At 41.4% G+C, this 461,373-nt stretch carries 439 protein-coding genes, 41 tRNA genes, 21 rRNA genes, 1 other RNA gene, 3 pseudogenes, 5 riboswitches and 3 other annotated features (1 of these 513 only partly in view); of the genes and pseudogenes, 420 read left to right on the top strand and 85 right to left on the bottom strand.

From position 1 onward, the window contains the following. The 11 genes from dnaA to rrf (AC0VYO_RS00055) all read left to right on the top strand — a co-directional run bounded on the left by dnaA (position 1) and on the right by rrf (AC0VYO_RS00055) (position 14,449). A complete protein-coding gene (gene dnaA / locus AC0VYO_RS00005) occupies positions 1-1,353 on the top strand; it encodes a chromosomal replication initiator protein DnaA (RefSeq protein ID WP_194218140.1) in 1,353 nt (450 codons plus the stop codon). Positions 1,354-1,550: 197 nt separating this feature from the next. Beyond that, complete coding sequence (dnaN, locus tag AC0VYO_RS00010) at positions 1,551-2,693, top strand: DNA polymerase III subunit beta (RefSeq protein ID WP_194218139.1); 1,143 nt, start codon at positions 1,551-1,553, stop codon at positions 2,691-2,693. Positions 2,694-2,889: 196 nt separating this feature from the next. After that, complete coding sequence (yaaA, locus tag AC0VYO_RS00015) at positions 2,890-3,102, top strand: S4 domain-containing protein YaaA (protein ID WP_194218138.1); 213 nt, start codon at positions 2,890-2,892, stop codon at positions 3,100-3,102. A 14-nt stretch (positions 3,103-3,116) separates the two neighbouring features. Continuing rightward, positions 3,117-4,235, top strand: a complete 1,119-nt coding sequence (recF, locus tag AC0VYO_RS00020; RefSeq protein WP_475368270.1) for a DNA replication/repair protein RecF — start codon at positions 3,117-3,119, stop codon at positions 4,233-4,235. Positions 4,236-4,244: 9 nt separating this feature from the next. Next, on the top strand, positions 4,245-4,523 hold the full coding sequence (remB, locus tag AC0VYO_RS00025) for an extracellular matrix regulator RemB (RefSeq protein ID WP_194218136.1): 279 nt from the start codon (positions 4,245-4,247) through the stop codon (positions 4,521-4,523). Positions 4,524-4,592: 69 nt separating this feature from the next. Then, on the top strand, positions 4,593-6,521 hold the full coding sequence (gene gyrB / locus AC0VYO_RS00030; RefSeq protein ID WP_194218135.1) for a DNA topoisomerase (ATP-hydrolyzing) subunit B: 1,929 nt from the start codon (positions 4,593-4,595) through the stop codon (positions 6,519-6,521). A 109-nt stretch (positions 6,522-6,630) separates the two neighbouring features. Next, the gene (gene gyrA, locus AC0VYO_RS00035) at positions 6,631-9,192 is read left to right on the top strand and encodes a DNA gyrase subunit A (protein ID WP_283153225.1); all 2,562 of its coding nucleotides are present in this window, start codon (positions 6,631-6,633) and stop codon (positions 9,190-9,192) included. 304 nt (positions 9,193-9,496) lie between these two features. Continuing rightward, positions 9,497-11,048, top strand: a 16S ribosomal RNA gene (locus tag AC0VYO_RS00040). Between the two features lie 2 nt (positions 11,049-11,050). Then, positions 11,051-11,194: a hypothetical protein gene (locus tag AC0VYO_RS00045; protein WP_194219970.1), complete on the top strand. Its 144-nt coding sequence runs from the start codon at positions 11,051-11,053 to the stop codon at positions 11,192-11,194. Between the two features lie 91 nt (positions 11,195-11,285). Beyond that, positions 11,286-14,215 (top strand): 23S ribosomal RNA (locus tag AC0VYO_RS00050). 117 nt (positions 14,216-14,332) lie between these two features. Further along, positions 14,333-14,449 (top strand): 5S ribosomal RNA (gene rrf, locus AC0VYO_RS00055). Together the 16S, 23S and 5S rRNA genes form the textbook arrangement of a ribosomal RNA operon. A gap of 474 nt (positions 14,450-14,923) precedes the next feature. Here the strand turns inward: rrf (AC0VYO_RS00055) and AC0VYO_RS00060 are convergent. Next, positions 14,924-15,889 (bottom strand): YaaC family protein, encoded by a 966-nt coding sequence (locus AC0VYO_RS00060; RefSeq protein ID WP_430243129.1) that lies wholly within the window; start codon positions 15,887-15,889, stop codon positions 14,924-14,926. Between the two features lie 116 nt (positions 15,890-16,005). Between AC0VYO_RS00060 and guaB the strand changes: the two genes are divergently transcribed. From guaB to AC0VYO_RS00090, 6 genes are all read left to right on the top strand, one after another. Further along, a complete protein-coding gene (gene guaB, locus AC0VYO_RS00065; protein WP_194222560.1) occupies positions 16,006-17,463 on the top strand; it encodes an IMP dehydrogenase in 1,458 nt (485 codons plus the stop codon). Between the two features lie 174 nt (positions 17,464-17,637). Then, positions 17,638-18,954 (top strand): D-alanyl-D-alanine carboxypeptidase family protein, encoded by a 1,317-nt coding sequence (locus tag AC0VYO_RS00070; protein ID WP_475369029.1) that lies wholly within the window; start codon positions 17,638-17,640, stop codon positions 18,952-18,954. A 187-nt stretch (positions 18,955-19,141) separates the two neighbouring features. After that, positions 19,142-20,029 (top strand): pyridoxal 5'-phosphate synthase lyase subunit PdxS, encoded by an 888-nt coding sequence (pdxS, locus tag AC0VYO_RS00075; RefSeq protein ID WP_098445637.1) that lies wholly within the window; start codon positions 19,142-19,144, stop codon positions 20,027-20,029. A 72-nt stretch (positions 20,030-20,101) separates the two neighbouring features. Next, positions 20,102-20,695: a pyridoxal 5'-phosphate synthase glutaminase subunit PdxT gene (pdxT, locus tag AC0VYO_RS00080; RefSeq protein WP_283153224.1), complete on the top strand. Its 594-nt coding sequence runs from the start codon at positions 20,102-20,104 to the stop codon at positions 20,693-20,695. Between the two features lie 66 nt (positions 20,696-20,761). Then, positions 20,762-20,966: a binding site (T-box leader), on the top strand. Positions 20,967-21,063: 97 nt separating this feature from the next. Continuing rightward, positions 21,064-22,338 carry a serine--tRNA ligase gene (serS, locus tag AC0VYO_RS00085; RefSeq protein WP_194222562.1) on the top strand — a complete coding sequence of 425 codons (1,275 nt, stop codon included), beginning with the start codon at positions 21,064-21,066 and terminating at the stop codon, positions 22,336-22,338. 213 nt (positions 22,339-22,551) lie between these two features. Further along, positions 22,552-22,644, top strand: a tRNA-Ser gene (locus AC0VYO_RS00090). 135 nt (positions 22,645-22,779) lie between these two features. Here AC0VYO_RS00090 and AC0VYO_RS00095 read toward each other — a convergent pair. Together AC0VYO_RS00095 and AC0VYO_RS00100 are read right to left on the bottom strand one after the other, a co-directional pair. After that, complete coding sequence (locus AC0VYO_RS00095; protein ID WP_194222563.1) at positions 22,780-23,448, bottom strand: deoxynucleoside kinase; 669 nt, start codon at positions 23,446-23,448, stop codon at positions 22,780-22,782. Then, the gene (locus AC0VYO_RS00100; protein WP_194222564.1) at positions 23,445-24,086 is read right to left on the bottom strand and encodes a deoxynucleoside kinase; all 642 of its coding nucleotides are present in this window, start codon (positions 24,084-24,086) and stop codon (positions 23,445-23,447) included. The genes AC0VYO_RS00095 and AC0VYO_RS00100 overlap by 4 nt, the downstream gene beginning before the upstream one ends. Before the next feature lie 182 nt (positions 24,087-24,268). On the opposite strand from AC0VYO_RS00100, the gene AC0VYO_RS00105 reads away from it, so the two are divergent. From AC0VYO_RS00105 to AC0VYO_RS00140, 8 genes are all read left to right on the top strand, one after another. Continuing rightward, complete coding sequence (locus tag AC0VYO_RS00105) at positions 24,269-25,465, top strand: cation:proton antiporter (RefSeq protein ID WP_475368271.1); 1,197 nt, start codon at positions 24,269-24,271, stop codon at positions 25,463-25,465. Between the two features lie 215 nt (positions 25,466-25,680). After that, a complete protein-coding gene (hppD, locus tag AC0VYO_RS00110) occupies positions 25,681-26,787 on the top strand; it encodes a 4-hydroxyphenylpyruvate dioxygenase (RefSeq protein WP_242057460.1) in 1,107 nt (368 codons plus the stop codon). Positions 26,788-26,829: 42 nt separating this feature from the next. Then, entirely contained in the window at positions 26,830-27,459 is a 630-nt protein-coding gene (locus tag AC0VYO_RS00115; protein ID WP_430243119.1) for a flavin reductase family protein, read from the top strand. 5 nt (positions 27,460-27,464) lie between these two features. Beyond that, the gene (locus AC0VYO_RS00120; RefSeq protein ID WP_475368272.1) at positions 27,465-28,394 is read left to right on the top strand and encodes a fumarylacetoacetate hydrolase family protein; all 930 of its coding nucleotides are present in this window, start codon (positions 27,465-27,467) and stop codon (positions 28,392-28,394) included. Beyond that, entirely contained in the window at positions 28,357-29,514 is a 1,158-nt protein-coding gene (locus tag AC0VYO_RS00125) for a homogentisate 1,2-dioxygenase (protein WP_475368273.1), read from the top strand. The genes AC0VYO_RS00120 and AC0VYO_RS00125 overlap by 38 nt, the downstream gene beginning before the upstream one ends. A gap of 106 nt (positions 29,515-29,620) precedes the next feature. Next, positions 29,621-29,696: transfer RNA gene (locus AC0VYO_RS00130), tRNA-Arg, on the top strand. Positions 29,697-29,864: 168 nt separating this feature from the next. Beyond that, positions 29,865-31,142 carry a hypothetical protein gene (locus tag AC0VYO_RS00135; protein WP_475368274.1) on the top strand — a complete coding sequence of 426 codons (1,278 nt, stop codon included), beginning with the start codon at positions 29,865-29,867 and terminating at the stop codon, positions 31,140-31,142. Positions 31,143-31,224: 82 nt separating this feature from the next. Beyond that, on the top strand, positions 31,225-32,211 hold the full coding sequence (locus AC0VYO_RS00140; RefSeq protein ID WP_194222571.1) for a hypothetical protein: 987 nt from the start codon (positions 31,225-31,227) through the stop codon (positions 32,209-32,211). Between the two features lie 35 nt (positions 32,212-32,246). Here the strand turns inward: AC0VYO_RS00140 and AC0VYO_RS00145 are convergent, their stop codons facing one another. After that, positions 32,247-32,870 carry a cysteine hydrolase family protein gene (locus tag AC0VYO_RS00145; protein ID WP_475368275.1) on the bottom strand — a complete coding sequence of 208 codons (624 nt, stop codon included), beginning with the start codon at positions 32,868-32,870 and terminating at the stop codon, positions 32,247-32,249. 100 nt (positions 32,871-32,970) lie between these two features. On the opposite strand from AC0VYO_RS00145, the gene tadA reads away from it, so the two are divergent. The 23 genes from tadA (at position 32,971) to rsmI (ending at position 51,557) form a co-directional block, all read left to right on the top strand. Further along, positions 32,971-33,477: a tRNA adenosine(34) deaminase TadA gene (gene tadA, locus AC0VYO_RS00150; protein ID WP_475367433.1), complete on the top strand. Its 507-nt coding sequence runs from the start codon at positions 32,971-32,973 to the stop codon at positions 33,475-33,477. 33 nt (positions 33,478-33,510) lie between these two features. Next, positions 33,511-33,603 (top strand) — tRNA-Ser (locus AC0VYO_RS00155). 99 nt (positions 33,604-33,702) lie between these two features. After that, positions 33,703-33,969, top strand: an RNA gene (gene ffs / locus AC0VYO_RS00160) — signal recognition particle sRNA large type. A 140-nt stretch (positions 33,970-34,109) separates the two neighbouring features. After that, positions 34,110-35,807 carry a DNA polymerase III subunit gamma/tau gene (dnaX, locus tag AC0VYO_RS00165; protein ID WP_194222573.1) on the top strand — a complete coding sequence of 566 codons (1,698 nt, stop codon included), beginning with the start codon at positions 34,110-34,112 and terminating at the stop codon, positions 35,805-35,807. Between the two features lie 43 nt (positions 35,808-35,850). Then, positions 35,851-36,171 carry a YbaB/EbfC family nucleoid-associated protein gene (locus tag AC0VYO_RS00170; protein ID WP_370314437.1) on the top strand — a complete coding sequence of 107 codons (321 nt, stop codon included), beginning with the start codon at positions 35,851-35,853 and terminating at the stop codon, positions 36,169-36,171. A gap of 11 nt (positions 36,172-36,182) precedes the next feature. Then, positions 36,183-36,779, top strand: a complete 597-nt coding sequence (gene recR, locus AC0VYO_RS00175; protein ID WP_194222575.1) for a recombination mediator RecR — start codon at positions 36,183-36,185, stop codon at positions 36,777-36,779. Positions 36,780-36,796: 17 nt separating this feature from the next. Continuing rightward, positions 36,797-37,012 carry a YaaL family protein gene (locus tag AC0VYO_RS00180; RefSeq protein ID WP_194222576.1) on the top strand — a complete coding sequence of 72 codons (216 nt, stop codon included), beginning with the start codon at positions 36,797-36,799 and terminating at the stop codon, positions 37,010-37,012. 70 nt (positions 37,013-37,082) lie between these two features. Beyond that, positions 37,083-37,349, top strand: a complete 267-nt coding sequence (locus AC0VYO_RS00185; protein ID WP_194222577.1) for a pro-sigmaK processing inhibitor BofA family protein — start codon at positions 37,083-37,085, stop codon at positions 37,347-37,349. Between the two features lie 300 nt (positions 37,350-37,649). Then, positions 37,650-39,201: ribosomal RNA gene (locus AC0VYO_RS00190) — 16S ribosomal RNA — on the top strand. Positions 39,202-39,203: 2 nt separating this feature from the next. Continuing rightward, on the top strand, positions 39,204-39,347 hold the full coding sequence (locus AC0VYO_RS00195) for a hypothetical protein (protein ID WP_194219970.1): 144 nt from the start codon (positions 39,204-39,206) through the stop codon (positions 39,345-39,347). Between the two features lie 91 nt (positions 39,348-39,438). Continuing rightward, positions 39,439-42,368: ribosomal RNA gene (locus AC0VYO_RS00200) — 23S ribosomal RNA — on the top strand. Between the two features lie 54 nt (positions 42,369-42,422). Next, positions 42,423-42,539: ribosomal RNA gene (gene rrf / locus AC0VYO_RS00205) — 5S ribosomal RNA — on the top strand. Between the two features lie 664 nt (positions 42,540-43,203). After that, entirely contained in the window at positions 43,204-43,401 is a 198-nt protein-coding gene (locus AC0VYO_RS00210) for a sigma factor G inhibitor Gin (protein ID WP_194222578.1), read from the top strand. Positions 43,402-43,569: 168 nt separating this feature from the next. Continuing rightward, positions 43,570-45,009: an aminotransferase class I/II-fold pyridoxal phosphate-dependent enzyme gene (locus AC0VYO_RS00215; RefSeq protein WP_475368276.1), complete on the top strand. Its 1,440-nt coding sequence runs from the start codon at positions 43,570-43,572 to the stop codon at positions 45,007-45,009. A 4-nt stretch (positions 45,010-45,013) separates the two neighbouring features. Next, positions 45,014-45,652 carry a dTMP kinase gene (gene tmk, locus AC0VYO_RS00220; RefSeq protein WP_226616834.1) on the top strand — a complete coding sequence of 213 codons (639 nt, stop codon included), beginning with the start codon at positions 45,014-45,016 and terminating at the stop codon, positions 45,650-45,652. 38 nt (positions 45,653-45,690) lie between these two features. Then, positions 45,691-46,020 carry a cyclic-di-AMP receptor gene (locus AC0VYO_RS00225; RefSeq protein WP_048313368.1) on the top strand — a complete coding sequence of 110 codons (330 nt, stop codon included), beginning with the start codon at positions 45,691-45,693 and terminating at the stop codon, positions 46,018-46,020. A gap of 26 nt (positions 46,021-46,046) precedes the next feature. Continuing rightward, complete coding sequence (gene holB, locus AC0VYO_RS00230; RefSeq protein ID WP_194222581.1) at positions 46,047-47,033, top strand: DNA polymerase III subunit delta'; 987 nt, start codon at positions 46,047-46,049, stop codon at positions 47,031-47,033. Positions 47,034-47,037: 4 nt separating this feature from the next. Continuing rightward, positions 47,038-47,865 (top strand): PSP1 domain-containing protein, encoded by an 828-nt coding sequence (locus tag AC0VYO_RS00235; protein ID WP_194222582.1) that lies wholly within the window; start codon positions 47,038-47,040, stop codon positions 47,863-47,865. Positions 47,866-47,881: 16 nt separating this feature from the next. After that, positions 47,882-48,226, top strand: coding sequence for a DNA replication initiation control protein YabA (gene yabA, locus AC0VYO_RS00240; RefSeq protein ID WP_098445898.1), 345 nt, complete (start codon positions 47,882-47,884; stop codon positions 48,224-48,226). 148 nt (positions 48,227-48,374) lie between these two features. After that, on the top strand, positions 48,375-49,598 hold the full coding sequence (locus AC0VYO_RS00245; protein WP_475367286.1) for an ISL3 family transposase: 1,224 nt from the start codon (positions 48,375-48,377) through the stop codon (positions 49,596-49,598). A gap of 103 nt (positions 49,599-49,701) precedes the next feature. Then, on the top strand, positions 49,702-50,439 hold the full coding sequence (locus tag AC0VYO_RS00250) for a tRNA1(Val) (adenine(37)-N6)-methyltransferase (RefSeq protein ID WP_475368277.1): 738 nt from the start codon (positions 49,702-49,704) through the stop codon (positions 50,437-50,439). After that, on the top strand, positions 50,426-50,728 hold the full coding sequence (locus AC0VYO_RS00255; protein WP_475368278.1) for a GIY-YIG nuclease family protein: 303 nt from the start codon (positions 50,426-50,428) through the stop codon (positions 50,726-50,728). Before AC0VYO_RS00250 ends, AC0VYO_RS00255 begins: the two co-directional genes overlap by 14 nt. Then, a complete protein-coding gene (gene rsmI / locus AC0VYO_RS00260; protein ID WP_475368279.1) occupies positions 50,688-51,557 on the top strand; it encodes a 16S rRNA (cytidine(1402)-2'-O)-methyltransferase in 870 nt (289 codons plus the stop codon). Before AC0VYO_RS00255 ends, rsmI begins: the two co-directional genes overlap by 41 nt. A gap of 51 nt (positions 51,558-51,608) precedes the next feature. On the opposite strand, the gene AC0VYO_RS00265 is transcribed toward rsmI, so the two are convergent. Next, complete coding sequence (locus tag AC0VYO_RS00265) at positions 51,609-51,887, bottom strand: AbrB/MazE/SpoVT family DNA-binding domain-containing protein (protein ID WP_136948810.1); 279 nt, start codon at positions 51,885-51,887, stop codon at positions 51,609-51,611. A 536-nt stretch (positions 51,888-52,423) separates the two neighbouring features. Here AC0VYO_RS00265 and metG point away from each other — a divergent pair. The 133 genes from metG (at position 52,424) to AC0VYO_RS00930 (ending at position 164,603) form a co-directional block, all read left to right on the top strand. After that, positions 52,424-54,364, top strand: coding sequence for a methionine--tRNA ligase (gene metG, locus AC0VYO_RS00270; protein WP_475368280.1), 1,941 nt, complete (start codon positions 52,424-52,426; stop codon positions 54,362-54,364). A 279-nt stretch (positions 54,365-54,643) separates the two neighbouring features. Beyond that, on the top strand, positions 54,644-55,414 hold the full coding sequence (locus tag AC0VYO_RS00275; protein WP_303536035.1) for a TatD family hydrolase: 771 nt from the start codon (positions 54,644-54,646) through the stop codon (positions 55,412-55,414). A 160-nt stretch (positions 55,415-55,574) separates the two neighbouring features. Beyond that, the gene (locus AC0VYO_RS00280) at positions 55,575-56,861 is read left to right on the top strand and encodes a ubiquitin-like domain-containing protein (protein ID WP_475368281.1); all 1,287 of its coding nucleotides are present in this window, start codon (positions 55,575-55,577) and stop codon (positions 56,859-56,861) included. 155 nt (positions 56,862-57,016) lie between these two features. Beyond that, on the top strand, positions 57,017-57,574 hold the full coding sequence (gene rnmV / locus AC0VYO_RS00285; protein WP_475368282.1) for a ribonuclease M5: 558 nt from the start codon (positions 57,017-57,019) through the stop codon (positions 57,572-57,574). Beyond that, complete coding sequence (rsmA, locus tag AC0VYO_RS00290) at positions 57,571-58,464, top strand: 16S rRNA (adenine(1518)-N(6)/adenine(1519)-N(6))-dimethyltransferase RsmA (protein ID WP_283153212.1); 894 nt, start codon at positions 57,571-57,573, stop codon at positions 58,462-58,464. Before rnmV ends, rsmA begins: the two co-directional genes overlap by 4 nt. Positions 58,465-58,668: 204 nt before the next feature. After that, positions 58,669-59,547: a sporulation peptidase YabG gene (yabG, locus tag AC0VYO_RS00295; protein WP_194222590.1), complete on the top strand. Its 879-nt coding sequence runs from the start codon at positions 58,669-58,671 to the stop codon at positions 59,545-59,547. Between the two features lie 291 nt (positions 59,548-59,838). Then, positions 59,839-60,096: a biofilm formation stimulator Veg gene (gene veg / locus AC0VYO_RS00300; RefSeq protein WP_098445908.1), complete on the top strand. Its 258-nt coding sequence runs from the start codon at positions 59,839-59,841 to the stop codon at positions 60,094-60,096. A gap of 140 nt (positions 60,097-60,236) precedes the next feature. Continuing rightward, the gene (locus tag AC0VYO_RS00305; protein WP_430243497.1) at positions 60,237-60,419 is read left to right on the top strand and encodes a small, acid-soluble spore protein, alpha/beta type; all 183 of its coding nucleotides are present in this window, start codon (positions 60,237-60,239) and stop codon (positions 60,417-60,419) included. Between the two features lie 174 nt (positions 60,420-60,593). Then, a complete protein-coding gene (gene ispE, locus AC0VYO_RS00310) occupies positions 60,594-61,463 on the top strand; it encodes a 4-(cytidine 5'-diphospho)-2-C-methyl-D-erythritol kinase (RefSeq protein WP_404684326.1) in 870 nt (289 codons plus the stop codon). 61 nt (positions 61,464-61,524) lie between these two features. Further along, positions 61,525-62,379: a pur operon repressor gene (purR, locus tag AC0VYO_RS00315; protein WP_194222593.1), complete on the top strand. Its 855-nt coding sequence runs from the start codon at positions 61,525-61,527 to the stop codon at positions 62,377-62,379. Continuing rightward, entirely contained in the window at positions 62,376-62,750 is a 375-nt protein-coding gene (locus AC0VYO_RS00320) for a RidA family protein (RefSeq protein ID WP_194222594.1), read from the top strand. The genes purR and AC0VYO_RS00320 overlap by 4 nt, the downstream gene beginning before the upstream one ends. A gap of 258 nt (positions 62,751-63,008) precedes the next feature. Next, a complete protein-coding gene (gene spoVG / locus AC0VYO_RS00325) occupies positions 63,009-63,299 on the top strand; it encodes a septation regulator SpoVG (protein ID WP_098445913.1) in 291 nt (96 codons plus the stop codon). A 190-nt stretch (positions 63,300-63,489) separates the two neighbouring features. Beyond that, the gene (gene glmU, locus AC0VYO_RS00330; RefSeq protein ID WP_475368283.1) at positions 63,490-64,857 is read left to right on the top strand and encodes a bifunctional UDP-N-acetylglucosamine diphosphorylase/glucosamine-1-phosphate N-acetyltransferase GlmU; all 1,368 of its coding nucleotides are present in this window, start codon (positions 63,490-63,492) and stop codon (positions 64,855-64,857) included. Between the two features lie 114 nt (positions 64,858-64,971). Next, positions 64,972-65,922, top strand: a complete 951-nt coding sequence (locus AC0VYO_RS00335; protein ID WP_194222596.1) for a ribose-phosphate diphosphokinase — start codon at positions 64,972-64,974, stop codon at positions 65,920-65,922. 76 nt (positions 65,923-65,998) lie between these two features. Beyond that, positions 65,999-66,649: a 50S ribosomal protein L25/general stress protein Ctc gene (locus AC0VYO_RS00340; RefSeq protein WP_475368284.1), complete on the top strand. Its 651-nt coding sequence runs from the start codon at positions 65,999-66,001 to the stop codon at positions 66,647-66,649. Between the two features lie 121 nt (positions 66,650-66,770). Continuing rightward, entirely contained in the window at positions 66,771-67,328 is a 558-nt protein-coding gene (gene pth, locus AC0VYO_RS00345; protein ID WP_430243493.1) for an aminoacyl-tRNA hydrolase, read from the top strand. Between the two features lie 57 nt (positions 67,329-67,385). Beyond that, a complete protein-coding gene (locus tag AC0VYO_RS00350; protein ID WP_283153210.1) occupies positions 67,386-67,616 on the top strand; it encodes an anti-sigma-F factor Fin family protein in 231 nt (76 codons plus the stop codon). Between the two features lie 232 nt (positions 67,617-67,848). After that, positions 67,849-71,382, top strand: a complete 3,534-nt coding sequence (mfd, locus tag AC0VYO_RS00355; protein WP_475368285.1) for a transcription-repair coupling factor — start codon at positions 67,849-67,851, stop codon at positions 71,380-71,382. Positions 71,383-71,533: 151 nt separating this feature from the next. Further along, entirely contained in the window at positions 71,534-72,064 is a 531-nt protein-coding gene (spoVT, locus tag AC0VYO_RS00360) for a stage V sporulation protein T (RefSeq protein ID WP_194222601.1), read from the top strand. A gap of 124 nt (positions 72,065-72,188) precedes the next feature. Further along, the gene (locus tag AC0VYO_RS00365) at positions 72,189-73,781 is read left to right on the top strand and encodes a putative polysaccharide biosynthesis protein (RefSeq protein ID WP_475366280.1); all 1,593 of its coding nucleotides are present in this window, start codon (positions 72,189-72,191) and stop codon (positions 73,779-73,781) included. Positions 73,782-73,784: 3 nt separating this feature from the next. Further along, a complete protein-coding gene (yabN, locus tag AC0VYO_RS00370) occupies positions 73,785-75,239 on the top strand; it encodes a bifunctional methyltransferase/pyrophosphohydrolase YabN (RefSeq protein WP_430243487.1) in 1,455 nt (484 codons plus the stop codon). Between the two features lie 18 nt (positions 75,240-75,257). Next, positions 75,258-75,518 (top strand): RNA-binding S4 domain-containing protein, encoded by a 261-nt coding sequence (locus AC0VYO_RS00375; protein ID WP_194222604.1) that lies wholly within the window; start codon positions 75,258-75,260, stop codon positions 75,516-75,518. 161 nt (positions 75,519-75,679) lie between these two features. Beyond that, entirely contained in the window at positions 75,680-75,988 is a 309-nt protein-coding gene (yabP, locus tag AC0VYO_RS00380) for a sporulation protein YabP (protein ID WP_194222605.1), read from the top strand. After that, positions 75,985-76,575: a spore cortex biosynthesis protein YabQ gene (gene yabQ / locus AC0VYO_RS00385; protein ID WP_430243485.1), complete on the top strand. Its 591-nt coding sequence runs from the start codon at positions 75,985-75,987 to the stop codon at positions 76,573-76,575. Before yabP ends, yabQ begins: the two co-directional genes overlap by 4 nt. 12 nt (positions 76,576-76,587) lie before the next feature. Then, complete coding sequence (locus AC0VYO_RS00390) at positions 76,588-76,971, top strand: FtsB family cell division protein (protein WP_226616861.1); 384 nt, start codon at positions 76,588-76,590, stop codon at positions 76,969-76,971. A gap of 74 nt (positions 76,972-77,045) precedes the next feature. After that, a complete protein-coding gene (locus AC0VYO_RS00395; protein ID WP_194222608.1) occupies positions 77,046-77,531 on the top strand; it encodes a S1 domain-containing RNA-binding protein in 486 nt (161 codons plus the stop codon). Positions 77,532-77,803: 272 nt separating this feature from the next. Beyond that, positions 77,804-77,880 (top strand) — tRNA-Met (locus AC0VYO_RS00400). Between the two features lie 12 nt (positions 77,881-77,892). Continuing rightward, positions 77,893-77,967, top strand: a tRNA-Glu gene (locus AC0VYO_RS00405). Positions 77,968-78,457: 490 nt separating this feature from the next. After that, positions 78,458-80,917 carry a stage II sporulation protein E gene (gene spoIIE, locus AC0VYO_RS00410; RefSeq protein WP_430243483.1) on the top strand — a complete coding sequence of 820 codons (2,460 nt, stop codon included), beginning with the start codon at positions 78,458-78,460 and terminating at the stop codon, positions 80,915-80,917. 60 nt (positions 80,918-80,977) lie between these two features. Further along, positions 80,978-81,709, top strand: a complete 732-nt coding sequence (locus AC0VYO_RS00415; RefSeq protein WP_404684336.1) for a vWA domain-containing protein — start codon at positions 80,978-80,980, stop codon at positions 81,707-81,709. Next, a complete protein-coding gene (locus tag AC0VYO_RS00420; protein ID WP_430243479.1) occupies positions 81,678-82,655 on the top strand; it encodes a serine/threonine protein kinase in 978 nt (325 codons plus the stop codon). The genes AC0VYO_RS00415 and AC0VYO_RS00420 overlap by 32 nt, the downstream gene beginning before the upstream one ends. Before the next feature lie 102 nt (positions 82,656-82,757). Beyond that, entirely contained in the window at positions 82,758-84,143 is a 1,386-nt protein-coding gene (gene tilS, locus AC0VYO_RS00425) for a tRNA lysidine(34) synthetase TilS (protein WP_475366281.1), read from the top strand. Between the two features lie 21 nt (positions 84,144-84,164). Then, positions 84,165-84,704: a hypoxanthine phosphoribosyltransferase gene (gene hpt, locus AC0VYO_RS00430; RefSeq protein WP_098445932.1), complete on the top strand. Its 540-nt coding sequence runs from the start codon at positions 84,165-84,167 to the stop codon at positions 84,702-84,704. Between the two features lie 70 nt (positions 84,705-84,774). Then, positions 84,775-86,709, top strand: coding sequence for an ATP-dependent zinc metalloprotease FtsH (gene ftsH, locus AC0VYO_RS00435; protein WP_430243475.1), 1,935 nt, complete (start codon positions 84,775-84,777; stop codon positions 86,707-86,709). Between the two features lie 183 nt (positions 86,710-86,892). Then, complete coding sequence (locus AC0VYO_RS00440) at positions 86,893-87,678, top strand: type III pantothenate kinase (RefSeq protein ID WP_475366282.1); 786 nt, start codon at positions 86,893-86,895, stop codon at positions 87,676-87,678. 269 nt (positions 87,679-87,947) lie between these two features. Next, a complete protein-coding gene (gene hslO / locus AC0VYO_RS00445; protein WP_430243472.1) occupies positions 87,948-88,829 on the top strand; it encodes an Hsp33 family molecular chaperone HslO in 882 nt (293 codons plus the stop codon). 87 nt (positions 88,830-88,916) lie between these two features. Next, positions 88,917-89,843: a cysteine synthase A gene (cysK, locus tag AC0VYO_RS00450; protein ID WP_475366283.1), complete on the top strand. Its 927-nt coding sequence runs from the start codon at positions 88,917-88,919 to the stop codon at positions 89,841-89,843. A 308-nt stretch (positions 89,844-90,151) separates the two neighbouring features. Beyond that, on the top strand, positions 90,152-91,546 hold the full coding sequence (locus AC0VYO_RS00455) for an anthranilate synthase component I family protein (protein ID WP_475369030.1): 1,395 nt from the start codon (positions 90,152-90,154) through the stop codon (positions 91,544-91,546). An 18-nt stretch (positions 91,547-91,564) separates the two neighbouring features. Next, entirely contained in the window at positions 91,565-92,149 is a 585-nt protein-coding gene (pabA, locus tag AC0VYO_RS00460) for an aminodeoxychorismate/anthranilate synthase component II (protein WP_430243468.1), read from the top strand. Beyond that, positions 92,140-92,994, top strand: a complete 855-nt coding sequence (gene pabC, locus AC0VYO_RS00465; protein WP_475366284.1) for an aminodeoxychorismate lyase — start codon at positions 92,140-92,142, stop codon at positions 92,992-92,994. The genes pabA and pabC overlap by 10 nt, the downstream gene beginning before the upstream one ends. A 69-nt stretch (positions 92,995-93,063) precedes the next feature. Further along, complete coding sequence (gene folP / locus AC0VYO_RS00470) at positions 93,064-93,885, top strand: dihydropteroate synthase (protein WP_475367435.1); 822 nt, start codon at positions 93,064-93,066, stop codon at positions 93,883-93,885. Between the two features lie 20 nt (positions 93,886-93,905). After that, the gene (gene folB, locus AC0VYO_RS00475; protein WP_194222620.1) at positions 93,906-94,271 is read left to right on the top strand and encodes a dihydroneopterin aldolase; all 366 of its coding nucleotides are present in this window, start codon (positions 93,906-93,908) and stop codon (positions 94,269-94,271) included. Then, positions 94,264-94,788 carry a 2-amino-4-hydroxy-6-hydroxymethyldihydropteridine diphosphokinase gene (folK, locus tag AC0VYO_RS00480; protein WP_194222621.1) on the top strand — a complete coding sequence of 175 codons (525 nt, stop codon included), beginning with the start codon at positions 94,264-94,266 and terminating at the stop codon, positions 94,786-94,788. The genes folB and folK overlap by 8 nt, the downstream gene beginning before the upstream one ends. Further along, a complete protein-coding gene (locus AC0VYO_RS00485; protein ID WP_283153205.1) occupies positions 94,740-94,952 on the top strand; it encodes a helix-turn-helix domain-containing protein in 213 nt (70 codons plus the stop codon). The genes folK and AC0VYO_RS00485 overlap by 49 nt, the downstream gene beginning before the upstream one ends. Positions 94,953-95,411: 459 nt before the next feature. Then, positions 95,412-96,905 (top strand): lysine--tRNA ligase, encoded by a 1,494-nt coding sequence (gene lysS / locus AC0VYO_RS00490; protein WP_475366285.1) that lies wholly within the window; start codon positions 95,412-95,414, stop codon positions 96,903-96,905. 315 nt (positions 96,906-97,220) lie between these two features. Further along, a 16S ribosomal RNA gene (locus AC0VYO_RS00495) occupies positions 97,221-98,772 on the top strand. Between the two features lie 110 nt (positions 98,773-98,882). Next, positions 98,883-98,959: transfer RNA gene (locus tag AC0VYO_RS00500), tRNA-Ile, on the top strand. Positions 98,960-99,015: 56 nt separating this feature from the next. Next, positions 99,016-99,091: transfer RNA gene (locus tag AC0VYO_RS00505), tRNA-Ala, on the top strand. Positions 99,092-99,312: 221 nt separating this feature from the next. After that, positions 99,313-102,242: ribosomal RNA gene (locus AC0VYO_RS00510) — 23S ribosomal RNA — on the top strand. A gap of 233 nt (positions 102,243-102,475) precedes the next feature. Beyond that, a 5S ribosomal RNA gene (gene rrf, locus AC0VYO_RS00515) occupies positions 102,476-102,592 on the top strand. 9 nt (positions 102,593-102,601) lie between these two features. Next, positions 102,602-102,677, top strand: a tRNA-Val gene (locus AC0VYO_RS00520). Positions 102,678-102,711: 34 nt separating this feature from the next. Continuing rightward, positions 102,712-102,787 (top strand) — tRNA-Thr (locus tag AC0VYO_RS00525). 17 nt (positions 102,788-102,804) lie between these two features. Further along, positions 102,805-102,880, top strand: a tRNA-Lys gene (locus tag AC0VYO_RS00530). 7 nt (positions 102,881-102,887) lie between these two features. After that, positions 102,888-102,972, top strand: a tRNA-Leu gene (locus tag AC0VYO_RS00535). Between the two features lie 5 nt (positions 102,973-102,977). Then, positions 102,978-103,052 (top strand) — tRNA-Gly (locus AC0VYO_RS00540). 18 nt (positions 103,053-103,070) lie between these two features. Next, positions 103,071-103,147 (top strand) — tRNA-Arg (locus AC0VYO_RS00545). 26 nt (positions 103,148-103,173) lie between these two features. Next, a tRNA-Pro gene (locus AC0VYO_RS00550) sits at positions 103,174-103,250 on the top strand. Positions 103,251-103,261: 11 nt separating this feature from the next. Further along, positions 103,262-103,337: transfer RNA gene (locus tag AC0VYO_RS00555), tRNA-Ala, on the top strand. A 169-nt stretch (positions 103,338-103,506) separates the two neighbouring features. After that, positions 103,507-105,058 (top strand): 16S ribosomal RNA (locus AC0VYO_RS00560). 2 nt (positions 105,059-105,060) lie between these two features. Next, positions 105,061-105,204 carry a hypothetical protein gene (locus AC0VYO_RS00565; RefSeq protein WP_475368286.1) on the top strand — a complete coding sequence of 48 codons (144 nt, stop codon included), beginning with the start codon at positions 105,061-105,063 and terminating at the stop codon, positions 105,202-105,204. A gap of 91 nt (positions 105,205-105,295) precedes the next feature. Next, a 23S ribosomal RNA gene (locus AC0VYO_RS00570) occupies positions 105,296-108,225 on the top strand. A gap of 233 nt (positions 108,226-108,458) precedes the next feature. Continuing rightward, positions 108,459-108,575, top strand: a 5S ribosomal RNA gene (rrf, locus tag AC0VYO_RS00575). A 520-nt stretch (positions 108,576-109,095) separates the two neighbouring features. Beyond that, on the top strand, positions 109,096-109,557 hold the full coding sequence (locus AC0VYO_RS00580; RefSeq protein ID WP_194220266.1) for a CtsR family transcriptional regulator: 462 nt from the start codon (positions 109,096-109,098) through the stop codon (positions 109,555-109,557). Between the two features lie 38 nt (positions 109,558-109,595). Next, complete coding sequence (locus AC0VYO_RS00585; protein ID WP_194220267.1) at positions 109,596-110,132, top strand: UvrB/UvrC motif-containing protein; 537 nt, start codon at positions 109,596-109,598, stop codon at positions 110,130-110,132. 41 nt (positions 110,133-110,173) lie between these two features. Next, positions 110,174-111,229, top strand: coding sequence for a protein arginine kinase (locus AC0VYO_RS00590; RefSeq protein ID WP_404684313.1), 1,056 nt, complete (start codon positions 110,174-110,176; stop codon positions 111,227-111,229). After that, positions 111,226-113,667 (top strand): ATP-dependent protease ATP-binding subunit ClpC, encoded by a 2,442-nt coding sequence (clpC, locus tag AC0VYO_RS00595; RefSeq protein WP_206759457.1) that lies wholly within the window; start codon positions 111,226-111,228, stop codon positions 113,665-113,667. The genes AC0VYO_RS00590 and clpC overlap by 4 nt, the downstream gene beginning before the upstream one ends. Before the next feature lie 277 nt (positions 113,668-113,944). Beyond that, positions 113,945-115,318, top strand: a complete 1,374-nt coding sequence (gene radA, locus AC0VYO_RS00600) for a DNA repair protein RadA (protein WP_194220270.1) — start codon at positions 113,945-113,947, stop codon at positions 115,316-115,318. A gap of 3 nt (positions 115,319-115,321) precedes the next feature. Continuing rightward, positions 115,322-116,383: a DNA integrity scanning diadenylate cyclase DisA gene (gene disA, locus AC0VYO_RS00605; protein ID WP_194220271.1), complete on the top strand. Its 1,062-nt coding sequence runs from the start codon at positions 115,322-115,324 to the stop codon at positions 116,381-116,383. Positions 116,384-116,543: 160 nt separating this feature from the next. Then, on the top strand, positions 116,544-117,641 hold the full coding sequence (locus tag AC0VYO_RS00610) for a PIN/TRAM domain-containing protein (RefSeq protein ID WP_194220272.1): 1,098 nt from the start codon (positions 116,544-116,546) through the stop codon (positions 117,639-117,641). 25 nt (positions 117,642-117,666) lie between these two features. Then, entirely contained in the window at positions 117,667-118,359 is a 693-nt protein-coding gene (gene ispD, locus AC0VYO_RS00615; protein ID WP_404684292.1) for a 2-C-methyl-D-erythritol 4-phosphate cytidylyltransferase, read from the top strand. Further along, positions 118,359-118,832 carry a 2-C-methyl-D-erythritol 2,4-cyclodiphosphate synthase gene (ispF, locus tag AC0VYO_RS00620; RefSeq protein WP_430246607.1) on the top strand — a complete coding sequence of 158 codons (474 nt, stop codon included), beginning with the start codon at positions 118,359-118,361 and terminating at the stop codon, positions 118,830-118,832. Before ispD ends, ispF begins: the two co-directional genes overlap by 1 nt. Positions 118,833-118,900: 68 nt before the next feature. Next, positions 118,901-120,370, top strand: a complete 1,470-nt coding sequence (gene gltX / locus AC0VYO_RS00625) for a glutamate--tRNA ligase (RefSeq protein ID WP_475368287.1) — start codon at positions 118,901-118,903, stop codon at positions 120,368-120,370. 15 nt (positions 120,371-120,385) lie between these two features. Continuing rightward, positions 120,386-120,608 (top strand) — a binding site (T-box leader). Between the two features lie 116 nt (positions 120,609-120,724). Next, a complete protein-coding gene (cysE, locus tag AC0VYO_RS00630) occupies positions 120,725-121,381 on the top strand; it encodes a serine O-acetyltransferase (protein WP_404684295.1) in 657 nt (218 codons plus the stop codon). After that, positions 121,371-122,771, top strand: a complete 1,401-nt coding sequence (gene cysS, locus AC0VYO_RS00635; RefSeq protein WP_430246605.1) for a cysteine--tRNA ligase — start codon at positions 121,371-121,373, stop codon at positions 122,769-122,771. The genes cysE and cysS overlap by 11 nt, the downstream gene beginning before the upstream one ends. 3 nt (positions 122,772-122,774) lie before the next feature. Further along, entirely contained in the window at positions 122,775-123,194 is a 420-nt protein-coding gene (locus AC0VYO_RS00640) for a Mini-ribonuclease 3 (protein ID WP_475368288.1), read from the top strand. Continuing rightward, positions 123,187-123,933: a 23S rRNA (guanosine(2251)-2'-O)-methyltransferase RlmB gene (gene rlmB, locus AC0VYO_RS00645; RefSeq protein ID WP_226616809.1), complete on the top strand. Its 747-nt coding sequence runs from the start codon at positions 123,187-123,189 to the stop codon at positions 123,931-123,933. The genes AC0VYO_RS00640 and rlmB overlap by 8 nt, the downstream gene beginning before the upstream one ends. Positions 123,934-123,936: 3 nt before the next feature. Next, positions 123,937-124,446 carry an NYN domain-containing protein gene (locus AC0VYO_RS00650; protein ID WP_194220279.1) on the top strand — a complete coding sequence of 170 codons (510 nt, stop codon included), beginning with the start codon at positions 123,937-123,939 and terminating at the stop codon, positions 124,444-124,446. Positions 124,447-124,561: 115 nt separating this feature from the next. Next, on the top strand, positions 124,562-125,212 hold the full coding sequence (gene sigH / locus AC0VYO_RS00655) for an RNA polymerase sporulation sigma factor SigH (protein WP_194220319.1): 651 nt from the start codon (positions 124,562-124,564) through the stop codon (positions 125,210-125,212). Between the two features lie 259 nt (positions 125,213-125,471). Continuing rightward, positions 125,472-125,621 (top strand): 50S ribosomal protein L33, encoded by a 150-nt coding sequence (gene rpmG / locus AC0VYO_RS00660; RefSeq protein ID WP_194220280.1) that lies wholly within the window; start codon positions 125,472-125,474, stop codon positions 125,619-125,621. A 91-nt stretch (positions 125,622-125,712) separates the two neighbouring features. Beyond that, positions 125,713-125,907 (top strand): preprotein translocase subunit SecE, encoded by a 195-nt coding sequence (gene secE, locus AC0VYO_RS00665; protein WP_098445961.1) that lies wholly within the window; start codon positions 125,713-125,715, stop codon positions 125,905-125,907. Between the two features lie 78 nt (positions 125,908-125,985). Then, positions 125,986-126,519 carry a transcription termination/antitermination protein NusG gene (nusG, locus tag AC0VYO_RS00670; RefSeq protein ID WP_194220281.1) on the top strand — a complete coding sequence of 178 codons (534 nt, stop codon included), beginning with the start codon at positions 125,986-125,988 and terminating at the stop codon, positions 126,517-126,519. A gap of 148 nt (positions 126,520-126,667) precedes the next feature. Next, positions 126,668-127,093, top strand: coding sequence for a 50S ribosomal protein L11 (gene rplK, locus AC0VYO_RS00675; RefSeq protein WP_048313309.1), 426 nt, complete (start codon positions 126,668-126,670; stop codon positions 127,091-127,093). 139 nt (positions 127,094-127,232) lie between these two features. After that, positions 127,233-127,925 (top strand): 50S ribosomal protein L1, encoded by a 693-nt coding sequence (gene rplA, locus AC0VYO_RS00680; protein WP_194220282.1) that lies wholly within the window; start codon positions 127,233-127,235, stop codon positions 127,923-127,925. A gap of 58 nt (positions 127,926-127,983) precedes the next feature. After that, positions 127,984-128,119: a sequence feature (ribosomal protein L10 leader region), on the top strand. A gap of 44 nt (positions 128,120-128,163) precedes the next feature. Further along, a complete protein-coding gene (rplJ, locus tag AC0VYO_RS00685) occupies positions 128,164-128,664 on the top strand; it encodes a 50S ribosomal protein L10 (protein WP_160921565.1) in 501 nt (166 codons plus the stop codon). A gap of 54 nt (positions 128,665-128,718) precedes the next feature. Then, complete coding sequence (rplL, locus tag AC0VYO_RS00690) at positions 128,719-129,081, top strand: 50S ribosomal protein L7/L12 (RefSeq protein ID WP_430246602.1); 363 nt, start codon at positions 128,719-128,721, stop codon at positions 129,079-129,081. A gap of 116 nt (positions 129,082-129,197) precedes the next feature. Then, entirely contained in the window at positions 129,198-129,797 is a 600-nt protein-coding gene (locus AC0VYO_RS00695; RefSeq protein ID WP_475366288.1) for a class I SAM-dependent methyltransferase, read from the top strand. A 262-nt stretch (positions 129,798-130,059) separates the two neighbouring features. Continuing rightward, a complete protein-coding gene (gene rpoB, locus AC0VYO_RS00700) occupies positions 130,060-133,602 on the top strand; it encodes a DNA-directed RNA polymerase subunit beta (protein WP_194220285.1) in 3,543 nt (1,180 codons plus the stop codon). A 35-nt stretch (positions 133,603-133,637) separates the two neighbouring features. Beyond that, entirely contained in the window at positions 133,638-137,258 is a 3,621-nt protein-coding gene (rpoC, locus tag AC0VYO_RS00705) for a DNA-directed RNA polymerase subunit beta' (RefSeq protein WP_283153200.1), read from the top strand. A gap of 86 nt (positions 137,259-137,344) precedes the next feature. Beyond that, positions 137,345-137,593, top strand: a complete 249-nt coding sequence (locus AC0VYO_RS00710; protein ID WP_194220287.1) for a 50S ribosomal protein L7ae-like protein — start codon at positions 137,345-137,347, stop codon at positions 137,591-137,593. Positions 137,594-137,705: 112 nt separating this feature from the next. After that, a complete protein-coding gene (gene rpsL, locus AC0VYO_RS00715; protein WP_475368289.1) occupies positions 137,706-138,128 on the top strand; it encodes a 30S ribosomal protein S12 in 423 nt (140 codons plus the stop codon). Positions 138,129-138,168: 40 nt separating this feature from the next. Next, complete coding sequence (gene rpsG / locus AC0VYO_RS00720; RefSeq protein ID WP_194220289.1) at positions 138,169-138,639, top strand: 30S ribosomal protein S7; 471 nt, start codon at positions 138,169-138,171, stop codon at positions 138,637-138,639. Between the two features lie 46 nt (positions 138,640-138,685). After that, positions 138,686-140,764 carry an elongation factor G gene (gene fusA / locus AC0VYO_RS00725; protein ID WP_194220290.1) on the top strand — a complete coding sequence of 693 codons (2,079 nt, stop codon included), beginning with the start codon at positions 138,686-138,688 and terminating at the stop codon, positions 140,762-140,764. A gap of 106 nt (positions 140,765-140,870) precedes the next feature. Then, positions 140,871-142,061, top strand: coding sequence for an elongation factor Tu (gene tuf / locus AC0VYO_RS00730; protein ID WP_194220291.1), 1,191 nt, complete (start codon positions 140,871-140,873; stop codon positions 142,059-142,061). Positions 142,062-142,437: 376 nt separating this feature from the next. Continuing rightward, positions 142,438-142,746: a 30S ribosomal protein S10 gene (gene rpsJ / locus AC0VYO_RS00735; RefSeq protein ID WP_098445973.1), complete on the top strand. Its 309-nt coding sequence runs from the start codon at positions 142,438-142,440 to the stop codon at positions 142,744-142,746. A gap of 46 nt (positions 142,747-142,792) precedes the next feature. Further along, positions 142,793-143,428 carry a 50S ribosomal protein L3 gene (gene rplC / locus AC0VYO_RS00740; protein WP_430246599.1) on the top strand — a complete coding sequence of 212 codons (636 nt, stop codon included), beginning with the start codon at positions 142,793-142,795 and terminating at the stop codon, positions 143,426-143,428. Between the two features lie 17 nt (positions 143,429-143,445). Continuing rightward, positions 143,446-144,069, top strand: a complete 624-nt coding sequence (gene rplD / locus AC0VYO_RS00745) for a 50S ribosomal protein L4 (RefSeq protein ID WP_475366290.1) — start codon at positions 143,446-143,448, stop codon at positions 144,067-144,069. Then, complete coding sequence (gene rplW, locus AC0VYO_RS00750) at positions 144,069-144,353, top strand: 50S ribosomal protein L23 (protein ID WP_194220294.1); 285 nt, start codon at positions 144,069-144,071, stop codon at positions 144,351-144,353. Before rplD ends, rplW begins: the two co-directional genes overlap by 1 nt. A gap of 28 nt (positions 144,354-144,381) precedes the next feature. After that, positions 144,382-145,212, top strand: a complete 831-nt coding sequence (gene rplB / locus AC0VYO_RS00755) for a 50S ribosomal protein L2 (RefSeq protein WP_194220295.1) — start codon at positions 144,382-144,384, stop codon at positions 145,210-145,212. A gap of 58 nt (positions 145,213-145,270) precedes the next feature. Beyond that, positions 145,271-145,549, top strand: coding sequence for a 30S ribosomal protein S19 (gene rpsS, locus AC0VYO_RS00760; RefSeq protein WP_048313326.1), 279 nt, complete (start codon positions 145,271-145,273; stop codon positions 145,547-145,549). Between the two features lie 20 nt (positions 145,550-145,569). After that, the gene (rplV, locus tag AC0VYO_RS00765) at positions 145,570-145,911 is read left to right on the top strand and encodes a 50S ribosomal protein L22 (RefSeq protein ID WP_048313327.1); all 342 of its coding nucleotides are present in this window, start codon (positions 145,570-145,572) and stop codon (positions 145,909-145,911) included. Positions 145,912-145,914: 3 nt separating this feature from the next. Continuing rightward, entirely contained in the window at positions 145,915-146,574 is a 660-nt protein-coding gene (gene rpsC / locus AC0VYO_RS00770) for a 30S ribosomal protein S3 (RefSeq protein WP_098445978.1), read from the top strand. Between the two features lie 3 nt (positions 146,575-146,577). Beyond that, positions 146,578-147,012, top strand: coding sequence for a 50S ribosomal protein L16 (gene rplP / locus AC0VYO_RS00775; protein ID WP_048313329.1), 435 nt, complete (start codon positions 146,578-146,580; stop codon positions 147,010-147,012). Continuing rightward, positions 147,002-147,205 (top strand): 50S ribosomal protein L29, encoded by a 204-nt coding sequence (gene rpmC, locus AC0VYO_RS00780; protein WP_048313330.1) that lies wholly within the window; start codon positions 147,002-147,004, stop codon positions 147,203-147,205. The genes rplP and rpmC overlap by 11 nt, the downstream gene beginning before the upstream one ends. A 20-nt stretch (positions 147,206-147,225) precedes the next feature. Further along, a complete protein-coding gene (gene rpsQ, locus AC0VYO_RS00785) occupies positions 147,226-147,489 on the top strand; it encodes a 30S ribosomal protein S17 (RefSeq protein ID WP_194220296.1) in 264 nt (87 codons plus the stop codon). Positions 147,490-147,534: 45 nt separating this feature from the next. Then, complete coding sequence (gene rplN, locus AC0VYO_RS00790; protein WP_098445980.1) at positions 147,535-147,903, top strand: 50S ribosomal protein L14; 369 nt, start codon at positions 147,535-147,537, stop codon at positions 147,901-147,903. Positions 147,904-147,944: 41 nt separating this feature from the next. Beyond that, entirely contained in the window at positions 147,945-148,256 is a 312-nt protein-coding gene (gene rplX, locus AC0VYO_RS00795; RefSeq protein ID WP_404684302.1) for a 50S ribosomal protein L24, read from the top strand. Between the two features lie 25 nt (positions 148,257-148,281). After that, positions 148,282-148,821: a 50S ribosomal protein L5 gene (gene rplE / locus AC0VYO_RS00800; RefSeq protein ID WP_194220298.1), complete on the top strand. Its 540-nt coding sequence runs from the start codon at positions 148,282-148,284 to the stop codon at positions 148,819-148,821. A gap of 16 nt (positions 148,822-148,837) precedes the next feature. Beyond that, the gene (rpsN, locus tag AC0VYO_RS00805) at positions 148,838-149,023 is read left to right on the top strand and encodes a 30S ribosomal protein S14 (RefSeq protein ID WP_098445982.1); all 186 of its coding nucleotides are present in this window, start codon (positions 148,838-148,840) and stop codon (positions 149,021-149,023) included. Positions 149,024-149,052: 29 nt separating this feature from the next. Then, positions 149,053-149,451, top strand: a complete 399-nt coding sequence (gene rpsH / locus AC0VYO_RS00810) for a 30S ribosomal protein S8 (protein ID WP_048313336.1) — start codon at positions 149,053-149,055, stop codon at positions 149,449-149,451. Positions 149,452-149,478: 27 nt separating this feature from the next. Continuing rightward, the gene (gene rplF, locus AC0VYO_RS00815; RefSeq protein ID WP_194220299.1) at positions 149,479-150,015 is read left to right on the top strand and encodes a 50S ribosomal protein L6; all 537 of its coding nucleotides are present in this window, start codon (positions 149,479-149,481) and stop codon (positions 150,013-150,015) included. Between the two features lie 30 nt (positions 150,016-150,045). Then, entirely contained in the window at positions 150,046-150,408 is a 363-nt protein-coding gene (gene rplR, locus AC0VYO_RS00820) for a 50S ribosomal protein L18 (RefSeq protein ID WP_430246595.1), read from the top strand. Positions 150,409-150,426: 18 nt separating this feature from the next. Next, positions 150,427-150,927: a 30S ribosomal protein S5 gene (gene rpsE, locus AC0VYO_RS00825; RefSeq protein ID WP_098445986.1), complete on the top strand. Its 501-nt coding sequence runs from the start codon at positions 150,427-150,429 to the stop codon at positions 150,925-150,927. A gap of 14 nt (positions 150,928-150,941) precedes the next feature. After that, positions 150,942-151,130, top strand: coding sequence for a 50S ribosomal protein L30 (gene rpmD, locus AC0VYO_RS00830; protein ID WP_194220301.1), 189 nt, complete (start codon positions 150,942-150,944; stop codon positions 151,128-151,130). A gap of 29 nt (positions 151,131-151,159) precedes the next feature. Further along, positions 151,160-151,600, top strand: a complete 441-nt coding sequence (rplO, locus tag AC0VYO_RS00835; RefSeq protein ID WP_098445988.1) for a 50S ribosomal protein L15 — start codon at positions 151,160-151,162, stop codon at positions 151,598-151,600. Further along, positions 151,600-152,895: a preprotein translocase subunit SecY gene (gene secY, locus AC0VYO_RS00840; protein WP_194220302.1), complete on the top strand. Its 1,296-nt coding sequence runs from the start codon at positions 151,600-151,602 to the stop codon at positions 152,893-152,895. The genes rplO and secY overlap by 1 nt, the downstream gene beginning before the upstream one ends. Positions 152,896-152,961: 66 nt before the next feature. Continuing rightward, positions 152,962-153,612: an adenylate kinase gene (locus AC0VYO_RS00845; protein WP_430246594.1), complete on the top strand. Its 651-nt coding sequence runs from the start codon at positions 152,962-152,964 to the stop codon at positions 153,610-153,612. Further along, positions 153,612-154,358, top strand: coding sequence for a type I methionyl aminopeptidase (gene map / locus AC0VYO_RS00850; protein ID WP_194220304.1), 747 nt, complete (start codon positions 153,612-153,614; stop codon positions 154,356-154,358). Before AC0VYO_RS00845 ends, map begins: the two co-directional genes overlap by 1 nt. A 16-nt stretch (positions 154,359-154,374) precedes the next feature. Next, positions 154,375-154,695, top strand: coding sequence for a KOW domain-containing RNA-binding protein (locus tag AC0VYO_RS00855; RefSeq protein ID WP_475368290.1), 321 nt, complete (start codon positions 154,375-154,377; stop codon positions 154,693-154,695). Continuing rightward, the gene (gene infA, locus AC0VYO_RS00860; RefSeq protein WP_098445993.1) at positions 154,688-154,906 is read left to right on the top strand and encodes a translation initiation factor IF-1; all 219 of its coding nucleotides are present in this window, start codon (positions 154,688-154,690) and stop codon (positions 154,904-154,906) included. Before AC0VYO_RS00855 ends, infA begins: the two co-directional genes overlap by 8 nt. A gap of 35 nt (positions 154,907-154,941) precedes the next feature. After that, positions 154,942-155,055, top strand: coding sequence for a 50S ribosomal protein L36 (gene rpmJ / locus AC0VYO_RS00865; RefSeq protein ID WP_003720928.1), 114 nt, complete (start codon positions 154,942-154,944; stop codon positions 155,053-155,055). A gap of 21 nt (positions 155,056-155,076) precedes the next feature. Beyond that, on the top strand, positions 155,077-155,442 hold the full coding sequence (gene rpsM / locus AC0VYO_RS00870; protein WP_048313347.1) for a 30S ribosomal protein S13: 366 nt from the start codon (positions 155,077-155,079) through the stop codon (positions 155,440-155,442). 16 nt (positions 155,443-155,458) lie between these two features. Beyond that, positions 155,459-155,854, top strand: a complete 396-nt coding sequence (rpsK, locus tag AC0VYO_RS00875; protein ID WP_048313348.1) for a 30S ribosomal protein S11 — start codon at positions 155,459-155,461, stop codon at positions 155,852-155,854. A gap of 244 nt (positions 155,855-156,098) precedes the next feature. After that, positions 156,099-157,043: a DNA-directed RNA polymerase subunit alpha gene (locus AC0VYO_RS00880; RefSeq protein WP_194220306.1), complete on the top strand. Its 945-nt coding sequence runs from the start codon at positions 156,099-156,101 to the stop codon at positions 157,041-157,043. A gap of 47 nt (positions 157,044-157,090) precedes the next feature. After that, positions 157,091-157,453 (top strand): 50S ribosomal protein L17, encoded by a 363-nt coding sequence (rplQ, locus tag AC0VYO_RS00885; protein WP_098445995.1) that lies wholly within the window; start codon positions 157,091-157,093, stop codon positions 157,451-157,453. A gap of 303 nt (positions 157,454-157,756) precedes the next feature. Beyond that, complete coding sequence (locus AC0VYO_RS00890; protein WP_194220307.1) at positions 157,757-158,596, top strand: energy-coupling factor ABC transporter ATP-binding protein; 840 nt, start codon at positions 157,757-157,759, stop codon at positions 158,594-158,596. After that, the gene (locus tag AC0VYO_RS00895) at positions 158,572-159,441 is read left to right on the top strand and encodes an energy-coupling factor ABC transporter ATP-binding protein (RefSeq protein WP_194220308.1); all 870 of its coding nucleotides are present in this window, start codon (positions 158,572-158,574) and stop codon (positions 159,439-159,441) included. The genes AC0VYO_RS00890 and AC0VYO_RS00895 overlap by 25 nt, the downstream gene beginning before the upstream one ends. Beyond that, the gene (locus AC0VYO_RS00900; protein ID WP_475368291.1) at positions 159,438-160,235 is read left to right on the top strand and encodes an energy-coupling factor transporter transmembrane component T family protein; all 798 of its coding nucleotides are present in this window, start codon (positions 159,438-159,440) and stop codon (positions 160,233-160,235) included. Before AC0VYO_RS00895 ends, AC0VYO_RS00900 begins: the two co-directional genes overlap by 4 nt. Before the next feature lie 11 nt (positions 160,236-160,246). Then, positions 160,247-160,987, top strand: coding sequence for a tRNA pseudouridine(38-40) synthase TruA (gene truA, locus AC0VYO_RS00905; protein WP_194220310.1), 741 nt, complete (start codon positions 160,247-160,249; stop codon positions 160,985-160,987). A gap of 170 nt (positions 160,988-161,157) precedes the next feature. After that, positions 161,158-161,595: a 50S ribosomal protein L13 gene (rplM, locus tag AC0VYO_RS00910; RefSeq protein ID WP_048313355.1), complete on the top strand. Its 438-nt coding sequence runs from the start codon at positions 161,158-161,160 to the stop codon at positions 161,593-161,595. Between the two features lie 19 nt (positions 161,596-161,614). After that, positions 161,615-162,007, top strand: coding sequence for a 30S ribosomal protein S9 (rpsI, locus tag AC0VYO_RS00915; RefSeq protein ID WP_048313356.1), 393 nt, complete (start codon positions 161,615-161,617; stop codon positions 162,005-162,007). A gap of 194 nt (positions 162,008-162,201) precedes the next feature. Then, positions 162,202-162,639 (top strand): DUF2521 family protein, encoded by a 438-nt coding sequence (locus AC0VYO_RS00920; RefSeq protein ID WP_194220311.1) that lies wholly within the window; start codon positions 162,202-162,204, stop codon positions 162,637-162,639. Positions 162,640-162,721: 82 nt separating this feature from the next. After that, positions 162,722-163,435 carry an N-acetylmuramoyl-L-alanine amidase CwlD gene (gene cwlD, locus AC0VYO_RS00925; RefSeq protein ID WP_475366293.1) on the top strand — a complete coding sequence of 238 codons (714 nt, stop codon included), beginning with the start codon at positions 162,722-162,724 and terminating at the stop codon, positions 163,433-163,435. A 133-nt stretch (positions 163,436-163,568) separates the two neighbouring features. Then, complete coding sequence (locus AC0VYO_RS00930; protein WP_194220313.1) at positions 163,569-164,603, top strand: Mrp/NBP35 family ATP-binding protein; 1,035 nt, start codon at positions 163,569-163,571, stop codon at positions 164,601-164,603. 42 nt (positions 164,604-164,645) lie between these two features. Here AC0VYO_RS00930 and gerD read toward each other — a convergent pair whose 3' ends face one another. Next, positions 164,646-165,281, bottom strand: a complete 636-nt coding sequence (gene gerD, locus AC0VYO_RS00935; RefSeq protein ID WP_430246585.1) for a spore germination lipoprotein GerD — start codon at positions 165,279-165,281, stop codon at positions 164,646-164,648. Between the two features lie 149 nt (positions 165,282-165,430). On the opposite strand from gerD, the gene AC0VYO_RS00940 reads away from it, so the two are divergent. Continuing rightward, positions 165,431-166,033 carry a KinB-signaling pathway activation protein gene (locus AC0VYO_RS00940; protein WP_475366295.1) on the top strand — a complete coding sequence of 201 codons (603 nt, stop codon included), beginning with the start codon at positions 165,431-165,433 and terminating at the stop codon, positions 166,031-166,033. A gap of 34 nt (positions 166,034-166,067) precedes the next feature. On the opposite strand, the gene pdaB is transcribed toward AC0VYO_RS00940, so the two are convergent. Next, positions 166,068-166,826, bottom strand: coding sequence for a polysaccharide deacetylase family sporulation protein PdaB (pdaB, locus tag AC0VYO_RS00945; RefSeq protein WP_194220316.1), 759 nt, complete (start codon positions 166,824-166,826; stop codon positions 166,068-166,070). Between the two features lie 119 nt (positions 166,827-166,945). Between pdaB and AC0VYO_RS00950 the strand changes: the two genes are divergently transcribed. The 16 genes from AC0VYO_RS00950 to rocF all read left to right on the top strand — a co-directional run bounded on the left by AC0VYO_RS00950 (position 166,946) and on the right by rocF (position 174,585). Next, entirely contained in the window at positions 166,946-167,170 is a 225-nt protein-coding gene (locus tag AC0VYO_RS00950; protein ID WP_194220317.1) for a hypothetical protein, read from the top strand. Positions 167,171-167,418: 248 nt separating this feature from the next. Continuing rightward, a 16S ribosomal RNA gene (locus AC0VYO_RS00955) occupies positions 167,419-168,970 on the top strand. Positions 168,971-168,972: 2 nt separating this feature from the next. Then, positions 168,973-169,116, top strand: a complete 144-nt coding sequence (locus AC0VYO_RS00960) for a hypothetical protein (protein ID WP_475368292.1) — start codon at positions 168,973-168,975, stop codon at positions 169,114-169,116. 91 nt (positions 169,117-169,207) lie between these two features. Next, positions 169,208-172,137, top strand: a 23S ribosomal RNA gene (locus tag AC0VYO_RS00965). 256 nt (positions 172,138-172,393) lie between these two features. Beyond that, positions 172,394-172,510: ribosomal RNA gene (gene rrf / locus AC0VYO_RS00970) — 5S ribosomal RNA — on the top strand. A gap of 10 nt (positions 172,511-172,520) precedes the next feature. After that, positions 172,521-172,595 (top strand) — tRNA-Asn (locus AC0VYO_RS00975). Positions 172,596-172,599: 4 nt separating this feature from the next. Then, positions 172,600-172,675, top strand: a tRNA-Thr gene (locus tag AC0VYO_RS00980). A 6-nt stretch (positions 172,676-172,681) separates the two neighbouring features. Then, positions 172,682-172,756, top strand: a tRNA-Glu gene (locus AC0VYO_RS00985). A 22-nt stretch (positions 172,757-172,778) separates the two neighbouring features. Continuing rightward, positions 172,779-172,854: transfer RNA gene (locus AC0VYO_RS00990), tRNA-Val, on the top strand. 77 nt (positions 172,855-172,931) lie between these two features. Continuing rightward, positions 172,932-173,007 (top strand) — tRNA-Thr (locus AC0VYO_RS00995). Between the two features lie 10 nt (positions 173,008-173,017). After that, a tRNA-Tyr gene (locus tag AC0VYO_RS01000) sits at positions 173,018-173,102 on the top strand. A gap of 4 nt (positions 173,103-173,106) precedes the next feature. After that, positions 173,107-173,182: transfer RNA gene (locus AC0VYO_RS01005), tRNA-Lys, on the top strand. Positions 173,183-173,185: 3 nt separating this feature from the next. Next, positions 173,186-173,260 (top strand) — tRNA-Gly (locus AC0VYO_RS01010). Positions 173,261-173,270: 10 nt separating this feature from the next. Then, positions 173,271-173,344, top strand: a tRNA-Gly gene (locus AC0VYO_RS01015). Between the two features lie 3 nt (positions 173,345-173,347). After that, positions 173,348-173,423 (top strand) — tRNA-Ala (locus AC0VYO_RS01020). A gap of 259 nt (positions 173,424-173,682) precedes the next feature. Next, the gene (rocF, locus tag AC0VYO_RS01025) at positions 173,683-174,585 is read left to right on the top strand and encodes an arginase (protein WP_194222547.1); all 903 of its coding nucleotides are present in this window, start codon (positions 173,683-173,685) and stop codon (positions 174,583-174,585) included. 22 nt (positions 174,586-174,607) lie between these two features. Here the strand turns inward: rocF and AC0VYO_RS01030 are convergent, their stop codons facing one another. After that, a complete protein-coding gene (locus tag AC0VYO_RS01030; RefSeq protein ID WP_194222546.1) occupies positions 174,608-174,820 on the bottom strand; it encodes an aspartyl-phosphate phosphatase Spo0E family protein in 213 nt (70 codons plus the stop codon). 216 nt (positions 174,821-175,036) lie between these two features. Between AC0VYO_RS01030 and sigW the strand changes: the two genes are divergently transcribed. The 8 genes from sigW (at position 175,037) to AC0VYO_RS01070 (ending at position 183,828) form a co-directional block, all read left to right on the top strand. After that, on the top strand, positions 175,037-175,600 hold the full coding sequence (sigW, locus tag AC0VYO_RS01035; protein WP_194222545.1) for an RNA polymerase sigma factor SigW: 564 nt from the start codon (positions 175,037-175,039) through the stop codon (positions 175,598-175,600). 16 nt (positions 175,601-175,616) lie between these two features. Next, on the top strand, positions 175,617-176,246 hold the full coding sequence (locus AC0VYO_RS01040) for an anti-sigma factor family protein (protein ID WP_303535674.1): 630 nt from the start codon (positions 175,617-175,619) through the stop codon (positions 176,244-176,246). Positions 176,247-176,487: 241 nt separating this feature from the next. Further along, positions 176,488-177,306, top strand: a complete 819-nt coding sequence (gene cdaA / locus AC0VYO_RS01045; protein ID WP_194222558.1) for a diadenylate cyclase CdaA — start codon at positions 176,488-176,490, stop codon at positions 177,304-177,306. Next, positions 177,306-178,544 carry a CdaR family protein gene (locus tag AC0VYO_RS01050; RefSeq protein WP_475366296.1) on the top strand — a complete coding sequence of 413 codons (1,239 nt, stop codon included), beginning with the start codon at positions 177,306-177,308 and terminating at the stop codon, positions 178,542-178,544. The genes cdaA and AC0VYO_RS01050 overlap by 1 nt, the downstream gene beginning before the upstream one ends. Positions 178,545-178,583: 39 nt before the next feature. Beyond that, the gene (gene glmM, locus AC0VYO_RS01055) at positions 178,584-179,927 is read left to right on the top strand and encodes a phosphoglucosamine mutase (RefSeq protein WP_194222542.1); all 1,344 of its coding nucleotides are present in this window, start codon (positions 178,584-178,586) and stop codon (positions 179,925-179,927) included. A 493-nt stretch (positions 179,928-180,420) separates the two neighbouring features. Beyond that, the gene (glmS, locus tag AC0VYO_RS01060) at positions 180,421-182,226 is read left to right on the top strand and encodes a glutamine--fructose-6-phosphate transaminase (isomerizing) (RefSeq protein WP_194222541.1); all 1,806 of its coding nucleotides are present in this window, start codon (positions 180,421-180,423) and stop codon (positions 182,224-182,226) included. Positions 182,227-182,376: 150 nt separating this feature from the next. Then, a complete protein-coding gene (locus tag AC0VYO_RS01065; protein WP_475368293.1) occupies positions 182,377-183,006 on the top strand; it encodes a LysE family transporter in 630 nt (209 codons plus the stop codon). 63 nt (positions 183,007-183,069) lie between these two features. Then, complete coding sequence (locus tag AC0VYO_RS01070) at positions 183,070-183,828, top strand: YqcI/YcgG family protein (RefSeq protein WP_242057456.1); 759 nt, start codon at positions 183,070-183,072, stop codon at positions 183,826-183,828. Here AC0VYO_RS01070 and AC0VYO_RS01075 read toward each other — a convergent pair. Further along, on the bottom strand, positions 183,825-185,135 hold the full coding sequence (locus tag AC0VYO_RS01075; protein ID WP_475366297.1) for an amino acid permease: 1,311 nt from the start codon (positions 185,133-185,135) through the stop codon (positions 183,825-183,827). The two genes, AC0VYO_RS01070 and AC0VYO_RS01075, sit on opposite strands and share 4 nt — an antisense overlap. 134 nt (positions 185,136-185,269) lie before the next feature. Here AC0VYO_RS01075 and AC0VYO_RS01080 point away from each other — a divergent pair, with 134 nt between their 5' ends. The 11 genes from AC0VYO_RS01080 (at position 185,270) to AC0VYO_RS01130 (ending at position 198,729) form a co-directional block, all read left to right on the top strand. Then, entirely contained in the window at positions 185,270-186,211 is a 942-nt protein-coding gene (locus AC0VYO_RS01080) for an arginine deiminase family protein (protein WP_430246632.1), read from the top strand. A gap of 135 nt (positions 186,212-186,346) precedes the next feature. Continuing rightward, the gene (locus AC0VYO_RS01085; RefSeq protein WP_303535692.1) at positions 186,347-186,676 is read left to right on the top strand and encodes a metal-sensing transcriptional repressor; all 330 of its coding nucleotides are present in this window, start codon (positions 186,347-186,349) and stop codon (positions 186,674-186,676) included. Between the two features lie 13 nt (positions 186,677-186,689). Then, complete coding sequence (locus AC0VYO_RS01090; RefSeq protein ID WP_475366298.1) at positions 186,690-189,095, top strand: heavy metal translocating P-type ATPase; 2,406 nt, start codon at positions 186,690-186,692, stop codon at positions 189,093-189,095. A 21-nt stretch (positions 189,096-189,116) separates the two neighbouring features. Further along, positions 189,117-189,323 carry a copper chaperone CopZ gene (gene copZ / locus AC0VYO_RS01095; RefSeq protein ID WP_475366299.1) on the top strand — a complete coding sequence of 69 codons (207 nt, stop codon included), beginning with the start codon at positions 189,117-189,119 and terminating at the stop codon, positions 189,321-189,323. 131 nt (positions 189,324-189,454) lie between these two features. Beyond that, the gene (locus tag AC0VYO_RS01100) at positions 189,455-190,174 is read left to right on the top strand and encodes a ZIP family metal transporter (protein ID WP_475366300.1); all 720 of its coding nucleotides are present in this window, start codon (positions 189,455-189,457) and stop codon (positions 190,172-190,174) included. A 102-nt stretch (positions 190,175-190,276) separates the two neighbouring features. Next, entirely contained in the window at positions 190,277-192,391 is a 2,115-nt protein-coding gene (locus AC0VYO_RS01105; protein WP_475366301.1) for a heavy metal translocating P-type ATPase, read from the top strand. Positions 192,392-192,683: 292 nt separating this feature from the next. Next, on the top strand, positions 192,684-194,450 hold the full coding sequence (locus tag AC0VYO_RS01110; protein WP_475366302.1) for a PTS mannitol transporter subunit IIBC: 1,767 nt from the start codon (positions 192,684-192,686) through the stop codon (positions 194,448-194,450). 27 nt (positions 194,451-194,477) lie between these two features. Continuing rightward, on the top strand, positions 194,478-196,601 hold the full coding sequence (locus AC0VYO_RS01115; protein WP_475366303.1) for a BglG family transcription antiterminator: 2,124 nt from the start codon (positions 194,478-194,480) through the stop codon (positions 196,599-196,601). A 1-nt stretch (position 196,602) separates the two neighbouring features. Further along, entirely contained in the window at positions 196,603-197,040 is a 438-nt protein-coding gene (locus AC0VYO_RS01120; RefSeq protein ID WP_160921705.1) for a PTS mannitol transporter subunit IIA, read from the top strand. A gap of 2 nt (positions 197,041-197,042) precedes the next feature. After that, positions 197,043-198,188, top strand: coding sequence for a mannitol-1-phosphate 5-dehydrogenase (locus AC0VYO_RS01125; protein WP_475368294.1), 1,146 nt, complete (start codon positions 197,043-197,045; stop codon positions 198,186-198,188). Positions 198,189-198,399: 211 nt separating this feature from the next. Then, entirely contained in the window at positions 198,400-198,729 is a 330-nt protein-coding gene (locus AC0VYO_RS01130) for a DUF1516 family protein (protein WP_430246643.1), read from the top strand. 396 nt (positions 198,730-199,125) lie between these two features. Here AC0VYO_RS01130 and AC0VYO_RS01135 read toward each other — a convergent pair whose 3' ends face one another. Continuing rightward, positions 199,126-199,638 carry an acyl-CoA thioesterase gene (locus AC0VYO_RS01135; RefSeq protein ID WP_226616780.1) on the bottom strand — a complete coding sequence of 171 codons (513 nt, stop codon included), beginning with the start codon at positions 199,636-199,638 and terminating at the stop codon, positions 199,126-199,128. A 477-nt stretch (positions 199,639-200,115) separates the two neighbouring features. Here AC0VYO_RS01135 and AC0VYO_RS01140 point away from each other — a divergent pair, with 477 nt between their 5' ends. The 3 genes from AC0VYO_RS01140 (at position 200,116) to AC0VYO_RS01150 (ending at position 201,941) form a co-directional block, all read left to right on the top strand. Beyond that, positions 200,116-200,859, top strand: coding sequence for a divergent polysaccharide deacetylase family protein (locus tag AC0VYO_RS01140; protein ID WP_475369031.1), 744 nt, complete (start codon positions 200,116-200,118; stop codon positions 200,857-200,859). 70 nt (positions 200,860-200,929) lie between these two features. After that, on the top strand, positions 200,930-201,496 hold the full coding sequence (locus tag AC0VYO_RS01145) for a biotin transporter BioY (RefSeq protein WP_430246645.1): 567 nt from the start codon (positions 200,930-200,932) through the stop codon (positions 201,494-201,496). Positions 201,497-201,557: 61 nt separating this feature from the next. Further along, positions 201,558-201,941, top strand: coding sequence for a DoxX family protein (locus AC0VYO_RS01150; RefSeq protein ID WP_430246647.1), 384 nt, complete (start codon positions 201,558-201,560; stop codon positions 201,939-201,941). Positions 201,942-202,132: 191 nt separating this feature from the next. Here the strand turns inward: AC0VYO_RS01150 and AC0VYO_RS01155 are convergent, their stop codons facing one another. Continuing rightward, positions 202,133-203,035, bottom strand: coding sequence for an aldo/keto reductase (locus tag AC0VYO_RS01155; protein WP_475368295.1), 903 nt, complete (start codon positions 203,033-203,035; stop codon positions 202,133-202,135). 145 nt (positions 203,036-203,180) lie between these two features. On the opposite strand from AC0VYO_RS01155, the gene AC0VYO_RS01160 reads away from it, so the two are divergent. From AC0VYO_RS01160 to AC0VYO_RS01185, 6 genes are all read left to right on the top strand, one after another. Then, a complete protein-coding gene (locus AC0VYO_RS01160) occupies positions 203,181-203,381 on the top strand; it encodes a hypothetical protein (protein ID WP_194222522.1) in 201 nt (66 codons plus the stop codon). A 299-nt stretch (positions 203,382-203,680) separates the two neighbouring features. Beyond that, positions 203,681-204,220 carry a hypothetical protein gene (locus tag AC0VYO_RS01165; RefSeq protein ID WP_475366307.1) on the top strand — a complete coding sequence of 180 codons (540 nt, stop codon included), beginning with the start codon at positions 203,681-203,683 and terminating at the stop codon, positions 204,218-204,220. Positions 204,221-204,394: 174 nt separating this feature from the next. Further along, the gene (locus AC0VYO_RS01170) at positions 204,395-205,495 is read left to right on the top strand and encodes a M24 family metallopeptidase (protein WP_475368296.1); all 1,101 of its coding nucleotides are present in this window, start codon (positions 204,395-204,397) and stop codon (positions 205,493-205,495) included. Positions 205,496-205,627: 132 nt separating this feature from the next. Then, positions 205,628-206,065 (top strand): disulfide oxidoreductase, encoded by a 438-nt coding sequence (locus AC0VYO_RS01175; protein ID WP_475366309.1) that lies wholly within the window; start codon positions 205,628-205,630, stop codon positions 206,063-206,065. Beyond that, positions 206,062-206,526 carry a thioredoxin family protein gene (locus AC0VYO_RS01180; RefSeq protein WP_475366310.1) on the top strand — a complete coding sequence of 155 codons (465 nt, stop codon included), beginning with the start codon at positions 206,062-206,064 and terminating at the stop codon, positions 206,524-206,526. The genes AC0VYO_RS01175 and AC0VYO_RS01180 overlap by 4 nt, the downstream gene beginning before the upstream one ends. 113 nt (positions 206,527-206,639) lie before the next feature. Then, complete coding sequence (locus tag AC0VYO_RS01185) at positions 206,640-207,389, top strand: SDR family oxidoreductase (protein ID WP_194222517.1); 750 nt, start codon at positions 206,640-206,642, stop codon at positions 207,387-207,389. Positions 207,390-207,444: 55 nt separating this feature from the next. Here AC0VYO_RS01185 and AC0VYO_RS01190 read toward each other — a convergent pair whose 3' ends face one another. Next, positions 207,445-208,662, bottom strand: coding sequence for a DUF819 family protein (locus AC0VYO_RS01190; protein ID WP_194222516.1), 1,218 nt, complete (start codon positions 208,660-208,662; stop codon positions 207,445-207,447). Positions 208,663-208,836: 174 nt separating this feature from the next. On the opposite strand from AC0VYO_RS01190, the gene mscL reads away from it, so the two are divergent. From mscL to AC0VYO_RS01215, 5 genes are all read left to right on the top strand, one after another. Continuing rightward, positions 208,837-209,343 carry a large conductance mechanosensitive channel protein MscL gene (gene mscL, locus AC0VYO_RS01195; RefSeq protein ID WP_475367438.1) on the top strand — a complete coding sequence of 169 codons (507 nt, stop codon included), beginning with the start codon at positions 208,837-208,839 and terminating at the stop codon, positions 209,341-209,343. A gap of 93 nt (positions 209,344-209,436) precedes the next feature. After that, positions 209,437-210,123, top strand: coding sequence for an alpha/beta hydrolase (locus AC0VYO_RS01200; RefSeq protein WP_475366311.1), 687 nt, complete (start codon positions 209,437-209,439; stop codon positions 210,121-210,123). A 103-nt stretch (positions 210,124-210,226) separates the two neighbouring features. Further along, positions 210,227-210,865 (top strand): nucleotidyltransferase domain-containing protein, encoded by a 639-nt coding sequence (locus AC0VYO_RS01205; protein WP_430241952.1) that lies wholly within the window; start codon positions 210,227-210,229, stop codon positions 210,863-210,865. A gap of 90 nt (positions 210,866-210,955) precedes the next feature. Beyond that, positions 210,956-211,285, top strand: coding sequence for a tRNA-binding protein (locus AC0VYO_RS01210; RefSeq protein WP_194222513.1), 330 nt, complete (start codon positions 210,956-210,958; stop codon positions 211,283-211,285). 95 nt (positions 211,286-211,380) lie between these two features. Continuing rightward, positions 211,381-212,133, top strand: a complete 753-nt coding sequence (locus AC0VYO_RS01215; RefSeq protein ID WP_475368297.1) for a nucleotidyltransferase domain-containing protein — start codon at positions 211,381-211,383, stop codon at positions 212,131-212,133. 58 nt (positions 212,134-212,191) lie between these two features. Here AC0VYO_RS01215 and AC0VYO_RS01220 read toward each other — a convergent pair whose 3' ends face one another. Both AC0VYO_RS01220 and AC0VYO_RS01225 read right to left on the bottom strand, forming a co-directional pair. Then, entirely contained in the window at positions 212,192-214,135 is a 1,944-nt protein-coding gene (locus tag AC0VYO_RS01220) for an oxidoreductase (protein ID WP_475366314.1), read from the bottom strand. Between the two features lie 213 nt (positions 214,136-214,348). Beyond that, the gene (locus AC0VYO_RS01225) at positions 214,349-215,206 is read right to left on the bottom strand and encodes a DegV family protein (RefSeq protein ID WP_194222510.1); all 858 of its coding nucleotides are present in this window, start codon (positions 215,204-215,206) and stop codon (positions 214,349-214,351) included. A 147-nt stretch (positions 215,207-215,353) separates the two neighbouring features. Between AC0VYO_RS01225 and uvsE the strand changes: the two genes are divergently transcribed. Beyond that, positions 215,354-216,319 (top strand): UV DNA damage repair endonuclease UvsE, encoded by a 966-nt coding sequence (gene uvsE, locus AC0VYO_RS01230; RefSeq protein WP_475366315.1) that lies wholly within the window; start codon positions 215,354-215,356, stop codon positions 216,317-216,319. A 288-nt stretch (positions 216,320-216,607) separates the two neighbouring features. On the opposite strand, the gene AC0VYO_RS01235 is transcribed toward uvsE, so the two are convergent. Next, positions 216,608-217,195 carry a TetR/AcrR family transcriptional regulator gene (locus AC0VYO_RS01235; protein WP_430241944.1) on the bottom strand — a complete coding sequence of 196 codons (588 nt, stop codon included), beginning with the start codon at positions 217,193-217,195 and terminating at the stop codon, positions 216,608-216,610. Between the two features lie 129 nt (positions 217,196-217,324). Here AC0VYO_RS01235 and AC0VYO_RS01240 point away from each other — a divergent pair, with 129 nt between their 5' ends. Then, positions 217,325-218,314, top strand: a complete 990-nt coding sequence (locus AC0VYO_RS01240; RefSeq protein WP_430241942.1) for an NADPH:quinone oxidoreductase family protein — start codon at positions 217,325-217,327, stop codon at positions 218,312-218,314. 94 nt (positions 218,315-218,408) lie between these two features. On the opposite strand, the gene AC0VYO_RS01245 is transcribed toward AC0VYO_RS01240, so the two are convergent. Next, a complete protein-coding gene (locus tag AC0VYO_RS01245; RefSeq protein WP_430241940.1) occupies positions 218,409-219,047 on the bottom strand; it encodes an O-methyltransferase in 639 nt (212 codons plus the stop codon). Positions 219,048-219,403: 356 nt separating this feature from the next. Between AC0VYO_RS01245 and AC0VYO_RS01250 the strand changes: the two genes are divergently transcribed. From AC0VYO_RS01250 to AC0VYO_RS01270, 5 genes are all read left to right on the top strand, one after another. Further along, positions 219,404-220,303 carry a hypothetical protein gene (locus AC0VYO_RS01250; RefSeq protein WP_430241938.1) on the top strand — a complete coding sequence of 300 codons (900 nt, stop codon included), beginning with the start codon at positions 219,404-219,406 and terminating at the stop codon, positions 220,301-220,303. A 296-nt stretch (positions 220,304-220,599) separates the two neighbouring features. Further along, complete coding sequence (locus AC0VYO_RS01255) at positions 220,600-221,082, top strand: PH domain-containing protein (RefSeq protein ID WP_475366317.1); 483 nt, start codon at positions 220,600-220,602, stop codon at positions 221,080-221,082. Beyond that, positions 221,075-222,517: a PH domain-containing protein gene (locus AC0VYO_RS01260; protein WP_475368298.1), complete on the top strand. Its 1,443-nt coding sequence runs from the start codon at positions 221,075-221,077 to the stop codon at positions 222,515-222,517. The genes AC0VYO_RS01255 and AC0VYO_RS01260 overlap by 8 nt, the downstream gene beginning before the upstream one ends. Before the next feature lie 82 nt (positions 222,518-222,599). After that, the gene (locus tag AC0VYO_RS01265; RefSeq protein ID WP_475366319.1) at positions 222,600-223,253 is read left to right on the top strand and encodes a cobalamin B12-binding domain-containing protein; all 654 of its coding nucleotides are present in this window, start codon (positions 222,600-222,602) and stop codon (positions 223,251-223,253) included. Beyond that, a complete protein-coding gene (locus AC0VYO_RS01270) occupies positions 223,243-224,013 on the top strand; it encodes an STAS domain-containing protein (protein WP_475366320.1) in 771 nt (256 codons plus the stop codon). The genes AC0VYO_RS01265 and AC0VYO_RS01270 overlap by 11 nt, the downstream gene beginning before the upstream one ends. A gap of 48 nt (positions 224,014-224,061) precedes the next feature. Here AC0VYO_RS01270 and AC0VYO_RS01275 read toward each other — a convergent pair whose 3' ends face one another. After that, complete coding sequence (locus AC0VYO_RS01275; RefSeq protein ID WP_430241926.1) at positions 224,062-224,823, bottom strand: rhomboid family intramembrane serine protease; 762 nt, start codon at positions 224,821-224,823, stop codon at positions 224,062-224,064. A 175-nt stretch (positions 224,824-224,998) separates the two neighbouring features. Here AC0VYO_RS01275 and acpS point away from each other — a divergent pair, with 175 nt between their 5' ends. The 15 genes from acpS to AC0VYO_RS01350 all read left to right on the top strand — a co-directional run bounded on the left by acpS (position 224,999) and on the right by AC0VYO_RS01350 (position 237,733). Then, positions 224,999-225,358 (top strand): holo-ACP synthase, encoded by a 360-nt coding sequence (acpS, locus tag AC0VYO_RS01280; RefSeq protein ID WP_194222500.1) that lies wholly within the window; start codon positions 224,999-225,001, stop codon positions 225,356-225,358. A gap of 57 nt (positions 225,359-225,415) precedes the next feature. Next, on the top strand, positions 225,416-226,948 hold the full coding sequence (locus AC0VYO_RS01285) for an NAD(P)H-hydrate dehydratase (RefSeq protein WP_475368299.1): 1,533 nt from the start codon (positions 225,416-225,418) through the stop codon (positions 226,946-226,948). Between the two features lie 60 nt (positions 226,949-227,008). Further along, a complete protein-coding gene (locus tag AC0VYO_RS01290) occupies positions 227,009-228,013 on the top strand; it encodes a LolA family protein (RefSeq protein WP_430241920.1) in 1,005 nt (334 codons plus the stop codon). Between the two features lie 292 nt (positions 228,014-228,305). After that, positions 228,306-229,472 (top strand): alanine racemase, encoded by a 1,167-nt coding sequence (gene alr, locus AC0VYO_RS01295; RefSeq protein ID WP_475366322.1) that lies wholly within the window; start codon positions 228,306-228,308, stop codon positions 229,470-229,472. Positions 229,473-229,600: 128 nt separating this feature from the next. Then, positions 229,601-229,885 carry a CopG family ribbon-helix-helix protein gene (locus tag AC0VYO_RS01300; RefSeq protein WP_048312993.1) on the top strand — a complete coding sequence of 95 codons (285 nt, stop codon included), beginning with the start codon at positions 229,601-229,603 and terminating at the stop codon, positions 229,883-229,885. Between the two features lie 4 nt (positions 229,886-229,889). After that, positions 229,890-230,240: a type II toxin-antitoxin system endoribonuclease NdoA gene (gene ndoA / locus AC0VYO_RS01305; RefSeq protein ID WP_048312992.1), complete on the top strand. Its 351-nt coding sequence runs from the start codon at positions 229,890-229,892 to the stop codon at positions 230,238-230,240. 277 nt (positions 230,241-230,517) lie between these two features. Beyond that, entirely contained in the window at positions 230,518-231,339 is an 822-nt protein-coding gene (locus AC0VYO_RS01310) for an STAS domain-containing protein (RefSeq protein ID WP_430241915.1), read from the top strand. A 12-nt stretch (positions 231,340-231,351) separates the two neighbouring features. Next, positions 231,352-231,708 (top strand): STAS domain-containing protein, encoded by a 357-nt coding sequence (locus tag AC0VYO_RS01315; protein ID WP_194222497.1) that lies wholly within the window; start codon positions 231,352-231,354, stop codon positions 231,706-231,708. A 3-nt stretch (positions 231,709-231,711) separates the two neighbouring features. Beyond that, complete coding sequence (locus AC0VYO_RS01320) at positions 231,712-232,113, top strand: anti-sigma regulatory factor (RefSeq protein WP_194222496.1); 402 nt, start codon at positions 231,712-231,714, stop codon at positions 232,111-232,113. A 15-nt stretch (positions 232,114-232,128) separates the two neighbouring features. After that, entirely contained in the window at positions 232,129-233,139 is a 1,011-nt protein-coding gene (locus AC0VYO_RS01325) for a PP2C family protein-serine/threonine phosphatase (protein WP_303535794.1), read from the top strand. Positions 233,140-233,213: 74 nt separating this feature from the next. After that, positions 233,214-233,543: an STAS domain-containing protein gene (locus AC0VYO_RS01330; RefSeq protein ID WP_048312987.1), complete on the top strand. Its 330-nt coding sequence runs from the start codon at positions 233,214-233,216 to the stop codon at positions 233,541-233,543. Between the two features lie 23 nt (positions 233,544-233,566). Continuing rightward, complete coding sequence (rsbW, locus tag AC0VYO_RS01335; protein WP_048313049.1) at positions 233,567-234,022, top strand: anti-sigma B factor RsbW; 456 nt, start codon at positions 233,567-233,569, stop codon at positions 234,020-234,022. Further along, positions 233,991-234,782, top strand: coding sequence for an RNA polymerase sigma factor SigB (gene sigB / locus AC0VYO_RS01340; protein WP_194222493.1), 792 nt, complete (start codon positions 233,991-233,993; stop codon positions 234,780-234,782). Before rsbW ends, sigB begins: the two co-directional genes overlap by 32 nt. A gap of 2 nt (positions 234,783-234,784) precedes the next feature. Continuing rightward, complete coding sequence (locus AC0VYO_RS01345; protein WP_475366323.1) at positions 234,785-235,387, top strand: PP2C family serine/threonine-protein phosphatase; 603 nt, start codon at positions 234,785-234,787, stop codon at positions 235,385-235,387. 177 nt (positions 235,388-235,564) lie between these two features. Next, positions 235,565-237,733, top strand: a complete 2,169-nt coding sequence (locus tag AC0VYO_RS01350; protein ID WP_475369032.1) for a Tex family protein — start codon at positions 235,565-235,567, stop codon at positions 237,731-237,733. Between the two features lie 24 nt (positions 237,734-237,757). Here AC0VYO_RS01350 and cmpA read toward each other — a convergent pair whose 3' ends face one another. Continuing rightward, positions 237,758-237,856, bottom strand: a complete 99-nt coding sequence (cmpA, locus tag AC0VYO_RS01355; RefSeq protein WP_475368300.1) for a cortex morphogenetic protein CmpA — start codon at positions 237,854-237,856, stop codon at positions 237,758-237,760. A 101-nt stretch (positions 237,857-237,957) separates the two neighbouring features. Between cmpA and AC0VYO_RS01360 the strand changes: the two genes are divergently transcribed. From AC0VYO_RS01360 to tsaD, 25 genes are all read left to right on the top strand, one after another. Next, complete coding sequence (locus tag AC0VYO_RS01360) at positions 237,958-238,410, top strand: SprT family protein (protein WP_430241906.1); 453 nt, start codon at positions 237,958-237,960, stop codon at positions 238,408-238,410. 177 nt (positions 238,411-238,587) lie between these two features. Continuing rightward, positions 238,588-238,662: transfer RNA gene (locus AC0VYO_RS01365), tRNA-Asn, on the top strand. A gap of 3 nt (positions 238,663-238,665) precedes the next feature. Beyond that, positions 238,666-238,756: transfer RNA gene (locus AC0VYO_RS01370), tRNA-Ser, on the top strand. Positions 238,757-238,763: 7 nt separating this feature from the next. After that, positions 238,764-238,838, top strand: a tRNA-Glu gene (locus AC0VYO_RS01375). A gap of 53 nt (positions 238,839-238,891) precedes the next feature. Beyond that, a tRNA-Asp gene (locus AC0VYO_RS01380) sits at positions 238,892-238,967 on the top strand. Between the two features lie 35 nt (positions 238,968-239,002). After that, a tRNA-Gln gene (locus AC0VYO_RS01385) sits at positions 239,003-239,077 on the top strand. Between the two features lie 4 nt (positions 239,078-239,081). After that, positions 239,082-239,157 (top strand) — tRNA-Lys (locus AC0VYO_RS01390). Positions 239,158-239,163: 6 nt separating this feature from the next. Further along, positions 239,164-239,248, top strand: a tRNA-Leu gene (locus AC0VYO_RS01395). A gap of 39 nt (positions 239,249-239,287) precedes the next feature. Continuing rightward, positions 239,288-239,373 (top strand) — tRNA-Leu (locus AC0VYO_RS01400). A 10-nt stretch (positions 239,374-239,383) separates the two neighbouring features. After that, positions 239,384-239,460, top strand: a tRNA-Arg gene (locus AC0VYO_RS01405). 23 nt (positions 239,461-239,483) lie between these two features. Then, positions 239,484-239,560 (top strand) — tRNA-Pro (locus tag AC0VYO_RS01410). An 8-nt stretch (positions 239,561-239,568) separates the two neighbouring features. Then, positions 239,569-239,642, top strand: a tRNA-Gly gene (locus AC0VYO_RS01415). An 8-nt stretch (positions 239,643-239,650) separates the two neighbouring features. After that, positions 239,651-239,727, top strand: a tRNA-Ile gene (locus AC0VYO_RS01420). A gap of 168 nt (positions 239,728-239,895) precedes the next feature. After that, positions 239,896-241,447, top strand: a 16S ribosomal RNA gene (locus AC0VYO_RS01425). A gap of 2 nt (positions 241,448-241,449) precedes the next feature. After that, the gene (locus AC0VYO_RS01430) at positions 241,450-241,593 is read left to right on the top strand and encodes a hypothetical protein (protein WP_475368301.1); all 144 of its coding nucleotides are present in this window, start codon (positions 241,450-241,452) and stop codon (positions 241,591-241,593) included. A gap of 90 nt (positions 241,594-241,683) precedes the next feature. Then, a 23S ribosomal RNA gene (locus AC0VYO_RS01435) occupies positions 241,684-244,613 on the top strand. Between the two features lie 117 nt (positions 244,614-244,730). Further along, positions 244,731-244,847 (top strand): 5S ribosomal RNA (rrf, locus tag AC0VYO_RS01440). Between the two features lie 628 nt (positions 244,848-245,475). Beyond that, positions 245,476-246,615, top strand: coding sequence for a trans-sulfuration enzyme family protein (locus tag AC0VYO_RS01445; RefSeq protein WP_430243525.1), 1,140 nt, complete (start codon positions 245,476-245,478; stop codon positions 246,613-246,615). Between the two features lie 240 nt (positions 246,616-246,855). Next, a tRNA-Met gene (locus AC0VYO_RS01450) sits at positions 246,856-246,932 on the top strand. Between the two features lie 129 nt (positions 246,933-247,061). Next, positions 247,062-247,137 (top strand) — tRNA-Asp (locus AC0VYO_RS01455). Positions 247,138-247,322: 185 nt separating this feature from the next. Beyond that, entirely contained in the window at positions 247,323-248,309 is a 987-nt protein-coding gene (gene thiL, locus AC0VYO_RS01460; RefSeq protein ID WP_430243526.1) for a thiamine-phosphate kinase, read from the top strand. Between the two features lie 9 nt (positions 248,310-248,318). Continuing rightward, positions 248,319-248,789 carry a tRNA (adenosine(37)-N6)-threonylcarbamoyltransferase complex ATPase subunit type 1 TsaE gene (gene tsaE, locus AC0VYO_RS01465; protein WP_430243528.1) on the top strand — a complete coding sequence of 157 codons (471 nt, stop codon included), beginning with the start codon at positions 248,319-248,321 and terminating at the stop codon, positions 248,787-248,789. After that, positions 248,770-249,465, top strand: coding sequence for a tRNA (adenosine(37)-N6)-threonylcarbamoyltransferase complex dimerization subunit type 1 TsaB (tsaB, locus tag AC0VYO_RS01470; protein ID WP_475368302.1), 696 nt, complete (start codon positions 248,770-248,772; stop codon positions 249,463-249,465). The genes tsaE and tsaB overlap by 20 nt, the downstream gene beginning before the upstream one ends. A 10-nt stretch (positions 249,466-249,475) precedes the next feature. After that, positions 249,476-249,934, top strand: a complete 459-nt coding sequence (gene rimI / locus AC0VYO_RS01475; protein WP_194222486.1) for a ribosomal protein S18-alanine N-acetyltransferase — start codon at positions 249,476-249,478, stop codon at positions 249,932-249,934. Beyond that, positions 249,924-250,940, top strand: coding sequence for a tRNA (adenosine(37)-N6)-threonylcarbamoyltransferase complex transferase subunit TsaD (tsaD, locus tag AC0VYO_RS01480; protein WP_475366325.1), 1,017 nt, complete (start codon positions 249,924-249,926; stop codon positions 250,938-250,940). Before rimI ends, tsaD begins: the two co-directional genes overlap by 11 nt. A gap of 308 nt (positions 250,941-251,248) precedes the next feature. On the opposite strand, the gene AC0VYO_RS01485 is transcribed toward tsaD, so the two are convergent. Continuing rightward, on the bottom strand, positions 251,249-253,171 hold the full coding sequence (locus tag AC0VYO_RS01485) for an ABC-F family ATP-binding cassette domain-containing protein (protein ID WP_430243534.1): 1,923 nt from the start codon (positions 253,169-253,171) through the stop codon (positions 251,249-251,251). A 263-nt stretch (positions 253,172-253,434) separates the two neighbouring features. Here AC0VYO_RS01485 and moaC point away from each other — a divergent pair, with 263 nt between their 5' ends. Genes moaC through tatC form a run of 4 tightly spaced genes read left to right on the top strand, consistent with a single transcriptional unit; the run spans position 253,435 to position 255,587 of the window. Continuing rightward, entirely contained in the window at positions 253,435-253,917 is a 483-nt protein-coding gene (gene moaC / locus AC0VYO_RS01490) for a cyclic pyranopterin monophosphate synthase MoaC (RefSeq protein ID WP_475366326.1), read from the top strand. A gap of 45 nt (positions 253,918-253,962) precedes the next feature. Continuing rightward, positions 253,963-254,595, top strand: a complete 633-nt coding sequence (locus AC0VYO_RS01495) for a redox-sensing transcriptional repressor Rex (RefSeq protein WP_194222549.1) — start codon at positions 253,963-253,965, stop codon at positions 254,593-254,595. A gap of 24 nt (positions 254,596-254,619) precedes the next feature. Next, positions 254,620-254,799, top strand: a complete 180-nt coding sequence (locus AC0VYO_RS01500; RefSeq protein WP_475366327.1) for a twin-arginine translocase TatA/TatE family subunit — start codon at positions 254,620-254,622, stop codon at positions 254,797-254,799. Between the two features lie 20 nt (positions 254,800-254,819). Then, positions 254,820-255,587 (top strand): twin-arginine translocase subunit TatC, encoded by a 768-nt coding sequence (gene tatC / locus AC0VYO_RS01505; RefSeq protein WP_194222481.1) that lies wholly within the window; start codon positions 254,820-254,822, stop codon positions 255,585-255,587. Between the two features lie 29 nt (positions 255,588-255,616). Here tatC and AC0VYO_RS01510 read toward each other — a convergent pair whose 3' ends face one another. Further along, entirely contained in the window at positions 255,617-255,841 is a 225-nt protein-coding gene (locus AC0VYO_RS01510; RefSeq protein ID WP_430243538.1) for a YdiK family protein, read from the bottom strand. Beyond that, on the bottom strand, positions 255,838-256,548 hold the full coding sequence (locus AC0VYO_RS01515; protein WP_475368303.1) for a lysostaphin resistance A-like protein: 711 nt from the start codon (positions 256,546-256,548) through the stop codon (positions 255,838-255,840). The genes AC0VYO_RS01510 and AC0VYO_RS01515 overlap by 4 nt, the downstream gene beginning before the upstream one ends. A gap of 338 nt (positions 256,549-256,886) precedes the next feature. Between AC0VYO_RS01515 and groES the strand changes: the two genes are divergently transcribed. The 4 genes from groES (at position 256,887) to AC0VYO_RS01535 (ending at position 262,510) form a co-directional block, all read left to right on the top strand. Then, positions 256,887-257,174: a co-chaperone GroES gene (gene groES, locus AC0VYO_RS01520; RefSeq protein WP_048313430.1), complete on the top strand. Its 288-nt coding sequence runs from the start codon at positions 256,887-256,889 to the stop codon at positions 257,172-257,174. A gap of 43 nt (positions 257,175-257,217) precedes the next feature. Then, complete coding sequence (gene groL, locus AC0VYO_RS01525) at positions 257,218-258,861, top strand: chaperonin GroEL (protein WP_194222478.1); 1,644 nt, start codon at positions 257,218-257,220, stop codon at positions 258,859-258,861. Positions 258,862-259,069: 208 nt separating this feature from the next. After that, positions 259,070-260,335, top strand: coding sequence for an MFS transporter (locus tag AC0VYO_RS01530; protein ID WP_475368304.1), 1,266 nt, complete (start codon positions 259,070-259,072; stop codon positions 260,333-260,335). Positions 260,336-260,479: 144 nt separating this feature from the next. Continuing rightward, complete coding sequence (locus AC0VYO_RS01535; protein WP_475366369.1) at positions 260,480-262,510, top strand: catalase; 2,031 nt, start codon at positions 260,480-260,482, stop codon at positions 262,508-262,510. A gap of 67 nt (positions 262,511-262,577) precedes the next feature. Here AC0VYO_RS01535 and AC0VYO_RS01540 read toward each other — a convergent pair whose 3' ends face one another. Continuing rightward, on the bottom strand, positions 262,578-262,931 hold the full coding sequence (locus AC0VYO_RS01540; RefSeq protein WP_283153163.1) for a DUF488 domain-containing protein: 354 nt from the start codon (positions 262,929-262,931) through the stop codon (positions 262,578-262,580). A gap of 95 nt (positions 262,932-263,026) precedes the next feature. Further along, positions 263,027-264,244 carry a formaldehyde dehydrogenase, glutathione-independent gene (gene fdhA, locus AC0VYO_RS01545; RefSeq protein WP_475366370.1) on the bottom strand — a complete coding sequence of 406 codons (1,218 nt, stop codon included), beginning with the start codon at positions 264,242-264,244 and terminating at the stop codon, positions 263,027-263,029. Between the two features lie 360 nt (positions 264,245-264,604). On the opposite strand from fdhA, the gene AC0VYO_RS01550 reads away from it, so the two are divergent. From AC0VYO_RS01550 to AC0VYO_RS01635, 18 genes are all read left to right on the top strand, one after another. After that, the gene (locus tag AC0VYO_RS01550; RefSeq protein WP_475368305.1) at positions 264,605-265,579 is read left to right on the top strand and encodes an AAA family ATPase; all 975 of its coding nucleotides are present in this window, start codon (positions 264,605-264,607) and stop codon (positions 265,577-265,579) included. Beyond that, positions 265,576-266,826, top strand: a complete 1,251-nt coding sequence (locus AC0VYO_RS01555) for a DUF58 domain-containing protein (RefSeq protein ID WP_475366372.1) — start codon at positions 265,576-265,578, stop codon at positions 266,824-266,826. Before AC0VYO_RS01550 ends, AC0VYO_RS01555 begins: the two co-directional genes overlap by 4 nt. Beyond that, complete coding sequence (locus tag AC0VYO_RS01560) at positions 266,813-268,984, top strand: transglutaminase TgpA family protein (protein ID WP_475366373.1); 2,172 nt, start codon at positions 266,813-266,815, stop codon at positions 268,982-268,984. Before AC0VYO_RS01555 ends, AC0VYO_RS01560 begins: the two co-directional genes overlap by 14 nt. A 37-nt stretch (positions 268,985-269,021) precedes the next feature. Beyond that, a riboswitch (purine riboswitch) is annotated at positions 269,022-269,123 on the top strand. Positions 269,124-269,274: 151 nt separating this feature from the next. After that, the gene (guaA, locus tag AC0VYO_RS01565) at positions 269,275-270,813 is read left to right on the top strand and encodes a glutamine-hydrolyzing GMP synthase (protein WP_475366374.1); all 1,539 of its coding nucleotides are present in this window, start codon (positions 269,275-269,277) and stop codon (positions 270,811-270,813) included. An 85-nt stretch (positions 270,814-270,898) separates the two neighbouring features. Continuing rightward, positions 270,899-271,000, top strand: a riboswitch (purine riboswitch). A 184-nt stretch (positions 271,001-271,184) separates the two neighbouring features. Then, positions 271,185-272,480, top strand: a complete 1,296-nt coding sequence (locus AC0VYO_RS01570; RefSeq protein WP_194222465.1) for an NCS2 family permease — start codon at positions 271,185-271,187, stop codon at positions 272,478-272,480. A 643-nt stretch (positions 272,481-273,123) separates the two neighbouring features. Next, a 16S ribosomal RNA gene (locus AC0VYO_RS01575) occupies positions 273,124-274,675 on the top strand. Positions 274,676-274,850: 175 nt separating this feature from the next. Beyond that, a tRNA-Ile gene (locus tag AC0VYO_RS01580) sits at positions 274,851-274,927 on the top strand. Between the two features lie 11 nt (positions 274,928-274,938). Further along, positions 274,939-275,014, top strand: a tRNA-Ala gene (locus tag AC0VYO_RS01585). 148 nt (positions 275,015-275,162) lie between these two features. Continuing rightward, positions 275,163-278,092: ribosomal RNA gene (locus AC0VYO_RS01590) — 23S ribosomal RNA — on the top strand. Between the two features lie 154 nt (positions 278,093-278,246). Next, positions 278,247-278,363, top strand: a 5S ribosomal RNA gene (gene rrf, locus AC0VYO_RS01595). 864 nt (positions 278,364-279,227) lie between these two features. Continuing rightward, on the top strand, positions 279,228-279,530 hold the full coding sequence (locus tag AC0VYO_RS01600) for an urease subunit gamma (RefSeq protein ID WP_475366375.1): 303 nt from the start codon (positions 279,228-279,230) through the stop codon (positions 279,528-279,530). Positions 279,531-279,545: 15 nt separating this feature from the next. Next, positions 279,546-279,869, top strand: a complete 324-nt coding sequence (locus AC0VYO_RS01605) for an urease subunit beta (protein WP_430242440.1) — start codon at positions 279,546-279,548, stop codon at positions 279,867-279,869. Then, positions 279,866-281,572 carry an urease subunit alpha gene (gene ureC, locus AC0VYO_RS01610; RefSeq protein WP_475368306.1) on the top strand — a complete coding sequence of 569 codons (1,707 nt, stop codon included), beginning with the start codon at positions 279,866-279,868 and terminating at the stop codon, positions 281,570-281,572. The genes AC0VYO_RS01605 and ureC overlap by 4 nt, the downstream gene beginning before the upstream one ends. Positions 281,573-281,584: 12 nt before the next feature. After that, a complete protein-coding gene (locus tag AC0VYO_RS01615) occupies positions 281,585-282,025 on the top strand; it encodes an urease accessory protein UreE (protein WP_194222450.1) in 441 nt (146 codons plus the stop codon). Beyond that, on the top strand, positions 282,018-282,704 hold the full coding sequence (locus tag AC0VYO_RS01620) for an urease accessory protein UreF (RefSeq protein ID WP_475368307.1): 687 nt from the start codon (positions 282,018-282,020) through the stop codon (positions 282,702-282,704). Before AC0VYO_RS01615 ends, AC0VYO_RS01620 begins: the two co-directional genes overlap by 8 nt. Before the next feature lie 21 nt (positions 282,705-282,725). Then, complete coding sequence (gene ureG, locus AC0VYO_RS01625) at positions 282,726-283,343, top strand: urease accessory protein UreG (RefSeq protein WP_194222448.1); 618 nt, start codon at positions 282,726-282,728, stop codon at positions 283,341-283,343. Next, complete coding sequence (locus AC0VYO_RS01630) at positions 283,340-284,149, top strand: urease accessory protein UreD (RefSeq protein WP_430242444.1); 810 nt, start codon at positions 283,340-283,342, stop codon at positions 284,147-284,149. The genes ureG and AC0VYO_RS01630 overlap by 4 nt, the downstream gene beginning before the upstream one ends. A gap of 18 nt (positions 284,150-284,167) precedes the next feature. Beyond that, entirely contained in the window at positions 284,168-284,800 is a 633-nt protein-coding gene (locus AC0VYO_RS01635) for a HoxN/HupN/NixA family nickel/cobalt transporter (protein ID WP_475366378.1), read from the top strand. Between the two features lie 54 nt (positions 284,801-284,854). Here the strand turns inward: AC0VYO_RS01635 and AC0VYO_RS01640 are convergent, their stop codons facing one another. After that, the gene (locus tag AC0VYO_RS01640; protein ID WP_194222445.1) at positions 284,855-285,298 is read right to left on the bottom strand and encodes an Hsp20/alpha crystallin family protein; all 444 of its coding nucleotides are present in this window, start codon (positions 285,296-285,298) and stop codon (positions 284,855-284,857) included. A gap of 235 nt (positions 285,299-285,533) precedes the next feature. Here AC0VYO_RS01640 and AC0VYO_RS01645 point away from each other — a divergent pair, with 235 nt between their 5' ends. The 14 genes from AC0VYO_RS01645 (at position 285,534) to purD (ending at position 299,226) form a co-directional block, all read left to right on the top strand. After that, positions 285,534-286,061: a DUF2179 domain-containing protein gene (locus AC0VYO_RS01645; RefSeq protein WP_194222444.1), complete on the top strand. Its 528-nt coding sequence runs from the start codon at positions 285,534-285,536 to the stop codon at positions 286,059-286,061. Between the two features lie 3 nt (positions 286,062-286,064). After that, complete coding sequence (locus AC0VYO_RS01650; protein WP_303533645.1) at positions 286,065-286,259, top strand: NETI motif-containing protein; 195 nt, start codon at positions 286,065-286,067, stop codon at positions 286,257-286,259. Between the two features lie 78 nt (positions 286,260-286,337). After that, positions 286,338-286,439, top strand: a riboswitch (purine riboswitch). Between the two features lie 142 nt (positions 286,440-286,581). Further along, the gene (purE, locus tag AC0VYO_RS01655; protein WP_475368308.1) at positions 286,582-287,067 is read left to right on the top strand and encodes a 5-(carboxyamino)imidazole ribonucleotide mutase; all 486 of its coding nucleotides are present in this window, start codon (positions 286,582-286,584) and stop codon (positions 287,065-287,067) included. Then, a complete protein-coding gene (gene purK / locus AC0VYO_RS01660) occupies positions 287,064-288,176 on the top strand; it encodes a 5-(carboxyamino)imidazole ribonucleotide synthase (RefSeq protein WP_475368309.1) in 1,113 nt (370 codons plus the stop codon). Before purE ends, purK begins: the two co-directional genes overlap by 4 nt. Positions 288,177-288,201: 25 nt before the next feature. Next, entirely contained in the window at positions 288,202-289,494 is a 1,293-nt protein-coding gene (gene purB / locus AC0VYO_RS01665; protein ID WP_194222440.1) for an adenylosuccinate lyase, read from the top strand. Between the two features lie 22 nt (positions 289,495-289,516). Then, on the top strand, positions 289,517-290,242 hold the full coding sequence (gene purC, locus AC0VYO_RS01670; protein ID WP_194222439.1) for a phosphoribosylaminoimidazolesuccinocarboxamide synthase: 726 nt from the start codon (positions 289,517-289,519) through the stop codon (positions 290,240-290,242). Then, positions 290,230-290,481, top strand: coding sequence for a phosphoribosylformylglycinamidine synthase subunit PurS (gene purS, locus AC0VYO_RS01675; RefSeq protein ID WP_098446125.1), 252 nt, complete (start codon positions 290,230-290,232; stop codon positions 290,479-290,481). Before purC ends, purS begins: the two co-directional genes overlap by 13 nt. Beyond that, positions 290,478-291,161, top strand: coding sequence for a phosphoribosylformylglycinamidine synthase subunit PurQ (gene purQ / locus AC0VYO_RS01680; protein ID WP_475368310.1), 684 nt, complete (start codon positions 290,478-290,480; stop codon positions 291,159-291,161). Before purS ends, purQ begins: the two co-directional genes overlap by 4 nt. Next, complete coding sequence (gene purL / locus AC0VYO_RS01685; protein ID WP_475368311.1) at positions 291,145-293,370, top strand: phosphoribosylformylglycinamidine synthase subunit PurL; 2,226 nt, start codon at positions 291,145-291,147, stop codon at positions 293,368-293,370. Before purQ ends, purL begins: the two co-directional genes overlap by 17 nt. Then, on the top strand, positions 293,346-294,758 hold the full coding sequence (gene purF / locus AC0VYO_RS01690) for an amidophosphoribosyltransferase (RefSeq protein ID WP_475366384.1): 1,413 nt from the start codon (positions 293,346-293,348) through the stop codon (positions 294,756-294,758). The genes purL and purF overlap by 25 nt, the downstream gene beginning before the upstream one ends. 15 nt (positions 294,759-294,773) lie before the next feature. Continuing rightward, positions 294,774-295,814, top strand: a complete 1,041-nt coding sequence (gene purM / locus AC0VYO_RS01695; RefSeq protein ID WP_475368312.1) for a phosphoribosylformylglycinamidine cyclo-ligase — start codon at positions 294,774-294,776, stop codon at positions 295,812-295,814. Beyond that, positions 295,811-296,371 (top strand): phosphoribosylglycinamide formyltransferase, encoded by a 561-nt coding sequence (gene purN / locus AC0VYO_RS01700; protein WP_475368313.1) that lies wholly within the window; start codon positions 295,811-295,813, stop codon positions 296,369-296,371. The genes purM and purN overlap by 4 nt, the downstream gene beginning before the upstream one ends. Positions 296,372-296,403: 32 nt before the next feature. Continuing rightward, a complete protein-coding gene (purH, locus tag AC0VYO_RS01705) occupies positions 296,404-297,942 on the top strand; it encodes a bifunctional phosphoribosylaminoimidazolecarboxamide formyltransferase/IMP cyclohydrolase (RefSeq protein ID WP_194222433.1) in 1,539 nt (512 codons plus the stop codon). A 15-nt stretch (positions 297,943-297,957) separates the two neighbouring features. Further along, positions 297,958-299,226 (top strand): phosphoribosylamine--glycine ligase, encoded by a 1,269-nt coding sequence (gene purD / locus AC0VYO_RS01710; protein WP_475368314.1) that lies wholly within the window; start codon positions 297,958-297,960, stop codon positions 299,224-299,226. On the opposite strand, the gene AC0VYO_RS01715 is transcribed toward purD, so the two are convergent. Both AC0VYO_RS01715 and AC0VYO_RS01720 read right to left on the bottom strand, forming a co-directional pair. After that, positions 299,204-299,305: an EYxxD motif small membrane protein gene (locus AC0VYO_RS01715; RefSeq protein WP_337957775.1), complete on the bottom strand. Its 102-nt coding sequence runs from the start codon at positions 299,303-299,305 to the stop codon at positions 299,204-299,206. The two genes, purD and AC0VYO_RS01715, sit on opposite strands and share 23 nt — an antisense overlap. A gap of 68 nt (positions 299,306-299,373) precedes the next feature. Further along, the gene (locus tag AC0VYO_RS01720; protein ID WP_226616410.1) at positions 299,374-299,619 is read right to left on the bottom strand and encodes a YgaP family membrane protein; all 246 of its coding nucleotides are present in this window, start codon (positions 299,617-299,619) and stop codon (positions 299,374-299,376) included. An 87-nt stretch (positions 299,620-299,706) separates the two neighbouring features. Here AC0VYO_RS01720 and AC0VYO_RS01725 point away from each other — a divergent pair, with 87 nt between their 5' ends. The 6 genes from AC0VYO_RS01725 to AC0VYO_RS01750 all read left to right on the top strand — a co-directional run bounded on the left by AC0VYO_RS01725 (position 299,707) and on the right by AC0VYO_RS01750 (position 308,555). Continuing rightward, positions 299,707-301,452: an adenine deaminase C-terminal domain-containing protein gene (locus tag AC0VYO_RS01725; protein ID WP_475366388.1), complete on the top strand. Its 1,746-nt coding sequence runs from the start codon at positions 299,707-299,709 to the stop codon at positions 301,450-301,452. A 158-nt stretch (positions 301,453-301,610) separates the two neighbouring features. Beyond that, a complete protein-coding gene (locus tag AC0VYO_RS01730) occupies positions 301,611-301,907 on the top strand; it encodes a YerC/YecD family TrpR-related protein (protein ID WP_136948324.1) in 297 nt (98 codons plus the stop codon). Positions 301,908-302,292: 385 nt separating this feature from the next. Beyond that, positions 302,293-302,982, top strand: a complete 690-nt coding sequence (gene pcrB / locus AC0VYO_RS01735; protein ID WP_430242468.1) for a heptaprenylglyceryl phosphate synthase — start codon at positions 302,293-302,295, stop codon at positions 302,980-302,982. A 63-nt stretch (positions 302,983-303,045) separates the two neighbouring features. Continuing rightward, positions 303,046-305,268, top strand: a complete 2,223-nt coding sequence (gene pcrA, locus AC0VYO_RS01740; RefSeq protein WP_475368315.1) for a DNA helicase PcrA — start codon at positions 303,046-303,048, stop codon at positions 305,266-305,268. Positions 305,269-305,293: 25 nt separating this feature from the next. Further along, positions 305,294-307,294 carry an NAD-dependent DNA ligase LigA gene (ligA, locus tag AC0VYO_RS01745; RefSeq protein ID WP_430242471.1) on the top strand — a complete coding sequence of 667 codons (2,001 nt, stop codon included), beginning with the start codon at positions 305,294-305,296 and terminating at the stop codon, positions 307,292-307,294. A 13-nt stretch (positions 307,295-307,307) separates the two neighbouring features. Beyond that, the gene (locus AC0VYO_RS01750; RefSeq protein WP_430242472.1) at positions 307,308-308,555 is read left to right on the top strand and encodes a CamS family sex pheromone protein; all 1,248 of its coding nucleotides are present in this window, start codon (positions 307,308-307,310) and stop codon (positions 308,553-308,555) included. 42 nt (positions 308,556-308,597) lie between these two features. Here the strand turns inward: AC0VYO_RS01750 and AC0VYO_RS01755 are convergent, their stop codons facing one another. After that, positions 308,598-309,533, bottom strand: a complete 936-nt coding sequence (locus AC0VYO_RS01755) for a metal ABC transporter solute-binding protein, Zn/Mn family (RefSeq protein WP_475368316.1) — start codon at positions 309,531-309,533, stop codon at positions 308,598-308,600. 647 nt (positions 309,534-310,180) lie between these two features. On the opposite strand from AC0VYO_RS01755, the gene putP reads away from it, so the two are divergent. The 7 genes from putP to AC0VYO_RS01790 all read left to right on the top strand — a co-directional run bounded on the left by putP (position 310,181) and on the right by AC0VYO_RS01790 (position 318,545). Next, complete coding sequence (putP, locus tag AC0VYO_RS01760; RefSeq protein ID WP_194222424.1) at positions 310,181-311,644, top strand: sodium/proline symporter PutP; 1,464 nt, start codon at positions 310,181-310,183, stop codon at positions 311,642-311,644. Positions 311,645-311,886: 242 nt separating this feature from the next. Beyond that, complete coding sequence (gene gatC / locus AC0VYO_RS01765) at positions 311,887-312,177, top strand: Asp-tRNA(Asn)/Glu-tRNA(Gln) amidotransferase subunit GatC (protein ID WP_226616418.1); 291 nt, start codon at positions 311,887-311,889, stop codon at positions 312,175-312,177. A 14-nt stretch (positions 312,178-312,191) separates the two neighbouring features. Beyond that, positions 312,192-313,640, top strand: a complete 1,449-nt coding sequence (gene gatA, locus AC0VYO_RS01770) for an Asp-tRNA(Asn)/Glu-tRNA(Gln) amidotransferase subunit GatA (protein WP_194222422.1) — start codon at positions 312,192-312,194, stop codon at positions 313,638-313,640. 16 nt (positions 313,641-313,656) lie between these two features. Continuing rightward, positions 313,657-315,090 (top strand): Asp-tRNA(Asn)/Glu-tRNA(Gln) amidotransferase subunit GatB, encoded by a 1,434-nt coding sequence (gene gatB, locus AC0VYO_RS01775; protein ID WP_194222421.1) that lies wholly within the window; start codon positions 313,657-313,659, stop codon positions 315,088-315,090. 307 nt (positions 315,091-315,397) lie between these two features. Then, a complete protein-coding gene (locus AC0VYO_RS01780) occupies positions 315,398-316,345 on the top strand; it encodes a diacylglycerol kinase (protein WP_194222420.1) in 948 nt (315 codons plus the stop codon). Positions 316,346-316,644: 299 nt separating this feature from the next. Further along, positions 316,645-318,012, top strand: a complete 1,368-nt coding sequence (rlmD, locus tag AC0VYO_RS01785) for a 23S rRNA (uracil(1939)-C(5))-methyltransferase RlmD (protein WP_475366391.1) — start codon at positions 316,645-316,647, stop codon at positions 318,010-318,012. 221 nt (positions 318,013-318,233) lie between these two features. Then, on the top strand, positions 318,234-318,545 hold the full coding sequence (locus tag AC0VYO_RS01790) for an iron-sulfur cluster biosynthesis family protein (protein WP_475366392.1): 312 nt from the start codon (positions 318,234-318,236) through the stop codon (positions 318,543-318,545). 100 nt (positions 318,546-318,645) lie between these two features. On the opposite strand, the gene katG is transcribed toward AC0VYO_RS01790, so the two are convergent. Beyond that, positions 318,646-320,883, bottom strand: a complete 2,238-nt coding sequence (gene katG / locus AC0VYO_RS01795) for a catalase/peroxidase HPI (protein WP_475366393.1) — start codon at positions 320,881-320,883, stop codon at positions 318,646-318,648. A 302-nt stretch (positions 320,884-321,185) separates the two neighbouring features. Then, positions 321,186-322,010: a Cof-type HAD-IIB family hydrolase gene (locus tag AC0VYO_RS01800; RefSeq protein WP_475366394.1), complete on the bottom strand. Its 825-nt coding sequence runs from the start codon at positions 322,008-322,010 to the stop codon at positions 321,186-321,188. A 390-nt stretch (positions 322,011-322,400) separates the two neighbouring features. On the opposite strand from AC0VYO_RS01800, the gene AC0VYO_RS01805 reads away from it, so the two are divergent. Further along, entirely contained in the window at positions 322,401-323,051 is a 651-nt protein-coding gene (locus AC0VYO_RS01805; RefSeq protein WP_430247013.1) for an SDR family oxidoreductase, read from the top strand. Positions 323,052-323,344: 293 nt separating this feature from the next. Here AC0VYO_RS01805 and AC0VYO_RS01810 read toward each other — a convergent pair. Together AC0VYO_RS01810 and AC0VYO_RS01815 are read right to left on the bottom strand one after the other, a co-directional pair. Beyond that, a pseudogene (locus AC0VYO_RS01810) lies at positions 323,345-323,431 on the bottom strand (YjcZ family sporulation protein); the annotation flags it as partial. Positions 323,432-323,660: 229 nt separating this feature from the next. Further along, entirely contained in the window at positions 323,661-324,410 is a 750-nt protein-coding gene (locus tag AC0VYO_RS01815) for an SDR family NAD(P)-dependent oxidoreductase (protein WP_475368317.1), read from the bottom strand. 115 nt (positions 324,411-324,525) lie between these two features. On the opposite strand from AC0VYO_RS01815, the gene AC0VYO_RS01820 reads away from it, so the two are divergent. Then, positions 324,526-325,416: a LysR family transcriptional regulator gene (locus AC0VYO_RS01820; protein WP_475368318.1), complete on the top strand. Its 891-nt coding sequence runs from the start codon at positions 324,526-324,528 to the stop codon at positions 325,414-325,416. A 17-nt stretch (positions 325,417-325,433) separates the two neighbouring features. Here AC0VYO_RS01820 and AC0VYO_RS01825 read toward each other — a convergent pair whose 3' ends face one another. The 5 genes from AC0VYO_RS01825 to hxlA all read right to left on the bottom strand — a co-directional run bounded on the left by AC0VYO_RS01825 (position 325,434) and on the right by hxlA (position 329,751). Continuing rightward, a complete protein-coding gene (locus tag AC0VYO_RS01825) occupies positions 325,434-326,033 on the bottom strand; it encodes a response regulator transcription factor (protein WP_194222401.1) in 600 nt (199 codons plus the stop codon). Beyond that, a complete protein-coding gene (locus AC0VYO_RS01830; protein WP_303533718.1) occupies positions 326,030-327,166 on the bottom strand; it encodes a sensor histidine kinase in 1,137 nt (378 codons plus the stop codon). Before AC0VYO_RS01830 ends, AC0VYO_RS01825 begins: the two co-directional genes overlap by 4 nt. A gap of 132 nt (positions 327,167-327,298) precedes the next feature. Next, the gene (desA, locus tag AC0VYO_RS01835) at positions 327,299-328,357 is read right to left on the bottom strand and encodes a Delta(5) desaturase DesA (protein WP_194222399.1); all 1,059 of its coding nucleotides are present in this window, start codon (positions 328,355-328,357) and stop codon (positions 327,299-327,301) included. 203 nt (positions 328,358-328,560) lie between these two features. Continuing rightward, a complete protein-coding gene (gene hxlB / locus AC0VYO_RS01840; protein WP_475366395.1) occupies positions 328,561-329,115 on the bottom strand; it encodes a 6-phospho-3-hexuloisomerase in 555 nt (184 codons plus the stop codon). A 6-nt stretch (positions 329,116-329,121) separates the two neighbouring features. Beyond that, positions 329,122-329,751: a 3-hexulose-6-phosphate synthase gene (hxlA, locus tag AC0VYO_RS01845; protein WP_430247007.1), complete on the bottom strand. Its 630-nt coding sequence runs from the start codon at positions 329,749-329,751 to the stop codon at positions 329,122-329,124. Between the two features lie 184 nt (positions 329,752-329,935). Here hxlA and AC0VYO_RS01850 point away from each other — a divergent pair, with 184 nt between their 5' ends. Next, a complete protein-coding gene (locus AC0VYO_RS01850) occupies positions 329,936-330,298 on the top strand; it encodes a winged helix-turn-helix transcriptional regulator (RefSeq protein ID WP_098446173.1) in 363 nt (120 codons plus the stop codon). Positions 330,299-330,341: 43 nt separating this feature from the next. Here the strand turns inward: AC0VYO_RS01850 and AC0VYO_RS01855 are convergent, their stop codons facing one another. The 5 genes from AC0VYO_RS01855 to AC0VYO_RS01875 all read right to left on the bottom strand — a co-directional run bounded on the left by AC0VYO_RS01855 (position 330,342) and on the right by AC0VYO_RS01875 (position 334,675). Next, on the bottom strand, positions 330,342-331,142 hold the full coding sequence (locus tag AC0VYO_RS01855; protein WP_475366396.1) for an alpha/beta hydrolase family protein: 801 nt from the start codon (positions 331,140-331,142) through the stop codon (positions 330,342-330,344). Between the two features lie 134 nt (positions 331,143-331,276). Beyond that, a complete protein-coding gene (locus tag AC0VYO_RS01860) occupies positions 331,277-331,465 on the bottom strand; it encodes a spore germination protein (protein ID WP_194222395.1) in 189 nt (62 codons plus the stop codon). Positions 331,466-331,608: 143 nt separating this feature from the next. Next, a complete protein-coding gene (locus AC0VYO_RS01865; RefSeq protein ID WP_475366398.1) occupies positions 331,609-333,261 on the bottom strand; it encodes a lactate permease LctP family transporter in 1,653 nt (550 codons plus the stop codon). A gap of 32 nt (positions 333,262-333,293) precedes the next feature. Beyond that, the gene (locus AC0VYO_RS01870) at positions 333,294-334,244 is read right to left on the bottom strand and encodes an L-lactate dehydrogenase (protein ID WP_475366399.1); all 951 of its coding nucleotides are present in this window, start codon (positions 334,242-334,244) and stop codon (positions 333,294-333,296) included. A 188-nt stretch (positions 334,245-334,432) separates the two neighbouring features. Then, positions 334,433-334,675 carry a hypothetical protein gene (locus AC0VYO_RS01875; RefSeq protein ID WP_475368319.1) on the bottom strand — a complete coding sequence of 81 codons (243 nt, stop codon included), beginning with the start codon at positions 334,673-334,675 and terminating at the stop codon, positions 334,433-334,435. A gap of 176 nt (positions 334,676-334,851) precedes the next feature. Here AC0VYO_RS01875 and AC0VYO_RS01880 point away from each other — a divergent pair, with 176 nt between their 5' ends. After that, positions 334,852-335,679: a nucleotidyltransferase gene (locus AC0VYO_RS01880; RefSeq protein ID WP_475366401.1), complete on the top strand. Its 828-nt coding sequence runs from the start codon at positions 334,852-334,854 to the stop codon at positions 335,677-335,679. Positions 335,680-335,728: 49 nt separating this feature from the next. Here the strand turns inward: AC0VYO_RS01880 and AC0VYO_RS01885 are convergent, their stop codons facing one another. From AC0VYO_RS01885 to AC0VYO_RS01905, 5 genes are all read right to left on the bottom strand, one after another. Continuing rightward, entirely contained in the window at positions 335,729-335,878 is a 150-nt protein-coding gene (locus AC0VYO_RS01885) for a hypothetical protein (RefSeq protein ID WP_283153130.1), read from the bottom strand. A 65-nt stretch (positions 335,879-335,943) separates the two neighbouring features. Next, positions 335,944-337,401, bottom strand: coding sequence for a carbon starvation CstA family protein (locus tag AC0VYO_RS01890; protein WP_194222389.1), 1,458 nt, complete (start codon positions 337,399-337,401; stop codon positions 335,944-335,946). Between the two features lie 137 nt (positions 337,402-337,538). Continuing rightward, positions 337,539-338,267, bottom strand: a complete 729-nt coding sequence (locus tag AC0VYO_RS01895) for a LytR/AlgR family response regulator transcription factor (protein WP_283153128.1) — start codon at positions 338,265-338,267, stop codon at positions 337,539-337,541. A gap of 3 nt (positions 338,268-338,270) precedes the next feature. Beyond that, complete coding sequence (locus tag AC0VYO_RS01900; protein ID WP_475368320.1) at positions 338,271-340,004, bottom strand: LytS/YhcK type 5TM receptor domain-containing protein; 1,734 nt, start codon at positions 340,002-340,004, stop codon at positions 338,271-338,273. Between the two features lie 179 nt (positions 340,005-340,183). Next, positions 340,184-341,560 (bottom strand): sigma-54 interaction domain-containing protein, encoded by a 1,377-nt coding sequence (locus tag AC0VYO_RS01905; RefSeq protein WP_475369033.1) that lies wholly within the window; start codon positions 341,558-341,560, stop codon positions 340,184-340,186. Positions 341,561-341,857: 297 nt separating this feature from the next. On the opposite strand from AC0VYO_RS01905, the gene AC0VYO_RS01910 reads away from it, so the two are divergent. The 4 genes from AC0VYO_RS01910 (at position 341,858) to nhaC (ending at position 346,196) form a co-directional block, all read left to right on the top strand. Next, complete coding sequence (locus AC0VYO_RS01910) at positions 341,858-343,060, top strand: ornithine--oxo-acid transaminase (RefSeq protein ID WP_475366403.1); 1,203 nt, start codon at positions 341,858-341,860, stop codon at positions 343,058-343,060. A 27-nt stretch (positions 343,061-343,087) separates the two neighbouring features. Next, on the top strand, positions 343,088-344,377 hold the full coding sequence (locus AC0VYO_RS01915) for a Glu/Leu/Phe/Val family dehydrogenase (RefSeq protein ID WP_475368321.1): 1,290 nt from the start codon (positions 343,088-343,090) through the stop codon (positions 344,375-344,377). Between the two features lie 46 nt (positions 344,378-344,423). Next, on the top strand, positions 344,424-344,678 hold the full coding sequence (locus AC0VYO_RS01920; RefSeq protein WP_475366404.1) for a biotin/lipoyl attachment domain-containing protein: 255 nt from the start codon (positions 344,424-344,426) through the stop codon (positions 344,676-344,678). Positions 344,679-344,762: 84 nt separating this feature from the next. After that, positions 344,763-346,196: a Na+/H+ antiporter NhaC gene (nhaC, locus tag AC0VYO_RS01925; protein ID WP_475368322.1), complete on the top strand. Its 1,434-nt coding sequence runs from the start codon at positions 344,763-344,765 to the stop codon at positions 346,194-346,196. 68 nt (positions 346,197-346,264) lie between these two features. Here nhaC and AC0VYO_RS01930 read toward each other — a convergent pair whose 3' ends face one another. Continuing rightward, the gene (locus tag AC0VYO_RS01930) at positions 346,265-346,642 is read right to left on the bottom strand and encodes a PH domain-containing protein (RefSeq protein WP_194222382.1); all 378 of its coding nucleotides are present in this window, start codon (positions 346,640-346,642) and stop codon (positions 346,265-346,267) included. A 214-nt stretch (positions 346,643-346,856) separates the two neighbouring features. Here AC0VYO_RS01930 and AC0VYO_RS01935 point away from each other — a divergent pair, with 214 nt between their 5' ends. From AC0VYO_RS01935 to AC0VYO_RS01995, 13 genes are all read left to right on the top strand, one after another. Then, positions 346,857-347,663, top strand: coding sequence for an alpha/beta fold hydrolase (locus AC0VYO_RS01935; RefSeq protein WP_475368323.1), 807 nt, complete (start codon positions 346,857-346,859; stop codon positions 347,661-347,663). 271 nt (positions 347,664-347,934) lie between these two features. Beyond that, complete coding sequence (locus tag AC0VYO_RS01940; protein WP_475368324.1) at positions 347,935-348,969, top strand: ATP-grasp domain-containing protein; 1,035 nt, start codon at positions 347,935-347,937, stop codon at positions 348,967-348,969. A gap of 15 nt (positions 348,970-348,984) precedes the next feature. After that, a complete protein-coding gene (locus AC0VYO_RS01945) occupies positions 348,985-349,653 on the top strand; it encodes a vWA domain-containing protein (RefSeq protein WP_475367443.1) in 669 nt (222 codons plus the stop codon). 261 nt (positions 349,654-349,914) lie between these two features. Next, a complete protein-coding gene (locus tag AC0VYO_RS01950) occupies positions 349,915-350,520 on the top strand; it encodes a TerD family protein (protein WP_475366408.1) in 606 nt (201 codons plus the stop codon). Positions 350,521-350,550: 30 nt separating this feature from the next. Beyond that, entirely contained in the window at positions 350,551-351,132 is a 582-nt protein-coding gene (locus AC0VYO_RS01955; protein WP_194222367.1) for a TerD family protein, read from the top strand. Positions 351,133-351,203: 71 nt separating this feature from the next. Beyond that, positions 351,204-351,782 (top strand): TerD family protein, encoded by a 579-nt coding sequence (locus AC0VYO_RS01960; RefSeq protein ID WP_475366409.1) that lies wholly within the window; start codon positions 351,204-351,206, stop codon positions 351,780-351,782. Between the two features lie 88 nt (positions 351,783-351,870). Continuing rightward, complete coding sequence (locus tag AC0VYO_RS01965) at positions 351,871-352,596, top strand: TerC family protein (RefSeq protein WP_255623096.1); 726 nt, start codon at positions 351,871-351,873, stop codon at positions 352,594-352,596. A gap of 141 nt (positions 352,597-352,737) precedes the next feature. Further along, entirely contained in the window at positions 352,738-353,862 is a 1,125-nt protein-coding gene (locus tag AC0VYO_RS01970; RefSeq protein WP_475368325.1) for an HpcH/HpaI aldolase/citrate lyase family protein, read from the top strand. Continuing rightward, positions 353,789-355,132 carry a phosphoribosyltransferase family protein gene (locus AC0VYO_RS01975; RefSeq protein WP_475368326.1) on the top strand — a complete coding sequence of 448 codons (1,344 nt, stop codon included), beginning with the start codon at positions 353,789-353,791 and terminating at the stop codon, positions 355,130-355,132. Before AC0VYO_RS01970 ends, AC0VYO_RS01975 begins: the two co-directional genes overlap by 74 nt. Before the next feature lie 8 nt (positions 355,133-355,140). After that, the gene (locus AC0VYO_RS01980; protein ID WP_430246994.1) at positions 355,141-356,259 is read left to right on the top strand and encodes a cysteine protease StiP family protein; all 1,119 of its coding nucleotides are present in this window, start codon (positions 355,141-355,143) and stop codon (positions 356,257-356,259) included. Next, the gene (locus AC0VYO_RS01985; protein WP_475368327.1) at positions 356,256-357,068 is read left to right on the top strand and encodes an HAD family hydrolase; all 813 of its coding nucleotides are present in this window, start codon (positions 356,256-356,258) and stop codon (positions 357,066-357,068) included. The genes AC0VYO_RS01980 and AC0VYO_RS01985 overlap by 4 nt, the downstream gene beginning before the upstream one ends. Positions 357,069-357,246: 178 nt before the next feature. Beyond that, the gene (locus AC0VYO_RS01990; RefSeq protein ID WP_283153115.1) at positions 357,247-358,860 is read left to right on the top strand and encodes a YceG family protein; all 1,614 of its coding nucleotides are present in this window, start codon (positions 357,247-357,249) and stop codon (positions 358,858-358,860) included. Between the two features lie 17 nt (positions 358,861-358,877). After that, complete coding sequence (locus AC0VYO_RS01995) at positions 358,878-359,978, top strand: toxic anion resistance protein (RefSeq protein ID WP_194222361.1); 1,101 nt, start codon at positions 358,878-358,880, stop codon at positions 359,976-359,978. A 51-nt stretch (positions 359,979-360,029) separates the two neighbouring features. Here the strand turns inward: AC0VYO_RS01995 and AC0VYO_RS02000 are convergent, their stop codons facing one another. Together AC0VYO_RS02000 and AC0VYO_RS02005 are read right to left on the bottom strand one after the other, a co-directional pair. After that, on the bottom strand, positions 360,030-360,209 hold the full coding sequence (locus AC0VYO_RS02000) for a CsbD family protein (RefSeq protein WP_430241624.1): 180 nt from the start codon (positions 360,207-360,209) through the stop codon (positions 360,030-360,032). A gap of 101 nt (positions 360,210-360,310) precedes the next feature. Continuing rightward, positions 360,311-361,729, bottom strand: coding sequence for an alanine/glycine:cation symporter family protein (locus AC0VYO_RS02005; protein ID WP_194222359.1), 1,419 nt, complete (start codon positions 361,727-361,729; stop codon positions 360,311-360,313). Positions 361,730-362,067: 338 nt separating this feature from the next. Here AC0VYO_RS02005 and AC0VYO_RS02010 point away from each other — a divergent pair, with 338 nt between their 5' ends. The 8 genes from AC0VYO_RS02010 (at position 362,068) to AC0VYO_RS02045 (ending at position 369,542) form a co-directional block, all read left to right on the top strand. Continuing rightward, a complete protein-coding gene (locus AC0VYO_RS02010) occupies positions 362,068-363,000 on the top strand; it encodes an alpha/beta hydrolase family protein (RefSeq protein WP_475368328.1) in 933 nt (310 codons plus the stop codon). A gap of 188 nt (positions 363,001-363,188) precedes the next feature. Beyond that, positions 363,189-364,574 carry a hypothetical protein gene (locus AC0VYO_RS02015; protein ID WP_475368329.1) on the top strand — a complete coding sequence of 462 codons (1,386 nt, stop codon included), beginning with the start codon at positions 363,189-363,191 and terminating at the stop codon, positions 364,572-364,574. Positions 364,575-364,781: 207 nt separating this feature from the next. Further along, the gene (locus AC0VYO_RS02020; protein WP_475366414.1) at positions 364,782-365,543 is read left to right on the top strand and encodes a threonine/serine exporter family protein; all 762 of its coding nucleotides are present in this window, start codon (positions 364,782-364,784) and stop codon (positions 365,541-365,543) included. A gap of 15 nt (positions 365,544-365,558) precedes the next feature. Then, positions 365,559-366,005 (top strand): threonine/serine exporter family protein, encoded by a 447-nt coding sequence (locus AC0VYO_RS02025; protein WP_194222355.1) that lies wholly within the window; start codon positions 365,559-365,561, stop codon positions 366,003-366,005. A gap of 102 nt (positions 366,006-366,107) precedes the next feature. Continuing rightward, positions 366,108-366,533 (top strand): DoxX family protein, encoded by a 426-nt coding sequence (locus tag AC0VYO_RS02030; protein WP_475368330.1) that lies wholly within the window; start codon positions 366,108-366,110, stop codon positions 366,531-366,533. A gap of 15 nt (positions 366,534-366,548) precedes the next feature. Then, complete coding sequence (locus AC0VYO_RS02035; RefSeq protein ID WP_475368331.1) at positions 366,549-367,214, top strand: DsbA family protein; 666 nt, start codon at positions 366,549-366,551, stop codon at positions 367,212-367,214. A gap of 171 nt (positions 367,215-367,385) precedes the next feature. Next, a riboswitch (cobalamin riboswitch) is annotated at positions 367,386-367,569 on the top strand. 114 nt (positions 367,570-367,683) lie between these two features. Further along, entirely contained in the window at positions 367,684-368,178 is a 495-nt protein-coding gene (locus AC0VYO_RS02040) for an acyl-CoA thioesterase (protein ID WP_430241612.1), read from the top strand. Between the two features lie 284 nt (positions 368,179-368,462). After that, entirely contained in the window at positions 368,463-369,542 is a 1,080-nt protein-coding gene (locus AC0VYO_RS02045; RefSeq protein WP_475368332.1) for an AI-2E family transporter, read from the top strand. A gap of 76 nt (positions 369,543-369,618) precedes the next feature. Here the strand turns inward: AC0VYO_RS02045 and AC0VYO_RS02050 are convergent, their stop codons facing one another. Beyond that, complete coding sequence (locus AC0VYO_RS02050) at positions 369,619-370,614, bottom strand: LLM class flavin-dependent oxidoreductase (RefSeq protein ID WP_475368333.1); 996 nt, start codon at positions 370,612-370,614, stop codon at positions 369,619-369,621. A 239-nt stretch (positions 370,615-370,853) separates the two neighbouring features. Here AC0VYO_RS02050 and AC0VYO_RS02055 point away from each other — a divergent pair, with 239 nt between their 5' ends. Next, positions 370,854-372,182, top strand: coding sequence for a CoA-disulfide reductase (locus AC0VYO_RS02055; protein WP_475368334.1), 1,329 nt, complete (start codon positions 370,854-370,856; stop codon positions 372,180-372,182). 41 nt (positions 372,183-372,223) lie between these two features. After that, positions 372,224-372,976 carry a histidine phosphatase family protein gene (locus AC0VYO_RS02060; RefSeq protein ID WP_475368335.1) on the top strand — a complete coding sequence of 251 codons (753 nt, stop codon included), beginning with the start codon at positions 372,224-372,226 and terminating at the stop codon, positions 372,974-372,976. Between the two features lie 29 nt (positions 372,977-373,005). On the opposite strand, the gene AC0VYO_RS02065 is transcribed toward AC0VYO_RS02060, so the two are convergent. The 3 genes from AC0VYO_RS02065 to AC0VYO_RS02075 form a co-directional block, all read right to left on the bottom strand. Further along, a complete protein-coding gene (locus tag AC0VYO_RS02065) occupies positions 373,006-374,319 on the bottom strand; it encodes an alanine/glycine:cation symporter family protein (RefSeq protein ID WP_475367444.1) in 1,314 nt (437 codons plus the stop codon). A gap of 98 nt (positions 374,320-374,417) precedes the next feature. Then, positions 374,418-375,608 (bottom strand): MFS transporter, encoded by a 1,191-nt coding sequence (locus AC0VYO_RS02070; protein ID WP_430241604.1) that lies wholly within the window; start codon positions 375,606-375,608, stop codon positions 374,418-374,420. After that, positions 375,601-376,032 (bottom strand): MarR family winged helix-turn-helix transcriptional regulator, encoded by a 432-nt coding sequence (locus AC0VYO_RS02075; protein WP_475366421.1) that lies wholly within the window; start codon positions 376,030-376,032, stop codon positions 375,601-375,603. Before AC0VYO_RS02075 ends, AC0VYO_RS02070 begins: the two co-directional genes overlap by 8 nt. Positions 376,033-376,359: 327 nt before the next feature. Here AC0VYO_RS02075 and AC0VYO_RS02080 point away from each other — a divergent pair, with 327 nt between their 5' ends. From AC0VYO_RS02080 to AC0VYO_RS02105, 6 genes are all read left to right on the top strand, one after another. Next, positions 376,360-377,958, top strand: a complete 1,599-nt coding sequence (locus AC0VYO_RS02080) for a GGDEF domain-containing response regulator (RefSeq protein WP_475368336.1) — start codon at positions 376,360-376,362, stop codon at positions 377,956-377,958. Between the two features lie 25 nt (positions 377,959-377,983). Then, the gene (locus AC0VYO_RS02085; protein WP_475366423.1) at positions 377,984-379,030 is read left to right on the top strand and encodes a HEAT repeat domain-containing protein; all 1,047 of its coding nucleotides are present in this window, start codon (positions 377,984-377,986) and stop codon (positions 379,028-379,030) included. A 49-nt stretch (positions 379,031-379,079) separates the two neighbouring features. Further along, positions 379,080-380,432: a glycosyltransferase family 2 protein gene (locus AC0VYO_RS02090; protein WP_475367445.1), complete on the top strand. Its 1,353-nt coding sequence runs from the start codon at positions 379,080-379,082 to the stop codon at positions 380,430-380,432. Then, a complete protein-coding gene (locus tag AC0VYO_RS02095) occupies positions 380,433-383,717 on the top strand; it encodes a hypothetical protein (RefSeq protein WP_475368337.1) in 3,285 nt (1,094 codons plus the stop codon). A 101-nt stretch (positions 383,718-383,818) separates the two neighbouring features. Next, positions 383,819-384,184 carry a response regulator transcription factor gene (locus tag AC0VYO_RS02100; RefSeq protein WP_430241595.1) on the top strand — a complete coding sequence of 122 codons (366 nt, stop codon included), beginning with the start codon at positions 383,819-383,821 and terminating at the stop codon, positions 384,182-384,184. A 40-nt stretch (positions 384,185-384,224) separates the two neighbouring features. Then, positions 384,225-387,065, top strand: coding sequence for an ATP-binding protein (locus AC0VYO_RS02105; RefSeq protein WP_475368338.1), 2,841 nt, complete (start codon positions 384,225-384,227; stop codon positions 387,063-387,065). An 18-nt stretch (positions 387,066-387,083) separates the two neighbouring features. On the opposite strand, the gene AC0VYO_RS02110 is transcribed toward AC0VYO_RS02105, so the two are convergent. Continuing rightward, positions 387,084-388,640: an ABC-F family ATP-binding cassette domain-containing protein gene (locus AC0VYO_RS02110; protein WP_303533822.1), complete on the bottom strand. Its 1,557-nt coding sequence runs from the start codon at positions 388,638-388,640 to the stop codon at positions 387,084-387,086. Positions 388,641-388,978: 338 nt separating this feature from the next. Between AC0VYO_RS02110 and AC0VYO_RS02115 the strand changes: the two genes are divergently transcribed. Beyond that, positions 388,979-390,091, top strand: coding sequence for an endonuclease (locus AC0VYO_RS02115; RefSeq protein WP_475369034.1), 1,113 nt, complete (start codon positions 388,979-388,981; stop codon positions 390,089-390,091). Positions 390,092-390,129: 38 nt separating this feature from the next. Here the strand turns inward: AC0VYO_RS02115 and AC0VYO_RS02120 are convergent. Both AC0VYO_RS02120 and AC0VYO_RS02125 read right to left on the bottom strand, forming a co-directional pair. Next, positions 390,130-391,020 (bottom strand): annotated as a pseudogene (locus AC0VYO_RS02120) (manganese catalase family protein). A 12-nt stretch (positions 391,021-391,032) separates the two neighbouring features. Continuing rightward, positions 391,033-391,245 carry a YuzF family protein gene (locus AC0VYO_RS02125; RefSeq protein ID WP_475368339.1) on the bottom strand — a complete coding sequence of 71 codons (213 nt, stop codon included), beginning with the start codon at positions 391,243-391,245 and terminating at the stop codon, positions 391,033-391,035. A gap of 136 nt (positions 391,246-391,381) precedes the next feature. Between AC0VYO_RS02125 and AC0VYO_RS02130 the strand changes: the two genes are divergently transcribed. After that, positions 391,382-391,828 (top strand): staygreen family protein, encoded by a 447-nt coding sequence (locus AC0VYO_RS02130; protein ID WP_475368340.1) that lies wholly within the window; start codon positions 391,382-391,384, stop codon positions 391,826-391,828. Between the two features lie 63 nt (positions 391,829-391,891). Here the strand turns inward: AC0VYO_RS02130 and AC0VYO_RS02135 are convergent, their stop codons facing one another. Continuing rightward, positions 391,892-392,608: a 3-ketoacyl-ACP reductase gene (locus AC0VYO_RS02135; protein WP_475368341.1), complete on the bottom strand. Its 717-nt coding sequence runs from the start codon at positions 392,606-392,608 to the stop codon at positions 391,892-391,894. A 207-nt stretch (positions 392,609-392,815) separates the two neighbouring features. Here AC0VYO_RS02135 and AC0VYO_RS02140 point away from each other — a divergent pair, with 207 nt between their 5' ends. The 5 genes and pseudogenes from AC0VYO_RS02140 to AC0VYO_RS02160 form a co-directional block, all read left to right on the top strand. Continuing rightward, a complete protein-coding gene (locus tag AC0VYO_RS02140; protein WP_475368342.1) occupies positions 392,816-394,180 on the top strand; it encodes a sigma-54 interaction domain-containing protein in 1,365 nt (454 codons plus the stop codon). 118 nt (positions 394,181-394,298) lie between these two features. Further along, positions 394,299-395,696 carry a YjiH family protein gene (locus tag AC0VYO_RS02145; protein ID WP_475368343.1) on the top strand — a complete coding sequence of 466 codons (1,398 nt, stop codon included), beginning with the start codon at positions 394,299-394,301 and terminating at the stop codon, positions 395,694-395,696. Between the two features lie 27 nt (positions 395,697-395,723). Further along, positions 395,724-397,049, top strand: coding sequence for an aspartate aminotransferase family protein (locus tag AC0VYO_RS02150; protein WP_475366431.1), 1,326 nt, complete (start codon positions 395,724-395,726; stop codon positions 397,047-397,049). Between the two features lie 233 nt (positions 397,050-397,282). Then, positions 397,283-397,891: a DedA family protein gene (locus tag AC0VYO_RS02155; protein WP_475368344.1), complete on the top strand. Its 609-nt coding sequence runs from the start codon at positions 397,283-397,285 to the stop codon at positions 397,889-397,891. A 149-nt stretch (positions 397,892-398,040) separates the two neighbouring features. After that, positions 398,041-398,463, top strand: a pseudogene (locus AC0VYO_RS02160) (peroxiredoxin-like family protein); the annotation flags it as partial. A gap of 128 nt (positions 398,464-398,591) precedes the next feature. Here AC0VYO_RS02160 and AC0VYO_RS02165 read toward each other — a convergent pair. Then, the gene (locus AC0VYO_RS02165; protein ID WP_475367446.1) at positions 398,592-399,935 is read right to left on the bottom strand and encodes a globin family protein; all 1,344 of its coding nucleotides are present in this window, start codon (positions 399,933-399,935) and stop codon (positions 398,592-398,594) included. Between the two features lie 236 nt (positions 399,936-400,171). On the opposite strand from AC0VYO_RS02165, the gene AC0VYO_RS02170 reads away from it, so the two are divergent. Together AC0VYO_RS02170 and AC0VYO_RS02175 are read left to right on the top strand one after the other, a co-directional pair. Beyond that, positions 400,172-402,280 carry a HelD family protein gene (locus AC0VYO_RS02170; RefSeq protein ID WP_475368345.1) on the top strand — a complete coding sequence of 703 codons (2,109 nt, stop codon included), beginning with the start codon at positions 400,172-400,174 and terminating at the stop codon, positions 402,278-402,280. Positions 402,281-402,444: 164 nt separating this feature from the next. After that, a riboswitch (cyclic di-GMP riboswitch) is annotated at positions 402,445-402,531 on the top strand. Positions 402,532-402,573: 42 nt separating this feature from the next. Then, on the top strand, positions 402,574-403,476 hold the full coding sequence (locus AC0VYO_RS02175) for an amidase (protein WP_475368346.1): 903 nt from the start codon (positions 402,574-402,576) through the stop codon (positions 403,474-403,476). Between the two features lie 56 nt (positions 403,477-403,532). Here AC0VYO_RS02175 and AC0VYO_RS02180 read toward each other — a convergent pair whose 3' ends face one another. Then, positions 403,533-403,727, bottom strand: a complete 195-nt coding sequence (locus tag AC0VYO_RS02180; RefSeq protein WP_226616492.1) for a YwbE family protein — start codon at positions 403,725-403,727, stop codon at positions 403,533-403,535. Then, positions 403,705-403,884: a YtzI protein gene (ytzI, locus tag AC0VYO_RS02185; protein ID WP_430241579.1), complete on the bottom strand. Its 180-nt coding sequence runs from the start codon at positions 403,882-403,884 to the stop codon at positions 403,705-403,707. Before ytzI ends, AC0VYO_RS02180 begins: the two co-directional genes overlap by 23 nt. 191 nt (positions 403,885-404,075) lie before the next feature. Here ytzI and AC0VYO_RS02190 point away from each other — a divergent pair, with 191 nt between their 5' ends. The 6 genes from AC0VYO_RS02190 to AC0VYO_RS02215 all read left to right on the top strand — a co-directional run bounded on the left by AC0VYO_RS02190 (position 404,076) and on the right by AC0VYO_RS02215 (position 408,673). Next, entirely contained in the window at positions 404,076-404,420 is a 345-nt protein-coding gene (locus AC0VYO_RS02190; protein ID WP_475366436.1) for a lmo0954 family membrane protein, read from the top strand. A 22-nt stretch (positions 404,421-404,442) separates the two neighbouring features. Beyond that, on the top strand, positions 404,443-405,087 hold the full coding sequence (locus tag AC0VYO_RS02195) for a PspA/IM30 family protein (RefSeq protein ID WP_371018531.1): 645 nt from the start codon (positions 404,443-404,445) through the stop codon (positions 405,085-405,087). Between the two features lie 98 nt (positions 405,088-405,185). Next, positions 405,186-405,911: a cell wall-active antibiotics response protein LiaF gene (gene liaF / locus AC0VYO_RS02200; protein WP_475368347.1), complete on the top strand. Its 726-nt coding sequence runs from the start codon at positions 405,186-405,188 to the stop codon at positions 405,909-405,911. Continuing rightward, positions 405,908-406,936, top strand: coding sequence for a sensor histidine kinase (locus AC0VYO_RS02205; protein WP_194220139.1), 1,029 nt, complete (start codon positions 405,908-405,910; stop codon positions 406,934-406,936). Before liaF ends, AC0VYO_RS02205 begins: the two co-directional genes overlap by 4 nt. Beyond that, on the top strand, positions 406,933-407,565 hold the full coding sequence (locus AC0VYO_RS02210) for a response regulator (protein WP_283153094.1): 633 nt from the start codon (positions 406,933-406,935) through the stop codon (positions 407,563-407,565). Before AC0VYO_RS02205 ends, AC0VYO_RS02210 begins: the two co-directional genes overlap by 4 nt. A gap of 259 nt (positions 407,566-407,824) precedes the next feature. Continuing rightward, positions 407,825-408,673, top strand: coding sequence for a YitT family protein (locus tag AC0VYO_RS02215; protein WP_194220137.1), 849 nt, complete (start codon positions 407,825-407,827; stop codon positions 408,671-408,673). A 48-nt stretch (positions 408,674-408,721) separates the two neighbouring features. On the opposite strand, the gene AC0VYO_RS02220 is transcribed toward AC0VYO_RS02215, so the two are convergent. Then, on the bottom strand, positions 408,722-409,450 hold the full coding sequence (locus AC0VYO_RS02220; protein WP_283153093.1) for a TspO/MBR family protein: 729 nt from the start codon (positions 409,448-409,450) through the stop codon (positions 408,722-408,724). 125 nt (positions 409,451-409,575) lie between these two features. Continuing rightward, positions 409,576-410,607, bottom strand: coding sequence for an NADP-dependent oxidoreductase (locus AC0VYO_RS02225; RefSeq protein WP_226616501.1), 1,032 nt, complete (start codon positions 410,605-410,607; stop codon positions 409,576-409,578). A gap of 221 nt (positions 410,608-410,828) precedes the next feature. On the opposite strand from AC0VYO_RS02225, the gene AC0VYO_RS02230 reads away from it, so the two are divergent. Beyond that, complete coding sequence (locus tag AC0VYO_RS02230) at positions 410,829-411,554, top strand: YqjF family protein (RefSeq protein WP_475368348.1); 726 nt, start codon at positions 410,829-410,831, stop codon at positions 411,552-411,554. Positions 411,555-411,568: 14 nt separating this feature from the next. On the opposite strand, the gene rarD is transcribed toward AC0VYO_RS02230, so the two are convergent. Continuing rightward, entirely contained in the window at positions 411,569-412,510 is a 942-nt protein-coding gene (rarD, locus tag AC0VYO_RS02235; RefSeq protein ID WP_475368349.1) for an EamA family transporter RarD, read from the bottom strand. A gap of 123 nt (positions 412,511-412,633) precedes the next feature. On the opposite strand from rarD, the gene AC0VYO_RS02240 reads away from it, so the two are divergent. Next, positions 412,634-413,332 (top strand): VCBS repeat-containing protein, encoded by a 699-nt coding sequence (locus tag AC0VYO_RS02240; protein WP_475368350.1) that lies wholly within the window; start codon positions 412,634-412,636, stop codon positions 413,330-413,332. A gap of 48 nt (positions 413,333-413,380) precedes the next feature. Here the strand turns inward: AC0VYO_RS02240 and AC0VYO_RS02245 are convergent, their stop codons facing one another. Next, positions 413,381-413,506 carry a DUF2639 domain-containing protein gene (locus AC0VYO_RS02245; protein ID WP_206894414.1) on the bottom strand — a complete coding sequence of 42 codons (126 nt, stop codon included), beginning with the start codon at positions 413,504-413,506 and terminating at the stop codon, positions 413,381-413,383. A gap of 184 nt (positions 413,507-413,690) precedes the next feature. On the opposite strand from AC0VYO_RS02245, the gene AC0VYO_RS02250 reads away from it, so the two are divergent. From AC0VYO_RS02250 to AC0VYO_RS02260, 3 genes are all read left to right on the top strand, one after another. Then, positions 413,691-414,059 carry a DnaJ family domain-containing protein gene (locus tag AC0VYO_RS02250; protein WP_475368351.1) on the top strand — a complete coding sequence of 123 codons (369 nt, stop codon included), beginning with the start codon at positions 413,691-413,693 and terminating at the stop codon, positions 414,057-414,059. Between the two features lie 149 nt (positions 414,060-414,208). Then, positions 414,209-415,162 (top strand): ATP-binding cassette domain-containing protein, encoded by a 954-nt coding sequence (locus AC0VYO_RS02255; RefSeq protein WP_475368352.1) that lies wholly within the window; start codon positions 414,209-414,211, stop codon positions 415,160-415,162. A gap of 4 nt (positions 415,163-415,166) precedes the next feature. Then, complete coding sequence (locus AC0VYO_RS02260; RefSeq protein WP_194220129.1) at positions 415,167-415,958, top strand: ABC transporter permease; 792 nt, start codon at positions 415,167-415,169, stop codon at positions 415,956-415,958. Positions 415,959-416,003: 45 nt separating this feature from the next. On the opposite strand, the gene AC0VYO_RS02265 is transcribed toward AC0VYO_RS02260, so the two are convergent. Next, positions 416,004-416,765, bottom strand: a complete 762-nt coding sequence (locus AC0VYO_RS02265) for a class I SAM-dependent methyltransferase (protein WP_475368353.1) — start codon at positions 416,763-416,765, stop codon at positions 416,004-416,006. Between the two features lie 177 nt (positions 416,766-416,942). Here AC0VYO_RS02265 and AC0VYO_RS02270 point away from each other — a divergent pair, with 177 nt between their 5' ends. Continuing rightward, positions 416,943-418,253, top strand: coding sequence for a lysine N(6)-hydroxylase/L-ornithine N(5)-oxygenase family protein (locus AC0VYO_RS02270; protein ID WP_430241559.1), 1,311 nt, complete (start codon positions 416,943-416,945; stop codon positions 418,251-418,253). A gap of 117 nt (positions 418,254-418,370) precedes the next feature. Here the strand turns inward: AC0VYO_RS02270 and AC0VYO_RS02275 are convergent, their stop codons facing one another. From AC0VYO_RS02275 to ytvA, 4 genes are all read right to left on the bottom strand, one after another. Beyond that, positions 418,371-419,171, bottom strand: coding sequence for an STAS domain-containing protein (locus AC0VYO_RS02275; protein ID WP_475368354.1), 801 nt, complete (start codon positions 419,169-419,171; stop codon positions 418,371-418,373). 67 nt (positions 419,172-419,238) lie between these two features. Next, positions 419,239-419,511: an acylphosphatase gene (locus AC0VYO_RS02280; RefSeq protein ID WP_430241556.1), complete on the bottom strand. Its 273-nt coding sequence runs from the start codon at positions 419,509-419,511 to the stop codon at positions 419,239-419,241. Positions 419,512-419,536: 25 nt separating this feature from the next. Continuing rightward, positions 419,537-420,286 carry a YwaF family protein gene (locus tag AC0VYO_RS02285; protein ID WP_475366447.1) on the bottom strand — a complete coding sequence of 250 codons (750 nt, stop codon included), beginning with the start codon at positions 420,284-420,286 and terminating at the stop codon, positions 419,537-419,539. A gap of 157 nt (positions 420,287-420,443) precedes the next feature. Beyond that, a complete protein-coding gene (gene ytvA / locus AC0VYO_RS02290; RefSeq protein ID WP_430241554.1) occupies positions 420,444-421,232 on the bottom strand; it encodes a YtvA family blue-light photoreceptor in 789 nt (262 codons plus the stop codon). Between the two features lie 241 nt (positions 421,233-421,473). Between ytvA and AC0VYO_RS02295 the strand changes: the two genes are divergently transcribed. From AC0VYO_RS02295 to AC0VYO_RS02320, 6 genes are all read left to right on the top strand, one after another. Next, a complete protein-coding gene (locus AC0VYO_RS02295) occupies positions 421,474-422,688 on the top strand; it encodes an EAL domain-containing protein (protein WP_475368355.1) in 1,215 nt (404 codons plus the stop codon). A gap of 134 nt (positions 422,689-422,822) precedes the next feature. Continuing rightward, a complete protein-coding gene (locus AC0VYO_RS02300) occupies positions 422,823-423,224 on the top strand; it encodes a secondary thiamine-phosphate synthase enzyme YjbQ (RefSeq protein WP_194220122.1) in 402 nt (133 codons plus the stop codon). A gap of 2 nt (positions 423,225-423,226) precedes the next feature. Continuing rightward, a complete protein-coding gene (locus AC0VYO_RS02305) occupies positions 423,227-423,697 on the top strand; it encodes a low molecular weight protein-tyrosine-phosphatase (protein ID WP_303533889.1) in 471 nt (156 codons plus the stop codon). Beyond that, positions 423,694-424,560, top strand: a complete 867-nt coding sequence (locus AC0VYO_RS02310; RefSeq protein ID WP_475366449.1) for a fructosamine kinase family protein — start codon at positions 423,694-423,696, stop codon at positions 424,558-424,560. The genes AC0VYO_RS02305 and AC0VYO_RS02310 overlap by 4 nt, the downstream gene beginning before the upstream one ends. A 74-nt stretch (positions 424,561-424,634) precedes the next feature. Continuing rightward, positions 424,635-425,036 (top strand): hypothetical protein, encoded by a 402-nt coding sequence (locus AC0VYO_RS02315; protein WP_475368356.1) that lies wholly within the window; start codon positions 424,635-424,637, stop codon positions 425,034-425,036. A 22-nt stretch (positions 425,037-425,058) separates the two neighbouring features. Next, on the top strand, positions 425,059-425,883 hold the full coding sequence (locus AC0VYO_RS02320; protein WP_408962590.1) for a YihY/virulence factor BrkB family protein: 825 nt from the start codon (positions 425,059-425,061) through the stop codon (positions 425,881-425,883). Positions 425,884-425,922: 39 nt separating this feature from the next. Here AC0VYO_RS02320 and AC0VYO_RS02325 read toward each other — a convergent pair whose 3' ends face one another. Beyond that, positions 425,923-427,836, bottom strand: coding sequence for a heavy metal translocating P-type ATPase (locus tag AC0VYO_RS02325; protein ID WP_430241542.1), 1,914 nt, complete (start codon positions 427,834-427,836; stop codon positions 425,923-425,925). A 300-nt stretch (positions 427,837-428,136) separates the two neighbouring features. Between AC0VYO_RS02325 and AC0VYO_RS02330 the strand changes: the two genes are divergently transcribed. Further along, the gene (locus AC0VYO_RS02330) at positions 428,137-428,934 is read left to right on the top strand and encodes a VLRF1 family aeRF1-type release factor (RefSeq protein ID WP_194220116.1); all 798 of its coding nucleotides are present in this window, start codon (positions 428,137-428,139) and stop codon (positions 428,932-428,934) included. A gap of 147 nt (positions 428,935-429,081) precedes the next feature. Here AC0VYO_RS02330 and AC0VYO_RS02335 read toward each other — a convergent pair whose 3' ends face one another. Then, positions 429,082-430,248, bottom strand: a complete 1,167-nt coding sequence (locus tag AC0VYO_RS02335) for a class I SAM-dependent methyltransferase (protein ID WP_475368357.1) — start codon at positions 430,246-430,248, stop codon at positions 429,082-429,084. A gap of 100 nt (positions 430,249-430,348) precedes the next feature. Between AC0VYO_RS02335 and AC0VYO_RS02340 the strand changes: the two genes are divergently transcribed. Beyond that, positions 430,349-430,810, top strand: a complete 462-nt coding sequence (locus tag AC0VYO_RS02340; protein ID WP_194220114.1) for a VanZ family protein — start codon at positions 430,349-430,351, stop codon at positions 430,808-430,810. Positions 430,811-430,848: 38 nt separating this feature from the next. Here AC0VYO_RS02340 and AC0VYO_RS02345 read toward each other — a convergent pair whose 3' ends face one another. Further along, a complete protein-coding gene (locus tag AC0VYO_RS02345) occupies positions 430,849-431,307 on the bottom strand; it encodes a TlpA disulfide reductase family protein (RefSeq protein WP_194220113.1) in 459 nt (152 codons plus the stop codon). 142 nt (positions 431,308-431,449) lie between these two features. Then, positions 431,450-432,619, bottom strand: coding sequence for an MFS transporter (locus AC0VYO_RS02350; protein WP_430241536.1), 1,170 nt, complete (start codon positions 432,617-432,619; stop codon positions 431,450-431,452). Positions 432,620-432,760: 141 nt separating this feature from the next. On the opposite strand from AC0VYO_RS02350, the gene AC0VYO_RS02355 reads away from it, so the two are divergent. Next, positions 432,761-433,150, top strand: a complete 390-nt coding sequence (locus tag AC0VYO_RS02355; RefSeq protein ID WP_226616524.1) for an OsmC family protein — start codon at positions 432,761-432,763, stop codon at positions 433,148-433,150. Between the two features lie 95 nt (positions 433,151-433,245). On the opposite strand, the gene AC0VYO_RS02360 is transcribed toward AC0VYO_RS02355, so the two are convergent. Beyond that, complete coding sequence (locus tag AC0VYO_RS02360; protein WP_430241628.1) at positions 433,246-433,668, bottom strand: pyridoxamine 5'-phosphate oxidase family protein; 423 nt, start codon at positions 433,666-433,668, stop codon at positions 433,246-433,248. A gap of 185 nt (positions 433,669-433,853) precedes the next feature. Here AC0VYO_RS02360 and AC0VYO_RS02365 point away from each other — a divergent pair, with 185 nt between their 5' ends. The 6 genes from AC0VYO_RS02365 to rlmD (AC0VYO_RS02390) all read left to right on the top strand — a co-directional run bounded on the left by AC0VYO_RS02365 (position 433,854) and on the right by rlmD (AC0VYO_RS02390) (position 440,246). Further along, positions 433,854-435,242, top strand: a complete 1,389-nt coding sequence (locus tag AC0VYO_RS02365) for an MATE family efflux transporter (RefSeq protein ID WP_475368358.1) — start codon at positions 433,854-433,856, stop codon at positions 435,240-435,242. Positions 435,243-435,316: 74 nt separating this feature from the next. After that, entirely contained in the window at positions 435,317-435,919 is a 603-nt protein-coding gene (locus tag AC0VYO_RS02370; RefSeq protein WP_430241626.1) for a YczE/YyaS/YitT family protein, read from the top strand. A gap of 166 nt (positions 435,920-436,085) precedes the next feature. Next, positions 436,086-436,880, top strand: coding sequence for a YfkD famly protein (locus tag AC0VYO_RS02375; RefSeq protein WP_194220109.1), 795 nt, complete (start codon positions 436,086-436,088; stop codon positions 436,878-436,880). Between the two features lie 144 nt (positions 436,881-437,024). After that, positions 437,025-437,810: a delta-lactam-biosynthetic de-N-acetylase gene (pdaA, locus tag AC0VYO_RS02380; protein WP_475368359.1), complete on the top strand. Its 786-nt coding sequence runs from the start codon at positions 437,025-437,027 to the stop codon at positions 437,808-437,810. 141 nt (positions 437,811-437,951) lie between these two features. After that, on the top strand, positions 437,952-438,821 hold the full coding sequence (locus AC0VYO_RS02385) for a DNA-3-methyladenine glycosylase family protein (protein ID WP_430241528.1): 870 nt from the start codon (positions 437,952-437,954) through the stop codon (positions 438,819-438,821). Between the two features lie 18 nt (positions 438,822-438,839). Next, positions 438,840-440,246 (top strand): 23S rRNA (uracil(1939)-C(5))-methyltransferase RlmD, encoded by a 1,407-nt coding sequence (rlmD, locus tag AC0VYO_RS02390; RefSeq protein WP_475366456.1) that lies wholly within the window; start codon positions 438,840-438,842, stop codon positions 440,244-440,246. 316 nt (positions 440,247-440,562) lie between these two features. Here the strand turns inward: rlmD (AC0VYO_RS02390) and AC0VYO_RS02395 are convergent, their stop codons facing one another. The 3 genes from AC0VYO_RS02395 to AC0VYO_RS02405 all read right to left on the bottom strand — a co-directional run bounded on the left by AC0VYO_RS02395 (position 440,563) and on the right by AC0VYO_RS02405 (position 441,662). After that, positions 440,563-440,733 (bottom strand): YfhD family protein, encoded by a 171-nt coding sequence (locus tag AC0VYO_RS02395; RefSeq protein ID WP_430241524.1) that lies wholly within the window; start codon positions 440,731-440,733, stop codon positions 440,563-440,565. 80 nt (positions 440,734-440,813) lie between these two features. After that, the gene (locus tag AC0VYO_RS02400; RefSeq protein ID WP_194220105.1) at positions 440,814-440,927 is read right to left on the bottom strand and encodes a YfhE family protein; all 114 of its coding nucleotides are present in this window, start codon (positions 440,925-440,927) and stop codon (positions 440,814-440,816) included. 180 nt (positions 440,928-441,107) lie between these two features. Beyond that, the gene (locus tag AC0VYO_RS02405; protein WP_430241522.1) at positions 441,108-441,662 is read right to left on the bottom strand and encodes a GNAT family N-acetyltransferase; all 555 of its coding nucleotides are present in this window, start codon (positions 441,660-441,662) and stop codon (positions 441,108-441,110) included. A gap of 50 nt (positions 441,663-441,712) precedes the next feature. Between AC0VYO_RS02405 and AC0VYO_RS02410 the strand changes: the two genes are divergently transcribed. Continuing rightward, the gene (locus AC0VYO_RS02410) at positions 441,713-441,895 is read left to right on the top strand and encodes a hypothetical protein (RefSeq protein WP_475368360.1); all 183 of its coding nucleotides are present in this window, start codon (positions 441,713-441,715) and stop codon (positions 441,893-441,895) included. Between the two features lie 47 nt (positions 441,896-441,942). On the opposite strand, the gene AC0VYO_RS02415 is transcribed toward AC0VYO_RS02410, so the two are convergent. Both AC0VYO_RS02415 and AC0VYO_RS02420 read right to left on the bottom strand, forming a co-directional pair. Further along, entirely contained in the window at positions 441,943-443,058 is a 1,116-nt protein-coding gene (locus tag AC0VYO_RS02415) for an amidohydrolase (RefSeq protein ID WP_475366457.1), read from the bottom strand. Between the two features lie 189 nt (positions 443,059-443,247). Further along, the gene (locus tag AC0VYO_RS02420; RefSeq protein ID WP_475366458.1) at positions 443,248-444,150 is read right to left on the bottom strand and encodes a TIGR01777 family oxidoreductase; all 903 of its coding nucleotides are present in this window, start codon (positions 444,148-444,150) and stop codon (positions 443,248-443,250) included. Between the two features lie 131 nt (positions 444,151-444,281). Between AC0VYO_RS02420 and recX the strand changes: the two genes are divergently transcribed. After that, on the top strand, positions 444,282-445,091 hold the full coding sequence (recX, locus tag AC0VYO_RS02425; RefSeq protein ID WP_475366459.1) for a recombination regulator RecX: 810 nt from the start codon (positions 444,282-444,284) through the stop codon (positions 445,089-445,091). Here recX and AC0VYO_RS02430 read toward each other — a convergent pair. Further along, entirely contained in the window at positions 445,078-445,749 is a 672-nt protein-coding gene (locus tag AC0VYO_RS02430) for an SDR family NAD(P)-dependent oxidoreductase (RefSeq protein WP_475366460.1), read from the bottom strand. The genes recX and AC0VYO_RS02430 overlap by 14 nt on opposite strands. A 96-nt stretch (positions 445,750-445,845) precedes the next feature. On the opposite strand from AC0VYO_RS02430, the gene AC0VYO_RS02435 reads away from it, so the two are divergent. Further along, positions 445,846-446,166, top strand: a complete 321-nt coding sequence (locus AC0VYO_RS02435) for a YfhH family protein (RefSeq protein ID WP_283153076.1) — start codon at positions 445,846-445,848, stop codon at positions 446,164-446,166. Between the two features lie 24 nt (positions 446,167-446,190). On the opposite strand, the gene AC0VYO_RS02440 is transcribed toward AC0VYO_RS02435, so the two are convergent. After that, complete coding sequence (locus AC0VYO_RS02440; RefSeq protein WP_194220098.1) at positions 446,191-446,349, bottom strand: YpzG family protein; 159 nt, start codon at positions 446,347-446,349, stop codon at positions 446,191-446,193. A gap of 25 nt (positions 446,350-446,374) precedes the next feature. Further along, complete coding sequence (gene sspK / locus AC0VYO_RS02445) at positions 446,375-446,530, bottom strand: small, acid-soluble spore protein K (protein WP_371018515.1); 156 nt, start codon at positions 446,528-446,530, stop codon at positions 446,375-446,377. A 136-nt stretch (positions 446,531-446,666) separates the two neighbouring features. Here sspK and AC0VYO_RS02450 point away from each other — a divergent pair, with 136 nt between their 5' ends. Next, complete coding sequence (locus AC0VYO_RS02450; RefSeq protein ID WP_159781055.1) at positions 446,667-446,936, top strand: YfhJ family protein; 270 nt, start codon at positions 446,667-446,669, stop codon at positions 446,934-446,936. Positions 446,937-447,001: 65 nt separating this feature from the next. On the opposite strand, the gene AC0VYO_RS02455 is transcribed toward AC0VYO_RS02450, so the two are convergent. After that, on the bottom strand, positions 447,002-447,982 hold the full coding sequence (locus AC0VYO_RS02455; protein WP_475366462.1) for a metal-dependent hydrolase: 981 nt from the start codon (positions 447,980-447,982) through the stop codon (positions 447,002-447,004). 251 nt (positions 447,983-448,233) lie between these two features. Here AC0VYO_RS02455 and mutY point away from each other — a divergent pair, with 251 nt between their 5' ends. After that, a complete protein-coding gene (gene mutY, locus AC0VYO_RS02460; RefSeq protein ID WP_475368361.1) occupies positions 448,234-449,334 on the top strand; it encodes an A/G-specific adenine glycosylase in 1,101 nt (366 codons plus the stop codon). Further along, the gene (locus AC0VYO_RS02465) at positions 449,331-450,092 is read left to right on the top strand and encodes an SDR family NAD(P)-dependent oxidoreductase (RefSeq protein WP_475368362.1); all 762 of its coding nucleotides are present in this window, start codon (positions 449,331-449,333) and stop codon (positions 450,090-450,092) included. The genes mutY and AC0VYO_RS02465 overlap by 4 nt, the downstream gene beginning before the upstream one ends. A 63-nt stretch (positions 450,093-450,155) precedes the next feature. On the opposite strand, the gene AC0VYO_RS02470 is transcribed toward AC0VYO_RS02465, so the two are convergent. After that, positions 450,156-450,350, bottom strand: coding sequence for a hypothetical protein (locus AC0VYO_RS02470; RefSeq protein ID WP_283153072.1), 195 nt, complete (start codon positions 450,348-450,350; stop codon positions 450,156-450,158). Positions 450,351-450,567: 217 nt separating this feature from the next. On the opposite strand from AC0VYO_RS02470, the gene AC0VYO_RS02475 reads away from it, so the two are divergent. The 10 genes from AC0VYO_RS02475 to nikC all read left to right on the top strand — a co-directional run bounded on the left by AC0VYO_RS02475 (position 450,568) and on the right by nikC (position 460,458). Next, on the top strand, positions 450,568-450,888 hold the full coding sequence (locus AC0VYO_RS02475; protein ID WP_194220091.1) for a gamma-type small acid-soluble spore protein: 321 nt from the start codon (positions 450,568-450,570) through the stop codon (positions 450,886-450,888). A 113-nt stretch (positions 450,889-451,001) separates the two neighbouring features. Next, a complete protein-coding gene (locus AC0VYO_RS02480) occupies positions 451,002-451,676 on the top strand; it encodes an SOS response-associated peptidase (protein ID WP_475366465.1) in 675 nt (224 codons plus the stop codon). Positions 451,677-451,826: 150 nt separating this feature from the next. Then, positions 451,827-452,048, top strand: coding sequence for a hypothetical protein (locus AC0VYO_RS02485; RefSeq protein ID WP_194220089.1), 222 nt, complete (start codon positions 451,827-451,829; stop codon positions 452,046-452,048). A gap of 207 nt (positions 452,049-452,255) precedes the next feature. Beyond that, positions 452,256-452,783 carry a nucleoside tri-diphosphate phosphatase gene (ntdP, locus tag AC0VYO_RS02490; protein WP_226616541.1) on the top strand — a complete coding sequence of 176 codons (528 nt, stop codon included), beginning with the start codon at positions 452,256-452,258 and terminating at the stop codon, positions 452,781-452,783. A 100-nt stretch (positions 452,784-452,883) separates the two neighbouring features. Next, the gene (locus AC0VYO_RS02495; protein ID WP_475368363.1) at positions 452,884-454,602 is read left to right on the top strand and encodes an ABC transporter ATP-binding protein; all 1,719 of its coding nucleotides are present in this window, start codon (positions 452,884-452,886) and stop codon (positions 454,600-454,602) included. A gap of 188 nt (positions 454,603-454,790) precedes the next feature. Then, positions 454,791-455,795, top strand: a complete 1,005-nt coding sequence (locus AC0VYO_RS02500) for an ABC transporter ATP-binding protein (RefSeq protein WP_283153071.1) — start codon at positions 454,791-454,793, stop codon at positions 455,793-455,795. A gap of 14 nt (positions 455,796-455,809) precedes the next feature. Then, positions 455,810-456,790, top strand: coding sequence for an ABC transporter ATP-binding protein (locus AC0VYO_RS02505; protein WP_194220086.1), 981 nt, complete (start codon positions 455,810-455,812; stop codon positions 456,788-456,790). Positions 456,791-456,818: 28 nt separating this feature from the next. Then, positions 456,819-458,432: an ABC transporter substrate-binding protein gene (locus AC0VYO_RS02510; RefSeq protein WP_475368364.1), complete on the top strand. Its 1,614-nt coding sequence runs from the start codon at positions 456,819-456,821 to the stop codon at positions 458,430-458,432. Between the two features lie 107 nt (positions 458,433-458,539). Further along, a complete protein-coding gene (locus tag AC0VYO_RS02515) occupies positions 458,540-459,544 on the top strand; it encodes an ABC transporter permease (protein WP_226616545.1) in 1,005 nt (334 codons plus the stop codon). A 14-nt stretch (positions 459,545-459,558) separates the two neighbouring features. Next, positions 459,559-460,458 carry a nickel transporter permease gene (gene nikC / locus AC0VYO_RS02520; RefSeq protein ID WP_194220083.1) on the top strand — a complete coding sequence of 300 codons (900 nt, stop codon included), beginning with the start codon at positions 459,559-459,561 and terminating at the stop codon, positions 460,456-460,458. Positions 460,459-460,485: 27 nt separating this feature from the next. Here the strand turns inward: nikC and AC0VYO_RS02525 are convergent, their stop codons facing one another. Next, positions 460,486-461,373, bottom strand: the 3' portion of a protein-coding gene (locus tag AC0VYO_RS02525; RefSeq protein WP_226616546.1) for an FUSC family protein. 195 nt of this gene lie beyond the right edge of the window; 888 of the gene's 1,083 nt are visible here — the last part of the coding sequence; the start codon falls outside the window, past its right edge; the stop codon is at positions 460,486-460,488.

Genomic DNA, 461,373 nt, shown 5'->3' on the forward strand with positions numbered 1-461,373 from the left:
TTGGATAACATCACGGATCTCTGGCAACAGGCATTATCCGAAATCGAAAAAAAATTAAGTAAGCCGAGTTTCGAAACCTGGTTAAAGTCCACTTCTGCTAACAGAATGGAAGGCGACACCATTATTATTACTGCCCCCAACGAGTTCGCTAGAGACTGGCTCGAATCTAGATACTCAAGTTTAATAACGGAAACGTTACTTGAGCTAACAGGCAGTGAACTCAAAGCAAAGTTCATTATTCCCCAGAATCAGTCCGATACTGATTTGGATCTTGAACAATCTATGAAGAAAAAACCAAAAGCAAATCCCGCTCAGGAAGAACATCCGCAGAGCGTGCTAAATTCCAAATATACGTTTGATACTTTCGTTATTGGATCGGGGAACCGTTTTGCTCATGCAGCTTCCCTGGCAGTGGCTGAAGCGCCAGCTAAAGCTTATAATCCTTTATTTATTTACGGGGGGGTTGGCCTAGGAAAAACACACTTGATGCATGCAATTGGTCACTATGTCATTGAGCATAATCCGAATGCAAAAGTGGTGTATTTATCATCCGAGAAGTTTACTAATGAGTTTATTAACTCCATTCGCGATAACAAGACCGTTAATTTTCGCAATAAATATCGAAATGTAGACGTACTACTGATTGATGATATTCAATTTCTAGCTGGTAAAGAACAAACCCAAGAGGAATTCTTCCACACATTTAATGCGCTTCATGAAGAAAGTAAGCAAATTGTGATTTCAAGTGATCGACCACCTAAGGAAATACCAACGCTAGAGGACAGGCTACGATCACGTTTCGAATGGGGATTAATTACTGATATTACGCCTCCTGATCTTGAAACAAGGATTGCGATTCTTAGAAAGAAAGCGAAAGCTGAAGGTCTAGATATCCCAAATGAAGTGATGCTCTATATCGCTAACCAAATTGATACGAACATTCGTGAACTAGAAGGTGCTCTTATTCGAGTGGTGGCCTATTCTTCACTAATTAATCAAGACATGAATGCGGACTTAGCAGCTGAAGCTCTAAAAAATATTATTCCATCATCAAAACCTAGAGTCATCACCATCCATGATATTCAAAATGTTATAGGTGATCACTTCTCAGTAAAACTAGAAGACTTTGCGGCTAAAAAGAGAACGAAATCAGTCGCTTTCCCACGTCAAATTGCGATGTATCTATCAAGAGAACTGACCGATTTTTCTCTTCCGAAGATTGGGGAAGAATTTGGAGGCCGAGATCACACAACTGTGATCCACGCTCATGAGAAGATTTCAAAACTAGTGGATTCTGATCAAGCATTTCAGAAGAAACTGCAAGATATAGTAGAGCAGCTGAAAAATGGATAGTTACCTTTTTTGTGGATATTAGTTGATAGAGTGTGTACAATTATCCAGAGTTACTAACACACTATCCACAGGTGGATAACTTACGTGATATAGGTTCAATAACACTTATCCACACATTCACAGCCCCTACTAGTAAGACTACGACTTTTTTTAAGTAATAAATATATAATCAGGGTCATTTATTTAGGAGGTAAATTATGCGTTTCAAAATCGAGAGAGATTATCTAGTATCAAGCGTATCTGATGTCATGAAAGCAGTATCTTCAAGAACAACGATACCGATACTGACTGGTATTAAAATCGTGGCAAGCGATGAAGGTGTAACATTAACAGGCTCTGACTCAGATATTTCAATCGAATGTTTCATTCCCGCAGAGGAAAATGATAAACAAATTGTTGAAATCTCTCAGATGGGAAGTATTGTTCTTCAAGCACGTTTCTTCTCTGATATCGTTAAAAAACTACCAGGTGATCAAGTAGAAATTGAAGTTCACGATAGCTTAACAACGAGAATCCGTTCTGGATCTTCAGAGTTTAACCTTAACGGTCTAGATCCTGAAGAATATCCACGTCTACCAGAAGTAGAATCCAAAGAAGGATTTCAAATTCAAGCAGATCTCCTAAAAAACATTATTAGACAAACGGTATTTGCTGTTTCTACTTCAGAAACTAGACCGGTGTTGACAGGTGTAAACTGGAAGCTTGAGAATAGCGAATTAAACTGTACTGCGACAGATAGTCACCGACTTGCTCTCAGAACAGTGCAGGTTGAACCTAATGGTAATGACCTTTCATTCTCAAATGTCGTTATCCCAGGAAAGAGTTTAAGTGAACTTTCTAAAATTATTGATGATAACGAAGAACTTGTAGATATTACGGTTACAGAGAATCAAATTCTATTTAAATCAAATCACATTCTCTTTTTCTCAAGACTTCTTGACGGAAATTATCCTGATACAAGTCGACTTATACCTAACGAAAGTAAAACAAACGTAACGGTATCAGCAAAAGAACTATTACAAGCAATTGATCGAGCTTCAGTTCTTGCACGAGAAGGAAGGAATAACGTAGTCAAGCTCGCAAGCATAGAGGAATCAACGTTAGAAATTTCCTCAAACTCTCCTGAAATCGGTAAAGTTATTGAACAGGTACAATCTCAATTCTTTGATGGAGAAGAGCTTAAGATTTCTTTTAGTGCTAAATACATGATGGATGCGTTGAGATCGATGGATTCCAATGAAGTGAATATTAGCTTTACTGGTGCGATGCGTCCATTCTTAATCAAGCCTATTGAAGGAGCTGCTATTATGCAGTTAATTCTACCGGTACGAACTTATTAATTTTAGTTAAAATTCATGCAAAAATATTGAGCTGCTGAGAAGAATTCTTCCAGCGGCTTTCTCTTTTTTTTTGCCATTGTGAAATTTCCACTCTATAAGTCATGCGTTTTAGTTAAAAAAGAGTTATAATAAACTATTGTCATCCTTCAAACTCGTCATCGTTGAATGGAGTAGAAGGAAAATGAGGTGAACGAAGATGAATGAAATCAAATTAATTAAAGAATACATCACTCTTGGCCAACTTCTTCAAGAAGCTGGAGTGATTAATACAGGCGGAATGGCAAAGTGGTTTCTGTCAGAGTACGAGGTCTATGTAAACGGAGAATTAGATGACCGACGTGGCAGAAAACTCTACAATCAGGATAAAGTGATGATTCCTGGAGTCGGGGAGTTTGTTGTATCTAGCTGAATGGGGGTTTCCCGTTGCATCTAAACACATTGAAAGTAACGAATTATCGAAATTACACGAAGCAAGAACTGCAGTTTGAAAATAACGTGAACGTTTTTCTCGGTGAAAATGCTCAGGGGAAAACAAACATCATGGAAGCTATCTATGTACTAGCTATGGCGAGATCCCATCGTACACCAAGAGATAAAGAATTAATCAATTGGGACGAGGAATATGCTAAAATAGAAGGTAGAATAGAAAAACGAAATGGTCCCCTCTCCCTCCAACTGGTTATTTCCCAAAAAGGTAAGAAAGCCAAACTAAATCAATTGGAACAGCAGAAACTGAGCAACTACATTGGTGCACTGAATGTTGTCATGTTTGCACCAGAGGATCTCAATCTGGTTAAAGGCAATCCTGGCGTTCGCAGAAGATTCATCGATATTGAAATTGGCCAGGTACAACCAGTCTATCTCTATTATCTTGGTCGATATCTGAAGCTTCTTCAGCAGCGTAACAGCTTGTTAAAGACCTTGCGATATCAAAAAAACCCCGATTATGTAATGTTGGATATCTTGACCGAACAATTAATTGAAGCTGCTGCGAATATTTATATACGTCGAGTTCGATTTGTTCAACTCCTTCAACAATGGGCTGAACCAATTCATTATGGAATTAGTAGAGGGCTAGAAAAATTTGAAATTCACTATAATCCAACTGTAGAGGTATCAGAACCAACCGATTTGTCGAAAATAGTAGATGGATATAAGCAAAAGTTTGATAAAATTAAAGAGAGAGAAGTTGAGCGTGGTGTTACGCTAGCGGGCCCCCATAGAGATGATTTGTCGTTTTTTGTAAATGGAAAAGACGTTCAAACTTATGGATCTCAAGGGCAACAGCGTACCACGGCTTTATCACTAAAACTTGCTGAAATTGAATTGATTCATAGTGAAGTAGGCGAATATCCTTTACTTCTGCTCGATGATGTTCTGTCGGAGTTAGATGATTACAGGCAGTCTCATCTTTTAAATACAATTCAGGGGAAGGTCCAGACGTTTGTCACAACGACTAGCGTCGAAGGCATCCATCATGAAACGCTTGAGAAAGCGACGACTTTTCAAGTCCAAGATGGACTAATCGAAAAGGTGAAATGAGGTGAAGTGGTGTTTATACACTTAGGAGAGGACGTAGTTGTTCAATCGAGAGATGTTGTTGGCATCTTTGATTGGCAAGTTATGGAGGAAGCGGAGATTACGAATGAATTCTTGCACCGCCATCAAAAAGATAAGCTAGTAGAAGATATTGGTGGTGATTTAACGAAATCAATCGTTATCACAACTGATACGGTCTATCTGTCCCCTTTATCTTCACTTACACTAAAAAGACGTGCTTACACAGTATCGGATAGTGTAGAAGTAACATCGAATGGAGAATCATCTTAAAACCAGGTTGGCTGTCAATCAGCAAGCTTAATTGAGTCTATCTTTGATAGAGAAATGTAGGTGAACAATATGACATTAGAGCAACAGTCTAATAAAGAAAGTTATGATGAAAGTCAGATTCAGGTCCTTGAGGGACTTGAGGCTGTTCGAAAACGCCCAGGGATGTACATTGGTTCCACAAGTAGCAGAGGACTCCACCATCTTGTTTGGGAAATTGTTGATAACAGTATCGATGAAGCTCTTGCAGGGTACTGTTCGCAAATTACAGTTAGTATTGAAAAAGACAATAGCATTAAAGTAGAGGATAACGGACGAGGCATTCCGGTCGGTATTCAAGAGAAAATGGGCCGCCCTGCAGTCGAAGTTATTATGACTGTGCTGCATGCCGGTGGTAAGTTTGGCGGCGGTGGATATAAAGTGTCCGGTGGACTGCACGGTGTAGGGGCATCAGTTGTAAATGCTTTGTCGTCTAAACTTGAAATTACGGTAGAACGTGAAGGCAAAGTTTATTACCAAAGCTATACACGCGGTGTACCTGATGAAGATCTTAAGGTTATTGGTGATAGTGATGTAACGGGGACAACTATTCACTTCATCCCTGATACCGAAATTTTTACGGAAACAATAGAATATGAATTTGATATTCTTGCTCACCGTCTAAGAGAACTTGCTTTTCTAAATCGCGGAATTAAAATTGTTGCGCAAGACAAGCGTCCTGAAGAAACAAAGCGTAATGAATATCATTACGAGGGTGGTATTAAATCATACGTTGAACATTTAAATCGTTCACGTGAAGCGCTCCACGAAGAACCAATCTTTGTAGAAGGTGAACGTGAAGGGATTTCTGTCGAGATCGCTGTTCAATACAATGATGGTTTTGCGAGTAATATCTACTCATTTGCCAATAACATCAATACGCATGAGGGTGGGAGTCATGAATACGGTTTTAAAACAGCCCTTACTCGCGTTATTAATGACTATGCACGAAAAAATAGTTTATTCCGTGAAACGGACCCTAACTTAACAGGGGATGATGTACGAGAAGGATTAACTGCAATCATTTCAATTAAACACCCTGATCCTCAATTCGAAGGTCAGACGAAAACAAAGCTTGGAAATGCAGAAGCTCGTACAATTACCGAGTCTATTTTTGGAGAAAAGTTCTCTACATTCCTTTTTGAAAATCCCCTCGTTGCTAAGCAAATAGTTGAGAAAGGTCTTATGGCCTCACGCGCTCGTGCTGCAGCAAAGAAAGCACGAGAGTTAACAAGAAGGAAAGGTGCTCTTGAAGTGAGCGCTCTCCCAGGTAAATTAGCTGATTGCTCATCTAAAGATGCTTCTATTTCTGAACTCTATATTGTTGAGGGTGACTCAGCGGGTGGATCAGCTAAACAGGGACGTGATCGTCATTTCCAAGCAATATTGCCTCTAAAAGGTAAAATTCTGAACGTCGAGAAAGCACGTTTAGATAAAATACTATCAAATAACGAAATTAGAGCGATTATCACAGCACTTGGAACAGGTATAGGTGAAGATTTTGATTTATCAAAAGCTCGCTACCACAAATTAATTATCATGACTGATGCGGATGTTGATGGAGCCCACATTCGAACGCTTCTATTAACATTTTTCTATCGCTATATGCGTCCGTTGATTGAAAATGGCTATGTTTACATTGCCCAGCCGCCACTTTATAAGATTACACAAGGAAAAAAAGTCACTTACGCTTATAATGACCGCGAGCATGATATTATTTTGAACGAGATTCCGAAAGCTCCTAAGCCCGGTATTCAGCGATACAAAGGTCTAGGTGAAATGAATCCAACTCAGCTTTGGGAAACAACGATGGATCCTGAGTCTCGTACAGTACTGCAAGTTGAACTACAAGATGCGATCGAAGCGGATGAAGTCTTTGATATGTTAATGGGAGATCGTGTTGAACCGAGACGGAACTTTATTCAAGACAACGCCCATTATGTAAAGAATCTAGATGTTTAAGAAATAAGCTGAAGGGGGGGATCCCCCCCTTTTCTGCTGTTCAAGGGTTAATAAGGCAATACAGCTAAATGTTATGAGATGAACAAGAGTATAATTGGAGGTTTTCCGTATGTCTGATATGGAAAGATCGAGAGTTAAGGAAATAAATATTAGTCAGGAAATGCGCACCTCCTTCATGGATTATGCGATGAGCGTTATTGTAAGTCGAGCTCTTCCTGATGTACGAGATGGTTTAAAACCAGTGCATCGCCGTATTTTGTATGCCATGAATGACCTGGGTATGACTTCTGATAAAGCTTACAAGAAGTCTGCGCGTATTGTTGGAGAAGTAATTGGTAAGTACCATCCACACGGTGATTCAGCTGTATATGACACAATGGTGCGCATGGCTCAGGACTTTAGCTATCGTAATATGTTAATAGATGGCCATGGTAACTTTGGTTCTATTGACGGAGATTCAGCAGCTGCAATGCGTTACACTGAGGCGAGAATGTCTAAAATCGCTATGGAAATGGTGCGAGACATTAACAAAGACACAATAGACTACCAGGACAACTATGATGGCTCTGAACAAGAACCAATTGTTCTCCCTGCAAGGTTTCCTAACTTACTAGTAAACGGAGCTTCAGGTATCGCTGTAGGAATGGCTACGAATATACCACCGCATAACCTTGGGGAAGTCATTGAAGGGATTTTGGAACTTAGTAAGAATCCAGAGATTTCGATACCTGAATTAATGGAGTTTATTCCAGGACCAGATTTCCCGACTGCAGCTGAGATTCTTGGACGTGAGGGTATTCGCAAAGCTTATATGACTGGTAGAGGATCAATTATCCAGCGGGCAAAAGCTGAAATCGAAGAATTTAGCAATGGTAAAAAGACGATCATTGTATCTGAACTTCCTTATCAGGTTAATAAAGCACGTCTTGTCGAAAAAATCGCAGAGCTTGTTCGCGATAAAAAGATAGAGGGTATCACAGATCTTCGTGACGAATCTGACCGCACAGGAATGCGTGTTGTCATTGAAGTGCGTAAAGATGCAAATGCGAATGTTCTCCTAAATAACTTATATAAACAAACTGCACTTCAAACTAGCTTCGGGATTAACACCCTTGCTCTAGTAGATGGACAACCAAAAGTATTAACGCTAAAAGAATGTCTTGAGCATTATCTAGAGCATCAAAAGGTTGTTATTAGAAGAAGAACGCAGTTTGAGCTAAACAAAGCGGAAGCAAGAGCACATATATTAGAAGGTTTGCGAATTGCACTTGATCATTTAGATGAAGTGATTAAATTAATTCGAGCTTCTGAAACAACAGATATTGCTAGAGAAGGCCTTATGACAAAGTTCTCGCTAAGCTATGATCAGTCTCAGGCGATCCTTGATATGCGACTTCAGCGTTTAACTGGTCTAGAGCGTGATAAAATTGAATCAGAATATCAAGAATTAATGAAGCGTATCGCTGAACTAAAAGCGATCCTTGCTGATGAAGAGAAAGTTCTTGAAATCATTCGCGAAGAGCTAGCGGAAGTAAAAGAAAGGTTCGCAGACAAACGTCGTACCGAAATAACGGTTGGCTTCGATATGATCGAGGATGAAGATTTAATTCCTAAACAAAATATTGTTATTACCCTCACACATAAAGGGTATATAAAGCGTCTGCCAATCGATACGTATCGTAGTCAAAAGCGCGGTGGTCGTGGAATTCAGGGGATGGGTACAAATGATGGTGACTTTGTTGAACACCTATTCACTACTCTGACGCATAATACGATTCTTTTCTTTACGAATAAAGGGAAGGTCTACAGACTTAAAGGGTATGAAGTACCTGAGCTTAGTCGAACGGCGAAAGGGATTCCAATTATTAATCTCCTTCAAATAGAAAAAGATGAATATATCACTGCAATTATTCCTATAGAAGAGTTTGTTGATGATTGGTTCGTTTTCTTTGCGACGAAGCAGGGTGTTGTTAAACGCTCTCCATTATCTGCCTTTGCGAATATTCGAAAGGGTGGGCTCATTGCCATCAACTTTAAAGAAGACGATGAGCTAATGGGCGTTCGTCTAACGAATGGATCGAAAGAGCTTATTATGGGAACGAAACAAGGAATGGCGATTCGCTTCCATGAAGAAGACGTTAGATCTATGGGGCGAACAGCTACTGGTGTTAAGGGGATCACCCTTCAGGAGAACGATCAAGTTGTCGGTATAGGCATTCTAGATGAAAACCAGGATGTACTTATTGTGACTGATAAAGGATTCGGTAAACGAACACCTGTTGAAGAGTATCGCGTGCAAACAAGAGGCGGTAAAGGTATCAAGACGTGTAACCTTACTGAACGTAATGGTGTGTTAACAGCTCTCAAGACTGTCACGCTTGAAGAAGAATGTATGATTATTACTGAGAGTGGCGTCATTATTCGTATCGATGTACAGGATATTTCTCAAACCGGAAGAAACACGCAAGGTGTGAGATTGATCCGTATCTCTGAAGGTGACTCTGTCGCAACGGTTGCGAAGGTAGAGATTAATGAAGAGGGTATCGAAGGTGAGGACATCGAAGATACAGAACCTACTAATGAAGTAAGTGCGGAAGAAATCATTGATGTTGATGCTGAAGAGATCATCGAGAATGATGATAACGATGATTCAAAGCCTGAAGAAGAGTAACAAGTTAGAAGAAGAGGAGAAATCCTCTTCTTTTTTTAATTTTTCTATTGCAATACTGATAAGCAGATGATAAGATGTAATTCCGTCGCTTTGACGGTGTCTCCAAAACCTTCTAATATTGGTTTTAAAAAACTTATAAAAAAGTGTTGACGAGATAACGCATTACATGATATATTATTTAAGTCGCCGATAAACAACGGCGGAAACGAAAGAAACAAATCGATCTTTGAAAACTGAACGAAACGCCATGTAAGTAGTTGTTTCTACGGAAACAAAACATTGTTTTAAAGCTAGATTAAGCTTTCTATCGGAGAGTTTGATCCTGGCTCAGGACGAACGCTGGCGGCGTGCCTAATACATGCAAGTCGAGCGAAGAGATGGGAGCTTGCTCCCTGATCTTAGCGGCGGACGGGTGAGTAACACGTGGGCAACCTGCCCTGCAGACTGGGATAACTCCGGGAAACCGGAGCTAATACCGGGTAATACATCGCACCGCATGGTGCAATGTTGAAAGTTGGCTTTCGAGCTAACACTGCAGGATGGGCCCGCGGCGCATTAGCTAGTTGGTAAGGTAATGGCTTACCAAGGCGACGATGCGTAGCCGACCTGAGAGGGTGATCGGCCACACTGGGACTGAGACACGGCCCAGACTCCTACGGGAGGCAGCAGTAGGGAATCTTCCGCAATGGACGAAAGTCTGACGGAGCAACGCCGCGTGAGTGACGAAGGCCTTCGGGTCGTAAAGCTCTGTTGTTAGGGAAGAACAAGTACCGTTCGAATAGGGCGGTACCTTGACGGTACCTAACCAGAAAGCCACGGCTAACTACGTGCCAGCAGCCGCGGTAATACGTAGGTGGCAAGCGTTGTCCGGAATTATTGGGCGTAAAGCGCGCGCAGGCGGTCTTTTAAGTCTGATGTGAAAGCCCACGGCTCAACCGTGGAGGGTCATTGGAAACTGGAGGACTTGAGTGCAGAAGAGGAGAGTGGAATTCCACGTGTAGCGGTGAAATGCGTAGATATGTGGAGGAACACCAGTGGCGAAGGCGGCTCTCTGGTCTGTAACTGACGCTGAGGCGCGAAAGCGTGGGGAGCAAACAGGATTAGATACCCTGGTAGTCCACGCCGTAAACGATGAGTGCTAGGTGTTGGGGGGTTCCACCCTCAGTGCTGAAGTTAACACATTAAGCACTCCGCCTGGGGAGTACGACCGCAAGGTTGAAACTCAAAGGAATTGACGGGGGCCCGCACAAGCAGTGGAGCATGTGGTTTAATTCGAAGCAACGCGAAGAACCTTACCAGGTCTTGACATCCTCTGACAATCCTGGAGACAGGACGTTCCCCTTCGGGGGACAGAGTGACAGGTGGTGCATGGTTGTCGTCAGCTCGTGTCGTGAGATGTTGGGTTAAGTCCCGCAACGAGCGCAACCCTTGATCTTAGTTGCCAGCATTCAGTTGGGCACTCTAAGGTGACTGCCGGTGACAAACCGGAGGAAGGTGGGGATGACGTCAAATCATCATGCCCCTTATGACCTGGGCTACACACGTGCTACAATGGACGGTACAAAGGGCAGCAACACCGCGAGGTGAAGCGAATCCCATAAAGCCGTTCTCAGTTCGGATTGCAGGCTGCAACTCGCCTGCATGAAGCCGGAATTGCTAGTAATCGCGGATCAGCATGCCGCGGTGAATACGTTCCCGGGCCTTGTACACACCGCCCGTCACACCACGAGAGTTTGTAACACCCGAAGTCGGTGGGGTAACCTTTATGGAGCCAGCCGCCGAAGGTGGGACAAATGATTGGGGTGAAGTCGTAACAAGGTAGCCGTATCGGAAGGTGCGGCTGGATCACCTCCTTTCTATGGAGAATTACGAAGGTAACTTACGTTACCAACCTTACATGAGCGTTTCGTTTAGTTTTGAAAGAATGATTTATTCTTTCAAACCAGGTGAAGTGATGAAGCTTAGGCGGATTCAAGTAGTAGCCTTGTTCCTTGAAAACTAGATAGCACAAACAACGACATCCAATAATTATTTTTTATGCAATAACTTAGTAATAACTGATGCGTTATGGCAGTAATGCCTAACAAATCGAAGGTTAAGCTACTAAGGGCGCACGGTGGATGCCTTGGCACTAGAAGCCTAAGAAGGACGGGACGAACACCGATATGCTTCGGGGAGCTGTAAGTACGCTTTGATCCGGAGATTTCCGAATGGGGGAACCCACCATCTTTAATAGGATGGTATCCATTTCTGAATACATAGGGAATGGAAGGCAGACCCGGGGAACTGAAACATCTCATTACCCGGAGGAAGAGAAAGCAAACGCGATTTCCTGAGTAGCGGCGAGCGAAACGGAATCAGCCCAAACCAGAGGGCTTGCCCTCTGGGGTTGTAGGACGTCTCTTTGGAGTTACAAAGGCACGGATAGACGAAGCGACCTGGAAAGGTCCATCAGAGAAGGTAACAATCCTGTAGTCAAAATCCGATGCCCTCCGAGACGGATCCTGAGTACGGCGGGACACGTGAAACCCCGTCGGAATCCGGGAGGACCATCTCCCAAGGCTAAATACTCTCTAGTGACCGATAGTGAACCAGTACCGTGAGGGAAAGGTGAAAAGCACCCCGGAAGGGGAGTGAAAAAGAACCTGAAACCGTGTGCCTACAACTAGTTGGAGCCCGTTAATGGGTGACAGCGTGCCTTTTGTAGAATGAACCGGCGAGTTACGATCCCGTGCAAGGTTAAGCTGAGAAGGCGGAGCCGCAGCGAAAGCGAGTCTGAATAGGGCGAAATAGTACGTGGTCGTAGACCCGAAACCAGGTGATCTACCCATGTCCAGGGTGAAGTTCAGGTAACACTGAATGGAGGCCCGAACCCACGCATGTTGAAAAATGCGGGGATGAGGTGTGGGTAGCGGTGAAATGCCAATCGAACCTGGAGATAGCTGGTTCTCTCCGAAATAGCTTTAGGGCTAGCCTCGCGGCAAGAATCTTGGAGGTAGAGCACTGATTGGACTAGGGGTCCTTACCGGATTACCGAATCCAGTCAAACTCCGAATGCCAACGATTTATCCGCGGGAGTCAGACTGCGAGTGATAAGATCCGTAGTCGAGAGGGAAACAGCCCAGACCACCAGCTAAGGTCCCAAAGTATACGTTAAGTGGAAAAGGATGTGGCGTTGCTTAGACAACCAGGATGTTGGCTTAGAAGCAGCCATCATTTAAAGAGTGCGTAATAGCTCACTGGTCGAGTGACGCTGCGCCGAAAATGTACCGGGGCTAAACGTATCACCGAAGCTGTGGATTGTCTTACGACAATGGTAGGAGAGCGTTCTAAGGGCTGTGAAGTCAGACCGAAAGGACTGGTGGAGCGCTTAGAAGTGAGAATGCCGGTATGAGTAGCGAAAGACAAGTGAGAATCTTGTCCGTCGAAAGCCCAAGGTTTCCTGAGGAAGGCTCGTCCGCTCAGGGTTAGTCGGGACCTAAGCCGAGGCCGAAAGGCGTAGGCGATGGATAACAGGTTGATATTCCTGTACCACCTCCTTTCCGTTTGAACGACGGGGGGACGCAGAAAGATAGGGAGAGCGCGCTGCTGGAAATGCGCGTCCAAGCGATTAGGCTGGTGAATAGGCAAATCCGTTCACCATGAAGGCTGAGTCGTGATGGCGAGGGAAATTTAGTACCGAAGTCCTTGATTCTACGCTGCCAAGAAAAGCCTCTAGTGAGGAAAAAGGTGCCCGTACCGCAAACCGACACAGGTAGGCGAGGAGAGGATCCTAAGACGATCGGGAGAACTCTCGTTAAGGAACTCGGCAAAATGACCCCGTAACTTCGGGAGAAGGGGTGCTTCCTCGGGTTTATAGCCCAGGGGAGCCGCAGTGAAAAGATCCAAGCGACTGTTTAGCAAAAACACAGGTCTCTGCAAAGCCGTAAGGCGAAGTATAGGGGCTGACACCTGCCCGGTGCTGGAAGGTTAAGAGGAGGGGTTATCCCTTACGGGAGAAGCTCTGAATCGAAGCCCCAGTAAACGGCGGCCGTAACTATAACGGTCCTAAGGTAGCGAAATTCCTTGTCGGGTAAGTTCCGACCCGCACGAAAGGTGCAACGACTTGGATACTGTCTCAACGAGAGACCCGGTGAAATTATAGTACCTGTGAAGATGCAGGTTACCCGCGACAGGACGGAAAGACCCCATGGAGCTTTACTGTAGCCTGATATTGGATTTTGGTACAGCTTGTACAGGATAGGTAGGAGCCATAGAAGTCGGACCGCCAGGTTCGATGGAGGCGTCGGTGGGATACTACCCTGGCTGTACTGACATTCTAACCCAGCACCGTGATCCGGTGCGGAGACAGTGTCAGGTGGGCAGTTTGACTGGGGCGGTCGCCTCCTAAAGTGTAACGGAGGCGCCCAAAGGTTCCCTCAGAATGGTTGGAAATCATTCGCAGAGTGTAAAGGCACAAGGGAGCTTGACTGCGAGACCTACAAGTCGAGCAGGGACGAAAGTCGGGCTTAGTGATCCGGTGGTTCCGCATGGAAGGGCCATCGCTCAACGGATAAAAGCTACCCTGGGGATAACAGGCTTATCTCCCCCAAGAGTCCACATCGACGGGGAGGTTTGGCACCTCGATGTCGGCTCATCGCATCCTGGGGCTGAAGTAGGTCCCAAGGGTTGGGCTGTTCGCCCATTAAAGCGGTACGCGAGCTGGGTTCAGAACGTCGTGAGACAGTTCGGTCCCTATCCGTCGCGGGCGCAGGAAATTTGAGAGGAGCTGTCCTTAGTACGAGAGGACCGGGATGGACACACCGCTGGTGTACCAGTTGTTCCGCCAGGAGCATAGCTGGGTAGCTACGTGTGGAAGGGATAAGTGCTGAAAGCATCTAAGCATGAAGCCCCCCTCGAGATGAGATTTCCCACAGCATGAAGCTGGTAAGATCCCTTAGAGATGATGAGGTAGATAGGTTCGGGGTGGAAGCGTGGCAACACGTGGAGCTGACGAATACTAATCGATCGAGGGCTTAACCGAATATATTGGAAAACGTTGCGAGTGCTATCTAGTTTTCAGGGAACACCTGAAATAAGGAAGTTCGATTAAGTGCCACCACGTCCTGTGGTGAACACCGAACGGCTAACATCCTGTTAGTCTAGTGATGATGGCGAAGAGGTCACACCCGTTCCCATGCCGAACACGGAAGTTAAGCTCTTCAGCGCCGATGGTAGTTGGGGGATCTCCCCCTGCAAGAGTAGGACGTCGCTGGGCAACATAAGAGAAGCGAGAGACCTGAGGGTTTCTCGCTTTTTTGTATTCAAAAAATGTTGAAAGCTCGTAAGAGAAAAAGCTGCAGGAAAGACAATCAAAAACTTCTTCGAAAGCTTCGTAGGGGTGGGAGAAGCAAGAAATTCGAGGAAGCAAGTGATGTCAGACCGGAGTGGATATTCGAGAGATCCATGAGGATCTGGCATCGCGCAGCTGACGAAGAAGTTCGCCGCTTATCGCGCCCCGTATGAGAACACGGAAGTTAAGCTCGAGCGCCGATGGTAGTTGGGGGATCTCCCCCTGCAAGAGTAGGACGTCGCTGGGCAACTAGGAGAAGCGAGAGACCTGAGGGTTTCTCGCTTTTTTGTATGGTTTTTTCGGTGTGTATTACCTAGCTGAATACCTAGGTCCACAACGTTCTTCGAATAAATACGAACTACCTGTTTCAACTCCCTTTACATTACCAACGTACTGCGATCAACTTTTACCTCTCTTATTTAAAAACTCATATAGCAAATGCGGTATTTTTTCAGAAGTTACTTCAAGAAATTGTAGAATAAAAGGTAGATCTAATGACTCCTGAGTATGAAAAAGATCTCCCCACCATTCTGTCTCGTATCGGCAAATCATACTGAGGTTATATAAAATTAGATAGTGAGCCATTACCTCAGCAATAGGATTGTACTGACTACGTTCTGCCGGGAGGTAAAGAGTATTCCTATCATATAGGAAGGGGCGCCTCTGTAAACCTGCGACGGGGTCTTCCTTGAACTGCAAAGTAATGAAATCACGATTATGAGTAAGAACTTTTATTGAAGTATCCCCATGCTGCTGAAGGTAGGATTCAAAACGTTCTGCAGTCATATTTAACGTATCAAGAATACTTGCCTGAATAGTGAAAGAAGTGGAGGTAAGAGAAATCATTTTATAGCTCGTTACTTTACGAGTCAGCTTCTCAAATAATGGGCAAACTTCGGGTATAAGGGTAAGAAGATCTTCCATTTTATATTTCTCCCCTTCTACCTGTTTCACATGAAACATTTTCCTTGAAAAGTATTCAAAGAGTCCATTTTTTTGACCTTTTACTTCATCTTGCAAGAAAGCATAATGGCGTTTTTTTCTTTTTCGAGACGTAACGCCGTGTGCAAGAACATGTGTGTCACCCGGATAATTTGGATCAATTGTAATAAGACAAGCTTTTAACAGTTGAATCATCCCATAAAAAAGAAGGATAGGTTTTAGCTCTGCATCGGCAGTTGAAGCATGCCGATAATAGCGTTCGGCATATTCGATAAAATACATAAATCGATAACAGGAATCGTAGCTTTTACGTTCGGCATCCGGAAGTTCGATGTTAGAATAACATTCCTTTAAATATTGCTGAACATATGAGGCTGAGTGATATGCAAAGTTGTTTGAATGATAATGTCCAGAATATCCCATAGGAGCCCTCCATGTTTGATTATTCAAACTTATTCTATCTTTCTTGACAGTAGTTTAACCAATTGATAAGCTACTAATAAAATTTCGGACAATTCGATTAGAGGAGGATGAAAGGGATGTGGGAAACAAAATTCGCTAAAGAAGGGTTAACCTTCGATGATGTCTTATTAACACCAGCTTTTTCCGATGTACTACCAAGAGAAGTATCGGTGAAAACTCAATTAACGAAAGATCTTGAATTAAATGTACCGATTATTAGTGCTGGTATGGATACAGTAACTGAAGCGCCTATGGCTATTTCGATGGCAAGACAGGGTGGATTAGGTATTATTCATAAAAGCATGTCGATGGAGGAACAAGCTGAACACGTTGATCGTGTTAAACGATCTGAAAGTGGTGTTATTACTGATCCTTTCTTTCTCACACCAGAACATCAGGTATTCGATGCTGAACATCTGATGGGCAAGTATCGTATTTCCGGTGTTCCGATTGTTAATGAGGAACGCAAGCTCGTTGGTATCCTTACTAATCGTGACCTTCGTTTTATTGAAGACTACTCTATACAAATTAAAGACGTTATGACAAAAGAAAATCTTGTAACAGCTCCTGTAGGCACAACATTAAAAGAGGCTGAGCGAGTTCTTCAAAAGCATCGCATTGAAAAGCTTCCATTGGTTGATGATGATGGAACACTTAAAGGTCTTATAACAATTAAAGATATTGAGAAAGTTATTCAGTTTCCTCAGTCTGCTAAAGACAGCAGAGGCCGTCTTCTAGTTGGCGCTGCTGTAGGGAATACAACAGATGCTCTGAAGCGAGTTGAAAAACTAGTGGAGGCTGGTGTTGACGTTATTGTATTAGATTCTGCTCACGGTCATACAGAAGGCATTATGACAAAGGTGAGTGAAATCAAGAGCGCCTACCCTGATCTCCCAATTATCGCAGGTAATGTCGCAACTGCTGAGGGGACTAAAGCGTTAATTGAAGCCGGAGCCGATGTTGTGAAGGTAGGAATTGGGCCTGGTTCAATTTGTACGACTCGCGTTATTGCTGGTGTTGGTGTACCTCAAATCACAGCGGTGTATGAATGTGCAACAGAAGCACGCAAACATGGTATTAGTATTATTGCTGATGGTGGCATTAAGTTCTCTGGAGATATCGTAAAGGCGCTCGCTGCAGGTGGACACGCAGTGATGCTCGGTAGTATCCTTGCAGGTGTTGATGAAAGTCCAGGCGAACGTGAAATCTATCAGGGTCGTCAGTTTAAGGTATACCGTGGAATGGGCTCGATTGGAGCAATGGAAAAGGGAAGTAAAGATCGTTATTTCCAGGAAAATATGTCTAAACTCGTTCCTGAAGGAATTGAAGGACGTGTTCCTTACAAAGGACCACTAACTGATACAATTCATCAGTTAATCGGTGGCTTACGTTCTGGAATGGGTTACTGTGGGACAAGAACACTTAACTCACTTCGTGAAGATAGCCAGTTCGTTCGAATAACGGGTGCAGGCCTTCGCGAAAGTCATCCACACGATGTTCAGGTTACGAAAGAAGCACCAAATTACTCTGTTTAAATAGTGCTTTAGACTGAAGTTATAACAGGTGTGTGACAAAAATAGCTTAATACTTTCGAAAAGTAGATAGGGGACTTTCCTCTATCTATTTTTTTAATTTTAGGTGTGATAGAATAGCGGTTATGTGAGACTTATTTGGAGGTGTAGGGGTTGAGAAACCTTGGTTTGAAAGCCATGATCGTAACTATGGCGATGGTATTATTACTAGCAGGAACATTTGGTGGAGGCAATACTGCAGAAGCAGCAGAGGCGCCCGACATCAAAGCAGAAGCATCAATCTTAATTGATGCAAATTCAGGAAAGATTTTATATCAGAAAAATCCTGAATTAACGCTCTCACCTGCAAGTATGACAAAGATGATGTCGGAATATTTAGTACTTGAAGCAATTAATAAAAACGAAATAAGTTGGGATGAAAAAGTTACAGTAAGTGATACGATCCAAAAGCTATCACAGAACCGTTCTCTTTCAAACGTACCACTTCGTGTGGGTGAACAGTATACAGTTAAGGAATTATATGAAGCAATGGCCATTTATTCGGCAAATGCTGCCACAATGGCGCTGGCTGAGCACGTTGCTGGAACAGAAGCGAAGTTTGTCGAAATGATGAATGCAAAAGCAAAAGAAATGGGTATGAAGGAATACAAGTTTGTTAATAGTTCAGGGCTGAACAACAAAGATCTACTTGGTAATCATCCTGCTGGAGACCCTGATGAAGAGAACATGATGTCCGCTCGTTCAACTGGACTTCTTGCTTATAACCTTCTTAAAGATTTTCCTGAAGTAATAGAAACCACTAGTACTCCAGAAAAGAAATTCCGCGAAGGTACAGATGATGAAATTACAATGAAGAACTGGAACTGGCTTCTTCCTTCACTTGTATATGCTAATAAATATAAAGTAGAAGGCATAGATGGTCTCAAGACCGGCTCTACAGACCTTGCTGGTTTTGCTTTTACAGGAACAGCTAAACAAGGTGATATGCGATTAATTTCTGTTGTTATGAAAACTGATTCGTATGAAGCTCGTTTTGAAGAAACAGCTAAGCTTCTGAACTATGGATTTGCTCAATTCCAGTCCCAAACAATTGTTACTAAAGGTGATAAAGCTGATGGTAATTCCACGGTTAAAGTTGTCAAAGGTAAGGAGAAAGAAGTTGGGGTCGCTGCAGGAGAATCTTTCAATGCAGTAACAGTGACGAATACGAAAGAACCATTTAAACTAAGCTATGAATACGATCAATCTCTTCTAACAGAAGATGGAGAACTAACTGCACCAATTAAAGAAGGCGATCAAGTTGGAAAAGTCGTCTTAAAATCAACCGGTGAAGACTTCGGTTACATAACAGGTGACAAGGGTTCTTCAGTACCTCTTGTAGCAACTGAATCTGTTGAAAAAGCAGGTTGGTTTACACTTACTATGCGAGCGATTGGTGGCTTCTTCTCTGGTGTATGGACTAGCGTAGCAGATGCTGTGAAAGGTCTGTTTTAATTAATAATATCAAGTATACTTGGAAAAAATACTCTTCGATGCGTTCATCGAGGAGTATTTTTCTAAATCTTTTATGAAATCACTGCACATGTGATAGGACAAGTCATGAAAAAATGTTACAATAAAAGCGTTTGATAGATGTCGTGTAACAAAGACGTTTCTAAGTATAGATATGGGAGGAATATAGATGAATCAACAAACAGGTACAGATCGTGTAAAACGTGGTATGGCTGAAATGCAAAAGGGCGGCGTGATTATGGACGTTGTCAATGCAGAGCAAGCTAAGATTGCAGAAGAAGCTGGTGCAGTAGCAGTAATGGCACTAGAACGAGTGCCATCTGATATTCGTGCAGCAGGCGGCGTAGCGCGTATGGCTGACCCTACAATCGTAGAGGACGTTGTGAATGCCGTATCGATTCCAGTAATGGCAAAATGCCGTATTGGTCATATTGTAGAAGCACGCGTTCTTGAATCAATGGGCGTTGACTACATTGATGAAAGTGAAGTTCTTACTCCAGTTGACGAAGAATTCCACCTTGATAAGCGCAAGTACACTGTTCCGTTTGTATGTGGAGCGCGTAACCTTGGTGAAGCACTGCGCCGCGTAGGTGAAGGTGCTGCAATGCTTCGTACGAAAGGTGAACCAGGAACAGGAAACGTTGTTGAAGCTGTACGTCATCAGCGTCTTATTCAATCCCAAATTCGTAAAATTTCAAGCATGTCTGAAGACGAACTGATGACTGAAGCGAAAAACCTTCAGGCGCCATTTGAGCTTCTTCTTCAAATTAAAGAGCTTGGACGTCTTCCGGTTGTTAACTTTGCTGCTGGTGGCATCGCAACTCCTGCAGATGCAGCACTAATGATGGAGCTTGGTTCTGACGGCGTCTTCGTTGGATCTGGAATTTTCAAATCGGATAATCCTGAGAAATTTGCTAAAGCTATTGTGGAAGCAACAACTCACTATCAGGATTATGAATTGATCGCGAATATTTCTAAGAACCTTGGTATCGCAATGCCAGGTATTGAAATTTCTTCACTTAAGCCATCAGACCGTATGCAAGAGCGCGGCTGGTAAAACATTGATTCCCCACCTGTGCAACATAAGGTGGGGTTCTTACTTAGATAAAGAGAAGGAGTCGAGAGAAGCATGGTGAGAGTTGGGGTCCTTGGACTGCAAGGTGCAATCCGAGAACACGTGAAAGCACTTGAAACAAAAGAAGCAGAAATCATTGTTGTGAAACGAGTAGAACAACTTAAGGATTTAGATGGCCTCGTACTACCTGGTGGAGAGAGTACGACAATGCGTCGATTAATTGATCAATATGGATTTTTAGAGCCACTTAAAGCTTTTGCAGCTGAGAAGCCTATTTTCGGGACATGTGCTGGGCTAATTCTGCTTTCAAAGCATATTGAAGGAGTAGACGGATCGCATATTGGTGTTATGGATGTAAAAGCAAAAAGAAATGCATTCGGACGTCAGCGCGAAAGCTTTGAAGCGCCATTACCTGTTAAAGGATTAGAAGATGACTTTATCGGTGTCTTCATTCGAGCTCCGTATATCGAAGAAGTTGGAGAAGATGTTGAAGTGCTTGCTACGTTTAATGAAAAAATCGTAGCTGCACGTCATGGACGTTTTCTTGCGTGTGCCTTCCATCCAGAACTAACAGATGATGATCGCATGCATCAGATGTTTATTGATATGGTTTTGGAGTTTAAGAAAGAAGGACTTGCAACAGAGTAATTTTTCGTGTAAATTATTACGTACCAAGAAGAAGAGAATTCTTTTTCTGCATAAGACGAATGATAAACGAAAACGTTGACGGGAATTAGTAATAGATGTTCAATGCCAAGAGAGTCGATGTGTGGTGCGAATCGATCATTGAACCCTGTGAATCCATCCTTGAGTAGAATGCTGAATGAAGTAGGCTTTCTCGGAGCAGACCGTTATTCTGTTAAGAGGCAGACAATCGTCTGCAATCAGGGTGGCAACGCGGGTAGCTCTCGTCCCTTTATAGGGGACGGGGGCTTTTTTGTATTTAAATACACGTCTCTACACCACTATCCCTTCCGTTAATTCGTTTATTGTTCATTAAAAAAGGAGGAAAAAGCATGATCGATTTAAAGTATTTGCGTAAGAATTTTGAAGAAGTAAAAGTAAAGCTATCTAAGCGTGGGGAAGATCTAGTAGGTCTTGATCGTTTTGAAGAGCTTGACCAGCGAAGAAGAGACCTTATCGCTGAAACGGAACAGTTAAAAGGACAGCGGAATGAAGCTTCTAAAAACGTGGCAGCATTTAAACGTGAGAAGAAAGATGCTGATCACCTTATTAAAGAAATGCGTGAAGTTGGCGATAAGATTAAAACAATGGATGAAGAGCTTCGCAATGTTGAGACAGAGCTTGAGCAAATTCTTCTTCAAATTCCAAACATTCCGCATGACAGTGTACCTGTTGGTGAGACGGAAGACGATAATATCGAAATCCGTACGTGGGGAGAGAAAAATGATTTTGCTTTTGAAGCGAAGCCACACTGGGACATCGCAACTGATCTAAATATTATTAACTTTGAACGTGCTGCAAAAGTAACGGGTAGTCGCTTCGCATTCTATAAAGGTGTTGGAGCTCGTCTTGAACGTTCATTGATTAACTTTATGATGGACTTACATGAATCAGAGCATGGCTATGAAGAGATTCTGCCTCCTTACCTTGTGAACCGTGAGAGCATGACTGGGACTGGTCAGTTACCTAAATTTGAAGAAGATGCGTTCAAAATTAGGGAAGAAGACTATTTCTTAATTCCGACAGCGGAAGTTCCTGTTACAAATTTTCATCGTGATGAAATTATGGACGGAGAAGATCTTCCACTTGCTTACACCGCATATAGTGCTTGCTTCCGTTCTGAAGCTGGTTCTGCTGGTCGTGATACACGTGGGCTGATTCGTCAGCATCAGTTTAACAAAGTAGAGCTTGTTCGCTTCGTTAAGCCTGAAGATTCTTATGATGAACTTGAAAAGCTGACTGGCCACGCAGAGAAAGTGTTACAGCTGTTGAACCTGCCTTACCGCGTGATGAGCATGTGTACAGGTGATCTTGGATTTACAGCAGCAAAGAAATACGATATTGAAGTTTGGATTCCAAGCTATGGCACATATCGTGAAATTTCTTCTTGCAGTAACTTTGAAGACTTCCAGGCACGTCGCGCAGGTATTCGCTTCCGTCGAGAAAAGAACGGTAAGCCAGAATTCCTTCATACGTTAAACGGATCTGGTCTTGCAATCGGAAGAACAGTTGCTGCAATCTTAGAGAACTATCAACAAGAAGATGGCTCTGTAATTGTTCCTGAAGTTCTGCGTCCATACATGGGTGGTCGTGAAATCATTAAATAGAAAATGATAAAGAGCAGAGGCATCTCTGCTCTTTATTTTTAGGATATAATCGTGTATAGTAAGGGGTGTTGATTTTCGGCGCGGTTTAACTGAAATGATCAACATAAGTAAGTAATTCAAATTCTTTTAAAAAAGTTTTGAGATATCGTTGACATTATTATAAGACGATGATATTATATTACTTGTCGCAGTTAGTTAATAACTTCTTCACACGGAGGAATACCCAAGTCTGGCTGAAGGGATCGGTCTTGAAAACCGACAGGGGCTTAGTCGCCCGCGGGGGTTCGAATCCCTCTTCCTCCTCCATTTACTAATTAATAACCAACGCGCATATAATGTGGAGATTATATTTCGACCGCTGTCATCGCCGACAGCGGTTTTTTCTATGTACTCATATTTTACGATAAGAAAAAAGCTATCCAACGGATAGCTTTTTTTAGATTATCTACTTAAAGAAGGGATTTGTTGAAATTTCTGTTCAATACGCTTTAAGATAAGTTCAACAGAGGATGGGTCGTTAACTAGATCATACTCATTGATATTTAAGCGGAGAATTGGACAGGCATTGAAACTGTCAATCCAATTTGTATAGCGCTCATACATTTCTTCCCAATAAGCAGTTGGCGTTTGCTGCTCCATCGGACGGCCACGCTCTTTAATGCGATCAACGACATCATCAAATGATCCTTCAAGATAGATCATTAAATCAGGATGGGGGAAGAAAGGCGTCATCACCATAGACTGAAACAGATTCGTGTAAGTATCATAGTCAACAGCTGACATTGTTCCTTTTTCATAATGCATTTTTGCAAAGATGCCTGTATCTTCATAAATGGAACGATCCTGAACAAATCCTCCACCATATTCAAACATTCTCTTCTGTTCTTTAAAGCGCTCAGCAAGGAAATAAATTTGCAAGTGAAAGCTCCAACGTGAGAAGTCATTATAGAATTTCTCTAAATATGGATTGTTATCTACTTTTTCAAGAGAAGTCCTAAATTGTAAGGCGTTAGCAAGTGAGCTCGTAATGGTAGACTTCCCGACGCCTACCGTACCAGCGATTGTAATGACGGCATCCTGTGGGATGTTGTATTTTTCTCTGAGATTCATTTAACAGGGTCTCCTTCTTTCAATGTTTTTTCGAGGGATTGGAAGATGGTGTGTAAATCATCTTGATTGGACACAAAATCCATCTCATCACCATTGAAACGGAGCACGGGAATATCAGGATGATGTGCTTCAAATTCTTGCATAAACCGTTCATAGTCAGATGAAAGACGCTCAAGGTAAGCGGGATCGATGCTTTTTTCAATCTGTCTTCCACGTTGTGAAATACGGTTAAGCAGCGTTTCAAGGCTAGCATTTAAATAGATAATGACGTTCGGTTCGGGCATTCCTTCGGTTAGAATGTCATAAATCTTCATATATTTAGAAAAGTGCTTGTCACTAAGTGTCTGTTGGGCAAATATCTTATTCTTAAAGATGTGGTAATCGGAAATAACGGGAAGCTGTTTTGATAAATGATGCTTCTCCATTTCCTCTAACTGTTTGTATCGATGGCTGAGAAAAAACATCTCGGTTTGGAAGCTCCACTCTTCAATGTTGTCGTAAAACTTACCGAGAAAGGGATTCTCTTCTACGATTTCTTGAAAAAGTTCAAATTGATAATGAGCAGCAATCGCTCGAGATAGGGAGGTCTTTCCAACTCCGATGGGGCCTTCGACGGCAATAAATGGGGTCTGGTTCATACGTATCCTCCTCCGTCGTTTCCTATAGCAGACCTTGCTTATCTTTGAATAGACAAAGATTATTGTAGCATACACCACGAACTGTTGACAGGGTTAAAGGAAGCAAGTTAGAGGTAAATAAAGCCTGCCTGTTTGAAGCCTAAATGGAGTAGGGAATGACACTAATACAAAGGAGTGAAATCATGGATTCTAATCAGATCTTAATTTTACTGTTCATCGGTTATTTAGTTTATACGATTGATAAAAAGCAAAAAAACTTCCCTGCACCACTGGTCTTATTAGGTTTAGGAATAGGACTTTCTTTTCTTCCGTTCTTCAGCTCCGTACATATAACGAAAGACATTATCTTTGAATGGTTTCTACCTGCTCTTCTTTTTATTTCTGCGTATCAGTTTCCGTTTGCTCATCTAAAAAAGCACGCGGGTATTATTGCCGCATTAAGCACGCTGGGATTACTATTGAGTGCTCTCCTCCTCGGTAGTTTATTATTTATTATAAGCGGGCCGTTCCTTTCATTATCATTTGTTGGGGCTTTATTAATTGCTTCTATTCTTACACCCACTGATCCCGTCTCTGTGGTCTCGATTTTAAAGCAGGCTTCAAAAGATCCAAAAATAGCAGATGTGGTCGAAGGTGAATCGATGGTGAACGATGGTACGAGTATCGTTCTTTTTACAGTGTTCGCTGGCATGTATCTTGGTGATGAGAGCTTTTCTATTAGCTCGTTTATTTATGACTTTGCTCTTGTGTCAATTGGAGGAATTGCGATCGGAGCGATATTTAGTTGGATTGTCTGTCGAGCCATTTCTTTTACACACCAGCGACAATATCAGGTGATGCTAAGTATCGTGCTCGCTTATGGAAGTTTTTATGTAGCAGAAAATCTTGGTGTGTCAGGAGTTCTCTCCGTCGTTGCAGCTGGAATCATGCTTTCATATGAACTTGATGGCTTTATTAAAGAATCACACTATAGAGAATACCTTAACAGCTTCTGGGAAGTTGTTGAGCCAAGTATTCTCGCATTGATTTTTTTATTAATAGGGATTGAATCAACAAACTATCTTGATTTTAACTACTGGGTATTTGCAGGATTGATCTTTCTCGCATCTGTAGTTGTTCGTTTCCTTGTGCTTGCAGGTATTATTAAATCATTTACAGCCTGGCGTAATGAATTTAATTGGAAAGACATTTCGCTTGTTACCTGGTCCGGCATACGGGGAACGATGTCGGTTGCACTTCTTCTAAGTTTGGAATCTGAGTATGGTTCAGGAGATAGTACACTTATCTCTCTCACGTTTGGGGCTGTGCTGCTATCTCTTGTTTTTCAAAGCGTGACGATCTATCCGATGTCTAGTTATTTTGAGAAAAAAGCGAAATGACCTGTGGTGTATGCGAATTCTGCGATATTTTAGTTTTTCCGCGATAACTGCATTTATTTCCGCGATATAGAGAAGGCGCCGTTTCTAAACGCTCGTCTTCGCTTTTCATTTACTGCGTTATGGCTTTAGTATATGTTCTTGAAATGTTTGGGAAAAAACTATACGTTTAAGCTGAGTGACAAACTATATTTGGAGGGATGATTGTGCAGGAGCAAATGATGAATCAAAATCAACAGGAAACGGCTGATTTTTTCCCGGTGCGTGATGTGGATTATTTGGAGATTTATGTTGGAAATGCGAAACAGGCTAGTCACTATTTTTGTAAGGCGTTTGGATTTACGCCGGTAGCTTATTCAGGGCTTGAAACAGGGGATCGTGAAAAAGTATCTTATGTGCTGCAACAAAATAACATTCGTCTTGTTTTATCAGGTGCACTGTCGAATGATCACCCAATTGCGGAGTTTGTCAAATTGCACGGAGATGGCGTTAAGGATATCGCTCTTACTGTAGAGAATATTGATAACGCTTACAAAGAAGCTGCTGAGCGAGGAGCGATTGAACTAAGTCCACCTAAAGAATATAAAGATGAGCATGGCGTAGTGAAGATGGCGGTTATTGGTACTTATGGTGATACCATTCATACATTAGTTGAACGAAAAAACTACTCCGGGCTTTTTCTTCCTGGGTTTAAGAAGTTTGAAGGGAAAATCCCTTCAAAGGAAACGGGGTTACTTGGTATCGACCACTGCGTTGGGAACGTGGAATCAATGGAAGAGTGGGTTTCTTATTATGAGAATGTGATGGGCTTTAAGCAAATGATTCATTTCGATGATGAAGACATTAGCACAGAGTACTCTGCGTTAATGTCGAAAGTGATGCACAATGGGGGACGCATTAAATTCCCAATCAATGAGCCTGCAAATGGGAAACGCAAATCACAAATTCAAGAATACCTCGATTATTACAATGGTCCTGGTGTCCAGCATATTGCTGTTCTAACGAATGATATTGTTGATACAGTTGCAAAACTTCGTGAGGGTGGAGTTGAGTTTCTTGAAACACCAGATGATTATTATGATGCGCTTACTGAGCGAGTAGGTGAGATTGATGAAGAGATAAGCAAACTACGCGAGTTAAAAATTTTAGTGGACCGTGATGACGAAGGGTACTTACTTCAAATTTTCACAAAACCTGTTGTCGATCGACCAACGTTATTTATTGAAGTTATTCAGCGTAAGGGTGCGAAAGGATTTGGAGAAGGAAACTTTAAAGCGTTGTTCCAAGCGATTGAACGAGAGCAGGAACGAAGAGGCAACTTATAGAAGATTATCTTCAATCTGCTTTAAGAAGGAGTTGCCTTTTTCATGAAAGTTCAACCGAATACTTTGGGATGGAAAGATGCCTATAAATTATTGATTGGATCTATTCTACCTCGGCCGATCGCATTTGTATCCAGTATAGATGAGAGCGGTGAGACGAATCTTGCTCCTTTTAGCTTTTTTACAGGGATATGTGCGGATCCTATGATGGTTTGCTTTTCTCCGATGCGAAAGGCTGGTGCAGGAGATAAGAAAGATACGCTCTTAAACATTGAAGAATCAAAGGAGTTTGTGATCAATATCGTTGGTGAGAAAATTGCTGAACAAATGAATGAGTGTGCTACGCCTTTTCCAAAAGGTAAGGATGAATTTCTGGAAGCTGGACTTACAAAAGTAGAAAGTGAGCTAATTCGTCCTCCTAGAGTGAAGGAGAGTGACGTTCAGCTCGAATGTGTTCTTGATCAAATCGTTGAGTTTGGTGAGCATGAAGGCTCAGGTAGTCTCGTTATCGGAAAAGTTGTGATGGTTCACGTGCGTGATGAGTTATATAAAGATGGCAAGATAGATACGGAGATGCTCCAACCAGTTGGGCGTTTAGCGGGTCAGGAGTATACGAGATCTATAACAGATACATTTACATTGAGACGAAAAACATCTCCTGATGGAAAGAGCTGAGGCCGTTGAAGTTCGTTACTTTCGAAGTAGAGGGTAGAAGACAAGCTGGTATTTATAAGGACTCGCGTATTATCGGATTACATGAGGCTTCTAATGGTGTTATTCCAGAAGATCTCATGAGGATCATTGTCGACTACCCGCGTTATCAACCGCTTATTGAAGCATGTATAAATGGTGATTATGAACTCGAAAACGTTACTCTATATGCGCCTCTTCCGCGTCCACTGAGCATCCGAGATTTTTATGCCTTTGAAGAACACGTGGTCACTGCACGAGGGAAAAGAGGGCTTGGTGTTGTGCAAGAATGGTATGAGCTTCCGGTCTTCTATTTTTCAAATCATCTTGCGGTCAAAGGACCAGGGGATGTAATTCTACGACCTAAAGCATGTGAAAAGCTAGACTATGAATTAGAAATTGCATGTGTCATTGGAAAAGAAGGGCGCAACATAAAAGCAACTCAGGCGAAAGACTACATTTTCGGTTTTATGATTATGAATGACTGGAGTGCGCGTGATCTTCAAGCACAAGAAATGAAAGTCGGCCTAGGTCCAGCGAAAGGAAAGGATTTTGCTACTTCCTTCGGTCCCTTTCTAGTAACGATTGATGAGCTTCCTATGGAACATGGGAAGCTTGATTTACAAATGGAGGCATTCGTAAATGGCGAGCGTTATTCCTTGGGAAATGCGAAAGATATGTACTATTCCTTTGGTGAGATCATTGAACAGGCCTCCCGCAATGTTACCTTATATCCTGGAGAAGTACTCGGTTCAGGCACGGTGGGAAGCGGGTGTATTCTTGAACAGACAGATCGTATCTTTCTACAGTCCGGCGATAAAGTTGATTTAGCTATTACGAACCTTGGCACGCTTTCAAATGTCGTGGGGGAGGAGGAAGAGTATGGTTTACTATCGAAAAATGGGAGAGGTTCCTTCTAAACGACATACAACGTTTAAAAAAGAAGATGGTTCCTTATACAGGGAACAAGTGATGGGAACGAAAGGATTTTCGGGTGTTCAATCGATCTTGTATCATCACCATTTTCCAACAGCGGTGACAGATGCGACCTTTCTAAAGAATATAGCACCAGAGTATGAGACAGAAAGCGCCCTTCGCCATCGTCATTTCCGAACAGCACAGTGCGACAAAAAAGGTGATGCGGTTGTCGATCGATGTTATTTCCTAGGGAATGAAGATGTGATTCTCGGGATCGTGAATCCTACGAAGACAATGAATTACTTTTATCGCAATGGGGATGGAGATGAGCTTTTCTTTATCCATCACGGTTCAGGGAAAATCGAGACGATGTTTGGGGAAGTCTCTTATGGAGCTGGCGACTATATTGTCATGCCAATTGGAACCATTTACCGCGTTATTCCAGCAGGGGAGGATAATCGCTGGTTGGTTTTAGAAGCAAACAGTGCCATTACGACTCCGAGGAGATATCGAAACGAATATGGGCAGCTGATGGAACACAGTCCATTCTGTGAACGAGATTTCAACGGGCCAGATCGTCTTCTATCTTTTGATAAAAAAGGATCGTTTGAAGTAGTAACGAAAACACGTGGGGGGTTGCACCGCCATATGTTCGATCATCATCCGCTTGATGTTGTCGGCTGGGATGGCTACCTTTATCCATGGAAGTTTAATATCAACGATTTTGAGCCGATTACAGGGCGAGTGCATCAGCCGCCACCAGTGCATCAAACGTTTGAAGGTCATAATTTTGTCGTCTGCTCCTTTGTGCCAAGGCTCTATGACTATCATCCAGACTCCATTCCAGCACCTTATTTTCATAGTAACGTTGATAGTGATGAAGTGCTTTACTACGTTGAGGGGAATTTCATGAGCCGGACAGGTATTGAGGAAGCGTCGATTACCCTTCATCCTTCAGGTATCCCACACGGTCCGCATCCAGGAAAAATTGAGGCAAGCATCGGCAAAAAAGAAACGCTTGAGCTTGCTGTGATGATCGATACATTCCGACCACTTAAGGTCATTGAACACGTTCAGCAATATGAAGATGAGAATTATATGAAAAGCTGGGTCACAGAATAACGAATTGGGGAAATGAACGGCAGTCGCGTGATCACTTGATCACGCGATGATTATGTTGCACGATGCTTTTGCTTTTATGTATTTTCATGTATAATGTTATTCATTCGGCCCCGTAGCTCAGGGGATAGAGCAACGGTTTCCTAAACCGCAGGTCGGAGGTTCGATTCCTCTCGGGGCCACCATTTAAATCCTTATATGATAAGGGTTTTTTATTTTGTTCTTTTTACCCTCTATTTTCTTCAATTATTCATTTCCTTCTTTTTTACTTCAACCCTATTATTTATAAAGCCAACTTCATAAAAGGAAACACCAATCCATTTAGCGAAAGAGTAACGAACGATTCACTGGAAATGAGTGAGCTGATGATGGGGAAGCGTAAATGGTTTATGCTCATTGTTCTTTTAGGAGCAGCTTTTATCACGTTTACATTTATCGGAAAGGAAAAGAAGATTTCCGATGACGTTTTAACTGTGGAAAAGGCTGATGATATCGTCCCTTACTTTAAAAGCATCACTCCTGGACTTGAACTAGCAATAAAGTCAGGAGATTATCAAGCATATGAAGGTCCTTCACTACCAAAAGATTTTAAAATAAACGTGGATAGCTTCTGGTACTCTCGACACAATGTCTTTGTTTTCTATCATGTTGATGTGTCGGATAGTAAGTTTGTCATAACAAGAGATAGAGAAGATCTCCCTAAAATTGATCAACTTGTGATGGAAGATGGTTCGGGTAAAGCATCTGTATTGGAACTCGTTGAAACAGGTGAAGGTGTACTGTTTGAAGATGACTATTATATGAAGGGAACGTTTCAAGCTGTTACTCATTCTGAGACAAACGAGCCTCTTCAAAAATGGAATGGAGCACTAAAAGCAATTGTAAGTGGAAAGCGATCTGCTACCGTTGAAGTGCCTGTGTCTTATGAGTACGAAAAGGAAGAAAAGATCACAAGACAAATAAATGAAACAAAGAAATTTGTAGAAACAATTGTAACTGTTTCTCAATGGGAGAAGACGCCCTCTGATAGTCGTCTCATACTAAATATCAATTCTCCTCTTTCAAAAATCGTTGAAATGGATTTGAAGATCTCAACCAATGAAAAAGAGATAGCGCCGCTAATAGTAGAAGAGATCAGCGGTCAATACTCAGTATCTTTTCCAAGTGGAACCGAGCTACCCGAAGCCATCCAATTCTATGGGCTGATTGGCGCATCTTTAAAGGAAATCATTTTCGAAGTTGATCCGAATCAATATGAAATTTATAAGCAGATTAAAGAATCGACTTACACGCATCGAGTAGATGAACCTATCACTACGATGTATGGTGCTGAAATTGTTAAGGAGACTCTCTATTATGATGATCATGGAGTTACATTTCACTTACTAGTGAATCAAATTGCTACGGAAGGTCTTTCCTTAAATTTGTTGTATAAAGATCAGATCTTGATAGAAGCCGTCAATGAGAGGAATGAGAAACGTCACTTGAGATTACTTGGGGATGAAGAAGATCGATTGACGTTTAAGATTGACCGTGGGTTTTATGAGCGGTCTGAAATAATTCAGGTTAAATTAACGAATCTCCCCGTGTATGTGACAACAAACTGGTTAATCAAACCTCCGAATGAGTAATGCTCATTGTTAAAAAATGCAAGCTAAAGCAACGTAAAGGTGATATGATAGAAATAGTATGGAGAGTTGGGAGGCTTTCAAGTTGGACGATTGGAAAGGGACTTTGGCAGAACTATTTCGTGCTGTTGGCATCAATCTTAAATCAGAGCTTTCTCCCGTGGTTGATGGTATACAATCTGTTTTCTCAGATAATCCGTGGGGACAGCTTTTCTTATTATTGCTTATCCTTCTCATCATTGCTCAAGGTATGAGCGCGATTGCTCGGCAATATGATCGTGCCTTCAGGCAAACGATTGAGCGGAAGATGGAGACGAATTCACATCTACATAATTTTTTTAAAGGTTTTTTGCATCATAAGCGTTCAGAAGGATGGATGAGAGACGCAGCCTGGCAACAAAAAGAGCTTCAGCGCTTTGATTTATATGAATTGGAATGGCTGAAAGCGGAACTTGCTACAGCAGAAAAAGACTTTCGCGATTATCGACCACAGACTTTTTTAGCTGGCATCCTTTTTTCGGTAAGCATTCTTTTTCTAATCTGGTATTATGATTGGACGATTTTCGAAAAAGAAGTTCTGACCATTTTGTTACCAGTTCTCCTTGTTATATGGTGTATGGGTCTCGTGTTTTATAAGGTTGGTATTAAGAAACGCTTCTATCAGTCTTTGAATACTAGCGTCCAACTGGCGATTTCGACAAAAAAGGTCCAGGATGTGATGATGTACATCGATTCTGATTTAAAGCGATATAAAACAGAGCGTGTGACAACTGACGGGGGATATTATGAAGTTGTTCGCTGCATGACCTGTCTTTACCATTCAAAATATCTTGAAGAAGTTCGCTTCCAGATCAATGATACGACCCTTGCCTTTGCGGCTAAAGAACGTGTGATTGAAGTTACAGTAAATAGCGGATTCGGCAATTCGTTTTTAATCGATCGTCTTGAGTTTAGAGACGGCTACTGTCAGAGTCTTCGTAAAGGTAGCAAGCTTTTCGATGATAAATTAATGGTTACGTATTTAAATGCTGCTTTCGAACAAAGACCGGCTTATTTCCAAACAAGCTCATAACAAATGACCCCTCTTCTATGGAAGAGGGGATTTTGTTATCCTTCATAAGCTGTTGTTGTATTTCGCTGATTCGCTTTTTCAATAAGGTCGTCTATATCCAATTCAGTTGAAGCTTGTGTACTGGCTTTTAAGTTTCCTTCCATTAAGCGGAGGGCATAGTCATTATCCTCCTTAACGTTAGAGGCACAGCAATCAGATGGTATATAAAGATCGTATTCCCTCATATAAGCATCATTCGCAGTAAAGAGTACACAAATGTTTCCTGCAAAACCAGTTAGAATAAGTGTATTGACGTTCAAGAATTTGAGTAACGTTGAGAGTGGGGTTGAGAAAAAGCCAGAATGCTTCGGTTTCACAACAGTATAATCATCGTCTTCTGGCTCAAGGCGATCCACAAGATGTTGACCATTTGCTTCGGCTGCATAGTTGATGACCTTTTTGAAGTCAGATTGCCATAAGCCGTAATTATCATTAACATAGATAACAGGCATCCCTTTTGCTTTCGCTTCTTTTTTTAAAGATTGTATATTGTCTGCTGTTTTCTCTGTGTATCTAGCAAGAAGTTCAGCATCTTCGAAATCCATTGTATTGATCACATCAATTAATAAAAGAGCGGCTGAAGTAGTTTGATGGCTATGTTCAATGTGTTTCTTACTCATATGAACTCCTCTCCTTTAAATGAATTGGAATAATATGTAGTTTACCCAAACGATTAATAGATAAAACGACTGTAAAGGATGGAAATGAATGCAGGACCAAATTGAAAAAGATGAGCAGTTTATGCGACTTGCTATAACGGAAGCACAGAAAGCTTCAACCATAGGTGAAGTACCCATAGGCGCAGTCATTGTAAAAGATAATGAAGTGATTGCCTCTGCATATAACCTTAGAGAAACGGAACAACGATCTGTAGCCCATGCAGAGTTGCTTGCGATTGATGAAGCATGTCGTAAAGTGGGGTCTTGGCGCTTAACTGACTGCACGTTATACGTAACCCTTGAGCCTTGCGCTATGTGTAGTGGAGCGATTGTTCTTTCTAGAGTAGAGCGTGTGGTCTTTGGTGCCTACGATCCAAAGGGTGGATGTGCTGGGACATTAATGAATTTATTGGAGGATCCACGTTTTAATCATCAAGCAGCTGTAACGCCAGGTGTTTGTGAAGAGGAATGTGGAAACATGTTATCAGCTTTTTTTCGTGACTTAAGACGAAAACGAAAAGAAGAAAAGCAGCGATCGTCAATCATTGAAAATCAGAAAGAGACGTGATATAGTTTTTTTGTCAAAGAGACAACGTTAGATGGAGGCGTACCCAAGTCTGGCTGAAGGGGGCTGACTCGAAATCAGTTAGGACGTTCACGCGTCGCGGGGGTTCAAATCCTCTCGCCTCCGCCAGTTACATTTATCGGTGTAGTAGACCTGTTGCTAAATTGGTCGAAATACGATATACTTTATCTTGCACCATTCGAGTGCACAACAATGTTATCAAATTTGCCGTGCTAGGTGGGGAATTAGCGGTGCCCTGTACTCGCAATCCGCTACAGCGAGACTGAATCCCTTCCCGAGGTTTAGCTACTGCGGGGTCTGCCCTGAATAAGTGGTGTTGACATTCGGGTCCTGCGCAACAGAGTCCTATGAACCCTGTCAGGTCCGGAAGGAAGCAGCAGTAAGTAGGTACCCTCTGTGTGCCGCGGGAGTGCCCGGATCGAGCTAACTGTTCAGGTAACGCCTGTGGTTGCTTTATCAAAGGAAGGTGCACGGTTTACTTAATTTAAATGCTCAAACTCACTCTTCTAATAGGGTGAGTTTTTTAGTATCGTTTTATCTGATTGTCTTTTGAATTAGAAGCGGTGAAAAGGTATAATAGAAATGTATGAAGAGGTTAGGAGGAGAGTAGGCGAATGAGTTATCAAGCGCTATACCGCGTTTGGCGACCGCAAACGTTTGAAGATGTGGTTGGTCAAGGGCATGTAACAAGAACAATTCAAAACGCACTCATGCAGCAAAAAATCTCTCACGCCTATTTGTTTACAGGACCTCGAGGAACGGGAAAAACGAGTGCTGCGAAAATTATTGCGAAGGCCATTAACTGCGAGAAGGCACCTGTTGCTGAACCATGTAATGAATGTTCAGCATGTCTCGGGATTACGGATGGTTCGATTTCAGATGTTATTGAAATTGATGCTGCCTCTAACACAGGTGTTGATGACATCCGTGATATTCGCGATAAAGTAAAGTATGCGCCGAGTTCTGTTTCTTATAAGGTGTATATCATAGATGAGGTTCACATGCTTTCAACTGGAGCGTTCAATGCCCTTCTGAAAACGTTAGAAGAGCCACCAAAGCATGTAGTATTTATTCTTGCGACCACTGAGCCGCATAAAATTCCATTAACCATCATTTCCAGGTGTCAGCGTTTTGATATGAGAAGAATTACGGCGCAGGACATCGTTGGACGGTTACAAACAATTATTAAAGCGCAGGATATAGAGGTAGAAGAAGATGCGCTTTATCAAGTTGCTCGAGCAGCAGATGGTGGGATGCGAGATGCGTTAAGTATTCTTGATCAGGCAATCTCATATAGTGAGGCTGAAGTTGTATTAGATGATGTGCTTGCAGTAACAGGAAGCGTGTCCCAAAAAATGATCTCGAAAATTGCGATGGCTTTCTACAATAAAGATGTGGCAGAAGCTTTGAACGCAGTAGAAGAATTAATGGATCACGGGAAGGATGCTGCTCGTTTTCTAGAAGACTTAATTTATTACTACCGAGATTTACTGCTATATCAAACCGCGCCTCAGCTTGAGGAAGTAGTTGAACGGGTGAAAATCGACGAAACGTTTCAGCACTTGGGAGATCGTTCTCGGAAAGAATGGATTTATACTGTTATTGAGACATTGAATCGATCGCAGCAGGAAATGAAGTGGACGAACCATCCACGAATCTTTCTGGAATTAGCGCTTGTTCAAATCTGCCAGGAAGAGACGAGTAGTCAGCCTATACAAGGTGGAGAAGACCAAAATGAACTACTTGATCGTATTCAAAAGCTAGAAAATGAGTTGAAAACACTCAAGGAGCAAGGCGTTACGGTTAAGCAACAAGAAGAAGGTTCTGAACCAAAACAGAAGAAACAATTTAAACCTTCCAGACAGAAATCCGGCGTATCTCATGGTAGAATAAAAGAGATGCTGAAGAAAGCTACTAAGCAAGATTTAATGAAAGTAAAAAGCGTGTGGGGAGAAGTGATGGAGAACGTTCGTCAGGAAAAAGTCTCAGCACATGCCTGGTTGAAAGATAGTGAGCCGGTGGCCGCTACAGACAACACTTTTCTTTTATCTTTTCAGTATGACATGCATTGCCAGATGGCAATGAAGGACAACATTCGTGGTACGCTTGAACAAGTATTAGCACGAACGCTTGGTAAACAGTTAGAAATGGTTGCAATTGTGGAACAAGAATGGAAGGAAATTCGCACAGAATTCTTGAAAACAAGAGATGAACCAGAACCTGATCAAAAAGGGGCTGAACCGGCGGAAGATCCATTGATCGCTGAAGCAAGACGTCTTGTCGGCGATGATTTATTAGATATTCAAACATAAAAATGAACAATAACTAAGGAGGAATTTTTTTATGAAACGTGGCATGGGTGGCGGAGGAAACATGAATAACATGATGAAACAAATGCAAAAAATGCAAAAGGATATGGCGAAAGCTCAAGAAGAACTAAAGGATAAAATCGTTGAAGGTACAGCTGGCGGCGGTATGGTTCTAGTTAAAGCGAATGGTCATAAAGAAATCCTTGAAGTAATTGTAAAAGAAGAAGTCGTAGATCCAGATGATATCGACATGCTACAAGACCTTGTGCTTGCTGCAACGAATGATGCACTACGTAATGTAGATGAATTGGTAAACAAAGACATGGGCAAATTTACACAGGGTCTTAATATGCCAGGAATGTTTTAGGGGGTACGCAGGTGCATTATCCTGAACCAATATCAAAACTGATCGACAGTTTTATGAAATTGCCGGGAATCGGACCAAAAACGGCGGTCCGCCTGGCTTTTTTCGTTCTTGAAATGAATGATGATGATGTCCTTGATTTCGGAAAAGCGTTAGTTAATGCAAAGCGTCAGTTAACTTATTGTTCTGTGTGTAATCACATTACAGACACCGATCCTTGTCGTATTTGTTCAGATAGCCATCGCGATGAGACGATTATCTGTGTCGTTCAAGATGCTAAAGATGTTATTGCTATCGAAAAAATGAAAGACTACACAGGTTTATACCATGTTCTTCATGGTGCTATTTCTCCTGTTGAAGGTATTGGGCCTGAAGATATCAAGGTACCAGAGTTATTGAAACGTCTGCAGGATGATAAGGTAACAGAAATTATACTAGCGACGGACCCGACGATTGAAGGAGAAGCAACAGCGATGTATATTGCTCGCCTGGTTAAGCCTACAGGTATTCGTATTACTCGTATTGCTCATGGTCTCCCTGTTGGGGGCGATCTTGAGTATGCTGATGAAGTCACCCTTTCGAAAGCAATGGAAGGACGTCGTGAATTGTAGCATCAGGAGGGAAGCAAATGTTCTTCAAACGTAAAGGCTATTTGCGGAAAGACGCTGATGAGCGTTTGATTCAGACGCTATACGAATTAAAAGATGTATGGAACAATCAAAAAGAAATCGTAGAGCGCAGTGTTGAGCCTTCTGGAGCCGTTCTTGCGAAGCTTAAAGTGGATGAAGCAAAATACTTCTTTCTATTAAAAGAAGCAAAACGAAGAAAGATAAGAATGGGATAAACCTCCCGTTCTTTTTTATTTGGACAGACATATGCTTTAGTAATTCTGAAAAAAAGAGCGGAGGCCTATTATGGATCCTAAACTTATTATTGGCTTATTTGTCTTCAGTATTGTTTTGCTTCTTTTTGTGGGGGCACCACTGAAGCCGATGCGTTGGATTGGGCAGGGGTTAATCAAGTTAGCAATCGGTGCATTACTTCTATTCTTTCTCAATACATTCGGCACTCCATTTGACCTCCATGTTCCTATTAATCCCGGGACAGCAGTGATCACCGGTTTTCTAGGCGTTCCTGGCCTTATAGCTCTGGCTGCAATTGAACTGATTTTGATAGGTTGAATGAAAAGGACTCATGTAACTAAAAGAGTCCTTTTTTGTTTTTCTGAAATAACTTTTGAAAAAGGGGTTGCGTAACAGAGTTAACCCTGATATAGTTATATAAGTCGCCGCAACAACGCGGTTGACGCCGAAAAGAATTTCAAAAAAGTTATTGACGCTGACGGAGTTAATATGGTATATTAATAAAGTCGCTGAAAACGACATTGAAAGAAACAAATTGATCTTTGAAAACTGAACGAAACGCCATGTAAGTAGTTGTTTCTACGGAAACAAAATGTTTTAAAAGCTAGATTAAGCTTTCTATCGGAGAGTTTGATCCTGGCTCAGGACGAACGCTGGCGGCGTGCCTAATACATGCAAGTCGAGCGAAGAGATGGGAGCTTGCTCCCTGATCTTAGCGGCGGACGGGTGAGTAACACGTGGGCAACCTGCCCTGCAGACTGGGATAACTCCGGGAAACCGGAGCTAATACCGGGTAATACATCGCACCGCATGGTGCAATGTTGAAAGTTGGCTTTCGAGCTAACACTGCAGGATGGGCCCGCGGCGCATTAGCTAGTTGGTAAGGTAATGGCTTACCAAGGCGACGATGCGTAGCCGACCTGAGAGGGTGATCGGCCACACTGGGACTGAGACACGGCCCAGACTCCTACGGGAGGCAGCAGTAGGGAATCTTCCGCAATGGACGAAAGTCTGACGGAGCAACGCCGCGTGAGTGACGAAGGCCTTCGGGTCGTAAAGCTCTGTTGTTAGGGAAGAACAAGTACCGTTCGAATAGGGCGGTACCTTGACGGTACCTAACCAGAAAGCCACGGCTAACTACGTGCCAGCAGCCGCGGTAATACGTAGGTGGCAAGCGTTGTCCGGAATTATTGGGCGTAAAGCGCGCGCAGGCGGTCTTTTAAGTCTGATGTGAAAGCCCACGGCTCAACCGTGGAGGGTCATTGGAAACTGGAGGACTTGAGTGCAGAAGAGGAGAGTGGAATTCCACGTGTAGCGGTGAAATGCGTAGATATGTGGAGGAACACCAGTGGCGAAGGCGGCTCTCTGGTCTGTAACTGACGCTGAGGCGCGAAAGCGTGGGGAGCAAACAGGATTAGATACCCTGGTAGTCCACGCCGTAAACGATGAGTGCTAGGTGTTGGGGGGTTCCACCCTCAGTGCTGAAGTTAACACATTAAGCACTCCGCCTGGGGAGTACGACCGCAAGGTTGAAACTCAAAGGAATTGACGGGGGCCCGCACAAGCAGTGGAGCATGTGGTTTAATTCGAAGCAACGCGAAGAACCTTACCAGGTCTTGACATCCTCTGACATTCCTGGAGACAGGACGTTCCCCTTCGGGGGACAGAGTGACAGGTGGTGCATGGTTGTCGTCAGCTCGTGTCGTGAGATGTTGGGTTAAGTCCCGCAACGAGCGCAACCCTTGATCTTAGTTGCCAGCATTTAGTTGGGCACTCTAAGGTGACTGCCGGTGACAAACCGGAGGAAGGTGGGGATGACGTCAAATCATCATGCCCCTTATGACCTGGGCTACACACGTGCTACAATGGACGGTACAAAGGGCAGCAACACCGCGAGGTGAAGCGAATCCCATAAAGCCGTTCTCAGTTCGGATTGCAGGCTGCAACTCGCCTGCATGAAGCCGGAATTGCTAGTAATCGCGGATCAGCATGCCGCGGTGAATACGTTCCCGGGCCTTGTACACACCGCCCGTCACACCACGAGAGTTTGTAACACCCGAAGTCGGTGGGGTAACCTTTATGGAGCCAGCCGCCGAAGGTGGGACAAATGATTGGGGTGAAGTCGTAACAAGGTAGCCGTATCGGAAGGTGCGGCTGGATCACCTCCTTTCTATGGAGAATTACGAAGGTAACTTACGTTACCAACCTTACATGAGCGTTTCGTTTAGTTTTGAAAGAATGATTTATTCTTTCAAACCAGGTGAAGTGATGAAGCTTAGGCGGATTCAAGTAGTAGCCTTGTTCCTTGAAAACTAGATAGCACAAACAACGACATCCAATAATTATTTTTTATGCAATAACTTAGTAATAACTGATGCGTTATGGCAGTAATGCCTAACAAATCGAAGGTTAAGCTACTAAGGGCGCACGGTGGATGCCTTGGCACTAGAAGCCTAAGAAGGACGGGACGAACACCGATATGCTTCGGGGAGCTGTAAGTACGCTTTGATCCGGAGATTTCCGAATGGGGGAACCCACCATCTTTAATAGGATGGTATCCATTTCTGAATACATAGGGAATGGAAGGCAGACCCGGGGAACTGAAACATCTCATTACCCGGAGGAAGAGAAAGCAAACGCGATTTCCTGAGTAGCGGCGAGCGAAACGGAATCAGCCCAAACCAGAGGGCTTGCCCTCTGGGGTTGTAGGACGTCTCTTTGGAGTTACAAAGGCACGGATAGACGAAGCGACCTGGAAAGGTCCATCAGAGAAGGTAACAATCCTGTAGTCAAAATCCGATGCCCTCCGAGACGGATCCTGAGTACGGCGGGACACGTGAAACCCCGTCGGAATCCGGGAGGACCATCTCCCAAGGCTAAATACTCTCTAGTGACCGATAGTGAACCAGTACCGTGAGGGAAAGGTGAAAAGCACCCCGGAAGGGGAGTGAAAAAGAACCTGAAACCGTGTGCCTACAACTAGTTGGAGCCCGTTAATGGGTGACAGCGTGCCTTTTGTAGAATGAACCGGCGAGTTACGATCCCGTGCAAGGTTAAGCTGAGAAGGCGGAGCCGCAGCGAAAGCGAGTCTGAATAGGGCGAAATAGTACGTGGTCGTAGACCCGAAACCAGGTGATCTACCCATGTCCAGGGTGAAGTTCAGGTAACACTGAATGGAGGCCCGAACCCACGCATGTTGAAAAATGCGGGGATGAGGTGTGGGTAGCGGTGAAATGCCAATCGAACCTGGAGATAGCTGGTTCTCTCCGAAATAGCTTTAGGGCTAGCCTCGCGGCAAGAATCTTGGAGGTAGAGCACTGATTGGACTAGGGGTCCTTACCGGATTACCGAATCCAGTCAAACTCCGAATGCCAACGATTTATCCGCGGGAGTCAGACTGCGAGTGATAAGATCCGTAGTCGAGAGGGAAACAGCCCAGACCACCAGCTAAGGTCCCAAAGTATACGTTAAGTGGAAAAGGATGTGGCGTTGCTTAGACAACCAGGATGTTGGCTTAGAAGCAGCCATCATTTAAAGAGTGCGTAATAGCTCACTGGTCGAGTGACGCTGCGCCGAAAATGTACCGGGGCTAAACGTATCACCGAAGCTGTGGATTGTCTTACGACAATGGTAGGAGAGCGTTCTAAGGGCTGTGAAGTCAGACCGAAAGGACTGGTGGAGCGCTTAGAAGTGAGAATGCCGGTATGAGTAGCGAAAGACAAGTGAGAATCTTGTCCGTCGAAAGCCCAAGGTTTCCTGAGGAAGGCTCGTCCGCTCAGGGTTAGTCGGGACCTAAGCCGAGGCCGAAAGGCGTAGGCGATGGATAACAGGTTGATATTCCTGTACCACCTCCTTTCCGTTTGAACGACGGGGGGACGCAGAAAGATAGGGAGAGCGCGCTGCTGGAAATGCGCGTCCAAGCGATTAGGCTGGTGAATAGGTAAATCCGTTCACCGTGAAGGCTGAGTCGTGATGGCGAGGGAAATTTAGTACCGAAGTCCTTGATTCTACGCTGCCAAGAAAAGCCTCTAGTGAGGAAAAAGGTGCCCGTACCGCAAACCGACACAGGTAGGCGAGGAGAGAATCCTAAGACGATCGGGAGAACTCTCGTTAAGGAACTCGGCAAAATGACCCCGTAACTTCGGGAGAAGGGGTGCTTCCTCGGGTTTATAGCCCAGGGGAGCCGCAGTGAAAAGATCCAAGCGACTGTTTAGCAAAAACACAGGTCTCTGCAAAGCCGTAAGGCGAAGTATAGGGGCTGACACCTGCCCGGTGCTGGAAGGTTAAGAGGAGGGGTTATCCCTTACGGGAGAAGCTCTGAATCGAAGCCCCAGTAAACGGCGGCCGTAACTATAACGGTCCTAAGGTAGCGAAATTCCTTGTCGGGTAAGTTCCGACCCGCACGAAAGGTGCAACGACTTGGATACTGTCTCAACGAGAGACCCGGTGAAATTATAGTACCTGTGAAGATGCAGGTTACCCGCGACAGGACGGAAAGACCCCATGGAGCTTTACTGTAGCCTGATATTGGATTTTGGTACAGCTTGTACAGGATAGGTAGGAGCCATAGAAGTCGGACCGCCAGGTTCGATGGAGGCGTCGGTGGGATACTACCCTGGCTGTACTGACATTCTAACCCAGCACCGTGATCCGGTGCGGAGACAGTGTCAGGTGGGCAGTTTGACTGGGGCGGTCGCCTCCTAAAGTGTAACGGAGGCGCCCAAAGGTTCCCTCAGAATGGTTGGAAATCATTCGCAGAGTGTAAAGGCACAAGGGAGCTTGACTGCGAGACCTACAAGTCGAGCAGGGACGAAAGTCGGGCTTAGTGATCCGGTGGTTCCGCATGGAAGGGCCATCGCTCAACGGATAAAAGCTACCCTGGGGATAACAGGCTTATCTCCCCCAAGAGTCCACATCGACGGGGAGGTTTGGCACCTCGATGTCGGCTCATCGCATCCTGGGGCTGAAGTAGGTCCCAAGGGTTGGGCTGTTCGCCCATTAAAGCGGTACGCGAGCTGGGTTCAGAACGTCGTGAGACAGTTCGGTCCCTATCCGTCGCGGGCGCAGGAAATTTGAGAGGAGCTGTCCTTAGTACGAGAGGACCGGGATGGACACACCGCTGGTGTACCAGTTGTTCCGCCAGGAGCATAGCTGGGTAGCTACGTGTGGAAGGGATAAGTGCTGAAAGCATCTAAGCATGAAGCCCCCCTCGAGATGAGATTTCCCACAGCATGAAGCTGGTAAGATCCCTTAGAGATGATGAGGTAGATAGGTTCGGGGTGGAAGCGTGGCAACACGTGGAGCTGACGAATACTAATCGATCGAGGGCTTAACCGATTAAATTGGAAAACGTTGTGCGTGCTATCTAGTTTTCAGGGAACACCTGAATCGTCTAGTGATGATGGCGAAGAGGTCACACCCGTTCCCATGCCGAACACGGAAGTTAAGCTCTTCAGCGCCGATGGTAGTTGGGGGATCTCCCCCTGCAAGAGTAGGACGTCGCTGGGCAACTAGGAGAAGCGAGAGACCTGAGGGTTTCTCGCTTTTTTGTATTCAAAAAATGTTGAAAGCTCGTAAGAGAAAAAAGCTGCAGGAAAGACAATCAAAAACTTCTTCGAAAGCTTCGTAGGGGTGGGAGAAGTAAGAAATTCGAGGAAGCAAGTGATGTCAGACCGGAGTGGATATTCGAGAGATCCATGAGGATCTGGCATCGCGCAGCTGGCGAAGTTCGCCGCTTATCGCGCCCCGTATGAGAACACGGAAGTTAAGCTCGAGCGCCGATGGTAGTTGGGGGATCTCCCCCTGCAAGAGTAGGACGTCGCTGGGCAACTAAGAGAAGCGAGAGACCTGAGGGTTTCTCGCTTTTTTGTATGGTTTTTTCACGTTCGCGGAATAAATCTCAAATTCGCGGGATTATCATGGAAAAGCGCGGAATTAATCCGATTTTCGCGGAAACATCTGAAATATAGCGGAATTAAATTCGTATCTTCTTATATCTTCTTATCCTACAAGGATAATATACCTATGAAATTTTCTTTCTTTTTTAAAATCACTGACACGGGATAAGTTACAGCCACATATCCATAGAAAGAAGAAAAAAATAGGCTGAAATGAAGTGAATCGGTATAGATCCACTATAATTGGGCAAAGCTTTTACCATGGAGGTGGGAAGATGGAGAAGACAATCAGGCATAGCTTAAGTGAGTGCTGTCTTGTTTGCGAAGAACACAGTTTAAAAGGTATTCATATTTGCGACCGATTTATTTGTTATGAGTGTGAGCGAAAGGTAATTCAAACAGATACCAGTCATGAAAACTATCAATTTTATCTTGAAAAACTACGAAAACTACGACTTAGTCGATTAGCATAAGCAGATAGCTGTTTTATAGGCTATCTGCTTTTTTACGTACGAATGTGAAGCAGCAGTAAGTAGGAAGAGACGATACAGATTTGCTTGCGCCTTTACTTCTCCGAAAGTCTAGATAATGATAGAATACTAGTATAAGCAATGAATCTTCGATAGATAGAAGTTGGTTTTATGAATAAAGCAGATCAAGCACCTTTATATGAAGCATTAACTATGTGGAAGGATCAGAATCCCCTCTCATTTCATGTACCAGGTCATAAAAACGGTACGGTTTTTTCAACTTATAGAAGTGCAGATAACTCATTTAAAGAAATATTGAATATAGATGCCACAGAACTTTCTGGACTAGATGATCTTCATCATGCAGACGGTCCAATTAAGAAGGCAGAGCAGCTTACTGCTGATCTTTATGGAAGTATTGAAAGCCGCTTTTTGGTAGGGGGATCTTCAGCTGGTAACCTTGCGATGATCATGGCATTATGTTCTGAAGGGGACATTGTTCTTGTTCAGAAGAACTGTCACAAATCAGTACTAAATGGACTTCGCTTATCGAAAGCACATCCTATTTTTCTTAGTCCATCCATTGATGAGGAAAGTCAGGTTTCAACAGGTGTGTCAGTCGATCTCATCCATCGAGCGATCACAAAATATAAGAATATTAAAGCAATCGTACTGACAAACCCAAATTATTACGGAATGACGAAAGATCTAAAACCGATCATTTCTTATGCTCATCAGAAAGGAATTCCGGTTCTTGTTGATGAAGCACATGGTGCACATTTTGTAAAAGAAAGGTTTTTTCCTGAAAGTGCTTTGAAACAAGGAGCAGATGTTGTTGTTCAATCAGCACATAAAACACTCCCTGCCATGACGATGGGCTCATACTTACATATAGGTGATCCGAAATATAGGAATGCAATAAACGATTATTTACAAGTCTTTCAATCAAGCAGCCCTTCATACCCGATTATGGCTTCGCTCGATTTAGCAAGACACTATATTTCTTCACTTCCTGATAAACAACTTGGTCAAATTTTAGAAGAGATTCTTCAGTTTAAGCACCGGCTGAATAAGATTCCTGGTATAAACGTTATTGGAGATGTAAGTCATGCTTATAAGCAGATTGATCCAATAAAAATAACGGTCCAGTTATCTGGCACCTCAGGATATGATTTGGCAAAAAAGCTTGAGAAGGAAGGTATATTTGTTGAGCTTAGTGACCCATTAAACATTTTGCTCATTTGTCCCATAGCATTTAATGGTGAGGCTTATGAGCGAACGTTACAGGCATTTGAAAGGATTGCAGTTCATAGGGATGAAGCCACATTTAGAATATCTATGAATCAGTTGAATCATGAAGAGATAACATTTCCTGCTTATTCTTTTGCGAAGTTGGAAACGATGAATACCAATACAGTTAGTATTAGAAACGCTGTTGGTTTAATTGCAGCGAAAGCCATTATCCCCTATCCCCCAGGAATTCCTATCGTTCTGCCAGGGGAGCGCATAACTTTAGGTAAGATCCAACTAGTAGAAACAGTGTTGAATGGCGGAGGACACATACAGGGGATGAATGGTGATATGATTGAGATTGCAATAGAAGAGGAGTAGGGCATTGAAAGGATTATTTATAACATTTGAAGGACCGGATGGCGCAGGTAAGTCAACACAGGTTCAAAAACTAGCCGATTATTTAAACGAAGAAGGCATTCGTTTTATTCATACAAGAGAGCCAGGTGGTACAGCTATAAGCGATCAAATTAGATCTTTGATCCTTAATCCAGAACATGAAGAGATGGTGGATGAGACGGAAGTACTTCTTTATGCTTCATCCCGAGCTCAGCATGTGAGAGAAAAGATTCTTCCAGCATTAAATGAAGGATATCTTGTACTATGTGATCGCTTTGTTGATGCATCAGTTGCTTATCAGGGGGTTGGCCTTGGACTAGATGTAGAAACGATAAAGGTCATCAATGAATTTGCAACAGGAGGGCTAACACCTGATCGAAGCTATATGATTGATCTTCCTGTTTCTGTTGGTAAAGAAAGAATGGCAGCAAGAAATCAACTTGATCGTATTGAACAAAAAGGAACAGCTTATCATGAAAAGGTGAGAGAAGCTTTTCTGGAATTATATAAAAATAATAATGAACGGATTCATTTGATCGATGGTGAAAATGCTGTCGATGAGATTTTTTCGTCAATAAAAAAGGATTTTACAGTGTTGTGGGATAACTATTGTAGTAATAACTAATTGACGGGTGCATGCTTGCCGCCCGGGGAGGGATACACATGAAACTAGTAATGGCTGTCGTTCAGGATAAGGATAGCAATCGGTTATCCAATGCCCTGGTCGATCATAATTTCCAGGCGACAAAGCTTGCGACTACAGGTGGATTTTTACGTGCAGGAAATACGACATTTCTAGTAGGTACGGAAGATCATCGTGTACAAAAGCTTCTTGATATTATTAAAGACAATTGTCAGAGTAGAGAACAGATGGTGGCACCGGTCTCTCCGATGGGAGGAAATGCAGATTCTTATGTACCGTATCCTGTTGAAGTGTCAGTTGGAGGAGCAACGGTATTTGTTCTTCCAGTAGAGGCCTTCCATCATTTTTAATATGCACGGTAGGATGAGTGATAGCAATGACAGATTGGAATGAATTAAAAGACCGGCAACCCACGGTTGTTAGAATGGTCATAAATAGTTTCAAGAAAGAACGTCTTTCTCATGCGTATTTATTTGACGGTGGGGCAGGAACAGGCAAAAAAGATATTGCGGTTCATATGGCGAAAACGTATTTTTGTCAGGAAAGAACAGGAATCGATCCGTGTCAAAACTGCAGAGACTGTAAAAGGATTGATTCTGGAAATCATCCCGATCTTCATCTCCTAGAACCTGATGGACAATCGATTAAAATCGATCAAATTCGTAAGCTTCAGAAGGAATTCTCTTATCTTGGGGTAGAATCTCGAAAGAAAGTTTATATATTGAATCATTCAGATCGAATGACAACTCAAGCTGCTAATAGTTTACTTAAATTTCTTGAAGAGCCAGGACAAATGACGATGGCTATTCTCTTAACAGAGCAAAAGCAGCATATTCTATCCACGATTTATTCGAGGTGCCAGGTTATTACATTTCAACCCCTTTCAACAAATGGGGTGGAACAAGCCTTAGTGAATGACGGAGTAACACCACACCTTGCTAAATTAGCTGCTCAATTAACGAATGATCAGCGTGCAGCAAAGGAGTTGGCGCTTGATGAGTGGTTTGCACAGGCTAGAGCGATAGTGATACAATTGACTGAAGAGTTGAAGGAAAGACCTCATCAGGTTTTCCTAACGATCCATGACAAATGGCTAGCTCATTTTAAGGATAAAACGCAGCAGGATATGGGACTTAATCTTATGCTTTTTTGGTATAAGGATATAATGAAAATACAACTGCAGGATAATCGGATTGTCTATGCAGATCAGAAGGATAAGCTCGAACGTTATGCCCTTCAATTCGGAAGAAAGAAGATAAGTCAGCATATGATGGCGATACTTGATGCCAAAAGACGTCTGAGTGCAAACACAAACCCGCAGTTTGTGATGGAACAGCTAGTACTCAGGTTACGGGAGGGATAAGTTTGTGTATGAAGTAGTTGGCGTTCGCTTTAAGAAAGCGGGGAAGATCTATTACTTTGATCCGAGTAGCCTCCAGGTGTCCAACAAAGAATTTGTTATCGTGGAGACTGCAAGAGGGGTTGAATTTGGGAAAGTCGTATTAGCAAACAAGCAAGTTGATGAAGAGGATGTTGTACTTCCTCTCAAGAAAGTAATTCGCATAGCTGATGAAAAAGATCGCCTTGCGGTAGAAGATAATAAACACGCAGCTGAAGAAGCTTTTGAAGTGTGTGTTTCTAAAATTGAAGAGTACAAGCTTGATATGAAGCTTGTTGATGTTGAATATACATTTGATCGGAATAAGATCATCTTTTACTTTACAGCAGATGGAAGAGTAGATTTCCGCGAACTTGTGAAAGGGCTCGCATCCATCTTTAGAACAAGAATTGAACTTCGTCAGATTGGTGTAAGAGATGAAGCGAAGATGCTTGGTGGAATTGGACCATGTGGCCGAATGCTTTGTTGCTCAACATGGCTTGGTGATTTTGAACCTGTTTCGATTAAGATGGCGAAAGATCAAAATCTATCTTTAAATCCTGCTAAAATTTCTGGTCTTTGCGGCAGGTTAATGTGCTGTTTGAAATATGAGAACGATGCTTACGAATCCGGTAAAAAAGAGCTTCCAGACGTTGGAAAGACGATTCAAACCGGACAAGGTAAAGGGAAAGTTGTTGGGTTGAATATATTGGAACGTCTTGTTCAGGTCGAATTATTTGAACTCAACCGCGTGACAGAATATACGCTTGATGAATTGATACAAGACGGCGCAGTATCTACGCAAGCCACAGATTGATTGAGGTGGAACGGAAGTGGAGAAAAAAGAAGTTTTTTCACGTGTAAGCTCAATGGAAGAACAGATTGGTGACTTATACAAACAATTAGGCGAACTAAAAGAACATCTTGCAGGACTTCTGGAAGAAAATCACCATCTCGAAATTGAGAATCACCACTTGCGAGAGCGGTTAGAACAAACTTCAGAGCCGAAGAGTCATTCATCTGGAAAAAAGAAGCGCGGTAAACCAGAAGTTGGAGAAGGGTATGATAATCTTGCGAGATTATATCAAGAAGGTTTTCATATTTGTAATCTCCATTACGGTAGCATCCGGACAGAGGGAGATTGTCTTTTCTGCTTGTCGTTCTTAAATAAAAAGTAGTGATTTGGTCTTTCCACATCTGGAAAGACCTTTTTTACGGCTCTATAATATTTGTTGGGGTTTAAGAAAATGAAGCACAAAAATACACGCAAGCTCCTATATCTTTTAAACTTGAATTGACGAGAAACAAGAAAAAGATTGGAGTTGCGTGTACGTGCATTTTAACATGAATTTACCCGGATTAGAAGAAGTGATGGTATCGAAAATGGAAGCCATTAATGGCCAGTATCATGTTCATATTGAAGTGCCAAAGAAGGCGCACCAGTGCCCCCAATGTGAAGAATGGACTGTACGTGTTCATGATTATCGGACTCAGAAAGTACAACACCTTAAAGTATTTGAGCGAACGGCTTTTTTGTTTTATCGCAAGCGCCGTTATGTGTGTGCTTGTGGGAAACGATTCGCTGAAAGGAATTCGATCGTCAATCGCTATCAGCGTCACTCAAAGGAATGGAATCAGGCCCTGGGATTACGCGTGGTACAGGGGAAGAATTTCAAGGATACCGCAGCCCAATTTCGTACGTCGCATTCAACTGCGATAAGGCGGTTTGATGAAGTCGCCGCACCAACGCTTCAAGAAGTGAGTGATCTTCCTCGTGTCATCGCTATTGATGAATATAAAGGAGATACCGATGAAGGAAAATATCAAGTTGTCATTGCGGATGGAGATACAAAGCAGCCTTTGGATATCCTTCCTAATCGCTCCATTGAGACCGTAAAGGACTATCTTCGCAAGAAGGGGTCGCGAGTTGAAGTGGTGATCATGGACATGAGCTATGCCTTCAAGTCAGCTGTTCAAAAGGCACTAGGAAAGCCGATCATCGTGGCTGATCGCTTTCATTTTTGTCGCTACATCTATTGGGCATTAGAGCGTGTACGAAGAAGAGTTCAACAGAATTTCCATGATTATGACCGTAAAAAGTGCAAGCGAATGAAGCATGTTTTTTACAAGCGATATGAGCAGTTGAGTGAGAAACAAAAGTGGTATCTGGACCGTTACCTTGGATTATCCGAGGAATTACGAAAGGCTTACGAGTTAAAAGAAGCGTTTCGAAGCTGGTTTGAGGAAGCGAAACGAATCGGTCAAGAGAATCCTAACCAAGTTAAACAGTCTCTGTATAATTACTACAAAACGGTTGAAGCAGCGAATATGAAGGAGTTCAGACAAGCCGTTCAAACACTTAAGAACTGGCAACCAGAAGTCCTGAATAGTTTTGCCTTGAACTATAATAATGGTTTTATCGAGGGTTTAAACAATCAAACGAAGGTCATTAAGCGAAATGCCTTTGGTTTTAAGCGATATGACCGCTTACGAAGAAAGATCCTTTTACATCATCAGTACAAAAAAATTCGTCATTTTCAACTAGGATAAGGAGTAGGAGATGAATCTCCTACCCCAACATTTGATTTAGAACCTTTTTTACAATTAAATAACTTGTTCACTAAAGAATTAAAATAGATAGGAGAAAAGCATCATGCATTTATATGATGATGAACGGATTGACTACATCATTGAAAATGAATTAAGAATTATTCAAAGCCCAACGGTATTTTCTTTTTCTCTAGATGCCGTTCTACTTGCACGATTTGCCTGGGTGCCGATAAAACGTGGTAAAATAATTGATCTTTGTACAGGTAATGGCATTATTCCACTTCTATTATCGAGAAGAAGTCAGGTTCCGATTGATGCGGTCGAAATTCAAGATCGGCTATATGACATGGGGACGAGAAGTGTGGATTTAAATGACCTTAATGAACAGCTTACCCTACATCATGGAGATATTCGGGACCTACCAGCTGGGTTATTAAAGGAATCTTATGATGCAGTAACATGCAACCCACCCTATTTTCAAAGTAAGCGAAATGAACAGCGTAATCTAAATGAACACCTTACCATCGCCCGACATGAAGTTATGTGTACTCTCGAAGATGTTATTCAATCTTGCAGTCGTTTAGCGAAACAGGGTGGGAAGGTATCACTGGTTCATCGTCCTGAGAGGTTACTTGATATTGTGACGCTAATGAGAAAATACCGTGTTGAACCTAAGAGAATGCAGCTTGTTTATCCGAAAGCTGGTAAAGAAGCAAACACGCTATTAATAGAAGGAATTAAAGATGGGAAGCCTGATTTAAAAGTGTTGCCGCCGTTCATCGTTTATCAGAAAGATAATACGTATAGTGACGAGATGAGAAATGTTTATGAAGAACTATAGTCATTTTGTTTACATGCTCGAATGTCGAGATGGTAGTTATTATACTGGCTATACGACGGACTTATCTCATCGATTAGCTCAACATGAATGTGGAAAAGGTGCAAAATATACGAGGGGGAGAGGTCCACTACACCTTGTTTATCAAGCAGAATACGAGACAAAAAGTGAAGCAATGCAAGAAGAATATCGGATCAAACAACTATCTCGTATACAAAAAGAAAAGATAATAAAAGAAAAGAGGCAAGTTCATGTGGAGTCAGAAGAGTTACAAAGAGGGCGAGACAGGTAAACTTTATCTAGTACCAACCCCAATCGGAAACCTGAATGATATGACTTTCCGCGCTATACAGACGTTAAAAGACGTAGATCTTATTGCTGCAGAAGATACAAGACAATCAAAAAAGCTAACGAATCATTTTGAGATTGAGACACGGTTGATTAGCTATCATGAACATAATAAGGAATCGAGTGGAAATAAACTTTTGGAGCGTTTAAGGGAAGGACAAAGTATTGCTCTTATAAGCGATGCTGGAATGCCTGCTATATCAGATCCAGGGTATGAAATTGTGTCGGCATGTGTGGCAGAGGAAATTCCTGTTATTCCATTACCGGGTGCGAATGCAGCAATTACTGCTCTTGTGGCATCAGGTTTACCAACACAGCATTTCTATTATTATGGTTTTTTATCTAGACAAAAGAAAGAGCGAAAAATTGAATTACAACAGCTAAAAACAATTCCTTCACCAGTTCTATTCTATGAGGCTCCTCACCGCTTAAAAGAAATGATGAAAGCGGTTCTTGAAGTTCTAGGAAACAGAGAAATTATTATAGCAAGAGAATTAACGAAGAAATATGAAGAGTTTATTAGGGGATCAGTTGAAGAGGTGCTTCGCTGGTGTGAAGAAAATGAAATCCGTGGTGAATTTTGTGTGATCGTCGAAGGTGGCATAGTTGAAGAAGTGAATGAAGAGCTTTGGTGGGAAGATTTCACCTTACGAGATCATGTAGAACACTATATTAGTGACGGAATGAAAAGTAAGGATGCGATCAAACAAGTGTCGATTGATCGCGAGCTACCAAAAAGAGAAGTGTATCAGGCCTATCATGTAGAATCTTAGAGTACAAAAAAAGCTCCTGCCTTTATTGGCAGGAGCTTTTCTATACATTCATTATTTAGCAAGAGCTTTTTGGATTTCTTCCAATACTTGCTCCGCACCTTCGCGACTAAGGATTAGTTTGCCGTTACCGATGGCAAGATTGTCATCGGATACTTCACCAGTTACCTGGCAAGTCATGTTAGGCTTATACTTTTTTAGGATGATGCGCTCATCGTCAACGTAGATTTCAAGAGCGTCCTTTTCTGCAATACCAAGTGTACGGCGTAGTTCGATCGGAATAACAACACGGCCAAGCTCGTCAACTTTACGTACAATACCAGTAGATTTCATGTTTTATACTCCCCTATTCCCAATTTTTTATTAATTACGTCAGGATTCGACAAATTTCTCTATTTATGTTCTATATAATACCAGTGTTTCCCATAAGCGTCAATCCTTTTAATAGGGTAAATATTTCCTATAATAGGTTTGTTACGGGATTCGAAGTACTATATTATTACCAAAACCTAATTTCCTTAAATAAATGATTCGACAATTTTCTTGTAAATCCTTCGACATTAATTGTAAATTTGTGTAGGTTACGCGATTTAAGCTCCGCTTCCTTGCATTTCTTCCTTAAATTAGTTATATTTTGATGAAGAAGAATTGTACTTGAATGAACAAAATGATGTTACACAGCGATACGCAAACGCGGGCTGTAGTTGAGAGTTGCTAACGTTCTCGTCCTACATGGGGCGGGAGCTTTTTATCCAGTAGCCCCCACCTCTAAACGTGAGTCAATTTTGCGTTAAGGTGGGGGATTCACTGTTCTAAAGAACGAATTAAGCTTTTCACTTTATCACTGTTTTAATCAAGGAGGAAGCAACATGGGTGACAAGACGTTTTATATTACGACACCGATCTATTATCCTAGTGGAAAGCTCCACATAGGTCATGCCTACACAACTGTAGCAGGAGATGCTATGGCACGTTACAAGCGTTTAAGAGGTTTTGATGTTCAGTATTTAACAGGAACGGATGAACATGGGCAAAAGATCCAAAAGAAAGCACACGAGCAGGGGGTTACTCCTCAGAAGTATGTTGATGACATCGTTGCTGGCATTAAAGATTTGTGGGATAAGTTAGACATTAGTTACGATGATTTTATCCGTACAACCGAAAAGCGTCACGAGGAAATTGTCGAAACGATTTTTCAAAAGATGTATGAGAAGGGTGATATCTACCTTGACCAATATGAAGGTTGGTATTGCACACAATGTGAGTCCTTCTTTACTGAACGCCAGTTAGTCGATGGGAAATGTCCCGACTGTGGACGTGAGGTGGAGAAAGTAAAGGAAGAGTCTTACTTCTTTAAAATGGGCAAGTATTCCGATCGTCTATTGAAATTTTATGAAGACAATCCCGAGTTTATCCAGCCGGAATCTCGAAAAAATGAAATGATCAATAACTTTATCAAGCCTGGTCTTGAGGATCTTGCGGTATCAAGAACTTCTTTTGACTGGGGTGTTAAAGTTCCAGGAGATCCGAAACATGTCATTTATGTTTGGATCGATGCATTGTCCAATTACATCACCTCCCTTGGGTATGGAACTGAAAATGATGAGCTTTATAATAAGTTCTGGCCAGCGGATGTGCATCTTGTTGGGAAAGAAATCGTTCGTTTCCATACGATTTACTGGCCAATTATGCTGATGTCACTAGACCTGCCGTTACCAAAGAAAGTCTTTGCTCATGGTTGGTTGTTAATGAAAGATGGAAAAATGTCTAAATCCAAAGGTAATGTGGTTGACCCAGTTACCTTAATTGATCGCTATGGCCTTGATGCTTTACGTTATTATTTATTGCGTGAAGTACCGTTCGGTTCAGATGGCGTCTTTACACCTGAGAGCTTTGTGGAGCGAATCAATCATGATTTGGCGAACGATCTCGGCAACCTGTTAAATCGAACAGTAGCGATGATCGCTAAGTACTTCGACGGTGAAGTACCTGTGTATGAAGGATCGGTCACAGATTTTGATGATACTCTTGTAGAGATGGTAGATTCAACAATTTCTAAAGTAGAGACCTCTCTTGAAAACATGGAGTTTTCAGTTGCCCTTGCTTCGATTTGGCAGCTCATTAGTCGAACGAACAAGTACATTGATGAAACAGAACCATGGATTCTTGCTAAAGATGAAACTCATAAAGACAAGCTTGGTGCTGTAATGGTTCACCTCGCTGAATCATTAAGACAAGTGGGTATTCTATTGCAGCCTTTCCTTACGCAAACGCCTAAAAAGATCTGGTCACAGCTAGGTATTGAAGAAGGTGAGAAAACAAGTTGGGAATCATTAGGATTCAAAAAAGGATTCGGTGGTACAACGGTTCAAAAAGATGCTCCGCTTTTCCCAAGACTTGACCGTAAAGAAGAGGTTGCATATATAGTTGAACAAATGGGTGGCAATGTCGTTAAGGAAGCACCGCCAATTGAAAAACCAGATTTAGATGAAATTTCAATTGATGACTTTACAAAAGTTGATTTAAGAGTCGCCCAAGTACTTGAAGTAGAGCCGGTGAAAAAAGCCAATAAGTTATTGAAATTAAAATTAGATCTTGGTTATGAAACGAGACAAGTTGTTTCAGGAATTGCAAAACATTATAAACCAGAGGAACTCATCGGCAAAAAAGTTGTTTGTGTTTCCAATCTTAAGCCAGTAAAGCTTAGAGGAGAATTATCTGAAGGTATGATTCTAGCAGGTGAGCATGACGGCGAGCTGAAATTGTCGACTATTGCTGAAAGCTTGCCAAATGGAACACAAATCAAATAATGACATATGACTCGGTCTTAAAATAGACCGGGTCTTTTTTACTTTCTAATTCACAATAAATCCCTGCCATTTACTTTGCTATTTGTGACTAAACTTCCATTTTGAGTTGCAAGATAAGTATATAAAAAAGAACCAAAACACCTTAATATACAGAATATTCTAACTTATTTTGTGAGCATTGTAAACAAAATGTAATTAAAATGAAACTGTTTAGACTTAGAAAATAACTAGGACATTTGGTACACTAGCATCGTACTAGAGCGGAGAAGGGGTTTTGACATGTTATTCGACACACACACGCATTTGAATGTTGAACAATTTTCCGAAGATCAAAAAGAAGTAATTGAGCGTGCCCAGGCAGCGGGAGTAAGCAAGATGGTTGTTGTTGGTTTTGATCGTGAAACGATAACACATGCTATGGAACTTGTTGAACAGTATGATTTTCTTTATGCAGCCGTAGGTTGGCATCCTGTTGATGCGATTGATATGAAAGAAGAGGACCTTGAGTGGATTGAAGAACTTGCTGGTCATCCAAAAGTAGTAGCAATCGGTGAAATGGGACTTGATTATCATTGGGACAAATCACCTCATGACATACAAAAAGATGTTTTTCGTAAGCAAATTCAACTTGCGAAAAAAGTGAAATTACCGATCATCATACATAATCGTGAAGCGACACGAGATGTCATTGATGTATTGAAAGAAGAAAATGCAGCTGAGGTAGGTGGCATCATGCACTGTTTCGCTGGAACTGTAGAAGAGGCTAATGAGTGCCTTGATATGAATTTCTACATTTCTCTAGGTGGACCAGTAACGTTTAAGAACGCTAAACTACCAAAAGAAGTAGCGAAAGAAATACCAATTGATCGTTTGCTAATTGAAACGGACTGTCCTTTTCTAGCACCACACCCAAACCGCGGGAAGCGAAATGAACCTTCATATGTGAAGCTCATCGCTGAACAAATTGCGGATTTGAAAGAAATGGATTATGAAGAATTAGCAAGAAGAACATCCGAAAATGCTATGACATTATTCGGTATTAGTCGCTAATAAAAAAGACCGTTGTCGTTAAAAAGAAATGATAGGATGCTTTTAAAAATAACTTCTCCCATCATACAAGATCAAAGTAGATGCCTTTTCTACTAAACTAGCAATTGGGGATAAGTAAGAAGCTTTTCTTTTTGAAACACAGTCGGTTCAGGGGGTAACTATGACAATGAAATCGAACATGGAAAACTTTTTTGCTCGCGTTAAGGGTGGAAAGAACGTATTCATGATTTGTTTAAGTGTAATTGTACTAGGTTTAGTCTCCGGCTTTATCGTGTTTGAAACTACAAAAGCTTCGGTCACGCTTGTCCTTGATGGGGAAGAGAAGCCGGTAGATACACATGCAGATACAGTTGCGGAGTTATTAAAGGATGAAGAATTGAATCCTGGTTCTCATGATTATTTAAGTCACGATTTATCAGCCAAGGTTGAGGCTGGAGATGTGATTGAATGGAAACCGGCTTTTCAAGTAACGCTATCGATTAATGGGGATAACCAACAAGTTTGGTCCACCAAAGATACAGTGAAAGGGTTACTTGAAGATCAAAACATGGAGCTCGGTAAGCATGATCAAATGTCTGTATCACTCGATGATGAATTGAAAGAAAATATGACGATTGCCGTTGATGAAGCTTTCAAAGTTGCGGTAAACGACGGTGGGAAACAAAAAGAGATTTGGACAACTTCGACTACGGTCGCTGGCTTTTTAGAACAGCAGAATATACAACTTGGAGAACTTGATCGCGTAGAACCCAAAAAAGATGAGGACGTTACAGCGAACTCGGAAATCAACGTGATTCGAGTGGAAAAGGTCACCGATGTAGTGGAAGAGACGATTGACTATGCAACGATTAAGAAGAATGATAATTCAATTCAAAAAGGTAAAGAAACAGTCCTAGAAGACGGACAAGAAGGCAAGCGGGAGAAACATTACGAAGTTGTTTTAGAAAATGGTAAAGAGGTTTCCCGTGAGCTTAAGAAAACCGATGTAGTGAAGGAAAGCAGTGACAAAATCGTTGCTGTTGGTACCCAGGTTATTACACAAACAGCTGTGAAAACTAGCAGTGCCCCTTCAACTCAATCTAAATCAACAAAGACAGCTAGTAAGCCTGCTACAAAAACTTCAAAATCACCATCTAAACCTGAAAGTAAGTCGTCAGGGAAGGTAATGAACGTATCGACGACAGCTTATACGGCAAATTGTGCTGGCTGTTCAGGTATCACATCTACGGGCTTTAACTTAAAATCTAATCCTGATGCGAAAATCATTGCGGTTGATCCTAGTGTGATTCCACTCGGCTCAAAAGTTCACGTAGAAGGATATGGAACGGCTATTGCGGCTGATACGGGTGGTGCGATTAAAGGTAACAAGATTGATGTGTTTTTCTCTTCGAAGTCTGCAGCTTACGCATGGGGAAACAAGACTGTTCAAATTACAATCCTCGATTAGTGATCGAGATATGGTATGCTAATAACACAGAGTGGGGAAAGTCTCTCTCTGTGTTTTTTGTATGATAAAGAAAAGATATATGAGAGAAACTATAAAAATTCACGTGTAGTTATAATAACAGGGTAGAATCGGTTATGTATTATGGAGGAAACAGAGTGAAAGTAAAAGAAATCATTATCGTAGAAGGCAAAAACGATACATTGGCTGTGAAACGAGCGCTTGATGCGGATACGCTAGAAACGAATGGATCTGAGATTAGCGAAGAGACGCTTAGACGTATTGAGCTTGCTTGGAAGAGACGAGGCGTAATTGTTTTTACAGATCCAGATTATCCTGGTACAAGAATTCGTCAAATCATTAGTGACCGACTGCCTTCTTGTAAACACGCCTTTCTAAATAAAAAACGTGCCATCTCATCTAATGGAAAGAAAGTTGGAATTGAACATGCCTCTATTCAGGATATTCAAGAAGCCATTCTTTCAGTAAGAGAAGAGATAGAAGCTCCAGATGTTTTGATTGAATGGGAGGATCTTATCGCTGCTGGTCTGGTTGTAGGCGATCGTTCTAAGGAGAGAAGAAAAGCTTTAGGAGATCGGTTGCAAATGGGCTATATGAATGGAAAGCAGCTTTTCAAACGGCTACAAATGTTTCAAATTTCAAGAGAAGAGTTTAGTCAGGCTTTGGAAGAAGTGTTACAGGAGGAAGAGCAATGAATAAAGAAATATCAACCCCTTTTAGAACAAAAGAAATTTTATCTAAACATGGTTTTACTTTTAAGAAAAGTCTTGGACAGAACTTTTTAATTGATTCGAATGTCCTAACAAAAATTGTTGACCAGGCTAAGTTATCACCGAATTCTGGCGCTATCGAGATCGGGCCAGGTATTGGAGCCTTAACAGAGAAACTAGCAAAACAAGCTAAAAAGGTCGTGGCATTTGAGATTGATCAGCGTCTACTCCCTATTCTAGAAGACACTCTTTCTCCTTATCCACACGTTCACATACGTCATAGTGATGTGTTAGAAGCCGATGTTCGTCAAGTGATTGAAGAAGAGTTTGAAGAGGGTCAGGATTTGATGGTAGTAGCGAATCTTCCTTACTATGTGACGACGCCTATTCTCATGAAGTTATTGGAAGAAAAATTACCAGTACGTGGGATCGTTGTTATGATTCAAAAAGAAGTAGCAGAGCGTATTGCTGCAAAGCCTGGTTCTAAGGAATACGGCTCATTATCACTTGCAGTGCAATACCATGCAGTGGCTAAAACGGCTCTCACAGTACCAAAAACCGTTTTTGTACCAAAGCCCAATGTAGATTCATCCGTTCTTCACTTGGAGCTGCGTCAGGAGCCTCCTGTCGATCTTTTGAATGAAGCCTATTTCTTTGAAGTGATTCGAGCAAGCTTCGGTCAACGTAGAAAGACCTTATTGAACAATTTGCAAAATAATCTTTTAAGTAAAGAGCAAAAGCCAATGATTGAGGAAGTATTACAAGAGACAGGGATTGATGGAACACGTCGGGGCGAAACGCTCTCAATGGAAGAATTCGCGGCGTTGAGTAATGCTTTTTATAGCAGAAAAAATGAAACTAAAAAAACACCTTGATTGTGGTGCACCCCGAAAGTTAGAGTTATAAACTAACTTCCGGGGTGTTTTTTTAGTTTTCATGATTCGAACATCTTCCTAATAATCAGTGAAGGTAAACCAAGTTCTCATTTCTATATAAATCATCTTTTCTTAAAGTTCTCATATAGTAGGTAAAGGAGATGCTGTTTAGTCTTTCAGGTCAAGCGGTGTGGAGGGAAGATAATGACGATGAAAGAAGGAGATATCGTTGCCAGGCGTTCATATGGCTGTGACTTAATCTTTCGAGTAACAAGGATGAATGAGTCAAGTAAGTCAGCGGAGCTCGTGGGCGAGGATATGAGGCTAATCGCAGATGCCCCGTTTGACGACCTGGTGGTAATTGACTCCAATGAACACAAAATGAGACGGGAGCAGTCCAAAGAGAAAGAAGACTATTCCTTTCGTTTGTTTCGACAAGACTATCAACTGTTGCGAATGAAGCGAGAATATTCGGCAACTAGTCATTTTAAGAAAGAAACAAGTTTTTTTGAACTCCCGGGGAAAATTCTTCATATTGACGGGGATCCACTATACCTTAGTAAATGTTTGGAAATGTATAAGCGTCTTGGCGTCCCGGTTTATGGGCTATATATGAAGGAGAGCGAAATACCGGAGAATATTATCAAATTAGTTAACAATGTTAGACCAGATATTTTGGTTATCACAGGGCATGATGCGTATACAAAACATAAAGGCGAGAAAAAGGATCTTCAATCGTACCGAAATTCACGGTACTTTGTTCGAGCTGTAAAAGAAGTGAGAAGTGTTTTTCCGAATCTTGATCACCTTGTAATTTTTGCTGGAGCGTGTCAGTCTCATTTTGAGTCACTCATTCGTGCAGGGGCTAATTTTGCAAGCTCTCCAGCTCGAATCAACATTCACATGCTTGATCCAGTTTTTATCGTATCCAAAATTGCACTCACATCTTTTACTGATCACGTTAATGTTTGGGACGCTCTTAGAAACACGTTGACTGGTGAAGATGGACTTGGTGGAGTAGAAACAAGAGGAATTCTACGCACAGGTATGCCTATGAAGGACCAGGAGGATTATTCAGAGTGAGCGAACGGGTGGAATACATATCCATCCGTTCGCTTTTTTACGTCAGTTTTAATAAAAAAATAAGCTCGTTGAAAGGGGCTAGAATAGAGAAATGTTCTTTTGCGAAACCTGAGATAACCAGCATATTTCAATGAGTATACATATTTTTCGACAAATTAAGAAACAATAAAAATACACATCATCAGTAAATAACAATTGACATTGTTTTTGCTTCGTTGTTATAATTTAAGTTTTATTTGACAAGATGATGCAAAAGATGTTATAATTTGTCTAAGTGAGGTGGAGGTTCCGATGGCAAAAACGATTATTGAGATCAAACAAACGTTACAATCTCAGGTTGGCAAACGGTTGACCTTAAAGGCAAACGGAGGTCGCAGAAAGACAATTCAACGTTCAGGCATCCTTGAAGAAACCTACCCGGCAGTGTTCATTGTTAAGCTGGATCAGGACACGAACGCATTTGAGCGTGTGTCATACAGCTACACAGATATTCTAACAGATACAGTACAAATTACATTTAATGAAGAACAAGCGGCAGTAAGCGGTTAAGGCAAATGGTCTAACTGCTTTTTTGCTTTATTTGGGAATAAATAATTTTTCTCCTTCTTTTGGTTACATATTGGCAGTATAGCGATGGCTTTCGATCCTCACACTAAGAGTGTTACAGGATAGAAAGGAGCTTGATTCGCATGGCAAGACGTAAAGGGATTATGTCTGATCAATTGAAAGAAGAAATTGCGAAAGAGCTTGGTATTTATGATACGGTTCAGAAAGAAGGTTGGGGAGGAATAAAAGCTCGCGATGCAGGTAACATCGTGAAGCGTGCTATTCAACTAGCTGAGGAGCAACTTGCAAACCAACAAAAACACTGAACCCTGTGACGATTGAACTCTGACTAATAGTCAGGGTTCTTTTTTTGTTGCAGAGAAGTTAAACTCTCCCGTGGTTGCATCCTATTCCGTTTCTTTCTTTTAGGCTTGTTGTGTTACAATAATTCACAGTAAGTTAAAATGTCGAACGGTAGGACGAAAATGTAGGTGAACGAGATGAAAAGAAAACTGAGTGTGAAAGCACCGGCGAAAATAAATTTAGCACTCGATGTGCTTCATAAACGACCTGATGGCTTTCATGAAGTAGAAATGGTTATGACGAATGTCGATCTTGCAGATCGACTTGAGTTAACGGAATTGAGACGAAATGAAATCATTATTGAGTCAACAAGCGGTTTTGTTCCAGACGATCAAAGGAATTTAGCTTTTCAAGCTGCAGCATTATTAAAGAAAAAGTTCAACATTCGGCAGGGTTTATCGATCAAGATTGATAAGCAAATTCCAGTTGCTGCTGGTCTTGCTGGAGGAAGCAGTGATGCTGCCGCGGCATTACGAGGACTTAATGAGCTTTGGCAATTAGGTTTAACTTATGATGAGCTTGCTAATATTGGTTCTGAGATAGGGTCAGACGTTGCATTTTGTGTATATGGTGGCACCGCCCTTGCAAAAGGACGTGGAGAAATTATTCAGCCAATGGATGCACCACCTCCTTGTTGGGTGATTCTTGCTAAGCCTTCTATTGGGGTATCGACAGCAGATGTATATCGACGCCTTAGAACAGCAGAGATGAACCATCCAGACGTAAGAGGAATGATGCAAGCAATAGAGGAAAAAAATTATGAAGCGATATGTCAGCGCCTTGGTAATGTTCTCGAGGATGTTACATTGAAACTTCATCCTGAAGTACGTCAAATTAAAGAAAAGATGGAAAGCCTCGGAGCAGACGGTGTGCTGATGAGTGGCAGTGGGCCAACTGTCTTTGGTCTTACACGACATGAATCGCGCATGCAACGAATTTATAACGGTTTAAGAGGTTTTTGTGGTCAAGTTTATGCGGTACGTCTATTAGGTGAGAAGAACCCTTGAATAAATCCGTACATTAGTGATATATTATGATTAATTATTCGGATTTTTTGGAGGTTCTTCTATGAAGATGAAACGAAGTTCTCGGCTAGTGGATATGACAAGGTATTTATTAGAGCATCCACACCGGTTAGTTTCACTAACTTATTTCTCAGAGCGATACGGGGCGGCTAAATCATCTATAAGTGAGGATTTGGTCATCATTAAAGAGAATTTTGAACAACAGGGTGTGGGATCGTTGTTAACCGTTCCAGGTGCAGCTGGAGGCGTAAGATACATGCCGCTTATTAGTGAAGAAGAAGCAGATCGTGTGGTTGGTGAACTATGCGATTTTCTAGAAAGTCCTGATCGTCTTCTTCCGGGTGGTTATTTGTATTTAACAGATATCCTCGGTAATCCGGAAATTATGAATCAGGTTGGCCGCTTATTTGCGTCTGTTTTCGCTGATCGTAAAATTGATTGTGTGATGACTGTTGCTACGAAAGGAATCCCCCTTGCGTATGCTGCTGCAAGTCATCTTAACGTTCCGGTTGTCATTGTTAGACGCGATAGCAAGGTCACTGAAGGCTCAACAGTAAGTATTAACTATGTATCAGGATCGTCAAAACGAATTCAAACAATGGCGCTTGCTCGTCGAAGTTTGAAACCAGGAGCGAACGTTTTGATTGTAGATGATTTTATGAAGGCTGGTGGAACAATTCAAGGAATGGTTAATTTGCTTGAAGAATTTCAAGCAGACGTTGCTGGAATTGGAGTGCTTGTTGAGGCTGAGGGTGAAGGCGAAGAACGACTAGTTGAAGAGTACGTATCTATGATGAACCTTGGTGGAGTCGATATGAAAGAGCGATCGATTCAGGTTGCGCCAGGGAATTACAAGAAATTTCTTACGCCATTAACAGAAGGAGTGGAGAACGAATGAAGACAGTCTATACGAAATCAGCACCAGAAGCGATTGGCCCCTATTCACAAGGAATGATCGTGAATAACATCTTTTATAGCTCTGGCCAAATTCCTCTTAAAGCAGATGGAACGCTCATTGATGGAGCGATAGAAGACCAGACTCATCAAGTATTTCAAAATGTGAAAGCTGTACTAGAAGCTGCCGGATCTTCACTCGAGAATGTCGTAAAAACTACAGTTTATATTAAAGACATGAACCAGTTTAGCGCGATCAATGAAATCTATGGTGAATATTTCAATGCACATAAACCCGCAAGATCTTGTGTTGAAGTTGCGCGTCTTCCAAAAGATGCCCTTATCGAAATTGAAGTCATTGCTCTAGTAGGCTAATCAATTTAACCCACTCATCCGCTGAGTGGGTTTTTTATTTATGAAACTTTTTTCTAATTTATTTAAGTTTTTGGAGTGAATGTCACTAAGGTGATTAATTTAGCTTCTTTCAGTCGATTTTTTATTCTGAAATAGAATCTTAGTGTGAAAGCAACTAAATTTTTATAACATTTTTTATATTTAGAAGAAGGAATTAATAACTAGAAGTTGAATAGTGCATATATGCTCTAATTAATGGAAAAAGGTGGTGCACTCAAGTTGGAAATTACAGATGTTCGCCTACGCCGTGTGAATACGGAAGGACGCATGCGCGCAATCGCTTCCATCACAATGGATCATGAATTCGTCGTTCATGATATTCGCGTCATTGATGGGAATAACGGCATGTTTGTAGCGATGCCAAGCAAAAGAACTCCAGATGGAGAGTTTCGCGATATCGCTCATCCAATTTCGTCGAATACAAGGGAAAAGATTCAAACAGCTGTATTAGCTGAATATCACCGTGTTGGTGAAATGGAAGCTGCTTATGAGGAAGCTGGAGCTTCCTAATCGTAAAAGTCTGGTCAACTGACCGGGCTTTTTTATTTGACCAGAAATTTCGCTTCATTTAGAAAAAAGTCATAGACCTTTCTTTTCCAACTTTTTATATGCTGAGGATTTAGGGAACTTCCTTGAAAATGAGGGGTTTTTGAGATATAGTCAAAGTGGAAAAATAGGATACAATGGAGGAACCATATACATGAATAGATTTGCAGTTGTGTTAGCAGCAGGTCAGGGAACACGGATGAAATCAAAGCTTTATAAAGTGCTTCACCCCGTTTGTGGGAAGCCTATGGTAGAGCATGTTGTTGATCAACTTGATGAACTTAAGCTCCAAAACATTGTAACTGTCGTCGGTCATGGCGCTGAAAAGGTTCGTGACCAGCTTGGTAGTCGAGTGAATTATGTCCTCCAGGAAGAACAGCTTGGTACAGCGCATGCTGTGATGAAGACTCAAGAAACCCTAAACGATAAGGATGGCGTCACCCTTGTCGTATGTGGAGATACCCCTTTAATTACGAAAGAAACAATGGATGCACTATTGACTTATCATGAAGATCAGGGTGCAAAAGCCACGATTCTAACAGCAGATGCGGATAATCCATTTGGATACGGTCGAATTATCCGTGATGAGAATGGAAGTGTTCAACGAATTGTAGAACAGAAAGACGCAAGTGAAGCTGAGCAGAAAGTAACGGAAATTAACACAGGTACATACTGTTTTGATAACAAAACCCTTTTTGAGACGCTTCAGCTCGTTAAGAATGAAAATGCTCAGGGAGAGTATTATCTTCCAGATGTTGTTGAAATTCTTCAAAAGCAAGGTGAGATCGTAAGCGCCTATCAAACAGCAGATTTTGATGAAACAATGGGCGTAAATGATCGAGTCGCGCTTTCAAAAGCTGAAATTGCGATGAAAAAACGAATTAATGAGAAACATATGCGTAATGGCGTTACGTTAATTGATCCCAATCAAACATATATTTCTTCAGAAGCAGTGATTGGTCAAGATACTGTTATCTATCCAGGAACCACTATAACTGGCAAAACCACTATTGGTAATGAAGCTAAGATCGGCCCTAACTCTGAAATTAAGGATAGTAAAGTTGGAGATAAGAGCGTTGTGAAACAATCGGTTATTCATGATAGTGAAGTGGGAAATGCTGTCAATATTGGTCCTTTCGCACACGTTCGTCCAGCTTCACAAATTGGGAACGAAGTGAAGATTGGAAACTTCGTTGAAGTAAAGAAGTCTGTTATGGGTGATGGTAGCAAAGCTTCCCATTTAAGTTATGTTGGCGACGCTGAAATTGGTAAAGATGTGAATCTTGGGTGTGGTTCAATTACAGTAAATTATGATGGTAAGAAAAAGTACCTAACAAAAGTTGAAGATGGCGCGTTCATTGGATGTAATGTGAATTTGATTGCCCCTGTAACGGTAGGTAAAGGTGCAACTGTTGCTGCTGGATCGACGATCACAGATGATGTTCCTGAACAGGCGCTATCAATTGCTCGTTCTCGTCAGACGAATAAAGAAGACTACGCAACGAAAAAGAAGGATAGTTAATTTTAAGAAGATAAGAAAGCTTGAACTCTTGGTGTCTTACTACAATGCATAATCGTTTTGAAGTGATTAAGACGCTCGCGCTTTTCTTACTAATTAATGGAGGGGTACCGGCCAATGGCTAATTATTTAGATCCAAACTTGAAAGTGTTTAGTTTAAACTCGAATCCTGATCTTGCAGAAGAGATCGTAGAACATATTGGTGTTCCGATGGGGAAATGTTCTGTTGTTCGCTTTAGCGATGGGGAAATCCAGATTAACATTGAAGAGAGTATTCGTGGGTGTGACGTTTACGTTATCCAATCAACTTGTGCTCCAGTAAACGAAAACATTATGGAGCTTCTTATCATGATTGATGCGCTAAAGAGAGCCTCAGCTAAAACAATTAATATTGTACTCCCTTATTATGGATATGCACGTCAGGATCGTAAAGCAAGGTCTCGTGAACCCATTACGGCGAAGTTAGTTGCAAACTTACTTGAAGTTGCTGGAGTAACTCGACTCATTACACTCGATCTTCATGCTTCTCAGATTCAAGGATTCTTTGACATTCCTGTTGATCAATTAATGGGGGTTCCGACTCTCGCTAAACACTTTGAAGAAAAGAACCTTGAAGATATTGTTGTCGTATCTCCAGACCATGGCGGTGTAACTCGTGCTCGCAAGCTTGCTGAGCGACTGAAGGCACCAATTGCTATTATTGATAAGCGTCGTCCACGTCCAAACGTAGCAGAGGTCATGAATATTGTAGGTAATATTGAAGGGAAAACGGCAATCATTATTGACGACATTATTGATACGGCCGGTACAATTACCTTAGCAGCCAATGCATTGATCGAAAATGGAGCGACTGAAGTCTTTGCTTGCTGTACGCACCCTGTTTTATCAGGACCAGCTATTGAACGCATCGATCAATCTAAAATTAAGGAACTTGCTATCACAAATACGATTCCGCTTCCGCATGATAAGCAAATCGATAAAATCACACAACTATCTGTTGCACCTCTTCTTGGTGAAGCAATCATCCGTGTTCATGAGCAACTTTCTGTAAGTAAATTATTTGATTAAATAATTTATGTTTATTGCCTCGTGATTATGGGTATCCATATAGAAGAGTAAAACCTAATCAGGAAGGTGATTTCAAATGGCAGCAACATTAAAAGCATTAGATCGTAATACGAAAAAAAGAAGTGAACTTAGAACATTACGCGAAACAGAAGAAGGACTTCCGGCTGTTCTTTACGGTAAAGACCGCAAAAGCGCACCGGTACAGGTTGACGCTTTAGAGTTCATTAAAGTATATCGTCAGGTCGGAAAAAACGGCGTTATTGAATTGAACTTTGAAGGACAGGGCACTTACCCAGTCATGGTTTACGACATGCAAGTTGACCCAATCAAGAATCAAGTTCTTCACGTAGACTTCTATTCAGTTGACCTTAACAAGGAAGTTGAAGCGGAGGTTCCAGTTCATTTGACTGGCGAAGCTGCAGGTAGCAAAGAGGGTGGCGTTGTTCAGCAAATGCTTCACGAGATTCTCGTAAAAGCGAAGCCGAACGATTTCCCTGATAGCATCGACGTTAGTATTGCTGAATTTAACATTGGAGACGCTATTCAAGCGGGAGATCTTCCAAAAGGAGATAAATACGAAATTCTTCTAGACGCTGAAGAGCCAATCGCTTCGATTGTTCCTCCGACGGAAGAACCTGCTGAAGACGAAGAAGAAGCTGATGAAGTGGCTGAAGAGCCACCAGCAGATCAAGAAAAAACTGATGATGAAACAACGAAAACCGAATAAACTTCGAAGACGTAACCGAACGGGTTACGTCTTTTTTTCAAGATAATGAGCTAACAGGTGAATAAGTGCTCGCATTTTTGATAGGATAGAATAAAAGTAATGAAAGGTAGGGCGTCAGCTGTTGAAATTAATTGTAGGCCTCGGTAATCCGGGGAAGAAATTTGATAATACAAGACATAATGTAGGATTCATGGCTATTGATCAGCTATCGAAAGACTTAGGCATATCTTTAGATCAAAAGAAGTTTCAAGGGATCTATGGGAAAGGTATAGTAAACGGAGAAGTAGTGTACCTCTTAAAACCGCAAACATATATGAACTTGTCAGGTGAATCGGTACGTCCTTTGATGGAATACTTTAATATTGAAGTGAATGATATGCTAGTCATTTACGATGATTTGGACCTTCCTACTGGTAAAGTGAGAATTCGTCAAAAAGGTAGCGCCGGTGGTCACAATGGGATGAAGTCGATTATCACGCACATTCATACTCAAGATTTTAAGAGAGTGCGGATAGGAATAGATCGATCTGCCAGACAGTCCGTTATTGACTACGTTTTAAAGCCATTCTCTAAAGAAGAGGCAGAGCCAATTCAGCTTGCCATTGAACAGACGGTCAAAGCTTGTGAAGCATGGACAACGACGTCGTTCCCAGAAGTAATGAATCAATATAACACATGAATATCCTTCTATTCTCCCGTCCATACTAGTAAAAGTTAGGAACAGGGAGGATCTGTTATGGATATTCATTACGTATGTCGTCACTGTAGAGCTGAGATTGGAAGATTGTCACAGATGAATCACACAGCTGATGAACTCGGATTTCAGCAGCTCACTGAAGAGGAGCGGCAAGCAATGGTTCATTACCACCACGATGGTACAATTGAAGTGAAAGCCATTTGTGAAGATTGTCATGAAGCTATGGAGCGTACGCCTTCTTTTCATGAGCTTGATACATTTATTCAGTAAGAAGCTTTGGGAGTTCGTCCAAAGCATTTTTGCGTTAACAGAATGATTATAAAGAATAGTCTGTGTTATAGAATATAAATTTAAGAGAAGTCTAGCTTCAGTGACAGGTCCCTTGGGCTGCTTCGCCTTTTTCAAAACAATCAAGATTTGTTTTGGCTAATTGGTGGAAGCGTTTCTTGGGACTACATGTGCGCTTGCGCTTTTCAGAGTGAGAGGGGAGAATAACCTACCGATGTTAGGCTTAAGAGAATATTTTAGTAAGGGCGATGAATTCCAGTCCGTTTTTACCGGGGTGAAAGAGGGTCTTAAAGAACAACTTGTTGCAGGGCTAGCTGGTTCTGCTCGGATGTTCCTAATGGCTTCTCTCTATCATGAAACAAAGCGCCCCCAGCTGATTATTACCCATAATTTATATCAAGCACAAAAGCTGTATGAAGACATGTGTGAGCTTGTTTCACCAGACGAAGTGTACTTATACCCAGTTAATGAACTCATTTCTTCGGAAATCGCGATTGCTAGCCCGGAATTAAGAGGGCAGCGAATGGAAGCTTTAAATTATTGGATGAAAAATAACAATGGTATTGTGATTGCCCCGATCTCGGGAGTAAGAAGATATTTACCACCGAAGAGTATCTGGGAAAGAAGCCAGATTTCGTTTGCATTAGGCGACGATATTCCTTTGGATGAAACACTCGCTACTTTTGTAGCGATGGGTTATGAACGAGTACCAATGGTATCTTCACCGGGGGAGTTCAGTGTGCGTGGTGGTATCATAGATATTTATCCATTGACTGAAAATAGCCCAATACGAATTGAGTTATTTGATACTGAAGTTGATTCGATTCGATTTTTTGACATCGAGTCTCAGCGCTCTGCTAATAAAACAGAACGAATTACGATAGGACCAGCAGACGAAGTTGTTTTATTCCCTGAGCACTATGAAAAAGGGGCAGAACGTCTTCAACAAGAACTTCAGACTTCTTTAAAGAAAGTGAAGGATCAGAAAGTAAAAGAAGCAATGCATGAAAACATTACTTACGAAATTGATCAATTAAAAAGCCAGCAAAATTTTCAGGGTGTTATCAAATACATGGACTTCTATTACGATCAGCCTGCGAGTTTGCTAGACTATTTACCCGATGATGGTCTGGTCGTTTTTGATGAAGTGAGTCGCATTCAGGAAATGTCATCTGATCTGGATAAGGAAGAAGCAGAATGGCAAACAGCTCTTCTCAATCAAGGAGAGATTGTCTCGTCTGTTTCCCTATCGAGATCTTATGATACGTTATTCGCTAAGCCTGTACACTCAACTATCTATTTATCGATTTTCTTACGACATGTTCCCTATACAAATCCTGAGAATATCATTAATGCTTCAAGTAAAGCGATGCAAAATTTCCATGGTCAGATGAAAGTATTAAGTACTGAGATTGAACGATGGAAGAAAAGCGGTATGGCGATTGTCTTTCTTGCAGCAACGGAAGAAAGACGTAAACGACTTGAACGTGTACTAGAGGATTATGAAATTAATGCGATGATGGTCGAACAAGATACGCCGATCTCTCATCAGCAGCCACAGATATTAATCGGAAGTCTTAATGGTGGATTTGAACTGCCGATGCAAAAGCTAGCCGTTCTAACAGAGGCGGAAGTGTTTACGAAACAGTCGAAAAAACCGCGTCGCTCTCAAAAGATGTCTAATGCCGAGCGAATCAAGAGTTATTCAGAACTAAAAGTAGGCGATTATATCGTTCACGTGAATCATGGGATAGGAAAGTATCTCGGTATCCGAACCCTTGAAGTGAGTGGTATTCATAAGGATTACCTGTATGTGAGCTATGCTGGTAATGACAACTTGTATGTACCAGTTGAACAAATTGATCAGGTGATGAAGTACGTTGGATCTGAAGGAAAAGAACCAAAACTATATAAGCTCGGTGGAACAGAATGGAAGAAAGTTAAACGTAAAGTACAATCTTCCGTTGAAGATATTGCAGACGATTTAATTAAATTGTATGCAGAACGTGAAGCAAGCGTTGGCCACAGCTTTGAGAAAGATACGGAAGAGCAAAGAGAATTTGAAGCTGCCTTCCCTTATCAAGAAACAGACGACCAGCTTAGAGCCATTCAAGAAATTAAAGAGGATATGGAAAAAACACGTCCGATGGATCGATTGCTTTGTGGAGATGTTGGTTACGGTAAGACAGAAGTCAGTATCCGTGCCGCTTTTAAAGCTATAATGGACGGAAAGCAAGTAGCCTTGCTTGTTCCAACTACAATTCTAGCTCAGCAGCATTTTGCAACGATTCAAGAGCGTTTTGCAGATCATCCGATTAACATTGGCTTATTAAGTCGTTTTCGCTCACGTAAAGAGCAAAATGAGACGTTAAAAGGATTAAAAAATGGGACCGTGGATATTGTTATTGGTACGCACCGTCTTTTATCAAAGGACGTCACCTATAACGAGCTTGGGTTACTTATTGTAGATGAAGAACAGCGTTTTGGAGTAACACATAAAGAGAAAATTAAGAAGTTAAAAGCGAATGTCGATGTGCTTACTCTTACTGCAACGCCAATTCCACGAACGCTTCATATGTCGATGTTAGGTGTGAGGGACCTATCTGTGATTGAGACCCCGCCTGAGAATCGCTTCCCAGTTCAAACGTATGTGGTTGAATATAGCGGCACACTTGTACGAGAGGCAATTGAAAGAGAGCTTGCTCGAGGGGGACAGGTCTATTTCCTATATAATCGAGTGGAATCAATTGAATACATGACAGACCAAATTCGTACACTAGTGCCTGAAGCAAGAGTTAGCTTTGCACACGGTCAAATGACTGAGACGGAGCTTGAATCTGTGATGATTGATTTTCTTGATGGCAATTACGATGTTCTTGTAAGTACAACGATTATTGAAACAGGCGTTGATATTCCTAATGTCAATACACTGCTCGTGTATGATGGGGATAAAATGGGACTTTCTCAGCTCTATCAACTACGTGGTCGCGTTGGGCGTTCCAACCGAGTAGCTTATGCTTATATCACTTATCAACGGGATAAGGTTTTAACCGAAGTAGCGGAAAAACGTCTTCAAGCGATTAAGGAATTTACTGAGCTAGGTTCTGGATTTAAAATTGCGATGCGAGATCTTTCGATTCGAGGTGCTGGTAACCTTTTGGGTGCAGAACAGCATGGGTTTATTGATTCAGTTGGTTTTGATTTATATTCTCAAATGTTAAAAGATGCCATCGAAGAAAGAAAAGGTGATGCACCGAAAGAGAAAGCATTTAGCGTTGAAATTGACCTTGAAGTGGATGCCTATATTCCTGGTACGTATATTAACGATGAGAAACAGAAAATCGATATGTATAAACGTTTCCGATCAATTGAATCGTTGAAAGATATTATGGACTTACAAGATGAAATGATGGATCGCTTCGGTGATTTTCCTGAAGAAGTGGACTATCTTTTCCAGGTCTCCCGCATGAAAGAGATTGCCAAAGAAGTTAAGGTTGAGAAAGTTGGCCGAAGTAAAAAAGATATACAACTTCTATTCCACGAATCGGCTCGAGAGGCGATTGGTGGGGAAACAATTTTTGAAGTAGCGAATGAATTTGGAAATAAGTTAGCTTTAGGAGCAGATGGAAATAAAGTGAAGGTAACGGTGAAAGGGAGAGGTCTTGATACAAAAGCTCACCTACAGCTTGTTGAGAAAGTCTTAAAGAAAGTGAAGCAAGCAGTAAAACAGCCAATGAATGCGAATTAAAGTCGATTTTGGATGAATCTCATAATTTTGACAGGTTTGTGAATAGAACTGATACCTCGAAAGGATACTAATGGAAACATATTGTAGAACAAACAATAGTAAAAGTGATTGGAGCAATCACCTACAACTTCCAGAAAGTGAGGCAACTTAGATGAAAGCAACAGGTATCGTTCGTCGTATTGATGATTTGGGTCGTGTTGTCATTCCGAAAGAAATTCGCAGAACCCTCAGGATTAGAGAAGGAGATCCATTAGAAATTTTTGTTGATCGCGAAGGGGAAGTTATTCTTAAGAAGTATTCTCCCATTAGTGAATTAGGTGACTTTGCCAAAGAGTATGCCGAGTCTCTTGCAGAACATTCGGGACACATTGCTCTCATATCTGACCGAGATGTCTATATTACAGCTGCGGGGGGACCAAAGAAAGAGTATTTGAACAAAAGCATTGGCGATTCTGTAGAAAAAGCAATGAATGAGCGAAGAAGTTTACTGAACGAAAGTAAGTCAGAGCTCATTGAAGGTGTTCCTGTTGATACAGGTCACGTGATAGCTCCAATTATAGCGAATGGCGATCCAATTGGTACGGTGATTCTACTTGCAAAAGAAGATGAAAAAGTGACTGAATTGGAACAAAAGCTGTCTGAAACGGCAGCTGGTTTCCTAGCAAGACAAATGGAACAATAAGTATAGAAGAAAATGGAGGCCAATGCCTCCATTTTCTTCGTTTTATGAAGCTTGAAAAGTTTCCCACTTTTATTCATGTGATATAATTCGTACATAAACTGGTACTTTCATTTGGCAGGTGTATATGACAAAAGAAGAAAATCAAAAAGGATTTTGGCAAGGCGCACTTCTGCTAACTGCAGTAGCCCTTTTTATGAAAGTCCTCAGCGTCGGCTATCGAATTCCTTATCAAAATATAACTGGTGACATCGGTTTTTATGTGTATCAACAAATTTATCCATTTTACTCAATCGCGATAATACTTGCTACATATGGGTTTCCTGTCGTGATCTCCCGACTTATTTCAGAAGAAATTGCAAAAAGTGAGTATGAGAAGGCTGAGGAGCTTTCACGGTATAGCTTTTGCGTGGTTGTGATTCTAGGCATTACAGGCTTTATTTTGCTTTATACAGGTGCGCCAGCGGTGGCGGCTTTAATGGCGGATCGAAATTTAGTTGGTCCTCTGCGAATGACGGCATTTTCATTTCTTATTATGCCTGGCATTGCTTCAATCAGAGGTTTTTTTCAGGGGCAGGAAAATGTGGTACCTACTGCATGGTCTCAAGTGACAGAACAATCGATTCGTGTTATCGCTATTCTTGCTATTTCAATTGGTCTTGTAGCGGGCGGAGCGGATGCATATGCGACTGGTACAGGTGCAGCGCTAGGGTCAATATTAGGAGGAGTCGCTGCGCTATTGCTTCTTGTAGTGCTTCGATTTAAAAAACGAGTAGCTAAAATAACGAAAATCAAATTTGAGCCTTTTCGGTTCATTGGCATTGCGCGTAGGCTCCTAACAGAAGGGACGTTAATTTGTGTAAGTGCGCTTGTATTGGTGCTATTTCAGTTAATGGATGCTTTAACGATTGTGCCGGGATTAACTGAGCATGGTCTTTCTTCTTTAGAAGCTCGTGAAATGAAAGGGGTATTTGATCGAGGACAGCCATTAATGCAGGTCGGTACCGTTCTGGCCACATCTCTCTCATTATCGATTGTCCCAGTCATTTCTAAAGCGGCTGCAGAGAATAATGAGATATTGATTCGCGAAAAAACAGCTCTTGCTCTTAAAGTGAGCTTTGTAATAGGGCTTGCTGCTGCAGCGGGATTGGCCATTATTATGAGTGAGACAAACATGATGTTATTTAAAGATCAATCCCTTTCTGCTACGCTCAGTATCCTTGCCATTGCAATCTTTTTTAGTTCGCTTAGCATGACGGCAGCAGGTGTTTTGCAAGGAGTAGGCTTAGCGAGAAACGCTGCTCGGTATGCTGGAATTGGAATACTAGTTAAGGGATTGTTAAACCTTGTTCTAATCCCGCTTATCGGTATTAATGGGGCGGCAGTGGCCACGGTTTTTGGCTTTGTCGTTGTCGCTACGCTCGCCATTCTTGCCGTATATTACAAAGTAGGGCTTCTCCAGTACCAATTTCATTTAAGGCGTGCAGTAACAGCCGTTATGTTCATGAGTGCAGCAGTAATCATTCTGCAACTATTTATCCCCTCCTTCCTTTCTAGGGGGCTTTCAAGCGTTTCAGCACTTGGAGGCGCATTACTCGGAGGCATCGTTTTTGGGTTTGCAACATTAGCGCTGCGGGTGTTTACAGAGAAAGAATTAATGCAATTGCCAAAAGGAGAAATTATTACGATCTATCAAAATAAATTACGGAGAGGGGCATAAGCGATGCCACGTATAACAATTGTAGGAACTGGAGCGGGAGATCTCAGTCAGCTTTCACTAGGAAGTTACCGCACGCTTCAGTCAGCTGAACGGATATTTGCTAGGACGCTTGATCATCCCGTTCTTAGGGAATTGATGGATGATGGGCTATCGATGACAGGGTTTGATGAGGTATATGAAGCGAATGAATCTTTCGAGGAGACTTATCGAACCATTGTTAATCAGCTGTTTCATGAAGCACAAAAAGGATCGCTTGTTTACGCAGTACCTGGTCATCCAATGATGGCTGAAGCAACCGTACAGCTCCTGTTGGAAGAACAATCTCAACATGGTGTTGAAGTGACTGTTGCTGGAGGTCAAAGCTTTCTTGATGCGCTTTTTACTGCAGTTCGAATCGATCCTATTGAAGGTTGTCAAATTCTAGATGCCACGCGTTTTACAAAGTCTGAGGTTCAGGTACGTAATCACTTAATCTTTGTCCAAGTTTATGATCAATTTACAGCATCGAGTGTAAAACTCACATTAATGGAGCTCTTACCTGACGATTATGAAATTACTGTACTGCAAGCAGCGGGAAGTCGGGATGAGAAAATCGTCTCTGTTCCCCTATTTGAATTAGATCGTTCGATGGAAGTAAATAATTTAACCGCTGTCTACGTTCCTCCAGTAAAAGAAGAAAATCTTCTCTACCAGGATTTCGGATGGTTACGAAATGTGGTTGCAACACTGCGAGGACCTGGGGGGTGTCCGTGGGATAGAAAGCAGACGCATGAGTCTCTCAAAAAATATTTGATTGAAGAAGCCTATGAAGTATTAGAAGCTATTGATGATCAAGATGAAGAGCATCTCGCAGAAGAGCTTGGTGATGTGCTGCTTCAAGTTATGCTTCATGCTCAGATAGGTGAAGATGAAGGTATGTTTTCTGTGGATGATGTGATTCATAAGCTAAACGACAAATTAATACGGAGGCATCCACACGTATTCGGCGACGAAAATGTGCAAACAGCCGAGGAAGTAGCTGGTGTTTGGAAGCGAGTGAAAGAAGAAGAAAAGAAAATTGCACCATCACAGTTTGATCAGGTACCAAAAGGGCTTCCAGGTCTCATGCGCGCCAATGAAATCCAGAAGGCTGCTGCGAAAGTCGGGTTTGACTGGGACGAAGTTGAACCGATTTGGGCAAAGATTTATGAGGAACTAGCCGAATTTAAAGAAGCTGTAAATGAAAAATCTTTTGATGATCGAGAAGACGAATTAGGCGATTTAGTGTTCGCTGTCGTCAATTTAGCTCGGTACTATAAAGTTGATCCGGAAGTGGCGATCCATCGCACGAATCATAAATTCTTCTCGCGTTTTCAATATATTGAGAATCGGGTAAAGGAAAAGGGACTTGAGATCGAGAATTTATCACTTGAGGAACTTGATCACTTCTGGGATGAGGCAAAAGAAAAAGGAATTTAATAGGGAGCGTTGAAACAAATGAGATTAGATAAATTTCTGAAAGTATCGCGTTTAATTAAACGTCGTTCAATCGCAAAAGAAATTTGTGATAAAGGACGAATTGAAGTGAATGGAAATAAAGCTAAAGCTGGAACAAATGTGAAGGCCGGCGACGAACTGGTGATTTCCTTTGGTCATAAGAAAGTGACGGCCCGAGTTGATGAAATTAAAGAAACAACGAAGAAAGAAGAAGCTAGCAATATGTTTACCATTTTAAAAGAAGAAGCTGCAGGTGAATAAAAAAGATCCGAGAGGGTCTTTTTTTTATTGATGTTCATTTTGAAATTCTCTTTTAATGAGAAGGGAATGGGCTACTTTTTGAATCGTTTTAGCCATCAGAACAGCTTGTTCTAAATGATCTCTTCTTCTCATAGACATGTATCGAGAAGAGGAGGAGAGCGATGGATAATTATTATGAATATGGCACATACGATAAGGCTTCTAACACCCCAGAGCATGATTTAGTTATGAAGTCGCGAAAGTCGCTTGAAATTACAGGTGTGAAGCACGTCGATAGCTTCGATAATGAAGAATTTCTTCTAGAAACAGCAATGGGATTTCTTGCGATCAGAGGGCAGCATTTGAAAATGAAAAATTTAAATGTCGAGCAAGGTCGTGTTTCGATCGAAGGGAAAATCTTTGATCTTAGTTATCTCGATCATCACGAAGGGGAAAAAGCTAAAGGTTTCTTTAGCAAGCTGTTCAAATGACGCTAACGGTGCAATTTTATACGATGGTAGCCATGGTGGCTATGGGGGTGTGGCTTGGTATAGCCATGGATACCTATAGCCGTTTTCTTCATCCAGATAGAAGTAAAAGTTTGTGGCTCTATGCGAACGATATCGTTTTCTGGTTGCTACAAGGGCTGATTATCTTTTATGTTCTCTATCTTGTTAACGAGGGTGAATTACGATTTTATGTCTTTTTGGCCATATTATGTGGTTATGCAGCATATCGGTCCCTTTTTCAACCGTTATATCGCCGTTTACTTGAACGAATCATTTTAATAACTATTGCTATTATTCGTTTTGTGAAGTCTTTATTTATTTATCTTATTTATCAGCCGATAAGGTTCATATTGAAAGTTGTATTTAGCTTATGTATGATGATAGTGAGTATTATGACAACCATTTTTTGGTTTATCTTTAAGTTTTTTTGGGTACCGTTAAAGTGGGGATTCTCGTTGATCTGGCGATTAATACCACAATCGGTACAAATGCCACTAATAAAATTAGCAGGAGTTGCCGATAAAATAAAGAACTACATATACCATTGGTTAACTAAAATACGAAAGTGAGGAGGGAAAAGCTTGGTTACTGCGAATAAGCGTAAGCCTAAAGTTACGGAAGTGCATTCGGAATATCATCAAGAGAAACAGCTACAGGACAAAGTGAAAGAACGAAGAAAGAGAGGTCTTGTACGGCGTCTGACAGCCTTCGCGGTAGCTGCTTTAGCCATAGCTATTCTATTCATCTCCGTATTCACTTCACAGGCAGCAACGATCGAAGAAAAAAACTTACAGCAAAAGCAGGCTGAAGAAGAATTAACGAAACTGAAAGACCAGGAAAAATATTTAACGGAAGAAATTGAGAAACTTAATGACCTTGATTATATCGGTGAATTGGCAAGAAGAGACTACTTTATGTCAAAACCCGGAGAGACAATCTTTAAGCTTCCTTCTTCCTCAAATTGACACGTTGTTTTTTGAAGGGGTATAATTAGCGTACGACTGATCTTTTAAAGATTCTAAGGAGGAGCTTTTTTTACATGGCAATCGAAGTAGGCAGCAAGTTACAGGGAAAGGTAACAGGTATTACAAATTTTGGCGCGTTTGTTGAACTACCAGACGGCAAAACAGGTCTCGTTCACATTAGTGAAGTTGCAGACAATTATGTTAAGGACATTAATGATTTTCTTTCAGTTGGCGATCAGGTTGAGGTAAAAGTCATCCAGGTTGAAAACGACGGTAAAATTGGTTTATCGATTAAGAAAGCAAAAGATCGACCTGCTCCTGAGCGTCCTCAGGGCCGTCCACAAGGTCGCCCTCAAGGTGGAGGAGGCCGTCCACAAGGCGGTGGAAGACCTGGAGGCGGTGGTTTTAAAGGTAAGCCACGCGGTGGTGGCGGACGTCCACCGGTAGAGTCATTTGAGGATAAAATGAGCAAGTTCCTTAAAGACAGTGAAGACCGCCTTTCAACTTTGAAGAAACAAACAGAGTCAAAACGCGGTGGTCGCGGCGCTCGTCGCGGCTAGGGCTTGTTGTCTACTATTTATATTCTATAACAAACCAGGCATGCATTCGCATGCCTGGTTTGTTATATGTGAAGATGTATTCCCTGTCATCTCAGTAAATGTTTTTGGTTAATTTTCTTAAGTAAGTTGCAGTATAGGATTATACGAAATGAATCTTTTATAGTTTCTGAAGAAGATTATAAGATTTTTATGCAAAAATATTAAAAAGAAGTTGACACAAACTTTCTCGCAATGTATTATATATCTTGTGCTTAAGAAAGCAACAGTCTTATGGCGGTGTAGCTCAGCTGGCTAGAGCGTACGGTTCATACCCGTGAGGTCGGGGGTTCGATCCCCTCCGCCGCTACCATTTTTATTAATTGGCCCGTTGGTCAAGTGGTTAAGACACCGCCCTTTCACGGCGGTATCACGGGTTCGAATCCCGTACGGGTCACCACTTATTAGTAATAACTATTCATTTGAATGTTTGTTATATACATAGTCTGCTAAAAAACACCCTGCATTTTATTAATGCAGGGTGTTTTTTTGTCTTGTCTTTCATGATTTCACTATGAGTCCTAGGATTCATAGTGAAAATAAACGTTATTAATATTCTTTTATTGGTTTTATGAGAGTTTCTTTTCTTTTTTATCTTTAACATTTCGACCTTTTATTTCTAGTTGCTTTTTTAGATAGAAAAGCATGAAAAAGCTTTATCTTTCTAATGAAAATTCATACTCTCCTATAATATGGATCGTTCCAGTTGTTTACAGGTTTCTTGTTCTGTCTACAAGTGATTGACAAGCTTCACTGAAAGAAGTCGAGAAGTTTATATCATACCTGTTCTTTTTTTGACAAAAAGCGAATTTCTATTGTGTTTTAATGATTAACACAAACTGCTTCAAGCAGATCGGTGAAAAAAAGAATGAAAGAAAGCAGGTGGGGGAATGCAAAGCGAACTAGTGATGGAAAGGTCAAAATCGAAGGTGGGCAAATGGATTCACGGAACAAAGAGTCGATTAGAAACGATTCTATTCCAGCGAGGTCTTCTGCTTTTTGTGATTGGGTTCCTACTTGGACGAGCTGTTATCCTTACTCAGGTTACTCCTTTCGCTATTCCTTTTTTTGGCGCAGTATTCTTCCTGAGACGAGAACGTGCACCTATGATTATCGTTGCTTTATTAGCTGGAGCGGTATCAACGGCTAATTTGCAGAATACAGCATTTATAATGTGTGGCATTCTTGTTTTTCTATTCATTAATCGTTTTGTGAAGTTATCTTCCCTTTCTCTTGTTAAGACGTTACCCATACTTGTGTTCTCAACGAGTATGTTGGGACGTCTGATCCTAAGTTTACTTACTGAACGTTCATTAGCTAACACAAATTGGATCCTAGCAGCTGTTGAAGGTGCTCTTGGAATGATACTAACCATTATTTTTATTCAGAGTATACCGGTATTATCTATTAAGAAAAGAACTCAGGCTCTAAAAAATGAAGAGATCATTAGTTTTATCATTTTATTAGCAACGATGTTAACAGGAACAATAGGTTGGGTTGTATATGGTTTCTCAATTGAAAATATCCTTTCTCGGTATCTCGTATTAATTTTCGCATATGTAGGTGGAGCAGCGATTGGCTCAACAGTTGGCGTGGTTACTGGCTTGATACTGGCCCTCGCTAATGTAGCTAGTCTCTATCAGATGAGTATGCTTGCGTTCTCGGGATTACTTGGTGGGTTATTGAAAGATGGTAGAAAAGTTGGAGTTGGTATGGGTTTACTGATCGGTACGTTATTAATCGCTTTATATGGGAGTGGTCCTGAGTTTCTATATCCTAATCTGATGGAGTCTGTGATTGCCGTATTACTCTTTTTCTTCACACCATCTAAAGTTACTTCACAGCTTTCTAAATATATCCCGGGAACGGTGGAACATGCGAATGAGCAGCAACAATACTTAAGAAAAGTACGCGACGTTACAGCTAATCGTGTCGAACAATTTTCAAGCTTATTTCAGGCTCTTTCTAGTAGCTTTACAGATGCCGATCTTCAAGGTGAAGAACAGTCAGAACGCGAAGTTGATTATTTTCTAAGTCACGTTACAGAAAAGACTTGTCAAAATTGTTTTAAGAAAGAAACTTGCTGGGCGAAAAACTTCGATGCCACCTATGGGTATATGACAGGGATAATGGAGGAACTGGAACAAACGGCGGAATTGACTAACTATAGTCTGAAGAGAGATTTCGATAAGCACTGCATTAAGGCAAATAAGGTGATTGATCTTATTGGAAAGGAGATGAGTCACTATCACGCCAATCGAATGTTAAAAAAACAAGTTCGTGAAAGCCGGAAGATCGTTGCCGATCAATTGCGTGGAGTGTCGCATGTTATGGGGGATTTCGCGAAAGAAATACAAAAAGAGCGTGATAACCTCCACCAACAAGAAGAGCAAATCATGGATGCCATTCAAAGTATGGGTCTGGAAGTAGGACAGGTGGAAATCTACAGCTTAGAAGAGGGAAACGTCGACATTGAGATGAAGATACCTGCCTGCGGAGGGAGAGGAGAAGGAGAAAAGGTCATCGCTCCAATGCTGTCAGATATTCTAAAGGAAAACATCGTCGTGAAAAGAGAAGTGTGTGCAGAACATGAGCACGACACATGTCACCTTTACTTTGGTTCAGCTAAAGATTTTGTGATCGAAACAGGCGTAGCAAATGCAGCGAAAGGAGGAGCTTGGATATCTGGAGACAGTCATTCTACGATTGAGCTAGGTGCAGGCAAATATGCTATTGCGATAAGTGACGGAATGGGCAATGGAGAGAGAGCGCATCAGGAAAGCACGGAAACCATTCAACTCCTTCAAAAAATTCTACATTCAGGAATTGATGAGACGGTGGCGATTAAATCGGTTAACTCTGTTCTATCTTTACGAAATACCGACGAAATATTCTCAACGCTTGATTTAGCCATGATTGACTTACAGGATGCTTCAGCCAAGTTTCTTAAAATTGGATCAATTCCAAGCTTTATAAAAAGAGGCGATCGAGTCATGATGGTGGAATCTGGTAATCTACCGATGGGGATTATTCCAGAATTTGATGTAGAGGTCGTAAGTGAACAATTAAAAGCTGGGGATCTCTTGATCATGATGAGCGACGGTATTTATGAAGGGGTTAAAAATATAGAGAATCCGGAGTTCTGGATGAAGCGGAAAATTAGAGAGCTTTCAACAGATAAGCCACAAGAAATTGCAGACCTCATCATGGAAGAAGTAATTAGGACGGAGTATGGCAGAATTGATGATGACATGACGATTGTAGTGGCAAGAATAAAACGTAATGTGCCTAAATGGTCAACTATTCCAATCTATTCAGCTCCTTCATTCAGGAAGAAAAAAGCGCAGTAGGTAAGTATAAACTCTCCTCCTAAAGGCGATGCTTGTAACAGCAAAAAAGGAGGAGTCGAGATGAAGAAAGGAACGCTAAGACAGATTCTATTAATCACAGACGGATGTTCAAATCAGGGGGAAGATCCGGTTGCAATGGCGGCTCTTGCACGGGAGCATGGAATGACAGTGAATGTAATTGGAGTGCTAGACGAAAACGAGCGGACAGATCATGGACTAAAAGAAATTGAGAATATTGCATTATCTGGCGGGGGCATCCACCAGCTTGTTTATGCTAAGCAGCTATCGCATACGGTACAAATGGTTACACGTAAAGCGATGACCCAGACGATTCAAGGATTCATTCATAAAGAATTGCAATCGATCTTGGGTAGCGAAAAAGAAATAGAAGATTTACCACCTGACAAACGGGGGCAGGTCGTGGAAGTGGTCGATGAACTGGGGGAAACGATGGATCTCGAAGTGTTGATTATGATCGATACAAGTGCGAGTATGCAGCATAAACTTCCTACGGTAGAAGATGCCCTTCTTGATCTTTCAATTAGCCTTCATTCAAGAATCGGTGAAAACGAATATTCTCTATATGCATTTCCCGGGAAACGAAAGCAAGTAGAACGTCTAATGGATTGGACGCCAATGTTGAAAGATATTCATACCATTTTTCCAAAGCTGACATCTGGAGGCATTACGCCAACAGGTCCGGCATTAAAAGAAGCGATCGAAGCTTATCAGAAAAAACGCTCAAAGAGAGGGCTATTAGATGACGGGTACTTCGAAGAATCAGGCAGCTGATGTTTCTCGTGGAACAAGACTAAGTGGGAAATGGAATCAGCAAAGCTACCAAATTATGAGGAAATTAGGTAGCGGGGCACTTGGTACAGTATACTTAGCTGACTCTGCAAGGGGGCGAGTCGCATTAAAATTAGGTACTGATAGTATGTCCATTACGTCAGAAGTGAATGTTCTAAAACAGCTTTCGGTGGTCCAGGGAACAGTTCTTGGGCCGTTTTTCTATGAGGTGGATGACTGGGAGATAAATGGGAAGCGTTATCCGTTTTATGTGATGGAATATATTGATGGTGAACCTCTTTTTACTTTCATTGAACGTAGAGGAAAAGAATGGATTGGGATTTTAATGCTTCAATTGCTCCGTGATCTTTCAGCCCTTCATAAAGAAGGCTGGGTTTTTGGTGATCTAAAACCAGACAATCTTCTAGTAGAAGGATCGCCTCCAACTATGAGATGGCTTGATGTGGGAGGGACGACTTCAATGGGAAGGTCAGTGAAGGAGTTTACGGAGTTTTTCGATCGAGGATACTGGGGGCTTGGCAACCGAGTAGCAGAGCCGTCGTATGATTTATTTTCTGTAGCTATGATCGTAATAAATGCCGCTTACCCTAAGCGATTTGACCGTCCTAAAAAAGACTCAGAAACCTATTTGCTCAATAAAATGGAACAAAGTCATCTGCTAAGGGAGTATAAGCCAATTCTTCGAAAGGCTCTACTAGGGAAGTATATACATGCTCAAGATATGCGACAGGAGCTTTTTTCCCTACTGCAAGGAGATAAGTCAAAGGTCCGTAAACGACCAGAAGCACCTTCTAACTCAAGGGTAGCCTCAAGGCAGAAGCCTCCAAAACGTGTGAAACAAAAGAGCTCAAAATGGATTGAAACCGTACTAATAGTTGCTTTTCTTCTATTCTTCTATACTTTATACTTAGTTGGTCATGTTTTTTAACAGAGCCTATATAAAAGAAAGGTTTGAAAAAGACGTAGTTGGGTTATTAGTACTAAAATGAAATGCTGTTTATCGAGACAGTGAGTGAGAGGAAGACAGAGTTTGTTGCAAGATGTCGAACGTTTTATCCACAAGCATGATTTAATCAAACATGGGGATACGCTAGTTATTGGAGTTTCTGGAGGACCAGACTCTGTTGCGCTACTTCACTACTTAGTAAGTTTAGCTCCCCGATTAAAATTATCAATTGTTGCCACGCATGTGGACCATAGTTTACGGGGAAAGGAATCTGCTGAGGATTTAGCGTTTGTGGAGAGCTATTGTGAACAAGAAGGGATCATCTTTGAAGCTTCTACGGTAGATGTGAATGCTTACAAAAAGGAGCGAAACCTCTCTACACAAGTTGCAGCACGAGATTGCCGCTATGATTTTTTTCGAAAAGTAATGGAAAAACATCATGCTAGCGCTCTGGCCCTTGCTCACCATGGAGACGATCAGATTGAAACAATGCTTATGAGACAGGTTCACGGTAGCTCAGGTTCTGGACTTTCTGGGATGCCGGTCCAACGTCCCTTCTCAACTGGAAAAATCATTCGTCCGTTTCTATGCGTTACAAAGGAGCATCTCGTGAACTATTGTAAGGAGCATTTACTTGGGTATAGGCTCGATCCATCTAATGAGAGCAATCAATATATGAGGAATCGTTTTCGGAATCATGTGTTACCTTTTCTTAAAGAAGAAAATCCCAATGTCCATACAAGATACCAATTATATAGCGAGCGAGCTCAAAGTGACGAAGCATTTTTAATGAATTTAGCTAAGGGATATCTCGATGATGTGATCATCGATCAATATGACAAATTTGTGAAGTTGGATAACAAGGCGTATGATTGCCTTCCTATTCCTTTACAAAGAAGAGTGATTCATCTAATATTAAATTATCTTTATACAGGCAATGCTCCTTTTTCTTCTATACATATTGAGGATTTGCGGTTAATGCTCGATTCTGAGCACCCTTCTGCTTCCCTTAATCTACCCCTGGAACTGAGGGCGGTAAAATCTTATACCACCTGTTATTTTTCTTTTGAAACCTTTTTGCAACCAGAACCGTATAAGTATCATCTCCCTTTATGGGGTACTGTCGAAACGCCACTTGGAACGATTACGGCCATTCCAGTTAACGACGTTCCGCAACACCTGACAAGTGATGATCTTATTATTGAGGAGCAATTGCTTCCTGCGGTTGTGCGCTCCAGGCGTCCTGGTGATCGAATTCAGCCAAAAGGCATGATAGGGACGAAAAAGGTAAAAGATATTTTTATCGACCGTAAAATAGACCGTTCAGAACGCGATGTATGGCCAATCGTTGAGGATGTGATGGGCCACACAATCTGGGTCGCTGGAGTAACTCGTTCTGAAAAGGCAACACTGTCTGCAAAAAAGAATCAGCTCGTGCACGTGCACTATGAGAAAAAAACACTTACATAGGTTGGGAGGGCAATACCACTGATGTTAAATGAAATTCAAGAAACACTAATTAGTGAAGAACAGATTCAAGAGAAATGCCGCGAGTTAGGGAAACGGCTTTCAGATGAATACGAGGATCGCTTTCCGCTTGTAATTGGCGTCCTTAAAGGTGCAATGCCTTTCATGGGTGATTTAACAAAGCGGATGACTTGTCATCTTGAGATGGACTTTATGGACGTATCAAGTTATGGCAATTCAACCGTTTCTTCTGGTGAAGTAAAGATAATTAAAGATCTTGATACTTCCGTAGAAGGACGAGACGTTCTTATTCTCGAAGATATTATAGATAGTGGGTTAACGCTTAGCTATTTGATCGACCTTCTAAAATACCGTAAAGCAAAGTCGATTAAGATTGTAACGCTTCTAGATAAGCCTACTGGAAGAAAAGTTGATTTAAAGCCGGATGTGGCAGGATTTATCGTACCTGATGAGTTTGTAGTCGGATACGGTCTTGACTTTGCTGAAAGGTATCGTAATCTTCCGTTTATCGGGATTCTTAAACCCGAGATTTATCAAGGTTAATTTGTTGTAGTCAGTTGTGCCAGTATGGTAAGATAATCTATGGTTTCCTGTTCGTGGGAGGAGGTAAGGAATGAATCGTATCTTCCGAAATACAATATTTTATTTGTTAATATTCCTCGTCGTAGTAGGTGTAGTCAGTTTCTTTAACGGAACAAATAATGACACGAATGTCCTCGATTACGGCGAATTTCAGTCCAAATTGAATAATGGTGAGATTCAAGAGTTAACGTTACAACCTGAGCGTGGGGTTTACACTGTCACTGGTCAATTAGCTGGTGGCGATGAAGACAGCGAAGATGCCAATGCATTCGTAACGAATGTACCTGACTCAGAGAAAGCTGTAGAGAATATCTTAACTGCAGCTGACGAAGGGATTGTAGAATTAACGACAGAACCAGCCCCTGAACAAAGTGGGTGGGTTACATTTCTAACAAGCATCATTCCTTTCGTTATTATCTTCATTCTGTTCTTCTTCCTACTTAACCAGGCTCAAGGCGGCGGTGGCCGTGTCATGAACTTTGGTAAGAGTAAGGCGAAGTTATACAGCGAAGAGAAAAAGAAAGTTACATTTAAAGACGTAGCTGGTGCAGATGAAGAGAAGCAAGAGCTTGTTGAGGTCGTTGAGTTTTTGAAGGATCCTCGTAAGTTTGCTGCAGTTGGGGCCCGTATTCCAAAGGGTGTTCTATTAGTAGGACCTCCAGGTACAGGTAAAACGTTGATCGCACGAGCGGTTGCTGGTGAAGCAGGCGTTCCGTTCTTCTCAATTTCTGGTTCTGACTTCGTAGAAATGTTCGTAGGTGTCGGTGCATCTCGTGTACGTGACCTATTCGAAAATGCGAAGAAGAACGCACCTTGTATAATCTTTATTGATGAGATTGATGCAGTTGGTCGTCAGCGTGGTGCAGGTCTTGGCGGCGGTCACGATGAGCGTGAGCAGACGCTTAACCAACTTCTCGTTGAAATGGATGGCTTTAGTGCAAACGAAGGTATCATTATCGTTGCGGCAACAAACCGTCCTGATATTCTTGACCCGGCACTTCTTCGTCCTGGACGTTTTGACCGTCAAATCCCGGTAAATCGCCCTGATGTGAATGGTCGTGAAGCGGTACTTCGAGTACACGCACGTAACAAACCTCTTAGTGATGAAGTCGATTTGAAAACAGTCGCAATGCGTACACCAGGGTTCTCTGGTGCAGATCTTGAAAACTTGTTGAATGAAGCTGCTCTTGTTGCTGCTCGTCATAACAAGAAGAAGGTTGATATGAACGATATCGATGAAGCGACAGACCGTGTTATTGCTGGGCCCGCTAAGAAGAGTCGCGTGATCTCTGTAAAAGAGAAAAATATCGTTGCTTATCACGAAGCTGGTCATACAATCATCGGTACACAGCTTGATAATGCAGATGTTGTTCATAAGGTTACGATTGTTCCGCGCGGACAAGCTGGCGGTTATGCTGTAACACTTCCTAAAGAAGACCGTTACTTAATGACAAAGCCTGAATTGGTCGATAAAATCATAGGCTTACTCGGTGGGCGTGTTGCCGAAGAAATTACATTCGGTGAAGCAAGTACCGGAGCAAGTAATGACTTCCAACGTGCGACAGCCATTGCCCGTAGTATGGTTACAGAATATGGTATGAGTGAAAAGCTAGGTCCGATGCAGTTTGGATCAGGTTCGGGAGGAAATGTCTTCCTTGGACGTGATATCCAAAATGAACAGAACTATAGTGATTCATTCGCCAATGAAATTGATCTTGAAGTTCAAAAGATCATCAAATCAGCTTATGAGCGTTGTCGTGAAATACTCCTTGAAAATCAGGATAAGTTAAATCTTGTTGCTGAAACGCTTAAGGAAATTGAAACGCTTGATGCTGAACAAATTCGTTCTCTTGTTGAAGAAGGAAAACTTCCTGAAGGTCACCATGCAACTGGTAGTTCAGAAGATGTGAAAGTCAACATCTCTAAAAAGGAAGATAAGCCTGAAACAGATGAAGAACAAGAATAAGTAAGATTGAAAGTAGGATGTCTTAAGGACGTCCTGCTTTTTTATTTATAATAAATCCATGTTATCTGTGAAATCGATATCTATGGTAATCGTTTTCAAAAAAGAACTTCGTTTTTAATTCCATTGTGTGGTATAACTATAGAGAGCATGATGAAAGTTAAAATTTTTTAATAAGGTGATAATATGATACTTGTGCTTGATGTAGGAAATACAAATATTGTTCTTGGTGTATACGAAGGCGAAGAGTTAACGCATCACTGGCGAATGGGAACAAGCAGAAAACAGACAGAAGATGAGTACGCAATGGTTATTAAAGGACTCTTCTCTCATGAAGAACTTTCTTTTGACGATGTGGAAGGCATCATTATTTCGTCTGTAGTGCCACCTATTATGTTCGCTCTTGAGCGTATGTGCCAGAAATATTTTCATCATAAACCGTTAGTGATTGGTCCAGGAATTAAGACAGGCCTCAATATAAAATATGATAACCCGAAAGAAGTAGGAGCGGATCGTATTGTGAATGCCGTGGCGGGGATTCAATTATATGGAGCACCGCTAATTATTGTGGATTTTGGAACAGCTACAACTTACTGCTACATTGATGAGCAAAAACAGTATGTTGGGGGCGCCATCGCACCAGGCATTAACATTTCGACAGAAGCTCTATACATGCATGCAGCAAAGCTTCCACGAATTGAAATTGCGAAGCCAAATCATATCGTTGGAAAGAATACGGTTAGCGCCATGCAAAGCGGCACGCTATATGGATACGTAGGACAAGTGGAAGGGATTGTTTCTAGGATGAAGAAACATTCTCCGAAGGAACCTACTGTAATAGCGACTGGTGGACTTGCCTCACTTATAGCAGAAGAATGCGATCTTATCGATGTGGTTGACTCGTTTCTAACATTAAAGGGATTACACATAATTTATAATAAGAACAAAGAAGAATTAAACGCATACCGATAAAACGGGGTGCGTTTTTCATTTTGCGTTTTGGGGGAAAATAAAAATAGATACTCTTTTTATCTCTTGTTTTATGGATGGATGTACCGTTTCCCATAATGATATCTAGACTTAGTTAAAAAAGCATTTAAAAAGTAAGTCGCAAGCCACAGATTTATTTAACGAAAGATACTAAAGGGAGAGCAAGTTAGTTTCTCATAATGGAAGTTCTTGAAAAAATATTGTATCGTGTAATTGGGCAATGGCCCATTAGTGAAAGGAGCTACAAACAAATGAATGATTATTTAATAAAAGCACTTGCGTTCGATGGCAATGTAAGGGCTTATGCGATATCTAGTACTGAAATGGTTGCGGAAGCACAGCGACGTCACACTACTTGGCCTACTGCATCTGCTGCAATTGGTCGTGCTATGACTGCTTCCACAATGATAGCAACAGGATTAAAAGGTGAAGAGAAAATCACTGTGAAAATTGAGGGCGGTGGTCCTATCGGAGCCATTGTTGTAGACGCTAACGCGAATGGTGAAACGCGCGGGTACGTAAGCAATCCACATGTGCACTTTGATCTTAATGATAGTGGGAAATTGGACGTTGCGCGTGCCGTTGGACAAGATGGTTTCCTATCCGTTGTAAAAGATATTGGTATGCGTGAAAAATTCACAGGGCAAGTTCCAATTGTCTCAGGTGAATTAGGAGAAGACTTTACGTACTATCTTGTGACTTCAGAACAAGTCCCTTCTGCAGTTGGAGTGGGCGTGCTTGTTAATCCAGATAATACGATCCTTGCAGCAGGTGGTTTTATGATTCAATTACTTCCTGGTGCAGGTGAAGAAACGATTCGTTTTATTGAAAAACGTATTGAAGCGATTCCTCCAATCTCTAAATTGATTGAAGCAGGGAAAACACCTGAAGAAATCTTGAATGAACTTCTCGGAGAAGAAAACATTAAAATTATCGACAATATGCCTGTTCAATTTGAATGTAGTTGTTCCAAAGAGCGCTTTTCGAATGGCATTATGGGGCTTGGCAAAGAAGAGATCAGCAGTATGATTGAAGAAGACGGTGAAGCGGAAACAACTTGTCACTTCTGTAATGCACATTATCACTTCTCGAAAGAAGAGCTTGAAGAATTACACGCTGAGAGCAAAGTTTAATAAGGTTCAAATTGACACTTTTGACCTACGGTGATATTCTTTTAGAAAGAGAATTCCTATAAAAACACTCGGGTTTGAGGAGGCGTGATGATGAGGGTAGCAAATTCTATTACTGACTTAATCGGTCAAACACCTATTGTGAAACTAAATCGCATCACTAACGAGGATCATGCAGAGGTATATTTAAAGCTTGAATTCATGAACCCTGGAAGTAGCGTTAAAGATCGTATTGCACTTGCAATGATCGAAGCAGCTGAAGAAAAAGGCGAATTGAAACCTGGTGATACATTTGTAGAACCAACAAGTGGTAATACAGGTATTGGTCTTGCTATGGTTGCGGCTGCAAAAGGTTACCAGGCTGTTCTTGTTATGCCAGATACTATGAGCATGGAACGTCGTAACCTGCTGAAGGCGTATGGAGCAAAGCTTGTCCTTACTCCTGGTTCTGAAGGTATGGGCGGAGCGATTCGTAAATCAGAAGAACTAGCGAAGGAACATGGTTATTTCATGCCTCAGCAATTTAATAACGAAGCAAATCCGGAAGTGCACCGTCGTACGACTGGTCAAGAAATTGTTGATCAGATGGGCCAGCTTGATGGATTTGTGGCAGGTATTGGCACTGGTGGGACAATTACTGGAGCAGGCGAAGTGTTAAAAAAGCATTTCCCTTCAATCAAGCTATACGCGGTTGAACCAACAGATTCACCTATTCTATCCGGAGGCAAGCCTGGCCCACATAAAATTCAGGGGATTGGTGCAGGTTTTGTACCGTCAGTTTTGAATACGGATGTATATGATGAAGTTGTTCAGGTTCAAAATGAACAGGCTTTTGAATGGGCTAGAAAAGCTGCACGAGAAGAAGGTATTCTTGGAGGCATTTCTTCAGGCGCGGCGATTTATGCAGCGCTTGAGGTAGCAAAGAAACTGGGTAAAGGAAAGAAAGTGCTTGCTGTGATTCCAAGTAATGGGGAACGTTACCTCAGCACACCTCTTTTTCAATTTGATGAAGATTAAGCAACTCTAAAAACAGTCCTTAACGGGCTGTTTTTCTTTTTAGTTTTTTGAAGTGTTGATTTTTTACTATTCTAAACGAACGCTAATTAAATTAGACCGTCTATTAATTTATTTATTAGAGACAACGAAAAGCAAAATGAAAAGGTGAGTTTTTCCAAAAGGGTGTTCGGAAGAGTTTGGGGAATATAAAAAGGATGAAGCAACGAAAGACTTCATGTAGAATAGAGGCATAAACAGGGCGTACGCTTAGCTTTTGATAGGGTGTGAAAAATTTGCCGGAACAACTAGAGAAAACAACACGGTTTTCAATTTTTGAAACTCTCGAATTAAGTGCGGATGAGTGGTTTTCAGGGTATAAATCTTTTATTGAAGGCCGCGATGAACATATTTTATTGGATAGTACACGTGGTGGTCGATATAGCATGTTTGGTATTAAGCCTATTGCGAGCCTGTATGGACACGGCACTTTTCTTACGATTGATGAAGTAGGAAAAGAACCGAAAACGTTAGAGGGTAATTTACTTGAGTTGATGCAACACTGGATGGAACGGAATGTGTCGATCGTGGATGAACGCTTACCTGACTTTCAGGGTGGGGCAATGGGGTTTCTGAGCTATGATATTGCGCGTCAATTTGAAAAACTTCCCGATATAGCATCAGATGACCTGGAGCTTCCTGAACTTTTCTTTGTTGTGTATGAAGATGTTGGCGTATATGATCACACTACGCAAACACTATGGTTTATTGCGCAAGTTGAAGAGGGAAATAAAGAAGAAGGTAAGCGGCGTCTCGAAGCTTATAAGGAGAAGTGGGTACAACATAGTGAAGCAAGTTCTACTGTGTGTGATTCTTATTCGAAAGCAACAACACAGACCTTTTCAATGAGTCAAGAGTCATTCTCTATTGCCGTTCGAAAAGTACAGGAGTATATTTCAGCTGGAGACGTTTTTCAGGTCAATCTTTCTTTAAGAGAGTCAAGAAGTCTCCACACAGCCCCTATTTCTATTTACGAGACGCTTAGAACAATTAATCCATCTCCGTATATGTCCTTTATTCATACTCACTCATTTGATCTTGTGAGTGCGTCACCAGAATTACTTATTAAGAAAAAGGGACAAGAATTAAGTACAAGACCAATTGCAGGGACGAGATCACGGGGAAAGAATGACGATGAGGATGAAGAATTGGCACGTACCCTTATTGAGAATGAGAAAGAGCGCGCCGAGCATGTGATGCTTGTCGATCTTGAGCGAAATGATCTGGGGCGCGTTTGTGCCTATGGAACGGTAGAAGTAGATGAGTTTATGGTGATCGAGAAATATTCTCATGTGCAGCACATTGTTTCAAACGTTCGTGGTATTTCATCGCCTGAGGCGACAGCATTTGATGCTATTAAAGCCACTTTTCCAGGGGGGACAATCACGGGCGCCCCTAAGGTTCGAACAATGGAAATTATTGAAGAACTTGAGCCTGTTCGCCGAGGGGTTTACACTGGATCTATCGGATGGATTGGATTCAATGATGATATGGAATTAAATATTGCTATTCGAACTATGGTCATTAAAGATAATATTGCTCACGTACAAGCCGGTGCTGGAATTGTAATTGACTCTAATCCCGAAGCGGAGTACAAAGAGTCATTAAAGAAAGCAAGAGCATTATGGAAAGCGAAAGAGTTAAGTGAAGAGATTAGCAGAGATTAGCTTAGAGGAGGAAACAAAATGATTTTAATGATTGATAACTACGATTCATTTACGTATAACCTTGTGCAATACCTTGGAGAAATGGGAGAAGAGCTAGTTGTAAAAAGAAATGATGAGATAACTATTCAAGAAATTGAACAGCTTCGTCCGTCATTTATTATGGTTTCTCCAGGACCGTGTAGTCCTGATGAAGCGGGAATTAGTATGTCTGTTATTCAGCACTTTGCCGGTAGCATACCGATATTCGGTGTTTGTCTTGGTCACCAGTCGATTGCGCAGGTATTTGGTGGAGATGTTATTAAAGCCGATCGACTTATGCATGGGAAAACATCCCCGATGCATCATGATGGACGATCAATCTTTAAGGGGCTTGAGAACCCGTTTACTGCAACGAGATATCATTCATTAATTGTCAAAAAAGAGACATTACCGGACTGCTTTGAGATCAGCGCCTGGACACAGGAAGGCGAAATCATGGCAATTCGACATAAAGAGCTTGCGATTGAAGGGGTTCAGTTCCACCCTGAATCGATTATGACTGGTATAGGGAAAGCTTTGCTTAAGAACTTTATAGATGAGCATCGAAAAGAGCCATGTTTATAAACGTTAACGGAGAACTTATCGATGAAAAATCAGCAGTTATACCAGCTTATGATCACGGTTATCTCTATGGCGTAGGAGTTTTTGAGACGTTTCGAACGTACGATGGACATCCCTTTCTATTTGAAGATCACTATAATCGACTTTGTGATTCCTTAAATGAACTTCAAATCGCACTACCTTTTACAAAAGAAGGGCTTCTCTTTGAGATAAGGCGAACGATTGATGTAAATGGCATTAAAGACGCATATGTTCGCTTAAATGTTTCTGCTGGAGAAGGAGAGATTGGTCTGAGGACGGAACCCTACATTAGTCCAACGGTGATTATTTATTTGAAAGAAATAGGCGAACCAGTGCGAAAAGAAAAGCGTGGTGTGATTCTTTCGCTTAGGCGAAATACGCCTGAAGGCCCTGTAAGAATTAAATCACACCATTATTTAAATAATATTCTTGCGAAAAGAGAAGTTGGAAATGATCCTTCAGTGGAAGGGATTTTTCTCTCACAAAGAGGAAAGCTTGCTGAAGGAATTGTTTCAAATTTATTCTGGTTTAAAAACGGCATTCTTTACACCCCGGACCTTACTACAGGAATTTTAAATGGCATTACGAGACAATATGTGATGGACGTAGCAAGAAAAAAAGGGATTTTAGTTAGGGAAGGTAACTTCGAGAAAAAGGAAATTCTCGAAGCAGATGAAGTGTTTGTTACAAATTCTATTCAAGAGATCGTGCCATTATCTAAGATTGAGCATAAATCTTTACCCGGACTTGAGGGTCATGCGACAAATGAGCTCATCCTTCAATATGAACAACACCGCACTTCGTTAATGAGTCGAAATGAATGCTAGCTGAGAACATATGTACGAAAAGGAGTGAGCCGTTTGTCGACGGTAATAGATAATCATAAAAAACACCCAATGATGATGAAATGGCGGAATGGATTCATTGACTGGAATGAAAAAACCTGGGTTATGGGTATTCTGAATGCTACCCCCGATTCGTTTTCTGATGGTGGAGAATATAACACCACAGTTCAAGCAGTAGCGCATGCTCTCCAACTTGTTGAGGATGGCGCGGACCTCATCGACATTGGCGGTGAATCTACCCGCCCAGGGGCTACAATAGTTCCGATGGATGAGGAGTTGAACCGTGTTATTCCAGTTATCAAAGCTGTGCGTCATACTGTGGATGTTCCTATTTCTATTGATACTTATAAAGCGGAAGTGGCTAACCAAGCAATATTAGCAGGAGCGGATATTATTAACGATGTATGGGGAGCTAAGGCGGACCCTGATATGGCAAGGGTGGCAGCGGAACATAATGTACCAATTATTCTTATGCATAATCGGTACGACACGAATTATGCGGATATCATGCTTGATATCAAGTCTGACATTGAAGAAAGTATTGAGATAGCTCGTTCTGCAGGTGTACGGACTGAAAACATCATTCTCGATCCTGGAATTGGATTTGCAAAAACTCATGAGCAAAATCTTGAAGTTATGAGGAGACTCGATGAATTTTCTTCTCTTGGATATCCTGTTTTGCTTGGTACATCAAGAAAATCGATTGTTGCTAGAACATTGAATACGCCGCCGAATGATCGAGTAGAAGGTACTGGAGCGACAGTTTGTCTCGGGATTGAAAGAGGCGTTCAAATTATCAGAGTTCATGATGTAAAACCAATGGTACGTATGGCTCGTATGATGGACGCTATGCTTAAACCACAGCTTAATTAAACAACAGGAGAGTGAATGATATGGATAAGATCTATCTAAACGGAATGAAATTTTACGGTTATCACGGCGTTTTTCCTGAAGAAAATAAGCTTGGTCAGCGTTTCTATGTTGATTTGGCCCTCGAAACAGATCTATCCAAGGCTAGTAACTCTGATGATTTAAATTACACTGTGAATTATGCAGACGCGTATAATTCAATCAAATCAATTGTTGAAGGAACGCCAAGAAAACTAGTTGAAACTGTTGCTGAGGAAATAACAAAAAAGATGTTTCAAGAATTTGAGATTGTCGATGCTTGTACGGTGAAAGTGACTAAACCGGATCCTCCAATCGATGGTCAATATGATTCTGTTGCAATCGAGATGAAGAGGGAACGTAATGAATAGTGTATATGTTGGTATTGGATCCAATGTAGGGGATCGAGAAAACTATATCAAAACATCTTTATTAAGACTTCAAGAGTACCCGGGTGTAGAGATCACATCTACATCCTCGTTATATGAAACCGCTCCTGTAGGCGTAACAGAGCAGGGTGCTTTTCTTAACATGGTGGCTTTGCTAGAAACAGAATTGAATGCATTTCAGCTGCTCGAAATTCTTCAAGGGATTGAGCAGTCTCTAGGTAGAGAGCGCGACATTCGATGGGGCCCAAGAACAATAGACCTTGACATTTTGCTCTATAATCATGAGAATATTGTAGCAGAAGGTCTGGTCATTCCTCATCCTCGTCTCATTCAAAGAGGATTTGTGGTTATACCTCTTCACGAATTGAGTCCTGATATTATTATTCCAACTACCAATAAGAGAATTGATTCCTATTTTAATCATATAGAAGATAAAGAAGGTGTACGTCTATGGAAGCGGAGATCTACGGAAGACGTATTCGCGCTTTTCGAAAGTTGAAAGGTTATACTCAGGAACAGCTTGCGAAGGAACTCGGTGTTTCGGTATCTGTACTAGGAGAGATCGAGCGAGGGAACCGAAGACCTACAAATGATTTTATGCAGCTAGTAGCTAAGCAGCTCAGAGTTCCGCTTGAGGAACTTTTTCCTTTAGAACACAACTAAAAAATGAAGTGAAGCGTGTTAACGATTGGTGATGTTGCTTTATCGCACGGCTCAATACCTTGAAACCGGAAAGATTCTGGGTATCCTATGGCTAAAGAGAAGATTGATGTAGCAATGCTTCATCTTAATCGCCTTTTAGAGCTTAAAGGAGAAAGAGTCACCGTTCACGAAATAGGTAAACATGTTGAATAATACTCAATAGAACTTCGCGGTAACGATAAGGTTCTTTATCAAATCAATGTAACGACTACGAGAGATGGTCTTGCTGAATTACTATGCGGGTTTATTGCAGAGCTTGAATCTAGACAGGCAGTTTGACTTTCTAACTAGCGCTTCACCTTTGCCATGATACACCCGGCGCGTTTGTCATAAGTTTTATATAAGTGAATGCTTGCTATTCATGATGCTTTCCGATAAAGTTATAGCGGGATAAACATAGATTTGACAGGAGTGATAGAGATGAGTCAGGAGCTTGAACTGAATGACCTTCTTAAAGTAAGAAGAGAAAAGCTTGACGTTCTGAAAGAGAATAATATTGATCCATTCGGACATCGGTTTGATCGTTCTCACTCAGCTAGCAAAATGCTAGAAGAGTTCGATTCTTTTTCAAAGGAAGAATTAGCTGAACAAAGCAAGGCAGTATCCTTAGCTGGAAGAATTATGACTAAACGCGGAAAAGGAAAAGCAGGATTCGCGCATATTCAAGATTTAACTGGTCAAATTCAGCTTTATGTTCGTAAAGACACTGTTGGAGATGAGCAGTATGATCTTTTTGACTCAATGGATATTGGAGATATCATTGGTGTAAGTGGTGAAGCGTTCAAAACAAAAGTCGGAGAACTCTCTGTTAAAGTGAGTGACCTTCATTTGCTTTCAAAATCACTACGTCCATTGCCAGACAAATTCCATGGTTTGAAAGATGTAGAACAACGCTACCGTCAGCGTTATCTTGATTTAATAATGAGTCCTGACTCTAAAGAAACGTTCATCGCAAGAAGTCGCATCATCCAATCGATGAGACGTTATCTTGATGACCAGGGTTTCCTAGAAGTTGAAACACCAATGATGCACTCTATTCCTGGCGGCGCATCAGCACGTCCTTTCGTTACACACCACAACGCTCTTGATATGGAGCTTTATATGCGTATTGCCATTGAACTACATCTAAAGCGATTGATTGTAGGTGGCATGGAGCGTGTATATGAAATCGGAAGAGTTTTCCGAAATGAAGGTGTTTCTACACGACACAATCCTGAATTCACAATGCTTGAGTTATACGAAGCTTATGCGGATTATAAAGACGTCATGTCCTTAACAGAGCAAATGGTTGCTCACATCGCTAAAGAGGTAACAGGCTCTACAACGATTCAGTACGGTGATTATGAGATTAACCTCGAACCAGAGTGGAAAAGAGTGCATATGGTTGAGGCTGTTAAAGAAGCAACAGGTGTCGACTTCTGGAAAGAGATGACGGATGAAGAAGCGCGCAGTATCGCTAAGGAACATGGTGTCGAAATCAAAGAGACAATGGAATTCGGACATGTCGTAAATGAATTCTTTGAACAGAAAGTTGAAGAAACGCTCATTCAACCTACTTTTGTATATGGACATCCGGTGGCTATTTCGCCTCTAGCTAAGAAAAATCCTGAAGATGGCCGTTTCACAGATCGTTTTGAGTTGTTTATCGTAGCTCGTGAACACGCCAACGCATTTACTGAGCTTAATGATCCAATTGATCAAAGAGAACGGTTTGAAGCGCAGCTTGTGGAGAGAGAGCAAGGTAATGACGAAGCCCACATGATGGACCATGACTTTATCGAAGCTCTTGAGTACGGTTTACCACCAACCGGTGGTTTAGGTATTGGAATTGATCGGCTTGTAATGCTTCTAACAAATTCTCCTTCTATTAGAGATGTTCTTCTATTCCCTCAAATGAGAAATACGGAACGATAGAAGGTAAAGGCCTTTAGAATGAAGTTCGTTTATCGAACTTCATTCTTTTTAGTTTTCCTAAAAAGAATTCAAAAAAGGGGTTGCGTATCTAAAGTAACCCTGATATAGTTATATAGGTCGCCGCAACAACGCGGTTGACGCCGAAAAGAATTTCAATAAAGTTGTTGACATTGACTTAGTTAATATGGTATATTAATAAAGTCGCTGAAAACGACATTGAAAGAAACAAATTGATCTTTGAAAACTGAACGAAACGCCATGTAAGTAGTTGTTTCTACGGAAACAAAACATTGTTTTAAAGCTAGATTAAGCTTTCTATCGGAGAGTTTGATCCTGGCTCAGGACGAACGCTGGCGGCGTGCCTAATACATGCAAGTCGAGCGAAGAGATGGGAGCTTGCTCCCTGATCTTAGCGGCGGACGGGTGAGTAACACGTGGGCAACCTGCCCTGCAGACTGGGATAACTCCGGGAAACCGGAGCTAATACCGGGTAGTACATCGCACCGCATGGTGCAATGTTGAAAGTTGGCTTTCGAGCTAACACTGCAGGATGGGCCCGCGGCGCATTAGCTAGTTGGTAAGGTAATGGCTTACCAAGGCGACGATGCGTAGCCGACCTGAGAGGGTGATCGGCCACACTGGGACTGAGACACGGCCCAGACTCCTACGGGAGGCAGCAGTAGGGAATCTTCCGCAATGGACGGAAGTCTGACGGAGCAACGCCGCGTGAGTGACGAAGGCCTTCGGGTCGTAAAGCTCTGTTGTTAGGGAAGAACAAGTACCGTTCGAATAGGGCGGTACCTTGACGGTACCTAACCAGAAAGCCACGGCTAACTACGTGCCAGCAGCCGCGGTAATACGTAGGTGGCAAGCGTTGTCCGGAATTATTGGGCGTAAAGCGCGCGCAGGCGGTCTTTTAAGTCTGATGTGAAAGCCCACGGCTCAACCGTGGAGGGTCATTGGAAACTGGAGGACTTGAGTGCAGAAGAGGAGAGTGGAATTCCACGTGTAGCGGTGAAATGCGTAGATATGTGGAGGAACACCAGTGGCGAAGGCGGCTCTCTGGTCTGTAACTGACGCTGAGGCGCGAAAGCGTGGGGAGCAAACAGGATTAGATACCCTGGTAGTCCACGCCGTAAACGATGAGTGCTAGGTGTTGGGGGGTTCCACCCTCAGTGCTGAAGTTAACACATTAAGCACTCCGCCTGGGGAGTACGACCGCAAGGTTGAAACTCAAAGGAATTGACGGGGGCCCGCACAAGCAGTGGAGCATGTGGTTTAATTCGAAGCAACGCGAAGAACCTTACCAGGTCTTGACATCCTCTGACAATCCTGGAGACAGGACGTTCCCCTTCGGGGGACAGAGTGACAGGTGGTGCATGGTTGTCGTCAGCTCGTGTCGTGAGATGTTGGGTTAAGTCCCGCAACGAGCGCAACCCTTGATCTTAGTTGCCAGCATTTAGTTGGGCACTCTAAGGTGACTGCCGGTGACAAACCGGAGGAAGGTGGGGATGACGTCAAATCATCATGCCCCTTATGACCTGGGCTACACACGTGCTACAATGGACGGTACAAAGGGCAGCAACACCGCGAGGTGAAGCGAATCCCATAAAGCCGTTCTCAGTTCGGATTGCAGGCTGCAACTCGCCTGCATGAAGCCGGAATTGCTAGTAATCGCGGATCAGCATGCCGCGGTGAATACGTTCCCGGGCCTTGTACACACCGCCCGTCACACCACGAGAGTTTGTAACACCCGAAGTCGGTGGGGTAACCTTTATGGAGCCAGCCGCCGAAGGTGGGACAAATGATTGGGGTGAAGTCGTAACAAGGTAGCCGTATCGGAAGGTGCGGCTGGATCACCTCCTTTCTATGGAGAATTACGAAGGTAACTTGCGTTACCAACCTTACATGAGCGTTTCGTTTAGTTTTGAAAGAATGATTTATTCTTTCAATTAAATATAGTTAACAAGCCTTTATGGGCCTGTAGCTCAGCTGGTTAGAGCGCACGCCTGATAAGCGTGAGGTCGGTGGTTCGAGTCCACTCAGGCCCACCATAAAAGTTTTGTTGATTCAATCTATTCCTCTTGGTTGAATGCCATTTGGATCATTTGGGGCCTTAGCTCAGCTGGGAGAGCGCCTGCCTTGCACGCAGGAGGTCAGCGGTTCGATCCCGCTAGGCTCCACCAACACATCTACTATAATGAAATGAAACAAATATGCACCTGCGTCTTCGAGTAATGCTAACGATGTTGGCTTCCTCGGTGCAAGGCAGCATAAAAGTGGATTCAAGTAGTAGCCTTGTTCCTTGAAAACTAGATAGCACAAACAACGACATCCAATAATTATTTTTTATGCAATAACTTAGTAATAACTGATGCGTTATGGCAGCAATGCCTAACAAATCGAAGGTTAAGCTACTAAGGGCGCACGGTGGATGCCTTGGCACTAGAAGCCTAAGAAGGACGGGACGAACACCGATATGCTTCGGGGAGCTGTAAGTACGCTTTGATCCGGAGATTTCCGAATGGGGGAACCCACCATCTTTAATAGGATGGTATCCATTTCTGAATACATAGGGAATGGAAGGCAGACCCGGGGAACTGAAACATCTCATTACCCGGAGGAAGAGAAAGCAAACGCGATTTCCTGAGTAGCGGCGAGCGAAACGGAATCAGCCCAAACCAGAGGGCTTGCCCTCTGGGGTTGTAGGACGTCTCTTTGGAGTTACAAAGGCACGGATAGACGAAGCGACCTGGAAAGGTCCATCAGAGAAGGTAACAATCCTGTAGTCAAAATCCGATGCCCTCCGAGACGGATCCTGAGTACGGCGGGACACGTGAAACCCCGTCGGAATCCGGGAGGACCATCTCCCAAGGCTAAATACTCTCTAGTGACCGATAGTGAACCAGTACCGTGAGGGAAAGGTGAAAAGCACCCCGGAAGGGGAGTGAAAAAGAACCTGAAACCGTGTGCCTACAATTAGTTGGAGCCCGTTAATGGGTGACAGCGTGCCTTTTGTAGAATGAACCGGCGAGTTACGATCCCGTGCAAGGTTAAGCTGAGAAGGCGGAGCCGCAGCGAAAGCGAGTCTGAATAGGGCGAAATAGTACGTGGTCGTAGACCCGAAACCAGGTGATCTACCCATGTCCAGGGTGAAGTTCAGGTAACACTGAATGGAGGCCCGAACCCACGCATGTTGAAAAATGCGGGGATGAGGTGTGGGTAGCGGTGAAATGCCAATCGAACCTGGAGATAGCTGGTTCTCTCCGAAATAGCTTTAGGGCTAGCCTCGCGGCAAGAATCTTGGAGGTAGAGCACTGATTGGACTAGGGGTCCTTACCGGATTACCGAATCCAGTCAAACTCCGAATGCCAACGATTTATCCGCGGGAGTCAGACTGCGAGTGATAAGATCCGTAGTCGAGAGGGAAACAGCCCAGACCACCAGCTAAGGTCCCAAAGTATACGTTAAGTGGAAAAGGATGTGGCGTTGCTTAGACAACCAGGATGTTGGCTTAGAAGCAGCCATCATTTAAAGAGTGCGTAATAGCTCACTGGTCGAGTGACGCTGCGCCGAAAATGTACCGGGGCTAAACGTATCACCGAAGCTGTGGATTGTCTTACGACAATGGTAGGAGAGCGTTCTAAGGGCTGTGAAGTCAGACCGAAAGGACTGGTGGAGCGCTTAGAAGTGAGAATGCCGGTATGAGTAGCGAAAGACAAGTGAGAATCTTGTCCGTCGAAAGCCCAAGGTTTCCTGAGGAAGGCTCGTCCGCTCAGGGTTAGTCGGGACCTAAGCCGAGGCCGAAAGGCGTAGGCGATGGATAACAGGTTGATATTCCTGTACCACCTCCTTTCCGTTTGAACGACGGGGGGACGCAGAAAGATAGGGAGAGCGCGCTGCTGGAAATGCGCGTCCAAGCGATTAGGCTGGTGAATAGGCAAATCCGTTCACCATGAAGGCTGAGTCGTGATGGCGAGGGAAATTTAGTACCGAAGTCCTTGATTCTACGCTGCCAAGAAAAGCCTCTAGTGAGGAAAAAGGTGCCCGTACCGCAAACCGACACAGGTAGGCGAGGAGAGAATCCTAAGACGATCGGGAGAACTCTCGTTAAGGAACTCGGCAAAATGACCCCGTAACTTCGGGAGAAGGGGTGCTTCCTCGGGTTTATAGCCCAGGGGAGCCGCAGTGAAAAGATCCAAGCGACTGTTTAGCAAAAACACAGGTCTCTGCAAAGCCGTAAGGCGAAGTATAGGGGCTGACACCTGCCCGGTGCTGGAAGGTTAAGAGGAGGGGTTATCCCTTACGGGAGAAGCTCTGAATCGAAGCCCCAGTAAACGGCGGCCGTAACTATAACGGTCCTAAGGTAGCGAAATTCCTTGTCGGGTAAGTTCCGACCCGCACGAAAGGTGCAACGACTTGGATACTGTCTCAACGAGAGACCCGGTGAAATTATAGTACCTGTGAAGATGCAGGTTACCCGCGACAGGACGGAAAGACCCCATGGAGCTTTACTGTAGCCTGATATTGGATTTTGGTACAGCTTGTACAGGATAGGTAGGAGCCATAGAAGTCGGACCGCCAGGTTCGATGGAGGCGTCGGTGGGATACTACCCTGGCTGTACTGACATTCTAACCCAGCACCGTGATCCGGTGCGGAGACAGTGTCAGGTGGGCAGTTTGACTGGGGCGGTCGCCTCCTAAAGTGTAACGGAGGCGCCCAAAGGTTCCCTCAGAATGGTTGGAAATCATTCGCAGAGTGTAAAGGCACAAGGGAGCTTGACTGCGAGACCTACAAGTCGAGCAGGGACGAAAGTCGGGCTTAGTGATCCGGTGGTTCCGCATGGAAGGGCCATCGCTCAACGGATAAAAGCTACCCTGGGGATAACAGGCTTATCTCCCCCAAGAGTCCACATCGACGGGGAGGTTTGGCACCTCGATGTCGGCTCATCGCATCCTGGGGCTGAAGTAGGTCCCAAGGGTTGGGCTGTTCGCCCATTAAAGCGGTACGCGAGCTGGGTTCAGAACGTCGTGAGACAGTTCGGTCCCTATCCGTCGCGGGCGCAGGAAATTTGAGAGGAGCTGTCCTTAGTACGAGAGGACCGGGATGGACACACCGCTGGTGTACCAGTTGTTCCGCCAGGAGCATAGCTGGGTAGCTACGTGTGGAAGGGATAAGTGCTGAAAGCATCTAAGCATGAAGCCCCCCTCGAGATGAGATTTCCCACAGCATGAAGCTGGTAAGATCCCTTAGAGATGATGAGGTAGATAGGTTCGGGGTGGAAGCGTGGCAACACGTGGAGCTGACGAATACTAATCGATCGAGGGCTTAACCTAAACGAAAAGCGAAGTAAGCCGTTGAAATCCGACAAGCGTTGGAGGCTTTTGACTCAGACGCGCTTTATGCGTCAGAATCAAAAGGTGAAACGATCGAGGATTTGGCTTACGTAGCTGAGCATATTGGAAAGTTGTGCGTGCTATCTAGTTTTCAGGGAACACCTGAAATAAGGAAGTTCGATTAAGTGCCACCACGTCCTGTGGTGAACACCGAACGGCTAACATCCTGTTAGTCTAGTGATGATGGCGAAGAGGTCACACCCGTTCCCATGCCGAACACGGAAGTTAAGCTCTTCAGCGCCGATGGTAGTTGGGGGATCTCCCCCTGCAAGAGTAGGACGTCGCTAGGCTTATATAGTGGAGGATTAGCTCAGCTGGGAGAGCATCTGCCTTACAAGCAGAGGGTCGGCGGTTCGAGCCCGTCATCCTCCACCATATTTTTCTTATAACCCGAAAGGGTACATATATCGCCGGTCTAGCTCAATTGGTAGAGCAACTGACTTGTAATCAGTAGGTTGGGGGTTCAAGTCCTCTGGCCGGCACCAGCTTTTCTTATCGAAAAGAGCCATTAGCTCAGTTGGTAGAGCATCTGACTTTTAATCAGAGGGTCGAAGGTTCGAGTCCTTCATGGCTCACCATGCATTTGCGGGTGTGGCGGAATTGGCAGACGCGCTAGACTTAGGATCTAGTGTCTTACGACGTGGGGGTTCAAGTCCCTTCACCCGCACCAATTGCGCGGAAGTAGTTCAGTGGTAGAACATCACCTTGCCAAGGTGGGGGTCGCGGGTTCGAATCCCGTCTTCCGCTCCATTAACTAAATTAGATTTTGCGCCCGTAGCTCAATTGGATAGAGCGTCTGACTACGGATCAGAAGGTTAGGGATTCGACTTCTCTCGGGCGCACCATTATTTTGTTGGTTTTCTTCTTTTTACGGGAAGTAGCTCAGCTTGGTAGAGCACTTGGTTTGGGACCAAGGGGTCGCAGGTTCAAATCCTGTCTTCCCGACCATTCATACCAACGGGGCCTTAGCTCAGCTGGGAGAGCGCCTGCCTTGCACGCAGGAGGTCAGCGGTTCGATCCCGCTAGGCTCCACCAATTATTTTTTAAAAAAGTTGTTGACACTGACAAATGAATCATGATATGATGGTTTAGTCGCTGAAAACGACGTTGAAAGAAAAATTGATCTTTGAAAACTGAACGAAACGCCATGTAAGTAATTGTTTCTACGGAAACAAAACATTGTTTTAAAGCTAGATTAAGCTTTCTATCGGAGAGTTTGATCCTGGCTCAGGACGAACGCTGGCGGCGTGCCTAATACATGCAAGTCGAGCGAAGAGATGGGAGCTTGCTCCCTGATCTTAGCGGCGGACGGGTGAGTAACACGTGGGCAACCTGCCCTGCAGACTGGGATAACTCCGGGAAACCGGAGCTAATACCGGGTAATACATCGCACCGCATGGTGCAATGTTGAAAGTTGGCTTTCGAGCTAACACTGCAGGATGGGCCCGCGGCGCATTAGCTAGTTGGTAAGGTAATGGCTTACCAAGGCGACGATGCGTAGCCGACCTGAGAGGGTGATCGGCCACACTGGGACTGAGACACGGCCCAGACTCCTACGGGAGGCAGCAGTAGGGAATCTTCCGCAATGGACGAAAGTCTGACGGAGCAACGCCGCGTGAGTGACGAAGGCCTTCGGGTCGTAAAGCTCTGTTGTTAGGGAAGAACAAGTACCGTTCGAATAGGGCGGTACCTTGACGGTACCTAACCAGAAAGCCACGGCTAACTACGTGCCAGCAGCCGCGGTAATACGTAGGTGGCAAGCGTTGTCCGGAATTATTGGGCGTAAAGCGCGCGCAGGCGGTCTTTTAAGTCTGATGTGAAAGCCCACGGCTCAACCGTGGAGGGTCATTGGAAACTGGAGGACTTGAGTGCAGAAGAGGAGAGTGGAATTCCACGTGTAGCGGTGAAATGCGTAGATATGTGGAGGAACACCAGTGGCGAAGGCGGCTCTCTGGTCTGTAACTGACGCTGAGGCGCGAAAGCGTGGGGAGCAAACAGGATTAGATACCCTGGTAGTCCACGCCGTAAACGATGAGTGCTAGGTGTTGGGGGGTTCCACCCTCAGTGCTGAAGTTAACACATTAAGCACTCCGCCTGGGGAGTACGACCGCAAGGTTGAAACTCAAAGGAATTGACGGGGGCCCGCACAAGCAGTGGAGCATGTGGTTTAATTCGAAGCAACGCGAAGAACCTTACCAGGTCTTGACATCCTCTGACAATCCTGGAGACAGGACGTTCCCCTTCGGGGGACAGAGTGACAGGTGGTGCATGGTTGTCGTCAGCTCGTGTCGTGAGATGTTGGGTTAAGTCCCGCAACGAGCGCAACCCTTGATCTTAGTTGCCAGCATTTAGTTGGGCACTCTAAGGTGACTGCCGGTGACAAACCGGAGGAAGGTGGGGATGACGTCAAATCATCATGCCCCTTATGACCTGGGCTACACACGTGCTACAATGGACGGTACAAAGGGCAGCAACACCGCGAGGTGAAGCGAATCCCATAAAGCCGTTCTCAGTTCGGATTGCAGGCTGCAACTCGCCTGCATGAAGCCGGAATTGCTAGTAATCGCGGATCAGCATGCCGCGGTGAATACGTTCCCGGGCCTTGTACACACCGCCCGTCACACCACGAGAGTTTGTAACACCCGAAGTCGGTGGGGTAACCTTTATGGAGCCAGCCGCCGAAGGTGGGACAAATGATTGGGGTGAAGTCGTAACAAGGTAGCCGTATCGGAAGGTGCGGCTGGATCACCTCCTTTCTATGGAGAATTACGAAGGTAACTTACGTTACCAACCTTACATGAGCGTTTCGTTTAGTTTTGAAAGAATGATTTATTCTTTCAAACCAGGTGAAGTGATGAAGCTTAGGCAGATTCAAGTAGTAGCCTTGTTCCTTGAAAACTAGATAGCACAAACAACGACATCCAATAATTATTTTTTATGCAATAACTTAGTAATAACTGATGCGTTATGGCAGCAATGCCTAACAAATCGAAGGTTAAGCTACTAAGGGCGCACGGTGGATGCCTTGGCACTAGAAGCCTAAGAAGGACGGGACGAACACCGATATGCTTCGGGGAGCTGTAAGTACGCTTTGATCCGGAGATTTCCGAATGGGGGAACCCACCATCTTTAATAGGATGGTATCCATTTCTGAATACATAGGGAATGGAAGGCAGACCCGGGGAACTGAAACATCTCATTACCCGGAGGAAGAGAAAGCAAACGCGATTTCCTGAGTAGCGGCGAGCGAAACGGAATCAGCCCAAACCAGAGGGCTTGCCCTCTGGGGTTGTAGGACGTCTCTTTGGAGTTACAAAGGCACGGATAGACGAAGCGACCTGGAAAGGTCCATCAGAGAAGGTAACAATCCTGTAGTCAAAATCCGATGCCCTCCGAGACGGATCCTGAGTACGGCGGGACACGTGAAACCCCGTCGGAATCCGGGAGGACCATCTCCCAAGGCTAAATACTCTCTAGTGACCGATAGTGAACCAGTACCGTGAGGGAAAGGTGAAAAGCACCCCGGAAGGGGAGTGAAAAAGAACCTGAAACCGTGTGCCTACAATTAGTTGGAGCCCGTTAATGGGTGACAGCGTGCCTTTTGTAGAATGAACCGGCGAGTTACGATCCCGTGCAAGGTTAAGCTGAGAAGGCGGAGCCGCAGCGAAAGCGAGTCTGAATAGGGCGAAATAGTACGTGGTCGTAGACCCGAAACCAGGTGATCTACCCATGTCCAGGGTGAAGTTCAGGTAACACTGAATGGAGGCCCGAACCCACGCATGTTGAAAAATGCGGGGATGAGGTGTGGGTAGCGGTGAAATGCCAATCGAACCTGGAGATAGCTGGTTCTCTCCGAAATAGCTTTAGGGCTAGCCTCGCGGCAAGAATCTTGGAGGTAGAGCACTGATTGGACTAGGGGTCCTTACCGGATTACCGAATCCAGTCAAACTCCGAATGCCAACGATTTATCCGCGGGAGTCAGACTGCGAGTGATAAGATCCGTAGTCGAGAGGGAAACAGCCCAGACCACCAGCTAAGGTCCCAAAGTATACGTTAAGTGGAAAAGGATGTGGCGTTGCTTAGACAACCAGGATGTTGGCTTAGAAGCAGCCATCATTTAAAGAGTGCGTAATAGCTCACTGGTCGAGTGACGCTGCGCCGAAAATGTACCGGGGCTAAACGTATCACCGAAGCTGTGGATTGTCTTACGACAATGGTAGGAGAGCGTTCTAAGGGCTGTGAAGTCAGACCGAAAGGACTGGTGGAGCGCTTAGAAGTGAGAATGCCGGTATGAGTAGCGAAAGACAAGTGAGAATCTTGTCCGTCGAAAGCCCAAGGTTTCCTGAGGAAGGCTCGTCCGCTCAGGGTTAGTCGGGACCTAAGCCGAGGCCGAAAGGCGTAGGCGATGGATAACAGGTTGATATTCCTGTACCACCTCCTTTCCGTTTGAACGACGGGGGGACGCAGAAAGATAGGGAGAGCGCGCTGCTGGAAATGCGCGTCCAAGCGATTAGGCTGGTGAATAGGCAAATCCGTTCACCATGAAGGCTGAGTCGTGATGGCGAGGGAAATTTAGTACCGAAGTCCTTGATTCTACGCTGCCAAGAAAAGCCTCTAGTGAGGAAAAAGGTGCCCGTACCGCAAACCGACACAGGTAGGCGAGGAGAGAATCCTAAGACGATCGGGAGAACTCTCGTTAAGGAACTCGGCAAAATGACCCCGTAACTTCGGGAGAAGGGGTGCTTCCTCGGGTTTATAGCCCAGGGGAGCCGCAGTGAAAAGATCCAAGCGACTGTTTAGCAAAAACACAGGTCTCTGCAAAGCCGTAAGGCGAAGTATAGGGGCTGACACCTGCCCGGTGCTGGAAGGTTAAGAGGAGGGGTTATCCCTTACGGGAGAAGCTCTGAATCGAAGCCCCAGTAAACGGCGGCCGTAACTATAACGGTCCTAAGGTAGCGAAATTCCTTGTCGGGTAAGTTCCGACCCGCACGAAAGGTGCAACGACTTGGATACTGTCTCAACGAGAGACCCGGTGAAATTATAGTACCTGTGAAGATGCAGGTTACCCGCGACAGGACGGAAAGACCCCATGGAGCTTTACTGTAGCCTGATATTGGATTTTGGTACAGCTTGTACAGGATAGGTAGGAGCCATAGAAGTCGGACCGCCAGGTTCGATGGAGGCGTCGGTGGGATACTACCCTGGCTGTACTGACATTCTAACCCAGCACCGTGATCCGGTGCGGAGACAGTGTCAGGTGGGCAGTTTGACTGGGGCGGTCGCCTCCTAAAGTGTAACGGAGGCGCCCAAAGGTTCCCTCAGAATGGTTGGAAATCATTCGCAGAGTGTAAAGGCACAAGGGAGCTTGACTGCGAGACCTACAAGTCGAGCAGGGACGAAAGTCGGGCTTAGTGATCCGGTGGTTCCGCATGGAAGGGCCATCGCTCAACGGATAAAAGCTACCCTGGGGATAACAGGCTTATCTCCCCCAAGAGTCCACATCGACGGGGAGGTTTGGCACCTCGATGTCGGCTCATCGCATCCTGGGGCTGAAGTAGGTCCCAAGGGTTGGGCTGTTCGCCCATTAAAGCGGTACGCGAGCTGGGTTCAGAACGTCGTGAGACAGTTCGGTCCCTATCCGTCGCGGGCGCAGGAAATTTGAGAGGAGCTGTCCTTAGTACGAGAGGACCGGGATGGACACACCGCTGGTGTACCAGTTGTTCCGCCAGGAGCATAGCTGGGTAGCTACGTGTGGAAGGGATAAGTGCTGAAAGCATCTAAGCATGAAGCCCCCCTCGAGATGAGATTTCCCACAGCATGAAGCTGGTAAGATCCCTTAGAGATGATGAGGTAGATAGGTTCGGGGTGGAAGCGTGGCAACACGTGGAGCTGACGAATACTAATCGATCGAGGGCTTAACCTAAACGAAAAGCGAAGTAAGCCGTTGAAATCCGACAAGCGTTGGAGGCTTTTGACTCAGACGCGCTTTATGCGTCAGAATCAAAAGGTGAAACGATCGAGGATTTGGCTTACGTAGCTGAGCATATTGGAAAGTTGTGCGTGCTATCTAGTTTTCAGGGAACACCTGAAATAAGGAAGTTCGATTAAGTGCCACCACGTCCTGTGGTGAACACCGAACGGCTAACATCCTGTTAGTCTAGTGATGATGGCGAAGAGGTCACACCCGTTCCCATGCCGAACACGGAAGTTAAGCTCTTCAGCGCCGATGGTAGTTGGGGGATCTCCCCCTGCAAGAGTAGGACGTCGCTAGGCAACATAAGAGAAGCGAGAGACCTGAGGGTTTCTCGCTTTTTTTGTATTTCTTTCTCAACAATTTTAGATAGCTAGTTCTGTTTTAAAAGATCGCGGAATTAATTTTTCTGTTTGCACAATTGTTTTGCCTTACTATCGCAGAGTAATTCCTCAAGCATCTAAATACCTGATCGGATATATTCTCTATCTAAGCACTCTATATAATAGAGAAATATAAGCAATTCATATTGCAGGGTTAAGAAACTTTTAATGAAAAATTTTGCTACCCTTATGTAGCAAATAAATTATTCGAGTCTAATCGTATTTTTTTGTTTAATAGTTTTCTGAAGAAAATTTTAGTTGCTCTATTAAAAGGTGAAAACTAGAGAAAAAAGAGTCTTGGATTTATCTTAAATGGTAATGCTTTATACAGAAGAACTACGATAGGCTTGTTGCTTTGCAATCCTTGATAAAAACGTTATAATATATTTAACGTCAAATATAGTCAAAGTCAGTATGGGGACGGAGAGGAGGGAACTACGTGAGGAATGTTTCCGATATTATTGAAGCATATCTAAAGAAAATTTTAATGGTGGATGGAAGGGATGCTGTTGAAATAAAGCGAAGTGAAATAGCAGATAAATTTCAATGTGTTCCCTCGCAAATTAATTATGTAATAAATACCCGCTTTACGATTGAAAAAGGCTATATTGTGGAAAGTAAGAGAGGTGGAGGGGGTTATATACGGATCGTTAAAGTTAAACCCGAAACCCACGCTGATTTAATAGACGAAATGATACAGATCGTCAAAAATCAAGTGCCACAAGTAGTTTCAGAAAATATTATTCTTCGTTTACATGAAGAAGAGGTAATTTCGGAGCGAGAAGCGAAGTTAATGTTAAGCGTACTAGATCGTACTGTGATTACTATAGAATTACCAGTTAGAGATCATCTGCGTGCGAATATGTTGCGTGCCATGCTAACTGCTTTAAAATATAAATAAATTTTATACTTTTTAGGGTAGAGAAGGAGGGTTGCCCTATGACTTGTCAGGAATGTGGTGAGCGCCCTGCTACGCTTCATTTCACTAAGATTATTAATGGTGAAAAAACAGAGTTTCACATTTGTGAGAAGTGTGCTAAGGAAAAAGGTGAGGTTGAGCCAGGCACTAACCATTTTTCTATCCATAACTTATTATCGGGATTACTAAATTTCGATACCCCTATTGAGGAGAATCCAGCTCAGTCTTTTTATAAAAAAGAGCCAATACACTGTCCAAAGTGTGGGTTGACCTATCAACAATTCACTAAGATTGGAAGATTTGGGTGTTCTGAGTGCTACAAAACCTTTTCGGATAACTTGGATCCTATACTTAAAAAAGTTCATGGGGGCAATACTGTTCACGCTGGAAAAGTTCCGAAGAGGGCTGGAGCAGCGATAGAAATTGAACGCAAAGTTCAGAACTTAAGAAGCAAAATGAAAGAGTATATCCAGCATGAAGAATTTGAAAAAGCTGCAGAAACTAGAGATTTGATTCGTTCCCTTGAAGAAAAGAGCAAATGGGAAGGGGGAGCATAATGTCACTTCAGCATTTTATCAGTGAAGCCGTAAGCCCATGGATGAAAGATGAGGGTCCAGATTCTGATATTGTCATGAGCAGTCGGGTCCGATTTGCACGTAACTTAAAGAATTATGTTTTTCCGATCGTTTCAAACAGTGAGGATAATTTACAAGTTATAAAAGAAGTTCGACAACAGTTTACAGATATTCCAGACGACCAGATTGGTGAACTTGAATTAATTGAAATGGATGAGTTAAAACCTATCGAGAAGAGAGTTCTTGTGGAGAAGCACTTGATTAGTCCTAACCTTATCGAACACTCAAATAACGGCGGTGTGCTTCTGAGCGAGAATGAAACGGTTAGTATAATGATTAATGAAGAAGATCATTTTCGTATTCAATGTCTAGTTGCAGGGTTCGAACTGAAGAAGGCGCTAACCATTGCAAATTCATTAGATAACTGGATTGAAGGAAAAGTTGACTACGCATTTGATGAAAGAAAAGGATATTTAACAAGTTGTCCTACTAATGTGGGAACCGGCATGCGAGCTTCTGTTATGCTACACCTCCCTGCGCTTGTATTAACACAGCAATTAAACCATATTATTCCGGCTATCAACCAGCTCGGTCTTGTCGTAAGAGGTAGCTATGGGGAAGGTAGCGAAGCGCTAGGTAATATTTTTCAGATATCAAATCAGATCACTCTTGGAAAGACAGAAGATGACATCATCGAAGATTTACAAGGTGTGGTTATGCAAGTTATCGAAAAAGAACGTGCTGCTAGAAGGGCACTTCTAGATAACTCCCGAATTGAGTTAGAGGATCGTATTTATCGTGCCCTTGGTGTTCTGCAGAACAGCAGAATTATTCAATCAAAAGAAGCAGCTAAGTGTTTGTCAGATGTAAGACTTGGTATTGATTTAGGTCTTGTAAAAGGCTTATCTAAATCGATATTGAATGAATTGCTTATCCTAACTCAACCAGGTTTCTTACAGCAGTATGCTGGGGCAAGTCTTACCCCTACGGAACGAGATATCAAACGTGCTACTTTAATTAGAGAAAGACTTGAACTTGAAGATCAACTAACGAAGAATTTGGAGGGTGATGAACAATGATGTTTGGACGATTTACAGAACGTGCCCAGAAAGTACTTGCTTTAGCACAAGAAGAGGCGATCCGACTTGGCCATAACAACGTTGGTACTGAACATATCTTACTTGGGTTAGTCCGTGAAGGTGAAGGTATTGCAGCCAAAGCGTTAACAGCACTTGGACTTGGCTCAGACAAGATTCAAAAAGAAGTAGAGAAGTTAATTGGACGCGGACAGGATTCTGTTCAATCCATTCACTATACACCACGAGCTAAAAAAGTGATTGAATTATCGATGGATGAAGCACGTAAGTTGAGCCATTCCTATGTAGGTACTGAACATATTCTACTTGGCTTAATTCGCGAGGGTGAAGGTGTTGCTGCACGCGTACTTAATAACTTAGGGGTAAGCTTAAATAAAGCTCGTCAGCAGGTTCTACAATTGTTAGGTAGTAATGAAAGCTCTTCTTCTAGTCATCAAGCTGGAGGAGCGAGCGCAAATACTCCTACACTAGATAGTCTTGCAAGAGATCTTACTGTGATCGCTCGAGACAACGGACTGGATCCTGTTATTGGTCGAAGCAAAGAAATTGAGCGAGTGATTGAAGTGCTTAGCCGACGTACAAAGAATAACCCTGTCCTAATCGGAGAGCCAGGAGTTGGTAAAACTGCAATTGCAGAAGGCCTTGCTCAGCAAATTATTAACAATGAAGTACCTGAAACGCTTCGTGATAAGCGCGTTATGACGCTAGATATGGGTACTGTCGTTGCAGGTACGAAATACCGCGGTGAATTTGAAGACCGTTTGAAGAAAGTAATGGATGAAATTCGTCAGGCAGGTAACATTATTCTGTTTATTGATGAACTTCATACACTAATTGGCGCTGGTGGTGCAGAAGGAGCAATTGATGCTTCAAATATTCTTAAACCTGCACTAGCAAGAGGAGAACTTCAATGTATTGGTGCTACTACTCTTGATGAGTATCGTAAATACATTGAGAAGGATGCTGCCCTTGAACGTCGCTTCCAACCAATTCAAGTTAACGAACCGACAAGTGATGAGTCCGCTCTTATTTTAAAGGGACTTAGAGATCGTTATGAAGCTCATCACCGCGTTACGATTACTGACGATGCGATCGAAGCCGCGGTTAAACTTTCAGATCGTTACATTTCGGATCGTTTCTTACCGGATAAAGCAATTGATTTAATTGACGAAGCCGCTTCGAAAGTTCGCCTTCGTTCTTATACTGCACCACCAAATTTAAAAGAACTTGATAAGAAGCTTGAAGAGGTTCGAAAAGAAAAGGATGCTTCTGTTCAAAGCCAGGAGTTTGAGAAAGCCGCTTCTCTTCGTGATTCTGAACAACGCTTACGCGAGCAGCTAGAGCAGACGAAGAAAGAATGGAAAGAAAAGCAAGGAAAAGAGAATCAAGAGGTTACACCGGAGGATATTGCGATTGTCGTTGCCAATTGGACCGGTATCCCGGTTTCCAAGCTAGAAGAGCAGGAAACAGAACGTCTATTGAAAATGGAAGAGATTCTTCATAATCGCCTGATCGGTCAAGAAGAAGCCGTAAAATCTATTTCAAAAGCAGTACGACGTGCTCGTGCTGGATTGAAGGATCCTAAGCGCCCAATTGGTTCATTTATTTTCCTTGGGCCAACAGGGGTAGGTAAAACTGAACTAGCTCGTGCTGTTGCTGAAACACTATTCGGTGAAGAAGATTCTGTTATCCGAATTGATATGTCTGAGTACATGGAGAAACACTCAACGTCACGTCTTGTTGGTTCACCTCCAGGTTACGTTGGATATGAAGAAGGCGGCCAGTTAACTGAGAAGGTAAGACGCAAACCTTATTCTGTTATCTTGCTAGATGAAATTGAGAAAGCACATCCAGATGTCTTTAATATTCTTCTTCAAGTACTAGAAGATGGACGATTGACTGATTCTAAAGGTCGCGTAGTCGATTTCCGTAATACTGTCGTTATTATGACTTCAAACGTTGGAGCTAGCACGCTTAAACGTAATAAATACGTTGGCTTTTCGACAGGCTCTGAAGGTCAGGAATATAGCGATATGAAAGGTAAAGTGATGGATGATCTTAAGAAGACTTTCCGTCCAGAGTTCCTAAACCGAATTGATGAGACGATTGTATTCCATTCGCTTGAAAAGAAACACTTGAAGGAAATCATTGTTCTGATGGCCAACCAGCTTAAAGCTCGTCTATCAGATCATGGTATTGATTTTGAATTAACGGATACGGCTCTCGATAAGATCTCTGAAGAAGGTTATGATCCAGAGTATGGTGCTCGACCGCTTAGAAGAGCTCTACAGCGCCATATTGAAGATCGCCTTTCTGAAGAGTTGCTTAGAGGTAACATCGAAAAAGGCCAACGAGTGAAAATCGATTATAAAGAAAATGATTTTGTTGTCGAGACCCTTTCTGAAGCAACTTCATCTTAAGAATAACAACCGGAAGGCAAATGTCTTCCGGTTTTTTTTATATTTGAGGAGTGGTTTGAGATACTTAAGGGAAAGGTATTGAGATAATGACTATGTCTTATTTCGGAATGCTAGTGTAAAAGAGTTGAAAAGCAGGTTATTTCAATAAACAGGACGGTTTATTTGTCCTAGAAAACTTTTTGAATCTGCCAATCATTATGAGTTCATAGGAACTTATAAGTTGTGATAAAATAAAGACAGTAATTTGTTCGGTTGATCGTGAAGGTGAGGATGTTAAATGGCAAAGAAAAAAACGAAATTTATGTGTCAGGATTGTGGCTATGAATCTGCAAAATGGATGGGGAAATGTCCGGGGTGCCATCAATGGAATACTATGGTGGAAGAGGTTGTACCAGGTGACAATGACCGAAGACGCTTTGTTACTTCAAGTAATGAAACTGCAAGTAAACCGACGTCCATACGACGTATTCAAAAAGAAATGGAGCCTAGGATTTTAACTCATATTACAGAGCTTGATCGCGTGTTAGGCGGCGGAGTAGTACCAGGCTCCCTCGTGCTTGTTGGAGGGGACCCAGGCATTGGTAAGTCAACTCTTTTGCTCCAAACGTCATCAAAGCTTGCTGACCAAGATCATCCGGTTCTTTATATCTCTGGTGAAGAGTCGGTCAAGCAGACGAAGCTTCGTGCAGATCGTCTAGGGGTCGATGCAGAAAAATTATATGTATTAGCAGAGACTGATCTTGAGTATATTAGTAAAGCAATTGAAGAAATAAACCCCCAGCTTGTGATCATCGATTCGATTCAAACCATTTTCAGGTCAGAAGTTACGTCTGCACCAGGTAGTGTTTCACAAGTGCGGGAATGTACTTCTCAACTTATGCGTATAGCTAAAACAAGAGGAATAGCTATTTTCATTGTTGGACATGTGACAAAAGAGGGATCAATTGCTGGTCCGAGACTTTTAGAACATATGGTTGACGCTGTGCTTTATTTTGAAGGGGAACGTCATCATACGTTTCGAATTCTACGCGGAGTAAAGAACCGTTTTGGGTCAACAAATGAAATAGGTGTTTTTGAGATGAAGGAAGAGGGGCTTGAAGAAGTACTTAACCCTTCAGAAATCTTTCTAGAAGAACGATCATCTGGATCAGCTGGTTCAACAGTTGTTGCATCTATGGAGGGAACGAGAACTGTTCTAGTTGAGATCCAGGCATTAATATCACCAACAAGCTTTGGGAATCCACGAAGAACTGCGACAGGAATTGATCATAACCGCGTTTCTCTATTGATGGCAGTTCTTGAGAAAAGAGTAGGACTTCTCCTGCAAAATCAGGATGCCTATTTAAATGTTGCAGGTGGTGTGCGACTTGATGAGCCGGCAATTGATCTTGCTATTGCAGTATCAATCGCGTCCAGTTTTAGAGATCAACCAACACGTCCATCAGATATTGTGGTAGGAGAAATTGGACTAACAGGAGAAATCAGAAGGGTATCACGGATCGAACAACGAGTGATTGAAGCTGCCAAACTAGGTTTTGAGCGGGCTATTATTCCAAAGAAAAATATAGGTGGTTGGACTTTCCCTGAAGGTATTCAGGTTATTGGCGTTCAAACCGTAGATGAAGCATTAAATGAAGCGCTAGGAGGGTAGAAGATGGAGATCGATAAGCAGCAGGAAATCATAAATGAAATTCTAAAAATCGTTGCACCCGGTACGCAGTTAAGGCATGGAATCGATAATATACTACGAGCCAATACTGGCGGTTTAATCGTTGTGGGGTATGATGGGAAATTGCAGGATATTGTTGATGGTGGATTTTCAATAGAGTGTCGGTTTACCCCTGCTTACCTGTATGAGCTTGCGAAAATGGATGGAGCCATTATTTTGAACAAAGAAGCTTCTAAAATCCTTTATGCTAATACACAGTTAATACCCGAGACTTCGATCCCGTCTACAGAGACGGGTATCCGACATCGAACAGCGGAACGCGTCGCCAAGCAAACAGGTAATCTAGTGATCTCGATCTCACAACGTCGCAACGTTATTACACTTTATCAAGGAAGTATTCGTTATTCATTAAAGGAAATCGGCGTTATACTGACAAAAGCGAATCAGGCGATGCAAACACTTGAAAAATACAAATCAGTTCTTGATCAAGGGATTACCGATCTCGGAGCTCTTGAGTTTGAAGAACTCGTAACCCTTCAGGAAGTTGCTCAAGTTATCCATCGTATTGAGATGGTTTTGCGCATCAAAAAAGAGATCCTTAACTACATTAATGAGCTTGGTACGGAAGGTCGACTGATTAGTATGCAGATGGAAGAGCTTGTTTCGAATCTTGAATCGGAAGCAAAGTGGCTGATTGGAGATTACGTAAAAGATGTGGATGAATCTCCAGCTGATGTTATGAAACGTTTAAAGAAGCTTTCAAGTGATGACTTACTAGAAGACAATGCCATTATGAGAATTCTGGGTTATCATGATCAAAATGAGAATGTAGCACCGAGAGGGTATCGGATCTTGCATAAAATTCCGAGACTGCCATCAAATATAATTGAGAACTTGGTAGATAGTTTTGAAAACCTTAACGCTATTTCTAAAGCCTCTATTGAAGAACTCGATCATGTAGATGGAATTGGGGCCATTCGAGCTAAGAAAATTAAAGATGGATTGAAACGAATTCAGGAGCAACTCTTTGTAGATCGCCACATATAGGGCTGTGAAATAGACATTCCATAGGGGGTGTGCTAATCTATAATTAATTTATAGTCATGCAAGCTAACCTATAATCATACTATAAAATTCACAAACTTCAAGGATTTATGTTTCAATTCTGAGAATTTGTTTATAATGTTAAAAGGAGGTGAAAACGTCAATGATAAAGTGGATTGTACAGTTATTTTTTATCATTTTAGGCGGAGCACTGGGATTAGTATACTTACCAGATTTAATACAATTACTCAATATAGGGGACCTTCCAGCAGTATTTACTAATTCTTATGCAGGTGCTGTCATAGGAGCGGTGTTATTCTTTTTAGCAACTTTTTGGGTGACAGATTATATTGTCGATTTCATTCGTCTGGTTGAAGAAAAGGTTGTTAGTGCACCGGTTGGAGACGTACTATTTGGGGCAATTGGACTGATTATTGGACTTATAATTGCATTTTTACTAACCGTACCTCTGGCTGAGATTAACTTTCCAGTTGTGAGTAACATTCTGCCGATTTTCATTACCATTTTGCTTGGGTATTTTGGATTCCAGGTTGGATTTAAAAAGCGTGATGAGCTTATTAATCTTTTCTCGAACACCAAAGGAAAAGATAAGAAAAAGGATAACGATGAGGATGAGATTGATTCTGGTTCATCCAAATTGAAGATCCTTGATACAAGCGTAATTATTGATGGAAGAATTGCTGATATCTGTCAAACTGGTTTTCTTGAAGGAACACTCGTTATACCACAATTTGTACTAGAGGAATTGCAGCATATTGCTGATTCATCAGACGTTTTGAAACGAAACCGTGGTCGTCGAGGTCTTGATATACTAAACAAGATACAAAAAGAGCTTGCGGTGAATGTGGAAATATACGAAGGTGATTTTGAAGAAATTCAAGAAGTTGATAGTAAACTGGTTAAGCTTGCCAAGCTTGTTAATGGCATGGTTGTTACAAACGACTTTAACTTAAATAAAGTATGCGAACTTCAAAAGGTTCAAGTGTTGAACATCAACGATTTAGCCAATGCGGTTAAACCAGTCGTTCTCCCTGGTGAAGAGCTTAATGTTCAAGTCATCAAAGATGGAAAAGAATATAATCAGGGCGTAGCCTATCTAGACGATGGTACAATGATAGTAGTGGAAGAAGGTAGGAATTATATTGGCAAAACGATTGATGTTCTTGTAACGAGCGTATTGCAGACATCAGCTGGACGCATGATTTTTGCCAAACCCAAACTACTCGAAAAAGCACTTTAAGTGATAGGCGACGGGGGTTCTAGCTTTGAAATATTCAGTAGTCATTCCTGCTGCCGGACAGGGAAAAAGGATGAACGCAGGGAAAAACAAACAATTTATTATGCTTGAAGGAAAACCGATTATCGTTCATACGATATCGGTTTTTCAGAGTGACCCACATTGCGAGGAGATCGTGCTCGCTGTAAATGAACGTGAGCATGAAGATTTTCACTCGCTTATTCAGGAATATGGACTAACAAAGGTAAGTCATGTCGTAACAGGTGGCTATGAACGTCAGCAAAGTGTTTATGAAGGACTTAAAGCATTGCAAGGGGATAAAATTGTTTTAATTCACGATGGTGCCCGTCCATTTTTTACACATGAAGTTGCAAATCAAGCGGCGACAGCAGCTAAAGATTACGATGGTGCGATTGTAGCTGTTCCAGTTAAGGACACAGTGAAGCAAGTGGATGAACTGAAGGTGCAGAAAACCATTGATCGCTCAAGCTTGTGGGCCGTGCAAACTCCACAGGCTTTTCGTCTTTCGGTCATCAAAGGAGTTCATAAATGGGCTGAGGAGAACGGTGTGATTGGAACTGATGACGCCAGTTTAGTAGAGATGAATGGACGCTCAGTCCAAGTGATCCCGGGGGATTATTGGAATGTGAAATTAACAACACCTGAAGATTTAATTTTTGCGAGAGCGATCTTGCGAGAGAAGAGGGAGAGTGGAGTTTAATGCGAGTTGGTCATGGCTTTGATGTACATAAGTTAGTGGAAGACCGTCCGTGTATTATTGGAGGGGTTACCATTCCATTTGAGAAAGGTTTGCTTGGTCATTCCGATGCTGACGTACTCCTACATTCCGTTGCGGATGCTTGTCTTGGGGCTATTGGAGAAGGCGATATAGGAAAACATTTTCCCGATACAGATGAAGCTTTTAAAGATGCTGATTCAAAGGAACTTCTTCGACATGTATTTGGAATTGTGAAGGAAAAAGGCTTCACGCTCGGTAATGTGGATTGCACAATTATTGCGCAGCTTCCCAAAATGGCTCCTCATATTTCAGCTATGCGTGAAGTGATTGCTCATTTACTTGAGTGTGACATTAGTCAGGTAAATGTGAAGGCTACTACTTCAGAGAAGCTTGGATTTACTGGTAGAGGGGAAGGAATTGCGGCTGAAGTTGTCGTGTTGCTTCAAAAAGCTTGACCGATAATTTGACGGTAATGGTAAAATAATAAGACAGTTAAAGATAATAATTAATGGTGGTGGATATAATGGGAAACGAAGTACGCGTACGTTATGCGCCGAGCCCAACAGGTTATTTACATATTGGGAATGCAAGAACGGCGTTATTTAATTATTTGTTTGCTAGAAATCAAGGCGGTAAGTTCATCATTCGTATTGAAGATACGGACCAGTCTCGTAATGTTGAAGGTGGCGTTGAGAATCAGCTTGATTACTTAAAGTGGCTAGGAATGGATTGGGATGAGAGTATCGATAAAGAGGGAGAATACGGTCCATATACTCAAATGGAACGTCTAGATATTTATACTGAACATACAAAAGAGCTTTTGAATAAAGAACTTGCATATAAATGTTATTGTACAGAAGATGAGCTTGAGGCAGAGCGAGAAGCACAGCGTGCGCGAGGAGAAATGCCGCGATATTCTGGAAAATGTCGACATCTTACAGAAGACCAGCGTGAAAAGTTAGAAGCAGAAGGTAGAGAACCGAGCATTCGTTTTGCAGTTCCACGTGATAAAGAATATTCGTTTGACGATGTTGTAAAAGACCGCGTATCCTTTGAATCGAATGGAATTGGCGACTTTGTTATCGTTAAGAAGAACGGTATTCCGACTTACAACTATGCCGTTGCTCTCGATGATCACCATATGAAGATTTCTCACGTTCTTCGTGGGGATGATCATATCTCAAACACACCTAAGCAGTTAATGATCTACGAAGCATTTGGTTTTGAACCACCTAAATTTGGTCATATGACACTGATCGTTAATGATCAGAAGAAGAAGCTTAGTAAGCGGGATAAATCAATTGTGCAGTATATTGAACAGTACCATGACTTAGGTTTTCTTCCAGAAGCGTTATTTAATTTTGTGACACTACTTGGTTGGTCGCCTAAGGGAGAAGAAGAGCTGTTTACGAAAGAGCAATTGATCGAAATCTTTGATCCAGAACGCTTGTCCACTTCGCCGGCAGTTTTTGATTCACAAAAACTCTACTGGATGAATAATCAATATATTAAACAGGCGAGTCTTGATCGAGTGGTTGAACTGACTCTTCCACATCTTGTTGAAGCAGGAAGGTTCCCTCATGAAATGACAGCGGAACAAAAGGAATGGGCTCAAGAACTAATCGCCCTTTATCAAGAACAACTTCACTATGGTAGAGAAATTGTTGAGCTTACTGAGTTGTTCTTTAAGCAAGAAATTCAGTATAATGAAGAGGCAATGACAGTACTAAACGAAGAGCAAATTCCTGAAGTGATGCAAGGATTCTTAGACCAACTTAAAGAAGTTGAAGAATTTGAGCCAGCTGCAATTAAATCAGCTATCAAGGCTACTCAAAAGGCAACTGGTCATAAAGGGAAGAAACTCTTTATGCCAATCCGTGTGGCTACTACAGGTGAAACACATGGTCCTGAACTTCCACAGGCGATTGCCTTACTTGGAAGGGAAGCAGTTAATGCTCGTTTGAATCAAGTTCTTGCGATGAGTAAAGCATAATAATAAGCGAATTGACAACAAACGTTGAAGAGGAAAAGTAAATGAGTGTAATTCTTTATAGAGAGAGCTGTCCTCGGCTGAAAGCAGCTTAAGTATTTACTCATTGAAATGCCCCTCTGAGTCTTCTACAGAAAGCCTTTATGGTTATTAGGTAGGAGCGGTGCCGCCGTTATCGGTGATAGGAACATTTGTAAAAATGTTCGAAGCAGAGTGGAACCACGCAAATAGCGTCTCTGTGTGATGGAGTCATCACACAGGGGCGCTTTTTTTAATAATTATTATTCTTTGGAACGCAGAGATGGTGAACCTACATTCTAGTTGATCTTATGGGAGTATACGGAGAGAGGTGAAGACATGTGGAAGACGTTGAAGCAGGATATCGATGTGGTCTTTGATCAAGATCCAGCAGCACGAAGTTATTTTGAGGTTATTCTAACTTATGCTGGCCTTCACGCAATATGGTCACATCGAGTGGCACACTGGTTTTGGAAAAAGAAGTTTTTCTTTCTTGCTAGAGCAGTATCGCAAATCAGTCGATTTTTCACAGGTATCGAAATTCATCCAGGAGCAACAATTGGAGAACGTTGTTTTATTGATCACGGTATGGGTGTTGTTATTGGAGAAACATGTGAGATTGGAAATAATGTGACGTTATTCCAAGGCGTAACACTTGGGGGAACTGGTAAAGAAAAAGGGAAACGTCATCCAACTCTTGGGGATAATACGCTTGTTGCGACGGGAGCGAAGGTGCTAGGCTCCATCACGATAGGAGAGAATTCCAAAGTAGGTGCCGGGTCAGTTGTTTTGCAGGATGTGCCTGTTAATTCAACTGTGGTAGGTATACCTGGAAGAGTCGTTATCCAAAATGGAGTGAAAGTTCCACATAATCTTGACCATCATAAGATGCCGGATCCAGTGGCTGATAAATTTAAACAAATGGAACAAGAATTGCGAGAGTTAACAGAGGAAGTCCGAACGTTAAGGAAGAGGAGTGAAAGTTATGGCGATTAAGCTATATAATACATTGACACAGAAAAAAGAAACGTTTCAACCAATTGAAGAAGGTAAAGTACGGATGTACGTGTGCGGTCCGACCGTATACAACTATATTCATATTGGTAACGCGCGCCCTGCTATTGTCTTTGATGTTGTCCGTCGTTATCTGCAATACAGAGATTATGATGTGCAGTATGTTTCTAACTTTACGGATGTAGATGATAAATTGATTCGAGCGGCCAATGAATTGGGTGAAGATGTACCGGCAGTGGCTGAACGATTTATCGGTGCTTATCATGAAGATACGGGTGCGCTTGGCGTTAAGAAAGCAGACGAACATCCAAGAGTAACAGAGAACATGCAGGAAATCATTGATTTTATCACAGCTCTTATTGAAAAGAACTACGCATATGAGTCTGAAGGAGATGTGTACTTTAGAACTCGTCAATTCGAAGGTTATGGAAAACTTTCACACCAGTCCATCGATGAGCTTAAGCTCGGTTCTCGAATTGTGGTGGGTGAAAAGAAAGAAGACCCTCTTGATTTTACACTTTGGAAATCTGCAAAAGAAGGTGAAATTTCATGGGCGAGTCCATGGGGAGAGGGGCGACCAGGCTGGCACATTGAATGCTCGGCGATGGCGAAGAAATATTTAGGAGATACAATTGATATTCATGCGGGAGGAAAAGATCTGGCATTCCCTCACCATGAAAATGAAGTAGCGCAAACGGAAGCGTTAACTGGGCATACTTTTGCGAATTATTGGCTTCACAACGGGTATATCAATATTAACAACGAGAAAATGTCTAAATCACTAGGTAATTTTGTCCTTGTTCATGACTTGATTAAACAGCATGACCCAGAAGCGATTCGATTCTTTATGTTGTCTGTTCATTATCGTAATCCCATTAACTTTGACCATGAGCTCTTGGCAAGTGCTAAAACAGGACTTGATCGCATTAAGGATACGGTAGAAAACCTTGAGCACCGCCTTCAACACAGTGCTGACCTTGATGGAGAAGTTGAGAAATGGCAAGAGAGAATTGAGGGATATCGTGAACGCTTCGTTACAGAAATGGACGATGATTTTAATACGGCGAATGCGATCTCCATTTTATTTGAACTTTCTAAAGAAGCTAATCTCTACCTCCAGGGGACAAATTCATCCATGGAGATTCTTGAACTATTTATGGAGCGCTTTGAAGACTTTGGTTCCGTTCTTGGCATTTCCTTCAAAAGAGAAAAAGCTCTACTTGATGAAGATGTGGATCAACTGATAGAAGAACGAAATGAAGCAAGGAAGCAACGTGATTTTGGAAGAGCAGATGAAATTCGTGATGAATTAAAAGAACAGGGAATTCTTCTTGAGGATACACCTCAAGGCGTTCGCTGGAAAAGGATGTAGCGCATGAAGGAAATCGATGCAAAACAACTTAATTCACTTGCGCTTGCTTATATGGGAGATTCTGTTATTGAAATTAACGTTCGGAAGCGGCTGCTTTCACTTGGTCACATTCGACCTAATCAGCTGCACCAAACAGCAACGACGTATGTTTCTGCAAAAGCACAGGCAGCGTTCCTGCACCATGTATTAAACAAAGAATGGCTGACAGAGGAAGAAGCTGGTGTTGTGCGCCGAGGAAGAAATGCTAAATCGGGAACTGTCCCAAAGAATACGAGCGTAAGTACGTACAAATATTCAACAGCCCTTGAAGCTTTGTTTGGGTACCATCATTTAAAGGGAAATGAAGAGAGAGTAAATGAATTGTTACAAAAGCTTTATGAATTCGTAGAACAACCGAAGAAAGAAGTGAAGTCAGATGGATAAAGAATTTATTGTAGGACGAAATTCGGTTCTTGAAGCATTACGATCGGGACACGAAATCAATAAAATTTGGATAAATGAAGGGTCTCAAAAAGGCCCTCTTCAAAACTTGATACAAAAAGCAAAGGAACAAAATGTACTCGTGCAGTTCGTGCCGAAACGAAAGCTAGAACAACTATCCGGGGAAAGTAACCATCAAGGTGTTGTCGCTTCAATTGCGGCTTATGAATATGCTGATCTTGAGGATTTATTTAAGAAAGCAGAGGATTCTGGGAAGCCGCCGTTTTTCCTTATTCTTGATGAAATTGAAGATCCTCATAATCTAGGATCTATATTAAGAACAGCGGATTCTGCAGGAGCTCATGGAGTTATTATTCCAAAAAGAAGAGCGGTTGGTTTAACTTCTACCGTTGCCAAATCTTCTACAGGAGCGATTGAGTATATCCCGGTTGCGCGAGTAACGAACCTTGCTAGAACAATGGACGAGTTGAAAGACCGCGGCTTGTGGTTTGTGGGCACTGATGCAACCGGGGGGCAGGACTATCGTCAGGCAGACTATGATATGGGGATCGGACTTGTCATCGGAAGTGAAGGTAAAGGGATGGGACGTCTTATTAAGGATAAATGTGATTTCTTAGTAAGTCTTCCAATGGCCGGAAAAGTAACCTCTCTCAACGCTTCAGTTGCTGCAGGGTTAATGATGTATGAGGTTTACCGACAACGTCATCCTTTGGGGGAGTAAATAATGGACGTGCTGTTAGTTGATGGCTATAACATTATTGGTGCATGGCCAGAATTGCGAACACTTAAAGAGAGAGATTTCAGTAAAGCACGTGAGCTTCTAATTGAAAAAATGGCCGAATATCAAGCTTATACCGGGTATCAGGTGATCGTCGTTTTTGACGCTCACCTCTCTCATGGTATTGAAAAACGTCATAGCCAATACAGAATTGATGTTATTTATACGAGAGAAAATGAAACAGCAGATGAGCGGATTGAGAAAATGGCGAGGGAACTGAAGGGTATAAGAACGCAAATACATGTGGCAACATCAGATTTTACAGAGCAATGGGCTATCTTTGGCCAAGGTGCACTTAGGAAATCTGCGCGTGAACTTTACAACGAAATGCAAGGAATTGAAAAAGGAATTGAAAAAAGTGTAAATACTGAAAATCGTCGCAATCGTTCTGGTGGCCTGCATTTATCAGAAGAAATTAGCGAAATATTTGAAAAATGGCGAAGAGGCGGTAAATAGGCGGTTGACGATTTTTCGACACGTACTGTATAATATTTCTATATAGCGTACTGGTCGGGGGGAACGCATATTGAGTACAGTAGACCTCAAAGAAAGCACGGTAAATCAAGAACAACTGTCAGTAGACCAAAGACACCTGGAACACGTAGCATTCGATCAACTTGATGATGAAATGCTCGTCATCATGGTTCATGAAGGTCACAGTAGAGCGTTGGAACATTTGATTACGAAGTACAAAAATTTCGTACGCGCTAAGGCGAGGTCGTATTTTCTCATTGGAGCAGACCGAGAAGATATCATCCAAGAAGGGATGATCGGTCTCTACAAAGCCATTCGTGATTTTAGAGGAGACAAGTTCTCATCTTTTAAAGCGTTTGCCGAATTATGCATCACCCGGCAGATGATTACAGCTATCAAAACCGCTACAAGACAGAAGCATATTCCGCTTAACTCTTACGTATCGCTTGATAAGCCAATTTACGATGAAGAGTCTGATCGTACGCTTCTAGACGTTATATGCGGCACGAAAGTAACAGATCCTGAGGAATTAATTATTAATCAGGAAGAATTTGATGACATCGAACTTAAAATGTCAGAAATTTTGAGCGATTTAGAGAGAAAGGTGCTAATGCTCTATCTCGATGGACGTTCATACCAAGAAATTTCGGTTGATCTAAACCGTCACGTCAAGTCAATTGATAACGCATTGCAACGAGTGAAACGCAAGTTAGAGCGTTATCTCGAACTACGTGAAGTCAGCCTTTAATATGGACAAACCTAAGATGGTTAGGGAAAAGAACAGGGGCGAGTTCCCTGTTCTTTTCTTATGAGTACCTATCCGACGCTTTATTGACATGCTGAAACACGCTGTGATAAAGTGATAAAAGTAAGAATGTCAATTTTTTGTTAGGTTTGTAAGAACGTCACAGGGTAGCTGAACGTTTTTTTATTTTGCTCTTTTTTGAAATAATATAGCTTATATAAATTACAAACTTCACTACTGCGCGGCTTAGGAAGGTGTCATTATGCGAAAAAAGGCAGTACTAGCATGTGTTCAATGCAATAGCCGAAACTATACAACTATGAAAAACTCACAGACGAGCCCGGCCCGCATGGAAGTTAAGAAGTATTGCAAATACTGCGATGTTCACACTGTCCATCGTGAAACAAAGTAATGCCTCGAAGGGTGTTTGCTTCTTGAGGCAAACCTTATCAAAATAGATTCTCGGGGGAGTTTTCCACCAGATTAATTGGGGGTAACAAGTAATGGCAAGTATTGTTCAACGTTCTGGTAAGTTCTTTCGTAATGTCGCAAGTGAAATGAAGCGGGTAAGTTGGCCAACGCGTAAGGAATTAACACGCTATACGATTGTAACTGTTACAACGGTTATTTTTATAGCTGTTTTCTTCGCATTGATTGACCAGGGTATTTCCTCGATAATCCGCCTCATTTTAGGATAATTCGTTATAAATTTTCATTCAGAAGGTTAGAATGAGAGAGTAAATGAGCTGGGGAGGGAAGGACGCAGTCCTGCAAATATGGAAAAAAGATGGTATGTTGTTCATACGTACTCGGGGTATGAAAACAAAGTAAAAACCAACCTTGAGAAAAGGGTTGAGACAATGGGCATGACGGATAAGATCTTTCGTGTTCTCGTCCCGGTAGAAGAAGAAACAGAAGAGAAGAACGGCAAGAAAAAGACAGTTATGAAAAAAGTCTTTCCTGGCTATGTTATTACAGAAATGGTCATGACAGATGATTCATGGTATGTCGTTCGGAATACACCAGGTGTTACTGGATTCGTAGGGTCTAGTGGTGCTGGGTCTAAACCGACTGCATTGCTTCCGGAAGAAGTGGAATCACTTCTTAAGCAAATGGGTATGGAGCAACCAAAAGTAGATGTAGACTTTGAACTTAAAGAGAAAGTTAAAGTGAAAGAAGGTCCATTTGCTGATTTCGTAGGTTCTGTTGAAGGGATCGATACGGACAAAGGAAAGGTCAAAGTGCACGTAAATATGTTTGGCAGAGAAACGCCTGTTGAACTTAATTTCGGACAAGTTGAGAAGTTCTAATTGAAAAGTCCTTGCTTAACTTTTCGATTAATGATAGAATTTTAATGTTTCATGAGTCTCATACTAATCGAGACATTCAATTGATATATAAGGTGGGAGGGTGTAAAACACCCAAATACCACATCACGGACTTAAGGAGGTGTGTCGCGTGGCTAAAAAGGTAATCAAGGTTGTTAAATTGCAAATCCCGGCTGGGAAGGCGAATCCTGCACCGCCAGTAGGACCTGCACTAGGTCAAGCTGGAGTTAACATTATGGGATTCTGTAAAGAGTTTAATGCTCGTACTTCTGACCAAGCTGGTATGATCATTCCAGTAGAAATTACGGTTTTTGAAGACCGTTCATTTACATTTATCACTAAAACTCCACCAGCTGCAGTTCTTCTTAAGAAAGCAGCAGGTATCGAGTCAGGTTCTGGTGAACCAAACCGCAACAAAGTTGCGACTGTGAAGCGTGATAAAGTGCGTGAAATCGCTGAAACAAAAATGCCAGACCTTAACGCAGCGAATGTTGATTCTGCAATGCGTATGGTTGAAGGTACTGCACGTAGCATGGGAATTACGATCGAAGATTAATGTTACACAAGCCGTTGCGATTAAAAGGGATTCCTGCCTGTGTTATACAGGTTCGCAACTTTTATTATGATGTCGACATTTTGGCGTCATAAATAGTGGGAGGTTAATCCGCTAAACCACATTCAAGGAGGAACACAAAATGGCAAAAAGAGGTAAGAGATACCAGGAGGCTGCCAAGCTAGTTGAACGTACAACTTTCTATGAGCCTCAAGAAGCAGTTGAACTTGTGAAAAAGACATCTGTAGGAAACTTTGATGGAACAGTTGAAGCAGCAGTTCGTCTTGGAGTAGACCCTAAGAAAAACGACCAGCAGGTTCGTGGCGCGGTTGTACTTCCAAACGGAACTGGTAAAACACAACGCGTTCTTGTTTTCGCTAAAGGTGAAAAGGCTAAAGAAGCTGAAGCAGCTGGCGCTGACTATGTAGGAGAAGCAGACTATATCGCTAAAATCAACGAAGGTTGGTTTGAGTTTGACGTAATCGTTGCAACTCCAGACATGATGGGCGAAGTTGGTAAACTAGGTCGTGTACTTGGACCAAAAGGTTTAATGCCGAACCCGAAAACTGGAACAGTAACGTTCGACGTTGAAAAAGCTGTTAACGAAATCAAAGCTGGTAAAGTAGAGTACCGCGTTGATCGTGCTGGTAACGTCCATGCACCGATCGGTAAAGTATCTTTCGAAGCTGACAAGCTTGTTGAAAACTTAAACACACTTGTAGAAACACTTGTGAAAGTTAAGCCAGCAGCAGCTAAAGGTACGTACCTTAAAAACATTTCGGTTACATCTACAATGGGACCTGGTGTTAAAGTTAACGCATCAACTTACCGCTAATTAAATTAGCTGTTGACATTTGCGTAGCTATTAAATATACTTGTAAATGTTGTTTGATAAATTAATACTTTCTGTACCGTAGACAGCAGGGGTGTTCTTGCACTTAATATCCTGCCGAGGTGTGAAGTGATTCGATACGTATGTAATCGTAAAGCCTTCATGTCTTCGGATGTGAAGGCTTTTTATATGACCTCATATTCCAGGGCGGTATAGATACATTTCTTTAGGAGGTGGAACTATGAGCAGTATAGTTGAACAGAAGAAGCAACTAGTTACGGAAATTGCAGACAAACTACGTGATAGCCAATCAACAATTTTTGTTGATTATCGTGGACTTGATGTTTCTGAAGTAACTGAGCTTCGTAAGCAATTGCGTGATGCAAACGTTGAGTTCCGTGTTTACAAGAACACAATGACTCGTCGCGCGGCAGAAGAGCTTGAACTTACTGATTTGAATGAACACCTTGTCGGACCTACGGCAATCGCGTTCAGCAATGAAGATGTTGTTGCTCCTGCTAAAATTTTGAACAACTTCGCTAAGAATCACGAAGCTCTTGAAATCAAGACTGGCGTAATCGAAGGCGGCGTTGTATCAGTAGAAAAGATCAAAGAACTTGCGGACCTACCAAACCGCGATGGACTACTTTCTATGTTGCTATCTGTGCTTCAAGCACCTATGCGCAATATGGCACTTGCTACAAAAGCTGTGGCTGATCAAAAGGAAGAACAAGGCGCGTAAACGCACGGCCTATCAATTGGTATAAATAAAACAAAAATTAAGGAGGATTTACTCATGGGTAACGAGCAAATCATTGAAGCAATCAAAGAAATGACAGTTCTTGAGCTTAACGACCTAGTTAAAGCAATCGAAGAAGAATTTGGTGTAACTGCAGCAGCTCCAGTAGCAGCAGCAGGTGGCGCAGCAGAAGGTGCTGCTGAAGAGCAATCTGAATTTGACGTAGTTCTTGAAAGTGCTGGAAGCAGCAAAATCAAGGTCATCAAAGTTGTTCGCGAAATCACTGGTCTTGGCTTGAAAGAAGCTAAAGAACTAGTTGATGGCGCACCAAGCCCGATTAAAGAAGGCATTGCTAAAGAAGAAGCTGAAGAGCTTAAAGGCAAGCTTGAAGAAGTTGGCGCAGTAATCGAAGTTAAGTAGTCGTTTGAAACAAAAGCTCGCTTTTAAAAGCGAGCTTTTTGTTATTTGACGCTATTATTTTTGGTTTGGTTATAGGGGTTAGGCTTATAGAAATGACGTTGAAAAGAGGGAAAGCAATGGGTGAACATTATTATACGAAGAATCCGGGTGTGAAAAGCAGTCCGAACAAAATTGATGCGGATTTACGGGGAAGTAAATTTCAATTCACGACTGATTCTGGTGTTTTTTCAAAGAAGGAAATCGATTTTGGGAGTAAACTTCTAATCGAATCATTTGAAGAACCTGAACTTGAAGGGGATATTGTTGATGTTGGATGTGGCTATGGCCCGATCGGCATTTCACTTGCTTCTGAATTTTCAAATCGTTATTTTTATATGCTAGACATAAATGAACGCGCAACAGAGCTTGCGATGAGCAATGCCATTAAGAATCGCGTTCATAATTTGAGCGTTATGGCAAGTGATCAGTTGAATGCCGTAAAAGATAAAACGTTCGCGTCTGTCCTTACGAACCCTCCTATACGTGCAGGTAAACAAGTTGTTCATGGAATTCTTGAAGAGGCCTATGACGTTTTAAAAAAAGGTGGGACGCTTTGGGTAGTGATCCAAAAGAAGCAAGGGGCCCCATCTGCAATAACCAGACTCGAAGAAATGTTTGAGCATGTTGAAACCGTCGTGAAAAAGAAAGGATACTATATTCTTAAAGCAGTCAAGTAAAATATGAAAATATCCTTTGACTTCATGGATGGCCTATGCTAATATAATATAATGCCAATGATGGATTTTCCAGGCCTTTTTCACATTCGTGTGCAAAGAGGTATAAAATGCCGTCGTCTGGAAAAACTAATATAATCGCTTATAGTTAAGGGGAATTTTTATCAATGCCCTTTTTCTTTTTTTGTCCAACGATAGATTCTTTTTAAAACAGAATATCATTGGGCTAAGAAAATAAATACGCTGGATTTGAGGGGTGAATCATTTGACAGGCCAACTAGTTCAGTATGGACGCCACCGCCAAAGAAGAAGCTACGCGCGAATCAAAGAAGTGTTGGATTTGCCAAATCTAATTGAGATTCAAACGGCTTCTTATCAATGGTTTCTTGATGAGGGTTTACGAGAAATGTTTCAGGATATTTCTCCAATCGAAGATTTCACTGGTAATCTTGTGCTGGAATTTATTGATTACAGCCTCGGTGAACCTAAGTATCCCGTGGAAGAAACCAAAGAGCGAGATGTGACCTATTCTGCGCCTTTACGTGTAAAAGTACGCTTGATCAATAAAGAAACAGGCGAAGTAAAGGAACAGGAAGTGTTCATGGGTGACTTCCCATTAATGACTGAAACAGGTACGTTTATTATTAATGGGGCAGAACGCGTAATCGTATCTCAGCTCGTGCGTTCTCCAAGTGTCTACTATAGTGAAAAGATCGATAAGAACGGCAAAAAAGGATATACAGCTACTGTCATTCCAAACCGAGGAGCATGGCTGGAATTTGAAACTGATGCCAAAGATATTGTCTATGTACGAATTGATCGTACTAGAAAGCTACCAATTACGGTGCTGCTCAGAGCGTTAGGGTTTGGGTCTGATCAAGAAATCATAGATCTCCTAGGTGAAGATGAGTATCTTCGCAATACCCTGGAAAAAGACAACACGGACGGCACGGAAAAAGCGCTTCTAGAAATCTACGAACGCTTACGTCCTGGCGAGCCTCCGACTGTCGATAACGCCAAAAGCTTACTTGATTCTCGCTTTTTTGATCCAAAGCGCTATGATCTTGCGAACGTAGGACGTTACAAGATTAACAAGAAGCTTCATATTAAAAATCGTCTATTCAATCAACGTCTTGCGGAAACGCTTGTTGATCCTGAAACAGGCGAAGTGATTGCAGAAGAAGGCGCGATCCTTGATCGTCGTCTACTGGACAGAATCCTTCCTGCTCTAGAGACTAACGTTGGATTTAAAGACGTTGAACCTCACGGTGGAGTAATTGAAGATGAGTCTATCGGTCTGCAATCCATTAAGGTATACGCACCTGATGATCCAGAAGGGGAAAGAGTCATTAATGTAATTGGTAATGGTGGAGTTGAAACAGGCGTGAAGAATATCACACCTGGCGACATCATTTCTTCTATTAACTATTTCTTTAACCTTCTACATCAAGTAGGTAACACAGATGACATTGATCACCTAGGTAACCGTCGTCTTCGTTCTGTAGGTGAACTACTTCAGAACCAATTCCGTATCGGTTTATCTCGTATGGAACGTGTCGTTCGTGAACGTATGTCTATTCAGGATACGAACGTTATTACGCCTCAGGCGCTTATCAACATTCGTCCTGTTATCGCTTCTATTAAAGAATTCTTTGGTAGCTCTCAGTTGTCCCAGTTTATGGATCAGACAAACCCGCTAGCTGAGTTAACTCACAAGCGTCGTTTATCTGCTCTAGGACCTGGTGGTTTAACACGTGAGCGTGCTGGCTTTGAAGTTCGTGACGTACATTACTCCCACTATGGCAGAATGTGTCCGATCGAAACTCCAGAGGGACCAAACATCGGACTTATTAACTCATTGTCTTCTTATGCGAGAGTTAATAAATTTGGCTTTATTGAAACGCCATACCGCAGAGTAGATCCTGAAACAGGTAAAGTGACGGAGTTTATTGACTACCTAACTGCTGATGAACAGGATAACTACGTTGTGGCACAGGCAAATGCTAAGCTACACGATGATGGTTCATTCCAAGACGAAGATATTGTTGCTCGTTTCCGTAGCGAAAACATTATCATCGCTCGTGAAAAAATTGATTACATGGACGTATCACCGAAACAGGTAGTTTCGGCCGCAACGGCTTGTATTCCGTTCCTTGAGAATGATGACTCCAACCGTGCGCTTATGGGTGCGAACATGCAGCGTCAAGCTGTACCTTTGATGGTTCCTGAAGCACCAATTGTCGGAACAGGTATGGAGCATGTTAACGGAAAAGATTCCGGTGCTGCTGTGATTTGTAAGCATGACGGTCTAGTCGAGTTTGCATCTGCTGCAGAAATTCATGTTCGTCGTATCTCCGTCATTGATGGACAGGAAGTGAAAGGCGATCTTGATCGTTACAAATTGCTTAAATTCATTCGTTCCAACCAGGGAACGTGCTATAACCAAAAGCCTATTGTTGTTGAAGGCGATCGCGTTGTAAAAGGAGAAATCCTTGGCGACGGACCTTCAATGGAAAAAGGTGAAATGGCCCTTGGGCGTAACGTCCTAGTCGGGTTTATGACATGGGAAGGTTACAACTACGAGGATGCTATTATTATGAGCGAACGTCTTGTAAAAGATGACGTTTATACCTCAATTCACATCGAAGAGTACGAATCAGAAGCTCGCGATACAAAGCTAGGACCTGAAGAAATCACTCGTGACATTCCGAATGTTGGGGAAGACGCATTGCGTAACCTTGATGAGCGCGGAATTATACGCATGGGTGCTGAAGTGAAAGACGGAGATATCCTTGTAGGTAAAGTTACTCCTAAAGGTGTAACAGAGCTAACTGCTGAAGAACGTCTACTTCATGCAATCTTTGGAGAAAAAGCTCGTGAAGTTCGTGATACTTCTCTACGTGTACCTCACGGCGGAGATGGTATTGTACTTGATGTGAAGATCTTTAACCGTGAAGACGGCGATGAGCTTCCTCCGGGAGTAAATCAACTTGTTCGTGTTTATATTGTACAGAAGCGTAAGATTCATGAAGGAGATAAAATGGCGGGACGTCATGGTAACAAAGGTGTAATCTCTAGGATTCTTCCTGAAGAAGATATGCCATACTTGCCTGATGGAACTCCGATCGATATCATGTTGAATCCTCTAGGTGTTCCTTCTCGTATGAACATTGGACAGGTACTAGAGTTGCATATCGGTATGGCCGCACGTGCACTTGGAATTCACGTAGCAACACCGGTATTTGATGGAGCTCGTGAAGAAGACGTATGGGAAACACTAGAAGAAGCAGGAATGCCACGTGATGGTAAAACTGTTCTTTACGATGGTCGCACAGGCGAACCATTTGATAACCGCATTTCTGTCGGTGTCATGTATATGATCAAACTTGCTCACATGGTGGATGACAAGCTTCACGCACGTTCTACTGGACCATATTCACTTGTTACGCAGCAACCGCTTGGTGGTAAAGCACAATTCGGTGGACAGCGTTTCGGTGAGATGGAAGTATGGGCACTCGAAGCATATGGTGCTGCATATACCCTTCAAGAGATTTTGACTGTGAAGTCGGATGATGTTGTTGGACGTGTTAAGACTTACGAAGCAATCGTAAAAGGCGAAAATGTTCCTGAGCCTGGTATTCCAGAATCGTTTAAAGTTCTAATCAAAGAATTGCAGTCGCTTGGTATGGATGTCAAAATGCTAGCAAGTGATGAGCAAGAAATTGAAATGAAAGAGTTAGACGATGAAGAAGACCAATCCAGTGAGAAATTAAACTTGAATGTTGGGTCAAATCAGGCGAGTGAGTAAGGGTTAAACCTGAATTCTAAAGGGAGGTAGGCCCCTTGATAGATGTCAATAAATTTGAGTATATGAAAATCGGTCTGGCGTCACCGGCTAAAATCCGCTCTTGGTCAAGAGGAGAAGTTAAGAAGCCAGAAACCATTAACTACCGTACCTTGAAGCCAGAGAAAGATGGTCTTTTCTGTGAGCGAATCTTTGGACCCACAAAAGACTGGGAATGTCATTGTGGGAAATACAAACGTATCCGTTATAAAGGAGTCGTTTGTGATCGCTGCGGTGTTGAAGTAACACGTGCAAAAGTCCGTCGTGAGAGAATGGGGCACATCGAGCTTGCTGCTCCTGTCTCTCACATCTGGTACTTTAAAGGCATTCCAAGTCGTATGGGACTTGTTCTCGACATGTCTCCGCGTGCACTAGAAGAAGTTATTTATTTTGCTTCTTATGTTGTCACTGAAGCTGGAGACACACCGCTTGAGAAGAAACAACTTCTTTCTGAAAAAGAATACCGTGCATACCGTGAAAAGTATGGTAAAACATTCTCTGCAGAAATGGGTGCGGAAGCAATCCGCAGACTACTGTTTGATATCGACCTTGATAAAGAAGTAGATATCCTTAAAGAAGAGCTTAAAACTGCACAAGGTCAACGTAGAACTCGTGCGATTAAACGTCTTGAAGTACTTGAGGCATTTCGTGGTTCAGGAAATAACCCGTCATGGATGATTTTAGATGTTCTTCCGGTTATTCCTCCAGAGCTTCGTCCTATGGTACAGCTTGACGGCGGACGATTTGCGACATCGGATTTAAACGATCTGTATCGTCGTGTAATTAACCGCAATAATCGTTTGAAACGTTTGTTAGATCTTGGTGCTCCTAGTATTATCGTGCAGAACGAGAAGCGTATGCTTCAAGAAGCTGTCGATGCCCTTATTGATAACGGCCGTCGTGGTCGTCCAGTAACAGGTCCTGGTAACCGTCCTTTGAAATCTCTTTCTCACATGCTGAAAGGGAAGCAAGGTCGTTTCCGTCAGAATCTACTAGGTAAGCGTGTTGACTATTCAGGTCGTTCCGTTATCGTTGTAGGTCCTCACTTGAAGATGTATCAATGTGGACTTCCAAAAGAAATGGCGCTTGAATTGTTCAAACCTTTCGTAATGAAGGAGCTTGTATCAAAAGGTCTTGCACACAACATTAAGAGTGCGAAACGTAAAGTAGAAAAAGTTCACCCTGAAGTTTGGGACGTTTTGGAAAACGTAATTAAAGAACATCCAGTTCTTTTAAACCGTGCACCAACGCTTCACAGACTTGGAATTCAGGCGTTTGAACCCATTCTAGTTGAAGGGCGCGCGATTCGTCTTCACCCACTCGTATGTACAGCTTACAATGCTGACTTCGATGGTGACCAAATGGCCGTCCACGTACCGTTATCTGCTGAAGCACAAGCTGAAGCACGTATCTTAATGCTTGCAGCACAGAACATCCTTAACCCGAAAGATGGTAAACCAGTTGTTACGCCGTCACAGGATATGGTTCTAGGTAACTACTACCTTACTATGGAACGTGAAGGAGCAATCGGTGAGGGTTCTGTTTACAAAGATACAAATGAAGCATTAATTGCTTACCAGAATGGATTTGCACATCTTCATTCTCGCGTAGCAATCCCTGCTGCATCATTGAATAAATCTGCCTTTACTGAAGAGCAGAACAAGCAATTGCTTGTGACAACGGTTGGTAAGTTGATTTTCAACGAAATTCTTCCGGAGTCATTCCCATATATTAATGAACCGACGACAAATAACCTTGAAATCGCCACACCGGAAAATTACTTCCTTCCTCACGGAGTGAATGTGAAAGAAGAAATTGCTCAGCGCGAATTGATTTCACCATTTAAGAAAGGTATTCTTGGTAAAATCATCGCCGAGGTGTTTAAGCGATTCAAAGTGACTGAAACGTCTCGTATGCTTGACCGCATGAAAGATCTTGGTTTCAAATTCTCAACTAAAGCTGGTATTACCGTTGGTGTAGCTGACGTAGTGGTACTTGCTGAGAAACAAGAAATTGTTCATGAGGCTGAAGAGAAAGTCGAAAAAGTTCTTAAGCAATTCCGTCGTGGTCTTATTACTGACGACGAGCGATATGATCGTGTTATTGCGATTTGGAGTAGTGCGAAAGATCGTATCCAGGAAAAACTAATGAATCGACTCGAAAAAGATAACCCAATCTTTATGATGAGTGATTCAGGTGCTCGTGGTAACGCATCTAACTTTACTCAGCTCGCAGGTATGCGTGGATTGATGGCAAACCCATCTGGACAGATCATTGAACTTCCAATCAAATCCAGCTTCCGCGAAGGTCTAACAGTGCTTGAGTACTTTATTTCAACACACGGTGCTCGTAAAGGTCTTGCCGATACGGCCCTTAAAACAGCTGACTCAGGTTACCTTACTCGTCGTCTTGTTGACGTGGCACAGGATGTTATTGTTCGTGAAGACGATTGTGGTACGGATCGCGGCCTTGAAGTTAGTGCGATTAAGAATGGAAATGAATTAATCGAAGGGTTGTTTGACCGTCTTGTTGGCCGTGTTGCCTTTAAGAAAGTTAGACATCCTGAGACGAACGAAGTTCTTGTTGAGAAAAATAACCTAATTACAGAAGACATTGCTACTGAAATCGTAGAAGCTGGTATTGAGAACGTCTATATCCGCTCTGCCTTTACTTGTAGCACTAGTCATGGCGTTTGTAAGAAGTGTTATGGACGTAACCTTGCAACTGGTACTCGTGTAGAAGTTGGTGAAGCAGTTGGAATTATCGCTGCTCAATCAATCGGTGAACCAGGTACACAGTTGACAATGCGTACATTCCACACAGGTGGTGTTGCCGGAGACGATATTACTCAGGGTCTTCCTCGTATCCAGGAGCTATTTGAAGCACGTAACCCTAAAGGTCAGGCTGTTGTGTCTGAACTTGATGGTAAAGTGATTGATTTGGCTGAGGTGAAAGAGAAGAAAGAGATTGTCGTTCAAGGTGAAACTGAAACAAGAAACTACCCTGTTCCATACGGCGCTCGTTTGAAAATAGTTGTAGGAGATGAAGTGAAGGCTGGTCAACCTCTAACTGAAGGTTCGATTGACCCTAAACAACTTCTAACAATTAGTGGTATTGACGGCGTTCAAGAATACCTACTTGCAGAAGTGCAAAAGGTTTACCGTATGCAGGGTGTTGAAATTGGCGATAAACACGTTGAAGTTATGGTTCGTCAGATGATGCGTAAGATTCGTGTTATTGATGCGGGCGATACTGAAGTGTTGCCAGGATCCCTTATCGATATTCACCAGTTTAAAGGTGTTAACCGTAAAGTTCTTAAACAAGGTGGCTTACCTGCAACTGGTCGTCCGGTTCTTCTTGGTATTACTAAAGCGTCTCTTGAAACTGAATCATTCTTATCAGCAGCATCCTTCCAGGAAACAACTCGTGTCCTAACTGATGCAGCTATCAAAGGTAAGCGTGATGAGCTACTTGGTCTTAAGGAAAATGTTATTATCGGTAAACTTGTTCCGGCAGGTACTGGTATGCAACGTTACCGTAGAATCAACGTAGCAGGTGAAGCACAAGAGGCTGAAGAGCTTTTAGAACAAGAAGAAAGTGCGTTAGTTAGTCAAGAATAAACAGGGGAAGTGTTGACATCGGAAGTACAGGGTGATATTATATCCAAGGTACTTCCGATAATCCTGTTACTTTGGAGGATATGTTCTTGTCTTATGAAAAAGTATCACAGGCAGATGAATTGATTATCGGAACGAAACAAACTCTAAAGGCCCTCCAGATTGGAGAAGCGAAGGAAGTTTTCATCGCTGACGACGCTGATCGCAGGGTAACTTCTAAAGTTGTTGCACTCGCCGAAGAGAAAAGCATACCAGTTTACCGAGTGGATTCTATGAAGAAGCTAGGTAAGGCATGTGGAATCGAAGTAGGCGCAGCAACAGTTACGATAAAAGCATAACCGTTTTTGCCGGGCAAGGCATGCCCTGTCAGGCAAAAACTTTCCTTTTATCTATACATGAACCACCTGGATGTGTGGGCTTGCTATTAACAAAAGAAGGGAGGAAAACAAAATGCCAACTATTAACCAACTTGTTCGCAAGGGACGCGTTTCTAAATCAAAGAAATCAGATTCTCCAGCATTGAACAAAGGATATAATAGCTTCAAAAAGTCTCATACTGATCTTTCATCTCCACAAAAACGTGGTGTGTGTACTCGTGTAGGTACGATGACTCCTAAGAAGCCGAACTCCGCATTGCGTAAATACGCTCGTGTTCGTCTTACTAACGGAATTGAAGTAACTGCTTATATCCCGGGTATCGGTCACAACCTTCAGGAGCACAGTGTAGTGCTAATCCGCGGAGGTCGTGTTAAGGATTTACCGGGTGTACGTTACCACATTGTTCGTGGTGCGCTTGACACTGCAGGTGTTAACGACCGTAGACAAGGTCGTTCTAAATACGGTACTAAGAGACCGAAACCAGCTAAGAAATGATAGCTATAAAATTAACTAAAACATGAAAGGGGGTTAACCCATGCCACGTAAAGGTCCAGTAGAACGTCGTGACGTATTACCAGATCCAATTTACAAATCCAAGCTAGTTACTCGCCTGATCAACCGCCTTATGGTAGACGGTCAGAAAGGTAAAGCTCAACAGGTGCTATACAAAGCATTTGATCTTATTCAGGAACGTACAAACACAGAGGCTATGGAAGTATTTGACCAAGCGATGAAGAACGTTATGCCAGTACTTGAAGTACGCGCTCGTCGTGTTGGTGGTGCAAACTACCAGGTACCAGTTGAAGTACGTCCTGATCGTCGTACAACTCTAGGTCTTCGCTATCTTGTGAACTATTCCCGTCTTCGCGGTGAAAAGACTATGGTAGAAAGACTTGCTAACGAAATTATGGATGCTGCTAACAACACAGGTGCTTCTGTTAAGAAGCGTGAAGAACAGCACAAAATGGCTGAAGCTAACAAAGCATTTGCTCACTACCGTTGGTAATCAGCACACAACCCAAATCCCTTTATAAAAGGAAGGAGAAATACTAATGGCAAGAGAATTCTCCTTAAGAGATACACGTAATATCGGTATCATGGCTCACATCGATGCTGGTAAAACAACAACTACTGAGCGTATTCTTTTCTACTCAGGGCGTATCCACAAAATTGGTGAAACTCACGAGGGTGGATCACAGATGGACTGGATGGAGCAGGAGCAGGAGCGTGGAATCACGATCACTTCTGCTGCTACCACTGCCCAGTGGAAAGACCACCGTGTTAACATCATTGACACGCCTGGTCACGTAGACTTCACAGTAGAAGTTGAACGTTCATTGCGTGTATTGGATGGAGCAGTTGCAGTACTTGATGCACAATCTGGTGTTGAACCACAAACAGAAACTGTTTGGCGTCAAGCTACTAACTACGGCGTACCGCGTATCGTATTCATTAACAAAATGGATAAACTCGGAGCAGACTTCCTATACTCCACAGGTACACTAACTGAGCGTTTACAAGCTAATGCACACCCTATTCAGCTACCAATTGGTGCTGAAGATGACTTCGAAGGAATCATTGATCTCATCACAATGGAAGCTTTCTATTATCTTGATGATCTTGGTTCACGTACAGAATCACGCGAAATTCCTGCTGAATACAAGGAACAAGCTGAAGAGTACCGCACGAAGCTTATTGAGGCTGTAGCTGAGCTTGAAGAAGACCTTATGATGAAATATCTTGAAGGTGAAGAATTGACAGTTGAAGAAATCAAAGCTGCAATCCGTAAAGGAACTTGTAACGTTGAATTCTATCCTGTACTTTGTGGTTCTGCATTTAAGAACAAAGGCGTTCAGCTTGTTCTTGATGCTGTACTTGACTACCTACCTTCACCACTTGATGTTCCAGCAATTAAAGGTCATCTAAAAGATTCTGAAGAAGAAGTAATTCGCACAGCTGACGATAATGGTCCTTTCTCTGCACTTGCATTTAAAGTAATGACTGACCCTTACGTTGGTAAGCTTACATTCTTCCGTGTTTACTCAGGAACGCTTTCTTCTGGTTCTTATGTTAAGAACTCGACTAAAGATAAGCGCGAACGTGTAGGCCGTATTCTTCAGATGCACGCTAACTCCCGTGAAGAAATCTCAACTGTTTACGCAGGAGATATCGCAGCGGCAGTTGGTCTGAAAGATACTTCTACTGGTGACACTCTATGTGATGAAAAGGATACTGTTATCCTTGAGTCTATGGACTTCCCAGATCCGGTTATCTCAGTAGCAATCGAGCCTAAGACTAAGAGTGACCAAGATAAAATGGCTGTTGCTCTAGCTAAGCTTGCTGAAGAGGATCCAACTTTCAAAACTGAAACAAACGAAGAAACTGGCCAAACGATCATTTCTGGAATGGGTGAACTTCACCTTGATATCATCGTTGACCGTTTACGCCGTGAGTTTAAAGTTGAAGCAACTGTTGGGGCACCTCAGGTTGCTTATCGCGAATCAATCCGTAAAGCCGGTAAGGTTGAAGGTAAATTCGTACGTCAGTCCGGTGGTCGTGGACAATTCGGACACGTATGGGTTGAATTTGAACCTAACGAAGAAGGCGCTGGATTTGAATTTGAAAACAAAATTGTCGGTGGTGTTGTTCCACGTGAATATATCCCTGCAGTTGAAGCAGGACTTCGCGATTCAATGGCCAACGGTCTGCTTGCAGGCTACCCACTAATCGACGTGAAAGCTCGTCTTGTTGATGGATCTTACCATGACGTTGACTCAAACGAAATGGCATTTAAGATCGCAGCATCTATGGCTTTGAAAAAAGCTAAGACTGTTTGTGACCCTGCTCTTCTTGAGCCTATGATGAAAGTTGAAGTTGTAGTTCCAGAAGAATACTTGGGAGACATCATGGGCGATGTAACTAGCCGTCGTGGACGTGTTGAAGGTATGACTGCACGCGGAAACGCTCAGGTTATTAACGCGTTCGTACCACTATCAGAAATGTTTGGTTATGCAACTACGCTTCGCTCACGTACACAAGGTCGTGGTACTTATACAATGACTTTCGATCACTACGAGCAAGTACCTAAATCAATTTCTGAAGAAATCATTAAAAAAGCTACAGGCGAATAATTGTAGCAAACCAACTTTTGTTGTAATCTAAGATAGGCGAGATTGATTCATTCATACGCCTATCTTGGCATAGATAATTTCTTGGTAATCAAAGGAGGAAACACTAATGTCTAAAGAAAAATTCGACCGCTCCAAGCCCCATGTTAACGTTGGTACAGTTGGACACGTTGACCATGGTAAAACAACTCTAACAGCTGCGATCACTTCAGTGCTTCATAAGCGTTCAGGTAGCGGTACTGCTATGGCTTATGATCAAATTGATGGTGCTCCTGAAGAGCGCGAACGTGGAATTACAATCTCAACTGCACACGTTGAGTACGAAACTGAAAACCGTCACTATGCACACGTTGACTGCCCAGGTCACGCTGACTATGTTAAAAACATGATCACTGGTGCTGCACAAATGGACGGAGGAATCCTAGTAGTTTCTGCTGCTGACGGTCCAATGCCACAAACTCGTGAACACATCCTTCTTGCTCGTCAAGTTGGTGTACCAACTCTAGTTGTATTCTTGAACAAATGCGACATGGTTGACGACGAAGAACTACTTGAACTAGTTGAAATGGAAGTTCGTGATCTTCTTTCTGAATACGACTTCGATGGCGATGAAGTTCCAGTAATCAAAGGTTCTGCTCTTAAAGCTCTAGAAGGCGACGCTGACTACGAAGCTAAGATTTATGAACTTATGGACGCTGTTGATGAGTATATCCCAACTCCAACACGTGACACTGACAAGCCATTCATGATGCCAGTTGAGGACGTATTCTCAATCACTGGTCGTGGTACAGTAGCAACTGGCCGTGTTGAGCGTGGACAAATCAAAGTCGGTGACGAAGTTGAAATTCTTGGTCTTGCTGAAGAGAACAAGAAAACAACAGTTACTGGTGTTGAAATGTTCCGTAAGCTTCTTGACTATGCTGAAGCTGGTGACAACATTGGTGCACTTCTTCGTGGTGTATCCCGCGACGACATTCAGCGTGGACAAGTTCTTGTTAAGCCAGGAACTGTAAAAGCTCACACTAAGTTCCAAGCTGAAGTTTACGTTCTTTCTAAAGAAGAGGGTGGACGTCACACTCCATTCTTCGCTAACTACCGTCCTCAGTTCTACTTCCGTACAACTGACGTAACTGGTACAATCGCTCTTCCTGAAGGCGTAGAAATGGTTATGCCTGGAGACAACATCGAAATGACAGTTGAACTTATCGCTCCAATCGCAATCGAAGATGGAACTAAGTTCTCTATCCGTGAAGGTGGACGTACTGTAGGCGCAGGCGTTGTAGCAACAATCACTGAGTAATCTCATTGATTTAACAAAACACCCGGATTTTTCCGGGTGTTTTTTATTTTGAATCTATGTTAGATTAGACAAATGGGTTCGATCAGAACCATTTGAAATTACAACCGATTCATTGAATAGTCTGAAATTGCTTTTAGACCTTGCATTTTTCGGCGCAGGCCGTTATACTATCAAGAGTGTGCGATCGACATACTTTTCTAATTGAGCTTAACCTTGCATATAGGCGCTTAATTTAGTATAATAAGAATGTTGGTCATAAACAGCGATGATGTGGAAGGTTGCTGACACACCCGGCCCCTTTGCCATGGCGAGTGTGTTGGGTTTATTTTCACGGAGAACTGTCTATAACAATATGGGCGATAAAGGAGGGGAAATAATGGCAAAGCAAAAGATTCGTATTCGTTTAAAAGCATATGATCACCGTATTCTAGATCAGTCTGCTGAGAAAATTGTAGAAACAGCAAAACGTTCAGGTGCTCAAGTATCCGGACCAATCCCGTTGCCGACGGAAAAATCTGTTTACACAATTCTACGTGCTGTACACAAGTACAAAGATTCTCGTGAGCAGTTTGAAATGCGTACGCATAAGCGTCTTATCGACATCATCGAGCCTACACCACAAACGGTTGACTCGTTAATGCGTTTGGACCTACCGTCTGGCGTTGACATCGAAATTAAACTTTAATATAACGCTAAATAAATCATTTAAAAACAATTAGGAGGTGTGACGAATGACCAAAGGAATCTTAGGAAGAAAAGTAGGCATGACACAAGTTTTTGCTGACAACGGAGATATTATCCCGGTAACTGTTATTGAAGCAGAACCAAACGTTGTCCTTCAAAAGAAATTGGTTGATACAGACGGCTACGAAGCAATCCAAGTTGGTTTTGCTGACAAGAAGAAGTCTCGCTTCAACAAGCCTGAAGAAGGCCATGCTACAAAAGCTAGCACAACACCTAAGCGCTTCGTGAAAGAAATTCGTAACGCAGAAGGTAGTTACGAAATTGGTCAGGAAGTCAAGGTAGATATCTTTAACGAAGGTGACGTAGTTGATGTAACTGGTACGTCTAAAGGGAAAGGTTTCCAAGGTGCAATTAAGCGCCACAACCAATCTCGCGGACCAATGACTCACGGTTCTCGTTATCACCGTCGTCCAGGTTCAATGGGACCTATCGATCCAATGCGTGTTATGAAAGGTAAACTTCTACCTGGTCGCATGGGTGGCGAACGTGTAACTGTACAAAACCTTGAGATCGTTAAAGTAGATTTAGAACGTAACGTCATTCTAGTAAAAGGTAACGTACCTGGAGCTAAGAAGAGCTACGTAACTATCCAAAGCGCGGTTAAAGCAAAAGAAGCTAAGTAAGAAGGGAGGATATCCAAGTGCCTAAAGTAACAATGTTCAACCAAACCGGAGCACAGGTCGGCGACATCGAACTCGCTGAAGCAATCTTCGGCATCGAACCAAACGAAAGTGTTATGTATGATGCGGTTATCATGCAACAAGCATCTATGCGTCAAGGTAATCATGACGTAAAAAATCGTTCAGAAGTACGCGGTGGTGGAGCTAAACCATGGCGCCAAAAAGGAACAGGTCGTGCTCGTCAGGGCTCAATCCGTTCACCACAATGGGTTGGCGGTGGAGTAGTATTTGGTCCGACACCAAGAAGCTATTCTTACAAGCTACCTAAAAAAGTTCGCCGTTTGGCAATCCGTTCTGCTTTGTCTTCTAAAGTACAAACAGAGGATATGGTCATCGTGGACAGCATTTCTTTTGATGCTCCAAAAACAAAAGAAATGAAATCAGTACTATCAAGCTTATCTGCAGAAAACAAGGCGCTTATCGTTACAGGAGACTATAACGAAGCAGTTGCATTATCTGCACGCAATATTCCTGGTGTTACTGTTGTAACTTCAGCTGGACTTAACATCCTTGATGTCCTTAAAGCTGACAAACTAGTTATGACAAAAGACGCTGTGGAACAAGTAGAGGAGGTGCTAGCGTAATGAACGCTCGTGATATCATCAAGCGCCCCGTTATTACAGAAGCTACTACAGATGTAATGGCAGACAAAAAGTATACTTTCGAAGTTGATACTCGTGCTAACAAAACTCAAATCAAGAGTGCTCTAGAAGAAATCTTCGGAGTTAAAGTTGCAGGAGTTAACACTCAGAACTATATGGGTAAAAAGAAACGTGTTGGCCGCCACAGCGGATTTACACCACGTCGCAAAAAAGCTATCGTGACGCTTACACCAGAAAGCAAAGAATTGGACTTCTTTGAAGGCTAAAAATTAATAGTGAAGGAGGGAAATAAGAATGGCGATTAAAAAGTATAAACCGACCACAAACGGTCGTCGTGGTATGTCAGTATCTGATTTTGCTGAAATCACAACAGACCAGCCGGAAAAATCGTTGCTTGCACCGATTCATAGAAAAGGCGGTCGTAACAACCAAGGTCGCTTGACAGTTCGTCACCAAGGTGGCGGTCACAAGCGTAAATACCGTGTTATCGACTTTAAACGAGACAAAGATGGAATACCAGGACGCGTTGCTACGATCGAGTACGATCCAAACCGCTCTGCTAACATCGCTCTTATCAACTATGCTGATGGAGAGAAGCGTTACATTCTTGCTCCAAAAGGAATTAAAGTAGGAACTGAAATCATGTCTGGCGCTGAAGCTGACATTAAAGTAGGAAACGCTCTTCCACTAATCAACATCCCAGTTGGTACTACTATTCACAACATCGAACTTAAACCAGGCCGCGGCGGACAGCTTGTTCGTTCTGCTGGCGCAGAAGCTCAGCTTCTTGGTAAAGAAGGCAGATACGTACTAGTGCGTCTTCGTTCTGGAGAAACTCGTATGATTCTATCTACTTGCCGCGCTACAATCGGTCAGGTTGGTAACCTTGAGCACGAGCTTATCAATATTGGTAAAGCTGGTCGTTCTCGCTGGTTGGGCATTCGTCCTACAGTTCGTGGTTCTGTAATGAACCCAGTTGATCACCCACACGGTGGTGGTGAAGGTCGTGCGCCGATCGGACGTAAATCACCAATGTCACCATGGGGCAAACCAACCCTTGGATTTAAGACACGTAAGAAAAACAAAGACTCTGACAAGTACATTGTACGACGTCGTAAAAAATAACGAGATTTTCCTACGGTTCCATGGAGCCGTAGCATAATCTCAAAAGGGAGGTTCACAAATGGGTCGTAGTTTGAAAAAAGGACCTTTTGTCGACGATCATTTAATGAAAAAGGTCGAAGACTTAAATGAAAAGAGCGACAAAAAAGTTATCAAAACTTGGTCTCGTCGTTCAACAGTATTCCCAGAATTTATTGGACACACTTTTGCAGTATATGATGGACGCAAGCATGTACCGGTTTATGTTACTGAAGACATGGTCGGCCACAAACTTGGTGAATTTGCTCCAACTCGCACATATCGCGGGCACGCTGCAGATGACAAAAAAACTAGACGTTAATTTGAGGGGAGGTACAACGAATGCAAGCTAAAGCTGTTGCAAAACACGTGCGTATTGCTCCTCGTAAAGCACGCTTAGTCGTAGATCTCATTCGAGGAAAGCAAGTCGGTGAAGCTATTGCGATTTTGCGCAACACAAACAAAGCTGCTTCTCCAGTAGTTGAGAAAGTGCTTAACTCTGCGATCGCTAATGCAGAGCATAATCTTGAGCTAGAACCGAACAATCTTACGGTTTCTCAAGTGTTTGTGGACGAAGGAGTAACAATGAAACGTTTCCGCCCACGCGCTATGGGTAGAGCTAGCCGCATTAACAAGCGTACTAGCCATATCACAGTCGTGGTATCAGAAAAGAAGGAGGGATAACGAGTGGGTCAGAAAATTAATCCGGTAGGACTTCGAATTGGTGTCATTCGTGATTGGGAGTCTAAATGGTACGCAGACAAAGATTACGCTAACCTTTTACACGAAGATATTAAAATTCGTGAATATATTGAAAAACGTTTGAAAGATGCATCTGTTTCAGCTGTTGAAATCGAACGTGCAGCAAACCGAGTGAATGTTACAGTGAAAACTGCTAAACCTGGTATGGTAATCGGTAAAGGTGGTTCTGAAGTTGAGTCTCTTCGTAAGTCTCTCGCGGAACTAACAGGTAAGAAAGTTCACGTTAACATTTTCGAAATCAAACAAGCTGACATCGACGCAACTCTAGTTGCTGATAACATCGCTCGTCAACTTGAAAACCGCGTTTCATTCCGTCGCGCTATGAAGCAAACAATTCAGCGTGCAATGAGATCCGGAGCAAAAGGTATTAAAACGCAAGTATCTGGCCGTCTAAACGGTGCTGATATTGCTCGTTCTGAATCATACAGTGAAGGTACTGTACCTCTTCACACACTTCGTGCTGACATCGATTATGGTACTGCAGAAGCAGATACTACTTACGGTAAGCTTGGTGTGAAGATTTGGATCTATCGTGGTGAAGTCCTTCCAACGAAAGGAACGCAAAAAGAGGAAGGGGGAAAATAAATCATGTTGTTACCTAAACGTGTTAAATACCGCAGAGAACATCGCGGAAAAATGCGCGGACGTGCTAAAGGTGGCACTGAAGTAGCATTTGGTGAATATGGTCTACAAGCTCTTGAAGCTAGCTGGATCACAAACCGTCAAATCGAAGCAGCTCGTATCGCTATGACTCGTTACATGAAACGTGGCGGTAAAGTTTGGATTAAAATTTTCCCATCAAAGCCTTACACTGCTAAACCACTTGAAGTACGAATGGGTTCCGGTAAAGGTGCTCCTGAAGGTTGGGTAGCTGTAGTAAAGCCAGGGAAAATCTGTTTTGAAATTGCAGGCGTATCTGAAGAAGTAGCGCGCGAAGCACTTCGTCTTGCTTCTCACAAATTGCCTATTAAAACTAAGTTCGTAAAACGCGAAGAAGTGGGTGGTGACACAAATGAAAGCTGAGGAAATTCGTAACTTGACCACTGCCGAAATCGAGCAGAAAGCGAAATCTTTTAAAGAAGAACTTTTCAATCTTCGCTTTCAACTTGCTACAGGTCAACTGGAAAACCCAGCCCGCATTCGTGAAGTCCGTAAATCAATCGCTCGCGCAAACACTGTTTTGCGTGAAAGAGAGTTAGGAATCACAAACGGTTAATATGAGGGGAGGTTTGCGAAATGAGCGAACGCAATAATCGCAAAGTATACACTGGGCGTGTAGTCTCTGACAAAATGGATAAGACAATTACTGTTATGGTTGAGACATACAAAATGCACCCGTTATACGGTAAACGCGTTAAGTATTCTAAGAAGTTTAAAGCACATGATGAAAACAACACTGCAAAAATCAACGACGTGGTAACTATCATGGAAACTCGTCCAGTTTCTAAAGATAAGCGTTTCCGTCTTATGGAAGTAGTTGTAGAAGCAGTTATTATCTAAATGAACTCGGATCATTGAATAATGTCCGAAGGGAGGTCTTTCTAGATGATTCAACAGGAATCTCGTTTGAAATCAGCAGACAACTCTGGTGCACGCGAATTGCTATGTATCAAAGTTCTTGGTGGCTCCGGTCGCAAAACTGCTAATATCGGTGACGTAATTGTTTGTTCGGTGAAACAGGCAACACCTGGAGGCGTTGTTAAGAAGGGTGAAGTCGTAAGAGCTGTTATTGTACGCAGTAAATCTGGCGTTCGTCGTCAAGATGGTTCATATATCAAATTTGACGAAAACGCAGCGGTTGTTATCCGTGATGACAAAGGACCGCGCGGAACACGTATTTTCGGACCAGTTGCTCGCGAACTACGCGACAACCAGTTCATGAAAATCGTTTCTCTTGCTCCAGAAGTTCTTTAATCATTTGAAAATAGATGCCTTGTAAGGAGGTGCGCGACCTTATGCACGTAAAAAAGGGAGATAAAGTAAAAGTTATTTCTGGTAAGGATAAAGGTAAACAAGGTGTGATCCTTGAAGCTTACCCGAAAAAAGATAGAGTTATCGTTGAAGGTGTCAACCTTGTTAAGAAACATTCGAAACCATCCCAGGCTAATCCTCAAGGTGGAATCATCGAACAGGAAGCTGCGGTTCATGTTTCTAACGTAATGGCGCTTGATCCGAAGTCTGGTGAACCTACTCGCGTTGGATACAAAGTAGACAACGGGAAGAAAGTTCGTATCTCAAAAAAATCCGGTGAAGTACTCGATAAGTAGTTCGTAGCGAAAGGAGGTCAATCCGATGAATCGTTTCCAAGAAAAGTATCAAAATGAAACTAAACCTGCATTGATGGAGAAATTTAACTATTCCTCTGTTATGGAAGTTCCAAAACTTGAGAAAATCGTAATCAACATGGGTGTTGGTGATGCTGTACAGAACCCGAAAGCTCTTGATACAGCTGTTGAAGAACTTGAGTTAATCTCAGGTCAAAAACCACTTATCACTCGTGCTAAGAAGTCTATCGCTGGCTTTAAGCTTCGTGAAGACATGCCGATTGGTGCAAAAGTTACATTGCGCGGAACTCGTATGTTTGAATTCCTAGATAAACTTATTTCTGTATCACTACCACGTGTACGTGACTTCAGAGGTATTTCTAAGAAAGCATTCGATGGTCGTGGTAACTACACACTTGGTATTAAAGAGCAGTTGATTTTCCCTGAAATTGATTACGATAAAGTAAATAAAGTACGCGGAATGGACATCGTTATCGTAACAACAGCTAATACGGACGAAGAGAGCCGTGAAATGTTGACTAACCTAGGTATGCCATTTCAAAAGTAAGTAAGGAGGGAAAATTGTGGCGAAAAAATCAATGATCGCGAAACAACAGCGTCAAGCTAAGTTTAAAGTTCAAGAATACACTCGTTGTGAACGTTGCGGACGTCCTCACTCTGTTATTCGTAAATTTAAACTTTGCCGTATTTGTTTCCGGGAACTTGCACACAAAGGTCAAATCCCAGGCGTTAAAAAGGCTAGCTGGTAAACCCGAAATAGGGAAGGAGGTAATTACTAATGGTCATGACTGATCCAATCGCAGATATGCTTACAAGAATTCGTAATGCGAACACTGTTCGTCACGAAAAACTTGAGTTTCCTGCATCTAATTCGAAAAGAAGCATCGCTGAAATCCTCAAACGTGAAGGTTTTGTGCGTGATGTTGAAATGATCGAAGACAGCAAACAAGGAATCATCCGTATCTTCTTAAAATACGGTTCAAATAACGAACGAGTTATCACTGGATTAAAGCGAATCAGTAAACCTGGTCTTCGCGTATACGCTAAAGCAGACGAAGTACCACGTGTACTTGGCGGTCTAGGAATCGCTCTTGTTTCTACTTCTAAAGGAATTATGACGGACAAAGAAGCTCGTCAACAGCAAGTAGGCGGAGAAGTTCTAGCGTACGTTTGGTAATTCTTAAAGCAGAATGGAGGTGTAATTATGTCACGTGTCGGACTTAAACCGATTGAAATCCCAAGTGGTGTAACAATTGATATCAAAGAAGACGTTGTAACGGTTAAAGGACCTAAAGGGGAACTTTCTCGTTCATTCAGCTCTGATATCAAAGTAAACATTGAAGAGAACGTGCTAACAGTAGCTCGTCCTTCAGATCATAAAGAGCACCGTGCACTTCACGGTACAACTCGCAGCCTGATCGCTAACATGGTTGAAGGTGTGACTAAAGGCTTTGAAAAAGGTCTTGAAATCATCGGGGTTGGTTACCGTGCTAGTAAATCCGGTCAGAAACTAATCCTTAACGTAGGGTACTCTCACCCAGTTGAGATGGTACCTGAAGAAGGTATTGACATTGAAGTTCCTTCAAACACAAAAGTTGTTGTTAAAGGAATCGATAAAGAACGCGTTGGAGCTGTTGCAGCAAACATCCGCGCTGTCCGTACTCCAGAACCTTATAAAGGCAAAGGAATTCGTTACGAAGGCGAATATGTACGTCGTAAAGAAGGTAAAACAGGTAAATAGGTAAAAACCTAGCGGAAAGGAGTGACTTTAATGATCACTAAGGCCGATAAAAACAAAGCGCGTCAAAAAAGACACGCTCGCGTTCGTCGCACAGTTACCGGTACTACTGAACGTCCGCGTCTAAACGTATTCCGTTCTAACAAGAACATCTATGCTCAGCTTATCGATGACACTAAAGGTGTTACAATCGTTGGAGCTTCAAGTATGGAAGAAGGAATTGACGTTAAACACGGCGGTAACACAGAAGCAGCTGTGAAGGTCGGAGAAACAATTGCAAAGCGTGCTGTAGAAGCAGGTTATTCTGTAGTGGTTTTCGACCGCGGAGGATACCTCTATCACGGACGTGTGAAAGCTCTTGCAGACGCAGCGCGTGAAGCAGGACTGAAATTTTAATAAAAAGGAGGTTAACTCATGCCTAGCATTGATGCTAACAAACTAGAACTTGAAGAACGCGTAGTTACCGTTAACCGCGTAGCGAAGGTTGTAAAAGGTGGACGTCGTTTCCGCTTTGCAGCAATCGTAGTTGTCGGAGATAAAAACGGTCACGTTGGATTCGGAACTGGTAAAGCACAGGAAGTTCCTGAAGCTATTCGCAAAGCTATTGAAGATGCGAAAAAGAACTTAATTACTGTTCCAGTCGTTGGAACAACAATTCCTCACCAAATCACAGGCCACTTCGGAGCTGGTAACGTACTATTGAAGCCTGCTTCTGAAGGTACAGGAGTTATCGCTGGCGGACCTGTTCGTGCGGTACTTGAACTCGCTGGTGTAGGTGACATTCTATCGAAGTCTCTTGGATCTAACAATCCGATTAACATGGTGCGTGCAACTCTTAATGGCCTTGAAAACCTTAAGCGTGCTGAAGACGTTGCGAAGCTTCGTGGAAAATCTGTAGAAGAGCTACTAGGTTAAGGGAGGGAAATTAGATGGCTAAGCAATTAGAAATCACCCTCACACGTAGTGTGATTGGTCGCCCTCAAGACCAACGCGTGACGGTAAAAACACTTGGACTTAAAAAGATGCATCACACGGTTGTTCATAGCGACAATCCTGCGATTCGCGGTATGATCAACAAGGTATCTCACCTTGTAACTGTTAACGAAATTGATGCGTAAAAAATCTATACATTGAGGAGGTGCCCACAATGAAACTACACGAACTAAAACCATCTGAAGGTTCTCGTAAAGAACGCAACAGACTTGGTCGCGGTATTGCTACTGGTAACGGTAAGACATCTGGCCGTGGTCAAAAAGGTCAAAAAGCTCGTTCTGGCGGCGGTGTACGCGTCGGTTTCGAAGGAGGACAGCTTCCAATTTTTAAACGTCTACCGAAACGTGGATTTACAAACATGAACCGTAAAGAGTTCGCGATTGTTAATCTTGATTCGTTGAACCGTTTTGAAGATGGAACTGAAGTTTCTCCAGAGCTTCTTTTAGAATCTGGCGTAGTTAGCAAAGAAAAAGCTGGAATTAAGATTCTAGGTAATGGTAAGCTTGAGAAAAAGCTTACCGTGAAAGCCCACAAGTTCTCTGCTTCTGCAAAAGAGGCGATTGAAGCGGCAGGCGGAAATACTGAGGTGATCTAATGTTCCAAGCAATCTCCAACATTATGCGCGTAGGTGATATTAGAAATAAAGTTATTTTCACCCTACTCATGCTTGTCGTGTTCCGTATCGGAACATTCATACCGGTTCCTGGTGTGAACAGAGATGTACTTCAATTTCAAGATCAAATGAGTCTCTTCGGAGTTCTCAACACCTTTGGCGGTGGAGCGTTGCAAAACTTCTCCATCTTTGCCATGGGAATTATGCCTTACATCACTGCTTCTATCATTGTGCAGCTTTTACAAATGGACGTCGTTCCTAAGTTTACCGAATGGTCTAAACAGGGCGAAGCCGGACGTAAAAAGCTAACACAAGTTACTCGTTATGGGACGATCGCACTTGGACTTGTCCAAGGTGTTGGACTTTCAATCGGGTTTAACAATATTGTTGGAGGTCAGTTGATTAGTAATCCCGGTGTACTAACGTATCTTAATATTTCTCTTGTTTTAACAGCCGGAACGGCTTTTTTGATGTGGTTAGGCGAACAGATCACTGCAAAAGGCGTTGGAAACGGAATTTCAATCATCATCTTTGCTGGGATTGTAGCTGCAATTCCTCCAGGGCTTAATCAGCTTTATGCTCAGATGTTTGAGGGTTCTCAGGATGAGTTGTTCATTAACATCGTTACACTTGTTATTATTGCACTAGCTGCACTTGCAATTGTTGTCGCTGTTATCTTTGTTCAACAAGGTCTTCGTAAAATTCCAATTCAATATGCAAAAAGAACTGTTAACCGCAGACAAGTTGGTGGTCAATCCACACACTTACCGATTAAAGTTAATGCAGCAGGTGTTATTCCAGTTATTTTTGCGATATCACTGATCATTACTCCACCAACGATCGCCAGGTTGTTCGGAGATAATTCGGTAACGGAATGGATCGTAAGGGTGTTTGACTATACACAGCCTATTGGTATGGTCGTGTATGCGTTACTCATCATTGGATTTACGTATTTCTATACGTTCGTCCAGGTAAATCCGGAGAAAATGGCTGAGAATCTGAAAAAACAGGGTGGATACATTCCTGGTATTCGTCCGGGTAATGCTACTGAAACGTACATTACACGAATTCTCTACCGTTTAACGTTTGTAGGAGCACTTTTCCTTGCTGTTATATCGATTATTCCGGTATTTTTCACAACCGTAGCAGGACTGCCGCAGACGCTGCAAATCGGCGGAACAAGCTTGCTGATCGTTGTTGGGGTAGCGCTTGATACGATGAAGCAAATTGAAAGTCAATTAATTAAACGTCATTATAAAGGCTTTATTAAATCTTGAGGATAAACCGGGAAGAGCTTTCTTCCCCTCCTTCATCCTCGATTGGGTGACGTGCGGAGGGATTAGATGAATCTAGTATTAATGGGGCTTCCGGGTGTCGGAAAAGGAACCCAGGCAGAAAAGATTGTCGAAAAGTATGGTATCCCTCATATCTCTACTGGAGATATGTTCCGAGCAGCGATCAAAGAAGGAACGCCTCTTGGTCTAAAAGCAAAAGAGTACATGGATTCTGGAAACCTCGTACCTGATGAAGTAACTATCGGTATAGTACGGGAGCGTTTAGGAAAAGATGATTGCGAAAAAGGATTTCTCCTCGATGGTTTTCCAAGAACCGTCGCACAGGCTGATGCGCTTGAAACGATCTTAGCCGATCTTGGTAAAAAACTTGACTACGTGGTAAACATTGCAGTCGAGGAAGATCAACTCATGCAGCGTTTGACTGGACGTCGCGTTTGCCGAAATTGTGGAGCAACCTATCACGTAATCTTTAATCCACCTAAAGAAGATGGAATTTGTGATAAGTGCGGTGGAGAACTTTATCAACGTGATGATGATAAGGAAGAAACTGTGCGAACTCGCCTCGAAGTCAACAAGCAGCAACAGCAGCCATTGTTGACCTTTTATGAAGGCAAGGGCTATCTTAAAACGATTGATGGCAACAGAGACATCAATGAGGTGTTTGAAGATGTCGACCAACTCCTAAAAGGGTTGTCGTAATGATTATTTGCAAGACTCCTCGTGAACTTGATATCATGCGAGAAGCAGGCAAAATTGTCGCGTTAACACATCAAGAACTACAGAAGCACATCAAGCCTGGAGTTACGACAAAAGAGCTGGATACGATTGCCGATCGGTTTATTCGTCAGCTTGGTGCAATTCCTTCCTTTAAGGGTTACAATGGATTTACTGGAAGTATATGCGCTTCAGTCAATGAAGAGCTTGTACATGGTATTCCAGGAGATCGCGTGTTGGCGGAGGGAGATATAATTAGCATTGATATTGGTGCTAAGTATAATGGTTATCATGGCGATTCAGCCTGGACCTATCCTGTTGGCACTATCTCAGAAGAAGACGAACGGTTGTTAAAAGTTACCGAGGAATCGTTATATAAAGGGTTGAATGAGACGAAGGCCGGTAGGAGGCTTTCTGATATTTCTCATGCGATCCAAGCATATGCCGAAGCTGAGGGTTTTTCGATTGTACGAGAATATGTTGGTCATGGTGTAGGTCAGGACCTTCATGAAGATCCTCAAATTCCCCATTACGGTCCTCCAGGAAAAGGACCGAGGCTTAAGCAGGGGATGGTCCTTGCAGTAGAGCCAATGGTGAATCTGGGCTCTCGCTACGTTCGAACACTTTCGGATAATTGGACTGTAGTAACAACTGACGGTAAGAACTGTGCTCATTTCGAGCATACGATTGCCGTTACAGAAGAAGGATATGAAATACTAACAAAAGCCTAAGTGAAGGTGATGGTTCGTGAAAGAGTCGGATACCGTTCCCGAGATCGGTCAGATCGTTTGGAATAGACGGGGAAGAGACGCTGAACAATATAGCGTGATTGTAGGGATTGTTGATGAACGTTATGTTTTCTTAGCCGATGGTGACAAACGAAAGTTTGATCGTCCTAAGCGGAAGAACCTCGCACACCTTGAGCTGGTAGAGTATATATCTCCTGAGGTAAAGCGAAGTCTTGAAGAAACGGGCCGTGTCACAAATGGCAAGCTACGTTTCGCGATCTCAAAGTATATGAATGAACACGTCATTGATTTAAAGGAGGGAGAGCAAGTAGATGGCTAAAGAAGAAGTAATTGAAATGGAAGGCACGGTTATCGAACCTCTACCGAATGCAATGTTTCGAGTAGAACTCGAAAACGGTCATAAGATTCTTGCTCACGTATCCGGAAAGATACGTATGCATTACATCCGTATTCTACCAGGTGACAAAGTAACTGTTGAGCTTTCTCCATATGACTTATCACGTGGTCGTATCACGTATCGATATAAATAAGAAATTAATCTCCGTATATAAGGAGGGTTAAAATAATGAAAGTAAGACCGTCAGTAAAACCAATGTGTGAAAAATGTAAAGTTATTCGCCGTAAAGGGAAAGTCATGGTTATCTGTGAAAATCCAAAGCATAAGCAAAAACAAGGCTAATATATAAGGAGGTGCAACGTAATGGCACGTATTGCTGGTATTGATGTTCCACGCGAAAAGCGCATCGTAATCGCGTTAACTTACGTTTATGGAATCGGTAAAACAACTGCGAAACAAGTTCTAGTTGACGCTGGTGTTTCTGAAGACACTCGTGTACGCGACTTAACTGAAGAAGAGCTCGGAAAAATCCGTGAAGTAGTAGACAAAATTAAGGTTGAGGGTGATCTTCGTCGTGAAATCTCACTTAACATTAAACGTCTAATCGAAATCGGTTCTTATCGTGGTATCCGCCACCGTCGTGGTCTTCCTGTCCGAGGTCAACATACGAAGAACAACTCTCGTACTCGTAAAGGCCCTCGCCGTACAGTAGCTAACAAGAAGAAGTAAGGGAGGTAATTAACAAATGGCTAAACAACGTAAAGCAAATACACGTAAAAAGCGCGTGAAAAAGAATGTTGAGAGTGGAGTAGCTCATATCCGTTCCACTTTTAACAACACAATCATTACGATTACTGATACTCACGGAAATGCGATTTCTTGGGCAACTTCCGGAAACATGGGCTTCAAAGGTTCTCGTAAGTCTACTCCATTCGCTGCTCAAATGGCTGCTGAAACTGCAGGTAAAACTGCACAGGAGCACGGCATGAAAACTGTAGAAGTTTCTGTTAAAGGCCCTGGTGCTGGTCGTGAAGCTGCAATTCGTGCACTTCAAGCTGTAGGTCTAGAGGTTACTGCGATCCGTGACGTAACTCCAGTACCTCATAACGGCTGCCGTCCGCCAAAACGTCGTAGAGTCTAAGGTAGTAGAGAGTTCAAAAACGTAGATGTTCCCTTCGGGAGAATGCCTGGTTTTGAACAATCTCTTATGGAAAGATTCAATCTATCGGTATACAATTGATGAACATGTCAATAATGATAATGTATAAATTGTTGACGGTTGACGAATCATAATTAGGTTGTTGGTATTTGAACCACCTAAGGGGATTATTCGGTTAGACAGCATGTCTAACCGAAGTTCGACGTTTTGAAGGAGGGTTTGTTGGATGATCGAAATCGAAAAGCCAAAAATTGAAGCGGTAGCTATCAACGAGGATGCAAAATACGGTAAGTTTGTTGTAGAACCATTAGAGCGTGGTTATGGAACTACCCTGGGTAACTCCCTTCGTCGTATCCTGTTATCTTCACTTCCTGGTGCTGCTGTCACATCCGTACAAATTGAAGGAGTACTCCATGAGTTCTCTACAATTGAAGGCGTACATGAAGATGTAACAACTATCATTCTCAATCTTAAGAAGTTAGCTATGAAAGTTTACTCTGAAGAAGAGAAGACATTGGTTGTTGATGTACAAGGACCAGGAACGGTAACAGCAGGAGATATTACTCATGACAGCGACGTGGAGATCTTAAACCCTGACCTTCATATTGCTACCCTTTCTGCTAGTGCGCGTTTCCAGATGCGAGTTACTGCAATTCGTGGAAGAGGCTATGTACAAGCGGAAGGAAACAAAAATGATGAACAGCCAATCGGTGTAATTCCGGTTGACTCGATCTTCACACCTGTTTCTCGTGTTAACTACCAGGTTGAAAACACTCGCGTTGGCCAGGTAACAAATTATGACAAACTAACCCTTGATGTTTGGACAGATGGAAGCATTCGTCCTGAAGAAGCTGTTTCGTTAGGTGCAAAGATTTTAAATGAACATTTAAACATTTTTGTTGGTTTAACGGACCAGGCTCAAAATGCTGAAATCATGGTCGAAAAAGAAGAGGATCAAAAAGAGAAAGTGCTTGAGATGACTATCGAAGAGCTTGATCTCTCAGTTCGTTCATACAATTGCCTGAAGCGTGCTGGCATTAATACAGTTCAAGAATTGACTCAGAAGTCTGAAGAAGACATGATGAAAGTTCGTAATCTTGGACGTAAGTCACTTGAAGAAGTACAAGAGAAGCTTGAAGAGCTTGGGCTTGGACTTCGTAACGAAGAATAGATATTTAAAGTTGTTGATTTTATAAACAACAAAGGAGGGAATACTTCATGGCATACCAAAAGTTAGGTCGTACTAGTGATACGCGTAAAGCGCTATTCCGTGACCTTGTTACAGATTTGATCATCAATGAACGTATTGAAACGACAGAATCAAAGGCGAAAGAACTTCGTTCTTTCATCGACAAAATGATTACGCTTGGTAAACGCGGAGATCTACACGCACGTCGTCAAGCAGCTTCTTTCATCCGTAACGAAGTAGCGGATCAAGAAAGCGGTCAAGATGCAGTTCAAAAACTATTCAGCGATATCGCTCCTCGTTATGCAGAGCGTCAAGGCGGTTACTCTCGTATCCGTAAACTTGGACCACGCCGCGGTGACGGTGCTGAAATGGTTATCATCGAGCTAGTATAAGACGCACTTGATTAAAAGGGCGGGACAGGATCTCGACATTGGATACTGATTCTATGCCCTTTTTTCGTGCGTTTTTTTGTTTGAATCGCACAAATTCAAGTGGTTATTTGCTGCTTGCCATTAAAAAAAGCCTGGCATCTGCCAGGCTTTTTTTATAGGATAAGTACAGTTAATATCACGCATTAAAAAGCTTATTATACTGATAGGAAAAAGCGGCGGTTCCATCTGCCCGCCTTTTTTTCGCACCAGTATATTGCCTGAAGCGATCACCGCTTGAAATTAGCAGAGGCAGGAGGAACGAGTATGGAAGAACTAATCACCGTTCAAAATGTATCCTTTCGGTATCAGGAAGAGCAACCCCATGTATTGCATGATGTTTCATTATCTGTTCATAAGGGTGAATGGCTAGCGATCGTAGGACATAATGGTTCTGGGAAGTCGACACTTGCAAAGCTTCTAAATGGGCTGCAACTTCCTGAAAAAGGCGATGTTACCGTAGAAGGATATAACAGTAGAGATGAGGAAAGTATTTGGGAAATTAGAAGAAGAGTGGGGATCGTATTTCAAAACCCAGACAATCAGTTTGTAGGTACGTCTGTGCGTGATGATGTAGCTTTTGGTCTTGAAAATAACGGAATGGCACGCGAAAAAATGTTGGAGCGCATCCATGAGAGTGTGAATAAGGTGCGGATGGCAGATTACCTTGATCAAGAGCCACACCGTCTCTCAGGTGGTCAAAAGCAACGTGTAGCGATTGCTGGGATTATTGCCTTAAGACCATCCATTGTCATCCTAGATGAAGCCACTTCTATGCTAGATCCAGCTGGTCGTAAAGAAGTGCTTCAAACAATGCGTGAGCTTAAAGACGAAGAAGGCATGACGGTGATCTCTATCACCCATGATCTCGAAGAAGCTGCACAAGCTGATCGATTGATCGTCATGAATGCAGGAGAGGTCATTGATGAAGGTCTTCCGGTTGATGTGTTTAAGAAAGGTGACATGCTTGAGCAAATTGGTTTAGATTTGCCGTTTCCACTTCAGGTGCAGCGAGCACTCAGTGAGAAAGGCTATGATTTCTCAAAGCTTACTTTATCTCAAGAGGAACTGGTGAATGAGCTATGGACATTACAATCAAAGATTTAGAGCATTCTTATGGTAGAGGGACCCCTTTCGAAAGAAAAGCGCTCTCTGAAATATCGTTATCTATCCCAGCACGTACTTTCCAAACGATTATTGGGCATACAGGCTCAGGCAAATCAACGCTGATCCAGCATTTAAATGGGTTACTTAAACCTACAAAAGGAAGCATTCAGATTGGCGACTTTTTGATTCGAGCTGGTGAGAAAGAAAAACGCCTAAAAGCCCTAAGAGAGCATGTAGGGATCGTTTTTCAATATCCAGAACATCAGTTGTTTGAAGAGACTATAGAGAAAGATATTATCTTTGGTCCTCGTAATTTTGGAGTATCAGAAGAAGAAGCGAAACAGCGTGCAGCGAGGTTAATTGAACAAGTGGGACTTGATCAATCATACCTTAGCCGTTCTCCGTTTGATTTGAGTGGTGGCCAAATGCGCAGAGTAGCTATTGCAGGAGTACTAGCGATGAAACCATCTATTCTAATTCTCGATGAACCTACTGCTGGACTAGACCCTAAAGGGCGACGGGAGATTATGAGTCTCTTTTATCGTTTACATCAGGAGGAGGGCCTCACTACGATTCTAGTGACCCATAGCATGGAAGATGCAGCGCAGTATTCCGATGAGATCGTCATAATGGAAAAGGGCGGTGTGGCACTTCAGGGGAAACCTGAGGAAATTTTCGCTAATTCCGATGCGTTAAAGAAACTAAGTCTTGATGTACCAGAAACTGTTAAGTTCATTCATCGGCTAGAAGAACGCTTTAATCTCAGTCTGCCAAAGAGTGTATTTACTCTCGATGCGGCAGTTGATGCAGCCCTGTCTATTTTGCAGAAAGGAGATGATTCTTGATGCAAAATATTATTATTGGTCAATACGTCCCAGGTCAATCCTTCATTCATAAACTTGATCCAAGAGCGAAGTTGCTAACGGCGTTTCTATTTGTTATTATCGTTTTCTTGGCTAACAATTGGATTACCTACGCATTACTTGGTGGTTTTACACTTCTAGCGATCCTGGTATCCAAATTACCATTGCGCTATATCTATAATGGTTTAAAACCAATTTTACTTGTTATCATTTTAACGTTTCTTCTTCATGTGTTTTTAACGAAAGAGGGACCGCTGCTGTTTGATTTTGGTTTTCTTGACGTTTATGAAGGTGGCTTGAAGCAAGGTGTATTTATTTCACTCCGGCTATTGTTTTTAATCATGATTACTTCCTTGTTAACTCTGACGACAACGCCTATTGATATTACAGTAGGTATTGAAACGTTACTTGGACCTATGAAAAAAATTGATCTTCCTGTTCATGAGTTTGCTCTCATGATGTCTATTGCTCTTCGGTTTATTCCGACGCTTCTGGAAGAAACTGAGAAGATTATGAAAGCACAATCTGCACGAGGTGCGCAATTTTCTAGTGGACCAATTAAAGAACGATTGAAAAGTATTGTTCCTCTGCTAGTACCTCTCTTTGTAAGTGCATTTAAGCGTGCTGAAGATCTTGCTATGGCAATGGAGGCTAGAGGATATCGTGGAGGAGAAGGAAGAACTAGCATCCGATTACTGAAGTGGTCAGGAAAAGATACAGCCTTATTTCTTATCCTCCTCCTTCTATGTGTTAGTTTGCTGCTTCTAAGAAGTTAGGGGAGAATGTGATGCAACGAATAAAAATGACCCTCTCTTATGACGGGACGGCTTTTAATGGTTATCAAATTCAGCCAAATGGCCGCACAGTTCAAGAGGAAGTGCAGTGCGCCCTGAAGCAGATGCATAAAGGCGCCTCTATTCCGATTACCGGATCAGGAAGAACGGATGCTCGGGTGCATGCTCACGGGCAGATTATTCATTTTGACACCCCGCTTTCGATTCCTTCTGAAAATTGGACACGGGCATTAAACGCTCAGCTCCCACAGGATGTGAGGGTTTTACACACTGAAACCGCTCCTAGCGATTTCCATGCGAGGTATGATGTCGTTCGCAAAACCTATCAATATCGAGTGCATAATCGTGCAGCTTCAGATGTTTTTAGAAGAAACTATGCCGTACATGAACCTCATCCGCTCAATGTTAAAGAGATGAGGCGTGCAGCCGCTCACCTCATTGGGGAGCATGACTTTACATCCTTTTGTGCTAGTAAGACTGATGTGAAGAATAAAGTGAGGACCATCTACCGAATAGAAATTGAGCGAATTCAGGATGAACTCGTTTTTACCTTTGAAGGAAGCGGGTTCCTATACAATATGGTTCGCATTTTAATGGGGACATTCCTTGAGATAGGGAGAGGGCGGCGCTCAGCGAATGAAATGGTGTCCATTTTAGAAGCAAAGGATCGAAACACAGCGGGAAAGACGGCACCACCACATGGGCTTTATTTATTGGAAGTCTCTTATAGGTAAAAAAGGAAAGAAAGTTACCAAACACTTGACATTTTCGCCCCAGTATTATAAGATATTCTTTGGTATTTCTACATCCACTTGCCCCGGATTTAGAAATCTGACTGACAACTGACAATGAAAATTCTGTGCTAGTTTTAAAATAAATTGGATTGATTTTAGGAGGGAAACTCATGCGTACAACATTTATGGCTAAAGGCCACGAAGTAGAACGTAAATGGTACATCGTTGACGCTGAAGGTCAAACACTTGGCCGTCTAGCAAGTGAAGTAGCAGCGATCCTGCGCGGTAAAAACAAAGTAACTTTCACACCTCACGTTGACACTGGTGATCATGTGATCATCCTTAACGCTGAGAAAATTGAACTAACTGGTAACAAACTTAATGACAAGATGTACTACCGTCATAGTGGACACCCAGGTGGTTTGAAATCAAGAAATGCTCTTGAAATGCGTACTAACCGTTCTGAGCAAATGCTTGAACTTGCAATCAAAGGTATGCTTCCAAAGAACAGCCTTGGTCGCCAAATGATTAAAAAGCTTCATGTATTCGCTGGTAGCGAGCACAATCACCAGGCACAACAGCCTGAAAAATACGAACTAAGAGGATAATTAAAAGGAGGGAATTAACTTGGCACAAGTACAATACAACGGCACTGGCCGACGTAAAAACTCTGTAGCACGCGTACGTTTACTTCCTGGTAACGGACGTATGGTTATTAACAACCGTGAAATCGATGACTATTTCGATCTTGAAACACTTAAGCTAATCTCTAAGCAACCACTAGTTGAAACTGGTACTGAAGGCACTTACGATATTTTCGTGAATGTTAACGGTGGTGGATTCACTGGACAAGCGGGCGCAATCCGTCACGGTATCGCTCGTGCACTACTTCAAGCTGATCCGGAATCACGCGCTACACTTAAGAGTGCAGGCTTCCTAACACGTGATGCTCGTATGAAAGAACGTAAAAAATACGGTCTTAAAGCAGCACGTCGTGCACCTCAGTTCTCAAAACGTTAATATGGTTTTTCAAAACCTCTGGCCTATGGCCAGGGGTTTTTTTGTATTTAGAAAAGATTTGCTACTATGGTCTTTTTAACAAAAGACTTGAGAATTATTCATTTTGAAGCCTGAATGAATTACCAATTTATTTGCTGTATACTCCCCAACTCTTGAGTGAGACTAAAACAATATGATTCGAGAGGATGGGTGAGATGGACAACGTTATTACTGTATTCAAGGAACGTCAGCGTCATAAACGCCTTGAATTCGAACGAAGGGTGTTGATTGAAATTTCATTGAAAGAGCTATCGGATAACATAAGAGAACTGTTTTCTCCATTTTTCTCAGAGGCTATTCTGTATAAAGGTGATGTGGAGAATGTTTGTATGGACATTGCGATCGAAGCATATTTACTTGGTGCTGAGTATAGCAAGTTTTCTTATTATGGAGAATCAATGTCGACAGCGCATAAACGGTGCTTCAAATTAGAGAAAGCATTAATTGAAGCGTTGTTTGATTACTGGCTTTTCTGGAAAACGTCAGCGGTTTACGAAGAATCATTACAAATTACGTGTGATGTATTTGTTTCGAATTGGTGGAAAGCAGGCTATGAAAAAGGAACAATGAGGCGTCGACTTCGATTACAATAAATTGATTAAGTTCCATGACTAATTCAGCTACCCGTCCCATATAGATAAGATAGGACAAAATAAGGGGCGGTGTTAGTGGGATATGAAAAAGTGGTATAAGCGATTTGGTGTTGCCACTGGAATCATCGTGCTGTTATTTATTATTAATTACAAATTCGCTATTGATTCTTCTTGGGATGCCTGGCATCTTCCTTTATCAGGACAGGTCATTGTCATTGACGCTGGACATGGAGGGGCTGATGGAGGAGCTGTTGGTGATAACGTGGTTGAAAAAGATATTGCGTTAACGATCTCTCTTAAGTTAAGGGATTATCTCCAAGAAGCGGGAGCGCTTGTTATTATGACACGTGAGACGGATACAGATTTAGCAGCAGAAGGAACTAAGGGACTTAGCAATCGAAAAGCTGAAGATTTAAGAAAACGAGTTGAGTTGATTAATGAGGGAAGTAACGATCTTTTTGTGAGTATTCATCTAAATGCGATTCCGTCTTCTAAATGGAGTGGCGCTCAAACGTTTTATAATCCAGTTAATGATGAGAGCCAGGCCTTATCTCGTTTTATTCAGGCTGAAATTAAGCGAAACCTTGAAAACACAAATCGATTGGCTAAAAACATGGATAGTGTATATTTACTAAGAGAGGCTGAAGTTCCAGGAGCTCTTGTTGAAGTTGGCTTCCTTTCTAACCCTACTGAGAGGGAGTTATTAAATACTGAAACGTATCAAAATAAAGTCGCAGCCTCTATTTATCAGGGCATTATACGATATACGACAAATGAGCCAGTACCCGAGGAATAAAGAAAACACTGGCTTATTGTACGTTCTATACTCTTTCATTGATTTGGTATATCCTTCAAGCACCGAAGTCAAAACTCTCTGAATGATATGTTATACTAGCAATGTAATCGAATTCAGAGAAGGTGGTGCCTCCATGTTAACGAAAGATCAAGTCGTTGAATTACTACAAAAGGTGCAAGATCCTATTTTACATAAAAGTATCACGATTCGTGATGTGAAAACGAAAGAAGGCTATGTCAGTGTTAAGGTTGCTCTTGCTCAAACTGAATCAGCTGAACAGATGAAGGTGCAGCAAGAAATCGTCAACACTTTAAAAGGCGAAGGGGCCGAATCAGTGGGATTGCGATTTGAACAGTTGGCGGATGAAGAGCTTCCTGAAGGAACATCTGCTAATCCTGACCTCCCGTCATTGCTTTCTCCAGAAAGTAAAACACAGTTTATCGCAGTGGCAAGTGGAAAAGGTGGCGTAGGTAAATCAACTGTAACCGTAAACCTTGCAACGTCACTTGCCCGTCTTGGAAAAAAGGTCGGCATTATCGATGCAGATATTTATGGATTTAGTGTACCGGATATGATGGGGATTGAAACCAGACCCAAAGTGGAAAACGAAAAAATCTATCCCGTTGAGCGGTTTGGCGTTAAAGTAATGTCTATGGCCTTTTTTGTAGAAGATAACGCTCCTGTTATTTGGCGTGGTCCAATGCTTGGGAAAATGCTGAATAACTTCTTTAGTGAAGTAGATTGGGGAGAGTTAGATTACCTGCTTCTAGATTTACCGCCAGGAACGGGAGATGTAGCATTGGATGTTCATACGATGCTTCCGGCTTCAAAAGAAATCATCGTGACCACTCCTCATGCTACAGCAGCTTTTGTAGCTGCGAGAGCGGGTGCTATGGCGCTTAAAACGAAACATGAAGTGCTTGGTGTTGTTGAAAATATGTCTTACTTTGAGAGTAAAGTAACAGGCGAGAAAGAATATGTGTTTGGTCAAGGTGGAGGAGATAAGTTAGCTTCCGAGTTAACAACTGACATTCTTGGTAGACTTCCTCTTGGGCAGCCAGATTTTAATGATGAAGAATTTGCACCTTCTGTTTATCAAGAAGATCATCCGATTGGACAGCAATATCTTCACATTGCACAAGAAATCTTAAAAAGAACAGCAAAATAATAATAAAAGGGCATGCGAGCGCATGTCCTTTTATTATGCAGATTATTTCTGACCAGAATTTGATCCTTCGCCACTATCTGATTCGGTATTGTCTGTGTTTTCTTCTTTCTTATTACCGCTCTCAGATGATTTTAGTTGTTCAGAAGTAATTCCAGTTAACATTTCCTGGATTTTGGCCTGGAATAACGGACTTTCAAATGTTTCGGATATAAGGTCTTTAATTTGCTGTCTCGATTGTTTACTTTCGAGTAGTTGTAAATAATGTTTTTCCATTACCGGATCTTGCAAGAGATCCATCATTTTTTCCTGGTATTCTGGATCATCCATCAGTGATTTAAATAATTTCTCATTTTCACTTTGAATGTTCTTGGCAAAGTTCTCAACGAACGCAGGATCTTTCAGCATTTCTTGCCAGTAATCTTTTCCTTCTTCAGTTGTTAGTACTTTTTGTATGGTTTCTTTCACAAATGGCTGTTCCATAACAAGTTGTTTTTTTATTTCTTCATCTGACATGACTTCTTGAATTGCTTTCTTGCCATCATCTGATTTAAGTAGATCGACAAGCATCTTTTTCGTTTCTTCGTAATTAGCCTGAGATCCTTCAGCAGAACCCGAGGCACATCCGGTTATTAAAAGAATGGTTAATCCAAGAGCAAGCAGTTTGAATCCATGACTCATAAGTCTGTGCTCCTTTCTCGAGGTGTTAACCTTAATATTAGGCGAAACTGTGAATTTATACCCGGTGAATAAAGGAAGGGTGGCAATTTAAAAGTGGCATTGGTACAATTCAACATAGAAGCACCATTAACGTTTACGGGGGTTTGATTTTGAAAACAAGAAATCTTGTTTACTTATTTTTTACAACCCTTCTGATTGGATCAACAGCAGGTATGCTCACAGGGATTGTTTTAGATTGGTCACAGTATTGGACGGATCTGAAAAATGGAGAATTTGTTTCGTTCCTCATTGTGATACTCTGGTTACTGGGAGTATCTAGTATCTTTAGTTTGATTAGTCAGATGGGATTCTTTGCCTATTTAACAATTCATCGTTTTGGTCTTGGTATCTTTAAATCAGTAAAGCTTTGGAATACGATACAAGTCGTACTTATTGCGGTCGCTCTATTCGATCTTGTCTACTTCCGCTATGCTGTTTTTGCTGAAAAAGGAGAGAGTATTCTAAGTTATATCTTGACCGCTCTTTTTATTTTGATTATTGGATTGGTAACAGCATATATTAAGCAAAAAGAAACGAATAAGCAGGCCTTTATTCCAGCTCTTTTCTTTATTGTTGTTGTAACTATTCTTGAGTGGATTCCTGGCCTGCAAAGTAATGATCCAAAATGGCTCTGGCTTATTTTGATTCCGCTATTGGTGAGTAATGTATGGCAATTGCTAACACTTCATCGATTAATTCGAAAAGAAGCTTAATACACAAAAGCAGCTCTCCTAATCGGAGGGCTGCTTATTTTACTTCCTTGGTATTTATTTTTGCATTAGATACGAGTTCACTGACTGTGACAAAAGAATAGCCTTCCTTTTTTAGAAGAGAGATCATTTCTGGAATGGCTTCAACTGTTTGTTTAGCGGAATCAGATGCATGCATAAGAATGATATCTCCCGGATCAGCTTGTGTTGTTACATTCTGAACAATTTTGTCTACTCCTGGGTTTTTCCAGTCTTCTGAATCGAGACTCCAATGAATGACTGTGTAATTAAACTTCTCAGATAGAATAAGAACACGTTTATCAAAGTTTCCATTTGGTGGTCTTAGTAATTCTGGTTGGTCATCTGTTACTTTTTTGATTGCTTCATTAGAACGAATAATGTCCTTTTTTATTTCCTCGTCCTTCATTGACGTATAGTTCTCATATCGATATCCAAGGTTCCCGATTTCGTGTCCATCTTTTGCAATTTGCTCAACAATTTCAGGGTGGCGTTCAGCCCAGGCTCCCGAAATGAAGAATGAGGCTTTCACTTTATTTTGTTTTAGCTCTTCAAGAATAGGTAGAGCTTTTGTCTCGCCCCAACTAATATCAAAGGTTAATGCAAGACGTTTATCCTCGCTTTTCACGTGATCAATTGCGAGCGGGACGTTGTTATTTGTAAATACAGCGAGGTCCCCACCTTCAATAAAAAGAATAATTGCAGCAAAGAAAGCGGCTGTAACTATAATCAGTCCTTGCTTTATTCGCATGCCATTCCAAATCCAAAAAAACCTCATCATGCACCCCCTTTGTCCCATTCATATGCGAAAAGTTTCTTAACTATGTACAAACTCTAGAGGAGACACATATTTCTTAAAAGCTTAGGTCATACTGGTTTGAGGAAGGAGAGGTTCAGATGATTGGATTCTTAGTAAACTTTAAAGAGATGAAGGAAATCGAATACTTACTTAAAAGAGAAATGGAAGAGCTACTGTTAGACCTGGATAACAATCGAATCGATGGACTAATTAAAAGAGCGATGGAAGAACGATATCACCTTCTATTAGGTATCTATAAAAGAACGGCTACAGAAGCGGAGATTTCGAAGTATAGGCGGATTTTGAAAAAAAGTACAAATTAATTTAAAATACCCCTTGCCAAATAGTACAACTACCTGTATATTTATATAGGTCGCCGCAACAATGCGGTTGACGCCAAAAAGAATTTCAAAAAAGTTATTGACGCTGACGGAGTTAATATGGTATATTAATAAAGTCGCTGAAAACGACATTGAAAGAAACAAATTGATCTTTGAAAACTGAACGAAACGCCATGTAAGTAGTTGTTTCTAAGGAAACAAAACATTGTTTTAAAGCTAGATTAGGCTTTCTATCGGAGAGTTTGATCCTGGCTCAGGACGAACGCTGGCGGCGTGCCTAATACATGCAAGTCGAGCGAAGAGATGGGAGCTTGCTCCCTGATCTTAGCGGCGGACGGGTGAGTAACACGTGGGCAACCTGCCCTGCAGACTGGGATAACTCCGGGAAACCGGAGCTAATACCGGGTAATACATCGCACCGCATGGTGCAATGTTGAAAGTTGGCTTTCGAGCTAACACTGCAGGATGGGCCCGCGGCGCATTAGCTAGTTGGTAAGGTAATGGCTTACCAAGGCGACGATGCGTAGCCGACCTGAGAGGGTGATCGGCCACACTGGGACTGAGACACGGCCCAGACTCCTACGGGAGGCAGCAGTAGGGAATCTTCCGCAATGGACGAAAGTCTGACGGAGCAACGCCGCGTGAGTGACGAAGGCCTTCGGGTCGTAAAGCTCTGTTGTTAGGGAAGAACAAGTACCGTTCGAATAGGGCGGTACCTTGACGGTACCTAACCAGAAAGCCACGGCTAACTACGTGCCAGCAGCCGCGGTAATACGTAGGTGGCAAGCGTTGTCCGGAATTATTGGGCGTAAAGCGCGCGCAGGCGGTCTTTTAAGTCTGATGTGAAAGCCCACGGCTCAACCGTGGAGGGTCATTGGAAACTGGAGGACTTGAGTGCAGAAGAGGAGAGTGGAATTCCACGTGTAGCGGTGAAATGCGTAGATATGTGGAGGAACACCAGTGGCGAAGGCGGCTCTCTGGTCTGTAACTGACGCTGAGGCGCGAAAGCGTGGGGAGCAAACAGGATTAGATACCCTGGTAGTCCACGCCGTAAACGATGAGTGCTAGGTGTTGGGGGGTTCCACCCTCAGTGCTGAAGTTAACACATTAAGCACTCCGCCTGGGGAGTACGACCGCAAGGTTGAAACTCAAAGGAATTGACGGGGGCCCGCACAAGCAGTGGAGCATGTGGTTTAATTCGAAGCAACGCGAAGAACCTTACCAGGTCTTGACATCCTCTGACAATCCTGGAGACAGGACGTTCCCCTTCGGGGGACAGAGTGACAGGTGGTGCATGGTTGTCGTCAGCTCGTGTCGTGAGATGTTGGGTTAAGTCCCGCAACGAGCGCAACCCTTGATCTTAGTTGCCAGCATTTAGTTGGGCACTCTAAGGTGACTGCCGGTGACAAACCGGAGGAAGGTGGGGATGACGTCAAATCATCATGCCCCTTATGACCTGGGCTACACACGTGCTACAATGGACGGTACAAAGGGCAGCAACACCGCGAGGTGAAGCGAATCCCATAAAGCCGTTCTCAGTTCGGATTGCAGGCTGCAACTCGCCTGCATGAAGCCGGAATTGCTAGTAATCGCGGATCAGCATGCCGCGGTGAATACGTTCCCGGGCCTTGTACACACCGCCCGTCACACCACGAGAGTTTGTAACACCCGAAGTCGGTGGGGTAACCTTTATGGAGCCAGCCGCCGAAGGTGGGACAAATGATTGGGGTGAAGTCGTAACAAGGTAGCCGTATCGGAAGGTGCGGCTGGATCACCTCCTTTCTATGGAGAATTACGAAGGTAACTTACGTTACCAACCTTACATGAGCGTTTCGTTTAGTTTTGAAAGAATGATTTATTCTTTCAAACCAGGTGAAGTGATGAAGCTTAGGCGGATTCAAGTAGTAACCTTGTTCCTTGAAAACTAGATAGCACAAACAACGACATCCAATAATTATTTTTTATGCAATAACTTAGTAATAACTGATGCGTTATGGCAGTAATGCCTAACAAATCGAAGGTTAAGCTACTAAGGGCGCACGGTGGATGCCTTGGCACTAGAAGCCTAAGAAGGACGGGACGAACACCGATATGCTTCGGGGAGCTGTAAGTACGCTTTGATCCGGAGATTTCCGAATGGGGGAACCCACCATCTTTAATAGGATGGTATCCATTTCTGAATACATAGGGAATGGAAGGCAGACCCGGGGAACTGAAACATCTCATTACCCGGAGGAAGAGAAAGCAAACGCGATTTCCTGAGTAGCGGCGAGCGAAACGGAATCAGCCCAAACCAGAGGGCTTGCCCTCTGGGGTTGTAGGACGTCTCTTTGGAGTTACAAAGGCACGGATAGACGAAGCGACCTGGAAAGGTCCATCAGAGAAGGTAACAATCCTGTAGTCAAAATCCGATGCCCTCCGAGACGGATCCTGAGTACGGCGGGACACGTGAAACCCCGTCGGAATCCGGGAGGACCATCTCCCAAGGCTAAATACTCTCTAGTGACCGATAGTGAACCAGTACCGTGAGGGAAAGGTGAAAAGCACCCCGGAAGGGGAGTGAAAAAGAACCTGAAACCGTGTGCCTACAACTAGTTGGAGCCCGTTAATGGGTGACAGCGTGCCTTTTGTAGAATGAACCGGCGAGTTACGATCCCGTGCAAGGTTAAGCTGAGAAGGCGGAGCCGCAGCGAAAGCGAGTCTGAATAGGGCGAAATAGTACGTGGTCGTAGACCCGAAACCAGGTGATCTACCCATGTCCAGGGTGAAGTTCAGGTAACACTGAATGGAGGCCCGAACCCACGCATGTTGAAAAATGCGGGGATGAGGTGTGGGTAGCGGTGAAATGCCAATCGAACCTGGAGATAGCTGGTTCTCTCCGAAATAGCTTTAGGGCTAGCCTCGCGGCAAGAATCTTGGAGGTAGAGCACTGATTGGACTAGGGGTCCTTACCGGATTACCGAATCCAGTCAAACTCCGAATGCCAACGATTTATCCGCGGGAGTCAGACTGCGAGTGATAAGATCCGTAGTCGAGAGGGAAACAGCCCAGACCACCAGCTAAGGTCCCAAAGTATACGTTAAGTGGAAAAGGATGTGGCGTTGCTTAGACAACCAGGATGTTGGCTTAGAAGCAGCCATCATTTAAAGAGTGCGTAATAGCTCACTGGTCGAGTGACGCTGCGCCGAAAATGTACCGGGGCTAAACGTATCACCGAAGCTGTGGATTGTCTTACGACAATGGTAGGAGAGCGTTCTAAGGGCTGTGAAGTCAGACCGAAAGGACTGGTGGAGCGCTTAGAAGTGAGAATGCCGGTATGAGTAGCGAAAGACAAGTGAGAATCTTGTCCGTCGAAAGCCCAAGGTTTCCTGAGGAAGGCTCGTCCGCTCAGGGTTAGTCGGGACCTAAGCCGAGGCCGAAAGGCGTAGGCGATGGATAACAGGTTGATATTCCTGTACCACCTCCTTTCCGTTTGAACGACGGGGGGACGCAGAAAGATAGGGAGAGCGCGCTACTGGAAATGCGCGTCCAAGCGATTAGGCTGGTGAATAGGCAAATCCGTTCACCATGAAGGCTGAGTCGTGATGGCGAGGGAAATTTAGTACCGAAGTCCTTGATTCTACGCTGCCAAGAAAAGCCTCTAGTGAGGAAAAAGGTGCCCGTACCGCAAACCGACACAGGTAGGCGAGGAGAGAATCCTAAGACGATCGGGAGAACTCTCGTTAAGGAACTCGGCAAAATGACCCCGTAACTTCGGGAGAAGGGGTGCTTCCTCGGGTTTATAGCCCAGGGGAGCCGCAGTGAAAAGATCCAAGCGACTGTTTAGCAAAAACACAGGTCTCTGCAAAGCCGTAAGGCGAAGTATAGGGGCTGACACCTGCCCGGTGCTGGAAGGTTAAGAGGAGGGGTTATCCCTTACGGGAGAAGCTCTGAATCGAAGCCCCAGTAAACGGCGGCCGTAACTATAACGGTCCTAAGGTAGCGAAATTCCTTGTCGGGTAAGTTCCGACCCGCACGAAAGGTGCAACGACTTGGATACTGTCTCAACGAGAGACCCGGTGAAATTATAGTACCTGTGAAGATGCAGGTTACCCGCGACAGGACGGAAAGACCCCATGGAGCTTTACTGTAGCCTGATATTGGATTTTGGTACAGCTTGTACAGGATAGGTAGGAGCCATAGAAGTCGGACCGCCAGGTTCGATGGAGGCGTCGGTGGGATACTACCCTGGCTGTACTGACATTCTAACCCAGCACCGTGATCCGGTGCGGAGACAGTGTCAGGTGGGCAGTTTGACTGGGGCGGTCGCCTCCTAAAGTGTAACGGAGGCGCCCAAAGGTTCCCTCAGAATGGTTGGAAATCATTCGCAGAGTGTAAAGGCACAAGGGAGCTTGACTGCGAGACCTACAAGTCGAGCAGGGACGAAAGTCGGGCTTAGTGATCCGGTGGTTCCGCATGGAAGGGCCATCGCTCAACGGATAAAAGCTACCCTGGGGATAACAGGCTTATCTCCCCCAAGAGTCCACATCGACGGGGAGGTTTGGCACCTCGATGTCGGCTCATCGCATCCTGGGGCTGAAGTAGGTCCCAAGGGTTGGGCTGTTCGCCCATTAAAGCGGTACGCGAGCTGGGTTCAGAACGTCGTGAGACAGTTCGGTCCCTATCCGTCGCGGGCGCAGGAAATTTGAGAGGAGCTGTCCTTAGTACGAGAGGACCGGGATGGACACACCGCTGGTGTACCAGTTGTTCCGCCAGGAGCATAGCTGGGTAGCTACGTGTGGAAGGGATAAGTGCTGAAAGCATCTAAGCATGAAGCCCCCCTCGAGATGAGATTTCCCACAGCATGAAGCTGGTAAGATCCCTTAGAGATGATGAGGTAGATAGGTTCGGGGTGGAAGCGTGGCAACACGTGGAGCTGACGAATACTAATCGATCGAGGGCTTAACCTAAAAACGAAAAGTAAAGCAGGCTTGGTCACTTTCGTAGACCATTGGAGCTCTTGAACGTAAGGCGCTTTTCGCCTGAAGTGAAAGAGTGAAATGGGCAAGAATGTAGCCTGCGGAACTAGACATTGTTATTGGAAAACGTTGTGCGTGCTATCTAGTTTTCAAGGAATGAAAATTTTTCTTGATCTTTATAAAGAAATATAGTAAGATATATCTTGTCCTTGGTTAAACACTTTCTAGTGGAACAACCTTTGATTAGTCTGGTAATGATGGCGAAGAGGCCACACCCGTTCCCATGCCGAACACGGAAGTTAAGCTCTTCAGCGCCGATGGTAGTTGGGGGATCTCCCCCTGCAAGAGTAGGACGTTGCCAGGCTGACCAATATTCCACAGTAGCTCAGTGGTAGAGCAATCGGCTGTTAACCGATCGGTCGTAGGTTCGAATCCTACCTGTGGAGCCATTATGCTTCCATAGCTCAGCAGGTAGAGCACTTCCATGGTAAGGAAGGGGTCATCGGTTCGAATCCGGTTGGAAGCTCCAGGACATGGCCCGTTGGTCAAGCGGTTAAGACACCGCCCTTTCACGGCGGTAACACGGGTTCGAATCCCGTACGGGTCACCAATTTAATTTATCTATACTCTGTGGAGGATTAGCTCAGCTGGGAGAGCATCTGCCTTACAAGCAGAGGGTCGGCGGTTCGAGCCCGTCATCCTCCACCATTTTTCTTAATAATTGCTTTACCTTCAGGAGTACTCAGTAGAGTGCACTCTTTTTTATTTGTTAATACTATATATTTGCCGGCCTAGCTCAATTGGTAGAGCAACTGATTTGTAATCAGTAGGTTGGGGGTTCAAGTCCTCTGGCCGGCACCATTTTTCCAGTGGAGGGGTAGCGAAGTGGCTAAACGCGGCGGACTGTAAATCCGCTCCCTCAGGGTTCGGCGGTTCGAATCCGTCCCCCTCCACCAGTAAGAGCCATTAGCTCAGTTGGTAGAGCATCTGACTTTTAATCAGAGGGTCGAAGGTTCGAGTCCTTCATGGCTCACCATATGCGGAAGTAGTTCAGTGGTAGAACATCACCTTGCCAAGGTGGGGGTCGCGGGTTCGAATCCCGTCTTCCGCTCCAAACTTTATATGCGGGTGTAGTTTAGTGGTAAAACCTCAGCCTTCCAAGCTGATGTCGTGGGTTCGATCCCCATCACCCGCTCCAAATGGGGCCTTAGCTCAGCTGGGAGAGCGCCTGCCTTGCACGCAGGAGGTCAGCGGTTCGATCCCGCTAGGCTCCACCATTTTCCTTAAACAATGTTTAGGGTTTTTTTTATGTCATAAAATCATTTTGAAGTAGGAAACTTTTCTATTTCTAATGCGCCTTGCAGATGATATATGATTCAGATCCTCCACGGCCAGGCTACTGTTCCTTATATTTATCCGTAAAGAACATCAATTTACGTAATTGTATGAATATTTATTCGTATTTTATGTCAGGTTGAGTCATTTACTGGAATATGGGTAGAATAGAGCTAGACTAGGATACGAGGAGGCTACATAATGAATAATAAACTTTCGATTATAGGAGTACCAATGGATCTTGGCCAAATGAGACGCGGGGTAGACATGGGTCCAAGTGCGATCAGATATGCTGGAATTGTAGAACGGTTATCAAATTTGAATTACGATATTGAAGATCTTGGGGATATTGAAATAGGAAGGCCAGAAAAGCGTCCAGAAGAACAGGATCATCAACTTAAAAATTTGAAAGAAGTTGCTGATGCTAGCGAAAAGCTTTCAAATGTTGTAAATGAAGTGATTAATCGAAAGCGCTTTCCACTAGTGTTTGGTGGAGATCATAGTATTGCTATTGGCACTCTTGCCGGTGTAGCACGTAATTATGAAAATTTAGGCGTTATTTGGTACGATGCGCATGGTGATTTAAATAACTCCGAAACGTCACCATCAGGAAATATTCATGGAATGCCACTTGCAGTTAGTCTTGGTATTGGTGATGAGTCTTTAACTAGCATTTCAGGATATTCACCTAAAATTAAACCAGAAAACATTGTGATTATCGGAGCTCGTTCTCTTGATGATGGTGAGCGTAAACTGATTAAAGAAAAAGGTATTAAAGTATATACGATGCATGAAGTTGACCGTATGGGTATGACGCAAGTAATGGAAGAGGCTATCGAGTATGTATCGAAAGACACTGATGGGGTGCATTTAAGTCTTGACCTTGATGGACTTGATCCGCACGATGCTCCTGGAGTAGGTACACCAGTACTTGGAGGAATTAGCTATCGTGAGAGTCATCTTGCGATGGAAATGCTTGCAGAATCAAACATTTTAACTTCTGCAGAATTCGTTGAAGTGAATCCTATTTTAGACGAGAAAAATAAAACGGCTACTGTTGCCGTCGCTTTAATGGGATCTTTATTTGGGGAAAAATTAAAATAAACACAAAGGCAGCGACTTTATCTTAAGATAAAGCCGCTGTTTTTTTATTTCGACATTGATCATATTCGTTTAATAGATAGTCCAGATAAGTGCTAATTTCAATTATTTCGGAAGAACTAAGTGGTTTGTTCCTTGCTAATAAATTCATTTTATTGCGGGAAGCCTCAATTTCTTGAAGGAGATGATCTTTCTCGCTTTTTATTTGAAAGCTTATTTTTCGATTCAACCTTTCCATGAGCCGAACCACCCTCTCAATAATTTATAGCTTTATACCCTATATATTAAAAAAATAAACTATTTTCACTAGAAAATTATGTATTTTCATTAAAAACAGTAATTCAAACGTGATAGAATAAGGAAAGATTAGAAAATGTTTTTTTAGAAAAAGTGAAACTTTGTTTTTCCTGATACGTAACTATAATAGCCGCAGGAATCAGCGGGGGTTGAAAAAATGGATGCAATCGTAAAAAGAATCGTGTTGAAAGTAAGAAAAGGGGACCATAATGCATTTGGGGAGTTAGTAGAGCTCTATAAAGATCGAGTCTTTGCTTTGACATACCGAATGCTTGGTAACAGGCAGGAAGCTGAGGATGTGGCTCAAGAGGCATTCATTCGTGCTTATACGAACATTGATCGCTATCAGATTGATCGAAAATTCTCTACTTGGTTATATCGTATAGCCACGAACTTATCGATTGATCGTATGCGAAAGAAAAAGCCGGATTATTACCTCGATGCTGAAATTTCGGGAACGGAAGGTCTGACAATGTATTCTCAAGTGTCGACTGATGAACCATTACCTGATGATGAAGTTGTATCGTTAGAGGCACAGGATGGGATACATCAGGCTATTCTAAGTTTGCCAGCTAAGTATCGAAGTGCTATAACTTTAAAGTATATTCAGGAGTTATCGCTAAAGGAAATCAGTGAAATTCTGGATTTACCAGTAGGAACGGTCAAAACCCGAATACATCGGGGTAGAGAAGCGCTTAGAAAGAAGCTTCGAGAGCAGTAAGAAAGGGGGAGAAGCTATGAAATGCCCTGCAGAAATAGTTGCAATTATGCATGATGTACTTGATGAAGAAGCTACAGATCAACAGCGTAAAGAGCTATTTGATCATTTAAAGACATGTCATGATTGCAAAGAGCATTATGAAGAACTGAAGAAAACGGAATCGTTTCTCCTCAGCTCACCTTCTATGAAGGCACCCGATGGTTTTACATCAAAGGTAATGCAACAGCTACCACAGGAGAAACGCACGGTCTGGATGAAACGATGGATGAAATCTCATCCATTCGTAACAGCGGCGATTTTATTCTTAGTATTAATGGCAGGATCTGTTTATTCATCATGGACGAGTGAGGATCAATTATCTGCGCTCTCTGGTAATTTAAGATTTGACCAGGAAACGAATACGGTTATTGTTCCTGAGGGTGAAGTCATTGAAGGAGATCTAACAGTAAAAAACCGTAATCTTGAAATTGAAGGACAGGTTAAAGGTGATGTTCTTGTGATCAATGGAGAACAGTATATGGCCTCTGCTGGACAGGTAACTGGTGAAATCGAAGAGGTGGATCATATTCTTGACTGGACGTGGTTTCAGCTGAAACACCTTTTTCAAGATATAGGTAGTGTATTTACAAATGATGAACAAAAATAAACCGTCCTATAGGGCGGTTTATTTTTGTGAATTATTGCTGTAGTAAAAAAATGATTCTTCTCCCCCGAACTCAACATTTGATCACAGAGTTACTAATTATATGAAATGTCATACTAATTGAGATGTGCTTTTTTTGAAGTTGTCAAAAATATGATATAATTAAAAAGTTACAAATGTATTTTAGCAATGCACTAGAAGTGAACTTCAGGCTAAATACAATACGTTTGGAGGAAGAGCCGTGCTGCCTGTTGGAAATGTAAATGTACTTGATTACATAACTGAGATTATTGATATTTTGCTCGTTACGTATGTGATATATAAAATTATTATGCTTATTCGCGGCACGAAGGCTGTTCAGCTTCTTAAGGGAATTACGGTCATTATTGCCGCATGGTTCTTAAGTAGTTTTTTCGAACTGAACACGCTACATTGGATTCTAGAGCGGGTCGTTCTTTATGGACTACTTGCCATCATTATTATTTTCCAACCTGAGCTTCGAAGAGCACTTGAGCAGTTAGGACGCGGTCGATTGTTTGCTCGCTCCGCTGTTGAAGAGGAAGAGACGAATAAAATGGTGGAAGCCATTATTAAGTCATCATCCTATATGGGTAAGAGAAGAATTGGCGCATTAATATCCATTGAGCGGGAAACAGGTCTCAATGACTATGTAGAGACAGGTATTCCTATGAATGCAAAATTAACTTCTGAACTTTTAATTAATGTGTTCATTCCGAATACACCACTTCATGATGGAGCGGTTATTCTAAAGAAGGATGAAATTTTAGCTGCAGCATGTTATTTGCCACTTTCAGAGAGTCCTTTTATTTCGAAGGAACTCGGTACAAGGCACAGAGCTGCTCTTGGAATAAGTGAAGTAACAGATAGCCTAACACTCATTGTGTCTGAAGAAACAGGGAGTATTTCCCTGACAAAGAACGGAGAACTTCATCGAAATTTATCTGAAGAGGTATTACGTGATCTTCTTAATGCTGAGCTAAATCCTTCTGTGTCTAAGACTGAGACTTCCAACCGCTTTAGTAATTGGAGGGGGAAAAAGTAATGGACAAATTGTTAACGAGCAACTGGTTTGTCAAAATCATCTCTTTTCTTCTCGCTCTCATGCTTTACACGATTGTTGCGATGCCTGATGGGTCTACTACTGATCCTAATGGATTACTTACTCAACAAACAGAAACAGAACGTTTACCAGATATGGAGCTTGAAGTGCTATACGATGAAGATAGCGTAGTGGTTTCTGATTTACCTGAAACCGTAGATGTCATTGTTGAAGGCCGCACAGATGGTTTAATGCTATCAAAGTTAACGAATAAAGAGGTCTATGTCGATTTGCGCAATTTAACACCAGGTCAACATCTTGTTACAGTAAAACACAGAGATTTTCCTGAAAATGTAGATGTCGCGATTGATCCAGTTAGAGTTTCTGTGACGATTGAAGAGAAAAAATCGAGTACCTTTCAAGCTGGAATTAACTTGTTGAAGGAAGATGAGCTTTCGGAAGGGTATGCGACAGAAGAACCGATCGTTTCACCTAAAACCGTTACAGTTACTGGTGCAAATTCCAAGCTTGAGCAAATTGCATTTGTTAGAGGCTATGTAAATGTGAGCGGTGCAAAAGAAGAAGTTAATGAAAGAATAACACTAAATGTGTATGATGCGAATATGGAAGAAATACAGGGGGTATCGATCGATCCTGCCGTAGTTGATGTAAAAGTACCAATTACTGCCCCTTACAAAAAGGTGCCGATTAAACTAGATCAAAAAGGAAAGCTTCCTGACGGTGTTAGTATCTCATCGATTGACCTTGAACCTTCGGAGGTTTCTGTCTTTGGTCCTGAAGAGGAACTTGGCAAACTAGAGTTTCTGGACGGTATTCCACTTGATCTATCAAAAATAACAAAGGATACAACGGTTGAGCTTGATGTACCAGTTCCGGACGGAATGAAAAAAGTAGATCCAGAAACGGTTGAAGCAAAAATTAAAGTTGGTAAAGAAGATGAAAAAGCATTTGAAGATGTACCAATTAAAGTAACTGGAGTATCTGATGGGTTAACAGCAAATATTTCAGAACCTGAAACGGGATCTACGGATATGAAGATATATGGTGTATCTAGCGTGCTTGAAAATATTCAGAATGATGATTTTCAGGCTTATATTGATGCAAGTGGTCTTTCCGAGGGAGAACATGAACTTGAATTACAATGGAACGGACCGTCTTATGTTCGCTGGTCCGGTTCATCCAAGAAGGTAACGCTGCAAATAGAGAATAGTCCTTCCTAATAGTTGGAACTGCGCGATAATAAAGGAGAGAGTATAACGATGGGTAAATATTTTGGTACTGACGGTGTAAGAGGGATAGCTAATACAGAGCTTACCCCTGAACTTGCATTTAAACTGGGCCGTCTCGGTGGGTATGTCTTAACGAAAGAGACCGAGAAACCTAAGATTTTAATCGGACGCGATACGCGTATTTCTGGATATATGCTTGAAGGGGCGCTAGTTGCCGGTCTTCTTTCCATTGGGGCTGAAGTAATGCGTCTTGGTGTCATTTCTACGCCAGGAGTTGCTCATTTAACGAAGGCACTAAGTGCTCAAGCGGGAGTAATGATTTCTGCTTCCCACAATCCAGTTGGGGATAACGGAATTAAGTTTTTTGGCCCGGACGGCTTTAAGCTTTTAGATGTTCAGGAAGAAGAAATTGAAGCGCTTATTGATAGCGATGAGGATCTTGTACCACGTCCTACAGGTGCTGATCTAGGTATCGTTAGTGATTACTTCGAAGGTTGTCAGAAGTACCTTCAGTATTTGAAACAAACAATTGATGAAGATTTCTCTGGACTTCACATTGCGCTCGACTGTGCACATGGTGCAACGTCTTCGCTTGCAGCTCATTTATTCGCTGATCTTGAAGCTGATATTTCCACTATAGGTACAAATCCTACTGGAACAAATATTAACGACGGTGTCGGATCGACGCATCCAGAAACACTGGCTGAATTTGTGAAAGAAAAGAATGCCAACGTAGGCTTTGCATTTGATGGAGATGGAGACCGTCTTATTGCCGTTGATGAAAATGGAGATATTGTAGATGGCGATCAGATTATGTTTATCTGCGCTAAATTCATGAAAGATCAAAAGCGTTTACGTCATGATACGGTTGTTTCAACTGTTATGAGCAATCTTGGATTCCATAAAGGGATGGAAGAGTCAGGTGTAACATCGCTTCAAACTAAGGTAGGCGATCGTTATGTGATGGAAGAAATGCGTAAAGAAGGCTACAACCTTGGCGGAGAGCAGTCTGGACATATTATTTTCCTTGATCACATCACGACAGGTGATGGTATGCTATCAGCACTTCAGCTTGCTAACATTATGCAAGTGACAAACAAACCGTTGTCAGAGCTTGCTGGAGAAATGAAGAAGTACCCTCAATCTCTTGTGAATGTGAAGGTAACAGATAAAAACAAGGTAGATTCAAACGAGCGTATTCAAGAAACGATTCAGCAAGTAGAAAGCGACATGAACGGAGAAGGGCGTATTCTTGTTCGTCCATCCGGAACGGAGCCTCTTGTTCGCGTCATGGCTGAAGCCCCTACAAAAGATCTATGTGATGAGTACGTCGATCGCGTTGTATCTATGGTGAAAGAAGAACTTGGAGCGTAATCGACAAAAATGAAAAGTTTGTACGAAAGGTATGCATGGGAAGCACGGAAAAAGCTACCCATGCATATTTTTATATATAGGGGAATTTTCACAAGTGATTTTCTCATTAAAATGAGTCAAAATAGAGCAAATTATAGCGAGAACGACTTGTTCTAGAAAAAAGAATTGACCAGCTTTTTACAATTGATATAATATAGAAGTATGTTTGGTTTTTATTCTAAAAGGGAAAGAGAGGGAAGTTGGGTTACTTTTGATATAAAAGCGCCTGGACTGTTTTCGAACGGTAGAAAACAGTTGACGAGGAAGAGGTTTATCGATCATCGGCGGATACCTCTCGATTGCTCCACCACAATCGAATGGTTTTGTGAAAAACAGAGAGGTGACTTTCTGAACAAAAGCAAAACTATGGTGACAAAAAAGCTATTAATCGGAAAAGAAGGGGCAGGTCTGCCCCGTTGTATGCCTGCTCCTTCAATTGAAGGAGGACTTTTACATGTGCGGTATTGTTGGATATATTGGAAATCAGGATGCTAAAGAAATTCTATTACGAGGTCTGGAGAAGCTTGAGTACAGAGGGTACGATTCAGCAGGTATTGCGCTTCTTAATGACGGTGGACTCCACCTTTTTAAAGAAAAAGGTCGTATTGCTGACCTTAGAAAAAAAGTGGATACAAGTGTGGAAGCGACAGCAGGTATTGGACATACACGCTGGGCAACACACGGTGAACCTAGTCAGGTAAATGCTCATCCACATCAGAGCTCAACTGAACGCTTCACGCTTGTTCACAACGGTGTAATTGAAAACTATCAACAAATCAAACGTGACTTCTTATCCGAAGTTAATTTCGTAAGTGCTACAGATACAGAAGTAGTTGTTCAACTTATTGCTACTCTTGTTGAAGATCAAAATATGTCTGTTGAAGATGCTTTCCATCAAACATTGAATGAACTTCACGGTTCATATGCACTTGCACTTATTGACAATCATAATCCAGAAACGCTCTACGTAGCGAAAAATAAGAGTCCGCTTCTAGTTGGAATCGGCGATGATTTCAACGTAGTAGCAAGTGACTCAATGGCTATGCTTCAAGTAACAAGTAAATTCATCGAGCTTATGGATGAAGAAGTAGTGATTGTGAAGCGTGATTCTGTCACAATTAAAGATATGAGTGGAAAAGTAATGGAACGCGAACCATTCACAGCTGAAATCGACGCAAGTGATATAGAAAAGGGAACATACCCTCACTATATGCTTAAAGAAATTGACGAACAGCCGCTTGCGATTCGTAACATTATTACAAAGTACAAAGATGAGAATGATAACATCAAACTTGATAAAGATATTCGTGAAGCAATGAAAGAAACGGATCGTATTTACATCATTGCGTGTGGCACAAGTTACAATGCTGGCCTTGTTGGTAAACAGCTGATCGAGAACATCGCTGAGGTTCCTGTTGAAGTGCACATCGCAAGTGAGTTCTTATACAATATGCCGCTTGTTTCACAGAATCCACTCTTTATCTTTATTTCACAAAGTGGTGAAACGGCAGATAGCCGTGGCGTACTTGTGAACGTGAAGAAAAAAGGATTTAAATCTCTTACGATTACGAATGTTCCAGGATCAACGCTTTCTCGTGAGGCTGACTATACGCTGCACACACATGCAGGCCCTGAAATTGCGGTTGCTTCAACAAAAGCCTACACTGCACAAATGGCTGTACTAACACTACTTGCTGTCGATACTGCTCAGGCAAAAGGCATTAAGCTTGATTTCAACCCAATTCAGGAGCTTGGAATCGTTGCAACAGCGATGGAGTCCATGATTGACCAGAAGGAAATGATCGAAACAGTTGCACGTAACTTCCTTTCAGTTACGCGTAATGCATTCTTTATTGGTCGCGGTGTAGATTACTACGTTTGTCTTGAAGGAGCTCTTAAGCTGAAAGAAATCTCTTACATTCAAGCTGAAGGATTTGCTGGCGGTGAATTGAAGCACGGTACGATTGCTCTAATTGAGAAAGGTACTCCTGTTATTGCTCTTGCTACGCAGAAGCACGTAAATGGAAGCATCCGTTCAAACGTACAAGAAGTCGTTTCTCGTGGGGCATCACCATGCATTATTTCTCTTGCTGGCCTTGAAGAAGAAGGCGACACCATCGTCCTTGATGAAGTACATGAGCATCTTACTCCGCTAGCTTCTGTTGTACCGCTTCAATTACTTGCATACTATGCAGCGCTACACAGAGAATGCGACGTAGATAAGCCAAGAAACCTTGCTAAATCAGTTACGGTAGAGTAACCATAGATTGATTAGAACGGCCTTTCCTTACTAGGGAGGGCCGTTTTATTTTTGGTTATCATTGTTAAAAAATGACTCGCCTCTCTTTTTGCGACTACTTAAAAGCATGTCCGAATACAATGATACGAATACGAAGAAGGGTGGAGGCGTATGAGTATCTTTGTAAGCTACATATTTTTAGGACTTTCCCTTTCAGCTCCAATGGGACCGATTAATGCGGCACAGCTGGACAGGGGGATTCGATTTGGTTTTATGAATGCCTGGTTAGTAGGGTTTGGAGCGATGGTAGCGGATGGCGTATTTATGATGCTCATTTACTTTGGACTTGCTCATGTCATTGAGACGCCGTTTATGAAAACATTTCTTTGGCTGTTTGGTTTTTTTGTTTTAACGTATACAGGAATTGAAAATATCGTGAAGGCTGATTCAATTGGACTTAAGCAGACAAGTGGTCGATATGAAACGAACCGCAAATCGTTTCGAACTGGTTTTTTTATCGCAATCTCAAATCCGCTGAACATTTTGTTCTGGCTTGGCATTTATGGTTCGATTCTAGCCCAAACATCTAGTATGTTTGGTGCCGCCCAACTGTTTCTTTATAGTACGGGCATTTTTTTAGGTATCACCCTATGGGATCTCACAATGGCGAGTGCATCAGCAGGTGCACGAGCGTGGGTAAATCCATTTATTTTGAAGCGAATATCGATCTTATCCGGTATCACGTTAATCGGATTTGGACTCTATTTCGGTATGCAAGCTGTTAGGTTGTTCCTTGGATAGACTGGCACCTCTTTTTGTCCCTCCTAATAGGATAACGCGTGTAGTGTTAAGGAGGGATTCCGTTTGGAACTATATACGAAATCATGGATTGATGAACATGGAGAAGGAATGGAAGGTTGGAAGCGAACTGCATTTGCTCATTTTGGAGCGATGTTATCAGATCGTGAACAACCTTACCCTTGCATTCCTGGGAAGCAGGGGTTCCATCAAGATAATTTACGATTTGGATTTGCGGAAGATCCTACAACAGACGTAGCAAGTGTACAGTTAGCTACATTGTTGAAACAGTACGGGGAAGTAGCGAGGGAAACGGGGAAATATGCCTCTCTTGTTGTTTTTTTTGACTCCACGACGTTACAGAAACAAAAAGCCGAAGTAGATCAATACCAGGAATTATTCTGGTCGCTACTAAACAGTTTACATGAGCTTGATGAGGCGCAGTGGCCAGAACATATCCCTAAAGACCCACATGATCCTAAATGGGAGTTCTGCTTCAATGGAGAACCGTATTTTGCATTCTGTGCGACACCAGCTCACCAAGTTCGAAAGAGTCGTCAATTTCCATCTTTTCTGATTGCTTTTCAACCAAGATGGGTTTTTGATGAAATTAATGCAGAAACAACATTTGGTCAAAAGCTTAAAAAAGCGATCCGGCAACGGTTGGTTTCTTACGATGGGATTCCAGCTCACCCCGCCTTGAAGTGGTACGGTCAACAAGATAATTATGAATGGGAGCAATATTTTCTATCTGATGATGATTCTTCTCTTTCCAAGTGTCCCTTTATGGCGATGAAAAACAAGTGGAAGAGCATTCGCTCTTAACTGTGTTTTCTTTTCATTTTCAGAAAAGTTGCCCCGGCAATGAGAACTAGAAAGCATAAACTAACCAAAAATCCAGCCCGGCTAATATGGTCAAATAACGTTCCTGAAATAGCTGTACCGATCAGGACTACGCCGATTCCTATTTTCAAATGATCTTTAAACGTAGTTTTGGTTAGTTTCCGATATGAAAAAAGAATGAACATCCAATTATAGAGAAGCATTAAACCAGCAGCTGTCGTCAAATACTCAAAGATGTTCTCCGGTAAAAGTAGTGCAACAACAATTGAAAGTAAGACGACTAGAGTCGTGAGACCAAAAGCAGGGAGAGGAATCTTCCTGCTTTTCTTTGCAAAGAGGGCAGGTGCATCATTTTCTTCAGCAAGTGTTACTAGCATGGTCGTTACGGCATATAGGGAAGCGACCATAGTGGAGAAACCGGCAATAATGAGGATCGCATTAAATACGTGCGGGATCCAGGGTAGATGAAATTGAGTTAAAGCTGTTAAAAATGGACTTTCATTCGGATCAATGCTTTTGATCGGAATAAGTTTTAACACAACGAAAAAAGACATTACGTAAAGAAACGTTAAGACTAAAAGCATGATCTTTCCAGATTTTGGGGCATTTTTGGGATCTTCAAGCTCATTCGCCATCAGTCCCATCACTTCAATTCCACCAAATGCATAGAACGCATAAACAAGGGCAACCCAGAGACCCATTGCGCTACCTGTGAGAAAGTCTTTTGACGTGATTTCAATTCCAGCGTTACCTTTTTGTGGTTCAAGCCATCCAAATAAGGCGGCGATTCCGATAGCGAGAAACATCACAATGGCAGCAATCTTCATTACCCCAAAAACGTTCTCCATTTTTTCTACGAGTTGAACACCGATAAGAATAACGATAAGGCCAAGTGAAGCGAATACAGATGCGGTGAGCCATAAAGGAGCTTTCGGAAACCAAAACTGTGCAAATAGAGCGAGGGCTGTTAGTTGACTTCCCATAATAAGCATTTCAGATGACCAGTATACCCAGCCGTTACTGAAGCCGGCCCATTGGCCAAAAGCTTGTTTTGCATAAGTGCGAAAAGACCCTTTTTCTGGATGTTCAGCAGTTAATTTCGCAAGTGCTTCATAAACAATCCATGTGCCGATCGCGGCCAGAAAATAAGCCAATAAAACGAGATAGCCTGCTTTTTCAATCGTGATACTAGAACCAAGGAAATACCCGGTCCCGATAATACACCCTACCCCTATAAACGACATTTGCCACCAGGTTAATTTCTTTTCGTGATTTGTCGATTTACTCATTATTGCATCCCCCTCTTATCTTCTTTAGTTTGAGAATCACTGGCAGTGTTTATGTGTGTTTCTTGAATTGGAGAATCTTTTCTTCGGATGAGGAGAAAGTAAGGAGACTATGTATGATAAAGGAGTTTGGTTGAATGAACATCCATCCGAATTGTTGGAATGAATATGGAGAATTAAAAACGGTTGTCGTTTGTTCTCCTTCACACTTAGATGTACCAGATCAGCAAACTGCTACAGATGTACAGTGGGAAAAAGCAGTGAAACAAAAGAAGGCGCAAGAAAATCATGAAGAAATGATTCGCGCAATGGAGGATGCTGGCGTTCATGTTATTGATTATTCCGTTCATTTATTACGAGAAGACCTTTTATTAAATGAAAAATTAATCAATCGTATTTTTGTACGTGATCTTGCTTGTGTATTTGGCAAGACGATTCTTCCGGGAGCAGCAGGAACTTCCATGAGGCGACCTGAATATTTTCAAAGCCACAGGTTATTTCAACAGTGGTTTGATGAGCGGACGTTTCAAATGCAATCAAATAATCAGTTAAAGGCATTGGAATATGGAGATGTCATGATACTTAATAAGGATGCTGTTTTTATTAATTCTGGGATTCGGACAAGCATTGAAAGTATAGAAGCACTGCAAGGGAGTATTTTTAATGCGGGGTTCCAGGAAATCGGTGTTATTGATCTACCACGACGTCCAGATACGATGCATCTTGATATGAATTGTAATGTAGCGGGAGAGAGTATATTTATAGCGAAAAGCTATATGAGGTATCTCCCTGTACAGGTTGTGACCGAAAATGATTTTCGATATGAGATGACGGGTGATTTTTTAGAGCGACATGGATATGAAGTCGAATGGACCTCTGAGATCAAACATACTGTTGCAGATATTAATTTCTTGAATTTAAATCCTGAGACGCTATTGATTAGTACGAAAACAAATAAATCTATTCTTAAGAATCATCCTACCCTTCGTAAAAAGAAGCTTATTGAGATAGAGGTAGATGAATTAGAAAACGGTGGTGGAGGAATCCGATGTATGACATTACCACTTGAGAGGGGATAAGAGAAAGTGGCTTGAAGGCTAATTCAATATATATTTCATAAAGAATCCTGCAAAGTTGTGGGATTCTTTTACATGTGTTTTGGTTGACTATTATACCTTAGGGGGGTATATTGATAGTAAGCTAAATTAGAGGAGATGATCGGATTGACAGATGAACTAAACATCCCTTTACAGCCGGATAAAAAGCCAACTGAACCGAGAACGGATGAAGAGAAACAGCAGCTGCAGAACCGATTGAAGCGAATCGAAGGCCAAATACGCGGGATTCAGAAAATGGTTGGAGATGATCGCTATTGCGTGGATATTCTTATTCAGCTGTCTGCCATTCAGGCTGCTTTAAAAAAGGTTGGCTATACGTTGCTTGAACGTCATACAAAAACGTGTGTTGCTAGTTCCATACAAGAAGGTAATGGAGATGAGCAAATAGAGGAATTAATGAAAGTGATTCAGCAGTTCTCTAAATAAAGAGGTGAGTCAGATGGATTCGAAGAAACAACTCTCTCTTGATGTGACGGGGATGACATGTGCTTCTTGCTCATCAAGAATCGAGAAGGTATTAAATAAAATGGATGGTGTCGAGGCAAACGTCAATTTAACGATGGAAAAAGCAACAATCTTGTACGATTACGATCAAGTGAAGACAGAAGATATCGTAGGGAAAATTGAAAAACTAGGCTATGGGGTTCGGAAAGAAAAAGTGGAGCTTGATATTCACGGAATGACCTGTGCAGCTTGCTCCACAAGAATCGAAAAAGGCTTAAATCGTACGAAGGGTGTTGAGCTTGCTTCGGTTAACTTAACAACAGAGTCTGGCGTTGTCGAATATCAGCCGGGAGAAGTGACGTTAGATGACATTCTCCAGAAGGTGAAAAAACTTGGTTATGAAGCGGTGATTAAAGAGAATCGTGAAAATCAAAAAAGCCATAAAGATGATGAAATTATGAAGAAGAAACGTCGATTATTGATTTCAGCTCTTCTTTCTCTTCCGCTTCTGTTAACGATGCTTGCCCATATACCTGGGGAGTTGGCTATTCCTGTGCCTCATCTTCTTATGGAACCATGGTTTCAGTTTCTTTTAGCAACACCTGTTCAATTTGTAATAGGTGCTCCATTTTACACTGGGGCTTATCGTGCCTTAGTAAATAAAAGCGCAAATATGGACGTTCTTGTTGCGCTTGGGACTTCAGCCGCTTATTTTTATAGTGTTATTGAAGGAATCAGAAGTTATTTGACAGAAGGATACAATCCGTCGCTTTATTTCGAAACAAGCGCCATTCTGATCACGCTCATCTTAGTAGGGAAGTTATTTGAAGATCTAGCGAAAGGGAGAACGACGCAGGCCATTACCAAATTACTAAACCTTCAGGCGAAAGAAGCGAGCGTCATTCGGGAAGGCGCTGAAGTGAAAGTACCTGTCGATCAGGTTCAGGTAGCTGATCGAATCGTCGTTCGCCCGGGTGAAAAAATACCAGTAGACGGTATCGTGGAAAAAGGGAATTCATCCGTAGATGAGTCCATGATTACAGGTGAATCCATTCCCATTGAGAAAGAAGTAGGGGCGAGTGTGATTGGCTCTACGATTAATGAAAATGGGACTTTAACAATGCGTGCTGAAAAAGTGGGGAAAGATACCGCTCTTGCTGGAATCATTAAGATTGTTGAAGAAGCGCAGGGTTCAAAGGCACCGATCCAACGTTTAGCAGATGTGATTTCAGGCATATTTGTCCCTATTGTGGTAGGGATCGCAGCGATTACGTTTCTAGTTTGGTATTTACTAGTCGATCCTTACAAATTGCCACAGGCACTTGAAGCGGGGATTGCGGTGCTCGTTATCGCATGTCCTTGTGCACTAGGATTAGCTACACCAACTTCTATTATGGTAGGGACTGGGAAGGGTGCTGAGCAAGGGATTCTGTTTAAAGGTGGCGAATTTTTAGAAGCCACTCATAAAATTGATGCAATTTTACTTGATAAAACCGGTACAATCACAAAGGGAAAGCCTGAAGTAACGGACTTTGTTGCTTTTGACCTCGATGAGAAAACGGTGCTCGAACAATTGGTTGCCGCTGAGAAAGCTTCCGAGCATCCTCTAGCAAGGTCCATTGTTCAATATGGCGCGAATCACAATGTTACTTTAGCTGAAGCTGAGCAGTTTCAAACTATACCAGGTCACGGTATTGTTGCTACTGTCAAAGGAAATCAGGTTCTTGTTGGGACTCGAAAACTTATGGAACGAGAGCAAATTCCTTATTCCACTCATGAAGAACAAATGAAAACATATGAACTTGACGGGAAGACTGCCATGTTTGTTGCATTTGACGGTCGCGTACAGGGAATTATCGCTGTTGCAGATACGGTGAAAGAAACGTCGAAAAGTGCTATTGAGGAAATGAGATCCCTTGGAATCGATGTATATATGATTACAGGTGACAATAAACGGACGGCTGAAGCTATCGGGCGGCAAGTGAACCTAAATGGTGTGTTTGCAGAAGTACTTCCTGAGGAAAAGGCTACTAAAGTAAAAGAGTTACAGGCGCAAGGAAAACGAGTGGCGATGGTAGGGGATGGCATTAACGATGCGCCAGCTCTTGCAACAGCCGATATAGGAATGGCGATTGGAACCGGAACAGATGTCGCCATTGAGACAGCAGACGTTACACTTGTTGGAGGCGATCTTGAAAACATTGCAAAGGCGATTCATTTAAGCCGTAAAACGATGCGGAATATTCGCCAGAATCTATTCTGGGCGTTATTCTATAATTCAATTGGGGTTCCAATTGCTGCAATTGGTTTACTAGCACCTTGGGTTGCGGGGGCTGCTATGGCCTTCAGCTCTGTATCAGTCGTAACCAATTCCCTTCGTTTGAAGCGAGTGAAACTATAATTCATTGAGAGGAGAATCACGATGGAACAAACAACATTAAAAATTGAAGGAATGACATGTGAACATTGTAAAGCAGCAGTAACAACTGCTTTACAGGAACTTGAAGGGGTTTCAGAAGTAAATGTGAACGTAGAAGAAGGAACGGCAAAAGTTTCTTACAATGCTTCTAGCGTTAGCGTTTCGGAAATGAATGAAGCGGTTGAAGAACAGGGATATGACATTGTCTAAATAAGAAGCCGAAGAAGGGAGTGAATCCTTTCTTCGGCTTTTTAAATTCATAACTTTCGTTTCTTGATAATAAAATTCGCTAATAGGACAAGTGGAAGAATAAGCTTATCTTTGAGGAGGGAAAGACGCCAATGAACACTTCACTGTTCACAAGTTTATTTATGATAGGCTTCGGGGGTCTTTTGATAGGAGCTACTGCAGGGAAGGTGGCATTTACCTATTATCAACATCGTTTGGAAGCTCTTTATCTGATTTGTGGTGGTATGCTCATCGGCGTGATTTCCTTTGAACTGATACCAGAAAGCGTTCGTTCGTATTCGTTTTGGGCACTACTTGCAGGTGCGTCGCTTTCTGTTCTTTTCTTTATTTGGACAGAGCAAGTGGTTCACAGGAAGTTTCAAGACAAGAGTTACCTTCCAGTGTTTGCTTTCGTTCTTGCTGTCATCTCGCACAATATCCCAGTCGGGATCGCTCTTGGAATGACGTCAGTTAGTAGCGGAATTGGCATGTCATTACTGCTATCTTTATTTATCCATCACTTACCAGAGGGAGTGGCTTTGTATATACTCACTCGAATGAACGGATTACATCGGTTGTTTGTGATCTTAGCAGCAAGCTCTGTAACAATTATTTTAACGCTATCGGCCTGGTTCGGTATGGTTTCTTATCAATCGCATCTACTAAATGGTCTCTTTATGGGCGTAGCTATTGGATCTTTATCATATGTAGCCCTTCATGAAATGATCGGTCATGTTGTTGGAAGAGTTTTAAATCGGGAGTTGTACTTATATACAAGTCTGGGAATACTTTTACTGGCTATTTACCTTGAGGTGACTCATAAACTCTTTTGACAACATATATAAAATTCAGTAAAATTGTACATAGACTAATATGAACACATGCTCATATATTGAATAAAATAAATAAACCACATAAGAAAGGAGTTCCCATCGATGGAAGAATATCGTTTGACAGGTTTATCCTGTCCAAATTGTGCAGCGGGAATGGAACAACAGATTCAAAAACTTGAATACGGAGAATCCGCTCAAATTCAATATAATTCCGGTAAATTAAAGCTAGATGAGAGAGTGAATCTTGAACAAGTTGAGAAAATTCTTGCTTCAGATCACGCATCATTGATTAAAAACGGAAATGGACATGCCCATGAACATAGTAAGGGTGACAACAACGGGAAGTGGCTCCTTGCTATCTCATCAGCGATTTTCGCTGCTGCTCTTCTTTTAGATGGATTTACAAACATACCAGCTATTCCTTTCTATTTAATTGCCATTATTTTAAGTGGCTATCAAACGTTTATTAAAGGTCTACAGAACTTAATAAAACTGACATTTAATATTGAGACGTTGATGACTATTGCTTTAATAGGTGCAGTCTCTATTGGAGAGTGGAAGGAAGGCACGCTTGTTGCAATCCTATTTGGACTGAATGAATATTTAGAAGGCCTAGGTATGGAGAAGGCAAGAAAGTCTATGGAGTCCTTACTAGAAATTGCGCCGAAGGAAGCCCTTCGTATTCGAGAGGGAAGAGAAGAAATCGTTTCGATTCAGGATCTAAAAGTGAACGACATTGTTTTGGTCAAATCTGGCGCAAAAATTCCATCAGATGGAATCGTCGAATCTGGCTATAGTTCAGTGAACGAAGCGGCTATTACTGGAGAAGCTATGCCGGTTGAAAAAAGTGCTAATGAGTCTGTTTATGGCGGAAGTATAAATAATGAAGGAATTCTTCGTGTGAAAATCACGAAAGCTTATGAGGATTCCTCACTAGCAAAAATATTGCATTTAGTTGAAGAAGCTCAGGAAACAAAAACACCTACGGAATTATTTATTAATCGTTTCTCAAAGTATTACACACCGATTATTATGCTTATCTCAGCACTCGTGATGCTTGTTCCGCCTTTATTGTTCGGAGGGGCTTTTAGTGAGTGGTTTTACCAGGGACTTGCAGTGCTTATTGTAGGATGTCCATGTGCACTTATTCTTTCATCACCGATTGCCAACATCTCGGGTATTACTCGAAATGCGCGTAACGGTATTCTCGTAAAAGGATCTGTTTATCTTGAACAGCTAGGAAAAATTGATACGCTCGCTTTTGATAAAACCGGTACGCTTACAAAAGGGCTACCTTATGTGGAGAAATATAAAGTTTATGACCAGGAGCATTTCTTATCAGTAGCGGCAGCGGTTGAGAAACATTCTTCACATCCGTTAGCAAAAGCAATCATGACAAAAGTAAATAGCTTTCCTTATCGTGAAATCGAAGCAACAAATATCGAAACGATATCAGGGCAGGGGATCATAGCCGACATTAATGGAAAAAGACATTGGGTAGGAAATGAAAAAAGTGTTCAACATGTAACCATCTCTGAGGATGTGAGAACATCGATTGATGCGATGAAACATGATGGGTTAACGCTGGTCCTTGTAGCCGATGAGAAACATATTCTTGGGATATTTGGAGTTGCAGATGAAATTAGAGAGGAAAGTGAGTCTGTTATTCGCGCTTTACATCATGTAGGTATTAAGAATACGGTGATGTTAACAGGAGATCATGAGAAAACAGCTGAGAAAGTGGCAAAACGTGTTGGCGTACGTTCTTATTTCGGAGGTCTCTTACCTGAAGACAAAGTGGCTAAGGTGAAAGAATTAACAACAGAAGGTAAAGTAGCCATGATCGGTGACGGGATTAATGATGCTCCGGCTCTTGCTTCAGCTGACCTTGGAATCGCTATGGGAAAAGGGACAGATAGCGCGATTGAAACAGCCGATATCGTATTGATGCAGGATCACTTAGGAAAACTGCCTGAAGCGGTCTCGATCGCTAAACGAGTGAATCGAACGATACGGGTTAATATTGCGTTAGCCCTTGGCTTAAAAATGATTGCTTTACTGCTTACTATTCCTGGGTTATTAACGCTATGGATTGCGATACTGTCTGATATGGGGGCAACAATTCTCGTGACGTTCATTAGTTTAACGATTCTATGGGAACGGAAAACAAAAGAAAAAACACATATTCATAATGAAGCAGAACCACAGCATTCGTAACCCTCTAGATGTCTAGAGGGTTTTTTTATTTATGCTGGCATTCTAGATTATTCATCATAAAAATTAACAGGAAGTATAGCTTTGTTTAATCATGTCAACAAGTGCTATGCCGAATTCGCGTTTGGATTTCGTTGTAACTGACTTTGTCTCCCTTTATGATAGTAAGTAATTAAGACAAACAATACGTGCCGGGGAATAGGGGTTCCAATTAAGCGAAATATAAGATCATGTCAACAAGTCTCCTAAAAAAATGAAAACGCTTTAACGGTGCGGAAGAAAGGGAGGATATATAATGAGTGAACAGAACACAGCAGAGAAATCTGGATTTAAAGTAAAAGTTCAGCGTTTCGGAAGTTACTTAAGCAGTATGATCATGCCAAATATTGGCGCATTTATTGCTTGGGGATTGATTACTGCTTTATTCATACCAGATGGTTATCTACCAAATGCAAGCCTTGCCGAGTTAGTAGAACCAATGCTTTACTACCTATTGCCACTCTTGATTGGTTACACTGGAGGTAAAATTGTATACGGTGGTCGAGGCGGAGTTGTTGGTGCAACGGCAACCATCGGTGTTATTGTTGGAGCAGACATTCCGATGTTCCTTGGAGCTATGGCTATGGGGCCGCTTGGGGGATATTTAATCAAGAAATTCGACGAAGCGATTCATGGCAAGATTAAATCAGGCTTTGAAATGCTCGTTAACAATTTCTCAGCTGGGATTATTGGTGGGGCTTTAACTATTATAGCTTCTCTAGCAATTGGACCAGTTGTATTAGGTTTAAACAAAGCGCTTGCTGCAGGTGTAGAAGTTATTATTGCTGCAGGTCTATTACCATTAGTAAGTATTCTAATTGAACCAGGTAAAGTACTCTTTTTAAATAATGCGATTAACCACGGGATTTTCACCCCACTTGGACTTGAACAGGTAGCGAATACAGGTAAATCGGTTCTCTTTTTAGTTGAATCCAATCCTGGTCCAGGTTTAGGGATTCTCCTTGCCTACTCGATTGTGGGTAAAGGGTCAGCAAAACAATCAGCACCAGGAGCTGCACTAATTCATTTTGTTGGGGGAATTCATGAAATTTACTTCCCTTACATTTTGATGAAGCCAGCACTTCTTCTAGCTGCCATTCTTGGTGGAATGAGTGGTGTGTTCACATTTACACTTCTAGATGCAGGGTTGTTAGCGGCAGCTTCACCGGGTAGTATTGTCTCTCTTATACTTATGTCACCACGGGGTGGTTATCTAAGCGTCATTGCAGGTGTTGTGGTAGCAACGATTGTTTCTTTCCTGGTCGCTTTCATAATCCTTAAACGCTCAAAAGATAGCGGAGAAGATATTTCAGAAGCGACTGAAAAAATGGAAGCAATGAAAGGGAAGAAGAGCAGCGTATCTTCTAACCTAAAAACGAATGCAGAAGAGCCAAAAGAAGAAACAACATCTTCTTATGGCAATATAGCCAAAGTAATCTTTGCATGTGATGCTGGAATGGGATCAAGTGCAATGGGGGCATCCGTACTACGTAATAAATTCAAAAAAGCTGGGTTAACAGACATTGAAGTAACAAATACTTCGATTAGCAATTTACCTAATGATGCAGATCTCGTTGTGACTCATCAAGATTTAACCGATCGTGCAAAGGATAAGCTTCCAGAAGCGAATCACATTTCGGTTAAAAACTTTATGAACAGCCCAAAATATGATGAACTTGTTGCTGAGTTAACTTCCGCAGGTGAAGTGCCAGTGAAAGAAGAAGTAGAGCAAGTTGAGAAGAAAGATATTAATAAAGTAGTGTTTGCATGCGATGCTGGAATGGGATCAAGTGCAATGGGCGCATCAGTCCTTCGCAATAAGTTCAAGAAAGCTGGACTTCAAGACATTGATGTGACAAATACGGCTATTAGTAACTTACCAGATGATGCCGACTTAATCGTAACGCACCAGGACTTAACAGATCGAGCAAAAGCAAAACGTCCTGATGCTGAGCATATCTCAGTGGCAAACTTTATGAATAGCCCGAAATACGAAGAGCTTGTTGATAGACTTAAAAAGTAGGTATAGCCAGAATTCGAGGTGAACCATGTGTTTATTTCAGCAAGGGAACGAACAATTCTTCAGCTTCTATTAGAGAGTAATGACTATTATACGGTCAAAGGAATCGCTCAAGAACTTGAGGTAAGCGAACGAACGGTTCACCGTGATTTAGTAGGCGTAGAGGATATTCTCACTCAGTATGATTTAACCTTAAACAAGAAAGCTGGAGTAGGGGTTCGAATTGATGGTGAAGAATCCAACCGAAATGAGTTGAAAAGCTATCTAGTTGATCTAACCATTACGGAATACACGCAACAAGAAAGGGAGACGCTGATTCTATGTAAGCTATTGGAATCAGCTGATCCTATTAAGTTAATTGGTCTAGCGAATGACTTGAGAGTGACAGTTGCTACTGTCAGTCATGATTTAGACAAAGCGGAAGAATGGCTTGAAAGAATGCAGCTTTCATTAATACGAAGGCGGGGATATGGTGTGCAGGTTGAAGGGACTGAAGCCCTGAAAAGGCACGCCATGAGTTCCTTGCTTGCTTCTGAGTTTAATGATTCAGACTTTTTTACGTTGTTAAAGAAGTCGATTCAAAAGAAATCTCAAGGCAATGTTCTCGAATCTGCTTCCGAACGATTGCTAGGGTTAGTTGATCGAGATAAGCTTTTGAAAGTTGAAACAATCGTTGATGATATTAACAATGAGTTACCTTATATGATCGCTGATAGTGCATATATTGGTTTAATTGTGCATTTGACTCTGGCTGTGGAGCGTATTCAAAAGGGTGAAAAGATCGAGATTGATGAAGACTATTTAAGCACGCTAAGGAATACGAAAGAGTTTGGTTTTGCTAGAATAATCGCTACAAAACTTGAAGAATCTTTTAGTGTCTTAATACCTGAAGCTGAGATCGGTTATATCACCATGCATTTACGCGGAGCCAAATTAAGAAACACTGGAGACTACTATTTAGAAGAAACAAATTATCCGATTCTTGTTAAAACCAAGGAGTTAATCCGCTATGTAGATAAGCGTCTCAATGCGAATTTAGAAACGAATGAATCACTTCTAGAGGGTTTAGTGACACACCTCGGTCCTGCTACGCATCGTGTTAGGCAGAACATGAATATCCATAATCCTTTGCTTACAAAAATCAAAGCAGATTATGCTGACTTATTCCAACTGCTTGAAGATGCGCTAAAAGATACTTTTCCGGGGGTATCCATTCCTGATGAAGAAGTTGGTTTTCTCGTCCTTCACTTTGGTTCAGCCCTTGAAGGTCGCTTTCAACATAACGAAGTGAATATTCTTGCCGTATGCTCAAGTGGTATCGGGACATCCAAAATGCTGGCGACTCGATTGAAGCAGGAGTTACCAGAAATCCAAACTATCAAAAGCGCTTCATTATTTGAACTACAAGATGAAGATCCAGAGAATTATGATCTGATTGTTTCTACAATCCCTCTCCCTGAATATGAAGGAGAGTATATAAAGGTAAATCCTTTTTTAACGGAGGAAGAGGCAACACGAATCCGCTCGACTCTTCATAAGAAGTCGATGATGAAAAGAAGAAGCACGGTCGAGAAGCCAAAGACGGATAAGGAATCCTTGTTTTTTTCAAATGATGAAGCGAGTACCTGGTTTCGTAAAGCTGAATTATATACCAAGACTGCAGCTTCAGTAGTGGAATTATTTCGAGTAAATCAATCTGAACACAAAGAGGTGGAGAAGCTTTTAGCAGAAGAGTGTATGCGTCTAGAAATGCTTGATGCTATCAGCGATTCATCAGATGTTAAAGAAGCACTTCTAAAGCGCGAAACCATTAGTGGAGTGGGTATTCCTGAGACTTCACTTGCATTGTTTCATACGCGGACACCTGAAGTTAAGAAGCCTGTGTTTACAATTGTTCGATTAATGGAACCTGTTCAGAGAAAGGCAATGGATGGTTCATTTATTGAAATGGACACCGCTCTTTTACAACTGGCACCAGAGGATTCGCCAATTGAAAGCATTGAGATCATGAGCTACATTAGTTCTCTTATCATTGAATCAAATGAAAGCATCGCGCTTTTTTCGGGGAGCAATCAAGAATCAATTGGATTGTATCTCGCTAACAAAATGAAAAGTCATGTAGAAAAACAATTAGGATTTAAAGGAGACGATTAAAATGGCAAAAGAAATTCTATCAACTGAGAACGTATTACTAAACGAAACGGCTGCAACAAAAGAAGAGGCTATCCGTATGGCAGGTCAAATCCTTGTAGACAACGGTTATGTGGATGAAAGCTACCTTGAGCAAATGCAAGAACGTGAAAAGATCACGACGACTTACATGGGCAACTCTGTTGCAATTCCTCACGGTACGGAGGATGCTAAGAAAGCTGTGAAGCATTCTGGACTATCCATCATCCAATTGCGAGAAGGCGTTGATTTCGGAGATGGAAATATTGCGAAGATTATCATAGGTATTGCTGGTAAGGATAATGAACACTTAGAGATCCTTTCTCAAATTGCCATTGTATGTTCTGAAGAAGAAAATGTAGAAGAGTTGATTCAAGCGGATTCCAAAGAAACGTTAATCTCAATGTTTAACGAGGTGAATTAATCATGCTTGCCGTTCATTTTGGTGCTGGAAATATTGGAAGAGGCTTTATTGGTAAGCTTCTTTCTCAATCAGGATATGAAGTATGCTTCGTAGATATCAACGAGAATGTGATTAACGAGCTTAATGAACGAAATAGTTATACAGTGGAAATATTAGGTCAGGATAAGGAGAAGATTGCTGTTGAGGGTGTGAAAGGTATTAATAGCCAACAAGATCCTGAGGCAGTTGTCGATGCGATCTATCAAGCTGACCTTATTACGACCGCTGTTGGCCCGACCGTATTGAAATTGATTTCTTCTGCTATCAAAGAAGGCATCTCAAAACGTATCGCAGATGGAAAGGCTCCCGTTAACGTTATTGCATGTGAAAATATGATCGGTGGCAGTACAATGCTTCGAAAAGCTGTTGAAGAAAAGATGGATGAAGCGGATCGTAAAGTGCTAGATCAATATGCTGGTTTCCCAGATGCCGCAGTGGATCGTATTGTTCCAAATCAAACGCACGAAGATCCATTAATGGTTGCGGTTGAACCGTTCTATGAATGGGTAGTCGATCAAACTATGATGGCTGGAGAGGTTCCGGATATTGCTGGGCTTACGTACGTTCAAGATCTTGCTCCTTACATTGAGCGGAAGTTGTTCACCGTTAATACTGGACACGCAGTGACAGCTTACCTTGGTTATCAAGCAGGGTATGAGACAATAAAGGAAGCACTAGACACTGAAGATATCTATCATGATGTTAAGAAAGCTCTTGAAGAGTCTGGTGAATTGCTTCAGCATAAGCACGGTTTCGAAAAAGAGGCGCATGAGGCTTATATTACAAAAATTCTTGGTCGTTTTCTAAATCCACATCTAGTGGATGAAGTTACTCGCGTTGGACGAGCTCCAATTCGTAAAATTGGAGCTGACGACCGTCTTGTTGGACCGGCACGTCAGCTCGCGGAATTAAACAAAGAACCAAACTACCTTGCGAAAGGAATTGCAGCAGCATTACAATTTGATCCTAAAGAAGATGAAGATGCTGTAACGATTCAGAGTAAAATCAAAAACGAAGGTCTTTCTAGTGCGATTACTGCTTTTACAGGAGTAACCGAAGGAGAAACTCTATTTGATCTAATTAGCAAGCATTATAAAGAAATGGCGTAATCTCTACGCAGAAGGGGAGCTCATTAAATGGAGCTTCCCTTTATTTGTTTGAAATCTGTTCGTTTCGGAATTATTTATTAGGGATAAATAATATCTTAAATCGTATCATTTTGTTACGATTTCGTATTAGGACTTGTGCCAACCTCAATACAATTCTACTATTAAGGTATGGCGTTAGTCATATTCATTTTCAATGGGAAGGGGAACACGAATGTTCAATATATTACTTCAGTCTCACTCAGGTTCATGGGCGATTCTTGTTTTGCTATTAGTGGTTAGTTACTTTGCTCCTAAGCAAAAGATCTCGCTTATGATTCAGCGATTATTTTACTTGATTATGCTCGGTACTGGAATTGGGATGCTCTTTATCCTTGGTTTTCCGCTGATCTATGTGCTTAAAGGGATCCTGGCGGTTGTGTTAATCGGGGTTATGGAAATGATTGTTGGAAGAAGAAAGCGTGCCGAATCAACAAAAATGCTTTGGATCGCATGTATTGTTCTTATTTTAGTTATTATTTCAATCGGCTACAATTGGATTTAATGTGAAAAAGCGACAGCCAATAAAATTGGCTGTCGCTTTTTTTAGTGGCTTCAGTCCCTCGATCGCTTCACCTCATAAAATGAACACAAAGACCGTGTTCTTTTTATAAGGCTCCAGCGCTTGTCGGGCCTAATCGGTCACTTCCGCTTTTGTTACCATCCAGCTGCAGTGACCAGTCCCTCGATCGCTTCACCACTCAAAATGAACACAAAAGACGTGTTCTTTTTGAGTGGCTCCAGCGCTTATCGGGCCTAATCGGTCACTTCCGCTTTTGTTACCATCCAGCTGCAGTGACCACTCCCTCGATCGCTTCACCACTCAAAATGAACACAAAAGACGTGTTCTTTTTGAGTGGCTCCAGCGCTTGTCGGGCCTAACCAGTCACTTCCGCTTTTGTTATTCCCAAGGTTTTTCTGTGGTTAGGAGGCCGGCTAGTTCTTTACTGGCCTGGCGGTGTTCTTTGCGTTTTTCTGCTCGGGCGGGAGCTGTTTCGTGTAGGTTTTTTTCTTCTTCTGATTCAGGGATGACTTTTGGAACGGGTAGTGGTTTTTTCTTTTCATCCAATGCCACAAATGTAAGGAATGCTGTAGCTCCTATATGTCGTTCGCCCGATAGGAGATGTTCTGCAATTACTTTCACAAATACTTCCATAGAAGACTTTCCGGTGAATGTCACGTATGCTTCGAGACAAACAGAGTCGTCTGGTGTAATCGGGTGTAAGAAGTCAACAGAGTCAGTTGAGGCTGTTACAACTTCACTACGACAGTGGCGCATTGCTGCGATTGATGCAATATCATCAATGTCTCTCATCAGCTGGCCACCAAATAAAGTATTATGATTGTTTGTTGCTTCTGGGAATACGTGACTTGTTTTGACAACACGTGATTCGCGAATGTATTTAGATTCCATAGTCGTCTCTCCTTATTATGCTTTTCTTGTCGTCTATCTTTACTATGCCCTTGATTAGGAGCTGAAAAACCTCTGTCAAATATGTAAGAGTAGAGGAGTTACCTAAAGTAGCGATTATATAAATCGTCCCACTCATCTTCGTTCACGTCAAAGACTGTTTTTGAATCCCATTTTGATAAATTGTCTCAAGGTTTAAATCGATCCATGTGTTTCTTTATGTATCGAGGTTTTCAAAAGGATGTGATGTATGTGATTTTTTTGAAGTAATTGAAGAGAGAGAAGATCGGTTGACCACTTTCTGTACAGATGCGTAGTAAATACTCATCTACGTTCATACTGAAGCTCCTTTCTTCTCTCTATTTTCATGCAGTCGAATGGATAACGCAACTGATCTACCTCGGCATTCATGAAGAAGCCTTGTATGGGAATAGTAAAGGGTGAAAGGAGTGTGTGGACGTGAACAAGTGGGTTTGTTTTATGATGTTGATCGTACTTTTTCCAAGTCACGTGTATGCGGAGAATAATCGCGAGTTGGCCATTGTTATTGATGATTTTGGAAATGACATGGGTGGGACAGATGAAATGCTTCGATTACCTGTTACACTAACGGTAGCCATTATGCCGTTTCTTGAAACGACTGAAAGAGACGCGGAGGAAGCGCATCGTTATGGACATGAAGTGATCGTTCATGTTCCGATGGAACCGGTAAAAGGGAAGAGAAGCTGGCTAGGTCCAGGCGCAATTACAACTGATCTTTCTAATAAAGAAATTCAAAAGCGAGTAAACGAAGCGATTGAGGCTGTTCCTCATGCGGTTGGAATGAATCACCATATGGGTTCAAAAGTGACAGCTGATGAACGAGTGATGAGGATAGTTCTTGAAGTGTGTCGAGAAAAGGGTCTCTATTATTTAGATAGCAAGACAACAGGCAAAAGTGTCATTCCTGAACTAGCAGAAGAAATAGGGGTACCTTACCTTGAGAATGAGCTGTTTTTTGACGATGTCTATACGATTCAACATATGAGCAGACAAGCTCAAGAGTTGGCGGAAAAGCTGAAGGATGATGAGGCTCATATCGCAATTGGACATGTAGGAATCGCCGGGAAAAAGATGGTAGCTGTTTTAAATGAATTTATTCCAATGTACAAAAGCGAAGCAAAAATTGTACCTCTTTCACAGATGATTCCAGGTTTTGAAATGATTGATGAAAGCATGCCTTAAATAGAACTTCCTCCTTTCTATAATAAATGTTAACATTTATTATATATAGGTTAACATTTGGGGGGAGAAAATGCAGAAATCAAAGCTTAGAATGATAATTTTATGTGGATTCTTTATTGGCATTACAGCTATTCTTGCACAAATGGAAATTCCTTTACCACTTGTCCCTATTAGTGGACAGACTTTAGCTGTCGGTTTAACCGCCACAATTCTTGGTAGTAAATACGGTGCCATTACAATGACAGGCTATACAATATTAGGGGGGATTGGTCTTCCGGTGTTTGCACAGGCTAAAGGTGGATTAGGAGTCTTATTAGGGCCGACTGGTGGATATATTTTTGCCTTCATTATTGCGGCATATGTTACTGGCCTTATCCTAGAGAAAACATCGTATACTTTGATACATGCGATGTTGGCGAACACCGTGGCTATGATTATCATCCTTTTAATCGGTACGATTCAATTGAAATTTGTTGTAGATCTAAACTGGCATGATGCGATGATTGCGGGAGTTTATCCTTTCTTATTTGTTGGTTTAATCAAAGCATTTCTTGCAAGTTGGTTAGGTATTACTGTTCGCAAACGTCTGATTGAAGCAAGGCTCTTACAAAGTCCAGTGGGACCGATTCAAGCATAAAGTGACCCAAGGACCCTATCTGACACGTTAGCTAAGAAACAATACAAGTGAGGTGTCCATTGTGAAGAACAGAATGGAATGGGGCTTTCTGGGTGGGCGAGTAATACTCGGTTTCATTATGCTAGCTCATGGAATACAGAAACTAGGTGGAATAGGAGATACCATTGCCATGTTTGAAAAGATTGGTCAACCTGCCTGGTTAGCTTATGCTACAGCCATTATTGAAGCCGTTGGAGGAGCGTTTCTTATTGCGGGGATTTTCGTTGTCCCATCTGCGATCCTTCTAGGATTAACGATGATTGGTGCTATTGTTCTTGCAAAGCTTCCTATGGGATTAATAGGAGGCTACGAATTTCCACTCTCCCTTTTTGGATTATCACTTATATTAGCATTTACAGGTAGTAGGAAGTTGGCCTTATCTGAAGTTATTTCAAGTGAAAAATAAAAAGATGAAATAGAACGATCTTTGAAAAGATAATTTTTCAACAAATATTGTACAGCAAGATAGCTCTAAATAGTGCTAAATAAACGTTTGTTTAAGAAGAATAAAATAAAGAAGCGCCTTTCTGTAGAGAGGCGCTTCTATTTGTGTCATATCCAGATAAAATTCAGAATATATCTCGGTTAGCGATGCTCTTATGGAATATCATGTCCCATAGAACTTGTTAGAATTTCAAACCACTGATCACGTGATAAGGAGTAAGAAAGAGCTTCGACAGCACTATCAATTCGCTCTCGCTTTCCTGATCCAACGATTGGCATAATGTTTGCCGGATGGTTAAGTAGCCATGCATAAAGCACTTGATCGATCCCTTCAGCACCGGTCTCAGAGGCTATCTTTTCTATCGTCTTGCGGAGACGAACTGCTTTATCGTCTTGCGATGTGAACACATCTCCTCCTGCAAGTGGAGACCATGCCATTGGTTTCATTCGCTTTTCCTGACAAAGATTTAACGTCCCATCTTCGAAGTTCTCAAGATGGTAGGCTGAAAGTTCCAGCTGATTTGTAATTAACGGTTGATCCACATAAGATTGTAGCATGTTAAATTGATGATGTTTGAAATTAGAGACTCCAAAATGACGAACCTTTCCAGCTTGTTTTAATTCAGAAAAAGCTTCGGCCACTTGTTCTGGATCCATAAAGGGATCAGGTCGATGAATTAACAGGACATCGATATGCTCAATCCCAAGTGCTGTAAGGGACTGTTCAGCAGAAGCGATGATGTGATCTTTACTTGTATTATAATGATGAGATTGGTGGGAGGGACGATTGGGAGACTCGATTACAATCCCGCATTTTGTGACAATCTCCATTTGGTCACGTAGAGATGGCTTGAGTGCTAATGCCTTCCCGAAAAGTTCTTCACACTCATAACTTCCATAAAGATCAGCATGATCGAACGTTGTAATGCCACGATCGAGATTATGCTCTATTAAAGAAAGTGTTTCTTCGCTCGTTTGATTCCAGTCTGCCAGTCGCCAGAGACCATGAACGAGACGAGAGAATGATAAATCTGCTGTTAGATGAATACGCTGCATCATTAAACCTCCAAAATGGTTTTGTATGTACTTTTCTTATCATAATGTAATGAAATCGTTTGCGCAACTTGTTGAACCTTTATTAGTTGGCAAATGTGCTCACCCTTAATGATAATGCTTCTCATTATCATTAAGGCGTGCTATAATGAAAAAAATAGTCAACGAAGAGGTGGGTAAAATGGTTGAAACGTTACAAATCTCCATGTTTTTCTTAATACTGGTCTTTTCCTTTACAGCATTTGCACTTGTTCTTAGAGCAGAGGCTTTAAGAAGTGGTTATGTACGTGAAAAGAAAACGAGTGCTTTTGAATCAACACCACCAATTTCATTTAAGAAAAGTTATTGACTTTCTAATTGATAAAGATTATCATTATCGGTATAGAAGAAAAGAGACATGGTGTTCCCCGACACAAATTGTCCTATATAGCTCAAACAAAGCCAAAGAAGTTCCCCCTTCTCCAATTGTTTGAATATTGTAGCTGCCAACGCCGGCAGCTATTTTTATTTGTCTCCTTTAATAAATATACATAAATGCTTTTATACTAGTGATTTAGAAAGGGTTTTTATCCATATATTTTCATTTACAAAATTTAATAACGTGCTAAACTAATTTTTGGAAGTACACATATAATGGGGGTTATACCAATGAAAAAGGTCTTTTTTGTATTGAGTTTATCAATGCTTCTCGTCGTAGCAGCATGCGGTTCAAATACAAATAGTGCTAATGAAACTAGCGGAGATGCAGAGCAAATGGACACGAAGAGTGTTCTACTTGATTTTCAATCTGAAATTGTTAGCGTATTGAAAGAAAATAATGAAGACATTGCAGCATACGAGTCAGCTAAGTTTGCTGTAAGTGACAGTGAAACACCAGAAGAGGAAAAGCCTTCAACTGAAGAACTTAAAGAGCTGAAAGGCAGTGCTGTAGAAGCAAGCAAAGCCACTGTTGAAGGTATTGAAAGCCTGGAAGTTCCATCTGAATTGAAAGACTCGAAAGAAGAAATTGAAAGCGCACTTGATGAACTAACGGAAGCCTATGAAATTCGCGCAGAGCAAGCTGCTATTGATGATCCTTCAGTGCAAGAGAAGGCATTAGAGCATTTTACGATGTTTGAAGATCAAATGGGTAAAGTATTTGAAGATGCTGATTTAATTAAGCCAAGCTTTGCGAAAGAACTAGAATAGAGAAATTTAACCCTGCATATTAAATGCAGGGTTTTTTACATAGTAGTTTTTTGTATGACGTATACGATTTCACGTATGATAAGCTAGGGGAGGAAACGCTCTTAATAATCAAGAGGCCTGTGTTCTGATAGAATGAAAAAATGAACAGGTTAATTTAAAAAAGGAAGTGTCACTATGAACGAACGTTTATCGAAATTTACGAATTACCTTATTGAGCAGAATCAAGATTTTGCCTACATCCATTCCCCTTCTAATGTCTATTATTTGACTAACTTTCATTGTGAGCCTCATGAAAGGTTGCTTGGACTTTTTGTGGTGCCGAATCAGGAACCATTTCTAGTCTGTCCTGGAATGGAAGTTTCACAGGCTAGAGACGCAGGGTGGAAATATGACATTATCGGCTATAGTGATTCAGAACAACCATTTGACTTCATTTTTGAAGCATTGAAACAACGTGGCATCCATAAACCAACTAGTGCTTCGATTGAGAAAGGTACGCTTGCTTATGAGCGAGCTGAAGAACTGCAAGCACGTTATCCTGAGCTGAGCTATCACTCAGCAGAGCTTGGACTGAATCAATTGCGCCTAATTAAGGATGAGAAAGAAATTGAAGTATTACGTGAAGCAGCAGCACTTGCTGATTTTGGTGTAGAGACTGGTGTTAAGGCTTTACGAGAAGGTGTTACAGAGATGGAAGTCCTTGCTACCATTGAATTTGAATTGAAGAAAAAAGGAATTCGTGAGATGTCATTTTCAACAATGGTCTTGTTTGGTGAGAAATCTGGACAACCACACGGTAACCCTGGAGAGCGTCAATTAAGAAAAGGAGATCTCGTCTTATTTGATCTCGGAGTTGTATTAAACGGGTATTGCTCTGATATTACTAGAACAGTGGCTTTTGGTGAGATTAACGATAAGCAAAGAGAAATTTATGAGACAGTATTAAGTGCACAAACGGAATCACTTAATATCTCAAAACCCGGGACACGACTAGGTGATATTGACCTTGCAGCAAGAAACGTTATTTCTGATGCAGGCTATGGCGAACACTTTCCACATCGTATTGGACATGGTATTGGAATTGAAGTACATGAGTTTCCTTCCATGAGCGAGAAGAATGACGACTTGCTTCAAGTAGGTATGACGTATACGATTGAGCCGGGTATCTATCTACCAGATGTTGGCGGCGTGCGTATAGAAGATGATGTTCTTGTAACAGAGACTGGTTATGAGACGTTAACAAAGTACCCGAAGGATCTACAAATTATTAAGTGAGATAAAGTCGGCTCTTCAAAGAGCCGGCTTTAAAAAGAGTTAGGTGGATTGTCATCATTCTGTTTATTTCATGTCATCAATAGTAGTGTATAATAATAATATATTTTGGCTTGAAAGAAGAGAGGTACAGCTGTGAATACTGAGAAAAAAAGTGAGTATCTTTTATTTGGAGCGTGGGCTGCTTCAGTTCTTGCCCTTGCTGGAAGTTTGTATTTTTCTGAAGTTCTTAGATACGAACCTTGTGAACTATGTTGGTATCAAAGGATTCTCATGTATCCTCTAGTTATAATTCTAGGTATCGCTGTGGTGCGAAAAGACGCATCCCAACGATTTTATGTTCTCCCATTGTCGATCATTGGTACATGCGTTTCGCTGTATCATTATTTGCTACAAAAAACATCTTTTCTAGCAGAAGCGGCACCTTCATGTGGTAGGGTTCCATGTACAGGTGAATATATTAATTACCTTGGATTTATTACGATACCGTTTCTTGCACTTATTGCATTTCTAATCATTACGATTCTAATGGTTGCCTTACATAAGCAAACAAAGAGGGAGGAAAACATGTGAAGAAAGCTATTATCTTTCTTGGTATTGTCATCGTAATATTCGGAGCACTCGCCTTCGTTACAAACTATAGTAATAGTGAGAAGACAGAAGGGAATCCATACGGGAAGAGCTCTTTAAATCCGGCTACAATAGAGCAACTTGACGATCCATTATATCAAAATCAAATTTTACCTGATGAGCTTGAGGAAGCCCTGTCTAATGAAGAAGATGCCTTCGTTTATTTCTATAGTCCAACATGTATCCATTGTAAAAATACTTCCCCAGTCCTTGTACCACTTGCCGAAGACATGGGAATTGAATTGAAAAAATACAATGTTCTTGAGTTTGAACAAGGTTGGAATGATTACAGAATTGAATCAACGCCAACTCTTGTGCGATTTAAAGATGGTAAAGAAGTTGATCGTATTGTAGGTACGCAATCAGAAGACACTTTTAAACAGTGGATCGAAAAGAATGATTAACATACTAAAGCACCCTATGAGGGTGCTTTTTGTATACAATAAAACATTGGAATGTTTACACGTCATTCAACCGGGAACTAGAGATGTGAGGATAAAACGAAAGGTGGAGAATCATGAGTCATATTAATGGAAAAGTAGTTATTATTACTGGAGCAAGCAGTGGAATCGGCGAAGCAACGGCGAAGAAACTTGCAGGAGACGGCGCAAAAGTTGTTCTTGCAGCTCGACGTGAGGACCGCCTTGAAGAATTAAAGAACGATATTACGAACAATGGCGGAGAAGCAATTATTCAAACAACAGACGTAACTTCAAGGGAACAAATGCAGGCTCTTGCCGATAAAACCATTGAGCATTATGGACAGATTGACGTCATGATCAATAACGCAGGATTGATGCCACTATCATTCATGAATAAGCTTAAGATTGATGAGTGGGATAAGATGGTTGATGTGAATATAAAAGGTGTCCTCTACGGTATTGCCGGAGTTCTTCCACATATGGAAGAAAGAAAATCTGGACATATTATTAATGTATCTTCTGTTGCCGGTCATGAAATTATGCCAGCTGGTGCAGTGTATTGTGGTACGAAATTTGCTGTACGAGCGATTACAGAAGGACTGCGTAAGGAAATGTCTCCTTCAACAAATATTCGTGCAACGATCATATCACCAGGGGCTGTTGCAACAGAGTTAACGAACACAATTACAGATGAAGATGTTCAAGAGAAGTTGAACAATCGCGGACCAAATGGTCTTGATCCACTAGATCCAGAGGCGATTGCTGATGCCGTTTATTATGCTGTTGGTCAACCTGACAGTGTATCGATCAATGAAGTACTAGTGCGTCCAACATCCCAAGGATAATGAAAAAACCGTTCTCCATTTAGGAGAACGGTTTTTAACTTTCTAGATTAAGGTTCTAGAGCAACATTGTGGCGACCATCTTGGCCAATTGCGCACAGAGAACCGCTGCGTAGCTACCGACAACATTACCTACAATTCCCATCAAAAGTCCAACAGGAGCAAGTGAAGGTTGGAAAACAGAGGCAACGATTGGTGCCGAGCTTGTCCCACCAATATTTCCTTGTGAACCTACGGCTACAAAGAAAAGAGGGGCACGTAATAAGCGCGCTGCGATGAAAATAACAAGAATATGAATACTGAGCCACACAATGCCCATTAAAACATATTGTGGTGAATCCACTACATAAGTAAGATCCGCTCTTGCCCCTATTGTTGCAAGCAAAAGATAAATGGCTGTATAGCCGACTTTACTAGCGCCATAACCCTCTAGCTTTTTAATAGGAGTGAATGAGAACAAAATACCGATGGCAGAAATAATCATGACTGTCCATGTTGTTGTAGAAAGAACAGCTGATTGTGGAAGATTCTCGGAAATTTTCAATACAATATAAGAGACACCAAAGCCAAGTCCAAGTAATCCTAGTAGCTGAGGTACTTGAATTGGGCGTTCATTCTTACGTTGAATATCATTCATTTCCTTATTCACACTTTGAATAACGGAATCGTCCGCTTTGTTCCATTTGTTAAACTTGTGCTGGAATCCTGCTAGGAAAATCATAATCCCCATCCAGCTATAGCCGACAACAGTGTCAACGACAATAATTGGGGAAAGAATTTCTTTCGGTGTCCCCACTGCTTCAATCATTGCAGCCATATTCGCTGAGCCGCCAATCCAACTTCCTGCGAGAGCAGCAACTCCTGTCCATGCGTCAGCAGGTAGCCAAGGTTGGAAGATGGCTAGCGCAATCGGCCCGCCGATAATAACACCGATTGTTCCTGCTAGGAACATTAATAAGGCTTTTGGTCCTAATCTTAACGTAGCTGGGACGTTAGCTGATAATAATAACAGCAGGAGCCCAACTGGAAGAATATACGTAGAAACGAAGCCATATAAAGTCGACTCTTGCGGAATAATCGCAAATGTCGTTGATAGCATTGGGATAAAGTATGTCCAAATTAACGGTGGGGCATAATGAAATATCTTCTGCAGAACGTTGTTTTTTGATTCGCCAAGCATGAAGATTGCTCCAACTACAACCGTTAGATAGACAAATACAGCCATCGGATCCTCAATTAATGGATTAGCCTTTGACCAGGCTAGTGCAAATGTCATTATTGTTCACTCCTTGATGTTAGACTATAGTCGCAAATAGACATTATATCATCTAAGTGACTTTCTTCGCTTTTAAAATTAATTAAAGAAAAGTTGCGAGTATTAGAAAAATTCATAGCTTGTATTAATGAAGCATACATATTGTGTAGAGCGAGGATAAAGGAGTGAATTTCCATCGGTCTATTAAATGAATTTCGTCATTTCGCTATTAGAGGTAACGCGGCTGATATGGGAATTGGAATTGTCCTAGGCGCAGCGTTTAGTAATTTTATCGATTCGCTTGTTTCAGATATAATACTTCCACCTGTAGGTCTACTATTAGCGAGAATTAATTTTTCCGATCTTTTTATTAGTTTAAATGGGCATTATTATCCTTCTCTCTCTGATGCAAAAGAAGCCGGGGCGGCAACAATCAATTATGGAGTTTTCCTTACAACGTCCATTCGCTTTTTAATCATTTTCTTTTCGGTGTTTCTTGTCGTTCGTCAGTTGAATAGATGGCGAAAACCAGGACAGGATCCTATTAATTCTATGACTAGAAAAGAATGCCCGTTTTGCTGTACACCGATACCTTCGAAAGCGGTGATTTGTCCGAATTGCTCTACATCTCTTCGTGAAGAATTTGAACCGCCTTCACTAAAGGTTCATGTTCGGAAAGATTCAAGAACATCATTTAAGTAATAGGAATGATATGTATGGGCAACAAGCGATTAACTTTTTCTTCTGATGGGAATATAAAGTGGTAACGACAGAAGGAAAGGTGAGAGGACAAACATGATTGGTTGTTTGCTCATACATGGATTTACAGGGTCACCATTTGAGGTTGAACCTTTGGCAAATTATTTTCGAAGTCAAACGGATTGGGTTGTAGCATCACCGACACTTCCAGGACACGGTGAGAACGATTCACTTAAAGGGATTACCTTTCAACAGTGGGTAGATACAGCTGAGGAATATTTAGTACAGTTATTAGAAAGGTGCGACACGATTTATCTCATTGGGTTTTCAATGGGGGGCGTTCTTGCAGGCTATTTAGCAACGAAGTACCAAATCGATAAATTAGTATTATTAAGTGCAGCTATACAGTATATCCATCCTTTTCAAATGGTGAAGGATATAAGAGAAATGATGACTGATCTATGCAGAGGAAAGCTTCTTCAGAATGAGTTATTCATTCGCTATAGCAAAAAGGTAAAGACAACGCCACTCCTTGCTTCATTAGAATTTCGAAAGCTTGTCCAACACCTCAAGCCATCCTTCGAACAGGTCTCTATTCCAACGATCATTTTACAGGGAAAGCTTGATGGAATGGTACCTTATAAAACCGCTGATACGATTTATCAGTTGATTCGTTCGGATGAGAAACAGGTTAGATTGATGGAGAATTCAAAGCATTTGATCTGCCACGGGGAGGATCGGGATGAGGTTATTCATACGGTGTACCGTTTCCTTACAAACTAGCGGGATGATTGTTTATAAAACAAAGAACTTGCTTTTAACTATAAAGAACAGCTTCATACTTGCTAGCTCCTTCTTAGGGTCTCGGTGAAAAGGAGAAAAAGAGATGCGAAATCCACTACTTACTCCAATAATGATTGAAAAATACGCTAAACGACTTGTTGTCCGATTGAAACAACCATCGTTATCTGGGATTGTTTTGACTGGTAGCTTTGCTAGAGGGGAAGCTGGTCCATATTCCGATCTGGATATCTGGTGTTTTTATAAGGAGCTCCCAAGTAAGTCGCCATGTCTCCCTGAACTAACGGGTATTTCACTTGATCTAAGAGAAGTTAGTCTACAGGAATTTAGTGAAATGGCTGATGGGTCAAAAGAGTATGTGGCTCCTTGTTTTGAGCAATTAAATGTATTTGGAGAAACACCTTTTGTCCTTCCTTCAAGAAATAAAATCAAGGTTGGTCTTATGAGCCTGCTACAGTCTATTGATACTCGCTTGCAACAGTGTGTGCCACCAATCAACCACTACGAATTATTAAATGACATCATGTACGCCCTTCGCATCGAACAGTTCTTCAAGACTTCACAATACCCCCTCACCCTATCTGAACTATACGCTATACAATTTGAAGAGAGCGATCGCTTCCTAGTAGAGTGTTATTCTTCATTCTTATTTGGAGAGCGACACAAAAGTGAGGATGAAATTCATAGCGGGATTCATCTTTTTATGGAGAAGAGATTGGAATAAGAAGGATTTTAAAATCATCTCGAGAAACAAATGGTAGAGGTATTGAAAGAAAATGATACTATACTTAGATGAAAAGGCAGGGTGGATGAAGTGGCGACGTTTGATGATTTTATGAAACTTGATATTCGTGTTGGGGAAATTATTGAAGTGAATGATTTTAAAAAGGCTAGAAAACCAGCTTATCAATTAAAGGTAGATCTGGGGGAGGAAATTGGTATCAAGAAGTCCAGTGCACAAATTAAGGACCTGTATAACCAGGATGATTTAATCGGTAAACAGGTGATGGCAGTGGTGAATTTCCCCCCACGGCAAATTGCAGATTATATGTCTGAAGTACTTGTATTAGGCGTATACGGAGATGAAGGAGTCGTGCTAATACAGCCTGATCAAAAAGTGAAAAAAGGTGATAAATTAGGATAAGGAGTGCATATAAGCATTCTTTTTTTCTTGTCTATTTACTTCCAATCCCTATATAATGATTTAATATCTAAAAAATGTAAAAATGAGGTGAGGGAGTGAAGCAAGAAGAAGCAGTTCGACTGATATCTAACAGTCTGGAGCAAGATCCTCTCGTAAAAGCAATTTTCCTTAAAGGATCCATGGGGCGAAACGAACATGATGAAAATTCGGATGTTGATCTTTATTGTCTTGTAGAAGAGAACGATGTGGAGTTGTTTCTTAAGAATCGAAAGCATCATTTAGAAGCATATGCTAATCTTCTCTTTTATGATGAAATTTTCATTATTGCTCCACAGATCATCGCTGTGTTCGATAATATGCTCCATCTTGATTTATTTACAGTGACAGCGGAATCGTTGGTAGAGAAAGATTATTGCAAAGTGATTTATGATCCCAACAATCGGTTGAGTCATTTTAATGAGGAGTTAACCTTATCGAGGCAGGAGTTTATCAATCACGTGGATGATACAGCTTTTTTCTTATTTCAATACGAGAAGTCCAGAAGAAGAGGAAACGATATTTGGTCTGTTCATATGTTAAATCAAGTTATGCTTCATTATTCAAGAGTGATATTGCACCGTTATCATCCGGATCGAGCTCAGCTTGGTTTAAAAGCATTGGATGGAACACTGAAAGAGAAAAAGGTTGAGAAGTCGAAAGAAATTTTTCAGTTTATGACGATTGAAGAGCATGAGAAATCTGCTAAGTTTATTCGAAACTGGTTGAAGGAAGAGGAAGATTGGATCATAGAGCAGTTAGAAGGTACGGTTTATAGTGTGCCTTTTCTTAAACGTATGATTTGGAATTGATATAGAACGAAAAGAAAAGGCGCTCTCTGGCGTCTCTTCTTTTCGTTTTGGGACCTAGCTAGTTAATCGATATGGTTTCGGGTTCAAACGCGATTTTAGCACCTTCATAAATGGCGCGTTTCGCATCTAGCTCACCAGCAAGACGAGCGCCACCGATAACTGCGATATCAACACCTTTTTGTGAAAGCAATTCGCATTCACGGGGTATATTCGATTCCTGCCCAGCTGCGAGAATGATGGTGTCGGCTTCGAGAAATTCTTTCTCGCCTGTCTCTGCATTTCTGATTGTAAGACCATCCTTTGTCATTTCTTCATATGAGAGATTCGTTCGAAACTTCACACCATTTTGTTTTAAATCCTGCAACATCGCCCATTTAGTTGTTTTGCCAAGGCCTTCACCCATTTTTCCATTACGTCTTAGAAGGAGAATGTTATTGATTCCTTTTTCGATTAAGAAATGAGACACATCGCATCCGATGCCACCGGCCCCAATGATAATCACATTTCTGCCCACAGCCACATTACCAGAAAGAACGTCTGGATAAGCGATGGAGTGTTCAATACCCGGAATAACCGGTTGCCGTGGTGTCACACCAGTTGCTACCACAACAAGATCTGGTGAATGATTTAAAAGCTCTTGTTCTGTTGGTTTATGATTTAAATAAATCTTAACGCCTAATCGGTTTAGTTCCGTTGTATAGTAGCGAATGGTTTCATCAAATTCTTTCTTGATTGGAATTTTTCTAGCCAGGTTAAACTGCCCACCAAGCGCAGAGCTCGCCTCATAAAGTATCACGCTATGACCTAATTCAGCATGAGCTCTTGTAGCTTCCATGCCAGCGACGCCTCCACCGAGCACAATAACTTTTTTTATATTTTCAGCTTTCTTAATGGTCCACTTGTGCTCTCTGCCAGCCCTGGGATTAACAAGACAAGAGACGGCTTTGCCTTCGAAGGCATGATCAAGGCATGCCTGGTTACAAGCGATGCATGTGTTGATCTGATCAAGTGCTTGTTCCTTCGCCTTCACTAATAGATGTGGATCGGCCAGGAAAGGTCTAGCCATTGAGACCATATCGAGTTTCTGAAGTAACTCTTCAGCTAGAACCGGGTCATTAATTCGATTACTTCCAATCACCGGGATGGTCACCGCTTCTTTAATTTGTAGAGCGGGTTCAATAAAACCAGCACGAGGCACCATCATTGAAATCGTTGGGACTGTTGATTCGTGCCAACCGATTCCAATGTTTAGAATATCAGCGCCATGGGCCTCTAATTTTGTAGCTAGTTGAACGGTTTCTTCTGGTGTTGAGGAGTCGGGTACTAAATCGAGTCCAGACATACGAAAAATCACTGGATAATCCTCTCCGACTGTTTTTCGAACTGCTTTAAGGACTTCGATTGCAAAACGGGTGCGATTCTCAAAGTTTCCGCCCCATTTATCTGCTCGCTTATTTGTTCTTGGTGATAGGAATTGATTGATTAAATATCCTTCAGAGCCCATGATTTCTACTGCGTCAAATCCAACCTCTTTCGCTTTCCTGGCAGCTTCTGCATAGGATTCAAGTAAATTAAGAATATCAAGTTCATTTAGTTCCTGGGGAGTTTCTCTGTGTATGGGCGATTTGATAGGAGATGGAGCGACAGACGGAATGCCGTTCATCTCAGAGTAAGCATATCGTCCAGCATGAAAAAGCTGTGCCGCAATACGCCCATTTGCTGTATGCACGCTGCTTGTTAATCGTTTCATGACTCGAAGATCATCGTCTCGATAGAATCCTAGAAAATGGTGTCCACCATCGCCTTCAGGTGAAACAGAAATCCCTCCTGTGACAATGAGACCTGGCCCGTTCTCTCCTGACCGTTCAGTATAAAACGAAATGAGAGCATCCTCTTGATCCTTATTACCTTCCATTCCAAGGTGCATGGATCCCATCATTACTCTGTTCGGCAGGGTTAATCTCCTTAATTGAATTGGTTTAAATAATTTTTCCCATTTCATAACTGCTCACCACACTTCTTTGTTTTGAACACATTTCGATGAATGGTCATTCATTTCCTGTAAAGAAAGCGTTTTTTTATTTTAAATTTTTATTTTATTCAAGGCAATGGTAATGAATGTTATTGATTTTTGGCTCATTTGAGTAATCAACAATATGAGCAAACATAGATTTATCCAAAAAAAAGAGCGCAAAATGCGCTCCCTAAATGGATATTAATTTTTCTTGAATGCGACAAGAAGGCCACCTTCGCCAGCATAAGTGCCAATAAGCGGCCCCATCGTCGAAAGGATGACGTTTTTAAATTTATAGCGTTCTTGAATTTGCTCGATTAATGCTTTTGCTTTATCCTCACAATTACTATGAGCTACAGCAATGACTTTATCCTCAAAATTATGCCCATACTCGCCAATTTTTTGTATGAACTGGCGTACTGCTCGCTTGTTTCCGCGGATTTTATCAAGGACCTCAAGTGAACCATCGTCATCACTTGCCTTCATAAGTAATTTAATATTCAAGGCAGAAGCAATCGTTCCTCTTACACGATCGAGGCGTCCCCCCTTGATAACGTTCTCAAGGGTGTCTAATAAAAACATTGTTAGCGTATCTTCTGTGTATTCATATGCTTGTTCAACGATGGATTCAAAGGTTTCGCCGTCACGAGCCATTTCTGCAACGTGATAAACAATGATCCCAAGACCTGATGAGGCTGTTTTTGAATTGATGACTTCGATTTTCCTGTCAGGATGTTCCTCATGAAACATTTTCTTTGCAAGTACAGCATTGTCATAAGTAGTGCTTAATGCTCCGGACAGCGCTATAACAAGAATATCGTCCTCAGGACTTGCTTCTTCAAATTTTGTAAGAAAGTCCTGTGGTGCTGGGGCAGAGGACTTAGGAAGTTCTTTCGATTTTTTTAGTTTTTGGTAGAACGTTTGCGTATCAAGATCTACTCCAGCTTTGTATTCTTCTTCACCAAAGAGAAGGTTGAGTGGAACGACCGTTACGTTCAATTCATTTAGCAGTTCTTCAGGGAAGTCGACGCTGCTGTCAGTAATGATTCGAGTTGCCATACAATTACCCCTTTTTTGTTATTACCCGCATCCAGGTATTATGTCTATTGTACCACGCTTCAACGTCTAATCGAACGTAAGTTGTGGCTAATGAATTAAGAATGGAATGGAGAGCCTAATAGAAAGATGTTTGGAGGTGAGAATGGAATGACAATTATTCGGCTAGGGTATGTCGCAATGAGTACAGAACTGAATAACAGCTCTCCGTCTCAGACGATGACATATGCTCAATTTCAAAAAATCCAAGATAGAGAAGCTGCTATTCGGAAACTGGAGCGGATTGCAATTTCAAATCTTGAGAACTGCCTACGTCTTCTTAAGCACAATAAAGGGAACGAGATTCATTTTTTTCGCTTTAGCTCAAGGCTAATCCCGCTTGCCAATCATGAAGCCCTTGAAGGGTGGGATTATCTTTCTCCACTAAAGAAATCGTTGAAACAGGTAGGTGATTTTGCAATTAGAGAAAAAATGAGGGTGGACTTTCACCCGGATCATTTCGTCTTACTTAATTCACCTAAGAAAGAAATTTTACAAGCATCGATTCAAATGCTTTCTTTGCACGTGCGCCTTCTTGAAGAAATGGGACTTCCTTCAACACATCGGTGTGTCCTTCATGTAGGAGGAGCCTATGATGATAAGGAGAAATCACTTGAACGGTTTATCCATAATTGGATGTATACCCCACACAAAATACAACAAACCATTATTTTAGAGAATGATGATACAACGTTTACGCTCCTAGATACTCTTTATTTATGTGAGAAGTTAAACGTGCCGCTCGTTTTTGATTATCATCATCATGTGGCGTGTCATAAAACAAAAGATTGGGTGACAGAATGGGGGAGAGTGGTTAATACTTGGAGAGACTCTTCACTACCTGTTAAGATGCATATTTCTTCTCCTAAGAGTGAAGAGGATTTTCGAAGTCATGCTGATTATGTAGATGTTGATTGGTTCTTTTCTTTTCTAAATGAAGTCAAAGGTAGCACAGACCAAATTGATTGTATGATTGAAGCCAAGCAAAAAGATGCAGCGCTCTTTCAACTGATGGAGAGAATTAGACAAAGAAGTGATGTTGAACTAATTGATCAATCTACGTTTAAACTAAAGTAAAACCGGGCGTGCTTGGCCCGGTTTTACTCTGTGATTTTTTTGCTTTTTTGTTTAGTGGAAGGCTTTGTTTGGTTGGCATGTTCAACAGATTGAGACAGCTCTTTTTTCATGCCGCGTTTTTTCTCCTGAGGCAAACGTCATTCCTCCTTTACTTGATGTTAGCTTGTCCTTTCTCAGTTGTTTTATTAATAAGAGTGAAAGGCTGACTTGTTTTTTGAGAGAATGAAGTTCAATAGGAAATGTGGAGCTTTTCATTGAAAAGTAGCACGGGTCGAAAAGTAGCAAAAGTTAGTTTTGTATATAGGAAAGCACGCTTCTGTAACAAGCTGTTTTATATGCGCTATGTTGTATATGGTCACCCGTCATCATCCATTGAATCATATAACCGTCTATCATGGCCCTTATTGTTCTCCCTGCCTCTTCGTTATCAATCGTACGAAAGGCGCCCTCTTTCTTCCCTTGCTCGAGAATCACTTTAGAGATGGATGAACAATTTTGATAAAAGCGTTCATTTATTTCTCTGTACCGTTTGTTTTTGGTTGCCTGCGCAAGAAAATCTAAATATACACGGTAGAATTTCTCATTTTCTTTAGGACCTACAAACACTGTATTTAAATATGCCAGAAGCATGTTAGTTGAAGTTGTTTCTTTTTCAACAGCCAGCTTCTCTTTTTCGTATATGCGATCGGTAATTTGAGCGAGCAGATGAGCAAGTACGTCCTCTTTGTTCTGGAAATAATAATTCGGGACGCCTTTACTTACGTCTGCATAATCAGCTATGTCTTGAAGTGTAACCGCCTCATAGCCTTTATCAGAGACGGCTTGATAGGCTGCTTTAATAATCTGCTGTCGCTTTAACTCAGCTTTACGTTTCATCTCATTCCTCTCCTTACAGTGATCATTATACACAAACCATATGTGTGATTAAAGAATTCAGATTAATTGACCGGTCAGAATAATTTCTGTTAAGATGAGTCCGAAAGAAAGTTGAAGGAGGGATCCTAGATGGATCAATTTAAAGCTTTAGTTGTTGATAAGGTTGATGAGAATACAGAAGTATCGATAAAGAATTTAACGAAAGACGATCTTCCTGAAGGAGATGTGTTAGTTAAAGTTCATTATTCTAGCGTGAACTATAAAGATGGGTTAGCTACTCATCCAAAGGGAAATATTGTTAAGAAATATCCCCACATCCCTGGTATAGATCTTGCAGGTGTTGTTGCTGAATCGGATCATCCAGATTGGAAGGAAGGAGATCGGGTCATTGTTACTAGCTACGAGTTAGGCGTGTCACACTACGGTGGGTTTAGCGAGTATGCAAGGGTGAAATCAGATTGGATCGTCCCACTTCCTGAAGGGTTGTCTTTTAAGGAAGCAATGGTATACGGGACAGCAGGATTTACGGCAGCTCTTTCCGTGTATCAACTTGAACAAGCTGGTGTGACGCCTGAAAAAGGACCAGTTCTTGTGACAGGTGCAACGGGTGGCGTAGGAAGTATGGCTGTTGCTATTCTAGCTAAAAAAGGGTATGAAGTGGCAGCAAGTACAGGGAAAGAATCAGAATACGATTACCTGAAGCAACTTGGTGCGACACATACAATCGGTCGAGAAGAAGTAGCCCCTGAAGGATTTAAGCCAATTGGCAAGCAGAAGTGGGCAGGCGCAGTCGATCCCGTTGGAGGAGAAACGCTTGCTGCTGTTTTAAGTAATACAATGTACGGTGGCGCAGTTGCCGTAAGTGGTCTTACTGCAGGCGCTAAAGTTCCTACAACTGTTTTTCCGTTTATTTTAAGAGGAGTTAATTTACTTGGAATTGACTCTGTCTATTGTCCAATGGAAAAACGGAAGGAAATTTGGAAGAAAGCCGCTGACGAGTATAAACCGTCTGAGCACCTTGAAGCGATTCAAAATGAAGTGACACTTGATGAACTACCTGATGTGTTGAGTTCTATTCTAAATGGCAAAGTACGTGGAAGAACAATCGTAGCATTCTAAATAAGAGGGCGATGTTAGGCGGTTTCTTCGCCTTTCAGCTAACAAAAAGAAGGGAGAGCAATGCTCTCCCTTCTTTTTTGTATATTTCTTCTAGTTAAGGTTTTACTCTACAAATCGTTAAGCCATCGCACAAAGGCAATAGAATGGACTCAACTCTATCATCAGTTGCTATTTGTTTATTAAATGTTCGAATAGCTTCCACATTCTCACTATGAATATCTTCATCGAAAACTTTATCACCTTGAAGGGTATTATCAGCTACGATGACTGCTCCGGGAGTTGCTAATTTTAGTGCCATAGTAAAATAGTTAGGATAGTTCACTTTATCAGCATCAATAAAGAAGAAATCGTATTGCTGGCCGGCATTATGGAGAGATTCCATATTTTGAAGAGCGGGTCCTATGACATACTTCACTTTATCGCCAAGTCCAGCTCTAGTGAGGTTGTCTTTAGCAACATTGGCGTAGGTTTCTTCTAACTCCAGGGATGTGAGGGAGCCTTCTTTCTCAAGAGCACCTGCGAGCATGATGCCACTATAACCGCCAAGTGCACCGATTTCCATTACGTTTCGAGGTTTTGCAATACTTACGAGTAGAGCTAGGAAGCGTCCTACTTCAGGTTTAATTGAGATTGCGGGCATACCATTTCTACGAATGCTTTCATTGACTGATTGAAGTGCTGTGTCTTCATTTCCAAATAAATTGCGAATATACTCATCATGGTTGCGTGCCAAGTGAATCTCATCCTTCCTGAAATTAGTGGATTCGTAATCATTGTTATGCAGAAGAGAAAGGGTGTCAAGGTAAAAGTCGTCCTCCTACTACTGTTTATTCACTAGTAGTAAAGAGAGCATGTCCCGGTTAAGTGGCTTGAATAGGGAGTAAAGTCCTGGTCCATTCCACAATACTTGGGAAAGTAGGAAACAATTCGCTTAATTAATCCGACGAAAGTTATTGTTATTTCCCAATACCCCCTTGACGAATTGTTTGTTAAACTAGTACTAACAGCAAGGATCGGTTATAAATATCTATCCTTTTTCCTACTTGCCTAAACGGAAGAAGGCAGCTGATTATGAAGGGAGAGTTTAGAATGCCGTTAGAGCAAGGGAACAAAGCACTTAAATCCGGTGAAAATGCCCATCACAATACTAAAACATCTGAGCGGGTCAATGTACCCAAGCTACCAATCGCAAGTGAAGAAGGCTTTTCTAATGTTGTAAGGGATTCAAACCAGAATTATTGGTTTACCAAGCAACTTTCATCTAACCATGTCGAGGTTTATGTCTTTGTTCACCACCTTGCTCAATTGAGAACATTTCAAGTAAACGGGAAGCCAAGTTTCTATGAATATCCTGAGTCAGTTTGCATAGCTTGTGAAGGGGAAGAATGGAATGGATGGATTTATGAGTTCGCAAAGGAAGACCCGCGAATCACACACCAGTGGCATGTGAATGGCATTTTCTGTGATCTAAAAAGAAAAGGAAATCAGCTAATTGTTTCTTCTTACCATGTTGAAGGAAATGAAGCTCTTTTAACAACATTCGGTGACAAAGGAAAAAAAGTGATCCCGCTAGAAGCTGGATATTCTCCAGTTAATATGATGATCGCAGAGGAAGGCATATATATTGCTGCACTATCGATCTCAGCTTCTTATCAAGATCAGATTCTTCTTCTAAATGATTCTTATCAGATAAAAAATTCCTTTAAGCTCGACTTTTCTCCAAGAACGATTCACTCCTGGAACGGGAGCTTAATTGTTCATGGCATCAATGGGCGAACAGGGAAAAGTGATCAGCTCGTTTATATATGCTCCAAAACAGGACATCAAGAAAAATTCCCTATCCCAAGTAGTGAGCTTGTTCAATGTTCAGATCAACATCTAACTTTCTACAACGCTGACTCAAAAATACTATCGATTTGGGATCATGAACAAAAAGAAATCATTAGTATGAGAGAATCCGAACGACCATATGTATCAAAGCATTTTTAATTCTGTCATGCTCATAAACGTTATTAATTTATTGGGCCTTTATCCTTTATAAGGACTTTTCGCTCGAAATGAGCCAGAATCGAAAAATCAATATTATGGACTAATATAGTTTTGATTTTAGAAAAAACTTGAGCTGAATGTCGCTCAAGTTTTTTGTTTTGTGAGATTTTGATGAAATGAAAAGGTGAATGAAGAAGGAACAAAGAATACAGTTAGAACTAGTGATAGAGGACCTTAATAAACATGATATACTAATTTAAAGAAAATAGAAGATACGAGGTAGAAGGGGGAAAAGAATGCGACTGGAACCTTCAAAACAAATTGATCCACAAGGATTGAAAGTTTGGCAAATTACTGGTGGACTGGCTTCTTTACTAGCCATTGCTCTCCTATGTGGCCTGTTTGTTATTCATTTAATGATAGTACCAATTCCTATATGGACATTGGTGATAAGCTGCATACTTGCTTTGCTCTTTTTCCTATTACAAACCTGGATTTTACCGAGATTACGATGGTCAAAATGGCGGTATGAAGTAACAGAACATGAAATTGAGCTTAAATATGGCGTTATTGTAGTGAAGCGAACGTTGATTCCAATGGTTCGAGTTCAACACGTTGATACAAGACAGGGCCCACTTTTAAGAGCTTATCGTCTATCATCTGTGACTATTTCTACTGCAGCAACGACTCACGAGATTCCAGCTCTATCAAATGACATAGCAGATGAGCTAAGAGACCGTATCTCCGTGCTTGCAAGGGTGGCGGAAGAAGATGTCTAATAAGAAACGTCTTCATCCAGTGGCTATGTTATTATCCCTTTTAAGATACGCAAGAGAAGCGGCGCTCCCTCTTATTTTCTTTGTTTTTGTTGGGGGCGGAAGCGGCTATGAATGGTGGCACGTTATAGCAATAGGGGCACTCTTATTGTTTACGATCGGAAATGGTGTTCTTGGTTGGTTTTTTTATACATATCAAGTCGAAAACAATGAGCTTCGAATTCATCAAGGCTTTATATTTCGAAAGAAAAGATTCATTCCACGTGAAAGAATTCAATCCATTGATTTTTCTGAAGGTCTTATTCAACGTTTGTTCAGTCTTGTGAAAGTTCAAATTGAAACCGCTGGTGGTGGTGGCGAACCTGAAGTGGTTATGTCCGCTCTAAGACGTGAAGATGCAGAGTTATTAAGAAGTGAACTTTATGATAAAAGAAAACCAATATTAGATGAAGAAGTGGAAGAACTAGAAAATCCAAAGACATTCGAATATAAGCTTTCATGGCAAGAGTTACTTATAGCGGCATCCACGTCGGGCGGTATTGGCGTAGTGATCTCGTTCGTTGCAGCCTTTGCTTCCCAAGTGGATGATCTTCTTCCTGATGCATTTTATGAGAGTATGACAGAGCGAGTGATGGAGGCTACCCTTCCATTTGTATTACTTGCTGTTGCCTTTTTATTATTAGTCTCCTGGATCTTCTCTGTTTTGGGGACTGTTTTGAAGTACGGAGGGTTCATTCTCACTCGAATGGAGAATGATTTAATCATTAATAGAGGGATATTAGAGAAGAGACAGTTAACGATTCCTGTGCATCGTATTCAGGCCATACGCATTGTAGAGGGGGTTCTTCGTCAACCGTTCGGCTTTTCTGTGCTTTATGTGGAGAGCGGTGGTGGCGGTGGAAAAGATGAACAGTTTTCAACGATTTTATTTCCGCTTATAAAGCGTCAGAAAGTTACCGAGTTGCTTGCAGAAATTCTACCTGAATTAGCGATCCATGAAGAATATGTCTCCTTGCCTGTTCGTGCTAGGAGAAGGTATTTTTTTCGATTCTGTATCCCCGTTCTATTACCAATAGGTGTCATTAGTTACTTTGTTCCATATGGCGCTATGTCGATATTGTTGCTACCGCTCTTTGCTCTGATTGGTTATCTTCATTATCGAGATGCTGCTTCTGGTGTGAAAAATGACGTGGCGCTGTTACAATTTAGGCAAATTGGGAGAACACGTGTCTATGTTTCTCGTAAGAAGGTTCAATCGCTGGAAATCGAGACGAATTTCTTCCAAAAGCGTCGAAAATTAGCTACATTTAAGGTATCGATTTTATCAAGTCTTGCTGGAAAACAGTTTAGAGTGAAAGACATCGGTCATTCTCATGCAGAAGAACTGTTAAATTGGTATTCCTATCGTTCAAATAAAAGTAAGGATAATAAAGAGTGAACTTCTTCTTGCAGAATGTCACGTCATATGAAATAGCAATACTTTTAGAGGGATCATTCATCTTATAGAAAGGGGTGTGAACATGGCGATCAATATTGAAATGTTAACAGATGACTTTCTTGAAGGTGATCAAAATCAAGCATGGGAAAGAATAATGGAGCATTCTGAGTTGCTGGAAAACAGTTATTTAACCTTCGAAGTTCTTACAAAAGCGATGCATCGTATTGGAATACTATGGGAGGAAAATAAAATATCTGTAGCGGACGAGCATTTAGCTACAACAACTTGTGATTATGTTCTATCACGATATGCGCATTTTAGAAAGATGGCGAATCGGAATTCAGAAGGACCAAAGGCTCTTTTTCTTTGTATCGAACAAGAGCAGCACTACTTGGGAGTGAAAATGATTTCATTGCTCTTTGAGGAATACGGATTTCAAACAAAGCTTTTTGGAGCAAATTTACCTCTTGAGTATACTTTAGATCAAGTTAAGAAGTGGGAAGCATCAGTAGTAGGGATTTCAGTCTCTATTCGTTACCATGCGGAGCGCTTAAATCGATATGTAACCGAACTTGAAGATTTGCCACATTCACCTGAGATAATAGTAGGAGGTAGGCTTGCATCACAATATGATTTGTCTAGCTACTGCTCTGAACAAACTACGCTAGTAGCTGATTTGTATCAGGTACGTGAATGGCTTGAAAGTTGGAAGGATAGTGTACAGTATGATTTATGATATAAATGATCATCCTCTTCCAGCTTTTTTAATTGATGAGACATTGACGATCCTTTCACAGTCCGAAAATGCTGTGAAAGCTTTCTCATTTCATTCGTCTTTCTTAGATCTAGTTGATCTTGATAGCAGAGATAAAGCGGTACGTATGTTGAGCCCCTCTCAAAATGAAGTTGAGTTAGAATTGGTCATGAATACGGTTCAGTCGCCCTATTCTCTTTTTCAGGTTTTTGCAAAATGGTCAAGTGGGATCGGGCAGATAGTTTGTATCAGACAGGATGATCGTATTGAGAAGTTGTCCACTATGCTACAGAAGCAACAGGAGAGACTAGCAGATACAAACTTTGATTTATTAGATAAAAAGGAGGAGCTTGAAGCTGCTTTATTGAAAATAAAGCAGCTATCAAGCCCCTTCTTACCAATATCTAATAATATGGGGATTATTCCTTTGTTTGGTGAACTTGAAAAGGAGCTCTTTCTTGTTAACGAATTAAATCTTTTGCAAATTTTGAACAATGGAAAGTATGAACGTGTGATTCTGGACTTTAGTGGTATTGGAGAAATTGAAAATAGCGGTGTTCTTCCGCTGTTATCGTTTTGCTCAATGCTCGAAGTTACTGGCGTTTCCGTGGTTTTATGTGGGTTAAAACCGAATCATGTGCTTCAATTAATGAAGTATGATTTTGAATTAAATCAAAACTTTGAGGTTACGGGAAGCTTAAAAGATGCTGTAGATTATTATTTAAAACAGTCTTTCATGTAAAAAAACCAGTGATTAGTTAAAATCACTGGTTTTTTTGTGTGAACTTCGTTAAACAAATCTTGCTATAAAACCAATTACGACGAGGAAAATGAAAATTCCCCATAGAATTTTTCCGCCGCGACCAGACCCTGTACGGATTTTCCTCCGTTGCCAACGATTTGGTTTAAACCGTATTTCTCCACTGTCTGCCGTTCGTCTGACGCGAATAATGCCGCGATTGATAAATGGTTTAGCTCCAATCAAAAGAATAGGTGCCAGAGCTGCCCCGCCTATAAACCCAAAGAGATGACCAAGAATGTTGATATTAGGACTTACAAATGTCATTACGAGTCCTATTCCAAGAATCATTAAAATCAATTGTGAATTTGCTTGATCAATTAATTCTTTGCGATAGAAAGCCATATAAAAATATATCCCAAAAAGCCCAAAGATTGCACCAGAAGCACCCACGTGACTGAAATTACTATCTTGCAAATAGAAGGTGGCAATATTGGCGATAATTCCAGCCCCGAAGTAGCCAACCAAGAACTTGGCTTTCCCTAACATCTGTTCTAAAGCCGGACCAAAAAGATAGAGGGAAAAGGAATTGAATAAAACGTGGGCAAATCCACCATGTAGGAAGATCGGCGTAATGAGTCTCCAATATTCACCAATTTCAATCGCTCGATTGTAGCCCACCCCAAGTCTTAAGATCGAATACAAACCAAAAAGGTTTACGAGAACAAAGAGGAGGATATGTATACCAATAAGTATGGAAATGATAGGATAATAACGGATAAATGAGCGAAAATCTTCATTTCGCACAAACATAATTCGACCACCTTTTTCAGAGAATTTATTATCAATTCAGTTCAATGGAATGTTGTAGGAGTGGCTGGTAAATTAAGCTCACTCGTTTTCTTATTAGTTTAGCATAGCTAGAGGTATAATCACTATTGAAAACACTATGCAGGCTTGTGACGAATTAGTACGAAGGAGTATAGAGATGATTAGAGGAATCGGAATAGATATGATTGAGATTGATCGTATCAAACAGGTTGTTCAGAGGAATGCTGCATTTGCTGGGCGTATCCTAACTGAACGTGAACGTAGAGAATATCAGCAAATAAGTGGGCATAGAAGTGTGGAATTTTTGGCGGGACGTTTTGCAGCTAAAGAAGCGTATGCAAAAGCGAGGGGTACTGGGATTGGTAGACTTAGCTGGCAAGACATTTGTGTGCGGAAATCGCCAGAAGGTGCGCCGTATATTGAATCAGCCGATCAAGATGAGAAGATACATATATCCATTTCACATACGAAGCAGCATGCTATTGCACAAGTAATTATTGAGTGCTCGTCAAGCTAGTCTGCATAAGGTGGAGACTTGCCTCATATAATTTACCACGGTCAGGAGGGACCTGTTGTGAGAATCGTATCCGGAGAAGAAATGTATGAAGCAGACCGTTTTGCCATGGAGGAAATCGGGATTAGCGGTGTGATGTTGATGGAAAATGCGGGGAAAGCTCTATTTGAGGCGATGAAGAGCAGAATTCAAAAAGAAAAGCGTGTGGCTGTATTAATTGGCACAGGGAATAACGGAGGCGACGGTTTTGTTCTGGGAAGATATTTAAAAGAGCATGGATATGATGTAGATATCTGGTTGATTCCACCATATTCAAAGATAAGGGGAGACGCTAGAACTCACTTCGATATTTATCGTAGCCTCTCGTATTCTTACAAATCGTATGAAGACGGAGTTGCATTCGCTCGGGACATTCAAAACTATTCTGTAGTTATCGATTGTCTTCTAGGACTTGGCTTATCAGGGGCAATTCGTGCTCCATACGATGAGGTAATTAGGCAATTGAATCGGTCTTCTGCAACGGTTTTATCTGTTGATCTTCCGAGCGGTCTACATGCGAATGGAGGATACGTGGGCGAAGGCGTTCCGGTTCGTGCGAATAAAACTTATACGATTCAGTGTCCAAAATTAGGAGCCTTCCTTTATCCAGATGCCGATTTTTATGGAGATTTAGAGGTAGTTGATATTGGTCTACCACAGGCTGCTTTTTCATCTGTATTCAATAGAGAACTCTGGCAAAAGTCAGATGTACATCGCACGCTTTCTGATCGATCGGCGTCCTCTCATAAAGGAAGCCATGGAAAAGGGCTGGTGATTGGAGGATCAAAGGGAATGGTTGGAGCGCCTGTTATGACAGCGAAAGCTGCCTATAGGAGCGGAGCGGGGTTAATTCAGGCTTCAGTACCTGATGAAATTCTTTCTGTGGTGGCTGGAACAGTCGTTGAAACAATTTTCCAGGGGTGGTCATCTCGCGAAGGATTTTTCTCTGGAGAAGTGCCGGAGGACCTTTCTTCTTTCGATGGAATTGCTGTTGGTCCAGGTCTTGGGAGAAAACCGGGGTGTAAATCAGTCGTTGAAGCAGCGTTATCAACAACTTCCCCCCTCATTCTGGACGCAGATGCTTTGTACAACCTGGCAGAATTGAAAGGATGTCTGAAGGCAAGGGAAACACCGACTGTGCTAACGCCCCATCCTGGAGAGATGGCAAGGTTAACTGACTTGCCAATCGAGGAAATTCAGCGTAAGCGATTCGAGATCTCTCGTTCATTTGCTAAAGAATTCGGTGTTTACCTTGTATTGAAAGGCCCGAATACGATTGTAACTTCCCCAGATGGAAGTCAGTTCGTTAACACAACAGGTAATCCAGCGCTTGCTAAGGGAGGAACCGGTGACGTCCTGACTGGTATGGTACTTGCTTTCGTTATGCACAGTTCGTCCATCCAAGAAGGGATAAGCAATGCGGTATTTCTACATGGGCAAGCAGCAGATACCCTTGTTCAAACGACTCACACTACTCTTGACGTACTGGCGACTGATGTTATTGCTACGATTCCAACCGTTCTGCATTCATTTCTTAACCAACATCACGGATAGGTTTTTCACATGACAGGAACCTCCTTTGTCGTTTTAAATGAGGCAAAGGAGTTGGATAGAGTGAAAAAGTTCGGAGTCGTTTTTCTTATCGGAGTACTGATGCTTGTGGCACTATCGGGATGCGGACAGAAAAGTCAGCAGGATGTTGTAGATGCTTTAGACAAAAAGTTGAATGAGATGGAGAGCTATAAAGTAAATGCCAAAATGACGCTTGAAACAGGTGAAGAACCACAGCGTTATGATGTAGAGATCTGGTACCAAAAGCCCTCTTTTTATCGTGTTGAGTTAAAAAACGCTTCAAAAGAACAGAGTCAAATTATCTTGCGTAACGATGAAGGGGTATTTGTTCTGACTCCTGCTCTTAATAAAAGTTTTAGATTCCAGAGTGATTGGCCGGAGAATGGTAGCCAGGCCTATCTCTATAACACGCTTGTTCTAGATATACTAAATGATTCTGGAGCAGAATTTGAAGCAAAAGAAAATGATTATGTGTTTACAACGAAAACAAACTACCAGAACAAGAACTTATCAAAACAGTCTATCCAATTAAATAAGAAAGACCTTGCGCCAGAGAAAGTAACCATTATGAATCAAGATCAGAAACCTCTTGTTGATATTGAATTCTCTAATATGAAATTCAACGCTTCATTCGATAAGGGTGCATTTGATATGGAACGAAATATGACAGCTGCTCAGTTAGAAATACCTGTCATTGCTACAACAAATGAACCGTTTGAAGTTGTGTATCCAATGTACGAACCACAAGGCACAGGTCTTACAGATGAGAAAGAAGTAGCCACAAACAAAGTTATGTTAAGCTTCACTGGTGAAAAGTCCTTTACGTTAATAGAAGAGAAAAGTGAGGCGGTGCTCGAAACAAGTGCTCCTGTCTCGGTAGGTGAGGGTCAACCGGTGGACTTAGGCTTTACAATGGGTGTCATGACAGATACGACAGTTACCTGGAACCATAATGGTGTTGATTTCTTCCTGGCTTCAAATGATTTAACTCAAGAAGAGATGGCGTCTGTGGCAAGGTCAGTGTATGGTATGACGGAAATTAAATAACACTTCAAAGAGGTTCAGCTATGATTACATGGCTGAACCTTTTTTAGAAATAGCTATAGTAAACCATATTTAATAGCTTCCAGCGCTTGTCGGAATTAACGAGACACTTGCGCTTTTATTGTCTAGCTCCAGTGTCTAGTTCCTCGAGTCGCTTCAGCTTTTCCCCAGAACACAAAGGGCGTGTTCAGGAAAAAAGCTTCCAGTGCTTGTCGGAACTAAACGAGACACTTGCGCTTTTCTTGAAATCTCCTAAAATAGAGGGCAGAGTGATTTGTTTTAGGAGGAAGTTGGAATGGACAATCAGGCGTTTTATCGTGAAACTTGGGCTGAGGTTAATCTGGATGCCATTGAACAGAATGTAAAATCATATAAGCAATATGTGCCGAAAGATGTTTCCATCATGGCTGTTGTGAAAGCAAATGGGTATGGACATGGAGCTGTTGCGACAGCTAAGAAGGCTTTAAGCGCTGGGGCTAAATACCTTGCGGTAGCTATTCTTGATGAGGCACTTGCACTTCGTGAAGAAGGAATTGATGCTCCCATTCTTGTATTGGGATGGGTGCCTCCTGAGTATGTGAAAATGGCAGCAGAACATGACATTACCCTTACTGCTTTCCAAAAAGATTGGATCGAACAAGCTGCGAGAGTACTAGGGGAATTACCACTTAATATCCATTTGAAAGTTGACACTGGGATGGGGCGTCTTGGGATAAAAAAGGAAACAGAAGCAACCATGATTATAGAAAGGTTAAGAAAGCACACTTCTTTTATCGTTGAGGGGATCTACACTCATTTCGCGACAGCGGATGAACCGGATAATGCTTTCATTGAATCTCAAATAGCAACTTTTAAAAAAATGAAAGATTATTTTCGAAGAGAAGGTATTGAGCCTAAATGGGTTCATCTTGGAAATAGTGCAGGAGCGATTCGCTACCCTGATCGAATTGGAAATTTAATTCGTATCGGTATTTCAATGTATGGATTGATTCCTTCTCAAGAGATGAAGTCCATTCAACCTTTTGAGCTTAAACCTGCATTTAGTCTTCATAGTCAGCTAGTTAACGTGAAGCAAATGAGCACAGGAGAGCCGATTAGCTATGGGTCTACGTATCACACAGCTGAAGGGGAATGGATTGGAACAGTTCCTATTGGATATGCTGATGGATGGATACGTAAACTAAGTAATGCTTATGTTCTCATAAATGGCGAGCGTGCACCTATTGTGGGCCGTATCTGTATGGATCAACTCATGGTTCGTCTTTCTTCTGAAGTTGAAATAGGAACTCATGTGACGCTAATTGGAGTACAAGGTTCAGAGGAAATTACAATAGATGACATTGCTGAACGACTTGAGACGATTAACTATGAAATTCCTTGTATGATAGGACCGCGCGTTCCGAGACTTTTTCGTGAAAACGGAGAAAAAAAAGGCGTAATGAATACAATTTTAAAAAAATAGTAAAATAAAAGAAGGATTTTGGAAGAATATGATGAAATAGTCTTGTGGAAAGTTGTTTTGCAATGCGTCGTTTGCAATGGTAAGATTAATGGTGGAATACAATATGAGTAGCAGTGCTTCGGAGGTGTATGTTTGTGTCAGAGGCAAACAAAAAATCGATTGTTGTAACTCTCCCACAACATATTTTAAATGAGGTGGATGGTATTATTCAACAGGAACAGCTTGATCGTAACGAGTTCATATCACAGGCCACGACAATGTATATTCGCGAACGAAAGAAGCGACAAATTCGTGACGCCATGCGCCAGGGGTACATGGAGATGGCTAAGATTAACTTGAACCTTGCAGCAGAAGCCTTTCTTGTTGAGGAGGAAGCAGAGCACACCGTGGACCGCTTAGTAAGCGGGGTGTAGTGGCTTGATTGTCAAACGAGGTGATGTGTATTTTGCTGACCTTTCTCCTGTTGTAGGTTCTGAACAAGGTGGGGTAAGACCCGTCTTAATTATTCAGAACGACATTGGGAATCGTTTTAGTCCTACTGTCATTGTTGCCGCAATTACTGCGCAAATCCAAAAAGCTAAGCTGCCCACACATGTGGAAATTGATGCCAAGCGTTACGGGTTTGAACGTGATTCGGTTATCCTGCTAGAACAAATTCGTACCATTGATAAACAGCGTCTAACTGATAAAATCACTCACCTTGATGAGGGTATGATGCAAAGAGTGCAAGAAGCTTTGCAGATCAGCCTTGGACTCATTGATTTTTGAAAACGTATAATACCCAAACGAAGCTGCTCCTATGAGCAGTTTTTTTGTATCATATAATTGTTTTTAGGTAGAGTGCTTCCTTGCAACTCTTGGTCTGCTCCCCCTTTTATTCACCACATTTCGTGTAGCTCATAGCAGGGAATTTTCTAGTTATGTCGAAAAGTGTGTTAAGATGAAAATGATGTGATGCGCTAAGACTAGTAAGGCATAATAATTGCGAGTGATTTCTTGCAATGAGAAGATAAATGAATGAAGAAAGATCGTAGGGAGGAGCACGATGGACAAGTTAGTTATACAATTATTGAACGAAAGCCGAGAACGTATTTACACCAGATGGATGGATGAGATGGAGAGAGTACGTGATGAACATCGGCTTCAATCAATAACAGATAATGCTTATATAGAAACAAACAAAGAGTTGTTCGAAATTATTTACACGCATATTGAACAAAACGTTCATAAACCAACAGATCGAATGACGGAGTTTGCAGAGCGTTTGATGAAGATTGGGTGGAGACTGAGTTATGTCACTCAGGGATTACAAAACTTCCGTCGAATTATTCTAGGTGTTCTTCTTGATGCGAATCAATCTAATGATAGAGTGTTTAGCATGTACGATGAAATCGATCGTTGGATCGATCCAATTGTTAATCAATTAATTAATGAGAGCGCAAAAAATTGGGAGAACACTGTATCTATTCAAAAAGTTGCTCTTCAAGAATTATCTGCACCTCTCATCCCGGTATTTGAGAATATTAGCGTCATGCCACTTATAGGCACAATTGATACTGAGCGGGCGAAACTTATAATGGAAAACTTGTTAACTGGTGTTATTAAACACAGGTCTCAAGTTGTTCTTATTGAAATCACTGGGGTTCCAGTTGTTGATACGATGGTCGCTCATCATATTATACAAGCAGCAGAAGCAGTGAGACTTGTTGGCGCTCAGTGCATTCTTGTAGGGATTAGACCAGAAATTGCTCAAACAATCGTTAACCTAGGAATTGACCTTGGACAATTCCCAACGAAAAGTACGTTATTTAAAGGCATGAAAACTGCATTAGAAATGACAAAACGTCAGATGATTGAGATTGAGTAAGGGGGGAAGACAATGCGAATTCCTATATTAAAATTAAATGAGTATTTACTAATTACCATACAAATAGACCTCGATGACAAAACAGCACTTCAATTTCAGGAGGATTTGCTCGAGAAGATTCATGAAACAGGAGCAAAGGGCGTTGTAATTGATTTAACTTCTGTCGATATGATTGATTCATTTATTGCCAAAGTTTTAGGTGATGTAGTGCGCATGTCGAATTTAATGGGGGCAAAAGTAGTACTGACAGGAATTCAACCTGCCGTTGCTATTACGTTAATTGATTTAGGAATCATGATGAAAAATGTCCCGACTGCATTAGATTTAGAACAGGGGTTAGAGAAATTACAACAGGAATTGGGGGGATAAGTTATGAATATCCAATCCTGTGTGGAAGTACGAAATGAATGGGATATTGTGAAAGCGAGACAGTCTGGTAGGAATATAGCAAAAGAGCTAGGCTTCGGTACTGTTGATCAAGCTCGTATTACGACGGCTATTTCTGAACTCGCTCGTAACATATACCTCTATGCCGGGAGTGGCGAAGTAGCCATTGAACGGGTAGAAAACGGGGGGAAGTTAGGACTTAAAATCGAAGCATCTGACTCTGGCCCGGGAATTAAAGATATTAGAAAAGTAATGGAAGATGGTTTTACAACCTCTGGTGGTCTTGGAGCTGGTCTTCCTGGGGTCAAACGATTAATGGATGAGTTTACGATCGATTCGAAAGAAAATGAAGGAACTGTTATCACTTCTATTAAATGGCTCCGTTAAGGAGGATAGACAATAATGGACGACCGAGATCTTCAATATCAAAAATACAAAGCAATATTAGAGAATTATTTAGAGGAGCAGTCTGAGCAAACCTTATATAAGGGACAGCAGTTTAGTCGAAAGATGATCGAACAAAAGATATCTCCTGAAGAAGCTGTCAGTCTCCATGTGAGCGTTCTTGAGGAACTGTTCCCGGATATACCTGAGCCGCTTAAAAATTCATATGATTTTCTACTTGAGATGATGATTGGGTATGGATTTGCATACAGAGAGCATCAGAGTCTTCGTAGTCGTCAGCAACAATTAGAATCCGAAATTGAGATCGCGGCAAACATGCAGCAAACCTTGCTTGCGGGTGATAAGCCAGAAGTTCAGGATCTTGATATTGGTGCTATTAGTAAACCCGCCCAGAAAATGAGCGGGGATTACTATCATTTTGTTCAAGATGAGAACAATTGCGTTAGTGTAGCTATCGCTGATGTTATAGGCAAAGGTATTCCAGCTGCTTTGTGCATGAGTATGATTAAATACACAATGGATAGCGCGCCAGAGCAGCGAATGCAGCCGGGTGCGGTTCTTGAAAATCTAAATCGAGTAGTGGAACAAAATGTTGACCCTAATATGTTCATTACGATGTTTTACGGATTATATGATCCTAGGGTACATTCATTTTATTACGCTGGTGCCGGTCATGAACCGGGCTTTTTTTACGATGCAGAAAAAGATGAGTTCGAGGAGCTATTTACAAAGGGACTTGTCCTAGGGGTTTCAAAGAAAACGTCATATCAAGAATACCAACGTGTCCTTAATGGAAATGATATGGTTATCATGCTTTCAGATGGTGTAACTGAATGCCGCTCCACTAATGGTTTTATTGAACGTGATGAAATTGTTGCGTTAATTCGTAAATACATCCACCTCTCTGCTCAAGAAATTGTCGATGAGGTTTATCGAGAGCTTGAGCGCTTACAGGAGTTTGAACTCAGAGATGATTTCACCCTTGTTATTTTGCGTCGTGAGGTTTAACTTCTTTCTAAAAGTGGAATAAGGAATTAATGGATTTAACTAATAATTAGAAGCAACCTACAGGGGGTAATGTTATGAATTTGCAAATCAAACAAGAAGACCATGAAAATACACATCATTTACATATAGCTGGTGAAATAGATGCTTATACAGCACCTCAGCTCCGTGAAGCTTTGCTTCCGTTAACTGGAAAAGAAGGACATGAGACACTTGTTCATCTTGGTGACGTAAACTATATGGACAGTACTGGTCTTGGTGTTTTCGTAGGTGCACTGAAGTCATCTAAAGAGCACGGTAGCTCTATTAAGTTGACTGGAATGACTTCACGCGTACAGCGTCTTTTTGAAATCACTGGATTAGACGAAGTGATCGATATCGAAGACGTAAAGGGGGGATCGAAGTGATCAATATTTCAGATTTTGTTGAAATGAAAATCCCTGCACAAGCAGAATTTGTTGGCGTTACGAGATTAACGGTTTCAGGAATTGCGAATCGCATGGGGTATTCCTATGATGAGATTGAGGATATCAAAATTGCTCTTTCAGAAGCTTGTACAAATGCAGTGAACCATGCCTATAAAGAAGATGAAAAGGGTCAAATCACAATTGGATTTGGTATTTATGAAGACCGACTTGAGATGATGGTGCTCGATCGCGGTCAAAGTTTTGACTATACAAAAGTTTCCGAAAAGCTTGGACCAGTTGATAGTGACAAGTCTGTAGAACAACTCAGTGAGGGAGGATTAGGGCTCTTTCTGATTGAATCACTGATGGACAAAGTGGAAATCAGTGGAGAGGACGGAGTAGTAGTCATGATGACAAAGTTCCTCCACAGAGATGGGGTGGAAGTAGATGCCGACACAATCTCATCATCCCCGCAATAATAACAACAATGAGGTATATGAGTGGATTGAGCAATATCAAAACGATCCGACTGATGAAGTTGTTCAACTAAAGCTTGTTGAGAGGTATCAGGATCTTGTGCAGTCACTCGCTCGTAAGTTCTCGAAGGGGAAAAGCATTCATGACGACCTTTCACAGGTTGGGATGATTGGGTTGCTTGCAGCTCTTCGTCGTTACGACCCTGAATTTGGTAGAAGCTTTGAATCGTTTGCAGTTCCAACGATTGTCGGTGAAATCAAACGGTTTATTCGGGACAAAACATGGAGTGTTCATGTGCCGAGAAGAATAAAAGAGCTTGGACCCCGTATTAAAAAAGCGGTTGAAGAATTAACTAATGAACTTCAGCGTTCTCCAAAGGTCGATGAACTTGCAGAGTACCTTAATGTATCTGAGGAAGAAGTTCTTGAGACGATGGAAATGGGCAAAAGTTATCAAGCTCTTTCGGTTGATAGTTCAATTGAAGCAGATCAGGAAGGAAGTACAGTTACTCTACTTGATCTAGTTGGTGATCAAGAGCAAGGGTTTGATCTTGTGGATCAGCAAATGCTTCTTAAAAAGGCTTTTGCAGTACTCACTGAGCGAGAACAAGAAATCTTGAATTGTACGTATTTTGAAAATATGAGCCAGAAAGAAACTGGAGAGAAGCTTGGTATTTCACAAATGCATGTTTCCCGCTTGCAGAGAAGAGCTCTCGAAAAATTAAGACAGGCAATTCGTATTGAACCAACGGAGGCTTTTTAATCATGATTCATCATCATGATTTTAAAAAGCTTACTGTTGCAGCTTATCAGAAACCTAAGGCAGGTAATCAGATGTGCGGGGATAGCTATTATGTAGCTGAAACATCTGATTATTTCATTTGCGCTGTAGCGGATGGGCTTGGCAGTGGAGATATGGCTAAAGATTCTTCCCTAGCCGCTATCAATGTAGTAAAAGAATATCAGGATGAAGATGTAGAAACTTTGATGAAACGTGCAAATGAAGAGATGAGAGGGAAACGTGGGTGCGTGCTTTCTATTTTTAAACTTGATCTTAAGACAAGACAGCTCGAATATAGTGGTATAGGAAATATTAATTTAATTATTTACCAACCGGATGGTAAGATTATTCGTCCTATCTCTTATTCAGGGTATCTCTCAGGAAAGCTTCAGAAGGTGAAGGTGCAATCAATTGATTATCCTTCAGGGTCCTCTTTCGTTACTTATTCTGACGGTGTTCAAATTAGTTCTAAAAACTACTCAATGATTGCTCGATTTGATTCAGTAAAGGAATCCTTTCAGCATTTAACAGACGCGCTTCCCTCTACAAATGATGACATTACTCTCCTTGTAGGGAAAACGGTATAAAAAGTTCTTCCAGATAAATCAGGGAGAGCTTTTTTATTTTGGTTTAAGTTTCTACTACTAGTAGTAGAAACCGTCTGAAGTGTTTTAGTGATTATGCTTGCGCGCTTTTAACTAATCAACTTATCCGGTAAACTAATAGTATTATCGAATGAGTCCCGAGGAGGAATTATTTTGGAAATGACAGCAGATAAAAAGCAAGCGGAACATTTTCATAAGGTAGCGCAGAAATTGCAGCTTGCTGAACGAAGTGTACGAGAAGTAATCACACTTTTAAATGATGGTAACACGGTTCCGTTTATTGCGCGTTACCGTAAGGAGTTAACAGGTGGGCTTGATGAAGTTCAATTGAGGGATATTCAGGAAGCTTGGCTTTATCTTCAAAATCTCGCCAATCGAAAAGAAGAGGTTATTCGTCTCATACGGGAGCAAGACAAACTAACAAATGAATTAAAGAAGCAACTAGAGAAGGCTACTAAGCTTCAAGAAGTAGAAGATCTATATCGACCTTATAAACAAAAGAAACGAACGAAGGCTACAATTGCAAAAGAGAAGGGATTGGAGCCTCTTGCTCTTTGGATTCTAAATGATGGAACTGGAGAAGCCTCCGAAGCGGCTGTAGAATACATATCAAAAGAAAACGAAGTTCCTACAGTGGAAGATGCCATCCAAGGAGCGCAGGATATTATTGCTGAATGGATATCAGATGATGCGGACGCACGTAAGTGGATTCGTGCAAAAACATTTCAACATGGTATTCTTCAAACCGCTGTGAAATCTGAAGAAGAAGATCCTAAAAAGATATTTGAAATGTACTATTCCTACCAGGAAGGTATTTCAAAAATCGTTCCACATCGGGTTCTGGCGATTAATAGAGGTGAGAAGGAAAAAGTTTTACGTACATCAGTCACCCCACCTACTGATTCAATCCATGATTATTTAAATAGGAAAATAATAAAAAATCAGCAGCAAAGTTGCGTCACTCTATTAGAGGAAGCCATTATTGACAGTTACAAACGTCTTATTCAACCTTCTGTAGAAAGAGAAATACGTAAAGAATTAACTGAGCGAGCTGAGGACCAAGCCATTCATATTTTCTCAGAAAACCTAAAACATCTTTTGCTACAACCCCCTTTAAAAGGAAAGAGAGTACTTGGGGTAGATCCTGCCTTTCGAACTGGGTGTAAACTAGCTGTTGTTGATGATACCGGTAAAATGCTTAATGTGTCTGTTATCTATCCAACACCGCCACGCTCAGAAGTCGAGAAAGCGAAAGCTATAGTGATACAAATGATAAAAGACTACGATATTGAGATGGTTGCTATAGGGAACGGGACGGCATCACGTGAAACCGAACAGTTTATTGCAGATGTGATAAAAGAAGTGGAAGTAAAAGTGGTCTATTTAATTGTTAATGAAGCAGGAGCGAGTGTTTACTCTGCATCAGACCTTGCAAGAGAAGAGTTTCCTGATCTACAGGTGGAGGAACGTTCGGCGGTTTCCATTGCGCGTAGAGTTCAAGACCCACTTGCTGAGCTAGTTAAAATTGATCCTAAATCAGTAGGAGTGGGACAATATCAGCACGATGTGTCTCAGAAAAAGCTGAATGATCAATTAACCTTTGTCGTGGAAACCGCTGTTAACCAGGTTGGCGTTAATGTGAATACAGCTTCTGTCTCTCTCCTTCAATATGTAGCTGGTCTTTCTCGAGCAGTTGCGATGAATATCGTTAAAAAACGAGATGAAGAAGGAAAGTTTACAAGTAGGGTGCAGTTAAAGAAAGTGCCAAGGCTTGGTGCTAAAACATATGAGCAGTGTATTGGATTTCTTCGAATAATGGGAGGGAAGCAACCTCTTGATCAAACAGAGATCCACCCTGAAAGTTATCAGGTAACAAAAGCACTTTTAGAACGCATTGATTGTAAGCCGCAGGATATTGGGACTGAAAAACTAGTGCAATCTTTGTCTGCAATTCCGATGAAGGAAACTGCAGAGGCTTTAAATATAGGGGAACCCACGTTACAAGATATTGTGGCATCTCTGCAGAAGCCGGGGCGTGACCCCCGAGATGAACTCTCACAGCCTATTTTAAAAACAGATGTTTTGAAAATGGAAGATCTTGAACAGGGTATGGAGTTAGAAGGAACAGTACGAAACGTAGTAGACTTTGGTGCTTTTATTGATATAGGGGTTAAACAAGATGGGCTTGTTCATATCTCGAAATTAACGACTCGCTTTGTGAAAAACCCTATGGAAGTTGTCCATGTAGGGCAAGTTGTTACTGTATGGGTTGATGAAGTTGATTTGAAAAGGGAAAGAATCGCTCTTACTATGCTAAAGCCATCATAAGCACTGCCCTTAGGGGCGGTGTTTTCATCTGTAAAAAAACCAACATTGATTAAGAAGCTTGATTTGTCGGCGATTTTTCTCAAGGTAAGCTTGTTTCAGTTGTTTCTTAAACCATACAGGCAACTCCATCTCCTCCTTTAATGGATGACACTGCGTGAATGATGATGTAAATTAGTTTATGAAAAGCGGCTTGTATATGTTCGGAAAGTGAAAGGATGAATGAGTTGACTGAGAAAGAACTGCAGCGTTTAGTAGAAGCAATATCCGAGAGGTATTTTGGTATGCCTTTTCTTCATCAAGCTACATTTAATGCTCGTTTAAGAACTACTGGCGGACGTTATTTGTTAAGGTCACATAATCTTGAATTCAATAAAAAGCACTATGATCAATTTGGTGTAACAGAACTTGAAGGGATTATAAAGCATGAACTATGTCATTATCACCTACACATTCAGAAGAAAGGTTATAAACATCAGGACCAGGATTTCAAACAACTTCTTCAAAAAGTGGGGGGGTCACGCTACTGCCAGGTAGTACCTGGGCAAAGAAGAGTAGAATCATATAAGTACCTTTACGAGTGTCAACAATGCCATGCTAAGTATAGAAGGAAGAGAAGGATGGACACCTTACGATATGTGTGCGGAAAGTGTAGAGGAAAGTTAAAACAAGTTTATTGAAAGTTATCATTGACGACCTAGATTGTATGTGGTAAATTAATAAAGTCTCTTCGGAGAGCAAGTCCAGATCGAATACATAACGCTTTAAGAAATTTCAAAAAAGCTGTTGACTTTGATTGCTGGATAAGTTATTATATTAAATGTCGCCGATAACGGAGATAACAAATTAAACACTATTCCACAGTAGCTCAGTGGTAGAGCTATCGGCTGTTAACCGATCGGTCGTAGGTTCGAATCCTACCTGTGGAGCCAAACGGAGAAGTACCCAAGTGGCTGAAGGGGCGCCCCTGCTAAGGGTGTAGGTCGCGTGAGCGGCGCGAGGGTTCAAATCCCTCCTTCTCCGCCATTTTTATGGCCCGTTGGTCAAGCGGTTAAGACACCGCCCTTTCACGGCGGTAACACGGGTTCGAATCCCGTACGGGTCACCAACAAATTTTAAAAATAAAATGTTTCAACAACATGATATGTAATCAGTTATAGAGGTCTCGTGGTGTAGCGGTTAACATGCCTGCCTGTCACGCAGGAGATCGCGGGTTCGATTCCCGTCGAGACCGCCATTATTTTCTAAAATGAATCTGATTATATAAATTGTTGGGCTATAGCCAAGCGGTAAGGCAACGGATTTTGATTCCGTCATGCGCTGGTTCGAATCCAGCTAGCCCAGCCATGTTGAGCCATTAGCTCAGTTGGTAGAGCATCTGACTTTTAATCAGAGGGTCGAAGGTTCGAGTCCTTCATGGCTCACCACTTTTTGCGGGTGTGGCGGAATTGGCAGACGCGCTAGACTTAGGATCTAGTGTCTTACGACGTGGGGGTTCAAGTCCCTTCACCCGCACCAATTCTTTTAAAATGCTAAGTTTTCATCAAGTAACGATGTGCGGTTGTGGCGGAATGGCAGACGCGCTAGCTTGAGGGGCTAGTGGGGGAAACCCCGTGGAGGTTCGAGTCCTCTCAACCGCACCAAATATAATATGCGCCCGTAGCTCAATTGGATAGAGCGTCTGACTACGGATCAGAAGGTTAGGGATTCGACTTCTCTCGGGCGCACCATATTTATTTACTTAATAAAATGTCGGGAAGTAGCTCAGCTTGGTAGAGCACTTGGTTTGGGACCAAGGGGTCGCAGGTTCAAATCCTGTCTTCCCGACCATCAATATCGCGGGTGTAGTTTAGTGGTAAAACCTCAGCCTTCCAAGCTGATGTCGTGGGTTCGATCCCCATCACCCGCTCCATTAAAGATGGGCCTGTAGCTCAGCTGGTTAGAGCGCACGCCTGATAAGCGTGAGGTCGGTGGTTCGAGTCCACTCAGGCCCACCATCTTTTGAAAAAAGTTGTTGACACTGTTCAAGTCATCATGGTATGATGGTTTGGTCGCTGAAAACGACATTGAAAGAAACAAATCGATCTTTGAAAACTGAACGAAACGCCATGTAAGTAGTTGTTTCTACGGAAACAAAACATTGTTTTAAAGCTAGATTAAGCTTTCTATCGGAGAGTTTGATCCTGGCTCAGGACGAACGCTGGCGGCGTGCCTAATACATGCAAGTCGAGCGAAGAGATGGGAGCTTGCTCCCTGATCTTAGCGGCGGACGGGTGAGTAACACGTGGGCAACCTGCCCTGCAGACTGGGATAACTCCGGGAAACCGGAGCTAATACCGGGTAATACATCGCACCGCATGGTGCAATGTTGAAAGTTGGCTTTCGAGCTAACACTGCGGGATGGGCCCGCGGCGCATTAGCTAGTTGGTAAGGTAATGGCTTACCAAGGCGACGATGCGTAGCCGACCTGAGAGGGTGATCGGCCACACTGGGACTGAGACACGGCCCAGACTCCTACGGGAGGCAGCAGTAGGGAATCTTCCGCAATGGACGAAAGTCTGACGGAGCAACGCCGCGTGAGTGACGAAGGCCTTCGGGTCGTAAAGCTCTGTTGTTAGGGAAGAACAAGTACCGTTCGAATAGGGCGGTACCTTGACGGTACCTAACCAGAAAGCCACGGCTAACTACGTGCCAGCAGCCGCGGTAATACGTAGGTGGCAAGCGTTGTCCGGAATTATTGGGCGTAAAGCGCGCGCAGGCGGTCTTTTAAGTCTGATGTGAAAGCCCACGGCTCAACCGTGGAGGGTCATTGGAAACTGGAGGACTTGAGTGCAGAAGAGGAGAGTGGAATTCCACGTGTAGCGGTGAAATGCGTAGATATGTGGAGGAACACCAGTGGCGAAGGCGGCTCTCTGGTCTGTAACTGACGCTGAGGCGCGAAAGCGTGGGGAGCAAACAGGATTAGATACCCTGGTAGTCCACGCCGTAAACGATGAGTGCTAGGTGTTGGGGGGTTCCACCCTCAGTGCTGAAGTTAACACATTAAGCACTCCGCCTGGGGAGTACGACCGCAAGGTTGAAACTCAAAGGAATTGACGGGGGCCCGCACAAGCAGTGGAGCATGTGGTTTAATTCGAAGCAACGCGAAGAACCTTACCAGGTCTTGACATCCTCTGACAATCCTGGAGACAGGACGTTCCCCTTCGGGGGACAGAGTGACAGGTGGTGCATGGTTGTCGTCAGCTCGTGTCGTGAGATGTTGGGTTAAGTCCCGCAACGAGCGCAACCCTTGATCTTAGTTGCCAGCATTCAGTTGGGCACTCTAAGGTGACTGCCGGTGACAAACCGGAGGAAGGTGGGGATGACGTCAAATCATCATGCCCCTTATGACCTGGGCTACACACGTGCTACAATGGACGGTACAAAGGGCAGCAACACCGCGAGGTGAAGCGAATCCCATAAAGCCGTTCTCAGTTCGGATTGCAGGCTGCAACTCGCCTGCATGAAGCCGGAATTGCTAGTAATCGCGGATCAGCATGCCGCGGTGAATACGTTCCCGGGCCTTGTACACACCGCCCGTCACACCACGAGAGTTTGTAACACCCGAAGTCGGTGGGGTAACCTTTATGGAGCCAGCCGCCGAAGGTGGGACAAATGATTGGGGTGAAGTCGTAACAAGGTAGCCGTATCGGAAGGTGCGGCTGGATCACCTCCTTTCTATGGAGAATTACGAAGGTAACTTACGTTACCAACCTTACATGAGCGTTTCGTTTAGTTTTGAAAGAATGATTTATTCTTTCAAACCAGGTGAAATGATGAAGCTTAGGCGGATTCAAACAGTAGCCTTGTTCCTTGAAAACTAGATAGCACAAACAACGACATCCAATAATTATTTTTATGCAATAACTTAGTAATAACTGATGCGTTATGGCAGTAATGCCTAACAAATCGAAGGTTAAGCTACTAAGGGCGCACGGTGGATGCCTTGGCACTAGAAGCCTAAGAAGGACGGGACGAACACCGATATGCTTCGGGGAGCTGTAAGTACGCTTTGATCCGGAGATTTCCGAATGGGGGAACCCACCATCTTTAATAGGATGGTATCCATTTCTGAATACATAGGGAATGGAAGGCAGACCCGGGGAACTGAAACATCTCATTACCCGGAGGAAGAGAAAGCAAACGCGATTTCCTGAGTAGCGGCGAGCGAAACGGAATCAGCCCAAACCAGAGGGCTTGCCCTCTGGGGTTGTAGGACGTCTCTTTGGAGTTACAAAGGCACGGATAGACGAAGCGACCTGGAAAGGTCCATCAGAGAAGGTAACAATCCTGTAGTCAAAATCCGATGCCCTCCGAGACGGATCCTGAGTACGGCGGGACACGTGAAACCCCGTCGGAATCCGGGAGGACCATCTCCCAAGGCTAAATACTCTCTAGTGACCGATAGTGAACCAGTACCGTGAGGGAAAGGTGAAAAGCACCCCGGAAGGGGAGTGAAAAAGAACCTGAAACCGTGTGCCTACAACTAGTTGGAGCCCGTTAATGGGTGACAGCGTGCCTTTTGTAGAATGAACCGGCGAGTTACGATCCCGTGCGAGGTTAAGCTGAGAAGGCGGAGCCGCAGCGAAAGCGAGTCTGAATAGGGCGAAATAGTACGTGGTCGTAGACCCGAAACCAGGTGATCTACCCATGTCCAGGGTGAAGTTCAGGTAACACTGAATGGAGGCCCGAACCCACGCATGTTGAAAAATGCGGGGATGAGGTGTGGGTAGCGGTGAAATGCCAATCGAACCTGGAGATAGCTGGTTCTCTCCGAAATAGCTTTAGGGCTAGCCTCGCGGCAAGAATCTTGGAGGTAGAGCACTGATTGGACTAGGGGTCCTTACCGGATTACCGAATCCAGTCAAACTCCGAATGCCAACGATTTATCCGCGGGAGTCAGACTGCGAGTGATAAGATCCGTAGTCGAGAGGGAAACAGCCCAGACCACCAGCTAAGGTCCCAAAGTATACGTTAAGTGGAAAAGGATGTGGCGTTGCTTAGACAACCAGGATGTTGGCTTAGAAGCAGCCATCATTTAAAGAATGCGTAATAGCTCACTGGTCGAGTGACGCTGCGCCGAAAATGTACCGGGGCTAAACGTATCACCGAAGCTGTGGATTGTCTTACGACAATGGTAGGAGAGCGTTCTAAGGGCTGTGAAGTCAGACCGAAAGGACTGGTGGAGCGCTTAGAAGTGAGAATGCCGGTATGAGTAGCGAAAGACAAGTGAGAATCTTGTCCGTCGAAAGCCCAAGGTTTCCTGAGGAAGGCTCGTCCGCTCAGGGTTAGTCGGGACCTAAGCCGAGGCCGAAAGGCGTAGGCGATGGATAACAGGTTGATATTCCTGTACCACCTCCTTTCCGTTTGAACGACGGGGGGACGCAGAAAGATAGGGAGAGCGCGCTGCTGGAAATGCGCGTCCAAGCGATTAGGCTGGTGAATAGGCAAATCCGTTCACCATGAAGGCTGAGTCGTGATGGCGAGGGAAATTTAGTACCGAAGTCCTTGATTCTACGCTGCCAAGAAAAGCCTCTAGTGAGGAAAAAGGTGCCCGTACCGCAAACCGACACAGGTAGGCGAGGAGAGAATCCTAAGACGATCGGGAGAACTCTCGTTAAGGAACTCGGCAAAATGACCCCGTAACTTCGGGAGAAGGGGTGCTTCCTCGGGTTTATAGCCCAGGGGAGCCGCAGTGAAAAGATCCAAGCGACTGTTTAGCAAAAACACAGGTCTCTGCAAAGCCGTAAGGCGAAGTATAGGGGCTGACACCTGCCCGGTGCTGGAAGGTTAAGAGGAGGGGTTATCCCTTACGGGAGAAGCTCTGAATCGAAGCCCCAGTAAACGGCGGCCGTAACTATAACGGTCCTAAGGTAGCGAAATTCCTTGTCGGGTAAGTTCCGACCCGCACGAAAGGTGCAACGACTTGGATACTGTCTCAACGAGAGACCCGGTGAAATTATAGTACCTGTGAAGATGCAGGTTACCCGCGACAGGACGGAAAGACCCCATGGAGCTTTACTGTAGCCTGATATTGGATTTTGGTACAGCTTGTACAGGATAGGTAGGAGCCATAGAAGTCGGACCGCCAGGTTCGATGGAGGCGTCGGTGGGATACTACCCTGGCTGTACTGACATTCTAACCCAGCACCGTGATCCGGTGCGGAGACAGTGTCAGGTGGGCAGTTTGACTGGGGCGGTCGCCTCCTAAAGTGTAACGGAGGCGCCCAAAGGTTCCCTCAGAATGGTTGGAAATCATTCGCAGAGTGTAAAGGCACAAGGGAGCTTGACTGCGAGACCTACAAGTCGAGCAGGGACGAAAGTCGGGCTTAGTGATCCGGTGGTTCCGCATGGAAGGGCCATCGCTCAACGGATAAAAGCTACCCTGGGGATAACAGGCTTATCTCCCCCAAGAGTCCACATCGACGGGGAGGTTTGGCACCTCGATGTCGGCTCATCGCATCCTGGGGCTGAAGTAGGTCCCAAGGGTTGGGCTGTTCGCCCATTAAAGCGGTACGCGAGCTGGGTTCAGAACGTCGTGAGACAGTTCGGTCCCTATCCGTCGCGGGCGCAGGAAATTTGAGAGGAGCTGTCCTTAGTACGAGAGGACCGGGATGGACACACCGCTGGTGTACCAGTTGTTCCGCCAGGAGCATAGCTGGGTAGCTACGTGTGGAAGGGATAAGTGCTGAAAGCATCTAAGCATGAAGCCCCCCTCGAGATGAGATTTCCCACAGCATTAAGCTGGTAAGATCCCTTAGAGATGATGAGGTAGATAGGTTCGGGGTGGAAGCGTGGCAACACGTGGAGCTGACGAATACTAATCGATCGAGGGCTTAACCGATTAAATTGGAATACGTTGTGCGTGCTATCTAGTTTTCAGGGAACACCTGAAATAAGGAAGTTCGATTAAGTGCCACCACGTCCTGTGGTGAACACCGAACGGCTAACATCCTGTTAGTCTAGTGATGATGGCGAAGAGGTCACACCCGTTCCCATGCCGAACACGGAAGTTAAGCTCTTCAGCGCCGATGGTAGTTGGGGGATCTCCCCCTGCAAGAGTAGGACGTCGCTGGGCAATTGAAGAAAAGTGAGAGACCAAATGGTTTCTCACTTTTTTGTATTGATAAAGTGAAGAAAACTCGCAAGAGAAAAAAGCTTCATGTGAGACAATCAAAACTTCTTCGAAAGCTACGTAGGGGTGGGAGAAGCAAGAAATTCGAGGAAGCAAGCGATGTCAGACCGGAGTGGATATTCGAGAGATCCATGAGGATCTGGCATCGCGCAGCTGACGAAGAAGTTCGCCGCTTATCGCGCCCCGTATGAGAACACGGAAGTTAAGCTCGAGTGCCGATGGTAGTTGGGGGATCTCCCCCTGCAAGAGTAGGACGTCGCTGGGCACAAGATGAAAGGCGAGAGACCTGAGGGTTTCTCGCTTTTTTTTGTATGGTTTTTACGTTCGCGGAATTAATCTCAAATTCGCGGAATTATCATGGAAAAGCGCGGAATAAATTTGATTTTCGCGGAATTATATAAGGTATCGCGAAATAACCGCATGCGAGTAAGCATTTTAATTCTATCCAGCCAGAATGTGGTGCTTAATAAGAATAATTAATTGAAAATTTCGAACCGTATTTCTTGAAATTACTCTCTAGAACACGTACAGTTAATGAAAAAGAATTTTATTTAGAGGAAGGGGAAAATAAATGGATTTTCATTTTGATACAAAAGCAGTACGTTTTCCACGAAAGACGAAAGCAGATACAGTTAGTAAGGTTCAACCGATTTATCAGACCTCTGCCTTTGTTTTTGAAGATCTCGATGATTTGGAATCTTTTTATGAAGGTAAAAAAGACTATTTGTATACGCGTGTTAGCAATCCGAATACAGATGATCTTGGAATGGGTGTAGCAGACCTTGAGGGGGCTCCTAAAGGGATTGCAACTTCTTCAGGTTTATCTGCTATTCTTGCAGGAGTACTTGCTGTTGTTAAGGCTGGCGACCACATTGTGGCTTGTGAAGATCTATACGGAGGTACATACTCTCTTTTTAATGAAGAACTCCCTGACTTCGGCATAGAAGTTTCTTTTGTTGATTTTACTGACAAAGAAAAAATTGAGCATGCCATACGTCCAAACACAAAGTTACTTTATACGGAATCAGTAACAAACCCGCTATTAAGAGTAGAGGATCTAACCCTTCTTAAAGAACTTGGTGAAAAGCATGAACTAATTACAATGATAGATAATACGTTTGCTACTCCGTATCTTCTTCAACCTTATCAAGTTGGAATTGATCTTGTTGTACATAGCGCAACAAAATACATTGGCGGACATAGTGATGTAACAGCAGGCGTACTAGTAGGCAGAGAAGATCTTATGGCTAAAGCAAAAGCCAAAGTGATTAACCTTGGTGCTAACCTTAGTCCATTCGAAGCGTGGCTAGGGTGCCGTGGGTTAAAAACGATGAGTGTACGAATGGAACGGCATGTTAGGAATGCTGCATTTCTTGCAAGCCAACTCAAAGACGTTAAAGGCATAAAGAATGTATATTATCCAGCATATGTAGCTGAAAGAGGATCTGGGGCAATGGTTTCCATTGAATTAGAGGAAGAAACCAATGTGAAATCGTTCTTCAAGTCACTAGGATGGGTGAAGATTATACCGACTCTGGCTGGATTAGATACTACCGTTTCTTATCCCATTGCCACCTCCCACCGAACAGTACCTGAAGATACTAGACAGAAGCTGGGGATCAATAAGCAGCTCGTCCGTATTTCTGTAGGAATTGAAAACGAAAATGATATTGTAGATGCATTCAAAAATGCTGTGGAAAAATCCCTCTAATAGGAGGGATTTTTCTTTTTCTCCTAAAGGTTGCATTCATTACATTTATCTGGTATAGTAGTATTTGTGTCCGAGAGACATATTAAGTTCTTTTATATCGTCGCGGGGTGGAGCAACGAGCGTTACTTCAATGAAACAACATCGAGTTGTTTCGACGGATACGCATCGTAGCATAATCTTGCAGAGGAAGAAACAGTGCACTGCATAAAGAAGCAGGCACAAATTATTTTTTTATATCGTCGCGGGGTGGAGCAGTTCGGTAGCTCGTTGGGCTCATAACCCAAAGGTCGCAGGTTCAAATCCTGCCCCCGCAACCAAAAATTTACCTACGTCGATTAATCTTCCTTGTTAAATTTTTATTGTAGTCCCTTTAGGGGCAACCTAAACTGATAACTTGGTATTATTTCTCACAATCGTAAGTGTATATTGTTCAAACATTGCATACTGGTCTCGTGGTGTAGCGGTTAACATGCCTGCCTGTCACGCAGGAGATCGCGGGTTCGATTCCCGTCGAGACCGCCATTTCTAATAGAGCGATAGAATCGCTTTTTTTTTATACTCTAAAATCGTTTTTTTTTCTATAAACCTTAGGGAAAATAGAAGTTTTTCTAAACAAACATGTGAATTTGTCGTTAAGTAAGATAAACTGATAGAAAAAGCACCTTAGGATGAAATTCCTAAGGTTTTTTTATAAAATAGAAAGAGAGATGAGTTTGGTGAAAGATGAATTTGCATTTATTCAATCCATTAAGCCAGCTTATACATTTCGTGAAGAATTGATTCAAGGGATTGGAGACGATGCTGCTCTTTATCGTATTGGATCAGACTGGGATGAAATCGCCTGTGCGGATACAATGGTGGAAGGAATCCATTTTAAAAAAAGTACGCTCTCCCCTTTTCAAATTGGCAGAAAAGCGCTTGCCGTCAATATAAGTGATATCGCTGCTATGGGCGGAATTCCGATGTTTTACCTTGTATCGATATCAGTACCTCAGACAGGCTGGTCGTCTAAGCAGCTGAAAGAAATTTATAAAGGTATGAAAGAAATTGCTGATGACTATGAAATAGATATGATCGGCGGAGATACAGTCTCGACGCGAAGCGATCTTCACATTGCAATTACTGTGATTGGTAAAATCGAGAAAGGACGCAAACTTCTGAGAAGTAATGCGCGAGCTGGAGATATTGTCTTTCTTACTGGACCTGTCGGTGGATCAGCTGCTGGACTTTCTTCTTTGCTTGAAGGGGAAGGGAATGAAGCCCCATATGTAAAATATCATCAAGAACCTAGTCCGAGAATAAAGCAAGGACGTATTCTCGCCAAAAGTGGGTACCGGATTTCATTAAATGATGTTAGTGATGGAATTGCAAGTGAGTCCCATGAGTTAGCTGAAGCAAGTGGCGTTTCTATTATACTGAATCAGGATACGATTCCAGCTCCTGAGGGCTTCGATGCTTATTCTTCCTTTCAGCGGTTAGAATGGATGTTAAATGGTGGAGAAGATTATGAACTTATCGGAACAGTTGCTGAGGAGAATTGGGAAAAGGTTGTAGAACTTTTCGAGGCGCACGATGAAGAAATTTATCGGATTGGTTATGTAGAGGATAAGCGGACAAGTGTATGGATGAATTATAAAGATCAAAAATTCAAACTGGACAAGAAGGGTTACAATCACTTCTCGTCTAAGGAATAGGTGATGACCATGAGTGGATATGCTTTCATCATGAAGTCTCCAGATGAAACGATGGAGTTTGGTAGAAAGCTTGCTGAAAAGCTTAAGCCAGGCAGTGTATTAACACTTGAAGGAGATCTAGGTGCTGGCAAGACAACATTTACAAAAGGAATCGGAAAAGGACTAGGGGTTACGAAAGTGGTAAACAGCCCTACTTTTACGATAATAAAAGAATATGAAGGTACGATTCCTCTGTTTCATATGGACGCATATCGTCTAGAAGAGAGTGATGAAGACCTTGGTTTTAGCGAATACTTTGAAGGGGAAGGTGTCACTGTAGTGGAATGGGCAAAATTCATTCAGGACATGCTTCCAAAGGAACTACTCAGAGTTGAAATTTATCATCAAAGAGAATCAGAACGTCGGCTAATATTGAGACCCTTTGGTCCTTTTTATGAGTCGTTATGTAAGGAGTTGCAACATGAGAGTACTAGCCATTGATTCTTCGAATTATTGTATGGGTGTCTCCGTTATGGTGGAGGGCACGATTGTTGGAGAAATCATAACAAATATAAAGAAAAACCACTCGGTTCGGTTGATGCCTGCTATTGAGCAATTGCTAGAAGAAGTTCAATTAAAGCCTATTGACCTTGATCGTATTGTAGTAGCGGAGGGACCAGGTTCTTATACAGGTCTTCGTATTGGTATTAGTATAGCTAAGACGCTTGCTTGGACATTAAACATTCCACTTGTGGGGGTTTCGAGTTTAGAAGTTCTGGGCCAGAACGGCCGTTATTTTGCTGGAGCTATCATTCCCTTTTTTGATGCTAGACGAGGACAGGTCTATATGAGCGTATATCGAGCAAATGGAATAGAAGTCGAGAGAGAAACCGACGATCATATCGTCCTATTTGAAGACTGGTTGAAAGAGAATAAAGATCGCTATGAGCGCTTCTTATTTATTAGTGGCGATTTAAATCTACACAAGGAACAAATCGAAGCGATTTTAGGAGAGAAAGCAACTTTTGCACCGAGTAGCAGCTTGAATGCTCGTCCTTCTGATCTTGCAAGATTAGGGTCTTGTAAAGAACCGGTAGAAGATGTCCATCAGTTTACACCAAACTATGTAAGAATGGCTGAAGCTGAAGCGAAATGGCTGGCTTCACAGAAAAAGTAGGGGATTAACGATGAATGAGACGGTATCGTTTCGATCGATGACGATTGAAGATATAGAAGCTGTCATGCGAATTGAGCATGCAACGTTCCCTACGCCTTGGAGCAAATCCGCTTTCTATAATGAAATTGTAATTAACCATTTTGCTACTTATCTATTGCTCGAGGTTGGGGAAGAAATAGCGGGATATTGTGGTGTGTGGGTCATCATCGATGAAGCACATATTACAAACATAGCGCTTCATCCGGACTATAGAGGAATGAAGCTAGGAGAAGCACTACTTAAGAAAGCCATTCATTTTGCGAAATTACGTGGAGCGTTGACCATGACTTTGGAAGTTCGCGTATCTAATAAAGTTGCGCAAAACTTGTATCGGAAATTTGGATTTGAAGAAGGCGGCATCCGCAAAAATTATTACACTGATAATCATGAGGATGCGCTAGTTATGTGGGTGAATTTTAATGGAAAATAAAAATGAATTAATACTTGGTATTGAAACGAGCTGTGATGAAACGGCAGTAGCGATTGTAAGAAATGGGAAAGAAGTTTTGGCCAATGTCGTGGCTTCTCAAATTGAAAGTCATAAACGGTTTGGTGGGGTCGTACCAGAAATTGCTTCAAGACATCATGTAGAGCAGATGACGCTGATTTTAGGAGAAGCATTGGACGAGGCAAACGTTACAATGGACGATATTGATGGGATTGCTGTAACGGAAGGCCCAGGATTAGTGGGGGCACTCTTAATAGGTGTGAATACAGCAAAAGCACTTGCTTTCGCTCATCAAAAACCGCTGATCGGTACTCATCATATTGCTGGGCACATATACGCGAATCAGCTTGTAGCAGAGCTAACATATCCACTGCTTGCTCTCGTCGTCTCAGGAGGCCATACAGAGCTTGTTTATATGCCATCTGAAGGTGAGTTTGAGGTAATAGGAGAAACGCGTGATGATGCAGCGGGTGAGGCCTATGATAAAGTAGCAAGAACGCTTCAGCTACCTTATCCAGGCGGACCGCATATTGATCGACTAGCCGCGGAAGGCGAGGAATCCGTCCCTCTTCCTCGTGCCTGGCTTGAAAAAGGTTCTTATGATTTTAGTTTTAGTGGCTTGAAATCCGCGGTTATTAATACTGTTCATAATGCGAAGCAAAGAAACGAAGAGTTAAAGCCTGAGGATCTTGCGGCAAGTTTTCAAGCTTCGGTCGTAGAAGTTCTTGTTACTAAAACTTTACGAGCAGCAAAAGAGTATGGTGTGAAACAGGTTGTACTTGCTGGTGGTGTAGCTGCCAATAGAGGACTCAGAAGTTCTCTAACAGAAGCATTCAATGGCAGTGAGACAGAGCTTGTGATTCCGCCACTTTATTATTGTACTGATAATGCAGCTATGATTGCAGCAGCTGGAACGATAGCTTATCGTAAAGGGAAGAGATCTAGCTTACAACTTAACGCAAATCCGGGATTAGAACTGGGAATCTAATCCCGGTTTTTTTATTTGAAGAAAAACCACCCATTTATCAGAAAGCTAAACAGACGTTCTTTTCATGTTTAAGGTGAGGTGTTTTAATGAGAACAGTTATCCACACGATGGTGGATAATGTGGATATAAGGAGAGGAAAGGGATTCCCTCGCCGTTTCTTGGAAAGTGGTCATTTTGTGGATAATGTTGATAGTTTTTAGGGAATTAGTCATAACAGGTGATTAATTGTGCATAAGTTTGTGGATAGTGTGAATATGTCGGAAAATTCTTACCTAATAAAAAAACAGTCCACAGTGGACTGTTTTTTCTTATGCTTCTTGTAGTTGCTCCCATTCTTCCATGAGAGTTTCCGTTTGGTGACGAAGATGATCCATTTCTTCATTTAATTTCATTACTTTTTCATGATCTTCAAAAACTTCTGGAATGCAAAGCTCTTCTTCTATTTCTGCGATGCGAACTTCAGCATTGTCGACCTCTTTTTCAATTTCTTCAATTCGTCTTTGCATTTGTCGTTCCTGGCGCTTCGTTTCCTTATCCTGCTGAAATGTTGATTTGGCAGATGGAGCATCTTGTGTGACATTGTTCTTTGGTTGCTCAAGAGCTGCTAATTCAGCAAGCTCTTGTTTTTTCTCAACATAGTAATCGTAATCACCTAGATAAGGTGTTACGCCATCAGTTGAAAGTTCAATGACGCGCGTCGCGATTCTGTTAATAAAATATCTGTCGTGCGAGACAAATAGGATTGTACCGGGAAATTGAATAAGTGCTTCTTCAAGAATTTCCTTACTATCTAGGTCTAGATGGTTTGTTGGCTCATCCAGTATTAGTAGATTTGATTTTTGCATCATCAACTTGGAAAGTGCTAGGCGCCCTTTTTCGCCCCCACTTAAATCAGAGACATTCTTCAAAACGTCGTCACCAGTGAAAAGAAAGCGTCCTAAAACTGCTCTAATGTCTTTCTCGTCTGTTAGTGGGAAGTCATCCCATAGTTCCTTTAAGACGGTTTTATTCGAGTGAAGATTGGTTTGTTCCTGGTCATAGAAGCCAATTTGAACATTGCTGCCATAGTGAATATCACCATTGAGGAGAGTTTCACCTGATACGATTGCTTTAAGTAGAGTTGATTTCCCAATTCCGTTTGGCCCTACAAGCGCAACGCTCTCCTGGCGCTTCAAATCAAATGTTAGGTTGTCGTTTATGGTGTTATTTGGATAGCCAATCGCTAGTTCTCTTAGCGTTAAGACGTCGTTACCAGTTTGCTTATCGATCCCGAACGTAATATTAGCAGATTTCTCGTCGCCTTTTGGTTTATCTAGTCGCTCCATTCGATCAAGTTGCTTGCGCCGACTTTGGGCTCGTTTTGTAGTTGAGGCGCGAACGATATTCTTCTGAACAAACTCCTCAAGTTTGGCAATTTCTTTTTGTTGCTTCTCAAACTCTTTCAATTGCTGTTCATACCGTTGTTCTTTTTCATCAAGGTAATAACTGTAGTTACCTTCAAATCTTTCCGCACGATGACGTGATACTTCATAAACTTTATTTACAATTTTATCGAGAAAATAACGGTCGTGAGAGACGATTAATAAGGCACCAGAATAGTTTTGAAGATAGCCTTCAAGCCAAGTAAGTGTTTCGATGTCCAGGTGGTTAGTGGGCTCATCTAGAATAAGTAATTCTGGTTTTGTTAGTAAAAGCTTACCAAGGGCAAGGCGTGTTTTCTGACCGCCACTTAACGTTGAGATTTTTGTGCTGTAATCAAAGTCTTTGAAGTTGAGTCCATGTAAAACCGTACGAATGTCTGCTTCGTATTTGTATCCGCCCTGATCTTTAAAGGCGACTTGAAGTTCATCGTATTCTTTTAAAATTCGTTCATATTCAGTTTCATTCTCGTAAACATCAGGATTGCCCATCTTCTGCTCGTAACTCCTGAGTTCAGATTCCATTTTTCGCAAACGATTGAAGACGCCAAGCATTTCTTCCCAGATTGATAAATCTGATTCTAAACCTGTATCCTGCGCCATATAGCCGATGGAAACACCTTTCGGCTTAATAATGTCTCCTGAATCATAGGAAAGCTGACCTGTTATCATCTTGAGAAGGGTGGACTTGCCTGCGCCATTACGTCCGACAAGTGCTACACGGTCTCGTGATTGTACTTCTAATTTAATATTCGATAAAATGGTATCAGCACCAAATGATTTGGTGAGTCCATTAACTTGCAATACGATCATGTTCTTTCACCTCTATTTCCTTCCTTAAATCCGTGAAAAACGGTTAGTAAGGAAAGGTTATTTCCTGGTGTATCACCGATAGTTCGGCATTATCCGAGTTTCCTTTAAGTTTACCGCAGAGAGGACGAGCTGAGCAACTAAAGGAATGTGCATGAGTTAACAAAAAAAGTCATCAAAAAAACAGCAAAATCGAAAGAAATGGTGTATAGTCACAAGTAGCAGCATTATCCTTCTATCATCTTCGGATGAGGAAAGGGGCAAATATGAGTTCATTTACTCACTTTAATGAAGAAGGCCGCGCAAGAATGGTCGACATTTCTGATAAAACTCCCTCCGTTCGGACTGCAACAGCACGAACGAGCGTAAAGGTGAGTGAAGACATCTATTCTGGTATTCAATCAGGAACGATGAAGAAAGGCGATGTGCTTGAAGTCGCTCAAATTGCCGGAATTATGGCAGCAAAAAAAACATCTGATCTCATCCCCATGTGTCATCCGATAGCGCTTTCTGGCGTTGACCTTCATTTTAACTGGCAGGAGAAATCGCAAGCCTATGAGCTAATTATTGAGGCTCATGTGAAGACGAGCGGAAGTACTGGCGTTGAAATGGAAGCGCTGACGGCAGCCTCGGCAGCAGCATTGACGGTATATGATATGTGTAAAGCGGTGGATAAAGGCATCGTTATCGGGGAAACCTATCTTGTTACTAAAACAGGAGGTAAAAGCGGGGATTATGCGCGCGAATAACGTGACGATGGAGCGCGGAGATCAATATGGAGGTAGTGTATGGATATTGATCAGACAAAAATTCCGCAGGCGACAGCAAAAAGACTGCCGCTCTATTATCGATATTTAAAAAATTTAAGTGCATCAGGTAAACAACGCGTTTCGTCAGCAGAGCTTAGCGATGCCATCAAGGTCGATTCTGCTACAATTCGAAGAGATTTCAGTTATTTTGGTGCTCTTGGTAAAAAAGGCTATGGGTACAATGTTCATTATTTGTTATCCTTTTTTAGTAAGACGCTTGATCAGGATGAAACGACAAAAGTCGCGCTTATTGGTGTAGGTAATCTTGGAACGGCTTTCCTGCACTACAATTTCATTAAAAATAATAATACAAAGATCGAACTTGCTTTTGACGCAGACTCTGAAAAAGTAGGACAGGAGATTGGTGGCGTTCCAGTCTATCATATCGACGAGTTTCAAAAGCGGCTGAGAGAAAATGACGTTTCCGTCGTTATCTTAACCGTACCAGTTCATGTTGCTCAATCGATTGCCGATCAGATGGATCAAACAGGAATAAAAGGAATATTAAACTTTACGCCGGCACGATTAACGGTGCCGGATCACATTCGAGTGCATCATATTGATCTTGCAGTTGAGTTACAAGCACTAGTTTATTTCATGAAACATTATCCAGTATAACGACATGTTAAGGAGGTGACACGCATGGGAATGGGTGGCGCAAGTATCGCTTTAGTTGCTGTGGTTGCTTTAATTATTTTTGGACCTAAGAAATTACCTGAGCTTGGTAAAGCTGCAGGAAATACGCTTCGTGAATTTAAAAATGCAACAAAAGGTTTAGCGGATGATGATGAACCAAACGAAAAGAAAAATAACGACAAGTAATCGGTTAGGACGGATAGTGAATGGAGGATCAGAAGCAATCCATCTATGATCATTTAGAAGAATTAAGAAAACGGATTATTATTACAGTCGTTTTCTTAATTCTTTCCTTTATTGCGGGGCTGTTTCTGGCTAAGCCAGTCATTGTGTTCTTGCAACATGCTCCTGAAGCGCAGGGTATACCGATGAACGCGTTTCATCTGACTGACCCATTGAAAGTGTATTTCAGCTTCGCTTTTTTAATTGCTTTTATTATGACATCTCCACTGGCGCTTTATCAGCTGTGGGCATTTATTTCACCAGGATTATTTGAACACGAACGGAAAGTGACACTATCGTATATTCCCGCAGTGTTTATTTTGTTTCTTGGTGGTGTATCCTTTTCCTACTTTGTTTTATTTCCTTTTGTCATCGATTTTGTAGGGAATCTTGCTCAAAGTCTTAACATTCAAGAAATGTATGGAGCGAATCAATATTTCAGCTTTTTGTTTCAATTAACGCTCCCATTTGGGTTTGTTTTTCAGTTGCCAGTCATCGTTCTTTTCTTTACAAGGCTTGGTATGTTAAATCCAGCTATGCTTGTACAGATTCGAAAGTATGCCTATTTTGTCCTTCTTGTTATAGCGGGGATGATTACACCACCTGAAATCATTTCACATCTTATGGTTACAGTACCGCTGTTACTTCTGTATGAATTTAGTATCATTGTGTCACGATATGGCTACCGTAAAAGATTGCAGGCTGAAGCAAAACGGATCCTTGAGGAAGCTCAGGAAGAGAGCAATAATTAAATGCAAATAAAAAGCGATAGGGGAAGCCCCTATCGCTTTTCGTTATCATCTTTTTTCTTTAGTTCCGTTATCCTTCTTTTCAAGACGAAGAAACGAATAGCATAAACAAAATCTACCGTAGCGAGAACCATCAGCAGAATGGTATAAAAACTCCATATTTCCCCGTTACTACTAGCGCTTTGAATCGCCAGGTAGGTGAAGAGGGAGCCAAGTCCCAAGTAGAAAAAACCCATTACAATTGGTGAAAGTTTCATGAAAAGAGTCCTCCAATAAACGATTGCATCTCGTTCAGCTGCTTTTCCATCTCCATAATATCATCAGCAAAATAGACGTTAATTAATACAACAAAAGTATTCATCGTCATATGAGCAATGATTGGTACAATCAGACGCTTCGTTTTTACATAAAGAAAGGCGAAGGTGAGTCCCATTGCTGTATAAATAAGAATATGAGAAAAGTCAAAATGAATCGCTGCAAAAATAACAGAGCTGAGTATGCCGGCAATCCAAAAATTAAATCGTTTGTATAACGAACCGAAAATAACTTTTCGGAAAACAATTTCCTCAAGAATTGGTCCGATAATTGATGTCACAATAATAAAAACAGGTGCCGCTTTTGCGACTTCTATCAGCATTTCTGTGTTTTCAGAACCAGGATCAATCCCAAATACGTTCATTTCGATCATTGCAGCAATAATTTGGGAAGCATAAGCCATGAATACGCCTAGAATGCTCCATCCAACCGCCTGACCAGGAGAGACGCGCGTTGAGCGTTCAAAAGGGACGTCCGGAGTGGAACGGAGAAGAAATAGCATGATAATCAGTGCTGTCAGAAAACTAAAGACAGACCAAGTGACGACTGGATCAGGGATGTTTAATTCCTGAAGTAGGGGAACGCCTACTAATCCTGAGAGCTGCATTACAATATAAGTAATCAATATAGTCCAATAATGTTTGGCCAAGAAGCATAACTCCTTTTAATGGTTTGCATGCCGTAAATGGCATTTTGCATACTCGTATTAGTTTAACACACTTTCTTAAGGGAATGCCGTTCATAAGACTTCGTATAACTGGTTTATATAGCCATATCGAATATAATCGAAAAACAGGCCATAAGTCTTATCAGTTTATGTCACATAGTGACGAGTAAAGGAGAAAAGAAAAAACTGAAAAAAAAATCAACTTAAGTACTTGCAAAAGAATAGTGAATTATTTATTATATACATGTGTTAGCACTCGATGATGGTGAGTGCTAAAAAACGAATCAAACCATAATTTCCATCTGAGGAGGGTGTTTGAGTTGTTAAAGCCTTTAGGTGATCGAGTAGTCATCGAACCAATTCAATTAGAAGAAAAAACGTCTAGTGGGATCGTACTTCCAGATTCTGCGAAAGAAAAGCCACAGGAAGGTCGCGTCGTGTCTGTAGGTAGCGGTGCACTAACTGATGGTGGAGAGCGTGTAGCTCTTGAAGTATCAGAAGGCGACGCTGTTATTTACAGTAAGTATGCTGGTACTGAAGTAAAGTATGACGGTAAAGAGTATTTGATTCTTCGTGAGAACGATATTCTTGCAGTCGTAGGCAAGTAAAAACAAAAATAAAAAATACTACATACATTTAGGAGGGTAACAAATGGCAAAAGATATTAAGTTCAGTGAAGAAGCCCGTCGCGCAATGCTTCGCGGTGTTGATTCTCTTGCGAACGCAGTTAAAGTTACACTCGGACCAAAAGGACGTAACGTTGTCCTCGAGAAGAAATTCGGATCTCCACTTATCACAAATGATGGTGTAACGATCGCGAAAGAAATCGAGCTTGAAGATGCATTCGAAAACATGGGTGCAAAGCTTGTCGCTGAAGTAGCTAGCAAAACAAATGACGTTGCCGGTGACGGTACAACAACTGCAACCGTTCTTGCGCAAGCTATGGTACGTGAAGGTCTTAAAAACGTAGCATCTGGTGCGAACCCAATGGTTATCCGTAAAGGAATTGAGAAAGCAACTAGAGCTGCTGTTGAAGAACTTAAAAACATTTCTAAGCCAATCGAAGGCAAAGAGTCAATCGCACAAGTTGCGTCAATCTCTGCTGCTGACGAAGAAGTAGGTCAATTGATCGCTGAAGCAATGGAGCGCGTTGGTAACGACGGCGTTATCACTGTTGAAGAATCAAAAGGATTTGCTACTGAGCTAGAAGTAGTAGAAGGTATGCAGTTCGATCGTGGATATGCATCTCCTTACATGGTTACAGACTCCGACAAAATGGAAGCTGTTCTAGAAGATCCTTATATCCTTATCACTGATAAGAAAATTGCAAGCATCCAAGATGTTCTTCCAGTGCTTGAGCAAGTGGTTCAACAAGGTAAACCACTTCTTATGATTGCTGAAGACGTTGAAGGTGAAGCACTTGCAACACTCGTTGTGAACAAGCTTCGTGGAACATTTAACGCAGTAGCAGTTAAAGCTCCTGGCTTCGGTGACCGTCGTAAAGCAATGCTTGAAGACATCGGTACACTTACTGGCGCTGAAGTGATTACAGAAGATCTTGGTCTTGATCTTAAACAAGCGAACATGACTCAGCTTGGTCGCGCTTCTAAAGTTGTTGTAACGAAAGAAAATACAACAATCGTTGAAGGCTCTGGCGAAACTGATAAAATTGCTGGTCGCGTAAACCAAATCAAAGCTCAGCTAGAAGAAACAACTTCTGAGTTCGATAAAGAAAAGCTTCAGGAACGTCTTGCTAAGCTTGCTGGCGGCGTAGCTGTCATCAAAGTTGGTGCGGCAACTGAAACTGAATTGAAAGAGCGTAAACTTCGCATTGAAGATGCTCTTAACTCAACTCGCGCAGCGGTTGAAGAAGGAATCGTATCCGGTGGTGGTACAGCGCTAGTGAACGTCGTTAAGGCTGTTCAAGCTGTAGAAGCTTCTGGAGATGAAGCAACTGGCGTTAAGATTGTTCTTCGTGCACTAGAAGAGCCAATCCGTCAGATCTCTCACAACGCTGGTCTTGAAGGATCTGTTGTGGTTGAGCGCCTTAAAGGCGAGAAAATCGGTATTGGCTTTAACGCTCTTACTGGTGAGTGGGTAAACATGGTTGACGCTGGTATCGTTGACCCTACAAAAGTAACTCGTTCTGCTCTACAAAATGCAGCATCCGTATCTGCTATGATTCTTACTACAGAAGCAGTAATCGCAGATAAGCCTGAAGAAAATGCAGGCGGCGGTGGCATGCCTGATATGGGCGGCATGGGTGGAATGGGCGGTATGGGCGGCATGATGTAATTCATGCTCCCCTTCCGTCCGGTATTTCCGGATTGAAGTTCAAAAGCATTCTCTTGGTGATGAGCCAAGAGGATGCTTTTTGTTTTGTTCCAAAAGGGATTTTTTTCTAAATCAGTCTTAAGACGGAGTACTTATCAAACTGAGGGTCATCGTCTAGCTTTCTATGATTCGCTACACTTAAAGTATCAAAACAGCAGGGGTGTTAGTAATGGCGATGAAAGAAAATGTTATGGAAAGAATGCCGGATGTAAAAGCAGACAAGATTGACTCCATATTTAAAAATAAAAATTTCCTTCTTTTATGGGCGGCAGCGTTTTTATCAAGCTTTGGCATTTCCTTCTTTCTTTTTGCTGAGAGCTGGTACGTGGTGAATGTTTTAAATCTTGAAGCTTCACTCGGACTCATTTACATTGCTTCAAGTATTCCAAGACTAGTATTTATGGTGATAAGTGGCACGGTAGCGGATCGCATGAGTAAGACGAAGATCATGTTCTTATCTGATTTTTCAAGAGGGGTCCTTCTTAGTGGTTTAGTACTCTGGTTTATATTTGGAGATATCACTCTTTGGACATTTGTTGGAGTTGCCTTCTTCTTTGGAATTTTAGATGCTTTTTTCTGGGCAGCAGAGAGCGCTGTGATCCCATCGATTATTCGAAAAGAAAATCTGACTCGAGGCAATTCAATTATTCAAATGACTAACCAGGCATCGTTTATTATTGCACCTATGCTCGCAGGATTACTTATTGCTTTTGGAAGCTATGAAATCGTCTTCGCTGTAACAGCGCTAATGCTTTTTCTTGGAAGCGTATTGATTTATTTGATGAAAATCCCAAAACAAGAAGCAGAACAGAATCATCAAGACCAAACTTTTTTTGAAACTTTTAAAGAAGGTCTTCTCTATGTGAAAGAATCTAGGATTCTGGTGGTAGTTGTACTAACAACGGTCTTTATGAATCTATTTCTCGTTGGACCACTTTCCATGGGGCTACCTCTTTTTGTGAAAACAGTCTTAAATGGAGATGCATTTGCTTTCAGTTTAATGGAAGCCGGGGCGGCGATTGGAATGTTAATTGGGGCAGTAGTAATCGGTATTCTTAATCTAATGAAAGGACGAGGAAAAGTAGCTTTGCTTGCGTTAATCATTTCTGGTTGTGCTTTTATAGGTCTGAGTTTCTCGACGGAGCTATGGGTAAGTATTGTCATGCTGGTTATTTTTGGGGTGTGTCTTTCTGGAAGTAACATCCCTTTATTTTCTGCAATTCAGTCATTGATCCAAGAGAAAGTGCTAGGGCGAGTAATGGGTTTGCTGTCTTTAGCTTCAATGGGGCTTATTCCTGTTAGCTATGCGATGACTTCCCTTCTTCTCTCAGCAGGTATTGGCATTCAACATATCATGTCAGGCGGTGCGTTTCTAGTTGTGCTGTATGCTTGCTTCGTCTATGTGAAATATCATGAATTGAGAAATGTAGATTAATGCGAGTATGGTTTTATAGACCAATCAGATTGAATAATCGAGCATAGTAAAGAATAGCTAATAATCTAAAATATGGTTTGATCTTACTTTATTAGGGGAACCTTCCTATATAAGATTTTACATATATTAGCGGGAGGTATTACTGTGAGTGAAGACAATAAGAAAAAAGAACAACTAGAACAATATAGCACAAATGATAAAGGGAAAATGACGACAAATCAGGGCCTGAAAGTTTCGGAAGATGAATTTTCCCTTAAAGCCGGTGAACGCGGACCGACATTGATGGAAGATTTTCATTTCAGAGAAAAAATGACGCATTTCGACCATGAGCGTATCCCTGAACGTGTCGTACACGCAAGAGGATTTTCCGCTCATGGTGAATTTGAAGTATATGATTCATTGGAAGAGTATACGGATGCAGAATTCTTAAAAGATCCTTCCAGAAAAACGCCAGTATTTGTTCGATTTTCAACGGTGGCAGGTTCAAAAGGTTCTTCTGAAACGGTTCGAGATGTGAGAGGATTCTCAACGCGGTTCTATACAGATGAAGGGAACTACGATTTAGTTGGGAATAACATTCCAGTCTTTTTCATTCAGGATGCCATTAAATTCCCTGACTTAATTCATGCGGTCAAACCTGAACCTCATAACGGTATGCCGCAAGCTGCCTCTGCTCATGATACGTTCTGGGACTTTATTGCTAACAATCAAGAATCAGCACACATGGCGCTATGGGCAATGTCAGACAGAGCGATCCCTCGAAGCCTACGTATGATGGAAGGTTTTGGCGTTCATACATTCCGGTTTGTGAATGCAAAAGGAGAAGCGCGGTTTATTAAGTTTCACTGGAAACCAAAGTTGGGCGTACACTCGCTCGTGTGGGATGAAGCGCAAAAAATCTCAGGCAAAGATGCTGATTTCCACCGCGGAGACTTATATGAGTCCATTGAAAATGGCGACTATCCTGAGTGGGAACTAGGCGTGCAAATTATCAAAGAAGAAGATGAATTTAACTTTGACTTTGATGTTCTTGATCCAACTAAGATTTGGCCAGAAGAAGATATCCCTGTAAAAATCGTTGGGAAAATGACATTAAACCGAAATGTCGAGAACGTATTTGCTGAAAACGAACAGGTTGCTTTTCATCCTGGTAATGTCGTAAAAGGCATCGACTTTTCCAATGACCCGCTACTTCAAGGGCGCTTGTTCTCTTATACAGATACACAAATCAATCGTTTCGGAAGTGCAAATTATCATGAATTGCCGATTAATCGACCTGTTTGCCCGTTCTTTAACAATCAGCGTGATGGCTTTATGCGTCAAACAATTAACAAAGGTCAAGTAAGCTATCACAAAAATTCTCTTGCAGATAATCAGCCAGAACCAGCTACAGAAGAAGAGGGTGGCTATGTTCATTATCAGGAGAAAGTAGAAGGTCATAAGGTTCGCGCACGCAGTGAAAGTTTTAAAGACCATTTCTCTCAAGCGGTTCTTTTCTATAACAGCATGAGTGATGTGGAGAAAGAACATATCAAGAATGCCTTTAGCTTTGAGCTCGGCAAGCTAAAGAGTAAGTCAGTTCAGCAACAAGTGGTCGATATGCTTTCGAATATCAACCTTGACCTTGCTCAAACCGTTGCTCAGAATGTTGGAGCTAAAGAACCTACAAAAGGTGGATCAGATATCACGAAGACATCACCTGCGCTTAGCCAACTAAATACAACATTTACTGCGGATACTAGAAAAGTAGGTGTCATTGTAGACGATGGATTTAATGGAGAAGAACTCATACAAGTGCTTAATGAGCTTAAAGAAAAAGGCATTAAGCCTGAGCTCATTAGTGACAAACGTGGTGTGAAAAAAGCCACTGACGGAGCCGAGGCTGAAATTGATCATACGTTCCTTACAAGCGAATCCGTTTTATTTGATGCTATTTATGCGGTTGGTGGAAATCAGGAAAGCAAAGGATTCTATCAATCCGCTAATTACTTTATCAATGAAGCATTCTCACACTTTAAACCGATCGGTGGAACGCATGAAGGGATGAAGTGGCTAGAGAATAACGACTTAGTAGGTCAACCAGGAGTAGTCACTGGTAAAGATATGAATACATTCGTGAAAGAGTTCAGTGAAGCTATTGCAACGCATCGTCACTGGGATCGTGAGCTAGTATAATGGAATAGAATGAAGGAAGAGAGGATTAGATCCTCTCTTTTTTAGTGGAATAAGTGAAAATCCTTGTTCAACCTTCAATTATTTCTTTTAACACTACCGCATGATTATGCTCCATATCCTTTGCCCCAAATAAAAGAACAAGTCTTTCGTTTGTAGCCATTTTCTTTAGTTCTTGTAATTTCGTCTGTGCCGTCTTACTTCCATTGATTTCTTCTTGATATGCTTTCTTAAAGTCTTCAAACTTATCAGGATCATGATCAAACCATTTTCGTAACGAAGAACTTGGTGCGATTTCCTTCATCCATTCATTTAATTTGGCTTTTTCTTTTGAAATGCCTCTCGGCCATACGCGGTCAATTAGAATACGATTCCCTTCAAGCGGGTAATCTTCTCCATAAATTCGTCTAAGAATAACTGACATTTAAACCACCTTCCGGATTTATTGGCTTCGTATTAGTAGTATATAACTTAAAAAAAGAAGCCAATCCTAGCGATAAGGATTGGCTTCTTTTTGATTTACCTTCTTAACATCCCATGTGGATCAATGACAAACTTTTTTGATACACCACTATCAAACTCATTATACCCTTGAGGAGCTTCATCAAGACTGATAACGGTTGCATTTACAGCTTTCGCGATATCCGCTTTTCCATTTAAAATCGCCATCATTAATTGACGGTGATACTGCATGACAGGTGTTTGTCCTGTAACAAAATGGTGGGCTTTTGACCAGCCAAGTCCAAATCTTACTTTAAGTGAGCCTTCCTTGGCATCTTTGTCATCTGCTCCAGGGTCCTCTGTTACATATAACCCTGGAATCCCCATCTTTCCTCCAGCTTCTACAACATCCATCATCGTATTTAGCACTATTGCCGGCTGCTCTTCGTTATCTGTTCCATGACCATAAGCTTCGAAACCAACTGCATCGATCGCACAATCCACTTCAGGTATACCGAGTATTTGTTCGATTTGTTCGCCAGGATCGTTGTGTTCTTTGAGATTAATCGTTTCACACCCGAAACTCCGTGCTTGAGCGAGACGTTCTTCTTTTAAATCGCCAACGATCACAACAGCAGCACCAAGTAACTGAGCAGAATGGGCTGCAGCGAGTCCAACTGGTCCTGCTCCAGCGACATACACAGTGGACCCTGTCGTTACTCCTGCACTAATCGCTCCGTGGTAGCCGGTAGGAAAAATATCCGATAGCATCGTTAAGTCGAGGATTTTCTCCATCGCTTTCTCTTTATCGGGAAAGGCTAGTAATTGAAAGTCTGCATAAGGAACCATCACATATTCGGACTGGCCACCAACCCAGCCGCCCATATCAACGTATCCGTAAGCTGCGCCCGGACGTTCAGGGTTTACGTTTTGACAAATATGGGTGTCCTGACGCTTACACATTTTGCATCGACCGCAAGCAACATTGAATGGAACAGAGACAATATCTCCTTTTTTAATGAATTCAACATCTCGTCCAACCTCAATCACTTCTCCGGTAATTTCATGGCCGAGAACTAAACCAGAAGGAGCAGTTGTGCGACCGCGCACCATATGCTGATCGCTCCCGCATATATTCGTCACGATATTCTTCAAGATTACTCCATGTTCACATTTACGGCCGACATTACTCTTGGGAACGCCTGGACCCTCACGAAGAACTAAATCCGGATAGCTAATATCCTGAACTTCTACACGACCTGCACCTGTATAAACGACACCGCGATTACCTACCATTTAATTTCCTCCTTTTCGTTTTAGACGAGTGGGACGAGAGGCATAGCGTAATCTTATGTACTCACCTCATTATAATGGTTTGAAGATTCAGGATTCTTTTGGTGTTTTCATCTGAAAATTGTATTCCCTTTTTCATCCAGTATGAAACGATTTGCGATGTAGCTAGTCATATCTTTATTTGGATCAATAATGAAATTATAGGAAAACTCGCTTCTTATTAACGTGCCTAAAGTATTTTTTGTTACAATAAGGTTATGAGTATTCAGACATTTACTCTTGCTAATTTGTTGGAAAATTGATAGGTAAAGAGACCTGTTTTTAAAATAAAAATTTTGAGAATGACTATTGGAGGAATCAGCTATGAGTTCATCGTACCAATTTGATGCGTACCACCCGGCTGTCAAACAAGTGATTGAAAATATTGAGAAAGTGATGGTCGGTAAGCGAGACGTAACAGAATTAAGCCTTGTAGCATTGCTTGCTGGAAGTCACGTTCTTCTGGAGGATGTGCCGGGTGTTGGTAAAACGATGATGGTTCGTGCTCTTGCAAAATCAGTAGGTGCAAAGTTTAATCGAATTCAATTCACACCAGACTTACTCCCGTCTGATTTAACAGGTGTATCCATTTTTAATCAACGTGAGATGAAATTCGAATTTCGTAAAGGACCGTTATTAGGCAATATTATTTTGGCAGATGAAATTAACAGAACGTCACCTAAAACACAATCGGCTCTTCTAGAAGGAATGGAAGAGGGGAATGTAACGGTTGATGGAGAAACGCACATTCTTCCACAGCCGTTTTTTGTTATGGCGACTCAGAATCCGATCGAATACGAGGGAACGTATCCTCTGCCGGAAGCTCAACTTGATCGCTTCTTATTGAAATTACGAATGGGCTATCCATCTCCTGAAGAAGAACTTGAAGTATTGAATCGTACGGAACACGCGCATCCAATTGACTCGATTGGGAAGGCCCTTGAGCTGGAAGACCTTCTTGAGATGCAGAAAAAGGTGAAAGCTGTGTTTGTTGAAGGGTCTGTTAAACAATACATTATCGATATCGTGAGTAGAACGAGAAATAACTCATCTATTTATCTTGGAGCTAGTCCACGCGGGTCACTCTCACTAATGAAAGCGTGTCAGGCGTATGCGTTCATGCGCAATCGCGATTATGTACTACCTGACGATGTGAAATTCTTAGCTCCTTTTGTATTATCCCATCGCATCATTCTTAAATCAGAGGCTGCGTTTGAAGGACAGAAGCCTGAGGAGATTATTAAGGAGATTCTTCATCGTGTAAGAGTTCCTCTTCAAAAGGAAGAGAAAGTGAAATGAGAGAGAAGCTAGCGAATAACAGAGTGTTAAAGTTTTTCTTTTTAGCACTGCTTTTCCTGATTACTTTTTCGTATGCGATGTTTCAGGGAGGTTTTGTGAGCTGGTTCTTGTTCTATAGTTTTTTACCTTTCGTTATCTATTCTATCCTTCTTATTTTCTATCCCTTGAGCGCAATCAAGATGACGCGATTGATCAGTCATACAGAATTAACAGATGGACAGGAGTTAACTGTTACGATCCAGATAGAGCGGAAAAGTCACTTTCCTCTTTTTTATTTAGTTGTTGAAGATATGCTTCCTGATCGGTTAGCTCCGTTTGCTAGAGAAGCCTCCTCAAGGTATCAAAAACGTTCACTTGCCTTGCTTCTTCCCATGTTCAAAAAAGAGTTAACTTATCGGTATACCATCAAGCCAATTCCGAGAGGAGAATACCATTTTAAGAAACTACGCTGTCGAACGGGGGACCTCTTTGGATTCGTCCAACATGAGAATATGATAGAGAACGATCAAGCGGTTTATGTTCTACCGCAATATCAAGAAATATCATGGTCTCCCTATAATCAGCAGCTCTCTGGGACGAGACCTTCTCCACGTAAAGCAGATTTAGATTATTCTACGGCAGTTAGTGTTCGAGATTATGTACCAGGAGATAAATTGTCATGGATTGATTGGAAAGCAACCGCGCGAGGTTCGAAACTATTAACCAAGCAATTTGAACAACAAATTAGCCAGGATTATATGGTCTTCCTCGATCGAGAGACCGATCACTATGGTCGTGTAGATTCACCTTTATTCGAGAAGGGTGTAAGACTAGCTGCTTCCGTGACAAACGCTGCTTTAAAGCAGAATGCGATGATCGGTCTTGTTTCCTCAGGAAAAGATCATTCTGTTCTGAATATTAATGGTGGAAGAGCACAACGAAGGAGAGTATTTCATCATCTCGCACGAGTTCAAGCTAACGGGATAACAACGTTTGATACAGTTGTTAAAAGAGAGGCTCATCATTTCCCTGCTGGAACAGGTGTTATGATCATTAGTCCTTCGCTTGATGGGGCATTCACTTCTACGTTAAAAGAGCTTGTTGCACGAAAGGTTCAAGTGGAATTCTTTTATGTCACTGAGCACATTACGTTAGCGCAACAGGCTGAGCTTAATCAGCTTACTCTATACGGTGTTAAAGCACACGTGATTGTGGGAGATTCGTTTAATGAGGAAATAAAAGGGGGTGGGAAGCGTGCAACAAGGTAATGAAAAAACAGATTGGCTTTACGCGCTTCTCCTCTATGGATTGGGTTTTCTTCTGTTCTGGGAATGGCTACGACCTCTTTCGATCATTTCAGATACAGGTCAAACAGAAATTTTTATTCTGTTTACGGCATTTTTATTTTTGCTATCTTATTTTCAGCTACCTTTTTGGCTATCTTTCCCGATTAAAGGAGTGGCGTTAGTATATGCTCTACATGCCATGTTTTTTCCGGGACCGTTCTTTGAATTTCTGTGGGTAGATTACTTTCTATCAGACTTTTCACAGAATGTCGGTTTTCTATTTGATGGTAGTTTTGATCGTTTGTCAAATGTATTTCGAACCTTCTTGTTTTTCATATTGCTATGGCTTATAAGTTATTTAATGCAATACTGGTTAATTCAAACAAGACGGATTTTCTTATTTCTATTAGTGACGATCGTTTACATTTCGGTTATTGATACCTTTACAACTTATCAAGCGGATAATGCGATTATTCGTATTGTGATCATTGGTTTTGTATTACTAGGTCTTCTTCAAATTCTGCGAATTCAAGAACAAGAGGGAGTTATTTTTTCAAAGGGTCGCTTCCCAGTCTATTGGCTTATGCCACTAGTTGTTGTTATTGCTTTTTCTTCTATATTCGGTTATATCGCTCCGAAGGCTGATCCGCAATGGCCGGATCCGGTACCTTTCCTGAAGAAAACGACTGGAGATGGTGACGGCGCAGGGAGAAATGGCAACGGAATTAGTAAGATTGGATACGGAGAAGATGACTCACAACTTGGCGGCCCTTTCGTCATGGACGACACTCCTGTTTTTACTGCACAAATTAAAGATAGAGGGTACTGGCGTGTTGAAACGAAAGATGTGTATACCGGCAAAGGCTGGGAATCTTCCGTACAAGATCGAGTTATTTTTGAAGGTAGCACAGAAACATTATTTGAAGATGGTGTTGAGTTAGAAGCCTTTGATATGAAGATGAATATGACTGGGAATGAGAAGTTTGATTTTATTGTCCATCCAGGACAAGTAACAAACATCGAAACGGGAGCAGAAGTTCAACTACTTGAAAATCCTCTGACTGGAAAAGTGTTTACACAAAATCTTGGCGAGTCTATTGTGCTTGATAATTATAATTTAGATTACGAATCCCCTACCTTTTCTGAAAAGATGTTACGAGAAGCACCAGTTAACTATTCAGATCGGTTGGCAAATACGTACCTTCAATTACCGGAATCTCTTCCTGAGAGAGTCAGTGATCTTGCTGAAGAAATTACGGTAGAAGAAGAAAATCCTTATGATAAGGCGAGGGCGATCGAAAATTACTTCGTAGGGAATGGTTTTGTATATGAAACAATGGACGTTGCCGTTCCTGGGGATAATGATGATTATGTCGATCAATTTCTTTTTGAAACGCAGCTAGGTTATTGCGATAATTTCTCTAGTTCGATGACCGTTCTTTTAAGAAGTCTCGGGATTCCAGCAAGATGGGTCAAAGGATTTACCGAGGGAGAATTTGTGGCAGCTGCTGGAGACTATCGAGAGTATGAAGTAACAAATAACAACGCACACTCGTGGGTTGAGGCATACTTCCCGGAAGTGGGGTGGGTTCCTTTTGAACCAACTCGAGGCTTCACTAACCAGGCTGATTTTGTTAGCGATTATAGTGATGATGAAGCGACAAATTCTGAAGCACCTGATCCTGCACAAACTGAAGAAGAGCAGGCGCAGCAGCAGGAACAAACACCAGAGGAACAGGCATCATCAGGTTCATCATCTGTATCGTTTGAATGGACAGTGTGGTATACCGTTGTGCTTGTGCTTATTCTGTTGTTACTTGGATACGTCGTATTTAAGAATTATAAGAAATGGTTGAAGCGGTTGGTTATTTCAAGGTATAAGAAACGAGATGACGGAAAGGTGCTATCTGAAGCGTATTTTCGACTGCTATGGTTGTTAGACTTACATGGCATTAAGCGAGGGGAAAATCAGACTTTGCGGGAATATGCTGTTCAAGTTGACAGCAAGCTTCAAACAGAGGATATGAAGGAATTAACACGTCGCTACGAAGAAAATTACTATCGTGGAAAAGCGAACAGTGATGGTTGGGATGAAATGAAGGAATTATGGGAAAATTTAATTAAAAAGATGCAATCTTGACCGCTGTATAGACGGTTGATAGAATGAATCCATAGTTTGAACAACAAGTTGTAACCTTCGTATATCCCTGGGAATAAGGCCCAGAAGTCTCTACCGGATCACCGTAAATGATCTGACTATGAAGGCAGATACTCCTAGTATAAGCCAGGATTCTGCCTTTGTACCATGGCAGGGTTCTGGCTTTTTTTATATGACCTTGGATGAAAGAGATCGAAAAGCTTGTTAATCCCCTGTTTTTCGATTCGATTTCGGCAATGCTACTAGAGACTAAATAGAAGTGAGGGAATTAGATGTTAGAAGAACAGGAATCCATTATTGTCCTCGATTTCGGTGGACAGTACAATCAACTAATTGCTAGACGTATTCGTGACCTTGGTGTGTTTAGTGAATTGCACCCGAACACGATTACTGCTGAAGAAGTAAAGAAAATTAATCCAAAGGGAATTATCTTCTCAGGTGGTCCGAACAGCGTATATGGTGAAGACGCGCCGCGCTGCGATGAAGAAATTTTCGAGCTTGGCATTCCGGTTCTTGGCATCTGTTACGGCATGCAGCTAATGACACATCACTTTGGTGGAAGTGTAGAAGCGGCGAAACACCGTGAGTATGGTAAGGCGATGCTGACAATCAAGGACAAATCCCCATTATATGATGGTCTACCAGAAGAACAATCTGTATGGATGAGTCACGGTGATCTTGTTAAAGCTCCACCTGAAGGATTTGAAGTGGCCGCAACAAACCCATCTTGTCCAGTTGCGGCAATGAGCGATGCTTCTCGCCACCTATATGGCGTTCAGTTCCACCCGGAAGTTCGTCACACTGAGCACGGCAATGAACTATTGAAAAACTTTGTTTATAAAGTGTGTGAGTGTGATGGTAACTGGTCAATGGAAAACTTCATCGATGAGCAAATTAATGAAATCCGTGAAGCCGTTGGGCAAAAAAAAGTTCTATGCGCCCTTAGTGGTGGAGTTGACTCTTCTGTAGTTGCCGCCCTCATTCATAGAGCCATCGGTGACCAGCTAACATGTATGTTTGTCGATCATGGTCTTCTTCGCAAAGGCGAAGCAGACAGCGTAATGAAAACATTTGGTGAAGGCTTCGATATGAATTTGATCAAAATTGACGCTGCTGATCGTTTTCTTACAAAGCTTAAAGGTGTAACTGATCCAGAGAAGAAACGAAAAATCATTGGTAACGAGTTTATCTATGTTTTTGAGGAAGAGTCTGAAAAGCTTGAAGACATGTCCTTCTTAGCACAAGGAACACTTTACACAGATATCGTTGAGAGTGGAACAGCGACTGCTCAAACCATCAAGTCCCACCACAACGTAGGCGGTCTGCCTGAAGATATGAAGCTCGATTTGATTGAGCCCTTAAATATGCTTTTCAAAGATGAAGTTCGTAAAGTAGGTACAGAGCTTGGTCTTCCAGACGAAATTGTATGGAGACAGCCGTTCCCGGGGCCGGGTCTTGGTATCCGTGTGATCGGAGAAGTGACAGAAGAAAAGTTAAAAGTTGTACGTGAATCTGACGCGATTCTTCGTGACGAAATTAAAAAAGCAGGGCTTGATCGTGATATCTGGCAATATTTCACCGCGCTTCCTGATTTCCGTAGTGTTGGTGTTATGGGTGATGCGAGAACGTATGACTACACAATTGGTGTTCGTGCTGTAACATCAATCGATGGCATGACATCTGACTGGGCGCGTATCCCATTTGAAGTCCTTGAGGTTATCTCTACAAGAATTGTTAACGAAGTGGATCACGTTAACCGCGTTGTGTATGACATTACTTCTAAGCCGCCCGCTACAATTGAGTGGGAGTAAACACGAACGAAATATAAATAAATAGATAAAATGTTCGTGTTTTGTATTGACGGCTTGTGAGAAAGCTGATACACTACAAAAGTAAATAAATAGAACGACCATCCATCGTATAACATCGGGAATAAGGCCCGAAAGTCTCTACCAGGTTACCGTAAATAACCTGACTACGAAGGAAATAGAGAAAGTATTGAAACGTCTTGCTCATGTAGCGACTCGTGGAGAACCTTCTCTTTTCCTATTAGTCCGCTCCGGGTAGAGAACCCGGAGCTTTTTTCTTTTTATGAATAGTTAACCTAAATGAATCAAGAATAAAGAAAGGTTACTAAACCGTTAGAATGATGGATGAAGGGGAATAAGGGGGACTTAAAGAAATGGATCGTTTTTTTCGTTTTCATGAGCATAATACAACATATAGAAAAGAAACTATTGCTGGATTAACGACGTTCTTATCAATGGCTTACATTCTATTTGTGAATCCGGCTGTTTTGGCCGATGCAGGGATGGATCAAGGAGCTGTCTTTACTGCCACAGCACTTGCTGCTGCGCTCGGTACATTAATTATGGGTGTTCTAGCGGGATATCCAATCGCTCTGGCGCCAGGAATGGGATTGAATGCGTTCTTTACCTATTCTGTTGTCACCGTTATGGGCGTACCGTGGGAAACAGCACTTGCAGGGGTACTTGTTTCAGGAATTATCTTTATTATTATTACCATTTTTAAAATTAGAGAAATGATCATCAACGCGATTCCGATGGAATTAAAATACGCGGCAGCGAGCGGGATTGGACTTTTTATAGCATTTATCGGTCTTCAAAGCGCAGGAATTGTTCAAAACAATGATTCTACACTTGTTCAACTAGGTAATCTTCTCGCAGGTCCGACGTTACTTGCAGTCTTCGGATTAATTATTACTGTTATCTTAATGGTTCGTAACGTAACTGGCGGTATTTTCTACGGAATGGTGATTACAGCCATCGTAGGTATGATCTTTAACCAGGTGCCGATTCCAAGCGGGATTGTGGGTAGCGTACCAAGTCTTGAACCAACGTTCGGCGTTGCTTTAGGTCATCTTGGTGATTTGTTTACAATTGACATGCTTGTCGTTGTTCTCACGTTCTTATTCGTCGATTTCTTCGACACAGCGGGTACTTTAATAGCTGTTGCGACGCAGGCAGGCATAATGAAAGACAACAAACTTCCAAGAGCAGGGAAAGCATTGTTTGCTGATTCATCTGCAACTGTTCTTGGCGCTGTACTTGGTACGTCAACAACGACAGCCTACATTGAATCTTCATCAGGAGTAGCGGCAGGTGGTCGAACTGGTTTTACATCTGTTGTAACAGCAGGATTTTTCTTGTTAGCACTATTCTTCTCTCCGTTACTAGCAGTGGTCACACCTTCAGTTACAGCACCAGTCTTGATTATAGTCGGTGTCCTGATGGTGAGCGTACTCGGTAACATTGAGTGGAAACGATTTGAGATTGCGGTTCCAGCATTCTTAACAATTGTTGCAATGCCATTAACATACAGTATTGCAACAGGGATTGCGTTAGGATTTGTAATGTACCCGATCACTATGGTCGTAAAAGGTGAGGGGAAAAATATTCATCCAATCATGTATGGTTTGTTCTTTGTATTTATCGCATATTTCGTGTTTTTAGCATAGTTCGTTTTGGAGCAGTCGAGAAATCGGCTGCTTTTTGTTATGTAGTGATACTCTTCGGTTTGTTCCATTATTAAGGTGAGATCAAGTTTCGTAACCGAAGTGAGAGGGTACTTTTCTGTTGCTTAAGTAGAGTGAGGCGAGGAAATTCATTTTGTTAGTTAAAAGGTTAATTAAACGTTTGTTTAACCTTAAACATAGTTCTTCTTAATCTCCGTTAAAAAAGAAGCTTCATTATAGGGGATCAATTAGACGTGAATATCTACTAATATTAATGTGTCTCTCTAAGCAAGCTATGTCATATTGATTTAATTAATTTGAAAAATACTATTGACCATATCATTCTTTACTGATAAAGTAGAGAACGTTGTTAAGAAAACAACAACAAACGCATGAAAAAAAGTGATTGACATCATTTTGCACTTCATGTATTATAAATAACGTTGCCGCTAAAACAAGCAGGTAACACTAAATAAAACATTTCAAATTAGTTGTTGACATCAAACGAAACAACATGCTATATTAGTTGGGTCGCTGAAAACGACAACGAAAGAAATAAATCGATCTTTGAAAACTGAACGAAACGCCATGTAAGTAGTTGTTTCTACGGAAACAAAACATTGTTTTAAAAGCTAGATTGAGCTTTCTATCGGAGAGTTTGATCCTGGCTCAGGACGAACGCTGGCGGCGTGCCTAATACATGCAAGTCGAGCGAAGAGATGGGAGCTTGCTCCCTGATCTTAGCGGCGGACGGGTGAGTAACACGTGGGCAACCTGCCCTGCAGACTGGGATAACTCCGGGAAACCGGAGCTAATACCGGGTAATACATCGCACCGCATGGTGCAATGTTGAAAGTTGGCTTTCGAGCTAACACTGCAGGATGGGCCCGCGGCGCATTAGCTAGTTGGTAAGGTAATGGCTTACCAAGGCGACGATGCGTAGCCGACCTGAGAGGGTGATCGGCCACACTGGGACTGAGACACGGCCCAGACTCCTACGGGAGGCAGCAGTAGGGAATCTTCCGCAATGGACGAAAGTCTGACGGAGCAACGCCGCGTGAGTGACGAAGGCCTTCGGGTCGTAAAGCTCTGTTGTTAGGGAAGAACAAGTACCGTTCGAATAGGGCGGTACCTTGACGGTACCTAACCAGAAAGCCACGGCTAACTACGTGCCAGCAGCCGCGGTAATACGTAGGTGGCAAGCGTTGTCCGGAATTATTGGGCGTAAAGCGCGCGCAGGCGGTCTTTTAAGTCTGATGTGAAAGCCCACGGCTCAACCGTGGAGGGTCATTGGAAACTGGAGGACTTGAGTGCAGAAGAGGAGAGTGGAATTCCACGTGTAGCGGTGAAATGCGTAGATATGTGGAGGAACACCAGTGGCGAAGGCGGCTCTCTGGTCTGTAACTGACGCTGAGGCGCGAAAGCGTGGGGAGCAAACAGGATTAGATACCCTGGTAGTCCACGCCGTAAACGATGAGTGCTAGGTGTTGGGGGGTTCCACCCTCAGTGCTGAAGTTAACACATTAAGCACTCCGCCTGGGGAGTACGACCGCAAGGTTGAAACTCAAAGGAATTGACGGGGGCCCGCACAAGCAGTGGAGCATGTGGTTTAATTCGAAGCAACGCGAAGAACCTTACCAGGTCTTGACATCCTCTGACAATCCTGGAGACAGGACGTTCCCCTTCGGGGGACAGAGTGACAGGTGGTGCATGGTTGTCGTCAGCTCGTGTCGTGAGATGTTGGGTTAAGTCCCGCAACGAGCGCAACCCTTGATCTTAGTTGCCAGCATTTAGTTGGGCACTCTAAGGTGACTGCCGGTGACAAACCGGAGGAAGGTGGGGATGACGTCAAATCATCATGCCCCTTATGACCTGGGCTACACACGTGCTACAATGGACGGTACAAAGGGCAGCAACACCGCGAGGTGAAGCGAATCCCATAAAGCCGTTCTCAGTTCGGATTGCAGGCTGCAACTCGCCTGCATGAAGCCGGAATTGCTAGTAATCGCGGATCAGCATGCCGCGGTGAATACGTTCCCGGGCCTTGTACACACCGCCCGTCACACCACGAGAGTTTGTAACACCCGAAGTCGGTGGGGTAACCTTTATGGAGCCAGCCGCCGAAGGTGGGACAAATGATTGGGGTGAAGTCGTAACAAGGTAGCCGTATCGGAAGGTGCGGCTGGATCACCTCCTTTCTATGGAGAATTACGAAGGTAACTTACGTTACCAACCTTACATGAGCGTTTCGTTTAGTTTTGAAAGAATGATTTACTTCTTTCAACTGAAAAGGTAAGTTTTGAAGAAGAGCAAGTCTCTTTTAAGAAACACCTCCGGCTAATGGCTATGTCGGGGTATTTACTTTTCTTTTGTGGGCCTGTAGCTCAGCTGGTTAGAGCGCACGCCTGATAAGCGTGAGGTCGGTGGTTCGAGTCCACTCAGGCCCACCATAAAAGATCCTGGGGCCTTAGCTCAGCTGGGAGAGCGCCTGCCTTGCACGCAGGAGGTCAGCGGTTCGATCCCGCTAGGCTCCACCAACACATCTACTAATGATTAATACTAATCAAGTAGTAGCCTTGTTCCTTGAAAACTAGATAGCACAAACAACGACATCCAATAATTATTTTTTATGCAATAACTTAGTAATAACTGATGCGTTATGGCAGTAATGCCTAACAAATCGAAGGTTAAGCTACTAAGGGCGCACGGTGGATGCCTTGGCACTAGAAGCCTAAGAAGGACGGGACGAACACCGATATGCTTCGGGGAGCTGTAAGTACGCTTTGATCCGGAGATTTCCGAATGGGGGAACCCACCATCTTTAATAGGATGGTATCCATTTCTGAATACATAGGGAATGGAAGGCAGACCCGGGGAACTGAAACATCTCATTACCCGGAGGAAGAGAAAGCAAACGCGATTTCCTGAGTAGCGGCGAGCGAAACGGAATCAGCCCAAACCAGAGGGCTTGCCCTCTGGGGTTGTAGGACGTCTCTTTGGAGTTACAAAGGCACGGATAGACGAAGCGACCTGGAAAGGTCCATCAGAGAAGGTAACAATCCTGTAGTCAAAATCCGATGCCCTCCGAGACGGATCCTGAGTACGGCGGGACACGTGAAACCCCGTCGGAATCCGGGAGGACCATCTCCCAAGGCTAAATACTCTCTAGTGACCGATAGTGAACCAGTACCGTGAGGGAAAGGTGAAAAGCACCCCGGAAGGGGAGTGAAAAAGAACCTGAAACCGTGTGCCTACAACTAGTTGGAGCCCGTTAATGGGTGACAGCGTGCCTTTTGTAGAATGAACCGGCGAGTTACGATCCCGTGCAAGGTTAAGCTGAGAAGGCGGAGCCGCAGCGAAAGCGAGTCTGAATAGGGCGAAATAGTACGTGGTCGTAGACCCGAAACCAGGTGATCTACCCATGTCCAGGGTGAAGTTCAGGTAACACTGAATGGAGGCCCGAACCCACGCATGTTGAAAAATGCGGGGATGAGGTGTGGGTAGCGGTGAAATGCCAATCGAACCTGGAGATAGCTGGTTCTCTCCGAAATAGCTTTAGGGCTAGCCTCGCGGCAAGAATCTTGGAGGTAGAGCACTGATTGGACTAGGGGTCCTTACCGGATTACCGAATCCAGTCAAACTCCGAATGCCAACGATTTATCCGCGGGAGTCAGACTGCGAGTGATAAGATCCGTAGTCGAGAGGGAAACAGCCCAGACCACCAGCTAAGGTCCCAAAGTATACGTTAAGTGGAAAAGGATGTGGCGTTGCTTAGACAACCAGGATGTTGGCTTAGAAGCAGCCATCATTTAAAGAGTGCGTAATAGCTCACTGGTCGAGTGACGCTGCGCCGAAAATGTACCGGGGCTAAACGTATCACCGAAGCTGTGGATTGTCTTACGACAATGGTAGGAGAGCGTTCTAAGGGCTGTGAAGTCAGACCGAAAGGACTGGTGGAGCGCTTAGAAGTGAGAATGCCGGTATGAGTAGCGAAAGACAAGTGAGAATCTTGTCCGTCGAAAGCCCAAGGTTTCCTGAGGAAGGCTCGTCCGCTCAGGGTTAGTCGGGACCTAAGCCGAGGCCGAAAGGCGTAGGCGATGGATAACAGGTTGATATTCCTGTACCACCTCCTTTCCGTTTGAACGACGGGGGGACGCAGAAAGATAGGGAGAGCGCGCTGCTGGAAATGCGCGTCCAAGCGATTAGGCTGGTGAATAGGCAAATCCGTTCACCATGAAGGCTGAGTCGTGATGGCGAGGGAAATTTAGTACCGAAGTCCTTGATTCTACGCTGCCAAGAAAAGCCTCTAGTGAGGAAAAAGGTGCCCGTACCGCAAACCGACACAGGTAGGCGAGGAGAGAATCCTAAGACGATCGGGAGAACTCTCGTTAAGGAACTCGGCAAAATGACCCCGTAACTTCGGGAGAAGGGGTGCTTCCTCGGGTTTATAGCCCAGGGGAGCCGCAGTGAAAAGATCCAAGCGACTGTTTAGCAAAAACACAGGTCTCTGCAAAGCCGTAAGGCGAAGTATAGGGGCTGACACCTGCCCGGTGCTGGAAGGTTAAGAGGAGGGGTTATCCCTTACGGGAGAAGCTCTGAATCGAAGCCCCAGTAAACGGCGGCCGTAACTATAACGGTCCTAAGGTAGCGAAATTCCTTGTCGGGTAAGTTCCGACCCGCACGAAAGGTGCAACGACTTGGATACTGTCTCAACGAGAGACCCGGTGAAATTATAGTACCTGTGAAGATGCAGGTTACCCGCGACAGGACGGAAAGACCCCATGGAGCTTTACTGTAGCCTGATATTGGATTTTGGTACAGCTTGTACAGGATAGGTAGGAGCCATAGAAGTCGGACCGCCAGGTTCGATGGAGGCGTCGGTGGGATACTACCCTGGCTGTACTGACATTCTAACCCAGCACCGTGATCCGGTGCGGAGACAGTGTCAGGTGGGCAGTTTGACTGGGGCGGTCGCCTCCTAAAGTGTAACGGAGGCGCCCAAAGGTTCCCTCAGAATGGTTGGAAATCATTCGCAGAGTGTAAAGGCACAAGGGAGCTTGACTGCGAGACCTACAAGTCGAGCAGGGACGAAAGTCGGGCTTAGTGATCCGGTGGTTCCGCATGGAAGGGCCATCGCTCAACGGATAAAAGCTACCCTGGGGATAACAGGCTTATCTCCCCCAAGAGTCCACATCGACGGGGAGGTTTGGCACCTCGATGTCGGCTCATCGCATCCTGGGGCTGAAGTAGGTCCCAAGGGTTGGGCTGTTCGCCCATTAAAGCGGTACGCGAGCTGGGTTCAGAACGTCGTGAGACAGTTCGGTCCCTATCCGTCGCGGGCGCAGGAAATTTGAGAGGAGCTGTCCTTAGTACGAGAGGACCGGGATGGACACACCGCTGGTGTACCAGTTGTTCCGCCAGGAGCATAGCTGGGTAGCTACGTGTGGAAGGGATAAGTGCTGAAAGCATCTAAGCATGAAGCCCCCCTCGAGATGAGATTTCCCACAGCATTAAGCTGGTAAGATCCCTTAGAGATGATGAGGTAGATAGGTTCGGGGTGGAAGCGTGGCAACACGTGGAGCTGACGAATACTAATCGATCGAGGGCTTAACCTAAAAACGAAAAGCGAAGTAAGCCGTTTAAATCCGACAAGCGTTGGAGGCTTTTGAGTCAGAATCAAAAGGTGAAACGATCGAGGATTTGGCTTACGTAGCTGGACATATTGGAAAGTTGTGCGTGCTATCTAGTTTTCAGGGAACACCTGAATCGTCTAGTGATGATGGCGAAGAGGTCACACCCGTTCCCATGCCGAACACGGAAGTTAAGCTCTTCAGCGCCGATGGTAGTTGGGGGATCTCCCCCTGCAAGAGTAGGACGTCGCTGGGCAACATAAGAGAAGCGAGAGACCCTCAGGTCTCTCGCTTTTTTGTATTCAAAAAGTGTAGTAAGCTCGTAAGAGAAAAAAGCTGCAGGAAAGACAATCAAAGACTTCTTCGAAAGCTTCGTAGGGGTGGGAGAAGCAAGAAATTCGAGGAAGCAAGTGATGTCAGACCGGAGTGGATATTCGAGAGATCCATGAGGATCTGGCATCGCGCAGCTGACGAAGAAGTTCGCCGCTTATCGCGCCCCGTATGAGAACACGGAAGTTAAGCTCGAGCGCCGATGGTAGTTGGAGGATCTCCTCCTGCAAGAGTAGGACGTCGCTGGGCACAAGATGAAAGGCGAGAGACCTGAGGGTTTCTCGCTTTTTTTGTATGGTTTTTACGTTCGCGGAATTAATCTCAAATTCGCGGAATTATCATGGAAAAGCGCGGAATAAATCTGATTTTCGCGGAATTATATAAAATATCGCGGAATTACCATTAATTTCTAAGTTATTCACCTGATTCATTCACCATCCCCGTATTAAAAGTCCTGCATCTCCATAAAACTAAATTAATACTTGAAAATTTAGCGAGTAATATTTCATAAGTAGGATGATGGGAGAAGCGAATTGCTTCTTCTTTTTTTGTTGATCTTGCTGATTGTCAGTTAATCTAACATATTATTTTTAAATGGATTCATATAGAACATAAAAATTGTATGCGTTACCAAAACCTTATATGTTAAGGATTTTAGGTAGAAGGAATGCTTAACTTAAAATAAGACTTCAATATAAAAATAATCTAAACATATTTTTTAACTTACTATTTTATGTATAATATGAATTATCTTAATTTTCGGTTTCTATGTGCGGGAGGAGAACTTTCATTGAAGCTAATGGCGAGAGAACAAGAAAAATTGATGATCGTTGTGGCGGCAGATTTGGCGAGAAGAAGACAGGCTCGAGGCTTAAAGCTAAATTATCCAGAAGCTATTGCGATTATTACATATGAAGTACTTGAAGGGGCGAGAGATGGGAAGAGCGTCGCAGAATTGATGCAGTATGGAAGAACGATTTTAGCAAGAGAAGATGTAATGGAAGGTGTCCCAGAAATGGTCACAGATATTCAGGTAGAAGCTACTTTTCAAGATGGAACAAAATTAGTAACCGTTCACGATCCAATTATATGAAAGGGGTTCTGAGCATTGATTCCAGGTGAATATAAGTTAAGATCTTCTTCTGTTAGTTGTAATGTTGGGAAAGAATCAATCGAAATTGAAGTAACCAATATTGGCGATCGACCAGTGCAAATTGGATCTCATTTTCATTTCTATGAGGTAAATGAAGCTTTAAAGTTTGAACGTGACCTTGCTTTTGGGATGCATTTAAATATTGCTGCAGGTACTGCTGTCCGCTTTGAACCAGGTGACGCTAAAGAAGTCACGCTAGTCGCGTTTTCTGGTGATCGAAAGGTGTTTGGACTAAATAATAAAACAAACGGTTCGTTAGATAGAGAGGTAGATCAATGAGTTTTGAACTTTCAAGAAAAACCTATTCTGATATGTTTGGTCCGACGGTTGGGGATCAAGTTCGGTTAGCAGATACAGAATTGTTTGTTGAAGTAGAACGAGATGAAACCTCTTATGGTGATGAAGTGAAATTTGGTGGAGGCAAGGTGATTCGCGATGGAATGGGTCAACATCCACTTGCTACGAGAGGCGAATCTGTAGACCTTGTTGTAACGAATGCGTTGATCATTGATTATACGGGGATCTATAAAGCGGATATCGGTGTGAAGGATGGTCGTATTGCTTCAATTGGAAAGGCAGGTAACCCTTATTTGATGGACAGCATTGATATAGTGATTGGTGCTTCTACAGAGGTTATTGCCGCAGAAGGAATGATCGTAACAGCAGGTGGAATTGATTCTCATATACATTTTATATGTCCACAATTAATCGATACCGCGATCGAGTCTGGAATTACGACGATGCTTGGAGGAGGGACAGGTCCAGCGACTGGGACAAATGCGACAACTTGTACTCCAGGGGAGTGGAACATTCACCGGATGCTTGAGGCAGCAGAAGCTTTCCCTGTTAATCTTGGGTTTTTGGGCAAAGGGAATGCCTCAGGTGAAGAAGCTTTACGCGAACAAATAGAAGCGGGTGCGATAGGCTTGAAGCTTCATGAGGACTGGGGAACGACTGCTGCTTCCATTGACACGGCATTAACCGTGGCGGATGAATATGATATTCAGGTCGCGATTCATACCGATACATTAAATGAGGGTGGTTTTGTAGAAGATACCTTAAACGCAATTGATGGCCGCGTCATTCATACTTACCATACAGAAGGCGCAGGCGGGGGGCATGCCCCGGATATTATTAAGGCCGCTTCTTATGAGCATATCCTTCCATCCTCGACGAATCCTACTAGACCATTTACAACAAATACAATTGCGGAGCATCTTGATATGTTGATGGTTTGCCATCATCTTGATTCTTCCGTACCGGAGGATGTGGCATTCGCTGACTCAAGGATTCGAAAAGAAACCATTGCTGCAGAAGATATTTTGCATGATATGGGTGTTTTCAGCATTATTAGTTCAGATTCACAGGCAATGGGACGAGTTGGAGAAGTGATTTCAAGAACGTGGCAAACGGCGGATAAAATGAAAAAGCAACGTGGGGCATTACCAAAGGGTTCAGAAAACGATAATGAGCGGGTGAAACGTTATATTTCGAAATACACGATAAATCCGGCCATTGCCCATGGTATATCAGACGAGGTGGGGTCCATAGAAGTAGGGAAACTAGCGGACTTTGTTCTATGGAAACCTGGTTTTTTCGGAGTAAAGCCCGAACAGATCGTTAAAGGTGGGATGATTGCTTGGAGTGTAATGGGGGATCCGAATGCATCAATTCCTACTCCTCAACCAGCTCTCTATAGGCCGATGTTTGGCCGATACGGGAAAGCGAAATTTAGAACCTCGATTACCTTTTTATCACAATCGGCTATTGAAAAAGGTGTTCATAACCAGCTTTCGCTGCAGAAAATCATTCGTCCTGTTCAGAATATTCGTAAGCTAAAAAAGAAAGACATGAAGTACAACGGTGAGACTCCTGATATTCAGGTGGATCCACAAACGTATGAAGTCGTGGTGGATGGTGAGCTAGTTACGTGCGAACCGGCAACGAGCGTACCGCTTGCACAAAGATACTTTTTATTTTGAGGTGGTAAACAGATGATCATTAGTGAGATAAAAGGAAACATTCGTGACGAAAAGGATACGCTACCGCATGTAGAAAGAGTTTATCTTCGAAGTGATGAACTTGTGAAACGAATTCAGCGAGTAAAGACCGATCACGGAAAAGAGCTTGGGATTAAACTTTCTAAGCCGAAAGATTTAGTCGATGGTGATATTCTGTATCGTGCGGATGACAATATGATTATTGTCAGTGTGATGGAAGATGAAGTGATCGTCATTTATCCTAATTCTTTGAAACAAATGGGAGAAGTCGCTCATATGCTAGGCAATCGCCATTTGCCAGCACAATTTGAAGGAGATGAGATGATTGTGCAACATGATTATCTAGTTATTCAGTTGTTAACAGAACTAAATATTTCTCATGTGATTGAAAAACGAAAAATGAAAGAAGCTTTTAAATACATTGGGCATGACTAATGCGCTCTTTCCGATCCTTCAACTAAGTGATTCGCAGTTTCCCTCAGGGGCCTTTTCGCATTCGTTTGGAATAGAAACATATATTACAAATGGCACAATTCATGACTCTTCTTCATTTCAACATGTTCTTGAGCTTTTTCTAATGAATCAGCTAGTTTATACGGATGGACTTGCCTGTCGGTTTGCGTATGAAGCCTTAGAAGTGGATGACACGAATCGTCTATGGGAGCTGGATCAATCATTGTATGCGTTGGGGATGGCTAGGGAGACCCGAGAAGGGAACAGAAGAATTGGTAATCGCTTAGTTAAGGTAGTTTCCACCCTTTATCCGAACGCGATATTTAATCAGTATATGGATGCAATGAAGGAGAAAAAGGTGTACGGCCATGGGGCACTGGTATTTGCGATTGTATGTTATCACCTTGGTATTGATGTTGAAAGTGCGGTTTCATGCTACGGATTTGCAACTGCTTCGTCACTCGTTCAAAACGCGGTTCGAGGCGTCCCGCTTGGTCAAACAGAAGGACAGCAAATTCTAGTTTCAATTCAGCCACTTTTAACAGATTGTGTGAAGCAGATTATGTCTCTTGAAGACAGGGACTTTGGAATTGGCGCTCCTGGCCTTGAAATTGCACAAATGAAGCATGAGGCGATCAATGTTCGTCTATTTATGAGTTAATGAAGAAAGGATGATTGAAAAATGAGTGAACCCATACGAATAGGAATTGGCGGACCAGTTGGCGCTGGCAAAACACTATTAGTGGATCGCTTAACAAGAGCGATGAATAACGAATTTAGTATGGCTGTCATCACAAATGATATTTATACGAAGGAAGATGCGATGTTTTTGAATAAGAACGGGATTTTGCCTTCTGACCGCATCATCGGCGTAGAAACAGGAGGATGTCCGCATACGGCGATTCGAGAAGATGCATCGATGAACTTTGCTGCTATTGATGAATTGAATGAACGTCATGAAGATCTTGATCTTATTTTTGTTGAAAGTGGTGGCGATAATCTAGCTGCAACTTTCAGTCCTGAGCTTGTTGATTTTTCGATTTATATTATAGATGTGGCGCAGGGAGAGAAAATCCCCCGTAAAGGCGGTCAGGGGATGATTAAGTCGGATTTATTTATTATTAATAAAACGGATCTTGCTCCTTATGTTGGCGCCAATCTTGATATCATGCGAGAGGATACGTTGAAATCAAGAGGAGATCGTCCATTTTTCTTTACTAACTTAAAGGATGAAACTGGCGTTAGTGATGTTGTACAGTGGATTAAGGAGCAGGCGTTTTTTGTAGGACTTGAGCAGTGACATATACAGGTTATCTGAAGTTAGAAGCATCTGATCGATATGGGAAATCCGTGCTTTCGGATGCTTACTATAACGGTGTTTTTAAGATTTCACGCCCTACTTACAATGAGGAAGGACTTCCTCTGTTGCAAATGATTCATGTAGGTGGAGGATATGTAGACGGTGACACGTATTATACGGAAATTCTTGTGAAGGAGAAGGCTCGGTTAGCTGTTACAACGCAGGCTTCCACTAAGGTTTACAAAACACCAAATAAGCAAGTTATACAAAAAGCGTTCTATAAATTAGAAGAGCATAGTGAATTACATATGAAGCTGGATCCGCTCATTGCTTATCGAGATGCTCGCTTTACGCAGGAAACAGAAGTACACATGGATGAAAGTGCTGTTTTCTTTTTGACAGACATTGTAACGCCGGGATGGTCAAAGGATGGCGTCCTCTTTCCTTATGAGTGTGTAACCTCTAAGGTGAAAATCTATCAGAATAAGAATCTCAAAGTATATGATCATTTACGGTTGAAGCCTGAAGAAGATATGAAGAGGTTGCTTCAGTTAGAGGGGAACACCCATATCGGTTCATTGTACTTTATTCATCCGAACGTAACAGGAGAGTGGATAGAGAAGTTAAGAGAGTACCTTGCTTCGTTCGGTGATACTCATTTCGGAATATCGTTGTTGCAGGTTCCGGGGTGCTGTTTCCGAATTCTTGCGAAGCGAACGGCACATATTGAGACGGTTTTTGCTGCTATCGAAACGTTTATTCATAACACCATTTACAAGAGGAGTGCGATATCCTGGCGGAAGTAGTGTATACAGGAGGAAAAAATGGACGCTAGTTTATTATCAATTTTAGTTATTGGATTTCTACTTGGAATCAAACATGCTATTGAACCAGATCATGTAATAGCCGTATCGACCATTGCGAGTAAAACGCGTAGTTTGTGGAAATCTTCATTAGCTGGAGTGTATTGGGGGATTGGACATACCACCACGCTTTTCCTAGTAGGAATCCTTCTATTTCTCTTCAATACGACGATAACAGATACATGGGCGATGTTGCTTGAGATGATTGTTGGATTTATGCTCGTATTTCTAGGGATAAAAGCCTTACGTACAAAAACGGAAAGTACAGGATTGAAAGGAAACCATACATACGTACAGTCTGGAGTGATCGGGTTTATCCATGGATTAGCTGGAAGTGCCGCGATGATTTTGTTAACGATGAGTACGGTTGAAACGATGTTTCAAGGAGCTATCTATATACTAGTGTTTGGTGTAGGGACATGTGTTGGTATGCTCGGGTTTACAACCATTCTTGGACTTCCGTTCGTCGCAACGAGGAAGCAGTTAAAGCTCAACCATCGATTAACTCAAGTGACTGGGATTCTCTCAGTCGGGTTTGGATTCTATTATATTTATCGTATTGGTATAACTGATGGATTATTTAGCTTCTTATAAAGTGATTCATAATAAACAGAGACGATCGATATCGCTTATCGATCGTCTCTGTTTTTAGGTTTCATCTGATTCTACGTCTTTAATCTTTAATCGTTTTTTCTCTTCCTTCGATTCAATAAGTCGGTGAAGATGAATTAAGAGTATGCCCCTACTGTAACTCGCATCAATCGGTTTTTCACGAACGGGGAATGGTAACTCAACGATGCGTTCGAAGGGACCGTGCTTATATTCTTCCTGAACATTACGATAACCTTTAAGGTTCATCGCTGTTTGGCCTTTTACCTTAAGTGTCCGATAATGGATATACACGTCAACATCATCAATTTTCTTAATGCCAGGAAGATAAACTGTGCAGATGAGTTCGTTTCCAGCTTCATAGAGATTAACAAGAGGTCCATTTGATACGAACATATCCTGAAAATCCGTCCAAAAATCATCTCCCATAAATTTATTCATTTTATTGCGCCAGTCATACATCTGTCCCCAATGGTCTCCCATGAGGTCACCTCCTGGGCTTTTTGCCAGTATATGCACCGAGAAGTGGAATGTTAAAAGAACGTACTGCTGGTTTAAACCCTTTTGAGAAGTGAATGGGAAAGATATAGGGGAAGTTTGGAAAAAATAGTCGAAAATTATTAGTCTAATTCGATAAATATCGCATGCGGTTTCAGGTTTCCTCGTGTTATGCTAGGGAAAGTTCGAGTTTGAACGATAAGGGAAAAGGAGGATGGACATGCTGGATACAGGTCTTGGCATGGTTTTGACCATTTTTGTTATTAATATCTTTTATGTATCGTTTCTCACGATGCGTACGATACTTACACTTAAAGGTCAGCGATACCTTGCAGCTGTTACAGGAACAATTGAGATTGCGATATATGTTGTAGGGCTTGGTCTCGTCCTCGATAATCTAGGGCAAATTCAAAACGTTATTGCATACGCCCTTGGTTTTGGTGTAGGAATTATCGTTGGGATGAAGATTGAAGAATACCTTGCGCTTGGTTATATTACAGTGAATGCCATCACAACAAAGCTAGAAGATGATATTCCCAATAAATTAAGAGATGTCGGTTACGGTGTTACACATTATCTTGCGCACGGGCGTCAGGGAGAACGTCTTGTCATGCAAGTTCTAACATCGCGTAAATCGGAGCGTAAGCTTTATCAGGCTATTGAGGAACTTGATCCTAAAGCCTTCGTTATCTCTTATGAGCCCCGTACCTTCCAGGGTGGATTCTGGGTTAGAAAAATTCGGAGGTAATGTATGGAAAAGAAAGCGAAGAAAAAGAAGTTTGAAGTTAAAGAAAATGAATCACTTTCTGACTGCTTAAAACGAATGGACGATGAAGGATACATGCCCGTAAGACGCCGGGAAGAACCAGTCTTTAAAGAAGGTAAGGGTTCTAAAGAACCTGAGCTATGCGGTCAGAAAATTGTTTTTGAAGGAAAGTTAAAGTAAAAACCGAACATTAGACTAAATATAAAACGCATCGTTCGATTTTCGTTGACAGTTGAACGTCGCTCTTGTTACTATGTAAGAGGAGCAAAAAGGATACCTCATATAATCTTGGGAATAAGGCCCATAAGTTTCTACCTGACGACCATGAATCGTCGGACTATGAGGGGGAAAGTCGTGTTTTGCATATGCGCAGAACAGGATGGATGTGTTTTCGCCCGAGGTAGAAGCTTCTTCTAAGTAAATAGAAGAATTCTATCTCGGGCTTTTCTGTTATTTTCACACTATTTCGATTAATTAGCACCTTCATTTAAGGAGGAATAGCATGAACACAAAAGTTGGCGTCATCATGGGGAGCACTTCGGATTGGGATACGATGAAGCATGCCTGTGACATACTAGAGGAGCTTCAAGTGCCATTTGAGAAAAAAGTTGTTTCGGCTCATAGAACGCCGGAATTGATGTTTGAATATGCAGAATCAGCAAGAGAACGCGGTTTGAACGTCATTATTGCGGGAGCAGGTGGTGCCGCTCATTTACCAGGGATGGTCGCTGCTAAAACGACACTGCCAGTCATCGGCGTACCTGTACAATCGCGGACGTTAAATGGATTAGATTCGCTTCTATCAATCGTGCAAATGCCAGGTGGCGTGCCTGTTGCGACAGTTGCGATTGGAAAAGCGGGAGCGAAAAATGCAGGGCTACTTGCTGCGCAAATACTAAGTACAGCTGATGAAACGATCGAGAAGAAGCTTAGCGACTATCGAATTCAGATGAAAGAAACAGTACTCGAAAGTAGTGACAGCTTATGAGGAAAACCATTTTACCCGGTAGTACAATTGGGATTCTAGGCGGTGGACAATTAGGAAGAATGATGGCGTTAAAGGCACGAGAGATGGGCTATCAAATCGCCGTTCTCGAACCGAAAAAAGATTCTCCCTGTGGCCAGGTGTCTGATCATGAAGTGGTTAGTGGATATGATGATTTGGATGGCGCTCGTAAGCTAGCTGATTTAAGTGATGTGATCACTTATGAATTTGAAAATATTACACACGATACTGCAAAGTGGTTGGAAGAAAATGCGTATATGCCTCAAGGTGGAGAATTGCTTCGCGTAACGCAGGATCGCTATGTTGAGAAGACAGCGATTCAGAAGTCGGGACTTCAAGTAGCACCTTTTGAAGCAGTCGATTCTCATCAAGATCTCAAGGGTGCGCTCGAGAAGATCGGTCTCCCTTCAGTCCTTAAAACACGTACTGGTGGTTACGATGGAAAAGGCCAGTGGGTTTTAAAAACAGAAAAAGATGTTGAAGCTCTCTCTTTTCCTAATGTACCTTGCATTCTGGAGAGTTGGGTACCGTTTCAAAAAGAATTGTCAGTGATTGTGACACGCAGCGTAACTGGGGAAACAACGACGTTCCCTGTAGGTGAGAACGTTCATGTGAACAACATTCTTCATCAAACCATCGTTCCAGCTCGAGTAGACGAAGCGGTCATAACGAAAGCGGATGAGGTCGGAAAGAAGATTGCAAATACCCTACAGCTTGTCGGTACACTTGCAGTTGAGCTGTTTCTTAAAGATAATGAGATTTATGTAAATGAGCTTGCACCACGACCACATAATTCTGGCCATTATACGATGGAGGCATGTGAGACTTCGCAATTTGAACAGCATATTCGAGCAATATGTGGACTACCACTTGGAAGCACTGAACTTCTAAAGCCGGTTGTCATGGGAAATTTGCTCGGTCAGCACATCACACCGCTAATGGACAGTATAGAAGAGCTCGGTGATGCAAAGCTTCATTTATATGGGAAAGACGAAGCAAAGCCTAATCGGAAGATGGGACACATTAACTTTCTTGCACCTTCAACAGAAGAAGCAATTAAGCGAATGAACTTATGGAAGTTATGGCAGTAAAGACAAGAGACCAGGAGGACTTACAATGATTGAACGTTATACCCGCCCCGAGATGGGAGCCATTTGGACAGAAGAAAACCGCTATAACGCGTGGCTTGAAGTCGAGATCCTAGCATGCGAAGCGTGGGCAGAACTTGGCATTATCCCAAAAGAAGATGTACAAAAGATCCGTGAAAATGCCGGGTTCAATGTCGATCGCATTCACGAAATTGAAGAGGAAACGCGCCATGATGTTGTGGCATTCACAAGAGCGGTATCTGAAACGCTTGGAGAAGAACGGAAATGGGTTCACTACGGTTTAACATCAACGGATGTCGTTGATACAGCACTGTCTTATCAGTTGAATCAAGCGAACGACCTTCTGATTAAAGACATTGAGAAGTTCATTGAAGTCCTAAAGGCTAAAGCGCAGGAACATAAATACACGGTCATGATGGGAAGAACGCACGGTGTTCACGCAGAACCAACAACATTTGGTCTGAAATTGGCGCTATGGTATGAAGAAATGAAGCGTAACCTTGAACGATTCAAAACAGCTTCAGATAACGTTCGTTTCGGCAAACTATCTGGTGCAGTTGGAACATATGCCAACATCGATCCATTTATCGAGCAGTATGTTTGTGAAAAGCTTGGCTTACAACCAGCACCGATTTCAACCCAAACGCTTCAGCGCGATCGTCATGCTCATTACATGTCGGCTCTAGCACTTGTGGCAACATCCATTGAAAAGTTTGCTGTTGAAATTCGTGGTCTACAAAAGAGCGAAACGCGTGAAGTAGAGGAGTTTTTCGCAAAAGGACAAAAAGGGTCATCCGCAATGCCGCATAAGCGTAACCCGATTGGTTCTGAAAACATGACTGGCATGGCGCGTGTGATTCGTGGCTATATGACGACAGCTTACGAGAACGTTGCTCTTTGGCACGAACGTGATATTTCTCACTCATCAGCAGAACGCGTTATTCTTCCGGATGCAACGATTGCGCTCAACTATATGCTGAATCGTTTTGCAGGAATTGTTTCGAAACTAACGGTCTTCCCTGAGAACATGAAGCGCAACATGACAAGAACATACGGCTTGATTTACAGCCAGCGCGTTCTTCTTTCTCTTATTGATAAAGGCATGGCACGTGAAGCTGCCTATGATCTTGTTCAACCAAAAGCAATGGATGCTTGGGAAAGAGGCATTCAATTTAGAGAGCTTGTTGAAGCTGACCCTAAGATTACAGATCAGCTGAGTGAAGCAGAAATTGAAGATTGCTTTGACTACAATTACCACCTAAAGCCGGTGGATATGATTTTTGAACGTCTCGGACTTTAATTAAGCATCGGAGGGGATCACCATGGAAAAGCAAACATTGTTGTACGAAGGAAAAGCGAAGAGAATTTATGCAACAGATGAAGCGGAGGTTGTCTGGGTCGAGTATAAAGACTCAGCAACCGCTTATAACGGGGAGAAGAAAGCAACAATTACAGGCAAAGGTCGCCTGAACAATGAAATTACAAGCCTGCTCTTTGATTATTTAAAAAGTGCTGGAATCCAAAGTCATTTTATTGAAAAGCTTTCTTCTACTGAACAGCTTGTGAAACGCGTTTCGATCATTCCACTCGAAGTGGTTGTTCGAAACATCGCAGCTGGGAGCTTTTCCAAACGCACGGGTGTGGAAGAAGGGAAGTTACTAAAACAGCCGATCGTTGAATTTTATTACAAGAATGATGACCTTGGTGATCCTCTTCTTACGCTTGATCATGTGTTAGAACTTGAACTTGCAACAGAAGAAACCGTTCAAGAATTAAAAGAACGCGCGTTAAAGATCAATACGCTATTACGCGAATACTTCCTTGAGCGTGACGTGAAGCTCGTTGATTTTAAATTAGAGTTTGGTGTAACACCGGAAGGCAAGATTATGTTGGCGGATGAAATCTCTCCAGATACTTGCCGCTTATGGGATAGTAAAACGAATGAGAAACTAGATAAAGACGTGTTTCGAAGAGATATTGGAAATTTGACAGAAGCGTACGAACAAATTTTAACTCGCCTGGGGGGCTCCGAATCATGTACAAAGTAAAAGTCTATGTAACGTTAAAAGAAAGTGTTCTAGATCCACAAGGAAGTGCCGTAAAGAATTCATTGCACAGTCTTTCGTATCATGAAGTGGAAGACGTACGGATCGGGAAATACATGGAACTCACAGTGAAAGATACGGAAAACCTGGATCAGCGAATTAAAGAAATTTGCGAAAAGCTTCTTGCGAATACGGTTATTGAAGACTACACCTACGAAATCGAGGAGGGAGTCGCACAGTGAAATTTGCGGTGATTGTGTTCCCGGGTTCTAACTGCGATGTGGATATGTATCACGCCATCAAAGATGAGCTTGGAGAAGAAGCGGTTTATGTCCGGTACGATGAGCAAAATCTAGCAAACTATGATGCGATCCTTCTCCCAGGCGGTTTTTCTTACGGAGATTACCTTCGAAGTGGTGCCATTGCACGCTTTGCACCGATTATGACTGAGGTCGTGAAGGCAGCTGAAGCAGGGAAGCCAATTCTGGGTGTTTGTAATGGATTCCAAATTCTCTTGGAAGCAGGTCTGTTACCAGGAGCGATGAAACGAAATAAGAACTTGAAGTTTATGTGCCGACCGGTTACACTTCGCGTTCAAAACAATGAAACAATGTTCACTTCAACTTATGAAAAAGAAGAAGAAATAACGATTCCAATCGCACATGGTGAAGGTAACTACTATTGCGACGAAACAACACTTACTATGCTGAAGAATGAAAATCGTATTGCCTTCACATACGCGGATAATCCGAACGGATCAGTGGAAGATATAGCTGGAATCGTAAACGAAAAGGGCAATGTCCTCGGGATGATGCCTCACCCTGAACGAGCTGTAGATGAGCTTTTAGGAAGTGTAGATGGATTAAATCTATTTAAATCGATACTACGTAACTGGAGGGAATCCCATGTCACACATGCATGAACCAACACCTGAGATGATTAAAGACCAAAAGCTCTATAGTCAGATGGGTTTAACAGATGACGAGTTCGGTATGGTGGAAGCGATTCTCAGCCGTACACCGAACTATACGGAGACGGGGCTATTTTCTGTTATGTGGTCGGAGCACTGTAGCTACAAGAATTCAAAGCCAGTGTTAAAAAAATTCCCTGTTACGGGTGAGCGTGTTCTTCAAGGTCCTGGTGAAGGAGCCGGAATCGTTGATATAGGTGATGAACAGGCGGTGGTATTTAAGATTGAAAGCCATAACCACCCGTCAGCTATCGAGCCGTATCAAGGTGCTGCAACAGGAGTTGGCGGCATTATCCGTGATGTCTTTTCGATGGGGGCACGTCCTATTGCCCTTCTTAACTCGCTTCGTTTCGGAGAGCTGAGCAATCCAAAAGTGAAGTATCTTTTTGAGGAAGTTGTAGCCGGAATTGCAGGATACGGAAATTGCATTGGTATTCCAACAGTTGGTGGGGAAGTTCAGTTTGATTCTTCTTACGATGGAAATCCTCTTGTAAATGCGATGTGTGTTGGCTTAATTGATCATAAAGACATTCAGAAAGGGATCGCATCAGGAGCTGGGAACACGGTCATGTACGTTGGCGCGAGCACGGGACGTGACGGGATCCACGGCGCAACCTTCGCATCTGAAGAATTGACAGATGCTTCTGACGAAAAGCGTCCTGCCGTTCAAGTTGGTGATCCATTCATGGAAAAGCTTCTGCTTGAAGCATGCCTTGAACTTGTTCACTGCGAGTCACTTGTCGGTATTCAAGATATGGGAGCAGCTGGACTAACGTCTTCAGCTTCCGAAATGGCGAGTAAGGCAGGCATGGGACTTGAAATGAATCTTGATGAAGTGCCACAGCGTGAAAAAGGAATGACGCCATACGAAATGATGCTTTCTGAATCTCAGGAGCGTATGCTCGTTGTTGTGAAAAAAGGTCATGAAGATGAAATTAAAGCTATAACAGATCGCTGGGGTCTTTTAGCGAAAGAGGTTGGTGTAGTAACGGAAGATAAGCGATTCCGTCTCCTTCATAAAGGAGAAGTCGTTGCGGACGTTCCTGTCGATGCATTAGCAGAGGAAGCACCTGTTTATCACAAACCATCTCGTATCCCAGAATATTATATTGAAAATCAGCAGCTTCATAAGCCAATTCCAAATGTGGAAGACGCGAAGGAAATGCTCTATACCTTGTTAAGTCAGCCGACAATTTCAAGTAAGGAATGGGTTTTTGATCAGTACGACTATATGGTGCGAACAAATACAGTTGTGGCACCTGGGTCAGATGCGGCTGTTGTTCGAGTGCGTGGAACGAACAAAGGGTTAGCGATGACGACGGACTGTAATTCCCGTTATTTATATCTTGATCCTGAATTAGGCGGTCAAATTGCAGTTGCAGAAGCAGCGCGTAACATTGTCTGCTCGGGTGGCGAGCCACTAGCGATTACAGATTGCTTAAACTTCGGTAACCCAGAGAAGCCAGAGATCTTCTGGCAAATTGAGAAAGCGACAGACGGAATGAGTGAAGCGTGTCGTATGCTGAACTCACCAGTTATTGGTGGGAATGTCTCACTTTATAATGAAACAAACGGCATCGCTGTTTATCCAACACCGGTTGTTGGAATGGTTGGCCTTGTCCACGATCTAGATCATGTGACAACACAAGCCTTTAAAGAAGAAGGAAACTTAATATATATGCTAGGTGAAACGGGAGAAGATTTTGGCGGTAGTGAGCTTCAAAAGTATCTTGATGGTAAGATCTCAGGTCAAGCTCCTACACTTAATCTTGAAATTGAAAAAGAACGTCAAAACCAACTTCTAACAGCGATTCAAGATGGACTTGTTGAATCAGCTCACGACCTCGCAGAAGGTGGACTTAGTGTTGCACTTGCGGAATCGCTCATTGGAACAGAATTTGGTGCTAATGTACGGATTGACGGAGATACGACAACAGATCTTTTCAGTGAAACACAATCTCGTTTTCTTGTAACCATCAAGGGGGAACATCAGCAGGCATTTGAGCAGCGTACAGGAGCGAAGCTGATCGGTGAAGTAACCGGTACTGGCGTATTAACGATTATGCACGAAGATGAAACACATATCTTCGATGCTCCGGTTCAAGAGCTTGAAGCAGCCTGGAAAGGAGCTATTCCATGTTTGGTGAAATCAAAGGCTTAAATGAAGAGTGTGGCGTATTTGGTATCTGGGGTCACCCTGATGCTGCTTCGCTAACGTATTACGGACTGCATAGTTTACAGCATCGTGGTCAGGAGGGAGCGGGCATTGTCACAACTGACGGTGATCGCCTCTATAATCATAAAGGACTTGGATTAGTGAATGATGTGTTCGGACCTGGTGATCTTGATCAGCTTGAAGGCAATGGTGCGATTGGTCACGTGAGATATTCGACAGCTGGTGGAGGCGGGTATGAGAATGTTCAACCTCTTGTTTTCCGCTCTCAGAACGGTGGCCTTGCGCTTGCGCATAACGGAAACCTTGTAAATGCGAATGCTCTTAAGCATCAGCTTGAAGGACAAGGAAGCATTTTTCAGACGACATCAGACACAGAGGTATTGGCTCATCTTATTAAACGAAGCGGCTACTTGAGTCAGCGTGAAAAGGTTAAGAATGCTCTTACAATGGTGAAGGGTGCTTATGCCTTTATTATGATGACAGAGAAAGAAATGATGGTGGCGCTAGATCCACATGGCTTAAGACCACTATCACTTGGTATTTTAGAAGGGGCTTACGTTGTTGCTTCAGAAACGTGTGCGTTTGATTTAATCGGTGCGGAATATATTCGTGACGTACAGCCTGGTGAGCTTTTGATTATTAGTGAGAACGGACTTGAATCAGAGAGGTTCTCGTCTTCAATCTCACGTGCGATTTGCTCAATGGAATACATTTATTTCTCTAGACCGGATAGTAACATTGAGAATATTAACGTTCACACAGCACGTAAAAAGCTTGGTAAGCAACTCGCTAAAGAAGCCCCGATTGAGGCAGATATTGTAACCGGAGTGCCGGACTCAAGTATTTCAGCAGCAATTGGCTATGCGGAAGAATCTGGTATTCCATATGAAATGGGATTAATTAAAAACCGCTATGTTGGCAGAACCTTTATTCAACCTTCTCAAGAGTTGAGAGAACGTGGTGTGAAAATGAAGCTTTCGCCTGTTCGAGGAGTTGTTGAAGGTAAGCGTGTTGTTATTGTCGATGATTCGATTGTACGTGGTACAACTAGCAGACGAATCGTGACGATGCTTCGTGAAGCGGGGGCAAAAGAAGTTCACGTTCGAATCAGTGCGCCACCAATTATTAGCCCATGCTACTACGGCATTGATACATCCAATTCGGGTGAATTAATAGCGGCGAAGATGAGTGTAGATGAGATGTGTGAAGAAATTGGAGCCGATTCACTGACGTTTCTGACAACGGATGGGATGACTACAGCGATTGGAAGAGAAGAAGACGGCTCATCGTGCGGTCAATGCCTTGGCTGCTTTACAGGAAATTATCCGACTGAAATTTATCCTGATACCGTACATCCTTACGAAAAAGTCTAACTGAAGGAGGCCGTTATGGCACAAGCATACAGGCAGGCAGGCGTTAATATAGAAGCAGGTTATGAAGCGGTAGATCGGATCAAACCGCATGTGAAAAAAACGATGCGTAAGGGAGTTATGGGAGGACTTGGTGGCTTTGGTGGCATGTTCGATCTGTCAGAACTCAATTATGAGAAGCCAGTTCTCGTTTCAGGGACGGACGGAGTAGGCACGAAGCTCATGCTTGCGATCCAACTCGATCAGCACGATACAATTGGGATTGATTGTGTTGCGATGTGCGTAAATGATGTTGTCGCACAAGGCGCAGAACCGCTCTATTTTTTGGATTACATTGCAACAGGTAAGCTTGCACCAGAGCGGATCGAACAAATTGTGAAAGGCGTTGCAGAAGGCTGTTCACAGGCAGGGTGTGCTCTTATTGGTGGTGAAACAGCTGAAATGCCTGACATGTACCAAGAGAATGATTATGACCTTGCTGGCTTTACAGTTGGCGCTGTAGAGAAGTCTCAGTTGATTACAACAGAGAATGTGACAGAAGGCGATGTTCTCATTGGCCTTGCATCAAACGGTATTCATAGTAATGGCTTTTCCCTTGTACGTAAAGTGCTTCTCAAGGATAATGATATGGATTTGAAAACGTCATATGACGAACTTGGTATGACGCTTGGAAATGCTTTGCTGACACCGACGCGTATCTATGTTAAACCTGTTCTAAATGTTCTTCAATCTAACACTGTTCATGGGATTGCACACATTACAGGCGGAGGTTTTGAAGAGAATATTCCGCGTATGCTTCCTGAAGGACTGGCTGCACAAATTGATTATGGTTCGTGGCCGGTTCCTCCTATTTTTGATTTGATCGAAAAGAAGGGAAGTCTCGCTCGTAAGGAAATGTTTACAACATTTAATATGGGTATAGGGATGGTCCTTGCTGTTCCAGAAGATGTTGCGGTTAATGTCATCAAAGCACTTGAGCAGGATGGTGAGCGTGCTTATATGATTGGACGCGTTGTAAAGGGAGAAGGAATCGAATTCGGAGGCGGTGACTTGTCGTGAAGAAGCTAGCCGTATTCGCATCTGGGAGCGGCTCGAACTTTGAAGCGATTGCCGCAGCGATTGAAAAGGGACAGCTTGAAGCAGAAGTGGCCCTCGTAGTCTGTGATCGTCCTGGAGCTAAGGTTGAAAAAAGGGCAGAACGCTTTGGCATTCCTGTCCTTTCCTTTTATCCTAAATCGTATGAATCGAAAGCTGACTTTGAAACATTTATTCTTCAGCAGTTACATGATGCTGGTGTTGAGTGGATTATTCTCGCAGGCTATATGAGGTTAATCGGTCCAACGTTGCTTCAAGGTTTCGAAGGAAGAATTGTGAATATCCACCCATCTCTTCTTCCTTCTTTCCCTGGAAAGGACGCAATCGGACAAGCATTTGAAGCTGGTGTTAAAATCACAGGCGTAACCGTTCATTTCGTGGACGAGGGAATGGATACCGGAAAAATCATTGATCAAGACAGTGTTCGGATTGATGAGGGCGACACGAAGGGTGACCTGGCAAATAAAATCCAGGCAGTAGAGCATCTTTTATACCCTGCCGTCATCCGTTCCCTTCTTTAGGAAAAAAACAAAAGGTAGTAGGAGGAATCATTATGGCTATTAAACGTGCGTTGATTAGCGTTTCTGATAAAACAGATATTACAGCATTTGCAAAAGGACTTGCGGACAAAGGGGTTGAGGTGATCTCAACAGGGGGGACAAAGCGTGCTCTAGAAGAAGCTGGTGTAGACGTGATTGGCATCTCGGACGTAACTGGATTCCCAGAGATTCTCGATGGTCGCGTAAAAACCCTTCATCCAAACGTACATAGTGGTCTTCTAGCTGTGCGTGATAATGAAGCTCATCAGAAACAGTTGGATGATCTTAATATCAAGCCAATTGATCTTGTTGTTGTGAATTTGTATCCTTTCCAGGAAACAATCGCAAAACCTGATGTTACTTATGAAGAAGCGATTGAAAATATTGATATTGGTGGACCGACGATGCTTCGTTCTGCTGCAAAAAATCATCGGGACGTAACAGTTGTAGTGGATCCTTCTGATTACAATCGCGTTTTGCGACAAGTTGAAGAAAATGGTGATACAACCGGAATTCTTCGTCGTGAGCTTGCTGCAAAAGTATTTCGCCATACAGCTTCATATGATGCTGTGATTTCGGAATATTTAACTGCTCAATCAGGAGAAGAAGAGCCTGAGTCACTTACGGTAACATTTGAACGGAAACAAACGCTTCGCTATGGTGAAAACCCCCATCAAAAAGCTGTTTTCTACAAAAAACCTTTATATACTGGAGCTTCACTTGCTTCAGCAGAGCAGTTAAATGGTAAAGAGCTTTCTTATAATAATATTAACGATGCCAATGCGGCGCTTAATATTGTGAAGGAATTTGATCAGCCGGCTGTTGTAGCTGTGAAACATATGAACCCGTGCGGAGTTGGTACTGGTGAAACGGTTGTAGAAGCTTATCAAAAAGCATATGAAGCTGATTCCACTTCGATTTTCGGTGGGATTGTCGCGATTAATCGTGAAGTGGATGAAGCAACAGCGCTTAAGTTAAAAGAAATTTTCCTTGAAATTATTATGGCACCTTCGTTTACTGAAGAAGCTTTAGCTGTGTTAACGAAGAAAAAGAACCTTCGTTTATTGAAGCTTGATGTTTCTGCCTCTCCTGCGATTGAACATCAGTTAACTTCCGTAAATGGTGGCCTTTTACTTCAAGAGCGTGATCGTTATGGATTCGATGAAGCTGATATTTCGGTTCCAACCGATCGTGAGCCGACAGAAGAAGAGTGGGAAGCACTGAAGTTAGCATGGAAAGTTGTTAAACATGTGAAATCAAATGCTATCGTTCTAACGAAGAATGACCAAACGATTGGAATTGGTGCAGGACAAATGAACCGTGTCGGTGCTGCGAATATTGCCATCGAGCAAGCAGGTGAGAAGAGCAAGGGATCAGTTATGGGTTCAGATGCTTTCTTCCCAATGGATGATACTGTTGAAGCAGCAGGTCGCGCTGGTGTAACAGCTATTATTCAACCTGGCGGCTCCATTCGCGATGAGGACTCCATCAAGAAAGCGAATGAATATGGCATTACAATGGTCTTTACTGGCATTCGTCATTTTAAACATTAAGAGGAGGTTTTTCGAGTGAAGGTATTGGTAATTGGTCGCGGTGGCCGCGAGCATGTAATGGCATGGAAAGCGGCGGAAAGCAGCCTTGTTGATCAAGTCTTTGTCGCTCCTGGTAATGCAGGTATGACAGATGTTAGTCAGCTTGTGGCAATTGAAGAGAGTGATCATGAGGAACTTGTTGCCTTCGCAAAAAGGGAAAACATTGATTTAACGCTTATTGGTCCTGAACAACCTCTTCTCGACGGTATTGTAAATCGCTTTGAGGAGGAAGGACTCCGTGTATTTGGCCCAAGACAGGAAGCAGCCTTGATTGAGGGAAGTAAAACGTTCGCCAAAGAATTAATGGTTGCGCATAACATTCCTACCGCATTTTCTAAGTCCTTCACTGACTATATCGAAGCGAAAGCTTATGTTGAAAAAGTCGGTGCGCCAATCGTCCTAAAAGCAGATGGACTTGCTGCAGGTAAAGGTGTTGTGGTGGCAATGTCACTGGAGGAAGCACTCGAAAGCCTTCATGACATGATGGAGAACAATCAGTTTGGTGCTGCTAGTGAACGTGTTGTAGTAGAAGAATTTCTAGAGGGTGAGGAATTCTCTTTAATGGCTCTTGTCGAAGGTGATCGTGTTTACCCACTTGTTATTTCTCAAGATCATAAACGTGCTTTCAATGGTGACGAGGGTCCAAATACAGGAGGGATGGGAGCCTATTCTCCTGTTCCGCAAATTTCTCAAGATACTGTGGATCATGCGGTTGAGACGATTTTACGTCCTGCAGCAAAAGGAATGAAATCAGATGGCCGCTCCTTTACCGGAATTCTCTATGCTGGCCTTATGTTAACAGTTGATGGACCGAAAGTGATTGAATTTAATGCGCGCTTTGGTGATCCAGAAACGCAAGTCGTTCTCCCTAGAATGACATCAGACTTCGTCCAGGCTGTCCTTGATCTCCTCGAGGGTAAAACACCTAAGCTTGAATGGAGCGAACAGTCCGTTATTGGTGTTGTCGTTGCTTCAGGTGGCTATCCAGGTAGCTATGAGAAAGGCAAGGCGATTACTGGGCTTGATCAGGTTGGATCAGAGTCTCTTGTTTTTCATGCCGGAACAAAACAAATCGGTGGAAAGCTAGTAACAGACGGAGGTCGTGTACTACTTGTTGCTTCTGCAGGTGATGATTTGAGAGAAGCGAGTCAGGTGGTATATAAAGAATTAGAAAATGTAAAAGTAACGGAAGGCTTCTATCGAACAGACATTGGGCATCGCGCTATTTCACACGTTTCTTCCTAATGTAGGCGAACGCAATCGCAACGATACTTCCAATAATCATCGTATAAATTAACCATGTATCTGTTATATACTCGAGCATAAATAGACCTCCTTTTGATAAGGTAGATGAAACTTCCCTGAATGCAGGGAAGTTTTTTTATGAAAACGTTAAGAAGGATTAATCACTCTTTCAAGTGCCGTTTCATCTGGATCAAGTTTTTCATCGGGGGTCATGAGGTCAACGATGGGGCAATACCTCGTATGTCCTTCAGCTACTTTCATGGCACCGATTGCGGCGATTATCCAGGCTGATTTGGATTCTTCTTTAGAAAGCTTTGCGGTTGAATAAGCAAGAAGTGTGAATCCGGTAGCTAGTCGAACAAAGGCATTCATCATACTAATGTTTGGCTTCAATTGAAAAACTCCTTTCTTCATTCACAAATCTAAAGTAGCAATGTGTCGAAATTATGTTAAAATAAAGAAAACTTCTTGAAGCGGGTGATGGTTTTGGCAAAACGAAAAAATTTATGGACAAAGCAGCAATTACGACAACACGTTCAAGTAGTGTCTGGAGAACTGCCTCCATCGATCGTTTTTTACAATGCAACATATTTAAATAATGGACTTAAAAAATGGGTTACATCGAATATATGGGTATATGAAGATCGTATTGTGTACGTAGGCGATGATCTTCCTGAAAAGCACCCGTCAACTGAGTGGATTGATTGTTACGGGAAATATCTCGTGCCAGGTTATATTGAACCACATGCACATCCATTTCAACTATATAATCCCCTTACGCTTGCGCGATATGCATCTCAGCGGGGAACAACAACAATGATGAATGATAACCTTTTATTCCTTCTAGGTTTGACAAAAGAGAAAGCGCTTACATTGATTGAGGATTTAGATCAGTATCCCGTTTCGATGTATTGGTGGGCGCGATATGATTCACAAACACAGCTTCTCGATGAGGAGGCCATTACGAATAAAAATATGAAGGAATGGCTGGCACACCCACTTGTGATACAGGGTGGAGAGCTTACCGCATGGCCTGATGTTCTCGGGGGAGATGATGAAATTTTAGAATGGATGCAGGAGACGAGAAGACTCGGTAAACCAGTGGAAGGACATCTCCCTGGTGCTTCTCTCGCAACATTAACGAAGATGGGGCTTCTTGGCGTTTCGTGTGATCATGAAGCGATGACAGGAGAGGAGGCGCTGCGTCGCTTAGAGATGGGTATGATGACGTCACTCCGTTATTCTTCGATAAGACCTGATCTACCTGTCATTCTCGAATCATTGCTGAAAAAAGGAGTTACTTCCTTTGACCGCGTTATGATGAATACAGATGGATCAACGCCTTCATTCCTGGAAAATGGCACAACGGACAAGTTAATTGCAATAGCACTTGAGAAAGGAGTCCCTTCAGAAGATGCGTATTCTATGGTGTCATATAATGTCGCAAACCATTACGGTATAAGCGATACGCATGGTATGATAGCACCGGGTAGAGTGGCTCACATTAATATTCTTGCATCAAAAGAAGATCCGCTCCCTGTCTCTGTTCTAGCGCGTGGAAAATGGTTAAAGCGTGATCGTGATGAAGTAGAACAGGATTGGTCTTTTGATTGGGAAGATCATGGACTTTCTCCACTTGATAATTCGTGGGAAATCCAATCAAACGATTTAACTTTCTCTGGTCCGGCAGGAATTGAAATGGTGAATGCTGTTATTACAAAGCCTTATAATCTATCTGTCGAAACGTCAGTTGAAGAGTTACCTTCAGGTTCTGATGAAAGCTTTATGATGCTTCTCAGTCGTGAAGGGAAATGGCGTGTAAATACGATCATTAAAGGCTTCGCTAATCAAGTGAAAGGATTTGCAAGCAGCTTTTCGAATACGGGTGATTTTATTCTGATTGGGAAAAATAAAGCGGATATGATGACAGCTTTTAATCGAATAAATGAAATTGGTGGGGGGATCTCTCTTGTAGAAGATGGAGAAGTTATATCCGAAATTAAACTTCCTCTCATGGGCAAAATGTCTGATCTTCCACTTGAAGAACTAATCAAAGTTGAAAAGAGAATGATACAAGAACTAGAAGATAGGGGCTACTTATATAAAGATCCCGTTTATAGCTTGTTGTTCTTTTCTTCAACACATTTACCTTTTATTCGATTGACGCAGCAAGGAATTTATGATGTGAAAAGGAAAATGGTACTTTTTCCTTCGATAATGCGTTAAACTATAACAAAGTAACCTCTTAACGGAGTGAAGTGCATGATTTTATTCGGTTGAATTGTTAAAATGAATATAAAGCTGTAAAAATAGCACATCAAGATGAACGTTACAGAATGCAACATATAGACGAAACATACTTAAGTAAGGAGAGTGGATTTAGAATGCAAATTGATAAACTTCGAGGTAAGACACTTGACCAACTTTTTGAAGCGATTCTTTCATTGAAAGATCTTGAAGAATGCTATTTGTTCTTTGATGATCTAGCGACTGTAAATGAGATACAATCGCTTGCTCAGCGTTTGGAAGTAGCAAGAATGCTACGTGAAGGGTTTACGTATCATAAAATTGAAACAGAAACAGGCGCAAGCACCGCAACGATTTCCAGAGTAAAGCGCAGCTTGAACTATGGAAACGATGGCTATCAAATGACGCTTGATCGTGTTCACAATAAAGAGTAGAAAATGAGCCGGCTTCCGGCTCATTTTTGTTTTGGTTGGCGTGTTGATGGATATTTGCCTTTTCGCGGATATATTTGAGAAATCGCGGAAATAATGATCGATTTCGCGGATAAAATGAGATTATCGCGGAATTATCGAGGAAATCGCGGAATTATGGATTTTAAATGGTTGCAGATGTTTGTGGGGGCTAAACGGGCGCTTCCGCTTTTAGGTGATCCAGCTGCAGTGGGCAGGTCCTCGATCGCTTCACCATTTCATCCGAACACAAAGGACGTGTTCAAATGAAATGCCTCCAGCGCTTGTCGGACCTAAACGCCCACTTCCGCTTTTCATGTATTCTTTGATATAATCCAATTTATGAGGAAAAGTGGGAGGAAGGGTTAGGATGTTTGATTTTCGAGAGTGGAAGCATGTGTTTAAGCTGGATCCGAATAAGGAGATAGAGGATTATGATCTTGAGGCGATTTGTGAGTCTGGGACGGATGCGGTGATTGTTGGTGGTAGTGATGGCGTTACGCTTGATCGGACTTTAGATTTACTTGCTAGAATTCGCCGCTACGCGGTACCATGTGCTCTTGAGGTATCCACTGTTGAGGCAGTGACACCAGGATTTGATTTTTATTTTATTCCGACAGTGTTGAATACGGAAGATAGCCGTTGGGTGACCGGATTACATCATGAGGCTGTGAAAGATTTTGGCGAAATCATGAACTGGGATGAAATTGTGATGGAAGGGTATTGTATTTTAAACCAGGATTCTAAGGTTGCTCAGTTAACTTCTGCTCATACTAATCTAGATGAAGCTGATGTTCTTGCTTATGCTCGTATGGCAGAGAAAATGTTCAAACTGCCCATTTTTTATGTGGAATATAGCGGAACATATGGAGATGCAGAACTTGTTCGGAAAGTGAGCCAGGTTCTTGACGATACGCAACTTTTTTATGGTGGCGGAATTGACTCTCCTGAGAAAGCGAAAGAAATGGCAGCTTCTGCAGATACGATTATTGTCGGGAACGTCATATACGATAATATGAAGCAGGCGATAAAAACTGTTGCTGCTGTGAAAGGAAATTGATTCTCTCCTGTCGATCAGGTAAAATAAGAAACAAGAACATACGTTTGTGAGGAGTGCGAAAACATGCAACGAATAGTTGATAAGTTACTAAACGGGCTAAATCCCGAACAACAAGAAGCGGTCAAGCACACGGATGGACCGCTTTTAATTATGGCTGGAGCAGGTAGTGGAAAAACGAGAGTGTTGACGCATCGTATTGCGTATCTACTTGTGGAGAAACAGGTATCTCCATGGAATATTCTTGCGATTACGTTTACGAATAAAGCGGCGCGAGAAATGAGAGAACGAGTGAATTCGATTACGGGACCAGTCTCGGAAGATATTTGGATTTCGACATTCCACTCAATGTGCGTACGTATTTTAAGAAGAGACGGTGATCGGATTGGGATTAACCGCAACTTCACCATTCTTGATTCTGGGGACCAGCTGACTGTTATTAAGAAGATCTTGAAAGAGCAGAACGTAGACCCAAAGAAATTTGAGCCTAGAGGGATTCTTGGCAGTATTAGCTCTGCAAAAAATGAACTCGAAACCCCTGAAGATTATAAAGCTAATGCAAAGGGGCCTTACGAAAGTGTTGTTGCTGATGCATATGAGCAATATCAGAAACAGCTTCGTAAAAACCAGGCGCTTGATTTTGATGATTTGATTATGCGGACGATCACGTTGTTCAAAAAGGTGCCGGAAGTACTCGAGTTTTATCAGCGTAAATTTCAGTACATTCATGTTGATGAGTATCAAGATACAAACAAAGCACAATATATCCTTGTTAAACTCATGGCTGAGAAATATCAGAACCTTTGCGTAGTAGGTGATTCTGATCAGTCGATCTACCGCTGGCGTGGTGCGGACATACAGAACATTCTTTCCTTCGAGAAGGACTACCCAAGTGCACGTGCGATATTCCTTGAGCAAAACTATCGTTCAACTAAGAAAATTCTACAAGCGGCCAATGTAGTTATTGAAAATAATACGAACAGAAAGCCTAAAAAGCTTTGGACGGATAATGATGATGGGCCACATATTACTTACTATCAGGCAAACGATGAACATGATGAGAGTCGTTTCGTAACAGGGAAAATCCTTGATATGGTGAATAGCGGACAGCGAACGAATTCACAAATAGCGATTCTTTATCGTACGAATGCACAGTCGCGTGTGATTGAGGAAATTTTAAATAAGTCGAACATCCATTACAACATTGTCGGCGGTACAAAGTTCTACGACCGCAAAGAGATTAAAGATGTTCTAGCATATCTCCGTCTCATTGCTAATCCAGATGATGATATTAGCTTACTTCGAATTGTGAATGTTCCAAAGCGTGGTGTTGGTGCATCGACAATGGACAAGGTAGCACAATATGCGGCTAATCAGGATATTTCTATCTTTACAGCTCTTCAAGAAGTCGAGCAGATCGGGTTAAGCGCTCGTTTCACTAAGACTCTTAAATCATTTGGTAATCAAATGGCAAACTGGTCACAAATGCAGGAATATCTAGCCGTATCTGAACTTGTTGAGGAAGTAATTGATAAATCAGGGTATCGTGATGCGTTAAGAAACGAGAATACAATCGAATCCCAAACACGACTTGAAAACATTGATGAATTTCTTTCTGTTACACAAGAATTTGAGAAAGCAAGTGAAGATAAAAGCCTAATCGCTTTTCTAACAGACCTTGCGCTCGTTGCAGATATTGATAAGTTAGATGAGGATGAAGGTGAGCAGAAGGAAGCTGTTACACTTATGACGCTCCATTCAGCAAAAGGTTTGGAATTTCCAATTGTTTTCCTCATTGGCATGGAAGAAGGAGTATTCCCGCATAGTCGTTCCCTATTTGAGGAAGAGGAGATGGAAGAAGAGCGTCGTCTAGCATATGTTGGTATTACAAGAGCAGAAGAAGAGCTTTTCATAACAAATTCTCGTCTTAGAACACTTTACGGAAAAACAAACGCGAATCCTGTGTCCCGCTTCATAGGAGAGATACCAGAAGAATTACTTGAGAAGCAAGGTCAAGAAAAGCCAGCTACACCGTTTGGTGGAACTAGTTCCCGACCTTCTTCAAGACCTGCTACTCCAAAGACGCCTAGACGTCCTCAACTTACTTCAACGGGTGGAGATTCACTCGATTGGAAAGTAGGAGATAAAGCAAGTCACCGCAAATGGGGCGTTGGTACGGTCGTTAGCGTTAAGGGTGAGGGTGACTCGACTGAGCTTGATATTGCTTTCCCTAACCCGGTAGGAATTAAGCGTTTGTTAGCGAAGTTTGCGCCTATTGAAAAGCAATAGTCATTTTAGAAGGTGAGGTTTGACGATGGAAGAAAAGCAAAAGCGCATCGAAGAGCTTCGTCAGCTCTTAAATCAGTACAATTACGAGTACCACGTTCTAGATCAGCCGACCGTTCCTGATGCCGAGTATGATCGGATGATGAATGAATTAATTAACCTGGAAGAAGAGACTCCTGAACTTAAAACGGAAGATTCTCCAACTCAGCGCGTCGGTGGCCCGCCGCTTGAAGGCTTTCAAAAAGTTGAACACAGAGTACCTATGCTAAGCCTTGGTAATGCATTTGGTGAAGAGGACTTGAAGGACTTCGACCGACGTGTACGTGATCGAATTGGCGAAAACTTTTCGTATGTATGCGAGTTAAAAATAGACGGTCTTGCCGTTTCACTTATTTATGAAGATGGAGTTCTTGTGCGTGGAGCCACACGTGGGGATGGCACGGTAGGAGAGGACATTACTCAGAATTTGAAAACCATTCCAGCTATCCCACTTCGTTTAAGCGAGAATGTTAGCATGGAGGTGCGTGGTGAGGCGTTCATGCCAAAGCCATCCTTCATGAAATTAAATGAAGCACGTGAGAAGAACGATCAGGATTTATTTGCAAATCCTCGAAATGCAGCGGCTGGTTCTCTTCGCCAGCTTGATCCAAAGATTGCTGCTAGCCGCAACTTGTCTATTTTTGTATACGGTGTAGGTACGGTTGAAGGCAGGGAAATTAGTTCACATTCAAATGGCCTTGATTTTCTCAAAGAGCTAGGATTCAAAACCAATCCAGAATGGAAGCGATGTAACACGATTGATGATGTTATTGATTACATCGGTGGTTGGTCAGAGAAACGTCCTGATCTTTCATACGAGATCGATGGGATTGTTGTGAAAGTAGATGCCCTCAATCAACAAGAGGAGCTAGGATTTACTGCGAAAAGTCCACGATGGGCCATTGCATACAAGTTTCCTGCTGAAGAGGTTGTAACGCAGCTCTTGGATATTCAGCTTAATGTGGGCAGAACTGGTGTCGTCACTCCCACGGCTGTTTTAGAACCAGTGCTTGTTGCTGGGACAACCGTACAGCGAGCATCTCTTCATAATGAGGATCTGATTCGTGAGAAGGATATTAAAATTGGAGACTATGTCGTTGTGAAAAAAGCAGGAGACATTATCCCTGAAGTTGTTTCTGTTCTCGAAGACCGTCGTACAGGTGAAGAAAAAGCATTTTCTATGCCTGAGAAGTGTCCTGAATGTGATAGTGATCTCGTTCGATTAGAAGAAGAGGTCGCACTTCGATGCATTAATCCAAAATGTCCAGCTCAGCTCCGTGAAGGACTCATTCATTTTGTTTCACGCAATGCAATGAATATTGATGGACTAGGTGAACGGGTGATTACTCAGCTGTTTCGTGAGGAATTAATTCATGATGTAGCAGATATCTATCAGCTGACACACGATCAACTTATTGAGTTAGAGCGAATGGGTGAGAAGTCAGTTTCCAACCTTCTTGAGGCGATAAGCGTCTCAAGGAATAATTCATTAGAAAAACTGTTGTTTGGTCTGGGGATACGCCATGTCGGTGCAAAAGCTGCGAAAACTCTTGCACAACAATTTGGCTCTATGGACAGTATTGTTCAAGCAAATATAGAAGATCTTGAAGCAATTAATGAAGTGGGACAGAAAATGGCTGATTCTGTTGTGCGATATTTTCAAAACGAAGAAGTGCATGAACTAATTGAAGAATTAAAAGAAGCTGGCGTTAATATGACCTATAAAGGACCTAAGCCAGTTGCGGTAGAAGACATTGATTCCGTGTTTGCGGGTAAAACAATTGTACTCACTGGTAAGTTAGAACAGTTGAGTCGCGGGGAAGCAAAGAAGAAGCTTGAAGAACAAGGCGCAAAGGTGACAGGTAGTGTAAGTAAGAGCACAGATCTTGTCATTGCAGGGGAAGATGCTGGTTCTAAGCTTGAAAAGGCAGAGTCTCTTGGCATTGACGTGTGGAGTGAGAACAGGTTCCTTGAAGAGTTAAACGAATGAGGAGAGGGAAGTAATGCCAAAGAAGCAAACGTTCATCGTTAGTATCATGGCCCTTTCGCTCGTATTATCCGGTTGTGTTCCAAGTTTTATGAAGGGCGATCAGGATGATACAGTGAAAGTGAATGATTCAGAAGGCGAAGATAGCGAAGAAATGATTGTTAGTGAAGATATCAAAACATCTGAAACGTATTATCGTTCAGTACTTGAGAAGGATGGGGATAAGAATTCTCTTGATACTTCACAAGTTAGGGGATTAATCACGGCTGGCGTTGATAACCGTCTCGATGTTGATGCGCTTGAGATGGGTTTAATCAGACTTTCTCAAGAGCAATTTGATCCTGAGAAATATTTCTTTAAAGAAGGGCAGCTTTTTGATACAGAGCAAATTCATAGCTGGCTGTATCGAGATAATGGTGTAACGAAAGAAGAAGCTGAAAAAGATAAAGAGAAGGAAGTAAATGAGGGACTTAATCCACAGCTCGGAGTGGAAGAAAATCCTGCTAATTATGAGCAAGTAATTGAAGCAGAGAAGAAAAACCCTAAATTCTTATCTTATATACATGAACAAGATTACTATGTTCAAAACAAAGATGACGAGTTACAACTAGGCGGAATTTCGATTGCCTTATCGCTTTATTCTGAATATCCTTACTCTGTTCTTGATGAGAATGGCTTGAAATATACTGGTTCAGTGAAACTAGGGAAAGAAGAAGTGATTTCTAAGGCGAAGGAATCGATTGAACCAATTGTGAAGAAAATTCGTGCTGAGCATGACGTACCTATCATGTTCACTCTGTTTTTAGAGCAACCAAGACAATCAGTTGTCCCAGGAAACTTTGTGGCGAGCACGATTGTAGGAGAGGGGAAATCCAGCCCAGATTCATGGAAGGATTTGAATGAGAAGTACGTTGCTTTTCCTTCTTCCGCAGCCTCCGACGAGTATCCTGCTGAAGCAGAGAAGTTTGATGATTTCACGCGTGAAATCCAGGATTTCTTTCCAAACTTTGTTGGTGTCATTGGCACCGGGTTCTATAAACAGGATGAGCTTACACAATTGAAGGTTGAAATACCAATTCAATTCTATAGTAAAGCGGAGGTCATTTCGTTTACACAGTTCGTAAACGGTCTTGTCAAGAAACGAAATGATACATTTCCTCAGGAGCTTCCGGTCTCCATCTACATTACAAATAACGGAGAAACGGAAAGTATGATTGTGAAAGATCCTAACGAAGAAGAACCGTTTGTTCATATTTATCAATAAACAAAAACCCTCTCAGTGTAAGGACACTGAGAGGGTTTTTGTTTATTCAGACAAGGCTTTTTGAAGTGTTTGAATGTTTTTTTTCATTAATGTGAAGTATGTTTCATTATTTTCGATATCTTCCTCGGTTAAAACTGATAGGTTATGGATGCGAAGCGTATTGAGTCCAAGCTCTTTTTGAACTGCTTTAGCAGGCTTGGGCGTAGCATTTTGTTCGAAAAGCATATACTTCAAATTGTGGCTTTTAGCTGTTTCGATAATTTCTTCCAATTGTTTTTGAGTTGGCTCTTGAGAAGGAGAAAGACCTGAGACGCTTAATTGTTCAAGGCCATAACGACTTTCCCAGTAGCTATAAGCATCATGAGAGATGAGAAATTCTTTCTTAGCTGCACGATCAGCCATTTCTTGAAAAGATTGATCCAAGGCTAATAATTCTTCTTGCAAAGAATTAAAATTAGTTTCGAATGTTTCTTTCTGATCAGGATCGAGCGTGATTAGAGCATCTTTAATATTTTCAGCCTGCTCGATTGCAAGGATGGGATCGATCCAGATATGGGGATTCATATCACCATGATCGTGATCGGCGTGCTCTTCATGTTCTTCTTCTGATTCATCTAGATGGATGTCTTTAGCAGACTCAAGAACCATGACATCCTCATTGCTTAGCGTATCCTGTGCAGCATCAGCAAATCCTTCCATACCTGCACCATTATAAATAAACAAATCAGCTTCAGCTAATTCGGCCATTGTTCTAGTTGTTGGCTCAAAGCTATGTGCATCGCTACCAGGAGGAATGATTGAGTCTGCCGTTACACCTTCTCCTCCAATCCGTTCTGCAAAGTATTCAAGGGGGTAAAGTGTTGTATAAATGGTGAGCTTCCCATCCGTTTTAGAGTCTGACTCATCTTGACCACAAGCGACAAGGATAAACGTAGATATAGATAATAATAGCGCTAATTTAAAAAAGCGATTATTCATAAATGATTTTCCCTTCCGTAAGTTTCTCTGCCACTCATTATATCGTAATCATTACGTTTTGCAAACAGTAATCTTTCCGATTAGTTTCGTTCATATAATGAAAAATCTTAAAAAGATTTTGAAGTGGGAAGGTTCAAAATTACATGGAAAATATAGTTATAATAATTAGCGTTATGAAGGTATGAAAAGAAGAGAAACGCGGCAATCTATAAAAAAATATTTCAATTTAAAGATTAACATTACAAAATAGTGGGTAAATGTTACTAGAGTATGTAGATGAGGCAAATATTGGTGAATTAATTTAAATAAATTTTCCTGAATACTTATGACATAAAAGTTGCTAAAAGAAGGGAAATCTCTTTTATTGTGTATTTTTATTCATTAAAAAGTTTATCTTATAATATTTTCATTGTTCAGAAAAATATTTTGTGATATAGTAATCATTGGTTTGTAAAGGACTAATGGTCTACTTGAATAATTTGAATTCACAGCGAAAATGCATAGTTGTGAATATTGACTTTGGAGGGGGTGAAAGTGTGGAATATACCTTAACTACCGCAACATGGTTCTGGCTACTTATACCAATGCCTTTATTAGTCGTATTATCAATAATAACTTTTTTTACCGAAAGGAGAGAATAGTACTCGATGAGTATTGAGACGCCAACGTTAGTCACATTTATAGTGTACCTTGTCGGTATGCTCGCAATTGGATTAATTGCTTACAAAATGACAAGTAACTTATCTGATTATGTTCTTGGAGGAAGAAGATTAGGTGGATCTGTTGCAGCACTTAGTGCCGGAGCATCAGATATGAGTAGCTGGCTCTTACTAGGACTACCTGGTGCAATGTATGCAGGTGGTATGAGTCAAATTTGGATTGGGATTGGGCTCGCAATCGGAGCTTACCTGAACTGGCAGTTTGTTGCATCGCGTCTTCGCCGTTATACAGAAGTGGCGAATGATTCGATTACGGTTCCTGATTACCTTGAAAACCGTTTTCGTGATGGTTCGAAAGCACTTCGCGTGATTTCGGCAATTGTCATTCTTGTATTCTTTACGTTCTATACGTCTTCAGGTCTTGTTGGGGGCGCAATCCTGTTTGAAAGCTCGTTCGGAATGAGCTATGAAAGCGCATTGTGGATCGGTGCACTTGTTATTATTTCTTATACGTTCCTCGGTGGTTTCTTAGCGGTAAGCTGGACAGATTTCTTCCAGGGAATACTTATGTTCCTTGCACTTGTTGTCGTGCCAATTGTTGCCCTAAATGAAATGGGTGGCTGGAGCGAAACAGTTAATCAAGTTGGTGCAACGGATACAACTTATCTAGATATCTTTACTGGTATGAGCTTCATGGGGATTATTTCCCTGCTTGGTTGGGGACTTGGTTACTTTGGCCAACCTCACATCATCACTCGTTTTATGGCAGTTAAATCTTCAAAAGAGATTCCTAAAGCACGCCTTGTTGGTATGTCATGGATGGTTCTTTCATTGTTTGGTGCAATCTTTACTGGTTTCATCGGTATTGCCTATTTCGATGCGGGCCTTCCGAACTCGGAAACAGTCTTTATTGAATTTACACAAGTGCTCTTTAATCCATGGGTTTCCGGCTTCTTGCTTGCTGCAATCCTATCTGCGATTATGAGTACAATTGACTCTCAGCTTCTTGTATCTTCAAGTGCTGTTGCGGAGGACTTTTATAAAGCGATCCTTCGTAAGAATGCTAGTCAGACTGAGCTTGTATGGGTAGGTCGTATCGCGGTTCTTGCGATTGCGTTACTAGCTATTCTACTTGCTTACAACCCTGATAGCAGTGTTCTTGATCTTGTAAGTTATGCGTGGGCAGGGTTTGGTGCCGCATTTGGGCCAGTAATTATACTGAGTCTATTCTGGAAACGTATGACGCGTAATGGTGCCCTTGCTGGTATCATCACGGGTGCAGTAGTCGTTATTCTATGGGCTCAATTATCAGGCGGACTCTTCGACCTTTACGAATTGATTCCAGGCTTTATTCTTGCGTGGATCGCTGTTATGGCATTCAGCTTTGTAGGTAAAGAACCTGGTAAAGAGATTGAAGATGAATTTGAAGCAGCTAAGACATCTGAATTTTAATATTATCCTTTTTGAAGACTCACCCTGAGATGGGTGAGTCTTTTTATTGAGAAATGCCTTGTATAGTAGAGAACGTTTTAGTCTGCGGGTACGGCACCGCAGTCAAACAAACGTTTAATTACATTTTCTTAATTAAACGTTTGTTTAAAATTGGAACAGACGGCGTTCTGTTGCTTAATGAAGCTTGTTTTTGGTATCATCTATATATTGCAGGTTGTTCGAAATTTGTGGAGGTGAAAGTGATGTCCAGAATTACCAAAGAAGAGGTTAAGCATGTAGCGAACCTCGCTAGACTAGAAATGGATGAGGCAGAGGTCGAGAAGTTTACAACTCAGCTTGATGACATTATTTCAATGGCGGAGCAGCTGAATGAATTAGATACAGAGAACGTTGAGCCTACAACGCATGTTCTCGATTTAAAAAATGTACTTCGTGAAGACAAAGTACAGCCGTGGTTATCTCGTGAGGAAGCATTGAAGAATGCACCTGATAAAGAGAATGGTCAAGTAAAAGTTCCATCAATATTTGAGTAAGGGAGGCAACGTCCTTGTTTGATAAAAGCATAAGTGAGCTTCACAGCTTGCTTCATAAGAAAGAATTATCCGTCAGTGAACTTGTTCAAACCTCGTTTGATCGTATTCATACGGTCGACGAAAAGGTAAAAGCATTCATGACGTTAAATGAAGAAGGAGCAATGCAAGCAGCAAAAGCGCTTGATGAAAAGCTCGGTACAGAAGATGCAAGAGGGCTTCTTTTTGGTCTCCCTGTAGGTGTGAAAGATAACATCGTCACAAAAGGCCTTCGTACAACAGCGTCAAGCCAGCTTCTAAGCAACTTTGACCCATTACATAATGCAACGGTGGTTGAACGTTTAAATGCAGCGGAAACAATCACTGTGGGCAAATTGAATATGGACGAGTTCGCGATGGGTTCTTCTAATGAGAACTCTGGCTTCTTTGGCACGCGTAACCCATGGAACACCGATTATGTACCTGGTGGCTCAAGCGGCGGCTCAGCTGCATCTGTTGCTGCTGGAGAAGTTTTCTTCTCACTTGGCTCTGATACAGGTGGCTCAATCCGTCAGCCAGCTGCTTTTTGTGGTGTTGTAGGATTAAAACCTACTTACGGACTCGTTTCTCGATTTGGCTTGATCGCGTTCGCATCATCACTCGATCAAATTGGACCAATCACAAACACCGTAGAAGATAACGCCTATCTTCTTCAATCTATTGCAGGTCACGATAAGATGGATTCAACATCAGCGAACGTTGACGTTCCAGATTACCTTTCTAGCCTAACTGGTGATGTAAAAGGATTACGTATTGCTGTACCGAAAGAATACCTTGCTGAAGGTGTAGATGAAGACGTGAAGAACAGCGTCCTTCAATCACTTAAAAAGCTTGAAGAGCTCGGCGCAACTTGGGAGGAAGTATCTCTACCTCACTCTAAATATGCTGTAGCGACATACTATCTTCTTTCTTCTTCAGAAGCATCAGCTAACCTTGCTCGCTTTGACGGCGTCCGCTATGGCGTTCGTGCTGAAGCTGAGAACCTTCTTGATCTTTATAAGAAAACAAGAAGCGAAGGCTTTGGTGACGAAGTGAAGCGACGTATTATGCTTGGTACATTTGCACTTAGCTCTGGCTATTACGATGCTTATTATAAGAAAGCACAAAAAGTTCGTACGCTCATCAAGAATGACTTTGAAAAAGTATTCGAGGACTACGATGTGATTATCGGACCTACAACGCCGACACCAGCCTTTAAAGTAGGCGAGAAAATTGATAACCCGCTAACGATGTATGCGAATGATATTCTCACAATCCCGGTTAACCTTGCAGGCGTTCCTGCGATTTCCGTACCTTGTGGTTTATCAAATGGCCTACCTGTTGGACTTCAAATAATCGGAAAGCACTTTGATGAGAAGACCGTTTATCGCGTAGCTCATGCATTTGAGCAAGCAACGGATCATCATAAGGCTAAACCAGAGCTGTAAGGGGTGACGACTGAAAATGAATTTTGAAACTATTATTGGTCTGGAAGTTCACTCAGAACTGAAGACAAACACAAAGATTTTCTGTAATTGTTCAACGAATTTCGGTGCGCCGCCTAACACGAACGTTTGCCCGATCTGTCTAGGTCATCCTGGTGTTCTTCCAGTGATGAACGAACAAGCTGTTGATTTTGCGATGCGTGCGGCAATGGCATTGAACTGTGAAATCGCAGAAGATACGAAGTTTGACCGTAAAAACTATTTCTACCCAGATAATCCGAAAGCTTATCAGATCTCACAATATGATAAGCCAATCGGTGAAAACGGATGGATTGATATTGAAGTAAACGGCAAAACAAAGCGTATCGGTATTACGCGTCTTCACCTTGAAGAAGATGCTGGTAAGCTCACGCACGTTGATGGAGAGAACCATTCTCTAGTTGACTTCAACCGTCAGGGTACACCACTTGTTGAGATCGTATCTGAGCCGGATATTCGTACACCTGAAGAAGCGTATGCTTACCTTGAGAAGCTTAAAGCGATTCTTCAATATACGGAAGTGTCTGACTGTAAAATGGAAGAAGGATCTCTTCGTTGCGATGCGAACCTTTCTCTTCGCCCATATGGACAAGAAGAGTTTGGTACAAAAACTGAGCTTAAGAACTTGAACTCATTTGCTAACGTACAAAAAGGTCTTCAATTCGAAGAAGTACGTCAGGAGAAAGAACTTCTAGCAGGAAACGTGATCGGTCAGGAAACGCGTCGTTATGACGAAGCTGGCAAGAAAACAATTCTGATGCGTGTGAAAGAAGGATCTGACGACTACCGTTACTTCCCAGAGCCTGACCTTGTTCGTCTTGCGATTAATAAAGAGTGGATGGACCGCGTGCGCGAAGATATTCCTGAACTTCCAGATGCTCGTCGTGAGCGCTATGTGCAGAAATATGATCTTCCAGAGTACGATGCGATGGTACTCACTCAGTCCAAGAAAATGTCAGATTTCTTCGAAGTAGCGATTGACCAGGGAGCTGATCCTAAACAAGCCTCAAACTGGTTGATGGGTGAAGTATCGGCATACTTAAATGCGAACTATAAAGAAATTGATGAAGTGGCCCTAACTCCGGAAGGATTAGGCAAACTAATTTCTCTAATCGAGAAAGGAACAATTTCTTCTAAGATCGCGAAGAAAGTATTCAAAGATCTTATCGAAAAAGGCGGCGATCCTGAACAGATCGTTAAAGACAAAGGCCTTGTGCAGATTTCTGACGAAGGCGAGCTTCGTTCAATCGTTTCAGGTATTCTTGACGAGAACGAACAATCCATCGAAGACTACAAAAACGGGAAAGACCGCGCACTCGGCTTCCTCGTTGGTCAAGTGATGAAGGCAACCAAAGGAAAAGCAAATCCTCCAATGGTAAACAAACTCATTGTTGAAGAAATGGATAAGCGATAAATTGTGAAACCCTCCCATTGCGGAGGGTTTTTTTATTGTCTATATAGAAGTGCAAGCTTGTATACCTCATCCGCATTTTTTCGGCTTTGCTTTTTTTTAGGGAAAAGCCTATAATCAGAACAGAAGGTTAAGCGGTGGAAAACGGTCACGAGAATGTGGGCGTTTTTTGTTTGCGACTATCATATAAATAAAAGAAGACATTACTTAAGAGAACGCGTACGATTATTGTCCAAACCAATTCAAAAAAGTAACCATACATGCAAATCAGAATGAAAGAATTAAGATAGAGAAGATAGGATGATGAAGGATGAAACGTGCAAGACTAATTTATAATCCAACGTCCGGTAGAGAACAAGTGAAGCGCTCGCTGCCATACATTTTAGAACGCCTTGAAGTAAATGGGTACGAGACGTCTGCCCATGCAACCACTTGTGAAGGGGATGCAACGGAAGCAGCGCGCATCGCTGTAGAAAGACGATTTGATCTTGTTATTGCTGCAGGTGGAGACGGAACGATTTATGAAGTAATCAATGGCATCGCTGAGCAGCCGTATCGTCCAAAAATGGGGATTATTCCAGTTGGTACAACGAACGATTTCGCACGAGCGATTGGCGTTCCTCGCACAGTTGAAGGTGCTATGGATGTCCTATGCAACGGCCTTGAAATGCCAATTGATATTGGTCGTGTAAACGAACATTACTTTATCAACATCGCAGGTGGCGGACGCCTGACTGAATTAACGTATGAAGTACCTAGTAAGCTTAAAACAATGCTTGGCCAGCTAGCTTATTATATGAAAGGCATCGAAATGCTTCCATCCATTCGCCCGGCGAGGACTCGGATTGAATATGATGGAAAACTCTTTGAAGATGAAATTATGCTTTTTCTAGTCTCTAACTCAAATTCCATCGGCGGATTTGAAAAGCTAGCCCCTCATGCGTCATTGAATGATGGACTGTTCGATCTCATGATTTTGAAAAAGACGAACATCGCAGAATTCATTCGGATCGCAAGTAGTGCGCTACGTGGTGATCATATTAATGATCCAAATGTTGTCTATAAAAAAGCAAGTCACATCAAAGTAGAATCAGTCGATAAAATGCAGCTCAACCTGGACGGAGAGTACGGCGGCCCACTTCCAGCAGAGTTTACGAACTTATATCGTCACATCACAATGATCGTCCCGAAAGAAACGAGCGAGAAACATACAAACGAAGAAGAAGCCGCGCACAAGCGCGCTATTTCAGGTGAGTAGAAGTGAAGTGTATGGGAGAAGTCAGAGACTGAGAGCTCTGGCTTTTTCTGTTGTAGTGGAGGATCTGGGAGTGGAGGAGGAAATTTGGGTTTGGCCAATAAAAATTGATTTTGGCTAATATATTTCAGATTTGGCCAATATATCGTGAGTTTAGCCAATATAATCCCATTTTGGCCAATAAACCATGAAATCGAGCTTGCCTCACATGCAAAAAGCACCGCGCTGATCCATTTCGCGATCCATTCACACTGTGGTACAATTTTTGTACATGAAATTGAACGGAAAAGGACGGAAACCAAATGAGTAATCAAGAAGTACCTGTAAAAAAGAATGACGTTGTTGAAGTAGAGTTCAGAGACCTTTCCCATGACGGAGCAGGCGTTGCGAAAATAGATGGTTACACGCTTTTCGTCCCGTACGGTATCCCTGGCGAAACAGCGAACGTGAAAGTGATCAAAACGAAGAAAGGTTACGGCTTCGGAAAGATTCTTGATGTGAAAGTTGAGAGCGAAGACCGTAACACGCCGCCGTGTCCAATCTTCTATCAGTGTGGAGGCTGCCAAACACAGCACATTACGTACGATAGCCAGTTGAAGTTCAAGCATAAGCAAGTTCAAGATGTGATGGAGCGGATCGCGAAAATCGACGTACCCGTTCATCCTGTGCTTGGCATGGAAGACCCATGGCGCTACCGCAACAAAGCTCAGGTACCAGTTGGCGAACAGAATGGTAAGATCGTCGCTGGCTTCTACCAGCAGCGCAGTCACCAGATTATCGACATGGACCAGTGTCTCATTCAGGAGCAGGAGAACGACGAAGTTCTTCGCGTCGTAAAAGAGATCGCTGAAAAATACGGCATCCGCGCATACGACGAGCGTTCACATCGCGGAACGCTCAGACACGTTGTTGCAAAATACGGAAAGCAAACGGACGATATCATGGTCGTCATCGTTACAAAAAACAAAGACTTACCAAATAGAAAGAACATCATCAAAGACATCACTGAGCAACTTCCGAAAGTGAAATCAATCGTTCAAAACGTAAATCCCAAGCGCACGAACGTGATTTTCGGTGACGAAACCCGCGTCCTGTGGGGCTCACCATACATTTACGATACGATCGGCGACATTAAATTCGCGATTTCAGCACGCTCGTTTTATCAGGTAAACCCGGATCAAACGAAAGTCCTTTACGATCAGGCGCTTGAATACGCTGGACTTACTGGGAATGAAACGGTCATCGACGCTTATTGCGGCATCGGAACGATTTCTCTATTCCTCGCGCAAAAAGCAAAGCAGGTATACGGCGTTGAAATCGTACCAGAAGCGATTGAAGATGCGAAGCGAAATGCCGAGCTAAACGGCATCACAAACGCAGAGTTTGCGGTAGGTGAAGCAGAGAACGTCATTCCAGCCTGGAAAGAGCAGGGCATCAAGCCTGATGTGATCGTCGTTGACCCACCACGTAAAGGGTGTGACGAAGCTCTACTTCAAACAATTATTGATATGAAGCCTGAGAAAGTCGTTTATGTATCATGTAACCCAGCTACGCTCGCTCGTGATCTACGCATCTTAGAAGATGGTGGTTTTAAAACGAAAGAAGTTCAGCCGGTTGATATGTTCCCGCATACGACGCACGTCGAGTGCGTAGCCGTACTGGAGCTATAATAAACTTCACTAAACCCCACCTTAACTCCAGTGTTAAGGTGGGGTTTTAATTAGTTGCAATAAAGAGGTCGATTTATAGGAAGATACGTCTTTATAATTGTAATGACTGTTGAGAATATATTTTGTGCAATCGAATAGAGTGCAATTAAATTGAATCGCATATAGTGGTGTGATATGGTTTAGGCGTGAAGCATTATTGTATTCTTGAAGGAGTGAGGATCTTGACTATTACGTTTACGGACGCTGCAATTGAACATTTAAATACAGAGGATCACGTAGCTTTTCAGCTTAATCCTAGTTTAGGTGGATGTAGTATTGGTGCGGATTGGATCACATTTAAGGCTTTGTCTTCCAAGGAAACACAGACAGGTGAGAAGTTGTTAGAGACTAATTATAAGCCTGTGGTTTTAGGAGTTAAGCACGAATCCTTTTTCAAAGAAGATATGATCATTGACTACTCTAGTAAAAGAAATGCATATACGTTAAAAAGCAAAAGTGAGATTCTCAGTTCTCGTTTGCCATTAGAAAAATAAGTTAGATTTACGAGTGAAAACATCAGGAACTGAAAGATGACCGAAAAAAAGCACCATCTCAAACTCTTCTAAGCGTTTGAGATGGTGCTTTTATGATTTATTATGCGTTAGACGCCATTTTATCCTTACTCATTTTCAGGTCAAAACGATCAGCATTCATGATCTTCACCCATGCTGACACAAAGTCGCGCACGAATTTCTCTTTATTGTCTTCTTGTGCATAGACTTCTGCATAAGCACGGAGGATGGAGTTTGAACCGAAGACGAGGTCAACGCGTGAAGCAGTGCGGATAAGTTCGCCTGTTTTGCGGTCGCGTCCTTCGTATTCATTGAAGTCAGCTGGCTTCCATTCAATTCCCATGTCGAGTAGGTTTACAAAGAAGTCGTTTGTTAGTGTACCAACGCGATCAGTGAACACGCCATGCTTCGTACCCTTGTGGTTTGTCCCAAGTACGCGCATACCACCAATAAGAACGGTCATTTCAGGAGCAGTTAGACCGAGAAGCTGTGACTTGTCGACGAGTAGCTCTTCAGGACTTAACGTGTATTCCTTCTTCTGATAGTTACGGAATCCGTCAGCCATTGGCTCTAATACGTCAAAGCTTTCAACATCTGTTTGCTCTTGCGTTGCATCCCCGCGTCCTGGTGAGAATGGAACAGTAACGTCAACACCAGCATCTTTTGCCGCTTTTTCTACAGCTGCACTACCTCCAAGAACAATCAAGTCAGCAAGGCTAACTTTTTTATCAAGTTTGCTTTGGATTTTCTCATATACGGATAGTACTTTTGATAATTGCTCTGGTTCATTTACATCCCAGTTATTTTGTGGCTCTAAGCGGATACGCGCACCATTAGCACCACCGCGATAATCAGAACCGCGATACGTACTTGCAGAAGCCCAAGCTGTTGTCACAAGCTCGCTGACACTTAATCCGGAGTCGAGGATTTTAGCTTTCAGGTTTTCAACTTCAGCAGCAGTCAATTCGTAATCCACATTCGGGATCGGGTCCTGCCAGATCAAATCTTCCTGTGGTACTTCAGGGCCAAGGTATCTTTCTTTCGGTCCCATGTCACGGTGAAGCAATTTGAACCATGCACGTGCAAATTGATCAGCGAAATATTCGATATCCTCGTGGAAGCGACGTGAAATCTTTTCATAAATTTCATCTTCACGAAGCGCCATATCTGCTGTTGTCATCATAGTATTCACTTTAATTGAAGGATCTTCAGCATCTGGTGCAAGGTGCTCTGGTTTAGGATTCACTGGCTTCCATTGGTGAGCTCCTGCAGGGCTTTTTGTTAATTCCCACTCATAGCCGAATAGTAAGTCGTAGTATCCGTTATCCCATTTTGTTGGATTAGCGGTCCATGCGCCGTCTATACCACTTGTAATTGTGTCGCGACCTTTACCACTTCCGTAAGAGTTCTTCCAACCAAGTCCCTGCTCTTCAATATCAGCAGCTTCCGGTGCGGCTCCAACGTTAGCCTCAGCATCTCCTGCGCCGTGTCCTTTACCAAATGTATGACCACCGGCAATAAGAGCAACCGTTTCTTCATCATTCATTCCCATTCGGGCAAATGTTTCACGAATGTCACGTGCACTTCCTAGTGGATCTGGTTCGCCATTTGGTCCTTCAGGATTCACATAAATAAGCCCCATTTGAACGGCAGCTAGCGGACTTTCGAGCTCGCGGTCGCCTGAATAACGGTTGTCACCAAGCCACTCTTTTTCAGCACCCCAATAAATATCTTCTTCTGGATGCCACACATCTTCGCGTCCGCCAGCAAAACCAAATGTATTCAAGCCCATTGATTCAAGCGCAACGTTCCCCGTGATGACAAGTAAATCAGCCCAAGAAATCTTATTTCCGTACTTTTGCTTGATTGGCCAAAGGAGGCGACGTGCTTTATCAAGGCTCGCGTTATCTGGCCAGCTGTTCAATGGTGCAAAACGCTGCGATCCAGTAGCGCCACCGCCACGTCCGTCACCAGTACGATATGTACCAGCTGCGTGCCATGACATACGGATGAAGAGAGGGCCATAATGTCCATAATCAGCTGGCCACCAGTCCTGGCTGTCTGTCATTAAGTCACGAAGATCCTGCTTCAGTGCATAATAGTCCAGCTTTTTGAATTCTTCAGCATAATCAAAGTCTTCCCCCATTGGGTTGCTTTTGCGGTCGTGCTGTTGAAGAAGTTGCAAGTTTAACTGGTTCGGCCACCAGTCTTTATTTGTAGTCTTCACTTTAGTCGTAGTAATGGCGCTATCTTCCTTTGTTTGGCCGTGAGAGACAGGGCACTTCCCAGCTTGGCTGTCATGCATTTCATTTTTATCCATATTTCAATCTCCTTCCGAATTTAAGAAAATTAATTACAACTCCTATTAGATTATAATTATAATAAATTAATAATCATTTTGGAAGAGTTATGCACTAATTTTCACAAAATAATTTTAATAACTCGTTTTATAAAGCGGTTACAATTAACGGGAAAGAAATAGTCACCCTTGTTTCGGGTTTATTTATCCACTTACTATATATTTTCGATTCCATTACGAGTTTACCTCTTTCAAAAAACAGTTTATGGCATATCATATAATAGAAAAGAGAGGCGGTAATCCCCGCCTCTCTTTTTAGTAACCTATTTTGTTATAAGCTGATCCTTCAAAAGAAACTTTTCAACCACTTTTGCGACACCATCATTCTCGTTCGTATCTGCAATATAGTCAGAAATCTTTTTGATGTCATCAGGGGCATTACCCATTGCAACACCTAGGCCTGCAAATTCAATCATTTCTTGATCATTGTAGCTGTCTCCAACTGCAATGACTTCTTCCCGTTTAACACCGAGCTCGTTAATAAGCTTCTCGATGCTCGTGCCTTTCGTAATCCCTTTATCAGTAAACTCGAGAAAGTAAGGCTTAGAACGCATCACGCTGAATTCTTCACCTAACTCAGCTTGAAGTTTAGTTTCCACTTTCTTCAGGTGCTCCGGTTCACCGACCATCAGAACTTTTACAACTGGTTCTGTGACACGATCGATAAACGAATCGACGACAGTGATTGGTAGACCTGTTAGATCAGACTCAATCGTTGTGTAGGGATTTTTTTCGGCGGTAATAATTTCATCCTCGACGTAAGTGTGAATATAGACGTTCTCTCGAAGACTGATTTCGTAAAGTCGTTGAACAGCTTCGAAAGATAATGTCTGACTGAAGAAATCCTTTTTGGAATGACAGTTAATAATCTTTCCGCCGTTAAAAGAAAGAATATAACTCTCATAGTCTGCGAGCAGGAGCTCCTCAGCATATGGGACCATTCCGAATGTTGGGCGTCCAGATGCAAGCACGACTTTGTTTCCTTCTTGCTGGGCTTGCATAAGAGCTTCTTTGCTTCGAGCAGAAATCATTTGATCAGCATTGAGCAATGTATCGTCTAAATCTAATACAATCATTTTATATGACATATGTGATTTTCATCTCCTTACTAGTTTCCTTTACCATTTTACTAGAAATAATGAGATAGAGGGGGAGGGATTAATAAATGGAAAAAAGTAATTAGTGTATTAGGTAACGAATAGAACGTTAGATCATAATTGAAATAATAGAGGACTAGTTAAATTCATGGGCTGATCATGGTCAATTCCGTGAGCCGTCCCCACACTTTTAGAATACTTATAAGCTAATTAAATAGAAAGATATATCCATTTCGCTAAACTCTTATGCTTTACGCATCATGTTAACGGGTATATGAATAGTGTAGAGCATTGATGTTACAAAACCATTTATAAGAATTGATAACATTGTGCTAATGATCATTTGATAGCTTAATATACTTAGAAAGGGTGTAGTAAAGAATGAAAGTACTTATTGTTGGTGCAAACGGTCAGGTTGGAAAGCATCTTGTTTCATTTATTCAAGATCATAAAGACTTAGAAGCGAAAGTTATGATTCGAAAAGAGGAGCAAGCTTCCTACTTTAAAGATTTAGGTGCTGAAACAGCGGTAGTTGATTTGGAAGAAGACATTAACGCTATAGCAAAAGCTGCTGAAGGCGTAGATGCTGTTGTCTTCACAGCAGGTTCTGGACCAAACACTGGAGCAGACAAAACCGTACTTGTTGATTTAGACGGTGCTGTAAAAACAATTGAGGCTACAAAACAAGCTGGTGTGAAGCGTTTTATTATGATCAGTTCCTTTGATACATCTCGTGAAGCCATCCAGTCTGCACCTTCTTCCTTTTCACCATACGTGGTAGCCAAACATTATGCAGACAAATGGTTAAGAGCAACTGATTTGGATTATACAATTATCCATCCAGGTTTATTAACAAATGATAATGGAATTGGCAAAGTGAATGCAGCATACGAAGTAGAGAGAAATGAAATTCCTCGAGAAGATGTGGCAAGTGTCATTTTGGCCACTCTTGAAAATGATGCAACCATTGGGAAAGAATTTCAGGTTGTAACTGGAACGAATTCAATTAAGGATGAAATTAGTTCACTGTAATTGAAAGGTTATGCTTGGGACTTAGTACTCGTCTCACGATACTCATAAGTTTGAAGCTTCAGAGGCTTGAATTGAGAAATGTATGAGTCAGTGAATGAAGCGATAGGAATAGATTAAAAGGAGAGCACCTGATATCAGGTGCTCTCCTTTTAAATGGTAGTTACTAACAATTGTATTTTATCAGAAACGAACCAGTGTGAATGTCCTTTTTCTAAATATTTCTGAAGGGGATATGAACAGAAGGACAAAAAAACAACCACCAGGAATTCTCCCTGATGGTTGTGATATAAAAATTAGCAATCTTGCCCTTTAACAAACGCAGCGCCAACGATAATAAGAAGAATGAACAAAACAACGATCAACGCGAAGCCATTCCCGTAACGAGCGCCACCTACCTGGTTTCCACAGCCGCCGTATCCAGCGCCGCCTACCTGGTTTCCACATCCGTAACCATAACTCATGAAATCATCTCCTTTCATAGGATCTTCTTTAGTGTATGAAGGAGATATGAATCGTGCTTAGGTGATGGACTAGGTAGAAGAAAGTTAGGTAGATCTTTATAAGACTAATAACAAAATTCTGCTTTACTAAAGCAGAATTTTGTACTTTCTATTTAAATGAAGCATACCCTTCATCAGCCATTACGACGCTACCGTTAATCGCACTAGCTTCTTTTAATGAAAGAAGATATACAGCATCTGCTAATTGCTCTGGATCCGTTAGTTTATTGCCGATTACTTTTGCTTTCATTCCATCAATTAACCCTTTATCGCGATATCCTTGTACAATTGGTGTATCGACAACACCTGGAGCAACACCTACAACACGAATGCCATATGGCGCCAAATCAAGAGCAGCTGATTTTGTCATCATGTTAACGGCCCCTTTAGTTGCATGATACGCGAAAGTAGCAGGAGAGGCTAGAACACCAAAAACTGAGGTTGTATTGATGATGACCCCTTTCACATTCAATTCCTTCATCTTTTTAGCGGTAGCCATGATTCCATAAGTGACGCCGTGCTGGTTAATGTCGATCACTTTATGATAATCTTCTAGAGAAAATTCCGGAAGTGGCGTAGGACGACCAATTCCAGCGTTATTAAACATCACGTCAATGCTTCCAAACTGATCAACGGTTTTTTCGATAAGCGCTTCCACTTCTTCATAACTGGAAACGTCTGTTTTAACGAAGAGAGCAACGCCACCTTCTCCTTCGATTAAATTAACGGTTTCTGTTCCTCTTGCTTCATCAAAATCCGCAACAACGACTTGATCACCTTGTCGAGCGAACTTTAAACATGTTTGTCTTCCAATTCCACTTGCGCCACCAGTAATGACTACGACTCTTTTTGCTGTCATAAATAATACCTCTTTCCTAATCGTATTTCTTGTTTTCAGTTTATCATTGCTAATGTTTAATAAAAATTTAGTTATCGTTATACTTAGTTAAGCAATGCTTAAGGTGGTAGAGAAAATGAATGTAGAGCAAATGGAGTATATTGTAACAGTCGCAAACACAGGATCACTATCAAAGGCAGCGAATGAACTGCATGTGAGCTTATCAGCCATAAGTCAGTCAATTAGTAAGGTAGAGAATGAAATTGGACTGAAAGTATTCGTTCGTAATCGTGCGGGAGCTGTACTAACTTCAGAAGGGGAGAAGATTGTATCGAAGGCAAGAGAAGTACTAACTAAGGTAGATGAATTGAAGGAAGAAGTAAACCGTCAATTAGATACGCTTAGTGGGGAATTAAAAATCGCTACCATCCCAGGTCCAATTCATCTGTTAGTAGAGGTCGTCTCTGTTTTTAAAAGATCGTACCCAAATGTGAAGCTTGAGATTTATGAAAATGGGCCAGTGAAAATAATGGAGGAAGTGTATGAGCAACACCTTGATCTAGGGCTTATTCTAATATCAGATCGATTTATTCAAAAACATAAGATGCTTTCTTTTGAAAAAATAAGGGACGGAAAAATGGTAGTAGGTGTGAGGAAGGAATCCCCTTTAGCTAAAAAAAGAACAGTTAAGCCAGAAGATCTTATTCATGAAACGCTCGTGCTTTATGATGATGCATATATTGATCAATATGTCACGGAAACGCTATCGAAATATGGATCGCCTGATATATTATTTACTACAAATAATACGGATGCGATAAAAAATGCTGTAAAGCGTGGGATGGCGGTTACTCTTGGGATTGATTATTCATTTAGCAATCAGCAACTAAAAGAACGTGATATCGTCATGGTAGAGATCGAAGAAGGAGAGCATGAAAGGGTGTATCTTGCCCTTGTTCGTCATCGAGAAGGACAAGCAACTCGAGTAGGAAAAGAGTTTGTAACTAACATAAAAAAACATTTCTAAAAAAAAGGACTGGTTCATCATTTGAACCAGCCCTTTTCCTTGAATCGCGATATCGCTTCAATTCGATTTGTTACTTCTAATTTATCCAGAATGACAGAAATATAATTACGAACCGTTCCAGGGGTAATGTAAAGTTCACTTGAAATGTCTTTTGTGTTTTTACCATCAGCCATTAACTGAATGACTTGCTTCTCACGTTCTGTTAGCGGATTTTCATTACCGAAAGCTAGATCCACTAACTCAGGCGAGAAAATCCTCTGACCCTCAATGATCTTTCGAATCGAGCTCGCGAGCTCATCACTCGGACTATCCTTCAGAAGATAGCCACTAACGCCGGCTTTACGAGCACGTTCGAAATAACCAGCACGAGCAAAGGTTGTTAGTATAATGATTTTACATGAATGACTGCTTAGCTCTTCAGCTGCATCAAGTCCGCTTTTAAGTGGCATTTCAATGTCCATAATACAAATGTCTGGCTGTAATTCTTTTACTAAAGAAATCGCTTCTTCACCATTCGTCGCCTGACCGACAACTTCCATTCCTTCTTCTAGATCGAGTAAGGAGCCAAGCGCCCCAAGTAGCATACGCTGATCCTCCGCAAGCACGATGCGTATCACACCGATCCCTCCTGTTCTTTTTGTTGAATCACATTTGGTACACGAATATTTAAAGTTGTTCCTGTTGAAGAATTAATATCAAGAGAGCCGTTTACGAATTCTAGTCGCTCCCTCATTCCCTGTAGTCCGTGTCCTTTGAATGAAGTTGTTCCTTCTGGGATGCCATCACCGTTATCTTCGACTTGAATGAGGACATCTGTTGGAGATTGTTCAATCAGAACTCTGCACCATGAAGCGTTACTGTGCTTGACGATATTCGTCACAGCTTCTTTGAGACACATGCTTAAGACATTTTCTACGAGTAACGGTGTATTCTCAAGTTGTTGATTACCTTCAAAATGAAATTCCATCTCTGCGGCCTGTAAAATTTGTTGTACGCGTAAAAGCTCGTCTTCAACTCTGGCTCCACGCATATTCGATACCATTTCACGTACTTCTTTTAGAGCGGTTCTGGCTGTTTGTCGAATATCATGAATTTCATTAATAGCAGCATCAGGCTTAACAGGAATTAGCTTTCTAGCTAAATCACTTTTAAGTCCGATCATCGATAGTTTTTGCCCGAGTGTATCATGTAAATCTCTCGCAATCCGTTCTCTTTCTTCAATCACCATCAGCTGCGAAATTTTCTCATTCGCGTTTTGGAGTTGTTGCTCCAAGCGGTGCTGTTTGTTTCGATAGCGAATGGTAAAAGGAAGCAGAGCCACTCCAAGCACACAGATGAAAATAAATGGGAGCTGTGGTAGTAATGTATCATCGTGAGTGAAGAATATAATGACTGTTGCAGCTATAGTCGTTGTGAGATGAACAATATAGAGTGTTAGAAAACCTGCTTTATTTTCGATGCTACCAATGAAAAACGCTAAAAACAGAGCGAAGTAGACATAACCGAATAAGATCGTCATCACAATACTTATGGCCATTTCAATGCTGACCCATAAATAGACTAATTTACTATTTGATATGAAAGATAATCGATAGGATAAGAAAAATAAAAGAATGACGAAGATGCCGATTGTAATTTCTATAACCGATGAAGATCGGAAAATAAAAAAGAAGGGTAGCAAACAAAAAATAATCCAAACGTAAGAACTGATCCCAGTGTTCTTAGGAATGATATGATACCAGCTTTGCATAGGGATCTCCTTTCGAGGTGCTTTAATTACAGGATATACCATCAGTATTCGCCTGTCACTTATCTACCATTAGTATAATCTCTTTAAAGATATTGAAAAACCCATCCAGGCTGAATGGGTTTTTCAGTAATGTTATTTTTCCTGGAAGCTTGGTCTTTTCGTAGTCATCATCGCAAGCTTTGCAGGATTTTTAAGAAGTGGTTTTACTTCTTTAAATGTAACGAACGTTTTATTCTTTGTATCATATAGACGGAATCGAATGGATTCAAGGCTTGATAATAACGTAATCGTCGTCGCCTTATGCAATGGAGGCGTTGATTCATGCGCCTTTTCAAGATGATAATTTGGCACTCTTGGACTTAAGTGATGCACGTGATGATACCCGATGCTTCCGGATACCCACTGAAGAAGTTTAGGAAGTTTATAGTAAGAACTGCCATCCACGGCTGCTTTTACAAAGTCCCACTCTGTTTCATCTTCATAATAAGAGTCCTCGAATTGGTGCTGAACATAGAACAACCAGATTCCAAGTGAACCAGCAACATAAAGAATTGGAAGTTGAATGATTAGAAACGCTTCCCATCCAATAGCCAGGATCAATAGGGAATAGATCGCAACGATTGATGCGTTGGTAATGTATGTGCTCATACGCTCTTTACGTTTCGCGTCTTTGCGATTAAAACGGTTAGCGATAAGGAAAAGATAGATCGGACCAAGTCCGAACATCACAATCGGGTTACGGTAGAGACGATAAGCGAGTCTACCCCAGAATGTAGCTGCAGCATACTCTTCAACTGTCATCACCCAGATATCACCTGTTCCACGCTTATCTAAGTTTCCACTTGTTGCGTGATGAATATTATGCTCGCGTTTCCATTTTTCAAACGGGAAGAGAGTGATGATCCCAGAGATCGTACCAACTATCCGGTTTGCTTTTTGACTCTTGAAGAAAGAGCCGTGCGTGCAATCGTGAAAAATAATAAAGATTCGAACGACAAATCCTCCTGCGATCATCGCAAGTGGAACGGCTAGCCAGGCGGACACGCTTAAGCTCTGATAAGCCAGAAACCATAGCAATAAGAATGGAAGAAGGGTGTTCAAGAGCTGTCGTACCCCTACGACCGTGTCGGGTTTTGCGAAAGTTGATACACTTTTTTTCAATTCTTTTTGTTTTTGTTTTTGTTCATTCATATGGTTACCCCTTTGTTAGGCATAGTTGAAATAACGTTAAGCCTAATGATAGAGGATTTGGTGTCATGGTGTAAGACACAAACGTCAGGACATAACCATGATAAATGTCATGGGTTTGTTGGGGATAAAAGGAAGATAGAGTATGCTATCATGCAAAAACGCCTGAAAAACCTCTACTTTAGAGGTTTTTCAGGCGTTTAACACTATTCTAAGTTCGCATGCTTTCCATACATCTTATTCGTATCCAACCCTTTCTTATCCATAAAGCGTAAAATTATCGCATCATAGAAAAGTAAAAGAGTCTGTTCAAATAAAGAGCCCATTGGCTGAATCGTTTCATAATCACCTGACTGATCCTTTGGTGAACCTGGTAATGTTACGATGATGTCTGCTAGCTCGCCAATTGTTGAGTCAGGATTAATTGTTACAGCTGCGATCTTTCCGCCGATATTGGCGGCCTTATTAGCAATGGAAACGAGCTGTTTCGTTTCACCAGAACCTGATCCGATGATGACAAGATCACCTTCTTCAAAGTTTGGTGTGACCGTTTCGCCAACAACGTAAGCATCAATTCCCATGTGCATCATGCGCATCGCAAAAGACTTTGCCATAAAGCCAGATCGACCACCGCCAGCAACGAAAACCTTGTTCGCTTCCAGAATTTCGTTAGCGAGCTGTTCCGCTTCTTCGTCAGCAATGAGATCTACTGAACGATTTAGCTCATCAATGATTTCAGCTAAATAGTGAGTAGTCTGCATGATTGATTATCCTTTAATAAGCTCTTGCATTTTTGATGCAACGGCTTTTTTATCGTCTTCACCAGTAATACCGCCACCTACGATGACAAGGTCTGGTTGTACTTTTACAACTTCTTCAAGAGAATCAAGCTTAATGCCACCAGCGATTGCTGTTTTCGAATTCTTTACGACGCCTTTAATTGTTTCAAGGTCTTCGAAAGAATTCTGGCCTTTTGCTTGAAGATCGTATCCAGTGTGGACACAAATATAGTCAACGCCAAGTGCGTCTACTTCTTTCGCACGAGTTGCGAGATCTTTCACTGCCATCATATCAACAAGGATTTCCTTACCTTGTTTCTTCGCTTCTTCAACAGCACCTTTGATTGATTCATCTTCAGCAGCACCAAGAATTGTGATGATATCTGCGTTAGATTCAGATGCTTTCATAACTTCATATCCTGCAGCATCCATAATTTTAAGGTCTGCAAGAACTTCAAGGTTAGGGAATGCTGCTTTCATATCTTTGACAGCACGAAGACCTTCATTGATGACGATCGGCGTACCGATTTCAACGATATCAATATGCTCCTGAACTTCTTTCACTAGTTCAATACCTTCTTCTGTGTTTACCAAATCTAATGCTAGCTGTAATTTCATAATGCTTTCACTCCCAGTCCATATTTTTTCTTTCTCTCTCTTGTCCGACACCAATATAATCGATCTGTTGGTGTAGTAGCAAGTATACTGCTTACAACCTATTAATGTAAGTACGCACATTAAACTTACATAGTGTCAAAAAGTATACTATGAGTTATACTGGGCTTAAACGGAGGTGATGCGTATGTCACGTACCCAGGATAAAACATTTTACTGTGAAAAAGAATTAACGCTTGCGGTTATCGGAGGCAAATGGAAAATGCTTATCTTATGGCATTTAGGTAAGCAGGGAACGAAGCGATTTGGTGAGCTAAAGTCACTAATGCCGGGAATTACACAGCGTATGCTAGTGAACCAGCTACGAGAATTAGAAGACGACCAAATCGTACATCGAGAAGTATACCCTGTTGTCCCTCCGAAAGTAGAGTATTCCCTTACCGAGCAAGGTGAAACATTAATGCCTATACTCGACTCCATGTATGAGTGGGGGAAGAATTACAATCAGAACGTCCTTGGCAAACCGATTGAGACGAAAGAGTCTGTATAGAAATAAACGAAAAGCCGGGGCGCTCCCCGGCTTTTCGTTTATTTTAATATTCGACTAAAAGTGAAAGTTCTTCTTTAATCGTTTCCCATGCAAATGAAGTTGTATCGGTCAGCACAAAGTGTTCTGCTGAAGGAAGCTCGATCAATTTAACAAAATCGCCTTCGCCTTCACCTTCGCGCTGGTAGTAATCACTAATCCCGATCGGAACATTGATATCTAGCGCACCATGAACGAGAATTTGTTGCACACCAAGCGGAAGAAGTTCCACAGGGGAAGCATTTTTGTAGCGCTCTGGATATTCTCTAGGCGAACCACCTAGTAGTTCTGCGGTAGGATTATTTGGTTCAAGAGAGAGAACTTGATCTCTGTACTCATGAACACCATGCATCATTTCAAGATCGTTCACACCTGCAAGGCTAACCACTCCGTGAATAGGAAGAGGGGTGTCCGTAATGAATAACTCACTATTCTTATCTATACGGTGACGCGCAGCAATCCATGTAGCAAGATGGCCCCCAGCTGAATGTCCAATCGTAACCACTTTGTTTAGATCGAGCGGAAAGGATTCTGCAAGTGTCCTTATGTAGTCAGTTGCTTTTGCAGCATCTGTAAGTGTTCCAGGATAACCTCCACCTTCTTGTCCCGTTCGACGGTATTCAATATTCCACGTGGCAAATCCACTCGCTGTTAAATCTTCCGCTACTTTTCTCATGATCTCGAGTGTGAACGGTTTTCTCCAAAAGCCGCCGTGAATAACGATTGCCACAGGGAAAGGTCCTTCTCCTTCTGGAAGTCGTAGTTCGCCAAATTGATTTTCGTTATCTCCGTAGAAAAATTTCTCCATGTTACTTACCACCTCTCTGATTGGATTAGAGTCCTCTTCATTATCGCATATCTCCTGACACTTTCATTACGTTAGGAATTGAAAAAACCAATCGTTAATCGATTGGCTTTACTTCATAAAAAGGATAATGATGCCTATTGTCCGGACTTTATTCCTTTTGCAACGCTATAGAAATTATTTACAATCATAAATGATCCTGTATTGCCCCCACCGGATCCACTAACCGTATTACTTACGGAGATTGGGGAGATCGTGTGTGCACATTGGACTACCGTTCCGCTATTGTTTGTAATGATCACTGGTCCTCTAATAAAACAACCCATTTATTTCACTCCTCAAAAGCCATCTTCTGATAGCAGTATATGGACAAACTGATTGAATGGTGTGGACATGTCTTTAAAATTAGCGTCTAAATTTAGTTAAGCAAAAAAATAGAAGTCAGTTTCCTGACTCCTAAAATAAATGGTTAACTTATGAAAATCGCTTGCGCAAAAGTGATGCCCCCGGTGATGAGTAAAAAGACGAAGCTATATTTGAGAGTGAAACGGAAGAGATCTCCTTCTCGTCCTACTAGGCCAACCGCACCTGTTGCAACAGCGATAGACTGAGGAGATAGCATTTTTGCCATCACGCCACCTGCAGTATTCGCAGCAACGAGAACCATTGGAAGAACAGCAATTTGTTGAGCAGTAATTTGTTGCAAGTTCCCGAATAAAGCATTGTTAGACGTAACAGAACCAGTTAAGAATACGCCAAGCCATCCTAGGAGTGGAGAAAGGAATGGGAAGACACCTCCGCTTGCAGCAAGAGCTAGACCTAATGTAGAGCTCATGCCACTATAATTTGCAATGAAGGCAAATCCTAGCACCATCATAATTGTAAGTACGGGCTTTTGAAGTTCTTTTATTGTTTCAACAAAAGCTTCTAGCGCTGCTTTAGGACTCATTCTAAGAATGAAAATAGATAGGACCGCAGCGATGAAGATGGCTGTTCCTGTTGCTGAAAGAAGATCAAGTTTCAACATCGCCCCATATGGTGTAGGTTCACTTACAATTGGTGCTGTTTTAATGACGAGATTATGGAGTCCAGGTACAGGAATTTGAAGAATTGTTGCTTCAAGTAATCCGCCTTCTACAAATAAATTTTTGAAAGGTTTTAAACTCCAGATTGTTACCATTCCTGTTAACGCAATAAATGGAGACCATGCTTTTAAAATTCTACCTGCGGTTAGTTGAGCATCAGGGTCAAGAGAAACAGCCAGTTGTGCCTCCACTTCAGGGTTAATTCCCTGAGTTTGTTGCATTTTTGGATGCCATATTTTCACGAATACAGCTACGGCTACTAAACTAACGATGGAAGACGTAATGTTAGGGAGTTCAGGTCCAATAAATGTGACTGTCGCCCATTGCGTAATGGCATATGTGCTACCGGCAACGAGAGCTGGTGGCCATACTTCTTTCAAGCCTTTCATACCATCCATAATGACGACGAGTAGGAATGGAATTGTGAAAGAGATAAAGGGAAGAGACGTGCCGAGAAATTGCCCAATTTCCATTGGGGCGAGTCCACTTACTTGACCAGCAACAATGACTGGGATGCCCATTGCGCCAAAAGCACCGCTAGCTGTATTAGCGATTAAACATAGTCCAGCTGCTTTAAGTGGTTCGAATCCAAGTCCGACAAGTAGGGCGGCTGTAATGGCAATCGGTGCGCCAAAACCAGCTGCGCCTTCAAGAAACGCATTGAATGAAAAGGCGACGAGTAACATTTGAATTCGTTTGTCGTCCGTAATGGATACAATGGAACTTCTGATAATATCAAATTGCCCACTTTTTACAGAAAGTTTATAAAGGTAGACAGCTCCAATTACGATGTAAGAAATTGGCCATAAGCCAAATGCAAAACCGTAACCAGTTGTCGCTGCAACCATCGTAATAGGCATATCATAGAAGAGAATCGCAATCACTATAGCGAGCATCACTGTAACAGTAGCAGCGATATGCCCTTTCATTCGAAATGCTGTAAGAGCAAGAAAGAAAAAGAAAATCGGAATAAGAGCAATAAAAGCGGATAGCCAGATGTTATTAAATGGGTCATATACTTGTGTCCATGTTTCCATGGGGATCACCTCTTATGTGTTATAGTAGGGTTTCATTTAACCGTCTCAAAACAGGGTTTCATTGCTTCGCGTAACGTCCTTGCAGAATGATGCAGTTGTTTCATCTCGGTCTCTGTGAGATCAAGCTCTACAATTTCTCGAATACCGTTTCTGTCGATAATGGCAGGTGCGCCAATATAGATGTCATTAAGACCATATTCACCTTGCATCAATGTTGAAATCGTTAGGATAGAGCTTTCGTTTCTTAGAATCGCTTTGGTCAGACGTACAAGTCCCATTGCAATACCGTAATAAGTTGCGCCTTTCCGATGAATAATGTGGTAAGCTGCGTCGCGGACGTTCGTGAAAATCTCGTCAAGTACTGGCAACTCTTCTTCTGATAGCATTTTCGTTACTGGGCGGCTACTAATGGTAGCGTGGCTCCATACTGGAAGCTCCGTATCGCCATGCTCGCCGAGGATATAAGCATGTACATTTCTAGAATCGACCTTGAAATGATCGCCGATTAAGTAACGAAGTCTTGCGGTATCAAGAATCGTACCAGAACCAATAACGCGTTCCATCGGTAGACCAGAGAATTTCCATGTAGCATAAGAGAGGATATCTACTGGATTCGTTGCAACGATGAATAGTCCGTCAAAACCACTCTCCATAACGGCAGTAACAATTCCCCTGAAGATGTTTACATTCTTTTCAACAAGATCAAGTCTCGTTTCCCCAGGTTTCTGATTTGCGCCGGCTGTAATTACGACAATGTCAGCATCTCGACAGTCTTCATAATCCCCTGCCCAAATTCTCATAGCTGATCCAAACGGCATCCCGTGATTTAAATCTCTTGCTTCTCCTTCAGCTTTTTCTTTATTTAAGTCAATGAGCACCATTTCATTTACTACTTCTTGATTTAATAAGGCGAAAGCATAGCTTGTCCCAACAAATCCAGTTCCAATGACAGCAACTCTAGTTGTATATCGTTCGTTTTTCATATTAATTCCACCAATCTATTGTATGTGATGTCTTTCACATACATAATATAACGTGGATTTAATTGCTCATATGTGACAAAGATCACATGAAAAGGTTTACATGAAAAATTAATTTTATAAGGTAAAATAAATATGATTACATGAGAAGTCTATGTAAAAAAACGCTCAAAATCTGAGCGTTTTGCTTTTTACCAGAAAAAGAAAGGTGACCAGCTATAAGCGGCGATGGAGGCAAGACCGACTGCAATGAGAGCCGCTCCGAAAAAGAAGTAGCTTCCAAAGCCTGGACCATCGTTTTGGCCATCCATTGGTCGAAGATAGACATTGTCGCGGTCACAATGATCGATGTAACCGTAATGCGTTTTGCCATCATGACAGCGAATGGCTATACACCTACCATCGTTTTTAGTGAATTCGTCGTGATAAGACATGTTATTCCTCTTTTCTTGTTAAATGTAAGAGTCGGGAAACTCTTAGATCGTGCATTATTACTTTATGAAATTCAGATAGATGGGGTTTGGACAGGAATGGAGCTGAAACAAAATAACGGCTCTTTTGTAAAAGGAATAAAGTAGCTATGATAAGGATAGAAAGAAGGAGGGATGAAATGGACGGTATTAAACAAATTGGGTCTTTCTATCAAGTCGATCATAAGGGGTACCTTGTAAATGATACGTCCTGGGAGAAAATCAATAGAAACTATCGAAACGCGATCGATCGTGCTGTGGAGATTTTAACTATAGCTATGCCTTTAAGCAGTATTTATTTAAGAGGATCAGTGCCAAAGGGGAAAGGAATAGAAGGTGTGTCTGATCTGGATCTCATTGTTTTAACAGAGAACGGGAATGAGCAAGTAGCTGAATTATTGAATCAACAATTAGTTGATGAATTTCCATGGTTAAATGGGTGTGAGATAAGTTTCTATTCAGCTAAAGAGTTAGAGGGGTTAACTTCCTTTTCAATCATTCCATTCATGCTGAAAACGTCCAGTCTCTGTGTTTATGGAAAAGATGTGGCAAAAGCTATTCCTAGGTTCAAGCCACATAGAGCTCTTGCAAATGATCATCTGATTCAGCTAGAAAACCACATCGTTCAGGCAAAAAGCGATCTTGTTGGAAATGAAGATATTGAAGATATAGCGGATTGCTGCGGATGGATTATGAAAATCATTGTCCGGAGCGGTCTCGCGCTTGTGATGGAGAAAGATCCAATGTATACAAGAGACCTTTATCCAGCTTATAAGCTGTTTAGTAATTTTTATCCACATAAAGAGTCTTATATGAAACAAGCCTTAACATACGCTGTATTTCCTACATCCTCAAGAGAAGAGATTACTCATTTTTTGGATCAGTATGGGAAATGGCTTATTCAAGAAGCGAATGATTGGCTAAATGAGTATAACCCTGAAAGAGTTCGGCATCTTTCGATTGAGTAGTAAAAAGGGAGCGAGATCATGGATTCGATCTCGCTCCCTTTTTAAAATTTCATAAATAGGTGATTAGCGCAATTCCGCAAAGAAACAAAACGCTAAGAATCACTTTTCCAAAGAGAGGGAGCTGTTCTTTTCCCTTCTCATTAATACGTTCTTCTTCCTCTTCAAGAGTCGTTTTATCTTTCGATTGGCAGCAGCCCATATCATCACACCTTTTCGGTTTAATACGCTATCCGTCAAAGGGGATTCTCTGTTCAATGTATCCCTTTAAGCAACGCTATCCTTATCCCAACCGGAAATGTCGATTTCTAGTGGAATGTTGGCAGCGCGTTGCTTACGAGCAGAGTAGAAGAAAGCTACAATAACGCCGATCGTAATGATGGTTGCGCCGATGTAGGCGACATTCATTGGTAAGCGAAAGCCGATTGGTGCATTAAGAATGTAAGTTGTCGTTGCCATTGTGATAAAAATTGCTGGGATCATGGCAATCCAGTAGTTTTTCTTCGCAATAAACAAGTACATCGCGCCAACCCATAAGGCAATCATCGCTGTAGACTGGTTAGCCCATGAGAAGTATCTCCACAGAAGGGTAAAATCAATTTTCGTAAGCCCAAATGCGACAACGAAAAGCGGTAGTGCGATCCAGAGGCGATTTGTTACTTTACGCTGAGAGTAATTAAAGTAATCTGCAATAATCATACGAGCACTTCTGAAGGCTGTATCGCCGGACGTGATTGGAAGGACGATGACACCAAGAATGGCAAGCGTTCCACCGATCGCACCTAGCATGAGAGTAGAAGCTTCACTTACAATCGCAGCGGGACCACCATTTGCAAGCAGTTCATTTAACCCAACCGGTCCATTGAATAAGCTCATAGCAGCAGCAGCCCAAATCATTGCAATGACACCTTCTGCAATCATCATTCCGTAGAAAATGTTGCGACCTTGTTTTTCATTTTGCGTTGTACGCGAAATGATTGGCGTTTGTGTAGCGTGAAATCCAGAAAGTGCGCCGCAAGAGATTGTTAAGAATAACAACGGAAAGACTGGTGCGTTGTCAGGGTGGAAATTACTTAGCGTGATTTCAGGAATCGGTGCGCCAGTGAACACAAGTCCAGCACCAACGCCGAGTGCGCTAATAAGAAGAAGCGCACCAAAAATCGGATAAAAGCGTCCAATGATTTTATCAATCGGTAGCAATGTAGCTAGGATATAGTAAACAAAAATCGCTCCTAGAATAAGACCCATTGTTGCCCAGCCGTTCATTAAGTTGTTCAATAGTCCAGCTGGTGCTGTGACAAACACCGTTCCTGTTAGGAGGAGAAGTAGCACAGCGAAAGCATTCACAACGTGCTTCATCACTTTTCCAAGAAACTTTCCTGCAAGTTCAGGTAAGTGAGCGCCCCTGTTACGAATGGAGATCATTCCTGTAAGGTAATCGTGAACAGCTCCTGCGAAAATACAGCCAAATACGATCCAGAGAAAAGCGACTGGCCCGTAGAGTGCACCAAGAATCGGGCCGAAGATTGGACCAACTCCTGCAATGTTCAATAATTGAATCAAGGAGTTCTTCTTCGTGTTCATTGGAAGGTAATCGACGCCATCCTGATGCGTATAGGCGGGGGTTTGACGTGCTTCCTTAATGCCAAAAATTTTCTCAACAAATTTTCCGTAAGTAAAATAACCAATTATAAGAAGTGCAATTCCTGCTAGAAATGTATACATGAAACCATCCCTTTCCGTACAATGTATGCGTTTACATAAAGTATAAGAGATGAGAGGGAGGAATGGATTAATTCCGCTCTAACATGTCTGAAAGTTGGATTGAGATGTTTGTATGAAAGACTGAAATGCACTCGGAATTACAATTCAAGTTCTGTACGTAGTGCTTTTACATAATTACGACTTACAGAAAGCTTTTCTCGAACACCTTCTAATTCAAGCTGATAAGCACCATTAAACCATGGGGTCAGGCGCGTCACGTAGTGAAGATTAACTAGATATCCTTTATGAATTCTAAAAAACGAAAAGGAGGATAGTCGGCTTTCAAGTTCTTTTAGCGCCATCTTCACTTCGTACTCGCCATTTTTTACAACGATCCGTGAGACTTTTTCATCGCGAAAAATAAAGAGGATATCATTGGGATCGAGGTAATGAATCTCACCTTCTAGTTCAACTGAGAGCTTGCCTTTCTTTGGCGGAGGTTCTTCTTTAGTAGATACTTGCATCAACTTCTCTAGACGTTGTACGGTTTGATGAAGCTGTTCTTCATCATAGGGTTTCAGAAGATAGTCAATCGCTTCATATCGAAAAGCTTCTGCAGCAAATTCAGGATAAGCGGTCGCAAAAACGATTAGAGGAGATTTCTTAAGTTCCAATAAGGCTTTTGCTGCTTCCATCCCATTCATTTTGGGCATCTCAACATCAAGAAAAACAACATCTGGTTGAAGTTGAAGTGCTTTGATCACTGCTGTTTCACCTGAATCAGCCTCACCGATCACATTTATCGACTTAAAATGTGAGAGTAAATGAACGAGTTCCTGGCGGCTGTATCGTTCATCATCCACGATTAAACATTTCATTTCGTTCATCTATTAGTCCTCCATTAGTGGAATCAAAAAGCAAATGGTTGTACCGTTGCAAGGCTCGCTATGAATGGCAAGGCTTGCTTCGCTTCCAAATAGCATTGTTAGGCGACGATTAACGTTATAGAGGCCAAGCCCTGTACCAATTTCTGACGACACGTGTACTCTACCAAGCTCTGGTAAACGATCAGGGGAAATCCCTTCACCGTTATCAGTTACGCAAACAGTAACCCCGTTTGGATTTTGAGCAATTGCAATTTCAACAAGACAATCGTTTTCCTTATTTTTGATACCATGTTTAATAGCATTCTCAACAATCGGCTGTAACGTGAGTGGAGGTAATTGGACGGATAATACACTTTCATCGATTGTATATTTAACGGTTAGTCTGTCTACAAATCGTGCTTCTTCCACTTCAAGGTAGGCTTTCACGTGTTTTAACTCCTGGTTAAGCGAGGTCATGTTCGCTGTAGTACCAGATAAATTTTGTCTTAAAAAGTGTGAAAGGGAAACGAGTAATTTACGTGCTTTATCAGGTTCAATACGAATTAACGAAATAATTGTATTCAGTGAATTAAAAAGAAAGTGCGGACTGATTTGTGCTTGTAATGCTTTGATTTCGGCTTCTTTTGCGAGCTGATAGGCTTTATCCGCTTCAGCTATTTCTAACTGATTACTAAGAAGATTGCTGAGACCGAGAACGAGCTCAGTAATAATATGGGTGATCTCTTTTTCCGATCGGAAATAGAATTTTAGCGTGCCGATTGTTTTACCTCGCTGTTTAAGGGGAGCAATAATGGCTGCTCCGAGCGGACAATTTTTCTCAGCACAGTGAATGGTTTGATCGTTTGCTATAACAATTTCACCTTTATGAATCACGTCTTTTGTAATGGTCGTTTGAATCTCGTGTCCTGATTGATGATGGTCGTTCGCAAGGCCAACGTGACTTAAAATGTGTGTACGATCCGTTATCGCTACTGCGCTACCTTCAATTTCTCGATGAAGAATCTGACAGACCTCATGAGCTGAAGCTTCAGAAAGCCCTTGTCTGAGATAACCAAGTGTTTGATCCGCGATACGAAGGGTTTTCTGTGCCTGAAGCGCACCAGCTTTTTCTTCCTCGTTTACAACATTTTTTATGATAAGGAGGAAGAGAGCACAGCCAATTCCGTTTGCGAGAATCATTGGAATTCCGATCACTTCTACAAGAGCCATGGCATTTTGAAACGGTTTTGAAAGAAGCAAGATAATGAGCATTTGAACGGCTTCTGCACCTGCACCGATCATAAAGGCTGATCGAAGTTTTACATGACGGTTTCGTTTGTGTAGAGAGCCAGCGATAAGTCCAGCAATAATGGAGGCAAGTCCACAAGCTACTGCTGTAAATCCACCAAGCATATAGCGATGAATCCCTGCAATTAGCCCTGCACCAAATCCAACCCTCTTTCCACCAAGAAGTCCAGCAAGAACGACTCCGATTACTCTTGAATTCGCGATGGCTTCGTCAGAAGAAACTTCAAGTGGCCATGAATTAAATTGGAGTGAATCTGTACTAAATGTTAATCCTGTATATGTTCCGATGATCCCAAAGAAACCAAAGAAGCCAATCGCAACATACTGCTGCTTACGAGCAAGCTGATCGCTGTATATCATATCTCGGAAGAAGCGAAAGCGGGTTAGCACAAACGCAATTGTGACGATAATGCCAAGTCGCTCTAGCATCGTAAGCAAGAGTTCGAACATGAGGGGAAGCTCCTTTCTGGTCTTTCTGGTGCCTGTCACCACCCGGTTTAAGTCAAATTCTGTCGAATGGTAAAGCGGTTACTTCTTATTATACGTGTTTTAATGAAGAGATAAAATGGATGGAAGAGAGAAGGCGAATCACTCACACATAAGCTACGATTTCATCTAGCCTCTTATTTTTACGTTTGAATATCAAATTTCCTTAACCGGTACTGCAAGCTTTGTCTACTTAGACCTAACACTTTTGCGGTTTTTGAGATATTACTTTTGTTTTCTTGAAGCACCTTTTGGATATAAACTTTTTCAGCTTTCTCCATTTGTTCTTTCAATGGGATAATTTGATTGGAATGATGTATGGTAAGTTGATTAGCCTCAATCAAATGCCTTTCTTTTTGTAATGGCGATTTATTTCGATACTGAATGGGCAAATGAGAATAGTGTATGATGTCTTCGCTCATCATTAAATTCATTGCCCCTTCAATAATATGTTCTAATTCTCGTACATTCCCTGGCCAGTCGTAAGCTTGAAATGATTCAGAGACTTCCGTATCTACTCCTTTAACATCCATTTGAAAGAGATCGTTATATTTTGAGATAAACGAATCCACTAATAAAGAGATGTCCTCTTTCCTTTCTCTAAGTGGAGGGATAAATAGAGTCACAACCCCAAGTCGGTAATACAAGTCTTTACGCATTCGTTCCTTCGCAATGGCTTCAATGGGATCTTCGTTCATTGTAGCGATGATTCTAACGTCAATGGCCTTATCTTCTGTGTCACCAATGCGCCGAATTGTTTTTTCCTGTAGGACTCTCAATAGTTTCGCTTGTAAATTCATACTTAAAGAATTAATTTCATCAAGTAATAACGTCCCGCCTTCTGCTTGTTCAAATAAGCCTGGTCGCTCAGTTGCTCCTGTAAATGCGCCTCGCTTCGTACCGAACAGAAGGCTTTCAATCAAATTATCAGGTAAGGCAGCACAGTTTTGCGAAATAAACGGAGCGGAAGAACGGTGGCTACCATTGTGGATGCTTTGAGCAAATAATTCTTTTCCTGTTCCGGTTTCCCCAACGATCAAAACAGACGACGATGTTCGTGTGCTTCGTTTTGTATTCTCAATCACTTCTTGAATGGCAAGACTATCTCCAATAATGCTATCGAATGTGAATCGAGTGTTTCCTTTTCGATTCATATTGTCACGAATTAACCGTTCAAGCTTTGTTACGTCGTTAGAAATCTCGACAGCGCCTTTAATAGTTCCATTTTCTAAAATGGGAAATGAGTTGTTAATTGTTGTGATTTCTTTCCCTTTATTATTGAAATACGTTTGCTTCACATTCGACGTTTCGATGCCTTTTTGAAGTGCCTTAACAAGCGTGCTGCTCTCATTCGCTGAGAACATAAAGACATCTAATAAATATTTATCAACAACATCCTGACGATCCATGGCTTCAATTTGCATCATTTTAGGATTATAAATGATCGTTTTGCCTTTTTCATCAATCACATGAACGCCGACGTCGATTTCATCGATGATTTTTTTGTATACATGATTCATAGTTTTAAGTGCTTTCCAATCGTTCTCCGTTTCATTATCCAAGTTACGTACCTCCTTTGTTACTACCGCTATTGTATGTATGGAAGTACATGGATTGCAATATTATTTTGCACACACATGCAAAATAAATCAATTGTATGCAAAGAGGTTTTGCATGGTGAAATTGAATAATCCCCGTCCTTCCTAAGATTTAATCGTTTTAAAAAGTTGGCATAAAACTTGCTTGTTACTAAGGAGAGGGAGAGCGAAGTTCTTTTTGCTCCTCTAGGTGAGGCGAACTTTTAAAGGAGGAAGAACATGAAGACACAAACAACGACTGAGAATGTGATTGAAAAAACAACCCAATTTGGAGCGAATAACTATAACCCGCTTCCAATTGTTATTACGGATGCAGAAGGGGTGTGGGTGAAAGACCCTGAAGGTAACCGATATATGGATATGTTGAGTGCTTATTCAGCAGTTAATCAAGGACACCGTCATCCGAAAATTATTCAAGCCTTAAAGGACCAGGCAGATCGCATTACATTAACATCCCGAGCTTTTCATAACGACCAATTGGCTCCGTTTTATGAGAAGGTAGCAAAGCTAACAAATAAAGCAAAAGTTCTTCCAATGAACACTGGGGCAGAAGCAGTGGAAACCGCTATTAAAACGGTGCGACGCTGGGCTTATGATGTGAAAGGCGTTTCAGAAAATCAGGCTGAAATTATTGCATGTGTCGGAAATTTCCATGGACGTACAATGACGGCTGTATCTCTCTCTTCTGAGGCTGAATACCAGAGAGGATTTGGTCCAATGTTACCGGGAATTAAATTGATTCCATACGGTGATATTGATGCGCTACGAAATGCCATTACACCAAATACAGCTGCTTTCCTATTTGAACCGATTCAAGGAGAAGCAGGGATTGTCATTCCTCCAGAAGGCTTTTTAAAGGAAGCTTATGATGTTTGTAAAGAAAATAATGTGCTTTACGTTGCAGATGAAATTCAAGCTGGTCTTGGGCGCTCGGGTAAAACATTTGCGTGCGATTGGGAAAATGTTGAACCGGATATTTACATTCTTGGAAAAGCGCTAGGCGGAGGCGTCTTCCCAATCTCATGTATTGCTGCTAATGAAGAGATTCTTGGTGTCTTTAATCCTGGCTCACACGGATCCACATTTGGTGGGAATCCGCTTGGCTGTGCCGTTTCCGTTGCTGCTCTTGAAGTTTTAGAAGACGAACAGTTAGCTCAGCGGTCACTCGAGCTTGGAAACTATTTTCAAGAAAAATTAAAGGAAATCGATAACCCTCTAATTAAAGAAGTACGTGGTAAAGGATTATTTATCGGAGTTGAATTAACAAAGCCAGCAAGATCTTACTGCGAAAAGTTAAAAGAAGAAGGGCTTTTATGTAAGGAAACGCATGATACGGTGATCCGATTTGCGCCACCGCTTATCATTTCAAGAGAAGATCTTGATTGGGCCATAGCTAAAATCGTAAATGTGTTGTCCAAGTAAGAACAATAAATAAGATGAGGTGTCTACATGGAAGCGGCAGTTAGCCAACATTTAAAGCAGGCTGAAAAACAAGATACGGAATCACTGAATTTATTTTACTCCACTCAAATCGTTGTGAAGGAAGCACTGGATCAACTTGGCTATTCAGATGAGGTGTATGAACTTTTAAAAGAACCAATGAGAATGCTAACTGTCCGCATTCCCGTTCGAATGGATAATGACAAGGTTCGAATTTTTACCGGATATCGGTCCCAACATAATGATGCGGTGGGACCGACAAAAGGTGGGGTGCGATTTCATCCAGAGGTGAATGAAGATGAAGTGAAGGCTTTATCTTTATGGATGAGTTTAAAGTGTGGAATCGCCAATTTACCTTACGGCGGAGGAAAGGGCGGGATCATTTGTGATCCTCGTGAGATGTCATTCCGAGAATTGGAACGGTTGAGTCGTGGTTACGTTCGCGCGATCAGCCAGATCGTTGGTCCAACAAAAGATATACCTGCTCCAGATGTTTTCACAAATTCTCAAATTATGGCCTGGATGATGGATGAATACAGTCGGATTCGTGAATTTGATTCTCCGGGATTCATTACGGGTAAACCAGTTGTGCTTGGTGGCTCTCATGGAAGGGAAACAGCAACAGCTCGTGGCGTAACGATTTGTATTGAAGAGGCTGCTAGAAAGAAAGGAATCAAGCTACAGGGAGCGCGCGTCGTAATTCAAGGGTTTGGAAATGCTGGTAGTTTTTTAGCGAAATTCATGCATGATGCAGGAGCTAAAATTATTGGGATCTCCGATGCCTATGGTGCGATCTATGATGCCGATGGATTAGATATTGATGACTTGCTAGATCGCCGCGATAGTTTTGGAACGGTGACAACGTTGTTTAAGAATACGATTACGAACAAGGAACTGCTTGAGCTAGACTGCGATATCCTAGTTCCGGCGGCGATTTCCAATCAAATCACCATCGACAATGCTTCAGCTATTAAAGCTTCCATAGTAGTGGAAGCTGCGAATGGACCGACAACAATCGAGGCCACTAAAATTTTAACAAAGCGGGGCATTTTACTTGTTCCCGATGTGCTTGCAAGTTCAGGGGGTGTGATAGTCTCCTATTTTGAATGGGTTCAAAACAATCAGGGATATTATTGGACAGAGGAAGAAGTAGAAGCAAGGTTGCGAAAAGTGATCGTTGAGTCTTTTGCGAAAGTTTATGAAATCTCAAAAACTTACCACGTTGATACAAGGTTAGCAGCTTATATGGCAGGAATTCGAAAGATGGCAGAAGCTTCAAAGTTTCGAGGTTGGGTTTAGGTCGAGCGGCTTTTAAATGACTGTAACGAAAGGGAGGATGAAAAAAATGAATGAGATCGTTCATACAATCAACAGTCCTTACTCTGGAACAATTGAGCAAGTCGTTACACAGCCATTGGATCACGTATATGAGTGGGAAACATTGTTTTTAGTTAAGACAGTAGAAGGTAAACTTGAACACGTTAATGTTGGGGCGAGTGGACATCTCCTTTCAATAGAAGTGAGTCAGGGAGAAGAGATTACACCTGTTACAGTGCTAGGAACATTGAGAGATGATTTGTTAATAACCGGGAGCGATTGAAGTGATAGAAACGCAACACCCTTTTCTGTATAAGCGGAAAGGGTACATAAGTAGACCGTGGGCAGTCAAATTGGAGGTAAGCGAATGAGGAAAAGCGGCAAAGAGATGACTTTTGGTTTAGCAATTATACCGTTTATAGCCATGATTATTGTGATGGGTTTTACCATTGTCGTGTTTGAAGGAAGTGCGCACATCCCTCTTATTTTAGGTGCTTTTGTATCCGCTTTCATAGCGTGGTTTGTTGGTTATAGCTGGGGTGAAATTGAATCTAGTATTTATAAAGGTATCCGTCTTTCATTGCCAGCGGTGGTTATCATCATTCTTGTCGGGATTGTCATAGGAGCGTGGATTGGCGGGGGAATTGTTGCAACGATGTTTTATTATGGCTTAAAGCTCATTTCGCCTGCTTTTTTCTTAGTTTCTATTGCCGTCATTTGTGCGATTGTCTCAATTGCGACTGGAAGTTCGTGGTCAACGATGGGAACAATCGGCATTGCGGGAATGGGAATCGGAATGAGTATGGGGATTCCTTCAGGTATGGTCGCTGGGGCGATTATTTCTGGAGCCTATTTTGGCGATAAGATGTCTCCTCTATCAGACACAACGAATCTAGCTTCTGGAACGGTTGGAGCGAATTTATTCGAGCATATCAAGCATATGACGTATACCACCATTCCGGCGTTTATCATTGCGCTTAGCGTGTACTGGTATCTAGGTACAAAGTTTTCCTCTAATAAAATTGATTTTGAGAAAATCGAATCCATTATGAAAGTGCTACAAGATTCTTTCGTTATTTCGCCATGGTTGCTTTTAGCGCCTGCACTCGTCATCGTATTGGTATCCAAAAAGGTACCCGTAATTCCGTCCCTAATGGCTGGTATTATACTAGGATTTCTAGCAGACATTTTTGTACAGGGTGGCGATGTTGGAACAGCTGTGAATACATTACAAAGCGGCTTTTCCATCGAGACGGGAAACGCAACAATCGATGAACTTTTTAATCGTGGTGGTATTGACGACATGATGTACACCGTATCACTCGTTATTTGTGCGATGACGTTTGGTGGAATACTGGAGAATACGGGAATGCTTAATGCAATCGTAACTCAAATTATTAAAATAGCGAAGACAGCGAAGGGCTTATTAACGACGACGGTGATGTCAGCATTTGCGACAAATGTTCTAACAGCAGAGCAGTATATTTCAGTCGTACTCCCAGGCAGGATGTATGTAAAAAGATATAGAGAACTAAATCTTCATCCCAAAAATTTATCACGTGCGATTGAAGATGGTGGGACATTAACTTCTGTGTTTGTTCCATGGAATACATGTGCTGTATTTATATTTGGTACGTTGGGAGTGTCTGTGATTGACTATGCACCATATGCGATCTTAAATTACCTTGTTCCTATTCTTTCGATTGCCTTTGCGTGGAGTGGTTTAACAATTGCTTATATGACGAAAGAAGAGAGAATGAATTGGGTAGAGGATGAGGATAAGGTAGAGGATGTTGGATAATAGGTAAGGAAAATATGAAAAGCAGAATCCCGTATGGATGGGATTCTGCTTTTCTATCTTTTGGGGACTCATCCACAAAGTTCAGTAAGGATCTTTTGAATTGTGTAGATGCTATCATCCTTCTTAAACTGCTTCGAGAAGGTAGGAGCCTGTGAACTGGAAATCCAGATTTTAAGCTCTGCATCAAGATCAAAGTGTCCTGCTGTTTCAATGCTGAAGTGAGAAATGCTCTTGTATAGAACAGAATGATATTCCACTTTCTTACCTGTCATGCCTTGCTTGTCAACAAACAAAAGGCGTTTGTCTGTAAAGACGATTAGATCCCTCACAAGCTTAAATGCGGCATTCACCTCTTCTGTTTCTGAAAGAATGGTAGATAGCTCTTTTTGCACATCTTCTTTCTTCATCGTTGAAGCGTTCCCCATAAATCCACTTAAAATACCCATTGTAACTCCTCCTTCACATTTGTATTATGTTCTCCCTCATATTCTAGCATAGGTAGTGCCAGTCACCACCCGAACGGGCTCGAATGCTGTCGAGCAATATATGGATAAAAGAAGAGGTTCTTGCATACGTATCGTATGATGCTCGTGATAAACTTGAGTTAGCTATACGATGAGGATTAACGGCAATTATTTCTTATTTATAGGAGGGTTAACAATGCCATTTTTGAATATTGAAGATGCTGTAGAGCTTTATTATGAAGATGTTGGTATGGGGCAGCCTGTGATTTTCATTCATGGCGTTTGGATGAGTAGCCGCTTTTTCAAAAAGCAGCTTCCGTACTTCAGACAAAAGTATCGTGCGATTTCTCTAGATTTAAGAGGTCATGGCCAATCCTCACACGTTCAAACAGGGCACACAGTGGCAAACTATGCTCGTGATCTGAAGAAATTTATTGACCAGCTTCATCTGAAGGACGTAATGCTAGTTGGATGGTCAATGGGGGCATTTGTAATATGGGAATACTTGCAGCAGTTCGGTGAGGATAACGTGAAGGGGACAGTTATTGTTGATGAACTAGCATCAGATTTTAAGTGGCCAGATTTTGAAATAGGTGCATTTGATCTACCGGCACTCACCGGAATGATGAGAGAGATTCAATCGGATCAAAAAGGATTGCTTCAAGGATTCATTCCACTGATGTTTAAAAAAGATTTGTCTGAATCTGAGCTCGAGTGGATGTTAGCAGAGACAACCAAAATGCCTGCTTCCATTGCAAGCGCGATTCTTTTCGATCAATCCATCATTGACTGCCGCCCTTATTTAAACCAAATAACGAAACCAACGCTATTGTGTTTTGGAAAAGAAGAAAAGCTCATCCCAGTAGCAGCAGGGGAGCACTTAAATCGAGCGATCCCTAACTCGAAACTTGAATTGTTTGAAGAAAGCTGTCACTGTCCGTTTATAGAAGAAGCTGATAAGTTTAATCGAGTTGTTGATGAGTTTATTGGAGGTTTAAATTAGTGCCTGTCACCGCCCGATTAAGCTCAAATTTTGTCGAAATAATAAAAGCTTAGAAATTAAATAAACGTTTAATTAAGAATAGAGTGTGGACCTATTAAGGTTCGCACTTTATTTTTTGCTAGATAGAGGAGAATTTCGAAACCTGTCGAATGTTTAAATTTGGAATGAAATGATAAACGGGGAGGGTGAAATCTCGAGATAAGTATTCATGTTAAGCTAACTATATTAGCTGAATTAAGAAACAACTTTCACAGCAAAGAAGGAGTCAAACATGACAAAAATTTGGTTTAATAGATGGTTTACTACTGTGGCACATTACATAGAGTTAATTCGACAAAACGAAGATGGAGCAGAATTTGAAGTGTATGGTTCACACCCGAACGAAGATGCTTTGTATTTACAGTATTGCGATCATTCTTTTGTTGAACCTGATATTAGTGGCGATGCGTACGTTGCGTATTGTCTACAAGTTTGTGCTGAAAAGAACATCGATTTGTTCATACCTCGTAAAGAAAATGTCCTCATCTCGAAAAACCTTTCGAAATTTCACAGCATCGGTGTAAAAGTTCTCGTATGTGACGCAGAATTAATGGCTCTTATGGATAATAAAGCGGCTATGTACCAATCCATTCTTACAAAGGAAGCAGAGAAAAAGACATCGCTCGTTCCTATTCCAGATTACGCAGTAGTTACCAATGTAGAAGAATTCAAAAAAGCTTATCAACATCTTCGTAAAAAAGGTCATACTGTCTGTTTTAAACCTGTGATTGGTGAAGGTGCCAATGGTTTTCGGGTTATTAGTGAGGGGCAGGAAACGATTGAAGAACTTCTTACGGGTGGGGTATCTAGAAGAATTTCAATAGAGCAAGCTTGCTCTATTTTAAGTCAGAAAGATTCGTTCCAAGACTTAATGGTCTTAGAGTACTTAGATGGTTATGAGTATAGTATCGATTGTCTTGCGTATGATGGAGAGCTGCATCTTGCTATCCCTCGTAAGAAAGTTGAGGGAAGAGTAAGAGAACTTGAGAACAATGAAGAGTTACTAGAGATTGCACGAGCTATTCATAAGGAATATAACATTGATTACATCTCAAATATTCAAGTTAAGTTCAGCAATGGAATTCCAAAGCTTCTTGAAATTAACCCAAGGATGGCTGGGGGATTGAATATTAGCTGCTTATCGGGCGTAAACATCCCGTACGAAGCGATTAAACTGTTGCAAAATGGTGGTAATCCGTTCCTTAATTTAAATCCAGAAATGGGTGTTCGCGCTAGCCATATAGAAAAAGAAGTTATTCTTTCTTAATTTAAAGGAGGCACTCTGATGAGTATTACATTAATGAAGAAAAACGCTGGTATTATTTTGAAGAAAAAGAATTTAGATCAAGTTGTAGCTAGAGTAGGTCTTGTCCTTGATATTAGTGGTTCAATGCGGAAACTATACAAAGAAGGCGTCGTTCAAAAAGTCGTCGAGCGAGTTCTTGCAGTCGCAAGTCAATTCGATGATGATGGTTCACTAGATGTATGGGTATACGATAATGAGTTTAGTCGATTAAAGCCTGTAACAGAATTTGATTTCGAAGGTTACGTGGATCGTCAAATTCTTTCGAACGATCTCGTTCATAAATTTGGTCGAAATGATGAACCTCTCGTTATGGAAGATGTCATTAGTAAATACGTAGAAGAAGATCCATCGAAAGAGCCCGTGTTCATTGTATTTATTAATGATGGGGGCTGTAAACGTGGAATTAAGAAAGCCATTGTCGAATCTTCAGACCAACCTCTTTTTTGGCAGTTTATTGGTATAGGAGATTCAAACTTCGATGTACTTGAGAAATTGGACACAATGACGGGACGGTTCATTGATAACGCCAACTTCTTCCATATAGGAGATATTGACCGGACAAGTGATGAAGTGTTGTACAATAATCTTCTAAATGAATTTCCTGATTGGTTGGAGGAAGCAAAGGATAAAAGAGTTATTCAGTAAGTAGCTAGTTCCCTATGTTAACAGAATCGACAAAATCTTTTCATTTTATCGTTGTTGCTCAATGGTTAAAGGATTCATTTTAGCTGAAAATATGTTAGTTTTAAATAGAAAGAATTCATTTTTCTAGTTAAAAACAATTTTTTTGTTGAAACATGAAACTTTCTGAATCTAGGCACGTATTACAGAATAGGCAGTTAACTATTAAACTTAACACGCACCATCTCATATTTAACTTAAATCTACTAACAGGAGTGAAACGATTTGACAATTTCTTTGCAGAAAGGTCAACGAATTGACTTAACAAAAGGAAATGCCGGCTTATCGAAAATTATGGTTGGCCTTGGTTGGGATCCAGTTGAGCAAAAGAAAGGTGGTCTTCTAGGCGGTCTTTTTGGAGGCGGAAGCGGCGGCGCTAACGTTGACTGTGATGCTTCTCTCCTTATGCTCGAGGACGACAAATTAACTTCTAAAAAAGATTTAATTTACTTCGGTAACTTAAAAAGCGCATGCGGAAGTATCAATCATACTGGTGACAACCTGACTGGTGCTGGAGACGGTGATGACGAGCAAATTATGGTTGATCTCAGTAAGGTGCCACAGCGTATTACAAAACTCGTTTTTGTAGTAAATATCTATGATGCTGTGAAACGCAAACAGGATTTTGGTATGATTCAAAATGCGTTTATTCGCGTAGTAAACCAGTCGAATCAAGAAGAAATGATTAAATTTAATCTCACAGATAACTATTCTGGTAAGACAAGCCTCTTTGTAGCAGAAATCTATCGCCACGGCAGTGAATGGAAATTTGCCGCGATTGGTAATGGAACGAACGATGCTGGCTTAAGCGACATTGCAAAAAAATATTAAACTACTAAAATTCTAAAGGGGTTGACGAGCATGGCTGTATCATTATCTAAAGGACAAAAAGTAGATTTAACAAAAACAAATCCAGGTCTATCAAAGGTTATTGTAGGACTTGGATGGGACACAAATAAATACGATGGCGGAAATGACTTTGACCTTGACGCAAGTATCTTCCTATTAGACAGCACTGGTAAGTGTTCTTCTGATAAAGATTTTGTTTTCTATAATCAAACAGAAGGTGGCGGCGGTTCGGTTGTTCATACAGGCGATAACCGTACTGGTGAAGGAGAAGGAGATGACGAACAAGTAAAAGTTCATCTTCATGATGTTCCAGCTGAAATTGAGAAAATTTCTTTCGTCATTACGATACATGATGCTGAAGCGCGTAATCAAAATTTCGGACAAGTATCTAATGCATTTGTACGCATCCTAAATGAAGATTCAAACGAAGAGCTCATTCGTTATGATCTTGGAGAAGATTTCTCGATTGAAACAGCGATTATTGTTGGAGAACTTTACCGTCATAACGGCGAATGGAAATTCTCTGCAGTAGGATCTGGTTATCAGGGAGGACTTGCTAGAATCGCAACTGACTTTGGTTTACAAGTCGGATAAACTCTTCTTTTTTGGCAAGAGGGATGCCTCCCTCTTGCCATTCCAATATAAACGCGAATTGGGGGATCACATTGGGAATTCAACTATCTAAAGGACAGAGAATTGATTTAACAAAGACTAATCCAGGACTCGTTAAAGGACTTATTGGGCTTGGTTGGGACACGAACAAATACCAGGGAGGCTCTGACTTTGATCTAGATGCATCGGCATTTTTAGTTGATGCAAATAATCGTTGTCAGGACGATCTGGATTTTATTTTTTATAACAACTTAGAGCATCCAAGTAAATCAGTCATTCATACAGGTGATAACCGAACAGGTGAAGGTGATGGAGATGATGAACAACTGATCGTCGACTTCTCAAAAATTCCTGCGCATGTTGATAAAATTGGGATCACCGTCACGATACATGATGCTGAAACACGCCACCAGAACTTTGGACAAGTATCAAACGCATTTGTTCGTCTTGCGGATGAATCTTCTGGAGAAGAGCTATTGCGATTTGACCTTGGCGAAGATTTTTCAATTGAAACAGCCGTCGTCGTTTGTGAACTATATCGACACGGTAACGAATGGAAATTCAATGCAATAGGTAGCGGGTTCTCAGGTGGACTTGCATCCCTTTGTAAAAATTATGGCCTTGAGGTTTAAGGCTTAGCTAGTTGACATTAGGAGGAAACATCAAGTGGAAATCTTACAAGAAATTCTAAACACATATGCCTCTTTCTTTGATTGGGAAATGTGGGGAGAAGTTTTAACTGACCCTGTTTCATGGGGACTTATCGGTACGCTGGTGCTTTTAGAAGGGCTGCTATCAGCTGATAACGCACTAGTACTTGCCGTTATGGTTAAACACCTTCCGCCCGAAAAGCGAAGAAAAGCTCTTACTTACGGTTTAATAGGGGCCTATTTCTTCCGTTTCTTATTTATCGGAATTGGGTTATATCTGATTAAGTTCTGGTGGATTAAGGTCTTTGGTGCTGCTTACCTTGCCTGGATTGTTATTCAACACTTCAGAAGTAAAGGTGAAGAAGAAGGTTCAGATGGAATGAAAAAGGACAGCTGGCTCGTTCGTACTTTCGGTATATTCTGGGCTACTGTTATTTCAGTAGAGTTAATGGACATTGCGTTCTCAGCTGATAGTATCCTAGCTGCTCTAGCCATTTCCGAAGAAGTTTGGGTCCTGTTACTTGGAGGAATGATTGGTATTCTTCTTATGAGAACGGTAGCTGGAGTTTTCCTTAAGTTAATCGAAAAAGTACCTGAAATGGAAAATACAGCATTTGTATTGATCGCGATCATTTCATTAAAAATGTTCTTAAGCGTGTTCCATATTGAAATCCCGCACGTTGCTTTCTTTGGTATTATCGTGCTTGCCTTCCTTGGAACGTTTGTTGTTCATTACATTAACAATAAAAATCGACCATACGCTGAAGAAACAGCATCAGCAAAAGAGAACGAATAATATAAAGAGGAGGAGACGCGGGTGCTCTCCTTCTTTTTTATACAATGAAACTTTCAATTTAGTAAAAATAGAAGCTAATATAACCTAATAATTAGGACTTAGGGGGTGAAGACGCTGGAATATTTTAAATATCTATCAGAAATGCAAAAGGAGCAAATTTTCTATAAAAAACCAACACCTATTAATAAACATATAGGTCGTGAACAGCTATCGTATGCGGTTGGTGCTGCTTTGTATATGCCTGCGATTCGAAAAGATATTGCTGAGATCGTGATCCAAGGCAAGTACCAAGAATTGACTACGATTGTGCTTGATCTTGAAGATGCAATTGGGGACAACTGTGTGGATGAGGCGATCGATCAGACGGTAGAACACCTTTCCTCTATCGCGCAAGCTATGAATGATCGTCAATTGTGTTGGGAGACACTGCCCCTACTGTTCATTCGTGTCCGGTCAGCTGAGCAGTTAAACGAAGTGGCAAATAAATTAGGTGCTTCTATTCACTATTTGACAGGTTTTGTGTTTCCTAAATTCTCCTCTAAGAATGGTGGAGAGTATTTACATACTCTCAAAAAAGTAGAACGAACGGCAGGTGCTCTTCTATATGGCATGCCGATTTTAGAGTCGCCAGAGCTTTTCTATAAGGAATCACGCTATACAGAATTCCAACGCATATCTTTGCTATTAAAAGAATACGAATCCTCTATTCTTAACGTCCGTATAGGAGCAACTGATCTATGTGGACTTTATGGAATCCGCCGCAGTGCCCAATCAACAATATACGATATATCGATAATGAGAGACTTTATATCTGATGTCGTCAATTATTTTGGTAGAACCTTTGTTATCTCGGGTCCTGTATGGGAGTATTTTAATAGCAGAAGAGAAGTAAGTGCACATGGGAACGAAACCATACTGGACTATAACACAGGACTGTTGAACGAGACGCTGCTTGATTTGACGAATGGTCTAATTGGTAAAACTGTCATCCACCCTACTCATATGAAAGTCGTACAGTGTGTAAATATTGTATCGAAAGAAGAATATCTTGATGCACTTAGCATTTTGGATCACGTAAGTGGGGATGTAGGCGTGCTAAAAAGCGAATCACAAAATAAGATGAATGAGATTAAACCGCATTATAAGTGGGCGATGAAGATCATTACGAAATCGAATATATACGGGGTGTATCATGACAAGTACAATTTCATCAAAATGCTTACCGAAACAGTACCATTTTCAGATCCTGTCGGATATGAGCGTTAAGTTAGAGGTTACTCAAAATAAATTGAACATACCGGTTGAGGAATTTTTTCAAATGGCAGCTAGAATTAATAAAAAAAGAGGTTTTTTGTTTGTTAGTAAAATGCTTGGCAAGCATATTCCGGTTCATCCTCATAAATCGCTACTTGCCTCAGGACTCTTGGCAATCACTTATTATGAGAGCGTGACAGGAGAGTCCATCGATTATTTATCAGAAGTAAGAGATGGGTTTTTAAGCGACCACCTGGAAGAAGTTAAGAAATCGTACGAGCGATTGCTAAACAATCCTCTCTATCTTGAGGAACCACCAATAGTAATTGGATTTGCTGAAACGGCTACAGCGCTCGGACATGCTGTATTTGATAGCTTTCAAGAAGGATACTATATTCATACAACAAGAGAAAATGTAAGTGATTTAGATCCAGAATTTAACTTTAAAGAAGAGCATTCTCATGCTGTGGATCAACGGTGTTATGCAGATCGATCTATTCTAATGAAGTCTAATCCTGTTGTATTAGTAGATGATGAAATAACAACTGGGAAGACTTGTCTAAATATCATCAGGGAACTCCACGCAAACTATCCTCGCAAACATTATGCAGTTCTTTCTCTATTAGACTGGCGATCTGATGAACATATGGAACAATATAAAGCATTAGAAATGGAACTTGGGATTACAATTAGCGTTGTTTCTTTGCTTAAAGGAACTATTAAATTCGAAGGAAAGCCTCTTGAGCATCCGATTCATGACTTTCAATCAAGTCGATATCTTAGTGATGTAGCCGAGATTAATCGCATTGATTTATCATCTTGTTTCGATTCACGTAATGAAAATGACTATTTAACTTATAGCGGTAGGTTTGGAATTAATGGAGCGGATAAGGCGAAGATAGAGGATTCATGTCAGAAAGCATCGAATCTCTTAAAGAAAGAATCACTCGAAGGGAAGACTCTATGCCTTGGCACTGGGGAGTTTATGTATATCCCGATGAAAATTGCCTCTTATCTAAATGGTGAGGTGTATTATCATTCCACGACAAGAAGTCCGATACAGCCGGTAGATATTGAAGGATATGCGATATCAAATGGATTCACATTTCAGAATCCAGAAGATCAACAAATTCAGCATTACGTCTACAACATTCCTGAAGGTGAATATGAGCAAGCTTTTCTCTTTTTTGAAAAAAGTGTCCCAGATGCTGACCTTAAAGAAATTATAGCAATATTAGAAGAACGGGATATAAAAACGATTCATATTGTAACGTGTTCTTGAAGAGAGGGATGAACAAATTGACTGTACAGACTACCAAAATGGGAAGTTATCCTGATCAAGATGTAACTTTCCTTCTAAAAGATTTATCAGACATCACAATGGAAAAAAGTACGATGGAGAGAGAACAGGCAATTCAGAAAGGTACACACTATTCTGAGATGCTTCCTATTGAGTATAAGCCGACAGATGAATATATGAAATTGTTCTATACTTCACTCGAAGAGGCGAAGCACAAAGTGGCTGTAGCAGTAGGGATTGTTGCTGAACAGCTTGTGGCGGAAAGAGGCTTTCAAACAGTACTTGTTTCGCTTGCTAGAGCAGGCACGCCAATAGGTGTATTAATCAAGCGTTACCTTTCTTATAAGTATGATCGAGAACTTCCCCATTACAGCATTTCTATTATTAGGGACAGAGGCATTGATGAGAATGCTCTTCAATTTATTTTAAATCAGCATCCTGATTCGTCTATTACGTTTATTGACGGATGGACTGGAAAAGGAGCGATTACAAAGGAGTTAACAAAGTCAGTAGCAGAATTTAATGCTAGTACTGGCAAGAATCTATCGAGCGAATTAGCCGTTTTAGCAGACCCAGGTGACTGTTCTTCTCTTTTTGGAACTCGTGAAGATTTTCTGATTCCAAGTGCTTGTTTAAATTCAACCGTATCAGGGCTTGTCAGTCGTACTGTGCTTAATAATAATTGGATTCATGAGGGAGATTTTCACGGAGGCAAATACTACTCGGAGCTTGCTGCAGAAGATGTCTCCAACTTATTCGTCGATACAATTTGTACACAGTATCCTTTGATCGCTACAGAGGTTGAAGATGGATTGCAAGATATCTCAAAGGAAGATCGCAAGCCGAAGTGGAAAGGACTTGAATCCATCGAAAACATCCAGAGGGATTATGGAATAGCAAACAGTAACCTCATCAAACCTGGTGTTGGAGAAACAACGAGAGTATTGTTACGGCGTGTTCCATGGAAAATTCTTGTGCATCCAGGTGCGGAAATGAACTTAGAACATATTCTTATTCTAGCAAGAGACCGAGGTGTTCCAATTGAAGAGTACGCAAACATGTCTTATTCATGCTGCGGACTGATTAAGCCTATGGAGAAAGAATCATGAGAGCATTTGCTAGTGATTTAGATCGCACGTTAATTTATTCTAGTAGAATGATCGAGCAAGATACCCAGCAAAACTATGAATTAATTGAAACACTCGATGGAAAGGAAATTTCGTATATTTCCAACTATGCTAGTAAGTTATTACAGAAGGTAAATAAAGAGATTTATTTTATCCCTGTTACAACAAGAACAGTTGAACAATACCGTCGTATCACACTCTTTCAAACAACGATTCAACCCGAATACGCCATAACAAGTAATGGCGGTCGAATTTTAAAGAACGGAAAAGTATTGAGTGACTGGTCGAATCGAATCAATGCTTCGTTAGAAGAGTGCTTGTCGCTTGATGCCTTTGTTCGGCAACTGGAGAACCTTATCACAGGAAACTGGGTTGAGCGAATTCGTCATGCAGACTACCTTTTTGTTTACCTAATTATTAAACGAGATCACGTATCGTCCGAAGAACTCTATCATTTATTTGAGTGGTCACGTGAGCAGGGATGGCAACCTAGTCTTCAGGGGAGGAAGCTTTATTTTGTTCCAAATCCAGTAAACAAATGGAAAGCCGTCGACTATTTGAAGAATGAGATTGGATTATCTTACGTGTATACAGCAGGAGACTCCCTTCTTGATTATGAACTTGTTTACCAAGGTGATTGTGGCTATGTACCTGCACATGGTGAAGTTCTCGAAAGTTATCCCGATCTTCCCAAAACGACAGCCCATGGAATGAAAGCCTCTGAAGAAATTCTAGACTCCATTGTCGTCGACTTATCTTTAAAAAAAGAATCAGTAGAACAAAAGAGTTAAGTATGGAAGAAATAGTATGTTATTCTGAAAGATAGAAGATGTTATATTGATGAAAGAATGGCTAGAAATAAATAGGGTTACTTCTTACTTGTAAAAGTATAATAAAATTATGAATGTAGGGAGGCTTGATCGGAACTGACCATCCTCCGGAAAGGAATGAGAAAGCGGGGAGAACATCATGAGTCACTATGATCAAATTCTTATCAAGAAAACACCACTTGATGATGAGAATTTAAATGAACTATTATTCAAGCCGTTTCCTGAACGAACTCCTTATGAGAACGGGAACGAATTACTTATAACGCAAATCGTGGGGAGATTTTTGGGGAGCTATTATGATGAGAATGAATATTTTCTTCAGCTGCATGAGCTATCGAATTCTAACTATTTTCATGTATTAAGTGAAGAATTGAATAAGGTAATAAGTCCTGAACGACTTCAGGCGATTCAATCGATTCATTCCATTAACCAAAAAGAAAACGGACTTTCTGCGAATCGGTTTGTAGCCTTTTTGGAAGGTGCCAAACTGATTCCTTCACACAAAAATCCTGCCTTACATCGTCATATGCGAAAATCATTGATCTCCATTCTTGAACTGTTTGAGAAACAGCATAATGGTGGATTTAGTCACCCGGAATTTCGCAGAGTACTTGTTGATTTAATGAAATGGACTTGGAATCATCTCGCTCCATGGTTAGAGGATGTGGAGTTTGAAATAAAGATGCCCGGTATTGTATGGTACGGTGAAGCTTCAACAAGTCAGCAATACTTTTTACTATATCTTGTTCAGCTTGGATGCGATGTCCTTTATTTTCATCCTGAAGGAGTTGATTCGTTTGACGAACTCGATCCCGATGGGGAATTGATGGAGAAAAGGAAATTACCTACTACCGTCGCAATTGAACCATTTCCGATTGAAAAACCAGAGAGACGCTCTACGGTTGCTTATCGAGCAACAAAGGAAATGGATACGGTGCTTCATCATGAAGGATCGCAACTTTTTAAGCCTTGGCAGTTACGAAATTATTCCCCTAAGTCTGTTACTCTAAAAACGACTTATGATGAATTATTTCTGATTGCAAAGGAAAAAGCATTTATTAGACCTAATTTTAAAGTAGAGGATGGCACGGTCCATATCCCCTCTTTATTTGCTAAGATCATGGGAGTATCTGAGAATAAAAAGGAATACTGGAACCGACTTCAAGATATAAGTGAAGCGAAATCGACTACGATGATTCGTCAGTTTCCTTTCACACAAGAGACGAGAGCGAATCAGAAATTTCACTACCAGCATACGATGAATCGGGAAGGAATGTTAGATCCTGAATTGATGATGCAGGGGAATTGGTGGCAGTATAAACACCTTCCCAATGAGACACAGAAAGCGATTGGACAAGCTATCTCAAGAATGTGTGCAAATCCGAAGCTGCTTCCGGAAGGTAATGAAACGGAAGAAGATATTAAGCTTTATTTATTCTCTCAAACTACAAAAATCCCTGAGGAGTTTGTTCATTTAATGCAAACGTTTGATTATTCTCAGGAAGTGCCGAAAGTAGTGCTATATAATACAGAAATGAACGGTACATTATCACGATCAGATGCAGCAGTGTTACACCTGCTAAATGAGTTCGGTATTGATATCATTCTATATAATCCTCCTGGTCATCAATGTATTGAGCGCTACCTTGATTCGAATCAGTTTGATACGCATTGGTTAGAGGAAATGGCATTTCGGCAGGATTTTAAAGAACCTTCTGTATTTCGTAAGCTATTTAAATCGATTAAATTATAATCAGGGAGTGATCGTCCATGACGAATGAGACAGGCCTAACTACGCTCGATAAGAATGAAGAGATTACAGAAGCGAAGGCTGAAGATGTACGTTTAAAACTTCGCGAAGAGCAAGAAGTTCAAAAGCTTGCCGGTGAAATTGATGTAAAAGACCAAATGGCATTACTCGAATTTGGTAAAGAACCAGCAGTAGAGATTTCGAAGTTCTCAGATAAAATCTTATCTATGATGCGTACAACTAGCGTCACGGACTCAGGTGAGATGCTGAAACAACTTGGGAAAATCATGGATCGTTTTGATAAAAAAGATTTTGAAGAGCCGAAAACGGGCTTTCTCTCTAAGTTTTTCAAAAAAAGCAATGATATGGTAGAAAAGATTTTTGGTAAATATCAGACGCTCGGTGGAGAAATTGAGAAGGTACACGTTGAAATCTCCAAGTACAAAGATGAAATGTCTCGTTCTACTGGGACGTTGGATGAAATGTACCAACATAATCTGAACTATTATGTAGAACTTGAGAAGTACGTCGTTGCAGGTCAAATAAAGTTAGAAGAACTTCAAGATAAGGTTCCTGCGATCCAACAAAAAGTTAGTGCTGGCGATCAAATGGCGCAAATGGAGCTAGATACTTTGAATAATGCTATTCAGACGCTAGAGGAGCGCATCTACGATCTTGAGATGGCGAGAATGGTTGCAATTCAAACAGCTCCACAAATTCGACTGTTGCAGCGCGGAAACACAAAGCTAATAGGTAAGATCAATTCAGCCTTTATTATTACCATTCCTGTTTTTAAGAACGGTGTCATTCAAGCTGTGACCGCGAAGCGTCAGAAGCTTGTTGCTGATTCAATGAACGAGCTGGACCGTCGTACAAACGAAATGTTAAAAAACAATGCGCAGAACATCTCGAATCAAAGCGTTGAGATAGCTAAATTATCTGGTAGACCGAGTGTTAAGATTGAGACGATTGAAGAATCCTGGAATACAATCGTTAAAGGTATGGAAGAAACGAGAGCCATTGAGGACGAGAATAAACGTCTGCGAGATGAAGGTACGAAGCGAATTCTTGAACTTCAAGATAACATGAAGCAAATCGGTAATAATGCTAAACGTTCATAAATAAAAGGAGAGCGGGTTCCCGCTCTCCTTTTATTTATGAATTGAGTTTGTTTAATTTTTATCCTTGAGATTACCAGATCGTTCCTGATATTCACCTTTCGACTTATCACGTTTGCCTTCCTCTTGAAGGTGTTGGTCATCCTTTGCATTACCAATTTGATCTTTTACTTCACCTTTAGTTTTGGAAACAGCGCCTTTCACTTTATCACTTAGTCCTTTGCGATCACTCATTGCAAAAACGCTCCTTTCTCTTACGATTATCTAGTAAAGAAAATACCCCCTGAAGGCGGATGCCAAACGGCATTTTGCTTCAAGGGGCAGAAAATAGTACATTAGTTTGATTTATCTTTTACAGGCTTATCTGTCCAAATATCTGATTTCAAGCCTTTTATCGTATCCGCGTAGAATTGAGGATCTTTACCTGCTTTTCGCTGATCGCGATAGTCTTTCAATGCTACAAACGCCACTTTACCAATAATGGAGATGACGATTAAGTTCAAGAGTGCCATAAGACCCATGGAAAGGTCGGCCATGCCCCAAACGATACCGAATCCGGCTTTAGCACCGAACATAACCATGGCAAGAACGGCCAGTCTATAAAGAAGAAGAGCGGTTTTGCTTGATTTAATAAATTCGATATTTGTTTCACCGTAGTAATAGTTACCAATAATTGAACTAAAAGCAAAGAGGAGAACGGCAACTGCTACGAATATACCTGCGCCACTTCCTAAGTGTTGGTTCATCGCTTCCTGAGTAAGCTGTACACCATCTAGCTTTGAATCAACATAGCCATCTGACATTAGAATCATAAATGCTGTTGCTGTAGCAATAAGTAGAGTATCCACGAACACACCAAGCGCTTGGATAAGTCCCTGCTTTACTGGGTGTGATACGTCGGCAGTTGCAGCAGCATTGGGAGCACTACCCATACCAGCTTCGTTGGAGAAAAGACCACGTTTGATTCCTAGAAGCATTGCGGCACCTACACCGCCTCCTGTCACTTCTTTTAAACCAAAAGCATGTTGGAAAATCAGAGCGATCATAGCTGGAATTTCAGTGAAATTAACAATTAAAACAAAACCAGCAACAATGATATAAATCCCTGCCATAATTGGTACAATGATTTGAGAAACAACAGCAATTCGACGAACGCCACCGAAAATAATGATCGCCGTTGCAACAGTTAAGATCGCACCTAATACCCAGCGATTCACATCAAATGAATTTTCGAAAGCAAGTGCGATCGTATTGGATTGTACAGAGTTAAATACAAGACCAAAGCTGAATGTAATTAAGACGGCGAAGATAATCCCTAACCATCTAGCATTTAGTGCACGCTGCATATAGTAAGCAGGTCCACCACGGAAATCGTCGCCATCGCGCACTTTATAAATTTGAGCTAGTGTGCTTTCAACAAATCCACTTGCTGCACCGAGTAGGGCAATAACCCACATCCAAAATACAGCACCGGGACCACCGATACTAACTGCTGAGGCAACGCCGGCAAGGTTTCCGGTTCCAACACGTGAAGCCGTACTAATGAAGAAAGCTTGTAAACTAGAAACAGAGTTTTTTCTTCCTTTCATTGTGTCCTTTTCAGAAAGAACATGGAACATCTCACCGAATAAGCGAAATTGAACGAATCGAGAACGAATTGTAAAATAAAGTCCGACACCAATTAGAATGACGATTAGAACATTTGACCAAATAAGCTCATTACCAGCATCAACAATTGTTTTTAAAATATCCATATGTAGGCCCCTTCTATATATGATTTAGGAAAGAAGAATGTAAGATATGATCACACTTCCCTTAATTCAACTGAATCTAACTTACTTTATAAGTGTTTTAATAAAAATGGAAAATAAATCGTATTTTCAGAAAATAAATGACGTTAGACGCAGCAACACAATTGTTTATTATACATGTAGTACTGATTGAAAAGGACACTTGATGTAAGATAACCTCACATTGTAAAATAAACCATCTTATTTATTCTTTCCTATTTTTGTTATTCGATATAATAAATAAAAACCCTTGGGGAAAATGAGAAGTGAATACTAAATAACAGATTTAAGGAGCGAAAGGCATGAGGGAAATTGATGTTATGGTTAAAGGCGAATTTGACTTAAGTGCAACTCTTACTCTTCCTTCCAATTCAGAAGAGAAGTATCCTGTAATCGTGATGATACATGGAAGCGGTCCTGTGGATCGTGATGAAAATGCCAAAAGTCTAAAAATAAATGCGTTAAAGGAATTCACTACTATTTTGACAATTGAAGGGTACGCCACTCTTCGGTATGACAAGAGGGGAATAGGTGAAAGTAGAGGGGATTATTATAAAACAGGGTACTATGATCTAATTGATGATGCTGTAGACGTTGTAAAGTTCGCTAAATCACATGAAAGTATTGATGAAGAGCGAATTTATCTTCTAGCGCATAGCGAGGGATGTCTTGTGTCACCTGTCGTCCACACTAGGACTACTGTGCAAGGAATGATACTATTATCTCCCTCAGCTGAGCCGCTTGCAGAAACGACAGCTTGGCAAAGAAGTCAAATGAAAGAAGATATGCAAACGCTAAGTGGCTTCCAGGGGTGGTTGCTTCGATTCATTAAAGCGGATAAAAAGTTAGATAAGATGAATGATAAAATGACCCGAAAAATAAAAAGTACTGATGCGCCAACTATACGATACAATGGTCAGAAAATAAACGCGAAATGGAATCGTGAACATGAGAAGTTTGACGTGCGCGAATATTTAAGTGAGGTAGAGTGTCCAGTTATTGCAATTACTGGCTCAAAAGATGTTCAGGTAAAGAAGGAGCAGGTGAAAGACGTTTGTCTTCTTGTTAAAGGTGAATGTGAACATTATATTGTTGATGACCTAACTCATGTTTTACGAAAAACGAAAGTAGAACATCGTTTCTCGAGTATCATCAATGATTACAAGAAGCAGGTAAAGCATCCTATAGATTCAGAGCTAATCAAACTTGTATCGGAATGGTTAAAAAAGCGATAGGCATATGGAGAAGAAACCTCAACAAATGAATTTTTAGCTTCATCCTTAAATTGTCTAAAGCAGGTTTAACTAATCGTTTATTTTAGCAGCTTCTTCAAGCTCAAGAATGATCACTTTCTTCCTGATGAATGGAGTGGTAAAATAAAGGTGGAAGGTTTAAAAATCAGCTCTGCCCGGGAGGGATTTTAATGATCGAGCAACCACAACGTGTTACTGTTATCTCGAATCAACGACAAGTCCAATTACGTGTTGAGCGACTCGTAATTCATCAAAGAATGAAGATTATAGAAGCTAAGAAGACAGATGGAAGTAACTTCTACCTTTTCTTTTATAAAGATGATTTCATTACTGGAAAAACGGCAGAAGTTAAAAATGGATCTCTTATTGAGAAAGCTTTCCAGAAAGGGATCGTACTCCAAGCACCTCACCCGCTTATTGATCACTTTCTAGCTGATCGAACACTTCATCTTAAATCTACAAAGCAAGTCTTTCAATCTGTACAGAAGCGGTACACCCCTCAAGAAACATCCTTTATCTTTTCTTATTTTGATTCATTTCTCTCAACCGAAACCATTATTAAATTAATGCGAAAGCATTTTTATGACTACCGCAGAAATGGCCAATTACGGATGGCGTTTCAAATTTTAGCTGTGATGCTTTATTTCGATCCAACAAATAAATGGGCGATCGAACTATCGCGGAAATTAGAATATCAAAAAGTTAGAAGCTTTTATGAAGGAGATCATGATGGTCTTAAAGAAGTTGATCCGCTTTTTGCTGAAATTCAGGCTTATGATGACCTTCAAGCACATCAAGCCTACCTTGAATCAATCCTTCGTAAAGAAAAACGTGTTATTGAACGATCCGCTTTACGCCTTTACCTCTATCTCCAATCACCTGAAGAGGATGATCTGGACCCACTATCTCTCATCGATGTTACGCTCTCTGAATCTGAGCGAGCCCGTCTGCTATCATTGATGTATGCAGAAGCACCTCACCATAAAACTCTAAGAAACAATGCTTTTCAAGCTCTAATGTATTTAAATAAAACAAGTGAAGCCATTCAATTAATGACAGAACGAAAAGGTGAAATCACCCAAAGTGAATATGACCTTCTTCTAAGTGCATTTCAAGATGAGACTACAAATTTCAAAACCTTTGATTATCCTTCCCTTCAAAGCTGTTTGGAACGTAAAGAAAATCGTCCTTATCTAGATGGTTTACTTCAAGCACTTATCCCTAGGATGCTGCATGAATTTGGATTGGGATACGTCTATAGCTGGGTGAAGCCTTTATTCGAGAAAAACCAAGATCTCTCTATCCTATCAACGCTACAAATAATGGCGGATATTCAAGATGATCCAGATAAGCAATTTCAGCTAGGTAAGCTCTACCATAAACTTAAACAATATGATGAAGCAATTACCTGCTTCGATTGGGAGATGGAGCTGCATCCAACGGACCCAACCCCTGTTCAGTGGTTGACGAAGGTATATCGTGAGATGGGTAAAGTGGAGGAATCGAATACCTATATGTCGATTTATTCTAAAATGCAAAGAGTGTCTCAACAATAGCGCTGGCTTATGCCAGCGCTATTTTTTTTGGCTATATTAATGAGCCTTAAATCGGGAATCAACAGTATAAGCTAACATAGCCTTTTTGTTAAAGTGACATTCAAAATGGTCGTCTTCTTTTTATATTACATTTGATAAACATAAGTAGGTTCATATAAACTAAGAAACAACGAACAATGAATACTTCACGGTTGTCAGGAGCGACGTATGGAAAATCAAACGAGTTATGCCTATGACATTATTCAAGTATGCCTTTTGGCTGGAAAGGTAATGCTGCAAAATGGCGGTGAAACTTACCGTGTAGAAGATACGATGACTAGAATTGCAGACGCTTATGGGGCAACGCATTCGAATAGTTACGTAACCCCTACTGGGATTATTTTCTCTTTAGAAGGTCCTGAACCTTCCAAAACACAGTTGATGCGCATTTCAGAGCGCACGACGGATTTAGATAAAGTAACGAAGGTAAATAGTATATCGAGGAGAATTAGCAGCGGTGGTCTTTCGATTAAGGAAGCTTATGAAGAGCTTGACCAATTGGATAAAATGACCGAGCGGTATACATTTCCTAAGCAGTTAGTTGCTGCTGCGATTGCAAGCGGTTGTTTTCTAATTATGTTTCAAGGGGAGTGGGGAGATTTTCTTCCGGCAGTTCTTGCAGGGGGAGGTGGCTTTTATAGTGTTTCACTATTTAACCGCCTTGTACCGATAAAATTCTTCTCAGAGTTCCTTGCTTCATTTGTCATAGGATTACTCGCTGTCCTTTTTGTGTCTACTGGAATCGGTGGGCAACTTGATAAAATTATTATTGGTTCAGTGATGCCACTTGTTCCTGGTCTATTAATCACGAATGCTGTAAGGGATTTAATGGCGGGGCATTTAATATCTGGCCTATCTAAAGGCGCAGAGGCCTTTCTTACCGCATTTGCGATTGGAGCAGGCATTGCCCTTGTTGTATCATTTTTATAGAAAGGGAGGACAATTATGACAATTATTGCTCAGGTTTTGACGAGCTTTGTGGCAAGTGCAGCGTTTGGATTATTATTTAACGCTCCTAAATCCTCCCTTATTAAAGGCGGGTTTGTTGGCATGTGTGGCTGGATGATTTATTACGGAATGGAGGCATCAGGTATTGATGCTGTCATCGCCACTGTAACAGCCTCATTTGTCATCGCTGTTATTAGTCAGGTTTTTGCAAAGGTGTATCGGACACCAGTCATTATATTTAGTGTAGCGGGGATTATTCCGCTTGTTCCAGGTGGTCTGGCTTACGATGCGATGAGGAATTTCGTTCAAAATGATTACAATAGTGCCATTAACCTTGCAGCCAGAGCATTTATGATATCGGGATCCATTGCAGTAGGGTTAGTATTTTCGGAAGTGATCAATCAAATCATTCGGCATTCCACACTCGCAAGGGGTCAGAAATAGGTCTTCATCCTTTTGCAATGTAGGCATTCATTATGATAACGTTTAGTTGGATAACTGTGTCGAACGGTGTCAAATAATGTTAGTATCTGGGGAGGATCAATAATGAAAACCTATCCCCATCTCGGGTTGTTAACAATTCGATTGGTCGTAGGTATGCTTTTTTTTGCTCATGGTTTTTTAAAGTTTTCTGAAGGGATCACGAATACAGTAGCTTTTTTTGAGACGATCGGTATTTCTGGTTTTCTTGCTTATGTTGTGGCTATAGTTGAGTTAACTGGAGGAGTTTTGATGATTTTCGGCTTAGGAACGCGAATTGTCAGCGTACTGTTTTCCATGATTTTATTAGGAGCTCTTCTCTTTGTAAAGAGATCAACTGGAATGCTGGGCGGTTATGAACTAGACATTGCTTTTCTAGCTATGTCAGTGTCTTTATTTCTAGGAGGCGGCGGTCCATATAGTCTTTCAACATACCTTAAGAGAAAAGGTTGGTCGTTTAAGATCGATCAGGAGAAAGTAACAAAGGATTAAAGAGGAAGTGACTGAATGGCTAAACCAAAAAAGAAGTTAAAACCGGGTGCCAGATGGTTATTATTATTTGCGGGACTCGTTATTCTATTTTTGTTTATTAACTTTCTGTTTCATCCATTTGCAAATACAAAAGGATTTAAATTAGAGTCTCAACCGCACTTGGGTGAGGAAACAGCGCCAGTTGAAATTGTGCAATTTGGTGATTATAAATGCTCTTCATGTCAATCCTTTAATGAATCTTTGCTTCCAAAAATCCAAGAGGAATTATTAGCAACTGAGAAAGCAAAATTTTACTTTGTCCATTATCCGTTCCTCTATAAAGATTCCACGAGGGCTGCTGAATTTGCTGAGGTTGTTTATCAAGAATTAGGTAATGATGTATTTTGGCAATTTCATCATGTTCTGTATGACAAACATAAAAAAGGATCTGAGACGAAAGATGTTTTAACTGAATCTTTCTTAACGAAAACCCTTAGTGGTCTAGTTAGTGAAGAAGAAGCGGACAGAGTTGTTAAAGCCTATAAGAGTGGTGCAGGTGAGAAACGAGTAGAATCTGACCTTGCTTATGCAAATAAAAAGAATGTTTCAGAAACGCCTACCTTATTTGTAGATGGTAAGCGTTTTGACGGAACGAGTTTATCTGAATTGAAACAAATGGTTGAGGATTCAACCGACGAATAAATTAAGGCGCTGTGAAGGCGTCTTTTTTTTGTTGCATTCTAATTAATGGGTTCCTCTGCCGGCAAAAATCATTAAATAAACGTTTGTTTAAGGTATAAATAGTTAAACAAACGTTTGATTAACGAATGGTATTGACTTTTAGATCCCCGGCATGAAGAATAGAGAAGTACAATTGAATAAAATGGAAAAGGTGTACTGATTTCAGTACTTAATAGGGAAATTGGTGAAAATCCAATGCGGTCCCGCCACTGTAAGAAGTAAGGACGGTGCGTTACCCCACTTATCAATGATAGGGAAGGGGCATTCGTTCAACAAAGCTTCAAGCCAGGAGACCTGCCTTTTCTAAAGCACTGATTGACCTACGGACGATAGGGGGGTGTAACGGAGAAGACTGTGAAAAGTCTATTTGTTATGCATGCTCTTATGAAAAGAGTATGCATTTTTTATTGTTTAGAAAAGGAGAGATGATATGAAAAAGAATGTAAGCGAATCAAGAGTGTATAAGAGCAGCCGTATTTTTCCGCCTGACCTTAACAGCCATGGGACATTATTTGGGGGTAAACTCCTTGCCGATATGGATATGCTAGCATCAATCGCGGCGACAAGGCATTCTCGTCTAGAATGCGTGACAGTGTCTATGGATACGGTGGAGTTTTTACATCCTATAACGGAAGAGGATTCGATTCATTATGAAGCTTTTGTCATATGGACGGGTAAAAGCTCAATGGAAGTTTTTGTGAAAGTAAACGCCGAACACCTTTTAACGGGTGCCAATCGTATAGCAGCGACGTGTTTTATTACGTTTGTAGCCCTTCTCGACGGTAGACCAATGAAAGTACCTGGAATTCAGCCGGAAACTGAAGGGGAAAAGCAGCTTAACGAGCTAGCCCAAAAACGAGCTCAAACAAGATTGGATCGTAAAGAAACAAGCAAGAATCTAGGGGGAATCCTAACGTTGTTATAACCAGAAAAGAGGGCTGGAGTATTCCGGCTCTCTTTTGTTAGTCGTGAGACATTTTATCGTTATATTTTGGTTCATTCCTAAAAGATGGTTGTTTTGTATTTAAAACCACATCTAGCTGATAGGAGAGGGAATCACCCCTCACTCTAATAGAAACAATATTTACGAGAGAGGTTCCTTTTTAGATCCCCTGGAATCGGAAACTTTTTGTGGAAATCAAGTTAGTAAAAGAGTGTTGAGTGGTATAGGGATGAGAGTGAAATGAATAAAAACAAAGGAGACGGCCAATGTGGATTAGACATGATTTCTTCAAGTATATAACAGGTATTATTCTATTATTAATCTGTTTTTTCTTTTTGACAGAATTAGATTTATTGAAACCGGTGAAAACAATTATAGGTACATTGTTTTATCCAGTACTAATTGCTGGTTTTTTGTATTATGCAATCAAGCCTATTGTTAAGTTATTAAAAAAGATTCCATTTGTATCAGATATTGTCGCGATTTTAATTGTGTTTATAGGGATTGCGGGTATCCTCTATACTGGATTCACTTTTCTAGCAAACCCGATTCAGAGTCAGGTGTCAGAGTTTTCGAAGGAGTTGCCTGAGAAGCTGAAAGAATCAGCAAAAGAAGCTGAGAAAATGATGGAGAAAAATGATATGGGGATGCTTTCTGTAGAAAACCTCCAACAAAAAGCAACGAGCTATTTAGGTAATTTAACGCAAAGCCTCGGTGATCACATTATGCAGGTTGTGAGTGCATTAACAAGTGCTACGACAGTCCTTGTAATCGTACCTTTTGTCTTATTCTATTTTCTTAAAGATGATCATAAATTAAGCCCATTTCTCCTGAGATTTATTCCTAATAAACATCAGAGTGAAGGAGAACAGATCCTTCATAAGGTTGATAAAACTTTATCGGCCTATATTATTGGACAAATTATTGTAGCAATCGTAGACGGTGTCTTAATGTATGTTGGTTATTTAATCATTGGACTACCTTATGCATTAATATTAGGACTATTTGTGATGATCACAGCAGTGGTCCCATTTTTCGGACCAATTATTGGTGTGATACCTGCTCTGGTTGTCGCTTTAACACAAGAACCGATGTTAGCCTTGTATGTGATTATTATTACGATAGTTGTTCAACAGTTAGAAGGAAACCTGGTAGCGCCTGTTGTCTTAGGTAAAAGGTTAAACATACACCCTTTAACCATCATTTTACTACTAATTGTAGCAGCGGCTTTATATGGGTTCATTGGGATGCTGATTGCTATTCCACTTTACTCCGTCATTAAGGTCATCGTTAAGAATTTCTATGAATTTTATCGAATACGGCATCGATCCGAATTAACTGAATAACGGTAAAAGCCCCTACTTCATTGAGAAGTAGGGGCTTTTATTTGAGTAACACCTAAAAACATGTTGAGTAATCGCCTTATAAATAAATATGTGCAAGACGCTCATATGATTTTCTTCGCTCATCAAAATCATGTATGTTTGTGAGAACCATGAATTCTTCAGTTTGATAGTGTTCGGCTAATTCGTCGATTTTCTTCTTTACTGTTTCTCTAGATCCGATTATCATTCGTTTTCGATTATTTTTTATTCGTTCTTCTTCCGTTACTGTATAACGGTGCTGTTTAGCTTCGTCAATGGATGGCACTCGACTATCAAGACCTTTTTCTACTCGCAGAAGCCAGAGATCCTGACTTAAAGCAAGTTCTTCCGCCTCTTCGTCAGTTTCTCCACATACGACGAATAGGGCAATAATAGCTGAAGGAGAAGGACTATAATAAGTAGGTTGGAACAGTTGATAGTAAGTTTGGAGGGCGTTTTTACCTCGATCAGGTTTAATAAAATGCCCAAAGACATAGCCAATGCCCAATTCTGCTGCTTTTTTAGCACTATTCTCACCCATACCTAATAGCCAAAGAGAAGGGGGTGAGTCGGTTTGAGGAGCTGCTTTTATGCCGGCAAACTCGTGTCCTCTCGGCATAGAGTCAGTCAAGTAGTGGGAGAGCTCTTCTAATTGACGTGGGAATTCATTCAAGCTTTTATTAATGCCATCTGTTAAAGCTAATCGTGTTTTTGCTGTACCACCGGGTGAACGGCCGACTCCAAGGTCAACACGTCCTGGATGAAGAGCTTCTAGTTGTCGGAAATTCTCTGCCACTTTGAATGGACTATATTGTGGAAGCAGGACACCACCAGAGCCTACCTTGATATTAGAGGTTGAGGCTGCGATGTGAGACATCATAATCTCTGGAGAGGTGCTGGCAAGCCCTTTTGTACTATGGTGTTCTGCAAACCAGTATCGGTAGTATCCAAGAGCTTCTGCAGTACGTGCGAGTTCACGCGTATGCTCAAGTGTTTTATAGGCATCACTCCCTGAAGGTATAGGGACTTGATCAAGAATGCTTAATGTAACCATGGTCAGACTCCTTCCGCTTTATTAAGTAGTATTAACCTTCTATCATTATCGTAACGCGATAGGAAGGTATGTGATAGTAAGACGACTTTGTGTTTAAAATTTATTGTGAAACATTGAACAAACTTATTGCAATTAATACAAAAGGAACATATAATTACAATATAAAAATTGTGAAACACATCACATGATTGCGTCCTTTTATGTGAAATAATTCACAATTATACAAGGAGGAATTATTGATGAAAGTAGCAGTTGTTGGATGTACACATGCCGGAACGGCCGCAGTTACGAATATAGCAACACGTTATCCTGAAGCAGATATTACGGTTTATGAGCGTAATGATAATGTCTCTTTCTTATCTTGCGGAATTGCTCTTTATGTTGGAGGAGTTGTAAAAGATCCAAAAGGTTTATTCTATTCATCTCCTGAGAAGTTAGAAGAGATGGGTGTCACAATGAAAATGAAGCATGAAGTATTAGATATTGATTCTATAAACAATCGTATTAGCGTTAAGAATTTGAATACAAAAGAAGTGTTTGAGGATGATTACGATAAGCTTGTGATGGCGACAGGATCATGGCCGATTATTCCGCCTATTGAAGGAATTCAACTTAATAATATCCTTTTATCAAAAAACTATACCCAAGCTAATACAATTATCGAACGAGCAAAGGAAGCTAAACGCGTTACCGTTATTGGGGCAGGCTATATTGGAGTTGAGTTAGTAGAGGCTTTTCAGAAATATGGAAAAGAAGTAACCTTAATTGATGGAGAAGACCGTATCTTAAGTAAGTATCTTGATCCAGAGTTTACAGATATAATTGAAGAGGACTTCAAGACTCGTGGCATTCGTCTTGCGCTTAACGAAACAGTGACTCGTTTTGAAGGAGAGGAACACGTCTCTAAAGTTGTGACAACCCGTGGAGAATATGAAGCAGATCTCGTTATTCTTTCTGTAGGCTTTCGTCCGAACACAGATCTTCTTAAAGGGCAGATAGAGATGATGCCAAACGGGGCCATTATTGTAGATGAATATATGAGAACAAGTAAGGAAAATATTTTTGCTGCTGGCGATAGCTGTGCTATACAATACAATCCTACTGGTGAAAATGCGTATATTCCTTTAGCTACAAATGCTGTTCGAATGGGTACCCTCGTTGGACAGAACATTATGAAACCAACGATCAGATATATGGGCACTCAGGGGACATCTGGTTTACACCTTTTTGATCACAGTATGGCTTCTACTGGTTTAACTGAGAGGGCAGCTATTAGTGTGGGTAAGAATGTGAAAACAATCACAATAAAAGAAAACAATCGTCCAGAGTTTATGCCAGATTATGAAGTGATCACACTGAAGGTGGTTTATGAAGTGGATACGAGGAGAATTCTTGGAGCTCAAGTGATCTCTAAAGCAGACGTAACGCAATCAATTAATACACTCTCTGTTTGTATTCAAAACAAAATGACTATAGATGAATTAGGATACATCGATTTCTTTTTCCAACCACATTTTAATAAACCGTGGAACTTTCTAAATCAGGCTGGTTTACAGACCGCTTTATAGATGATTATCCGCTGGCAAATAGCTAGCGGATTTCTTGTGTAATGAGAAATAGAAACATTTTCTTCCACTTGCATCCTCTCGATACGATAGCCATAATGAAGGTTAGAATTTGTGTAGGAGAGAGTGAGCAAGTAGTGACCAATAAGAGTATAAATAAAGCAACGAAACAAAGTCATACGCGTATTTATCTTGTACGACATGGTGAAAGTGAATGGAATGCAGCAGGAGATCTTTATTGTGGACGAACAGATATTGGACTTTCTACGGAGGGAGCCACTCAAGCGAAGAATGCAGGCGACTTTCTAAGTTCGGTTTCGTTTGATCGAGCTTATGCTTCTCCATTAATACGTGCACGTCATACAGCTGAACTCATTTTAGGAGAACGAGATTTGCCGATTCAAATAGATGAACGGATCTATGAAGGTGATTTTGGAGAGTGGGAAGGTCGATCGAAAGCGGAGTTTATTAAAGAAGATCCTGACTCATGGGATAATTGGATGGCTAACCCATGGGAAACAAGAGCGGGGCGAACGGGTGAAACGGCTCGTGAAATGTATGAAAGAGCGTCATCTTTTTTTAAGGAAATAAGTGAAAAGCATTCCGGTGAAACGGTGCTCGTTGTTGCGCACAACAACACGATTCGTTTCTTTCTAGCAGGGGTACTTGGGATGCCTTTTGCCAACTATCGTCGCATCTTTCAAGATAATACAGGAATAAATATCCTTGATGTGGCTGGCGATGAAATCGTGATCCGCAGTCTGAATATCAACTCTCATCTAAGTGCAGATAGATAGAAAAAAGCGATGCAGCTGCATCGCTTTTTTTATTGAGAAAGCTCTTTATATGATTTTTTTACGACGCTACTTAAAGCGATCAGGGCAATGACGTTGGGCAACACCATGAATGCATTAAATGTATCGGCAAGCTGCCATACGAACGGCACATTTAAAACAGTTCCTAGGACGATGAAAACAAGAACAGCACCACGATAGTAAGGGACGCTTTTTTGTCCAAATAAATAATTTACATTTGTTTCGCCAAAGTAAGCCCAGCCTAAAATTGTTGTGAAACTAAAGAACAAAAGACTAAATGCAATAAAGTAAACACCAAAGCCCCCTAGGCCACTAGTGAAACTAGCTTGCGTTAATTCAATTCCAGTAAGGTTAGAACTTGCCCCGTCCGTTACAAGAATCACGAGTGCTGTAACGGTACAAATAATCACGGTATCGATGAGAACACCGACCATAGCTACAAATCCTTGCTGTGCAGGGTGTTTCACTTCTGCCACTGCGTGGGCATGAGGTGTTGACCCCATACCTGCTTCATTTGAGAATAGCCCTCTTGCAACCCCGTACCGAATCGCTTCTTTTATCGAGGCACCAAGCACTCCGCCTCCAGCTGATTCTGGAGTGAATGCCGATTCAACGATAAGTGATAGTGCTGGAAGTACTTGATCGAAATGTATGACAAGAATGATAAGAGCTCCGATAATGTAGAGTAACGCCATAATCGGAACGACATTGCCTGCAAATCGAGCAATTCGATTGATACCACCGAATAGTATTAAACTAATTAAAATCGCTACACCTATGCCGATCGCAATTGGTGGAATTTGAAATGCGGTTTGAAAAGCCTCGGCTATTGAATTAGATTGCACCATATTCCCAACAAAACCAAGCGCACAAATGATCGCAATCGCAAAGAAGGCGGCTAATTTTTTACTACCTAGACCGTCGCGAATATAGTAAGCGGGTCCACCTTTTACGACCCCATTTTCTTTTACGCGAAATTTCTGAGCTAGTACAGCTTCAGCAAAGATCGTCGCCATACCAAGAAAGGAAGAGATCCACATCCAAAAAATAGCTCCTGGTCCCCCAGCTGCAATAGCAGTGGCTACTCCGGCTAAATTCCCAGTCCCTACTTGAGCCGCAATGGCTGTTGAGAGGGCCTGGTAAGACGAAATACCTTTTTGTTTCTTTTTTGAAAACAGGGGCCCAAATGTTTGGCGAAATCCTTCTTTTAAGCCTGTAAACTGGATAAAACCAAGACGTATCGTGAAAAACAACCCAGTTCCAAGGAGGAGGGAAATCATTATGGGTCCCCAAAGAACCGCGTTAATTGCTTCTATTACTTGCACTGTTGTCAACTCGCTCTCATGAAAAAATAAGATTCTCCCATAATAGCTTACTTTTTCACTATACTTCAACCCATTAAATCGCTATGGTATACATTTCCTTAATAATTAGTTTGTGATCGAAGTTGTTTTCTCGAACTTTTTTGTTTCTGAATCCATTGATAGAAGAACAGAATACCAATCACAAAGAGCCCTAGAATCATGTAGAGATTAGCATAACCGAGAGAAGTCACAATGATGCCGAGTACGAATGACCCCGTTGCGATTCCAGTATCGAAAAAGGTGAAAAAAGTTGCCGTTGCATGCGCGCTTCTTGATTCGGGAGCTGCTTGGATAGCAAGTGTTTGGAAGCTTGGTACAATCGAACCGTATCCTAACCCGATCAATGCCCCTGCAAGAAGTAACATCCATGCTTGTGTTGTAAAACTAAGAGTTACGAGACCAAGAGCAAACAAAACAAATGCAGGAAGAATGACAGTATTAGGTCCTCTTAAATCAAACATCCTGCCAGTGAATGGTCGTGAGACAAGCATAGCTACAGCGAATACTGCGAAAAAGAATCCCGCAGCTTCAAGAAGACCGATTGATTTCGCGTATAGAGAGATAAATGAAATGACGCTTGCATAAGAGAAAGCAACAAAGAGTCCAACGATTGCAATTGGGAATGATTTTATTTCGAAAAGATCATCAAATGATAATTTTTTCTTAGGTATAGGTTCGGTATTTTCTATGGCTTTTACGCCTAGTGTGCAAAGAACCCCTATCACCATTATGGTACTTAATACAAGGAAAATTGTTATATATGAAACATATTGAAGAAGCGTTAGGGCGAGGAAGGGACCAGTAACAACTGCAAGGTTCATAGACATTGCGAAATAACCCAAACCTTCTCCACGTCGTTCTCTTGGAATTGTGTCTGCAGCAATTGCTCCGGCTGCCGTGGTAACAATACTAAACCATACACCGTGAAAGAATCGTAGTAAGAGTAAAGCATAATAGTTGTCTACTAATGGATAGATAAAAGAAGCCGCAGCAAATAGAGAAGCACTCGTTACGAGCATTTTCTTTTTGCCAAACCGATCAATCAATTTTCCAGAGAAAGGGCGAACAATAATAGCAGATAGTAAGAAAATCGTAATAATAAGACCTGCTTGAGATTCGCTTCCGCCAAGTTCCTCTGTAACGTATATAGGGAGTAAGGTTAGAAGTGCATAGAAAACAATGAAGATAAATAGATTACTAGTTGAGATATTTAAAAAGCTTTTTGTCCAAATCGGTTGTTTATTAGACATGTGTTTTCTCTCCTTTCTGTTGCCCTATTTTGTTTAGAAGATGATAAAAGTGAATCTGCTCTTCAGTTGATAGGTGTTGAAGGAGGGATTCTTCCATCTCTTTAATAGAATCTTTTATGGTAGGCAAAAGCCCTTCTGCCTCATGAGTAAGACTAACAATGCGTTCACGCTTATCGGAACCTTCCATTCGATTAATCCAGTTATTTTGTTCCATTCGAACAAGAGTACGAGTGGTAGTTGGCGCTTCAACATTTAAGTATTTCCAGATATCTGTCTGTTTCATAGGACCGAATTGATCAAGACAATAGAGAATCGTCCATTGTGAACTATACAAGTTATACTCTTTCAATAGCTCGTTTACTTCTTTTGTGATGTGTCGCACTTGTTGATTTAACGAATGAAAAATATCGCTTGTTGAAATCATGTTAATCTCCTTTTGTTTACCTGGGTAAATAATTCGCATAGATACTAGTGTACCTAAGGAAGTAAACTTTGTAAACAAATGTCGTTTGCAATGAGATAAGACTCTATTAAATTTATTAACATAACCTCGCTGTTAGTTAATGGAAGATTCACTTTGATATATACGATGATAAAAAAAGGTGTAGAAAGGTATGAATCGAAAGATAGAAGTTTATAAAATGTGGAAAAAATACACAATCTTTGTTGTGGAACATCTAAAACTAAATTATGATGAGAGTATTTAGTAATTCGACAAAATTCACTCTTATTTGAAAGAGGAGGCTTTACATTGGAGAAATATAAAAAGAAGTTTGTTTCTAATATGAAAGAGAAATATGACGAGATGATAGCAGCAAATGAGAGTATAACAGAGATGGAATTATATAAGTTTTTACATACGTTTAAAGGTACTGCTGGGACAGTTGGATATAAAGTATCCGCTGATAAAGCGGAAGAGTTGCTGATGAAGATGGATTTAGAAAGCGAAAGAACCCTAACAAATGAAGAAACAACTCAATTATTAAATAGTCTGATGGAGGAAATTCTCGAAGCGGCTGTTGAGAACAAAGGTAAGGATGAAGAAGCAAATGTTCAGAAGATGATTATGCTTATCAACCAAAATCCGATGACGTTAATTGAGCGGAAAGCTCAGCTTGAGAAGGAAGGATACATCGTCTTTGCAGCGATGGACCTTAAAAAGGCGCAAACGGCCTTATACGATATGCACCCTGACTGTATTATTGTAGATTATCTTTTAATCAAAACAGACAAATCAGGAATTGCCAAAGAAGTTAGAGAAAAAGCAGAGCTACAGTTTACTCCGTTAATTATGACAGATACAGAAAATTCGATATCTAATCGTATCGACGGTTATCGATTTGGAGCAGATGACTTTTTTGATGTAGATATAACCTTAGAGGAATATTTATTAAGGGTTAATGGGAAAATTTCCAAAAGAAAAAACATTGTTCATTCTGTATTAACAGACGAATTGACGGGTGCCTACAATCGGAAATTTCTTGATAGCCAACTGAATTATATGCGCTATGACCTTGTCCGAAATGGGGAAAAAGCTTCATTAGCCATTTTTGATATAGACCATTTTAAATCTATTAACGACCGTTTCGGTCACTTAATTGGGGATCAGGTGCTAAGAAAATTATCACAATTTATTATGGATGAAAAAAGACGTACTGATACATTGATTCGATACGGTGGTGAAGAATTTGTCTTGATTTTACCTGATACAACATCTATTCAGGCTGATAAATTTCTTCAACGTTTATTAAGTGGATTTCGTTCAAAAGTATTTCGGGTTAAAGAAGAAAGATTCTCTGTTACATTCTCTGGCGGGATCGTTGACATTGATGGTTCTTCTTCCAACAAAAAGCTATTAAATCAAGCGGATGAAGCGCTGTATCGAGCAAAGGCAAACGGGCGAAATCAAATGGTTATTTATGAAAGTGATTTAACTAATACAAAGCCTATTAAGACGATTCGAATTGCTGTTGTTGATGATGACGAAATTATCAGAACATTACTCACTTCTCAACTTCAACAGCTTCAACCAGAAGGAAATTATGAAATTGAAGTGAAAAGCTATCGTGAAGGAGAAAGTTTCTTTGAAGATAGCTGGCACAAAGCCGGTTCTTCTTGTCTTGTTCTACTTGATGGCATTATGCCAAGAATGGATGGGATTGAGGTATTGCGCAAGTTACGTAAGGAGAGTAGTCAAAACCAATACACTGTTATGATGCTGACGGGTCGTAAAGCAGAAAAAGATATAGTTAAAGCTTTAGAGCTTGGTGCCGATGATTATATTACAAAGCCATTTAGCATGGGCGAATTAGAAGCTAGAATTAGAAGGTTAATTCAAAAAATGCTATAAGAGAAAGATTGAGGCGAATGTAGATATGAGTGCAGTTTTTATTATTTTTCAAGTGTTTGTAATTCTTTTTATTGCTTTAACGGCCCTATTCCTCTTCCTTGTAGGTCAGAAAGTTCGATCTAACCGGTTCGAACAGAAGAAAGCAGATTGGAAAGTTTACTACTTAGAGCACATGAGCCCGTATATGCAAGGCTACGGAGAACTCCAGTTACCGAAAGAACCTTATATGATTGAAGCTTTTGAGGATGTTCTGACCCGCTACTATTCTCTAATGAAAGGGGATAACGATACCTCACGCAGAATTGAAGAACTTGCTGAGACAACCCTTGAAGATTATTACAAGAAAAGATTACTTCATAACCGATGGAGTATACGAATGAATACCCTCCATCGGATTGAGAAGTTTCGTATGATCACGCTAGTTGAGCAATGTGTCAGTCTTTATAAAGAAAAACGCACGAGTGAACTAGAGTCTATTCAGGTATTACGCATACTTGCGAATCTACAGGATGAGCGCATCTATACGATTCTATTAAATGAGGAAAAAGAATATCCTACCTTTTATTATTTGGACTTGTTTGGAAGATTAGATGAAGATCTATTAGACCGCTTTATTGGAACAATAGAAGAGTTTCCCCAATGGATTCAGTTGTCGCTTATTGAAGCCATGGGGGATAGTGCAGAATACAAGTATTTGCCCACAATTGAATCTTTCATAGACTCTAAAGACACAGAATTTCGAATACGTGCTCTTAAATCTCTTGTTAAGTACGGGTATATTACAAATGCGAACAAAATCAAACCCTCTTTGCACGCGTCAAGCTGGCAAGAGAGAATGATGGCTGCTAGATTGGTCAAGCCATTAAAGGATAGTCGCTTCTTAGATGATCTGTTAATCCTTCTTACTGATGAAAACTGGTGGGTTAGAACTACTGCTGCCGAGTCTATTATTGTGCAGCAGAACGGCGGGGCAATCTTAGAAGATGTTGCCGCTACTCATGTCGATCGGTTTGCGCGTGATGCAGCGAAGGAATGGCTGCTTAGAAAGGGGAGAAACAGTGTCTATCGCTAGTATTTTTTCAACATTACTTCTTATATTTACAATTTTTGTGGCAATCTATATGGTTGGAATTATCATTTTCTATTTCATCCTTTTTCTTATTTCTTCTGTTCAACTTCGCAAAGAATATAAGCTCGATCAATTTGAGCCATATGAGGAGTTAGCTCAATCCTCCTTTACGAGACCTGTATCTATTCTTGTTCCTGCATACAACGAGGAAGCTGGAATTGTGCCAAGCGTTCGTTCACTCCTTAGTATCAATTATCCTGAGTACGAAGTAGTAGTGATTAATGATGGGTCTAAAGATAAAACATTAGAATCTGTTATTGAATCATTTGAAATGGTAAAGGTTGAGAAAGTGATTCGCAAACAGATTAAGTCTAGTGAAATTATTTCTGTCTATCAATCTACTATTTATGAGAACTTATACGCAATTGACAAAGTGAATGGCGGAAAAGCAGATGCTCTCAATGCAGGAATAAACGTTGCTCATTATCCATACTTCTGCTCTCTGGATGGCGATTCTATTATCGAACGAGATGCTTTTGCTAAAGTAATGAAACCGATTATTGATTCTAAAGAAGAAATTGTAGCAGTAGGAGGGAGCGTAAGAATAGCTAACGGTTGTACAATTGAACGTGGAGAAGTCATGAAGGTTGCCCTTTCTAAAAGTCCTCTCGTTGTCATGCAGGTTATTGAGTACTTCCGAGCGTTCCTTATGGGGAGAATTGGCCTTTCAAAACATAATCTCTTATTAATTATCTCTGGAGCGTTTGGCGTCTTCCATCGCGAGAGTGTTGTTAAGGTAAACGGCTATCGAACGGACACCGTTGGAGAAGATATGGACCTAGTAGTCAGGCTTCATAAATTAATCAAAGAAGAAAAATCAGGGAAGAGAATTGTTTATGTTCCTGATCCTGTTTGCTGGACTGAAGCACCGGAATCTACGAAGATTTTAAGGAGACAAAGGAGTAGATGGCATAGAGGTCTTTTTGAGAGCCTTTGGCATAACAAGAAAATGCTAGGAAACCCTAAGTACGGTCTTGTTGGTACTGTTTCAATGCCATACTTCTTAATTGTCGAATTTCTAGGGCCTGTCATTGAATTACTTGGGTATATTATTATGGTTATTTCACCATTTGTTGGTGGTATTTATACTTCCTTTGCTGTGCTTCTGTTCTTGCTCGCAGTCATCTATGGTTCTCTCTTATCGATGAGTGCAGTGCTACTAGAAGAATGGAGCTTAAGACGATATACAAGAGTACAAGATTTAGTACGGTTGTATTTCTATTCTCTTTCTGAAGCGTTCTGGTTTCGGCCATTGACCGTGTTTTGGAGAGTCGAAGGTATTATTCAGCTGATTCGTGGAAACACAAGCTGGGGTGAAATGAGCAGAAAAGGGGTTTCAAAATAAGTGCGTAGTATAAAGCAAACAACAATTATTAGTTTTGTAGTGGGGTTACTAGCTTTAGGACTTATTCTAATGTTTCCTGTTCTTTATTGGTATATGGAGGATGAGACTAGGAAAGATGTATTTATTATTGATAAAACTATCCCTGATGAAACCTATCGTGAACACAAAGGTCTAACATGGGTTATGAATCACGAGAAGTGGGTGAAAGGGGATGGGACTCCTTACTCAGAAGTAGAGGATTATACAGGATTCCGACCAGAAGATGAAGAAGACTATACGATTGATTCCTTCCCCGAAACACTTGTAGGACAGGACTTAATTTATCTTGCTGATTCATATGGAGTATACGAAGAAGAATGGTTTGGGAAGGCGTCTGAGGGTGATCGGTCAGATATAATCTACGGAGGAATGAAGCAAGAAGAAGTTAGTTTGATATCTGAAGCTGTACAGCAGGGATCTACATTTGTTGCGGAGTTTAATGCATTTGGTAGCCCGACTGATGATAAGGCGAGAGAGGGTCTATATTCTATTCTGAATCTGGAGTGGTCCGGGTGGATCGGTCGTTATTTCGATGACCTATCAGCAGATGGTGAAGTTCCAGGATGGGCTATTAGTAACTATGAAAAACAGAATGAAGAAGAATGGGATTTTTCGGATCAAGGATTAATTTTTGTGAATGAAGATGATTCGATCATTGTTATTGAAAAAGATGAGGTTGGAAATGATACCGTACAATTCTCATTCAATGACCAAGGTAAGAAATGGTTTGAAGATTCCTTAGTAAAGGACTCTATGTCTTATCATTACTGGTTTGATATTGTGGAGCCAATCAACGAAGAAGAGGTTCTTGCAAATTATACATTAGATGTTACTCAAGAAGCAGAAGATTTGTTGGTGGAAACTGGAATTCCGCTTTCTTTTCCCGCTGTTATGAAGCATAACCAATCTTACTATTTTGCAGGAGATTTCGCAGATCGCGATACAGATTCGAATTTCTATCAGTATAAATGGCTTCCTTCTATTAATCGTTTATTGTTGAGTGGAGATGATGAAAGTCTCGAATCGTTTTATTGGAAAATATACACCCCTATGATGGAGACTGTGCTTGAAAACTTAAAAAATATTGAAACAAAACAGGAAGCTAAAAGTTTAGATATTCAATCAATCGAAGGTATCCAGGTGGCAGGTAAAGTTGGAAAAGACAAAATTCAGGTGTTTCAAGATGGTGAATGGGCCGATCTCATTATTAAAGGTGTAAATATGGGTATTGCAAAACCAGGTTATTTTCCTGGTGAGGCAGCTATTACGAAATCAGAGTATAAAAGATGGTTTAATCAAATTGCTGAGATGAATGCAAATGCAGTTCGTGTCTACACAATTCACCCACCAGCTTTCTACGAAGCCTTGTTAGAACATAACCAAGAAGCTGACACACCGTTATACATATTCCATGGTGTATGGGTAGAAGAAGAACCGCTTATTGAAACTCAAGATGCATATGCTAATGAGAACGTTCAACTGCTTAAGAAAGCAATGGAGGATACGGTCGACCTAATACATGGTAATGCAACGATTAAGGAGAAAGTTGGTCATGCAAACGGGCGTTACACAGCTGATGTTTCACCATATGTACTTGGATGGGTTCTCGGTATCGAATGGGATCCGAAAGTTGTTGTTTCAACGAACGAGAAGAATAATGATATGGAGCAATATGATGGAGACTATCTTAATACAAAAGAAGCGAGCCCTTTTGAGATATGGATAGCGAAGATGATGGATGACACGATTGGATATGAAATGGAGAAGTACAATTGGCAAAGGCCAGTTAGCTTTACAAACTGGGTGACAACCGACTTACTTGAGCATCCAGCAGAACCATCGGAAGAAGAAGATTTAGTTTCAGTGGATCCGAATGTGATTGATTTGAAGGATAATTATTATGCGGGTCAATTTGCTTCTTATCATATTTATCCTTACTATCCGGATTTTTTGAACTATGAAGAGGAGTATGTGAATTATATTGACCAGAACGGTGAGAAAAACAACTATGCCGGTTATTTAAATGCACTTAGAAAAGTTCACACTATGCCAGTTCTTGTAGCCGAATTTGGTGTTCCAGCCTCCCGAGGTATGACTCATCGGAACGTATATGGAATGAATCAGGGCGGAAATTCCGAAGAAGAGCAAGGACTAACGGATGCGAAGCTATTTGAAAACATTGTTTCTGAAGACTATGCAGGAGGATTAGTGTTTTCTTGGCAAGATGAGTGGTTTAAACGAACGTGGAATACGATGGATTACGATAACTCGGATCGTCGTCCTTTTTGGTCAAATGACCAGACAAATGAACAACAGTTTGGGTTATTAAGTTTTGATCCAGGTGAGAAGCAAAAGATTAAAGTTGATGGAAAAGTGAAGGATTGGAATGAGGCGGGGATTAAGCCTTTATTTGAATCAAATAATAAAGATCAGAACTTACAAAACTTCTACATGACAAGTGATGAGAAATATATCTACTTCCGACTAGATTATCAAGAGATGTCCGAAGAACAATTGAAAAAGGATAAAACATTATTATTATTTGATACGAACAGTGGTCAGGGGAGTAAACAGGTTGAAGATGACCCTGAAATAAACGCATCGTCTGGAATTGATTTTATACTTAACCTTGCCGGGAAAGATCAATCAAGACTTAGCGTTCATAGCTACTATGACTCGTTTTACTACCAGTATGGTGAGGATCTTGGTTTAATCGAGAAAAAGAATTATGCGAGCAAAAAGGATAATGATGTTTTTCACCCTATTCGACTAGCCCTGAATAAACAATTAACAATTCCAAGCACAAAACAAATACTTCCATTTGAAGATTATGAAACGGGTCGTCTGACCTATGGAAATGCTAATCCAGACAGTGAAAACTTTAATTCACTTTCAGATTTTATCGTAAAAAACAATTCTATTGAAATTCGATTACCATGGGCTTTATTTAATATTAAAGATCCAAGTGATAAGGAAATGATGGGCGATATGTGGAATGGCGGACTTACTAGCTCGAAGAAAACAGATGGTTTTAAAGTAGGAGTGGTGATGTATGAGGGGGATTCAAAAGGTTCGGATTTGTCGATCTCATCTATTACTGAATCAATGCCATCTATAGATAACGGGAACCTGTCAGTTAATCAATTCTACAAATTCACATGGGACAAATGGAATGAACCTGACTATCATGAAAGATTAAAACAATCGTACTATATTATGCAAGATGAGTTTAGCCGATATAAGTAGTAGAGGGAATTTCCCTCTACTCTCTTTAATATGAAGGTATTATTAAAGGGTGTTCGTGATTTAATCTTATTAATCAATATTACAAGAAATGGGTGAATGGTTTGACTCCTCGATTATTAATAGCAGAAGATGAAGAGATTCTAAGAATGTTAATCGTTGATACACTTGAAGATGATGGGTATGACATCGATGAGGCTGAAGATGGGGCGGAAGCATACAATTTTATTCAAGATAATGACTATGATTTAGTATTACTTGATTACATGATGCCTGAGATGACTGGCCTTGAAGTTATCAAAAAAGTTCGCTCTGAAGGGAACATGGATGTCAAAATCATGATGCTAACGGCAAAAGCGCAAAAGAAAGATGAAGAGATTGCAAGAGAAGCTGGGGCGAATTATTTTATTTCAAAACCGTTTAGTCCTGTTGAGCTTGCGAGCGTCGTAGAGGATATTCTTGGTGAATAGAAGATGGAAAAGTAGTTTATCACGTCAATTTGTCTGGTTTATGAGCGGGTTTTTGTTATTGATTTTAATAGTAGCCGTAGGATTGGGCCTCTATAGTCAGTCGATTGAAAAAAAGTATGAGGAAAAAGTTGTTAACCTTCGAGAAAAGCAGCAGTACGCTGTTGAACTAGAAGATAGTTTGAATGATATGTTTTTTGAAGCACGAGGCTATCTAGGCTTTCGTTTGGATGAGCCGTTTCTCAACAATTACAAAGCCAAAAAGAATTCGATCGTCGATAAAATCAATCAGCTAGAGCCGAAATTGGAGAGTCCTGAAGAGAAAGAATATCTCACATATCTTCAAGATAAATTAATAAATTATTATAACCTTTTTGAAGAAGCGAAAAGTCAGGTAGCTAGTGATAATACAACAGGATTACAAATCTTATCTCAAAATCAAGGGGGCAGCAATCTCGTTTACAATTTAAGAGATCAAACGAGAAATTTAGTCTCTGACGTTGACAACGAAATAACCGCAACAGAGAAGAATTTAATTGATCGTTTAGCAAACTTACAAATTCTATTTGTTCTTTTTGTAGTGTTCCTGCTCTTAATAGCTACCATTCTTGCTGGGATAATGGCTCGCCGTATTGGAAAACCGCTGCAAGAGCTCGCTTTGGCCTCAAGTCAAATGTCTTCTGGTGAAAATGTAGCTGTACCACATGTCAGAAGATCAGATGAACTTGGAGAGCTTGCTAGATCATTTAATTTAATGATTACAAATATTCAACAAAACGAAAAAGCACTCATTGCATCAAATGAAACGTTGTTGGAGCAAAGCGAAGAACTTCAAAGTAGTAAAAATACCCTTGAAGAAAATGTGAAAGTAATGAACGTTCAGAAGCAAGTATTAGAACATCGTAATGAATTAAACCGTTCACTTGCTTCAACGCTAAATAAGAATGAGTTATTACAAAGTATTATTACGAACATGATTCATATCTTAAGTTCAGATAAAGGGATTATTGTGATGCTGAATCAAGGGAAAGATTATGCGTCGTTAGGAATCAGCCAGGAGAAGGTACATCAGTGGATTGATCACCTTACGGATGGACCCGGAATAAAAGCAGTTCAACAAAAGCGATATCACATTGTACAAAGACCAGCCTCAGTTGGAGAAGCAGGGTATCATGGTGATGAAGTTCTCTCAAATGATCTGTATATCCCTGTAGTTTCAAGTAATGAAGTAGTAGCTTTATTGTGCATTACTAGAACTGGGGTAGAATACAAGCCTGAAGAAGTATCGGAAATCAATGGTTTATCACGTCAAATTTCTCTTGCTTTAGATAAAATCCTATTATACGAAACAACAGAGAATGAACGACAGGTGAATAGAGAAATATTGAACACGATTCGAGAAGGAATTCAACTTGTAGACAGGGAAGGAACGACGCGTGCTGTTAATGATCAAATGTGTACAATGTTGGATGCCTGTTTTCCTGATGGCGTAGACGAAAAAACATTTGCTGAGTGGAGTTCGAAATTTCTTCTGCAAGTTGATTTAGATGATCGCGATGCAGTAAAGTCTTACGTGCATGACGTCATTGTGGGTGTTAAACCTAAGCAAAGTGAATTAATCTATCAAACAAATACAGAACCAGCGCTCTTTATTCAAATGTATTATGAGCATTTATATAATGGTGATAAATTCATTGGTTCGATTTTTGTTCACCGCGATATTACTCGTGAACATGAGGTAGATGAAATGAAAAATGAATTCGTTAGTACAGTTAGTCATGAACTTAGAACACCTCTTTCAAGTGTTCTTGGTTTTACAGAGCTTATGCTTTCAAAAGAGCTAAAACCTGAAAAGCAAAAGAAATATTTAAGCACGATTTATAAAGAAGCGAAGCGGTTAACCTCGCTGATTAATGACTTTCTTGATATACAGCGGATGGAAGCTGGAAAGCAAAATTATGACAAAACAAGAGTGAATTTGAAAGAAATTATTGAAGAAGTGCTCGATAACTATCGCGTTCATTCTCAGCTTCATTCTTTTATGATTGAAGACACAACAGATGAACATGAGATTATTGGCGATGCAGATAAGATCAAACAGGTCATCAATAATTTCATTAGCAATGCGGTAAAGTATTCTCCAGAAGGTGGGGCAATACTAACGCGATTCAGAGTAGGAGAAGGTCAGCTTTATGTGGATATTGAGGATGAGGGACTCGGAATCCCACAAGATGCTCTAGCTAAACTCTTTACGAAGTTTTATCGTGTTGATAATTCAGATCGACGCCAAATTGGTGGAACTGGGCTTGGGCTTGCTATATCAAAAGAGATTTTGTTAGCGCATGATGGTGATGTTGAAGTTACTTCTGAGCTTGGGAAAGGAAGTACATTCACACTTGTTTTTCCTCTAATAAGAGAAAGGTTGCCAATAGAACCGAAATCAGGGGAATTGGAGGATTCAGGCGTATTGATTGTAGAGGACGATGATAGCCTTGCCCTTTTATTAATGGAGGAAATTACAGAAAGTGGATTTACGGCCCACCATTGCCGCAGTGGTGAAGCCGCGATCAAAATGCTTGAGACAATGACTCCTAAAGGAATTGTGCTAGATATAATGTTAGATGGCCGCATGAGCGGATGGGATGTTTTGAAAGCCGTGAAGGAATCAGAGCGTACGAAAGATATTCCAATCTTTGTATCTACAGTAAGTGAGGAGAAGCAGCGAGGTTTTGAGTTAGGGGCAAATGACTACCTTATTAAGCCTTATCCCCCTCAAAATCTTACAAAATCATTGATTAAATCTATCGTAAACAAGAATAATAACGGTAAGATACTAGTTCCGGATTATTCGATTGAAGATATAGAAAAAGGCTTATCCGAATAATCGGATAAGCCTTTTTTTCTAAATTAATTTCGTTGTCCAATCTTCACAGTTCCATACATCTGTTGCAATGTCTTGATAGAATTCAGGTTCATGGGAGATCAGAATGATGCTACCCTTGTATTCGTTTAAAGCACGTTTCAATTCAGCTTTCGCTTCTACATCAAGATGGTTTGTTGGCTCATCAAATACGAGCAAGTTTGATTCTGTGTTCATCAATTTACAAAGTCTAAGTTTCGCTTTCTCGCCGCCGCTAAGAACGTCGACCCTGCTCTCAATATGCTTCGTTGTTAGGCCGCATTTGGATAAGGCAGCTCGAATTTGAGCCTGGCTGTAGTGGGGAAACTCTCTCCACATCTCTTCAATACAAGTGTTAGATGTTCTTGTCTTAATTTCTTGTTCAAAATAACCAGTATAAAGGTAGTCACCGAGCTCAACTGAACCTTCAATCGGCTTAATTTCCCCAAGTATACTGCGAAGAAGTGTCGTTTTACCAATCCCATTTGCACCCATAAGGGATATTTTTTGCCCTCTTTCCATTGAAAGATTTAATGGACGGGATAGTGGTTCATCGTACCCAATAACAAGATCTTTTGTTTCAAAGATGAGTTTGCCAGAAGCCCGAGCTTGCTTAAAATGAAATTCTGGTTTTGGCTTTTCTTTGGCGATCTCAATTACATCCATCTTATCAAGCTTCTTTTGTCTCGACATCGCCATGTTACGCGTTGCAACTCTTGCTTTGTTTCTCGCAACAAAATCCTTCAATTGAGAGATCTCCTGCTGCTGCTTTTTAAACGCTGCTTCAACTTGTTGTTTTTTCACTTCATATACAGATAAGAAGTTATCATAGTCACCTACGTATCTTGTTAGCTCTTGATTTTCCATGTGATAAATCAAGTTGATTACGCTATTTAAGAAAGGAATATCGTGAGAAATGAGTATAAACGCGTTCTCATATTCTTGTAAGTAACGCCTGAGCCATACGATGTGCTGCTCATCAAGAAAGTTTGTCGGTTCATCGAGAAGGAGAATATCAGGCTTCTCGAGAAGAAGTTTAGCAAGAAGGACCTTTGTTCTTTGACCACCACTTAAATCTTGTACATCTTTTTCAAGTCCGATTTCATCTAGTCCAAGCCCACGTGCAATTTCTTCTACCTTTGCATCAATTACGTAGAAATCATTGTTAGCGAGCATATCTTGCATTGTTCCTGTTTCTTCTAACAATTTTTCTAGCTCTTCTGGAGAAGCTTCCCCCATTTTCGCAAACAGCTCGTTCATTTCAGCTTCGTAATCAAATAAATACTGAAAAGCGCCTTTAAGGGCGTCACGAATCGTCATGCCTCGTTCAAGAACAGTGTGCTGATCGAGATAGCCGACTCTTACATTTTTCGACCATTCAACTGTTCCTTCATCTGGTTCTAACTTTCCAGTAATAATATTCATAAATGTCGACTTACCTTCGCCGTTAGCACCAACAAGTCCAATATGTTCGCCTTTTAGAAGACGAAATGATACATCATCAAAAATAGCACGGTCACCGAATCCGTGTGTTAGGTTTTTCACGGTTAATATACTCATAGGAAAACACCCTTTATTTATGGTTTAACAATCCTCATTGATTATATCGGACTATGGGCTGGGATGAAAGTAAGGAAGATGAGAAAACGATGGGAATTTTCGTAAAAAGCAGCCGTATAGTAAGAAAGACACAATATAAGGCGTGATGAGGCATTTGACCTATGATAAATAAAGGAACATTTACATCGTGTTTCATTTAGCTTAATAGTGTACGTTTACACTAGAGGGGCTTCATAAAACGGAGCTTTTATTTTAAAGGGGAGGGAATATGAATGAATACCACACGTCGTAGGGTTTATGGAACGGTTGCTTTTATGTTAGTTGTGTCGTTTATTATGATGTATTTCACGATTACACCATCTTTTGCTGATGGATCTGGAACTTCATCATCACCTTTTTCAGTTAATCAGGGAATAGCAAATCAAGGTAGTACAGGGTCAGTTGAAGGGTATATTGTTGGAAAGCCAGTCTCAACTTCCTCCGTAACTACGTCTGACTTTTCGGATGACTATGCGATCGCGATTGCCGATCAAGTGAATGAAACAAATGTAAATGAAATGCTTTTCGTCCAGGTTCCATCAACTTTCAGAAATGATTTTGGATTGCAAAGTAATCCTAGTTTACTAGGTGAAGCTGTTGTGGTCAGTGGAAGCCTAACAGATTATTTCGCTCATACAGGAGTGAAGAGTGTTTCCGATATGGAATTAAGTGATGGTGAAGGAAGTGGGGATCCTAACGACCCAGGTGATGGAGAACCATCCCCTTACGATGATACATACTATAGCTCGGCTGTTGGTAAAACCGGTAGTGCCTTAAAATCTGAGCTGCATCTTATCATCGATGATCACAATGAGCTAACTTACAGTGAAGTTTGGGATGCCCTACGCGTGACGGATGAAGACCCAGCGAACCCGAACAATGTACTTCTCCTTTATAGTGGCAGATCTCAAAGCAAATATGAGAATGGTGGTAACGTTGACGACTGGAATCGTGAACACGTTTGGGCGAAGTCTCACGGGGATTTTGGGACATCTATGGGGCCAGGAACAGATATTCATCATTTACGCCCAACTGATGTAACAGTCAATAGCTCACGTGGTAATCTTGATTTTGATAACGGTGGATCGCCTCAATCAGAAGCACCCGGTAACTATTATGATAGTGATTCTTGGGAGCCTCGTGACAGTGTGAAAGGTGATGTAGCACGAATGATTTTCTACATGGCTGTTCGTTACGAAGGGGACAGTGGTGAAGTGGACCTTGAAGTAAATAATCTTGTAAACAATGGTTCATCACCATATATTGGTAAAGTTTCTGTATTAAAGGCATGGAATGAAATGGATCCCGTGGATTCCTTTGAAGAAAATCGAAACAATGTTATTTATGATCAGTACCAACATAATCGCAATCCGTTTATTGATCATCCAGAATGGGTGGAAGCGATCTGGTAGCAAGAAAAGAGCACCTGCCCTTAGGTAGGTGCTTTTTTCTATAAATTTCGCATTAAACGTTTTGCGATCTGTTCATAATGATCCTTAGTAATGCCTGGCGCAAATTCTTCTGGAAGATCATCTAGATTAGGAATAGGAGCCCCTTCTGGTGCCCCCTCAATCACCATTAGTTTTTCACCATTTTCCGGGTTAGTCCCTTTCCATATTTGTTTAATACCTAAGTAATCGCTATCACTCCAAGTATAAAGAACGTTGTTTAATCCTTGTTCTTCAAATTTTCGAGCATAGTCAAATTTGGAGTTATCAAGGCTCGGAATCGGAAGCATTTTTGTTAAGTCTGTACCTGTCGCGATCTCGATCGCTTTTGCGTATGCAAGTACATGAGTTCCACCACGTACGAGTAAGTAGCCAATCATTTCTCGGGCTGTAGGATGATCGGTCATTTCATAGACGCGCATCTTATGCGTTCTTGCACCAACCTCCAGAAAAAAATTATGGAGTAGGTCAAGCACTAGATTGCCGCTACTGAAGACGTAATCTCCGCGCTAGGAGTTGCCCATTCCATCTGCAGCAAGAGCTGTTTGTGCTGTAGCGACAAACTGAGCTGTATTTCGCACGTCTTTACCATTTTGTAATGGAGTTAAATCAGGTGGCGCTTGAAAAGAACTTCCTGTGGTCAACAAGTTGATCGAGGTTGTTACTAATTCCACATGTCCAAATTCTTCTGCAGTAATACTGGCAACAAGGTCATAAAAAGGCTTCAACTTTTTTTTCTCACGAAAGCTAAACGACTGGAACATGTAGTTATTTAGTGTAGACAATTCTCCAAAGCGTCCTCCAAGTAAATCCTGTACAGCAGCTGCTGCGTTTGCATCCCCATGATCTGGTATCGGAAGCTCAATTAACTGCTTATTGATTCGCTTAAACATGTAATCCCCCCTTTAATTAGGAAATACCCAGACAATTTGTTGAATGCGAACAAAAAAAGGGGTTTCGTTCACTTGTAAAACAATATGATCTGGCATCACAGATTCGAGCATTCCTTGGAGTGAGCCATTTGTTGTTTGAACTGTAAGCAAACTCCCTTCAATTGATACCAGCGTTTGATAGACGTAGGGATCTACAGAACTGATTAATTGGGGTTGTTGACTCAAATTCTCTCATCCTCTCAAAAATGTCCTTTAGCTATATTAATTTACGCACTGTATAGGTTGTCATAGTCGATAAGAATGAAATGAACCCATATGAGTGATGACCCATAGTCTGTAAAAAGGAGGGGGGAAGAGATAAGTGAAGCAGAAGCTGATGGTGACGTATCGTGATGGAATGAGAGAGAAGAACTGTGTATTAGGAAGGAAATATACATTAACACATTCCGATATAACTGGAGAATTGTTTTTAACGATTGGAAAAGAATATGCCTTTGATCGTATTTCTACCATAAGAGATGAGGTGCTTGGAAGCTTTCGAAATGATTGTGGACTCTATTTCTACGTATATGTCTTAATTGACGATCCTACAGAAGAGGGGAGGTCGAGTATAAGAAATCGTATATTTCGAGAAGAGTTACCTGGTGCCTTATCGGCTATAAGAATAGGAGATGAACACTTATATCAAGCATATCCAGAACTAGATAATTTACCTATTTGGGTTTACTTTGATTCAAATGAAAAACAATGGGAAGCTTACGAGTACTATGGATCACTTAGAGAATATAGAAACAGCCAGCATAAGTAGTCTGGCTGCTTCTTTCATTTAAATTAATCGTGAGAATGAGAGTAACTTTTGTGAGAGTTTACCTTATGGGTTAGTTGTCCATAAACCTGCTGTTTTAATGAATACACGTTTGTTCATTTTTAGTTGAGCAACGATAAACTCAGCCATATCTTCTGGTTGAAGCATATTCTCTTGATTTCCATCTGTTAGGTTATTTTCTATTGCTAGATCCGTAGAAACGGTACTTGGTGTTAGCGCACTTACACGGATATCATGCTTGCGAACTTCTTGAGCTAGTGATTCCGTTAGACCCATAAGTCCGAACTTAGAAGCACTATAGGCGCTAGTAACTGGTGCCCCTTTTTGTCCTGCTGTAGAAGAAATATTAATAATATCTCCTGATTTACGTTCAATCATATCTGGCAGTACAGCACGTGTTACATAGTAAGCGCCTAGCAAATTCACTTGAATGATCTTTTCCCACTCTGTAACTTCGAGATCCATGAAGCCACCCATTTTAGCGATACCTGCATTATTAATAAGAATGTCTACTTCGCCAAGTTCTTCTTTCAATTTAGCTACAGCTGTTGTTACTTCCTCATTAGAGGAAACATCTGCAATAGCGAAGGAAGTTTTCACACCTTCTGCTTCGATTTCTTTCGCTACGTTCTGAAGTGTCTCTTCTGTACGGGCAATCATTGCGATATTTACGCCTTCTTTTGCAAGAGCAATTGCCGATGCTCGACCAATTCCTCGAGCTGCACCTGTAATTAATGCTGTTTTTCCTTTAAGAGCTACCATGTTGTTTCCTCCCTCGTTAACTTTAAGTTCCAACGTTTATTCTATAGGGTTAGCTTTAAGCAGGAAAGAATTTTGCTTTGCGATTATAATAGTGTGATAAAATACAAAAGTGAGATTATTCAAAAATGAATAGCGAATAACTTGATAGATAAGGGATTTAATAACACATTGCAAAAGTATTCAATAATGAATAGATGAGGTGGGCATATGGCGAAATGGAATGAATATGAGGCAATCTTTCATTCTTTACAGGAGGATATACTTGTCACAGATCCTAATGGAATCATTGTGAAAGTTAGTGAAGGAACAGGGATGGTTTATGGTGTTAACGCAAATGACTTAATGGGGAAATCAGTATATGAATTGGAACGAGAAGGTTTATTCACACCACTTGCAACGCCACTGGTGGTAAAGGATAAGAAGCGTGTTACGTTTGTGCAAACGGGTTCTGATGGCAAAAAACTGCTTGTAACAGGTTTGCCAGTGTTTGATGATGCTAAAGAGCTAGTAAGGATTGTAAGTTATTCTCATGATATTACTGAACTAATGGAAATAAAGGCCGGGATGGAAGAAATGTCTTCCGAAATGGAGCGTGTTAAAAATGAGCTTGAGCAGCTTAAGCAAAGGCAGGATGATGAAGGGCTTATTGCTAGAAGTCATGAAATGAGAAAAGTGATGGCAACAGGGAAACAAGTTGCAGGTGTGGATGTTAATGTTCTCCTTCTAGGGGAGTCCGGAGTAGGAAAGACGGAAATGGGAAGATACATTCACCACAAAAGTGATCGTAGAAATGGACCGTTTATTGAAGTGAACTGTGGAGCAATTCCTGAAGCGCTTTTTGAAGCAGAATTGTTTGGTTATGAAGAGGGGGCATTCACAGGAGCTAGAAAAGGTGGACGTATGGGGTTAGCAGAAATGGCGTCTACAGGAACACTTTTCTTAGATGAAGTCGGTGAACTTTCACTGCAAAACCAAGTGAAAGTATTAAAATTAATTCAAGAAAAACGCTTTTATCGACTTGGTGGAACAAAAGAAATTCATTCTGATTTTCGGTTGATCAGCGCAACAAATAAGGATTTGGAACAAGCTGTGCAAGAGAAAACCTTTCGAGAAGATTTATTTTTTCGGTTGAATGTCGTCCCATTGATGATCCCTCCACTAAGAGATAGAAAAGAAGATATCCTTCCGCTCATTCAATCGTTTGTCGATCATTTTTCTAGACAATATAAACGAAAGCGGATGCTAAATAAGATAGTGATGCATGAGTTAACTCAGCATGTGTGGAGGGGAAACGTTAGAGAGCTGATGAATTTAATAGAGCGTCTTATTGTTACTTCAGATGCATTCGTTATACAAGAGGAAGATCTCCCTCAAACATATAAAAGTTCGAGTGAAGACTATTCAGAAATGAATAATTTTAATGAAACTTTACAAGAAACAGTTGAAAGAGTTGAGAAAGAACGACTTGAACAGGCTAGACGACAGTTTCGAACAACGACAAGGATTGCTGATGCGTTAGGGATGAGTCAACCAACAGTAGTTAGAAAACTTAAAAAATACAGAATTCAATAGTTTTTGGCATAATACTTGCATATTAAAAGAAGCAAGAAGTGAAAATTACCCTTGCTTCTTTTCTGATTTATATGCAAGAATATGAATTAATATTAAAAATGTCGAAGGAGAGTGAAGAATGGAAGTTAAACAGGAAAAATCCTATCCTCTTGAAAGTACGGGTCAATCAGCAGAGAAATCTCAAACAAAAAAAGCGTATGCATGGTTTCTTATTCCATCGTTAATCGGTATCTTATTATTTCTTGTTCCCGTTCCTTTTAATGGGAAAATGACGATTGGAGTCGGGATTTTGGCTGAGTCTATACAAATAAAACTAGCGCCTATCTTGCCTGGATTTATGACCGCCATTCTTATTTTATCTGCTATTATTCCTATTATTGCAAAAGCGTTTGAACCAAAAGCTATCATGCTTCGTCCGTTTCTGAAGCAATTATTTTATGTGAATTGGTTCTGGATTAGTACGAGGTTAATCGGTGCATTATTCGCAGTAATGACACTGTTTAAATTTGGTCCAGAATTTATCATCTCGGATGTTTCGGGTGGTACAATGCTTTACTCACTCGTTCCCGTTCTTGCAGCATGGTTTCTTTTTGCTGGTCTGTTAATGCCTCTCTTACTAGAGTTTGGGTTAATGGATTTCTTCGGAACAGCCCTTCGTTATGTGATGCGTCCTTTGTTTAAGTTACCTGGTCGCTCATCCATAGATGCGCTTGCTTCCTGGATGGGGGCAGGAACCGTTGGGGTACTGATCACAACGAAACAGTATGAAGAAGGCTATTATACAAAAAGAGAAGCTGCTGTTATTGCAACAAATTTTTCGATCAATTCGATCGCATTCAGTCTTGTTGTAATTAGCTTCATTGGTTTAGAAGATATGTTTATTCCGTTCTACTTTACGGTTGTGGTAGCAGGGCTAGTTGCTGCGTTTGTTTGTCCACGTATACCACCGCTATCTCGTAAAGCGGACACGTACTATGAGGGTACAGGAAAACAAATTTCTGAAGATGTACCTGAGGGTGTCTCTAGCTTCAAATGGGGAATACAAAAAGCACTAGAGAAGGCATCTGAAGTAAAAGGAGTGAAGCATGTAGCTGGTCAGGGTGTTAACACCGTTCTTGATATTTATTTTGCTCTTATTCCGCTTGTGATGGCACTTGGAACAATTGCCCTTATTATTGCTGAATTTACGCCTTTCTTCACATATTTATCAATGCCGATCGTACCGGTCCTTGAACTTATGCAAATTCCTGAAGCAGCTAAAGCAGCGCCGGCTATGTTAGTTGGTTTTGCAGATATGTTTTTACCTGCAGTTATAGGAACAGGGATTGAAAGTGAATTAACGCGATTTGTTATTGCAGCTATTTCATTAACACAATTAATTTATATGTCAGAGATTGGTATTTTGCTAGTGAAATCGAAAATTCCAATTTCAGTTCTAGAACTTGCTATTATTTTCTTGCAACGTACGGTTATAACACTTCCGATTATTGTTGTAATGGCCCATTTCTTTGTATAAAAGCAGAATTTAAAGGAGGATATCACATTGGCTACATCATTTGAACATAGATACAACAACATGTCAGACTATCTTGCACCAAGTATGGCAAAGGATCATCCGAATTTACCAGTCGTGAAAGAAGAGGGTTGCTATTACTATGGGGCAGATGGCCAAACGTACCTAGATTTTACTTCAGGTATTGCCGTAGCGAATACGGGCCACCGTCATCCTAAGGTAGTACAGGCTATAAAGGACGGTGCTGACTCTCTTATGCACGGGCCTTCAGGAGTAATTATGTATGATTCAATTCTAAAGCTAGCAGAACGTCTTCAAGGCATTATGCCGAAAGATTTAGATTGCTTTTTCTTTGCGAACAGTGGCACTGAGGCCATTGAAGGTGCGATGAAACTTGCTAAATATGTAACGAAACGACCGTATGTTGTTTCCTTTACAGGTTGCTTTCATGGACGCTCGCTTGGTGCTCTTGGTGTAAGTACATCAAAAAGCAAATACCGTAAATTTTTACAGCCTAATGGACTAACCTATCAAATTCCTTATGCGGATGCTGCTAGTTGTCCAGAAGGGCAAAGTGTAGAAGATTATTGTGTTGGTGAGCTTGAGAAAGATTTCGAAATGCTTTTTGATCATCAGGTAACTCCTGAAGAAGTGGCTTGCGTAATCGTGGAACCTGTTCTAGGAGAAGGTGGCTATATCATTCCACCGAAAGAATGGTTACAAAAAGTAAGAGAGATTTGTGATCGTCATGGTATGCTGCTAATCTTTGATGAAGTTCAAACTGGATTCGGACGGACTGGTGACTGGTTCGCTGCACAGACGTTTGATGTTACACCTGATATTATGGCGATCGCAAAAGGAATTGCTTCTGGGATGCCTCTTAGCGCCACAGTAGCTTCAAAAGAACTAATGAGTCAGTGGCCAATGGGAACACATGGCACAACATTTGGTGGTAATCCGATTGCTTGTTCAGCGGCGCTAGCTACTCTCGACGTAATTGAAGAAGAAGGATTACTGTCCAATTCGAAGGATATGGGTGCTTATGCATTAGAAAAATTAGCTCTTATAAAGGAAAAGCACCATGTGATCGGAGATGTCCGTGGTGTAGGGTTAATGATTGGAATTGAAATTATTGATCCAGAGACAGGCGCACCAGACGGAAATGGAATGATGCGGATACTAGATCTGTCTCTTGAAAAAGGGGTGCTTTTCTATCTGTGCGGAAAACATCAAGAAGTGATTCGAATGATTCCTCCATTGATTATTACGAAAGAGCAAATTGATGAAGGTCTCCGCATTTTTGAGGAAGCTGTTACGGAGTATGAACAAGAGAAACACGTTGTTTCTGTAGGATAGTGTTTTAATAGCCCCCATCACTTTGGACGTGATGGGGGTTTTGTTCTTTAACAGATACGTGGATATAACTAATTAATCGAGTAAATCATTTCATTTCCGCGGAAATATTTCAAACTTTGCGGGTTAAAACGACATATCCATTCATTGTTACGCATTAAAACAGTGTTACATTGGTTTCAGACTCACTGATCAGGGAACTTAATACATAGTTTTAGATTGAGAGGGGATCCACTATGCTGGAATTTCTGATTCATTTCCTGAAAGAGCTTGGAATCTGGGGTCTTTTAATAAGCAATGCTATTGAAGCATCATCTCTACCTTTTCCCGGGGGAATGATGACATTGACGTACGGTTATTTATTGAATGCTTCGATGATCGAGATGGTTGGTTTTGCATTTCTAACGAGCGGTATTTACACGATTTTTAGTTTTATTCCATATGGGATCGGTTTGAAAGTAAAGGATAAAGTCGAAAGGAAATTAAAAAAGAAGAAGGTTGAACGCGTTCAAAGATGGTTTAGAAAATGTGGATCATGGAGTATTGCAATTACACGCCCACTTGGGATAGGGAACTATGTATCCTATGTGGCTGGTATGAGTAAGGTCAAGCCCTGGATATTTGGAACACTTACCTTTGTCGGTATATTTCCTTGGACAATCGCTATGTTGTGGATTGGGCGGAATGGGAATATAAAATCAGTTCAAGCGATTTTAGGGAGCATACAGAAATATGTCTTTTTAATTGTTGTGGTGGCAGTTATTGGGTTCATTGGGTATCACTACTATCGAAAAAGGTGTAAAATCGATAGTAAGAAACAAGTGTTTAACACCGATCAAACGTAGCATCGATCAGGTAAGGAGAGATTGTATTGGATAAATTAAATTATGAACTCGATGTTCCAGGAAGTACCACTGTTACTCTGGAGCAACTGATTAATCAAAAGAAATCGATGGTCATATTTGTCCGTCACCTTGGCTGACCAGTTTGTCGAGCTTATCTTACGCAGTTGCGTAAGCGCGTAAATGAAATTGAGAATAAGGGCTTTCAGATTATAGCCATCGCCCCCTCAAATGCTACTTATATTAGCCAGTTTACAGAGGCTTTTGGAGAATTTCCTTTTGTCATTGCAGGTGATCCGAAGAGAGAAGCATACCGTGGCATGGGACATCATACGATGCCGAAGTGGAAATTACTTGGACAAGCAGCGATTGGATTTGTCACCCGTAAAATGGATGGGTTTATTCCAAAAGAACAAAAGAAAAAGGATTTTGTATTAAAGTCGATGAAAACGCAGGATGTATATATTCAAGGTGGTACGTGGATTTTTGATGAGAGAGGGAAATTAATCTGGCATCATATCGATCAGTCGCCAGAAGATCATGCGAAAATCGATTCGGTTTTAAATGTATTGTGATTGACTGTATGATGCATAGAGAAAAGCTTCTAGCTATTAGTTAGAGGCTTTTTTTATGCAATAAAAACAGAGAAGCTCGAGACTTCTCTGTTTTTCCATATCTATTATAAGGGGGGAAGACATGTGTTTTATTGATTAACAATTTTCTTGCGAATGGCAAATGCTGAACCAGCAGCAGCTAGAGAACCTAGAGTAATCCAAAGTGCTGTTAGGTCAGATGACTGCTCACTCGCACCACCCATACCTGTTTTTGGCATATCACCAGGCATTGCTTCTCCTGCAAATTTGTCTGGCATTTGCTTAACGATAGCGCCTCCAAGAGATTCGCCTACACCAAACATGAATGCATAGCCTTCACGGAATTGTTCAATTGAACCTTCGTAATCACCAGACATGTAAGCTTCAAATGATCCAATTACTTGTTTTTCATGAGCCATAAGAGCTTCAGTAGCAGCGTCAGTTGGAAGGTTTTCTTCTGTTGCTGTTCCTAGGAAAGCTCCAAAGTTCTTAGGGAATGTTGTCATCATACGTTCTTTCGCCATTTCCATAGCTTCCTCGTCTTCAGATAGAGATGCAACTACAAGGTCAGCTTGTGCAGCAATATGATCTTCTTGCCAGATCTTTTCAAACTGAGCAGCACCTTCATCTCCGTAGATCGAACCGATAGCCGCTTTAAAGTCAGCAGTGTTTCTGTCTTCAGCCCAGTTTACAAAGTCATAGTCTTCTGATTGGTCATAGCCTTTTTCAAGACCAAGAGAAGAAAGAGCAAAGTGCTCAGATGCAAGGCTGTTTAGAGTTGAGCGTAAGTCTGCAGCAGGAGTATCAGCTTTTGTATTTTCAAATTTATCAGGCATCTGCGTTACAATTGCACTAGATAGTGCTTTGCTGATCGCAAACATATGCTTATGCCCTTCACGGAATGTTGTGTAAGCTTCTTCGTAATTTCCTTCTGTATACTCATCAAAAGTTGTTAGGACTTGATCTTCGTGAACTTCTAGAACATCTGCAGCGGCTTCCTTAGGAAGATTACCTTCTGTAGCTGTATCAAGGAACGTGGAGAATTCTTCAACAAATTCGTCTACTTCAGCTTCAGCTTCTTTACGAAGTTCTGCATCATCTTCGGTTGCTGCTTTTACGAAATCAGTGGAGTAATCATTGTGACCTCGAAAGATATCTTCAAATTGTGCAGCGGCTTCATCGCCATAGACAGATGCAATCGCTGGTGTCATATCAGCTGCGTTCTGATCCAGGGCTTCAGTTACTTCTTCTGCATCCTCTGTCCCGTCATATGATTTCGTCATGGATGAAACAGCTAGTACAAAATGTTCGGATAAGAGCTGATCCAGTGTTGCGCGTAGATCTGAAGCAGGCGTTTTGGCTGTTGGCTCAGTTGCCGCTGCCCCAGCGACTGTTGGGAATAATAAGGTTAAGCCTAACGCGGGAACCATTAATTTCTTGAATGCTTTTTTCATGTTCATTTTACTTTTCACTCTCCTCGATTTTTTTTATCGTTTATTTTGATTACACATAGCTAACGTTCAAAGTGAATAGTTGGATCATTTTTTTATAAACTTTTTAATAAAGTTTTTTAAAATGGTAAAAACACTAATTTTAATATTCTAAAAACAATTGGTTGAACTACCTAATTTGTGGTAATATTAAACTTCTGTCTGATTTAGAGACAAATCTCATAAGGAGGTAACTGATCTTGGACAATAAGACTCAAAGTGCCTATCGGAAAGAGAAGCAGCAACTCGATCAAATCGCTGCGGAGATTACAAAACAGCGGCAGGTGTTGGAGAACTACCCCAGGTATTCTGGCGATAATGTAACAGAACAAGTTCTTGAGAGCATTCGAGAGGAGAATCGTCAATCTCTTGCCATATCTTCAAAAGAACCATACTTTGCACGAATGGATTTTCAAGAGGATGAGAAGGAATCACATTCGTATTATATTGGGAAAGTTGGCGTAGCACATGGAGAGTCACAGGATTCTCTGGTTGTAGACTGGAGAGCACCTGTTGCGAGTATGTTCTATGCATTTACAGGGCCAGAAGAGGATGTCTATTATGTATCGCCTGATGGCGTCATCGAAGGGAATATAGAGCTGAAGCGAAATATTGTGATTCGAGATAAAGAACTTCAGCGAGTCGTAGACACCTATGTAGAAGGTAGCGATGATTTAAGTGGCTCAGATGAATTTCTTCTATATCGTCTGAGTGAAAATAAAGATAACCGTCTCCGTGACATCGTATCAACAATACAAACAAAGCAAAATGATATTATTCGTGCTGAGCGATCGACGCCACTTATCATACAAGGAGCAGCAGGAAGTGGTAAGACAACGGTTGCGCTTCATCGATTAGCTTTCTTACTATATGAATACAGAGATACCATTCAAGCGGGTAAAATGATTATCTTTGCACCGAATAGGATGTTTCTTGATTATATTTCAGGAGTCCTTCCGGAGCTAGGTGTAGGGGGAATTCAACAATCAACCTTCACAGATTGGACAATAAAAACGATTGAAGAAAAGATTACGATTGATTCATCTGGACACGACCTCAGAAAGTGGTTTGGGAAGAGTCGATTCGATTTTTCAATTGCAGAAGGAAGAGTAAAAGGATCACTGACATTTAAAAAATGGATTGATCAAGCTATACATCGTTATAGCAACTCAGTCGGTCCGGTTGGCTCCTTTCACCCATTTGAAGGAAGAGAGCTTTCAGAAACGAAGATCGAACAATGGTTAAAAGACCTTTCTGCATATCCTGTTGGCCGTAAACGCGAAATGATGATGAATCGTTTTAAAATTTGGATAAAAGGTGAGATCAAATCGGTAGAGGGAGCCCATTTAAAGAAAGAATATCGCAAACTAGCAAACGATCAGCTGAAGAATTATTTTAAAACATGGCCGAAGCAAACTGCTCTTTCGTTCTATCAATCACTTTTTCAATCGAATGTTCCTAGCTACATAACACAGTCAGAAAGAGCAGATGTTATAAGTGAAGAACTTGTGCTGGAAACGGCAAAGCGAATAAAAAAGAAGAAATTATCGCCGGATGACCTTGCCCCTCTCCTTTACATTCAATTTCAATTGAACGGTATTGATAAAGAACATAGGTTTCAGCATATTGTAATTGACGAAGCTCAGGACTTTTCACCTTTTCAACTGGCGCTTCTGAAAGAAGTGAATCGAAGTCAATCTTTTACAATATTAGGGGATTTGGCACAGGGCATTCATTCATATAAGGGCATTCATAGCTGGGAAGAATTTAGAGTGCTTTTCAACGGTAAAGACCTTTATATGGAACTTGAACAAAGTTATCGATCGACTTTAGAAATTATTGAATTTGCGAATGAAGTGATAGCTCATGCGGATATACCGGTTCAACCGGCTGTGCCTGTTTTTCGAAGTGGAAAGAAAGTCGAAATAAGCAAAATAGATAAGAAGAGGCATGTTAGTAGCTTGTTAAAATCAGCTAAAGAAATGAAAGAGAGAGGTATGAATACAGTAGCGATTGTTGGTAGGAGCGAAGAGGAATGTCATGATTTGTATGACAATCTTAGTAGGTATGATGAGAAGTTGCATCTCATTACTGCGGATGATCGATCTTATGAAGGGGGACTATCAATTGTGCCAATCTATCTTACTAAAGGATTAGAATTCGATGGAGTTATATTGGCAAATGCTAACGAAGATAATTATAGTCCACATGCAACAGATGCGAAATTACTATATGTAGGATGTACAAGAGCATTGCATGAATTAAAACTCTTTTATATTGATACTCCTTCACAATTGCTACCAGTTTAGTCAAACGTTTGTTTAAAGGTTACCTTTGTTATTTCATACCATGAAATGAGCGATTGTTAGTACATTCAAGTATTAGCACCATTGAGCATTTACTTCACACAATCTACAAAAAAAGCTAAACTCTTTATTATTTATTGCCGATAATAAAAGTAGTTGGAATATAAAACTGAAAAAGGCAAACCTGTTGAAAAGCAGGGACGCAAAGTTATGGGCCTGCCCGCATGAATGCGAATGGTTGCCAAACCGCCAGGCTCCTTTTTGAGCTCTGGGTTGAAAAAAAGGAGAGCGTACATGTGAAGAATGTATCGGTTGCTGTTGGAATTCTCTTTTTTATACTGGGCTTTTTTGTGCAGATAATGGTTTTGCCTGAGGGGAAAGCTGAGGCGATAGAAATGGACACTTCTCTTGCTACATGGATTTGGAACACAAGGGACATTGAAACGAAATCAAATGAGATCCTTCAGTTTATGGAGGAGAAACAAGTAACCGATGCTTACTTGCAAATAAATCGTTCAGTAATGGCATCTTCTTATGAATCATTTATTGGAAATGCGACATCCAAAGGTATTCGTGTACATGCTCTAGATGGGGCACCAAATTGGGCTACAAGAAATGGTGCTACATATCAGGCGAACTTATTTAACTGGTTGGATTCCTATCAAGCTAATGCGACAGAGAATCAAAAGTTTAGTGGTGTTCATCTTGATATAGAACCTTATCTTCATTCTGGCTGGACGAATAGTTATCAAAAAACGATTGCTTTCTATCAAGACCGTTTATCAGATGGAAAAACTCGTGCGATGAGTCTTGGATTATCGTTTGGTGTCGACACTCCTTTTTGGTTTGACGAACAATCTTACAACAATCGGTATGGATCGGGCAATTTAGCTGAGTGGATTATTCAAACGGCGGATGTGACTACATTAATGGCTTACCGTGATCGTGCTGATGGTGCAAATGGAATTGTTGCTCTTATTAGCAATGAGATAGCTTTAGCTGAAAAATATGGCAAGAAAATCTCCGTTGGTGTAGAGACAGGGCAAACGTCAGAAGCTTCCTACATTTCATTCTTTGAAGAGGGAGAAGCAGTCATGATAAAGGAACTTCTCAAAGTAAAGACTGCATATGAGCATTCCTCTTCAGTAAAAGGTTTTTCCATACATTATCTTGATAGTTGGATGGCGTTAACACAATAATAAAAATGAACCCCCGGACTGAAAATCAGCCGGGGGTTCATTTTTATGAATTCAGCTTACGATAAAATTGATTTGACGCGACCAACCTGTCCATCTTCAAGACGTACTTTGATACCATGTGGATGGGTCGGAGACTTCGTCAGGATATCTTTCACGATTCCTCTTGTCGTTTTCCCTGAACGCTGATCTTGTTTCAAGACGATATCTACAGTTTTCCCTGGTTCTATATTACTTCTGTTCTGTCCGTTCATCAGTAACCTCTTTCTCTGTCGCTTCGTTATGCTGCTCCTCAGGCAACGGATCGACAGTATGTTTGACACTGTATCCTTTTGATACAGCCATTCCAAAAGCAGCGGCAATGACAATCGTCATAATGACAACGACGATGACTGTTATCGTAATAACCATTCCCGAACTCCTTTCCGTGATGTCTGCTTTCACTTTACCATGATTATCGCGGTTAAGATAGAACATGATCTGACGAGGGTTGTCATATAGCTTAATCTGTCTAAGTCGCTGGTCCTATATAAATATATAGCTTTAGCTCATTATGGAGGCTTTGGTAAGCAGGTAGAATCAAAGTATGAAAGGAGGCGATTATGATGAAGAAAGCAGGTTTGCTTTTACTTGGGATCATCGCTGCGATTGTATTGTTGTCGAATCTTGGTTCATTAGTAGGTATGATGATTAGCCTTGGCATCCTCTACATTGCATTTAAGAAGTTTATTCAGGCAGATTCAACAACTGGTAAAGTCATCTGGGGGATCTTAGGATTCATCGGTTTAAGTACTGCCGTGGCGAATATGCCAGCTATTCTTGGTCTCGTAGCTATCTACATTCTTTATGTCGTTTATAAAAAGTGGGATGGAGCAAGTTACGATAAGAAAGACAATGACCCATTCACAAATTTTGAAAAGCAATGGGATGAACTGAAGAAAAGTTAATCAAACAAAGGAGAGAATGGACATGCCAAATTTACTTAATCGCATCAAAAACTCAATTGAAGCTGATTTTCATAGCATCCTTGACCAGAAGGAGGAGAAAAATCCAATTTCCCTTTTAAATCACTATTTAAGACAGTGTGAAAGAGAAGTGGAAAAGGCGAGAAAACTTGTCGAGCGGCAGTCAACGCTACTTTTAGAATTCAGAAGAGAATTAGATAAAGCGCGAAGAAATGCTGAGAAACGCGCTGGACAAGCTGTTTTAGCAAATGAAGCAGGCGAGGCTGAGCTGTATGAGTTCGCAAAACAAGAGCAGTTGCAATATGAAGAAAGAGCTAACCACTTATCACAATTGATGGATGAGGCAGATCTTGAGCTTAAACGTCTTGAACAAAAGTACGAGAAAATGAAGCATAAGCTTAAAGATATGTCGATTAAGCGAATGGAATTAATGGGGAAAGAGAATAGTGTGAGGGCTCATCATAAGATGGATTTGGTTCTGGAAGAAAGGAATCTAGATCAACCATTTAATCGTTTTGATGAGATGGAGAGTTATATTGAGCAACTTGAGAAGAAAGTGAATAGAGATTACGATATGTCTACTATTGATACAAAGTTCCACTTACTTGAGAAAAAGGCGAAAAAACAAGAAACCAATTCAAATTCTTAGAGAAATAGTGGTATTCTAAAAGAGGCGCGTGCGCCTTTTTTAGTCATGAGTATAAAAGGTGCAATGACGATAAATGAGGGATGAATGGAGGGACGCTAGTGTGGAAAAATAGACATATTGACACTGTTAATGGACTTCTAATAATTGGAGTTATTCTTATCCTATTAGAAGTTTCTTTAAATGGCGGCCTCCTGTTCTTATTAATTCTTTCCGCTGCATTTGTTTATATGGGGAGAAAACGTCTTCCACGAACTTCAGGAAAAGTTTTTCTTGGACTCGGTATCTTTTTCTTTCTAACGACCGTTATGAATATGGTAGTCGTGAAGTTTTTTCTTCTTGTTCTATTAGTCTATCTTGGCTTCCAGTTTTATCAGTCCAAACAAAAACCGAAGAAAATAAGGCCGGTATTTGAAAAACCTTCAGTGTCTGAAGAAGGAATGATCCATCAAAAGCCATTGTTGCAAAACAAGTGGTCCGGTCGACAGAAAACACATGATCATGTGTACGAGTGGAATGATATTAACATTCAAGCTGGTTTTGGTGAAACGATTATCGATTTAAGTTACACGGTTCTTCCTAAAGGAGAATCCGTTATTATGATTCGAAACGTCGTAGGAAAAGTGCAAATACTCATTCCCTATGAACTCGAAGTGAATATTCAACATTCAGCTATGATCGGATCTGCCACGTTGTTACAACATGAAGAACCTGGAGTGTTTAATCAAGTTCTCTCTTATAAAACGAATGGATATGATGATGCTACTGAAAAGGTAAAACTAGTCACCTCGATGTTTGCTGGAGATTTAGAGGTGAAGCGAGTATGAGTGTCATGAAGCGTCATATGCTATTTGGTGCATTACTGTCACTCTTGCTATTTTTTCTTTTCTCTGCCGCTTATTTGACTGTTTTCCCACCGGCATCTCTTTCCCTTTTATTTGAGAAAGATTTAATGGACTTACCGTTCGGGTTAATCGTTCCAATTATATGTGTAATGATTGGAGCGGCTGTTGGAGGAATATCAGGTTTATATGCGAGTAAAGAAATTCAAAACATTGCAGATACGCTAGAGGAACTTGATAAGGGACGTGCTTTACATAACTATAGTGGTACAAGTCTAAATGTCGTTTTTGAACAAATTGATAAATTGCAAAACCGAATGAATGATCAAGTAAGACTAGCCCAGAAGCTTGCGAACGAGAAAGCAGAGGATCATGAGAAGCGAGTTCAACAAGTCGTATCCGAAGAACGCAATCGTCTTGCTCGTGAGCTACATGACTCCGTGAGTCAGCAGCTTTTCGCTGCTTCCATGTTAATGAGTACGATAACGGAAAGTCGTGAAGTAGCGGATGATCTAGAAACAAAGCACCTTAAGATGATTGAAGAAACCATTCATCAATCCCAACTAGAAATGCGCGCTCTCTTACTTCATCTTAGACCTGCCGCATTGAAAGATCGCTCACTCGAGGAAGGAATAAAAGAGCTATTGAACGAACTGTCTCAAAAGGTGCCAATACAAGTGAATTGGAAGCTTGAAGCCATTGAGCTCGATAAAGGTGTTGAAGACCATCTGTTTCGTATACTACAGGAATGTGTATCCAATACACTAAGGCATGCGAAGGCATCGACACTTGATGTTCTACTTATTCATCGAGATGGACGTACGATCTTACGAATAGTTGATGATGGGGTTGGTTTTAAGATGGACGAGAAGAAAGCTGCTTCATATGGATTACAAAACATGCATGAACGAGCACTCGAAATCGGAGGGGTTCTTAAATTGGTCAGTCTTCCACATAAAGGGACTAGGCTGGAAGTAAGCGTACCACTTGTTGGGAGGGGTAGAGAATGATTAAAGTTTTGTTTGTCGATGATCATGAAATGGTTCGGATTGGCGTTTCATCTTATTTATCTGCTCAGGCTGATATTGACGTCATTGGAGAAGCGGATAATGGAAAGAAAGGGGTAGACCTCGCGCTATCCCTTCGTCCAGATATCATATTAATGGATCTAGTTATGGAAGAAATGGATGGGATTGAAGCAACGAAACAGATTATTACACAATGGCCAGATGCAAAAATCATTATCGTAACAAGCTTCTTAGACGACGAAAAAGTCTATCCAGCACTTGAAGCTGGAGCTACAAGCTATATGCTGAAAACATCGAAAGCTGTGGAGATTGCAAATGCAGTTCGAAAAACGCACCATGGGGAATCTGTTCTTGAACCTGAAGTAACGGGGAAAATGATGTCGAGGATGAGAAGTAGAATTCAAAAGCAGCCCCATGAAGAACTCACGGATCGAGAGATGGAAATTCTCTTATTAATGGCTCAGGGAAAGGCGAACCAGACGATTGCTAATGAACTGTTTATTGCGCTTAAAACAGTAAAGGTTCATGTGAGCAACATTCTTGGAAAACTTGAAGTTCATGATCGAACCCAGGCGGTTATTTATGCGTTTAAGCATGACCTTGTAAAATGAGCAAAAACAGAAGCTGTTTTTGCTTTTTTTAATACAATGAAGAGAGGTTGATTCTACTTATTTAGCAACCAAAAAATTAAGAAAATTCTTGTATATTAGTGTCGAATTCAATAGATAACATAGTAATAAAGACCTATTTATGAGTTGTAACCGCTTCAATTAAAAATCTTAGGTTTAGGCTGTTTACAAAGCGCTGAATCCCTATTATAATCCCGATTGTGCTTACGAAACGAAAACAAAACAACGGGAGGGATAATAGATGCTTCATCACATCAAAACTTATCTGCTAATTACTTTGGGTGCGCTCGGTGTTGCTACCCACGTTCATTTCTTTCTATCTCCTAATAGTCTTGCGACGGGGGGAGTCAGTGGTTTATCGATTCTGATGAACCATCTAGTCCCGAACCTGTCAGTCGGAATGTTTATGATCATATTAAACGCAGTACTTTTGTTAGTTGGAATTCTTTTTCTCGGTCCTAAATTCGGTGTTAAAACGATCTATGCAAGTTTCGCTTTATCGCTTGCTGTATGGGCATTTGAACGCTTTATACCAGTAACTGAGCCATTTAGCCAGGATATCCTAATTCAATTAATTATTGGTCAGTGTATTGCTGCAGCAGGTATGGGACTTGTCTTTCATCAGAAAGCTTCTACTGGCGGTACAGATATTATTGCGATGATTCTTAATAAGTATTTCTCTATGGAGGTTGGAAAAGCCGTTCTAATCTCAGATATTTCAATTGCTCTATTCTCAGTCGTCTTGTTTGGACCTGAAATCGGAATGTATGCGATCTTTGGTGTCATTCTAAATGGCCTTGTCATTGATTATACGCTTCAGAGCTTTGAAGCTAAGAAAGAGATTGTGATTATCAGTAAAGAAAGTGAAGAAATTCGATCCTTTATTGTTGAAGAGATTGGAAAAGGCGCAACAATCCACACGGCTAGAGGGGCGTTTACTTCTGATGAAAAAGAAGTGATTACAACAATCCTTGGTAGAAAAGATCTTCTTAAATTGAAAAAGCATGTTGGTGTTGTTGATCAGAAAGCCTTTATTACGGTTCACAGTATGAAAGAAATTCTTGGTCAAGATTTTAAATCTCTTGCATAATAGCTTAAAACCCCTTTTCCAGAATGGAAAAGGGGTTTTTACTTATAATTATTTCTTACGTTTAAAAGCATACAGAAGCGTAACGATCAAAATAAGAGCAGCCAGTACATAAGATGAGTAAACGACTAATGGTACGTCTCCATTTTGATTTTTGACACCAATCCCAATAAAGGCCCAAACAAAAACGAGTGGGTAGATCCAATCTTGCTCGCTTTTCAAGAAATAAAGAGCAAGAATTGTCGCGATGATTAATAGTAGGAATGTCCATATCGTATCGGAAATACCAAATCCATCCCAGTCAATGTATGTTAGGTAGTAACTAATGTTGGCGATCGTCGCAACGCTAATCCAACCCAGATAAACGGAAAAAGGTAACAAATCAAAGAAAGAAGCATCTGCTGCTTTCAAATTAGTATAAAGCCTAATGAGTGTGAACAGTAAAAGAAGCATAACGATCACCGATAAGCCGAAGAATTCATAATGCCACATGAAAATCCAAAGACTATTTAGAATGGAACTTAGAACAAATAGTCCACTCGTCTCCTGGTAGATTGGCAAATCTCTCCGACTTTTAGGAAATTGACGAATAACCCATATTCCTAGAAGAAGATAGATCAGCCCCCATATACTAAAAACATAGCCGGCAGGTGTAAAAAGTACGTTCAGTCTATTTGATATTTCTCCTGTCGTTTGCCCATTTAACGGTAGTGCATTTGCAAGGCCATTTACTGTTACGACGAGTATATACGCAATGAGATTAAGAAGAAATTTACCCATAAGGACCTCCTAGAAATAAAGTCTATAGTACATACTATTCCTTCTTAATCTTAAACATAACCGTCTTTTTATGTGCATGAGCACATAGAAAAACCTGCCCCTAATTGAGGGGCAGGTGAGTGTTATTAGCGATTAGGAAGTGTAGCATATTCAGGGTCTGCTACTTTTACAAGTTGTTTACCAAGGTTTGTACCTTCAAAGAGACCAAGGAATGCGTCAGGAACGTTTTCAAATCCTTCCACGATTGTTTCTTCATATTTTAACTTGCCTTCTTGTAACCATTTCCCTAATTGCTCAGCACCTTCATTAAAGCGATCTGAATAATCGCCTACAACGAAGCCTTTCATGAGAGCACTTGATTGGATAAGTTTTGTCTGAACGCGTGGACCAAGATCCGCTTCTTTCTTATTGTAAGAAGAAATTGCGCCGCAAACAGGGATACGAGCAAATTTATTTAGTAGGCTAATGGCAGCATCGCCGATTTCGCCACCAACGTTTTCATAATAAACGTCAATGCCGTCTGGACAAGCTTCTTTTAGCGCTTTGTATACGTCCTGGGTTTTGTAGTTAATTCCTTCATCAAAACCAAGTTCGTTTTTGATATAGTCGATTTTATCGTCTGAACCAGCGATACCTACAACACGGCAGCCTTTGATTTTGGCAATTTGACCAACAACAGAGCCTACTGCTCCAGCTGCGCCTGATACAACGACTGTTTCGCCTTCTTTAGGCTGACCAATATCGAGAAGTCCGAAGTAAGCTGTTTGTCCAGGCATACCAAGGATTCCAAGATGCGTGGTAATTGGAGCGATAGATGGATCAATTTTTCGAAGATGCTTTTCATTCACAACTGAGTATTCTTCCCAGTTTAGGTGGCCAATAACAACATCACCTTGATTAAATTGAGAAGATTTGGATTCGGCAACTTCTGCTACGACACCACCGTTTAATGGTTCGTTGATTTGGAAGGGTGCTACGTATGATTTTGCATCTCTCATACGCCCTCTCATGTAAGGGTCTACTGTAAGGTATAGTGCACGTAGAAGAACTTCTCCATCTTTAGGTGATGGAATGTCCGCTTCAACAATGTTGAAGTGTTCCATTGAAGGCATACCTTCTGGTCGTTTTGCTAGATGAATTTGTCTTTGTTTACTCATTCATAATCCCTCCATTATATGATTGATGCCTCATTCATTTCTTATCTAAGCTGTTCCACCTAAACGGTACCACAAAACATTACAGTTTATCAAAGTATTCGCATTGTAAATAAGCACATCTAAAAACAGTACTTTTCATCTTCTTCAACACATTCAAATTCTCTTTTTTTGAAAAGAATAGACATAATTGGTTATGATACGAAAGAGAGGAGGAAGGTCTATTGAGTCCCAGAACTAGCGGGTGGATTATGAAACAAACGTGGGAGGATCTTTTGTTCCTACACTGGTCTGTTGATCGCTATTGGCTTCAATCCATGCTTCCACCTCAGCTAGAAGTAGATACGTTTGAAGGGGAGGCATGGATTGGAATCGTTCCATTTGAAATGAATCAAATTCGGTTTCGTGGCTTACCTTCGGTTCCATTTGCTTCAAAACTACTTGAGCTTAATGTGCGGACTTATGTGAAATATGGCCAGAAACGTGGCGTGTATTTCTTTAGCCTTGATGCTAGTCATAGAGCAGGTGTTATGATGGCGAGAAATCTTTTTCACCTTCCTTACCTTCAAGCAAAAATGGGTAAAAAAAGTGATGGAAAGCAAATTAGCTTTTGGTCTTCAAGAACACATAAGGGTGTTGAAAAAGCCGATTACCATATTATTTATGAACCACTAGGAACATCTTATGAAGCGCGAAAAGGAGATCTTGATTTTTGGCTTACAGAAAGAGATCGGCTTTTTATTGTAAGAGGAAATAAAGTATTTCAGGGGAAAATTAAGCATGATCGATGGCCACTTCAAAAGGTTGATGTTGCTGTTCTTCGTGATACTCTCTCACACCCATATCACTACTCTGATCAAGTTGTTACTCATTTCTCTAAGAAGGTGACAACTTATTTGTGGCCATTTGAGAATGTAACCCAGACAGGAAAACCCCTTCACATTAAGTAAAGGGGTTTTTGATATTACGATTCTAGTGAATGCTTTCTTTGAAATGAGCGGGGTTCTATGCGACGGAATATTTTGGTGCGAGCAAGGGTGAAAATAACCAGTGCTGCCCAAATTAAAGCAAAACTGACTAAGTGCACAGAAGTAAACGACTCTCCATAGAGGAATACACCTTGTATGAGCATTAAAGTAGGTGCGATGTATTGAAGAAAACCAATCATCGAAAGCGAAATGCGGTTTGCCCCGCTTGCAAAAAGCAACAGTGGTACAGCAGTGACAATTCCAGCGCCTAGTAATAATCCGAAAAGAGTGACGTCTTCTAAATACATGGCATCTGCCACACTAGTACGCACTGTTATTAAATAAATTAACGCAAATGGCGTAATGAATAGCGTCTCAATCGTTAGTCCTGTTAAAGCACCAAGTCTCGCTTTTTTCTTCAATAAACCATAGAGCCCAAAGCTCATGGCCAGGATGAGAGAGACCCATGGTATTTCTCCAAATCGAAAGACGAGATTTAATACGCCAATTGTCGCAAGAGCAAATGAAATGAGTTGCCAGAAGGAAAGCCTTTCTTTTAAGAATAGAATACCTAGAAGAACGCTAATTAATGGGTTGATATAGTATCCAAGGCTGGTTTGAATGACGTGATCATGATTGACAGCCCATATGAATGCATACCAGTTTATAGTGATGAATACGGATGCAAAAGCGATCGCTGCTAGCTTCTTCGGCTGACGAAAAATACCGAGAAGCTCTATTTTAAATGAAGTTAATTTCCTCAGCACGATTAATATGATAATCATAAAAGCAAAGGACCAGATGATCCTATGAGCTAACACTTCTTCAGATGGTACTTGCCCGACGAGCTTCCAATATAGTGGGAGAATACCCCATAAGAAATAGGCGCCGGCACCCGAAAGTATCCCAAACATTTGTTCATTATCTGAAAATTTCATCGTTTTTCCTCGTTTCCATAAGATCACTTCACACTAGTTTAGCTTCCTTTCCAAATCATTACAACGAAAAAGCGTTCGTCTATGAACATAGACTGTTACATAAAGCGAAAGGGGCTGGAAGCAATGAGAGCAGCGCGCATTTTATTAGATCAGAAGGTGGGAGACGTAACAGGGAACGGCATTCCTGATCTTGTGACCCTTACTGGTAATAAACCATTTGGAGATGATTCACCGTTAGTCGATAGCGTGGTTCTAACGATCAAAAACGATGCCACAGCGATCGATGTCTCTTTTGCTCTTCCGGGTAGTAGTGGCTATAACCCGACCCTTTATTTGGGTGATTTTACCGGGAACAAAGTGAAGGAAATATTAGTGCGTTCTGATTCTGGAGGGAGTGGAGGAATTACGTATGACTTTTTGTATTCCTATCTAAATCAAACCCTGAGGTTACTTTTTGATCAACAGAGTTTCTATGAAGCTTTTACTTATGATGTATACTACCTTGATTATTATCAAGCGAAGGTTGAAAATAAAACGTTAAATCAAAACTATATTGTGAGTCTTCTTTATAAAGGAGAAGAGTATCTTTCGGAAATTTATAAGGAGAACGGGCAATTAAAAGCCCCGATAAAGGGAAGTGTCTTGCCTCCTGGAGGCGTATATCCAATTGATTTGCAGCGTGACGGAGTTGATGAATTGTTGGTCTATCAGAGAGTAATCGGAAAATATAACGCGGATGGGCTAGGTTTTCTTTCTACACCACTTCAGTGGAAAGAAAACCAGTTCGTTCCTATGTATCAATCTTTATGTATATTTGGATAGAGAGTATGTAAGAAAAGGGGGATGTGATCCCCCTTTGGAATTTCGTTTTTATTGCTTTTCAAGAAGAGATGCAAGTACGTGTTTCTTGAATTTCTCTGTCTTGCGTCCTTCAATGTAACGTACATCATGTTTTTTAAGCTGTTCAACGTACCAGCCTTTGCTTCCGTAATGCATCGAACCATCCTTTCTCTATTGAAAATTCTATAAGGAGTATTCAATAAACCTTAACCGTGAACCATGTTATCATCCATTGCTCTCTATGAAAAGGGGAAAAGTCTATTTTTTTGAAGGAATTTTGTTACAGGATTCATGACAATTCATAAACAACAAAGGATAATCAAAGTAAGGAGGGATGTGCATGGATTTTGCCTGGCTTGTGGCAGAGGATAAGATTAAAACAGCATTGAAAAATGGTGATTTTGACGATCTACCTGGTAAAGGAAAACGACAGAATCTTGAGGATTTATCGATGATTCCAGAAGATCTTAGAATAGCCTATAAAGTTCTAAAGAATAGTGGCTATCTCCCTGAAGAAATGGATTTAAAAAATGAGTTACTGTCTCTAGAAAAACTTCTTGAGTATTGTGAGGATGATAGGGAGAAAGAGCGTTTAAAGCAGCGAATTTCAGAAAAGCAGCTTCGTTACAATAAGCTTTATCAGGAAAGACGCTTCCGTTTAACTAAAGAATATCAGCCTAAAGTGCAAAAGAAACTAACCGAATGGTAATTGCCCCCTTTGAATTCAATTTAAGGGGGTTCTTATTTGAACGACCACACTCTATTAAAGGAGAAATTTATACTAAGGCGAATGTAAGTATAACAGCGCGGGCGTGTTTCCTTGCAGAAAAGCCTTCCAACAATAGAGGGGGATAGAGAATGGATGGGTCTATATCAGTACATGAGCTAGTTAAAACGTATAAAGGTGATGTGAAAGCTGTCCAGGGCGTCCAGGGCGTAAGTTTTGAGGTAGCTGAAGGCGAATTTTTTGCCTTTCTCGGCCCAAATGGTGCAGGTATATCTACGACAGTTCAGATTCTTACTACGCTTGTGAAACCAACGACAGGAAGCATTCGCATTGGTGGTGTTGATGTTGGGGAAGAACCTGAACGGGTGCGATGGAATATTGGCGTGGCTCTACAAGAAACGGGTATCGATCCAGTGTTGACGGGGAGAGAGTTAATTGAAATGCAGGCAAGACTATTTGGTTTTAGTAAGAAAGAAGCCAAAACAAGAGCTGTAGAGTTACTTACCCTTGTTGACTTAAATGATGCAGCAGATCGTCCATGTGGAAAGTATTCTGGGGGAATGAGACGGAGGTTGGACCTCGCGCTCACCTTAGTTCATAAGCCTAAAATCCTTTTTCTTGATGAACCAACAACTGGACTTGATCCATCGAATCGAAAAGCCATTTGGAAGGAAATTAAGCGGTTGAATAAAGAAGAAGGAACGACGATATTCCTAACAACCCAATATCTTGAAGAAGCTGACCAACTTGCTGATCGAATCAGTATCATCAATCAGGGAAAAATCGTCGCATCCGGAAGTGCCGAAGAGTTAAAAAGGACGCTCGGATTTGATGCGATTCAACTTGTGTTCGATGAGGTTGATGAAGCGGAGCGAGCAAGTAAAACGCTAGCCGATCTTGCAGAGAATATTGAGCAATCAAAAGAAGAGATTACACTTTACACTAAGAATGGAACACAACTTCTATCAGAGCTTGTTCGTAAGCTTGATGAACACAACCTTTCCCCAAAAACATTGAATGTAAAGCCACCATCTTTAGATGATGTATTTATTAATGTGACGAACGAGCAAAAGGAAAGGGCGTGAAGCTATGGGGGAGCAAAAGAAAGGCTCTTTTCTTGTAGATACACTGGTTTTCACAAAGAGAAGTATCATAACAATCATTCGGAATCCATTGATTTTCATTCCTAATTTAATCATTAGTCTTTTCTTTTTGTTTGTTTATGAAGGAGGATTAAGTGGGATTTCAGAGCTTCCTGCATTTGAAGGAGCAAACTACCTTGCCTTTATTTTACCTGTCTCTATCGTTTCAGCTGCGATCGGGGGAGCAGGTGGAGCTGGGCAAGCGCTGGTTAAGGATTTAGAAAATGGATACTTTTCACGTCTTCTTCTTACCCCTTCCTCAAGACTTGCTATCGTACTTGGTCCGATTATTGCGGGAATGCTGCAGCTGCTCATTCAAACGGTGTTAATTCTAGTAGTTGCTTATTTTCTTGGTCTAGAAGTTGCAGCAGGATTTGGTGGAGTAATCGTCGTTCTTTTATTAACGCTTGGGTGGGGGCTTGCTTTTGCAGGGTATTCTGTTGGTGTAGCGTTACGAACAAAGAATGCTCAATCTGCACAAGCAGGGACTTTTGTATTCTTTCCACTTATTTTTCTTAGCACAACTTTTGTTCCCTATGAATTGATTGAAGCAGGTTGGTTAAAAGTTGCGGCAACGATTAATCCGACGACATATTTATTTGAAGCGATGCGCTCCGTGTTTATTGATGGTTGGGAAGCTTGGCCGCTTATTAGAGGATTTCTGGTCATAGGTCTGTTATGTGCTATTACGATTAGTTTCTCAGCGGTAAGTGCCTCCAAAGCGGTAAGTGCTGATTAAGAGAAAAAAGCTCGCATTTTATTGCGGTTTTTTTTAAAATATAGGCTATTTTTTAGCTGCATGTAGAATAAAGCGGTGTGAAGGTATATCAATAAAGGCGTTATTTTCTATATTTTTATGTAAGCGATAAAGAGCGTTTCGGTAGCGGTCGATCGAGAAGTTAGGAATTTGCCATGGTATCGCTTTTAAATAATAAATGACTGCACCAATGTCATAAAAACGTGTAGAAGGAAAAGATTCTTTAGCATCTACAATGGAAAAGCCGGAAGATTCCAGTTCTTGAACGGCGTAATTCAAGTTCCAATGATCGTATTCAGACTTCATTGGAGCATCCAACACTCGATTTAGTTCTTTCATATCTTCCCCGCCAACCTGCTGAGTAATAAAAGCTCCATTAGCGGATAGTATACGATGGACTTCCTTTGGAGAGTAGGAATCATGCTTGTTCATCACGAATTGAAATTCAGCATCTAAAAAAGGAAGAGTATCGTCATCCTCGAATCCTTTTACAATGACTCCTTCAGGCTCAAGTCTTGATTTGGCAATTGGAAGGTTAAGGGGATAGCCTTCAGTTGCTGCTAACTTCTTTGGAAATGGCTTTAATGCTTCAAGAAATTCTCCGCCGCCAGTACCCATATCAAGTACACTGTAGCTAGAGCGGAAATAGTGTAGAACATAAGAAGTGTACGACCACGGAAGCGGTTCGCCGTTCATTCTTTCTGTATTTGTAATATAAGAAAAATCCCAACCTGAGAACGGTGTTTCGATGTCTTTAAGGTGAAATTCAAATGCTTGATCTGTTATCACGTATAACCCCTCCTGTTATTAATTACCATTATAGCAGGGGAGATGTAGAGAGTGAGAAAAAGTTAATATAATCAATTAGGATTTAAAACTACAGAGATTAGGGTAAACCAAGATATGCGAACATTCGATTGAATCGATACTGCAAACCAAGTGAATCTGGAATGGAGATTAAAGGACGTGAAGACATTGAATACAGCTAAGTTATATGATCTTATAGGAATTGGGATTGGACCGTTTAATTTAGGTATGGCTGCACTTGCAGATGAGACAGAAGTAGAAGCGATTTATTTTGATCAGAAAGAAGAATACAATTGGCATCCAGGGATGTTGATTGATGGAGCGGATCTTCAGGTTCCATTTCTTGCAGATTTGGTTACCATTGCAAATCCAAAAAGCCCTTATACTTTTATTAATTACTTACATGAGCATGATCGACTTTATCAGTTTTATTTTTTTAATAAATTTGATATACCGAGAAAAGAATACAACGCTTATACTAAATGGGTTGCGTCACAATTAAATAATTGTTTCTTTGGTCAAAAAGTAATTGATGTTCTTTATGATAAAGAAAAAGCATGCTATAACGTTACGATTGAAGAGGTAAAGACGGGTCGAACAGAGACCTTGCAAGCAAAGCATGTCGTCCTAGGAACAGGAAGTGTGCCAAATATACCTGATGGCTTCGACTCATATCCACCTGAAGATGTTCTTCATACAAATCATTATCTATATCACGAGAAAGAGTTGAAAAAATCACGTTCAGTAACAGTGATCGGGTCAGGGCAAAGTGCTGCAGAAGTGTTTTATGATTTGCTTCATGACCAGGAGAAGTACGGCTATCATTTGAACTGGTTGACTCGATCAGCAGGTTTTTTTCAATTAGAATCAGCTAAGCTAGGGCAGGAAGTATTCTCGCCTGATTATGTTAGCTATTTTCACGGCCTTTCGTTTGACGACCGGAAAGATGCTCTTTCAACACTTGGAACTTTAAGAAAAGGCATAGATTCATCTACATTAAAGAATATTTATCACCTTCTTTACCATCGATCCTCTGAGGGTTCGCTAGATGTGATGATACAACCTTTATCTGAGGTAAATGGTATTGAAAAGAGAGGTAAGCACTATGAACTTGCGTGTAGACAGTGGCAAGAAAATCATGAATTCCAAACGACTACGGATAAAGTTGTTCTTGCGACTGGATATAAACCTCACTTCCCTGAATGGTTTAGACGGATAGAAGACGAAATTGAATGGGAAGATGAGAATCGATTTAAAGTAGAGATGGATCAGCAGCTGGTCTTTAAAGATGGAAGAGAGAACCACATCTTTACGTTAACAAATCTCGATCATTCTCACGGAACAGGAGCAACAAACCTTGCCCTTTCTGTTGAGCGAAACAAGCGCGTGTTGAACTTCGTAGCAGGAAGATCCTTATACAAAGTTAATACAAATACCGTTTTCCAACAGTTTTCTAGTAAAGGAATGTAGGTCTTGGAGTGGATAACGTAAAGATCTTTAAAAGCGATACGGAATCACACTAGAAAAAAGGACTCCCCAACTTATCATGTTTGGGAAGTCCTTTTTCTTTCACCAGGATAAGTGATATTAGTGATTCTCGTCACGTTCTTTCAATATGAGTGAATATCCTTCAAAATTAACAACATGGTTAATACCCTGACGAAACGTTGAAAATGTAGGAATCTTTGGATCAAGATCAAGATTCATTAACCATTGCACAACCCGCTTCGTGATTCCCACATAAATGACAAGAATGCCCATCAAAGAGAGCGACTTTGTCATCGTCTCGCATAAGGCTTGTGCCGAGCTCGCATTCAATTCAGATAGCCCAGAGAAGTCAAGCAGAACATAATCCGTATTGTTAGCTGCACAATAATTTAATGTGTTGTCAATAAGCTTTTCTGACCTTTCCTCATTCATGGTGCCGATGAGAGGAATAAGGATAGCATTATCAATAATGGTTGGAATAATCGCTGAAGATAGTTCACTAACAAGTTTTTTGTTTTCCTGAAGCTCCTTTTGCTTTTCTGTTACATCGCGCCAGACAAGTAGATAACCAGTTTTTTCACCTGATTCGTTAAGGTATTCAGAAATAACGATACTAGCTGCAAATCGGTCAAATAAGGTAATGGTACTTTCATATGGCAACTGATAGAGCAAAATGTTTCTTTGGTGTGAAGGATTTTGATGGAACTCATCAATGCTTTTCCCGATTAGTTCTGAAGGGTGATTAATAGGTAAATATGGTATAAGTGACTTAAGTAGCATTTCTGCACGTTCATTAAACCACACAATACGTAAATCTAAATCGCATACAAATATATTATCGCCTAAACTATTAAGCGCCCTTGTTGTCTCACTATGTGAAAAAAAAGTCGTTTCTGCCAACTCATTACCTCCGCAAATTTAACTAACATATTAATAATATTATAATTCAAAGCATACCAATTGCCTATTAATAACGAATAGTAAAAGACCTTTCATTCTCATTGACTTCTTTTTCTTCCATAATCACGTTATCAACGACGGAATAGGGGCTACCTGATTCTAGTGCAGAGTGAAATTGGGTCATAGTGGCTTCTTCTCCTTGTGCTTCCACTTCAACAGAGCTATCCATTCGATTCATGACATAGCCAGTAAGGCCATATTGGGCTGCTTTTTGCTGTGTATATGCTCGGAATCCTACACCTTGAACTCTTCCTTTAACAATATAATGATACCGTTTCATCTGGCTTCATCCTTTCAAAGTAGTCCTATATAGTACTTTTCCTATTTGTTGTTCTATTAAACGAGTTGCTCTTCAGTATATAGAACGGAAGATAAAGAAGATGGAAGGCGATAATGGTAATGCCTTCGAGTGAAAGTAAGTATAATGGCCATGGTCCTAAGTAGTCCAGAATGGTATGACTATGCGGCTTATTCATTAAGAACATATAGTTTGAACCGATGCTAAGATTGATTGCAAATAACACAGCTACATATAAATTCAGAGTAGTAAAGGCCGTCCATATTGAGCGATAGGAGGGGATATATTTATCAACGGCAATAAATAACCATGATGTTAGAACAATCCCGCCGTGAGCTACAAAAAAATGAAAAAATCGAAAGTGTGGATAAGAATAGAAGCCAAGATCAGGGGTGATCATGGCGAGTAGGGCGCTAGAAGTCCCTACGAAATAAGTTATTTCAAACAATCCCCTCTGTTTTGTTATTAGAAGAGCAACAGATAAAAGAAGTGAAATGCTACTTAATTGAAGAGGTAAAGTCGTAGTAATGCTCCATTCGCTATAGTAAATAAACCAGAGATGAAAGCTCCCCTCTGACAGTAATAAAGCAGTGGCAATCATTATTCGCATCGCAAGATTTGCACGATTTTCTTTTAAGACTGATTTGAAGCAAAAGATAAGCAACATCATAATCCCTAAAGTAAACAACGCTGATAGATGAGGAAAAGAAAAAAGAGCAAAGCGGTTGTCTGTCGACCAGGAGAAAAAAGTTTCCATTCCTAAAAAACCTCTATTCTAATCAAGTAAGCTATTATAAAAAAGCCAAAAGCGTTTATTCGAAAGCTTTTGGCTCCATTTATTGAGATTGTTAAAGAATCTGTTCATAGTATTTTGATGAAGAAAAACCACTAAATGGCTAGCTCAGTTCAATCCTTTAATTGATTGTAATGAGAGCGTGCTGAACAGATGGAAAGCTTTTGACGGAAGACAGGGAGAAGTCAGCTTGTACACCTTCTAAGACAAAGTCAGGTCTAGCTCCGGTTAGCATTAGTTCAGCTCCCATTAGCTTAATGAGCTGATGGAGTTGATAGACTCCTTTATGAAGTTCAGAAGTGAAATGGCTGACACCAGAAAGGTCGATAATTAAGTATTCATCTCCGCTCTTCTGAATATGGGCACTTACGTTCTTTAGAATGAGATCGATTCGTTCGTCATCAATGTGCCCAACTATTGGAACGATCGAGACTTTACGGTCAATTGGAACGATAGGAGTGGATAAACGTTTCACCTGTTCGAAATAATGTTCAGATCGTTCTTCGGCCATTTTGCGTTTAGTAACATCCTGCTGTACCCCTACAAAAAATGTTTGATGTTCACTTTCGAAGTAGACTGGGTAAATTTGGAGTTCATTCCAAAAGAACTCTCCATTTTTTTTATAATTTTTGATTTCAACTTTGATTTTCTCTTTATTTTGAATAGCGGAACGTAATTGAGCAACCGTTTCTTTATCGCTATCCGCTCCTTGTAAAAAACGACAATTATTCCCGATAATTTCATCGGTTGAATATCCGCTTAATTTCTCGAAACCTTCATTTGTATAAACAATTGGATTATCGGGAAGCTCAGGATCTGTAATGACGACTCCTGTATCTACATATTCTATTGCTGTTCTAACGAATTCATTTCTTTTCATACGCTTAAGCTGTTCTTTGTTTACTTTCATAGCTTACAGCTCCATGACGTCATATTTCTCATTTGATCATCACCTTTTAAATTGAATGGTACTACTAGTATAAATCGCTCTCGTAGAAAAACCAATGAAAACCCATTTATTCGACTAGCTTATAAAAATGTTCAGATAATAAACTGAAAAAATCAGACAAATAAGATAGAGATATAAAGGATATTTAGTATTCATGCTATAATAAAAGTATTTATTTTGATTGAACGGGAGGGGTTATGTAATGGATGCACTTGATGTTATGGGAAAAAAAGAAGAGATCTTCCCATACTTCCAGCCTATTGTTAGTGCTGATAAGCAGCAAATTATCGGGTATGAAGTTCTCGGGAGAATTCGAACAGAAGAAGGAATAGATAGTCTCGGATTCTTTTTTCAAGATCAGTCTATACCTGAAGAGTACATATTAGAAATTGATTCACATATTCGAAGTCAAGCGATTGGTATTCTTTTAGAGCGCGGAAACGGTCAGAGCCTATTCTTTAATTCGAGTGCCAGGCACCTTCTTTATGACCATGGTGAAACATTCACAAACGATCTTGAAGAGTATGCGAATAAGGGGATCGCTTATGAACAAATTGTCATAGAGGTTTCTGATTATGATATTGAAGATGAAGCATTACAGACTCTTCAGCATATCCTTACGTATTATAAGAGTCTTGGTGTACAAGTAGCTGTTAGCCATGCAGGTAATACGATGAGTAATATTGAAAAAATTGCTATTCTTAATCCCAATATTATTAAGGTTGGTTTATTGAATTTGAAAGATAAAGGTATGCCTCCAGAATATCGAGAAGTTTTGTATGCCTTATCTATGTTAGGAAGAAAAATTGGTTCAACTCTACTATTTGAAGGAATTGAAGGAGTAGGTCAGCTAAAATATGCATGGGAGAACGGCGGGCGTTATTATCAGGGATACTATCTTGGTAAGCCTAGAGCAGATTATCTTGATGTTAACCAATATAAATTTTTGTTAACAAATGAATTTCAACATTTTATCACGCATGAGAGAAAGCGTCTTCTCTCGCTTTATGAGCTGTCTCAAGACTTTAATCGTCATTTGCAGCAGCACATAAAAAGGAGCAGGCAAAATGATTGGAATACGATGGTAGCTGAAGCTGCCCATTCACTTGGTGAAGCTTGTTTTAGAGGCTACATTTGTGATGAAGACGGTCATCAAGTTTCGTCTAACTATTATAGAAATGGAGAAGGAGGGTGGGAGTTTCAGCCTGAATATGAAGGCGATAATTGGAGCTGGCGTCCATATTTTCTCGAAAATATCGTGAGGATGAAGCATGAAAAGGTTGGGATATTGTCTGACCTATATAGTGATATTGAAACAAATGAGCTCATCCGGACTTACTCTTATCCTATAAATGAATCTTATTACTTGTTTCTAGATATACCATACCTCTATCTTTATGAACGAGATGACTACTAGAGAGTGGTGAATACAAGCTCCGTAGAAAGTCATTGTTCCACGTGGTTTGCGTCATATAGAAAGTTTGTGGCAAGACTAGAGTGAAAAGAGGCTTTTAAGGGTAGTAGTAAGATAGTAGCTATAGGAGGGATCAGATGCTAAAAAAAATATCTGTTAAAACAAATCGTCGAGATGAAATGATTGATATTACCTCAGAGGTTAAAAAGGTTATCCGTGATGAGAATCTTAAACAGGGGACTGTTCTCGTCTATTCCGCTCATACAACGGCTGGTATTACGATTAATGAGAATGCTGATCCAGATGTAAAGCACGATATGCTTATGCGATTAGATGAAGTGTATCCATGGGAGCACGAAAAATACCAACATGCTGAGGGAAACTCTGCTTCTCATCTTAAAACAAGTACAGTAGGTGCATCGCAAACGATCATTGTAGAAGAGGGTAGTCTTATTCTTGGCACGTGGCAAGGCATTTATTTCTGTGAGTTCGATGGCCCACGTAACCGTACCGTTTATATCAAAACAATGGAGGGATAACGATGATCCGAGTCTTATTCGTTTGTCTAGGAAACATCTGTCGTTCACCAATGGCGGAAGCAGTCCTAAGGTCGAAAGTAGCACAAGCTGGATTATCGGATCAGATTGAAATTGATTCAGCTGGTATAGGTGATTGGCATGTAGGAGAACCTCCTCATGAGGGAACTCGGGAAATTCTTTTAAAGCAACAAATTTCAGTGGATGGAATGAAAGCAAGACAAGTGAAGGAAGCCGATCTTTCTCAATTTCACTATGTGATTGCAATGGACGCAAGTAATCTTGGAGAACTTCATGAAATGGCGGGAATGAACTCATCGAGCTCAATTTCACGATTGATGGACTACGTAAGCGAAAGTGAGATTGAAGATGTACCTGATCCTTATTTTGAAGGGAATTTTGAAGAAGTTTACCAAATGGTTGAAGAGGGCTGTTCAAAATTACTTGAACATATTAGAGATGAAGAGGGCATATGAAGCTTGATATTGAAAAAGCGATTGTAGAAACAGGTGATCGAACTTCAATTGTCGATATGCAGCCTGTTTTAGGAGGCTCGATAAATCAGGCATTTTACGTTCGAACGAAAGAGCGGGAATACTTTGCGAAAATAAATAAAACAGCTTCTGAACAATTTTTTCTAGCTGAGAAAAAAGGCCTTGAACGATTACGGAATAATGGATTGATGGTACCAAATCCCCTTCTACTTAAGGGGCGTGATGAAACAGAAATGGTTTTTCTGATGGAATGGATTCGTACCAAACCATCTGATGAAACAGGCGATCGGAGACTAGGTAGTCTTGTTGCAAAAATGCATCAACAGCATTCCAATCAGGTTGGTCTGAATGAGCCCAATTTTATAGGAGAGCTAACTCAATTAAACAGCCCTTCTTCCAATTGGGTTACGTTCTACAGAGATTTGCGTCTTGGGGCCATGCAGGAGCTAGCAATTGAAAAGGGGAGGATCTCAAGGGAGCGTGACCGCCGCTTAACCCAACTCCGCCAGAGGCTTGATTCAATCATAGGACATAAACCATCTTTTTCACTTTTACATGGTGATCTTTGGGGTGGTAATTGGTTGTATGGTGAGAATGGGCAACCTTATTTAATTGATCCTGCTGTTTATTTTGGTGACCGAGAAGTAGATATCGCATTTACATATTTATTTGGTGGTTATTCAAAAACGTTCTACGAGCAATATGAAGCTGATTATCCGTTAGAGAAAGAATTTGAGGATCGAATTCCGATCTATCAGTTATATTATCTTCTTGTTCATTTGATCTTATTTGGGGAAAGCTATGGAAGTGCGGTAGATCGAATACTGCAAAAGTACACACTCTGAATGTTATAAAGGCGTTTCATAAGCGTGAATAAAGGGAATTAAATCGCATCTTTATATAACAAGGAGGAAATCAAATGGGTCAGACATATTCAGGCGGTAGTCAAAATAAACTGTTTAAGGCAGTCCTTATTGGTGGATTAGCAGGCGCACTTATTTCACTGTTCGATCGAGGAACGAGAGAATCCATTCAAAACGGATCAAAAAAAGCAGGCACTATTTTGCGTGATGTTAAGAATAATCCATCATACTATACGGATAAATGGAAGCAAACCGTAGATGATGCAAGCGTGCTAATGAAGGAAGTACAAGATGACATTTCAACCCTGTCTCAGAAATTCAATGGATTGAAAGAAAGTTCGGTTGAAGCGTTTAATCTTGTCAAAGAAACACAGGACGATCTTAAAGAAATAGGCTCGAGAGTTGTGGAAGCTGGTGAAGAATTAACTGGCAACACTAACGATAAATTGACACATTAATTGAGCCGCAGGAGGGTATATGGTGGATGCATCATTAGGGCAATTTTCGAAACAGCTATTTTCAAGAATAAAAGAACACCAAGTAACCGACTTATCGGCACAGCTTGCTTACTATTTTTTATTATCGCTGTTTCCGTTTCTGATCTTTGCGATTACCCTCCTCACTCATTTTGATTTCTCTCAGGATCAAATTCTTGATTTAATTGCGCAATACGCACCTTCGGAATCATTTGTGACCATTCAAGAAAATCTTATTCTCGAAGATGGAGCACGCAAAGGCCTTTTATCATTTGGGATTATCGCAACAATTTGGTCAGCATCTAATGCAATCAATGCGATCATTAAGTCACTTAACCGAGCATATAACGTACAGGAAAGTCGACATTTTTTACTAGCGAGAGGATTATCGATTCTATTGTCGTTAGCGATGATCTTTGTAATCGTTGTGGCACTCGTTTTACCCGTATTTGGGGAAACGTTATGGCGGTTTTTTGTATCGTTCTTTGAATTACCTGAATCATTAAGTTTTATGTTTGCGATCATCCGGTGGACTTTAAGCCTATCCATTATGATTGTGGTTTTTATGTTTATCTACTACTATGCTCCAAATAAACGGCTAAACTATAAAGATGTGTTGCTAGGGTCTGTGTTTGCTTCGGTATTTTGGCAGCTTGTATCATTAGCCTTTTCCTACTACATCAATAACTTTAGCAACTATTCTGCTACATACGGAAGTCTTGGAGGGGTTATTGCCCTTATGCTTTGGTTCTATCTCACTGGCCTTGTGATTATCATAGGAGGCGAAGTGAACGCGACCTCAAATTATTTCAGGAAAAAAGCCCAATAGAGCTAGCGGCGATATGCTGCTATATCTATTGGGCTTTTGTTATTTTAATAGGCGTAATCCATTTAATATAACAAGAATGGTACTTCCTTCATGACCGAGGACTCCCAATGGAAGAGTGAGGAATTGAAAGAAATTAGATGCAATAAGGATGAGTATGACGGCAATGGAAAAGATCACGTTTTGTTTTACAATTTGATTTAATCGGTTAGAAAGATTTACGGCTCGAGTAAGCTTTCCAAGATCATTTTTCATTAGAACAACGTCTGCCGTTTCAAGAGCTACATCTGTTCCCTGTCCCATAGCAATCCCAACATCAGAAACCGCTAGAGCAGGTGCATCATTAATGCCGTCCCCAATCATGCCAACCGTTGCATATTTTTTCTTTAATTCTTTCATGTGGGTTACTTTATCTTCTGGAAGACAATTGGCGAAATAGGTTTTTATGCCAACTTCTTCTGCTATCGCCTTTGCTGTTTGTTCACTGTCTCCTGTCAGCATAATAGGCTCAATCCCGCGTTTTTTCAACGCTTTAATCATTGCTGGCGATTCACTTCGTACTTTATCTTTTAAAGCTATCATACCAGCAAAACCATGTTGATCCGCAGCAAGTACAATGGTGTTCCCACTTGATTGCAACTGGGCGTACTTTTCTTGAAAAGAATCAAATCCATCCTTATCAGTAAAGAAATCTAACTTCCCTACCTTCCAACTGATTCCATTAATTTTCGCTTCAACACCCCATCCAGAATGATCCATCATTTCCTCAGGTTCAAGCCAGTTATGTGATCCTGAATGATTAACAATGGCTTTTGCAAGTGGATGTGTCGACTGCCGTTCGATAGAGGCTACGATGTTCATAAATGTCGTCTCATCCATATCTGAACGAGTGAAAACATCTGTAACTACTGGAGAACCTTCCGTTAATGTTCCCGTTTTATCAAGTGCAACAGCTTTCATGGAGCCTAGTTGTTCGAGATGAACCCCGCCTTTAAATAGGATGCCATTTCGTGCACCTGCTGATATAGCCGATAACGTAGCAGGCATAATGGATGCAACTAGGGCGCAAGGAGAAGCAACAACTAGAAAAACCATAGCACGATAGATCGTTTCATCCCACGTCCATCCAAAAAGAAAGTGGGGAAGGATCATAAGTAAAGAGCCCATTAGTAATACGATTTTGACATACCAGCCTTCAAGTTTTTCGATAAACAGCTGTGATGGTGCTTTTTGATCTTGGGCTTCTTGAACAAGGGCAATGATTTTTTGGAAGACGGTGTCCTCACTACTCTTTGTCATTTTAACGGTTAAATGTCCTGATATATTTAACGTTCCAGCAAATACTTCCTCATTCATTCGTTTAATGACAGGAATAGACTCGCCGGTAATTGCAGATTGATCCAGAGAAGTTTGCCCTTTCATAATTAATCCGTCTGCAGGGACTCTCTCTCCTGGTTTAATAAGAATAACGTCATCTACAGAGAGCGAACTAGCAGGTACAACCATTTCAGAACCGTTTGAAATAACGGTTGCGGTTTCTGGTTGAATTTCCATCAGAGATTGAAGCTCTCGTTCACTCTTGTTCAATGTATAGGTTTCAAGGGCACCACTTAATGCAAAAATAAATATAAGTATGGCTCCCTCAGTCCAGTACCCAATACTACCAGCACCGATCGCTGCGATGATCATAAGAAGCTCAACATTCACGTCCTTCTCAGCAAACGAGTCTTCTATTCCTTCTTTTGCTTTAGCGAAACCGCCAATAACAAATGCCGTGATATAGAGACTAGCTTCAACGGAAGGTGAAAATGCGCCCTCCATGATCCAAGCAAAGGCGATGATTAATCCGCTTATTAGGGCAGCAGTTAGCTCCCCATGACGTTTCAAAGTATTCCACCAGAAAGAAGTATGTGAAGTGTAAGTACTTGATTGAATATTTGCCTGTTCCATTATCATTCCTCCTTTTTCTAATTGAGAATAATAGTCATCGTCATTCCCTTACTAAACGTGCAATGCTGTGACCACTAAAAGTGATCACAGCATAAAAAAGCTGATAATACGGAGTTATCTAAATCGAATTGAGAATGTTTTTCATGTAGATTAGAATAATTATCATGTTTTAATGATTTTATTCTATCACATGCTTCTCATCTTGACTATAAGAAAAAGAACAATTGGGCAGAATGATTTGATGTTTAAAAATGGGAATGAACAGGGAATTGAATTTGTAACAAAGAAAAGATGAGGAGGAGTACAATGCTATTAAAAGAAAAGTTAGAACAATTGAAACATGCTCGTGTTCAAAAGCCTGATAAAGTGTTTACTTTGTATTTAAATACGGATCGTCGTGATGCGGACCGACAAAATGGTGAATGGAAAATTCAATTGAAAAACGGATTTCGAAATTTTGAGGAATACTTAAAGCAAAGTGATAATAAAGAAGATCTTGAAAAATATGAAAAAGTAAAAGAGAAAATTCAAGATGAGCTTAATCGTATAGAAAATGATTTAAAACGCGGACTTATTATTATTGCTTCTTCAGATGATCAGATTTGGTTCGTAGAGCGTACGCAAGTTCCAGTCGAAACGAACCTTTATTGGGAAGAAGAACCTCAACTAGAAGTAGTAGAAGAGCTTGAAAACAACTATCCAAATACTGGTATTGTGCTTGTCCATCATGATTATGTTCGGATTATTGAAACTGAACTTGGTTTTCTAACCAAAAGTGAAGAATATGCCTGGGATCCGGACGAGGATAACTGGAGAATTTACGAGGGAACAACGGGAAATGAGAATATCTCTGGAAATGGAAGTACAGCACAGCGAGAGCTATATGAAGATCGAGTAAAAGCCAATCGTGAAAGATGGTACAAATCGATGGCTGCAAAGCTTGATAAAAAAGCAAAAACTCAGCAGTGGGAAAAAATCTACGTGGCTGGTGAAAAAGAAGAAGCAAGCGAATTAAATGAGTTAATGAATAAGGAAGCGACAGTAGTTGGTAAGAATTATTCTGATAAGCGAGATGATGAAGTGATCGAATCGCTAGTCTCATAATAATAAAAGCACCCTTGAGGGTGCTTTTATTATTATGAGCTATATTAGCTTCTACTGTTGCTTCTCGATTTTTGACTCATTCAATTGGTCATCACAGAACGAGCAAAAATCTAGAATGTTCATGAACATTACCTTATTATATTAGGGCTATTTGACAGCTTTAACAGTGAAAATTTTCGGAATGCCTCTGTCGTGGAGCTTAATATTAGGTTCCTCTGTTACCTGTTTAATAATAAGATTCTCATCAGCAATGCTTGTAAGAATTTCACCAAGAGTCCATTTACGCTGAAGCACCAGGCTTTCTGCTGTTTCGTTCGTTAAATGCTTCTCAAAAGCAACTTTAGTTTTGTGGATTGTCGGATCGAAATAGTTACCATCAACTTTATGCTTCTTTCCTTTAGACGAAATAAGCTTTGTTGATATAGGATGGAAATCTTGGATTACAAAGGTGCCTTCTGGCTTCAAGAGACGTGAAACAACCTTGAAGAGAGGGTGAAGATCAAGGAAGTAATGTAAAATCCCCAGTTCCATAACAATAATATCAAAACTTCTATCGAGATCATGGTTCATTTTTAAAATGTCAGTGACATAATAGGAGAGGTCCACGTTACACTCTTCTGCAATTTCTTTGGCGAATCGCTCATTTTCATAGGAAAAATCGATGACTGTTGCATTTGCACCAAGTAAACTCATTGCTGTCGCTTTCATACCATGTGATCCCATTAAGTTGGCTACTTTCTTTCCTTGTAGTGAAGGAAGATACGGTAGAAGTGATTTAAGACGTGATTTTGGATTTTCTTTTAATTTTGTTGCGGCTTCTTCAGGTTTTCCAAATCGATTAAGCAATGCTTCGTAAGTTTGTTGATTCCAAGATTTTGCATTCTGGGCAGTCACATTTTCTTGTATTTCTTTTAGGTGAGCATCAATTATATTCCGCCATTCTGGAAGCTTCTGATAGTAATAGAGTGAAAGGCATTGAACCGATTGTTCTCCTAGTGAGACTTCAATGAGATAAGGGTTCGTGCGGATAACGGTGTTGTATGTGCACTCAATTCGTACCGTACACTCATCGATCACATAAAGAGCGTAAGCAGTTTCGGAAGTGTAACCGGGTTTTGCTACTCCGTATTTAAGATTGAAATCATCTACGACGGACTCAAAAGCATCCCATTGAATCGAAACGGCTATAGAATGAGGGGCATCGACTGCTCCTTGAAGCCAAAGAGCTGTTTCATTTATAAAGAAAAAAGGAATGTTATAATTGTTTAGGTTTGAAGAAAGGTTCTTTAAGACATTTTCTTGGAGTTTTGGCATTTTTCCACCTCAATTTTGTTACATGAACATATTTTGTATAGAATACTATAGCATATAGACAGCCCATAAGGCATCTGAAGAATAGGGAGAGACGTAGGATATGCAGACTCAGAATGAAGGTGTGTCAACGCAGAAATGGGTGAAGAGGGGTGGGTCCTTCGCTTTAGGTATCTACTTACTTGCGCTTTTCTATGCGACGTTGTTTATTTATAATTATTATCCATATGGTAAATCAGTTAACCTTGTTTTGTTCGATAGTATAAAGTTAATGTGGGAAAGCGGAAGCTACTGGCTCATCTTAAAAAATATTATTGGAAATATTATGTTGTTTATGCCGCTAGGATTTTTAACACCGCTAGTTTATAAAAAAGGAAAGTCTGTGCTGATTATTGGCCTGATCGGTTTTTCAACGAGTACTGTTATTGAATTATTGCAGTACTTTGTCGCTCACCGTATATTTGATATTGATGATATTCTCTTAAATGCTCTTGGAGCTATCGTAGGCTACGGTGCCTATCGCATAGTGCTTTCATTATATAGGAAAATGAAAAAGACAAAATAAAAGAGGCAGCTTGCGCTGCCTCTTTATCATTTCGTTATTTAGTCTTCTTTCTTCGCTTTATCAAGAAGTTTAGTAATACGTTTTGTAAGCATTTTACGACCTTCTCCCCCTGCTTGGAAATGACGAAGTTTACCCTCTGAATCAAACACGTAATAGGCAGGTACATATTGATTTTCGAATGCGTCTGTCAATTTGTGATCACTATCAACGAAGATTGGTTGGCTAATATCGTGTTGATCAGCTACTTGTTTAATTTCTTCAAGGTCAAGGTCTTTTTCAGAGCGTGGCATATGAACAGCAATAACATTCATATCTTCACTATATTCATCACGGAATTCGTTAACCATTGGCATAGCTTCTTTACATAGACCACAGCTAATGGACCAGAAGTGAATAAGAGTAAGTGGTTTATTACCTACGAGGTCACTCTTCTTAACTTCTCCGTTAAACCATTCTTTTGCGCCTTCTAGTTCAGGCATTTCTTCGCGTAGTTTCATTCTGTATCGACTCCTTTGTTCGGAATTAATTATAATCATTATCAGATAATCACAATTATTATTATAGTACATATAAATCATAAGTCAATGAAAAGAGTTCATGTATTATATTATTAAGATGGCTATAAAAAGGTTTCTTTACTCACGATGTAGAATACTGAGCATGTGGTTCGGGTTTCTTATGAACGGCTGTTGCTGTAAATAAGAAGAGTAGCATCCCGCTAATCGCATAGAAAATGCTTCCTTCTGTAAACCAATCAATGAAAACTCCACCAAGATAGGGCCCGAGTATACTACCAATGCCAAAAAATATGCCAGCTAGAATGTTCCCGGTTGGGAGAAGACTATTTGGTAGCAAATCGGCCAAGTAGGTAATACTCAGTGAAAATAAAGATCCAACCATCATGCCTGCAAGGAAAAATAAGATAAAAAGTATTGGTACTGATGTGGTGAAGATCGCACACGAAAAACTAACCCAGCCAATAAAAATACTAACGAGTAAGATATTTTTCCGACCAAATTTATCGCTGATAACGCCAAGAGGCATTTGAAACACAAGACTTCCGATCACAAAGGCTGGAAGTAAAATCGAAACCGATTTTATATCAATTCCGTTCCGAAGTGCATACACAGGGAAATTACCGTGAAGAGATGCTTCAAGAAATCCGTATCCGAAAGAAGGTAAGAGGGCTACCCAACCAACTTTCAGAACGCGCGCATATTTAGATAGAACTCGTTCAGAACCGTGCGTCAATGGATCAGGGAACTCATTTTTGATTTTTGTCAGCATCAACCATGTCACCATAGCAATGCCTGATGCCAGTAAAAATGGAAGGTACATAGAATACTCAACTAGAATAGTCGAGAGGGGACCGGCAGCGAAACCAAGTCCAAATGCAGATCCATAAATGGCGATGTTTCTTCCCCTTTTTTCTTTTGGGGTCGTTGTTGTAATCCAAAGTTGTGTTGCGAAATGAAGAAGGTTATCTCCTATTCCGACAATGATCCTTAAAATGAACCAAAACCAAAAGGCCTGCCATATAGGTATTAGCGTGATTGAAACAATTACAAGCAGAAGTCCAACGGCTATAGCTGGTTTATAACCATATTTTCGAACGGGTTTCTCAATAAAGGGTGAGGCAAAAAGGATCCCTATGTAAAGAGCCGAAGCATTAAGTCCATTCATGCTAGACGATACGCCTGCCTCCTCTAGAAGAATAGATAACAAAGGAAGCAGCATCCCTTGAGAATACCCAGAAATAAAAACGATTGAAATAAGAATCAGAAATCGGTAACGGTTTGATTCAAACAATTTGTTCACACTCCAATTAGCCAAAAAAGGAAATTCTTATCAGTGCTTATTATAATGGAATGGGGTGAAAAGAGCCACCGTTCGCATTTTTTTAAAAGCTGATCTAAAATAAGGACAACGTCTAGTAAAGGAGTGGTCATGTTGGAATTTAACATGAAGAAAGAAGAAACTGGTTTTACAGCTGATTTTGAATATGGAACGCTTCATATTTCAGGGGACGAGCAGTTTGGTTTTCGTCCATATCAACTACTTGTTTCATCAATAGCAGTTTGTAGTGGTGGTGTGTTACGCCAAATTCTTGATAAAAAGCGAATGGACTATGAAGATATTCAAATAAAAGCGGATGTCACTCGTAATGAAAAGGAAGCAAATCGTGTTGAAGAAATTCATCTTCATTTCACACTAGTTGGAGAGCTGAACGAGCAGAAAGTAGAAAGAGCGCTTGAATTAACGAAAAAGCATTGTTCAATGGCACAGTCTGTTTTGGGAAGCATTGAATTGAAGGAAACTTTCGAGATTGTATCAAAATAAAGAAACGAAAAAAAGGGTCACCGCAGTGACCCTTTTTTTCGTTTCTTTATTTTACCTATCTATGCGTAGTAAAACTCCTCTAATGGGAGGTTATTTTATAACTCAAGTGTTTCTGGTGTGTTTTCACCCTCATTCATTAAACGAATTGTGTCCGGAGTGATTTTGAGAACGACATAGTTTGGATCTTCTGGTGAATCGAACCATCGTTTCAGCTGGTCACCCCATAGTTTTTCTTTCGTTTCTTTTGAGTCATCTATCGTGACGTGACCTTGTACTTCTACGTAACGGTCATGCCAACCTTCGCCGTCGTATCCAAGCAAAACGTGCACGTTATTATTTTGCTCGATGTCTTCTACTTTATGAGTTTCCTTACTAGTTGGAGTCATTAGTGTAAGTCCATCGTGGAAGAACGTCATAAATCTTGAATGAGGCTTATTTTCCTTCACTGTGCTAAGTGTTCCTACATAGTGAGAATCAAAGATGCTTAGTACCTTGTTTTTAATTTCTGATTGAGACATTGCCATTACAAATTCTCCTTTCGAATTTAACTCTAATCTTAATCTTCCTCTAATCTCGAATTCTAAAACGCGATAATATGCCATTATTTACTACGGGAGCTTTTAGCGCATTCATTCGTTTTTCATTCAGATACTAGGGGTATAGCCATATGTAGATTCTAATTTGAACATAAGAAGGTAATCAGATGAACAAGAGCTATGATTTTACTCAAGGTAACATTACGAAGCAAATGGTTTATTTTTCATTGCCTATTTTTTTAACTAATTTACTGCAAACGTCTTATCAATTTATAGATAGCATTTGGGTTGGTAACTTACTCGGTTCAAATGCACTTGGCGCTATTTCAATTGCAGCTCCCGTCATTTTTACTGTTCTCTCCTTCATCATCGGAGTGAATAGTGCAACGTTAACAGTACTGTCTCAGCGGAAAGGAGCATCTGATAAAAAGGGATTAGTCGAGTCGCTAAATGCATTTGTTGTCGCGTTAACGATCTTATCGGTTGCGTTTGGAATTATTGGCTTCCTCTTTACTGACCCTATTCTTAAATTCCTTGGAACGCCCGATGAGATATTTGAAAGTACGAAAGTATACTTGCGAATTAACTTTTTAGGCATTCTCTTTTTATTTGGTTATAACTTTATCGGCACAGTATTACGAGCTCTAGGGGATAGTAAAACTCCGATTCGATTTGTCCTTTTTGCTGTAATTTTAAATACTGCACTGGATCCGTTGTTTATTGCTTATTTCAACTGGGGAATTGAAGGCGCTGCATATGCAACGATTATTTCTCAAGGCTCAGCATTTCTATATGGTGTGGTTTATTCTATCTGGAAGTCTAAAATTCCGTTTACTGTTCCCCACCTGCCAGACATGAAAGAACTTAAACGTATTTCAAAGCTTGGAATTCCTGCTGGTTTACAAATGATGACTGTTTCAGCGGGAGTGACGGCGATTATGGGGATTGTTGCAAGTTTTGGTACACAAGTTGTTGCAGGTTTTGGTGCGGCGCAAAGACTTGATCGCATTATCATGTTACCGGCGTTTACTCTTGGAGCCGCTGTAAATAGCATGGCTGGACAGAACATTGGCTCTGGAAAGTGGCAAAGGGTTTCAGCGATATCTAAGAATGGGATTATTTTAATCCTTGCCGTTTCTTTTACAATTAGTGCTATTATCTTTTTATCAGCTGAATCAATGATCCGTCTCTTTATTGATGATCCTAAGACAATTGCTTTCGGTGAGAACTACTTAAAAACCGTTGCCTTTTTCTATCCGTTTCTTGGTATTAATTTTGTTTTAAATGGAGTGGTTAAAGCTGCCGGTGCTATGGTTCAGGTGCTTATGCTTAATATTATTTCATTCTGGATCCTTCGCGTTCCGCTCACTTACGCTTTTTCAAAATGGTTAGGAGCAGAAGGGATTGCGTACGGTATAGGAGTAAGCTTTATTATCTCGAGCGTATTTGCTATTGGATATTACCGTTATGGAAAATGGCGTGATATAGAATTATTCGATCAGCAAAAGGAAGAAGATTCAAGTCAATACGAAAGTTCAACTCAAAGTAAGGCTTAAAAGGAATAGCTTAGAAAATGTCGTCTTTTAACTACATCGTACGTTACAATGAAAAGGATATAGTTAAAGAGAGGATGCAGTCAGTGAAAATAAAACGATTCTTATTTTATGTAATAGGGCTTTTCGTATTAACTGCTGGAATAACATTAACAATTAAATCTGATATCGGAGCAGGAGCTTGGGATGCGCTTAACGTAGGATTATCTGAGAAGATCGGTTTTACGGTTGGGACCTGGGTAATCCTCGTTGGAGTCATCTTGATTATAGTCAATGCGCTTCTGATGAAAGCCTGGCCAGATTTCTTTGCTCTTATCACGATTATCGTAACAGGTTTGTTTATTGATTTTTGGTTAATTACGTTATTTTCAAATTGGACGATTACGGACGTATTCTTTGCTTATGCGGTTTTTATAATAGGAATGATATTCATCGGCCTTGGTATTGCGATATACCTTCAAGCCAAATTTGCGGTGATCCCAATCGATGGTTTAATGCTTGCGATTCATCATAGAACTGGTTTAAGCATTCGAACTTCGAAAACGGCTGGTGAACTTATTGCGCTACTTGCTGCATTGCTTTTAGGAGGGCCGATTGGTGTGGGCACGATTGCCATTACATTTGGCATCGGACCTCTTGTCCAATTTTTCTATCCTACTTTTGAGAAAATGAACGCTTAAGCGTTCATTTTTTTTGTGGGAAATGTCTAGCGCTTGTCGGCTCTAAACGTTCGTTTCCGCTTTTAATATCTAAATTTGTTGGATAAAAGGGATGGTTCTAGAAAAAAATACTGATAAGAGTTTGAAGCCATTCGTTTAAATGAATGCTAACAAAGGAGAAGTTTGTATGAAGAAAATCTTGTTAATGCTCGTTATTCTAGCTGTTATTCTACCTCTAAACACACTAGCCGCAGAAGGGCAGAAAGCGGGGAAAGATCAATCGCTAAAAGTTCCTGATTCTACGGTTAATATCTCGAAAGAAAACACTTATCCAAATCCCGCACAGGATTTACCTACCTTGCAGCCGAGTGAGTTGACGAAGGAGTTAACAGGATCTGCAGATGTCCCCATTGCTAATCCTGAATTGATTCAGATTTTAAATGATTCTTCGATTTCACCGTCTAAGCTAGCGATCGGTTATCGTGCGAGTATTTATCTAGGTAAGTGGGCGTTGAATTATGATTCTGCAGAAACAAATATTAACTGGCAATACAAGCAGGCAAATATAAATCGGGTAGATAATCGAGGTGGAAGTGGTCCAATTCAGATGACGTATCGCCAAGAGGAAGAGAAGAAGGTGAATGGTGGATTAACGGCCTCAATTCCTGATAGTGAAGACGTGAAGAAGATGATGATGATGAAGGCCTCTGAAAAAACGAAGCTCTCTTTATCTTTTCAAACAATGATTGGGAAAGATACTAAAAAAGGTAATGTGTATAATGTGGGAGCTAAGAACTATGGTACTTTAACGAGCTATGTTCCTGCTGTAAATGAAAAAGGGACAGTAACATATGGAGAAGTTTATCTTGTTTTAAAAGGAAGCAAAATGAAACTTGAGGTTCGTAACGTGACTCAGCAAGGAATTGGTGCATGGATCCCGGTTCAAGACTACCTTAGTTTTGAATTTAATACGCGACAATAACCAGCAGAAATGCTGGTTTTCTTATGAGGATAACAAGGTATTCGGTTCGAGGAAGTAATTTCCTTAGCCAAAGAGATGGAATTAGGATAGAAAACAGTGCAAACTTCACACACTAAATAAGGGGACAGACAAAGGAGGGATTAAATGAGGATACTCGTAATGACGATCGTTATATTTATTGGAACAGTGACGGGAACCTATGCGATAGATAACACGTCTCATGATTGGTATTTTAAACGAAGTAAAAATCATGCACCTGCCACAACAGAGCCTGAATTTCAGGAATTACTAAAGCCCTACGACAGCTACTTCATTGGTCGAACGGATCAGAAGGAATTGTATATGACATTTGATAATGGGTATGAGAATGGGTTTACTGACGATATTTTGGATGTTCTAAAGAAAGAAGATGTACCTGCCACTTTTTTCGTTACCGGTCATTACTTAAAGGACCAGCCAGATCTCGTTAAGAGAATGGTAAAAGAGGGACATATCGTTGGGAATCATTCCTGGAGTCACCCTGATATGACGGCCATTTCTGATGAAAAGATAAGACTTGAATTAAAAAAAGTGAAGGAGGAGTACACCCGATTAACTGGAGATGAAACGATGCAGTATGTTCGACCACCTCGTGGGGTTTTTAGCGAAAGGTCACTCGCTATTTCTTACGAAGAGGGGTATCGTAACATCTTCTGGTCACTTGCCTATAAAGATTGGGAAACGGATAAGCAAAAGGGGAGTCAGTATGCTTATGATTCGATTATGAAACAAGTTCACCCGGGAGCGATACTGCTTCTTCATACAGTCTCAAAAGATAACGCTGAAGCTCTTCAGAAAGTTATTAAGGATTTAAAGAAAGACGGGTATACCTTTAAAAGTTTGGATGACCTTGTCCTAACTGAAACAATTCCTGAACCGCTTATTCCTTAATAAATATTCTAGGCTGCCAGAAATGGCAGTCTTTTGCGTGATTTAAGAAGAAAGAAGAAAGGACGACTTACTATTCTGTAACTAGTAATCCTGTTTTGGATTTGCGATAATATAGACGACCTAAGAAAGGGAGGCGTTATGATGTGGGTTGAGAAATTATATCCTAAAGCGCCATATGACGTAGATCGACTTTTCCAAAGAATGAGCATGGATCCGCTTCAGTATATCGATGGTCACAGGCAACAATTTAAGATTCCTCTTATTATTAATAATGAAAAAGCCGTATATACAGTTCAATCAACTGGAAATCGTAAATACCCTTGCTTTGAGATATACGGATATGATGTAAGTAATAAGGAACAAGCGATTACTCAGATTAGTCAAATGTTTGACTTTCATATGGACATTGAAGGGATCTCATCAGTATTAAAAGAAACAAATATTCGATCATTAATGAATAATTACCTCGGTATGCCAATTATTTGTGAGCCTGACGCTTATTGTGCACTACTGAAGAATATTATTCATCAGCAGCTTAATATGAAGTTTGCGTATACGTTGACCTATCGTTTTGTGACAAGCTATGGAACTGAAATGGACGGCGTGTGGTTCTATCCTAAACCAGAGGTGGTTAGTCGTTTAACTGTTCACGAATTACGCGATTTACAATTTAGCAAAAGAAAAGCTGAATATGTGATTGGGATTGCTGAAAAGATTGTATCAGGAGCGCTTGATTTAGAGAATCTTTACAAATTAACAACTAAGGAAGTATATGATGAACTGCTTCCTATAAGAGGTGTTGGTCCATGGACAGTTGAATGTGTACTGCTTTTTGGACTAAGACGGAAAGATATATTACCTGCAGGTGATGTTGGGATCCAAAATGCCATTATGAAATGGTTTCAATTACCAACAAAGCCTACGAAAGAAGAAGTCGCTAAGTATAAAGAGAAATGGTCTCCGTATTCAAGCTATGTGTCCATGTATTTATGGGAAAGCTTAAGCGGTTAAGTAGAAGGAGAGATATTTTTGGATAACAAAAATGTGAAAGGGACAGGGCTTACGAACGGTCAAACAATTCCTTTAACAATTAAACGATTGGGGATAAATGGAGAAGGCGTCGGTTTTTTTAAAAGGACAGTGGTATTTGTTCCGGGAGCACTACCAGGAGAAGAAATTACAGCTGAAGTCACAAAGGTTTTTTCAAATCGTGCTGAAGCAAAAATAAAAAGGCTTCGAAAAAAATCGAATGACAGAACCACTCCACCATGTCCGGTATATGAAGAGTGTGGAGGATGTCAGCTCCAACATTTAAGCTATAAGGCACAACTTCGTGAAAAACGGGATATTGTGATTCAGTCGTTTGAACGACATGCAAAATTGGGTGAAAAGGATATAACGATAAAGCCTGTAATTGGAATGAAAGATCCCTGGAACTATCGAAATAAAAGTCAGCTTCAGGTAAGAAAGCAAAAGGGAAAAGTCATTGCAGGATTATACGGAGCAGGGTCACACGAGCTTGTTGAACTGACAAACTGTTTAGTACAACACCCGGAAACAAATAGAGTCACTCGTCAAGTTGTGAAGATACTCGAGGATTTAAATATTTCGATATATCATGAAAAGAAGAGGAAGGGGCTAGTTCGTACAATCGTAACGAGAGTTGGATTTGAAACGGGACAAATTCAATTAGTGCTTGTCACTTCAGAAGAGAACATTCCGCGGAAAGAATTACTTATTAAAGAAGTGAGGAAAAGGCTTCCTGAAGTGAAGTCGGTTATTCAAAATGTAAATGGGCAGAGAACATCTCTAATATTCGGTGATAAAACCTTCGTATTAGATGGGGAAGAAGTAATAGAGGAATCATTAGGAGATTTAAATTTCGAATTATCTGCTCGTGCCTTTTTCCAGCTAAATCCCACGCAAACTGTTCACCTCTATGATGAAGTGAAAAAAGCTGCTGCGCTTACTGGTAAAGAAAACATTATAGATGCTTATTGTGGAGTAGGTACGATTGGATTATGGCTTGCCGATAATGCGCGAGAAGTCAGAGGGATGGATGTCATTAAAGAATCGATTGATGATGCAAGAAAGAATGCTAAAAGTCACGGTTTTCAGGAGAAGATGACTTACGATGTAGGTAAAGCAGAAGAGGTCGTTCCTAAGTGGATAAAAGAAGGGTTCAAACCAAACGTGATTGTGGTAGATCCACCGAGAACTGGCTGTGATGAGACGTTATTAGCTACGATGGTAAAAGCAAAGCCAGATCGAATTGTTTATGTATCTTGTAATCCTTCAACGCTTGCAAAAGATTCTTCCTATTTAATGAAAAAGGGATATGAGCTTCAGCATTTACAGCCAGTCGATATGTTTCCACAAACCTCTCATATTGAAGTAGTGTCTGTTTTTAAAAGAAACACAGGGAATAAGAAATAGTTACAAGCTTATTTATGGATAGTGGAAGTAGTTAATCACTTCCGACTGGAAGCTAAATACAGTCATTAACACTTTCCACAGACTTATGCACAATATAAATAGGTATTTATAGCGTTACTAACAAGTTTATCAACAATATCCACAAGTTAATACGAGGTTATCAACAAAAAGAGTTGTTTATAGTAAATGTGCTTTAAAAAGGGAAAGATAACACGTTATGCACATTGTTAACAGCTTGTGCATAACTTTCTTGTTAACTTCTGAATCGCTATTTTTTTCTGAAATCAAAAAGGGACCGATACGGTCCCCTTTTTGGTTATTTGTTTTTCTTCGCGCGCTGGTTTGCAGCCTTAGATCTTTCTGCTGCTTTCGCATCAGCGGTGTCGAATTCATTTGCGAATTCTACATCCTGGTTTTGTGCTGATGGAATTGGATTTTTAGCTTGACGCTTTTGTTTACCTTCTGAAAAATTTGGACGTTTTGCCATCTTAATCAGCTCCTGTAAATGTGTTTGGAGAAGATCTCTCCACTCATTAGAATGGCTTGTTTTTGTTTAATTATTCGTCTTTATTTATGCCCAGCTCGGTCAGCACGTTTGAATTCTCTTCCAAAAAGAACATCTTGGGTCTTCGTTAGCGTCATTTTTGCTTCCTTATTTTCTCTGCCTTTACGTTTATCCACAATAATCCCTCTTTTCCTTAAGATGCTACTAGCATTGCCATCACATAAAGTTCTATGCACATGTGGATAAAAGCAATGACCGGTCGCCGATAGTAAGACTGTGGATTATGGCACTCTATAGAAAAAAACCAATAGAAATAAGGCAATAATAACAATAAAAAAAGTTCCTTTAACAGGAACTTATGCTTCTAATTGAACTTCAACTGCTTCTGTACCTTCACGCATGACATGAAGATGATAGTTATCGCGTTCAATTTCATATAAATGATATGATTTCTCTCCATTATTAATTTGCTTATAAACTTCAGGCCATTTCTCATTAGCTTTCTCGACATAAGGGATTTTTTCTGCAGCTTTTTGAGAGCGAATGTTATCCTTGTTAATTCTCATGAAAATTGTATGAATTTGCTTATCAAAAAACATTTCATTGAAGAAAGCTTCTTTCGCGATTTGATTATAACCTTTGCCGTGGTAAGGGGTACCAATCCACGTTCCAAGAAAGCCAGTTTGATGTTCAATATCAAACAAATTAATTGTACCAATAGGTGCACCCCATTCATCAAGAATGGTCCTAGAAATTAATTCTCCCTGCTCCTCAGCTTCAATAAGTTGTTTTGTTAAGAATAGATATTCTTCGTAAGAGCTTGCTTTATGACGTACGAATGGGAAGACAGCTGGGTCAACCATCAAGTCAAATAGCATATGACATTCCGACAGGTCACGATGTTTAATCATGAGTTTCCCTCCTGTCGAGGGCAGACTTATCCCCACCCTCGAATAATAGTATGTTGAATTATTATTCGGGGTGGGAATCGAACCCACTAGGACCAGTCACTGCTGGTGGCGCACCAATTGCCTTCCCATATTCAGATATGAAGTTGTTAGTTCATTTTATTGTAATTACAAAAGTATCATACTCGATTTATTTAAAAAAAGATACTGGTTTTTTGCGTATTTTTCACTTCTAAATGTAAAGTTATTGTAAGTGTCTATGTGACAAGAAATTTAAGCGATTTTAACGAATAATTTCCCCGTTAATCATCGTCAATATTGGACGGGCATCGTACTGGAATGGATGATTAGACCAGAGCACTAAATCGGCATCTTTTCCAACTTCTATACTTCCAATTCGGTGTTCTACTCCAAGGCTTCTAGCGGGATTTAGTGTAATTCCTTCAATCGCTTTTTCTTCGCTTAACCCTTCTCTAACAGCAAGCGCTGCACAAATGTTTAAGTACTGAATAGGAACGTATGGATGATCTGTTGTGATTGACACCTCAATCCCGTGGCTATTCAGAATACCATAAGTCGCCCAAGTTTTATTCTTTAATTCTATTTTCGAACGTCTCGTCATAGAAGGCCCTACAGTTACTTTAAGGTTTTGTCCACTAAGTTCATCTGCAATAAGATGCCCTTCTGTACAATGCTCAATTCTGAGATCAAGATTAAACTCCCTGGCAAATCGAACAGCCGTTAATATATCGTCTGCACGGTGAGCGTGAATTCTAACAGGAATTTCACGATTTAGTGTTGCAATAATGGGTGAAATTCGTGGATGCTCGATCTGATTAGATCTCCCAGCATCATAGAATGCTTCTCGAAGAAGGCCCATAATTCCCATGCGGGTAATGGAATCATTATTGGAGTGACTATGAACCCGTTTCGGGTTTTCACCTAATGCAATTTTTAGACCGGCGGTTTCTCTGACAATCATTTTCTCTACGTTCTTTCCATGCGTTTTCAGAACAGTTGTTATACCGCCAATAATATTCGCACTTCCAGGCATAACTTGGACAGAAGTTACGCCAAATGCAATCGCATCTTTAAAACCGACATCGAGTGGATTTACACCGTCAAGTGCTCTTACATGGGGAGTTAGAGCTTCTACGGTTTCATTTGCATCATTACCGGCCCAGCCAGTGCCCTCGTCATAAAGGCCAACATGTGTATGTGCATCAATGAAACCGGGTAAAAGATGATAACCTTTGCCGTCAATTACGGTCATATCAGCTTCTTCAGATATAGAGGGGGAGACTTCATGAATAAGGCCGTCCTTTACAAGAACATCAGCACATGGGAGTAATGGTGATGAAACTGGATAAACTCGAGCTTGCTTAAATAATATCGTCACATTATTCACCTATCATCCTTTAGTTTTATAACTATGCATCGTCGAAAATAGCTAGTTAATTCATTATAGCCATTATCCATCATCGATACTACCTAATCGAAGGTGCACATGCCGAAGGATTATTAATTGAAATACTACTTTTTCATTAACTATTCAAATGAAGAGAGGGTTTGAAAAAAACCTGCTGGTTTAGACCAGCAGGTTCTCTAATGCGTCTTTTAATTTAATGTAGCGGAAAGGATAGCCTAATTCTTTAGCTTTCTGTGGAAGAACGCACTGTCCTTTTAATACAATCCCACTTTTTTCTCCTAGAGCTGCTTGAACAGGTGCTTCAGGAACAGGCATCCAGTGAGGTCGATTTAATACTTCTCCAACTGTTTTACCAAAATCATTCATTCTCTTTGGTTCAGGCGCGGTTACGTTTAATGGTCCCTGGACAGAATCGTGATCAACAGCAAATCGGATCATCCCAACTACATCCATAATATGTACCCAGGAATACCATTGTCGTCCATCACCAAGTTTACCACCCATAAATAATTTATATGGCAAGGTCATTAAAGGAAGGGCTCCTTCTTCGCCAAGGACAACACCAAATCGCGCAAGAACGGTACGAACTCCATGATTCTGTGCTTTCATTGCTTCATCTTCCCATTTGCGTGTAACATCTGCCAGGAAGTCACAACCAGGTTCTGTATCATTTTCGGTAAATGATTTATCAACTGATGAACCATAAAATCCAATAGCAGAAGCGTTTACAAGAACGCGTGGTTTATGATCAAGTTTTTGAATGATGGAAATGATCTCTCTCGTTGACGAAATGCGGCTGTCTAGAATACGCTGTTTACGCTCTTCTGTCCACCGGCCGCTATTAATTGATTCGCCTGCAAGGTTCACGATGGCGTGAATCTTTGGGAGGTCCTTCTCTGGCTCAGCATCATCCTGAAGCCACTTTACATAAGTAACCCCTTTTTTTATAGGTTTGTTTGCAGGGTTCCGTGTTAGAATAAATACCGAATGCCCGTCATTAACAAAAGAGTCTGTTAGTTCACTTCCAACAAAACCAGTTCCTCCGGTAATCGCAATGTTCATATCATCTTCCTCCTAAGCGTACGCGATATACTTCTACTAGTTCTTTACCCATATTCATATTCCTCTAATCAAATGCTTTAACTTCATTCGTTTATTCAGAAAGTGCTACAATGTGAGTGGAGGTGAGTGCATTGGTCAAGGTTACGCGTATAACAACGCAAAAAAACAATAACGAACGATTTTCGATATTTATAGATAAAGGTTCAGGTGAAGAATTTGGTTTCGGTGTTGACCAGGATGTTCTGATCAGCTTTGGTCTTCGAAAAGGCGTCGAATTAAGCGACGAGATGCTTGAAGGAATTCATTTTGAAGACCAGGTGAAAAAAGGCATGAATTACGCGTTAAATTATTTATCTTACCGGATGCGCTCTGAAAAAGAGGTGAAAGAATACCTTACTAAAAAGGAAATACCTGAAGAGGCATTCGAAGCTATTTTCAAAAAGCTTCATCGCTATGGATACGTGAATGATCTTGAATTCGCTATTGCTTTTGTTAGAACAAAAGTAAATGGAGGCGCAAAAGGTCCATTTGTCATCGCGCAAGAGCTCAACCAAAAAGGAGTTAATAAAAAGATGACCGATAAAGCACTTGAAGAATACTCATATGAGCAACAGCTTGAGATTGCAATTAAGTTAGCTGAGAAAAAAGCATCAAAGCTAAAGACTTCTTCAGCAACGGAACAAAGGCAGAAAGTAAATCAGGAACTAAGAGCCAAAGGCTTCGATCGTGACATCATTCAAGAAGTGATGCAGCAAATCGATCTAGAAAAAGGAGAAGACGAGGAATGGGAAGCGCTCGTGCTTCAGGCCCAAAAAGCGGAACGACGCTATAGCAAACTCGAGCGCCGTGAATTCGATCATAAAATGAAGCAATTTTTATATCGTAAAGGGTTTCCTTTTCCGCTTATTAATAAATATCTAGAAGAACTTAACGATCAATAAATATCTCATTTTGTCCTTCATCTTCCTCGATGATTTGGAGGGCTTTCTCAAATGGGGATTTAAGTCTTGATACATCATTAATATGATCGGAATTCGCCCAAAATGGAGTATTCATCCCTCCCATATAAACAGCAGTTGCACTGACACCCGTGCCCTCTAGTTCTTTCCATAAGCTCTCAGTAAAACCTCTTATCGCATATTTAGAAGCGACGTAGACGGTTTCGTGATTTTTCCCTTTTAAACCAGCGGTAGAAATAATATTCATGATGCGACCTTCCATGCTTTTTAATGTAGGGAGGAACGTTTGTGTTGCAAAAATGGTGCCTTTCACATTTGTATCAATAACCTTATGTATATCAGAAATAGTAATGTCTTCTAAAGCCCCGAACGTTCCTGTACCAGCATTGTTTACAAGCATGTGAATTTGTAGATTATCCCGATCCATTGCTTGTTTCAGTTTTTTAAGTTCTTCAGGATCAGTTATATCGCATTCATAAATGGAACAGACACCTTTATTATTTTTGATTTCCTGGTCAATGGATTCAAGTTTTTGTTTGGTTCGACCAACAAGTACGACATGGTGTCCTTTAGTTGCCCACTGTTTTGCAAGCTCAGCTCCGAGGCCAGAACCGGCACCCGTAATTAAAATGGTTTTCATATAAAATCACTCCTTTCTGTAAGCGTAGCATATTTTTGTCAGGAAGTAGAAAATGAACTATACTTGGGGAAGAATTGATGATGATGGAGGTCAAGGATGGAAAAGCGTTTCAGTGATATGAGTGAGCAGGAACTAAGAAATGAAATTGCCCTCTTAAGCGAAAAAGCACGTAGAGCGGAGCAAATGGGCATGGTCAATGAATTCGCCGTTCATGAACGAAGGATTGCACTTGCTAAATCGTATTTATTAAACCCGGATGACTTTATACCGGGCCATAAATATGAAATTGATGGTGATCCAGGTTCTACGTTTATTATCGATTATATGAATGGGACGTTTGCATGGGGAAACCGTGACGGTAGCGATGAGATTGAAGCATTCCCTATTTCGATGTTAATTCAAAAAGAGCAGCAGTAACGCTGCTCTCTTATTTCATCATTTTTACGATCGTTTACGTGTTTGTACCTGTAGTACGATATCGTTATAAGTTTGCTGCGTTTCTCCATTCACCTGATTATGAGCGTGTTTTGGATTTGCACGCGGAGATTGGAATGGATCCTCATATTTCGGATGGAGTCTATCTCGGTTATTTTTTCCCATAGATGCTACCTCCTGTATAAGAGAATTATCCCTGACGGTGGCCTGTCCGATTTGAAGCATTCATCCGCTCTTGTGGATGAGTGTTAATCGACCCGTCAGCACGTTTTGATGCGAATTCTTCTTTTGCGCGGGGTTCACCAGAAAATTTAGCATCTGGAAATCCGGTTTTTTTATTTCTCATCAGCGTGCGCCCCTTTCCAATATCGTGTTGTGAATCAGGCACACCATTAGTATGCGAATTCGGTCGGAATGTTATGTGCCAAACAAAGTTATTTATTAGACAGAATTTGAATTACACCACGAAAGGAGAATGCCTCATGGAAGATTTATTTCAAAGGCTTACTCATAACCTTCTTGAGAAAAATGATCACCTCTCTTATGGTCAAGCGAGAACAATGGTGGAGTTGCTTTGGGAGGATTTTGAATCGTCAAGAGCCAAGGCAGGCAGAGAGTATAAAGGTCAGGATGTAACTGAAAAAATTGTAAAGCAATGGATTGACTACTATGGTCCTGTTTTACATGATTTCATGATGAATAATCCAAAATATAAAGGGTATTTTGGAGATGACAGAAGCATAAAACATTAAACAAAAACCGGCTGGGCACATTATGTGCCCAGCCGGTTTTCTGTGTCATAAAATAAAGTTAACGACTAATCAAGAGCGGGATCTAATTTCTTTCGTAACGTATCTTCGCTGTAAACCCATCCAGTATAGGAACTCGTTATTTCGAGCTGATCTTCCATTTGTACCACGGCGACAAATGGATAATGGCCTTTATTTCGATAGCGAAGATCAATAAAGCGAACTTCATATCCAACTTCTTTTTCTTCAATCTCCCATCTATAAACTGGTGAGAATGAAAGAAATGCACTTAAGTTAGGATCTTCCTTCGCAGATTCCAGTACTGGTGTTTTAGGAACAGGAACGCGATCAAATACGTCTTGAATATGGATCGTAGTTCCTTCAGCGCGAGCTACATAAAACTGTGTCTCAGATTTAACTGCGATATGCCACCTGCTCCAACGAATTGTTGGTGAGACGATCACTTCGACTGCATCTGGAATTCGCTTTCTCACAGCATGAATCACTTTCTTCTGTTCAATTATTCTCCAAACGTAATAGAGAATAAGTATGCCGTAGATCGTGAGGAAAGTGTACCCAGGATTGACTCCCAAATACCAGAGAATTAATCCACCAATATGACTGAGAAAAATAAATGGATCAAAAATATTAATGACGCCAAGGGCTACCCATCTGTTAGAAAATGGCCTAATGGCTTGCGTTCCATATGCGTTAAAAATATCGACAAACACATGAATGAAGACAGCAAGAAATGTCCATAACCAAAGGTGGAGCCAATTTGTTTCAGGAAAAAACACCATTATTCCGCTGCTAATAATGATTGGCCAGAGAAGAACTGCAGGAATGGAATGAGTAATTCCACGATGGTGTCGGATATAGACAGCGTTATTTTTAAGTTTAAGCACAGTATCAAAGTCCGGGGCCTGCGATCCTATTAGCGCTCCAATTAGAACGCTTTGAGCGGTAATGGGGTCCTGTGCAATAGCTGGATCTAACGTTGCAAGAGCTCCAATCCCCAGTCCCATGACCACATGTGTCCCAGTATCCATAGGCTAAGAATCCTCCTTATGAAACGTATCGATCGTTTAGCTAACGATCGTAAATAGACCAAAAAGAATTTATGTCTATTTTGCATTCTTTATTTAGTTATACCCAATTTGAACGAATGTGAAAAGTTAAAAGGTGAATGAAAAGGTATGATGCGTTATTATATGTGATAGACGAAGGTTGAGGAAGTTTCTTAGTAAATTTAAATAAATCTTTTAACACCATTTAATATATCATATCGGAGAGTTGATCCATGACAGAGAAAGTGACAGACCTTTTACATTATTTCGATGAAAAGCAGTTCCAACAGGACCTTATTGCCTGGTTTAAAAAAGAGCAGCGTACACTACCTTGGCGTGAGAATCAGGATCCTTATCGTGTATGGGTATCTGAAATTATGCTACAGCAAACGAGAGTAGACACTGTAATCCCATATTTTGAGCGGTTTATGAGCCTTTTTCCTACTGTGGAGGCACTTGCAAATGCTGAAGAGGCAGATGTATTAAAAGCCTGGGAAGGGCTTGGTTATTACTCAAGGGCGAGAAATCTTCAAAGTGCTGTTCGAGAAGTAGCAGAGACTTATAACGGTATAGTGCCGAATAATCCCAAGCAAATATCTGAACTTAAGGGAGTAGGCCCCTACACTGCTGGGGCAATTTTAAGCATTGCTTATGACATACCACAGCCAGCTGTCGATGGAAACGTGATGCGTGTTCTTTCGCGAATTATTGGGATTTGGGAGGATATTGCTAAACCATCAGCAAGAAAGACTTTTGAAGAAGTAACTCGACGAATTATTTCCGATGAGGATCCATCCTCATTCAATCAGGGGATGATGGAGCTTGGTGCGATTGTATGTACACCAAGATCCCCTTCGTGTCTTCTTTGCCCTGTACAAGAGCATTGTAGAGCCTTTGCTGAAGGGTCGCAGGAAGAGCTGCCAATCAAATCAAAGAAAAAAGCCCCCAGACCCGTACCGATTGCAGTTATAGCTCTTGAGAATAATGAAGGCAAATTTCTTATTCGACAGCGTCCGGAGAAAGGACTTCTGGCAAGCTTGTGGGAATTTCCAAACGTTGAATTAACAGAAGGTGGCTTGAAAGAAAATCAGCTCAAACACCATTTACAAGATACTTATGAAATTAACTCTAAGATTGAGAAGGAATTATCCTCGTTTAATCATATTTTTAGCCATTTAAAATGGCAATTAACAGTTTATAAAGGATCATTTATTGGCCATATCGATCATGAAAAGGCGAAAATGGTTAGTAAGAATGAGTTGCGAGATTATGCCTTTCCTGTCGCTCACCAAAAAATTGTCAATTTGATTTTAGAAGGAGATGAAGCAGAGTGAATTTGAATCTTGAAAACAAGCGCGTTCTTATTACAGGAGGCTCTAAGGGAATTGGAAAGTCGATTGCGAAGGTATTCTATGAAGAAGGTGCGAAAGTGGGGATTTGCGGTAGAAATCGTGATGATCTCGAATTGGCTAGGAATGAAATTGGTCAGGACTTAGCCATTTTTGAAGCGGATGTGACGGATGAGCGGAAGCGCGTCCAGCTCATTGATTCTTTCATCATGCAATTTGGTTCACTTGATATCTTAGTAAACAACGCTGGGGGAAGCAGTGGTTCGACAATTATGGAGACGGATATATCTCAATTCCATAAAGCAATGGAGCTTAATTACTACTCAGCGGTACACCTTAGTCAGCTTTCTGCCGAAATCATGAAGCAACAGGGAAGTGGCGCAATCATCAATATTTCTTCTATCTTCGGTCGTGAATCTGGTGGGAAACCAACTTATAATAATTCAAAATCGGCTATGATTAGTTTTACTAAAGCTATGGGTGATGAGCTAATTAAAGACGGTGTCCGCGTGAATGGGGTTGCTCCAGGAGCCATTCTGCACCCATCAGGGAACTGGCAGGAACGACTTGATGATAATCCTGAGAAAATAGCTGAATTTGTAGATAAAGAAATACCAGGAGGAAGATTTGGGACAACTGACGAAGTGGCGAATGCCGTTGTTTTCCTTGCCTCTGAAAAAGCTTCATGGATTGTTGGTGCGACAATCAACGTCGATGGCGGACAATCGAAATCAAATTTCTAACATTTACTTAAACAACCTTCTGAAGAGTTTCAGAAGGTTGTTTTTTGGACGGAGAACTGGATTTTATTCGGGCATAAATGCTGAGAGCCCACCACGCTGTTCAATTTCTTTCATTATTTCTCGATGGATAGCTACGCCTTCGCTATTTAAGTAAGGAGTAACCTGTTGAAGGCTATAGTGAAAAAAAGATAGTTCTTCGTCCACCCACTCCTTTTTAGACATCATAGAAAGCTCTGTCATATCTCGATTATTCATCATTTAACCTCCTTCTTCTTCTTAGTTTGTATCATTGATTTGAACAGTATGAAGGGGAAGAGATGGAAAGCATGATGAAATGTTCATTCCTGATAAGCTATCAAGTAACAGTTCTATAAGGAATATTTTTGTTTATTTGCACCCGAAACAAGTTTTTCTAAAAACAATACATAAGAATCATGTTACTGGATATTCTATTGTTTGTGGGAGGTGATAAGCCATGGCAAAGAAACCAGGACAAACACAAGCTGGTGCAAACATTCAACAAGCGAAACAGCAGAACCAACAAGCTTCTGCTGGTAAAGCTGGTCAGCAACAATACGGTGCTGAATTTGCAAATGAAACAGATGCACAAGAAGTAAAAGCTCGCAACGCGAAGTCTGCTCAAAATAAGCAGCAAGCATCTGCAGGACAAGCAGCTCAGCAACAATACGGTGCTGAATTTGCAAGCGAAACGGATGCACAACAAGTGAAAGCTCGCAACGCGAAGTCTGCTCAAAATAAGCAGCAAGCATCTGCTAAGAACCAGCAGCAACAATAATCGAACTTCCCGGACAGGGCTGACTTAGTCAGCCCTGTTTTTCGTTAGTTAAATGCTGGTAGGGATTATAAGACAAGTGGAGAAACAATCTAATATAGGAAGGGGTGTTGGTTATGTGCGGACGATTCTCGCTAACGACAGAACTCGACGTGTTACTTGAAAGGTTTCAAATTGATCAAACGAGCATGGATGAATATATACCACGATTTAATATAGCACCATCTCAACAAATCCCGGCTGTGATTAGAACAAATCAAATGAATCGAATGGGAACCTTGCGTTGGGGGCTAATTCCATTCTGGGCAAAGGATGCGTCTATCTCAAATAAATTAATCAATGCGCGAAGTGAAACAGCTCAGGAGAAAGCGAGCTTTAAGCATGCTCTTAAGCAGCGAAGGTGTTTAATATTATCGGATGGTTTTTATGAATGGAAGCAGACGAAGGATCAAAAAATTCCGATGCGGATCCAAGTAAGAAAGGGTGAGCCGTTTGCAATGGCGGGGTTGTGGGAAAAATGGAATGATGGCGACAAAAATCATTTTACATGTACGATACTTACCACAGAAGCAAATGAATTTATGAAAGAGATACATAATCGCATGCCCGTCATTTTAACAAGAGATGATGAGAGGATTTGGCTGGATGATACAGTAAGTGATAGTGAAATCTTAAGCAGTTGTATGAAGCCCATATCCTCTAAGGAAATGAATGCGTATGAAGTTTCGACGCTTGTGAATTCCCCTAGAAATGAACAACCAGAATGTATTGCTCCTGTAGGGAGTTTATGACAAAACTCCTGACTTCTCTACAGAAGTTCCCAAAGGATTTCACATGAGTTTATGGAATTTCTTTTTTGATGAAGGCTTGCTAGAAATCGCTAATGGTATTAGCTTGCTCCATGGGAATGTCAAAAATCACAATTTGGAAGGAGAGGTTAAATGAAGGAGTTTGATGAGCTCATTCAACAGCAGCTCAAGCTTGCCGATCAAATGATTCGTACGAAGGAAGAAATTCTAAGCTTAGAGGATATTCTGGATGAAGAAAAGGGTAGAAATGCCATAATTGTAGAAAGAAAAGAGATGCTATCACTTATGGAGGATGAGTTTGAACGACTTATTTCGGACGTCATCTCTACCTTTGAAAAAACCCCTATTTATTAAGCTGAAATTGGGTGCCATTCTATTCGAGTGGCGCTTTTATTTTAATTTTATTTTGTTAAGCGTTATAATAGAGAAGAATATAGATGAGATGTAAGATTTTTGATAATAGCCATGTATTGAACGGTAAGAAAGAAAGGATGCTGTGAGTCTGCCTGTATGCAAAAGGCATTCATCGTTTTCCGGAATTTCTTAGGAAAGGAGAAGAAGATGAGTTTCCCAACGACCGGGACGAGAATTCAAATTCAAAGCTATAAACATCGCGGTACGCTACATCGTACTTGGGAAGAAAGCATCGTACTTAAAGGCACATCCAAAGAAATAATCGGCGGAAACGATCGCATTCTTGTGACTGAAGCTGATGGAAGACAATGGAGAACGCGTGAACCTGCGATTTGCTACTTTAGTGCAAACCACTGGTTCAATGTCATCGGAATGATCAGAACAGATGGGCTATATTATTATTGTAATTTAGGTACTCCATTTACTTACGATGAAGAAGCATTGAAGTATATTGATTACGATCTTGATATTAAGATCTATCCTGATATGACTTTTAAGTTATTAGATGAAGATGAGTATGAAGCACACCGCGAAGAAATGAATTATCCCGAAGCAGTCGATCGTATTATACAACAAAATGTAAAAGAACTGATGAACTGGATTCATCAAAGAAAAGGACCGTTTGCCCCTGGATTTGTAGATCAGTGGTATGAACAGTTCCTTCAATATAGGTAAGAAAAACCTGTTGAATGTTTTTCAACAGGTTTTTGCATGATATAAAAACAGCATGTGATTAACTAAAGGATGATGCCATCTGGGTAGTATAAAAAGGTATATGACCTTTGTAAGACCGTATAAAAAACAAATTGGGATAACGATTGGAATTGGAATATTAAAGTTTGGTATTCCTCTTCTCCTTCCATTGATTTTAAAGTACGTCATTGATGACATTATCAATGCAGAAATGCCAGCTGGGGATAAGTATGAGCAGCTTCTTTGGTTGATGGGAGGAGCTTTCTTTCTATTCGTCGTTGTCAGACCACCGGTAGAATACTTCCGTCAGTATTATGCTCAGTGGATTGGAAGTAAGATTCTGTATGATATACGAGATAAATTATTTTCTCATATCCAACAATTAAGTTTGAAGTTTTACTCTAATAACAAAGCAGGGGAAATCATCTCAAGAGTAATAAATGATGTGGAGCAAACAAAAACATTTGTAATTACTGGGATGATGAATGTTTGGCTTGATCTCATTACCATCGTCATCATTATCGGTATATTATCATTTATGAATGTTTGGCTAACGCTTGCAGCAATTGTTCTTCTTCCTCTGTATGGACTGTCAGTTAAATTTTTCTATAAGCGTCTTCGTGATTTAACAAAGGATCGCTCACAGGCACTTGCAGAAGTTCAAGGTCATCTTCATGAACGAGTTCAAGGGATGTCTGTGATTCGAAGTTTTGCCTTAGAAGATTATGAACAAGAGCAATTTAACAAAAGAAATACGAATTTCTTAGAACGAGCACTTGATCATACAAGGTGGAATGCCAAAACGTTTGCTGTCGTTAATACGATTACGGATGTAGCTCCTCTTATTGTTATCGCCTTTTCTGCGTATCTTGTGATTTCGGGTGGACTCCAAATCGGTGAAATGGTTGCGTTTGTGACTTATATGGACCGGCTTTATAGTCCTTTAAGAAGATTGGTGAATTCGTCTACCACATTAACCCAAGCCATTGCATCAATGGATCGTGTATTTGAATTTGTCGATGAAAAATACGATATTGTAGATAGAAAAGATGCAAAAAAGTTAAACGATGTTCGAGGAAATATCCAATTTGAACATGTTTCATTTAAATATAATGAAGAGGATCTACCTGTTCTAAAAGGAATTGATCTTAATGTACGTGCTGGAGAAACCATTGCGCTTGTAGGAATGAGCGGTGGCGGTAAATCCTCACTTGTCAGCTTAATTCCACGTTTCTATGATGTGACGGGTGGGAGTATTCTAATTGACGGTACAGACATACGGGATTATGAAGCAAGAAGCTTGAGAGATAACATTGGAATGGTTCTTCAGGATAACATCCTATTTAGTGAATCCGTTCGAATGAATATCATGATGGGGAATCCAAATGCCTCTGAAGAAGAAGTTATACAAGCTGCAAAGGCTGCTAACGCTCATGAGTTCATCATGAACCTTCAAGACGGATATGATACGCCCGTTGGTGAACGAGGTGTGAAGCTGTCTGGTGGACAAAAACAACGGATTGCAATCGCAAGAGTATTTCTTAAAAATCCGCCTATTTTAATTCTTGATGAAGCAACGTCAGCACTTGACCTTGAAAGTGAACATCTTATTCAAGAAGCGCTTGAAGTACTTGCGAAAGATCGCACAACCTTTATTGTCGCACACCGTCTAGCGACAGTGACGCATGCTGACCGTATCGTGGTGGTAGAAAACGGCCAAATTTCAGAGAGCGGGAATCACCAAGAGCTCATGAAACGGAAAGGGTCCTACCATAATTTGTTTCAAGTACAAAATTTATAGTTATTCATCAAAAAGCATCTCTTTGAGGTGCTTTTTTTGTTTAAATATGCATATTATCGCGTAAAAGCGTCAAAAAAAGACAGAAAATTACCTCAATAAGCGTTGCCAACTAACAAAAATAATGTAATAATGATAAACAGATTTTAGTTTAATTAAAAAATTCAGAATTTACGGAAAGGGGTGAGTGTATGGAACATCCAGTTTTAAATGTTAGTGGATTAGAAACGCACTTTTTTACTGATGATGGAGAGATTCCAGCAGTAGACTCCGTTGACTTTCATGTAAATAAAGGTGAAGTACTTGGGATTGTTGGGGAGTCTGGCTCTGGAAAGAGTGTGACTTCATTGTCCATTATGCAACTTATTCAGGCTCCAGGAAAAGTTGTAGGAGGAGAAATTACATACAAAGGGGAAAACCTTCTTACGAAATCAGAGAAAGAGATGAGAAAAATAAGGGGAAATGAAATCGGAATGATCTTCCAGGAACCGATGACATCCCTTAATCCTGTATTTAGAATCGGCAATCAGCTCGTTGAAGGAATTCGAATACATAAAAAATGGAACAAGAAAAAATCCTGGGAGCATGCTATATCAATTCTTAAACTAGTTGGGCTTCCTAGGGCTGAAGAACTTATGAATGATTACCCTCATCAATTATCTGGGGGGATGCGGCAGCGCGTTATGATTGCGATGGCGATGGCATGTGAACCAGAAGTACTCATTGCGGATGAGCCAACAACAGCTCTTGATGTGACGATTCAAGCTCAGATTCTAGAGCTCATGAAGAAATTGAACCAAGAAACTAATACATCGATTATTATGATTACACACGATCTGGGTGTAGTCGCAGAAATTTGTGATCGTATTGTTGTTATGTACTCTGGCAAAATCGTTGAGCAGGGAAAAACAAGTGATATTTTTCAGCATCCAAAGCATCCGTATACGATTGGGTTAATCGAATCAGTACCTGATGTGAGAGTTCGAAAAGACAGGCTGTATTCTATCCCTGGAAATGTGCCAAAACCAGGTTCGATTCATAAAGGATGTCATTTTGCTCCGCGTTGTAGTTTTGCTTTCGATAAATGCTATGAAGAGAATCCAACGTTATTAGATGCAGGACCAGGACAACAGGCTAGGTGCTGGCTTCATGAAGACGAGAAAAAAGCAGCTATATTAGAGAATGTGAAAAGCTAAAGGGGGCGCCTATTTTGCAAGAAGCATTACTTGAAGTAAAACAGCTTAAGAAGCATTTCCCAATTCAGGGAGGCGTACTTAAACAGCAGGTAGGAACAGTGAAAGCTGTGGACGGTGTAACCTTTACCTTACATAAAGGAGAAACATTTGGGTTAGTTGGGGAAAGTGGATGTGGGAAGTCTACAACTGGTCGTATGTTGATGAGACTTCTTGAGCCAAGTGAAGGGGAAGTTCTCTTTGATGGAAAAGAAATGACCAGTTTAAACAAAAAGGATCTTCGTCACCTTAGAAAAGATATTCAAATGGTGTTTCAGGATCCTTTTGCATCGCTTAATCCGAGACATACAGTTGAGAAAATTATCGAAGAACCTCTTATCGTTCATCAGCTTGGTAATAAAGCAGAGCGTAAAAAAAGGGTAAGAGAACTTCTTGAAATTGTTGGTCTTAGTGCCTACCATGCCAAACGTTATCCTCACCAATTCAGTGGTGGACAGCGTCAAAGAATAGGTATAGCACGGGCACTTGCAGTTAATCCGAAGTTAATTATCGCGGATGAACCTGTTTCAGCACTTGATGTTTCGATCCAAGCTCAAGTATTAAATCTTTTAGAAGATCTTCAGAAAGAGCTTGGACTAACATATTTGTTTATAGCTCATGATTTAGGAGTTGTTCGTCATATTAGCGATCGTGTCGGAGTGATGTACCTTGGGCGCATTGTTGAAATGGCAGATAGTGAAAAGCTCTATTTGGATTCAAAACATCCGTATACACAGGCTCTTCTTTCAGCGGTGCCGGTTCCAGATCCTGAATATGGGAAAGACAGAATTATTCTTACTGGAGATGTACCAAGTCCATCTAATCCGCCATCAGGGTGTCCTTTTCACACAAGATGTCCTAAGGCGATGGACGTGTGCAGCTCCGTAGTTCCCGAATTTAGGGAGATAGAACCTGGGCACTATACAGCGTGTCATCTGTATGAAGAAGACCATGTATAAATCACACACATGACTAAGGGGGAAGAACATGAAGAAGACCATTTTTTCATTAATGTTTGTATTGCTTCTTTCGATCGGTCTAGCCGGTTGCGGTGGATCTAACGAAACGAATGGCAATGGTGGGGGAGACTCCGGAGAAGGAGGCGAAGAAGCAGGTGGAACGTTGATCTTTGGTCGCGGTGGTGACTCCGTATCACTTGATCCAGCATCTGTTACAGACGGGGAATCATTTAAAGTAACAAAGAACATCTTTGATACTCTCCTTGATTACGGTGATGATAACACAGATGTACAGGAAGCACTTGCAACAGAGTGGGAAGTTTCTGATGATGGCAAGACGTATACCTTCACACTTCGTGAGGGCGTGAAGTTCCATGACGGTACAGACTTTAATGCAGACGCCGTTGTTTACAACTTCGAACGTTGGATGAATGGGAATGAAGAAGCTTTCTATTACTATAAATCCATGTTCGGTGGATTTAAAGGTGATGAAGGGCACGTTATTGAAAGTGTAACGGCGAAAGACGATTACACAGTTGAATTTAAATTGAAGCGTCCACAGGCGCCATTCTTAAAAAATATCGCGATGTCTCCATTTGCGATTGCTAGTCCTGATGCACTTGAAAAGCAGGGCGATAAGTTTGGTGAAAATCCTGTAGGTACTGGTCCGTTCGTATTTGATCAGTGGAACAGAAATGACAAAATCGTTCTAAATAAAAACGAAGAGTACTGGATGGATGGTTATCCAAAACTTGATAGTGTTATTTTCAGAGCGATTCCTGATAACTCAGCACGTCTAAATGCCTTAATGGCTGGAGAAATCGATTTGATGGATGGTCTTAACCCTTCTGATGTGCAGCAGGTAGAAGACAATGGCGATCTTCAAACGTTCTTCCGACCTTCTATGAACGTTGGATACGTTGGATTGACAACAAATCGTGGACCATTAAAAGATAAGCTTGTACGTCAGGCGCTGAACCACGCTGTGGACAAGCAAGCGCTTATCGATTCTTTCTATGCTGGACAAGCTGAACCAGCGAAAAACCCAATGCCTCCGGTAATCGGTGGATATAACGATGATATTGAAGGTTATGAATATGATCTTGATAAAGCGAAGGAACTTCTAAAAGAAGCTGGCTATGAAGATGGTTTTGAAATGGAGCTTTGGGCAATGCCTGTTCCACGTCCATATATGCCAGATGGTCAAAAAGTAGCAGAAGTTCTTCAGAAAAGCTTCGCAGAAATTGGCGTAGATGCTGAAATCAAATCGTACGAGTGGGCAACTTATCTTGAAAAAGCTCGTAATGGTGAAGCTGATAGCTTCTTGCTAGGTTGGACAGGGGATAATGGTGACGCTGATAACTTCCTATATGTACTCCTTGATCAGGATAACATTGGAAGCAACAACTATACGTACTATGAAAACCAGGAGCTTCATGATCTTCTAATCGAAGCACAGTCGACTCCAGATGAAGAAGAGCGTAATAAGATTTATGCAGAAGCTCAAGAAATCATCCATGAAGATGCACCGTGGATTCCTCTTGTACACTCTAAGCCTGCACTAGGTGGCTCTAGTACAATTAAAGGATTCTCACCGCATCCAACTGGTTCTGACAAGCTAACGAAAGTAACGCTTCAATAGGAAATAAAGAAGGGGAGTGATGAACTCCCCTTTTATTCTTCAAAATAAATTGGTTTTATACATATAGAACGGCATGTGATTTTACAGATGGAAGAAGAGGTGAGTAGATGCTTGCTTATACAGTTAGACGATTGCTAATGCTTATCCCGGTTTTATTTGGAATGACGCTTATTGTGTTCTTTATGATTCGAGCTATTCCTGGAGATCCTGCCCAGGTCATTTTAGGTCAACAGGCAACAGAGGAAGCGATAAAAAGTTTAACCAAACAGCTTGGCCTTGATCAGCCGTGGTATCTACAATATATCGACTATATTAAAAACTTGTTTACAGGTGATTTAGGCACATCTCTTCGAACAAGTTCAGATATTAGTGGAGAAATTTGGCCATATCTTGCTGCTACTCTTGAACTGTCGCTTGTGGCGATGGTTATAGCTATTTTTATTGGCGTCAATGCAGGGATTATTAGTGCATGGTTTCAAAACTCTTGGTTCGATTACACGGCTATGGTACTTGCGCTAGTCGGTGTGTCGATGCCTGTTTTCTGGCTTGGTTTGATGGAACAATGGGCATTCTCGCTTGAACTTGGGTGGCTACCATCCACGGGTCGCGAAAATGTGAGAAACCCTGTTGATGCTATCACGCATCTTTATCTTATTGATACCTTACTTCAGGGAAGAATGGATCAATTTGTAGAAGTGGTTAAGCATTTGATTCTACCTGGTATTGCTCTTGGAACAATACCGATGGCTATCATTGCTCGAATGACACGCTCAAGTATGCTTGAGGTTATGCGCTCAGATTTTGTTCGAACAGCTCGAGCAAAAGGTACAAAGATGTTTTGGGTTGTGTACAAGCATTCATTAAAAAATGCATTTATTCCTGTACTTACTGTTATTGGACTTCAAATGGGTCTCTTACTAGGTGGAGCTATTCTTACTGAAACAATATTTGGTTGGCCAGGAATCGGTCGTTATATTTACGACGCCATTAATTTCAGGGATTATCCAGTGATTCAATCTGGTATTCTCATCGTTGCTGTCATCTTTGTTTTTATTAATCTCATTGTCGATCTGTTATACGCTGCAATTGATCCTCGAATTAAATACAACTAAAGGGGGCTTCTAAGATGGCTGAAATTGCTCCGCAAAAAAAAGTGAATGTTCAAAAGCAACCAGATGAAGAAGTATTATCGCCATGGCGTGAAGCCTGGAAAGGATTCAGGAGAAATAAGCTAGCGATGGTCGGCATGGGGATTGTACTTTTTTTCATTCTTCTAGCGATCTTTGCAGGGGTCATCGCTCCTGAAGGGATTAACGAACAAAAATTAGGTGAACGACTTCAATCTCCATCAGCCAGTCATTGGTTTGGAACCGATGATTTCGGTCGCGATATTTTATCACGTATAATTTATGGGGCAAGAATTTCTTTATGGGTTGGCTTTTTTGCTGTACTAGGTTCAGCGGCGGTAGGGAGTTTACTAGGTATGGTAGCAGGTTATTACGGTAAGCTAGTGGATACGATTATTTCACGTATATTTGATATTATGCTTGCGTTTCCAAGTATTCTTCTTGCTATTGCTGTTGTTGCTGTACTAGGACCATCGCTAAGAAATGCACTTATCGCGATTGCGATTATTAATATTCCTAACTTTGGAAGGCTTGTTCGATCAAGGGTGTTAAGTGTGAAGCAGGAAGAGTATGTTATGGCGGCTAGAGCTGTTGGGATGAAAGATTCAAGAATCATTTTTCATCATATATTGCCAAATTCACTTGCACCTATAATTGTGCAAGGAACACTTGCAATTGCAACGGCTATTCTGGAGGCAGCGGCCCTTAGTTTTCTTGGTCTTGGTGCACAGGCACCACAGCCTGAGTGGGGGAAAATGCTTGCAGATTCACGTTCGTATATTATTCAGGCACCATGGACTGTATTCTTTCCGGGACTTGCGATTATGCTAACGGTTCTTGGATTTAACCTACTTGGTGATGGTCTTCGAGATGCGCTTGATCCAAAAATGAAGAAATAAAAAAATCAGCCGTATCGGCTGATTTTTTTATTTGGCATGAAGCTCCTGAATATCAACTTCATTTTCTTCCTGGTGATAGGAATGAAAGCTATCGACAAGTAAATCAAGGTGTTCAAGGTGATCGTGGTAATCGATAATCATTCCGATTAAGGGGAAGATTGTCATCCAAAGCTCGCGATTACATTCGCCATTTTCGTATAAGTCAACATAGCGTTCGGTTAAGGTAGACTCCCCAGATCCAACATTGTTTAACATTTCCTCGGGAGACTGGTTCCTCACTTTTCCGATATATTTTAAATGGATGCGTTCGTGATAATTTGTTAGCTCATCGAGGTGAGTCTGAATCATCTTCCTGACCTCGTCAGGCATGATCAAAATCTTTACATCAAGTTGATCAAGCATTTTTAGTATAGCAAGTGACTTTTCTGTGGTAGCAATCATCTGTCTAAATAGGACGAGCTTACGTGCTTTTACAAAATCTCTGCGTTTGAAGTACGTACGCTCTTCTTTGTATAGAAGAAAATACTGATCACTTTTAACTGTATCTTCTTTCAACTTAATTAAGTTCTCTTTCAATACTTTATGTTCGGCATCGTTTCTAGTAGCAAGCCTGATCCACTGTGAAATATATTCTGTATTGCTCACAATTTTGTGGAATAATTTCGTTTCATATCTCGGTGGCACGAAAACTAAGTTCACAAAGAAAGAACTGATCACACCGACCATAATGACTAAGAATCGGTTTGTCGCAAAAGTGATGAATTCCTCCTGAGGAGCATTCATGATTAAAATAACAGTTACGATTGCGAGTGGAATCGTACTTTCGATTTTCAATTTAATATTAATGGCGATAATGATGATCGCACCTAGACCAATTACGATTGGCTGGTTTCCAAAGAGCAGAACGAGTATAAC

The sequence above is a fragment of the Anaerobacillus sp. 63XJN7_4_ISO-PGPR-S23-413 genome (assembly GCF_056173725.1).

Excerpts from the sequence above, each read along its gene's own strand:
- dnaN (WP_194218139.1), top strand. The coding sequence starts at position 1,551 with ATGCGTTTCAAAATCGAGAGAGATTATCTAGTATCAAGCGTATCTGAT.
- yaaA (WP_194218138.1), top strand. The coding sequence starts at position 2,890 with ATGAATGAAATCAAATTAATTAAAGAATACATCACTCTTGGCCAACTT.
- gyrB (WP_194218135.1), top strand. The coding sequence starts at position 4,593 with ATGACATTAGAGCAACAGTCTAATAAAGAAAGTTATGATGAAAGTCAG.
- gyrA (WP_283153225.1), top strand. The coding sequence starts at position 6,631 with ATGTCTGATATGGAAAGATCGAGAGTTAAGGAAATAAATATTAGTCAG.
- AC0VYO_RS00045 (WP_194219970.1), top strand. The coding sequence starts at position 11,051 with ATGGAGAATTACGAAGGTAACTTACGTTACCAACCTTACATGAGCGTT.
- AC0VYO_RS00060 (WP_430243129.1), bottom strand. The coding sequence starts at position 15,889 with ATGGGATATTCTGGACATTATCATTCAAACAACTTTGCATATCACTCA.
- guaB (WP_194222560.1), top strand. The coding sequence starts at position 16,006 with ATGTGGGAAACAAAATTCGCTAAAGAAGGGTTAACCTTCGATGATGTC.
- AC0VYO_RS00070 (WP_475369029.1), top strand. The coding sequence starts at position 17,638 with ATGATCGTAACTATGGCGATGGTATTATTACTAGCAGGAACATTTGGT.
- pdxS (WP_098445637.1), top strand. The coding sequence starts at position 19,142 with ATGAATCAACAAACAGGTACAGATCGTGTAAAACGTGGTATGGCTGAA.
- pdxT (WP_283153224.1), top strand. The coding sequence starts at position 20,102 with ATGGTGAGAGTTGGGGTCCTTGGACTGCAAGGTGCAATCCGAGAACAC.
- serS (WP_194222562.1), top strand. The coding sequence starts at position 21,064 with ATGATCGATTTAAAGTATTTGCGTAAGAATTTTGAAGAAGTAAAAGTA.
- AC0VYO_RS00095 (WP_194222563.1), bottom strand. The coding sequence starts at position 23,448 with ATGAATCTCAGAGAAAAATACAACATCCCACAGGATGCCGTCATTACA.
- AC0VYO_RS00100 (WP_194222564.1), bottom strand. The coding sequence starts at position 24,086 with ATGAACCAGACCCCATTTATTGCCGTCGAAGGCCCCATCGGAGTTGGA.
- AC0VYO_RS00105 (WP_475368271.1), top strand. The coding sequence starts at position 24,269 with ATGGATTCTAATCAGATCTTAATTTTACTGTTCATCGGTTATTTAGTT.
- hppD (WP_242057460.1), top strand. The coding sequence starts at position 25,681 with ATGATGAATCAAAATCAACAGGAAACGGCTGATTTTTTCCCGGTGCGT.
- AC0VYO_RS00115 (WP_430243119.1), top strand. The coding sequence starts at position 26,830 with ATGAAAGTTCAACCGAATACTTTGGGATGGAAAGATGCCTATAAATTA.
- AC0VYO_RS00125 (WP_475368273.1), top strand. The coding sequence starts at position 28,357 with ATGGTTTACTATCGAAAAATGGGAGAGGTTCCTTCTAAACGACATACA.
- AC0VYO_RS00135 (WP_475368274.1), top strand. The coding sequence starts at position 29,865 with ATGAGTGAGCTGATGATGGGGAAGCGTAAATGGTTTATGCTCATTGTT.
- AC0VYO_RS00145 (WP_475368275.1), bottom strand. The coding sequence starts at position 32,870 with ATGAGTAAGAAACACATTGAACATAGCCATCAAACTACTTCAGCCGCT.
- dnaX (WP_194222573.1), top strand. The coding sequence starts at position 34,110 with ATGAGTTATCAAGCGCTATACCGCGTTTGGCGACCGCAAACGTTTGAA.
- AC0VYO_RS00170 (WP_370314437.1), top strand. The coding sequence starts at position 35,851 with ATGGGTGGCGGAGGAAACATGAATAACATGATGAAACAAATGCAAAAA.
- AC0VYO_RS00180 (WP_194222576.1), top strand. The coding sequence starts at position 36,797 with ATGTTCTTCAAACGTAAAGGCTATTTGCGGAAAGACGCTGATGAGCGT.
- AC0VYO_RS00185 (WP_194222577.1), top strand. The coding sequence starts at position 37,083 with ATGGATCCTAAACTTATTATTGGCTTATTTGTCTTCAGTATTGTTTTG.
- AC0VYO_RS00195 (WP_194219970.1), top strand. The coding sequence starts at position 39,204 with ATGGAGAATTACGAAGGTAACTTACGTTACCAACCTTACATGAGCGTT.
- AC0VYO_RS00210 (WP_194222578.1), top strand. The coding sequence starts at position 43,204 with ATGGAGAAGACAATCAGGCATAGCTTAAGTGAGTGCTGTCTTGTTTGC.
- AC0VYO_RS00215 (WP_475368276.1), top strand. The coding sequence starts at position 43,570 with ATGAATAAAGCAGATCAAGCACCTTTATATGAAGCATTAACTATGTGG.
- AC0VYO_RS00225 (WP_048313368.1), top strand. The coding sequence starts at position 45,691 with ATGAAACTAGTAATGGCTGTCGTTCAGGATAAGGATAGCAATCGGTTA.
- holB (WP_194222581.1), top strand. The coding sequence starts at position 46,047 with ATGACAGATTGGAATGAATTAAAAGACCGGCAACCCACGGTTGTTAGA.
- AC0VYO_RS00250 (WP_475368277.1), top strand. The coding sequence starts at position 49,702 with ATGCATTTATATGATGATGAACGGATTGACTACATCATTGAAAATGAA.
- AC0VYO_RS00255 (WP_475368278.1), top strand. The coding sequence starts at position 50,426 with ATGAAGAACTATAGTCATTTTGTTTACATGCTCGAATGTCGAGATGGT.
- rsmI (WP_475368279.1), top strand. The coding sequence starts at position 50,688 with ATGTGGAGTCAGAAGAGTTACAAAGAGGGCGAGACAGGTAAACTTTAT.
- AC0VYO_RS00265 (WP_136948810.1), bottom strand. The coding sequence starts at position 51,887 with ATGAAATCTACTGGTATTGTACGTAAAGTTGACGAGCTTGGCCGTGTT.
- metG (WP_475368280.1), top strand. The coding sequence starts at position 52,424 with ATGGGTGACAAGACGTTTTATATTACGACACCGATCTATTATCCTAGT.
- AC0VYO_RS00275 (WP_303536035.1), top strand. The coding sequence starts at position 54,644 with ATGTTATTCGACACACACACGCATTTGAATGTTGAACAATTTTCCGAA.
- AC0VYO_RS00280 (WP_475368281.1), top strand. The coding sequence starts at position 55,575 with ATGACAATGAAATCGAACATGGAAAACTTTTTTGCTCGCGTTAAGGGT.
- rsmA (WP_283153212.1), top strand. The coding sequence starts at position 57,571 with ATGAATAAAGAAATATCAACCCCTTTTAGAACAAAAGAAATTTTATCT.
- yabG (WP_194222590.1), top strand. The coding sequence starts at position 58,669 with ATGACGATGAAAGAAGGAGATATCGTTGCCAGGCGTTCATATGGCTGT.
- veg (WP_098445908.1), top strand. The coding sequence starts at position 59,839 with ATGGCAAAAACGATTATTGAGATCAAACAAACGTTACAATCTCAGGTT.
- AC0VYO_RS00305 (WP_430243497.1), top strand. The coding sequence starts at position 60,237 with ATGGCAAGACGTAAAGGGATTATGTCTGATCAATTGAAAGAAGAAATT.
- ispE (WP_404684326.1), top strand. The coding sequence starts at position 60,594 with ATGAAAAGAAAACTGAGTGTGAAAGCACCGGCGAAAATAAATTTAGCA.
- purR (WP_194222593.1), top strand. The coding sequence starts at position 61,525 with ATGAAGATGAAACGAAGTTCTCGGCTAGTGGATATGACAAGGTATTTA.
- AC0VYO_RS00320 (WP_194222594.1), top strand. The coding sequence starts at position 62,376 with ATGAAGACAGTCTATACGAAATCAGCACCAGAAGCGATTGGCCCCTAT.
- glmU (WP_475368283.1), top strand. The coding sequence starts at position 63,490 with ATGAATAGATTTGCAGTTGTGTTAGCAGCAGGTCAGGGAACACGGATG.
- AC0VYO_RS00335 (WP_194222596.1), top strand. The coding sequence starts at position 64,972 with ATGGCTAATTATTTAGATCCAAACTTGAAAGTGTTTAGTTTAAACTCG.
- AC0VYO_RS00340 (WP_475368284.1), top strand. The coding sequence starts at position 65,999 with ATGGCAGCAACATTAAAAGCATTAGATCGTAATACGAAAAAAAGAAGT.
- AC0VYO_RS00350 (WP_283153210.1), top strand. The coding sequence starts at position 67,386 with ATGGATATTCATTACGTATGTCGTCACTGTAGAGCTGAGATTGGAAGA.
- mfd (WP_475368285.1), top strand. The coding sequence starts at position 67,849 with ATGTTAGGCTTAAGAGAATATTTTAGTAAGGGCGATGAATTCCAGTCC.
- spoVT (WP_194222601.1), top strand. The coding sequence starts at position 71,534 with ATGAAAGCAACAGGTATCGTTCGTCGTATTGATGATTTGGGTCGTGTT.
- AC0VYO_RS00365 (WP_475366280.1), top strand. The coding sequence starts at position 72,189 with ATGACAAAAGAAGAAAATCAAAAAGGATTTTGGCAAGGCGCACTTCTG.
- yabN (WP_430243487.1), top strand. The coding sequence starts at position 73,785 with ATGCCACGTATAACAATTGTAGGAACTGGAGCGGGAGATCTCAGTCAG.
- AC0VYO_RS00375 (WP_194222604.1), top strand. The coding sequence starts at position 75,258 with ATGAGATTAGATAAATTTCTGAAAGTATCGCGTTTAATTAAACGTCGT.
- yabP (WP_194222605.1), top strand. The coding sequence starts at position 75,680 with ATGGATAATTATTATGAATATGGCACATACGATAAGGCTTCTAACACC.
- yabQ (WP_430243485.1), top strand. The coding sequence starts at position 75,985 with ATGACGCTAACGGTGCAATTTTATACGATGGTAGCCATGGTGGCTATG.
- AC0VYO_RS00395 (WP_194222608.1), top strand. The coding sequence starts at position 77,046 with ATGGCAATCGAAGTAGGCAGCAAGTTACAGGGAAAGGTAACAGGTATT.
- spoIIE (WP_430243483.1), top strand. The coding sequence starts at position 78,458 with ATGCAAAGCGAACTAGTGATGGAAAGGTCAAAATCGAAGGTGGGCAAA.
- AC0VYO_RS00415 (WP_404684336.1), top strand. The coding sequence starts at position 80,978 with ATGAAGAAAGGAACGCTAAGACAGATTCTATTAATCACAGACGGATGT.
- AC0VYO_RS00420 (WP_430243479.1), top strand. The coding sequence starts at position 81,678 with ATGACGGGTACTTCGAAGAATCAGGCAGCTGATGTTTCTCGTGGAACA.
- hpt (WP_098445932.1), top strand. The coding sequence starts at position 84,165 with ATGTTAAATGAAATTCAAGAAACACTAATTAGTGAAGAACAGATTCAA.
- ftsH (WP_430243475.1), top strand. The coding sequence starts at position 84,775 with ATGAATCGTATCTTCCGAAATACAATATTTTATTTGTTAATATTCCTC.
- AC0VYO_RS00440 (WP_475366282.1), top strand. The coding sequence starts at position 86,893 with ATGATACTTGTGCTTGATGTAGGAAATACAAATATTGTTCTTGGTGTA.
- hslO (WP_430243472.1), top strand. The coding sequence starts at position 87,948 with ATGAATGATTATTTAATAAAAGCACTTGCGTTCGATGGCAATGTAAGG.
- cysK (WP_475366283.1), top strand. The coding sequence starts at position 88,917 with ATGATGAGGGTAGCAAATTCTATTACTGACTTAATCGGTCAAACACCT.
- pabA (WP_430243468.1), top strand. The coding sequence starts at position 91,565 with ATGATTTTAATGATTGATAACTACGATTCATTTACGTATAACCTTGTG.
- pabC (WP_475366284.1), top strand. The coding sequence starts at position 92,140 with ATGTTTATAAACGTTAACGGAGAACTTATCGATGAAAAATCAGCAGTT.
- folP (WP_475367435.1), top strand. The coding sequence starts at position 93,064 with ATGATGATGAAATGGCGGAATGGATTCATTGACTGGAATGAAAAAACC.
- folB (WP_194222620.1), top strand. The coding sequence starts at position 93,906 with ATGGATAAGATCTATCTAAACGGAATGAAATTTTACGGTTATCACGGC.
- folK (WP_194222621.1), top strand. The coding sequence starts at position 94,264 with ATGAATAGTGTATATGTTGGTATTGGATCCAATGTAGGGGATCGAGAA.
- AC0VYO_RS00485 (WP_283153205.1), top strand. The coding sequence starts at position 94,740 with ATGGAAGCGGAGATCTACGGAAGACGTATTCGCGCTTTTCGAAAGTTG.
- lysS (WP_475366285.1), top strand. The coding sequence starts at position 95,412 with ATGAGTCAGGAGCTTGAACTGAATGACCTTCTTAAAGTAAGAAGAGAA.
- AC0VYO_RS00565 (WP_475368286.1), top strand. The coding sequence starts at position 105,061 with ATGGAGAATTACGAAGGTAACTTACGTTACCAACCTTACATGAGCGTT.
- AC0VYO_RS00585 (WP_194220267.1), top strand. The coding sequence starts at position 109,596 with ATGACTTGTCAGGAATGTGGTGAGCGCCCTGCTACGCTTCATTTCACT.
- AC0VYO_RS00590 (WP_404684313.1), top strand. The coding sequence starts at position 110,174 with ATGAAAGATGAGGGTCCAGATTCTGATATTGTCATGAGCAGTCGGGTC.
- clpC (WP_206759457.1), top strand. The coding sequence starts at position 111,226 with ATGATGTTTGGACGATTTACAGAACGTGCCCAGAAAGTACTTGCTTTA.
- radA (WP_194220270.1), top strand. The coding sequence starts at position 113,945 with ATGGCAAAGAAAAAAACGAAATTTATGTGTCAGGATTGTGGCTATGAA.
- disA (WP_194220271.1), top strand. The coding sequence starts at position 115,322 with ATGGAGATCGATAAGCAGCAGGAAATCATAAATGAAATTCTAAAAATC.
- AC0VYO_RS00610 (WP_194220272.1), top strand. The coding sequence starts at position 116,544 with ATGATAAAGTGGATTGTACAGTTATTTTTTATCATTTTAGGCGGAGCA.
- ispF (WP_430246607.1), top strand. The coding sequence starts at position 118,359 with ATGCGAGTTGGTCATGGCTTTGATGTACATAAGTTAGTGGAAGACCGT.
- gltX (WP_475368287.1), top strand. The coding sequence starts at position 118,901 with ATGGGAAACGAAGTACGCGTACGTTATGCGCCGAGCCCAACAGGTTAT.
- cysE (WP_404684295.1), top strand. The coding sequence starts at position 120,725 with ATGTGGAAGACGTTGAAGCAGGATATCGATGTGGTCTTTGATCAAGAT.
- cysS (WP_430246605.1), top strand. The coding sequence starts at position 121,371 with ATGGCGATTAAGCTATATAATACATTGACACAGAAAAAAGAAACGTTT.
- AC0VYO_RS00640 (WP_475368288.1), top strand. The coding sequence starts at position 122,775 with ATGAAGGAAATCGATGCAAAACAACTTAATTCACTTGCGCTTGCTTAT.
- rlmB (WP_226616809.1), top strand. The coding sequence starts at position 123,187 with ATGGATAAAGAATTTATTGTAGGACGAAATTCGGTTCTTGAAGCATTA.
- AC0VYO_RS00650 (WP_194220279.1), top strand. The coding sequence starts at position 123,937 with ATGGACGTGCTGTTAGTTGATGGCTATAACATTATTGGTGCATGGCCA.
- rpmG (WP_194220280.1), top strand. The coding sequence starts at position 125,472 with ATGCGAAAAAAGGCAGTACTAGCATGTGTTCAATGCAATAGCCGAAAC.
- secE (WP_098445961.1), top strand. The coding sequence starts at position 125,713 with ATGGCAAGTATTGTTCAACGTTCTGGTAAGTTCTTTCGTAATGTCGCA.
- nusG (WP_194220281.1), top strand. The coding sequence starts at position 125,986 with ATGGAAAAAAGATGGTATGTTGTTCATACGTACTCGGGGTATGAAAAC.
- rplA (WP_194220282.1), top strand. The coding sequence starts at position 127,233 with ATGGCAAAAAGAGGTAAGAGATACCAGGAGGCTGCCAAGCTAGTTGAA.
- rplJ (WP_160921565.1), top strand. The coding sequence starts at position 128,164 with ATGAGCAGTATAGTTGAACAGAAGAAGCAACTAGTTACGGAAATTGCA.
- rplL (WP_430246602.1), top strand. The coding sequence starts at position 128,719 with ATGGGTAACGAGCAAATCATTGAAGCAATCAAAGAAATGACAGTTCTT.
- AC0VYO_RS00695 (WP_475366288.1), top strand. The coding sequence starts at position 129,198 with ATGGGTGAACATTATTATACGAAGAATCCGGGTGTGAAAAGCAGTCCG.
- rpsL (WP_475368289.1), top strand. The coding sequence starts at position 137,706 with ATGCCAACTATTAACCAACTTGTTCGCAAGGGACGCGTTTCTAAATCA.
- rpsG (WP_194220289.1), top strand. The coding sequence starts at position 138,169 with ATGCCACGTAAAGGTCCAGTAGAACGTCGTGACGTATTACCAGATCCA.
- fusA (WP_194220290.1), top strand. The coding sequence starts at position 138,686 with ATGGCAAGAGAATTCTCCTTAAGAGATACACGTAATATCGGTATCATG.
- tuf (WP_194220291.1), top strand. The coding sequence starts at position 140,871 with ATGTCTAAAGAAAAATTCGACCGCTCCAAGCCCCATGTTAACGTTGGT.
- rpsJ (WP_098445973.1), top strand. The coding sequence starts at position 142,438 with ATGGCAAAGCAAAAGATTCGTATTCGTTTAAAAGCATATGATCACCGT.
- rplC (WP_430246599.1), top strand. The coding sequence starts at position 142,793 with ATGACCAAAGGAATCTTAGGAAGAAAAGTAGGCATGACACAAGTTTTT.
- rplW (WP_194220294.1), top strand. The coding sequence starts at position 144,069 with ATGAACGCTCGTGATATCATCAAGCGCCCCGTTATTACAGAAGCTACT.
- rplB (WP_194220295.1), top strand. The coding sequence starts at position 144,382 with ATGGCGATTAAAAAGTATAAACCGACCACAAACGGTCGTCGTGGTATG.
- rpsS (WP_048313326.1), top strand. The coding sequence starts at position 145,271 with ATGGGTCGTAGTTTGAAAAAAGGACCTTTTGTCGACGATCATTTAATG.
- rplV (WP_048313327.1), top strand. The coding sequence starts at position 145,570 with ATGCAAGCTAAAGCTGTTGCAAAACACGTGCGTATTGCTCCTCGTAAA.
- rplP (WP_048313329.1), top strand. The coding sequence starts at position 146,578 with ATGTTGTTACCTAAACGTGTTAAATACCGCAGAGAACATCGCGGAAAA.
- rpmC (WP_048313330.1), top strand. The coding sequence starts at position 147,002 with ATGAAAGCTGAGGAAATTCGTAACTTGACCACTGCCGAAATCGAGCAG.
- rpsQ (WP_194220296.1), top strand. The coding sequence starts at position 147,226 with ATGAGCGAACGCAATAATCGCAAAGTATACACTGGGCGTGTAGTCTCT.
- rplN (WP_098445980.1), top strand. The coding sequence starts at position 147,535 with ATGATTCAACAGGAATCTCGTTTGAAATCAGCAGACAACTCTGGTGCA.
- rplX (WP_404684302.1), top strand. The coding sequence starts at position 147,945 with ATGCACGTAAAAAAGGGAGATAAAGTAAAAGTTATTTCTGGTAAGGAT.
- rplE (WP_194220298.1), top strand. The coding sequence starts at position 148,282 with ATGAATCGTTTCCAAGAAAAGTATCAAAATGAAACTAAACCTGCATTG.
- rpsH (WP_048313336.1), top strand. The coding sequence starts at position 149,053 with ATGGTCATGACTGATCCAATCGCAGATATGCTTACAAGAATTCGTAAT.
- rplF (WP_194220299.1), top strand. The coding sequence starts at position 149,479 with ATGTCACGTGTCGGACTTAAACCGATTGAAATCCCAAGTGGTGTAACA.
- rplR (WP_430246595.1), top strand. The coding sequence starts at position 150,046 with ATGATCACTAAGGCCGATAAAAACAAAGCGCGTCAAAAAAGACACGCT.
- rpsE (WP_098445986.1), top strand. The coding sequence starts at position 150,427 with ATGCCTAGCATTGATGCTAACAAACTAGAACTTGAAGAACGCGTAGTT.
- rpmD (WP_194220301.1), top strand. The coding sequence starts at position 150,942 with ATGGCTAAGCAATTAGAAATCACCCTCACACGTAGTGTGATTGGTCGC.
- rplO (WP_098445988.1), top strand. The coding sequence starts at position 151,160 with ATGAAACTACACGAACTAAAACCATCTGAAGGTTCTCGTAAAGAACGC.
- secY (WP_194220302.1), top strand. The coding sequence starts at position 151,600 with ATGTTCCAAGCAATCTCCAACATTATGCGCGTAGGTGATATTAGAAAT.
- AC0VYO_RS00845 (WP_430246594.1), top strand. The coding sequence starts at position 152,962 with ATGAATCTAGTATTAATGGGGCTTCCGGGTGTCGGAAAAGGAACCCAG.
- map (WP_194220304.1), top strand. The coding sequence starts at position 153,612 with ATGATTATTTGCAAGACTCCTCGTGAACTTGATATCATGCGAGAAGCA.
- infA (WP_098445993.1), top strand. The coding sequence starts at position 154,688 with ATGGCTAAAGAAGAAGTAATTGAAATGGAAGGCACGGTTATCGAACCT.
- rpmJ (WP_003720928.1), top strand. The coding sequence starts at position 154,942 with ATGAAAGTAAGACCGTCAGTAAAACCAATGTGTGAAAAATGTAAAGTT.
- rpsM (WP_048313347.1), top strand. The coding sequence starts at position 155,077 with ATGGCACGTATTGCTGGTATTGATGTTCCACGCGAAAAGCGCATCGTA.
- rpsK (WP_048313348.1), top strand. The coding sequence starts at position 155,459 with ATGGCTAAACAACGTAAAGCAAATACACGTAAAAAGCGCGTGAAAAAG.
- AC0VYO_RS00880 (WP_194220306.1), top strand. The coding sequence starts at position 156,099 with ATGATCGAAATCGAAAAGCCAAAAATTGAAGCGGTAGCTATCAACGAG.
- rplQ (WP_098445995.1), top strand. The coding sequence starts at position 157,091 with ATGGCATACCAAAAGTTAGGTCGTACTAGTGATACGCGTAAAGCGCTA.
- AC0VYO_RS00890 (WP_194220307.1), top strand. The coding sequence starts at position 157,757 with ATGGAAGAACTAATCACCGTTCAAAATGTATCCTTTCGGTATCAGGAA.
- AC0VYO_RS00895 (WP_194220308.1), top strand. The coding sequence starts at position 158,572 with ATGGACATTACAATCAAAGATTTAGAGCATTCTTATGGTAGAGGGACC.
- truA (WP_194220310.1), top strand. The coding sequence starts at position 160,247 with ATGCAACGAATAAAAATGACCCTCTCTTATGACGGGACGGCTTTTAAT.
- rplM (WP_048313355.1), top strand. The coding sequence starts at position 161,158 with ATGCGTACAACATTTATGGCTAAAGGCCACGAAGTAGAACGTAAATGG.
- AC0VYO_RS00920 (WP_194220311.1), top strand. The coding sequence starts at position 162,202 with ATGGACAACGTTATTACTGTATTCAAGGAACGTCAGCGTCATAAACGC.
- cwlD (WP_475366293.1), top strand. The coding sequence starts at position 162,722 with ATGAAAAAGTGGTATAAGCGATTTGGTGTTGCCACTGGAATCATCGTG.
- AC0VYO_RS00930 (WP_194220313.1), top strand. The coding sequence starts at position 163,569 with ATGTTAACGAAAGATCAAGTCGTTGAATTACTACAAAAGGTGCAAGAT.
- gerD (WP_430246585.1), bottom strand. The coding sequence starts at position 165,281 with ATGAGTCATGGATTCAAACTGCTTGCTCTTGGATTAACCATTCTTTTA.
- pdaB (WP_194220316.1), bottom strand. The coding sequence starts at position 166,826 with ATGAGGTTTTTTTGGATTTGGAATGGCATGCGAATAAAGCAAGGACTG.
- AC0VYO_RS00950 (WP_194220317.1), top strand. The coding sequence starts at position 166,946 with ATGATTGGATTCTTAGTAAACTTTAAAGAGATGAAGGAAATCGAATAC.
- AC0VYO_RS00960 (WP_475368292.1), top strand. The coding sequence starts at position 168,973 with ATGGAGAATTACGAAGGTAACTTACGTTACCAACCTTACATGAGCGTT.
- rocF (WP_194222547.1), top strand. The coding sequence starts at position 173,683 with ATGAATAATAAACTTTCGATTATAGGAGTACCAATGGATCTTGGCCAA.
- AC0VYO_RS01030 (WP_194222546.1), bottom strand. The coding sequence starts at position 174,820 with ATGGAAAGGTTGAATCGAAAAATAAGCTTTCAAATAAAAAGCGAGAAA.
- sigW (WP_194222545.1), top strand. The coding sequence starts at position 175,037 with ATGGATGCAATCGTAAAAAGAATCGTGTTGAAAGTAAGAAAAGGGGAC.
- AC0VYO_RS01040 (WP_303535674.1), top strand. The coding sequence starts at position 175,617 with ATGAAATGCCCTGCAGAAATAGTTGCAATTATGCATGATGTACTTGAT.
- AC0VYO_RS01050 (WP_475366296.1), top strand. The coding sequence starts at position 177,306 with ATGGACAAATTGTTAACGAGCAACTGGTTTGTCAAAATCATCTCTTTT.
- glmM (WP_194222542.1), top strand. The coding sequence starts at position 178,584 with ATGGGTAAATATTTTGGTACTGACGGTGTAAGAGGGATAGCTAATACA.
- glmS (WP_194222541.1), top strand. The coding sequence starts at position 180,421 with ATGTGCGGTATTGTTGGATATATTGGAAATCAGGATGCTAAAGAAATT.
- AC0VYO_RS01065 (WP_475368293.1), top strand. The coding sequence starts at position 182,377 with ATGAGTATCTTTGTAAGCTACATATTTTTAGGACTTTCCCTTTCAGCT.
- AC0VYO_RS01075 (WP_475366297.1), bottom strand. The coding sequence starts at position 185,135 with ATGAGTAAATCGACAAATCACGAAAAGAAATTAACCTGGTGGCAAATG.
- AC0VYO_RS01080 (WP_430246632.1), top strand. The coding sequence starts at position 185,270 with ATGAACATCCATCCGAATTGTTGGAATGAATATGGAGAATTAAAAACG.
- AC0VYO_RS01085 (WP_303535692.1), top strand. The coding sequence starts at position 186,347 with ATGATCGGATTGACAGATGAACTAAACATCCCTTTACAGCCGGATAAA.
- AC0VYO_RS01090 (WP_475366298.1), top strand. The coding sequence starts at position 186,690 with ATGGATTCGAAGAAACAACTCTCTCTTGATGTGACGGGGATGACATGT.
- copZ (WP_475366299.1), top strand. The coding sequence starts at position 189,117 with ATGGAACAAACAACATTAAAAATTGAAGGAATGACATGTGAACATTGT.
- AC0VYO_RS01100 (WP_475366300.1), top strand. The coding sequence starts at position 189,455 with ATGAACACTTCACTGTTCACAAGTTTATTTATGATAGGCTTCGGGGGT.
- AC0VYO_RS01105 (WP_475366301.1), top strand. The coding sequence starts at position 190,277 with ATGGAAGAATATCGTTTGACAGGTTTATCCTGTCCAAATTGTGCAGCG.
- AC0VYO_RS01110 (WP_475366302.1), top strand. The coding sequence starts at position 192,684 with ATGAGTGAACAGAACACAGCAGAGAAATCTGGATTTAAAGTAAAAGTT.
- AC0VYO_RS01120 (WP_160921705.1), top strand. The coding sequence starts at position 196,603 with ATGGCAAAAGAAATTCTATCAACTGAGAACGTATTACTAAACGAAACG.
- AC0VYO_RS01125 (WP_475368294.1), top strand. The coding sequence starts at position 197,043 with ATGCTTGCCGTTCATTTTGGTGCTGGAAATATTGGAAGAGGCTTTATT.
- AC0VYO_RS01130 (WP_430246643.1), top strand. The coding sequence starts at position 198,400 with ATGTTCAATATATTACTTCAGTCTCACTCAGGTTCATGGGCGATTCTT.
- AC0VYO_RS01135 (WP_226616780.1), bottom strand. The coding sequence starts at position 199,638 with ATGGAATCTAAATACATTCGCGAATCACGTGTTGTCAAAACAAGTCAC.
- AC0VYO_RS01140 (WP_475369031.1), top strand. The coding sequence starts at position 200,116 with ATGATGTTGATCGTACTTTTTCCAAGTCACGTGTATGCGGAGAATAAT.
- AC0VYO_RS01145 (WP_430246645.1), top strand. The coding sequence starts at position 200,930 with ATGCAGAAATCAAAGCTTAGAATGATAATTTTATGTGGATTCTTTATT.
- AC0VYO_RS01155 (WP_475368295.1), bottom strand. The coding sequence starts at position 203,035 with ATGCAGCGTATTCATCTAACAGCAGATTTATCATTCTCTCGTCTCGTT.
- AC0VYO_RS01160 (WP_194222522.1), top strand. The coding sequence starts at position 203,181 with ATGAAAAAAATAGTCAACGAAGAGGTGGGTAAAATGGTTGAAACGTTA.
- AC0VYO_RS01165 (WP_475366307.1), top strand. The coding sequence starts at position 203,681 with ATGAAAAAGGTCTTTTTTGTATTGAGTTTATCAATGCTTCTCGTCGTA.
- AC0VYO_RS01170 (WP_475368296.1), top strand. The coding sequence starts at position 204,395 with ATGAACGAACGTTTATCGAAATTTACGAATTACCTTATTGAGCAGAAT.
- AC0VYO_RS01185 (WP_194222517.1), top strand. The coding sequence starts at position 206,640 with ATGAGTCATATTAATGGAAAAGTAGTTATTATTACTGGAGCAAGCAGT.
- AC0VYO_RS01190 (WP_194222516.1), bottom strand. The coding sequence starts at position 208,662 with ATGACATTTGCACTAGCCTGGTCAAAGGCTAATCCATTAATTGAGGAT.
- AC0VYO_RS01200 (WP_475366311.1), top strand. The coding sequence starts at position 209,437 with ATGATTGGTTGTTTGCTCATACATGGATTTACAGGGTCACCATTTGAG.
- AC0VYO_RS01205 (WP_430241952.1), top strand. The coding sequence starts at position 210,227 with ATGCGAAATCCACTACTTACTCCAATAATGATTGAAAAATACGCTAAA.
- AC0VYO_RS01220 (WP_475366314.1), bottom strand. The coding sequence starts at position 214,135 with ATGAAATGGGAAAAATTATTTAAACCAATTCAATTAAGGAGATTAACC.
- AC0VYO_RS01225 (WP_194222510.1), bottom strand. The coding sequence starts at position 215,206 with ATGGCAACTCGAATCATTACTGACAGCAGCGTCGACTTCCCTGAAGAA.
- uvsE (WP_475366315.1), top strand. The coding sequence starts at position 215,354 with ATGACAATTATTCGGCTAGGGTATGTCGCAATGAGTACAGAACTGAAT.
- AC0VYO_RS01235 (WP_430241944.1), bottom strand. The coding sequence starts at position 217,195 with ATGAAACGTAAAGCTGAGTTAAAGCGACAGCAGATTATTAAAGCAGCC.
- AC0VYO_RS01240 (WP_430241942.1), top strand. The coding sequence starts at position 217,325 with ATGGATCAATTTAAAGCTTTAGTTGTTGATAAGGTTGATGAGAATACA.
- AC0VYO_RS01250 (WP_430241938.1), top strand. The coding sequence starts at position 219,404 with ATGCCGTTAGAGCAAGGGAACAAAGCACTTAAATCCGGTGAAAATGCC.
- AC0VYO_RS01255 (WP_475366317.1), top strand. The coding sequence starts at position 220,600 with ATGCGACTGGAACCTTCAAAACAAATTGATCCACAAGGATTGAAAGTT.
- AC0VYO_RS01260 (WP_475368298.1), top strand. The coding sequence starts at position 221,075 with ATGTCTAATAAGAAACGTCTTCATCCAGTGGCTATGTTATTATCCCTT.
- AC0VYO_RS01265 (WP_475366319.1), top strand. The coding sequence starts at position 222,600 with ATGGCGATCAATATTGAAATGTTAACAGATGACTTTCTTGAAGGTGAT.
- AC0VYO_RS01270 (WP_475366320.1), top strand. The coding sequence starts at position 223,243 with ATGATTTATGATATAAATGATCATCCTCTTCCAGCTTTTTTAATTGAT.
- AC0VYO_RS01275 (WP_430241926.1), bottom strand. The coding sequence starts at position 224,823 with ATGTTTGTGCGAAATGAAGATTTTCGCTCATTTATCCGTTATTATCCT.
- acpS (WP_194222500.1), top strand. The coding sequence starts at position 224,999 with ATGATTAGAGGAATCGGAATAGATATGATTGAGATTGATCGTATCAAA.
- alr (WP_475366322.1), top strand. The coding sequence starts at position 228,306 with ATGGACAATCAGGCGTTTTATCGTGAAACTTGGGCTGAGGTTAATCTG.
- AC0VYO_RS01300 (WP_048312993.1), top strand. The coding sequence starts at position 229,601 with ATGTTTGTGTCAGAGGCAAACAAAAAATCGATTGTTGTAACTCTCCCA.
- AC0VYO_RS01310 (WP_430241915.1), top strand. The coding sequence starts at position 230,518 with ATGGACAAGTTAGTTATACAATTATTGAACGAAAGCCGAGAACGTATT.
- AC0VYO_RS01315 (WP_194222497.1), top strand. The coding sequence starts at position 231,352 with ATGCGAATTCCTATATTAAAATTAAATGAGTATTTACTAATTACCATA.
- AC0VYO_RS01320 (WP_194222496.1), top strand. The coding sequence starts at position 231,712 with ATGAATATCCAATCCTGTGTGGAAGTACGAAATGAATGGGATATTGTG.
- AC0VYO_RS01325 (WP_303535794.1), top strand. The coding sequence starts at position 232,129 with ATGGACGACCGAGATCTTCAATATCAAAAATACAAAGCAATATTAGAG.
- AC0VYO_RS01330 (WP_048312987.1), top strand. The coding sequence starts at position 233,214 with ATGAATTTGCAAATCAAACAAGAAGACCATGAAAATACACATCATTTA.
- rsbW (WP_048313049.1), top strand. The coding sequence starts at position 233,567 with ATGAAAATCCCTGCACAAGCAGAATTTGTTGGCGTTACGAGATTAACG.
- sigB (WP_194222493.1), top strand. The coding sequence starts at position 233,991 with ATGCCGACACAATCTCATCATCCCCGCAATAATAACAACAATGAGGTA.
- AC0VYO_RS01345 (WP_475366323.1), top strand. The coding sequence starts at position 234,785 with ATGATTCATCATCATGATTTTAAAAAGCTTACTGTTGCAGCTTATCAG.
- AC0VYO_RS01350 (WP_475369032.1), top strand. The coding sequence starts at position 235,565 with ATGACAGCAGATAAAAAGCAAGCGGAACATTTTCATAAGGTAGCGCAG.
- AC0VYO_RS01430 (WP_475368301.1), top strand. The coding sequence starts at position 241,450 with ATGGAGAATTACGAAGGTAACTTACGTTACCAACCTTACATGAGCGTT.
- AC0VYO_RS01445 (WP_430243525.1), top strand. The coding sequence starts at position 245,476 with ATGGATTTTCATTTTGATACAAAAGCAGTACGTTTTCCACGAAAGACG.
- thiL (WP_430243526.1), top strand. The coding sequence starts at position 247,323 with ATGAGTTTGGTGAAAGATGAATTTGCATTTATTCAATCCATTAAGCCA.
- tsaE (WP_430243528.1), top strand. The coding sequence starts at position 248,319 with ATGAGTGGATATGCTTTCATCATGAAGTCTCCAGATGAAACGATGGAG.
- tsaB (WP_475368302.1), top strand. The coding sequence starts at position 248,770 with ATGAGAGTACTAGCCATTGATTCTTCGAATTATTGTATGGGTGTCTCC.
- rimI (WP_194222486.1), top strand. The coding sequence starts at position 249,476 with ATGAATGAGACGGTATCGTTTCGATCGATGACGATTGAAGATATAGAA.
- tsaD (WP_475366325.1), top strand. The coding sequence starts at position 249,924 with ATGGAAAATAAAAATGAATTAATACTTGGTATTGAAACGAGCTGTGAT.
- AC0VYO_RS01485 (WP_430243534.1), bottom strand. The coding sequence starts at position 253,171 with ATGATCGTATTGCAAGTTAATGGACTCACCAAATCATTTGGTGCTGAT.
- moaC (WP_475366326.1), top strand. The coding sequence starts at position 253,435 with ATGAGTTCATTTACTCACTTTAATGAAGAAGGCCGCGCAAGAATGGTC.
- AC0VYO_RS01500 (WP_475366327.1), top strand. The coding sequence starts at position 254,620 with ATGGGAATGGGTGGCGCAAGTATCGCTTTAGTTGCTGTGGTTGCTTTA.
- tatC (WP_194222481.1), top strand. The coding sequence starts at position 254,820 with ATGGAGGATCAGAAGCAATCCATCTATGATCATTTAGAAGAATTAAGA.
- AC0VYO_RS01510 (WP_430243538.1), bottom strand. The coding sequence starts at position 255,841 with ATGAAACTTTCACCAATTGTAATGGGTTTTTTCTACTTGGGACTTGGC.
- groL (WP_194222478.1), top strand. The coding sequence starts at position 257,218 with ATGGCAAAAGATATTAAGTTCAGTGAAGAAGCCCGTCGCGCAATGCTT.
- AC0VYO_RS01530 (WP_475368304.1), top strand. The coding sequence starts at position 259,070 with ATGGCGATGAAAGAAAATGTTATGGAAAGAATGCCGGATGTAAAAGCA.
- AC0VYO_RS01540 (WP_283153163.1), bottom strand. The coding sequence starts at position 262,931 with ATGTCAGTTATTCTTAGACGAATTTATGGAGAAGATTACCCGCTTGAA.
- fdhA (WP_475366370.1), bottom strand. The coding sequence starts at position 264,244 with ATGGTAGGTAATCGCGGTGTCGTTTATACAGGTGCAGGTCGTGTAGAA.
- AC0VYO_RS01550 (WP_475368305.1), top strand. The coding sequence starts at position 264,605 with ATGAGTTCATCGTACCAATTTGATGCGTACCACCCGGCTGTCAAACAA.
- AC0VYO_RS01555 (WP_475366372.1), top strand. The coding sequence starts at position 265,576 with ATGAGAGAGAAGCTAGCGAATAACAGAGTGTTAAAGTTTTTCTTTTTA.
- guaA (WP_475366374.1), top strand. The coding sequence starts at position 269,275 with ATGTTAGAAGAACAGGAATCCATTATTGTCCTCGATTTCGGTGGACAG.
- AC0VYO_RS01570 (WP_194222465.1), top strand. The coding sequence starts at position 271,185 with ATGGATCGTTTTTTTCGTTTTCATGAGCATAATACAACATATAGAAAA.
- ureC (WP_475368306.1), top strand. The coding sequence starts at position 279,866 with ATGAGTTTTGAACTTTCAAGAAAAACCTATTCTGATATGTTTGGTCCG.
- AC0VYO_RS01615 (WP_194222450.1), top strand. The coding sequence starts at position 281,585 with ATGATCATTAGTGAGATAAAAGGAAACATTCGTGACGAAAAGGATACG.
- AC0VYO_RS01620 (WP_475368307.1), top strand. The coding sequence starts at position 282,018 with ATGACTAATGCGCTCTTTCCGATCCTTCAACTAAGTGATTCGCAGTTT.
- ureG (WP_194222448.1), top strand. The coding sequence starts at position 282,726 with ATGAGTGAACCCATACGAATAGGAATTGGCGGACCAGTTGGCGCTGGC.
- AC0VYO_RS01635 (WP_475366378.1), top strand. The coding sequence starts at position 284,168 with ATGGACGCTAGTTTATTATCAATTTTAGTTATTGGATTTCTACTTGGA.
- AC0VYO_RS01640 (WP_194222445.1), bottom strand. The coding sequence starts at position 285,298 with ATGGGAGACCATTGGGGACAGATGTATGACTGGCGCAATAAAATGAAT.
- AC0VYO_RS01645 (WP_194222444.1), top strand. The coding sequence starts at position 285,534 with ATGCTGGATACAGGTCTTGGCATGGTTTTGACCATTTTTGTTATTAAT.
- AC0VYO_RS01650 (WP_303533645.1), top strand. The coding sequence starts at position 286,065 with ATGGAAAAGAAAGCGAAGAAAAAGAAGTTTGAAGTTAAAGAAAATGAA.
- purE (WP_475368308.1), top strand. The coding sequence starts at position 286,582 with ATGAACACAAAAGTTGGCGTCATCATGGGGAGCACTTCGGATTGGGAT.
- purK (WP_475368309.1), top strand. The coding sequence starts at position 287,064 with ATGAGGAAAACCATTTTACCCGGTAGTACAATTGGGATTCTAGGCGGT.
- purB (WP_194222440.1), top strand. The coding sequence starts at position 288,202 with ATGATTGAACGTTATACCCGCCCCGAGATGGGAGCCATTTGGACAGAA.
- purC (WP_194222439.1), top strand. The coding sequence starts at position 289,517 with ATGGAAAAGCAAACATTGTTGTACGAAGGAAAAGCGAAGAGAATTTAT.
- purS (WP_098446125.1), top strand. The coding sequence starts at position 290,230 with ATGTACAAAGTAAAAGTCTATGTAACGTTAAAAGAAAGTGTTCTAGAT.
- purL (WP_475368311.1), top strand. The coding sequence starts at position 291,145 with ATGTCACACATGCATGAACCAACACCTGAGATGATTAAAGACCAAAAG.
- purF (WP_475366384.1), top strand. The coding sequence starts at position 293,346 with ATGTTTGGTGAAATCAAAGGCTTAAATGAAGAGTGTGGCGTATTTGGT.
- purM (WP_475368312.1), top strand. The coding sequence starts at position 294,774 with ATGGCACAAGCATACAGGCAGGCAGGCGTTAATATAGAAGCAGGTTAT.
- purH (WP_194222433.1), top strand. The coding sequence starts at position 296,404 with ATGGCTATTAAACGTGCGTTGATTAGCGTTTCTGATAAAACAGATATT.
- AC0VYO_RS01715 (WP_337957775.1), bottom strand. The coding sequence starts at position 299,305 with ATGCTCGAGTATATAACAGATACATGGTTAATTTATACGATGATTATT.
- AC0VYO_RS01725 (WP_475366388.1), top strand. The coding sequence starts at position 299,707 with ATGGTTTTGGCAAAACGAAAAAATTTATGGACAAAGCAGCAATTACGA.
- AC0VYO_RS01730 (WP_136948324.1), top strand. The coding sequence starts at position 301,611 with ATGCAAATTGATAAACTTCGAGGTAAGACACTTGACCAACTTTTTGAA.
- pcrB (WP_430242468.1), top strand. The coding sequence starts at position 302,293 with ATGTTTGATTTTCGAGAGTGGAAGCATGTGTTTAAGCTGGATCCGAAT.
- pcrA (WP_475368315.1), top strand. The coding sequence starts at position 303,046 with ATGCAACGAATAGTTGATAAGTTACTAAACGGGCTAAATCCCGAACAA.
- ligA (WP_430242471.1), top strand. The coding sequence starts at position 305,294 with ATGGAAGAAAAGCAAAAGCGCATCGAAGAGCTTCGTCAGCTCTTAAAT.
- AC0VYO_RS01750 (WP_430242472.1), top strand. The coding sequence starts at position 307,308 with ATGCCAAAGAAGCAAACGTTCATCGTTAGTATCATGGCCCTTTCGCTC.
- AC0VYO_RS01755 (WP_475368316.1), bottom strand. The coding sequence starts at position 309,533 with ATGAATAATCGCTTTTTTAAATTAGCGCTATTATTATCTATATCTACG.
- putP (WP_194222424.1), top strand. The coding sequence starts at position 310,181 with ATGAGTATTGAGACGCCAACGTTAGTCACATTTATAGTGTACCTTGTC.
- gatC (WP_226616418.1), top strand. The coding sequence starts at position 311,887 with ATGTCCAGAATTACCAAAGAAGAGGTTAAGCATGTAGCGAACCTCGCT.
- gatB (WP_194222421.1), top strand. The coding sequence starts at position 313,657 with ATGAATTTTGAAACTATTATTGGTCTGGAAGTTCACTCAGAACTGAAG.
- AC0VYO_RS01780 (WP_194222420.1), top strand. The coding sequence starts at position 315,398 with ATGAAACGTGCAAGACTAATTTATAATCCAACGTCCGGTAGAGAACAA.
- rlmD (WP_475366391.1), top strand. The coding sequence starts at position 316,645 with ATGAGTAATCAAGAAGTACCTGTAAAAAAGAATGACGTTGTTGAAGTA.
- katG (WP_475366393.1), bottom strand. The coding sequence starts at position 320,883 with ATGGATAAAAATGAAATGCATGACAGCCAAGCTGGGAAGTGCCCTGTC.
- AC0VYO_RS01800 (WP_475366394.1), bottom strand. The coding sequence starts at position 322,010 with ATGTCATATAAAATGATTGTATTAGATTTAGACGATACATTGCTCAAT.
- AC0VYO_RS01805 (WP_430247013.1), top strand. The coding sequence starts at position 322,401 with ATGAAAGTACTTATTGTTGGTGCAAACGGTCAGGTTGGAAAGCATCTT.
- AC0VYO_RS01815 (WP_475368317.1), bottom strand. The coding sequence starts at position 324,410 with ATGACAGCAAAAAGAGTCGTAGTCATTACTGGTGGCGCAAGTGGAATT.
- AC0VYO_RS01820 (WP_475368318.1), top strand. The coding sequence starts at position 324,526 with ATGAATGTAGAGCAAATGGAGTATATTGTAACAGTCGCAAACACAGGA.
- AC0VYO_RS01830 (WP_303533718.1), bottom strand. The coding sequence starts at position 327,166 with ATGCAAAGCTGGTATCATATCATTCCTAAGAACACTGGGATCAGTTCT.
- desA (WP_194222399.1), bottom strand. The coding sequence starts at position 328,357 with ATGAATGAACAAAAACAAAAACAAAAAGAATTGAAAAAAAGTGTATCA.
- hxlB (WP_475366395.1), bottom strand. The coding sequence starts at position 329,115 with ATGCAGACTACTCACTATTTAGCTGAAATCATTGATGAGCTAAATCGT.
- hxlA (WP_430247007.1), bottom strand. The coding sequence starts at position 329,751 with ATGAAATTACAGCTAGCATTAGATTTGGTAAACACAGAAGAAGGTATT.
- AC0VYO_RS01850 (WP_098446173.1), top strand. The coding sequence starts at position 329,936 with ATGTCACGTACCCAGGATAAAACATTTTACTGTGAAAAAGAATTAACG.
- AC0VYO_RS01855 (WP_475366396.1), bottom strand. The coding sequence starts at position 331,142 with ATGGAGAAATTTTTCTACGGAGATAACGAAAATCAATTTGGCGAACTA.
- AC0VYO_RS01860 (WP_194222395.1), bottom strand. The coding sequence starts at position 331,465 with ATGGGTTGTTTTATTAGAGGACCAGTGATCATTACAAACAATAGCGGA.
- AC0VYO_RS01865 (WP_475366398.1), bottom strand. The coding sequence starts at position 333,261 with ATGGAAACATGGACACAAGTATATGACCCATTTAATAACATCTGGCTA.
- AC0VYO_RS01870 (WP_475366399.1), bottom strand. The coding sequence starts at position 334,244 with ATGAAAAACGAACGATATACAACTAGAGTTGCTGTCATTGGAACTGGA.
- AC0VYO_RS01875 (WP_475368319.1), bottom strand. The coding sequence starts at position 334,675 with ATGTCTTATCACGACGAATTCACTAAAAACGATGGTAGGTGTATAGCC.
- AC0VYO_RS01880 (WP_475366401.1), top strand. The coding sequence starts at position 334,852 with ATGGACGGTATTAAACAAATTGGGTCTTTCTATCAAGTCGATCATAAG.
- AC0VYO_RS01885 (WP_283153130.1), bottom strand. The coding sequence starts at position 335,878 with ATGGGCTGCTGCCAATCGAAAGATAAAACGACTCTTGAAGAGGAAGAA.
- AC0VYO_RS01890 (WP_194222389.1), bottom strand. The coding sequence starts at position 337,401 with ATGTATACATTTCTAGCAGGAATTGCACTTCTTATAATTGGTTATTTT.
- AC0VYO_RS01895 (WP_283153128.1), bottom strand. The coding sequence starts at position 338,267 with ATGAACGAAATGAAATGTTTAATCGTGGATGATGAACGATACAGCCGC.
- AC0VYO_RS01900 (WP_475368320.1), bottom strand. The coding sequence starts at position 340,004 with ATGTTCGAACTCTTGCTTACGATGCTAGAGCGACTTGGCATTATCGTC.
- AC0VYO_RS01905 (WP_475369033.1), bottom strand. The coding sequence starts at position 341,560 with ATGAATCATGTATACAAAAAAATCATCGATGAAATCGACGTCGGCGTT.
- AC0VYO_RS01910 (WP_475366403.1), top strand. The coding sequence starts at position 341,858 with ATGAAGACACAAACAACGACTGAGAATGTGATTGAAAAAACAACCCAA.
- AC0VYO_RS01915 (WP_475368321.1), top strand. The coding sequence starts at position 343,088 with ATGGAAGCGGCAGTTAGCCAACATTTAAAGCAGGCTGAAAAACAAGAT.
- AC0VYO_RS01920 (WP_475366404.1), top strand. The coding sequence starts at position 344,424 with ATGAATGAGATCGTTCATACAATCAACAGTCCTTACTCTGGAACAATT.
- nhaC (WP_475368322.1), top strand. The coding sequence starts at position 344,763 with ATGAGGAAAAGCGGCAAAGAGATGACTTTTGGTTTAGCAATTATACCG.
- AC0VYO_RS01930 (WP_194222382.1), bottom strand. The coding sequence starts at position 346,642 with ATGGGTATTTTAAGTGGATTTATGGGGAACGCTTCAACGATGAAGAAA.
- AC0VYO_RS01935 (WP_475368323.1), top strand. The coding sequence starts at position 346,857 with ATGCCATTTTTGAATATTGAAGATGCTGTAGAGCTTTATTATGAAGAT.
- AC0VYO_RS01940 (WP_475368324.1), top strand. The coding sequence starts at position 347,935 with ATGACAAAAATTTGGTTTAATAGATGGTTTACTACTGTGGCACATTAC.
- AC0VYO_RS01955 (WP_194222367.1), top strand. The coding sequence starts at position 350,551 with ATGGCTGTATCATTATCTAAAGGACAAAAAGTAGATTTAACAAAAACA.
- AC0VYO_RS01965 (WP_255623096.1), top strand. The coding sequence starts at position 351,871 with ATGTGGGGAGAAGTTTTAACTGACCCTGTTTCATGGGGACTTATCGGT.
- AC0VYO_RS01970 (WP_475368325.1), top strand. The coding sequence starts at position 352,738 with ATGCAAAAGGAGCAAATTTTCTATAAAAAACCAACACCTATTAATAAA.
- AC0VYO_RS01975 (WP_475368326.1), top strand. The coding sequence starts at position 353,789 with ATGACAAGTACAATTTCATCAAAATGCTTACCGAAACAGTACCATTTT.
- AC0VYO_RS01980 (WP_430246994.1), top strand. The coding sequence starts at position 355,141 with ATGAACAAATTGACTGTACAGACTACCAAAATGGGAAGTTATCCTGAT.
- AC0VYO_RS01985 (WP_475368327.1), top strand. The coding sequence starts at position 356,256 with ATGAGAGCATTTGCTAGTGATTTAGATCGCACGTTAATTTATTCTAGT.
- AC0VYO_RS01990 (WP_283153115.1), top strand. The coding sequence starts at position 357,247 with ATGAGTCACTATGATCAAATTCTTATCAAGAAAACACCACTTGATGAT.
- AC0VYO_RS01995 (WP_194222361.1), top strand. The coding sequence starts at position 358,878 with ATGACGAATGAGACAGGCCTAACTACGCTCGATAAGAATGAAGAGATT.
- AC0VYO_RS02000 (WP_430241624.1), bottom strand. The coding sequence starts at position 360,209 with ATGAGTGATCGCAAAGGACTAAGTGATAAAGTGAAAGGCGCTGTTTCC.
- AC0VYO_RS02005 (WP_194222359.1), bottom strand. The coding sequence starts at position 361,729 with ATGGATATTTTAAAAACAATTGTTGATGCTGGTAATGAGCTTATTTGG.
- AC0VYO_RS02010 (WP_475368328.1), top strand. The coding sequence starts at position 362,068 with ATGAGGGAAATTGATGTTATGGTTAAAGGCGAATTTGACTTAAGTGCA.
- AC0VYO_RS02015 (WP_475368329.1), top strand. The coding sequence starts at position 363,189 with ATGATCGAGCAACCACAACGTGTTACTGTTATCTCGAATCAACGACAA.
- AC0VYO_RS02020 (WP_475366414.1), top strand. The coding sequence starts at position 364,782 with ATGGAAAATCAAACGAGTTATGCCTATGACATTATTCAAGTATGCCTT.
- AC0VYO_RS02025 (WP_194222355.1), top strand. The coding sequence starts at position 365,559 with ATGACAATTATTGCTCAGGTTTTGACGAGCTTTGTGGCAAGTGCAGCG.
- AC0VYO_RS02030 (WP_475368330.1), top strand. The coding sequence starts at position 366,108 with ATGAAAACCTATCCCCATCTCGGGTTGTTAACAATTCGATTGGTCGTA.
- AC0VYO_RS02035 (WP_475368331.1), top strand. The coding sequence starts at position 366,549 with ATGGCTAAACCAAAAAAGAAGTTAAAACCGGGTGCCAGATGGTTATTA.
- AC0VYO_RS02040 (WP_430241612.1), top strand. The coding sequence starts at position 367,684 with ATGAAAAAGAATGTAAGCGAATCAAGAGTGTATAAGAGCAGCCGTATT.
- AC0VYO_RS02045 (WP_475368332.1), top strand. The coding sequence starts at position 368,463 with ATGTGGATTAGACATGATTTCTTCAAGTATATAACAGGTATTATTCTA.
- AC0VYO_RS02050 (WP_475368333.1), bottom strand. The coding sequence starts at position 370,614 with ATGGTTACATTAAGCATTCTTGATCAAGTCCCTATACCTTCAGGGAGT.
- AC0VYO_RS02055 (WP_475368334.1), top strand. The coding sequence starts at position 370,854 with ATGAAAGTAGCAGTTGTTGGATGTACACATGCCGGAACGGCCGCAGTT.
- AC0VYO_RS02060 (WP_475368335.1), top strand. The coding sequence starts at position 372,224 with ATGAGAAATAGAAACATTTTCTTCCACTTGCATCCTCTCGATACGATA.
- AC0VYO_RS02070 (WP_430241604.1), bottom strand. The coding sequence starts at position 375,608 with ATGTCTAATAAACAACCGATTTGGACAAAAAGCTTTTTAAATATCTCA.
- AC0VYO_RS02075 (WP_475366421.1), bottom strand. The coding sequence starts at position 376,032 with ATGATTTCAACAAGCGATATTTTTCATTCGTTAAATCAACAAGTGCGA.
- AC0VYO_RS02085 (WP_475366423.1), top strand. The coding sequence starts at position 377,984 with ATGAGTGCAGTTTTTATTATTTTTCAAGTGTTTGTAATTCTTTTTATT.
- AC0VYO_RS02090 (WP_475367445.1), top strand. The coding sequence starts at position 379,080 with ATGGTTGGAATTATCATTTTCTATTTCATCCTTTTTCTTATTTCTTCT.
- AC0VYO_RS02105 (WP_475368338.1), top strand. The coding sequence starts at position 384,225 with ATGAGCGGGTTTTTGTTATTGATTTTAATAGTAGCCGTAGGATTGGGC.
- AC0VYO_RS02110 (WP_303533822.1), bottom strand. The coding sequence starts at position 388,640 with ATGAGTATATTAACCGTGAAAAACCTAACACACGGATTCGGTGACCGT.
- AC0VYO_RS02115 (WP_475369034.1), top strand. The coding sequence starts at position 388,979 with ATGTATTTCACGATTACACCATCTTTTGCTGATGGATCTGGAACTTCA.
- AC0VYO_RS02135 (WP_475368341.1), bottom strand. The coding sequence starts at position 392,608 with ATGGTAGCTCTTAAAGGAAAAACAGCATTAATTACAGGTGCAGCTCGA.
- AC0VYO_RS02140 (WP_475368342.1), top strand. The coding sequence starts at position 392,816 with ATGGCGAAATGGAATGAATATGAGGCAATCTTTCATTCTTTACAGGAG.
- AC0VYO_RS02145 (WP_475368343.1), top strand. The coding sequence starts at position 394,299 with ATGGAAGTTAAACAGGAAAAATCCTATCCTCTTGAAAGTACGGGTCAA.
- AC0VYO_RS02155 (WP_475368344.1), top strand. The coding sequence starts at position 397,283 with ATGCTGGAATTTCTGATTCATTTCCTGAAAGAGCTTGGAATCTGGGGT.
- AC0VYO_RS02165 (WP_475367446.1), bottom strand. The coding sequence starts at position 399,935 with ATGAAAAAAGCATTCAAGAAATTAATGGTTCCCGCGTTAGGCTTAACC.
- AC0VYO_RS02180 (WP_226616492.1), bottom strand. The coding sequence starts at position 403,727 with ATGAACGGACAGAACAGAAGTAATATAGAACCAGGGAAAACTGTAGAT.
- ytzI (WP_430241579.1), bottom strand. The coding sequence starts at position 403,884 with ATGGTTATTACGATAACAGTCATCGTCGTTGTCATTATGACGATTGTC.
- AC0VYO_RS02190 (WP_475366436.1), top strand. The coding sequence starts at position 404,076 with ATGATGAAGAAAGCAGGTTTGCTTTTACTTGGGATCATCGCTGCGATT.
- AC0VYO_RS02195 (WP_371018531.1), top strand. The coding sequence starts at position 404,443 with ATGCCAAATTTACTTAATCGCATCAAAAACTCAATTGAAGCTGATTTT.
- AC0VYO_RS02205 (WP_194220139.1), top strand. The coding sequence starts at position 405,908 with ATGAGTGTCATGAAGCGTCATATGCTATTTGGTGCATTACTGTCACTC.
- AC0VYO_RS02210 (WP_283153094.1), top strand. The coding sequence starts at position 406,933 with ATGATTAAAGTTTTGTTTGTCGATGATCATGAAATGGTTCGGATTGGC.
- AC0VYO_RS02215 (WP_194220137.1), top strand. The coding sequence starts at position 407,825 with ATGCTTCATCACATCAAAACTTATCTGCTAATTACTTTGGGTGCGCTC.
- AC0VYO_RS02220 (WP_283153093.1), bottom strand. The coding sequence starts at position 409,450 with ATGGGTAAATTTCTTCTTAATCTCATTGCGTATATACTCGTCGTAACA.
- AC0VYO_RS02225 (WP_226616501.1), bottom strand. The coding sequence starts at position 410,607 with ATGAGTAAACAAAGACAAATTCATCTAGCAAAACGACCAGAAGGTATG.
- rarD (WP_475368349.1), bottom strand. The coding sequence starts at position 412,510 with ATGAAATTTTCAGATAATGAACAAATGTTTGGGATACTTTCGGGTGCC.
- AC0VYO_RS02240 (WP_475368350.1), top strand. The coding sequence starts at position 412,634 with ATGAGAGCAGCGCGCATTTTATTAGATCAGAAGGTGGGAGACGTAACA.
- AC0VYO_RS02245 (WP_206894414.1), bottom strand. The coding sequence starts at position 413,506 with ATGCATTACGGAAGCAAAGGCTGGTACGTTGAACAGCTTAAAAAACAT.
- AC0VYO_RS02250 (WP_475368351.1), top strand. The coding sequence starts at position 413,691 with ATGGATTTTGCCTGGCTTGTGGCAGAGGATAAGATTAAAACAGCATTG.
- AC0VYO_RS02255 (WP_475368352.1), top strand. The coding sequence starts at position 414,209 with ATGGATGGGTCTATATCAGTACATGAGCTAGTTAAAACGTATAAAGGT.
- AC0VYO_RS02260 (WP_194220129.1), top strand. The coding sequence starts at position 415,167 with ATGGGGGAGCAAAAGAAAGGCTCTTTTCTTGTAGATACACTGGTTTTC.
- AC0VYO_RS02280 (WP_430241556.1), bottom strand. The coding sequence starts at position 419,511 with ATGAAACGGTATCATTATATTGTTAAAGGAAGAGTTCAAGGTGTAGGA.
- AC0VYO_RS02285 (WP_475366447.1), bottom strand. The coding sequence starts at position 420,286 with ATGGAAACTTTTTTCTCCTGGTCGACAGACAACCGCTTTGCTCTTTTT.
- ytvA (WP_430241554.1), bottom strand. The coding sequence starts at position 421,232 with ATGAAAGTAAACAAAGAACAGCTTAAGCGTATGAAAAGAAATGAATTC.
- AC0VYO_RS02295 (WP_475368355.1), top strand. The coding sequence starts at position 421,474 with ATGGATGCACTTGATGTTATGGGAAAAAAAGAAGAGATCTTCCCATAC.
- AC0VYO_RS02300 (WP_194220122.1), top strand. The coding sequence starts at position 422,823 with ATGCTAAAAAAAATATCTGTTAAAACAAATCGTCGAGATGAAATGATT.
- AC0VYO_RS02305 (WP_303533889.1), top strand. The coding sequence starts at position 423,227 with ATGATCCGAGTCTTATTCGTTTGTCTAGGAAACATCTGTCGTTCACCA.
- AC0VYO_RS02310 (WP_475366449.1), top strand. The coding sequence starts at position 423,694 with ATGAAGCTTGATATTGAAAAAGCGATTGTAGAAACAGGTGATCGAACT.
- AC0VYO_RS02315 (WP_475368356.1), top strand. The coding sequence starts at position 424,635 with ATGGGTCAGACATATTCAGGCGGTAGTCAAAATAAACTGTTTAAGGCA.
- AC0VYO_RS02325 (WP_430241542.1), bottom strand. The coding sequence starts at position 427,836 with ATGATAATGGAACAGGCAAATATTCAATCAAGTACTTACACTTCACAT.
- AC0VYO_RS02330 (WP_194220116.1), top strand. The coding sequence starts at position 428,137 with ATGCTATTAAAAGAAAAGTTAGAACAATTGAAACATGCTCGTGTTCAA.
- AC0VYO_RS02335 (WP_475368357.1), bottom strand. The coding sequence starts at position 430,248 with ATGCCAAAACTCCAAGAAAATGTCTTAAAGAACCTTTCTTCAAACCTA.
- AC0VYO_RS02340 (WP_194220114.1), top strand. The coding sequence starts at position 430,349 with ATGCAGACTCAGAATGAAGGTGTGTCAACGCAGAAATGGGTGAAGAGG.
- AC0VYO_RS02345 (WP_194220113.1), bottom strand. The coding sequence starts at position 431,307 with ATGAAACTACGCGAAGAAATGCCTGAACTAGAAGGCGCAAAAGAATGG.
- AC0VYO_RS02360 (WP_430241628.1), bottom strand. The coding sequence starts at position 433,668 with ATGTCTCAATCAGAAATTAAAAACAAGGTACTAAGCATCTTTGATTCT.
- AC0VYO_RS02365 (WP_475368358.1), top strand. The coding sequence starts at position 433,854 with ATGAACAAGAGCTATGATTTTACTCAAGGTAACATTACGAAGCAAATG.
- AC0VYO_RS02370 (WP_430241626.1), top strand. The coding sequence starts at position 435,317 with ATGCAGTCAGTGAAAATAAAACGATTCTTATTTTATGTAATAGGGCTT.
- AC0VYO_RS02375 (WP_194220109.1), top strand. The coding sequence starts at position 436,086 with ATGAAGAAAATCTTGTTAATGCTCGTTATTCTAGCTGTTATTCTACCT.
- pdaA (WP_475368359.1), top strand. The coding sequence starts at position 437,025 with ATGAGGATACTCGTAATGACGATCGTTATATTTATTGGAACAGTGACG.
- AC0VYO_RS02385 (WP_430241528.1), top strand. The coding sequence starts at position 437,952 with ATGTGGGTTGAGAAATTATATCCTAAAGCGCCATATGACGTAGATCGA.
- AC0VYO_RS02395 (WP_430241524.1), bottom strand. The coding sequence starts at position 440,733 with ATGGCAAAACGTCCAAATTTTTCAGAAGGTAAACAAAAGCGTCAAGCT.
- AC0VYO_RS02405 (WP_430241522.1), bottom strand. The coding sequence starts at position 441,662 with ATGATTAAACATCGTGACCTGTCGGAATGTCATATGCTATTTGACTTG.
- AC0VYO_RS02410 (WP_475368360.1), top strand. The coding sequence starts at position 441,713 with ATGTTGAATTATTATTCGGGGTGGGAATCGAACCCACTAGGACCAGTC.
- AC0VYO_RS02420 (WP_475366458.1), bottom strand. The coding sequence starts at position 444,150 with ATGAACATTGCGATTACCGGAGGAACTGGTTTTGTTGGAAGTGAACTA.
- AC0VYO_RS02430 (WP_475366460.1), bottom strand. The coding sequence starts at position 445,749 with ATGAAAACCATTTTAATTACGGGTGCCGGTTCTGGCCTCGGAGCTGAG.
- AC0VYO_RS02435 (WP_283153076.1), top strand. The coding sequence starts at position 445,846 with ATGGAAAAGCGTTTCAGTGATATGAGTGAGCAGGAACTAAGAAATGAA.
- AC0VYO_RS02440 (WP_194220098.1), bottom strand. The coding sequence starts at position 446,349 with ATGGGAAAAAATAACCGAGATAGACTCCATCCGAAATATGAGGATCCA.
- sspK (WP_371018515.1), bottom strand. The coding sequence starts at position 446,530 with ATGAGAAATAAAAAAACCGGATTTCCAGATGCTAAATTTTCTGGTGAA.
- AC0VYO_RS02450 (WP_159781055.1), top strand. The coding sequence starts at position 446,667 with ATGGAAGATTTATTTCAAAGGCTTACTCATAACCTTCTTGAGAAAAAT.
- AC0VYO_RS02455 (WP_475366462.1), bottom strand. The coding sequence starts at position 447,982 with ATGGATACTGGGACACATGTGGTCATGGGACTGGGGATTGGAGCTCTT.
- mutY (WP_475368361.1), top strand. The coding sequence starts at position 448,234 with ATGACAGAGAAAGTGACAGACCTTTTACATTATTTCGATGAAAAGCAG.
- AC0VYO_RS02470 (WP_283153072.1), bottom strand. The coding sequence starts at position 450,350 with ATGATGAATAATCGAGATATGACAGAGCTTTCTATGATGTCTAAAAAG.
- AC0VYO_RS02475 (WP_194220091.1), top strand. The coding sequence starts at position 450,568 with ATGGCAAAGAAACCAGGACAAACACAAGCTGGTGCAAACATTCAACAA.
- AC0VYO_RS02480 (WP_475366465.1), top strand. The coding sequence starts at position 451,002 with ATGTGCGGACGATTCTCGCTAACGACAGAACTCGACGTGTTACTTGAA.
- AC0VYO_RS02485 (WP_194220089.1), top strand. The coding sequence starts at position 451,827 with ATGAAGGAGTTTGATGAGCTCATTCAACAGCAGCTCAAGCTTGCCGAT.
- ntdP (WP_226616541.1), top strand. The coding sequence starts at position 452,256 with ATGAGTTTCCCAACGACCGGGACGAGAATTCAAATTCAAAGCTATAAA.
- AC0VYO_RS02495 (WP_475368363.1), top strand. The coding sequence starts at position 452,884 with ATGACCTTTGTAAGACCGTATAAAAAACAAATTGGGATAACGATTGGA.
- AC0VYO_RS02500 (WP_283153071.1), top strand. The coding sequence starts at position 454,791 with ATGGAACATCCAGTTTTAAATGTTAGTGGATTAGAAACGCACTTTTTT.
- AC0VYO_RS02510 (WP_475368364.1), top strand. The coding sequence starts at position 456,819 with ATGAAGAAGACCATTTTTTCATTAATGTTTGTATTGCTTCTTTCGATC.
- AC0VYO_RS02515 (WP_226616545.1), top strand. The coding sequence starts at position 458,540 with ATGCTTGCTTATACAGTTAGACGATTGCTAATGCTTATCCCGGTTTTA.
- nikC (WP_194220083.1), top strand. The coding sequence starts at position 459,559 with ATGGCTGAAATTGCTCCGCAAAAAAAAGTGAATGTTCAAAAGCAACCA.